Here is a 461,373-nt window from a genome sequence, read left to right as displayed (position 1 = left end):
AGTCGGTCCCGCGCCGTGGACGCACGTCCCGCCCGGTGCTGGTCTGTGGCACCACACACGACGCCACGCCTTCACCGATGAGCACGACAGGTGAACACGGGACGACAAGGCGGAAGGAGGAGGACGCATGGCAACGCTAGAGATCCGCGCGCTGTCCGTCGGCTACGGTCCGGTCCGGGCGCTGCGCGACATCTCCGTCGATGTGCCGGACGGCGGGATCACCGCCGTACTCGGCGGCAACGGCGCGGGCAAGACCACGCTGCTGCGGGCCGTGTCGCGGACCCTCGGCTTCCACCGCGGGACGGGCACCGGGACCATCCGGTTCGACGGCCGCCCCCTGGAGGGGCTGCGGCCCGCCCAGGTGGTGGCCGCGGGAGTGGTCCAGGTACCGGAGGGCCGGCAGGTCTTCGCCCGGATGACGGTGGCCGACAACCTGCGGGCCGGGGCCCTCGGGGCACGCGGCGGGCGCAGGGCGACGGGCGCCGCGCTGGCCCGGGTCCACGAGCTGTTCCCGGTGCTCGCCGACCGCGCGCACCAGCGGGCCGGGCTGCTGTCCGGCGGCGAGCAGCAGATGCTGGCGATGGGCCGCGCCCTGATGGCTGGCCCCCGGCTGCTCCTGCTGGACGAGCCCTCGCTCGGCCTCGCCCCGCTGATGGCGGCCAGGATCGCCGAGACCGTGCAGGAGATCAACGCGGCCGGCACCTCCGTCATGCTCGTCGAGCAGAACGCGGCGATCGCCCTGCGCCTCGCCTCCACGGCGTACGTCCTCGACGTCGGCGAGGTCGCCCTGTCCGGGCCCGCGGACGAACTCGCCGCGTCCGACGAGGTTCGCCGCCGCTACCTCGGCGTCGTCGACGAGGACGCGGCGGCGGACGCCGACCCGGCCGCCCGGAACCGCCGCACCTTGAGCAGGTGGTCCGCGTGACCGCCACGGCCTCCGCGCACAGCACGACGGCCGCACTCGCCGTCGAGAACGTCACCGTCCGCTTCTCCGGGCTCACCGCCCTGGACGGCGTCTCCTTCACCGTCGAACCCGGCAGCGTGCACGCCGTCATCGGGCCCAACGGCGCGGGCAAGTCCACCTGCTTCAACGTCCTGTCCGGCGTCTACCGCGCCACCTCCGGGCACGTCCGCCTCGGCGACACCGAACTCACCGGACTCGCGCCGCACACCATCGCGGGCCTCGGGGTCGCGCGCACCTTCCAGAACCTGGCGCTGCCCCCGCACGCGACCGTCGCCGACAGCCTCCTGCTCGGCCGCCACCGGCTGACCCGCTCCGGGTTCGTCGCCACCGGCCTGCGGCTCCCCTCCGCCGCCCGGGAGGAACGCCGCCACCGCGACCGGGTCCGGGAGATCGCCGCGTTCATCGGCCTCGACAAGGAGCTGGAGCGCCCGGCCGGATCACTGCCGTACGGGCAGCAGAAGCTCGTCGAGCTGGGCCGGGCCCTGTGCATGGAGCCGAAGGTCCTGCTGCTGGACGAACCGATCGCCGGGATGACCGCTGACGAACGCCGCCGCACCGCGGCCGTCGTGGCCGACGTACGCGACAGCCTCGGCATCTCCATCGTGCTGGTCGAGCACGACATGGGGGTGGTGATGCGGCTCGCGGACGCGGTGACCGTACTCGACTTCGGGCGACGGATAGCCGGGGGCACCCCCGCCGAGGTCCAGAACGACCCGGCCGTCGTCCAGGCCTACTTGGGAGCACCTCAATGACCACGTTCGTCGAACTCCTCCTCGGCGGCCTGTCGATCGGCTCGGTCTACGCACTCATCGCGCTCGGGTTCGTCGTCATCTTCAAGGCCACCGAGGTCGTCAACTTCGCCCACGCGTCCCTGCTGTTGGCGGGCGGCTACGTCACCGCCGTGCTCCACGACGACATCGGGTTCTGGCCCGCGCTGCTCGTCGGGATCGCGGGAGCGGCGACCGTCGGGGCGGGCATCGAGTTCTTCGTGATGCGCCGCTACCGGGGCAGCGACCAGAGCGTCCTGGCCATCGTCACCATCGGCGTCGACATCCTCCTGATCACCGAACTCACCCGCCGGATGGGCACGGACGTGCTCGCCCTCGGGGACCCCTGGGGCAACGAGGTCGTCTCCGTCGGCGGCGTCACCCTCGCCCAGACCCGGATCGCCGCGTTCCTCGCCGCCGGGCTGCTGATCACGGTGTTCCTGCTCGCCTTCCGCTACACCTCCTGGGGCGTGTCGATGCGGGCCGCCGCCGAGAACCCGCAGACGGCGGCGCTCATGGGCATCAAGCTGGGGCGGGTCTCGCTCGCCGCGTGGGCGGTCGCCGGAGCGCTCGCCGCCGTCGCGGCCCTCTTCCTCACCGTGTTCCCGACCCCGGGCCTGGAGCGTGCCACCTCGCTCGCCGCGCTCAAGGCGTTCCCCGCCGCGATCCTCGGCGGCCTCGACTCCACCACCGGGGCGCTCGCCGGGGGACTCATCGTCGGCGTCACCGAGTCGCTCGCCACCGGCTACCAGAGCGACCTCGCCTTCCTCGGCCGGGGCATCGGCGATCTGGCGCCCTACCTGGTGATGGTGGCGGTGCTGCTCATCCGGCCCGCGGGACTCTTCGGCACGAAGGAGCTGGCCCGTGTCTGACACCCCCGCCGAAGCCGCCCCCGCTCCCGGAGTCCTCGCTCCCGGAGTCCCTGCTCCCGAAGCCTCTGCCGCGCCGGCCACCACACCCGGCGGCCGCACGGAGCGCCTCACCGACCGGCTGCGCACGCCCCGTACGTACGCCGTCCTCATCGGCTCCCTGCTGCTCCTCGTCCTCCCCTTCTACCTGGACCGCTTCTGGCTCCAGGCCGGATTGTTCGCGATGGCGGCGGCGATCGGCGCCATCGGGCTCAACATGCTCACCGGCGCCACCGGGCAGCTCTCCATGGGCCACGCGTTCTTCCTCGCCGTCGGCGCGTACGGCTACTGCGTCCTGGCGGGCGAGAGCAGCACCGAGAACGGGCACACGCTGACCGGACTCGGGCTGCCCACCTGGCTGGCCGCGATCCTCGCCGTGCTGCTCGCCGGAGCGGCGGGCGGGCTCTTCAGCCCCATCGCCGGCCGGCTGCGCGGCGCCTACCTCGGCATCGCGACCCTCGCGCTGATCTTCATCGGACAGCACGTCCTGTTCAATGCGGGTTCGCTGACCGGCGGTTACAACGGCCGGGCCGTACCGCCGCTGTCGCTGTTCGGCTTCACCTTCGACGACACCGAAGTCGTCTTCGCCGCCGTGCCGTTCGGCTCCTCGGAGAAGCTCTGGTACGTGGGCCTGGCCGCGCTCCTGCTCAGCGCGCTGTTCGCCCGGGGGGTGCTGCGCGGCAGGCCCGGCCGGGCGATGAACGCCATCCGCGACCACCGGATCGCGGCGGGGGTGATGGGCGTGCCGGTGGCCCGCTACCGGGCCGGCGTCTTCGTCCTGTCCTCGATGTACGCGGGCCTCGCGGGCGTCCTGCTCGCCCTGGTCTTCCAGCGGACCGTGCCCGAGTACTTCGGCATGATCCTCTCCCTCGAATACCTCGCCATGATCGTCATCGGCGGGCTCGGCAGCGTCGCCGGAGCCGCGATCGGCGCCGCCTTCGTCACCCTGCTCCCGCAGGTGTTCACGCACTACAGCGACTCCCTGCCGCTGGTCTCCGCCCCCGGCACGGGCGGGCTGGCGCCCGGTGAGGCGTCCCGCTATCTGTACGGCGCCGCGGTGGTCGCGGTGGTCCTGTTCCTGCCCGGCGGCCTCGCCCGCCTGGGCCTCGCACGCGCGAAGAAACCCGCGGCTCCGAAGGGGCCGAAGGGGCCGAAGGGGCCGAAGGCCACGAAACAGTCAGCGGTTCCGGCGCGGTCAGCGGTTCCGAAGCAGTCAGAGGCTCCGAAGAATCAAGGGGAGAAGTCATGAAACTCAGAGTGCTCACAGCCGTGGTCGCGACCCTCGCCGTCACCCTCGTCGGGTGCAGCGGCAAGGCGACCGACGGAAAGGCGGCCGAGGAGGGCGAGGGCGGGATCAAGACGGGCCCCGGGGTCTCCTCCTCGACGATCTCCCTCGGCGTGCTGACCGACATGACCGGCGTCTACGCCTCGCTGGGCAAGAGCGTCACCCAGGCGCAGCAGCTGTGGGTCAAGCAGACGAACGACGAGGGTGGCATCTGCGACCGGAAGATCGAACTGACGGTCCGCGACCACGGCTACGATCCGCAGAAGGCGATCGCCGCGTACACCGAGCTGGAGCCGGAGGTGGTGGGCTTCGCCCAGTTCATCGGCTCCCCGTTCGTCGCCGCCGTCGAGCAGCGCATCGACGGCCAGGACAAGGGCCTCGTGCTGCCGCAGGCCTGGTCGGCGAATCTGCTGGGCTCCCCGTACGTCCGGGTCATCGGCGCCACCTACGACGTCGAGACGATCAACCTCATCGACTATCTCCTCGCCGAGAAGCGCATCGCCAAGGGCGACAAGATCGGTCATGTGTACTTCGAGGGCGACTACGGCGAGAACGCGCTCGTGGGCTCGGAGCACGCGGCGAAGGAGGCCGGGCTCACCGTCGTCGAGCAGAAGATCAAGCCGACCGACAACGACATGACGGCCCAGGTCGCCGCCCTCAAGCAGGCCGGGGTCAAGGCCGTCATCGTCAGCGCGGGCCCGCGCCAGGCGGCCTCGCTCGTCGGCGTCGCGGCGGCCACCGGCTTCAACGTCCCGGTCGTCGGCAACAACTCGGCCTTCGCCCCCCAGCTGTTGAAGACCCAGGCGGGCCCCGCACTGCTCAAGGACTACTACGTCGCCGCCTCCACGCTGCCCATCGGGGACCCGGGCGACGGCCCCGCCAAGCTCGCGAAGGAGTACGCCGCCCAGTACCCGAAGGACGTGCTCGACAACGGCGTCGTCGCCGGTTACACGGCGGCCTCCCTGTTCGGCGAGGCGCTGTCGAAGGCGTGCGACGACAAGGACCTCACCCGCGAGGGCATCGACAAGGCGCTGCTCTCGATCAAGGGGTACGGGAGCGAGTTCGGGGTGTCGCACGACTTCTCGGACCCGAAGGCCCCGTCCACCCGCGAGAGCGTCATCATGAAGCCGGACGCGGGCGCCGCCGGCGGGCTGAAGGTGGTCCGGCCGGCCGAGGTCGCCGCGGCGGCGGAGACCTTCACCGCCGGCTCCTGACCGGATCTCCGGCCCCGGGAGGCGTACAGGTGCACCCCACCCGTACGCCTCCCGGTCGCGCTCGGCGCGGCGCGGTCACCCGGTGGTGTACGCCTCCAGTTCGGAGAACTGCGCGGCCGGCCGGCCGGTGCGGCGTTGAGCTGTCTCCTCCGGCCAAGGAACTCGCTCAACTCTGTGCGACCGAGCGCGATGACGCGGGCAGCCCGGCCACGTAGGTGTTGGGATTCGGTGGTACCGGCGATCAGCCGCCGCGCGGAGCCCCCACTCGTCGAGGCCGCCGTACACGTGGGTTTCAAGGCACTGCGGCGCGTCCATGCCGACGGCCTCGCCCCGGTAGTGGGCGATGAGCGAGTCCTAGCCCCGCCACCATGTGTCCGTCACGCCCTGTACTTCGGGCAAACGCCCGGCAACGACGACGGGCCCACGACTGCGGAGACCGGAGACCGGAGGCTGTCAGGCGAGGCCGCGCCTTTTCGCTTCGGCGAGTCGGGATGTCCGCCGGGACCGGGAGGCCGTCTTCGTGGTCCGGGGAGCGGGCTGCCGGGGTCACTGCCGGCTTCGCCGTCGGACGTGCGGATCCGCAACCGTCCGTGACCGCCGGTCGGCCGCTGACTCCCACCGTTCGGCGTTTTCCCAGGTCGCACCACTTGAGTACAACCACATGCCCGTCCTACCCTGAATGCGTACGATCGTACGCACGCGAATACATTCACCTGGACGTGGCATGGGCGAACCTGACTCGTTGTCGCCTTCGCCCGCACTGCCGCTCCTGCATTGCCCCGCGACCATCATGCGATCAAAGGAACGCAACAAGATTATGCCGAGTCCTCACCTTGTGATCGATGCGCTGCCAACCTTGTCCTGGGTCCCTGTTGAGGGGCAAGCAACGGTCGAACGCTCCACCCAGACGCTCACCATGCGGAGCGCGGGAGGGGCCGATTGGTCCAACGACGCGACCGGGGGGGATCAGCAGCACAAGGCGGCGAGCCTGGCGTTTTTGGCCCCGCCCACACCTTTCATGCTCTCGGCCAAGGTGTCCGTCCAGGGAGACCGCACCACCTTCGATGCCGGTGCCCTGTCAATCTGGTCGGACGAGGACCACTGGGCGAAGCTCTGCTTCGAGAATTCCCCCGCCGGCGAGACCATGGTTGTCAGCGTCGTGACCAACACGTATTCGGATGATGTGAACTCGCACCTCGTTGCCGACGCCGGCATCTACCTGCGTCTCGCCTTCCTCGGCAACAACGCCTGGGCTTTCCATTCCTCGCCTGACGGTGAGCATTGGAACTTCGTCCGGCTTTTCAACCTTCCGGTTCCGGCCGAAACGCCAACGTACGTTGGCTTCCTTAGCCAGGCACCATTCGGCGAACGCTGCGATGCCGTTTTCCGTGACATCGAAATCAGCCATGCCCTGCTCAGTGACACCAGAAACGGCAGCTGACGAACGATGACCGCCGCGAAGCACCGACGTCGCTTCGGGTGAGAAGGCGCTGACCGTCGGCTTGGGCGAGCCCTCCGGCGTTCCCGGCGTGACCGGGTCCGGGGCACCGCACCTGGAGGCGGCCTGGAGCCGGGCGGACGTCATATGCGCGGGAGCGGGTAGGAGACGTGGCGGAAGGCGACGAACGACCCTGGCTTCCTTGATGAGCGATGGAGAGGCACCGGTGTGGCCGATTCTGAGATGAGGGCGGTGGGCTGGGCGCGGTCCTTCCCCATGTCCCAAGGGGTGCGGGCGGGGCGTCGCTGGGCACGGGGGCATCTGGACTCGCTGGAATGGGCGCGGAGCGCACCGGATTTTGTGGATTCGGTGCTTCTGGCAGTGACCGAGCTCATGACGAACGCGCACAAACACGCTCATAGCGATGCCCAGCTCGTCCTGACCTGGGACAGTTCCTGCCTGCACGTCAGCGTTCACGACGCCAGCCCGGAACCGCCGGTCCCGGCCGACCGGGGCCTTGACGCGACCGGCGGCCGGGGCCTGGCGATCGTCGAGGCACTGTCCGACAGCTGGGAACACCATCCGCAACGAGACGGCAAGACCGTGACCGCTTGCTTCGTCCCGCCCGGATACCCCGCACCGGACCACGCTCTCAGCCCCGACGGCACCACCTGACCAGCAGCACACCATCCCCGCGCAACGCCAGAGACACGGACGGTGGACCCGCTCGTTTCGGAGCACGGACCTGTGGGCGGAGGCCGCCCCTTGGTGGGCGAGCACACCCGCCTGCCAGTGCTCGCGCTCTCCCCTTGTCCGGATCCGCGGCCCGGCCGGGGGCGGGCCGTTCAGTTCCCGGAGCCGACGATGGCGGTGACGCGGATCTCCACGCGCATGGCGGCCAGGCCGAGGACCGTGACGCCGGTCTCGGTCCAGATCGGCGCACGGCCGTCGAGGCGGCGGCGGAACTGCTCGGCCATGACCCTGTTGTGGTCGTCGCCGATGGCGTCGTCCCCTGGTGCGACCTTGTGGTACGAGTTCACGTGGATGACGTCCTTCCAGGTCGCGCCGACTGTGGCGAGCGTACGTTCGACGTTGTCGAACGCCAGGACGATCTCGTCCTCCAGTGAGTCGGGGATGGCCAGGTCGTCGTCCACCCCGGCCTGGCCGGAGATCTCGACCCGGTCGTCGACGCGGACGGCCCCGCTGTAGCCGTGGGCCTCGTGCAGCTTTTCGCCGAAGCCCGGAGTGACGCCGAAGGTGACGGTGCTCATGATGGTCCCTCTTCCTGCCCCACGGAGGTGCTTCCCGGGGGGTGTGGAGACGTGCTCGGACACGCGTTTCCTCTTCTGTGAGTTCACGCGTAAAGTGATACTAGCGAGCGATGACTTCAAGCGCAAAGTGATGGCGGATGTCGCCAGAGGAGCGGGAAGATCCATGAGCAGCACGGAAGGGCCCATGAGCGGTACGGGAGAACACGAGGACGACGAGGAACTCCGCTGGCTCGACGAGCAGGAGAAGGCGGCCTGGACGGGACTGATCTCCCTGGTCCTGCTGCTGCCCGGCAAGCTGGAGTCGCCGCTGCGCCAGGAGCACGGCCTCACCCTGTTCGAGTACCTCGTGCTCAGCCATCTCTCCGAGGCCCCGGGGCGCAGGCTGCGGATGGGAGAGCTCGCCTTTCTCGCCAGCGGGTCGCTCTCCCGGCTGTCCAACGTCGTCAAACGCTGTGAACAGCGCGGATGGGTCGTACGGACCCCCGACCCGGCCGACGGCCGGTACACCCTCGCCGAACTCACCGACGCCGGCTTCGACATCGTGCGCCGGGCCGCCCCCACACACCTGCGCGCCCTTCGCGCCGTCGTCCTCGACTCGCTCAACGCGACCGACCAGAAGGCGCTCACCCGCATCGCCCAGAAGCTCCGCATCGTCCCCGACGACTTCGGCTGACGGACGGGGACGGGGGCGTCGCGCCACCAGCGGCCGTCCGGAAGGTCAGTCGTTCGACGGGGGCGGCGTCTACACCTCCCGGCCGTCCATCCCGATGTACCGGAAGCGCCCCCGCTCCACGCGGTAGACGAAGACCCCGGTCCCGGTGTACATCCCGTTGGCGGGCTCGAACGCGTAGCCCTTGGACACCCCTTCGTACGAGGTCGTCCGCAGCGCGGGCAGCAGGTCCTGGCGGCTGATCCTCTCCCGGCCCAGCCCCCGCGCGCAGGCGGCGATCAGCCCGACCGCGTCGTACGCCTCCGCCGCGAACAGCGGCGGTGCACTGTCGAAGCGTCTGCGGTAGGCGGCGGCGAACGGGTGCACCGAGGGTACGGAAGCCGGGTCGGCGGCCGTCGAGACGACCAGCCAGCCCGCCGCGTCCTCGCCGGCCTCCGCCAGGAACCGGGGGTCGTGCACGGCCTGGGTGCCGATCTTCGGGCCGAGGAACCCGGCCCTGGTCAGCGACTTGGCGAACCGTCCGGCATCCCGCCACCCGCCCCCGTACACCACCGCCCCCGGCCGCTTCGCGGCGATCCGTTCCGCCTCCGCGTCAAGGTCGCGCATGCCCTCCCGTACGGTCTCCGCGAGCACCGTGCGTCCGTTCCCGCGCAGGCCGGTGCCGAGGAAGCGGGTGGTCTGCCGGCCGTATTCCGTGCCGTCGTCGACGAGAGCGATCCGGTCGATCCCGTACGCCCCCAGGAACTGGGCCACCGGCAGCATCTGCATGTCGTTGCGCGGCCGGGCGCACAGGAAGATCCGGTTCAGGTGCCGGATGTCCCCGTCGACCACGCTGAGCAGGGGCAGCGCCGCCTCGTCGTACGCGACCAGCGCCTCCCGCGCCGCGTCCGTGCCGGTCGCGCCCAGGGCGGCCACCAGCAGCGGGTCCTCGGCGAACCGGCGCACCGCCGCCCTGGCCCGCTCCTCGTCGCCCCCGTCGTCGACCGTGGTCAGCCGCAGCGTGAACGGCGCGTCCCCCTGCGCGTTGTGCTCCGCGACCGCGAGCCGCGCCGCCCGGTCCTGTCCCTTGCCGAGGGCCGCCGACGGGCCGCTGAGGTCGGCCTGGAGGCCGATGCGCAGCTCCGGGCGGGCCGCCTTCCCGTCGTCGCCCTCGCCCCCGCCGCCCGGGCCCTCGCCGTCGCCGGAGGAGGCCAGCCACGCCGCGGTGCCGCCCGTCGCCGCGAGCGCCGCGCCGCCGGCGACGTACGCGAGGAAACGGCGACGGGCGGGGGAGACCGGGACCGTGGCCGTGCCCCCGCCGCCGGTTCCGGTTTCCGCCCCCGTCCCCCTTCCCACGCTTGTGCCCGTGCCTGTGGTCGGGCCGCCCGTCGCGCCGGCGTCCAGGCTGGTCGCGTCGATGCCCGGCAGGGCGAGCATCCGCGCCGAGCGCTCGGCGATCAGGTGGGTGACCGGACCGGGCAGCCAACTGCCGCCCGACACGTCCTCGGCGAAGGCCCGTTGGATGTCCGTCGCCGCGGGACGGCCCCCGGGGTCCTTGGACAGGCACGCCTCGACGACGGGGAGCAGCCCGGGCGGCAGCGCGCTCAGGTCCGCCGTGTCGTGCACGGTGCGGAACAGCATCGCCTCCACCGGGCCGCTGCCGAACGGCCGCCCGCCCGTGGCCGCGTACACCAGGACGCAGCCCAACGAGAAGACGTCGCTCGCCGGTCCGATCCGCCGCCCCTGCGCCTGCTCGGGCGAGAGGAAGCCGGGGGAGCCGACGATCACGTCCGTCGCCGTGAGGACGGTGTCGTCCAGGGCCCGCGCGATCCCGAAGTCGATCAGCCGGGGCCCGTCCAGGCCCAGCAGGACGTTGCCGGGCTTGACGTCCCGGTGCACGAGCCCCGCCGCGTGGACGGCGTCCAGCGCCTCCGCGAGCATCGAGCCCAGCGCCCGTACCCCGCGTTCCGGCAGCGGCCCCCCGCCGCCGACCGCCTCGCTCAGGGCGGGCCCGGGTACGAACTCGGTGGCCAGCCACGGGGCGGGCGCCTCGGTGTCGGCGTCGACCACCGGCACCGCCCACCGGTTGCGCACCTGCCGGGCGATGGCCACCTCCCGCCGGAAACGGGCGCGGAAGGCGGCGTCGTCGGCGTACTCCGCGCGGATCAGCTTGATCGCCACCAGCGCGCCGCCGGGCGACCGGCCCAGCAGCACCACGCCCATGCCCCCGGCGCCGAGCCGGCCGAGGACGCGGTACCCGGCGATCCGTGCCGGGTCGGTGGAACGGAGCGGTTCCATCAGGGGTCAGTGCCTTTCGTCCGGGCCCGCGGTCACTTCAGCTCAAGCTCGACGCGGTAGAGCACCTTGGCGCCGCCCTCGGCGGCGATCCGCAGCAGGTCGCTGTTCCGGTAGCCCTTCGCGCCCTTGACCGACACGGCCGTCGTCACCGGGCCGATCCGGGACTTGGTCCACACATAGTCCTGGATCCCGCCCGACTCCGGACCGGTGTACTTCCCCGCCTCGAACAGCGAGGCGTCCGCGTTGCGCACGTCCTTCTGATCGAACCGGAGCGACATCAGACCGCTGAGGCGCTGCCCGCCGCCCAACTCCTGCCGGGGGCAGCGGAAGCTCTCCTGGACGGTGTCCTTGATCTCCCTGTCCGCGCCCGCCACGCTCCGGTGCACGGTCACGGTCACCGCCCCCTGGACCCGGCCCCTGCCGTCCCGCGCCGGGATGTCGAGCCGCCGCGTGAAGCTGTCCAGGACGCCGGACGGCAGCGCGGAACGGGTCCAGACGCAGGAGTCGGGGAGCACGGGCCGGCTGCCGCCGCTCTCGTACGGGGCGTGCCGGACCATCCCGGCCGTCCAGTCGGCCTCCCCGAGCGCGGCGTTGCGGGTCAGCTTCCGTGCCTGGGCCGCGCTCTTCGGGACCCGCGCCGGGTTCGGCGTGAACGTGTAGGCGCTGGGCAGCGCCCCCGGCAGCGTGGACTCCTGCGCGTCCGGCTTCCCCGTCGCCCCCGGCTTCTGGCCGTCCGCCGCCCGGCTGCCCTGCTTCGCCGATCCGCTCGGCTTCGGGTCCGGCCCGCCCCCGCCCTTCGACGCCGGCCCGCCGCACCCGGCCAGCAGCGCCCCCGCCGCCGCGACCGCCGCCACACGTGTCCCCACCAGCATCAGCTTCATCATCGGACCCCCCTGGTCCTCCGCTCCGCGCCCTGGCCGAATGGTCCGGGCGTCGTCAGCGAGGCGATCCTAGAAGCGGGCCGCGCCACGGTGACGGGAAGCCGCTACTCATCCGGTCGGTGCGACGGCTCAGCCGACAGCGGGGTTTCGTCTCTGGCGCCCCTGCGCGCGGGATGGTAGGCGCCGGAGATGAAGGACGACCGGCATTGGCCGGATCTCAGCCGTCGACGCGCGGAGGAAGCCCGCGCCGGCACGGCGCCGGTGGGGCTCCGGCTTCTGGCGGCCGCTGTTCCGGGCTTCATGATCGGCGGAAAATTGGTCTGGACCACATGGAATGCCGGTGATTAGCTCATTCCGGACTCCGCGCCTTCGGGCCGGGTCCGCCGACTTCCGAACATGCCCTGTCGAGTCCTGCTGAGGGGATCCATCCGTGATCGACATCGTGGCGGTACTCAGGGCCGAGGACGCGGCTCTGGACTTCCTCTCCGTGCTCGGCGGCCAGGAGGACGAGATCCACGTCCTGTGCGGCGACACCGGCGAGCGCCTGATGCTCCCGGCGGGCCGGCCGCTCGCCGAACGGCTCGACGCCCTGGCCCCGCTGGTCGGGCCGGTCGACGAGCACGCCGCGTCGCCTGGACCCGAGGCCCTGGCGGCCCTCGTCGAGGCATCGGCCCAGGGCGGCCCGGCCCGCCTCTGGACCCACTCGCCCGCCGACACCCGGCGCAGCCGCGGCCGTCTCGGCCGGGACGCCGCCGACGCCGCCGGGGAACGGCCCGTCCTGCACGCCGTCGGCCACTCGCCCTACCTCCAGTTCATCAGCGACCTGGACCGCCCCCTGGTCCGGGCCGCGGTCGCCGCCAAGCTCGGCTTCGTCAACCGGCACTGCCGACACCTGCTGCGCACCGTCTCGGAGGAGCACGTCGTCCGGACCGGGCGGGTCCACGCCACCGAACGCTTCTTCGCTGCCGGACCCGACGAACGCGAGCGGCTGTTCGCGCTCCTGGCCAGCCTCGACGAGGACGCAGCCTCGGTGCCCGACCCCTGGGAATTCGCCACGTCCGCCTACGAGGCGGAGCGGCTGGACGCCACCGTCGCGTGGATCGCCGGACACCGCCCGCCCGGCAGCGGCCCCCTCGTCGAGGTCGGAGCCTGCGAAGGGGCCCTCACCACCCGGCTCGTGGACAAGGGCTTCACCGTCCACGCGACCGAACCCAACCCGCTCTTCCGCCACCGGCTGACCGCCCACGCCGGGGAGACCGCGCACATCCACGCCGAGTCCCTGGAGGACCTGGCCGCCCGCCAGGAACTCCCGGGCGCGGCCTACCTCCTGATCGAGATGCTGTATTACGGCCAGGATCTCGCCCTGCTCGACCGCCTCCCCGCCGACCTGGTCTTCGTCGCCCTGGAACCGGAGACGCTCGCCGCCCGGCTGACCCCCTGGCTCGAGCGCACCCCGCACTGGGAGAAGGCCGACGAGACGCCGCTCGTCGCCCCGGCGCTGGAAGCCGTCTGCGGCGGCCGCGCCTATCTGAGCAAGCGCGGCAGCATCGGCGTCCTGCTGCGGCGCACCGGCGTCTGACGGAGTCCGCGATGTACGACGTCTGCGTCGGGCTCGGCTACCACTGCGAGTCGACCTACCAGCTCCGCCGGATCACCGGCGTCGAGCGGGCCCACTTCTTCGACTGGCTCGACCTCGACCTCACCGCCGTGAAGGAGACCATCGAGGCCGACTTCGCCAACGTACTCCGCCCCGGCCTGGGCGAACCGTTCAGCGACGGCGCCTGCGTACGGGACCGGGGCTCGAACATCCGCTTCTTCCACGAGTTCCACGCCCCGGAGGGCACCGGGCTGACCCCGGTCCTCATCGCCGAGCAGCATCCGGAGGTCCGGGCCAAGTTCACCCACCTCGCAGCCCGCTGGCGGGCCCTGACCGCCTCCCGGTCGCGTGTCCTGTACGTCCACCAGGACGCGTTCGACGAGAGCGGCGCCCCCGAACTGGCCGACCTCCACCGGTTGCTGCGCACCCGCTACCCGGACCACGACTTCGACCTGCTGTGGCTGCGCCGTACGCCCCCGACGGACGCCGGCGCACTCCCGCCCGGCGTCCTGTGGGGCACGGCCGCCCTCAGCCCGGGCCGCTGGGAGGGCGACGACGCCGCCTGGGACGCCGCCCTGGCCCCGCTGGACATCCCCCGCCGCGCCCCCGGGCCCTGACCACCCGCCCGCCGAGCCGCCCGCAACCCCCTCCGGAGGAACCGTGCCCATCGCCGTACCCCCGCCCTGGCGCACCGTCGTCATCTCGCCGCACTTCGACGACGCCGCCCTCTCCCTCGCGGGACTGCTGCCCACCCTGCCCGGCCCCCTCGCGGTGGTCACCGTCCACGGCGGCTCCCCGGCCCCCGGCCTCCCGGTCTCGGGGTGGGACGCCCTCTGCGGGTTCAGCTCCGCCGTCGAGGCGTACCGGGCGCGGCGGGCCGAGGACGCCCGCTCCTGCGAGCTGCTGGGGGCCGAGCAGGTCCTCGTCGACCACCCCGACGGCCCGTACGTCGGCGAGGGCGACGAGCCCGCCGGACTCGACGCCCTGCTGCGCTCGCTGGCCCCCGGCACCCGGGTGCTCGTACCGCTCGCCACCAACCAGCCGGACCACGAGGCGGTCCGGCTGCGCACCCAGCGCGTCCTCGCCGCGGCCGGGGCCCCCGAGCCCTGGGTCTACGCCGACCTGCCGTACACCGGACACCTCCCCGAATGGGGCACCCCCGGGGCGGGCGAGGCACTGGCCGCGAGCGAGGACTGGGGGCCCGCCTACCAGGAGCTGAACCGCACCCACCGGCTCACCGTCCGCCATGAGCTGGTGCTCTCCGACGAGCGGTGGGCGGCCAAGCGCGAGGCGGTCCTGTGCCATGCCTCCCAGCTCGCCGGGCTCGCCCCCGTCCACGGAGCGGTGCTCTCCCGGACGGGCCCGCTGCGCGCCGAGCTGATCTGGAGCCTGGAACCCCGCGACCAGGAGTGACGCGGGTGCCCGGGAACGGACGCGCGCCCGGGCATGGCGGCGAACGCACGAGGGCCCCGGATGCCGGGGAGCATCCGGGGCCCTCGCCCTGTCTTCGCGTGTCGCCGCTACGGCAGCTGTGCCGCCCGCGCCTCGCGCCGGTTGTCACGGAACGTGTTCACCCGTCGCGCCGTGGCGAACAGCGGGATCACCGCGCCGAGCACCACCTGGAGCGCGCAGCCGGTCTGGAGCAGCAGCTGACCGCCGGGCGCGTCGAACGCCCACGCGGCGAGCAGCCCCATCGCGGCCACGATCCAGCCGAGCATCGCCACCGCGAGGACGCCCCGCGGCTTGGGGTACTCCACCCGGCTCACCATCAGCCACGCCACCCCGACGATCGCCAGCAGGGTGGGCGGGAAGGGCAGCTCCAGGAGCACGATCGAGACGACCGTCAGCGCTCCGAAGGGGCTCGGCATGCCCTGGAACATGCCGTCCTTCAGCGTCACACAGGAGAATCTCGCAAGCCTGAGGACCACCGCCAGCAACACGACGATCGCCGCCAGCGCCGACACCCGCTGATGGGCGTCGTCGGCGACCATGCCGTACACGAGCACGAAGTAGGCCGGTGCGAGCCCGAAGCTGATGAGGTCCGAGAGGTTGTCCAGCTCGGCGCCCATCGGCGAGGAGCGCAGCTTGCGCGCCACGAGACCGTCGAACAGGTCGAAGATCGCGGCCATCAGCATGAGGATCACGGCGGTGGCGGCCGAGTGCCGGGCCATGCCCGTCTCTTCGCTGCCCGTGAGGTGCGGGATGAGGATGCCCGTGGTGGTGAAGTACACCGCCATGAATCCGCACGTCGCGTTACCGAGTGTGAGCGTGTCCGCTATCGACAGCCGCATGGAGAGCGGCATGTCCTCCGCGCCGTCGACGTCGTTCTCGTCGTCGGCCTCCGGCACCCAGCCGGCCTTGGTATCAGGATCAATCACGGTCAATTCGAGTCACCCCCGCGGTGGTGGCCTGACCGACCTCGACCGCGACATCGATACCCTCCGGGAGGTAGATGTCCACGCGCGAGCCGAAGCGGATCAGGCCGATGCGTTCGCCCTGCTCCACCTTCGTGCCCTCGGGGAGGTACGGCACGATGCGACGGGCGACCGCTCCCGCGATCTGCACCATCTCGATGTCGCCGAGCTCGGTGTCGAAGTGCCAGACAACGCGCTCGTTGTTCTCGCTCTCCTTGTTGAACGCCGGAACGAAGCCGCCCGGGATGTGCTCGACCGACGTCACGGTGCCCGCCAGCGGAGCGCGGTTGACGTGGACGTTGAGCGGGCTCATGAAGATCGCGACGCGGGTGCGCCCGTCCTTCCACGGCATGATGCTCTGCACCACACCGTCGGCCGGGGAGATGACCCGGCCGTCAGTGATCTCGCGCTCGGGGTCACGGAAGAACCACAGCATGCCCGCCGCGAGCGCGGTGGTGGGCACAGCCACTGCTGCCCAGCGCCCCGACTTGCGGGCGCGGGCCAGGCTGAGGGCTGCGGTGGCGACGGTCGGCAGGAGCCACGGCGATGCTCCGCGGGCGATGCGGACCCCGCCGCGGGATGCGGAGGAAGTGCTGTCGGGCATGAATGACCTTCGTAGCGGATGATGCCGCGCTGGCAACGGGGGACGGCGGCTTTCCGGCGATGCTATCGGTTGCCGGGCGCAACTGGGCAAGCCAGCAGCCGAGTCGGACGGCGGAAAGGCACCCGTCGAGGGTGACCCGGTGTGACGTTCTTCGCCACCAAATCACCCTGAAAGGGACAATCAGCCCTGGAATCGGTACTCCTCCAAGAGGCGCCGGCCAATGATCATTTTCTGGATCTCGGCGGTACCTTCACCGATCAGCAGCATCGGTGCCTCGCGGTAGAGGCGCTCGATCTCGTACTCCTTGGAGAAGCCGTAACCGCCGTGGATACGGAAGGCGTCCTCGACGACTTCCTTGCAGTACTCGGAGGCGAGGTACTTCGCCATCCCTGCCTCCAGGTCGTTTCGTTCCCCGGAGTCCTTTTTGCGTGCCGCATTGACCATCATCGCATGAGCGGCTTCGACCTTGGTGGCCATTTCAGCCAGTTTGAACTGGATCGCCTGGTGCTGGGCGATCGGTTTGCCGAAGGTGTGACGCTGCTGGGCGTATGAAACGCCCAGTTCAAATGCACGTTGCGCGACACCGCAACCACGCGCGGCGACATTCACCCGGCCGACCTCGACGCCGTCCATCATTTGGTAAAACCCTCGGCCGGTCGTGCCACCGAGGACGCGATTGGCCGGAATGCGCAGGTCGTCCATGATGAGCTCGGTCGTGTCGACGCCCTTGTAGCCCATCTTGTCGATCTTTCCGGGGATGGTCAGGCCGGGCCGGACCTCTCCGAAGCCGGGCTCCTTCTCGATGAGGAAGGTCGTCATCGACTTGTGGGGCGCGGTGCCCTCCGGGTGGCCTTCGTCACTTCGGCAGAGGACGGCCACCAGATTCGACGTTCCGCCGTTCGTCAGCCACATCTTCTGGCCGTTGAGGACGTATGCGTCGCCGTCCCTGACGCCCTTCGACGAGATCGCCGAGACATCCGAGCCGAGCGCCGGCTCCGACATCGAGAAGGCCCCGCGCACCTCGCCCAGCGCCATGCGCGGCAGGAAGGTGTCCTTCTGTTCCTGGGTGCCGTGCTGCTTGAGCATGTAGGCCACGATGAAATGCGTGTTGATGATGCCCGAGACGCTCATCCAGCCGCGCGCGATCTCCTCCACGCACAGCGCGTAGGTGAGCAGCGACTCACCCAGCCCCCCGTACTCCTCGGGGATCATCAGCCCGAACAGGCCGAGTTCCTTCAGCCCCTCGACGATCTCCGTGGGGTACTCGTCGCGGTGCTCCAGCCGGGTCGCGACCGGAATGATCTCCTTGTCGACGAAATCCCGGACGGTGGCGAGGATTTCCCGCTGGATGTCGTTCAGACCGGCGGTCTGGGCGAGTCGCGTCATGGCTGCTTCTCCTGTGGCTTCACGCGGATGGTCTCAAGGCTTCACACGGTTACTTGGCGGGCGTCGGGCGGCCGGGCTGCTCCCCGCCGCGCTCCTTGATGTACGTCTCGGTGGGGACCATCACCTTGCGGCGGAACACGCAGACGACCGTGCCGTCCTGCTTGTAGCCCCTGGTCTCCACGTACACGATGCCGCGGTCGCTCTTGGACTTCGACGGCGTCTTGTCCAGCACGGTCGTCTCGCCGTAGACCGTGTCGCCGTGGAAGGTCGGCGCGATGTGCTTCAGCGATTCGACCTCCAGGTTGGCGATGGCCTTTCCGGAGACGTCGGGCACCGACATACCGAGCAGCAGCGAGTAGACGTAGTTGCCGACGACCACGTTCTTTCCGAAGTCGGTCGTGTTCTCCGCGTAGTTGCTGTCCAGGTGCAGCGGGTGGTGATTCATGGTCAGCAGACAGAAGAGGTGGTCGTCGTATTCCGTGACCGTTTTTCCGGGCCAGTGCTTGTAAACGGCACCGACCTCGAACTCCTCATACGTGCGTCCGAACTGCATGATCAGGCCTCCGGGGCTTCGAACTTGGAGGTGCGCCGCATTCCGGCGGCCCGGCCCTTGCCCGCGATGACGAGCGCCATCTTGCGGCTGGCCTCGTCGATCATCTCGTCGCCGAGCATCGCGGAGCCCTTCTTGCCGCCCTCCTCGGAGGTGCACCAGTCATAGGCGTCGAGGATCAGCTCGGCGTGGTCGTAGTCCTCCTGCGAGGGCGAGAACACCTCGTTCGCCGCGTCGACCTGACCCGGGTGCAGCACCCACTTGCCGTCGAAGCCGAGGGCGGCAGCGCGGCCGGCCACCTCGCGGTAGGCGTCCACGTCGCGGATCTGGAGGAACGGGCCGTCGATCGCCTGGAGGTCGTGCGTACGGGCCGCCATCAGGATGCGCATCAGGATGTAGTGGTAGGCGTCCGCCGGGTAGCCGGGCGGCTGCTGGCCGACGACCAGGGTCTTCATGTTGATCGAGGCCATGAAGTCGGCCGGGCCGAAGATCAGCGTCTCCAGGCGGGGCGAGGCGGCGGCGATGTCGTCGATGTTCACCAGGCCCTTGGCGTTCTCGATCTGCGCCTCGATGCCGATCCTCCCGGCCTCGAAGCCCATCGTCTTCTCGATCTGGGTCAGCAGCAGGTCCAGCGCCACGACCTGCTGGGCGTCCTGGACCTTCGGCAGCATGATGCAGTCGAGGTTCGGCCCCGCGCCCTCGACGACCGTGATGACATCCCGGTACGTCCAGTGCGTCGTCCAGTCGTTGACCCGCACGACCCGGGTCTTGCCGCTCCAGTCACCGTTGTTCAGCGCGTCGACGATGGTGTGGCGCGCGCCCTCCTTGGCGAGCGGCGCGCAGGCGTCCTCCAGGTCCAGGAAGACCTGGTCGGCCGGGAGGCCCTGGGCCTTCTCCAGGAAGCGCGGGTTCGAGCCCGGAACGGCCAGACACGAGCGGCGGGGGCGCAGCCGGTTGACGGACGGGTTTGGCGTGGTCATGCGGGGACCTCCAGAGGGTCGAGCTGGTTCGCTTTCCGGATCTCGTCGACGATACGGCCGATGATCTCGGTGATGCCGAAATCCTTCGGGGTGAAGACGGCGGCCACACCGGCTTCGACGAGTGCGGCGGCGTCGGCCGGCGGGATGATGCCGCCCGCGATCACCGGGATGTCCGGGGCCCCGGCCGCGCGCAGCCGGTGCAGGACGTCGGGCACCAGCTCGGCGTGCGAGCCGGACAGGATGGAGAGCCCCACACAGTGCACGTCCTCGGCGATCGCCGCGTCGGTGATCTGCTCGGGGGTCAGCCGGATGCCCTGGTAGACGACCTCGAACCCGGCGTCCCTGGCCCGTACGGCGATCTGCTCGGCCCCGTTGGAGTGCCCGTCCAGGCCCGGCTTGCCGACCAGCAGCCGCAGCCGCCCCACGTCCAGGTCGGCGGCGGTGCGGGTGACCTTCTCGCGGACCAGGGCGAGCGTGCTGCCCGGCTCGGCGGTGACCGCCACCGGGGCCGAGGAGACCCCGGTCGGCGCTCGGAACTCGCCGAAGACGTCCCGCAGCGCCCAGGACCACTCGCCGGTGGTGACGCCGGCCCGGGCGCACTCGACGGTGGCCTCCATCATGTTCTCGGTGCCGGCTGCGGCCTTCTTCAGCGCGGCCAGTGCCTCGGAGGCGCGCGTCTCGTCGCGGTTGTCCCGCCACTCGTGCAGGGCGGCCACGACCCGGGCCTCGTTCTCGGGGTCGACCGTCATGATCGCGCCGTCGAGGTCGGCGGTGAGCGGGCTGGGCTCGGTGGACTCGTAGATGTTGACGCCGACGATCTTCTCCTCACCGCCCTCGATCCGGGCCCGCCGTGCCGCGTGCGAGGAGACCAGCTCCGACTTGAGGTAACCCGACTCGACGGCCGCCATCGCGCCGCCCATCTGCTGGATCCGGTCGATCTCCGCCAGCGACTCCTCGACCAGCGAGTCCACCTTGGCCTCGATGACGTGCGAACCGGCGAAGATGTCCTCGTACTCCAGCAGATCGCTCTCGTGCGCCAGCACCTGCTGGATCCGTAGCGACCACTGCTGGTCCCAGGGCCGGGGGAGCCCCAGCGCCTCGTTCCAGGCCGGCAGCTGTACGGCGCGGGCGCGGGCGTCCTTGGAGAGGGTGACGGCCAGCATCTCCAGGACGATGCGCTGGACGTTGTTCTCCGGCTGCGCCTCGGTCAGCCCGAGGGAGTTGACCTGGACGCCGTAGCGGAATCGGCGCTGCTTGGGGTCGGCGATGCCGTACCGCTCGCGGGTGACGCGGTCCCAGATGCGGCCGAAGGCACGCATCTTGCACATCTCCTCGATGAAGCGGACGCCCGCGTTCACGAAGAACGAGATCCGGGCGACCACGTCCCCGAACTTCTCCTCGGGCACCTGGCCCGAGTCGCGGACCGCGTCGAGCACCGCGATGGCGGTCGACATGGCGTACGCGATCTCCTGGACCGGGGTGGCCCCCGCCTCCTGGAGGTGGTAGCTGCAGATGTTGATGGGGTTCCACTTGGGGATGCGGTCGACCGTGTACGTGATCATGTCCGTGGTCAGCCGCAGTGAGGGCACCGGCGGGAAGACGTGCGTCCCGCGCGAGAGGTACTCCTTCACGATGTCGTTCTGTGTGGTCCCCTGGAGCCTGTCGGGGTCGGCCCCCTGCTCCTGGGCGACCACCTGGTAGAGCGCCAGCAGCCACATGGCGGTCGCGTTGATCGTCATCGAGGTGTTCATCTGCTCCAGGGGGATGTCCTGGAACAGCCGCCGCATGTCACCGAGGTGCGAGACGGGAACGCCGACACGGCCCACCTCGCCGCGGGCGAGAAGGTGGTCCGGGTCGTATCCGGTCTGCGTGGGCAGATCGAAGGCGACCGAGAGACCCGTCTGGCCCTTGGCGAGGTTGCGGCGGTACAGCTCGTTGGACGCCTCGGCGGTCGAGTGACCGGCGTACGTCCGCATGAGCCAGGGCCGGTCCTTCTGACGTTCGTTCATCGGAGAACCTCAGACGTTGCGGAAGCGGTTGATGGCGTCGATGTGCTGCTCGCGCATGTCCTGGTCGCGCACGCCCAGGCCCTCGCGGGGGGCCAGGGCGAGGACGCCGACCTTGCCCTGGTGCAGGTTGCGGTGGACGTCGTACGCGGCCTGTCCGGTGTCTTCCAGGGAGTAGACCCTGGAGAGCGTCGGGTGGATCTTCCCCTTGGCGATCAGCCGGTTCGCCTCCCACGCCTCGCGGTAGTTGGCGAAGTGCGAGCCGATGATCCGCTTGAGGGACATCCACAGGTAGCGGTTGTCGTACTCGTGCATGTAGCCCGAGGTGGAGGCGCAGGTGGTGATGGTGCCGCCCTTGCGGGTGACGTAGACCGAGGCGCCGAAGGTCTCGCGGCCGGGGTGCTCGAAGACGATGTCGATGTCCTCGCCGCCGGTGTACTCGCGGATGCGCTTGCCGAAGCGCTTCCACTCCTTGGGGTCCTGGGTGTGCTCGTCCTTCCAGAACTTGTAGCCCTCGGCGTTGCGGTCGATGACCGCCTCGGCGCCCATGGCCCGGCAGATGTCGGCCTTCTCGGGGCTGGAGACGACACAGATCGGGTTGGCGCCGCCGGCCAGGGCGAACTGGGTGGCGTAGGAGCCGAGTCCGCCGCTGGCGCCCCAGATCAGCACGTTGTCGCCCTGCTTCATGCCCGCGCCGTTGCGCGAGACGAGCTGCCGGTACGCGGTCGAGTTGACCAGGCCCGGGGAGGCGGCCTCCTCCCAGCTGAGGTGCTGGGGCTTGGGCATCAGCTGGTTGGACTTGACGAGCGCGATCTCGGCGAGCCCGCCGAAGTTGGTCTCGAAGCCCCAGATCCGCTGCTCGGGGTCGAGCATCGTGTCGTTGTGGCCGTCGGAGGACTCCAGCTCCACCGACAGACAGTGCGCGACGACCTCGTCGCCCGGGTTCCAGGCGTTCACGCCGGGCCCGGTGCGCAGGACGACGCCCGCCAGGTCGGAGCCGATGACGTGGTACGGCAGGTCATGGCGCTTGGTCAGTTCGCTGAGTCGCCCGTAGCGCTCCAGGAAGCTGAACGTCGACACCGGCTCGAAGATCGAGGTCCAGACGGAGTTGTAATTCACCGAACTGGCCATCACGGCGACGAGGGCCTCGCCGGGGCCGAGTTCGGGGACCGGGACGTCGTCCAGGTGGATCGACTTGCGCGGGTCCTTGTCGCGGGTTTCGAGCCCCGCGAACATCTCCGCCTCGTCCTTGTGCACGGTGATCGCGCGGTAGGAATCGGGGAGGGACAGGGCCGCGAAGTCCGCGGCGGTGCTGTCCTCGGATTGGATCGCGTCCAGGATTTCCTTCACGGTGTTGCCTCCGGTGATGCGGCGTCGAGGGAACGCTTGAGGGGCCCTGCTGGCAGGGGAGTGCGGTGTGGAGGTGTTGCCGTCGGTTCGGCGGGTGGAGCTCGGCTCTGCCCGGTGGAGCAGAAGAGTGCCTGTGACGCAGGCGTCCGGGCGCGCAGCACGGTGGTTGCGGGGACAGCCGGCGTACGTGTGAGGTCTCAGCACGCCGGCCGCCCGGACACCTTCAACGTATGGCACTCCGTGACACCTGACAAGGCACCCAGTGCCAACAATTTCTCTCACTTGTCATCCCATGGGCACGCATGAGCAACACGATGGGCGTTACGGGACGTTCTGTCCTGCTGGCAGGCGGTTACCCGGCCGGGCGGTACACATACGGCGTCGTCGTGCCGAGCGCCGTGAAGCCGAGCCGGACCAGGATCGGGGCCGACATGTCCGTGGCGTCGACCTGGAGGTGGCGGTAGCCGCGCTCGGCGGCCACGGCGGCCCGATGGGCCACCAGGGCCCGGTACAGGCCTCTGCCGCGCCACTCGGCGACCGTTCCGCCGCCCCAGAGCCCGGCAAAAAGCGTGCCCGGGTACAGCTCCATACGGGCCGAACTGACCGGCTCCCCGCCGGCCATCGCCACCAGGGCCACGAAGTCGTCCGGAGCCCGCTCCAGCCGCGTCAGCACCTGGTGCCGCAGCCGGCCCGCGTCCGTGCCGAACGCCCGCTCGTGGGCCAGCGCCATCAGCTCGGCCCCGGCCGCGTCGGTCACGGGGCGCAGGGTGACGCCCTCGGGCAGCCCCGCCCCGGGCAGGGCGGTCAGCGCCTCGGCGGGGGCCACCAGCAGGGTTTCCGGCGGGTCCGGTACGAATCCGGCCGCCCGCAGCCGGTCGCCCAGGTCGGCCGGCCGGTCATGGGAGTAGAGCTTCCACTCGAACTCCCCGTGGCCGAGCGCGGCGTAGTGCCCGATCTGCGCCCTGATCGCCGCGTCGGCCCCCGCGGCGTCCAGCTCCGGGTCCGACCAGACGATCCCGTTCCAGTCGTCCGGGCCGCCGACCTGGCGCACCAGGGGCCCGGCGCGCTCCACGCGTACGCCGGGCCCGTCCGGGCGGGCGTGCTCGCGCATCTGGCGGTCGAACAGGTCACGTGTCTCCATGGGGCGCATCCGCGCACCTCAGCACAGCGGCGATCGGCGAACCAGTGGATTTCGGCCCCGCTCGCACGGACCGGTGTCCCCGGACGCGTCGAAAGCCCAGCTCGGGGCAGGTGTACGAGACCAAGTGATCTTGAAGTGGACAGAGAGCAGGGGTGGGGCGCCGATGGGGATACCGGTACGCAGACGGAACGACCGGCAGGGGGGTGCTCCCTTCGACCTCCGGCGCACCGCGTTCGGCTTCGCCCTGCTCGCCCTGGTCCTCGCGGGCGGGGGGCTGGCCCTGCGGGCGGCCTGGCGGAGCGCCGGCCGCCACCCGGCCGTCGCCGTGCTCCTGGCCGTCCTGGTCCTCGTCGTGGCCTTCGTGGTGCTGCGCCGCCGTCGTCGGGCGCGGCGGGTCGCGGAGACCGTCACGGATGCCGCGTACGGGATCGTCGACGCGGGTCTGGCGGAGCTGGACGCCGCGGAGGAGGCCCGCGCGGAAGCCCGCGAAGAGGCCCGGGCCCGGGATCGCGCGGCGCCCCCGGAGGCCGCCGAGCCGGTCGACCACGCGGAGCTGGACCCGTACGCCTTCGAGGAGGCCGTGGCCGCGCTCTGCCGACGCGACGGCTGCGCGGACGCCGAAGTGGTGGGCGGCGCGGGCGACCTCGGCGCCGATGTCCTGGCCACCACCCCGGACGGCCGCCGCCTGGTCGTCCAGTGCAAGCGCTACGGGCCGGGGAACCGGGCCGGCTCCCAGGAGCTCCAGCGCTTCGGCGGCACCTGCTACGCGGTGCACGAGGCGGACGTCGCCCTCGTCGTGTCCACCGGAGGCTTCACCGAACCCGCGCTCGACTACGCGGAGCAGTGCGCCATCCTCTGTTACGGCCCCGAGGAACTGGCCGCCTGGAACGAGGGCGCCGCGCCGCCGCCCTGGGAGGCGGCGGTGGCGGTCGCCGCCGAGCAGGACGCCCGGCTCAGCGGTCCTTGAGCGCCTGCTGGATCGTCCGCATGACCTCGTCGAGGGGGGCGTCGGTACGCGCCACCGCGACGAGCACCTCGCCGTCCGCGGCCACCGTCGCGGCCGGGGCGCGCTCGGGCTCGGCCCCGGCGGTCCGGCCCGCTCCGATGCCCGTGCCGAAGGTGTCGCGCACGATGGCGAAGGCACGGTCGAGCTGGGCCTCCACGTCACCCTGGCCCCCCGCCCGCAGCCAGCGGCGCAGCACATGGTTGTGCGCGGTGACCACGGCGGACGCGGCGACCTCCGCGAGCAGCGGGTCGTCGTTGCCCACATGGTGGTCGCGCTCGTCGAAGTGGCCCAGGAGATAGCGGGTGAACAGCCGCTCGTAGCGGGCCACCGACGCGATCTCGGCCTCCCTGAGGGTCGGCACCTCACGGGTCAGTTTGTAGCGGGCCACGGAGACGGCGGGCTTGGCCGCGTACATCTTCATGACCTCTTTGATGCCCCGGCAGACGGTGTCGAGCGGGTGCTCGTGCGCGGGGGCGGCGTTGAGGACGGCCTCGGCCCTGACGAGGGTGTCGTCGTGGTCCGGGAAGATGGCCTCTTCCTTGGAGCGGAAGTGGCGGAAAAAGGTCCGTCGGGCGACACCCGCGGCACCCGCGATCTCGTCGACGGTCGTCGCCTCGTAGCCCTTCGTGGCGAAGAGCTCCATCGCGGCGGCGGCCAGTTCGCGGCGCATCTTGAGCCGTTGGGCGGCGGCGCGCGTCCCCGCGGTGGTGGTCTCCGGGACGTCGGTCGCGGCGGTGGCACGGGGTGACTTGGCGGGCTGGGACATGGCATGAACGTAACGCATCGGTGCGGGAGAGCGCGCCTGAGGGGGCGGGCCGCCGGAGGGTCCCAGCAGCCCGCCCCACCCGGCTCCCGGGTCAGCGACGGGCATATTCGCGGAAGCCGCGCCCCGTCTTGCGGCCGAGGCACCCCGCGGCGACCAGGTGCTCCAGCAGCGGCGCGGGGGCCAGGCCCGGGTCGCGGAACTCCTTGTGCAGCACCTTCTCGATGGCCAGCGAGACGTCCAGGCCGACCACGTCGAGCAGTTCGAACGGGCCCATCGGGTAGCCGCCGCCGAGTCTCATCGCCGCGTCGATGTCGTCCAGCGAGGCGTAGTGCTGCTCGACCATCTTGATCGCGTTGTTGAGGTACGGGAACAGCAGCGCGTTCACGATGAATCCGGCCCGGTCCCCGCAGTCCACCGGGTGCTTGCGGATCTTCGCGCACACCGCGCGGACCGTGGCGTGCACGTCGTCGGCGGTCAGGACGGTGCGGACCACCTCGACCAGCTTCATCGCGGGCGCCGGGTTGAAGAAGTGCATCCCGATCACGTCCTCGGGGCGCGCGGTCGCCCGGGCGATGGCGACGACCGGCAGCGAGGAGGTGGTGGTGGCGAGTACCGTGCCCGGCCGGCAGACCTTGTCCAGCGCGGCGAACAGCTGCCGCTTGATCTCCAGGTCCTCGGCGACCGCCTCGACGGCGAGGTCGACCTCGGCGAACGCGTCCAGCGAACCGGCGGCCGTGATCCGCGCCAGCGTCTCGTCCCGGGCCTCGGCGGTGAGCCGCCCCTTGGTCACCGAACGCTCCAGCGACTTCGCGATCCGGCCCCTGGCGACGTCGGCCTTCTCCTGTGACCTGGCGGCCAGCACCACGTCGTATCCGGCCTTCGCGAAGACCTCCGCGATTCCGGAGGCCATCGTCCCGGAGCCCGCGACGCCGACGGACGCCACCTCGCGCCCGGCTCCGGAGACGGCGTCCGCCGCCGGGGTCAGCGCGTCGGGCACCACGGCCTGGCCGCCCGGGGCGTCGTACGTGTAGAAGCCGCGCCCGGCCTTGCGGCCGGTCAGGCCCGCGCTGCCGAGCTGGCCGAGGACGGGGGCCGGGGCGTGCAGCCGGTCGTGGGACTCGGCGTACATGGCTTCCAGGACGGTGCGGGCGGTGTCGATGCCGATCAGGTCCAGCAGGGCGAGGGGCCCCATCGGCAGCCCGCACCCCAGCTTCATCGCGGCGTCGATGTCCTCGCGGGAGGCGTAGTTCGCCTCGTACATCGCGGCGGCCTGGTTGAGGTAGCCGAAGAGCAGCCCGTCCGCGACGAACCCGGGCCGGTCGCCGACCGCGACGGGTTCCTTGCCCAGCTCCCGGGCCAGCGCGGTGACGGCCTCGACGGCCGGCGGCGCGGTCAGCACCGAGGAGACCACCTCGACCAGTTTCATCGCGGGCGCCGGGTTGAAGAAGTGCAGGCCGAGGACGCGCTCGGGGTGCTGGGACTCGGCGGCCAGCCGGGTCACCGACAGGGCGTTGGTGCCGGTGGCGAGGATCGCGGTGGGGGAGACGATCGCGTCGAGCTCCCGGAACACCTGCTGCTTGATCTCGTACGTCTCGGGCACCACCTCGATGACCAGCTCGGCGCCGGCGGCGGTGCCGAGTTCGTCGGACGTACGGAACCGGGCCAGCGCGTCGGTCCGCTCCCGCTCGGTGATCCGGCCACGGCCCACGGCCCGCGCGGTGGACGCTTCGAGGGCGGCGACGGCCCCCAGGGCGGCCGCCTCACTGATGTCGATGCCGATGACCTCGCGGCCCGCCAGGGCCAGGACCTCGGCGATGCCGGTGCCCATGGTGCCGAGGCCGACGACGGCGATGGTGGAGAGAGAGGTGTCCATCAGGGGACTCCAGGGTGAGTGACGACTGGGGGAGCACGGAACGCGCGGCGATGAGGGAGCGGCGCGTGGCGTACGGAAGCTGCGTGTCGTGGAGCACGGGGCCGTCGCGCGGGGAGCGCGCCCGGCCGTGGGGTGACGGACCCTGTCCCGGGGTCGCGTCGCACGGAGAAGCCGAACCGACAAGCTCTCCGGATGGCTGCGTCACCAGGCCACCGGAGCCTGCGGGGAGTGTGTCCCGCTCAGATGAGAGTAACTGGCGAGTAACGAGCGCGCCACCCCTGGATCCTTGTGCCCTGGGCCACACCAACTCCTCGATGCCGCCCCGTACGGAGCGTGCCCGTCGATACGCTGAGCGTCATGGATGAGGAGTTCCGTTCACTCATGGACCGGCTGGTACCCGAGGCGGCCGGGTCGCCGCAGTACGCCCGGCTCGTCGCCGCCGAGGACCCCGAGGAGCTGGCCCGGGTCCTCGTGGAGCCGCACCGCCCTCTCTGGGCCCGCGAGATAGCCGCCTTCCGGCTCGGCTGCGCGGGCGACCGGCGGGCCTTCGAGACGCTCGTGCTCCTGCTCAACCACCGCGACCCCGAACGCTGCGTCTCCGCCGCCCACGCGCTGGCCCGGCTGGACGACCCCCGCACCCCGAGGGCGGCCGCCGCCCTCGCCACCAACGCCCTGCGCACCGCCTACGCCCTGCACCCCGTGCGCCTGCTGGCCGACCTGCGGGCCCCCGAGTCGGTCCCCGCCCTGGTCGCCACCCTCCAGCGCCTGCTGGCCCCCGGCGATCCGCACTGGCGCGTCGCCCTCGCCTGCGTCGAGGGCCTCGGTCACCTCGCCGACGAACAGGCCCGCCCGGTCCTCACGGCGGCCCTGCCGCACCCGCGCCTCGGCACGGCCGCCGCCCAGGCGCTCAGGCGGCTGCCGGGGGAGTGAGCGGGCGGACGGCCCGTTGCCGGCCGGACCGCCCGCGCACCCGGTTCTCGGCAGGTGCGCGGGCGCTCCGTGCCGATCAGCGGCGGAAGCCGAGCAGGCCGTGCAGGCGGCTGCCCCTGCTGTTGTCCACCGACTGGGCCGCCGCCTTCTCGGCGGGCAGCGGCTTCGGGTCCGGGAGGGCGGGGCAGACCGCGTCCGCCTCGCCCCGGCCGCGCGGGATCGTCCCGTCGGTCAGATAGGCCGCCAGGTGTTCGTCCAGGCAGTCGTTGCCGCTCAGCGTGATGCCGTGGTTGCCGCCGCCCTCCTCCACGACGAGGCTGGAGCCCTCGAGCTTGCGGTGCATGCTGACCGCGCCGCCGTACGGGGTCGCCGCGTCGTCCGTGGCCTGGAGGATGAGCGCCGGGGGCAGCTGACGGTTGTTCACCCGGACCGGCTCCAGCGGCGCCACCGGCCAGCTCGCGCACGGCGCGTTGTACCAGGTGTTGTTCCAGGTCATGAACGGCGCCTTCTTGTGGATCCGGCGGCTGTCGTTGCGCCAGGTGCTCCAGTGCTCGGGCCAGCCGGCGTCGCGGCACTGGACGGCAGCGTAGACCGAGTAGCCGTTGTCGCCGCTCGCGTCGACCGCGCCGAAGTTCTCGTACACCTCGACCAGCGCCTCGGCGTCCTGCCGCTTCACGTACGCGGCGAACGCCTCGGCGAGGTAGGGCCAGTAGCCGTTGTAGTACCCGCCGGGGAGGAAGGTGTCCTCCAGCTCGCTCGCGCCCACCATGCCGCCCGCCGGCTCCCGCGCCACGTCCGCCCGCATCCGGTACCAGGCGGCCTCGACGCCCGCCGGGTCGCTGCCCAGGCCGTACGCGGAGTCGTGTCTCGCGACCCAGGCGGCGAAGGCCTTGTGGCGGTCGTCGAAGGCGTGGTTCTGGCCGAGGTTGCCCTCGTACCAGACGTCGTCCGGGTCGACGACCGAGTCCAGGACCAGGCGGCGCACGCGCTCCGGGAACAGCTTGGCGTAGACCGCGCCCAGGTAGGTGCCGTAGGAGTAGCCGAAGTAGTTGATCTGCCGGGAGCCCAGCGCCCGGCGGATCACGTCGAGGTCCTTGGCGGCGCTGACCGTGTCCATGTACGGCAGCACGTCGCCGTGCTTCTCGCCGCAGGCCCGGGCGAAGGACTCCGCCCGGTCGCGGTTGATCCGCTCCGAGCGGGCGGAGTCCGGCACCGTGCCGGGCCGCACCGGATCGAAGTGCCCGGGCAGGCAGTTCAGGGCCGGGGTGCTCCTGCCGACGCCGCGCGGGTCGAAGCCGATCACGTCGTACTGCGCGGCGACCTTCTCCGGCAGCGAGGACGCCACGAACCCGGCCATCGACAGACCGCTGCCGCCGGGGCCGCCCGGGTTGACCAGCAGCGGGCCCTGGAAGGTCTTCGCGGTGTGCGGGACGCGGGACAGGGCGAGCGTGATCTGACGGCCCGACGGGCGACGGTGGTCCAGCGGGGCCTTGACCTTCGCGCACTGGAGCGTCGGATAGCTGTCGGTGGGACAGTCCGTCCACTTCGGCTTCGGAGCGGGCGGCGTGCTCGCCACGGTGGCGGCGGCCGGCGCGGGCGCGGCGGTCAGCAGACCGGCGACGGTCGCGCCGACGGCGACCAGAATTCCTGCACGTTTCGTCATGGGGCCTCCCGGGGTGACGGGACGCGGCGCCGGATCACCGGTCCCCGCCGCATGCTCCCCGAAGACCTCCGCGGAAGGACCTGTTCCGCGCGGAGCCGACCCGTACGGTCACGCCATCGGCCCTGCCGGCGGTCGCCCGGGACCCACCACGGGCCTCACAGCAGGGTCAGCTGGGTGGGACCCGGCTCCGGTGCGGCGGGCGGCGCCGGAGCCGGGCCGATCCGCCGGGCCTCGCCCCGGTGCGCCGGGCCGATTCCGAACTCGTCCGCCAGCTCGTGCACCTGACGCGTGATCCGGCGCTGGTACCAGGTGGGGGCGTACGCCCCGTCCGCGTACATCCGCTCGTAGCGCTCCACCAGCTGCGGATGGTGCTGTCCCAGCCAGTGCAGGTACCACTCGCGCGCGCCGGGGCGCAGATGCAGCACCAGCGGGGTCACCGAGGCCGCCCCCGCGTCCGCGATGGCGGCGACGGTGGCACGCAGCTGCTCCGGGCGGTCGCCCAGGAACGGGATGACCGGGGCCATCAGGACCGAGCAGCCGATCCCCGCGTCGGTGAGCGCGCGCACCACGTCCAGCCGGCGTTCGGGGGAGGGGGTGCCCGGCTCGACCGTCCGCCACAGCTCCCGGTCGATGAAGCCGACGGAGACCGAGACACCTACCTCGGCGACCTCCGCGGCCTGCCGCAGCAGCTCCAGGTCCCGCAGGACCAGCGTGCCCTTGGTGAGGATGGAGAAGGGGTTCGCCCGGTCGCGCAGGGCGGCGATGATGCCCGGCATGAGTTGGTATTTACCCTCCGCCCGCTGGTAGCAGTCGACGTTCGTGCCCATGGCGACGTGCTCGCCCCGCCAGTGCCGGGAGGCCAGCTCCCGCTGGAGCAGTTCGGCGGCGTTGACCTTGACGACGATCTGGGAGTCGAAGCCGATGCCGGTGTCCAGGTCCAGATAGCTGTGGGTCTTGCGGGCGAAGCAGTACACACAGGCGTGCGTACAGCCCCGGTAAGGGTTCACCGTCCATTCGAACGGCATCCGCGAGGCGCCGGGCACCCGGTTCAGGATCGAACGGGCCCGGATCTCGTGGAAGGTGATGCCCCGGAAATCCGGGGTGTCGAACGTGCGCGTGGTCACCGCGTCCGCGGCGAAGAGCGCGCTGTTCCCGGCCGTCGAGTTCTTCTCGACCAGATTGTCCCAGCGCATGGACGCCTCCTCGGTAGCACTCACCGCAGAATAGAACATTTGTTCCCTTGATCGTGCGAGGCGCCCCGTGGCGGCCCTTAGCATGAGGCCGCTGACAGAACCGCCGTACCCGACCGGGAGGTCCCGACGATGGCCAGCAAGTTCACCGAGCTCGCGATCGACTGCGCGGATCCCGTCGGCCTCGCCCGGTTCTGGTGCTCGGTCCTCGACTACCAGGTGCGGGACGAGGACGCGGAGGAAGGCGTCGTCACCATCGGCCCGCCCGCTGCGCGTGGGGGAGCGGACCGCCCCGGTTCCGTACCGCCGGTGCTGACCTTCGCACGGGTGCCCGAGGGCAAGAGCGCCAAGAACCGGCTCCACATCGACGTCAGTCCCAGCGACCGGGAACAGGACGACGAGGTCCGCCGACTGCTCGGCCTGGGCGCCCGCCGCGCCGACGTCGGCCAGGGCGGCGCGAGCTGGGTCGTGCTCGCCGACCCGGAGGGCAATGAGTTCTGCGTCCTCGGGGACCGCCGTCCCTGAACCCGGGCGGCCCCGATTTTGAGCGGCTGCGCCCGAGGTGGTTGGCTCAGCTCACCCACCGAACAACCGACTGCTGGAGGAACAGCCATGGCGCAGGTCGAGGCCACGACGGAGCGGATCATCGCGGCGGACGCAGAGGCGGTGTTCGACGCGCTGGCCGACTACAAGGACGTCCGCGGCAAGGTGCTGACCGCGCACTTCAGCGAGTACGAGGTCCGGGAGGGCGGCGACGGCGAGGGCAGCCTCGTGCACTGGAAGCTCCAGGCGACCAGCAAGCGCGTCCGCGACTGCCTGCTGGAGGTCAGCGAGCCGACCGACGGGCAGCTCGTCGAGAAGGACCGCAACTCCTCCATGGTCACTACCTGGACCGTCACCCCGGCCGGCGAGGGGAAGTCCAAGGCCGTCGTGACCACGGTCTGGGACGGCGCGGGCGGCATCGGCGGGTTCTTCGAGCGGACCTTCGCGCCCAAGGGCCTCGGCCGGATCTACGACGAGCTGCTCCAGAACCTCGCCACCGAGGTCGAGAAGTAGGACCGACCGGCCAGGGGGTGTTCCGACTCCCCCTCCCCGCACCCGGGGGCCGGATGGATCCGGCCTCCGCGGGACGACCGGCCTCACCGGAACGGGTGGTTTTCCGGGGCGGCCGGTCGTGCGCCGTAGCACCTCCCACCGGCGCATAAGCCCTCCATGCGCGCCGCGTACGCCCCTCCTCACGTTTGCCCTGCCTTGCCGCGCGATGCGAGAAATGGGCGGCGCAGGTGCGACGAGGGGAGCGTTACGTGGTGGGTGGTATCACGCTGGTGAAGGACGAGCCGGACGGCCCGGAACCGGACGGCCCGACGCCGGAGGACCGCACGGCGGCCACGGCCGCACTCCCCGCCGTACCGCCCCCGCCACCCCCTCCGGCGGGACCCCGACCCGGTCCGGACATGGCGGAGATCAGCCCCCGCAAGGTCCGCATGGTCTTCCTCGGGCTGATGCTCACCCTGCTGCTCGCGGCGCTCGACCAGATGATCGTCGCCACCGCCCTGCCCAGAATCGTCGGCGAGCTGCACGGCCTGGAGAAGATGTCCTGGGCGGTCACCGCCTACCTCCTCGCCTCCACCATCGTCCTGCCGCTCTACGGCAAGCTCGGCGACCTCTTCGGCCGCAAGGGCGTCTTCCAGTTCGCGATCGTGGTCTTCATCATCGGCTCCGCGCTGGCGGGCTGGTCGCGCACCATGGACGAGCTGATCGCCTTCCGCGCCCTCCAGGGCATCGGCGGCGGCGGCCTCATGATCGGCGTCCAGGCGATCATCGCGGACATCGTCCCGGCCCGGGAGCGCGGCCGCTACATGGGCCTCATCGGCGCGGTCTTCGGCCTCGCCTCGGTCGCCGGTCCCCTGCTCGGCGGATTCTTCACCGACCACGCCTCCTGGCGCTGGTGCTTCTACATCAACGTCCCCTTCGGCCTGGTCACCCTGGCCGTCATCGCCGTCGTCCTCAAGCTGCCCAAACCCGCCGTCCGGCCCCGCCTCGACGTCCTGGGCGCGGTGCTCCTGGCCGTCGCCTCCACCTGTCTGGTGCTGGTCACCAGCTGGGGCGGCACCGAGTACGCCTGGGGCTCGCGCACCATCCTGGGACTCGCGGCGGGCGCCGTCGTCACGACGGTGCTCTTCGTCGCAGCCGAACACCGGGCCGCAGAACCGATCATTCCGCTGCGCCTGTTCCGCGACTCCGTCTTCAACGTCACCGGCCTGGTCGGCGCGGTCGTCGGCATCGCGCTCTTCGGGGCGGCCAGCTATCTCCCGACCTACCTCCAGATGGTCGACGGGGCCAGCGCCACCGAGTCCGGGCTGCTGATGCTCCCGATGATGATGGGCATCGTCGGCGGCTCCATCGTCTCCGGCCAGCTCATCACCCGCACCGGCCGCTACCGGATCTACCCGATCATCGGCAGCGCCGTCTCGGTGGTCGGCATGTGGCTGCTGTCCCTGCTGGAGGCGGACACCTCCCCCCTGGCGTACAGCTTCTACCAGGCCGTCCTCGGCACCGGCATCGGACTGGTCATGTCCGTCCTCGTGCTCGCCGTGCAGAACTCCGTACGCCCCTCGGACCTCGGCACCGCGACCAGCGCCAACAACTACTTCCGGCAGATCGGCGGCAGCGTCGGCGCGGCGATCTTCGGCACGCTGTTCGCCGGGCGGCTCTCCGACGCGCTCGGGGTGCGCCTGCCCTCCGGTGCGGAGCTCCCCGATCCCGAGTCGATCACCCCGCAGATCGTCCACGCGATGGAGCCCGCGCTGCGCGACGCCTACATCCAGGCGTACGTCGACGCGATGCCGCGCATCTTCCTGTACCTCGTGCCGGTGCTCGTGCTCGGCCTGATCCTCGCCTTCTTCCTCAAGGAGAAACCGCTGGTGTCCCACCACAGCCCCGAAGCCGCCGCCGAAGCCATGACCTCCCCGATTCCCGCCGCCCGCGCCGGATTGGGCCGGCCCGCCGCCGGCTACCTCTCCGGCGTCCCGGTCCACGGGAGCGTCCAGCACCCCGACGGCACCACCGTCCCCCGCGCCGCCCTCACCCTCATCGACGTCCAGGGCCGGCAGATCGGGCGCGGGGCCAGCGGCGAGGACGGGCGGTACGCGCTGAGCGTCCCCGGCGCCGGCTCCTACGTCCTGATCGCCGCCGCCGGCGGGCACCAGCCGCAGGCCGTCAGCGTCACCGTGGGCGAGCGTCCCGTCGAGCTGGACGTGGTGCTCGGCGGCGCCGGACGCCTCGCCGGATCCGTCCTCACCCCCGACGGGGCCCCCGTACGCGACGCCGCCGTCACCCTGACCGACGTACGCGGCGAGGTCGTCGCCTCCACCCGTACCGGTCACGAGGGCGGCTATGTCATCGGCGAACTGGTCGCCGGCGAGTACACCCTCGCCGCCAGCGCCCCGGCCTTCCGCCCCGCCGCCCTCCCGGTCAGCGTGCAGGCCGCCCGGGAGACCCGGCAGGACATCGAACTGGCGGGCGGAGCCGTCCTGCGCGGCACCGTCCGGGCCACCGGCGGACGCCCCGTCGAGGACGCCCGGGTCACCCTGCTCGACGCGGCGGGGAACGTGGTGGACACCCTCACCACCGGACCGGACGGATCGTTCCGGTTCGTCGACCTGTCGTCCGGTGAGTACACCGTGATCGCCGCCGGATACCCGCCGGTCGCCACCGTCCTCCAGGTCGCCGGCGGCGGCCGCACCGAACGCGACCTCCAGCTCGGCCACGAGGACTGAGACAACTGAGCCGTACGGGAGCGGGCCGGGCACCCGGGGCCGGTGGGGCTCCGGGTGCTCAGCCCGTCGCCCGCTCCCGCAGCGGGTCCTCCCGCACCAGCCGCATCAGCGCCCGCGCCCCCGGGCTCAGGCTCCGCGCGGCCGGAAGCACCACCACGCTCTCGTACACCGGCCGCCGGGCGCCCGTCAGCTCCACGGCGACCAGCCGGGCCGCCTCCGGCTTCCGGGAGAAGTGGTGCGGCACCACCGCGATCCCCAGCCCCTCCTGCACCAGCTCCAGCAGGCTGTGCACATCGTTGACCTCCAGCCCCACCGTCCGGCGCACCCCCGCCGCCGCGAACGCCCCGTCGGCGGCCCGCCGGGGACCCCAGTCCGGATGGAAGTCGATGAACGACGCCCCCGGCAGCTCCTCCCACCCCACCTCCGGCCGCCCGGCGAACGCGTGCCCCGCCGCGCACAGCAGCACCATCGGCTCCCGGGCCAGCGGCACCAGCTCCCCGCGCCACTCCGCCGGGCTCACCGTCGCGGCGAACGCCAGGTCGAGGCGCCCGCCCGCCACGCCGTCCAGCAGGCTGCTGGTGCCCTCCTGTCGCAGCCTCAGCTCCAGCTGCGGATGCTCCCGGTGGAACGCCGCCAGCAGCCGCGCCGGGCTCACCCCCGCCACGCACTGCTCGACCCCGACCGTCAGCGTCCCGCGCAGCAGCCCCCGTACGGCATCGACCGCGTCCCGCGCCGCCCGCGCGCCCGCCAGCGTGCGCTCCGCCTCCACCAGCAGCGCCCGCCCGGCCTCGGTGAGCCGGACCGTGCGCGTGGTGCGGCTGAACAAGGGGGTCCGCAGCTCCTGCTCCAGCGCTCGTACGGAGGCGGAGAGCCCGGACTGCGACACGGCGAGGCGCTCGGCGGCGCGGGTGAAGTGCTGTTCCTCGGCGACGGCGACGAAGTGTTCCAGCTGACGCAGTTCCATGATTGAGCAATCTAGGCGATGAATCCGAGCGGAATCTCCTGTTGGACTGCTGGATCCATCTGCGGAAGCCTGGGCCGGGTGCGCTCCGGTCCCGGCGCGCCACCCCCGTACCCCTCCCGCGGAGCCCGTATGTACCTCCCGTCCGCCGACCGCTACTCCGCCATGCCCTACCGGCGCACCGGACGCAGCGGTCTGAAGCTGCCCGCGCTCTCCCTCGGCCTCTGGCACAACTTCGGAGGCGACCGGACGCCCGAGACGCAGGGCGCCATCCTGCGCCGCGCCTTCGACCTCGGCATCACCCACTTCGACCTGGCCAACAACTACGGCCCGCCGCCCGGCTCCGCCGAACTCACCCTGGGCCGCGCCCTGGCGACCGACTTCGCCCGTCTGCGCGACGAGATCGTCATCTCCACCAAGGCCGGCTACCACATGTGGGACGGGCCGTACGGGGAGTGGGGCTCGCGGAAGTACCTGCGCTCCTCGCTCGACCAGAGCCTCAAGCGCCTCGGTGTCGGTTACGTCGACATCTTCTACTCCCACCGGCCGGACCCCGAGACCCCGCTCGAAGAGACCATGGGCGCGCTCGACACCGCCGTACGGCAGGGCAAGGCGCTGTACGTCGGTCTGTCCAACTACTCCGCCGCGCAGACCCGCGAGGCCGCCGGGATCCTGAAGGACCTCGGCACCCCGCTCCTCATCCACCAGCCCCGCTACTCGATGCTCGACCGCCGGATCGAGGACGACGGGCTGCCGGACGTCCTCGACGAGCTGGGCGCCGGGTCCATCGCATACTCGCCGCTGGAGCAGGGGATTCTGACCGACCGCTATCTGAACGGCATTCCGGCCGGGTCCCGGGCGGCGGGCGCCAGCCCCTTCCTGAGCGCCGACGCCGTCACCCCGCAGCTGGTGGAGCGGTTGCGCGCGCTGGACGCCCTGGCGAAGGAGCGCGGCCAGTCGCTCGCGCAGCTGGCCCTGGCCTGGGTGCTGCGCGGCGGCCGGCTCACCTCCGCCGTCGTCGGCGCGAGCAGCGTCGCCCAGCTGGAGAACAGCGTCGAGGCCGTCCGGAACCTGGACTTCACCGAGGACGAGCTGTCCCGGATCGAGGAACTGCTGTGGGACACGGAGACGGGCTGACGACGCCAGGCGCGCGAGGGCGGTACGGCCGGAGAGGGCCGTACCGCCGGCGAGGCCGGCCGGACGTGCGCGGTGCGGACGGCGCCGCTCAGCCGAAGACCGGGCTCTCGGTCGCGTAGAGGAAGCGGGTCCGGGAGCGGTCGAGGAAGTTCTCCTCGTCCGCCGCGACGGTGGTGGTGTAGGTGTCGGAGGTGAACCAGCGAGCGGCGTCTTCGATGGTGTCGACCCACACCTCGGCGACACCGTCGTAGACAGCGGTGCTGATGCCGGGGATCTCGTCGTCGGTGGGCAGCAGTTGGACGTAGCGCCGGACCGGGACCTCTCCGCCGGGCAGAGCCGAGAGCAGAGGGGTGTGCTTCCGCGTCCAGTAGTCCACGAACTCGTCGTGGGAGAGGTCCGAGCGCCGGGTCAGGAAGATGCTGAGCTTGATCACGGGGGACCCTTCGAGGCCGAGATTGACTTGCCTGAGCAAGTCATAAGGTAGTCGCTGCGACTTGCCTGGTCAACAAAAATTCGTTGCCCAGGCAAGTGGAATGAGCATGTGGCCAGCAGCGGTGGGCAGAGACCCGGGGCTGCTCAGGCTGTGGCCATGGTGGGCCCGGCATGCGGGGGCGCCGTTCTGACCGCGATCAGGGCGACGTCGTCCGAGCCGCCTCCGGCCATCCCTTCCAGGATCTCGTCGCAGAACGTCGTGAGCGGCTCGCGGGCCAGGGCCGCCGCGTGCTGCCGCAGGCGCGCCAGACCCCGGCCCAGGTCCTCCTCGCGCCGCTCGACGAGGCCGTCCGTGTAGAGCAGCACGGTCGAGTCGGGCGGCAGCGTGTCGGTCTCGGCGGGGCGATGGACCTCGGGCTCCACCCCGAGCATGACGCTGCGGCCACCGGTGAGGAAGCGGGTCTCCCCGTCGTGCGTCACGAGCAGGGGGGCGGGGTGGCCCGCGACCGCGTAGTGCAGCAGCCACGGCTCGTCCGCGCTCATCCGTTCGATCAGTGCGTAGACGCAGGTCAGCGTCTGATGGGGATAGAGGATGTGATGGGCCGCGTCCAGCCTGGCGAGGATCTTGCCGGGCGGTTCCTTGCGGTCGCAGGCGATGCCGCGCAGCATGTTGCGGGTCTGGCTCATCATGACCGCGGCCCGCAGGTCATGCCCCGCGATGTCGCCGATGATCAGCGTCATCGCTCCGTCCGGCAGCACGAAGGCGTCGTACCAGTCGCCACCGACGCGCGCGGTGGTGCTCGCGGGCTGGTACCGGGCGGCCACTTCGAGCGGCCCGTCCGTGGGCAGCTCCGGCAGCAGGGAGCGCTGCAACCGCTCGGCCGTGTGCTGGGCCTCGGCGTGCAGGCGCGCGTTGTCGACGGCCAGCGCCACGCGGTGGGCGAGGTCCTCGACGAGGGAGAGGGTGTCCTCGGTCAGCCGGACCTCCCTGCGCGTACGGGCCAGGGTCAGCACGCCGAACACCTGCCGCCGGGCTCTCAGCGGGGCGACGACCGCCGTGTCGGCCTCGAGCCGCTCGAAAAGTTGCTTCTCCCGGAGGTACAGGGGGTCATCCTCGTCCTTCGGCGGGGGAAAGTCCGTGAGGAGTACGGGACCCACACCGAGCAGCGCCCGGGCGACCGAGGCCGCCGACCCCTCGGCCGGAGGCAGCAGCCCCTCGTCCAGGCCCGGGGACGTCACATCGGCGTCCCGGTGCTCGACGACGATCCTGCGCAGCCGTCCATGGTCGTCCAGCAGGTCGACCGCGCACCAGTCGGCGAGGCCGGGGACGAGCGTGCGGCAGAGCCGACGGAGCCCCTGGTCCACCTCGAGCGTGCTGGAAAGGGCCTCTGCCGCGTTGATGAGCAGCGTGAGCCGGTCCAGGGCGTGCTGGACCTCCTCGTCCACCTCGAAGGGATCCGAGCCGTCCGCGTCCCCTTCCGTGCCGGACCCGTGGCGAGGCGGGGCATCCGCGTCATCCTGCTTCGCGCACATACTGGTTCCTCGCCCTTCTCGCACGTGACGCCGGGGATGTGGGTCGGCGGGCCCCTTTCAGTCTTCAGCACGCGGGGGCTACGGGCATGCGGGGCATCAAGGGGACCTTCGGCGGACTGGACCTCTGACGGGCCGCCCCTCCCTGGCCCGCGCCGCCCACGGCGCGTACGGTGTGGCGGCATGAAGATCCTCATCAGCGCGGACATGGAAGGCGCCACCGGAGTGACCTGGCCGGCCGACGTGCTGCCGGGGACGCCGCAGTGGGAGCGCTGCCGGTCGATGTTCACCTCCGACGTGAACGCGGCCGCGCTCGGCTTCTACGACGGCGGCGCCGACGAGGTCCTCGTCAACGAGGCCCACTGGTCGATGCGGAACCTGCTGCTGGAGCAGATGGACGAACGCGTCCAGATGCTCACCGGCAAGCACAAGTCGCTGTCCATGGTCGAGGGCATCCAGCACGGCGACGTGGACGCGGTGGCCTTCGTCGGCTACCACACCGGAGCCGGCACGGAGGGCGTCCTCGCCCACACCTACCTCGCCAACTCCATCACCGGCGTCTGGCTGGGCGGCGTCCGCGCGAGCGAGGGGCTGCTCAACGCGCAGGTCGCCGCCGAGTACGGCGTGCCCGTCGTCCTCGTCACCGGCGACGACCTGACCTGCGTGGACGCCCAGGGATACGCCCCCGACGCCCGGAAGGTAGCCGTCAAGGACTACGTCTCCCGCTACGCCGCGGTGTGCCGCACCCCCGCCCGTACCGCCGCCGACATCAGGGCGGCGGCGAAGACGGCCACCGCGCTCGCGGGGCGTCGGGACCCCGTCACCGGGAACGCGTTCACCATCGAGCTGGAGTTCGACGCCGAACATCTGGCAGCCGCGGCGACCGTGGTCCCCGGCGTGGCGCCGAGCGGGGAGAGGCGGGTCGCGTACACCAGCGCGACGATGTACGAAGGAATTCGCACGTTCAAGGCGGTGACGACGATCGTGTCGGCCGCTGTGGAGGAACAGTATGGCTGACGCCCCCGACCTGCTCGGACCCGTTGACCGGCAGGCGCTCGACGAGGTGGTGACGTTCACCTCCGAACTCATCCGCATCGACACCACCAACCGGGGCGGCGGCGACTGCCGGGAGCGGCCGGCCGCCGAGTACGTCGCCCAACGGCTCTCCGACGCCGGAATCGAGCCGACGCTGCTGGAACGGACCCCCGGCCGGACCAACGTGGTCGCCCGGATCCCCGGCACCGACCCGTCGGCCGACGCGCTGCTCGTCCACGGCCACCTCGACGTGGTGCCCGCCGAGCCCGCCGACTGGAGCGTGCACCCCTTCTCCGGCGAGGTGAGCGACGGGGTCGTGTGGGGGAGGGGCGCCGTCGACATGAAGAACATGGACGCGATGGTCCTCTCCGTCGTACGCGGCTGGGCCCGCGAGGGCTTCCGCCCCCGGCGCGACATCGTCCTCGCGTACACCGCCGACGAGGAGGACAGCGCCGCCGACGGCTCCGGCTTCCTCGCCGATCAGCACCCGGAGCTGTTCGAGGGCTGCACGGAGGGCATCAGCGAGTCGGGGGCCTTCACCTTCCACGCGGGCCCCGGTCTCTCGCTGTACCCGATCGCCGCGGGCGAGCGCGGCACCGGCTGGCTGAAGCTGACCGCCGAGGGCCGGGCCGGGCACGGCTCCAAGGTCAACCGGGAGAACGCGGTGAGCACCCTGGCCGCCGCCGTCGCCCGGATCGGCGAGCACGAGTGGCCCATCCGCCTCACCCCGACCGTCCGCGCCGCGATCACCGAGATCGCCGCCCTGCACGGCATCACCGCCGACCTGGACGACCCCGGCTTCGACGTCGCCCAACTCCTCGGCAAGCTCGGCCCGGCCGCGTCCCTGGTCGAGAACACCGTCCGCAACAGCAGCAACCCGACGATGCTGGACGCCGGCTACAAGGTCAACGTCATCCCCGGCCACGCCGCCGCCTTCATCGACGGGCGCATGGTCCCCGGCGGCGACGACGAGTTCCACGCGACCCTGGACCGGCTCACCGGCCCCTCGGTCTCCTGGGAGTTCTACCACCGCGAGACGGCCCTGGAGGCCCCCGTGGACTCCCCGACGTACGCCAAACTGCGCGCCGCCGTCGAGCGGTTCGACCCGGACGCGCACACCGTCCCGTACTGCATGTCGGGCGGCACCGACGCCAAGCAGTTCTCCCGCCTCGGCATCACCGGCTACGGCTTCACCCCGCTGAAGCTGCCCGTCGGCTTCGACTACCAGCGGCTCTTCCACGGCGTCGACGAGCGCGTCCCCGTCGACGCCCTCCACTTCGGCGTCCGCGTGCTCGACCACTACCTGCGCACCGCCTGACCGCCTGCCGACCCGATCCGCGCCCCGGGGGGACCGACCTACGTGAACACCGTGCCAGCAGCCCCGTACGGAACCTGGCCGTCGCCGGTCGACGCGGCACTCGCCGCCTCGCACGACGGCCGCCCCGACCACCTCGGCACCATCGGGGACGAGGTGTGGTGGACCGAGCCGCGCCCCGCCGAGGACGGGCGGCGCGCCCTGATGCGCCGCCGCGCCGACGGCACCACCGCCCCCGTGCTGCCGGCCCCCTGGAACACCCGCAGCCGGGTGATCGAGTACGGCGGACAGCCCTGGGCGGGCACCGTGCGCGAGGACGGCGAACTCCTCGTGGTGTTCGTCCACTTCACCGACCAACGGCTGTACGCCTACGCCCCTGACGGGCCCGACGAGCCGTGGCCGCTCACCCCCGTCTCCGACGTCGGCGGCGGGCTGCGCTGGGTGGACCCGCAGGTGCGCCCGGAGCACGGGGCGGCGGGCGAGGTCTGGTGCGTGCTGGAGGAGTTCACCGGGCCCGCGCCCACCGACGTGCGGCGCGTCGTCGCCGCCGTGCCGCTCGACGGCTCGGCGGCCGACGACCGGGCGGCGGTCCGTGAACTCTCCGACGACCGGCACCGGTTCGTCACCGGCCCCAAGGTCTCCCACGACGGGCGGCGGGCGGCCTGGATCGCCTGGGACCACCCCCGGATGCCGTGGGACGGCACGGTGGTCATGCTGGCGGACATCGACGGAACGGGCGGGTTCACCGGCGTACGGCCTCTCGTCGGCGACCTCGACGAATCGGTCTGCCAGGTGGAGTGGGACCGCGACGGCAGCCTCCTGTTCGTCTCCGATCTCGCCGACTGGTGGGAGCTCCAGCGCATCCGCCCCGACGCGCCTCCCGGCGGTGCGGTCCCCAGCAGCCGCCTTCTGCCGCCCCGGGGCGAGGAGTTCGGCGGAGCCCTCTGGAAGATCGGGCTGCGCTGGTTCCACCCGCTGGACAACGGGCTGATCGCCGTCCTGCACGGCAGGGGCGGCATGCGGCTCGGCATCCTCGACCCGGAGACCGGCGAACTCGCCGACGTGCCGGGCCCCTGGACCGCCTGGGCCGACACGCTCGCCGTCCACGGCAGCCGGGTCGTCGGCGTCGCGGCGAGCCCCCGCAGCGGCCCCGAGATCGTCGAGCTGGACACCGCGACCGGGCACACCCGCGTCATCGGCGCACCCCACCGGGACGCGGTCGACCCCGCGTACTACCCGGTGCCCGAGGACCGCACCTTCACCGGCCCCGACGGCCGCGAGATCCACGCCCACATCTACCCGCCGCACAGCCCCGACCGCACCGGCCCCGAGGGCGAGAAGCCCCCGTACGTCGTCCGGGCCCACGGCGGGCCCACCGGCCACGCACCGCTCGTCCTCGATCTGGAGATCGCCTACTTCACCTCGCGCGGCATCGGGGTGGCCGACGTCAACTACGGCGGCTCCACCGGCTACGGCCGCGGCTACCGCGAACTCCTGCGCGGCCAGTGGGGCGTGGTCGACGTGGCCGACTGCGCGGCCGTCGCCTCGGCCCTCGTCGAGGAGGGTGCCGCCCACCCGGACAAGCTCGCCGTCCGGGGCGGCAGCGCGGGCGGCTGGACCGCCGCCGCATCGCTGACCAGCACCGGCATCTACGCCTGCGGGACGATCCTCTACCCGGTCCTGGATCTCGAAGGGTGGGCCACGGACGGAACCCACGACTTCGAGTCGCAGTACCTGGAGTCCCTCGTCGGCCCGTTCGCCGAGGTGCCCGAGCGCTACCGGGAACGCTCACCGCTCCACCGCGCCGACCGGCTGGACACCCCCTTCCTGCTGCTCCAGGGCCTGGACGACGTGATCTGCCCGCCCGCCCAGTGCGAGCGGTTCCTCGCAGCCATCGGGGGCCGGGGCGTCGCCCACGCCTACCTCGCCTTCGAGGGGGAGGGCCACGGCTTCCGGCGCGTGGAGACCCTGGTCCGCGCACTGGAGGCCGAACTCTCCCTCTACGCGCAGACGTTCGGTATCGACCGCCCCGACGTGCCGCCGCTGGAGCTGACCACGTGACCCGTGCGGCCCACGGCCCGGCGATGCCCCTCGCCCGGCCTCCCCGGCTGCGGCGCGGCTCCCGGGTCGCCGTCGTCGCGCCCAGCGGCCCCGTCCCCGCCGACCGGCTGGAGGAGGGCCTCGCCGTCCTGCGCGACTGGGGACTCGACCCTGTCGTCGGTGCCCATGTCCGTACTCTGCACCCGAAGTTGGATTATCTCGCCGGGTCGGACGCGGGCCGCGCGGAGGACCTCGAGCGGGCCTGGTGCGATCCCACGGTGGAGGCCGTGCTCTGCGCCCGGGGCGGATACGGCGCCCACCGGATGGCCGACCTGGTCGACTGGGCGGCGGTGCGGGCCGCCGGGCCCAAGGTGTTCGTCGGCTACAGCGACATCACGGTGCTGCACGAGGCGTTCGCCCTGCGGGCCGGGTTCGCGACCCTGCACGGGCCGATGATCGCCACCGATACGTTCCTCGGGGACGCGGTGACCCGCGAGCACCTCCGCGCCACGCTCCTCGCCCCGGAGACCGTCACCACCCTCGGCCTGGAGTCGGCCGGGGCCCTGGTCCCCGGCCGGGCGCGGGGCGTCCTGTACGGCGGTTGCGTCAGCCTGCTCGCCGCCGGAACCGGCGCCCCGGGCGGCCGGGCCCACGCCCGGGGCGGACTGCTGGTGATCGAGGACACCGGGGAGGAGCCCTACCGGCTGGACGGCATCCTCACCCGGCTCCTGCGGACCGGAGCCCTGGACGGAGTCGCCGGGGTGGCCTGCGGCTCCTGGCAGGAGTGCGGCCCGTACGAGAAGATCCGCGCCGTGCTCGCCGACCGGCTCGGCCCGCTGGGCATACCCGTGGTCGAGGAGCTGGGCTTTGGCCACGGCCCGACCGCGCTGACGATTCCGCTGGGCGTGCCCGCGGTGCTCGACGCACCGGCGGGCGGCGGGCGTTGCACGCTGACCGTCGAGACCCCCGCCCTGCGCTGAACCTCCTCGGCCCTTCCGCCCCTGTTCGCGCCCGCGCCGCTGTCCGCGCGGGCGCGAGGATGTGCGCGTTCTCCCGCGAGACGTGAACATCCGTCAAGAACCGCTGACCGATACGTTGACACGGCCATGAGCTGTGTCACAGCATGAGCGCGGCCCAATACTTACCGGCCGGTAAGTTGTCCTCGGTGTGGAGGTCTTCGTGTCAGGTGCTGTTTCCAGAGTGCGCGGCCCGCTCGTGGCGGTCGCCGGGGCGGCCCTCGTCGCCCCCCTCGTCCTCGCCGGCCCGGCCCACGCCGAGGCCGGCCCGTACACCGTCACCCCGCTGGAGTTCACCGTCGAGGCGGGCGACCGCACCTGCACCGTGGACGCCGACCTCTACCGGCCCGCCGGGGCCGACGCGGACAGCCCCGCCCCCGCGGTCCTCGCCACCAACGGATTCGGCGGCAGCAAGTCCGACGGTTCCACCGACACCATCGGCAAGGCCTTCGCGGAGCGCGGCTATGTCGGGCTCGTCTACTCGGGCCTCGGCTTCGGCGGGTCCGGCTGCCTGATCACCCTCGACGACCCCGCCATCGACGGAAAGGCCGCGAGCGAACTCCTGGACTTCCTCGGGGGAGTTCGCGCGGCCGACGACGGTACCCGGGCCGACTTCGTCACCAGGGACGCCGACGGCGACCCGCGGGTCGGCATGATCGGCGGCTCCTACGGCGGCGCGATCCAGCTGGCGACCGCCGCCGTCGACCCCCGGGTCGACGCCCTCGTCCCGCTGATCACCTGGAACGACCTCGGCTACGCACTGGCCCCCAACAACACCGGGGCGCGCACCGGCGTCACCTCCGACACCCCCGGCGTCTTCAAGTGGCAGTGGACCAACGGCTTCTACCTGATCGGCGAGGGCCAGCCGCTCCTCAACCCGAGCCTTGACCCCTCCCGCATCAACCGGCTGGACTGCCTGCACTTCGCCACCAGGGCCTGCGAGACCATCCGGCTGCTCAACTCCGGCCGCTACCCCGCCGACCGCACCCAGGAGATGCTCGCGTACGCGCGCAGCGTCTCGCCCGTCTCCTACCTCGACCGGGTCAAGGCCCCCACGCTCATCGTCCAGGGCCAGGCCGACAGCCTCTTCAACCTCAACGAGGCCACCGCCACCTACCGGGCGCTCAAGGCACAGGGCACCGAGACCAAGATGATCTGGCAGTCCTGGGGGCACAGCGGCGGCCAGGTCCCCGGCGAACTCGACCTGAGCCAGGGCAATCTGGAGACCAGCCACGTCGGACAACGGGTACTGGCCTGGTTCGACCGCTACCTCCACCGCAAGACGGACACCGACACCGGGCCCGCCTTCTCCTACTACCGCGACTGGCGCAGCGGCTACGGCTCCGCCGCCGACGTCCCCGCCCTCTCCCGGACCCTGTACCTCTCCGGCGACGGCAAACTCGTCGACAACCGCTCCAAGGTGGCGCGCGGCAGCCGTCAGTACACCAACTGGCTGGTGCCGACGAGCCACTCCGAGAGCTCCATCGCCCCGCTGATCGGACTGCCCGACCCCGAACCGTACGACACCGGAGGCACCTACCTCGGCTGGCGCGGCGAACCCCTCACCGAGCCCCTCGACGTCGTCGGCGCGCCGCGGGCCACCCTGAAAGTCCTCTCGCCGAAGACGGAACGGGTCCAGAACAGCGGCGACGCCTCCGACAAGCTCGTCCTGTTCGCCAAGGTCTACGACGTCGCGCCCGACGGCAGCCGTACGCTGGTGAACCGGCTCGTCTCCCCGGTCCGGGTCCCCGACGTCACCCGGCCCTTCACGGTGGAGCTGCCCGGCATCGTCCACCGGTACGAGAAGGGGCACCGCCTGGAGTTCGTGATCGCCGCCAGCGACACCGCCTACTTCGGCAACCGGGGCGTCAAGCCCGTCACCGTCGTCCACGCCCCCGAGGACACCGGCGTACTGGAACTCCCCGTCGTCCCGGCCGGCTGACGCCCGCCACGGCGTTCACCCGAACGGCCGTACATCACCGCCCTCCGAACCCGGCAGCCGGACATGCTGGGACTCCGGGGGGCGGTCGCGTGCCCGACGGGCGGGCCGGACGGCGAGGAGCGAGCGGAAGGGCGGAACATGAGCCCCAAGGACGTATCGAGCGGCAGCGGGCGCGGCACGGGGTGGCTCACCCCGGGGCGCATCCTGGTCGCCGTGGTGGTCGTGCTCGTCGCCGTGTTCATCTGCGTGAACACGGACAAGGTCACCATCCGGGTGCTGATCCCCGAGGTGACCATGCCCCTCTGGTTCGCGCTGTTGGCCATGTTCCTGATCGGCCTCGGCTGCGGCGGCTATCTCTTCCGCCGAAAGGGCAAGTGACGGCGGCCCCGCATCGGTCTCCTCCCGCACGCTGAAACCGGCACGGTGGAACCGCTTGAGGGCCCGGGCCGCCGCGGCGAGGATGGGGCGTATGCGCACGATCGTGGTCCTCGACGCCCCTTCCAACCTCGGGCTGCGCCCGCCGGCCCCCGGCACCGTCCCGGGCTGCTACAAACTGGCCGGCGCCCTGCGCGAACAACGGATCGTGCGCCGCCTCGGGGCTCTGGAGGGCGGTGTCGTCGTCCCGCCGCGCTACGACCTGGGCGACTGGCAGGAGGGCGACGGGGTGTTCAACGCCGCCGCCATCGCCCGGTACACCCGCACCCTCGCCGACCGCATCGAAGGCCACGTACGGGCCGGGGAGTTCGCCCTGGTCCTCGGCGGGGACTGCTCCATCCAACTCGGCGCCGCCCTCGCCCTGCGCCGCCTCGGCCGGTACGGACTCGCCGCCGTCGACGGATCCGCGGACTTCCGCCACTCCGGCAACAGCGACCGGATCGGCGCGGCCGGCGGCGAGGAACTGGCCATCGCCACCGGCCGGGGCCAGGCGGACCTCAGCGACCTCGAAGGGCTCGGCCCCTACCTCAGGGACGAGGACGTCCGCCTCTTCGGGATGCGGGACGAGGACGAGGACCAGGCCGAACTGGCCGCGCTGAAGATCCCCCACGCGACCGTCGGGCAGATCCGCGAGTGGGGCGCGGACGTCCTCGCGCGGGCCACCGTGGAGAGCCTGGAGACCCCCGCACTCGACGGCTACTGGGTCCACCTGGACGCCGACGTCCTCGACCCGGCCGTCATGCCCGCCGTCGACAGCCCCGACGACGGCGGCCTCCTCCCGCACGAACTCGCCCCGCTGCTGCGCACGCTCGTCTCCTCCCCGCGCTGCGTCGGGCTGAACGTCACCATCTACGACCCCGATCTCGACCCGGACGGCACGGCGGGCGCGCTGCTCGCCGACCTCGTCGTCGACGCGTTCACGGACACCGCCACGGACGGCTGACGCGCCGTGCGGGGCCCGGGCGGACCCCGAGCGCGCGGAAATCCGGCCGACGGGCCTCTGGCCCACGCGGCCACCTGCGTGTTCCATGGTCACCGGGGGGCGCCCGGACCTGCGGCGGCCCGCAGCGAGGGAACGAGGGTGCCTTGGCCACGACCGTACGACGTGCCGTACTGAACCTGCCCGCAGCGCCGCTCGGGCCGGAGAACCCGCTCCCGCCGCTGCGGACGCCCGCCCCGCCGCCCGTGCTCGACCCCCGGGAACGGGCCGGCCTGCCCCGCGACATGGCCCGGCAACTGGGCCACCGGCCGCTGCGCACCGTCCTGCCCACCCGGCTGCTCGACGGTTACGGACGTGAGCGCACCCCCACCGGCATCGACGCCGTCGTCATCGAGAACGCCCGGCTGCGCGTCACCGTGCTGCCCGGACTCGGCGGCCGGATCCACTCCCTGCACCACAAGCCCACCGGTCGCGAACTGCTCCACCGCAACCCGGTCCTCCAGCCCGCCGCCTTCGCCCTCAACGGGGCCTGGTTCTCCGGCGGGATCGAGTGGAACATCGGCGCCACCGGCCACACCACCCTGTCCTGCGCACCGCTCCACGCCGCGCTGGTGCCCGCCCCCGACGGCTCCACGATGGTCCGGCTCTGGGAATGGGAGCGACTGCGCGACCTGCCCTTCCAGGTGGACCTCTGGCTCCCCGACGACTCCGACTTCCTCCACGTCGGCGTGCGGATACGCAACCCGCACGAACAGCCCGCACCGGTCTACTGGTGGTCCAACACCGCCGTCCCGGAGACCGCGGGTACCCGCGTCCTGGCCCCGGCCGACGAGGCCTGGCACTTCGGCTACGACCACGCGCTCACCCGGGTCGGCGTCCCGGAGTCGGGCGGCCTCGACCACACCTATCCACTGCGCTCCGAGTACCCCGCCGACCACTTCTACGAGCTGCCCGACGGCGCCCGGCGCTGGATCGCCGCGCTCGACGAGGACGGTCACGGACTCGCCCAGACCTCCACCGACCTGCTGCGCGGCCGCAAACTGTTCCGCTGGGGCCACGGGAGGGGCGGCCGCCGCTGGCAGGAGTGGCTGAACGGGCCCGGGAACGGCGGCTACGTGGAGATCCAGGCCGGGCTGTCCCGCACCCAGCTGGAGCACGTCCCGCTGGAGGCGGGCGCCGCGTTCAGCTGGCTGGAGTCCTACGGTCCGCTCTCCGCGGACCCGGCCGCCGTGCACGGCCGGGACTGGGCCGCGGCCACCGAGGAGGCCGCCGCGCGGCTGGAGGAGGCTCTCCCGCGCGGCGCGGTGGACGAGGCGTACGCCGCCTGGCTGCCGCACGCCGACGCCGAACCGGGCGAAGTGATCGCCACCGGCTCCGGCTGGGGCGCGCTGGAGGTGCTGCGGGGCGGCCACCGGCTGCCCGGCACCCCGTTCCCCGCCGCCGCCATCGGCGCCCAGCAGGCCCCCTGGCGGGAGTTGCTGGAGCACGGGACCCTGCCGAAGCCGGACCCGGACGGTATACCCGGCCCGACACCGGTCTCACCGCCCTGGCGGGACATGCTGGAGACCGCCGACGCCGACCCGCACACCGAATACCACCTCGGCATCGCGCAGTGGCACGCGGATGACCGGGCCCAGGCCGTCCGCAGCTGGGAACGCGGCCTGGAGAGCGGCCCCGCGCCGCGCTGGCCCCTGCTGCGCTGCCTCGCGGTCGCCGCCGAGGAGAGCGGCAGGCCGGCCCACGCCGCCGAACTGTACGCCGAGGCCTTCGCGGACCTCGGGACCCCCGGAGCGGAGGACCTCACGGCGTCGGCGGAGGGCACGGCCCTCCTCGTCGCCCTGGCCCGCGAGACCGTCGAGGCCCACCTGTCGGCCGGCCGGGCCGGGGCGGCCCGGGCGCTGCTGGCCGGGCTTCCGGGCGGGATCCGTGAGCGCGGACGCTTCCGGCTGCTTCTCGCCCGGACCCTGGTCGCCGAGGGAGACACCGGGGCGGCCCGGGAGATCTTCGACGCCGGATTCGAGGTCGCCGACCTGCGCGAAGGGGCCGGCATCCTCGGCGAGCTGTGGGCGTCCCTCAGCGACGAACCGCTGCCGGACGCCTACGACTTCCGCATGCGCCCGCCCCAGGAGTGACCGACTCGCACCCGGGCGGCCGGTCAGACGGTGACGTTGCGGTCCACGTACTCGAAGACCGAGCCGTCCGGGTGCAGCGCGATGAGGTTACGGCCCGCCGGGGTCGGCACCGGTCCCGCGATGACCCGCGCGCCCGCCCGGGTCAGCGCGGCGTTCGCCTCGTCGACGTCCTTGACGGCGATGGTCGCGCCCACCTTGCGGAGCACCTCCAGCTCCGACTCGGGCCCGCTCATCAACAGGAAGCAGCCGATCGCGGCCACCGACACCCCACCGCGCTCATAGCGCAGGGCCGACGTGCTCGTCAGCCCCTCGTAGAAGGCCACCGAGGCCTCCAGGTCGTCGACGCAGATACGCAGCGTGGTTCCGAGGATCTCCATGCCTACGAGGGTAGTTGGCGGCCGCCACCGGTGTGATCGGTTCCGGGCGGGCCGGATCCCCCTCTTCGCCCCGTACCGCACCGCCTCACCCCACGCCGGCCACTCCTCACCTCACGCCGGCCACTCCTCACCTCACGCCCGGCGCATGCTCACCTCACGCCCGGCAGAGCACCTCGCCGTGCGGGACCATGAACCAGCCGTCGCCCTCCTCGCCCCAGGAGCGCCACGCCCCGGCGATGGCCGTGAGCTGCTCGGCGCTCGCGTGCCCGCCCCGTACCGCCAGCTCGGCGTAGACCGAGTCCGTCGTACGGTCCGCCCACAGGCCGCTCCACCAGGCGCGGCTCTCCGGGGTGGCGAAGCACCAGGCGGCCGCGGTGGGGGTGATGTCGGTGAATCCGGCTTGCCGCGCCCAGGAGAGGAGCCTGCGGCCGGCGTCGGGCTCGCCGCCGTTGCCGCGGGCCACCCGGCCGTAAACCTCCAGCCACTCGCCGAGGCCGGGGGTCTCCGGATACCAGGTCATCGCCGCGTAGTCGCTGTCCCGCGCCGCGACCACCCCGCCGGGACGGCAGACGCGCCGCATCTCACGCAGGGCCTGGACGGGGTCGCCCACGTGCTGGAGCACCTGATGGGCGTGGACCACGTCGAACGAGTCGTCGGGGAAGTCCAGGGCGTGGACGTCGGCCACCGCGAACGCGACGTTGTGCAGGCCCCGTTCGGCGGCCACCGCGGCGGCCTGGCCGAGGATGTCCTCGGTGGTGTCCACCGCGGTGACCCGCCCCGGGGCGACCAGCGCGGCCAGATCGGCGGTGATGGTCCCGGGGCCGCAGCCGACGTCCAGCACGGCCAGACCGGGGCGGAGTTCGCCGAGGAGGTACGCCGCCGAGTTGGCGGCGGTACGCCAGCGGTGCGAGCGCAGGACCGACTCGTGGTGGCCGTGCGTGTACACGGCGGTCTCCTTCGGCATGGCGTTGCTTCCCTTCCCGAAACCTCGCGCCGACGGGCGCGGCGACAGGAACCACCGTACGCCGCCATGTCGAATGATGAGATAGGCGTCTTGCTATGCGGACGACATGGTGGTGGGGCCGGTGGGCGCTGCCCGAGGGGCCGACCTGGTCCCGTCCGGAGGGGGGCCTGGGTGGTCAGATCGGCATCGGGCAGTAGACGGTCAGTGCCTCCGGCAGCTTGTCGATCGTCAGTTCCGTTCCGGAGTGGGCCACTTCACCGTCGTACGCGTACGGAGTCCCCGGCGCGAGGCCGCCGATCCGCATCCGCCGCCGCCGCACGGCGGCATGGGCGGGGGAGCGGGTCAGCGGTCCCGCCACCGCCGCCGCCAGCAGACGCAACCCGGGTGTCCGGCCGCCGTGCACCACCCGGACGTCCAGCAGCCCGTCCGCCAGGTTGTGGCGGCGCCCCGGAGCGGGGCCCACCCGCTGGAAGAGTCCGTTGCCGACGAAGAGCAGCCACAACGGCCGCCTGCGTCCCTGGAGTTCGGCCTCCAGCGGCTGTCGGCCACGCAGCACGTGGAAGGCCGCGAGCACGCCGGCCGGCCAGCCGCCGATCCGCGGCGACCAGTGTTCCCGGGTCCGTACCAGTTCCGGATAGGCGCCCAGCGAGAAGGCGTTGAGGAAATACCCGTCCGCCCCGTCCGCACCCTTGGGCCCCGGCCGGAAGCGGCCGAGGTCCACCCGGATGGCATCGCCCGCGGCGAGGGCGGCGGCGGTGTCGTGGACGGTCTCGATGCCCAGGTCGTAGGCGAAGTGGTTCAGCGTCCCGCCGGGGAAGACCGCCAGCGGCATCCCGTGCGTCGCCGCCACGGAGGCCGCCAGATTCACCGTGCCGTCGCCTCCGCAGACGCCCAGCGCCCGTCCCCGCCCCGCCGCCTTCTCCATCGCGGCCGACAGCTCCTCCGGCGGCACCGCCACCACCTCCGCCGCGGGCAGCGCCTCGCGCACCAGCGACGCGGTCGCGGTGGCCGTGCCCGACTCCTGGTTCACCACCACGACGAGGCCCTTCCCGGCGGGCAGCGCCGGGGCCTCGCCCGGCGGGCGGCCGGGAGCGGGCAGCTGGCCCCGGGTGGGCACGACCCCGCGCAGCGCGAACGCGGCCCCTACGCCGAGCGCCGCACCCGCCAGCACATCACTCGGATAGTGCACCCCGGTGTAGACACGGGAGGCGGCCACGGCCAGCGCGACCGGGGCCACGACCGCGCCCCAGCCCTTGGACTCCAGGGCCACCCCGGTGGCGAAGGCCGCCGCCGACGCCGCGTGGCCCGAGGGGAAGGAGGTGGTGATCGGCTGCCGCTTGAGCTGCCGCACCACCGGCACCAGGTCCGCTATCGGCCGCTCGCGGCGCACCGCGCCCTTGCCGACCGTGTTGATCGCCACCGAGGCCACGGCGAGGGACGCAACCCCGCGCAGCGCGGCCCGGCGTGAGCGCGCACTGCTGCCGAGGGCCGCGATCCCGGCCGCCGCCCCGAACCAGAGCAGCCCGTGGTTGGCGCTCCGGCTCAGCTTCGGCAGCAGCGGATCGGCGCCCGGCCAGTGCCGGTCCGCGACGCTCCGGAAGACGGCCAGGTCACGCTCCTGCAGCCAGCCGCGCAACCGGGCGACGGCGGGAGCGGTGGTGTTGACGGTGGCGGGTGAGGTTCTCGGTGAGGACATGGACATGGATCAGCGAATACCCGGCAGGGCCACGCTGAACCAACAGGCGCGCTGAGACCCCGGCCACGTGCCGCCACCGGCCGGCGGAACAGCCAACCCGGCGACGGCCCCCGGGAGCGGGCGCGCGACTGGGCGGGCGGGCCGTCCGGAACCTCCGTATAAAGAAGCCAGGGGCCGTCGACATAAAGAAGCCAGGGGCCGTCGACCCGGAGAACGAACAGCGACCGGAGCACCCGGACCCGGACCAGATGTTCCGGACGGCGCGGCGAAGACGCCGGAGACTCCGCGGACGCGGAGCGAGGAAGCGAAGAGCGGCGGAGGAGGGCCGGATGCACGGGACCGAGGACCACGCACCCGCGCACGAGGACCACGGCCCCGTCCGCTACGGGCCGCCCGCCCCCGATCCCGGCCTCCCGGTCCTCCCGGAACTGGCCGCCGTCCTCGCAGCCGCCTCCGCCCGGACCCGCCCGGAACCCCCCGGCGGAGGCGCCCGGCTGCGCGAGGCGGCCCGCGGCTACTGGGACCGGCGGGGACTGCACGGGGCGGCGGGCGGCATCGCCGCCGCCCCCGGCGCCCAGCCGCTCCTCCTGGCCCTGATCGGCGCCCACGGCGGCGACGTCCTCATGCCGCGCCCCTGCCCCGCCTTCTGGATGCCGCAGTCCCGCCTGCTGGGGCGTCCCGCCTACCATGTGCCGACCCCGGCCGAATGCGGCGGCGTGCCCGACCCGTACGCCCTGCTGGAGACCGTCCGCCGGGTCCGTGCCGAGGGCGGCCGGCCGAAACTGCTGCTGCTGTCCGTCGTGGACGACCCCACGGCCACCGTCGCCCCGCCCGAGCTGGTCCACGAGGCGTGCGAGGCCGCGGTCGGGGAAGGGCTGCACATCATCAGCGACGAGACCTGGCGCGACACCGTGCACCGGCCCCGCGACACCGTTCTGCTCAGCCCCGCCGAGATGTGCCCGGACGACGTCACGGTGATCGCCGACCTGTCCGGAGCCCTCGTACCGGCCGCCTGGCCGGTCGCCGTCGCCCGATTCCCGGACACCGCCCGGGCCGCCGTCCGGCACGCCCGCACCCTGGACATCCTCACCGCGCTCGGCGCCCTCGTCGCGGCTCCGGTCGCCCACGCGGCCGCCCACGCCCTGGGCGAGCCGGAGTCCGTGCGCGAGCGGGCCCGGCGCGCCGCGGCGCTCCAGGCCCAGGTCGCCGCCGCCGCCCACCGCGCGGTCCTCGGCTCCGGCGCGCTGGCCCGCCCGCCACAGGCGGGCCGCCACCTCTACGCCGACCTGGGGCCGCTGCGCTCGCGGCTGGCGGACGTGGGTGTGACGGACTCCATGGAGCTTGAGGAGTACCTCACCGGCCGGCTCGGCGCACCCGCCCCGGGCGGACACCGCTTCGGGGACGAGCTGGGCGCCCTGCGCGTACGCCTGGGCACCGGGCCGCTGCTGGGCGCCACACCGCAGCAGCAGACGGAGTCCCTCACCGCGGCCGATCCCCTGGAGATCGGGCACGTGGCGCGGGCGCTGGACAGCTTCGCCGCCGTGTTCGGCGCGCTGCGCTGAGCACGGCCAGGCCCTGTCGTCGCGGTCCCGGCGTCGCCCGGAGGGCGGCCCTGCGGGGCAGACGGGAGGGTGACGACAGGGCCTACGACGGCTCGGGGCCGAACCGGGACCGCAGCCTGCGCCACACCGCCGGAGCCCCGCTGATCAGCAGCGTCAGGGCGACCGCCGCGACCACTCCCTGCCACGGCTCCGGGAACAGCGAACCGCCCAGGATGCCGATCAACTGGTACGTCGCCGCCCAGGCGAGGCAGGCCGGAACATCGCCCCGGGCGAACCGCCGCAACGGCATCCTGCCCAGCAGGCACGCCAGCATCACGGGGATCCGCCCGGCGGGAACGAGACGGGACAGCACCAGCACCATCCCACCGTGCCGCGCCAGCTTCTCCTGCGCCTGGGCCAGCCGCTCCGGCGCGGCCCGGCGGGTGATCGCCTCCAGCCACTTCGAGCCGTTCCTCGACCGGACCCCGCGCTGCCCCAGCCAGTACAGGCAGACGTCCCCGAGGAACGCGGCGGTCGACGCCGTCAGGAACACGAAGAGCAGGGTGAGCGGCGACGTCTGGTGGAAGGCCACCACCGCCGCCGAACTCACCAGCGCCCCCGTCGGCACCACGGGCACCAGGGACCCCAGCGCCACCAGCGCGAACAGCGTCGGATAGCCGACCGCCTGCTGGGTCGACTCGGGGGGCAGTTCCCGCACCACCTGCTGGATCTCCTGGATCACGGGCCGGCCACCGGTCTGACGCGTTCGCCGTGCCCCAGCAGATGCACGGTCACCTCGGGCGCACGCTTCGCCGCGTGCCGTACGAACTCGTCGCCCGGCGCGTGGAACTCGTGCGGGCGCACCCCGTCCAGACCGATCGGCCAGTACGTGCCGTAGTGCACCGGCACTGCCGACCTCGGCGCCAGACGGGTCAGCGCCTCGGCGGCGCGGGCCGGGTCCAGATGGCTGTGCCCGAGGTAGGGACCCCAGCCGCCCACCGGCAGCAGCGCCACGTCCACCGGCCCCACCGCCTCGGCCATCCCGTCGAAGAGCCCGGTGTCCCCGGCGAAGTACGTCCGCGCCTCGCCCTCGACCACATAGCCGAGCGCCGGCGCGCGGTGCGGCCCGACCGGCAGCCGCCGCCCGTCGTGCAGGGCGGGGACCGCCCGCACCCGCACCTCGCCGACGCGCACCGTCTCGCCCGGTCTCACCTCGGTGACGTGCAGCTGCCGCATCCGCCGCAGCGCCCGCAGACCCGGCACGGCCGCGACCGCGCCGCTCGGTACGACCAGCCGGCTGCCGGGAGCCAGCCGGGCCAGCGACGGCAGATGCAGATGGTCGGAGTGCAGATGGGAGACCAGCACCACCTCGGCGACCGCGGCCTGCGGTGGCGGTACCTCGCCCCGGCGGCGGCGCAGATGCGCGAAGCGCCGTACGAACAGGGGGTCGGTCAGCACCCGCACCCCCGAGTCCTCGATCGTGCAGGTGGCATGACCCCACCAGGTGATCTCCACCGGCACCTCGGCCTCCTCGCTCGATCCTCGTGATCCGTGATCCGTGATCCGTGCATTCCTGATCCCGGCGCGGCGCGCGCGGCCGTGCCCGCCCGCGCTGCCGGTACGAGCCTATGCGCCCCCCGTACCGTCCCGCCGAGCCTCGGAGGCTTCCACCGAAGCCGCTGACCGGCGCCGGCGCTATGAAAAGCTGAAGGTCGGGCTTCGGACGACCGGAGCCGGCGCGGAAGGGCACGAGGTGGACCGGCGTGGGTGACGGGAAGTGGCGTACGGCGGGCAGAGCCCTGATGCGGGTGATCGCGGTCTGGGCGGTGTCCACCCTCACCATGCTCGTGCTGGCCGGAGCCCTGCCCGACTTCCAGCTGCAGGCCGACAACGGCGACACCACCACCAAGACGGCCTTCACCGCCGCCTGGGGCGCGGGCGCCTTCGGCCTCCTGTCCGCCCTGGTCTGGCCCGTCCTCGTACGGGCCCTGCTCATCGTGCCCGCGCTCGTCCTGGGCGCCCTGGTCTTCTTCCTCAACGGCTCGCTGCTGCTGGTAGCGCTGCGCCTCATCCCGGACGGGCGCGGCGACGCCAACCCGGAGACTGCGGTCGTCGTCGCCGCCGTGATGTCCGCCGTCGCCTCCGCCACCTCCACCGCCCTCGCCGTCCGCGACGACGAGGCCTACCGCCGGCGGCTGTCCCGGCTCGCCGACCGGCGCCGCCGGCGCGGCCGCTCCCCGGGCCCGCCGGAACCGGGTCGCGACGGACCGCCCGGCACCGTCTTCCTCCAGCTCGACGGGGTCGGCCACGACGTCCTGGTGAAGGCCGCGGCCGACGGGCTCATGCCCACCGTCGCCGGCTGGCTCGACGACTCGTCCGGACACCGGCTCACCCCCTGGCGCACCGACTGGTCCAGCCAGACCGGCGCCAGCCAGCTCGCCATTCTGCACGGCAGCAACCACGACGTGCCCGCGTTCCGCTGGTACGAGAAGGAGACCCGCACCGTCATGGTCTCCAGCCGTCCCGCGAGCGCCCTCGAAATGCAACGCCGGGCCATTCAGCGCACCCGCGACGGCGGTCTGCTCACCGTCGACGGCGCGAGCCGGGGCAACCTCTTCAGCGGCGGAGCCGGACAGCTCGCCCTGGTGCTCTCGATGGCCGCCCGGCGCGGCAAGGGCCGCCGCTCCCGCGCCGGATACTTCGCCTACTTCTCCGACCCGGCCAACGCCACCCGTACGGCCCTGTCCTTCGTCGCCGAGGTCCTGCGCGAGATCGGCCAGTCGACCCGCGCCCGCGCCCGGAAGGTCACACCGCGGATCAAGCGCGGCGGGCTCTACCCGTTCATCCGCGCGTTCGCGACCGTCGTGGAGCGCGACGTGGTCGCCGCCGCAGTCCTCGGCGACATGTTCGCCGGACGCACCGCCGTCTACGCCGACCTCGTCGCCTACGACGAGGTCGCCCATCACTCGGGCCCCCACAGCCGCGACGCGGAGAAGGTACTCGTACGCCTCGACCGGTCCCTCGCGCTGATCGCCAAGATCGCCGACCACACCCCGCGCACCTATCGGATCGTGCTGCTCTCCGACCACGGCCAGAGCCCCGGGGAGACGTTCGCGGGGAAGTACGGGCTCACGCTCAAGGACCTCGTCCGGGCGGGCTGCGGGCTGCCCGTGCCCCGCCGGGCCCAGCGCACCCGCAGCGCCTCCGAGGCCCGCGACGCGGTGCGGATCGCCCTGCACCGCCCCGTCGAGGGGCAGGAGGCCGAGCACCCGGCCAAGCTCTCCGACCCGATCGTGCTGGCCTCCGGCAACCTCGGGCTGATCTCCTTCCCCGACATCGAGGGCCGCGCCTCCCGCGAAGAGATCGAGCGCCGCCACCCGGCGCTGCTCTCCACGCTCGCCAACCATCCGGGGATCGGGTTCCTCCTCGTACGCGCCGGGGAACAAGGCTCCGTGGTGCTCGGGCCCGGCGGGGCCGAAGTGCCCGTCGCCGAACTGACCGACGGCGAGGGGCCGCTCGCCGTCTTCGGCGTCGGGGCGGCCGCCGCCGTACGGCGCACCGACACCTTCCCGCACGTCGCCGACGTGATGGTCAACTCCATGTACGACCCCGCCACCGGGACCGTGCACGCCTTCGAGGAGCAGATCGGCTCGCACGGCGGTCTCGGCGGCGAACAGGCCCGGCCGTTCCTGCTCTGGCCGCGCGTGCTGACGGACCCGCTCGACATCGTGGCCGCCGAGACCGCGGAGGGCGCACCCGCACCGCCGGGCGGCGGGCTGGTGGGCGCCGAGGCGGTGCACCGGGTGCTGACCCGCTGGCTCCAGGAGACCTCCGGGCCGCAGATACCGGTGCGGGCCGAGGGGTTCGGCGGGACGGGCCCGGCGGACGAGCCGTTCCCGGGCGACGCCCCGGCCCCGGTACCGGAAGCGCCGGGCACGACGGCCTGACCGGGGGGCCGTCCTCCGACGGGCTGCTTCTCCGGCAGAGGCGTCGCTCCTCGATGATGCGCTCTCCGGCGAGCCGTCCGAGCCGGCAAGCCGTCCGCCGCCCGATCAGGCCGCCTGTCGCCGGATCAGGCCGCCTGTCGCCGGATCAGGCCGCCTGTCGCCGGATCAGGCCGACTGTCGTCGTACCAGCGTCGGCGGGAAGAGCACGGAGGGCGAGGGGCCGCGCGGCTCGCCGATCTGCTTCAGCAGCAGCCGGGCCATCTCCGCGGCCATCTCCTCCACCGGCTGCCGCACCGTGGTCAGGGGCGGGTCGCAGGCGGCCGCCGCGCTGCTGTCGTCGAAGCCGACCACCGCCACGTCGGACGGCACGTCGCGCCCGGCCCGGAGCAGGACCGGGAGCGCGCCCAGGGCCATCAGGTCGGAGGCGATGAACACCCCGTCGAGGTCGGGGCGGTCCGCCAGCAGCCGCCGCATCGCCGCGGCCCCGCCCAGATGCGTGAAGTCCCCCTCGGCGCAGGCCACGTCGTCGATGCCGTGGGCGGCGACGGCCTCCAGGAAACCGGTCAGCCGCACCTGACCCGCCGGCTGGTCCTGGGGGCCCGAGACGGTGCCGATGCGGCGTCGCCCCAGCGCGGCCAGGTGGTCGGCCGCCAGCCGCGCCCCGGCGTGCTGGTCCACCTCCACATAGGCCAGCGGGGACGGACGGTGGGGACGGCCCGCGAGGACGGCGGGCATCCTGGTGTCCTGGAGCAGCCCGGGAAGCGGGTCGTCGGCGTGCGTGGTGATCAGCACGACCCCGTCGACATGGCCGTGGCGCAGATAGGAGAGCAACTGGCCCCGGGACGCCTCGTCGTCGGCCAGCATCACGACCATCTGGATGCCCGCGGGGCGCAGTACCTCCAGCAGCCCGCTGACGACCCGCCCGAAGTACGGGTCCGAGAACATCCGGCCGACGAACGGCTCGGACATCGGCCGTCGTTCACGCTCCGAGACCACCAGGGCCACCGAGTCGGTGCGCCGCGTCACCAGCGAGCGGGCGGCCCGGTTGGGCACGTAACCGGTGGTCGCCACCGCCTTCTCGACCACGGTGCGCAGGGCGGGGTCCACCGTGGTCGCCCCGTTGATCACCCGGGACACCGTCGCCCGTGACACACCGGCCACGGCCGCCACGTCCTCCAAGGTCGCGGGGCGTACGGGCTGCGGCACTTCGGCTGTCATGCAGCCCTTTATACCCGCAGGCCGGCCGCCCCGTTCAGCCGAGGCCCGCACCGCGCCCGGCAGCCGTTCCGGCTCGGCGAGGAAGGTCTCGCGCGCCCTCACGAGGGGGTCGGCCCCGGCACCGGGGGCGTTGTCAGTGGTGGGCGGAAGAATGGTGGCCATGACGAACTCAGCTGCTGTGCTCGCCGATGCCGCCGCCTATGCCGCCGCGGTGGAAGAGGCCTCCCTCGCCGCCGCCGCGTACTACGCCACGGGCGAGAGCGCGCTGGACGACGACGCCTATGACCGGCTGGCGCGCGGAATAGCCGCGTACGAGGCGGACCACCCGGAGGAGGTGCTCGCCGACTCGCCGACGGGCAAGGTCGCGGGCGGGGCCGCCGTCGGCGACGTGCCGCACACGGTGCCCATGCTCTCGCTGGACAACGTGTTCTCGGCGGAGCAGTTCGTGACCTGGACCGCGTCGCTGGAGCGGCGGATCGGCAGGCCGGTGACCGCGTGGAGCGTGGAGCCGAAGCTCGACGGCCTGGCGGTCGCCGCGCGCTACCGGGACGGCCGGTTCGAGCGCCTCATCACCCGGGGCGACGGCACGGCCGGCGAGGACGTCTCGCACGCGGCCGGCGCCGTCGTCGGCCTGCCGGAGCGGCTGGCCGCCCCGGTCACCATCGAGGTGCGCGGCGAGATCCTCATGACGAACGAGCAGTTCGAACAGGGCAACGCGATCCGTACGGAACACGGCGGCGCCCCCTTCGCCAACCCGCGCAACGGGGCCGCGGGCACCCTGCGCGCCAAGGACCGCGCCTACCGGGTGGAGACGACCTTCTTCGCGTACGGCGCGCTGCCGCTGCCCGATTCCGGGGAGCTCGCCGGGACCCTCGCCGAACTGCCCCACAGCGAGGTCCTGGCGTACGTCGCCGATCTCGGCGTGCACACGGCCGCGGGCACCGACGTCGCGCCGCTCCGGGCCACCACGGTCGAGGAGGTCCAGGCTCGGGTGGACGGGATAGGTGCCCTGCGCGCCTCGCTGCCGTTCGGCATCGACGGGATCGTGATCAAGGCCGATGTGGCGGCCGACCAGCGCGAGGCCGGCTCCGGCACCCGCGCGCCCCGCTGGGCCATTGCCTACAAGCTGCCCGCCGTGGAGAGGATCACCCGCCTGCTGGCCGTCGAGTGGAACGTGGGGCGCACGGGCATCATCGCGCCGCGCGCCGTCCTGGAACCCGTGGAGATCGACGGCTCCACCGTCGGTTACGCCACCCTGCACAACCCGGCCGACATCACCCGCCGCGACCTGCGGCTGGGGGACCAGGTCATGGTCTACAAGGCCGGCGACATCATCCCGCGCATCGAGGCCCCCGTGGTTCACCTGCGCACCGGCGACGAGACGCCCATCGCCTTCCCCGAGAGCTGCCCGCAGTGCGGCTCCGGCATCGACACGAGCGAGCAGCGCTGGCGCTGCACCCGGGGCCGTGACTGCCGTCTGGTCGCCTCCGTCTCGTACGCGGCGGGGCGCGATCAGCTCGACATCGAGGGCCTCGGCTCCACACGGGTCGTCCAGCTCGTCGACGCGGGCCTGGTCGCGGACTTCGCTGACCTGTTCACCCTGGAGCGGGAGCAGTTGCTCGCCCTCGACCGGATGGGCGAGACCTCCACGGACAACCTCCTGGCGGCCATCGAAACCGCCCGGACCAGGCCGCTGTCCCGGGTCTTCTGCGCCCTGGGGGTGCGGGGCACGGGGCGTTCCATGTCGCGTCGCATCGCGCGCTATTTCGCCACGATGGACCGGATCGTCGCCGCCGACGCGGAGACGCTCCAGCGGGTCGACGGCATCGGCAAGGAGAAGGCGGCCGCGGTGGTCGCCGAGCTGGTGGAGCTGGCGCCGCTGATCGACAAGCTCGTCGCCGCCGGGGTGTCCATGACGGAGCCGGGGGCCACCCCGCCTCCGGAGCCGGGGACGGAGGAGCCGGCGGCCGCGGCGGCAGGCGCGGAGGCGGAGGCCGGTGGCGACGCCGAAACCGGCCCCGCGCTGCCCCTGGCGGGGATGACCGTGGTGGTCACGGGCGCGATGTCCGGAGCGCTGGAGAAGCTGTCGCGCAACCAGATGAACGAGCTGATCGAGCGGGCCGGCGGCAAGTCGTCCTCCAGCGTCTCCAAGCGCACGAGTCTGCTGGTGGCCGGGGAGAAGGCGGGATCCAAGCGGACCAAGGCGGAGGATCTGGGGGTCCGGATCGCGGTGCCGGAGGAGTTCGCGATGCTGGTCGGCGCCTTCCTGGCGGCGGGCGAGGAGGTCTGAGCCGGTCGGCTGCCGTGCGCGCCGCGCCGGTGCGCCTGTGAATCAGTGAGGAAGTGGCGTTCCACCACCCCGTATTGCATAGTGAGGGCTCGGCCGTGCCTCGCTATCAGTGGGGGCGACGGGTGCGTGGGCGGCTGCGATGGGCGGCCGGGGGTGAGGGACGATGCGTTCTGTGCACGACGGACAGCGACCGGGTCGCGCCGTCCCGCCGGCGTCCGAGGACGCCGGTACGGGCCGAAGGTCTCCCTCCCTCGGCGGACCGGGAGCACCCGACGGGCTGCACGGACTTCGCGGGCCTCACGGACTGCGCCATTTTCACGGGCTCCACGCACCTGACCGAGTGGAACCTGCCCGGACCGTCCCCGTCCCGACCGCTGCTCTCCCGACCTCTGCGGTCCCGGCCGTTCGCGGCCCGCTCACTTCCGCGCCCGGCGAGTGGCGAGGGCCGCTCCGCCCGGGTGTGGGCCCATGGGGGAAGGGCCCCGGACCGCTTCGTGACGGGAGCGGTGCCGGGGCATTCGGGGCGGGGCGTTTCCCCGGGGGGCTCCGGACACGCCACCAGCAGCTGTGCGCCCCGGGCGCCCAGGGCGCACGGAGCCTTCCCCCGGCCACCCGGGGACTGGCCCTGGACCTGGGCAGCTCCCGCACCCGGGCGTGGGTGCCCGGCCGGGGACTGGTTCTCGACGCGTTCCCCGGCTCCGGTTACCACGGGGGCGACGAGCGGTCGGTCCGGCGCGGGCGCATCGTCGACCCCGAGTCCTGCGGCCGGCTGCTCGGCCGCATCGCCGACGCGGCCCTGGGGCCGGACCGCAGCGACAGCGTGATCGTTCTCAGCCACCCCGTGCTCGCCGGGGCCGAACACCGTACCGCCGCGCGCGCCCTGCTCGCCGGGCTCGGGACGTCGCGCGTCCTGGTCCTCAGCAGCGCCCGGGCCGCCGCCGCGTACGCCGGACCGAGAGAGACGGGCCCTCTTCTCGTCGTCGACATGGGAGCCGAGCTGACCGAGGTCACGCTCCTGGTCAACGGCTTGGTGGCCGACGCCCGGCAGGCCGAGAGCGGACTGGACGACCTCGACCGCCTCGATCCGGCGAAGCTGCCGGCCGTCCTCGTCCGCACGGTGCTCGACATGATCACGTCCATGTGGCGACACGACCGGCACGGCGCGATCCGCGGGGCCCTGCGGAAGGGCCCCGTGCTCGCGGGCGGCGGCGCGCTGCGAGCCGACGTCACCGATCGCATCGCCCACTGCCTCGGCACCCGGGTGCGCCTGGCCGACGACCCGTCGACCACGGTCGTCCGCGGCGCCGGACAGATCCTCAGCTCCGTGCTCCGCCACCCGACGGTGTCGCACGAGCGATTCGGCCGACCGAGGTGATGCCGCACCCGGGACCCTCCCGGCCGAACGCGTCCCGGGTGCGGTCTCTGCTGGCCGCGCTGTTCCTCACCGTCCTCACTCTGGTCGGCGGCGCCGCCTCGGCCACCGGTGCCGCGCTCGCGCCGCCGGCCTCCCGGAGCCTCGCGTCCGTCGTCACCGCCGCCGCCTCGGCCCCCACCGCACCGCAGCCCCACCACGCCGGGCACGACTCCCGGCACCGCGCTGGACACGACTTCCGGCACCGAGCCGGGCACGAGACCGGGCATCGCTCCCGGCACCTCAGCGGATCCGACCGCGAGGGACCGGACCGTGCGAGCGGGGCCGTGGCGTACACGGGTGCGGGTGCGGGTGCGGTGGCGCAGGCCGGGCACGAGCAGCCCAGGGCGGCGGCCGATCCGGCGCAAGCCCCCCGGGCGGGCACCGGCCGGGCGTACCTGCTTCTTCACGCGGCACCGCCGCCGCACGACGCGCTGACGCCCGCTCCACCGGGGGCGGCCGAGCCGCGCGCCGGCGTGCGGCACGTCGTCGCGGATTCCTCCGACGTACCCGGCGGCCGCAGGGGCGCGCTCCCCGACGTCCGGGGACCTCCGGGCAGGACCACCGGTCCCTCGACCGGTCGTCCGTCCTGTTCTGCCGATCCGGCGCCGCGTCCTCACTGAGATGAGGGCGCCCGGCGCCCCACCGGAGGATTTCCATGACTCGCGCCACCACGGTGCGAGCGGTTCTGGCCGTCGCCGTCCTGCTCGTCTCCGTCTACATCAGCCTGACCATGTCGCCCAGACTCGGCCTCGATCTCCAGGGCGGCACCCGTATCGTGCTCCAGGCCCGGGACACCGCCACCGTCGAGGCGGACCGGGAGACCACCGACCGCACCCTGGAGGTGCTGCGGCAGCGCATCGACTCGCTGGGCGTCTCCGAGCCGACCCTGACCCGGTCCGGCGAGGACCGGATCATCGTCGAACTGCCCGACGTCCAGGATCCGCGCCAGGCCGCCGAAGTGATCGGCCGGACGGCTCAGCTCACCTTCCACGCGGTCGAGGGCCCGGCGGCCGAGGAGCCGGACGAGAAACCTTCGGGCTCCGATCCCACCGCCGACCCGGGCTCCACCGCCGACCCCGGGCCCACCACCGACCCCGACCGGCTTACCCTCCCCGACGAGCAGGGCCGCGCCCTCGCCCTCGGCCCCTCCCGGCTCTCCGGCGCGGGCGTCGAGGACGCCACCGCGGGCTTCGACGCGCAGGGCGGTGCCGGCTGGAGCGTCTCGCTCGAATTCCGCGAGGACGCCGGTCAGGACTGGAAGAGGCTGACCGGCGAGGCCGCCTGCCATCCCGCCGGGGACGACCGCCGGAGGGTCGCCATCGTCCTCGACGAGAAGGTCATCTCCTCGCCGCAGGTCGACCCCTCGGTCGGCTGCCGGGCCGGACTGCCGTCCGGGGCCACCCAGATCACCGGCTCGTTCAGCGCGGACGAGGCGCGTGACCTGGCGCTGCTCATCAAGGGCGGGGCCCTGCCCGTGCCCGTCGAGATCGTCGAGCAGCGGACCGTCGGCCCGACGCTCGGCGCGGCTGCCATCGACGCGAGCGCCCGGGCGGCGCTCATCGGCGCAGCCGCCACCGCACTCTTCATCACGCTCGTCTACCGACTCTTCGGTGCGCTGGCCGCCGTGGCGCTGGCCGCGTACGGGGTGATCTCCTACGCCGCGCTCGTCGCCCTCGGTGTCACGCTGACGCTCCCCGGGCTCGCCGGTTTCGTCCTGGCGATCGGGATGGCGGTCGACGCGAACGTCCTGGTCTTCGAACGGGCCAGGGAGGAGTGCGCCGCAGGGCCGAAACGCTCCCTGCGCTCCGCGCTGGCCACCGGATTCACGAAGGCGTGGAGCGCGGTCGCCGACTCCAACGCGACCACGTTGATCGCGGCCGGGCTGCTCTTCTTCCTGGGCTCGGGTCCGGTCAAGGGCTTCGGGGTCACGCTCGCCATCGGGGTCATCGCCTCGATGTTCTCCGCGCTGGTCATCGCCCGCGCGCTCACCGAGATCGCCGCGAGCACCCGCTTCGTCAGCGACTACAGGGGCGTCAACGGCATCGCGCGCCCCGGCGCCGTGCGGACCTGGCTGGTCCGCAAGGACCCGGAGCTCTTCCGGAAGCCGGTCCGCTGGCTCGTCGTATCGGCGGCCCTGGTCGCCGTCGCGGTGGCCGGGATCGTGGTGCGCGGCGTCGATCTGGGCGTGGAGTTCACCGGGGGCCGGCTGGTGGAGTACTCCACGAGCCGCCCGGTCGACGTCGAGACGGCCCGGGACACGCTCGCCGCCGCCGGGTTCGGGGACGCCGAGGTCACCACGGCCGGGGAAGGCGACCTGTCCGTACGCACAGGGAAGCTCGACAACGACGGTGAACACGCCCTGCGGACCGCCCTCGCCGAGGAAGGGGGCGAGACGACGAAGGTGCGGGACGAGCTGATCGGCCCGAGCCTCGGCGACGAACTGCGGCGCAACGCCCTGATCGCCCTCGGGGTCGCCGTCGCCGTTCAGCTGGCCTACTTGGCGGTCCGGTTCCGCTGGACGTTCGCCGTAGCCTCCGTCGGGGCCATGATGCACGACGTGATCCTCGTGGTGGGGGCCTTCGCCTGGCTGGGACGGCCGGTGGACGGCATCTTCCTGGCCGCCCTGCTCACCGTCATCGGCTACTCGGTCAACGACTCGGTGGTGGTCTTCGACCGGGTACGGGAGACGTGGGGGGCGAACCGGCGGACACCGCTGGACACCATCGCCCGCCGGGCCGTCCTCCAGACCGTTCCGCGCACGGTGAACACCGGGGTGGGCGCGCTGTTCATCCTGGCCGCCCTCGCGGTGCTGGGCGGCGACTCGCTCGCCGACTTCGCGCTCGCCCTGCTCATCGGCATCGTCGTGGGCACGTGGTCCTCGGTGTTCACCGCCGTACCCGGGGCCATCCTCCTGGAGCGGAACGCCAAGGCCCCGCCGCCCGCCCCCGGGAAGCGGAAGGGGAAGGGCTCGGCAGGCGGGAGCGCGGGCGCGTCCCGGCGCGATCCGCTCGACAACGGAGCGCGCGTCTGAGGTGATCCCGCGCTCCGGCGCCACGACCGGCCGCCCCGGCCAGGCGCCAGGCGCCAGGAGGAGGCAGGGGCAGGGTCAGGACGGGACGTGCGCGTGCAGATAGGCGGCCGTCTCCCGGTCGGCGGGGAGGAACGTCTCGATGGCCAGCTCGGCCACCGTCACGTCCATCGGCGTGTTGAACGTCGCGATCGACGACACGAACGACAGGACCCGGCCCCCGTGTTCGAGCAGCATCGGCAGCGCGAACGCGGCGGAGCGCTCCCGCCCCGCACCGCCCGCACCGTCGGTGCGACGGTCCGCGCCGGCTGCCCGTGCGGGGACCGGATAGGCGGCCACCTCGTCGTACAGCGCACGCAGCTCCGGCGAGCGTACGAGGGCGATCTGGCGGCCCATCTGCGCCAGCAGGTCCGCCCGCCACTCCGGGAGGTTCACGATGCGCGGGGCGAGCCCCTCCGGGTGGAGGGTGAGCCGCATGGCGTTCACCGGCGGGACCAGCAGCTTCTCCGGCACCCCCTCCAGCAGCAGGGCGATCCCCCGATTGGCCGCCACCACCCCGTAGGTGCCGTCCACCACGAGCGCCGGATACGGCTCGTACGCCGCGAGCAGCCGGTCGAGGCTCTCGCGGAGGGAGGCCATCGCGGGGTCGTCGAGCGGCGTCTGCGCGTAGCGGGGCGCGTAGCCGGCGACCACCAGAAGGGCGTTGCGTTCACGGACCGGGACGCCCAGCTCCTCGGCCAGCCGCAGGACCATGTCCTCGCTGGGCCGGGAGCGGCCCGTCTCGATGAACGAGATGTGGCGGGCCGAGGAGTCGGCGCGAAGGGCCAGCTCTAGCTGGCTGATGCGCCGCTGTTCCCGCCAGTCCCGCAGCAGCGGCCCTACTCCCGTGTCGGGCAAGACAGTCGTCATGCCAAGACCGTAACGTCACCGGCGGGCCGGGGCCGGTACGGGCCGCCCCGGCCCGCTGTGACGCATGCGCCGATCCACCGAAACCCACGGGAGCCGTTCCATGAGCGCAGAGCCGCTTTCGCCGACCGAGATCGACCGCCGGCTGGAGAGCCTGCCCGGCTGGGCGCTGGAAGGTGACCGGCTCACCCGGACCTTCCGGCTGCCCTCGCACGTCGCCGCCGCCGCGCTGACGGTCCACATCGCGCGGATCCAGGACGAGCTGAACCATCACTCGGACCTGACGCTCGGATACAACACGGTGGCCCTCTCCGTCCACACGCACGACGCGGGAGGCGCGGTCACCGAGAAGGACCTCGCGCTCGCCGCCCGGGTGGCGTCCGCCGCCGTGGCCCACGGAGCCGAGTAGCCCGGCGGGCCCGGGACTCAGGCCACCGTGCCGAACCTCGGGTGCGCGCCGAGCCACTGCGCGTAGCTCGGGCTGCGCGACACCGCCTCGGCGTAGGCCGCGCGGGTCGCTCCGGCCACCGTCCCCGCCGCGGCGTCCGCGGCGGGGGAGTGCGGGTGCCAGCCCACCAGATGACGCCAGCTGAGCGGCGCGCCGGCCAGCGGTCTGGTCACCAGGCCGGGCGCCGGCGGGAACGTCGCCCGGCACAGCCCTATCGCCCGCCCCACCTGCACCAGATGGACGACGGACGAGGTGTCCGTCTCGTACACCGACACCGGGGTGAAGCCCGACCGCGCGCAGGCCGAGGTGAAGCAGTCGGAGAAGCAGCCGTCGCCGGGCACATCCGCCCAGCACTCGTCCGCGAGGGCCGCCAGCTCCAGCTCCGTCTCACCGGCCAGGGCGTGATCCTCCGGCAGCATCACGAAGACCGGGTCCACCCCGACGACCTCCCAGACCAGCCGGTCCGCCAGCGGCGGCGGGCTCTCGCCGCACGTTCCGATCAGCGCGAAGTCCAGCCGGCCGTCGATCACCAGCGAGGCGATCTCGGCGACCGACCACGAGGTGTACGTCGACACCGGCACCGACGGGTGCGCGGCGGCCATCCGGTCCACCAGGCCGCCGAGCAGCGGACCGTGCGTGCCGCCCAGCCGGAACCGGTCCAGCGACCCCGTGGCATTGGCGAACCGCACCGCCTCCGCCTGGAGTTCACTGACCGCGGGCAGCACCACCCGGGCCCGTCCCAACACCAGTTCGCCGAGCGGGGTGGCCCGCGCCCCGGTGTGGTCGCGGTCGAACAGGGAGCCGCCCAGGGCCTTCTCGATCCGCCGCAGCTGAGCGCTGAGGGCAGGCTGGGCAAGCCCCAGCGTGGCGGCGGCCTTGGTGAGGCTGCCCGTGTCGGCAATGGCACGGACCGTTCGCAGATGGCGCAACTCAAGCTCCATAAGGGCAAGTTATGGGCCCAGGCGCACCCCGGCAATATGTGCGCTCCGCCTACCGTTCGGTCGGTGTATACGGGGTGTACTCCGTCGGCCCGGGCGGCGGGACGCGGCGTTCCGGTTCAGCCGTACCAGGCGCCGTCCCGGGCGGTGTACGAACCCGAGCGCTGGTCCCCGGTCAGCGCGGCCGGCTCGATTTGCCGGACCGGCAAAGAAGATTGCCGGGCGACCGTCCTTCGGAGAGGCTGATCCCATGAGCAGCCACGCCGGTCACGGCCACCACGACGCGCACGCACCCGCCACGCCCGTAGACGCCCACGCCCCTGCCCACGCCCATTCCCCTGCCCATGTGCACGGATCGGGCGGCGATCCGGCGACGGACATCGACTGGGACGTCCTCGGACCCCTGCTGGAGCAGGAGGCCGAACTCAACGGCGCGCAGTACGAGGAGGCGGCCCGCTGGATTGCCGCCCTGCCCACCGCGCCGAACGTCCGCCGGGTCCTGGACATCGGCAGCGGCCCCGGCGTCGTCTCCTGCCTGCTGGCCGAGGTCTTCCCGGAGGCCGAAGTGGTGGCGGTGGACGCCACACCCGCCCTCCTGGAACGCGCGAAGAACCGCGCGCGACGCCTCGGCGTGATCGACCGCTTCCTGACCCTGGAGGCCGAACTCCCCGCGGACTTCGACCGGCTGGGCGAGGCCGATCTGATCTGGGCGGGCAACTCCCTGCACCACCTGGGCGACCAGCGCGCTGCTCTGGCCGGTTTCGCCGGGCTCCTGCGGCCCGGTGGCACGGTCGCGCTCGTCGAGGGTGGGCTGCCCACCCGACGGCTGCCCCGCGACATCGGCATCGGACAGCCCGGCCTGGAGGCTCGTATGGGCGCGGCCGCCGCCACCCGCTTCCAGCACATGCGGTCCGAACTCCCGGGCGCGAAGCGGGAGACCGAGGACTGGAGTGCGCTCTTCACCGCGGTCGGCCTCGTCCCGCAGGGCGCCCGGAGCTTCCTCCTCGACCTGCCCGCCCCGCTCTCGGGACCCGCCCGCGACCATGTCGTCGCGAGCATCACCCGCGAGCGGGAGGTGCTGGGCGAGCTGCTGTCGGCCGAGGACAGCGCGGTGCTGGACCGGCTCCTGGACCCCGAGGACCCCGAAGGCCTTCACCACCGCCCCGATGTCCACCTGCTCACCGCCCGCACGGTCCACCTGGGCCGCCGCGACTGAACCGGCGACGCCGTCCCGGGCTACCCCGCTGCCCTGGACACCGGCTCCAACCGCCACCACCCGGGCTACCCCCGCTGCCCTACGACACCGGCTCCAACCGCCACCACTGGAAGGGGGAGTCGGTGTCCTCCCACTGATGAATCGCGCCGCCGTCCACGGTGGAACGGTCCGCGACCTCCATGACGAGCCCGCTGATGAAACTCACCAGCGTCACCGTCCCGGGCGCCTCCGCGTGCTGCTCGATCAGCCACTCCTGGGCACCGAAGTTGTTGGCCTTCCACTGCTGGATGCGGGTGCCGTTCGACGTATCGGCATTGGCCACGTCCAGCCGCTTCCCACTGTGCTCGTTGACCAGGTGGAAGAGGGCCGCGCCCTCGTGCACCGGGGCCAGCCGCCACACCTGCGCGGCCGTCCCGTCGTCCTCGCCCTGCTGGACCCGGGCCCCACTGCCCTTGGCCGCGCCGTACACCTCCAGCACCAGCTTGCTGCCGACGTTGCGCAGGCGGTACGGACCCGCCTCGACGACGGGCGCGAGTTCGCCGCTCATGTTTCCCTGTCTCCCCGGTTCGACCTGTGTACTGCCGTGCTGCCGCCGGCGCACCGGCTGACGACGGCGCCCCCACCGTGATCCCGGTGGGGGCGCCGTCGGCCGGACGCTCAGGCGCCGACGTTGAACTCCGCCGGGTCCGAGCCGAGCCGCTTGCCCTCGTCCAGGGCGGCGAAGGCGGCGAGGTCGTCGGCGTCCAGCTCGAAGCCGAACACGTCGAGGTTCTCCTTGATCCGCGAGGGGGTCACGGACTTCGGGATCGCGATGTTGCCGGTCTGCAGATGCCAGCGCAGCACCGCCTGGGCGGGCGTACGGCCGTGCTTCTGGGCGATGGCGACGACCGTCGGCACCTCCAGCAGGCCCTTGCCCTGGCCCAGCGGCGACCACGCCTCGGTGGCGATGCCGTGCTCGGCGTGGAAGGCGCGGAGCTCGCCCTGCTGGAGCTGCGGGTGCAGCTCGACCTGGTTGACGGCCGGCACCACGGAGGTCTCGGCGAGCAGCCGCTCCAGGTGCTCGGGATGCAAGTTCGACACGCCGATGGCCTTCGCGCGGCCGTCGGCAAGGATCTTCTCCAGCACGTTGTACGTCTCGGTGTACGCGTCCTTCGCCGGGACCGGCCAGTGGATCAGGTACAGGTCGACGTAGTCCAGGCCGAGCTTGTCCAGCGAGGCGTCGAAGGCGCGCAGGGCGCGGTCGTGGCCCTGCTCGCTGTTCCACAGCTTCGTGGTGACGAAGAGCTCGTCACGGGCGACGCCGGAGGCGGCGATGGCCTTGCCGGTGCCGGTCTCGTTCTCGTAGATCGCGGCGGTGTCGATGCTCCGGTACCCGGTCTCGATGGCCGTGGCGACCGCCTTCTCCGCCTCGCCGTCCGGCACCTGCCAGACACCGAAACCGAGCTGCGGCATGTCGAGGCCGTTGTTGAGGGTGATGGAGGGGACCTGGCTCACGAGCGATCGATCCTAACGTCGTCGGTTGATAACTCCCCACGACAACGACCGGGCAGGTCCCAGCATTCCCGCCCCCTTCCGGCAGCCTCGAACGCGCCGCCCCGCCGCCGCGCCGCCGCCGGGTCAGTGGTACAGCGCGTCGACCTCGACCGCGTACGCCGTCTCGATCGCCTTGCGCTTCAGCTTCAGCGAGGGCGTCAGCAGCCCCGTCTCCTCGGTGAACGGATGGGCCAGGATCCGGAACGTACGGATCGACTCGGCCTGGGACACCGCCGTATTGGCGGCCACCACCGCCCGGCGGACCTCCATCTCCAGATCCGGGTCCCGCACCAGGTCGGCCGGGCCGAGCGGGGTGCGACCCCGCATCGACAGCCAGTGGTCCACGGACTCCTGGTCGACGGTGACGAGCGCCGCGATGTACGGGCGGTCGTTGCCGACGACGATGCACTGCGCCACCAGCGGATGCGCCCGTACGCGTTCCTCCAGACCGGCCGGGGAGACGCTCTTGCCGCCGGACGTCACCAGGATCTCCTTCTTCCGCCCGGTGATCGTCAGATAGCCGTCCTCGTCCAGCGCACCGAGATCCCCGGTGGCGAGCCAGCCGTCCCGCAGCACTGTCCGGGTGGCCCCGGGGTTGCCCAGATAGCCGGAGAACACGTTCGGCCCGTGCAACCACACCTCGCCGTCGTCCGCGATGTGCACCGATGTTCCGGGGATGGGCTGACCGACCGTGCCGTACCGGGTGCGCTCGGGAGGGTTCGCCGTCGCCGCGGCGGTCGACTCGGTCAGCCCGTACCCCTCGAAGACGCTCACCCCGGCGCCCGCGAAGAACAGCCCGAGCCGGCGGTCCATGCCCGAGCCGCCCGACATCGCGTGCCGCACCCGGCCGCCCATCGCGTCGCGGACCTTCTTGTAGACGACCTTGTCGAAGAACTGGTGCTGCATCCGCAGCCCGGCCGAGGGGCCGGGACCGTCCCCGAACGCCTTCCGCTCCATGGCCTCGGCGTACTTCACCGCGATGTCGACGGCCTTGTCGAACGGCCCGGCCCGGCCCTCCGCCTCGGCCTTGCGCCGGGCCCCGTTGTACACCTTCTCGAAGATGTACGGCACCGCCAGGATGAACGTCGGCCGGAACGTCACCAGGTCCGGCATCAGCGCGTTCGCGGACAGCTCCGGCTGGTGGCCGAGCTTGACCCGGCCGCGGACCGCGGCGATCTCGACCATCCGCCCGAAGACATGGGCCAGCGGCAGGAAGAGGAGGGTGGCCGCCTCGTCGCCGGGCTGGGAGTGGAACACCGGCTCCCAGCGCGTAACCATCGTGTCGCTCTCGAACATGAAGCTCGCGTGGGTGATCACGCACCCCTTGGGGCGGCCCGTCGTCCCCGAGGTGTAGATGACGGTCGCCACGGAGTCGGGCGTCACCGCGCGCCGGTGCCGCTGCACCACCTCGTCGTCGATGTCCGCGCCCGCCCCGAACAGCTCGTCCACCGCTCCGGCGTCCAGCTGCCACAGCCGCTTCAGATGCGGCAGCCGGTCGATCACCGAGCCGACGGTCATCGCGTGGTCCTCGTGCTCGACCATCACCGCCACCACCTCGGCGTCGTGCAGCATCCACAGGACCTGCTCGGCGGAGGAGGTCGGGTAGACCGGCACCGACTGGGCCCCGACGGTCCAGAGCGCGAAATCGAAGAGCGTCCACTCGTAGCGCGTACGGGACATCAGCGCGACCCGGTCACCGAACCGCACCCCGTGCGCGATCAGCCCTCTGGCCAGGGCCAGCACCTGATCGCGGAAGTCCGCAGAGGTGACATCACGCCACTGGCCCCCGGCGTCCTTGCGGCCGAGCGCGACGCGGTGCGGATCGTCCTCCGCGTAGTCGAAGACCACATCGGCCAGACCGCCGACCTGAGGTGCCGCCGGCATGGGTGGAACAGTGAAATCGCGCAATGACATGCTCCTCGTGGCGCTCCGCACAGCGCCGCGACGCTACCCCAAGCGGGGGCCCGGCGGGAGGGGCCCGGGCCCCTCGGACACCGTGCCGTCCGCCCAGGTCAACCGTCGAAATCCGGCCAGATGGGCAAGGCTCGGGCGTCCGTCCGGTCCACTTCTGACGGAGGGGTAAGCGGCTCGCGCCGGAATCTCCACCGAATCCGACCGCTGCGACCACTGTGTCCACCGGGATCACCCTGATCGCCGCGATCACCGTGTAGCCCGTAGCCCGTAGCCCGTAGCCCGTAGCCCGTAGCCCGTAGCCCGTAGCCCGTAGCCCGTAGCCCGTAGCACCGTCAGCGAGGAAGCGCCATGAGTGACGAGCCCGGTACGCCCGCCGACGACTTTCCGCATGGGGCGGGCAATCCGGCCCGGGGCGCCCTGCGGGCGGCGGGCTATACCCGCCTCGCCCAGCTCACGACCGTGACCGTGGCGGAGGTGCTTGCGCTGCACGGGGTCGGCCCGAAGGCGGTCAGAGCCCTCCGCGAGGCGCTGGCCGCCGAGGGCCTGGCCTTCGCGGGGGAGTGAGGCCCCATGCCCCGGGCCTCCCCGCACCGGGCTCCTTCCCCCTTCGCACCGCCTCAGCTCGCCGCCCCCAACGCGATCCGGTGCTCACCGGCGTACACGTTCATCGACGGGCCGCGCAGGAAGCCGACCAGCGTCAGTCCGCTCTCCGCCGCCAGGTCCACGGCCAGTGACGACGGCGCCGAAACCGCCGCGAGCACCGGGATGCCCGCCATCACCGCCTTCTGCGCCAGCTCGAACGAGGCCCGCCCCGACACCAGCAGAACGGCCCGGGACAGGGGCAGCCGGTGGTCCGTCAGCGCCCGGCCCACCAGCTTGTCGACCGCGTTGTGCCGGCCGACGTCCTCGCGGGCGTCCAGTAGCTCGCCCTCCTCCGAGAACAGCGCGGCGCCATGCAGGCCACCCGTCCGGTCGAACACCCGCTGCGCGTCCCGCAACCGGTCCGGGAGGGCGGACAGCAGCTCCGGGGTGACCCGCACCGGGGGAGCGTCGGCCACGGGGTGCCGGGTCGTGGTGCGTACCGCGTCGAGGCTGGCCTTGCCGCACAGGCCGCACGAGGAGGTGGTGTAGACGTTCCGCTCCAGCGTGATGTCGGGGACCCGGACCCCGGGCGCGAGCTTCACGTCCACCACGTTGTAGCTGTTCCCCCCGTCCGCCGTCGCCCCGGCGCAGTAGACGATCGACTGCACCTCGTCCCCCTCGGCGATCACCCCCTCGCTGACGAGGAAGCCCGCCGCCAGCGCGAAATCGTCGCCCGGCGTACGCATGGTGATGGCCAGCGGACGTCCGTTGAGGCGGATCTCCAGAGGTTCCTCCGCCACGAGGGTGTCCGCGCGGGAGGAGACGGCACCGTCCCGGATGCGGAGGGTGCGGCGGCGTTCGGTGGCCCGTCCCATGGGTGTGAACCCCGATTCTGTCCGTGTGCGATGGCTTCTGTCCGTACGAGCGGAAGCCGGAACCCGACCCCGTCATTGTCCGGCACCCGCACCGGCGTGTCGCAGTCACGGCCAAAGCACGCTGACCAGGCTGTTGTCAACGCTCCAACGTGTGGGCCGGATTCCTGTGGGATCACGTGCCTCCGTACCCGGCGGTAGCGACCAAGACTGGATGTTTCCTGCCCTACCCGACGATCGGAACCCGTATGACCGGCTCACGTGTCGTGGCGCTCGGCCACTACCAGCCCGCCAAGGTGCTCACCAACGACGATCTGGCGGCCATGGTCGACACGAGCGACGAGTGGATCACCAGCCGGGTCGGTATCAAGACCCGCCATGTGGGTGGCCCGGACGAGCCGGTGGACGAGATGGCCGCGCACGCGGGGGCCAAGGCGCTGGCCACGGCCGGGCTGGTGCCCTCGGACATCGATCTGGTCCTCGTCGCCACCTCCACCGCGATCGACCGGTCCCCGAGCATGGCGGCCCGGGTCGCGGCACGGCTGGGCATGGGCTCGCCCGCAGTGATGGACATCAACGTGGTGTGCTCCGGCTTCACGCACGCGCTGGCCACCGCCGACCACGCGATCCGGGCCGGTGCGGCGACCCGGGCGCTGGTCATCGGCGCCGACAAGATGGCCGACATCGCGGACTGGACCGACCGCTCCACCTGCGTCCTGCTGGGCGACGGCGCGGGCGCGGCGGTCGTCACCGCCGACCCGACGGCCCCCGACACCCCGGACGGGCCCGGCATCGGACCGGTGCTGTGGGGCTCCGTGCCGGAGATGGGCAACGCGGTCCGGATCGAGGGGACGCCGCCGCGCTTCGCGCAGGAGGGCCAGTCCGTCTACCGCTGGGCCACCACGCAGCTCCCCCCGATCGCCCGCCGGGTCTGCGAGAAGGCCGGCGTCGCACCGGAGGATCTGGGCGCCGTCGTCCTGCACCAGGCCAATCTGCGGATCATCGAGCCGGTCGCCCGCAAGATCGGCGCGGTCAACGCCGTCATCGCCCGGGATGTGGTGGACTCCGGCAACACCTCGGCCGCCTCCATCCCGATGGCCCTGTCCAAGCTGGTCGAGCGCGGCGAGGTCGCCTCCGGCGCGCGCGTCCTGCTCTTCGGCTTCGGCGGAAACCTCTCCTACGCGGGCCAGGTCATCCGCTGTCCCTGACCATCCGCTGTCCCTGGCCATCCGCTGCCCCTGACTCCTTCCCCAGCGCCTGCGTGAGCTCCGGCCGCGGACCTTTGTCCTGAGTGTGGAGAAAGTTGGAGCGGATTCCTGCGCAACTTCTTCCCACTCCGGGAAAGCACTGCTACGTTCCCCTCGAAAGCCCGACGGACTGGCCGATGTGGCGGGGAGGGACGCGTGAGACGCATGACGGCACGACCCGCGAACGCGCATCAGGCGCGGCTGCTCCGACTGCTGCGCGACGGGGGCCCCAACTCCCGTGCGCAACTGGGTGATCAGGTCGACCTGTCGCGCTCGAAGCTCGCCGTCGAGGTGGACCGGCTGCTGGAGACCGGCCTGGTGGTGGCCGACGGACTCGCCGCATCGCGCGGCGGGCGCCGCTCGCACAACATCCGGCTCGCTCCCGAACTGCGGTTCCTCGGGGTCGACATCGGCGCCACCTCGATCGATGTCGCCGTCACCAACGCGGAGCTGGAGGTCCTGGGACACCTCAACCACCCGATGGACGTGCGTGAGGGCCCCGTCGCCGTCTTCGAGCAGGTGCTGTCACTGGCCGCCAAGCTGCGGGCCTCCGGGCTCGCCGAGGGCTTCGACGGCGCGGGCATCGGAGTCCCCGGCCCCGTCCGCTTCCCCGAGGGCGTGCCGGTCGCGCCGCCGATCATGCCGGGCTGGGACGGTTTCCCGGTCCGCGAGGCGCTCAGCCAGGAGCTGGGCTGCCCCGTCATGGTCGACAACGACGTGAACCTCATGGCGATGGGGGAGCAGCACGCGGGCGTGGCCCGCTCCGTGGGCGACTTCCTCTGCGTCAAGATCGGCACGGGCATCGGCTGCGGCATCGTCGTCGGCGGTGAGGTCTACCGCGGTACGACCGGCAGCGCCGGGGACATCGGGCACATCCAGGTGGACCCGGGCGGCCGGGCCTGCGCCTGCGGCAACAAGGGCTGCCTGGAAGCCCACTTCAGCGGCGCCGCCCTCGCCCGGGACGCCGAGGGCGCGGCCCGGGAGGGCCGCTCGCCCGAGCTCGCCGCCCGGCTGGAGGCGGCGGGCCGCCTCACCGCCGCCGACGTGGCGGCGGCGGCCGCCGCCGGGGACACCGCCGCGCTCGACCTGATCCGCGAGGGCGGCAATCGACTCGGCCAGGTGATCGCGAGCCTGGTCAGCTTCTTCAATCCCGGTCTGGTGGTGATCGGCGGCGGGGTCACCGGCCTCGGTCACAACCTCCTCGCCAGTGTCCGCACCCAGGTCTACAAGCAGTCCCTGCCCCTGGCCACCGGCAACCTCCCCATCGTGCTGGGTGAGTTGGGGCCCACCGCCGGAGTGATCGGCGCGGCCCGGCTCATCAGCGACCACCTCTTCTCTCCGGCCTGACCACAGGGCCGTACGCACCACCGCATCGGTCAGGTACCGGCATCAGTCAGGTACTAGTCAGGTACTAGTCAAGTACTCGCTCCTCAGGTACTCGCTCCTCACGTACTACTCAGCAGCCGCTCGCGGTGCCGCCGGCTCCACGGCACCTCCAGCCCTGCGCCCTGTCCGCTCACCGGCCCTCCCCGGCCCCTCGGCACCGCCCGAGCAGGGGAGACCCCATTCGCCGAGGGGATTCGTCATGGCACCAGAACCACCCCTGCTCACCATGTCCGGCATCACCAAGCTCTTCCCGGGCGTTCGCGCCCTGGACGGCGTCGACCTGGAGGTCCAGGCCGGCGAGGTCCACTGCCTCCTCGGCCAGAACGGTGCGGGCAAGTCCACCCTCATCAAGGTGCTCGCCGGAGCCCATCAGCCCAATGACGGCGAGATCACCTGGCGCGGCGAAACCGTGCAGCTCAAGTCGCCGATCGCGGCCATGCGCCTGGGTATCGCGACCATCTACCAGGAACTCGACCTGGTCGAGGGCCTGTCGGTCGCCGAGAACGTCTTCCTCGGCCACGAGCCGACCAGCGCCGGCTTCATCGTCCGTACGGGGGAGGGGCGTTCCGCCGCGAAAGCGCTCCTGGCGCGTCTCGGACACCCGGAGATCGACCCCGCCCGACACGTCGGGGACCTCTCCGCCGCCCAGCAGCAGATCGTCTCCATGGCCAGGGCGCTCTCCCACGACGTCCGGCTCATCGTGATGGACGAGCCCTCCGCGGCCCTCGACCCCGACGAGGTCGACAACCTCTTCCGGATCGTCGACGGCCTCACCGCCGACGGAGTGGCCGTCGTCTACATCTCGCACCGGCTGGAGGAGATCCGCCGCATCGGCGACCGGGTCACCGTCATCAAGGACGGCAGGACCGTCGCCGTCGGGCTGCCCGCCGCCGACACACCCACCCGCGACATCGTTGCCATGATGACCGGCCGGGACGTCGCCTATGTCTTCCCGCCGCGCCCGGAGGAACCTGCCGCCGCCACCGCCGAACCCGTACTCCGGGTTCAAGGCCTCTCCCGCAAGGGCGAGTTCGCCCCCGTCGACCTGGAGCTGCGGCCCGGCGAGATCGTCGGCCTCGCCGGCCTCGTCGGCTCGGGACGCTCGGAGATCCTGGAGACCATCTACGGAGCCCGGAAGGCGTCCACCGGGACCGTCACCGTCGCCGGAAAGCAGCTCCGCCCCGGCAGCGTCCGCGCCGCCGTCGCCGCCGGCATCGGCCTCGCGCCCGAGGAACGCAAGGCGCAGGCCCTGCTGATGACCGAGTCGGTCACCCGTAACGTCTCGGTCTCCTCCCTCTCCCGCTTCGCCCGGATCGGCTGGATCGACCGGGGCGGGGAGCGGAAGGCCGCGCAGGGCGCCACCCGCGAACTGCAGATGCGGCCCGACAATCCGGACGCCGCCGTCCGCACCCTCTCCGGCGGCAACCAGCAGAAAGCCGTCCTCGCCCGCTGGCTGCTGCGCGGCTGCCGGGTCCTGCTGCTGGACGAACCCACCCGTGGCGTCGACGTCGGCGCGCGCGCCGAGCTCTACGCCGTGATCCGCCGGCTGGCCGACGAAGGCCTCGCCGTACTGCTCGTCTCCAGCGAAGTGCCCGAAGTCCTGGGCCTCGCCGACCGGGTGCTGGTGCTCCGTGAGGGCCAAGTGGTCCACACGGCCCCCGCCCAGGAGCTCGACGAGCACCGCGTACTCGACCTCGTGATGGAAGGGAGCCCGACGCCATGACACAGCCCGCCCCGTCGGCGCAGCACAACGGGCCGGACAAGGGGGCCCCCACCGGCCCCACCGGCCCCGCCGACGCGTCGCCCCGGAAGCCGGGCGGTGGCAGGCCGGCCCTCGGTCTGCGGCTCGACGTCCGGATCCTGTCCCTGCTCGGCGTCCTGGCCGCCCTGATTCTGGTCGGCGGCATCACCGAACCGGACGCGTTCCTGGACACCGGGAACCTCCAGCTGATCCTGACCCAGGCATCCGTCATCGGCGTCGTCACCGTCGGCATGACCTTCGTCATCATCAGCGGGGGCATCGACCTCTCCGTCGGCGCCATGCTCGCGCTCGCCTCGGTGTGGGCGACGACCCTGGCCACCCAGGAGTACGGCTTCGCCGGCATCGCGTTCACCGCAATCGTCGTCGGCCTCGCCGCCGGACTCGTGAACGGCGTCCTCATCGCGTACGGGGGGATGGTCCCGTTCATCGCGACGCTGGCCATGCTCGCCTCGGCGCGAGGGCTCGCCCTCCAGATCACCGACGGCAAGACCCAGATCGTCACCGTCGACTCGGTCCTGGACCTCGGCCTGCCCGACTCCTACATCCTGGGGATTCCGCCGCTGGTCATCATGTTCGCCGTGGTCACCGTCGTCGGCTGGCTGATCCTGAACCGGACCACCTTCGGCCGCCGCACCGTCGCCGTCGGCGGCAACGCGGAGGCCGCCCGGCTCGCCGGGATCGACGTCCGCCGCCAACGCCTCTACCTCTACCTGCTGTCCGGGCTGTGCTGCGGCATCGCCGCCTTCATGCTGATCGTGCTCGCCGGCTCCGGCCAGAACACCAACGGCAACCTGTACGAGCTCGACGCCATCGCCGCCGCGATCATCGGCGGGACTCTGCTCAGCGGCGGCCGGGGCACCATCGTCGGCTCCGTCCTCGGCGTCCTGATCTTCACCACGATCACCAACATCTTCGCTCTCAACAACCTCCAGAGCGACGTCCAGCAGATCGCCAAGGGCGCCATCATCGTCGCCGCCGTCCTGGTCCAGCACCGCACCACGCGCGGCAGGGAGACCTGAGGCTCCCGGCCACCCCGAACGAGCCGGCGCCGATACGCCCCCTCAGAACGAGCCGGCACCGATACGAACCCCCCGAACGACCCCCGGCACCGATACGACCCCCCGCACCCGCACCTCGTAGCACCCACCGGATGAAGGGCCAGACCGTCATGCCAGAAACCAGCCGCAGAGGGCTGCTGTTCGGAACCGCCGCCGTCTCCGCGACCGCGCTCCTCACCGCCTGTACCAGCAACGAGCCCAAGAAGACCGAGCCCGCCGGCAACAGCGCCCCCGCCGACGACAAGCCGGGCAAGGCCGTCACCATCGGCTTCGCCGGACCGCAGGCCGACCACGGCTGGCTCAACGCGATCAACGTGAACGCCAAGTCCCGCGCGGAGACGTACTCCGACGTCACCCTGGAGACCACCGAGGGCTCCAACGACACCGCCGCCCAGATCGGCCAGGTCAAGACCCTCATCAACAAGAAGGTCGACGTCCTCGTCGTCCTCCCCGCCGACGGCAAGGCCCTCACCCAGGTCGGCCTGGAGGCCATGCGGGCGGGCATCCCCGTCGTCAACCTGGACCGCATCTTCGCCTCCCCGCAGGCCTACCGCTGCTGGGTCGGCGGCGACAACTACGGCATGGGCCTCAACGCCGGCCACTACATCGGCGAGCAGCTCAAGGACAAGCCGAACGCCAAGGTCGTCGAGCTCGCCGGGATCGACAACCTGGAGCTGACCAAGCAGCGCAGCCAGGGCTTCGCCGACGCGCTGAAAAACTACTCCAACATCAAGCTGGTGGCCCGTCAGGCCGCCGACTTCACCGTCGAGTCCGGTCAGGCCAAGATGGCGCAACTCCTCCAGGCGCAGAAGCAGTTCGACGCCCTCTGGAACCACGACGACGACCAGGGCGTCGGCGCGCTCCGCGCCATCAAGCAGGCGGGCCGCGACGAGTTCATCATGGTCGGCGGCGCAGGCGCCAAGTCCGCGATGGACGCCATCAAGGCCGACGACTCGGTGATCAAGGCCACCGTCCTCTACCCGCCGACCATGGCCGCGTCCGCGATCGACCTGGCACGGGCACTGGGCCAGAGCAAGGGCGTCAGCGGTCTCTCCGAGATGGAGATCCCGACCTCCCTGACCCTGTACTCCGCGGTCGTGACGAAGGACAACATCGACCAGTACCTGCCGACGGGCTTCAACTGACCCGGACTCCGGGGGGTGCTCGGAGAGCATCCCCCGGCCCGTTACCGCACACCGATGAGGAGGAAGTCCGCATGGCCCGTAGTCAAGAGACGGAAACGCGAGCCCCAGCACCTTCGCCGCATGAGGCGCCGGGAACGCTCGGGGTCGGCATGGTCGGATACGCGTTCATGGGCGCCGCCCACTCCCAGGGCTGGCGCACCGCCGGACACGTCTTCGACCTGCCTCTGCGACCCGCTCTCGCCGCGATCTGCGGACGCGACCGTGCGGCGGTCGACGCCGCCGCGGCCCGGCACGGCTGGGCGGCCGCGGAGACCGACTGGCGGGCACTGATCGCCCGGGACGATGTCCAGCTGATCGACATCTGCACCCCCGGCGACAGCCATGCGGAGATCGCCATCGCCGCCCTGGAGGCGGGCAAGCACGTCCTGTGCGAGAAGCCGCTCGCCAACACCGTCGCCGAGGCGGAGGCGATGGTCCTTGCCGCCGAGGCGGCCTCCGCCCGCGGGCAGGTGGCGATGGTGGGCTTCAACTACCGCAAGGTGCCGGCGATCTCCTTCGCCCGGCAGCTCATCGCCGAGGGCCGGCTCGGCCCCCTGCGCCATGTGCGCGCCACCTACCTCCAGGACTGGCTGGTGGATCCGGCCTCACCGCTCACCTGGCGGCTCAAGCGCGAGCACGCCGGGTCCGGCGCGCTCGGGGACCTCGGCGCCCACATCGTCGACCTCGCCCAGTATCTTTCGGGCGAACTGCTCACCGGGGTGTCCGCCGTGGCCGAGACCTTCGTACGGGAGAGGCCCCTGCTCGCCGGGGCGTCCGCCGGGCTCTCCGGCAGCGCCGACACGGTGGAGCGGGGCGAGGTGACCGTCGACGACGCGGCGATCTTCACCGGCCGCCTCGCCTCCGGCGCACTGGCCTCCTTCGAGGCGACCCGCATGGCGGCGGGACGCAAGAACGCCCTGCGTCTGGAGATCAACGGGGAGCTGGGCTCCCTTGCCTTCGACCTGGAACGGCTCAACGAGCTGTCCTTCCACGACCACACCGAACCCGCCGCCACCGCGGGCTTCCGCCGCATCCTCGTCACCGAACCCGAGCACCCCTACCTGGAAGCCTGGTGGCCCCCGGGCCACGGACTCGGCTACGAGCACACCTTCGTCCACCAGGCCCGCGACGTGGTGAAAACGATCGCCGAGGGCGTCCCTCCCGTACCGTCGTTCGCGGACGGGCTCCAGGTGCAGCGGGTGCTCGCCGCCGTGGAGGAGAGCGCCGCCAAGAACTCCGTACACACCCCAATCCCGTCCTCGGACCTCAGGAGGTAGCCCATGCCCCGCCCCTTCACCCTGTTCACCGGCCAGTGGGCCGACCTCCCGCTGGAGGAGGTCTGCAAGCACGCCCGGGACTTCGGCTACGACGGGCTCGAACTCGCCTGTTGGGGAGACCACTTCGAGGTCGACAAGGCGCTGTCCGACCCCGGATACCTGGACACCAGGCACCAACTGCTCGACAAGTACGGGCTGAAGTGCTTCGCGATCTCCAACCACCTGGTCGGCCAGGCCGTCTGCGACAACCCGATCGACGAACGCCACCAGGGCATCCTGCCCGCCCGCATCTGGGGCGACGGCGAACCCGAAGGCGTACGGCAGCGCGCCGCGGCCGAGATCGCGAACACCGCCCGGGCGGCCGCCGCCTTCGGGGTGGACACGGTCATCGGCTTCACCGGCTCCTCGATCTGGCACCTCGTCGCGATGTTCCCGCCCGTCCCGCCGCGCATGATCGAGCGGGGGTACGAGGACTTCGCCGAGCGCTGGAACCCGATCCTGGACGTCTTCGACGCCGAGGGGGTGCGCTTCGCCCACGAGGTGCACCCGAGCGAGATCGCGTACGACTACTGGACCACCAAGCGCGCCCTGGAAGCGGTGGACCACCGGCCCGCGTTCGGGCTGAACTTCGACCCGAGCCACTTCGTCTGGCAGGACCTCGACCCGGTCGGCTTCCTCTACGACTTCCGCGACCGGATCTACCACGTGGACTGCAAGGAGGCCCGCAAGCGCCTCGACGGCCGCAACGGCCGCCTCGGCTCGCACCTGCCGTGGGGCGATCCCCGGCGCGGCTGGGACTTCGTCTCCGCCGGCCACGGTGACGTGCCCTGGGAGGACGTCTTCCGGATGCTCCGGTCCATCGGCTACGAGGGCCCGGTCTCCGTCGAGTGGGAGGACGCCGGCATGGACCGGCTGACCGGAGCCCCGGAAGCGCTTGCCAGCCTCAAGCGGTTCGACTTCGACCCGCCGTCGGCCTCCTTCGACGCGGCCTTCGGCGGCGGCGAGTAGCCCGGGCGGCCAAGCCTCGGAGGGCTGGCCCCGATCACGGCTCCCAGCCCCCGGGGCTGCCTCGCGCTGCCCGAAAACTCCTTTGTCCTGGCGGAAGCAGAAGTTCGACTTACCTCTTGCACAAGGGCTTTCCGTCGAGGACGAACAGGTCTACCGTCCATTTCGTGTACACGACATGACTCGCGTCACCGGGGTCGCTCCCGTCCCCGGTGACGCATGCGCGGCAGTCCCCGCGCGGCACGGCACGGCTACACCCGCCCGTACAACCGGCACTCTCCGGAGGACCTACGTGCACAGAACCAGAAAGCGGCTCCTGGCCCGGACCCGCGTCCGTAAATCGCTCGCGCTGTTCACCGGCGGCCTGCTCGCCGCCGCCACCCTGACCCTCGGCTCCGCCCCCGGCGCCACCGCCCACCCGGGACACCCCGGGCACGACGAGGCCGTGGCGGAGGACTTCCAGCAAGTCACCCTGGCCAAGGGGGCCGAGGAGACCGGCGAGCCCATGTCGCTCGCCGTCCTCCCGGACCGCAGCGTGCTGCACACCTCGCGCAGCGGCGAGCTGCGGATCACCGACAGCGCCGGCAACACCAAGATCTCCGGCACCCTCCCCGTGTACACGCACGACGAGGAAGGCCTCCAAGGCGTCGGCGTGGACCCCGACTTCGCCGAGAACCGCGCGATCTACCTCTTCTACGCACCGCCGATGGACACCCCCGCGGGCGACGCCCCGGAGACCGGCACCGCAGCCGACTTCGCGAAGTTCGAGGGCGTCAACCGGCTCTCCCGCTTCGTCCTCAACGAGGACGGCACCCTCGACACCGCCAGCGAGAAGAAGGTCCTGGACGTCGCCACCTCGCGCGGCACCTGCTGCCACGTCGGCGGCGACATCGACTTCGACGCCGAGGGCAACCTCTACCTCTCCACCGGCGACGACACCAACCCCTTCGCCTCCGACGGCTTCACCCCGATCGACGAACGCCCCGACCGCAACCCGGCGTTCGACGCCCGCCGCACCTCGGGCAACACCAACGACCTGCGCGGCAAGATCCTGCGCATCAAGGTCGCCGAGGACGGCTCGTACACCGTCCCGGAGGGCAACCTCTTCGAGCCCGGTACGGACAAGACGCGCCCCGAGATCTACGCGATGGGCTTCCGCAACCCCTTCCGCTTCTCCGTCGACCAGGCCACCGGCACCGTGTACGTCGGCGACTACGGCCCCGACGCGGGCGCGGCCGACCCCCAGCGCGGACCCGCCGGGAAGGTCGAGTTCGCCCGGGTGACGAAGGCCGCCAACTTCGGCTGGCCCTTCTGCGTCGGCGACAACGAGCCGTACATCGACTACGACTTCGGCACCAAGGCATCGGGCGCCGCCTTCGACTGCGCCGCCCCGAAGAACGAGTCGCCGCACAACACCGGGCTCGTCGACCTGCCGCCCGCCGAGGCCGCGTGGATCCCGTACGACGGTGGCTCCGTGCCCGAGTTCGGCACCGGCTCCGAATCCCCGATGGGCGGACCCGTCTACCGCTACGACGCGGACCTGGACTCCCCGGTGAAGTTCCCCGAGGCCTACGACGGCGACTTCTTCGCCGGTGAGTTCGGCCGCCAGTGGATCAAGCGCATCGAGCAGGACGCCGACGGCGGCGTCCAGTCCATCAACGACGTCCCGTGGTCCGGCACGCAGATCATGGACATGGCCTTCGGCCCCGACGGGGCGCTGTACGTCCTCGACTACGGCCTCGCCTGGTTCGGCGGCGACGAGAACTCCGCGCTCTACCGCATCGAGAACGCCACCGGAGGCCGCTCGCCCATCGCCGAGGCCGCGGCCAACAAGACCTCGGGCACCGCACCCCTGAAGGTGAGGTTCTCCTCGGCCGGCACCGCCGACGGCGACGACGACCCGCTCACCTACGCCTGGGACTTCGGTGACGGCGGAACGTCCACCGCCGCCAACCCGACGTACACGTACAAGAAGAACGGCACCTACACCGCCACGCTCACCGCCAAGGACCCGACCGGCCGCACCGGCTCGGCCAGCGTCCATGTCACCGTCGGCAACACCGCCCCGACCGTGGAGCTGGAACTCCCCGAGGACGGACAGCTCTTCGAGTTCGGTGACGCCGTGCCGTTCAAGGTGAACGTCAGCGACCCGGAGGACGGGACCATCGACTGCACCAAGGTCGAGGTCAAGTTCACCCTGGGCCACGACAGCCACGGCCACGACATCACCACCGAGCACGGCTGCGAGGGCACCATCAAGACCGCCATGGAAGGCGGCCACGACCCCAACGCCAACATCTACGGCGGCATCTCGGCCTCCTACACCGACAACGGCGGTGGCGGCCAGGCCAAGCTGACCGGCAAGGACACTTCCCGGCTCCAGCCCAAGCACCGCCAGGCCGAGCACTTCGACGCCTCCTCGGGCGTCACCACACCGGCCAAGTCGAGCGCGCACGGCGGCAAGACCGTCGGCGACATCCACAACGACGACTGGATCTCCTTCAAGACGTACGTCCTGGGCGGCACCACCAAGCTCACCGCCCGCGTCTCGTCGGCCGGTTCGGGCGGCTTCCTGGAAGTGCGCACCGGATCGCCCACCGGCAAGATCCTCGGCTCGGGACCCGTCCCGGTGACCGGCAGCTGGGACACCTTCCAGGACATCGACATCCCGCTGCGCGGTGCCCCCAAGAAGCAGACCGAACTCTTCCTGGTCTTCAAGGGCGGCGACGGAGCGCTCTACGACGTCGACGACTTCGAACTGTCCAACACCCCCGTCGACAAGACCGCCAAGCGCGTCCTGGTCTTCTCCAAGACCGCCGGCTTCCGCCACGACTCGATCCCCACGGGCATCGAGACCCTGAAGGAGATCGGCAAGGACACCAACATCACGGTCGACTCCACCGAGTCCGCCGCCCAGTTCACCACCAGCAACCTGGCCCGCTACGACGCCGTCGCGTTCCTCTCCACCACCGGTGACGTCCTCAACGCCGAGCAGCAGAAGGCGTTCGAGAACTACGTCGCCACCGGCGGCGGCTACGTCGGCATCCACGCGGCGGCCGACACCGAGTACGACTGGGAGTTCTACGGGGGCCTCGTCGGCGCCCACTTCGACTCCCACCCGCAGATCCAGCCCGCCACCGTCCGCGTCGAGGACCACGACCACCCCGCCACCGCCCACCTGGACGAGGAGTGGGAGCGCACCGACGAGTGGTACAACTACGGCACCAACCCCCGGGACAAGGCCAAGGTCCTCGCCACACTCGACGAGACCACCTACACCGGCGGGAACATGAAGGGCGATCACCCGATCTCCTGGTGCCAGACCTACGAGGGCGGCCGCTCCTTCTACACCGGTCTCGGCCACACCAAGGAGTCCTACGCCGAGCCGGCGTTCCGCAGCCACGTGCTGGGCGGCCTGCGATACGCCACCGGCCAGGTCAAGGCCGACTGCAAGCCGGACAAGGACTACCGGCCCATCTTCAACGGCAAGACGCTGGAAGGCTGGAAGCAGGCGGGCCCGGGGAAGTTCTCCGTCAGCGACGGCGCCCTGCACTCCGAGGGCGGCATGGGCCTGCTCACCTACCAGGCCAAGGAGCTGAAGTCGTACTCGCTGAAGCTTGACTGGAAGATGACCGGCGACGACAACTCCGGCATCTTCGTGGGCTTCCCGGAGTCCGACGACCCGTGGTCGGCGGTCAACAACGGGTATGAGATCCAGATCGACGCCACCGACGCCGCCGACCGCACCACCGGCGCCGTCTACACCTTCAAATCCGCCAACATCAAGGCCCGCGACCGCGTCCTGCGGCCGCCGGGACAGTGGAACAGCTACGAGATCAAGGTCCAGGGCGAACGTCTGCAGATCTTCCTCAACGGAGCGAAGATCAACGACTTCACCAACACCGACCCGGCCCGCAGTCTGAAGGACGGCTACATCGGCCTCCAGAACCACGGAGCCGACGACCAGGTGTCCTTCCGCAACATCCAACTGAAGGAGCTGCCCTCGAAGTAGGGCGGCCGCCTCTGCCGACGACGGGCGGGGGAAGCACACACCTTCCCCCGCCCGTCGTCCTCCACCCCCGACATCCCCCCAGGGAGGCAGCCCGTGACCGCACGCGCCGATCGTCAAGGCCGAACCGACGCCCCAGGCCGCATCGACGCCCCGAGCCCCTCGGAGGCCACCGGCCCCGACGGAGCCGCGGGCCGCACCGGCGTCTGGTTCATCGGAGCACGCGGCTCCGTGGCGACCACCGCCACCGCGGGCTGCGCCGCCATCGCCGCGGGCCTGCACCCGCCGACCGGCATGGTCACCGAGACGCCCCCCTTCGCCGACAGCGGCCTGCCCGCCCTGACCAGCCTGGTCTTCGGCGGCCACGACACCCTCGACTGCCCGCTCGCCAAGCGGGCCGAGGCCCTCGCGGAGGGCGGCGTACTGCCGCACGGACTGCCCTCCGCCGTACGCGCCGAACTCGACGCCGCCGACGCGGAGATCCGCCCCGGCGGACCGCACCCCGGTGACACCCGCACCGACCAGGAGCTCATCGCCGCGTTCGCCGCCGACCTCACCGACTTCGCCCACCGCCACGGCCTGGCCCGCACCGTCGTCGTCAACGTCGCCTCCACCGAACCCGCGCCAGGACCCGACGACACCCGGCTGCCCGCCAGCTCGCTCTACGCGGCCGCCGCCCTGCGGGCCGGCTGCTCCTACGCCAACTTCACCCCGTCCACCGGCCTGCGCACCCCCGCGCTCACCGACACCGTCGCCTCCAGCGGACTTCCCCACGCCGGACGCGACGGCAAGACCGGCCAGACGCTGCTCCGTTCCGTACTCGCCCCGATGTTCCTCCAGCGCGCCCTCGCCGTACGGGCGTGGTCCGGATCGAACCTCCTGGGCGGCGGCGACGGAGCGGCGCTGGCCGATCCGGCGGCCGCCGCGGCCAAGAACGCCGGAAAGGAACGCGTCCTCGCCGACACCTTCGGCGCCGCCCCCGAGGGCGAGGTGCACATCGACGACGTACCGGCGATGGGGGACTGGAAGACCGCCTGGGACCACATCGCCTTCGACGGCTTCCTCGGCTCCCGCATGATCCTCCAGACCATCTGGCAGGGCTGCGACTCGGCACTCGCGGCCCCGCTGGTCCTGGACCTGGCACGGCTGCTCGCCCGCGCCCACGAGAAGGGGATCAGCGGCCCCCTGCCGGAGCTCGGCTTCTACTTCAAGGACCCGGACGGCGGCACGTCGGCGGCGCTCGCCGAGCAGTACGCCACGTTGCTCACCTTCGCCGAGCGGCTGCGGGACCAGGCGTGAGGTGGCGACGGAACGCCCTCACGGCCGCTCTCGCCCCGGCCCTGTCGGTACTCCCGGCCGGGCGGGCGAACGGTGTCGCACACGGTGTGGGAACGACCGCCGTGACCGATGATCGTCTGTCCGGTGCCGGCGGGACTGCGCCCGCACCGGACAGGCCCGAACCTCCCACCGCGGGCCGGAACGGGGAACGGGGCGCGGACGCCGGCCCGGCCCGGTCCGACCGGACAGCCGACCGGGGCGCGCCCCGGGAGCGCCTGCGGGCCTGGGCGGAACTGCTGCGGGTCTCCGCCCTGTTCTCCGTGCCCGGGGACGCACTGGCGGGCGCGGCGGCGGTGGGCCGCCGGCCCGGCCGGGGCACCGTCCTGGCGATGGGTGCGTCCCTGTGCCTGTACGAGGCCGGGATGGCCCTCAACGACTGGGCCGACCGCGACGAGGACGCCGTGGATCGCCCGCACCGCCCGGTCCCCTCGGGGCGGATCAGCCCCGCGGCGGCCCTGGGCGCGGCCGGCGCGCTGACCGCGGCGGGCCTCGCCCTGGCGGCCCGGGCCGGCCGCCCCGCGCTGACCGTCGCCACGGGCCTGGCCGCCACGGTCTGGGCCTACGACCTGCACCTGAAGCACACGAAGGCGGGTCCGGCGGCCATGGCGGCGGCCCGCTCACTGGACCTGCTGCTGGGTGCGACGGCCACGGCGACGGCGACGCCCAAGGCGACGGCGCCCGTGACCGGGCCCGGCACGCCGGGCGGGGGAGGCCGGCCCGACAACGTTGCCGGAGCGGCTGCCCCGGCCCGGCCGCACGGCGGTCCGGCCGCATGCCTGCCCGCCCTGCCCGCCGCCCTGGCGCTCGGGGCCCACACCTACGGCGTCACCGCCGTATCGCGCCACGAGGCGCAGGGCGGTTCCACGGGCACCCCGCTCGCGGTGCTGGCCACGACGACGGCCATCGCGGCGGCGGTGCTGCGGGAGTCCCGGGGACAGGTCCCCGACCGGCCCGGTGCGACGAGTGCCGGCACCACCGCGAACGCCAAGGCGAACGCCGACACCCAGGCGAACGCCGACGTCAAGGCCTACGCCGTCGCCTTCGCGCGGCGTCTCGACACAGGACCGCTCGGAAAGGTCACCGACCCCGTCCGGCTCCTGGTCGTCGCGCTCACCGGCGCCTACCTCCGTACCGCCGGGCCACCCCTCCTGCACGCCGCGCTCAACCCGTCCCCGCCCCTGACCCAGCGGGCGGTCGGCGGAGGCATCCGGGCCATGATCCCGCTCCAGGCCGCGCTCGCCGCCCGCGCCGGGGCGCCCGTCACCGCTCTCGCCGTCATGGGCCTCGTCCCCCTCGCCCGCAGCCTCTCCCGGAAGGTGAGCCCCACATGACCCTCCACCTCGGATACGGCACCAACGGGCTGACCGACCTCCGCCTCGACGACGCCCTCGGCCTCCTCGCCGACCTCGGCTACGAAGGCGTCGGCCTGACCCTCGACCACATGCACCTGGACCCCATGGCCCCGGACCTCACCGAGCGCACCCGCCAGGTCCAGCGCAGGCTCACCTCCCTCGGGCTCCGGGTCACCGTGGAGACCGGCGCCCGCTACGTCCTCGACCCGCGCCGCAAGCACAGCCCCTCCCTCCTCGACCCGGACCCCGACGCCCGGGCCGCCCGCACGGCGCTGCTGGTCCGAGCCGTCGACGTGGCCACCGAACTCGGAGCGCACGCCGTCCACTGCTTCAGCGGTATCACCCCGCCCGGTACCCCGGTGGACACCGCGTGGAAACGGCTCACCGAAGCGCTCGCCCCCGTCCTCGAAGCCGCCGACCGGTCCGGCATCCCCCTCGCCATCGAGCCCGAACCCGGTCACCTCCTCGCCACCCTCGCCGACTTCCACCACCTGCGCGGGCTGCTCGGAGACCCGGGACCGCTCGGCCTCACCCTCGACATCGGCCACTGCCAGTGTCTGGAGGAAGCGACGCCCCTGGAGTGCGTCGTGGAGTCCGCCCCCTGGCTCCGGCACGTCCAGATCGAGGACATGCGGCGCGGAGTCCACGAACACCTGCCGTTCGGCGAGGGGGAGATCGACTTCCCGCCCGTGCTCGCCGCCCTGGCCGCATCGGACTACCGGGGCCTCACCGTCGTCGAACTGCCCCGCCACTCCCACGCGGGCCCCGAGCTGGCCCGCACCTCGATCGACTTCCTGCGCGACGCCCTGACACGCGGCACCGCACCCCGGGGAGGCGCCCCGTGCTGAACTCCCGCGAGGAACTCGACGCCCGACTCGGCGGAGCCGCCCGGGCCTGGCTCGACGAGGCCCTGGCCGAGGCCGCCCACGACGCGGCCACGCCCGACGCCCCCGGCCGGGAGGCGGCCGGCCCGTACACCTCCCCGCCCTGGGAGCTGCGCTACGCCGCCGCCGGCCGGCACTGCGGCCTCGAGCACGCCGACTCCGTACGCTCCCTCCTGCTCATCGAGGCACGCGCCACGCTGCCCTCCGTCACCCGGCTCTACGAACAGGGCACCGCCGCCGAACGCCGCGCCGTCCTGCTCACCCTGCACCGCCTCGACCTCGGCTCCACAGCGCTCCCGCTCGTCGAGGACGCCCTGCGCGCCAACGACACCCGGCTGGTCGCCGCGGCCGTCGGTCCCTACGCCGCCGACCACCTGGACACCCACGCCTGGCGGCACGCCGTACTGAAGTGCCTGTTCACCGAGGTGCCGGTCGCGGCCGTCGCCCGGCTCGGCGACCGGGCCCGGGGAGACGCCGAACTCGGCCGCATGCTCGGCGACTTCGCCGCCGAACGCACCGCCGCGGGCCGCACCGTCCCCGAAGACCTGCGCACGGTCCTCGACCTCACCGCCCCGGCCGACGAGGGCGCCCACCTGGCCCCGCCGACCGCGGCTCCCGCAGCCCCCGCCCCCACGGAGGAGTCCTGATGCGCATCTTCGACCCCCACATCCACATGACCTCCCGCACCACCGACGACTATCAGGCGATGTACGACGCGGGGGTCCGCGCGCTCGTCGAACCCTCCTTCTGGCTCGGCCAGCCCCGCACCTCGCCCGCCAGCTTCTTCGACTACTTCGACGCGCTCCTCGGCTGGGAGCCCTTCCGCGCCTCCCAGTACGGCATCGCGCACCACTGCACGCTCGCCCTCAACCCCAAGGAGGCGAACGACCCCCGCTGTACCCCCGTCCTGGACGCGCTGCCCCGCTACCTCGTGAAGGACGGGGTAGTCGCCGTCGGCGAGATCGGCTACGACTCCATGACCCCGGCCGAGGACCACGCCCTGGCCGCCCAGCTCCAGCTCGCCGCCGACCACGGGCTGCCCGCCCTCGTCCACACCCCGCACCGCGACAAGCTCGCCGGTCTGCACCGCACCATCGACGTCATCCGCGAATCGAACCTCCCCCCGGAGCACGTCCTGCTCGATCACCTCAATGAGACAACGGTAAAGGCCGCCACCGACAGCGGCTGCTGGGCCGGATTCTCCATCTACCCGGACACCAAGATGGACGAGGACCGGATGGTCGCCATCCTCCGGAACCACGGCACCGAGAAGATGATCGTCAACTCGGCCGCCGACTGGGGAAAGAGCGACCCCCTCAAGACCCGCAAGGTCGCCGACGCCATGCTGAAGGCCGGCTTCACCGAGGACGACGTCGACCAGGTGCTGTGGCGCAACCCGGTCGCCTTCTACGGCCAGAGCGGCCGCCTCCAGCTGGACGTCCCGGCCCCCGACCCACTGCACGAGGGCAACTCCATCCTGCGCGGCGGGGAGTGAGGCGGCCATGCGCTTCCGCCACCCGGACGGCTCGACGGTCCACCTCGCCTACTGCACCAACGTCCACCCCGCCGAAACCCTGGACGGCGTCCGCGCCCAGCTCCGCGACCACTGCGAACCCGTCCGCCGCCGACTCGGCCGGGACCGGCTCGGCATCGGACTCTGGCTCGCCCGCGACGCGGCCCGCGCCCTGATCAACGACCCCGCCGAACTCCGCGCCCTGCGCGCCGAACTCGACAGCCGCGGCCTGGAAGTGGTCACCCTCAACGGCTTCCCCTACGAAGGGTTCGGCGCCGACGAGGTCAAGTACCGGGTCTACCGGCCGGACTGGACGGAACCCGACCGCCTGGCCCACACCACCGACCTGGCCCGCCTCCTGGCCGCCCTCCTCCCGGACGACGCCACCGAAGGCACCATCTCCACCCTGCCGCTCGCCTGGCGCACCCCCTACGACGGCGACCCCGAGGCGGCCCGCACCGCACGCGCAGCCCTCACCACACTCGCCCAGCGCCTCGACGTCCTGGCCGAGATGACCGGCAAGTCCATCCGCGTCGGCCTCGAACCGGAACCGGGCTGCACGGTCGAGACGACCGCCGACGCCATCGCCCCGCTCACCGACGTGGCCCACGACCGGATCGGCATCTGCGTCGACACCTGCCACCTCGCCACCTCCTTCGAGGACCCCGGCACCGCACTCGACGCCCTGGCCGCCGCCGGCATCCGCGTCGTCAAGTCCCAGCTCTCCGCCGCCCTGCACGCCGACCACCCCCACCTGCCCGAGGTCCGCACCGCGCTCGCCGCGTTCGCCGAACCCCGCTTCCTTCACCAGACCCGTACCCGCACGGCCGCCGGACTGCGCGGCACCGACGACCTGGACGAAGCCGTCACCGGCCGGGCGCTCCCGGACAGCACCCCCTGGCGCGCCCACTTCCACGTACCGCTCCACGCACCCCCGGCGCCCCCGCTGACCTCGACGCTGCCCGTGCTCCGCGACACGCTCGCCCGGCTCGTCGGCGGACCCGTGCCCCTGACCCGGCACCTGGAGGTGGAGACGTACACCTGGCAGGCGCTGCCCGCCGAACTGCGCCCCCGCACCCGCACCCAGCTCGCCGACGGCATCGCCGCCGAACTCACCCTCGCCCGCGACCTCCTGGTCGACCTCGGCCTCAAGGAACTGCCATGAGCGCTCCCGAACCCGGCACGGAAACCGCACAGGAGACCGGCGGCCCCACCCCCCTCCTGGTCCTCGACGTCGTCGGCCTCACCCCGCAGCTCCTGGCCCACATGCCGAACCTCCGGGCCATGGGGGAGCAGGGCGCGAAGGCATCCCTCTCCACCGTTCTGCCGGCCGTCACCTGCGCCGCCCAGTCGACCTTCCTCACCGGCACGATGCCCGCCGAACACGGCATCGTCGCCAACGGCTGGTACTTCCGCGAGCTCGGCGACGTCCTGCTGTGGCGCCAGCACAACGGGCTCGTCGAGGGCGACAAGCTGTGGGACGCGGCCCGCCGCGCCCACCCCGGCTACACCGTCGCCAACATCTGCTGGTGGTACGCGATGGGCGCCGACACCGACTGGACGGTCACCCCGCGCCCCGTCTACTACGCCGACGGCCGCAAGGAACCCGACTGCTACACCCGGCCCCCCGCCCTGCACGACGAACTCACCGACAGACTCGGCACCTTCCCCCTCTTCCACTTCTGGGGCCCCGGCGCCGACCTCGTCTCCTCCCAGTGGATCATCGACGCCACCCGGCACATCATCGCCACCCGCGCCCCCGACCTCGCCCTCTGCTACCTGCCCCACCTCGACTACGACCTCCAGCGCTACGGCCCCGACGACCCCCGCTCCCACCGGGCCGCCACCGATCTCGACCGGGCCATCGCCCCGCTCCTGGCCGACGCCCGCGCCGAGGGGCGTACCGTCGTCGCGCTCTCCGAATACGGCATCACCCGCGTCGACCGCCCGGTCGACATCAACCGCGCCCTGCGCCGGGCGGGACTCCTGGAGGTCCACACCCAGGACGGCATGGAATACCTGGACCCGATGACCTCCCGGGCCTTCGCCGTCGCCGACCACCAGCTCGCCCACATCTACGTACGCCGCCCCGAGGACCTGGAAGCGACCCGGGCGGCCCTGGCGGACCTGCCGGGCATCGAGCAGCTCCTCGACGACGAGGGCAAGAAGGCGCACCACCTGGACCACCCCCGCTCCGGCGAACTGGTCGCCGTCGCGGAGAAGGACGCCTGGTTCACGTACTACTACTGGCTCGACGACGCCCGCGCCCCCGACTTCGCCCAGCTCGTCGAGATCCACCGCAAACCCGGCTACGACCCCGTCGAGCTCTTCATGGACCCCCAGGACCCCTACGTCCGGGTCAAGGCCGTCTCGGCGGTCGCCCGCAAGAAGCTCGGCATGCGCTACCGCATGGCGGTCGTCCCCCTGGACCCCTCACCTATTCGCGGCAGCCACGGCCGCCTCCCCGAGAGCGACGACGAAGGTCCGCTCATCCTCTGCTCCACCCCCCACGCGTTCACCGACCGGGTCAGGGCCACCGAAGTGAAGTCCCTGCTCCTCCAGCTTGCCGGACTGCACTGACATTCCCCGTCACGCGCCCGGCACCGCACCACTCACCCCGTCAGGTCAGCAAGGGAGACACCCGAACATGAGCCGCACCTCCAAGGACACCGAACTCGCCCGCAGACTGAGCCGCCGCAACATCCTCGGTGTCGCCGCCGGAGCCACTGCCGCCACCATCATCGGCACGGCGAGCGCCCAGGCCGACAGCCGCGACCGAGGCCAGGGACACGGCAACGGCCACGGTCACGGACATGACCACGGGCACGGCCGCGGCAAGGGCAAGCCCGTCCTGCCGCCCGGCCGCCTCGGCATCCAGCTCTACAGCCTCCGCGACCAGATCTCCACACTCGGCTTCGCGCCGGTCTTCGCCGAACTGGAGAAGTACGGCTACGACGAGATCGAACTGGCGGGGTACACCCAGGGCTCGGCCGGTCCCATCACCCTGGCCCAGCTCAAGCGGCTGGCCCGGGACCACGGACTCAACCCGATCGGCAGCCACGTCGGCTACTACGACGACAACAACCCCGGCGCGTACACCTTCGCCCAGAACCTGGACAAGGTCCTCGACGACGCCCAGGCGCTCGGCCTCAAGCACATCGGCACGGCCTCGGGCCCGTTCCGCTACGGCTCCACGGTCGACGGCTGGAAGCGGGCCGCGGAGGAGTTCAACACGTACGGGGCGGCCGCCCGCAAGCGCGGCATGAAGTTCTACCAGCACAACCACGCCGAGGAATTCTCCTTCGCGACCGACAAGCCGAACGTGCGCCTCTACGACGTCCTGCTCGCCGAGACCGACCCGGACCTCGTCTACCTGGAGCTGGACATCTACTGGGCCTACTGCGCCCAGTTCCGCTTCAGCAAGCGCGCGGACGGCAGCCCGGCCCCCCTCGACCCGCTGAAGTACGTCCTGAAGCACCCGGACCGCTACCCGCTCTTCCACGTCAAGGACGGGGTCCGCGACGAGACGACCCGCGACGGCTACCGCATGTCGGACGTGGGCGACGGGGACATCGACTACAAGACCTTCCTGTCCAAGGTCACCAAGCGCACCCACCGCGGCCGGACCTACCACCACTGGCAGGCGGAGCACGACAACCCGGTCGAGTCGCTCGCGTTCGCCCGCAAGTCGAGCGAGCACCTGCACTCCCTGCGCGAGGGCCGCTGCGCCGACTGATGCGTGAAGCCCTGACCGCCGGAGTCCCCCGGCGGTCAGGGCGGACCGCTCACCACGGTCCGGCCCTACCCGATGCCCTGCCGGTCCGGAAGCAGGGCGAACTCCCGGTCGGCGGCCACCGCCACCGTGCGCTCCACGGTCTGGACGAGCAGCGCACGATGCCTGACCAGCGACTTCTTCCGGTCCTCCGGGACGAGCAGCAGCAGGTCGTCCAGCCCAGCCATGAGCCGGCGCGTCACCTGGGGACTGCCGGAGACACACCACCGGATCTCCTCGAAGGCGAGGTCGACCAGGTCGTCCCACTCCGGACCGTCCTGCACCAGGCGTACCCGCCCGTCCCGGTCCCGGTGGTGGACGGCCCCGAGCGGCAGGTGCGCCACGGCCGCGAGGAACTGCACGATCCGGTCCAGGCACTGCACGGCGGTGGTCGGATCGTTCACCGACGTCGACAGGGCCCGCAGCGCGATGTCGGCGAGCTGACGCAGCCCGAACGCCAGATCCTGGTGCAGGGTCCGCTCCACCGAGACGGAGACCGCGTACCGCAGCCGGCGCGGCGGCACGGACCCGCCGTGGACGGCGAGCACCGGCGTCCCCGGCACCACGAAGTCCCCGATGCGCGGAATGAGCCGCAGCACGACGTCCTGCCGCCGCGCGGCCCGGACCAGCCGCGCCGTGTTCACGTCCCGCAGCACCCCGGCCCGCCCCTCGTGCAGCACCCGCGCGGTCTCGGGCCCCGGCTCGTCCTCGCCCCGCGGCCCGCTCGGCATCCGGCCCAGCACCCGGAACGAGTCGCGCGCGATCCTGTCCACGACCGGCCCCACCTGCATCAGCCGCAGCGTCGCGCTCACGTAGACGACGAAGAGCAGCAGACTCAGCCCGAGCATCACCAGGATGAGCAGGCTCTGCACCAGCGGGACCGAGACCACCCGGCGGGGATCGCTCTCGCTCTCGTACGAGGAGAGCACCAGCAGTGAGAAGAGGAACGTCGCCAGGAACACCGTCAGCGTGAGCTTGCTGATCCGGCTCCTGACGAAGATCCGCACCACCCGGGGCGTCAGCTGGCCGCTCGCCATCTGCACCGCGACCAGCGAGATGCTGAACACGACGCCGATGAAGGTCATCATCGCCGAACTGATCGTGGCGACGATCGTCTTCGCGTCCTGGGAGAACGCCATCAGCTCGCCCAGCTCGTCGTACGCCTCCTCCCGCTGGAGCAGCGCGACGATCGCGTCGTCCAGTTCGGTGGCGACCAACCACAGCACGAACACGCAGACGAACCCCATGATCGGGGCGGACCAGAACGTGTCGCGCAGATGCTCACGCAGAGGGGACAGCGGACGGGGCCGGCGGTAGCCGCGATCAGTCATGGACGCGAAGGTAGCCCCGCGACCCCCGAGGACCGGGGAGGCCGAGCTCCCACCGGCACGCCGCACCGCACTGACCACCGGATATGCGGGTGAAGCCCTGGCCGAACCCCTGGTATTGTTTTCCATGTCGCCGCGGGGAACACACCGCGAACGACAGACACCTTGTCCGGGTGGCGGAATGGCAGACGCGCTAGCTTGAGGTGCTAGTGCCCTTTATCGGGCGTGGGGGTTCAAGTCCCCCCTCGGACACGCGATGACCCACCAGGTGGGTGCGGGCTGTGACTTCAGGGTCACAGCCCGCTTTTTTTGTGCGCCTTCGTGGGTGACGACGAGCATGGCGACCCCTTCGACCGGAGCGTGCGGCAGGTCGAGGGTTCCGCTCAGGAGCCGACGGCCGTCTGTTCCGCCAGCGGGGCGATGCCCGCGGCCAGTGTCCGGCCCCAGGCGCGGTAGCCCTGCGGTGAGAGGTTGAAGCGGTCCGCCGCCAGCCATTCCGCGGATATCCGGGGCGGCCATCCCGCCGGCAGGTGGAAGGTTGCGGCGTTCCGGGCCGCCACAGCTCTCAACTGCCGGTCGAGGAGCCAGAGATAGCCCTTGACCAGCCGGTCGGCCCTGGGCTCCACCGACTCGACGCGGTCGAGGGTGGGCAGTCCGGCGAACACGACGGGCACCTCGTGGCCCAGGCGCAGGCGGATGTCGCGTACGAGGCGCCCGACGTCGCGCCGGAAGGCGACGGGGCCGCGCAGTTGCCGTGCGTCGGCGATGCCCACCGCCACCAGCACGAGGTCCGGCGTCCAGCACGTCAGCGGGTCGGTCAGCTGCGGCACCAGACCGCGGCGGACCGACTCCACCGTGGCCCCGGATCTCGCGGTCACCCGCCAGGACACGCCCTGACCGGTCAGGGCCGTCAGCGCGGGAGCGAGTTGCCCGGCGAGCGCCTCCCGGTGACTGAGGGCGCCGACTCCCGCGGCCGCGGAGTCACCGAGGACGGCCAGGCGCAGGGGAGGCCCGTGCCCTTCGGTGACCCCGTGGATGTCACCGTCGGCCTCGGACAGGCGCAGCGGTCCCTTTCGCGGTGGCAGCTCGAACATTCCCCACACACTCCTCTGGCTCATAACGCCGTTATACGTCCGGTTCATAACAGCGTTACGATGGGCTGGTGTCAACCCTCAAGAGAGATCCGTCCGAGGTGCGCCGCCGTCTCCTGAGCGAGGCGGCCCGGATTCTGTCCGAGGGAGGTCCCGCCGCCCTGAGCGCCCGCCGCCTGGCCAAGGAGGCCGAGACCTCGACCATGGCGGTCTACACGCACTTCGGCTCGATGCCCGAGTTGGTGCGCGCCCTGACGCGTGAAGGCTTCGCCCGCTTCCTGGTGCGGGTGGAGGCCGTGCCCCGGAGCGAGGACCCGGTGGCGGAGCTCGCCGAACTCTGCGGCGTCTACCAGGCGTTCGCCCGTGTCGAACTCGACGTCTACGCCGTCCTGTTCGGCGGGGCCACCCTGGTCGGCTTCACGCTCACGGACGAGGACCGTGCGATGGGCGTGGACGTCCTGCGCCACCCGCGGGACGCCATCCGGCGCTGTATCGCCGCCGGGCGCTTCCATCCGGACGCGGACCCCGACCTCCTCGTGCGTCAGCTCTTCTGCCAGATGCACGGACTGGCCCAACTCGCTCACGCCGGATACCTCATCGGCGCTCACGGACCGGACGAGGTCCTGGCGGCCATGACCCGGGACTTCGCGATCGCGGCCGGCGACTCGCCCGACGCGGCGGTCCGGTCGGTCACGGAGGGGCTCGACCGAAGGATCTCCTGAGGCGGAGCCGCCGCTGAAGCGGAGCCACCTCCCACTTGTCGGATCTTCGGCAGATGCGGCTTTGATCGCGTTAGTGTTCGGATGTGAGTTCCTATGTGGTGGTCGGGTACGGGCCTGCCGGTGCGGAAACAGCTCGACTGCTGGCCGCGGAGGGCCATTCGGTACGCGTGGTGACGCGCTCGGGGCGCCGCGCCGAGCCGGGTGTCGAGCATGTCGCGCTGGACGCGGCGGACGCCGGGCGGCTCACCGAGGTGGTGCAGGGCGCCGAGGCGATCTTCCAATGTGCGGCTCCCCCCTATCACCGCTGGGTGAAGGAATGGCCACCCCTGGTCACGTCGGCGTGTACGGCCGCAGAGGCGTCCGGAGCGGTCTTGGTGCTGCTGGGCAACCTCTACGGCTACGGGCCGGTGCGGGCTCCGATGGACGAGTCGCTGCCGCTCGCGGCGACCGGGCCCAAGGGCCGGGCGCGCGCCGCGGGCTGGGAAGAGGTGGCGGAGCGGCACCGCCAGGGGCGTATCAGAGCGGTCGAGGTGCGGGCATCGGACTTCTTCGGGCCGGGCGTGACGAGCGGCGGACACCTGGCCGGGCGCGTCGTGCCGCGTCTGCTGCGCGGGAAACCGGTCTCCACGCTCGGGGACCCGGACGCTCCGCACAGCTGGAGCTATGTGCCCGATGTGGCGCGGGCTCTCGTGGAGGTGGCGGGTGAAGAGAGGGCCTGGGGACGGGCCTGGCACGTCCCGACGGCGCCCGCGCTGTCGGTGCGTGGCATGGTCGCGCTCCTCGCCGCCGCGTCGGGAACCGGACCGGTCGCCGTGCGCGGGCTGCCGCCCGTGCTGCTGGACGCGCTGGCGCTGGTCTCCCCGCTGATGCGTGAACTCAAGGAAATCCGCTACCAGTTCGACCGGCCGTTCGTCGTCGACTCCAGCGCCTACGAGGCCGGGTTCCACGTGCGGGCCACCCCGGTGGCCGAGCAGGTCGACGTGGTGGCGGCGTGGTGGGCCGAGCGTCTGGCCGGCAAGGGGTGAAGACCGCGACAGCGAAAGGGCTGCATAGTGGGTTCGGCGGGGGCAGAGCGGGACGACATCGCGATCGTGGGGATGGCGTGCCGGTTTCCAGGGGCGCAGAACGTCAATCAGTACTGGCGGCTCCTCATGGAACCGCGGGCACAGTTCAGCGCGGTCCCGGACGCGCGATGGCGCAGGGCCGGCCTTCTCAGCGACGACGTCCGTGACGCGTCCTCGGTCTACACGGACACGATGGCGCTGCTGCGGGACGTGGGCCACTTCGACGCGGAGCACTACGGCGTTCCGCCGCGGCGGGCCAGGTCGCTGGATCCTCAGCACCGACTGCTGATCGACCTGGCGCGCGAGGCGATCCAGGACGCGGGGTGGGAGGCCGAGGGCTTCGACCGTGAGGAGACCTCGGTAATCACCGCGCTCACCGAGTCCGGATACCGCGAGCTCAGCACGATGCGCATCCGGATGCGCCAGCTGGCCGGCGGCGAGTTCGGGGCCCGGCCGGCCGGCCCGGGGTGGCCGGACACGGTCAGGGCCGTGGACGAGCTGCACGGCTCGTCCGTGGTCGGGCTCCTGCTCAACATGGGTCCGAACAGCATCAGTTCGGTCTTCGGCCTGCACGGCGAGAGCTATGCGCTCGACTCGGCGTGCTCCGGTGGCCTCATGGCCGTGGCCAACGCCGTGTACGGGCTGCGCGCGGGCCGCAGCCGCATCGCGCTGGCCGGTGGCGCGCAGCTGATTCTCGCCCCCGATCTGCTGGTGGGCCTGAGCCGCATCGGCGCGGTCTCGCGCAGCGGCAGGTGCCTGCCGTTCGGCGCGGAGGCCGACGGGTTCGTGCTGGGCGAGGGGGCCGGCGTCCTGGTCCTGCGTCCGCTGTCCGACGCGCAGGCGGCCGGGGACCGGGTGTACGCGGTGATCCGCGGCGTGGGAACGGCCAACGACGGGGCCGTCCGGGGAGGCATGCATCCGCAGGCGGCCGGTCAACTGCGCGCGCTGCGCCGGGCCTACCGCGACGCGGACCTGGCCCCCGACTCCGTCGGATATCTGGAGGCGCACGGGACCGGGACGGGGGTCGGTGACCCCGTCGAGACGGGTGCCCTGCGGGAACTGCGCGGTGAGGGAAGTGCCCCGGCCTTCCTCGGAGCGGTGAAAGCGGTGCTGGGGCACTCGCTCGCCGCCGCGGGGATGGCCGGACTCATCAAGACCGTCCTGGCGGTCCACCGGGGAGTGATACCTCCGCAGCCGCGGTTCGAGCTGGCGGAACCTTCCGCGCTCGGGGACGCCGGCCTGACCGTTCCGACGGCGGCGACCGCGTGGCCCGGCACGGAGCGGCCGCGCCGGGCGGGGGTGAGCGCCTTCGGCTTCGGCGGGACGGGCGTCCACCTGGTGGTGGAGGAGAGCCCCGCACCGGTGGTGGAGAGCCAGGCGCCGGAGAAGGAGAGCCATCTGCTGGTGCTCAGCGCCCGCGACCGGGCCGGACTGGCCCGCTACGCCCGCGAAGTGGCGCACACCATCGTCGCTGACGGGCTGCCGCCGGCCCGGGTGGCGGACACCCTGGCCCGGCGGGCCCCCCTCGCGGAGCGCCTGGCCCTGGTGGTGGAGGACACCGCGACCGCCGTGGACCGGCTGGTCTCGGCGGCCGCGGCCCTGGACGCGGGCCGTACCGGAGAGCTCGGCACCGGCCAGGCGGCCGGTACGGTGCCTCCCGGCGAGCCGCTTCCCGGGGTCGCCGTCCCGGCCCCGGGTTCGCTGCCGGAACGGGAGCGCGCGAGCGTGCTGGCCGACCTCGCGGTGCGGGCGGTCACCGGTCGGGGGCTCCGTCCGATGACGGAGGCGGTACGCCCGTGCACGTTGCCGCCGAGTCCTCTCGCGCCCCGCCACCACTGGGTGGTGGACCTGTCGGCCCGTGACATCGGGGACGCGCCGGAGCCGGCCGGCCGGCCCGGGACGGCAGCCGCGCACGCACCGGCCCCCGCGGCCACGTCCGCGGACGTGCCGGCCGACGGCCGGGCCGCGGCGTCCGTCGTGTTCGAGGAGGTGTCGCGCACGAGCGTCGTCCCCCTCCTCGACCTCGGGGGACCGATGGTGCTGACGAACGATCTCGGTTTCGACTCGCTGATGCTCCAGGAGCTGGAGGCCGGCATCGCCAAGAGGGTCCCGGGCTTCTCCACCGACGAGATCTACGCGTCCGGCCTGACGATCGAGCGGCTGACCACGCTGGTCGGTGCGTACCGCATACCGCTCACCGGTCCCGGGGAGCCGCCGTCCTGGCGGCCGGGAGCGGAGGGGGGAGCCGTGGCGGCGGAGCCGCTCCCGCCCGAGGAGGCGGAGGGCTGGAGCGCCGCGACCGCGTGCGTCGACGACTTCCCGGAGGTGGCCCGGTTCGAGGAGCAGGCGGAAGCGATCCTCAGCAGCGGCGCGGACTTCCCGTACTTCCGGGTCCACGAGGGAAACATCCTGGACCGGACCGTGGTCGGGGGCCGTGAGTTCCTGTCCTTCGGGAGTTACAACTACCTGGGCCTGTCGGGTCATCCGGCGGTCAGCGAGGCCGCGCAGCAGGCGGTCGACCGGTACGGGACCTCGGTCTCCGCGAGCCGAGTGCTCTCCGGGGAACGGGATCTGACGGTACGACTGGAGCGGGCGCTGGCCGGATTCCTCGGTGTGGAGGACTGCCTCGCCCTGGTGAGCGGCTATGCCACCAACGTGACGGCGCTGGGCCACCTCCTGGGCGCGGGGGACCTGGTGATCCACGACGCGCTCGCCCACAACAGCATCCTCCAGGGCTGCGCGCTGTCGGGGGCGGCACGGCGTCCGTTCGCGCACAACGACATGGGCGAGCTGGAGCACCTGCTCCAGGTCAACCGGTCCCGGTTCAGGCGGGTGCTCATCGTGGTCGAGGGCGCCTACAGCATGGACGGTGACCTGGTCGACCTGCCCGCCGTCATGGAACTCAAGAAGCGTTTCGGCGCCCTGCTGATGGTCGACGAGGCGCACAGCATCGGCACGGTGGGGGAGTACGGCCGTGGCGTGGGTGAGTTCTTCGGTGTCGACCGCTCCGGTGTCGACCTGTGGATGGGCACCCTTTCCAAGGCCTTCGCCAGCTGCGGCGGATACCTCGGGGGGTCGGCCCGGACGGTGCGCTGGCTGCGGCACACGCTGCCCGGCTTCGTCTACAGCGTCGGGCTGAGTCCGGCCAATGCGGCGGCGGCGCTGGCGGCGACCGAGCTGATCGTCGCGGAGCCCGGGCGGGTGCGTGCCCTGAGGCGCAACGCCGAGCTCTTCCGCGGCCTGGCCGTGTCGGCCGGTCTGGCGACGGGGACCAGCGGGCACACGCCGATCGTGCCCTGTGTCCTGGGGGATTCGGCCAGGACGCTGCGGGTCGCCGACCGGCTGTTCGCGAGGGGAGTCATCGCCGATGCGATCTTCCACCCCGCGGTGGAGGAGGGGCAGGCGAGACTGAGGTTCTTCGTCACCGGCGAACACCGTGCGGACGACATCCGGCGAGCCGTGGGGATCCTGGCCGAGGAGGTGGCGTCCACCCGGGGCTGAAGGCACCGGGGACGCGCTGAACGGGGGCCGCGAGGAAGTGGTCGCCGGGAGGGCGGCGCGAGCCGCTCCCGGCCCGGCGCGCCTCAGAACAGGGTGCGTTCGACGCGCAGGAGGGCGGCGGACTCCCCGGGGGACCCGCTGTCGGCGGCGGCCGGGCCCTGGTCCTCCCCGGCACTGCCCATCCGCTCGGAGAGGAGGTAGGCGATGACTTCCGCTTCCTGTTCCTGGATGTCGTCGTAGGTGGTGCGCTGGAGCATGTCCCGTACGAGAGCGGGGTCGACGTTGGGGAAGAGCGAGCGGGCGCTCGCCTCGTCCAGCCAGCCCGCCCCTCGATGGCAGCAGATGATGTGCCCCAGCTCATGCAAGATGATGTGCTCCTGATGCGCGCTGTTGGTATTGGCGTCGTAGAAGATCAGGTCCTCGTCGCACGCGGCCACCCACATGCCGCACGGATGGGAGGTGGGCATCTGCAGGGGGACCAGGGTGATGGGACGGTTGCGGAGTCCGCCGAGGTAGCGGCAGAGGTCGGCCACACCCACACCCTCCGGCAGGTCGAGCTCGGCTATGCGCCGTGCGCCGTCCTTGCGGAGTCTCTTGAGCTGGCTGCGCCGGTTCTTCCCGGCGGCACGCCCCTTCCCCGAGGCCCTCACTCGGCCTCCGAGAGGTCGGTGACCGGCGGCAGGCCCTGCATCCTGCGGTACTGGTCCATGACGGCCATGACGGCCTGGAGGCTCTCCTTCTCCATCCCGGCGGCTCGCATGGCCACGGAGCGGACTCCGGCCTGCCGCAGTGCTTCGATGGCGGCGACCTCGGTGAGCACGGATTCGGCGACCGTGTCGTCGAAGAAGTACGCGACGGAGACGCCGAAGAACCGGGACAGGGCGGCAAGGAGGTCGGGTGAGGGGTTGGAACGCGCGCCCGTCCGCAGCTGTGACAAGTACACGCCGCCGACCTTGAGTTCGGGGCTGGCCCGCTTCAGTTCCTCGGCGACTTCGGCGTTCGTCCAGTTCTTGTTCTGGGGACGGACCGTCTTGAAGAGGTCGTCCAGACGCACTGCCAGAACGGGACGGTTGTCTGTTTTGGACACTGCGAATCTCCTTTCTTCCCCCTCTGTGTAGCTCACAGTTACTCGCCAGTTTTGCAGATTAGCTCTCAGTTGACAATCCGACGGGATTCCGCCAATGTGGGCCACGCGAGTAGCTGTCAGCTAACTTCGCAGGTGGGAAGCGGAGCTGACAGCCAACCAGGTCGGCCAGGGGGGCCGTCGTGGGATGAGCCGAGCGGGAGAGCACTCGTCGGCAGCGCAACAGGGGGCACGCACAGTGGTAGTGGCAATCGACCGACCGGACCTGCACGCGACGGAGGGCCGGGCGGCCGGCGAACAGGCCGTCCAGCTGGAGCAGGCACTGCTCCAGGCCAGGTCCCTGATCGAATCGACGGTCCTGATGCACCGTCGGCGCCTGGTGAGCGACTCGGTGGTCGCACGCAACAGCGTCGCCCAGATGGACGAGTCCATGCAGCAGTTGATCGTCCGGGGGCACCACGCCGTAGCGGTCACGCTCACCGGCCCCGGCGCGTTCACCGAGTCGGTCCTGCGGGTCCTGAGCGAGAACCCCGGCCGGGCGACCGTACGGGTGCTGTGCACGGCCGAGGTCGCCGCGGCAGCGGCCGGGCGACTGGGCGAACTCCCGAAGACGCAGACCGAGGTGCGGGTGTCCGACAGCGAACTGCGCGCGATCCTCGTCGTCGACAGCGTGGCGGCGCTGGTACCGGCGAACCGCCCGGGAACCGGCGAGCAGTTTGCCGTCGTGAACGACATGGCCACGGTCCGTGCCCTGGAACTGCTCTTCGCCGGCGCCTGGGGCGTGGCGCGCAAGCTCGCGGACCACATGCGGCTCAACCCGCGCCTGCGCGTGGAACTCGTCCGCAAGATCCTGGAGCGCCTGCGCGCGGGGCACACGGACGAGGCGGCCGCACACGAGATCAACGTGTCGCTGCGCACCTACCGGCGGTACGTCGCGGAGATACTGCGCGACCTCGACGCCATCTCCCGGTTCCAGGCAGGGGCTCGCGCGGTGCAGCTCGGCCTGCTGCCCGCGTGATCGGGCCGTACCCCCTACCGGACCGTGTACGGGGGAACCGCACCCCACCGGGTGCGGGGCCCCCGGCGTGATGCGAACAGGAGAGGACGAGCAGACGTGCTGGACCGACGCGAGGACAAACTGGAACTGGCACTGCTCGAGGTGCAGGCGCTCATCGAGTCGTCCGTCGCCATCCACCGGGACCACACCGTCCAGGAGCAGCTGATCGCCTCGGTGGACGGCGAGTACGGCACGGTGCTGGACACCGCGCAGAACCTGATCAACGGGGCCACCCGCACCATCGACATCGTTCATGCGCGGCCTCCGAGCGCATCGGACCAGGCGGCGCGGCACTCGGACCGGGTGGAACGGGACCTGCTCCGCTCCGCGGCCGTCGGCGTCGCCATCCGCCTGCTCACCACCCCGGCCCTGCTCGACAACGAATTCGCACGCGAACAGTTCGGCAGCGAACGGCCGGTGGAGGTCCGCGTCGCGCGCATGCCCCCGCTGCAGGCGATCATCATCGACGGCGGCGCCGCCTTCGTGGTCACCGAGTCCGCGGTCGGCCGCAGGGCCTCCGTGATCCGGGTGCCGGAGGTGCTGCGCACCCTCCAGGCGTTCTTCCAGAGCGTGTGGAGCGATGCGGCCCCCGCCGGCGAGAACACCGTCTTCGACGGCCGGGACCGGGCGGCCCTCGTCCAGCGCATACTCACCGCTCTGGGAAGCGGGGTCACCGACGAGATCGCCGCGCGCGAGAACGCCGTCTCCGTGCGGACCTACCGGCGTTACGTGGCCGAGGTCATGTCCCTCCTCGGGGCGAGCTCCCGTTTCCAGGCCGGAGTGCGGGCCGCCGAACTCGGCCTGCTCCCGCCCCCTCACTCCTCCGCGAGCCGACCCCCGCCGGGGCGTCCGAACCGCTGAACCCCTAGGGCCTCTCGTGCGGATCATGTCGGGCTGATCCAAACGAAAGACCCCGGGTGTCCCGGGGCGTAGCTCCGCGGGGCGGGAGAACACCGAGATCGACTCAACCACGTGCCGCTCGGCACCGGTCGGGAGCCAGGCTGTGAACACCATCAGGACCCTCTGCTTCGTCGTCGCGGCGTTCTCTTCCTACGCGGCCCTCGCCTACCGGCTGTGCCAGTTGCGGCGCAGCCGGCGGGACAGCTCCTACCGCGCGCTCCTCGCCACCCTGCTGTTCCAGAGCCTCACCTTCACGATGGGCACCGCCGCGATGGTGAGCGACAGCTTCCTGGGCGTGGGGAACCTGTCCGTGCTGCTGATGCACGTGTCGGCCGTCGCGTTCTGCGTCAGTGCTCAGATCATCCTGCTGCGCTGGGCCGCGGAGCCGAAGGACGCCGCGCGCAGGGCCCGTTACTGGCTGGCCGCCGGCGTCACGCTGGGCGTGCTGCTGACCACACTGTTCCTCCTCGCCGACGGGACGGACCGGCCGGCTTCCGACTTCAACACCGGCAGCGGGCAGCCGCTGGTCCTCCTCTACCTCACGGTCTTCATCGTCTCCCAGGCGGTTCCGTGCGTCACGATCTTCCGCCAGTGCGGGGCCTACGCCCGCATGACGTCGAAGGCCTCGCTGCGCCAGGCCCTGCGGCTGCTGTCGGTGGCCGCGGCGATCCTCTTCTTGTACTGCGTGGCCAGGACGGTCAATGTGCTCACCGCGGCCTGGGGGATCGACATCGGGGGGTGGCAGGGCGCGGCCTCCGTGTTCAGTGCGGCGGGCATCGTCGTTCTCTCGCTGGGCCTGACCATCCCCTCCTGGGAGGGGAGGCTGGACAAGTCATCTCAATGGGTGTCCAGTTACCACTCCTACCGGACCCTGTATCCGCTCTGGCGGGACCTGTACGAGTCCTCGCCGGACATCGCGCTGGAACCGCCGAGGCCGGCCTCGGTCTTCGACCTCCGCTACCGTCTCCACCGCCGGGCCGTCGAGATACGGGACGGCTGGCGGGAACTGCGGCCCTACATCGACCGCACCGCCCACGGCGCCGAGGGCGCGGCAGCCGCGGGGGCGGGCGAGGAGGAACGGCAGGCCTTCGTCGAAGCGGCACAGATCAGACGGGCCCTGCACGCCAAGCGCACCGGCGCCGCCCCCCACGACAGCAAGGACGTGGGGGACTTCGACGACCGCGACACGGTCAACTTCACCTCCGAGGTGGCATGGCTCACCAAGGTCGCGTCGGTCTACCGGGAGCTCGGCAGGCCGGGCTGAGCGTTCCGGGCCGCCGCACGCACCTGGGCCTGTGCCTCCTTCAGTGACAGCGCGGCCATCTCCTGGAACCGCGCGAGCCGCGGCACATGCGCCACGCTTCCAGGCGGGTCCGGGTACTGGACTCGAGGCGGAGCAGAGTCGGCACGGCGGTGTTCTCCTCGGTGGTGGGTACGTGGCGGTCTGCGGCACCGGAGCGGTTCGAACCGCGGCCGGATCGGCGTGTTGCCCGCTTCTCAGGTGTCGATCAGGCGCGCGAACCGTACCGTGTCGAAGATGTCCTCCATGCGTACGGCCCGGCCCCCGCGCAGCGTCCAGGAGTGGACGAAGTCGAGGGTCTCGGTGTGGCCGCTCAACGAGGTGACCTGCCGTACGCCGAACACCACCACCCGGTCGCCCGAGCGGAGGAATTCCAGCGGCTCCAGCCGCATACCGCTCAGCACGGCGGGGACCTTGGACAGGAACTCCCGCACGCCGGCGTGCCCGACCCTGGTCCCGCCGAGGCCGTACCGCGCCATCCCGGCGGGATGCACCCACTCGACCGCGGGGTCGAGCGTGGCCAGCAGCGCCTCCACATCGCGCGTCTGGAAGGCGCGGTAGGCGGCGTGGATCACTTCTAGATGGTCCGTCCGGTGTGGCACAGGTCGGTGAACCTCTCTCCCGGTCCGTCAGTGTTCGAGGTGTTCGGGGTGGAGCGCTTCGAAGGTGCGTCGGATGCCGTCGCGCCAGCTCGTCGTGCAGGGGCCGGTCAGCCTCCGCCGCAGCGTCGGGTCGAAACGGTAGGTCTCCCGGGTCACTTCGCTCTCCACGAGCTTCGCCGGAACTCCGGTGAGACTCTCCATGTACCGAATGCAGTCGGTCATGCCGACCGGTTCGTCACCGCCCCAGTTCACCAGCGTGGCCGGGACCGAAGCGGCCTCCCACAACCGGGGGACCTGGGCCACGAGGTCGTCGGCGTACAGCGGGGAGAACCAGTTCTGCCGCCCGTCCAGAGGTACGGGAATGGGCTCCCCGGCCAGCATCCGTTTGAAGTACAGCAGGGGAACCCCGCCATAACCGTTCGGCCCGTACGCGATGTTGAGCCGTGCGATGGTGGTGGGGAGGCCGAGGACGCGGGCGAACGCCCGCACCGCACCCTCGGTCGCGATCTTGCCGACCGGATAGGCGGGGAGCCAGTCGGCCACCCCGTCGACGGGGTCGGTCTCGGTGTACGCGTGATCGAGGGTCTGCCGGGAGTAGACGGCGCCGGTGGAGACGTACAGGAATCCTTCGGCGGTCCGGCAGTGCGTCATCAGCCGCCCCGCGGCGACCGAGTTGACCTCGATGGCGGCGTTGAAGTCACCGTCCTCACCGCGCCGGACGGCGGAGTGCACCACATGGGTGAAGTCCCTGGGCAGGCCTATGAGGCCGTCCTGGGAGAGGTCGTCCATGTCCCAGCGCCAGGTGTTGATGCCCTGGACGTTCAACTGCCGCTCGATGTCCGGCGCGCCGAACCTGCCCAGGCACCAGACCTCGTTCTCGGGGGCCAGTGCTTCGGCCAGCGGTCGGGCGACCTGCCCCGTACCGCCGGTGATCAGGATCTTCTTGGCGCTCACCGCTGTTCCTCCGCATCGCCCATGGACAGATCGAGTTCCCGGCGCAGAATCGCCTGGAAGGCGGCCACGTGCCGGGGGCCCATGAGCGTGTAGTGCTCACCCGGCACATCGACGTACCGGTTGGCCCCGGTGGTGTGCTCGTCCCAGCGGCGCAGTTCGTCGCGCAGCCAGTCCTCCTTGGAGCCGCGCAGCGGAACGGCGTAGAAGACGCTCATGGACCGGACACGGCCGCTCGGCTCGTAGCCGCGACCGAGGTCGGTGAGACCGTCGGCCAGCTGCGCCCAGGCGCTGAACTTCTGGGGATCCAGGTCGAGTTCCGCGATCCTGTCCGAGGGGGCGATGTCGATGAGGCGGGCCGACTGTTCCTCCCGCGGCAACGCGCGCAACCGCTCGGGCAGGTCGAGGGAGTGCTTCCTGTCGATGAGGCCGAGGAAGAAGGCGAGATTCACCGCGGTCTCGACGAAGTCGAGTTCGTCCATGCGGTACTTGATGTGCGGCGGGAGGTTGAAGCTGCCGACGAAGTCGACCCGCTCGCCGGCCGCCTCCAGGACCTTGGCGATCTCGAAGGCCACCGCGCCGCCGAAGGAGTAGCCGGCGACCGCGTACGGGCCGTGCGGCTGACGCTCGCGGATGGCGGCCACATACGTGTCCACCATCTCCTCGAAGCTGGTGAAGGGCTTCTCGCCCTCGTTGAAGCCACGGGCGCGCAGTGCGTAGAACGGGCGGTCGCCCACGAAGTACTGGGCGAGGTTGACGAAGACCAGTACTTCGCCGACACCCGGGTGGACGCAGAACAGCGGGGTCTTCTCGCCAGTGAGCTGCATCGGCACGACCGGGTCGTACGTCCACGCGTCCGGCTGCGCGTCCCCGGCCAGCTTCGCGGCGAGCATGCGCACGGTGGGAGCCGTCAGCACGTGGATGATCTGGAGACCGTGGGCGTCCAGTCGCCCGGCGACCTTGCTGCGCAGCCGCAGGATGTCCAGTGACGTCCCGCCCAGGTCGAAGAAGTTCGCGTGGACACTGATCGAGCCGGGATCGGTGTCGAACAGCTCGGCGTAGATCTCGGTCAGCACCCGTTCGGTCTCGCCCTCGGGGGGCGTGTGACCGCCGAGCCTGCGCAGGCTGACCTCGGCCACCTCGCGCACGGCCTCGTCATAGGCGCCGGCCTCCAGCCGCCTGCGCATCAGCGCACGCTGGATCTTGCCGAGGCTGGTCTTGGGGAAGGCGTCCTTCGGCAGCGGAAGGATCAGGGCCGGTCTGAATCCCCAGTGCATCACCGTGGTGCTGCGCACCGCCGCCAGCACCCGGCAGAGGTGCGTCTCGTCGCCCGGGGCGGTGGCCTCCGGCGCCGGGTGGAAGGCGATCACCAGGTGCTCCGTGTCGCTCCCGGCGGGCCGGGTGGGGAAGGCGGCGACATAGGACCCCGCCACCCCTTCGAGCTGTTCGAGCACGGCTTCGATGTCATGGCTGAAGTAGTTGACCCCGTTGACGATGACGCTGTCCTTGCTGCGTCCCACCAGGGTCAGCCGGCCCTCGTCGACGCGTCCCAGGTCACCGCTGCGGAACCAGCCGTCGGCGGTGCGGGAGTCCGCGGTGGCCCGCGCGTCGTTGTGGTAGCCGGGACTGATCATGGGGCCGCAGAGCTGGAGCTCGCCGACGGTGCCCTCGGGCAGCGCCCGGTCGCGCTCGTCGGCGATGCGGATGCTCAGCCGCTCGACGGGGGCCCCGAGGTTGGCGAACTCCGCGTGGGCGTCCGTCTGCGGGAAGCCGCGGGAGTAGACGCTCCCCGCGCAGGTCTCGGTCATCCCGAAGGCGGGCCACAGGGCGTCGGGGGCGAGGCCGTGCGGCGCGAAGCGGTCGAGGAAGGCGCGGCCGGTGGCGACGACCACGGCCTCACCGCCGCTGATGATGTGGCGCACCCGGCCCAGGTCGAAGGTCTCGGCGCCGATGTCGGACGAATTCAGCAGCCCCAGCAGGAAGTTGGGGGTGAAGGTCATCGTGACACCGTGCCGGGACATGAGCCTCGGAAACTCCAGGGGATCGCCGAGTATCACCGCCGCTTCGACGTGCAGTTGGCGGCAGCCCACGTACATCGGCAGCAGATGGCATTCGAGGAGGGCGGCCACATGGTCGAAGGAGATCCAGTTGAGCGTGGTGTCCGCCGGGGTGAGCCGGTGGCAGCCGTTCTTGCCCGCCATGGACGCCAGCAGATTGGCGTGGGTGAGCTCGACCGCCTTGGAGTTGCCGGTGGAACCCGACGTCAGGACCAGTACGGCCGTGTCCTCGGGGTCCGCCTCGTGCGACTCGGTCGCCGGTTCGTGTCCGTACAGCGACTCCAGCGTGGAGACGCGGACCCCGTCGACCCGGGGCAGTCCGGCGGCGAGCGAGGCACTGGTGACGATCAGGGGCGCATCCAGCAGCCGGTCGACATGGCGGAGCTGGGCGGTCCAGCGCTCCGGATCGCCGTGCACCGGCGCGAGCGGGCAGGGCACGAAACCGCCCAGTACGCAGGCCCAGAAGGCGGTGAGGAATTCCCCCGGGTGCTCCAGACACAGCACGACCCTGTCCTGGGTCACGAGGCCGCGCGACCGCAGTGCGGCGAGAATTTCGCCGGCCTGTCTCAGCAATTCCGGATATCTCTGGGAAATGTACGGGGCGGATGCGCCGCCCCGGCAGTAGTCGAGTCCCGCATCTGGATGGTTCCGCGCCGCCCGGGTCAGTAGGCCGGCGATGGTGCGCGGCGGTGAAGCGGTCACTTTCCCTCCGGTCCCCTTCATTCTCGTTCTCCCGTCCGGCCGGTCGTGCGAGTCACGGGAGAACAGTAGGGTCCGGTTGCCACAGGTGGCGCGCGATGGCATTTAGTGGACACAGGGTGACATCTAGTGGACAGGGCGATCGGCGGACGCGCCTCGGGGCCGTTCGTGGCAGCTTCCTGAAAGGGCTCTTGTAAAGGGCCGGATCAAGGAACTTCCATGGGGCGCCAAGAAGCGACTGCCAGCCCGTCGGGGCAGGCCGGCCAGAAGGCGGATCCATGAGTCAGTTGCCCATCGGGCTGGTATTTCCGGGCCAGGGAACGCAGCGGCAGGGGATGGGTGAGCAGTGGCGGGAAACTCCGTCGTGGGAGCTCACCGAGGAGATTTCCGAGGCCACCGGGGAGGACCTCGCCGAGCTGTTGCTGCACACCCCCACCGACCAGCTGCGGCGTACCGATCTGGCACAGCTCACCGTCTTCTCGGTTGCCGTGGTCGCCCATGCCGAAGCGGTACGGCGCGGAGCGCTCGGCACCACGGTCGTCGCCTGCGCGGGCCACAGCCTGGGTGAGTACGCGGCCCTCACCGCGGCGGGCGCGCTGACCGTGAGCGCGGCCGCCGCCCTGGTGGCCGCGCGCGGCCGTGCCATGAGGGACGCCGCCGAGCAGCGAGCGGGCACCATGGGGGTCCTGGTCGCCGCGCCGCTGCCCGAAGTGGACGATCTGGTGGCCGCGGTGCGGGCGTCGGGCCCGGAGGTGTGGGTCGCCAATGTGAACGCCCCCGGCCAGACCGTGGTGTCGGGCTCTCCCGAAGGGGTCGCGCTGGTCGAGGAGTACGCGCCCTCGATCGGCGGGAAGATGATCCGGCTCCAGGTGGGCGGCGCCTTCCACAGCCCCTACATGGCCCCGGCGGTCGCGCCCCTGCGCAGGGCGCTGAAGGACACCGCGTTCGCCCCCGCGCACCTGCCCGTCGTGGCCAATGTCGATGCCGAGCCGTACGGCGGCGACGGCGACTGGACCGAGCTGGGTGTCCGGCAGCTGACCTCGCCGGTGCTGTGGGAGCGGAGCGTACGGACCCTGACCGGTGTGCTCGGCTGCCGGAAACTGGTCGAACTCGGTCCGGGACGTACGCTGGCCGGCCTGATCAAGCGGATCGACCCCGAGGTCGAGGTCGTGTCACTGAACGGGCCGGACGCTCTGGAGCCCGTCCGGGACGTGGCCGTCGCTACCTGAAGGGCCGGAGTGGCGGGGCTGCCGGGGACGAGGTTCCCGGCAGCCCCGCCACCCCGCGAGGCGTTCGCGCCGCGCTTCAGTGCGAAGCGAGCGAGAGCGGCGGGCGGATCTCACCGGTGAGCAGGACCGGGGCGGCGCTCACCACGGCGGCCAGCGCACCGCGTCGCCTGTCCGCCAGATCGAGGACGTGGAACTTCTCGAAGCGGCTGCGCAGCACCGAGGTGCCGGATCCGCCCGGCATGAGCGGCAGCCCCGAGAGGTCGACCTCGCGCATCGTGTCCCTCGACGTCCGGCCGGCCTTCACCAGGGCCTCCTTGCGCACCCACTGCCGCATGAAGACACCCTGCGGGTCGGCGGACCGCCCGGACAGACACAACTCGCCCCGCGACAGGACCTGTTCGAGCACCGCGGAGTCCACCTTCCGACGGCCCAGCAACTCGACGTCGATCCCTAGGGCCGAGGGGCCGGCCGCGGCGGCGACGACACCTCGGGTGTGCGAGAGGCTGACCCGCACATCGGGGTGGTTCGGCACATACGGTCGGCCGTGACCGTGCTGTGCGCACTCGTCGCAGTACTGCGCCAGCTCGATGTCGGCCGCCTCGACGCCCAGCACCCGGCCCGCACACAGGCGGACGAGCAGATGCGCTGCGACGAAGTCCAGCCGCGAGGCCTCGTGCCGGAACCGCGCGGCCCGCCCGCGCTCGACCGGAGTCAGCAGGCCTTCCCGCGCCGCCGGATGGTTGAGCACCTCGGCGGTGGTCGACACCGTGGCGTACGCGGCGGTGGCCGGATGTACGCGAGGCCGTACCGCCTGAGCGCCGCCGACCCCGGTGAACAGGCGGCGGGCCGGCGCGCGCTGGAGCGGCTTTCCGGCGAGCGAGCGATTCGCCGAGACGAGGATCGCGTTGACCAGGTCGGCGGAGCTGTCGAGCGGCAGCTCATGGTCGACGCTGGTGCGGGGTCCGGGGTCCTCGGAGCTGCCCCGTACGCCCGATCGGGCGTTGGGCCGGGCGCTGGGTCGGGGCATGGGGTGCCTTCCGTGTCGGTGGTTACTGGCCGGGCGTTCCGCTGTACGGGCACGAGGTGGCGGTGTCGCCGGGGCTCGGGTGCTCCTGCGTCGCGGACCGGACGGCGGGGCCCGCGGGCGCTGCCCGTCGTTCGACCCGCATGCGCAGACTGCCCTTCGGACGCAGCGTGACCATGGGTTCCTTGACCGGCGAGGCCCCCGGCACGCTGCTCAGGCGGACCTGCTGCGCGAGCGTGACGAGGGAGACGTGGCCGTTGAGCAGTGCGTGGTGGTTCCCGATGCAGACCCGGTGCCCGGCGCCGAACGGCAGGTAGGAGTGCCGGGGGAGCTGGGCCTCGCGCTCGGGCGAGAACCGGTCGGGGTCGAACCGCTCCGGGTCGGTGAAGTAGTCGGCCCTGCGGTGCAGCACGTACGGGCTGAACGCCACGGCGGCGCCGGCCGGGATGAGGTGACCGAGGATCTCGATGTCGACAGTGGCCTGCCGGGTGAACATGTAGACCGGCGGATAGAGGCGCATGGCCTCCTTGAAGACCTGGAGGGCGTAGGGAAGACGCGGCAGGTCGGCCGGCGTCGGCGTCCGGCCGCCGAGGACCTCGTCCACCTCGGTGAGGAGCTTCCGGTAGATCTCCGGGTGCTCGGCGAGCAGGTGGAAGCTCCAGCTCAGCGCCGTGGCAGTGGTCTCGTGACCAGGCATGAACATGTTGAGTGCCTCGTCCCGGATCTGCTTGTCGCTGATCGGGGTGCCGTCCTCGTAGGTCGACTCCATGAGGAGGTCGAGCCAGTCGTCCGGCTTCTCGGCCGCCGCCCGTCGCTCCGCGAGCAAGGCGTAGAAGGTCCGCTCCAGACGCTCGATCGCACGCCGGTAGCGGAGGTTCGCAGGGGTGGGCCACTCGATGGTGAGCGGGATCAGCGCGCTGGCCTGGGAGTCGAACCCGTGGATGGCGTCGGTGAGCGCGTTGCCCAACTCGTCGGCTTCGCCGAGGACGTCGCGGCTGAACAGGTTCTGGCCCACGGTCCCGAGCATCACCGAGACCATCTCGCGCCGCACGTCGATCACACTGCCGTCGGTCCAGCGGGCCGAGACGATCTGTGAGACCCGCGCGGCGATGTCCGCGGAGGTCTTCACGGCCGCGGCGTGAAAACGCGGTTGGATCATCCGCCGGTTCGGTCTGTGCTGCTCGTTCGTCGCGGTCAGCAGGCCGTCGCCGAGCAGCGGCCGGGCGAAGGAGCGGAACCGGTCGGTCTTCTCGAACAGGCCGCCGTTCTTGATGAGGATCTCGTGGACCAGTTCGACCGAGTTCGCGAGGTAGACGTCCTGGCCGGCGATCGTGTAGATGCCGAAGTCCCCGCACTCCCCGAACGTGCGGGAGAACAGGGCGAGTCGGTCCTGCTTGAACTCCCACGTGTTCCCGATGAAGGCACGGCCGGAGAGCCGTGGCACGGGTGCGAGGGATGAGGTGGCGGACTGGGTCATGGGCACGCCCTTCCGTGGAGACGTCGTGATGCGTCGTGCTCCGGAGTGCGTGGTATCGAAACACCGGGGATCCCGGGGCGGCAACGACCGCACAGTTTGCTGCCAGGCTCGGCAACTTGCTGACAGGCCACGCGGTCCGGTTGCACGAGGACGCTGTCAGTTAAATGCCAGAACACCGGGGAATCCGGTCGAACCCGATGGGGCTGGCAGGTAGTTGTCGGATTGCTTGTCGAGCCGAAACCTGCGGAATAGCTTGTTGGCAACGCGGAGGACCTCGTCAACGCCTTCTCGTATCCAGCTTGTTGAGCCTCAGGGAAGAGGGATCCACTGTGACTGCCGTGACTGCGGAACGTCAGGAAACCATCAAGGAAATTGTCTGCGACATCCTTGAGATCGAGCCGGATGACGTCACCCGGGTGAGCCTTTTCAAGGAGGACCACGACGCCGACTCGTTGCGTGCGATCGAGATCCTGGCCTCCCTGGAGAAGGCGTTCAACATCGTCATCAACCAGTCCGAGCTCGGCCGGATGGTCAACCTCGAGGGTGTCTACGAGGTCGTCTCGGAATCGGCCGACTGGAAGTAGCGGAAAGTGGCGCTGCGCCCATGGATGAATGAGCCTGATGGTGGCCGCGGTGCGGCCCACCATAAATGGGGGTGAATATGCCTGACGTATCGTCGAACAGAGTTGTCATAACCGGGCTTGGTGCGGTTTCCAGCATCGGCCTGGGGGCCTCCGAGTTCCTGGCCGGACTTCGTTCCGGCCGCAGCGCCGCCAAGCCGATCACAGCGTTCGACACCAAGGGGTTCGAGCACGCGAACGGCTGCGAGATCGTCGACTTCGATCCCGGCGAGTGGATCCGCAACTTCGACATCGAGGAGCTGGGCCGGGCGAGCCAGTTCTCGGTGGCGGCATCCCGGATGGCCCTCGCCGACGCCGATCTCGACGAGGCCGACCTGGCCGCCCGGAGGTGCCTGATCTCCATCGGCACCACGGACGGCGAGTCCAGGGACCTCGACCAGCTGGTCGAGACCGAGGTCAGGGAGGGACCCGAGCGGATGGACCGGAAGGTCGCCGCCCGGGTGCCGGCCGGGCGCTTGTCCGCCACGGTGGCACGGGAGTTCAAGCTCACCCAGGTCGAGGCGGTGACGCTGCCCACCGCCTGTGCGGCGGGCAACTACGCGATCGGCTACGGATACGACGCCATCCGCACCGGAGAAGTCGAGTTCGCCCTGTGCGGCGGTGCCGACGCCATGTGCCGGAAGACGTTCACGGGCTTCTACCGGCTGGGCACCATCGCCCCGGAGGTCTGCCGGCCCTTCGACATCAACCGCCAGGGCATCCTCACCGGTGAGGGCGCCGGAGTCCTCCTGATGGAAAGCCTCGAATCGGCGCTCGCCCGCAACGCGCACATCTACGCGGAGGTGCTCGGATACGGGCTCAACTGCGACGCGTACCACCCCGTGGCTCCGAACCAGGACAGCGTGGCGCAGTGCATGCAACTGGCGCTCGACGGCGCGGGCGTGAAGCCCGAGGACGTGGACTTCATCTCCGCGCACGGCACCGGCACCAAGGCCAACGACGTCACCGAAGCACGGGCGATCCGCCAGGTGTTCGGCGACGACACCCCCCGGACCATCTCGATCAAGTCGATGCTCGGTCACAGCATGGGGGCCGCGAGCGCGCTGTCCTCCATCGCGTGCGCCCTGGCGATCACCGAGGGGTTCATCCCGCCGACGATCAACCACGTCGAGACCGACCCCGAGTGCAACGTCGACTGCGTCCCCAACGAGGCCATCGAGGCCGACCTGCGCGTGGTGCAGAACAACGGGCTCGCGTTCGGCGGCAACAACTCGGTCGTGATCTTCGGCAAGTACGAGGCGGTGCGGTCGTGACGGCCCCCCTGCTGGAGAACCCCGCGGCACAGCCCCAGGCGGTCGTCGGACTCGGCGCCGTCAACAGCGTCGGTGGCTCGGTCGACGAGGTCTTCGACTCCCTGTGCGCGGGCCGCACCGGCCGCGCGGAACTGCGCGGCTTCGACCGGAGCCGGTTCCGGGCCCAGCACGCGTACGAGATCGACGACCGGCCGGACGGCGGCGGCGACGTGACGGGCCGGGCCACCCGCTGGCTCATCAGGGCCATCGAGGAGGCGGCCCGGGACGCGGGTCTCGGGGACGACCTCGGCGAGGTGCCGATCCTGATCGGCACCGGACTGCGGGAACTGCGCTCCGCCGAGCTGGGCTGGCGGGACGGCGCCGCGTTCGACGTGTCGGAGCTGCACTTCGGGACGGCACTGCGGGAACGGTTCGGCGCCGTGCGCACCTACACCTTCTCCAACGCGTGCTCGGCCTCGCTCTACGCCCTGGCGATGGGCAGCGATCTTCTGACCGCCCAGGGCGCCGAGACCGTCATCGTCGCCGGGGTCGACACGCTCACCGAGAGCATGTACGGCCTGCTGGACCGGGTGCACATGCAGCCACCGGACCAGGTCAGGCCGTTCGACAAGGACCGCAAGGGCGTCCTGATGGGCGACGGAGCCGCCGCGATCGTGCTCCGGCGCGCCGACGGCCGGCTCGGCGACACGGTCCGCGGGCTGCTGCGCTCGGTGTACGTCAACTGCGACGGGTTCCACGTGACCGCGCCGGACGCCGAAGGAGTCGCCCAGGCGCTCCTGGGCGCCCACCGGCTCGCCGGGGTGAAGTCCGAGGACATCGACCTGGTGATGCTGCACGGTACCGGGACGCTCCTCAACGACGAGGCAGAGGCCCTCGCGATCGGCCAGGTCTTCGGCGCCCACGCCGGCAACCCGCTGATGACCGCGGTGAAGTCGATGACCGGCCACACCTCGGGCGGTTCGGGCCTCCTCGGTCTGATCGTCGCCCTGAAGTCCCTGGAGTCGGGCCGGGTGCCGCCGACCGTCGGACTGCGCGAGCCGGTCGACGAGGCCGCCGGCTTCCGCTTCGTACGAGGTGCTCATGCCGAGGCCGAGCTGCGGCTCGCCCAGGTGGACGCGTTCGGCTTCGGCGGCGTCAACGCCGTCGCCGTCGTGGAGAGGGCGGGACAGTGAGTGCGTCGGAGATTCTGGTGACCGGTGTCGGCATCGCGCTGCCCGGCGTGGACGGGCCCGCGGACCTGCTGCGGACCGGGTCGACCGCGGGTGAGCCCGAGGTGGACCCGGCGGCCCTGCTCGGCAAGCGCGGCCTGCGGTACAAGGACCGGGCCTCCCGGCTCGCCCTCTGCGCCGCGGCCGACGGATTGCGCGCGGCCGGACTGCTGACGGACGCCCTCACGGTGCCCGGCAGCACGGTCGGCGTGGCGGTGAGCTCCAACCTGGGCAATCTGGACACCGTCTGCGAGGTCGCCGACGGGATCAAGGAACTCGGCGTCGACGGCATCAGCCCGATGGGCCTGCCGAACGCCTCCAGCAACGTCGTCGCCTCGACGGTGGCGATCCGCTACGGGCTGCGCGGACCGAACCTGATGGTCTGCAACGGTGCGACCTCCGGCCTCGACGCGGTCTACTGGGCCGCCTCCTCGCTGGCCGCGGGACGCGCCGAGCGGTTCCTGGTGATCGGTGTCGAGACCGACAACCGCTACGTCCGGGGACTGCTGGGTCTGCCGACCGGGCAGCTCCTCGACGGGGCGGTCGCCCTGGTGGTGGAGCGGGCCGACGCGGCCGCCGCACGAGGGGCCGCCGGCAGCGCCGTGCTCGGCCGGTACGCCAGGGAGGGCGGGATCGACCAGTGCCTGGACCGGCTGGTCCCCGAGGGCGGCGCGGTGCCCGCAACCTGGTTCGTCCCGGAGGGGCACCGCACCGGCGACCGGCTCCCCGCGGAGGTGCCGCGCACCGACCTCAGCGAGGTCTTCGGCCGCGCCTCGGGAGCGCTGGGCGTCCTCCAGGTCGCGGCGGCCGTCAGCTGGTTCGCCGCGAGCGGGCCGGACGCCGGCGAGCGGGCCCTGGTGATGTCGGGCACCGGGCAGGACGACGCGGTGGCCGGACTCCTCCTCGCCCCGGCCGGACCCGCGGCATGAGCGCGTCGGACCTGCCGGTGACGGTGTCCCTGCGCCGGCCCGGCCGTGGCGCCTCGCCGCTGCGGGTGCTGCTGCTGCACGGTCTGGCCAGCGGAGGCAACGTCTGGGACAGCTATCTGGGCCTTTCCCGGGACCAGCCCCACGAGCTGTGGACCGCGGAACTGCCCTGGCGGGCGGAGCAGGTGCCCGGCTGGACCGGACACTCTCCGGCCCACTGGGTGGCCCAGGCGATGGCCCAGGTGCCCGGCGGCCCCGACGTGGTGGTGGCGCACTCCTTCGGATCCTGCGCGCTCCTCGCGATGCTGGACGGACAGGGTCTGGCGCCGGACGTCCGTGACGAGGACGGGACGGACGCGTTCACCCGGCACCGGCTGCGGGGCGTCGTCCTGGTGTCCCCGTTCTACCGGGCCGCTCCCGAGGAGTTCACCTGGGAGTCCGTCTCCTACTACCTCAACGGATTCGATCGCATCCTGGCCGAAGGCCTGCGGGTGCAGTCCGGCGGCCGGGTCACCGGCGAACTGCGCCAGGACATGGCACTGAAGGTGCGCGAACGGGTGGGCCCGTACGGCTGGACCGCCTTCTTCGACACCTATCTGCGCACCCCTTACCTGCGGACCGAGCGCTTCCTGGGCCCCTGCCTGGTGATCGGTGGGGAGGCGGACTTCTCGTCCTTCCCCTCCGACAGCGAGGCGCTGGGAGCGGCGCTCCCGGAGGCCACCGTCAAGATCCTGGGCGACTGCGGCCATCTGGCCATGATCGAGCAGGCAGCCGAGTTCGCCGAACTGACCAACGACTTCCTGGAGTCCGCCGCGTCCCGGCCACGGCCGGCGCCCGGACGACACCCCATCAGCCCACGAGGGAGCGGTACAGATGACTGAAGTGACCACCGAGGCCGTCAAGGCCCTTCTGGAGACCGAGAACAGCCTGCGGCTGCGGCCGCGCTACGAGGGCTCCAACATCAACACCTGGATCGGCTTCAAGCACGTCAACTACATGGTCGAGGAAGCGGTCCTGGAGCACTTCCGGGGCTCCGGCCTGGGGTCCAGGTTCCTGTTCGAGGAGCACGGCCTCGGCGTCGACGTCGTCGACCTCGACACCCGGATCCTGCACGCCTTCCACCAGGACGACGAGGCCCGGGCGCTCGTGGTCCCGCGGACCAAGGACGACCAGACCCTGCTGGGCTTCGACGTCACGCTGTACGTCGAGCGCGACGGCAAGGAGCTGAAGGCGGTCACCTCCAAGGTGAAGGTCTCGCTGCGGATCGACGGCTACCTCGAAGGGGTCGACGTGCCGGCCCCGCTGGCCCGCTTCGCCGTCGCGGCCCTCGGCGGCTTCGCCGAGGCGGGTCCCCACCACGGGACCGAGGTGACCGAGGCGGCCAACACGGCGCTGTCCGCCGGCCGCGGCACGGTGGGCGAGGACCCGGTCCTGGCGCAGCTCATCGGAGGCGACAACGCCTTCGGCTGGAAATGGCGCATCCCCTACCCGTACTGCCACTTCAACGAGCGGCTGGCGCTGTCGGGCTACCTCCGGCAGGTCGAGGAGGTCGTGGACCTCTTCCTCGCCGACCGGGGCATCTCGATCAAGACGCTGCTCGACGACCGCAAGTGGATCCCGGTCGTGCCGCGCTCGCACATCCAGTTCCTCGACGAGGCGCTCATGGAGGAGGACCTCTACACCGTCTTCACGGTGGAGGAGGTCTTCAAGGACTTCACCTACACGGCCAGGACGGACTTCTACGTGGTCCGTGACGGGCGCCTGGTGCAGACCGCCACGGGCCGGATCACCCACGGCTACGCGGTGTTCCAGAACCGCAGCGACTGGAGCCTGGTGAGCTTCGACGACCACGTGATCCGCGCCTTCAAGGGTGAGTCCGCCGCAGGCTGACCGACGGCCGCCGTGAGTCGCCCCACCTGAAACCGCATCCCGGAGAGGGACCCGATGGACGATGTGCTGATCACCGGTATGGGTGTGATCTCCCACCTGGGCAATGGAGTTGACGCATTCTGGCAGGGGCTTTCCGCGGCGAGGAGCTCGCCGTCCACGGCCGCCGACCCGTTCGCGCGGATGGACCTGCCGCTGATGTACGAGGTCCCCGATGCGGATGTGCCCGCGGGGCCCGAGCGCTACGGCGACCTGGTCCTGGGGCGCGGATCCCGGCTGGCCGTCGAGGCGGCCCGACAGGCGGTGGCCGACGCCTCACTGGCCTACGTCGCACCGGAACGGGTCGCCGTGGTCATCGGCACCGGGATGGGCGACTCGGGTCTGCACGAGGAGTGGCGGTCCGGGGACGGGCCCGCGGGCGACCACTGGTCACCGACCTTCTCCATCGCCTCGGCCGTCGGGTCCTGGTTCGGTGCCGAGGGGGCGAACTCCAGCGTCAGCAACGCCTGCGCGGCCAGCGGGTTCGGGCTCTCCATGGCCGCCGACCTGATCCGTACCGGCGAGGCCGACGTGGTCATCGCCGGCGGGGCCGAGGCCTACTCCAGGGTGGCGCTCGGCTGCTTCAACCGGCTCGGCGCGATCGACCCCGAGCGGTGCAGGCCCTTCGACCTGCACCGCAAGGGGACCCTCTTCGGCGAGGGCGCCGGAATGATGATTCTGGAGTCCGCGTCCCACGCACGGGCCCGCAAGGCTCCGCGGGTCTACGCCAAGCTGTCCGGCATCGGATGGAGCTGCGACGCCTTCCACACGACGGCGCCGGAGCCGACCGGGGGCCAGATCTCCCGTGCGATGCGTGAGGCCCTGGCGGAGGCCGGGGCCGGCAGCGACCGGATCGGCTGCGTCATTCCGCACGGCACCGGCACACAGCTGAACGACACCGTCGAGAGCCAGGTGCTGGGCGAGGTGCTGGACGGGCGCCGGGACCAGGCTCCCGTCTACAGCCTGAAGGCCCTGCTGGGACACACCGGCGGAGCCGCCGCAGCGCTGGCGGCGGTGGCGGCGGCACAGATCCTGCACCGCGGGACCGTCCCGCCGAACATCGCGCCGGACGAGCAGGACCCCGCCTGCAAGATCTATCTGCCCACCGAAGCGGCACCGCTGGAAGGCGAGTTCGTGCTCGTCAACGCCTATGCCTTCGGTGGCAACAACGTGTCACTCGTCCTCGAGGAGGCGGCCGTATGAGCACGTCGAGTCCCCCGCCGTCCACGGGCGAAGACCTGGTGATCTCGGGCATCGGAGTCGTCACCCCCTGGGCGGACACCCCGGTCGCCGCGGCGGCCGCGACCGGCCGCCCGTCCGAACCGGGCGACTGGTTCGACCACCGGGAGAGGCTCGGCCGGCGCGGCTACAAGTACCTCCCCACCGCGACCCAGTACTTCCTGGCAGCGGCCAAGCACGCACTCGCGGACGCCGGGGAGACGCGCCCCGAGTCCGATCCGGAGGACGAGCAGCGGCGCGGTGCGATGGTCGGCACCAACAGCGCGGCCGTGGCCCTGCACGAGTCGATGGACCACACCGTGATGGCCGAGGGCGCGAACGCGCTCAGCCCGGCCACCGCACCGTACTTCTCGATCAACCTGTTCGGCAGCCGGCTGGCCACCGAGCACGTCTTCCGCGCCTTCAACCTCACGCTGACCTCACCGCGGGTGGCAGGTCTGGAGGCGCTGGAGACCGGGGCCAGGTCCATCGCGGCGGGGCGGGCGTCCTGGCTGCTGGCCGGCGCCACCGAGGAGGCGCTGCCCGCCGGGCACCCGGGGGCCGACGTCTCCGAGCGGGGTGCGGTCGCCCTGGTGATGGAGCCCGTCGCGAAGGTACGGGAACGGGGCACGGCCGGCTACGGCCGCTGCCGGGTCCGCAGCTTCTTCCTGCCGCCCGAGGTCGCCGCCTCGCCCGAGGGCCCCGACCGGGTACGGGAACGGATCGCCGCCGTGCTCGCCGGTCAGGGCATGGGCCCGGGCCAGGAGCACCGGGTGATCGCCGTACTCGACGACTCGCCGGTCTCGGCCGCGGTGGCGGTCGCCGTCGGACCACGAGCGGACCTGGTCACCGCCGGGGCGGGGGCGCTGGAGCCGCTGTTGCAGGTCGCCGGGGCACTGGCCGAGCTGTCCGGTCCGGTCGTGGTCGTCACGGCGGCCCGCGAGGGCAATCTGGCCGTCGCCCTGCTCACCCCGCCGGACGACGTGGTCTGACCCGCCCGCCACGACCGGGCCGTCGCTCGACGGCCTGCCCCACCACGTGAAGGAAGAGAAGAGAGTCATGACGAAGTCACTTGAGGGCACAGCGTCGCTCGAGGGCACCTGGAACCTGGTCCTCGGAGCCTCCAGCGGGATCGGGCTGGCCACCGCCAGGGCGCTGGCCCTGGAAGGAGGCAATGTCCTGGGCGTGCACTTCGACACGGCGGAGGGCCGGGAGAAGGCCGAGGCGTCCGCCGAGGAGCTGCGTTCGGCCGGAGTGGCGGTGCACTTCTTCAACCTGAATGCCGCAAGCGCCACCACGCGATCCGAACTGGTCCCGCAATTCGCTGAGTTGACCGGCGGGCGCCCCCTGAAGGTCCTGTTGCACTCCCTGGCCTTCGGTAGTCTGCTGCCGTATCTGGCGGACGAGCCCGGCCAGGCGCTGACGAGCCGTCAGATCGACATGACACTCAACGTGATGGCGCACTCCCTGGTGTACTGGTCGCAGGATCTGCACCGGGCCGGCCTGCTCGGCGAGGGCTCCAAGATCTACGCGATGACGAGTGCCGGCGACCAGAAGGTGACCGCCAACTACGGTGCCGTGTCCGCCGCCAAGTGCGCCCTGGAGTCGCACGTCCGCCAGCTGGCCCTCGAACTGGCGCCCAGCAGGGTGGCGGTCAACTCGCTGCGGGCCGGGGTGACCATGACGCCCTCGCTGGAGCGGATCCCCGGGCACGAGAAGCTGGTCGCGCTCGCGGCCGGCAACAACCCGCACCAGCGGCTCACCCGGCCCGAGGACGTCGCCGAAGCGGTCGTCCTGCTGTCGCGGGGCAACTCCTCCTGGATCACCGGAAACATCATCGGCGTCGACGGCGGAGAGGCGCTGACCACCTGATGCCGCTCCCCGACCCCACGCACCCACCGCGGGAAGAACCGGCCCGCGGACGGCGCTCCCTGCCCCTGTCCGGCGTGCTGCCCGCTGTCGTGCTGGCGGCCAGGCACGCGTACGAGCTCTACCACCCGCCGCGGTCGAAGCCCGGCCGCAGCCCGCGGAACAAGAACCTGCCGATGCGCGAGTTCACCCTCGTCACCAGCCGGGACCGGATAACGCTGCGCGGCTGGGTGGTGCCCGGGGAAGGGGCGCACACCGTGGTGCTCTGCCACGGAATGGGCCGGACCAAGTCCAGCACCCTCGGGCACATCGAGATGCTGCACCGGGCCGGCTGGAACGTCCTCGCGTTCGACATGCGCAATCACGGCGAGAGCGGCCGGGACAAGCGGTACGGGAGCATGGCCGAGCGCTACACCGGAGACCTCGCGGACGTCCTGCGGTGGGTGCGCGCGGACCCCGGACTCGGCGGCGGCGAGATCGCGGTGTACGGGTTCTCGTTCTCCACCTGGGTGTCCCTCAGCGTGCTGAAGCGGCTCGACGACCGCCTGGCCGCGGTGATCTGCGACAGCGGCCCCGCGTTCGACATCAAGTCGGCGCTGCGGGAATTCGCGGCCCTGCGCAGGTCGGCGCTGCCCCGGTCGGTGCGCGGGGGAGCGGGCTTCGCGGTCTACCGCGCCTGCTTCGGCGCGTTCTGCGAGCACATGCTGGCCGTGCGCGAGTGGCCGCCCGACCTCAGCCGGTTCAGGACCCGGCTGATGTTCATCGCCGGCGGACAGGACTTCGTCGTACCCGAGTCCCAGATCGCGCCGGCCGCCCACCACTACCCGGACTCCGAGCGCTGGACGGCGCCCAACGCCCTGCACATGAACGCGCTGCGGTTCGACCGGGAGGAGTACCGGGAACGCGTGCTCGCCTTCCTGACCCGCAGCTTCGACGGCGCGGGGCCGGCGGACCCGGAAGGACCACAGGACAAGAAGGTCGACATCCATGGATGAATATCTGCTGATCGAGTCCCAGGGGCCGTGGGGAGGCCCGGGCGCCGACCGGTTCGTGGCCGACGCGACGAGGCTCCGCAGAGCCGGCCACCAGGTCTCGGTGTTCCTCATCGAGAACGGCACGTCGGCGGCGTTCACCGGTGCGGACGAAGCCCTGCGCGAACTGCTGGAACTCGGCGGGCAGGTGTGGGTGGACGCCTTCTCCACGACCCACAGGTCGTTCGGACCGGACCGGCTGCTGCCGGGAGCGAGGCTGGTGGAGATGGACGAGGTGGCCGGAAAGCTGCTCGAACCCGGTGTACGAGGGGTGTGGCACTGACATGGCTCAGCAACTTCCGCGCGGAGACGTGCTCCTGGCGGTCATGGGGCCTCCGCACATCAGCGACATGGTCACCAGCGCCGTCCGGCTCGCCCAGGCGCTGCTGGAGCGGGGCGCCACCGTCCACATCTGGACCTGCGGCCACGCGACGGGGCTGACCAGCGCGGCCCTGGGCGAGACCAAGCCGCGCAACGTGGTGAACTGGTCGTACGAATACCCCTCCAGCGCGGCCCTGGCCACGGAACTGCTGGACACCTTCCCCGACCGGCTGACCTGGTACTCCTGCCGCTTCTGCACGGAGGAACGCGGCTCCGCGCCGCACATCCCGAGGATCAGGCAGCGCCCGCCCTTCAAATTCACCGAACACCTCGACGCGGTGGACACCGCGCTGTTCCTGGGGGTGTGCTGATGAGCGAGGACGGCCGAAGGCGGCTCCTGATCATCGAGCGGGCCTACCGCGGCGCACTGGAGACCCAGTTCGCGGACGTGCTCTACCTCGCCCGCGAGCTGAACCGGCAGCAGGGCGGCACCGACATCCTGCTGCGCGGGCTCGCCGTCACCTACGCGGCGGCCGGCTCCCGGCCGGCTCCGGTCATGCTGGCCGGCAGCCGGAAGATCGACACCCTGCCCGACCCGCGGGAGTCCGTGCGCACCCTGATCGAGGAGGGTGCGGTGATCTGGGCCGAGGAAGACGACCTCGCCCTGTTCGAGACGGGAGCGGACTGGCTGCTGCCCGCAGTGCGAAGGGGCGGCCCGGCGGACCCGTTGCCGGACTGGTCCGCCTACCGAGGCGTCTATTTCCTGTGACCGGTTCCCCCGAGGCCGGTCCTCCTGAAGCCGGTTCGCCCGAAGTCAGTGTTCTCGAAGTCAGTGAAGGAGCACGTCCCATGGAAGTTTCCCCTGCCGTACGCGGCCCACTCATCTCCGCCTGGTCGGTTGTCTCCCCCTTCGGCATGGACGTTTCCGCGTTCGGGAACGGACTGCGTTCGGGCACCGCGGCCGCCACCGCGCTCGACCCCGAGGAATGGAAGGTGCCGTTCGAGAACGCCTGCCTGGTGAAGGGGTTCAGCAACCGCGAGGTACTGGGCCGCAAGGGGACCCGGTCCATGGACCGGGTGACCGGTCTGGCCGTGGCCGCCGTCGGGCGGCTGCTCCAGGACGCCGACGGTGAGCGCATCTCCGGCGTGGGCCAGGACGCGGCTCTGGTGCTGGGAACCAGCACCGGCAGCGCGCAGAGCATCATGGACTTCACCCGGGACTCGCTGACCCAGGAGAAGCCCTTCTTCGTGGACCCGATGCGCTTTCCCAACACGGTGATGAACTGTGCCGCCGGCCAGTCGGCGATCTGGCACCAGCTCAAGGGCCCCAACACGACCATCGCGGGCGGCCGTGCCTCCGGACTCCTGGCCCTCAACTACGCACTGCGCCTGAAGAAGTCCGGCCACGCCCGTACCGTCCTGTTCGGCGCGGTCGAGGAGTTCTCGTCGGCCAGGGCCTGGCTGGAGTGGCACACCCGGGGCCAGGACGAGAGCGATGCCGTTCTCGGCGAGGGCGCCGCCGTTCTGCTGCTGGAGTCGGGCGAGGTCGCCGAGGAGCACGGCCGGGACGGCCTGGCCGAGGTGCTCGGCCTGGAGTGCGGTGTCTACCACGAAGCCGGCACCGAAGCCACCGTGCTCGCCGACTGCGTCCGGCGCGTCCTGGAGAGGACCGGCGTCCGGCCCGACGACGTGCGCTACCTCTCCCACTCGCAGGCCGCCGGCGCACGGGGGGCCGCCGAGCAGGACGCCCTGGCCGACGTGCTCGGAAACCATCAGCCCGAACCGGTGCGCTGCGCCGACCTGATCGGCGACACCCACGCGGCTGCCGCGGCCTTCCAGATCGCCGCGGTGCTGGTGGCGGCCGAAGGGCGCGAGGACGCCAAGGGGCAGATCGCGCTGATCACCTCCGTGGACCGCGACGGTGTCGTCGGCTGCGCCGTCCTCCGCCTGTGCTGACCGGGCACCCCCCGATCGGCCGAGGACCCGAGAACCAAGACCCGAAACCCACGATTCACGTAGAGAGAAGAGAATGAACATGTCGAACAACACGACAGCCGTCCTGGACAAGGAAGACCTGCGGAGCACCGTCGCCGACGTCCTCGACGTGAACGAGTCCGAGCTGACCGACGAGGCCTCCTTCGTCGGAGACCTCGGCGTCGACTCGCTGATGGCCCTCGAAGTGATGGTGGTCCTCGAGAAGAAGTACAGCGTCAAGCTCGGTGAGTCCGAGCTGAAGGAGGTCACCTGCCTCCAGAAGGCGTACGACCTGCTCACCGCGAAGCTTCAGGAGTCCTGAATGCCGCCCCGTCAGGCCACCCCGGTCCAGGGCACGGCCGAGATCGTGGAGCGCGGCCCGGACCGGGGCGCCACCCGGGTGACCGTCGACGCGGGGGAGCAGGTCTTCCCCGGCCACTACCCGGGGTTCCCGATCTTCCCCGGAGTCTGCGTCGTGGAGCACATCCACCTCAGCGCCCTGGCCACCGCGCCGGAACCGGGCCTCCGGATGGAGGCGATCGAGTCGACGCGCTTCCTGAGCCCGGTGTTTCCCGGTGACCGGCTGGCGATCAACCTCACCTGGGAGCGCAAGGGCGAGAAGTGGCGCTGCAAGGCCGTGGCCGCGACCGCGCGGGGGGATTCCGCGAAGGTGCGGATCCGATTCTCGGAAGGGCACGATCAGTGATCGACATCAGCGGGATCAAGCGGGTGCTGCCCCATCGCTACCCGATGCTGCTCGTGGACCGGGTGGACGAGCTGGTGCCGGGGGAGAGCCTGACCGCCCGCAAGGCGGTCACCGCCAACGAACCCTGGTACCAGGACCTCCCGGCCGACGCCACCGAGGAGCAGCACAGCTACCCGTCGGTCCTGCTCATCGAGTCCTGGTGCCAGGCCGCGGGCGTGCTGGCCGCCTGGAAGAACCCCAACCCCGATGTGCTCGCCGGGCAGGTGATGCTCTTCGGAAGCATCTCGGACGTGGTGTTCCATCGCCCGGTCCTGCCCGGCGACGTGCTGGAGCACCGTGTCCGGCTCTTCCGGGAGCTCAGCGACACCGTGATCTTCGAGGGCGAAGCACTGGTGGACGGCGAGACGGTGCTGGAGGTCGGCCGCGTGGTGATGGCCATGCGCCCGGCTTCCGAACTCCTCGAGGCGGCGCACCACCCCGAGGGCCCCGCCGGCACCGCATGAGGGCCGGGAACCGAGTGAGAGCCGCAACCGAGTGATGGAGAGTCGAATGAGCGCGAACATCGGCAAGGTGGCCCTGGTCACCGGCGGGTCCCGGGGAATCGGCCGGGCCACGGTCCTGCGCCTCGCGCGGGACGGCCACGACGTGGCGTTCTGCTACCGGTCCCGGCCGGACGCGGCGCAGGAGCTGGAGAAGGAGGTCTCCGAGCTCGGCGTGCGGGTGTACAGCCGGCAGGCCGACGTCTCCGTGGCCGATTCCGTACGGGAACTCGTCGCCGCCACGGAGGACCGGCTCGGCCCGGTCGACATCGCGGTGACCTCGGCCGGCATCGTCCGCGACCAGCCGCTGCTGCTGATGAAGGACGAGGACTGGAACGACGTACTCGGCACCAACCTGGACGGCACCTACCACCTGTGCCGCTCGGTGGTCTTCGAGATGATGAAGCGCAAGTCCGGCTGCATCGTGAACATCTCGTCGGTGGCGGGCGTCTACGGCAACCCGACGCAGAGCAACTACTCCGCCTCCAAGGCCGGAATCATCGGGTTCACCAAGGCCCTGGCCAAGGAGGTCGGCCAGTACGGGATCCGCGCCAACGCGGTGGCACCCGGCTTCATCGAGACCGACATGACAGCGGCGCTCTCCGACAAGGTCAGGGAGCAGGCGGTGAGGAACATTCCGCTCCGCCGTCTGGGCCGGCCCGAGGAAGTGGCCGACATGGTGTCGTTCCTGGTCTCAGCCGAGTACGTGACGGGCGCGGTGTTCCAGGTCGACGGAGGCATCGTTGTCTGAGGCCGGGAGCGGGGACAAGGAAGTACGGGCCGCGAGGACGCGCACTCCCGCGCCCCCGCGGTTCTACTTCTCGCTGCGCAGCCCGTACTCCTGGCTCGCCTACCGCGACCTCGGGGAGCGGCACGCCGCGTTCGCGGACCGTCTGGAGTGGCGGCCGTTCTTCGAGCCGGACGAGCGGAGCGCGAAGGCCCTGGCGGAGGCGGGCGGCAGCTTCTCGTACGTCGCCATGTCGCGCGAGAAGCACCTGTACATCCTCCAGGACATACGGCGGTTGACCAGGGAGCGGGGTCTGGAGATCACCTGGCCGATCGACCGCGACCCGTGCTGGGAGGTGCCGCACCTGGCCTATCTGGCGGCTCTCGACGAGGGGCGGGGGGCGGGGTTCATCGACCTCGCCCACCGGGCCCGTTGGGAAGAGGGGCGCGACATCTGCGACCGGGCGGTGATGGGCGAGCTGGCCGAGGAGCTGGGTCTTGGGCCCGACCGGCTGGCCCTGGCCGCGGACGACCCGCTGCTGCGTGCCCGGGGCGTGGAAGCGCTCCTCGCGATGGACCGGGACGGGGTCTTCGGCGTTCCGTTCTTCGTGAACCGCCGCGACAAGTACTGGGGCATCGACCGGCTGGACGCCTTCGTCGCGGCGGTGAACGACGCGCCGGACCGGAAGCCGGCGCCAACTGCGCCACCCCAGGCGTCGGTTGTGCCCGACGGGGTGATGGGGGGTGATGGTGGACATGCGGGTGGCTGCGGCTGAACCGGGTGCTAGGGCGTGAATCTGTACTATCGAGGACGGCGGCACCCGTCGTCCGGATCTTGGGGGACATCTGATGGGGCGCAAGAATGCGGGCGATGACGTGGCGGCCTCCGGGCCTCGCCGGCCGTCAGCGCTGACCCGGGCACTCGCCGTGCTCGCGCTACCGGTGGCACCGCTGTACGCCACCTTCCTCTCCTACCTCGTCTACCACCCGCCCCGTCGGCCCCACCATCGCAAGCCGGAGGAATTCGGCCTGTCCAGCACGGAGTTGACGATCCCGCTGGACGACGGGAAGGCAGGCAAGGGGCGGAGCCTGCACATCTGGCTCTGCCCCGGGAGCAAGGACCGGGTGGTGGTGATCGGGCACGGGATCGGGCTGAGCAAGTCGGCGAGCCTGGCCCAGGCCCGGTTCCTGCACGAGGCCGGGTACACCGTGGCGATGTTCGACCACCGCAACCACGGCTTGAGCAGTACCGACCGGGCCTTCTGGGGGCTGAGCGGCCGGCACACCGATGACGTGGAACGCGTGGTGAACCACCTTCGCGAGAAGGGCGGTTACGGCGCGGCACGGTTCGCGGTCTTCGGCTTCTCCTTCTCGACCTTCCCGTCCTTCTACCTGCTGCGGCGACCGGACTGCGGGATCGAAGCCATCGTCTGCGACAGCGGCCCCGCACTCGAACTGCCTCCGCTGTTCCGCAACTTCATCATGGCGAAGGGGGTGCCGGTCCCGGCCCCGCTGCGGACGGCTCCCTCCCTGGGGCTGTTGAGCCGGGTGTTCGGCTCCGTCGGCACCGCGATGCTCCAAGCCCAGTGGCCGCCGCCGGCGGACGGCGCGTACATGAGGACGCCGGTGCTCATGATGGTGGGCGACAGCGACCGGATCATCCCGGTCGACAGCGTGCGCGCGCTCGCCGCCCGCTACCCGAAGGCCGAGGTGCACGTGCTGCCGGAAACGGACCACCTCCAGGGGATGAAGTCCTGTCCCGAGGAGTACCAGGAGACCGTACTGGACTTCCTCAAGCGGGCGTTCGGATGAGCGCCGTGCTGCCTGACCCGCGAGCCTGGGGCACCCGCCCCGAGGAGCTGACGGCCGCCTACCCCTGCGACGGGCTGCTCTCCGGTCCGGTCGAGGAGTGGTTCCGGGCGGTGACCGTACGGGCCGACCGGGCGACGGTCTTCCGTTGGCTGTGCCAGCTGAAGATCGCCCCCTACAGCTACGACCTGCTCGACAATTTCGGCCGCCGAAGCCCCCGGGCACTGACTCCGGGAGCGGACGCGCTGGAGATCGGGCAGCGGGTCATGACCATTTTCGAGCTCACCGGTTTCGAGCGGGACCGCCATCTCACGATGGTGCTGGACACCCCCTGGGCGCGCCGGGCGTTCGGCGGCTTCGCACTGAGCTACACCGTGGAGGACGAGGGCCAGGACGCCACCCGGCTGGTGGTCAAGCTGTTGGTGCGAACCGGCAGCGGCCCGATCAAAGCGCTCCGTGGCCGCGGGATGGCCTGGGGCGACCTCATGATGATGCGGTGCCAGTTGAAGACGCTCCGCGAGCTGGCGGAGACGGTCGGCCGATAGCGGGGTCCCGCTTCCTCGGCCGCCCCTCGTCCGAACGTATCTGGCAGCTAACTGCCAAGCATTTTGACTTCGTTGACTCTCCGACGACGACGCCCGGACGATCGGTCGTATGCGGTGACGGCTCCGGTCCGGAGCGCCGCCCCGGGTGACCAGCGATCTCGCGGGACGGGACCGCACCCCGGATGCGAAAGAGGTCTCGACTCACATGGTTCAGCAACTCGACGGGCTCGCGTCGGACGAGAACCCGCCGCACACTGCCGGGGGTTCGGGAGTTCGCCGGTGGCTGGCGCTGGTCGTCCTGATGCTCGCCCAGTTCACCGTCTGGCTCGACAACACCATCCTGAACGTCGCGCTCAACACCCTCGCGTCCCCGACCGAGGGACTCGCGGCCACGACCAACGAACTCCAGTGGAGCATCAGCTCCTACACCTTGATCTTCGCGGTCCTGCTGTTCACCGGCGGTGCCCTGGGCGACCGCTACGGGCACCGCCGGCTGCTGGTGATCGGCATGGCGCTGTTCGGCGCCGCCTCGCTCTGGGCCGGCATGTCGACCGGCGTCACCGAGCTGATCGTCGCGCGCGGCGCGATGGGGGTGGGCAGTGCGCTGATCATGCCCGCCACGTTGTCACTGATCTCCGTGGTCTTCAGTGAGCGCGAGCGCCCGATGGCCATCGCGATCTGGTCCGGCGCCAGCGGGCTCGCCATCGCGGCCGGCCCTCTGGTCGGCGGCGCACTGCTGGAGCGGTTCTGGTGGGGTTCCGTCTTCGTGGTGAATCTGCCCATCGTCGGAGCCGCGCTGCTCGGCGTGATGTTCCTCCTGCCCGCGGCCAGGAGCGCGAACCGCGTCAAGCTCGACCCGCTCGGCGTGCTCATGTCGACCCTGGGTCTGCTGGCTCTGGTCTACGGACTGATCGAAGGCGGCCACCGCAACGAGTGGACCAGCCCGGCCGTGCTGGGCTCCCTGGTCGGCGGTCTGCTGGTGCTGGTGGTGTTCGTACGGGTCGAACTGCGGGTGCAGAATCCGAGTTTTGATGTGCGGCTCTTTCACAGCAGCAAGTTCACGGGTGCCAGCGTCGCGGTGATGCTCACCTTCTTCAGCCTCAGCGGCTCCATGTTCTACACGTCCTTCTACCTGCAGGGGGTGCTGGAGCAGACGCCGTTCGAGGCAGGGCTGAACCTGATCCCCGTGGCCGTCGGAGTGCTGCTGGGCGCACCCGTCTCGGCGGCCCTGGTCCGCAAGCTGGGGGTCGGCCCCGTGGTGGCCACGGCGATGCTGATCGCGGCAGCCACCTTCCTCGCCTACACGCGGCTCGACCTGACGACCGGGATGCCGTGGTTCTGGCTGCTCCTGGCGGTGCAGGGGGTGGCGATGGGCTCGGCCGTCGCCCCCACCACGGAAGCCATCATGTCGGTACTGCCGCCCGACCGCACCGGGGCCGGATCGGCGGTCAACAACTCCATGCGCCAGCTCGGCGGGGTGCTCGGCGTCGCGATCCTGGGATCCCTGCTCAGCAGCGCGTACGCGGCCGATGTGGCGCCCGACCTGGCCGGTCTCCCCGCACCGGTGAAAGAGGTGGCGGAGCAGTCCGCCGAGGCCACACGCCAGGTCGCCGCGGATGCCTCGCTGCCTCACCTGGTGGACGCGGCGAACGAGAGCTTCCTGCATGCCATGCACCTGACCTCGATCGTGGGGGCGGGCGTCGCGGTCGTCGGAGCCGTCGTCATCTGGCTCTCCTTCCGCCGGAAGCACGCCTGATCCCCTGCGGGCCGGTCGTCGGCCGGAGTCAGGAACTCCGGCCCGGTCACCGGCTGTTGGCAGGAAGCGGCCACACCCCGGGACTCCGGGCGCGCTCCGTGCTACTGCTGGGTAATCAGAAAGCTACCTGTCGGTAGGGCGTTGCGCGGGCAGCGCTCCGAGGCGTCGGAGGAATCATGGGGCACTACAAGTCCAACCTGCGCGATCTGGAGTTCAACCTCTTCGAGGTGTTCGGCGCGGACCAGCGGTACGGGGTCGGACGCTTCGCCGGCATGGACCAGGAAACCGCGCGGAGCGTACTGTCCGAGGTGGAGCGGATGGCGGTCGGTGAGCTGGCCGACTCGCTGATCGACGCGGACCGTACTCCGCCGGCCTTCGACCCGGAGACCGGCTCCGTCACCCTTCCCGAGAGCTTCAAGAAGGCCTTCAGGACCTTCCTCGACGCCGAGTGGTGGCGGCTGGGCCTGGCGGAGGAGCTGGGAGGGGCGCCCTGTCCGCCGTCGCTGTTCTGGTCGATGGGGGAGCTGGTCCTCGGCGCCAATCCGGCGCTCTGGATGTACACCGGCTTCCCGTCCTTCGCCTCGGTGATCCACCGGACGGGCACCGAGGAGCAGCGGAAGATCGCCCGGCGGATGGTGGAGGGACGCTGGGGCGCCACCATGGTCCTCACCGAGCCGGACGCCGGATCGGACGTCGGCGCCGCCCGTACGACGGCACGCCGGCAGAGCGACGGATCGTGGCACCTGGAGGGCGTCAAGCGCTTCATCACCGGTGGTGAGCACGATCTCGCGGAGAACATCATGCACTTCGTCCTGGCCCGCCCCGAGGGGGCCGGTACGGGGACCAAGGGGCTCTCGCTCTTCCTGGTGCCGAAGTTCGACTTCGACTGGGACACCGGCGAGCTCGGTGAGCGCAACGGCGTGTACGCCACCAACGTCGAGCACAAGATGGGGCTGAAGGCCTCCACCACCTGTGAACTGACCTTCGGCGCCAACCGTCCGGCCAGGGGCTGGCAGCTCGGTGAGCGGCATGACGGCATCCGCCAGATGTTCACGATCATCGAGTTCGCCCGGATGCTGGTCGGGACGAAGGCCATCGCCACGCTGTCGACCGGGTATCTCAACGCTCTCGACTACGCCAAGTCCAGGGTGCAGGGCCCGGATCTGGCCGCGTTCGCCGACAAGGACTCGCCCCGCGTCCCGATCACGCACCACCCGGACGTCCGGCGCTCGCTGCTGGGTCAGAAGGCGTACGCCGAGGGCATGCGTGCCCTGGTGCTCCACACCGCCACCGTTCAGGACCGGATCGCCGAGGCCGAGCACCGGGGCGAGCCCACCGAGGACCTGCTGCGCCTGAACGACCTGCTGCTGCCGATCGTCAAGGGCTACGGCTCGGAGAAGTCGTACGACCAGTTGACGGAGTGCCTCCAGACCCTCGGGGGCTCGGGCTATCTCCAGGACTACCCCATCGAGCAGTACATCCGGGATGCCAAGATCGACAGCCTCTACGAGGGAACCACCGCCATCCAGGGCATGGACTTCTTCTTCCGCAAGATCGTGAAGAACTCGGGTCAGGCCTTCTCCGTACTCACCGAGGAAATACGGGAGTTCCTCCGGAGGACGCCCGGCGGTGCGGAGTTCGATGCCGAACGCGAGCTGCTGGCCGCCGCGCTGGAGAGCCTCGAAGGGATGCTCGGCGTGATGCTGGGGCAGCTCGCCGAGGCCGAGGCGGACCCTCGCAGCATGCACAAGGTGGGGCAGAACACCACCACGCTGCTCTTCGTCGCCGGGGACGTCGTCGTGGCGTATCTGCTCCAGCGGCAGGCGGAAGTGGCGCTGCGGAAGCTCCCCGCCGCCTCGGCCAAGGATCGGCCCTTCTATCAGGGCAAGGTCGCCGCGGCGAAGTTCTTCGCCCGTAACGTCCTGCCGCTGGTCCCGCCGCGGCGGGTGATCGTGGAGAAGGCCGACCTCTTCCTGATGGAACTCCCGGAAACGGCGTTCTGAGAGGCCGCACGCTGCCTCGACGCGCCGCTCCCCCTCCCGTCACGATCCGGTCTCGGACGCGGGAGGGGGGCTTGTTTTTGGCCATGTAATCGATTCCAATCATCCGTGTAATCGATTCCATGGCGTCGAGCCGCCAGTCCACGACTGGTCGGCGCAGTGGTTTCGAGGTGTACGGAAACCACAAGGAGGTGGTCCGGACATGGCGGGCATCAAGGATGTCGCGGCCGAGGCGGGTGTGTCCGTCGCCACGGTGTCGCGCGTGCTGAACAGCCATCCGTCCGTCAGCGAAGAGGCGCGTACCCGTGTCCTCGCCGCCGTCGAGGCGCTCGGCTACCGGCCCAACGCGGTCGCCCGCTCGCTGCGCACCGCGCAGACCCGCACGCTCGGCCTGGTCATCAGCGATGTGCTCAACCCGTACTTCACCGAGCTGGCCCGCTTCGTCGAGGAGGAGGCCCGCGCACTCGGCTACAGCGTCATCATCGGCAACGCCGACGAGCGGCCCGAGCTCCAGGACCACCACATCCGCACGCTCATCGACCGCAGGATCGACGGGCTCCTCGTCTCGCCCGCCGACGGAGGCTCCCCGCTGCTGCGGGACGTCGCCCTCGGCGGCACCCCGATGGTCTTCGCCGACCGCTGGATCCCCGGCATCGACGTCCCCGTCGTCCGGGCCGACGGTACGGGCGCGGTCAAGGATCTCGTCGCGCATCTGCACGGCCTCGGTCACCGCCGGCTCGCCATCATCGCCGGGCCCGCCGCCACCACCACCGGCAACGAGCGCGTCGAGGCCTTCCGGGACGCGATGCGCGAGCTCGGGCTCGCCCTGCCCGACGCCTACATCGGGCAGGGCGACTTCCAGGCGGCCAGCGGTCGCCGGGCCACCGAGCGCTTCCTCGCGCTGGCCGAGCCGCCCGAGGTCGTGTTCGCCGCGGACAACCTGATGGCGCTCGGCGCGCTGGACGCGATCCGGGCCCGAGGGCTGCGGGTCCCCGACGACATCGCGCTCGCCGCCTTCGACGACATCCCGTGGTTCGTCCACACGGACCCGCCGATCACCGCCATCGCCCAGCCGACCGCCGACCTCGCGCGGGCCGCCGTGCGCGCGCTGGCCGACCGGATCGAAGGACGGACCCCGCAGTCCGTCACCCTGCCCGCCCGCCTCGTCGTACGCCGCTCGTGCGGCGGGGCCGCATCGAACCAGAGGAGCGACCGGTGACCGCACCGGAAAAGCCACGGGTGACCGCACCGGACGAGCTGCTGCGCATCGAGGGTCTGCGCAAGACCTTCCCCGGCGTGGTGGCGCTCGACAACGTCGACTTCGACCTCCGCAGAGGCGAAGTGCATGTCCTGCTCGGCGAGAACGGCGCGGGAAAGAGCACCCTCATCAAGATGCTCTCCGGCGCCTACCGCCCCGACCACGGCCGCATCCTGGCCGAAGGACGCGAGGTCCGCATCGACGGCGCGCAGGACGCCGAGCGGCTCGGGATCGCCACCATCTACCAGGAATTCAACCTCGTACCCGACCTCACCGTCGCCGAGAACATCTTCCTGGGCCGCCAGCCGCGCCGCTACGGGCTCGTCGACCACCGCCGGATGCGCGAGGACGCGGCAGAGCTGCTGCGCCGGGTCGGCGTCAACGTGCGACCCGACGCCAAGGTCCGTGAACTGGGCATCGCCCGGCTCCAGATGGTGGAGATCGCCAAGGCACTCAGCCTGGAGGCCCGCGTCCTGATCATGGACGAGCCGACCGCCGTGCTCACCTCCGAGGAGGTCGACAAACTCTTCGCGATCGTCCGCCAACTGCGCGAGGACGGCGTCGGGATCGTCTTCATCACCCACCACCTGGAGGAGATCGCCGCACTCGGCGACCGCGTCACCGTCCTCCGCGACGGCCGCAGCATCGTCCAGGTCCCCGCGTCGACCCCCGAGGACGAACTCGTCCAGCTCATGGTGGGCCGCAGCATCGAGCAGCAGTACCCGCGCGAACGGCCCGACTCCTCCGACACCGGGGACGCGTTGCTGTCGGTGCGCGGGCTCACCCGTAACGGCGTCTTCCACGACATCAGCTTCGACGTGCACGCCGGCGAGGTCGTCGGCCTCGCCGGACTCGTCGGCGCCGGGCGCACGGAGGTGGCGCGCGCCGTCTTCGGGGCCGACCCGTACGACGCGGGCACCGTCGACGTACGCGGCGAGCGCCTGGTCCGGCACGACGTGCCCGCCGCCATGGGCGCCGGGATCGGACTCGTACCGGAGGACCGCAAGGGCCAGGGACTGGTCCTCGACGCCTCCGTGCAGGAGAACCTGGGCCTGGTCACCCTGCGCTCCGCGACCCGCTCCGGGCTCGTGGACCTCAAGGGGCAGCGCACGGCCGCCGCCCGCATCGCCCAGCAGCTCGGCGTCCGCATGTCCGGCCTCGGCCAGCATGTGCGCACCCTCTCCGGCGGCAACCAGCAGAAGGTCGTCATCGGCAAGTGGCTGCTGGCCGACACCCGGGTCCTCATCCTCGACGAGCCCACCCGGGGCATCGACGTCGGCGCCAAGGTCGAGATCTACCAGCTCATCAACGAGCTGACCGCCTCCGGGCACGCGGTCCTGATGATCTCCAGCGATCTGCCGGAGGTCCTCGGCATGAGCGACCGGGTGCTCGTCATGGCCCAGGGCCGGGTCGCCGGGGAACTCCCCGCGGACGAGGCCACCCAGGACGCCGTCATGGCCCTCGCCGTCGGCACCCCGGCCGCGGCTCGGGGCCCCGCCCCCACCGCCGTACCGACGTCCACCGAACACCCCGCACCGAAGAAGGAAGAGGAGGGCCCCCGTGGCCACTGAGACAGCCAAGAGTGACGCGGGAACGGGCGGCGGAGTCTCCGTGATACGCCGCGTCCTGCTCGACAACGGCGCGCTCAGCGCCCTGGTCGTCCTGGTGGTGGCGATGTCGCTGCTCTCCGGCGACTTCCTGACCACCCAGAACCTGCTGAACGTCGGCGTCCAGGCGGCCGTCACCGCCATCCTCGCGTTCGGCGTCACCTTCGTCATCGTCTCGGCGGGCATCGACCTGTCCGTCGGTTCGGTGGCGGCCCTGTCCGCGACGGTCCTCGCCTGGTCGGCGACATCCGCCGGCGTGCCGGTCGTCCTGGCCGTCGTCCTCGCGATTCTCACGGGCATCGCCTGCGGCTTCGTGAACGGCGCCCTCATCTCGTACGGCAAACTCCCGCCGTTCATCGCGACGTTGGCGATGCTCTCGATCGCCCGCGGTCTCTCCCTCGTCATCTCGCAGGGCAGCCCGATCGCCTTCCCCGACTCCGTCTCGGTGCTCGGCGACACCCTCGGCGGGTGGCTCCCCGTACCGGTCCTCGTGATGATCGCGATGGGCCTGATCACCGCACTGGTCCTCGGCCGCACCTTCATCGGCCGCTCGATGTACGCGATCGGCGGCAACGAGGAAGCGGCCCGGCTCTCCGGGCTCCGCGTCAAGCGCCAGAAGATCGTCATCTACGCGCTGTCCGGCCTCTTCGCCGCCGTCGCGGGCATCGTCCTGGCCTCGCGCCTCGTCTCCGCCCAGCCGCAGGCCGCCCAGGGGTACGAACTCGACGCCATCGCCGCGGTCGTCATCGGCGGGGCGAGCCTGGCCGGCGGTGTCGGCAAGGCGTCCGGCACCCTGATCGGCGCGCTCATCCTCGCCGTCCTCCGCAACGGTCTCAACCTCCTCTCCGTGTCGGCGTTCTGGCAGCAGGTCGTCATCGGCGTCGTCATCGCGCTCGCCGTCCTGCTGGACACCCTGCGCCGCAAGGCCGGTTCGGGAGCGGCCTCCTCGGCGGGCACCGCCCCCGGCACACCGGGGGCCGGCCGCAGGAACGCGCTGAAGCTGGGCGGTGCGGCCCTCTGCGTGGCCGTCGTCGTCGGCGGGGTCTCCTTCTTCAACTCCGGCCGGTCCGGCGGCACGACGAAGGTCGGCATGTCCCTCTCCACGCTCAACAACCCCTTCTTCGTGCAGATGAAGGAAGGAGCACAGGAGGAGGCGGAGAAGGCGGGCATCGACCTCACCGTCACCGACGCCCAGAACGACGCCTCCCAGCAGGCCAACCAGCTCCAGAACTTCACCAGCTCCGGCGTCTCCTCGATCATCGTCAACCCGGTGGACTCGGATGCCGTCGGCCCGGGCGTCCGCAGCGCCAACAAGGCGGACATCCCCGTGATCGCCGCGGACCGGGGCGTCAACAAGGCGGAGACCGCGACGCTCGTCGCCTCGGACAACGTGGCGGGCGGCAGGCTCGCCGCCGACGCGCTGGCCGACAAGCTCGGCGGCAAGGGCAGCATCGTCATCCTCCAGGGCACGGCGGGCACCTCCGCCAGCCGTGAGCGCGGGGCCGGTTTCGCCGAGGGACTCAAGGCGTACCCGGGCATCAAGGTGGTCGCCAAGCAGCCCGCGGACTTCGACCGCACCAAGGGCCTCGACGTCATGACCAACCTCATCCAGTCGCACCCCGGCGTCACCGGCGTCTTCGCCGAGAACGACGAGATGGCGCTCGGCGCGGCCAAGGCACTCGGCAGCAAGGCCGGGAAGTCCGTCTCCGTCATCGGCTTCGACGGAACCCCGGACGGCCTGAAGGCGGTCGAGGCCGGCACGCTCTACGCGTCGGTGGCCCAACAGCCCGCCGAACTGGGCAAGATCGCGGTGCGGAACGCCGTGAAGGCCGCGAAGGACGAGAAGGTCGAGAGCACGGTGAAGGTGCCGGTCAAGGTGGTCACCCGGGAGAACGTCGCCGACTTCTCCTGACCTCCACCAGCTCGTGAACCGGCCGACCTCCACCAGCTCGTGAACCGGCCGACCTCCACCAGGCTCGTGAACCGGCCTGGTGGAACCCGGCTCGTGAACCGGCCTCTCGACCCCGGACCGACGAAAGCAGGAAGCACGCACATGCACGACAACGCCCCCGACGACCGGTACCGGTACGACCTGCTGGTCATCGGGTCGGCCAACGCCGACCTGGTGATCGGCGTCGAGCGCCGCCCCGCGCCCGGCGAGACGGTCCTCGGCTCCGACCTCGCCGTCCACCCCGGCGGCAAGGGCGCCAACCAGTCGCTGGCCGCCGCCCGCCTCGGCGCCAGGACCGCGCTCCTCGCCCGGGTCGGCGACGACGACCACGGACGCCTCCTGCTGGAGACCCAGCGCGCGGCGGGCGTGGACACGGGCGGCGTCCTGGTGGGCGGGGCCCCCACGGGGGTCGCCCTGATCACCGTCGACCCCTCGGGCGACAACAGCATCGTGGTCTCCCCGGGAGCCAACGGCCGTCTCACGCCCGAGGACGTCCGGGCGGCGGCCCCGCTGCTGGCCGCCGCCCGGGTCATCTCCGTACAGCTGGAGATCCCGCTCGACACGGTGGCCGAGACGGTACGCGGCCGGGGGCCGGAGACCCGGCTCGTCCTCAACCCGTCCCCGCCCGCCCCGCTCCCCGAGGAGGTGCTCGCCGCCTGCGATCCGCTGGTGGTCAACGAGCACGAGGCGCGGTACATCCTCGGCGACGGGGCGGGGGAGTCCCCGCACGACTGGGCGCCGGCCCTGCTCGCGCTCGGCCCGCGGTCGGTCGTCATCACCCTGGGCGCGGCCGGGGCCCTGGTGGCGGACAGCCGGACGGAATCCCTGGACCACCTGGTCAGCCCGAAGGTCGAGGCCCTCGACACGACCGGCGCCGGGGACGCGTTCACGGCGGCCCTGGCCTTGCGTCTGGGCCGTGGCGACGAACTGCGGGAGGCGGCGGCCTTCGCGGTCAGGGTGGGCGCGGCGGCGGTCACGGCGCGGGGGGCGCAGGAGTCGTTCCCGACGCTGGAGGAGGTCGACGCCCTGTGAAGAAGTCGGGCATCCTCAACCGCCACCTGGCGGGCGCGATCGCCGAACTCGGCCATGGCGACGGCGTCCTGGTCTGCGACGCCGGCATGCCGATCCCACCCGGCCCCCGCGTGGTCGACCTGGCCTTCCGCGCCGGGACCCCGTCGTTCGCCGAAGTCCTGGACGGCCTGCTCGACGAGCTGGTCGTGGAGGGCGCGACGGCCGCCCAGGAGATCCGTGACGCCAACCCGGAGGCCGCGGCGCTCCTGGACGGTCATTTCCCCTGGCTGGAAGTGGTCCCGCACGACGAGCTCAAGGCGCTCACGGCGGCGGCCCGTCTGGTCGTCCGGACGGGGGAGGCCCGGCCGTACGCGAACGTCCTGCTGAGGTGCGGGGTCTTCTTCTGAGCGAGGGCGCGTCCCGGACCCGCAGCAGGACGCGGTGCGGGTCCGGGACGTCGCCGTACGCGGGGCGATGCGCGGCGGCTCCCGGCCCGGGAAACCGTTCTCAGCCGGCTCTGCCGGGGGCGAGTCCGCAGGTGCCGGACCTCTTCGCCCCGTCCTGTCCCGTCAGCGTCACGACCCCCCGGCCGTCGGTGGCCTCGTTGTAGGCGATCGTGCAGGTCAACTGATGCAGGGCCGTGGCGTTCAGCCCCTGAAGGGCCAGGGGCAGGCGAACCGCGGTCGCGGTCCCGCCGTCCGACGAGACCTCGACCGCCACGGTCGCACCCTCGCGGACAGCGGGAAGCGCCGTGGTCAGACCGGCGGCCCGGTCCGTCTTTCCAGGGCCCGAGAGCAGCGCCAGGACGACCTCCTCCGTGGGCGCGGGGCCCGCCGGTCCCGTGGGGTCGCGGTCGCCGGAGCCCGGCTCCACGTACTCGTCGCCGAACCCGGCCGAGGGCCTGACCGCCCGGATCACGGGACTCAACCCGCCGTCGGGGGTACGGAAGAAGAGCAGCACGTCGTCGTCACGGTTGAGGAAGGCATCGACGGTCGCGGGTCCGCCCGCCTCGATGACATCGGACGCCTGGATCCCGCAGCCGCCGACCAGGGACGCGCCGACCGTGACGAGGGGGCCCACCACGAGTCCGCGCCACCACGCACGCCTCATCTGCCGGCCTCCTCGACCCGGAGCGGTATCTCGACGGTGAAGACGGCACCGCCGCCGGGCAGGTTCCCCGCGCGGACCGTCCCGCCGTGCAGACGCACGTTCTCCAGGGTGATCGCCAGCCCCAGGCCGCTGCCCGGCGATCGGGTACGGGCCGCGTCGGCCTTGTAGAAGCGGTCGAAGATGTGCGGGAGCGAGGCCGAGGGGATGCCGGGGCCGCTGTCCGCGACCTCGGTGATGAGCACCTGCGTGCCGGAGGAGCTCGCCTCGGTGCGCAGGCGCACCGTGACGGGCGCGCCACCGTGCCGCAGGGCGTTGCCGACGAGGTTGGCGACCACGATGTCGTAGCGGCGCGGGTCGAGCCGGGCCCGGATACCGGTGGGGAGCTCGACGTGGATCCGGTCGTCGTTCGACCAGCGCCGGGTCTGGAGGGACTTGCGGATGGCCTCGGAGACGTCGATCTCGTCGGAGTTCAACTCGGCGGCGCGGGCGTCGAAGCGGGATATCTCCATCAGGTCCTCGACGAGTACGGCGAGCTTTCCGGTCTCCGCGCTGACCAGCCGGACCGCCTGGGCGGTGTCTGCGTCCAGACGGTCCGCGTCCTCATCGAGGACCTCGGTGACGGCGAGCATCCCGGCCAGGGGGGTGCGCAGTTCGTGCGAGACGTCGGAGGCGAAGCGGCGCGCCCGTGCCTCGGCGTCGCGCAGTTCGCCGACGGACCGCTCCAGTTGTCCCGCCGATGCGTTGAAGGTGTCCGCCAGGTCGGCCAGTTCGTCATTGCCGCGTACCGGGATCCGGGTGTCGAGCCTGCCGTTGCCCATGCTCCTGGCCGCGCGGCGCAGCTCCCGCACCGGACGCAGCACACTGCGCGCGGCGATCAGGCCGGGTACGAGCGCGATGGCGAGGCCGGGCAGGGCGCCGTTCCGGGCGGCGACGAGCAGGGCGTCGACGTTGACCTGCTCGTCGGTCATCCGCATGACGGCGTACAGGACGAGTCCGGTGGGCAGCACGCTGTCCGGGCCGGTCCTGAAGACCGTGGGCATGCCGATGGTCAGGTACGGGACGCCGTCCCTGACGACCCGCTCGAAGCTCCCGTACCGGTCGGCCGTCGCGGCCCGCCGCAGCTCGGGGGTGATGACGGTGGAGACCGGGTTCTCGCCCGAGGACGCGAGGAGCGAACCGTACTCGGCGAACACCACCCAGGGGCGCGGTTTGCCCGTGCGGGCGAGGTCGCGCAGGACTTCCTCCAGCCCCTCCTCCTGAATGGGCAGCCCCCAGCCCGTCCGCTGGACCTGGTCGCGGAACGTCGAGACCGCCGTGTCCTGTGCGGTCTTCAGCAGCGCGTTGCGGGCCTCGCGGTAGGTCAGCGCGGACGTCGTGCCGGCGCTGACCACGGCGACCAGCAGGAAGGCGGCCAGCAGTCGGGTACGCAGGCCGAACGCCCTGGCCCGCGAGCGCCCGCGGGTGCTCGCGGACGAACCCGCGCCGTCCTGTCCCTCGTTCCCGCCACTGCGCGGGCGGCCGGGCCGGGGGACGGTGATCACAGCGGTCCGAAGCGGTAGCCGAAGCCCCGCAGCGTCTGGACGTAACGCGGGCTGCCGACCTCGTTCTCGATCTTGCCGCGCAGCCGGGCGACACAGGCGTCGACCAGCCGGCCGTCGGCGTGGAAGGTGTGCTCCCAGACGTTCTCCAGGAGCTGCTGCCTGCTGAACACCTGCTCGGGGGCGGCGGACAGGTGCAGGAGCAGCCTGAGCTCCGAGGGAGCGAGCGTCAGAAGCCGGCCCGCTCTGGAGACGGTCAGACCGACCCGGTCGATGGTGAGGTCGCCGTAGACCTCGATGGCCGGGCGGCCCGAGGAGCCGTCGTCCATGCGGCGCAGCACGGCCCGGATCCGGGCGTCGATCACCTCGGGCCGGGCGGGTTTGACGATGTAGTCGTCGGCGCCGGCCTCCAGGCCGATGACCACGTCGAAGTCGTCGCCGCGCGCGGTGAGCATGATGATCGGCAGCTGGCTGTGCTCGCGGACCTGCCGGCAGACCTGGACGCCGGTCATTCCGGGCAGCATCAGGTCCAGCAGCAGGAGGTCGGGGCGGAATTCGGCCAGTGCGGCGAGGCCGTCCTCGCCGGTCTCGGCTGCTCGTACGTCGTGGCCGCGGCGGCGCAGACCGAGCTGGACCCCCTCGCGTACGAAGGGGTCGTCCTCGACGAGGAGCACGCGGGGCATCGGTTGTTCTCCCTCGATGATGGCGATGGCGATGGCGATGGCGATGGCGATGGCGATGGTGGTGGTGGTGGTGGTCAGGTCCGGCTCCGGACCCGGGTCCGGGTCCGGGTCCGCCGACTGCGTACACGCAGGAGCAGCGCGTTCAGTTCGGCGAGCCGCAGCGGACGGGCGAGCAGGGCGAAGGTGAGGACGACGGCGGCCGCGCCGGCGACGGCGGCGGCCAGGGCTCCCGCCCGTGCCGCGCCGAGGGCCGCGAGGTGGCCGAGGGCGGTGGCGGGGACGGCGGCGAGCAGCAGGCGTGCGTGGGCGGCCGCGGAGGACGACCGCCGCAGGGGGCGTACGACGTCGAGCCGACGGCTCAGCACCCTGCCGGTCAGTGCCCAGCCCGCGCACAGAGCCAGTGAGTAGGCCGCTGCCATGCCCGTGACGGCCCAGCGTGCCGGCAGCACGTACGCGGCGGCCAGGGACAGGCCCGCGTTGAGGACGACGATCACCAGGTTGAGCAGGAACGGCGTGCGGGTGTCGGAGAGCGCGTAGAAGGCGCGGGACAGGACGTACTGGCCCGACAGGGCGATCAGTCCCGGTGCGAAGGCCATCAGGATTCCGGCCAGGGCGGCCGTGTCGGCGGCGCTGGTCCTGCCGTATCCGAAGACGAGGGACGTCACCGGCCCGGCGAGGGCGAGCAGCGCGCAGGCGGCGGGTACGACGGCGGCCGCGCAGACCCGCAGGGCGTGGGAGACGTCGTGCCGCAGACCGGTGGTGTCCCCGTCGGCCGCCGCCGCACTCATCCGTGGCAGGAGCGCGGTCATCACGGACACGGTGATGACGCCGTGCGGTACGACCCACAGGGCGTAGGCGTTGTTGTAGGCGCCGAATCCGGGCCCACCGTCGAGGCCGGCGTTCGTGGCGAGCCGCGTGGTGACCCAGTAGGCGGCCTGGTTCGCGAGGACCAGCAGCACCAGCCAGCCGGCCGCCCGCAGGGGGCGTATCAGTCCGCTGTCACGTCGGGCGAAGCGGGGCCGCCAGCGGAAGCGGGCAGCCCGCAGGGCCGGGAGGAGCGCGAGCGCCTGGACGGCGATACCGGCGGTCGTTCCCCAGCCGAGCAGGGCGGTCCCGGTCGGTGTGAGGGTGTCCCCGCCGCCCAGGGACAGGGCCAGGTACAGGCCGAAGACGGCCATGACGACGATGTTGTTCAGAGCCGGCGCCCACATCATCGCGCCGAACCGGCCCTGTGCGTTGAGTATCTGGCCGAGCAGCGTGAACAGCCCCAGGAAGAAGATCTGGGGCAGGCAGTAGCGGGCCAGCGCGACGGTCATGGCCGCCTGCCGGCCGGTGTAGTCGGTGTACACGTCGACGATCGCGGGAGCGGCCCACACCGCGGCCGCGGTGATGACCAGGAGGGCGACGACGCAGACGGTGACGAGCCGGTCGGTGTACGCGGCCCCCGCGTCGGGGTGTTCCTTCGCGGCCCGGACCAGCTCGGGAACGAAGACGGCGTTCAGCGCGCCGCCCAGCAGCAGCATGTAGACGATGGTGGGCAGGGCGTTGCCGACCGCGTAGCCGTCGGCGCTCGGCCCGATGGTGCCCAGAGCCGCCGCGACCACGGCGGACCGGGCGAAACCGGTGGCGCGGGAGACGACGGATCCCGCGGCCATGACAGCACTGCCGCGCGGAGCGGAGACCGCACCCTCGCCTTCCGGACGGTCCGCGGTGGTGTGCGTCGTCGGGGATGTCTGCTTCATCTTCATCTTCATCTTCATCGGCGGTTCAGGTACGCCTGGAAGGCACGGTGAAGCGCGAGGTTGGCGCTGCCCCCCAATGGCCTCTCCCATTCCCCCAACGTCTCGACGACCTGCCCACCGGTGCCGAGCTTCCACCGCAGCAATCCGTAACCGCGTTCTTCCGGATCGAGAGTGGAGGCTACCCCGCGCATGTCGTAGACGTCCGCCCCCAGCGCGTGGGCATCCAGCAGCATCCGCCATTGCAGGGCGTTGGACGGCCGGACCTCTCGGCGGTGGTCGGCGGAGGCGCCGGTCTGGTACCAGGCGCGACGGCCCACGGTGATCAGCGTGTGGGCGGCCAGGATCTCGCCCCGGTGACGGGCCAGGTACAGCTTCATCCGACCCGGTTCCTCGGCGTTGAGCGCGGCGTACTGGCGCTCGTAGTAGGCGAGCGAGCGGCCGAGGCGGAATCCGTCGCGTCGCTCGGTGATGGCGAGGAGTCGGCAGAACTCGGGAAGGTCCGCCGCACTGCCGACCACCACCTCCACGCCCTCCTTCCGGGCCCGGCGCACGTTGCGTCGCCACTCCTGGTTGAGCCCGGCCCACACGTCGTCCGTGGTGCGTCCGGCGAGCGGCACCCGGAAGACGTGGCGGGGCTGGGCGTCCCCGCCCTGCCCGGACCCGTCGCCACCGCAGCGGCGCCAGCCCCTGACCCGCAGCCGGTCGGCGACGGCGGAGCCGAGGGGGTCGACCTCGCTGGCCAGGACGTCGCCGAGGCGTCGGCCCGGGCCGGTGAGCGGCTTGAGCCGGGCGGCGTCCCAGCGCCGGTAGGCGGGCGACGGGCCGATGCGCACGGCGAAGGCGCCCGCACGGCGCAGGTGCCCCAGGAGCGGATCGAGCCAGTCGTCGACGTCGGGGTCGCTCCAGTCGGCGACGGGCCCTTCGGGGAGGTACGCGAAGTACTTGCGCGTACCGGGGAACGGCCGCAGCAGCACCAGGGCCACACCCGTCAGCCCGCCCGCCTCCGGATCCGGCCCCCAGCCGATCAGTTGGGAGTCCCATCCCTCCTTGACGCCGGCCCAGGACGGGCACTGGAGGAAGCCGGCGCCGAGGGCCCGGCCTTCGGGGGACGCGAGAAAGCCGCGGTAGGTCTCCGGGGTGATGGTTCCCAGGGCCACGGCTCCGTTCCGTGCTCGGGGCACGGGGCTGGACGACGACGGCACGAGCAGCGCTGACACGGTCTGGCCTCTCCTTCTCCCCGGAGCTTTCGCGGGGACGGCTCCCCGGACTCGGTCGCGGGGACGGCTCCCCGGACGTTTCGCGGGGATGCAGAGGATGCTCACAGCGCTTCATGACCGCTCCGACCGGCGAATGTGACCGGACCATGACCGTTCCTCACCAGTCGCCGTCACATCGCTCCACAGCGTCTGACCTCGGCTTTTCCGGCTCTACAGTCGCAGCATCGCCGACTCGTCCGGCTCTCTCGCGGCACCCCCGGAGGTCCTCTTGTCCCGCTCGTCACGTACACCCGTACGTACCCGTGCCCGTACCCGTACCCGCGTCCGGGCAGCCGTCGCGGCCGCCCTGCTGACACCGCTCGCCGCCTGCTCGTCGAGCGCCCCTCCCGGCGCCCCGGTCGCCGAGGTGACGCCGAGCCCCGACGACCGCCCCGTCACGGTCTCCGTCACGCCCGCGGGCAAGCGGGTCCCGGCCGGTGAGCCCGTACGGGTCACGGTCTCGGGCGGCAGCCTCACCTCGGTGACCGTCACCGACGCCGAGGGCCGCCGGCTCGCCGGAAAGGTCGCCGCCGACGGCCGGTCCTGGGTCTCCCACCGCAAGTCCGCACCCGGTACGGCGTACGAGGTGACGGCCGCGACCCGGAGCACCGGCGGAACCGCCCGGAGCGCCCGGGCCGGATTCACCACGGCGAAGGCGGACAAGGTCAACAAGGTCGACTGGAGACCCGGCACCGGCACCACCGTCGGCGTCGCCCAGCCGATCTCCCTGGTATTCGACAACCCGGTCAGGAACCGGGCCGAGGTCGAGAAGCACCTCAGGGTCACCACCTCGAACGACACCGAGGGCTCCTGGGGCTGGATGCGCGACTGGTCGGGCCGGGACCGGGTGGACTGGCGGCCCCGGACGTACTGGAAGCCGGGGACCGAGGTCAGGCTGAAGGCCGAGTTGAACGGCACCGACTCGGGCGCGGACGGCGGCTGGTTCGTACGCGACTACACGACGTCCTTCACCATCGGCGACCGGCAGATCGTCGAGGTCGACCTCGACCGCCACCGGCTCTCCCTCGTACGGGACGGAAGGACGGTCCGCCGGATCCCGGTCTCCGGCGGCACGCCCGGCGGCGACAAACGATCCTGGCGAGGTACCGCCGTGCTCATGGCCAAGGAGGGCACGATCAACATGAACTCCGAGACGGTGGGCCTCGCCGACGCCTACGACAAGATGGTCGACCACTCGATGCGGTTGACCTGGTCGGGCATGTACGCGCACGCCGCCCCGTGGAACGCCCGCCATCTCGGCAGGGCCAACCGCAGTTCCGGGTGCATAGGAATGAGCGACGCGGACGCGGCCTGGTTCTACGGTCAGGTGCGGCCCGGCGACCCGTTCGAGATCACCGGCAAGGACACCAAGGGCGTGGTCGCCCCCGGGAACGGCTTCGGCGCGTGGAACGTCTCGTGGACCGAGTGGCAGAGGATGAGCGCGCTGCGCTGAGACGGGTGCCGGTCGGATGCGTGAGCCGCAACCCCTGCACCCCGGCACCCCGGAACCCCTGAACTGCGGTGCAGGGCCGGCAGCGGGCTGGGTGCGGAAAACAGGTGGTGTGGGCGCCCTTTCGGGGGCGGTTGGCGCCCCGCCGGATAAATAAGCTCTGGCAGAACGCGGTGACCGGAGCTAGGCTCCCCGCGATGACTCTCTCCATGAACAGATTGGGGGCCCCGTCCGCGCAAGGTGAGTGCTGATGCTCACTGCGACCGCGAACCGGGATTCCTCCCCATCTCCCTTGTCCTCCCCGTCCTTCTGGCCGCGCGTGCGCGAGTTCGCCGTGCCGGCCCCGATGATCGAGACTGCGACCGCCCGCCGTGAGGCCGGGGACTGGGCAGGAGCGTGCGCCGCGGCAGGCGTCGATATCGATTTCCGCCTCCGGTCCGTGGTGCGCGGCCACGGCCGGGAACTCGCCGCCCGCATCCGGGCGGACCTTCGCCATCTGGCTCCTGACCTGCTGCGCTGGCACATGCCGAGGGTCGCCCCGAACGGGCTGCTGCGCCCGGGGCTGACGATCGAACTGGCCCGCTACGACCCGCCGGAGCGTGACGGCCCGGGCCCCCTGCACCTGGTCGTCCGGACCCCGCCCGCCTGGGCGGACGCCGGACAGCGGATCAGCCTCGCACTGTGGGACGGGTCGCACACCGAACCGGGCGCCCGCCGTCACCCTCACCCGCGTCCGAACCAGCGCTTCCGCCTCGATCTGCACCGTCACCTGTGGGACGCGCGCAGGGCCGATGAGCTACGGATGCGCTGCGGGCTCGACGACCTGCCGTCCGCCCGTGCCGCCGAAGCCGCCGACCCGGAACCGTGGGGCGCCGTCCCGCCTGACCGACGCTGCGCCGTCGACCGTTGGGCGGCGGAGGCGGCGATCCTGCTCCGCGCCGAGGGGCAAGGGCCGGACAGAGCGGTCAGCGTTCGGCTGGGCGGCCGACGCCGGCTTCTCCTGCAACTGGCAGCCGGCGCGGACGGTCGGGGGACGCGGGTGGCGCGGGTCGCGGAGGCGGCCCCGGACCCCGGTGCGTCCGCACCACCGGTGCTGCCGGACGCGGCGACCTGGGTGCTGCCCGACCTCGACCTGCTCCGCAGCGGGGCGATCGAGGCCGGTCAGCTGCACCCGCTGGTCGCGCGGGCCCTCGTGCCGGGCCTGTCGCCGCCTGCTCCGGCATCGGCTCGTCCAGGTGGCGGTGACCGGGCAGGAGCGTCGCGCCTCGTGGCATGCCGGGGAGAGCAGCACCGGATCGGCCTCGTCGAAGGGGCCCTCGCGCCGCTGGACCACGATCCGGCCGAGGTCCGCCGCGAAGAACTGCTGGTCGCCCTGACCGGTACTCCGCTGCCCTGCCTCCAGGCCATCGACGAGGCGCACCGGCGGCCGGACTGCCTCACCGGTGTGCGGGAACGCCTCGACCACGGCGACACCGCAGGGGCGCTGGCCGTCGTCGAGGGGCTGCTCGGCCCTGGGGCGTTGCTGCGCGACGGTCCTCTGCGGGACGAACTGGAGGCCGCCGCGCAACGGCGGATCACCTACGGACTGTTCCGGGCCGACCTGCTCGGGCCAGGCCCCATCCGTCGCCGCTCCGACCCCCGCCGCCCCGTCGACCCCCGCCCCCGCCGGGCCCGGCGCCCGCGCCACACAACCGTCCGCTGACCCCGGTGTGCCGGGCCTGACGGCCCCGCACCGTGACCATCCTCGGCCACCTCCGTACGCACCCGTGCCCATTCGCCCTCTCGCACACCTCAGGTGATCACTCATGCTGTCGAACACCCCGTCCGTCACGCCCGCAGCCGTGTCCACGGACACCGCTCCCGCCTCCCAACTCGCCGTCGCCGACACGCTGATGAGCCTGCTCCGCGACACCACCACCGAGCCGCGCCCCGACACCCAGCTGGAGGCGCTGACCCTGGCGGTCTCCGCCGACCTGCCCGTGCTGCTCTGGGGCGAACCGGGAATCGGCAAGACCGCGGCGCTCACCCAGCTCGCCGCCTCCCTGGACCTGCCGCTCACCACGGTCATCGCCAGCGTCCACGAGCCGTCCGACTTCTCCGGACTGCCCATCGTCGGCGACGACCCCGCCGAACAGGGCGTGCCGATGGCCCCGCCGGACTGGGCCGTTCGCCTCGTACGGGCCGGGCGCGGGCTGCTGTTCCTCGACGAGCTCTCCACCGCACCGCCCGCCGTTCAGGCCGCGCTCCTCCGCCTCGTACTGGAACGGCGGATCGGGGCACTGCAACTCCCGCCCGGGGTACGGATCGTGGCCGCCGCCAACCCGCGCTCCTCGGCGGCCGACGGCTGGGAGCTGAGCCCGCCGCTCGCCAACCGCTTCGTCCACCTCCAGTGGACCCATGACCACGAGGTCGTCGTACGCGGCCTCGCCGGCACCTGGCCCCGCGCGACCCTGCCCCGCCTCGACCCCGACAAGCTGCCCGAGGCGGTGGACTTCGCCCGGCGCGCGGTGTGCGGGCTCCTCTCCGCCCGCCCCACGCTCGTCCACCGGCTGCCCACGACGGAGACGCGCCGGGGCGGCCCGTGGCCCTCGCCGCGCAGCTGGGACATGACGCTGAGCCTGATCGCCTTCGCGACCGCCGCCGGATCCACCCGGGACGTGCTGTCCTTGCTGGTCAGGGGGACGGTGGGGGACGGCCCGGGTCTCGAACTGCTGGCGAGCCTGGACCGGATGGACCTTCCGGACCCCGAGGACCTCCTCGCCGACCCGGCGGGCGCCGTATTGCCCGAGCGCGGCGATCTCCGGCAGGCCGCGCTGGACGGGGCCGTCGCGGCGGTCCGTACCCGCCCGGACCGGGCCCGTTGGGACGCGGCGTGGGCGCTGCTCGTCCGCGCGCTGGAGTCCGGAGCCCCGGACCTGGTGGTCGTCCCGGCGACGACCCTCGCCGCGCTGCGCCAGGAGGACTGGGACGTACCGGCCTCCATCGAACAGCTCGCGGGCGTCGTGTCGCTGTCCGGGCGCGCGGACCGGGCCGCCGCCCGGGTCACGGCGAAGACGAAGGCGACGGTGGGCCGATGACGACGACGGACGCGCCGAGCGCGCTCGACCTGGACAAACTCTTCGCCGCCCGCCTCCAGGCAGCCCGGGTCCGCCCCTACCTGGCGACCGCGCTGTTCGCCCTGCACACCGTGGAGTCACGGCAGGTCCCGACCATGGCCGTAGACCGGTACTGGCGGTGCTACGTATCGCCGTCCTTCGTGGCCCGTACCCCCGTCGAGGAGCTGGCCGGGGTCTGGGTCCACGAGGTGTCGCACCTGTTGCGCGACCACCACGGCCGCAGCGACCGGGTCGCCCGGCAGCGCGGGCTGACCGGCCCGGGGGAGCGGCTGCGGATGAACATCGCCGCCGACTGCGAGATCAACGACGACGTGTACGGCGACGGCCTGGCCCGGCCGAAGGGCATCGTCTACCCGTCGACTCTGCACCTGCAACCCGGCGAGCTCATGGAGGACTACCTGTACCAGTTCCGCCTCGGATCGCGCACCCAGGACCTCGCCTGGCTGGACTGCGGAAGCGGCGCCGACGGACTGGAGAGGGAATGGGACGTGGGGCCCGACGGCGCGCACGGGCTCAGCGCCCATGAACAGGACGCGGTCCGCTTCCGGGTGGCGCAGGGCATCACGGGCCGTCCGGGAAACGCCTCGAAGGGGTGGAAGCGGTGGGCGGAGGAGGCGTTCCACCCTCCGCAGCCCTGGCGGGATCTGCTGGGCGCCGCCGTCCGTTCGGCCGCCTCGGGGCCCGGAGCGGGGGAGGACTACACCTACGGCCGCCCGTCCCGCCGCTCCACCGGACTGCCCGGCGTCGTCCTGCCGAGCCTCCGCCGCAGACCGCCCCGGGTCTCCGTCGTCATCGACACGTCCGGCTCGGTCAGCGACGCCGAACTGGGCAGCGCCCTCCTGGAGGTCGCCGCCATCTCCCGCGCGGTGGGCGGCCGCCGCGACCTGGTCACCGTCCTCGCCTGCGACGCGGCGACCCGGGTCGTCCACCCGCTGTGCCAGGCCGAGGGCATCCCGCTGGTGGGAGGCGGCGGCACGGATCTGCGTACGGGCTTCGCCAAGGCGCTCCGGTCCCACCCCCGCCCGGACGCCATCGTGATCCTGACCGACGGACAGACACCGTGGCCCGCCGCGCAACCGGCCTGCCGTACGGTCGTCGGCCTGTTCCCCAGGGACCACAGACGCCGCTCCTGGGACGAGGACAACCCCGACTACGTCCCCCGCCGGCCTCCGGCGTGGGCGCGGGTGGTGGAGATCGGGTAGCGCCGGCACCGGGTCAGAGGGGCCGTACGTCGAGCGAGGCCCAGACAGTCTTTCCGGAGCCGTCGGTGCGGGGGAACCAGCCCCAGTTGTCGGTCAGGGCGGCTACGAGGAGCAGTCCTCTGCCGCCTTCCTGGTCGTCGGCCGACGGGTCGCCGAGTGCGGGGACGCGCTCGCCCCGGGTGTCGGTGACCTCCACGCGTACGGGTCGTCCTCGGCGGAGAGCCGGAGGCGGAAGTCGCGGCCCGGTACGAAGCCATGACTGACGGCGTTGGCGCTGAGTTCCGCCACGATCAGCGTCAACGCGTCGTGGGCGTCACTCCCGTACGGGATGCCCCAGGCGTCGAGCCGTTCGCCGCAAGGATGGTGAGCAAGTCGCCTACCTGGAGGTGCAAGGACGCAGCATCCTCATGACGGGCCGTGAGGAGGTGCACCGTTAACTGCACCATCTGTGCCTCGTTGGTCACGATGTAATAGGTCGCGATCAAGGAGCAAGTGATGAATGTACGCGCCGGAATGGCGGAGGGCCGAACGGAGCGGTGGCGCCCCAGCCGCCTCTCAAACAGTCGACCAGAGCATCAAGGTTCCAGCCGAAGTATCCGCCCGGCCCGTTGATGGCCTCACCGATCGCGCAGTAGAAGCTGTCCCTGTCAACTATGTGCCGACCGTCCAAGGTGAACACCTGGCCTGCAGGAGTGTCGGGTCGTCCCTGACGTTGGTACTCCCGAGACCACAGCGCCACCGACAGCCACGCATGGCGGCCTTCGGGCACCAGGTCGGGCCACATGCCGGTGCGAGTCAGGTGCCCCGCGCGGATCAAGTCCCATATCCGCTCCGCTCCAGCCAAGGCTTCCTCCCATCACAGCGCCACCGTGAGGTCGACGAGGCCGGCTCCCCTGGCGGATGGCCTAACGCTGACGACCGTTACCTCGTTGACGAAGTAGGACCCCATGGTGGCGCCGTCGCCGTCGAGGGGGTTGAGCCAGGCGTTCCCCGCCACACCACGACGACCACCGACGTAATCAACGCTCTAGGTTCTGTCGTCTAATGTCACGCCCACATCAGGAGTGATGCGAGAGTGACCGCTGCTTCGTAGGACTCGGTGGTCTTGTCATAGCGGATGGCTTTGCCACGCCACTGTTTCAAACGGTTGAAGCACCGCTCCACGACGTTGCGCTGCTTGTAGACAGTGCGGTCGAAGACTGGCGGCTGGCCACCCCGGCTGCCGCGCCGGGCCCGGTTCCGGGTCTGATCGGCCCGCTCGGGAATGGTGTGCAGGATGTTCTTGCTGCGGAGCCAGGTGCGGGTCGCCTTCGAGCTGTAGCCCTTGTCGCCCAGGACGTGAGCGGGCCTAACCCGTGGCCGCCCGGCCCCGATGCGGGGCACCCGGATCGCTTCCATCACCGTGGTGAACTGGGTGCAGTCGTTGGTGTTCCCGCTCGTCACGACGAAGCTGAGCGGGCGGCCGGATCCGTCGCAGGCTAGGTGGATCTTGCTGATCAGACCACCCTGGGACCGCCCGAGCGCTTGGTCGCCTGAGTGGCCCGCCGCATCCGGTCGAACGTGCCGTCCGTCGCCCACCTGCGGAACCGGGTGGGGAGCGTGGCCCACGGCCCATAACGCTCAGGCACGTCCCGCCACGCTGTACCGGTCCGGAACTTCCACACGATCCCGTTCAGGATCCTTCGGTCGTCCATCCGCTTCCGCCCCCGCAACGAAACGGGCAGCAGTAGCCGGACGAACTCCCATTCGCCATTGGACAGTTCCTGACGACGCATCACGAGGCCGTGATCCACTAACCCGTTCACGTTGGCATCAAACGCTGGTGCAAGGTGGCCGACCAGCGGACAAGGCAGTCCACCTCGATCAGGCCAGGGCCCGGAAGTTCGACGGTGCCGCGGAAAGGCCCGTCACATCCTTCCAGGGGCGTCGCTTCCCCACCACTGAGTGGCCGGTGTGAGAAGCCTGCGTACCCCTTGCCCACCTCCAGCTTCAACGTAGTGCGCTCACCGGTATATAGGAGAACATCCGGATGACGGCCCTCGACGCTCTTCACCAACTCGGGCAGCGAGCCTGCGGCGCGAAAGCCGATTTTCCAGCGAGGAAACGGCGAACCATTGGACATCTTCTTCACCTTGAGGTGCGTGTACTCCCTGGGCACGATCGCCCGTACACGGTGACCGCCGAGGTTGTGCTTCACGAGCATGCGGCCCTGTTCGAGCCGATCGGAAGTGTTGATCAGTCCGTAGACGTAGAACCCGGCGAGAGTCCCGCCCTTGATCTCTACCACTGTGGTCTCACTCTTCGGAGCGTGACTGACGGGAACCGTGCCGTTCCCCCGGCCCCGGTGGAACAGTTCTATGTCCTCCATGCCCGCAGTCTGCCAGGGCCGGTCCTCCCAACAGAACCTTGGCGCGTTGCCGCCACTCGGACCGACGGCAGCCGTCACCCTCGGGGCTGTCAAACGAGCGGTGTAACTCGGGTTGTTGAGGGTTACTGACGGGCTGCGGAGAACCGGCCGTCGAAGGTGATGTCGAAGGCATTCAAGGCTGTCTTCCAGTGCGTGGTCCAGCGAGCCTGGCCCGTGCCCGTCGGGTCCAGCGACATGATTGCCATGTAGACGCACTTCAGGGCGGCCTGCTCGTTCGAGAAGTGGCCGCGGGCTTTCACCGCCCGTCGGATCCTGGCGTTGACGGACTCGATCGCGTTGGTGGTGCAGACGATGCGGCGAATGTCGGTGTCGAAGCGGAGGAAGGGAGTGAACTCCTCCCAGACGTTCTCCCAGAGCCGGACGATCGCCGGGTACTTTTTGCCCCACGTGTCGGCGAACTCGGCGAACCGCTCGAGGGCCGCATCCTCGGTTGCCGCGGTGTAGACAGGCTTGAGCAGCTTGGCGATCTTGTCCCCGATCGTCTGGCAGGACACGTCGGCGCCATAGACCTCGGCGAGGTGGGCCTGGACCTCACCAGTCGTCAGGCCCTTCGCGGCGAGTGAGATGACCATCTCATCGGCGCCGGAAAGGCGCTTCTGGCGCTTCTTGACGATCTTCGGTTCGAAGGAGCCTTCGCGGTCGCGGGGCACGGTTTTCTCCACCGGGCCCACATCGGTCAGTACGGTCTTGGCGCGGGTGCCGTTGCGTGAGTTGCCGCCGTTCTTCCCCGCCGGATCGTGCTTGTCATAGCCGAGGTGGTCGGTGATCTCGCCCTCGAGGGCCGACTCCAGGAGTCGCTTCGTCAGCTGCTGGAGCAGCCCGCCCTCGCCGGTCAGCTGAAGGCCCTCGGCCTGAGCCCGGCCCACCAGCTCGTCGATCAGCCGGTCGTCCACAGTTTTCGACAGCGCCGTCTCAGACGGCTCGACGGGCTCGGTCACGGTCACGTTGTTGCTGGTCATCGATGCATCTTCCATGATCGGGAGTTAGACCGAACGTTTCACAGTCCCCCGCCCGCTCGGTCCCGCCTGGCCGTTTCGCTGTGGCACCACGGCGGCGGCCATGATGTCGTGCGCCCATGCGAAGCATGCGCGATGCCGGCTACTCGGCCATCGCTTCGTGGCGAACGCCCGGCGTGCGTGCTTGGTCAGGTGGGAGGGACGGGCCGTGGCACTGCTGGACAGCGGCATCACCTTGGTCGATGAGGTCCTCATACACCCCGACCTTGAAACTGATCAGGTCCAACGACTCGGTGAGCCTGCCGATCTCGGCGGTGACCCGCTCCTCGTGCTCGCGCATCAGCGAGAGCCGCTCCTCCGCGGTGGCCGCGCCTGCTCTGACGAGGCCGGCGTACCGGCGCAGCACGGCCAGGGGCATACCGGAGGCACGGAGAATGATGCAGACGTGCAGCCAGTCCACGTCGTCCTGGCGGTAGACGCGGCGCCCGCCGGGTCCGCGCCTCACGGCGTTGACGAACAGGCCCTCCTGTTCGTAGAAGCGCAGCGCGTGCACGCTCAGACCGGTGCGCTCGGCGACCTGTCCGATGCTCAGACTTTCGGAGACCTCGACCATGCGGCTCAGGGTAACCGGGGGTTGATGTAGAGGGGACTCTAGTTCCTAGGGTGCCTCGTGCGGCCGACGCTCCTGTCGCCCTGCGTGATCGGCAAGCAAGGGAACCTCACCATGCGCTATCGCACCCTCGGCAGAACCGGCATCGAGGTCAGCGTCCACTGCCTCGGCACCATGATGTTCCAGGATGGATGCAACTCCGACCATGACGACTGTGCCCGGATCATCCACACCGCCCTCGACCAGGGCATCAACTTCGTCGACACCGCCGACATGTACGGACAGGGCGAGTCCGAGGAGATCGTGGGCAAGGCGCTGCGAGGGCGCCGCGACGACGTCGTGCTCGCCACCAAGGTCCACTTCCCGATGGGCGAGGGACCCAACCGCGGCGGCAACTCCCGGCGTTGGATACTCAAAGCGGTCGAGGACAGCCTCCGGCGCCTGAACACCGACTGGATCGACCTCTACCAGATCCACTTCCCCGATCACACCACCGACATCGAGGAGACGCTCTCCGTCCTCGACGACCTTGTGCGCCAGGGGAAGATCCGCTCCTTCGGCTGCTCGAACTACCAGGCCGAGGAGATCGTCGAGGCCCACCACGTCTCCGAGCGCCGCGGCCTGGGACGCTTCCGCACCGACCAGCCGCCCTACTCGATCCTGGCCCGCGGCATCGAGTCCTCGCTCCTGCCGGTCTGCGAGCGCTACGGCATGGGTGTGCTGGTCTGGAGCCCCCTGGCCTTCGGCTTCCTCACCGGCAAGCACCGCAAGGACCAGCCCACCGACCTGGCAACCGGCCGGGCCGCGCTCCGGCCGGCGAACTTCGATCCCGCGATCGCCGCGAACACCGCCAAGTTCGAGGCCGTGGAACAGCTCGTCGAACTCGCGGAAAGCATCGGCTGCACCCTCCCGCAACTCGCCGTCGCCTTCACCGTGGCCCACCCCGCCGTCACCTCGGCCATCATCGGACCACGGACCATGCAGCAGCTAGAAGGCCTGCTCAAGGGCGCCGCACTCACCCTGGACGACGCAACCCTCGACCGGATCGACGACATCGTGCCGCCCGGAACGAATCTCTACAACCCCGCCGCCTCGCTCCCCCCGCGCTCCCTGACCCAGACCGCCCTGCGGCGCCGCCCGCTCACCGAACGCGCCGCAGCCTGAACCCGACGACTGTCTCTCCAGACGGGCAACGATCACATGGCAGACGGGAAGCGATCTTCGAACGCCTCTGATGTCGCAGGTCAGACGTACTCTTGAACACCCCAGACACGCAACGATCCTCACCGCGTCCCCCAGCGTGTAGCCACCAAGTGAGATGACTTCGAAGACGAGCAATCCGAACGCCCGGCGTTATCGTCAGTGGTCATAGGCGGTCAGCGAGCGAAGGACGGGCTGTCCGGTGTGGTCGTTGTGCCGGATCGCGGCGGTCAGCGCGAGTATCCGCTGCCTGACGCGGGCGACGACACCGCAGGGTGTGCGTCCTCGGTGCTGTTCGAGATCGAGTTCCTTGAAGGTCTCGTTGACCGACTCGGTGACCTGCCGCAGCGGCTTGAACAGGGACCCGCCAGGCCGCCGCTGTTCGCCCTTGCGGGTCGGCCGTAGCAACTGGATTCATGGCCTGCATCATCGCGAGGGTGACCAGCTCGGCGTCGGTGAGTCGCGGCGCCATTCTCACGGCCGGCCGCCACCGTGCCAGGTCCAGACGCTGCTTCAGCAGGTCGTCCGCCGTCACATAGAGTGCTGACGCGAGGGTGTCCAGGTTGTTCGTCACAAAACGATCTTGGACGCCCTCGTTCCCGTCGGCGCAGGCACCCCCTGGAATTAATTGATCACCTAGTCCGGATACGCCGCAGCCCGGCCGTACGCGGCCGGGCTGCGCGCTACGCGATCCGAATACCGAGGACGAAAAGGAGGGCGACGGCTTGGCCGGATGAACGTGCGCGTGGCCAGCGCCCTGGCGCCGCAGGGACGGTCAGCGCCTTGTGTATCGACGCCCCGGCGATGCATTGACGGCTCACCTCGGGTCGTTGGCCAGCGTGTGCGCGACCAGTGCATTAGCGTGACCGTGGCCCAGGCCGTGATCAGTCTTGAGCCAGGTGACGAGTTCCATGTGCTTGGTCAGCGGTGAGGTGCGGATGAGGTCATTCCACTCCGTTTTCGGGCGGCCGTACTTCTTTTCGATCGCGGGGAAGTAGCTGGCGGGCCCATTGGCTGGTGCGGTCATGCGGACGTCTCCTGTCGGTCGGTGGCGGTCTCGCTGTGTTGCTGGCGGGCGGCGGAGCAGGGCTGCTAGCGCCGCGTGGGGAAGGCCAGGCGGGCGGTGACGGCGCTGAGGCCGAGCAGGCCGAGTCCTGCTCCGGCGGTGAAGGCCGCCACGGTGGTGGCGGAGGCGGCGAACCCGGCGATGACTCCGACCGGGACGAGGCGCGCGGCGAGCGCCCAGCCGCGCTGTCGGCGGGCGGTGAAGTGCCGGGCGAGCACGAGGAACGCGGCGCACAAAGCGAGATAGCCGACGGCGCCACTGAGCATGTGGATCGCGCCGTGCGTGCTGAGCGAGGTGACCCGGTCCTCGGGGGCACCGGCGGGGAACCCGGCTCCCGGGTCGGCGCGGAAGACCCCGGCGAGCAGGAAGGAGGCGCCGAACGCGCCGAGCAGACGGGGCGCCCAGGTGCCGCCTGGCGCATCGCGTAGTGCCTGGCGTATCGCGATGGCGCCTCCGATGACCAGAAGGCCGGTGAGCAGGAAGAAGGTGACCTGGATCCAGCCGAGGGCGCCGAGGCTGAGCTGGCTGAGGGCATTGCGGGCGAAGTCGAACCCGTCCCGGGTCAGGCCCTGGGCCAGGCCCGCTGCGAGGAAGAGCGGGCCTGCCGCGATGCCGGCGGCCGACAGGAGCCGCGGCACCGGGAGGGCCGGGGGCACGTCGAGGGTGGCCGGGGGGTTGAGCGTCTGGGACATATGGAGGTCTCTCCTGGTCGTGGGCGGAGGGGGCGGAGTGGGCGGAGTGGGCGGGCAGGCGGGGTCAGCGCGACTCGGGGGTGTAGTGGGTTTCGATGACGCCGTTGGCGAAGGCGCGCGTGCTGACGAGGTGCATGGGGATCTGTTCGTCGTCGGCGAGGGTGCGGCCGGTGCCGGCGATGACGGGGGCGATCTGCAGGTAGAGGTCGTCCAGGAGGCCGTTGCTCATGAGCCACTGGACGAGGGTGATGCTGCCGCCGACGTTGATGTTGCCGCCGGGCTGCTGCTTGAGGGCCTGGATCTGTCCGGCGATGTCGGCGCCGGTGATCAGGTGGCTGCCCTGCCACTGGCCGACCTCGGTGAGGGTGGAGGAGACGACGTACTTCGGAGCGGCGTTCAGCCAGTCGGCGGTGGGCACCTGCTCGCTGGTGACTGCGGGAAGCACGAGCTCCACATCTGATAGGTGCTGCGGCCCAGCAGGGCGGTGTCAGCGTCGTCGAACAGCCGCGTCACCGCCTCGGCCGTCTCGCCAGTGTTGTAGGGCATGCCCCACTTCTCCGGAGCTTCCACCACGCCGTCCATCGAGACGAACAGCCCTGCCACGATCCTGCGTTCCGCGGTCATGCGATCACTCCTCGGAAGAGTTTCCTGCGGAACCTAGCCGCAGCCGAATGAGAAGTGAGCTTGTCTTTTGCAAGCACGCTTTGTCAATCGAATCTTGGGTTAGGATTTGCATCATGGCGACTCGCGAATACGGACAGTTCTGCGGCCTGGCCCGCGCGATGGAGATGATCGGCGAACGATGGGCCGTGCTGATCGTCCGTAACCTGCTCAACGGGCCTCAGCGCTACACGGACCTGCGCAAGGGCCTGCCCGCCATCCCCACCAACATCCTCTCGACTCGCCTGAAGCAACTCGAAGAGGCAGGACTGGCCACCCGCCGTGCATTGCCGCACCCCGAGCGCGCGGTCGTCTACGAGCTCACCGAATACGGTCGGGATCTTGAACCGGCGCTCATCGCGCTGGGCCGCTGGGGCGCGAGGACGATGACCGAGCCCCGCCCCGGCGAAGCCATCACTGCCGAAGCGGTGGCCATGTCCTTCCGCACCACCTTCCGGCCCGAACAGGCCCACGGCGCCACCGTCGGCTTCGAGGCCCGCATGGGCGAGTTCACCCTCCACCTGCAGATCACCGACGGTTCGCTCGCTGTCGGCCCCGGCATGCATCCCGCACCCGACCTGGTCATTGAACGGCTGTCCGGCCACCCGATCCGCGAGTTGATGAGTGGCAGCAAGACCCCCACCGACGTACTTGCCGACGGCAGCGTGCGTGTGGAAGGCGATCCCACTCTCCTCGGCCGGTTCGCGGAGATGTTCCGCTTCTGATTGACGCCTCCTCCGACGACGCCGGAAGAAGACCTGTGACCTGGCTCGAACGCACAGTGGAACGCGATGGCGTCCGACTGTCCTGCCGCGACTGGGGCGGCTCGGGGCCGCCCGTCGTCCTCCTGCACGGACTGGTCGGCCACGCAGGCGAATGGGACACCCTCGCCCAGCCCCTGAGCCCTCGCTACCAGGTGATCGCCGTCGACCAGCGTGGCCACGGCGCCAGCGAGCGCTTCCCGCCTGAAGTGAGCCGCGCCGCGTACGTCGCCGACGTCCTCGCCGTCATCGACCAGCTCGACCTGCACCGGCCCGTCCTGGCGGCTGGGGAGTGAGTGCGGACGACGTCACACTCGAACGGGTGAAGTGCAGAGAAGCGTGCAGTGGCAGCTCGCTGTGGAATCATCCGGTCGCAGGCTCTCACACCACGAGAGTCCCTGCCGTTCGTCGAGAAGCGGCGGGGAGAGCTATGAAGACCATGGATGCTGGTGCGGCACAGGAGCTGTCTTGGTTCAAGAGCAGCTACAGCGGTGCTGAAGGCGGCGAATGCCTGGAGGTTGCCTCGATGCCCACGCACGTACTCGTGCGCGACTCGAAGCAGGTCCAAGGCCCCATAGTGGCGCTTAGCCCTGAGGCATGGGCGGCGTTCGTTCGACGGCCAGCTGTCTGCGGCGCAGAGACAGCCCGAGGGCCCCACCGCACCGCCCGTACGGCGCGCCGTGGGGCCCTCCCGCGTAAGGGCGACTACTCGTCAACGCCCTCGTCGCGGCGGATCATCTGCCAGGCCGCCCGACGGGTGTCAGCGGTCCAGGCTGGACCGGAAGCTCTTGTCGAGTCCGCAGTTGGTCTCGTCGCCAAAGACGGCCGCCGCCGCACCCTGGGGTCTCAGGGTGCCTCCGGCTCGAATCAGGCAGCCTTGACCGCGCGGATGGCTTGTTCTGTCACGCATTGTTGAGATCGACTGCTGCGGGCCTCAGGATAGTTGGGGCAACAACAAATGGGGGGCACACAGTGCTGCGGAGCGATGACGGACCAACCATCGGTGCGTCATGAGGCAGCGCCTGCAACTCGCGCTTCAGGTGATGCTGGTACTGGTCGCGAGCCTGCTCGGTATCGTCACGAATTACGCCACTGGCGTCGACGAAGCTCCGTGGCTGTTGCAGACCATCCAGCAGGCTTCCGTCCCCGCCATCGGTTTGCTGGTCGTCGCGATGGTAGTGGGCCAGGTGGTTGTGTACCGGCTGGAGAATCCGGCGCTGCCGCGGGTCGACTGGCCGCGTGACCGAGTTCCCTACCCCGGCCTGGATGCCTTCGCGGAGGACGAGGCTGCCGCGTACTTCGGCCGGGATGTCCTGGCGACCGAGTTGACACGCAGGCTGCACACTTCGCCGGATAGTCCGACCGACCGGTTCCTGGTGCTTGTCGGCGCATCCGGAAGCGGAAAGTCCTCATTGGTCAGAGCGGGAGTGATGCCCCGGTTACGGGATCGCCGATGGACGCTGGTGCCCGCGTTCTCCCCGGGGACGAATCCGCTGGGTGCGATGGCCGCGGCCATCGCGTCCGCAGGTGGAGAGCAAGAATCCGCGAGTGCGGTCCTACGCCGGCTTCGGCAGGGCCCGGCCGCGCTGCGGGCCGAACTGAACCGCCTGCGCGGCGGTCGGTTCCGGCGTGTGCTGCTGGTGGTGGACCAGTTCGAGGAGGTCATCACCCTGGCCGGTGATCGGGAGCGAGCCCAGTTCCTCGACGCACTTCGCCTCTGCGTGGAGCAGGACTCAAGTGTCCGCGTACTGGCCACACTCCGGGTGGACTTCCTCGGCCGGATCCTGGCCACGGGACACGCTGAGATCTGCCAGCACCCCGTTACCGTCGGCGCACTCGGAAGGACCCAGTTCGCGCAGGTCGTTGAACGCCCCGCCGCACTGGTGGACCTCTCCTTCGCACCGGGGGTCGTCGACACCATCGTCGACGACGTCGGCACGGATGACGCCCTGCCGCTGCTTGCCTACCTCCTTCAGGAGATCTACTTCGCCTCCGGCCCCGGCGGGATGGTCACCGAAGAGCTGTACCGTGACCTCGGAGGCGTGGCGGGCGCCCTCGCACGGCAGGCGGACCACACAATGTCCGAACTGGACCAGGTCGGCGGGACCGCATTCGTCCTGCGGGTCCTCCTCATGTTCGTCACGGTCCAGGGACAGGAAGTGGCCCGAAAGCGTGTCCCTCTGTCCGCGCTCACCGAGCGAGAACGGCGCGTCGTCGACGCCTTCGTCGATGCGCGGCTGCTGGTGTCAGACGTGGCCGGCGGCGGAACCACCGGCCAGGAGGCGCCATACGCGCAGGTGACGCACGAGGCGCTGTTTCGTCAGTGGGCTCCGCTGCGCCAGGAGGTCGAGTCCCGCGCGGAACAACTGCGTGAGCGCGCCGAGCTGGAGCGGTGGGCCGAGGACTGGGAATGTTCCGGCCGAAGCGTCGACTACCTTCTCACCGGGGAGCGGCTCACCCTGGCCCAGCGCAGGCTCACCGCGCTGGAGGAATCCGGCATCGCCCCGGAGCCGGTCCGCGTGCTCGTCCAGTCCTCGCAGCTACGCGATCTAGCCTTCCTCCGCCGTGTGTCGGACAGCATCGGCCAGTACGCGATGGGCAGCGCCGAATCGCATCCTGAGCGAGCCGTACTCCTGTCCCTGGCAGCCCTGGGTGAATGCACGCCCACACCTTCGGCCCGCCGCGGCCTCATGGCGGCGCTCGCGGCGAGCCATATGCGTACACGAGTGGACGTGCACACGGATACCGTACGCCACATCGCCTGGGCCCCGGACGGCCGACGACTGGCCACCGCGTCGCGCGACGGCAGCGCCCGCGTGCTGGACGCCCTGTCCGGACAGCCGCTGCTCGTCCTGCCGTCCGACGGAGCGATGGTCGAGTCGGTCGCATGGTCGCCGGATTCTGCATACGTCGCGACCGCTGGGCGAGAACGTGTCGTACGCATCTGGGACGCCGTTTCGGGCGAGCCAGTTCGGTTGCTGACAGGTCCTACAGACATCGTGAGACAGGTGGCCTGGTCGCCCGATGGGCGGTATGTGGCAGCCAGTTCGAAGGACTGTGTTGTACGCGTATGGGAGGCCGGGACAGGGATCCTCGTGCAGGACCTGGAGGGGCACAGGAATGACGTCTGGGGCGTCACCTGGTCGCCCGACAGCACCCGACTCGCCTCGGCATCGCACGACCAGACGGCCCGCGTGTGGGACCTTGCCGCAGGCACGGCCGCCGTGGTTCTGGAAGGACACACGGACTTCGTTGAAGGTGTCGCCTGGTCACCGGACGGACTTTCGATCGCCACAGGGTCGGGTGACCACACGGCCCGCATCTGGGACGCCGGGACCGGTGCACTGCGGCTTCTGCTGCGCGGCCACACCGACTACGTGTGGAACCTGGCCTGGTCCCCGGACAGCAGTGCCCTCGCCTCCGCGTCCTCGGACCACACCGTGCGCCTTGTCAGCGCCCATGACGCGAAGGTGCTGGTCGTGCTGCGGGGCCACAGTGACACGGTCTGGGGTGTGACCTGGTCGCCCTCCGGCACCCAGCTCGCCACGAGTTCGACCGACGGTTCGGCGATCGTGTGGGACCTACGGCCACGAGGAGCGGAGGTCGTCGCGGCCGACGGCCACTGCGGCCCGGTGAACCAGGCATCCTGGTCCGCCGACGAACTACGGATTGCCACCGCCTGCGACGACGCGACCGTGCGCCACTGGTCCTCCCGCGACGGGGCCCCCGCAGGGGAACCGCTGAGGTTTGACGACCGGGTCTGGAGCGTGGCGTGGTCCCCGATTCCCCGAGACGGCAGGCTCGCGCTCAGTACGAACGACGGCCTCTTTCGCATCCTGGACGAGGCCGGCACGGTGCTGGTCGAACAGCGGGGGGAGGTCGTCGAATCGTGCGCTTGGTCACCGGACGGCCGCCGTATCGCCACTGGCGGACACGACAGCACCGTACGTGTACGAGAGGCGGACACCGGAACCGAACTCGCCACGCTCACCGGCCACCAGGACTGGGTGGGAAGCATCGCGTGGTCGCCCGGCGGGCGATTCCTCGCCAGCGCATCGGACGACCGTACCTGCCGCCTCTGGGACGTCGCGGAGAGCCGGCAGCTCACCGTCCTGCGAGGCCACGACAATTACGTCGACGACGTGACTTGGTCCCCGGACGAACAACGGATCGCCACCGCCTCCGGCGACTGGACGGTGGCGGTGTGGGAGGTCAACACGGGCCGCCGTCTCGATGTGCTCAAGGGCCACGAGGGGCGGGTCCGTTGCGTGGCCTGGTCTTCCGACGGTCGCTTCATCGCCAGCGGCTCGGACGACCGGACTGTACGTGTCTGGCGCGCCGACACCTTCGAGGAGGTCGCAGTCGTAGGCGTCCACCAGGACAAGGTGTCCTCGGTCGCCTGGTCTCGTGACAGCACCTTGCTGCTCACCGCATCCTTCGACGGAACCGCTCGCATCTGGCACGCCGACCCCGACTACGACCAGCTCGAAGCCCACGCCCGAGGGCGCGTCTTCCGTACCCTCGACGAGGACGAACGACGACGACACCTGCTGCCCATGGCGTAGCCGGACCGCCGACTCAGTACCGCTCTTCCACCGTCCGGTCGTCGGTGCTGACGAGGTAGTCATCCGGATCGAGGCCCATCGCCTTGCGGGCGGGCGAGGCCCAGTACATCGCGTTGCGCTCCGCGAACGTCTCCGGGCCGTCGTAGGAGACCAGCCATACAAACTGGTTGCGCTCGCGGTCGACCCAGGCCCCACCGATCGTGAACCCCAACTCCACCCGCAGTGGCACGATGTCGGTCTTCCACCTTGCCACCCACTCGTCCAGCAGACCGTCGCGGACGGTATAGGTGCGGAGCTGGGTGGTCTTGGCCATGAGTGGGTGTCCTCCCTGGATCGGCTAGATGTGGGGTGTCTCCCTGGGCGGGGTGTCACGTGGAAGCCATGCCCTTCGCCACCTGGCGCCGGGCACAGTTGCTTCCCAGCATAGGTCCTTGAGCTGATTTCAACCTGTCGGCGATGTCCGTCAGTTGGGCGGCGCTGCAACGCGATGAAGCTGCTGGTATGAGGTGTCACGACCAAGATCCACCGTGCCTCACCAGGAGCTCGCGTGCTTGTCTACCCGTCGTCGGTTGATGTCCAGCCGCACCTTGCAGTACCTGAGCGCTCGGCTGCATGCCCGGCGGCGGGAGATCGGGGCGCGCTGGCGGCGTCTGCCCGCAGGCCGACAGGCCCTGCTCGCCCTGGCTCACCTACGGTGCGGCGGTACCTGTGCCCAACTCGCCGCCGGCTTCCGCATCGGCATCGCGACGGTCTATCGCTGCATACGCGAGGTAGTCGACGTCCTGGCCGCCATCGCCCCGGCCCTGACCGAGGCGATGAAGACCATCCGGACCAAGGCGTTCGCGATCCTGGCGGGCACTCTCCTGCCGATCGACCGGATCGCCGCCGACACCCCGTACTACTCCGGGAAACACAAGCGTCACGGCATGAACGTGAAGGTCCTCACCGATCCGTTCGGTCGGCAGTCGGACTGCTCGTAGTCGCCGCACAGGAGGTCGGCGATGGACCAGGCGTGGTTCGCCAGCTCCGGGTGCTTGCTGCTGTTCAAGGGGTTCCCGGATTCCTTTCGGGCCCCCGCTCTATTGGGGCGGGTACGTACAAGTGTGGTCGGTACGTGACTTCGTGGTGCCGATTCAGGCCGAAGCGTCGGACGCGTGCGTAGGCGTGCCGGCGTTCGACGGGCCGCCCGCAGAACGCCTCTCAGTGGGTCAGTGCGGTCCCGGGCAGAGGCCTCGGATGCCGGTCCCACTCCGAGGATCACCGTGACCAAGACCGTGACCAAGGAGGTGGAGGTGCCCGGCCCGGAGGTCACCGTCACGAAGACGGCCACCGTCACCGCCAAGCCGCCGAAGCAGCCGAGGCCCAAGGGGCCGCCCACCACCGTGGGCGGGGACGGCGAATACCTGGTGGGGCAGGAGATGCGCACCGGGACCTACAGGACGGGCGGCCCCGGTGAGTCCTTCGCGTGCTACTGGGAGCGGGGCGAGGAACTCCAGCGGGGAGTTCGACGCCATCATCGCCAACGGCAATCCGGCCGGCAGCGGGCGGGTTACCGTCAACAAGGGAGGGATCTTCAAGTCCACCGGTTGCCAGGACTGGAAGAAGGCCGGCTGAGCGACTCCACCAGCTCCGCCACCGCCCCGGCCAGCATGTCGAGCCCCGGCCCCGCCGGGCCGCCCGGCTCGCTCATGTACGTGTCGCGGCGGATCTCGATCATCAGCGCGGTGACCCGGCGGTCCGTTCCGTAGTGCCGCAGAGGGACGTACGTACCCGCGAACGGGGTGTCGCGTCCGAGACCACCGTGACCGAATCGGCCCCCGAACGCCCCCTGGGCCGCCGCGAGAAGCTCCGGCGGAGTGTGGAACGGGTCGGTGCCCAGACAGACGGGAGGGCGGGGGCCGGTGCCGTGGAGTTCGTAGGGGAGGGGCACGGTCGGGTACGAGTGGATGTCGATGATCACCGCCCGGCCGGCGGCGGCGATGCGCGCCTCGACCGCTCTCGTCATCGCGTCGGCGTACGGGTGGAAGTACGCGTCCAGCAAGGGGCCCGCGTCCGTCTCCGGTGGGCGGAGCCGTTCGCGGTGGGTGGTGCGGGTGTAGACGGCGCCCATGCCCACGGCGAGCATCTCCTCCCGCTCGTCCGGGAAGCGCTCCGGGTCGACGACCAGCCGGGACAGGTTGTTGACGAAGCGCCACGGGGAGGCCGGGGCGATCACCGTTGCCGCGGCCGCCAGTTCGGCGGTGTGGGCGTCGGTGATGTGGTCGAGCTCGCGCTCCAGGGCGGCATCGTCCAACGTGATCCCTTCGCGCACCTTCCGCGGGATGCGACGGGACCCGTGCGGGACGTGCAGGAGGACCGGAGAGTCGGCAGCTCCCGGGATGAGCGTGAACGGCTGCGGATCCCTCACAGGTACTCCTTCGGTGTGTTTCGTCCGTACCCGCACCAGCATCCCGGACCGTGGCCGGAACGCACCGGGCGGTCTCCCCGTTCTCCTGGCAGCCCGTCAGCGCGCCCTCCGGGCGGCTACCGTTGATCCTCGCGATCGGTCGTGACGGTGCCCGGGAGGGGCATACCGGGCGAGCCGGCGGGAAGCAGGGGGCGCACCGCATGCTGGATCCCATATCGATGGCCGCCATCACGGCAGTCCTCGGCGCCGTCGGTTCGGGCGTGGCGAGCGAGGCCGGCAAGTGGGCCTGGGAGACCGCGGGCGGGCTGGTGCGGCGGATGGCCGGACGCGAGGTCGCCGCGCCGACCCGGCCCGAGGAACGGGACGCCGTGGCGCGGATCGTCCACGACAGCGTGCGGAGCGACCCCGAACTGGCCCGCACCTGGAGCGCGTTCGCCCGCACGGTGGAGACCACGGGCGCAACGGTCGGGCGGCCCCGGCTGCCCTCCTCCGTACGCTTCTTCACGGACCGGAAGGGGGCGATGCGGCTGCTCGACCGCGAGGCGGGCCGCAAGGCGGACGGACGCCCCCGGGTCGCCCTTCTGTACGGGGACGACGCCATGGGCACCAGCGCCCTCGCCGTGCACTGGGGCTGGCGGGCGGAGAGCCTGTTCCCGGACGGGCAGCTCTACGTGGACCTCGGCCGCCGGGGCACCGGCGGTGCCCACACCGCCGGGAGCGCCCTGCGGGAACTGCTGCTCCGGCTCGGGCTGCGCGACGAGCGGATCCCGCCCTCGGAGGCGGAGCGCATCGACACCTTTCACCGCGTCGTCGCGGACCGCAAACTGCTCCTCGTCCTCGACCACGCCCGGACCGCCGCGCAGATCGCGCCGCTGCTCACCTCCGCGCCGTGCGTCCTCACCCTGGTCGTGGCCCGGCGACCCCTCTCCGGGCTCGACGCGTCTCCGGTGCCCGTGGGGCCCCTCAGCGACCGGGACGCGGCGCGCCTGCTCACCAAGATCGTGGGCAAGCAGGCCATGCGCTCCGCCCGTGCGGCGCTCCCCGCCGTTCTGGCACGCTGCGGCGGATCGCCGTACGCCCTACGCGCCGCAGCGCCCCGGCTCCTTGATCCCGGGCCGCTCACCGCGGCCCCGCCGCCCCATGACGAACCGACGGACGAACCGACGGGAGGCCTCACCATGAGCGACAGCGACCCGGTGCGTACGGCCGCGGAGGACGCCTACCGGCTGTTGCGGCCGGACGCCGCCCGGCTGTACCGCCTGATGGGGCTGCGGCAGTGGCCTGCCTTCGACACGGAGGCCGCGGCACGGGTCGCGGGCATCGACGTCGACGTCGCCGAGGAACTGCTCGGCGGGCTGGCCGACGTACTGCTGCTGGAGCACACGGGCAACGGGCGCTACCGCTATCGGCCGTCCGTACGGGCCCACGCCGAGGAAGCGGCATTGCGCCACGAGGGCATCGCAGGCTGCTCGGCGGCCACGACCCGCGCGGTCGAGCACTACCTGCGCCTGTCGGTGACGGCGGCGCGGGCCGCACTCCCGGAGAGCTGGCGGGTGCCGGAGGCCCTGACGGACGAACCGGACAGCGCCTACGCCGGGCGCGGTGACGCCGTGGCGCGTCTCGCCGCCGAACTGCCCAACCTCGTCGAAGCCGTCGCGACCGCCGAGGAGTTCGGACAGCCGGACACGGTGTTGACGCTCTGCCGCGCCCTGTGGCCGCTCCAGCTCAAAGCGGGCCACCACGAGGCGGTGCTCCCGGCTCTGCGGATCGGGGCGGCCGTCGCCGACGCGCAGGTCCCCGGCAGCCGGATCGCAGGTGCTCTGCACGTACAACTCGCGCACACATTGGGCGAGTTGCAGCTCGGGGACGAGGCCGGTGCGGAAGCGGCGGCGGCCGCACGCGACGAGCGGGCGGCGGGGCACACCCGCGGTCTGGCCTCCGCCATCGAAATCCTGGGGCTGCTGCGACTGCGGCAGTGGCGCTTCGCCGACGCGTACGACTGCTTCGACGAGGCGTACGCCGTCCTTGACGGCATCGGACCCGACGACGAGGGTGCGGCGGACGTGCCCCGGGCCCGGGCTCTGCTGGAACGCCACAGGGGCCGGGCCCTGCGGGGCCTCGGGCGGCTGGACGAGGCCCAGGAGCACGTGCGGCGTGCCCTGGCCGTCTTCCGGGCGAACGGCGAGGCGTACAACACCGCGCGGGCTCTCACGGACCTCGCCGAGATCCTGCTGGCCGGTGGGGAGCCCACCGCGGCGCTGCCGTTGACCGACGAGGCGATCAGGATCCTGTCCGAGGAGAACGCCGACCAGCACGTGGAGTATCTGCGTCGCCTGCGTGAGCGCTGCTCCGGCTCCGGTCCGCGGGAGTAGGCGAGGGGCGCTGCCTCGTTCCGCCCGCCGCCGACCCGTCCGCCTCGGCCGTGACCAGCACGGGGTGGGCGGTGGTGCCCGTACGGACGGTCAGACCGTCCGCGACCAGAGCGGCAAGGGTCCTGCCCGCCGCGAGCCAGGCGTGCACCGCCGACGCGTACACCGCCGGGTCCGCGTCGGCTTCCGGCCCCCCGGTCAGCCGGAGCAGGGCCCCGCCACGGGTCCGGACGATGCAGGACGAGGGTCCGGTGACGTAGGCCGCGAGTGCGCTGTGCGCGTGCCGCTCCAGTACCTCGGCGGCCCATCGGCCGGGCGGTCCGAACCGCGGGTCGTCCGAAGCTCCGTCCCGGAAGACGACGTCGGCCAGGTCGAGTTGGCCCGGATCGCGGGTGTCCTCATGGACGGCCAGATGGGCGTCCCCCGCCCCGGCGGGCTCCCGGGCGGGATCGGCGTACCGGGTCACGACGACCTCCGGCCCCGCGAGGCAGCGTGTCAGCACGTACAGGGGAGCCGTACGGAAGGCGGGCTCCGGGTCCGGCAGCGGCAGCGGCAGGAGCAGGGCGGGGCCCGGCGGCTCGGGGGCGTCCATCAGCTCGTAGAAGGCCCGCCTCAGCCGTACCGCCGCCTCGCCGGGCACGGACGAGGTGAAGCGCATCGGACCCGGCTGTGGGACGTGGCTTTCGATCAGCGCGTCCAGTTGGCCGCGCAGGGGCGCCCGCGCGTCGAGTCCGGGCGTGGTCCGGATGAAGTCGGCGATGGGGGCGTCGGGGTCGAGGCTGTCCAGGGGGGCGGCTCCGAGGAGTACGGGGGTGCCGAGCGCCGCTGCGTAATAGGTGACGGAACCGTGGTCCCCGATGACCACGTCGGCCGCGAGCAGCGCCTGACGCCAGTCCTCCAGCGGGTCGATCAACGCCAGGCCGGCGCGCCTGGCCCGGTCCAGCCAGGCCCTGATCTGGCCGGGGCCGTGACCGTGCCAGATGTTGGGATGGAGGACGGCGGCGATGCGGTACTCGTCGGCGGGAAGCTCCGACGCGAGCCGCGGAAGCAGCGCGGGCAGCGTGTCGTCACCGCCCCCGCCCTCGCCACCGGCTTCTTCTCCGGTGCCGTCGCCCAGCAGCGACTGGGGGCTCCAGGTGGAGTTGAGCAGCACGAGCCGCTGCCCACGCCCCACGCCGAGCGCCCTGCGGAACCGGTCGCGGTAGGGACGTGCCGCCAGCATCCGGTCGAAGCAGGGGTCGCCCCCGAGCACGGCGGTGGGCAGCGCTTCGGGGCAGGCGGCGGCCAGTCGGTCGAACTGCTCGGGGTGGGAGAGGACGAGCGCGTCGGCGAGAGGGACACCGTCCGCGAGGAGCCAGTCCGGCGCGAGTCCGAAGACCGGGGGGAGGCGCTCCCTGCGTGGGGCCTCCGCCGCCTCCGCCTCCGCATCGGTGCTCGGTGCTCGGTGCTCGGTGCTCGGTGCTCGGTGCTCGGTGCTCGGTGCCGCCAGCCTTTTAGTGTAGCCGATACCGTGCGAAAGTATGAGCAACGGGCCCTTGATCGCGCCGAGTTCGCCGCCGAAGCTGGCCGAGATCGCAAGATCCACCGGCGTCGCGAGGGCCTGTTCCCACGGCAGTACGGGCACCCCCGTGTCCGCGAGCAGTTCCGCGACGCCCGACCGGAAGGCCGAGGACCCCGTGCAGGTGGCGAGGAGCTGCACCCCCAGGTCGTCGTGGAACAGCGGCAGGACGTCGAGCAGCCGGGTCGCCGAGGTGACGTTGTGCACGACGAGCAGTACGCGACGGCATCGCACCCGCGTGGCCCAGCGGGCCGCGTCGTCCCCGACCGGCACCCGTATCCACTGGTCCTGCTCCCCGTCCATACCGGCCCTCTCGCGCTCCCGGACACAAGCGCTGGCCACGATATATCGGCAGGATCCGGGCGACGCGCGTCCCCCTCCGGCGACGAGCGCAGGGGGACGGCGGCGTCATGGCGGCTACCGGCCGGAGCCGATCACCGGGTAGTGGTCGGAGAGGTTCGTGTAGGTGTACTCCTTGCCCCAGCTGGACACCGTCCAGGGGGCGCTCTCCTCCTTGATCACGTCGTTCTGCCAGCCCTCCGGCTTGGCGTGGCCCGTGCGGTGCAGGACGTGGTCCAGGTCCTCGCGCGGGTCGTCGGGGTATCGCTCGGAGGCTATGGAGTTGTCGCGGGTGTCGAAGGAGTACGGGTGGCCCGTGCGGGTCTCCGGGGCGCTCAGGCCCGCGTCGGAGAGGAAGGAGGCGTACTCGGCCGAGTGCCCGTCGACGTTGAAGTCGCCCGCCACGACGACCTGTTCCGATGCCGGGATGTTCTTCGCGTCCAGGAACGCGTCCATCTGCCGGAACTGCCGGCTGCGCGTCTGTGCCGCCTGGCCCGCCGAGCAGCCGGGGTCGGTCGACTGGGCGTGGGTGCCGACGACGTGGACCCGGGCGCCGTTGACGTTCAGCACCGCGTAGGCGAAGCCCTTGTTCGAGAACCAGTCGCCACCACAGGCGTCCTTGAAGACGAACTGCTCCTTGCGCACGATCGGCCACTTGCTCAGGACCGTGACGCCGCCGTCCTCCGGCGTCGCCGCCGCGTACGAGCCGCCCGTCGCGTCCCAACCGCTCTTGCTCCGGCCGACCACCGGGGTCTGGTACGGGTACTGGGACGCGGAGTTCCGCAGCAGCACGTCGGAGGCCCCGTTGTCGAAGGCCTCCTGGATCACCACGACGTCATTGCCCCGGAAGAACGATGTCTTCGGGATCTCGGCCGCCCGGTGGTCCTGGCCCCAGTTGGGGTACAGGGTCTTGCTGAAGATGAACGCGTTGTACGAGAGCACCCGCAGCGACGGGGTCTCGGCAGCCGCCGCCTGCGGTGCGTTCACGGCGAGGGTGACGGCGGCGAGGGTGGCGGACAAGGCCACGCCGGTCAGGCGGCGGGACGCGGTGTTCGGCACGGGGTCTCCTGCGGTCGAGTGGGGGGCGTACCGGTCGACCCCATCCAAGCAGCGGGAGTTACCCACGGGTAGACATCGGGTGGCCCGAGTCTGTCCGGTCGGCTGCCATCCGTCGCCGACCGGTCGCTCCGCCGACCACGGCGGCGCCGAGCCGTAGTGTCGACCGTGACATCAGTACGCGCCGTGTCCGACGGAACAAGGGAATCCCATGCCCGCTTACGTCATCGTCAACATCGATGTGCTGGACGAGGAGGCGGGCCTGGCCTACGCGCCGGTGGCCCGGAAGTCCATCCTCGACCACGGCGGCCGTTACCTGGTCGCGGGCTCCACGCCCGAGCCCGTCGAAGGCGTCTGGAACTCCTCCCGTGTCGTGGTCATCGAGTTTCCCGACATGGACCGGATCCGGGAGTGGTACGGCTCCGTCGCGTACCGAAGGGCCCGGGAGATACGTGAAGGCAAGGTCAGGGTGGGGATGCTGTTCGTCGACGGCGTGCCGCCCGAGGGCTTCTCCGTCCCCGACCGGGTCTCCTGACCCGCAGGGCCGCCACCGTACGTGCGGGCCGTTGCTCGCGGGATTCCCGTGGCGGCAGACCGTTTCAGGCGAGGGCGCCGTACACGATGAGGTTGTCGACCGTGTGACCGTCCGCGTCGAACTCGCCGTCGCAGGTGATGAGCCGCAGCGTGCTGTCCTTCGTCGGGCCGTAGACCTTGTCGGTGGGGAACGCCTTCTTGCTGACCGCTTCCTTTCCGGTGACCGTGTAGCGCAGGGTCCTCCCCGCCCCGTCGCGGACCAGGACCTCGGCGCCGTCGCGGATGTTCTTGAGGTCGTGGAAGACGGCACGGCCGAAGCGGGTGTCGTTGTGGCCGATCAGCACCGCGGGACCCGGTGTGCCGGGCACGGAACCGCCGCTGTACCAGCCCGCCGTCATGCCCTTCTCCGCGGGCGGGACCTCGACCGTGCCGTCCGGGTTGAGCCCCAGCTCCATGAGCGTGCTCTGTATGCCGATCGAGGGGATGGAGACGTGGGCGGGAGCCGGCTGATCCGGCCCGCCCGTCCTGGACGGCTCGGTCGATCCGGTCGATCCGGTCGATCCGGATGCCGCCTCGCCCTGAGCGGAAGAGGGCGAGGCGGAGGGCGCGCCTGCAGCGGCGGAGGAGGACGAGGCGGAGGGCTCGGCGGAGGAGCAACCCGCCAGGGCGACGCAGGCCGCGAGGGCGGTCAGCAGAGCGGCGGTCCGCCGGAAGCGGTGGGGCGACGTACAGGACGGCACAGAGGACTCCGGAATCGGGGCGGGACAGGGCGGCGGGACGGGACGGGATGGGCCGGTGCGCGGGCGTGGCGCCGCCCCGGTGCGGGGGCGGCGCCACGGTCAGCGGTGGTGAGCGGTGCGGGTCAGCCGTCGAGGCCGGCCGCCGAGCGGCGGCGCAGCACGATCGTGCCCACGCCGGCGAGCAGCGCCGTCCCGGCCACCGAGCCGGCCAGCACCGCGGTGCTGTTGTCACCGCTGCCCGCGGGACGCTCACCCGCGGCGACACCGCCGCGCGGGGTGACCACCGGGGCGGCCTCCTTCGGTGTGGGCGCGGGCGCGGGGCCCTCACCCGCCGCCACGCCGCCGCGCGGCGTCACCGCCGGCCGGGCGGCGTCCTTCGCGGCGTCATCGGCGGCCTTGCGCTCGGACGGGTCGACCACGGGGGGCTTGCTCTCGGACAGGTCGACCACGGCGGGCTCCGACGGCTTCGGGGAGGCGTCGGCGAAGGCGGCGGAGGACGGGACCAACACCGCGCCGGCCGCGACAGCGGCCAGGACGGCGGCGCGCAGGGTGCGACGAGAGGGGAAAGCGGTCATACGGATGGCTCCATTCCATAGTCGGCCCCGTGACGGTCCCGGATGCCGGTTCGCACCGGGGACGGGGCATGCCGCCAGGCTGGCGTGGAGATATGAAGAAGCTGTCAGAGCGCTGTGGTCATCCCATCAGGGGCCGGACGGCCCGGTTCCGGGCAGGCGAAGGACGAACGTCGACCCCTTGCCCTCGACGCTCGCCGCGTCCACCGTGCCGCCGTGGGCCTCGACCAGTTTGCGGACGATGGCGAGGCCCAGGCCGCTGCCGCCCGTACGGCGGCTGCGGGACTTCTCCGCGCGCCAGAACCGGTCGAAGACGTGGGGAAGGTCCTCGGACGGGATGCCGGAGCCGGTGTCCGCCACCTCGACCAGCACCGCCCCGTCACCTTCTTCGGAGGCGTACGCGCGCAGCGTCACCCGTCCGCCCTCCGGCGTGTGCCGTACGGCGTTGGACACCAGGTTGCCGACCACCTGCCGGAGCCTGACCGGATCGGCGCGCAGGGCCGGCCCCGGGGCGGTGCCCATGACGGCGAGCGTGACGCCCGCGTTCTCCGCCCGCGCCTGGTGGGCGGCGGCGGCCTGCCTCAGCAGCTCCCGGACCTCGACGGGTTCGGGATGCAGCCGCAGCACCCCGGCGTCGGCGGCGGCCAGGTCCTGGAGGTCGTCGATGATGTGCTGGAGCAGCACGGCCTCCTCCAGCAGCGAGGAGACGAACGCCGGGTCGGGGTCGGCGAGTCCGTCCTGGGCGGCCTCCAGCCAGCCCCGGATGTTGCTCAGCGGGGTGCGCAGCTCATGGGCGACGTCGCTCACCATGGCCTTGCGCTGTTCCTCCAGCCGCGCCCGGTGCGCGGACATGTCGTTGAACGCCGCGGCCAGCCGGCCGACCTCGTCGTCCCCCGAGACGGGCACCGACTCCGGCTGCTCCCCGTCGCGCATGCGCTGCGCGGCGCCGGTCAGTGCGTACAGCGGGCGTACCAGCCGGGCGCCCGCGAACACCGAAGCGCCCACGGTGAGGGCCAGCACGAGCGCCGCCGCCCCGGCGATCCTGGCCGTGTTCGCGGGGGAGAGGTCGAATCCGGGCAGCGTCGCGCCGCCCTCGTCGCCGATGAAGAGGAGGGCGGGGGAGGCCACGTACGAGCTGAGCTGTTCGCTCCGGGCCGTGCCCACACAGGACGCGATCGCCCGGTCGTTCTCCCCGGTACGTTCCGGCGTCACGACGGACGGCTCGGTCGCCTCCGCAGGGGCGTCGTCGCTCGGAGTCGGCACAGGCACAGGCGTCGGCGCCGGCACCAGCGGCCCGGGTTCGTCCGGCCGCGGGCCGGACTCGGGCGCCAGGGACACCCGCGCCGGATCGCCCCAGGACAGGTCGCTGTTCAGCCGTACGCCCTCGCGGTCCTGGCGCTTCAGACAGGCGTCGGCCAGCTCGGTGAGCGCGTCGAGGGCCTTGCGTTCCGAAGGGGTGGGTGTGTCCAGAGCGGCGAGATCACACCGCGTGCCCAGCGCGCGTTCGGGGTCGTTGCCCACGATCTGCACCCGGGGGCGGCCGCTCGGGCCGACCACCACGTCCGAGGCGATGCCCGCCCGGTTCAGGCACTCCACCTTGTCGTCGGCGGTCCGCCGCAACGTCTTGCTGTCCCCCGCCGACAGCCGGAACGGCCCCACCGCCCGGGGGTCGATGCGGTCGGCCGCCGTGCCCTGCCCGGCGGTCCCGCGCGCCGCCAGAACGGTGTCCACGGACAACGGGTCGACCACGGCGGACGCCTGCGGCCCGAGCGCCGGGGCGGTCGCCGTGGTGGCCGAGTCGGCGAGCGGCTGCCTGCCCTGCGTGGTCAGGGCGACCCGGCGGCCCGACTCCCGGGCCAGTTCGCGCACCGTCGCCCCGACCCCGTCCCAGGTCGGATTGCGGGCGGCGTACTCCAGCAGGGTGTCGTAGATCCGGGCGTCCGCGGTGAGGTTCTGCCCCTGCTCCTGCTTGATCGCACCCGAGGTGGTCTGCACGGCGATCCAGGCGGTGGCCGCCACCGAACACGCGGCCACCAGCGCCGAAACGGCGAGCAGTCGCCCCAGCAGGCTCCGGCGCAGCGGCAGCCGCGCCCGGCCCGCCATCTCCCGCCGGCCGTCGCGCCGCCCGCTTCGGCCGGCGCTCCCACCGTCCCCGTCCGTCCGGCCGTCCCCGTCCGTCCGGCCGTCCCCGTCCGTCCGGCCGTCCCCGTCCGTCCGGCCGTCCCGGCCCGCCCCGCGCCCGCCCGCCCTGTCGTCCCCGCGGCGCGCCCTACGCACGCCGGACCGCCTTCGCCGGGTCGGTGAGCTTGTAGCCGACGCCGAACACGGTGAGCAGGCGTTCCGGCCGCCGCGGGGCCCGCTCGATCTTCTTGCGCAGGTTCATGACGTGCACGTCGACGGTCCGGGCGCTGATGTAGCGGTCGAACCCGTGGAGCTCCTCCAGCAGCCGCTGACGGCTGAACACCCGGTCCGGCCCCGCCGCCAGGGCCGCCAGGATCCGGAACTCGCCCGGGGTGCACTCCACCGCCCCGCCGCCCACGGACACTTCGTGCCGCGCCGGGTCGACCACGAGGGCGCCGACCCGCAGGACCGGTTCCTCGGCCACCGGCTCCGGGGCGGCGGTCCGCCGGGTGCGCCGCAGCAGGGTACGGACGCGGGCCATCAGCTCGCGCGGACTGTAGGGCTTGGTCATGTAGTCGTCGGCGCCGAGGTCGAGACCGAGCAGGAGGTCGTCCTCGGTCGAGCGGGCGGTCAGCATCAGCACCGGCAGCTCGCGGTTCTCGGAGCGCAGTACGCGCACGACGTCCAGGCCGTCGGCCCGGGGCATCATCACATCGAGAACGAGCAGGTCGGGTTCCTGGTGCCGGACGGCGTCGAGCGCGGCGAGGCCGTCGCCCACGATCCGTACGGCGTGTCCTTCCCGTTCCAGATAGCGGCGTACGAGCTCGGCCTGCTTCTCGTCGTCCTCGGCAACTATGACGTCAGCGCACACGCCCCGATCGTAGAGCGGCGGGATCGCGGTGCGAGCCCGGGGCGGCCCTTACGCCGTCCACCTCCCGGACGCCACCCCGACCGGGGCCCCGGCCGGGAGTTCGGGCGGAAATGAGCGCGAACAGCTCCGGTGGTTCACGCAATCTCCTTATAGTGGTGCCGCGTTGATCGTATGGTCGCAACGCGCGAAGCCGCCGCCCCTGGAGTCCGTACGATGACGAATCCCTCGTCCGCCACGCCCGCGTCCACGGCCGGCACCGGAGGAGGCTGCCCCGTGGGTGCCGGTACGGGCGCCGTCGCGCTCGGCGGGCCTGGCTTCCCCACCGAGCCGCAGGAGCTCTACCGGTCCATGCGGCGCGACCACGGGCCTGTCGTCCCCGTGGAACTGCCCGGCGGCTTTCCCGCCTGGCTGGTGATCGGCTACCGGGAACTCCACCAGGTCACCAGCGACGGGGAGCTGTTCCCCCGGGACGTCTCCCTGTGGAACCAGTGGGGACACGTCCCCGCCGACTGGCCCCTGCTGCCCATGGTGGGCACCCCGATGCCGTCCATCTACTTCACCGCCGGAGCCGAGCACCGCCGGCACGTCGACATGGTCGTACCGGCTCTCGAAGGGGCTGACGCCTTCGAGATCCGGCAGCACTGCGAGCAGTTGGCCGACCGCCTCATCGACGCCGTCTGCACCCGGGGCACCGCCGACCTCGTCGCCGAGTTCGCCGAGCCGCTGCCCGTCCTCGTGCTCGCCCGGCTCGTCGGCTTCCCCGACGACGAGGGCGCCGACATCGCGCGGGTGCTCAAGGACCTCGCCGACGGCGGCCCCGGCGCGCAGAAGGCGCACCTGAGCTTCGGGGAGCACATGCAGCGCCTCGTGGCGGCGAAGCGGGCGCGGCCCGGCGACGACGTGACCTCCCGGATGCTCGCCCACCCCGAACCGTTCACGGACGAGGAGTACGCGCTCGACCTGATGGCCATCACGGCCGCCGGCCACCTGACCACCGCCGACTGGATCAGCAACTCCACCCGGCTGATGCTCACCGAGGACCAGTTCGCCGACGCCCTGTCCGGCGGCCGGCACAGTGTCGCCGAGGCCATGAACGAGGTGCTCTGGGAGGACGGCCCCACCCAGATCCTGGCCGGCCGCTGGGCCGCGCGCGACGCCCGGCTCGGCGGACGGAACATCGCCCGCGGCGACATGCTGCTCCTCGGCCTCGGCGCGGCCAACGCCGACCCGCACATCCGGCAGCAGGTCACCGCCTCCGCCGTCCGCTCCGGGCAGGGCGGCAACAGCGCGCACCTGGCCTTCAGCCACGGCGAGTACCGCTGCCCCTTCCCCGCCCAGGAGATCGCCGAGATCATCGCCCGTACCGGCATCGAGGTGCTGCTGGACCGGCTGCCCGACCTCGAACTGGCCGTCCCCGCCGCCGAACTGGTCCGCCGGCCGTCCGCCTTCCTGCGCGGGACGACCGCCCTGCCCGTCCGCTTCACCCCCGTACGCACGACAGGAGACGCGTTGTGAACTGCCCGCACACTGCCGCCGCGCCGGCCGACCGGGGCGCCGGGACCGTCGTCATCGACCCCATGGTCCAGGACCTGGACGGCGAGACCGCACGGCTGCGCGACGCCGGTGTCCTCGCCCGGATCGACCTGCTCGGCGTCCCGGCCTGGACGGTCACCCGGCACGCCGAGGCACGCCAACTCCTCCTCGACCCGCGGCTGGTGAAGGACATCCACGCCTGGGGCCTCTGGCAGAGCGGCGCGGTGACCCACGCGTGGCCACTGATCGGCATGATCGACGCCGGGCGCTCCATGTTCACCGTCGACGGAGCCGAACACCGGCGGCTGCGCACCAAGACCTCGCAGGCGCTCACCCCCCGCCGCCTGGAGGCGATCCGCCCGGAGATCGAGAAGTTCACCCAGGAGCTGCTGGACGCCCTCGACGCCGCGCAGGGGGACGACGGGGTCGTCGACCTGAAGGCGGTCTTCGCCCAGCCGCTGCCGATGCGGGTGGTGGGCCTGCTCATGGGCGTGGACGAGTCCCAGCACGCCATGCTGACCAGGCAGTACAAGGCCTTCTTCTCCATGCTCACCCCGCAGGACGAACGCCTCGCGCTCCTGGCCGAGCTGGACGTCTTCTACATCGGCCTCGTACGGGAGAAGACCGCCCGGCCCACGGACGACCTCACCAGCGCGCTGATCCTGGCCGAGGAGGGCGGCGAGCCGCTCACCGAGGAGGAGGTGGTGGGCAACCTCAAGGCCATGGTCGCAGCCGGTCACGAGACGACCATCGGTCTCGTCCTCAACGCCGTACGCGCCCTCCTCTCCCACCCCGACCAGCTGCGCATGGTGCTCGCCGGGGAGGTCGGCTGGGACGCGGTGATCGAGGAGACGCTGCGCTGGGACACCCCCACCACCCACCTGCTGATGCGGTTCGCCACCGAGGACATCGCCGTCGGCGGCGACGTGATCCGCAAGGGCGAGGGAGTCGTCGTCTCCTACCGGGCCATCGGACGCGACATCGAGCAACACGGCCCCGACGCCGACGTCTTCGACATCACCCGGCCCACCCGCAACCGCCACATGACGTTCGGTCACGGCCCGCACATCTGCCCCGGGGCGGCCCTGTCGCGCGTCGAGGCGGGCGTCGCCCTGCCCGCTCTGTTCACGCGTTTTCCCGGACTCCGCCTCGCCGTCCCGGACGAGGAGATCACCAAGCTTCCGGTGATGACGCAGAACGACATGACCGCCTTCCCGGTCCTCCTGGGCTGACGGCGAAGCCGGGAGGCCAGGAGGACCGGGAAGGCGGAGGGCAGGCGGGAGGGGGCGGTCGTCGAGGCCGCCCCACCGAGCCCGCGTCCAGGGGCTGGGGCAGCGCTCCGCACGAGGCCACAGGGGCACGTGAAGATCCTGGTTACCGAAGATTCAGTCGTGGTAACTTCGCGTTCAGCCATGTGAGTTGGACCGACTCGGCGGGGGGATGGTCAGCGATGAACGCTGTCCCGCACGGGCACCCGGGACCGGACCTGGTGCAGACCCTGGTCGACGCGCTGACCCTGCTCGAATGTGTCAAGGACCGGACTCAGCGCGTCGAGTTCGTGGAGACGGTGGCGTACCGACTCGGCGTCGAACTGACCTACCCGGACAGCACGCCCCGGGTCGCCATGACGCATCTGGTCCGCAAGGTGATCCACCGGCCCGGCGGCCCCGAGGCCCTCGTCTACGCGGTCCGCACCGTCTCCGGCCAGGACGAGGCCGAGTGGATCGCCGCCGAGGCGGGCATCCGGACCGACACCGGCCGACCGGGGCCCTCGCCCGCGCCCGTCTTCGCCGAGGACATCGCCCGGCAGGCGCGCCGGCTGCTCGTCGAGGCGAAGGACGTCGACGCCGGGCGCCTCGCCGCCCTCCTCGCCGACGAACTGCCCGGGGACCTGCCGGACCACGGAACACCGGCCGAACTCTACGACCACACCCTGGACATGACCGCACGCGCCGACGGACTCCCCGCAGCCGTCGTCCTCGTCGAAGCGGCCGCCGCCCTGTCGGCCGAGCGGGGCGCGGCGCTGCGCCGGTGGGCGGACCGCTGGGCGGAGGCGGAGGACCCCGCCGCCCCGGCCGCCGACGCCCGGGCGGCCGTCGGGGTGCAGGAGGCGCTCGCCGACTGCCGCCGGCGCCTGGAGCGGCCCGCCGCCCCCGACCCGACGGTGCCCCGGTGTCTGGTCGTCATGGTCGAACCGGCCCGGGACGGCTCACCGGACGTCTTCGTCCGGCACTGGCTCAACAAGGTCCCCGGCTACTGGCGGCCGGAGCAGGGCGCCATGGAGACCGTCACTCTCGACACCCTGGCCGGAGCGGTCGAGCGCGCCGTCGAGCGCGGCGAGGCGCTGTGGGCCGGTACTCCGACGGGGCACGCGGGGCAGCCGGAGCCAGACGGTCGGGCAGGGAAGGCGGAGGGCGGTGGGGGGCCGGTCCACGTCGAGTTCCTGCTCCCCTTCGACCTGCTGAACCACGACATGGCCCGCCTGGAACTGGGTACCGGAGCCCCGAGGCCCCGGCCGATCGGCATGCACTACCGGGTCCATCTGCGCAGCCTGGACCGGATGCGTGGCGACGCCGGGCAGCTGCGCCGCTGGCAGGCCCGCTGGGATCAGCTCCGGACCGCGACCGCCCCGGCCCCCCACCGCTGGAAGGCCGCGGACCGGGACGGATTCGAACGCTGGCGTGCCCACATCGCCGGGGACGAGTCGCTCACCGCGGTCATCCTCGACGCGCCCGCCGTCCAGGGGCACGGTCTGGAGGCGTTGCAGGCCGCCGTCGTCGAGGGCGTGGGTGTCGCCGCCTGGGACCGCAGGGCCGAAAGCTCCTCCCGGTCCAGCGAACTGCTCACGCTGCTTCTGGGGCACACGTACGCACAACTGCCGGAAAAAGTGCACAGGTTGAGAGCGGGGGCGGAGATCGATGAGGACGGCCCCCTGTGGGTGGGCAGACACATCGCGTTCTTCTGGGACGACCCGTACCGACTGGTCGATCGTGAGGAGTTGTTGTCGGCATGACCGGAGAGGCCGCTGCCGTACCACCGTCGTCGCCGCCCCCGTGGTGGGTCTTCCACGCGACCGGAAAGGCCCCCGGAGGCGAGCCGCCGGAGCTGCCGGCGCCGCCGCCCTGGCGTACGTTTCCCGGGGGCCCGCTCCAGCCGCCGCCGCCCGAGGACGACCGTGCCGCCGAGCGCCGCCTCGGCCGGATCCAGGACGGGCCGCAGCTGCGCCGCGAGGAGATCGACGCGGTCAACGCCGCCCTGTTGCTGCGCCGCCCGCTGCTCATCACCGGCCCGCCGGGCGTCGGCAAGTCCACCCTCGCCTATCTGATCGCCCGCGAGCTGGGGCTCGGCCGGGTCCTGCCCTGGAGCGTCGTCAGCCGCAGCACGCTCAAGGGGGGCCTGTACGCGTACGACGCGATCGGCCGTGCCCAGGCGATCGCGGCCTGGCGGGCAGCCGACGCCACGAGCGCGCAGGGCCCCGCCCCCGACGTCGTCGGTGCAGGTCCGGAGGGCCGCGGTCCGGCCGGTGAAGGGCCCCCGGCGCTGGGGGACTTCGTCACCCTCGGCCCGCTCGGCACCGCCCTGCTCGCCTACGCGCGCCCCCGGGTGCTGCTCGTCGACGAGCTGGACAAGAGCGACATCGACCTGCCCAACGACCTCCTGCACGTGCTGGAGAACGGCAGCTACGAGATCCCCGAACTCGTTCGCAGCAACGAGGAGTCGGCGACCGTGTTCACGGACGACCCGCGTGGCTCGGCGAGGGTCGAGGGCGGCCGGGTGGAGTGCGCGCAGTTCCCCGTCGTGGTCATCACGAGCAACGGCGAACGGGAGTTCCCCGCCGCGTTCCGCCGGCGCTGCCTGCCGCTGGAGATGCTGCCGCCCGGCCGCGAGCAGCTGATCGGCATCGTCGTCAGCCATCTGCGGCAGCGCCCGGAAGGCGTCGAGGCGTTGGTGGACGAGTTCGAGAAGCGTCTGCGCGGCGGCGGCACCCAGTCGATCGACCAGTTGCTCAACGCCGTCCAGCTGACGACCGCGGGCGGTTTTCAAGCGGATGCCGACGGGCGTAAACTCGTCGAGATGCTCCTCCGAGACCTCTCGAAGGGCCGCTGATGAACGGCTTGCCCAGGGAGCGTGCTCCGGACCCCGCGTCCGTGCCGGCCGACTCCCCCGATCCCACCACCGGCGACCGGCGCGAGGACGACGGCCCGCCGGACCCGGGCGGAGCCGACTGGACGGAGCTCGCCGACGCCGCCTGGCTCGCCGCCGCCCGCCTCGACGCCCAGCGCACCCCCGGGCCCGCCCCGGACCTCCTGCCCCCCACCGAACGGCACCCCGACACGCCCGGCCCCGACACGCCCGGCTCCGGGCCGCCGGCGGTCGTCGCCCCGCCGCCCGCCGGAGGGCCCGAACCGCTGCTCGGCCCGGTCCCCGGCCCAGCGTCCGACCCCGCGCCCCACGCCGTGCCCGGGGTCTCCGGGCTGCCCGGGCCACCGGCGTACGAACGGGAGATCAGGACCGTACAGGAGCGCACCCGCACCGGCCCCGAACGGCTGCCCGGCCCCCGCCCCAGGGCCGTGCGGACGGCCACGCCGCGGCTGGCCAGGTCGCTGCGCGGGCTGGGCCGCAGGGTGCCCACCGGTGGTCGGAGCGCACTGGACGAGGAGAGCACGGCCGAGCACGGGCTCACCGACGGACTGTGGGTTCCCTACTTCCTCCCCGACCGCGAGCGGGCCTTCGACCTGATGCTCCTCGTCGACCGGGCCCCCACCATGCCGCCGTGGGGCGCCACCGTCCGGCAGATCGCCGAAGAGGCCGCCCGCAGCGGGGCCTTCCGTGACGTCCGCACGGTCGGGGTGGCCCTGCCCGCCGGAGCCGGCGAACCCGCGCTGCGCTGGCCCGGCGGACGCGACGGCGACCCCGCCGAACTGCTCGACGGCCGCGGCGCGCGGCTCTTCCTCGTCGTGACGGACGGGCTCGCGCACGGCTGGGCGGGCCCCGGAGCCGACCGGCTACTGGAACGGCTCGCCTCCGGCGGGCCCACCGCGCTGGTCCACCTCCTGCCGCCCTATCTGCGCCACCGTTCCTCGCTGTTCCCGTTCCGCGCCCAGCTGGACGCCGGAGGCTTCGGCGCGCCGAACCGGCGCTTCCGCTTCCGTCCGCCGCTCGGCGCGCACGACCCCGTCCGGCCGCTGCCCGAACCGGACGACGACACCGTGCCCGTACCGGTGCTCAGCGTGCGCGCCGGGTCCTTCCGCGCCTGGGCCGACCTGGTGACCGGCGAACGCGGCGTGCGGCGAACACTGCCGGTGGTCCTGGCGGGCGCGATGGCCAAGGGCGCCTCCGCCCCCGGGCTGCGCACCCCGGTCGTCGACGGCCCCCGGGCGGCGGCCGCCGCCGTACGCAGGTTCCGCTCCCTCGCCAGCCCGTTGGCCCGGCAGCTCGCCGTCCTGCTGGCCCTCGCCCCCTTGGACTTCGCCGTCGTCGACGAGCTGCGCGACCTGGCCCTGCCGGACGCCGGGCCCGAGCACCTCGCCGAGGTCATGATGGGCGGGCTGATCGACTGGGACGCCGACGCCGGGAACGGTCCGGACTTCGCCGACGATGTGCGCGAAGCGCTGCTCGCCACCAGCACCAGAACCCAACTCGCCCGCACCGTGGGGCTGCTGGCGGAGCTGCGGACGGGGCAGGGCCACGGTGCGCGACTGCGCGCGGCCCTCCACGACCCGGTGCGTACCGCCCTCCCCGGCGCGGAGCCCGGTGTCCGTCCCTGGCTCCGCATCGAGCTGGCGGTGCTGCGGGCGCTGTCGGGCCCCTACGCCGGCCGGGCCGCCAGGGTGGCCGCCCGCCTGGTGCGTTCGCCGGACGACCCCCCTGCCCGGCCGGGTGAGATCGATGCGGATGTGCTGAAAGCCGCCCCGAAATGGGCAAGGCTGCCACCGGACAGCGTCGTTTCACCAGGAGGACCCGTGCCGCCCACGACACCCCCAGCAGCTGCCCCCTCGGCACCGGCTGACAACACCGCCCGGAGGGCTCACGAGGAGATGGAAGTCAAAGCGCCGCAAGCACGCGTCGTCCGTTCGGGCCAGCCGAGGATCATGGGCAACGTACCGCCCAAGAACCCCAACTTCACCGGCCGCGAGTCCCTTCTCGCCGCCGTGGAGCGGCAGCTGACCGAGGACGAGACGACGGCGGTCCTCCCGCACGCACTGCACGGCCTCGGCGGCGTGGGCAAATCGCAGATCGCGGTGGAGTACGTCTACCGTCACAGCGGCGAGTACAACGTCATCTGGTGGATCCCCGCCGAGCAGGAGAGCCTGATCCTGGCCGCGCTCGCCGAGCTGGCGGCCGGCCTCGGCCTGGAGGTCGGGCCGCAGGCGAACACCGCCGTCCCCGCCGTCCGCGAGGCCCTGCGCACCGGCAAGCCCTTCGACAACTGGCTGCTGGTCTTCGACAACGCCGAGGACATCGAGTCGGTGCGCTCGTACTTCCCCAACGGCGGACCGGGAAAGATCATCGTCACCTCGCGCAACAGGGAGTGGGAACGGGTCGCCACCCCCCTCAGCGTCGACGTCTTCGACCGCGAGGAGAGCATCGCCCTGCTCCAGCGCCGGGCCCGGGGACTGAGCACCCATGACGCGGGCCGGCTCGCCGAGGCGCTCGGCGATCTGCCCCTGGCCGTCGAGCAGGCCGGCGCCTGGCACGCCGCCACCGGCATGCCGGTCGACGAGTACCTCCAACTGCTCGACGAACGCCGCCCCGAGATCCTCGAACTGGCCCCGTCCCCGGACTACCCGCTGCCCGTCGCCGCGGTCTGGGACATCTCGCTCGGCCGGCTGTCCGTCGAGAACCCGGCCGCCCGCCAACTGCTCCAGATCTGCGCCTGTATGGCACCCGAGCCCATCCCGCTGAACATGCTCCGCGGCGGCCGCAACGTCCAGATCACCCCCGAACTGGACCCTGTGCTGCGCGACCCCCTGCTGCTCGCCCGCGCCACCCGCGACCTGAGCAAGCTCTCGCTGGTGCGCCTCGACCACAAGGCCGGCACGCTCCAGATGCACCGGCTGATGCAGAACGTGATCGTCGCCCGGCTGGGCCCGGAGGAGCGGGAGGCGATGCGCAACGCCGCCCACGCGCTCCTGACCACCGCGAAACCCGGACTGCCCGCCTCGCCGGAGCAGTGGCCCACCTACCTCGGGCTGCTGCCCCACGTGATCGCCTCCGACGCGGTCGGCAGTTCCGACGGCTGGGTGCGCGACCTGGTGTTCGACATGGTCACCTTCCTCTACTACTGGGGTGCGCACGAGGCGGGCGCGGACCTGACCCGGCGGGCGTGGGAGGCCTGGAGCGAGCAGTCGGCCGAGGACGACCTGCATGTCATCCGGATCACGAAGATGCTCGCCTTCTACCTCCAGCACCTCGGCCGGATCCCCGAGGCCGCGGCGCTGAGCGAGCAGGCCATGGAGGTCTCGCGCAACGCTCCGATCCCGGAGGAGGAGCTCATCGACTCCATGCTCCAGATGGCCGGTTCGCTGCGCTACCGGGGCGACTTCGCCGCCGCCCGGGAGCTGAGCGCCGAGGCCTTCGAGCGGTCGAGCGACCTCTACGGTCCGGAGGACCCGACCACGCTGAACGCGGCCCACAGCTACGGCGTCTCGCTGCGGGTGAACGGCGACTTCCGACGGGCGATGGAGATCGACGAAGAGGCAGCCAGGCAACGCCAGTTGCTCTACGGTCCGACCAGCGGCCTCACCCTCAACACCCTGAGCGCCCTGGCGGCGGACACCCGCGAGGCGGGCGACTTCCCCCGGGCCCGGGTCCTCCAGGAGTCGACCTACCAGACCTATCGGACCCATTTCGGCCGCACCAACGCGGCGACGATCCGGGCCGCGCTGAATCTCGCGATCTGCCGACGCCGGGCCGGGCTGCAGGAGGAGGCGTCGGAGCTGGTCGAGGAGATCCTGGAGCGCTTCACCACCCGGTACGGCGCGGAGTACCCGGAGACCCTGGGGGCCGCCCTGGCGGCGGTCGTCGACCGCAGGATCGCGGGCAGGCTGGAGGACTCCCGGCGCCTCGGCCGGCAGATCCTCGACCGCTACCGGGACATTTTCGGCGAGCACCACCCGTACACCCTGTGCGCCATGGTCAACGTGGCCGCCACCCTGCGGGCCATGGGCGAGGTCGAGGAGGCCGAGCGGCTGGACACGGTCGCGGGGGCTCGGCTCCGGGCGGACCTGGGGGAGCGGCACGTCTACTCCCTGGCCGCCGCGCTGGGCCGGGCCAACGACCACTACGCCCGGCTGGACTTCGCGGGCGCCCTGGAGGTGGACAGCGCCACGTTGCCGCTGCTCACCGAGGTGGCGGGCGAGGACCATCCCTTCACCCTCGTCTGCGTCGCGAACCTCTCCCTGGACCAGCGCGGACTCGGCCGCCCCGCGGAGGCGGACGGGCTCAACGCCCGGGCGGTGGAGGGCCTGACGCGCGTCCTCGGGGAACAGCACCCGTGGCGGACCTCGGCCCGGCTGCACCAGCGCATCGAGTACGACGTGACGGTGATTCCGTTGTGAGGCGACGGACCGGGCCGGGGCTCCGACACCTGGTCCGTTCGGACCACGGGGCCCGGCCCGGACCGACCACGGGATCCGGCCCGGACCGGCGGGCCGGGAGACCACTGACGGGGGCGACGCATGACCACGGTCATATTCATCCACGGCACGGGCGTGCGGCCACCGCACGCCGAGGCCCTGTACACCCGGGTCACGGCCTCGCTCGCCGAGGCCGCCCCGGGCGTGCGGGTCGTACCGCTCGACTGGGGAGAGCGGTACGGGGCCCGGCTCGCGGCGGGCGGGGCCAGCATCCCGTACGACGGGACCGGAGCCACCGAACGGGACGCGGAGAGCGAGCAGGACGACGAGACCGCCGCCTGGGAGCGCCTCTACCGCGACCCGGAGGCGGAGCTGGCCCTCGCCGCCGCTCGCGGCCCCTCGGGCGAGATCCCGCCGGGCGCCGCCTTCCCCGACGAGGAGTTCCGGGAGCGGCTGGCGGCGCTGGCCGCCCGGGGCGACGCGGCCGCCCCGGAGCTGGGCCCGGGTCTCGGTGCGCGGGCCGCAGCCCTGGCCCGTGGCCCCCTGCTCACCCCGGCCGCCGAAGCCCTGGACCCCGAAGCCCTGGCGGCGCTCCTGGCCCGCGCGCTGGCCGCGGCCGTGATCGGCGCGGCCCTGGCCGAGGACGCGCCCGTGATCCCCGACGGGGCCGCCCGCGACGCCGCGGTGGACCGGATCGCCCGGGAGCTCGGCGCCGCCGCGCCCGGTACCAGCAGGGGGCCGGTGGGCCGGCTGGCCGCACGGCCCCTGGCGCGGCTCGGCTCCCGTTACGCGGTGCGCCGCCGCCGCGCCCTCACCGGGGCCGCCCACCCGGCGGCGGGCGACGTCCTCACGTTCCTCGTCCGCGGCGGCCCTTTGCGCTCCGCGCTGCGCGAGCTGGTCGCCGCCGTGGAGCCCCCGGTCGTCCTGCTCGGCCACAGCCTCGGCGGGATCATCGCCCTCGACACCCTGATCGAGGCCCCGCTGCCCGACGTGCGACTGCTGGTCACGGTGGGCTCGCAGGGGCCGTTCCTGTACGAGACGGGGGCGCTGCCCCACCTCGAACACCCGGAACCGCTGCCCGTCCACGTCCCCGCCTGGCTGAACATCCACGACCGCCGCGATCTGCTCGGCTTCGCCGCCGCACCGCTGTTCCCCGGCCGGGCCGAGGACATCGCGACCGACAACCGGCAGCCGTTCCCCGCCGCCCACAGCGCCTACTGGACCGATCCGGCCGTCTACCGGGCCATAGCGGAGCGGCTGCCGTGACCCCGGGCGGTGTCGACCCGAGGCGTGTGATGGCGCTCGTCGTCGGCGTCGAGGCCTATGCGGCGGGCCCGCACTGGACGCTGCCGGGGCCGGTCCGCGACGCGCTGCGCTTCCGGGAGTGGCTGCGGTCCAGGGGCGTGCCGGACGCCAACATCCTGCTGCACCTCGCCCCGGCGGACGGGACGGACCCGGTCGCCGGCCACCGCGGCGCCGACCACGAGACCCTGCGTCGGGTCCTGGTCCACGAACTGCCCGCCCGCCAAGGGGATGTGCTCTGGGTCTGGTGGGGCGGGCACGGCGTCCTGGACCGGGACGAACACCTGCGGCTCTACTGCGCCGACGCCACGGACGCCGACCGCCGCAACATCGACATGGAGTCCGCCCGACGTCGCCTGAGCAGCGATGTCCTGCCCGGCTTCGCGGAGCAGTACTGGGTCGTGGACGCCTGCCGGACCTTCGAGGAGCGCCACCGCCCGGCGGTCACGATCCCGGACGGAAGCCTCCCCGCCGGGCAGCGACTGCGCGTGCACCGGCAGAACGTGCTGCTGGCCGCCGACCGGGGGCAGCGCGCGGCCAACGACCCCGTGCGCGGCCTGGGCGTCTTTTCGGACGTCCTCCTGCGCGAGCTGGCCGCTCTGCCGCGCGGTCCGGCTCCCGACCCGGAGGCGCTCTTCGCGGCCGTCCGGGGCCGGTTCGACCGGCTGCGCGCCGAGGAGAGCCGCACCCAGCTCCCCACGCTCCAACTGCACCGCCCCGGCCACGCGGAGCACCTGCCCGGCCGTCCGGCGACACCGCCGCCGACGGACGGAGTCCGCCCCGGACCCGACCGGACGGGCGGCGGTCTCGTCCGGGTGGTCGAAGCGCTCCTCGCCTATCCGCTGATGAGCGACCGGGACGAACGTCAGACGATGGTGGGGGAGCTGGACCCGGTACTGGTGGCGCGGATGCCGCGGCACGCGGTGCCCCGTACGGACGTCCTGGGCATTCTGCGGACGCTGCGGCGGCGTCCGGAGGGCCCCTGGGACCTCTACCGGGCCGTCACCCTGCTCGACGACGATCCCGGCAGGGCCGCCGAACTGGAGGAAGCCCTGCGGGAGTTCCTGGTCGAGGACCGGCCCGGCCCGCCCGGACCGTGATCGTACGACGTGATCGCACGGGTTTCCGGAAGGCAACCCATTCGTCATGATGGGAAGGGACGGGTGGCATCGTGTGCCGCCGGACCGAAGAGGGGGAAAAGGCCTTGCAGCAGACGGCATTGGCCGGTGATCCGGCCGACTACGTGGAGTCCGATGTGGCGGACCTCGCGGAAGTGGGCGTCGCCACCGTGCGCGCCCTCGCTCCCGCGCCCGGACAGCGTCTGCTGGAGGAGATCCGAAGAGCGCGCACCAGCACGCTGTCCAATGACGGCCCCCCCAACGCTCGCGCCGACTGAGCGCTGCGCGGCCCTCCCCGGAGACGGGCCCCGCGGTCGCGCCGGAACCACGACAGAGGAGCGCGGGTGCAGCAACCGATGCGGATGCCCGGCCACTGGTTCGACGAACTCGCCGCGGGCGGTGGTTCGGTGGAGACCGTCCGCTTCCTCGTGGCGGGCGAACGGGCCCGACGCCTCGTCCTGCTGCGGGAGTTGTTGAGCCGGCTGGAGGAGCGGCCCGCGCTGCTCGGCCCCGCCGACCTGGGCGCCATCTGGCGGGCCGTCGAACGGGCCGAGGCCCGGAGGCCGGACTGCGTGGAGGAGTTGCTGCTCAGCCCACAGGTGGGGAGCTGGCTCGCCCACACGCTGCGCCGCCTGCACGGCACCGCGGCCGGCTCTCCGCTGTGGGTGGACGCCGGACACCTGGCCGCCGTCGCCCTGGTGGCCGCGGTGAGGGCCGGTACGGCCGCCGAGCTCGTCGTGCCCGCGAGGGAGGGCGCGGTGGCCCTGCCGACGCTCGGTCTCGCCCGGCTGCCGGGCACCCCGCTGCTGGGCTTCCAGCCGGTCCACGCGCGCGTACGGGAAGGCGAGTTGCTGCTCGTCCCGGCCGGACGGGGCACCGGGGCGACGGCGCTGACCGTGCGACCGCTCACCGCGCCGCCGAGCGCCCTGTGGTGGCCGACGCACCGGCTGCCGGTCCGGCCGGGCGGGCCCGAGGTCGCCCTCGACGACACCGACCCGTACCGCGACCTCGGCCACCCGATCCCGCCCCAGCGGCTCACCCCGTGCGAACTCGGCTCCTGGCAGCAACTGTTCGCCGCGGCGGTCGCGCTGCTCGACCCCGCCCCGCGTTCCGGCGGTACGGGCCCGGGCACGCTGCGCCCCGAGGAGATCGGGCGGATCGTGCCCTGGCCCGGACGGCTGCGACACGGCCCCGTCGCGGGGCTCAGCGCCTCCACCGCCGACGCGTTCGGCTCCATGGTGGTGGCCCGGCCCCCGGACGGCGCGGCGCTCGCGGAGACGATGGTCCACGAGTTCCAGCACAGCAAACTCGGCGCGCTGCTGCACCTCTTCGCGATGCTCGACGACGATCGCGAGGAGGAGCACTACGCCCCGTGGCGCCCGGACCCGCGTCATCTGCCGGGGCTTCTCCACGGGGCGTACGCCTTCGTCGGCGTCGCCGGATTCTGGCGGGACCGGATCGGGGACCGGGCAGCCGATCCGCTGGATCTGGCACCCTTCCGGTTCGCGCTCCGGCGCCTCCAGACCCGTGCGGTCCTGCGGACCCTGGCGACCCGCGCCGCGCTCACCGGACCCGGCCGCCGGCTCGTCGCCGGACTGACCCGCACCGTCGACGGCTGGCTCCGCGAACCCGTGGACGGGCGGGCCGTGGCGCGGGCCCGCGCGGCGGCGGCCGGCCACCGGGTCGAGTGGCGGCTGCGCAATCTGCGGTGCGCGGACGAGGAGCGCGCCGGCCTGGGTGCTGCGCTGCGCACGGGGGCTCCGCCGCCGCCCGTAGGGCAGCCCCTGCTCGTCCCGGCCTCGGAACGTACCCACTGGCAGGACGTGCGGGGCGCGCTGTACCTCCGCCCGGACAGCGCGCTGGACGTCATCGTCGCGGACACCGGGCCGGGCGTCGCGTCGGTCGCCGCTCCGGACGCCGTGCCGGTCACCGTCGCCCGCCGCGTGCGCGCGGCCACGGCACCGGTCCGCGCGGATGTGCTGCTGGTCCGGGGGGAGGCCGCCGCGGCACGGGAGGCGTACCGGGAGCGCTGGTCCGAGGCGCCGGGGGACCCCCATCCGCTGGCCGGCTGGCTGCTGGCGCACACCGCGCTCCACCCCGGCCACCGGCGGCTCCTCGCCCGCCCCGAGCGGTTCGCCGCCACCGTCGCGGGGGAGGGGCCGGAGGTGTGGGAGCACGCGGCCCACCGGCTGGCTGCCCCACGACCACCCGCCTGACCAGCACCGGACCCCCCGCACGGAAGGTCCGGGAGCCTTTCGGAGCGGCCTGCACGCGTGAGGCGCATCACTCTGCGTGAAATTCTCGGCATACATTCCGCCGGACCGGGGAGGGGTCCAGGCCGCTGGTGCGGCCGTACCCCGGTTCACCGCGCAGCACGCCCCGGCCGAACCGGAGGGGGCATTTCAGGCACGGAAGGCGAAATCGACATGTCGGCGCTCAACACCATCCACATCGACGGCACCTGGCGGGCCGCCGGATCCGGCGCGACGCGCGAGATCGTCGACCCCGCCGACGCCACGGTCCTGGCCGTCGTCGCGGAGGGCGGGGCGGAGGACGCCGACGCGGCGATCGCGGCGGCACGGCGCGCCTTCGACGACGGCCCCTGGCCGCACAAGCCCGTCGCCGAGCGGGCCGGGCTGCTGCGCCGGGTCGCCGAGCTGCTCCAGCGGGACCGCGAGGAGATCGCGATCACCGAGAGCCGCGACACCGGCAAGACCCTCGAAGAGGGCCGGGTCGACGTCGACGACGTGACGAATGCCTTCCGCTACTTCGCCGACCTCGTCATGAACGAGAGCGGCGGCCGGGTCGTCGACGCGGGCGACCCCGACGTCCACAGCATCGTCGTCCACGAGCCCGTCGGCGTCTGCGCCCTGATCGCCCCCTGGAACTACCCCCTCCTCCAGGCCAGCTGGAAGATCGCCCCGGCCCTCGCCGCCGGCAACACCTTCGTGCTCAAGCCCAGCGAGGTCACCCCGCTCTCCACCGTCCACCTGATCAAGCTGCTCTCCGAAGCCGGCCTTCCCGACGGCGCGGCCAACCTCGTCACCGGCGCGGGCGACCCGGTGGGCGCGCGCCTCTCCGAGCACCCCGACGTCGACCTGGTCTCCTTCACCGGCGGTCTCGCCAGCGGTACGAAGGTGGCCCAGGCCGCCGCGCCGACCGTGAAGAAGGTCGCCCTGGAGCTGGGCGGCAAGAACCCCAACGTGGTCTTCGCCGACGCCTGCGCCACCGACGAGGGCTTCGACACCGCCGTCGACCAGGCTCTGAACGCCGCGTTCTTCCACAGCGGCCAGGTCTGCTCCGCCGGGGCCCGGCTGATCGTCCAGGACTCGGTCAGCGAGCGGTTCGTCACCGAGCTGGCCCGCCGCGCCGACGCCATCCGCCTCGGCCGGGGCACCCTGGAGGGCGTCGAGTGCGGCCCCCTCGTCTCCGCGCAGCAGCTCGCCAAGGTCGAGGCGTACGTCGCCTCCGCCCGCGAGGAGGGCGCGATCGTCCGGGCCGGCGGCGAACGCCCGGCCCCCAGCGACGTGCGGCCCGAGGGCGGATACTTCTACCGGCCGACCGTCCTCGACGGCTGCCACCGCGAGATGCGGGTGGTCCGCGAGGAGACCTTCGGCCCGATTCTCACCGTCGAGACCTTCCGTACCGAGGAAGAGGCCATCACGCTGGCCAACGACACCGACTACGGCCTCGCGGGCGCCGTCTGGACGACCGACGCGGGCCGGGCCCGCCGGGTCGCCGGACGGCTGCGCCACGGCACCGTCTGGATCAACGACTACCACCCCTACCTGCCGCAGGCCGAGTGGGGCGGCTTCGGGAAGTCCGGCACGGGGCGCGAGCTCGGCCCGACGGGGCTCGCCGAGTACCGCGAGTCCAAGCACATCTACCAGAACCTGAACCCGCGCCCCCAGCGCTGGTTCGCCGGCTGACGCCTGCGGGGGCCCCGGACACACGCAACCCCGTTGCCCCGCCCGGCTGTTCGAAGCGCCACGCACACGCACGGACCTTGCAGAAGGAGCAGTGACCGATGCCTTCCACCCCCCGCAGCACCGCGGTCCCCGACGGCCCCGTGGCCGACTACGTGATCGTCGGCGGCGGCACCGCCGGCTCGGTCATCGCCTCCCGGCTCACCGAGGACCCCGACGTCACCGTCACGGTCGTCGAGGGCGGCCCCACCGACATCGACCGCGACGACGTGCTCACCCTGCGCCGCTGGCTCGGCCTCCTCGGCGGCGACCTCGACTACGACTACCCGACCACCGAGCAGCCGCGCGGCAACTCCCACATCCGGCACAGCCGGGCCCGGGTCCTCGGCGGCTGCTCCTCGCACAACACCCTCATCAGCTTCAAGCCGCTGCCCGGCGACTGGGACGAGTGGGCCGAGGCGGGCGCCGAGGGCTGGGGCGCCGCCGCGATGGACCCGTACTTCGCCAAGCTGCGCAACAACATCGTCCCGGTCGACGAGAAGGACCGCAACGCCATCGCCCGCGACTTCGTCGACGCCGCCCAGGCGGCGGCCGGGGTCCCACGCGTGGACAGTTTCAACAGCAAGCCGTTCCACGAGGGCGTCGGCTTCTTCGACCTCGCCTACCACCCCGAGAACAACAAGCGCTCCTCCGCCTCGGTCGCCTACCTCCATCCGCACATCGAGGCCGGCGACCGCCCGGGCCTCCGCATTCTGCTGGAGACCTGGGCGTACCGGCTGGAGTTCGACGGCTCCCGCGCCACCGGCGTACACGTGCGGACGAAGGACGGCGAGGAGACCCTGCTGCGCGCCGCCCGCGAAGTGATCGTCTGCGCGGGCGCGGTGGACACGCCCCGGCTGCTGCTGCACTCCGGGATCGGTCCGCGCGAGGACCTGGCCGCACTGGGCATCGACGTGCGCCACGATCTGCCCGGCGTCGGCGAGAACCTGCTCGACCACCCCGAGTCCGTCATCGTCTGGGAGACCGACGGGCCCATCCCGGAGAACTCCGCGATGGACTCCGACGCGGGGCTCTTCGTCCGCCGCGACCCCGAATCCCGGGGCCCGGACCTGATGTTCCACTTCTACCAGATCCCGTTCACGGACAACCCGGAGCGGCTCGGCTACGAGAAGCCCGAGCACGGGGTGTCGATGACCCCGAACATCCCCAAGCCACGCAGCCGGGGCCGCCTCTACCTCACGAGCGCCGACCCCGAGGTCAAGCCGGCCCTGGACTTCCGCTACTTCACCGACGAGGACGACCACGACGGCCGCACCCTGGTCGACGGCATCAAGCTCGCCCGTCGGATCGCGGCCACCGAACCGCTGGCCCACTGGCTGAAGCGCGAGGTCTGCCCCGGACCCGAGGTCACCTCGGACGAGGACATCAGCGAGTACGCCCGCAAGGCCGCCCACACGGTCTACCACCCGGCCGGCACGTGCCGGATGGGCGCGGCCGACGACCAGCAGGCCGTCGTGGACCCGCAGTTGCGCATCCGGGGCCTGGAAGGCATCCGGATCGCCGATGCCTCCGTCTTCCCGACCATGCCCGCCGTCAACCCGATGATCGGCGTCCTGATGGTCGGCGAGAAGTGCGCCGAACTCCTCGCGGACCAGGCGCGTGACCCCGCGCCGGTCACCAGCACCAGCAGCAGCACCGGAGGCGATGCCCGATGAGCAGAACCGAGACCCTCAAGGCCACCGGGCCCGCCGGGAACGCCGCGTCCGCCGGGAACACGGCGAACCCCGTGTTCTCCGTACGCGACCTCTGGAAGGTCTTCGGCCCCAAGGCCGACCGGATCCCCGGCGGCGAGCACGCCGCGCTCCCGCCCGCCGAACTGCGTGCCGCCACCGGCTGCACCGCCGCCGTGCGCGACGTCTCCTTCGACGTCCGCAAGGGCGAGGTCTTCGTCGTCATGGGGCTGTCGGGCTCCGGCAAGTCGACCCTCGTACGCTGTCTGACCCGGCTGATCGAGCCCACCAGCGGCACCATCGCCATCGACGGCGAGGACGTCCTCGCGATGGACCGCTCCCGGCTGCGCGAACTGCGCCGCCACCGCGCGGCGATGGTCTTCCAGCACTTCGGACTGCTGCCGCACCGCACGGTGTTGGACAACGTCGCCTACGGCCTGGAGATCCAGGGTCTGAGCAAGTCCGAACGCCGCGCCAAGGCGGCGGAGTTGGTGGCGAAGGTCGGTCTCGCGGGTCTGGAGGACCGCCGCCCTTCGCAGCTCTCCGGCGGCCAGCAGCAGCGCGTCGGGCTCGCCCGCGCGCTCGCCGTCGACCCGTCCGTCCTCCTCTTCGACGAGCCGTTCAGCGCGCTGGACCCGCTGATCCGCCGCGAGATGCAGGACGAGGTGGTCCGGCTGCACCGCGAGGAGGGCCGCACCATGGTCTTCATCACCCACGACCTCAGCGAGGCACTGCGCCTGGGCACCCGGATCGCGCTGATGCGCGACGGCGGCATCGTCCAGCTCGGCACCCCCGAGGAGATCGTGGGCTCGCCCGCGGACGACTACGTGCGCGAGTTCGTCCGCGACGTGCCGCGCGAGCAGGTCCTCACCGTCGCCACGGCCATGCGGCCCGCGCTCGCCGGGGAGAGCGAGCGCGGCCCGGCCGTACGCCCCGGGGCCACCGTGTACGAGGCCATCGAAGCGGTCTCCCGCTCCGGCGATCCCGCCGCCCGGGTGATGGACGGCGGCCGGCTCGTCGGCGTCGTCGACCACGCGTGCCTGCTCGACGTCGTCGCGGGAACGACCGGACCCGGCCACGCGACCGTGACCGCCTCCGCCTCCGCGTCCGGCGCCCCGGACACCCCCGCCGGCCCCGACGCGCCGGACGGCTCCCGCGAGGTGACCCGCTGATGGCCACCGCCCGGGCCACCCCGGCCCGCCCCGCGCAGGCGGGCGCCCGCCGGGGACCACTGGCCGTACTTCGCGACCGCCCGGCAGCGGCCAAGCTCCTGCTGCTCGCGCTCGTCGCCGTCGTCGTCGTCCCTCTCGTGCACGGCCGCTGGGGCGGCGGCGTCTGGCCCGACGCGCTGACCGCCGACCTCTCCGCGCCGCTGGGCGACGTGACGGACTGGATCGTCTCCAACCGCGACAGCCACCCCCTGTTCCTCTACTTCTTCGGCCACATCAGCAACGCCGTCGTGCTCTCCGTACGCGGCGTCTACCTGGTCCTTCTGGCCCTCGGCTGGGCCGGCGTCACCGTGCTCGCCGCCGCCGTGGCCTGGCGCGTCGCGGGGATCCGGCTCGCTCTCACCGCGGCCGTCTCGTTCCTGGTCTGCGGGCTGCTCGGCATGTGGGTGCCGACCATGCAGACGCTCGCGCTGATGGCCGTCGCCGTCCTCGCCTCCGTCGTGCTCGGACTGCTCCTCGGCCTGGCGGCCGGACTGTCCGACCGCACGTTCCGCGTCCTGCGCCCGGTGCTCGACACCATGCAGGTGCTGCCCGCCTTCGCGTATCTGCTCCCCGTGGTGCTGGTCTTCGGCATCGGCGTGCCCGGAGCCGTCCTCGCCACCGTCGTCTACGCGGCTCCGCCGATGGCCCGGCTCACCGCGCTCGGCCTGCGCGGGGCGGACGCCGGCGTGATGGAGGCCGTCGCCTCGCTCGGCGCGACCGGACGGCAGCGGCTGCTGAGCGCCCGGCTCCCGCTGGCCCGCAAGGAACTCCTCCTCGGCCTCAATCAGACCATCATGATGGCGCTCTCCATGGCCGTCATCGCCTCCGTGATCGGCGCGGGCGGCCTCGGCGACCGCGTCTACCAGGCGCTGTCGTCCGTGGACGTCGGCGCCGCGCTCGCCGCGGGCATCCCGATCGTGCTGCTGGCCGTCGTCCTGGACCGTACGACGGAGGCGGCCGGCCGCCGCATCGGCGCCGAGCCCACCGGCCTCGCCCTGCTGCGCGGTTGGCGCGGCTGGTCCCTGGCCGCCGCGGTCACCGCGGCCGTCGCCGTCGCCGGACGGGCCACCGACGGCCGGGTCTGGCCCGAGGACGTGACCGTGGCCATCGCCGGACCGGTCAACACCGCCAAGGACTGGATGGTCGACCACCTCTACACCGGGGTGCCCGTCGTCGGCGGCACCGCCGACCTCGCCGCCCACTTCACCAGCGGCGTCCTCAACCCGCTGCGCAGCGGGCTCACCGGCCTGCCCTGGTGGTCGGTGCTGTTGATCGTCGCCGCCCTCGCCTGGACCATCGGCACCTGGCGCACCGCCGCCACCGCCGTCCTCGCCATGGCCGCGATCGGCGTACTCGGCGTGTGGGAACCCTCGATGGACACCCTCAGCCAGGTGCTCGCCGCCGTCGCCGTCACCCTGGTCATCGGCTTCGGCGTCGCCGTCGGAGCCGCCCGCAGCGAACGCCTGGAAAAGCTGCTGCGACCGGTCCTGGACGTCTTCCAGACGATGCCGCAGTTCGTCTACCTGATCCCCGTCGTCGCCCTCTTCGGCGTGGGCCGTGCCCCCGCCGCCGCTGCCGCGGTGATCTACGCGCTGCCCGCCGTCATCCGCATCACCACCCAGGGCCTGCGGGGCGTCGACCCGGCGGCCATGGAGTGCGCCCGCTCGCTCGGCGCGACCCCCGGCCAGCAACTGCGCCAGGTCCAGATCCCGCTGGCCAGGCCCTCCCTGCTGCTCGCCGTCAACCAGGCGGTCGTCCTGGTCCTCGCCGTCGTCATCATCGGCGGACTCGTCGGATCGGGCGCGCTCGGTTACGAGGTGGTCCTCGGCCTCGCCCAGGGCGACCTGGCCACCGGCCTCGTCGCCGGAGCGGCGATCGTCTGCCTCGGCCTGATGCTCGACCGGGTCACCCAGCCCACCACCCGCCGCCAGCGACAGGAGAGCTGAGATGAACCGCTCCCGCACCCGCCTGCTCGTGGCGCTCGCCTCGGCGGGGGCCCTGCTGGCCACGGCCGGCTGCGGCGCCGCCGACATGACCAAGCAGGCATCCCCCTTCGCGGCCCCCGCCGGCGTCAAGACCGTCACCCTCTCGGTTCAGTCCTGGGTCGGCGCCCAGGCGAACGTCGCCGTGGCGGAGCAGCTCCTCAAGGAGAAGCTCGGCTACCGCGTCGACCTCGTCCAGACCGACGAGGTCCCCGCCTGGGACGCCCTCAGCCAGGGCCGGGTCGACGCGATCCTGGAGGACTGGGGCCACCCGGACCAGGAGAAGCTGTACGTCGACGAGAAGAAGACCATCGTCCGGGGCGGTGACCTCGGGGTCACCGGCCACATCGGCTGGTACGTGCCGAAGTACTGGGCGGACAAGCACCCCGACGTCACCGACTGGAAGAACCTGAACACGTACGCGGACGAACTGAAGACCGCCGAGAGCGGCGGCAAGGGCCAGCTGATGGACGGCTCGCCCTCCTACGTCACCAACGACGTGGCCCTGGTGAAGAACCTGGACCTGGACTACAAGGTGGTCTTCGCCGGCTCCGAGGCGGCCCAGATCACCCAGATCCAGCAGTTCGCCAAGGAGAAGAAGCCCTTCCTCAGCTACTGGTACCAGCCGCAGTGGCTGTTCAACGAGGTGCCGATGGTCGAGGTGAAGCTCCCCGAGTACACCGACGCGTGCGCCGCCAAGGACCCGGCGGACATCGACTGCGCGTACCCGACGACACCGCTGCAGAAGTTCCTCAACGCCGACTTCGCCGAGCGCGGCGGCGAGGCGTCCGCGTTCCTGAAGAAGTTCCACTGGTCGGAGAAGGACCAGAACGAGGTCTCCGAGATGATCGCCTCGCAGAAGCTCGACCCCCAGGAGGCGGCGAAGCGCTGGATCGAGCGCCACCCCGACGTCTGGAAGAAGTGGCTTCCGCAGGACTGAGGTGGCGCCGCCCGGCTCCTGGAGGGGAGCCGGGCACGATCCGCATCCGGAGCGAGAGGCCTACCGCGCCCGGACCGTCGCCAGCACGTCCCGGTCCGGCTGGAGCGTCAGCCCCGTCAGCGGCGTGATCTCCCCCGGGTCCACGTCCAGGGTGAAACGGCGGGCCAGCACGGCGAGGAGGAGCACGGACTCCACCATCGCGAAGCGCGTGCCGATGCAGACCCGGGGCCCGCCGCCGAACGGGAACCACGCGTACTCCGGGATCTCGTCGCCGTCCTCGGCGTCCCAGCGCTCGGGCCGGAACTCCTCCGGCTCGGGGAACCACCGCGCGTCGCGATGCGTGGCCCACTGGCTGCTCCACACCCGGGTGCCCTCCTCCACGGGCAGGCCGCCGATCGTCGCCCCCTCCTTCGCGATCCCGGTGATCAGCCAGACCGCCGGGAACAGCCGCAGGGTCTCCTTCACCACGGCCTGGGCGTAGCGCAGTTGTGCGTAGTCCTCGAAGCCGGGCTCCCGGTCGCCGAGCATCCGGTCCAGCTCCTCGGCGAGCGCGTCGCGGACGCGGGGGTTGCGGGCGAGCAGGTACCACGCCCACACCAGCGTCGTACTCGTCGTCTCATGGCCGCCGATGTACAGCGTGACCGCCTCGTCCCGGATCTCCTCGTCGCTGAGGCGCGTCCCGCTGTCGTCGACGGCGGTGAGCAACCGGCTGAGCAGATCGGGGCGTTCCTTCTCGCCGTCCCGGTGCCGGGCGACGACCCGGCGCACCTCGGCGTCGATGACGGCGGCGGCCTTCCTGATCCGCGCCCGGCCCGGCGTCGGCACCCAGTCCGGCAGCAGTGCGCCGAGCCCGGCGAACTCCTTGCCGATCTCCATCTGGGCGACGTCCATCGCCCGGCCCATCGCCTCGGAGTCCGCGGGGGTGTCCACCCCGAAGATCGTGCGTACCGCGATCTTCTGGGTCAGCGCGGACATCTCCCGCTTGACGTCGACCCGTTGGCCGTCGGCCCACCGGTCCGCGAGCTCCACCGCACAGTCCGCCATCGTGGCCGCGTACGACGTGACCTGCTTGGGCCGTACGGAGGGCTGCACCAGCGAGCGCTTGCGCCGCCAGTCCCGGCCCCGCGCCACGAGCATCCCGTTGCCCAGCACCGTACGGAACGCGATACCGAGCTTCGGCTGGTCGAAGGTGCGCTCGGTTTCGGTGAGCAACTCGCCCACCAGGGACGGGTCGGCGAGGAAGACGCAGCGGTTGCGTCCGAACCGCCAGCGCACCAGGTCCCCGTGCTCGCGGAGGAGTTCGAAGAAGGCGAGAGGGTTCTTGCCGAACTGCGGCAGATTCCCCACGAGCGGCAGCCCCTTGGGCCCCGGCACGAACGCATGGCCGCGAGGCTGGGTGTCGCGTGCCGGGCCGGTCTGCGTGGACATCGAGGAACTCCGCTCCCTGGGGCACGCCACTGCCGGCGCGCGACTGATCGAGCCCCATCGAACAGGATGGGGGCAGCGCTCCACCAGGGCGACGGCAGGCGTGGCCGGAAACCGTCAGGTGCCGTACGGTGCGCGCGAGTTGGGGGCAGTCGTCGGGTGCGCGCTGCCGGAGCGGGGCACCACGACGACCTGGTGCTCGTCCTCGTACACGACCCTGCCGGGATCCGCGGAATTCAGCCGCTCGCACGGCACCCCGTGCGCGGCCAGCAGCGCGAGATAGCCGGGGACCCGCTCCAGCAGGTGGGTCGCCGACCCCTTGAACCAGGCCACCGCCCCCGGGTTCACCCCGGGGTCGTAGACCGTCGGGTCGATCCGCGAGGGGTCGGTGTAGGCGGCGTCGTACCAGTCGTTCGCCGCCCGCCAGAAACGGTGCTGCTCCTCGGTCAGACGACCCTCCCGAGCCAGGCCGTTGGCCAGCGCGAAGATGCCGGGGAAGTGGCCCCGGGGGCTCCGTTCGGTGCTCTGGAACCGTACGTACGTCGTCGTCCCGCCCATTCCGCCTCCCTCCGCCAGGACCGTGAAGGGCTCAGCGTAGGTCCGGCTCGGGCGGCGCGGTTCAGAGACCCACGATCAGCTGGATGCAGACGATCTTGACCAGGATGGCGAGCGCGAACAGCGTCGAGTAGCCGTTGTTGATCCGGCTGTCGCTCGCCCGGCTGTTGGCGTACGCCACGATCGCCGGGTTGCCGACGTAGCCCGACAGCAGCCCCATCGTCCGCTCCCGGCTCTGCCCCAGCGCCTTCGCGACCAGCACCATCAGGGCGTAGCTGACGACCGCGCCGATCGCCAGCACGGCCGCCAGCTTCAGCCCGAAGAGGGAGAAGGCGTTCTCCCGGAACGAGTAGCCCGAGGTGAGCCCGACGACGGCGAGGAAGAGCAGCAGCCCGATCTGGCGCAGGGTGAGGTTGGCGCGGGTCGGCAGGGTCCACACCAGCGGGCCGGTGCGCCGGAGCCGGCCGAGGACCATCCCCATCACCAGCGGTCCCGCCCCGGTGCCCAGGGCGAGCGTGGTGGAGCCCAGCGTGAGGGAGGGGATGCCGACGAGGAAGCCCAGGGTGAGACCGAGGCCCAGGCTGACCGCGCTGACCTCGCTGACCTTCGCCTCGGTGTCCCCGAGGTACGCGGTGACCTCGCCCGTCCGCTCGCGCGGCATGACCACCCGTACCCGGTCGTCGAGCTGGAGCAGCAGGCCGTCGTGGGCGAGCATGTCGAAGTCGCCGCGCCGCACCCGGCTGACGAGGGCCCCGTACTTCTCGCCGAGCCCGATCTCCCCGACGGTGTGCCCGGCCAGGTCCGGGTTGGTGAGCAGGACCCGCCGGTAGTCCACCGCACTGCGGTCGTCCAGCAGATGGCGCGGAGCGAGGGACCCGAGCGCGTCCGTCGCCGCCCGTACGTCGTCCTCGCCGCCGACCAGCACGACCTGGTCGCCGGGGGAGAGGCGGCCCAGCTCCCGGGCGACCCGGGTCGCGCCGTCGGCGGGACGGTACTCGCTGGCCAACACCCGGTGCGCGGCGACGCCGGGCACGTCCGCCCAGCGCGTGCTCCGGGCCACCTGGACCGTACGGGTGACGAGGGTGGCCGGCAGGCCCGGGTCGGGGTCCCGGCGGGCGGTCCAGTGGCGGCGGGCCGCGATCGCCGAGACGCACATGATCGTGATGACGACGGCGAGCGGGTAGCCGATGGCGTACCCCACGGCGGGCTGCGTCGGATCCTCCGAGGCGTCCTGGGCGGCTGCGAGACCCGGGGTGGTGGTTCCGATGCCCGCGTATCCGCCCGCGAGGAACGGTCCGTCGATGCCGAACCAGCGGTGTCCGACGAAGCCGACCACCGCCGCGGTGAGGGCCAGGGCCGCCACCGCTCCGGCCATCACCGGGAGCTGGCCGCGCAGTTCACGGAAGAACGCGGGACCCGACTCCAGGCCGACCGTGTACACGTACAGTGCCAGGCCCAGTGCCGAGACCCCGGCCGGCACGGCGGCGGCGATGTCCTTGTCGAGCGCCCCGACGAGGAGGCCGACGAACAGGACGCCGGCCGCGCCGAGCCGGACCGGGCCGAAGCGCACCATGCCGAGCAGCGCGCCGAGCGTGATCACGGCGAACACCGCCACCCACGGGTTGTCCGCGAAGAACTGCCACACCGGCCCTGCCTCCCCGACCTCGAAGATCCCGTCCCTGTCGGGGGCCAGGATCTTCGAGGCCCGGTGCGGCCGCCACTCGGTGAGCGGGCGGTGGGCCCCTCAGACGCCGGGCGGCACGTGGGCCGGCCGGCCCCGGCCCCGCGTCAGCGAGTAGCCGAACACGGCCGCCAGCGCGGCGAGCGCGCCGCCGCCCACGGTCCACAGCCAGCGGTCGGTCCACCAGCCCGACGCCCAGCCGTCCTCCGGCTCACCGGCGGACGGCACCCGAGGCGCGGCCGAGGCTCCCGCGTCGTCCGCCGAGGCGACCGATACGCCCGGCACCAGCGGCTCCGAGAGCGTGCCGTCCACGTCGTGGGCCCCGCCCTGCTCCTTCGGGACCGCCTTCACCTCGACGCCCACCGGCAGCCCGAGGTCGGCGGCGGGCAGGTCCACCGCCGTGAGGCGGATGTAGTAGCTGCCGGGCAGCGGATCGCTCGCCCAGGGCTCGGACCAGGACCGCACGGTCCGCAGCACGCAGGACAGCTCGACGGAGGCCGCGTCGGCCGCCGCCTTCCTGGTCTGGTGCCCGTACATGCAGGCCTGGCGGCGGCGCAGCCCGTCGTACACGTCGATCTGCCAGGTGGACGTGGAGCTCCGAGCGCTCGAGGGCAGCTTCACGGTGGCCTCGACGGTGGGCCGCTGACCGGCGTCGGCCGGGAACACCCAGTACAGGTAGTCGCCCGCCGAGGCACGGGCGGTGCCCGTCTGCCCCTGGTCCAGTGCGGTGGCCGTACGGAACGTGGTCCCGGCTTCGGTGGGGCCCGACCCGTCGTCGATGGGGCTCGCGCTCGCCGAAGGGTCGTCGGCCGCGGCCGCGCCCGCCGAGGTGAGCAGGGTCAGACCGGCGAGGAGCGCTCCGGTCAGCGCGCGTCGGGCGCCGTGGGTACGGCGAAGGTTCGTGCGCATCAGTTGGTCCTCCATACGGCGACGCGCCAGCGCGAGATCCAGCCGGTCAGCAGGCCCGCGACCAGTCCGGTCAGGACGAGCACGCCGAGCAGCCACCAGCCGCGGCCGAGCCCGAAAGCCGCCACGTCGGAGGCGTTGTCCGGGCCGTCCACCAGGTCCACGGTCAGCTCCACCGGCAGGCCGGGGGACCGCTTCACCGAGGCGGGCGCGGAGAAGGAGTGGGCGAGCTGGAGGCAGACGGTCTCGGCGGCGGGCTTGCTGTCGCCGTCGTCGCCGTCCTCCACCTCGGGCTTCGGATAGCGCAGCCCGGACGAGATCACGTCGGTGCGGCCGGTCCCGGCCTCGGAGCCCCGGACGATCTCCCGGCCGTGCACGGTCACCGCGCGCAGCAGTACGCCGTAGTCGTCGTCCACGGCGCGGTCGGCCGCCACGCTCGCCGAGGCGCGCAGCTCCTGACCGGGCAGCACGTCGACGCGGTACCAGCGGTGCTGGGCGATCTCCGCGCGGTCGGTGTAGAGACCCGGCTTCAGCTCGGGCGCGGCGGAACAGCTCCCGGCTCCCTCGGTCGCCACCGGCGTGATGACCGGCTCGGCGGCCCGGTCCACCAACTGCTTGACGCGGCCGGAGAGTTCGTCCTTGTGCTGGACGGCGGTGTACGTGCCGCCGGTGGCCTCCGCGATGCAGGTCAGCTGCTGGCGGATCTTCGCGTTGGGGACCAGGCCCAGCGTGTCCACGACCAGGTGGGTGCCGCGGGCGGCGATCTCCCGGGCCACCTCGCACGGGTCGAGCGGCCCGCAGGTGTCCTCGCCGTCCGTGATGAGCACGATCCGGCGCGAACCGTCCCCGCCCTCCAGGTCGTCGGCCGCGCCGAGCAGGGCCGGGCCGATCGGGGTGAAGCCGGTCGGAGCGAGGGTGGCGACCGCGGCCTTGGCCTCGGTGCGGTCCAGCGGGCCGACCGGGTACAGCTGCTTGGTGTCCTTGCAGCCGACCTTGCGGTCCTCGCCCGGATAGTCGGCGCCGAGCGTCCGGATGCCGAGGTGCACCTCCTCGGGCGCCGCGTCCAGCACGTCGTTGAACGCCTGCTTGGCGGCGGCCATCCGGGACTGGCCGTCGATGTCGCGGGTCCGCATCGAGCCGCTGACGTCGAGCACCAGCTCGACCTGGGGGGAGGGGGCGGCGGGAGCTTCGTCGGCGGCGGCGGGGATCGCGGTGCCGAGCCCGGCGGCCAGGGTGGCGAGCGCTATGCCCACCCCGGTCGTCAGCCGTTTTCTCATGATCATCGATGGATCTTATGGAAAATCAGTTCGTATTCCCAACCGGGTCGCTTGAGGCCACCCCCTCCAGCGCGGGACGGTCGAACGCGCCGCCGGCGGCGGCGGCCCGGGCCGTCGTGGTCGCGGCTTGGGCGGGCAGCTGCGGATCAGGGGCGGTCCGCAGGAGAACCACCTGGTGGGTACAGCGGTCCGCGCGGTTGCGTGCCGCCGCCCGGAGCGAGGGCGGCACCCCGCGCGCCGTCGGCCTCATCGAGGACATGGTGGCCCCAGGGGGCGTCAGGGGCCGGTGAGCAGGGGCCCGGAGGCCCGCTCCAGGACCGAGGTGACGCGCTCCCAGGTCTCCATGTCCCTTTCCACCGGCGGGAGTCGGCGGTCCGTCCCCGACTTCTGCCAGGCCGTCGCCAGCGCCACCGGGTCGCCGCCGCCCGCCGCCGAGGCGGCGAGCGCCGCCGCGCCGAGGGCGACCAGCTCCCCGCTGCCCGGGATGACGAGCGGCCGGCCGGAGAGCCGGCGGACCGTCTCCACCCACCTCCGCCCCTGTGCCCCACCGCCGATCAGGCGCAGCGGGCGGGCGGCGACCTCGGGCGCGTGCGGGTCGAGACCGCAGGCCGACAGCAGCTCGTCCATGGCCCGCAGCACGGTGACGGCCGCGCCCTCGTAGGCGGCGCCCAGCAGTTGCTGCCGGGTGGTGTCGTGGCGCAGCCCGGTCAGCAGTCCGGAGGCGGTCGGCAGGTCGGGGGTCCGTTCGCCGTCGAGGTAGGGGAGCAGGACGGCCTTGCCGCCGGGCGTCGCGTCCTCGCGGTCCAGGCCGAGCAGGGCGGCCACCTTGTCCACGGCGAGCGTGCAGTTGAGGGTGCAGGCCAGCGGGAGGTACGTGCCGTCGGCGGCGGCGAACCCGTTCAGCGCGGTGGACGCGGGCCGGGTGCGGGAGGCGGCGAACACCGTGCCGGAGGTGCCGAGGCTGAGGGCCGGGTGGTCCAGCAGCCCGTCGCCGCCCAGCCCGAGGCCCACGGCGGCGCTCATGTTGTCGCCGGTGCCGGCCGCCACCGCGATGCCGGCGGGCAGCCCGAGTGCTCGCGCCGCCGACTCGGTGAGCGAGCCGATCCTGGCCGCCCCGGTGGGCGCGACCTCCGGGAGCAGCGCCGCGTCCAGACCGAGCAGCTCCAGCAGATGGGGGTCGTAGGCGCCGGTGGCGGTGGAGTACCAGCCACTGCCCGAGGCGTCCCCGGGGTCGGTGGCGGCGACGCCCGAGAGGCGTTCGGTCAGGAAGTCGTGGGGGAGCCGGACCGCCGCCGCGTTCGCGGCGCTCGCGGGGTCCGTCTCGCGCAGCCACTGCCACTTGGACGCGGTGATCGAGGCGACCGGCACGGACCCGGTCCGTTCCGCCCAGGCCCCGGGCCCGCCGAGCGCGTCGGTGAGCGCGGCGGCCTGCGGCGCGGAGCGGGTGTCGTTCCACAGCAGCGCGGGGCGCAGCGGCCGACCCGCGCCGTCCAGTACGACGAGCCCGTGCTGCTGCCCGGCGACCGCGATGCCGGTGACCGCGCGGGCGGGAAGGCCGGACTCCTTCAGCCCGGCGGCCACCGCCTCGCACAGGGCCCGCCACCAGATCTCCGGATCGCTCTCCCGGGCCCCGGCCTCGCCGGTGACCACGTGCGGAGCGCGCCCCACGGCGAGCTGCTCGCCGGTCGCGGCGTCGATGAAAGCGGCCTTGGTGGACTGGGTCGAGCTGTCCACGCCGATGACGACGGCGGGTGACGGCATGGGGAGCCTCTTTCGCACGGGACGGCCTGATCATTTGGCTGGGGCACGAACAAATTACGGGATGGCCGCCGCCCTGCACAGGGGGCGGGACCGGCTTCGCCCGGCAGGGGGGTTCCCTGGCCGTGGTGGAGTGTGCTTGATTAGTCATGACACTGAACAAATAGGGGTGCCGGGCTGGCGGCCGGGCGTCCCGATGGCAGGCGAAGGCGGTCGGACGACGATGACGGAACGCTTCACCCCCACCCCCGAGGACAAGTTCAGCTTCGGCCTGTGGACCGTGGGCTGGCAGGGCCGGGACCCCTTCGGCGACGCGACCCGCGCGGCCATCGACCCCGTGGACTCGGTGCGGCGGCTCGCGGAGCTGGGCGCTTGGGGGGTGACCTTCCACGACGACGATCTGATCCCCTTCGGCGCGCCGGAGACCGAGCGCGAAAGGATCGTCAAGCGCTTCCGTACGGCGGTCGACGACAGCGGGCTCGTCGTGCCCATGGTGACGACGAACCTCTTCACCCACCCCGTCTTCAAGGACGGCGGATTCACCGCCAACGACCGTGGTGTACGTCGCTACGCACTCCGCAAGACCCTGCGCAACATCGACCTCGCCGTCGAACTGGGCGCGAGCACCTTCGTGGCGTGGGGCGGCCGCGAGGGGGCCGAGTCCGGCGGGGCGAAGGACGTCCGCCTCGCCCTCCACCGGATGAAGGAGGCCTTCGACCTGTTGGGCGAGTACGTCGTCGAGCAGGGTTACGACCTCCGCTTCGCCATCGAGCCCAAGCCGAACGAGCCGCGCGGCGACATCCTGCTGCCCACCATCGGCCACGCCCTGGCCTTCATCGAGCGCCTGGAGCGCCCCGAGCTGGTCGGCGTCAACCCGGAGACCGGGCACGAGCAGATGGCCGGGCTCAACTTCCCGCACGGCATCGCCCAGGCCATGTGGGCGGACAAGCTCTTCCACATCGACCTCAACGGCCAGTCCGGCATCAAGTACGACCAGGACCTGCGCTTCGGCGCGGGCGATCTGCGCCAGGCGTTCTGGCTCGTCGACCTGTTGGAGAGCGGCTACGAAGGCCCCCGCCACTTCGACTTCAAGCCCCCGCGCACCGAGGACTACGACGGTGTCTGGGCCTCCGCCGCGGGCTGCATGCGCAACTACCTCATCCTCAAGGAGCGGGCCGCCGCCTTCCGCGCCGACCCCGAGGTGCGGGCGGCCCTGCGCGCGTCCCGCCTGGACGAACTGGCGCGCCCCACCGCCGGCGAGGGACTGGCGGGCCTGCTCGCCGACCGCAGCGCGTACGAGGACTTCGACGTGGACGCCGCCGCGGAACGCGGCATGGCCTTCGAGGCACTGGACCAGCTCGCCATGGACCACCTGCTCGCCGTGCGCTGACCCGCACCGGTTCGGCCCGCCGGGCCTGACCCATCGGTTCGGCCCGCCCCGGTTCGTCCCGCCGGGCTGAGCCACCGGCCTGGGACCCGGCCCGACCCACTGGTTTGGCTCGCCGGGTCCGGCCCACCGCGCGCGTCCCGCCGGGTCGGACCCGTCGGGCTGGACCCGCCGGGGCCGTCCCACCGGCCGGGCCCGAAGCCGTCCGGCCCCGGCCCCAGCCGGTGGGACGGCCCCGGCTCAGCCGCCGGACGGCTCCGCGTACGCCACCGGATCGTCCAGCACATCCTGCACCACGAGCGCCGCCGCGCCCCGCGCCGCGTCGCCCGCCACCGACGACGCCCGGAGCCGGCCACTGCCCGGCGACCAGAGCCCCGACACCACCCGGCCGGTCAGCTCCTCGTCGGCGGGCGGCGCCAGCCACGGCATCAGCCCCCGGTAGATCCCGCCGAGCACCACCGCGTCCGGGTCGATCAGGTTCACCGCGCCCGACAGGACCCGGCCCAGCATCCGGCCCGCCTCACCGACCGCGGCCACCGCGCGCGGGTCCCCGGCGCCCGCGCGCCGCTCCAGCTCCAGCACCCCGGAGGCGCCCCCGAGGCCCTCGACCCCGGCCGCCCGCAGCAGCGCCGCCTGGCCGGCGTACTGCTCCAGGCACCCCCGTGAACCGCACCGGCACTCCGGCCCCGCCGGATCCACCACCACATGCCCGATCTCCCCGGCGAAACCGTGCGCACCGCGCAGCAGTTCGCCGCCCAGGACGAGTGCGCCGCCCACCCCGATCTCCCCGGTCAGATAGAGGAAGCTCCGCACATCCCCCAGACCGCCGAACCACAGCTCGGCCAGTGCCGCGAGATTGGCCTCGTTCTCCGAGGCGACCGGCAGCACCGGGTGGCCGGGGCGCAGGGCGGCCAGCGCCTCGGCGAACAGCTCCTGCGCCGGGACCTCGTTCCAGCCGAGGTTCGGAGCCTGCCGCACCGACCCGCCGGAGACCAGACCCGGCAGCGCCAGCGCCGCGCCCACCGGCCGCAACTCCTGCTCGTACGCCGACTCCAGGGTCCGCGCGGCGATCCGGGCCGCCCGGGCCAGGGCCTCCTCGGCGGGCGCGCCCCGGTTGTCGAGGTGCTCGGTCTGCCGGACCCGGCCGGTGCCCGCCAGGTCGACCACGCACACCGAGACGTAATCGATGTTGATCTCCACGCCGAGCCCGGCCGGTCCGGTCCTGGCCACCTTGAGCGCGGTGCCGGGGCGGCCCGCCTGTCCGCTGAACGTCTTGCCCGACTCGGTGAGGAACCCGCTGTCCATCAGCTGCTCGACGAGCGAGGACACCGCGGCCCGGGTCAGCCCGACCCGGGCGGCCACTCCGGCCCGGGTCGCCTCGCCCCGCTCGCCCTCGTCCCGTACGGCGCGGAGTACCAGGCTCAGATTGTGCCGTCGCACGGTGTCCTTGTCGGCCTTGGGCCCCAGCGGAGTGAGGATGCTCTTCATATCGTCGCCGAGCCTATGTGATGCGGGGCTCCCGGCGGGGGCCGGGAACGGGCGGTAGCGCGGAAGCGGAAGGGGAGGCGTCACGCAAGGGGGCGGTTCCGGCCGTCCGGCCCGAACCGCCCCCTCCGATCGGCCTCGCTCAGGGCCCCGCGCCCCGGTCCTTCAGCATGTTCGCCATCAGGCCGATCTCCGACTGCTGGCCGCTGACCATGCCCGCCGCCAGATTCCGGATGGCGTCCGTCTTCGCCGCACCGGCGGCCGCCTGCGCCATGTCCGCACCGGCGCGGTGGTGCACGGTCATCAGCCGCAGGAACAGCACCTCGGCCTTCTCGCCCTTCGCGGCCGTGAGGGCCGCCAGCTCCGCGTCGGTGGCCATGCCCGGCATCAGCGAACCGTCGTCGGTCGGCGTGAGGGTGTGCCCCATCCACTCCATCGGCGGCCCGGCCGCGCTCTTCGGCAGCCCCCACAGCTCCAGCCAGCCCAGCATCATGCCGCGCTGGTTGGCCTGGGTGTTGATGATGTCGTACGCGAGACGCCGCACGTCCACGTCGTCGGTGCGGTCCCGCACGATGAACGACATCTCCACCGCCTGCTGGTGGTGGATGGCCATGTCCCGCGCGAAGCCCGCGTCCACGGAGTCCTCCGCCGGAGCGGACCGCGCCGCGGAGGACGCCCCGGACGGGGAGGCCGCGGAGGGGCGTACGACCATCAGCGCCACCAGCCCCAGCGCCAGGAGCAGCACGGCGGCCCCCGCGAGGACCATCCGACGCATGGAGCCGGAAGGGGTCAGGGCGGTCACTTGTCCAGCCCGCCGGTGCAGGCGGCCCCCGGCTCGGGGGTCTGCGGGCCCTGCACGTACTTGGTGAAGAACTGCGCGACCCGGTCGTCGGTGGCGTTCTTGACCGTCACCTGCTTGCCCCACGCGCTGAGCATCAGCGGGTCCTTCTGGTCCTTGACGGGGCTCATCAGGGAGTACGGGGTCGACTTGACCTTCTTGGTCAGCGCCTCGACGTCGGCGTCCGAGGCCTTGTCGTTGTACGTGACCCAGACCGCGCCGTGCTCCAGCGAGTGCACGGCGTTCTCCTTCGGTATCTCGTCGGAGTAGACGTCGGCGTTGCAGTTCATCCAGACCTGGTTGTGGTCGCCGCCGACGGGCGGGTTCATCGGGTAGTCGACCTTGGTCGTCACGTGCTCCCGCCCCAGCTCGTCCCAGCTGCGCTCGCCGGTGACCGGCGAGGTCTTGGCCTGCTCCTCCTTCTTGTCCTTCTCGTTCGCCTGCGATATCAGATAGCCGCCTCCGGCGACCAGGGCGGCGACCACGGCCACCGACGCGCTGATGGTGATGGCGCGGACCCGCCGCTCGCGGGCGCGCTCCTTGCGGCGCGCCTCCTCGAGCTTGGCGCGACGCGCTGAGGCCGGGTTGTTCTGGTTCTTGGCGGAAGCCATGGGGAGTCCTCGTCGTTCAACCGATGCATACAGGCGATGCATGAAGGGGGAAGGGGGGCGGGGCAGGCGAAGAACCGCTCCCGGTGAACCGGCGCCGGGGCGCGGCGGGAGAGCGGACCCGGCCTCTAGATCCGCTGGACCTGAAGGCGTAGTTGATCGACGGAACGCACACCGTCGTGCGCGGGACCCCGGATGGCCGCCGCGCCGGTGAGCGGGGTGGCGGGGACGAAGGTCACGGGCGAGGGAACGGTGACGGGGGCGCAGGACGCCGGAAGCACGACGGCCGCCGTGTGCGTCGAGCCCCCGTGGCACGACGACCCGAGGCCGCGGTCCGCGGGAGAGGCCAGGACGACCGGTTCGAAGGCGGCGTCGGGCGTCGGGGTGAAAGCGCGGACGGCACTCGACCCGGCAGGGCCCGCGGCCACCGGGGCGCCGGCGGACGAGGTGGTGACCGAGCAGCAGAAGAGCATGGCCAGGAGGAAGAACACCCAGCCCAGAGCGAGGGGCGTGCGGGAGCGGTACCGCTGCCGGTCCGTCCGCGTGCTCACCCTGGTCATCGCCCGTCATCGTAGTGGGTGCATGAAGATTCAAAGAATATGGGTCGCGCTGTCCGCGGGACAGTGTGCCCGAGTCGCCGTCGCTCGAACAGAGCCCCATGGATCTACAGGTGATTGTCAGGTGATTTACAGGTGTAATACCTGCTAACGTATATGAGTGACCGATACACCTACCCGTTCGGGGCGGCCCTCCGCCCGGGCCCTCCCGCTGGCCTCGGCCCTCCGGCTCTCGCGGCCGTCGGACACCTGGTTCAAGCCCGCCCTCAGCGTGGTCGTCGCCTCCGCCGCACCCCAGCTGACGCTCCTGGCCATCGGCCGGCTGGACCTCGTGATGTACACGATGGCCGGTTCGCTCTGTGCGCTCTACGGTCACGGCCTGCCGTACGCCCGGCGGGCCGGGGCCGTCGCGGGCGTGGTGCTCGGCATGACGGCCTCGCTCGCCGTCTCCCTGGTCACCGCGTCGCTCACCGGATCGACCGCCGTGCTCATCGCGGTCGGGGCGCTGCTCGCCGCCGCTCAGAAGGTGCTGTGCGACGCCACCCGGATCGGACCGCCCGGCCATGTGATCTTCACCTTCGTCAGCTCCGCCGCCCTCTTCGCCCCGCAGCGCCCGGAGCAGATCCCCGGCCACCTCGCCCTGACCCTCGGCGCGGGCGCGTTCGCCTGGCTGGTCGCCGTCGCCCCCGCCCTGGTCCGTCGCGAGGGACCCGAACGCCGGGCCGTCGCCCGCGCCCTGGAGGCCGCGGCCGCGTGCGCCGCCGACCCCGGCCCCCGTACCCGCAACGCGGCGGCCGCCGCCGTGCACGCCGCCTGGCAGTGCCTGCTCGCCTCCGGCCGCCCCACCGCCGTACGCCGGTCGCTGGAACGCCTGGTGGTGCACGCCCAAGCGGCCTTCGTGGCCCCGGGCCCCGGGGGCGGGACCGTGGATCCGGACCGGCTGCGCGCCTGGGCCGCCCTGATCCGGGCCCGGGGTCCCGTGCCCATGCCGCCGCCGCCCCCCGGCACCGCCGACGAGCTCTACGGGATCGACGCGGAGCGCGCCGCCCTGCGGGCCCCCCAGGGGCGCCGCGCGGCCCGTCGCGCCCTGCTCCGCCGCCTCGGCCCCGGATCGCCGCTGCTGCCGGTCGCCGTCCGCACCCTGGCGGGCTGCGCGCTCGCCGGATACCTCTGCGCCGCGCTCGGCGTCGGGCGCCCCTACTGGGCGATCGTCACCGCAGCCTCCCTCTACCAGGCCAACATCACCCTCTCGTGGAACCGGACCCTCCAGCGCACCCTCGGCAACCTCCTGGGCGTGCTCGTCTTCGCCGCGGTCCTGCCCGTCTCCCGGATCAGCCCGCTCGCCCTCGTCTGCTGCTGCCTCTTCTTCAGCTTCGCCGCCGAGGCCCTCATCACCCGCAACTACTGGCTCGGCTCCGTCGCGGTGACCCCGATGGCCCTGCTGGTCCTGGAGTTCGGCGGCGCCCATCCCGCCGGGGAGCTCATCGGCGACCGGGTCCTGGACACCGTCCTCGGGGCGGTCGTCGGCTTCCTGGCCGCGACGCTGGTCACCAACCGGCGGGCGGCGGGGCGCGTCGAACGGGCGCTCGACGCCCTGGACCGGGCCCGCGCCGACGCCGAACGGACCGGAGCCGACCCCGGGGCGGCGCCCGCGACCCGGGACCGGGCGCGCCGGACGCTCACCGCCAGCCTCGTCGAACTGCGCGAGGCCGGCGACACCGCCGCGGGCGAATGGTGGCAGCGCGCCCTGCCCGAGCAGCGCCTTCTCGCGGCCGAGCGGGCCGGACACCGTACGCTCGCCGCGACAGACATACGGCGGGGGCCCGGGGGCGATACGCCTCCCGCGGTCCACGCCCCTTCGATCGGAGCGGAGTGACCGACGACATCGTTGCCTCGGTGGTCCGGCAGTGGCAGGCCGTCAACCCCGGGCTCGACACCGGACCGATGGAGATCATCGGCCGGATCAACCGCTGCGCCGCCCTGCTCCAGCAGGCGGAGGACGCCCCCTTGCGCTCCGCCGGACTGACCCGTGCCGAATTCGACCTCCTCGGCGCCGTACGCAGGACGGACCGGGAGCTCACCCCCGGCGAGCTGGCCCGCGAGACCTTCTCCTCGGGAGCCGCCGTCACCAAGCGGCTGCGCGCGCTCCAGGACCGCGCCCTGGTCGAGCGCCGGGGCGACGCCCGCGACCGGAGGGTCGCCCATGTCCGGCTCACCGACGAGGGCCGGGCCCTGGTCGACCGGATCCTGCCCGAACAGCTCGCCTACGAACGCGCGGTGCTCGCCGGTCTGGACGGCGGCGCCCGCGACGAACTCGGCTCCAGGCTGGGCGAATTGCTCGTCCAGCTGGAGGGGCGGCTCGGCGGAGCCCGGCGCTGACCCGACGGCCCGGCCCGGGGTCTTCGCAGCCGCGTCAGCGCGGCGATTTCGCGCGTCACTCGTTCGTCGGTCAGGAATCTGCACCTTTCGATCCGGTTCGATCACTTGTGCCGTTGTCCTGTTCTGCCCGGCGAAAGTTGCCCACGCGCGGGCGATTTGCCCTGGAAAATACCCTTAACTGATGGTGCATGTTCGGGTTCTCCGGGCCCGGAGGGCCTTCTCGGGGAGCGATTTCAGCCGCGATCACTCACCGCGCACGCCCCGCAGCGCAGCGTGCAAAAACTGGCGAGTGTATTCCTCCCGGAGAGCTTCCGCAGGGGGTTGGGTGAATATGCCGAAGCACTGTTCTGATCTGGCTAAGCTCACGCGCAGTGAAGACGAGTTGAGATGAATTCGAGCACTTGTTCCTGAGTCTCCGCTCACGTGCGCATACATCCCGGAATCAACCGCCAGAGGGTTTTAGATGGTCCGTGTTGAATCACCGCCGACCGACAGAGAAATTCCCGTCGTCCGCGTAGTCCTGCTGCCCGTGGCCCTGCTCCTCGGCGCCACCGCCGCCGGCTCGGCGCTGGTCGCACCGGCCGCGCGGATACCAGTCGCCGTGTGCGGCGCGATCGCCACGCTCGTGGTCGCCGTACTCACCGTGGCGCTGCACCGCCGCCGACGCGCCATGCGCGTCCAGCGCGCGGAGTACGAACAGCGCATCGCCTATCTGGAACACCGCATCCTCTCGCACGACGCCGAGACGGTACGGCTCACCAAGGAAGTCATGCCCGCCGCCATCCGGCGGCTGCGCGTGGGCAACTCGCCCGAAGAGGTGATGCGCGACATCGTCGACGCGGACGCGGCCAACCGGCATCTGCCCAAGGCGCTGCGCGAGCAGGTCTACCAGGTCCTCGAAGTCATCGACAACGAGGAGGCGCGGCGTGACTCCGCTCAGCGCGCCTTCGTCAGCGTCGCCCGCCGTGTCCAGGCGATCGTGAACCGCCAGGCCAGCGAATTGCGCGAGATGGAGAACCACTACGGGCGCAACCCCGAGGTCTTCGACGACCTGCTGCGCATCGACCACGGCACCGCGCTGATCGGCCGCCTCGCCGACTCCATCGCCGTGCTCGGCGGCGCCCGCCCGAGCCGCCAGTGGCCCAAGCCCGTACCGCTGTTCAGCGTGTTGCGCGGGGCGATGTCCCGCATCCTGGAGTACCAGCGCGTCGAGCTGCACTCGATCGCCAAGGTCGCCATCGTCGGCACCTCGGTCGAACCGCTCATCCACGCCTGCGCCGAACTCCTCGACAACGCGACCCGCTACTCACCGCCCCAGACCCGGGTGCACGTCACCGCGGTCGAGGTGCAGACCGGCATCGCCATCGAGATCGAGGACGGCGGCGTCAGCCTCAGCGAGGAGGCCCGCGCCCGCGCCGAGAACATGCTCGCCCAGGCGCAGGCCGGCATCAACATGAACGACCTCGGGGAGTCTCCGCGCCTCGGCATGGCCGTCGTCGGCCGGCTCTCCCGGATGTACCAGCTCCAGGTGTCGCTGCGTCAGTCGGCGTACGGCGGCGTCCGCGCCGTCCTCATCGTGCCGCGCGACATGATCACCACCGGGCCCGCCCCGGGCATCGCCCACGGCATCGGCGCCACCTCGCGGCCCACCAGTTCCCTGGACATGTCGCAGCTCCAGCACGTGGTGCCGCCGCCCGGCAAGCGCAAGTCCAAGCCCGCCGCCACCGGCCCCGTGCCGTCCGTGGCCGCACCGGTCTCCACCGGAGCCCCAGCGGCCACGTCGCACCCGGCCCCGCACGCGGCAGCCATGGAGGACGACCTGCCCGTGGTCACCGAGTGGACCGAGAACGGGCTGCCGCAGCGCCGCAGCCGGGGCCGCGCCCCGCTCGGCTCGCACAACCTCCCGCAGCAGCCACCACCGCCCCCCGCCAACGGGTTCTCGCCCGGCGCGGACGAGGGAACGGACGGCGGACGCGGCGAGGAGAAGCCTCCCGGCCTCTGGCTGGAGGCCTTCACCAAGGCCGTCAACGGCGTACCGCAGGAACGAAAGCACGGCGAAGACTCCGATGACGCGTGGGACAAGGGAGACCTGAAGTGATCCAGCAGCGGGGAAACATGGACTGGATGCTCAAGGAACTGGCCGACGACGTTCCGAGCATCCACCAGATCGTGGTGCTCTCGTCGGACGGCCTGCGCATCGCGATGCACGGCGGCGATCCCGACGTCGCCGACCGGCTCGCGGCGGCCTGCGCCGGACTCCAGAGCCTGGCCGCCGCGGTGGCCACGGAGATCCCGTACAGCGACGGCCTCATGAAGCTCGTGGTCATCGAGGTGACGGGCGGGTTCTTCTACCTGATGGCGGCCGGGGCCGGCGCCTATCTCGCGGTCCTGGCCGGCGAGACCGTCGACGCCGGACTCGTCGGGGCCCGGATGCGGGACATGGTCGTGCGGATCGGAGCCCACCTGACCAGCCCGCCCCGCCACGGCGGGCAGTCCGGATGAGTGGTCCTCGACGAGAACGCCGCAAGGCCGATCCGGACCTGCACGATCCGGAACGGCTGTACGTGATCACCGGCGATCTCGACGACAGTGAACGGTCCGCGCTCGACCTGGTCACGATGGTCGTCGCGAAGGCGGAGCCCTCGCCGACCTTCCAGCCCGAGCAGGCGGCCATCCTGCGGCTCTGCCAGGCGCCGTTGTCCGTCGCCGAGATCTCGGCCTACCTCAGCCTGCCGTTCAGCGTGGTCACCTCGCTCCTGAGCGATCTCCTCGCGACCGATCTCATCCAGTCGCGTGCGCCGATCGTCCGTGCCACGCTCCCCGACAGGTCCCTTCTCGAAGCGGTGATGCATGGACTTCAGAAACTCTGACACGATCACCGGACCCCGTAGCGAGGACGTCCTTCCCACCACGGCCACCGCCGCGGTGAAGGTCGTGATCGTCGGCGGGTTCGGCGTCGGCAAGACGACCATGGTCGGTTCGGTGAGCGAGATCCGGCCGCTGACGACCGAAGAGACCATGACCCAGGCCGGCGTCGGCGTGGACGACAACGCCGGGGTGGAGACGAAGACCGCCACCACGGTCGCCATGGACTTCGGCCGGATCAGCCTCAGCGAGGAACTGATCCTCTATCTGTTCGGCACCCCCGGCCAGGAGCGCTTCTGGTTCCTCTGGAACGGCCTCTTCGAGGGCGCCCTCGGCGCGGTCGTCCTCATCGACACGAGACGGCTCGAAGTCAGCTTCGACGTCATCGGCCGGCTGGAGGAGCGCGGAGTGCCCTTCGTAGTGGCCGTGAACACCTTCCCCGACGCGCCGCACCACCCGGTCGAGGCCCTGCGCAGAGCCCTCGACCTGCCGGACGAGGTTCCGATGGTCGACTGCGACGCGCGGCTGCGGGCCTCCAGCCGCGATGTGCTGATGACCCTGATGCGCTATCTGCACAGCCTGGCCATCCCCCTCGCCTGACACCGAACCTCCTTCGGGACAACCCCGGTCCAGCAGATCCACGACCGGATCCGCGACCGGATCCGCGACCGGATCCGCGACCGGATCCGCGACCGGGGGCGCGCGCCATCCCGCGGCGCCTGCCCCCGGCCCGGTCCGGCCCGGGCCGCGAACCGACGACCCGTCCCGCCCGCCTGTGCACCAGCCCTGGAATCCTGATCCCTGGAGCCTCTGTGACAACCCCCTTCCACCACGAACCCGGCGCCGTGCCCCCGCCCCAGTGCCCGGCCCACAACCTCGACATCGGCCCCGGCGGACTGCGCCGGCTCTACGGCCCCGAGGCGGAGAACGACCCGGCGGGCCTCTACGACAAGCTCCGCGCCGAACACGGCACGGTCGCCCCGATCCTGCTCCACGGCGACGTTCCCGCCTGGCTCGTCCTCGGCCACAGCGAGAACCTCCACGTCACCCGTACGCCCTCCCAGTTCTCCCGGGACTCGCGGCGCTGGCGGGCCCTCCAGGACGGCAGCGTCGCCCCCGACCACCCGCTAGCCCCGATCTTCACCTGGCAGCCCGTCTGCGTGTTCGCCGACGGCGCCAAGCACGAACGGCAGCGCGGCGCGGTCACCGACAGCATGGAGCGCATCGACACCCGCGGGGTGCGCCGCCACATCAACCGCTTCAGTAACCGCCTCGTCAACGACTTCTGCGAGAAGGGCACCGCCGACCTGGTCAGCCAGTTCGCGGAGCATCTGCCGATGATGGTGGTGTGCGCGATCTTCGGCATGCCGGACGAGTACGACGAGCGTCTCGTCCAGGCGGCGCGGGACATGACGCGCGGCACCGAGACCGCCGTGGCCAGCAACGCCCACATCGTGTCCGTGCTGACGCGCCTGGTCGAGCGCCGCCGTGCCGAATCCGCGCCGGACCTGGCCTCCTGGCTCGTCGAGCACCCCGCGTCGATGACCGACACCGAGGTCATCGAGCATCTGCGCCTGATCATGATCGCCGCCTACGAGTCCACCGCCAACCTCATCGCCAACGTGCTGCGCATGGTCCTGATCGACCCGCGTTTCCGCGCCCGGCTCAGCGGCGGGCACATGACCGTCCCCGAGGCGGTGGAGCAGACCCTGTGGGACGAGCCGCCGTTCACCGCGGTGTTCGGCCGCTGGGCGGTGGGTGACACGGAGCTGGGCGGCCAGCAGATCAAGGCGGGCGACGCCCTGCTCGTCGGGATCGCCCCGGCCAACACCGACCCCACCGTCCGCCCGGACCTGGCCGCCGACATGAGCGGCAACCGCGCCCACCTCGCTTTCAGCGGCGGCCCCCACGAGTGCCCGGGACAGGACATCGGCCGGGCCATCGCCGACGTCGGGATCGACGCGCTGCTGATGCGCCTGCCCGACCTGGAGCTCGGTGTCGGGGAGGGCGAGCTGCGCTGGGTCGGCAACATCATGTCCCGCCACCTGGTCGAGCTGCCGGTGAAGTTCGCCCCCAGCCCCCAGCAGAAGCTGGACGCCGACCCGCTCTCGGTGATGGCCCGCGCCGCCCGTCCGGCCGACGCCTGGGAGATCTCCTCCCCGGCCAGGCAGGTCCCCGAGCCCCGGCACGAGGCGGCCGTGGCGCAGCCCGCCCACGCCCCGGGCGCCACACCCGCCCCGGCGCCGGGCCCCACGCCCACTCCCGCCCGGGGTGCCACACCCGCTCCCGCCCCGGCCGCGCCCTTCGAGCCCGAACCGGCTCCTTCCCCGGAATCCGCTCCGGTGGCGACGATCCCGCAGCAGCGCCGGCCGGCCGCCCCCGCCCGGCTCTGGCAGGCCGTCGTCCGCTGGTGGAGCGGCTACTGACCCGCCGTCGACCCCGATCGGCCGCGGCGGCCCCGGATCACGCCCACGGGCCCGGGGCCGCCGCGTCGCGCTCGGGGGCCATGGGTGCGGGCATCGCCGGGGAGGCCGGAGCTGCCCGTACCATCGAGCAGCGTGAAGCTGACAATTCTTGGCGGTGGCGGATTCCGGGTGCCTCTCGTGTACGGGGCCCTCCTCGGCGATCACGCCGAGGGCCGCGTCTCCCTGATCACGCTGTACGACACCGACGCCGACCGGCTCACCGCCGTCGCCCGCGTCCTGGAGGAGCAGGGGCGGGGCATCGCGGACGCGCCCGCCGTCGTCGCCACCACGGAGCTCGACGAGGCACTGCGCGGCGCCGACTTCGTCTTCTCCGCCATCCGGGTCGGCGGGCTGGCCGGACGCGCCGCCGACGAACGGGTGGCCCTCGACGAAGGCGTCCTCGGCCAGGAGACCGTCGGCGCCGGCGGCATCGCGTACGGGCTGCGCACCGTCCCCGTCGCCCTCGACCTCGCCCGCCGCATCGCCCGGCTCGCCCCGCACGCCTGGGTCATCAACTTCACCAACCCGGCGGGCCTCGTCACCGAGGCCATGTCCCGGCACCTGGGAGACCGGGTCATCGGGATCTGCGACTCGCCGGTCGGTCTCGGGCGGCGGGTCGCCCGCGTCCTGGGAGTCGACCCGGACCGGGCCTGGATCGACTACGCCGGGCTCAACCACCTCGGGTGGGTGCGGGGGCTGTACGTGGACGGGCGGGACGAACTGCCCCGGCTGCTCGCCGACCCGAAGCTGCTCGCATCCTTCGAGGAGGGCCGTCTCTTCGGCGCGGAGCTGCTCCGGTCGCTGGGCGCGATCCCCAACGAATACCTGCACTACTACTACTTCAACCGGGAAGCCGTACGCGCCTACCAGGAGGCCGATCAGACCCGGGGCGCCTTCCTCCGGGACCAGCAGGAGGGCTTCTACGCCCGCATGCGGGAGCCCGGCACCCCTGCCCTGGCCACCTGGGACCGCACCCGCGCCGAACGCGAGGCGACGTACATGGCGGCGAACCGCGAGGTCGCCGGGGCGGGGGAGCGGGAGGAGAGCGACCTGGAGTCCGGTGGCTACGAACAGGTCGCGCTCGCCCTGATGCGGGCCGTCGCCCGCAACGAACGCACCTCGTTGATCCTCAACGTCCGCAACCGCACCGCCCTTTCGGCCCTGGACGCGGACGCCGTCGTCGAGGTGCCCTGCCTCGTCGACGCCAACGGGGCCCACCCGGTGGCCGTCTCCCCCCTCCCGAACCACGCGGTCGGTCTCGTCACCGCCGTGAAGGCAGTGGAGCGGGCGGTGCTGGAGGCGGCGGAGAGCGGGTCCCGCGCGGCGGCCGTCCAGGCGTTCGCGCTGCACCCGCTGGTCGACTCCGTGGCAGTGGCCGGGCGGCTGCTCGACCGGTACGTCGAGGTCCATCCGCAGCTCGCCCACCTCGACCGGCCCTGACCCCGCGGGTCCCGCGTCGGAACGGTACGGGCCCGACCTGACCGGGCCCGGCTCGCTCCGACGCGGGACCCGCCGCCCGGTCGCCCGGGAGACTACGGCGCCGACACGGGGCTCGGCCTGCCGGCCGTGGCCCAGCTCGGCGCCACCCCGGTCACCTGGCAGACCATCAGGAAGAGCGGAATGGGCGGGGTGTACGGGGTGAGGCCGTCCGGAGAGTGGATCAGCCGGGGCCGCCCGCCGGGCACGTCCGCGTCACGCGCGTACGTCACCTGCCCGGGCCAGTCGAGATCCAGGTCGGAGCCGGCCGGGACGATCCACCACCAGCGGTCCGTGTCGGCGAAGACGCATCCGGTGCGCGGCAGATGGGACATGAGGCGGAAGCCGTGACGGGCGGGCACCCCGACCGCGTCACAGCCCAGGGTGGTCGACATCGAGGCCGGCAGGACCAGCCGCACCCGGCCGCCGCCACGGGCCTGCTCGGGCGTCCGGGCCCGGTGTGCCGAGCGGAACCTGGCCATCGCGTTCTTCAGCATGGCCGCTCCGAGCCGGACGGCTGCTCCGCGTCGGCCGCCAGCTCCGCCCAGACGATGCGTCCGGAGGCGTTCTGGGCGTCGTGCGAACCCCAGGCGCTGCTCATCGCGTCGACCAGGAGCAGACCGCGGCCGTGCTCGTCGTCCGACGAGCGGCGCAGCCGCGGACCGTCGGGCTGGTGCCCCTGGTCCTGCACGGCTATCCGCAGTCGTCTGCCGAGCCGGCTCAGCTCGCACACCACCCGGGTGCTCGCGGTGTGCACGACGGCGTTGGTCACCAGCTCGGAGACGATGAGGACAGCCGCGTCACCGGTGTCACGGCCCAGGTCCCAGGCGTCCGTCCGGGCTCGCGTCAGCTCGCGCGCACCGGCCACCGACTCGGGGTGCGCCGGTAGCGCGAAGCAGTAACGGAGCGCCTCCGTCCCGGGGCTGAGGTCCATGAGCCGGGGGATGAGCGCACTGCCAGGTGCCACGACCGATTCCTCACAGTGGGGGCTGCGTCACGCTTCGTTCCCCGGGTGATCGGGGGCGGGCGTGACTGAGCGAACTGGTTCGGGAGCCAACTCTCCCCCTGACGATGACACTTGGCAAGAGGCACTCTGAAATTTCCAGAGTGACTGTGTCGTTGGGGGCGCACGCATGGCACACTGCTCGCAAAACAGCGCATGGGGAGGTCTGAAGTGAGCGAACCGCGGTCCGCCCCGACCGTGGGCCAGGTCGTTCTCGGCAAGCGCCTGCAGGATCTGCGCGAGCGTGTCGGTCTGACCCGTGACCAGGCGGCGAAGGTGCTCAGGGTCGCCCCGGCGACGATACGCAGAATGGAAACGGCCGAGGTCGGGCTGAAGATCCCCTACGTCCAGCTGCTGCTGAAGGCGTACGGCATCGCCGACCAGGAGGCCGACGCCTTCGTCGACCTGGCCGAGGAGGCGAACAAGCCGGGCTGGTGGCAGCGTTTCCACGACGTCCTGCCCGACTGGTTCAGCATGTACGTCAGCCTGGAGGGCGCGGCGAGCCTGCTGCGCATGTACGAGCCGCACTTCGTGCCCGGACTCCTCCAGACCGAGGACTACGCACGTTCCGTGATGCGGACCGGAGCCGTCGGCCAGACCCGGCCCGAGGACATCGAGCGCCATGTGGCGCTGCGGATGGAGCGCCAGTCCCTGCTGGCCAAGGAGGACGCTCCCCGACTGTGGGTGATCATGGACGAGACCGTCCTGCGGCGACCCGTCGGCAGCGCGCAGGCGATGCGCGGGCAGATCGACAAGCTGCTCGAAGCCACGGAGCTTCCCCACGTCACGCTGCAGATCGCGGAGTTCGCCACCGGCCACCACCCGGGAACCTACGGGCCGTTCGTCCTCTTCCGGTTCGCCATCCCCGAACTCCCCGACATGGTCTACAGCGAGTACCTGACCGGAGCCGTCTACTTCGACGCCCGACCCGAGGTGGCCTCCTATCTCGAAGTCATGGACCGCATGGCGGCTCAGGCCGCGACTGCACAACGCACGAAGGAAATCCTCCGGGACTTCCGCAAGGAGCTGTGATGAACCACATATACAACGGCATGCCCGCCGGTGACCTCGGCTCCGAAGGCTGGTACAAGCCGTGGAGCGGCGGGAACGGCGGCAACTGCGTCGAGGCCATGAAGCTCGCCGACGGGCGGGTCGCCGTACGCCAGTCCGCCGACCCGGACGGCCCCGCTCTCATCTACTCCAACGGCGAGATCGCCGCGTTCATCCAGGGAGCCAAGGCAGGTCAGGCCGACTTCCTTCTCACCTGACAGCTGACCCCTCCTCTGTACGGACTCTGTACGGACACCCGACCACGGAGCACGCCATGACCGGGCAAGAACCCCACTCCATCGAGATCGACACCAGCAAGCCGCATCCGGCCCGGATGTACGACTGGTTCCTCGGCGGCAAGGACAACTACCCGGTCGACGAACAGATGGCGCGACAGCTGCTCGCCCTGGACGCGCGGGGCCGCGACATGGCGCGGGTCAACCGGGCGTTCATGCACCGGGCCACCCGCCGGCTCGCCGAGAGCGGGGTGCGCCAGTTCCTGGACATCGGCACCGGCATACCCACCGAGCCGAACCTCCACCAGATCGCCCAGAGGACCGCCCCCGACGCACGCGTCGTCTACTGCGACAACGACCCGATCGTGCTCGCCCACGCGGCGGCGCTGCTCCGCTCCACGCCCGAGGGCGCCACCGAGTACATCCAGGCCGACGCCCGCAGGCCGGAGACCATCCTGGCGGAGGCCGGCAAGGTCCTCGACTTCGACGAGCCGATCGCCCTGTCGATGCTGGCCCTGCTGCACTTCATCGACGACGAGGACGGCGCGGGCGAACTGGTCGACAAGCTGGTCGAGCAGCTACCCTCCGGCAGCTATCTCGTGCTCTCGCACACCACCGGCGACTTCAACCCGGAGGGCGCCGCGCAGGCACGGGCCATGTACAAGGCGCGCGGGATGACGTTGCGTCCCCGCAGCCGCGCCGAACTCACGGCGTTCTTCGACGGTCTCGAACTCGTCGAGCCGGGCGTCTCGCTCTCCGCCGACTGGCATCCGGAGCTCGGGGAGGTCATCGACGTCCCGGGCGACGAGCCGATCCCCGGCTACGCCGGCGTGGCCCGCAAACCCTGAGCCCGCCGCCACGCGTCACAATGGACCCATGTCACGACGCACCTCCCGGCCGGGCCCCGCCGCCGCGCGGATCACCTCCGCCTCCCCGTGCCCCTGCGGCCTGCCCGCCGCCTATGGGGAGTGCTGCGGCCGCTTCCACTCCGCCGGCGCCGCCGCGCCGACCTGCGAGGCCCTGATGCGCTCCCGGTACGCGGCCTTCGTCGTCCGGGACGCGGCGTACCTGCTGCGCACCTGGCACCCCGGGACCCGGCCGCCCGGCGTCGACTTCGACCCCGCGATGCGTTGGACGGGGCTGGACATCCTGGACACCACCGAGGGCAGCGCCTTCCACTCCACCGGGACGGTCACCTTCCGCGCCCACTACACCGACGACGGTCGCCCCGACTCCCTCCACGAGAAGAGCCGCTTCGTCCGGCACGAGGGCGCCTGGGTCTACACGACGGCCGTCTTCGTCGACTGAGCCCGCCCGTACGGCAGGGGCCGCGACCGGGAGCGGGCCGGGCCCCGGGCCTCAGACCGGTGCCCCCACCCGCCTCGAACCGCCGGGACCGGCCGCCGGGGACAGCTCCTGGGCCAGGTCCTCCGCCAGCAGCCGTTTGGCGATCACGTCCACGGTGGCCCGGAGCTGACGGTCGTCGGGTCGGGCGCCGTCCTCGGCCAGGCGCTCGTTGAGCCAGTGGCCCCAGGCGTCGGAGATCACCGCGGCCTCGCGCCGGCCCGCCGCGGTGTGCGAGAAGATCCGGCCGTCGCCCGTCAGATAGCCCTCCTCGATCATCCGGTCGAAGACGGGCACCAGCACCTCCGGCGGGACGCGGTGCCGGGCCGCGATCAGCCCGAGGCCCGCGTGGCCCACCATCCGGGTGAAGAGGTCCACCTGCATCACCGCCCAGGCCCCCGCCAGGTCGAGGCGGGTGTCGGACCCGGCGGTGATCTGCCGGGCGGTGTCCGGGCCGGCGCCGTGCAGGATCGTGGCCACGGAGTACTCCAGGACCTTCGCCGAGTCCCCACTGCCCGGCTGGGCGAAGCCCTCGCCCATGTCCGTCGACCCGAGCCGGGCCGAGTCCCGCAGCTTCACCTCCTTCAGGAACAGCGCGACGACGAAGCCGATCAGGGCGACGGGCACCGTCCACAGGAACACGGTGTGCAGGGTGTCCGCGTAGGCCAGGGCCAGCGGTTCCGACTGGGCAGCGGGCAGCGCGTGCAGCGCCTGCGGGTTCTGCGAGGCGCGGGCCAGGGCCGCCGGGTCGCCGCCCGCCGCCACCGCCCGCGCGACGCCGTCGGTGAGGTTCGGCTTCAGCGCGTTGGCGTAGATGGTGCCGAACACCGCCGTGCCGAAGGCGCTGCCCAGGGTGCGGAAGAACGTCACGCCCGACGTGGCCGTGCCCAGGTCCTCGTAGTCGACGGTGTTCTGCACGGCGATCGTCAGCACCTGCATGGCCAGACCGATGCCGAGCCCCAGCACCACCATGTAGAGCGACTCGAGCCAGACGCCGGTCCCCGGCCCCATCCGGGACAGCAGGAACAGCCCGGCCGCCATGACCAGCGTCCCCACGATCGGGAACACCCGGTAGCGGCCCGTCTTGCTCACCACGTTGCCGCTGAAGATCGAGGCGGCCAGCAGACCGACGACCAGCGGCAGCGTCCGCACCCCCGAGAGCGTCGCCGAGTCCCCGTCCACGTACTGGAGATAGGTCGGCAGGAAGATCATCGAGCCGAGCATCGCGAACCCCACGATGAAGCTGAGGATCGAGCAGACCGTGAACACCGGGTTGCGGAACAGCCGCATCGGCAGCATCGGTTCCTCCGCCCGCGTCTCCACCACGCAGAACAGCGCCAGCGCGAGCAGCCCGCCGGCGAACAGCCCGATGATCATGGGCGAGCCCCAGGCGTACTCGTTCCCGCCCCAGCTCGTCGCCAGGATCAGCGCGCTCGCCCCGACGGTGACCAGCGCGATCCCGGCGTAGTCGATGACCGGCCGGCCGGCGGCCTTCACCGATGGAATGTTCCGGGCGGCGGCGATCACCACCACGATGGCGATCGGCACGTTGACGTAGAACGCCCAGCGCCAGGTCAGATGGTCGGTGAAGAGCCCGCCGAGCAGCGGCCCGATCACCGTCGAGATGCCGAACACCGCCCCGATCGCGCCCTGGTACTTGCCCCGTTCGCGCAGCGGGATCACGTCCGCGATCAACGCCATCGACGTGACCATGAGGCCGCCCGCGCCGATGCCCTGCATACCGCGCCAGATGATCAGCAGCAGCATGTCCGACGCGAGGCCGCACAGGAACGAACCCGTGATGAAGATGATCGCCGAGACCTGGAAGACCAGCTTCCGCCCGAACAGGTCACCGAACTTGCCCACCAGGACGGTGGCCACCGTCTCCGCCAGCAGATAGGCGGTGACCACCCACGACATGTGCGCGGCCCCGCCCAGCTCCGAGACGATCGTCGGCAGGGCCGTGCCCACGATCGTCTGGTCCAGGGCCGCGAGCAGCATGCCCAGCACGATCGTCGCGAAGACGATGTTCCGCCGCCGCCGGTCGAGGACGGGCGGCGGCGCGGCGGCACTCTGCGCGGCGGGAGCTTGCTCGCTGGCAGTGGTCACCTCTGCACCCTCACACCGGCCCCACGCCCCCGCATGCGGGGGCGGTCCGGACGGGGGTCGGCCCTCAGGGCGTGTTTCGAAAGTCCCGCCTGCTCGGCGACGCCTGGCACTTCCCCAAGCTCTCGGCTTCGCTCGAGCAGGGGAGACCCCATCCCTCGCCGCGTTGTCGGGATCACCCCGATACATCCAGTATCGGGGCGACCCTCCGCCTTGCGATCGCACGCACCAGACGCCGCCGAGCCCGCCCTCCGGGCGGACGGCGCTACTTTCGAAACACGCCCTGGCGGGGCAGTAGCGAGGCGATCGACGTCTTCAGCCGCGCCACGAACGCCTCACGGACGTCCTCGCCGACCCGGTCGAGCGACAGATACGGGTTGAGGTCCTCCAGCTCGACGAGCAGCAGCGCGCCGTCCGCCGTCCGGCAGGCGTCGACCCGCTGGATCCCGTGGTCGAGGGAGTTCCAGGCGATGAAGCGCCGGGCGAACGCCAGATCCTCCGCGCTCGCCGCGTACGGCTCCAGCACCCAGCGCCGTTCCGGGTCCGGCGCGTACAGCGCGTACTGGAAGTCGTGGTCGACGAAGTAGAAGGACACCTCGTGGCGGAAGTCGATGCGCGGCTGGACGAGGAGCGAACCCTCGTCCGCACGCTCCAGCTCGGTGGCCGCCTCCGCCGCCGTGACGAAACGCAGCCCGACCGAGTCCGCCCCCTGCTTCGGCTTGACCACGTAGGCGGGCGCGTCGGGCAGCCTCGGCAGCTCCGCCGCCCGGTCCACCGTGGGGATGACCGGCAGGCCGGCCCGGTCCATCTCGACCAGATACTGCTTGCCCGCCATGTCACCACGCCCGCCCAGCGGGTTGTAGACCGGCGTCCCCAGCTCCCTGGCCCGGGAGCGGTACGCGTCGTACGCCTCCCGGTGGTGCAGCACCGGCCCGCTGTTGCGGACGAGCACGGTGTCGAAGCCCTCCAGCAACGCGGCCGCGTCCCGGGGGTGGCAGAGAGCGACGTCGAACGACTCGCGCAGCCGGGAGCCGAGGTAGATGTCCTCGTCGCAGTAGCGGCGGCCGCGGGCCTCGTACGCGAGATCGGTGACGAGCAGGAGGGACGGGCGGCGTGCGCCGGCGGGTGACGCGGCGGTCATGAGGTTCTCCCGGGGTCAGGACGCGGACGGACGATCACTATCGCCGACGCCCGGCCGGCCCTGCGGAGCGGGTGGTTCCCCTACGCCCGGAAGCCCTCGCGCCCGGATCCTCGTACGCCCGGATGCCCTCGCGCCCGGGCCCTCACCGCTTCCGGTGGCAGCCCGCGGCCCCGCGGGTCAGACAGCGTCCGTGGACCCGCCCCGTACGGCCGCCACCCACTCGACGAGCAGCCGCTCGTACTCCCGGCGGCCCTCGGGCGACACCACACCGCCGTCGGCGACCAGAGCGCGGATCTCCGCGTTCAGCTCAACCATCGGGCGGGCAGGCGTCGGCTCGGTCGAAGTGGAGGTCATGTGAAGAGGCTAGTGGCAGGGGAGCCGGAGAGGCACCGGTCAAACGTGTGGGGCCCACCACGGGCACCGTTCGTCGTCGGCCCCGAGGCCGTGCCGACCCGCTGTCGTACCGGGTCGCGGCGCTCTCCACGCCGTCCTCACCGGTCGCCGCGGATCGTCACGACCGGACGATCCGAACCCTGTTGCCGCACGTCGGCGACGTGCGGCGCGGCCTCGGCGCTGTTGCGTACCCGCCCCGACGCGCTCGGTGACGATCTCCGTCCGGCCTGGCCCGACGGAGATTTCCACGGCGCCGTTCCACATCGGTCTACGCGTTCGGGGCGACGAGGATCACACGGATTCTGGGCGGATGAGGACCGGTGAGGACCGGATGAAGACCGGATCAGGAGCGGATCAGGCCGCCACCCCCGGCCTCCGCCTCCGCCGCCTCCGCTTCCGCCTCAGCGGATGTGCCGACCCGAGATCGCCCGCGCGATGACGAGGCGCTGGATCTCGCTGGTGCCCTCGAAGATGGTGTAGATCTTCGCGTCGCGGTACATCCGCTCCACCGGATGCTCCCGGCTGTAGCCCGCGCCGCCGAGGACCTGGACCGCCTTCTCCGTTGCCGCGACCGCGAGTTCTCCGGCCCGCAGCTTCGCCATGGAGCCCTGGCCCGCGTCGAAGGTCCGGTCGTTGCGGGCCATCCAGGCGGCCTGCCAGATCAGCAGACGTACGGCCTCGATCTCGGTGCGGATATCGGCCAGGGCGAAGGCGATCGACTGGTTCTCGATGATCGGCCTGCCGAACGCCTCGCGCTCACCGGCGTATTCCAGGGCGTACTCGTAGGCAGCCCGGGCGATGCCGAGTGCCTGCGCCGCCACGGTCGGGCGGCTGACCTCGAAAGTCGCCATCGCCGCCTGGCCCTTGGCGGTGCCGCCCTCGCGTGCCCTGGCGAGGCGGGCGTCCAGCTTCTCCTTCCCGCCCAGCAGACAGTGCCCCGGTACGGTCACCTCGTCGAGGAAGAGATCCGCGGTGTGCGAGGCGCGCAGCCCCAGCTTCTTGACCGTACGGCCCGCCGTCAGGCCCTTCGTGCCGGGCGGCACGATGAACGCGGCCTGTCCGCGGGCCCCGAGCGCTGGATCGACCGAGGCGACGACGACGTGGACCTCGGCTATGCCGCCGTTGGTGATCCACGCCTTCTGACCGGAGATCACCCAGGAGTCGCTCGCCTCGATGTAGCGGGCCTTCGTCGTCATCGCGGAGACGTCGGAGCCGGCCCCCGGTTCGGATACGCAGAAGGCGGCGACCTTCGGGTCGTCCTCGTCCCCGTAGCACTGCGGCACCCACTCGGCGAGCTGGTCCGGGGTGCCGGAGGCGAAGATTCCGGCGACCGCGAGCGAGGTGCCGAACAGGGCCATGCCGATGCCGGCGTCGCCCCAGAACAGCTCCTCGTTGGCGATCTGGAGGGAGAGCCCCGTGGGGTCCCCGTACAGGTCGGCGAGCGACTCGAATCCGTACAGCCCGATCCGGGCGGCCTCCTGGATCACCGGCCAGGGGGTTTCCTCCCGGGCATCCCACTCGGCGGCGGCCGGGCGTACCACCTGGGCGGCGAAGCCGTGCACCCAGTCGCGCAGGTCCTGCTGCTCCTCGGTCAGGGCGAGGGAGAAGAAGCTCATGGGCTCACGCCTTCGGGATGTCGAAGTAGCGGGTCAGGCCGGAGGCGAGGCCGACGTCACCGGCGACCTTGAGCTTGCGCGTCATGAACATGGTGACGGGATTGCCGTTGCCGGAGACGAGCTTGAGGAACTCCGCGTCCCCCATCGTCAGCGTGGTGCGCGGTTCGGCGTCCGAGCGGCCGGGGGTGACCCGGCAGGCTCCGTCGGCTATGGCGGTCTCGTAGAAGGCGTCGCTCTCCCCGGTGATCCTCCAGCGGATCAGCGCGGTGAGGCCGCCGGCCGCCTCGGGCCGGAACCGCTGCTTCATCCGGCCGAAGACCTCGCCGAGTATCCGGGTGCGCAGCTCGCCCCGCATGACCTCGGCGAGCTGCTTCGCGGACAGGCTCTTGACGATGCGGGCGAACTCCTCGGGTGCGACCGCCGAGAAGTCGAGCCCGGACAGGTCGTCGGTGAGGTTGCCGCTGCTGGTTCCGTCCACGCCAGTTCCTTACTCCAAAGTAAACTTACTTTTGAGTAAGGTAAGGGGAGTGGCGGCGCCCCGCAAGGCCGGTCCGCGGCCGGTCGTGGTGAGGGGGAAGGCGGGCGGTGAGGGGTGGGAGGCGGTCAGAAGGGTGAGCCCGGGAGCACGGCGAGTCCGGGGTGGTGCGCGGCCAGCATCTTGTTGGCGCGGGCCAGGTCGGAGAGGGCCTGTTCGCGGTCGGCCTGGTCCTCGACGCCGAGCCGGGGGCCGCGGAACCTGCGTACCTCGCGGGCCGCGCAGTCGGCGTCGAACTCCGCCTGGAGGATGTGCGGCGGAATGCACGAACCGATCAGCGCGGCGACCCGGTCCGGGATCGGCACGGGGACGAGGAGGTGCGAGGCGGTCATGGGACGTTCCCTCTCGGATGGTTGGCCAGGAGGCGGTGCACGGGGCCTGCCGCCTGATGGGCGGCAGGTTCCTTCCTGTGTACGGGACGTGGTTCCGGGTTTCTCGTCGGATACGTCTCCGTGTCGCAACCGTTTGGGACTGACCGTCTATTTCGCCTTACGCGCCGGTAAGTTGACCCGCCGCGCCGAACGTGATCCGGATCAGGGGGTTGTGCCCGTGGCCCGGGAGCGCAGCCGCAACGCGCGCAGCACCGCCTCGGTGGCGAAACGGCTCTCGGGATCGACGAGTTGGTCACCGAAGATGGTCTCCAGGCTCCGCATGCGGTAGCGCACGGTCTGCGGGTGGACATCCAGCAGTGCGCCCATCTGGGCCGCGGTGCCCCGGGTGTCGAGCCAGATCCGCAGCGTCTCGACCAGCCGGTCGCGGCGGGTGGCGCTGATCCCCGCGACGGCGGCCAGCTCCCGCTGGGCGAGCTGGTCCAGCAGGGCGGGGTCGGACAGCAGCCACAGGGTGGTGAGGTGGTCCTCGCAGCGGATCAGCGGTGCGTCGTCGATCACGCCGGAGTCGACGAGCTCCAGGACCCGGCGGGCCCAGCGGATCGACTCGCAGGCCAGCGCCGTGGGCACGGTCAGCCCGATCGCCGTGCGGCCGGCCGGCAGGGCCTGTTCCAGCATGGTTCTTCGTGTGTCGTCCAGTGCTCCGGGGATGAGCAGATGGGGCTGCGGGGCGCTGAGATCGACGAGGAGGTCGCGGTCCGCGCTGAGCCGGTCCAGCTCCGCCGGGGCGCGGACGGCGATCAGTGTGACCTCTTCCGGCAGCGCCCACCCGACCTGCTCGCACAGATCCGCGATGGCGCTGCCGGGGGCCGGGCGCCCGGCGAGGATGAGGTGGAGCAGGCGGCGGCGCAGCGCCTCGCTGTGCTCGCCCGACTGGGACTGCACTTCCTGGAATCCCTCCCGGGAAAGCGATTCCAGTTCGTCGACGTAGGCGAAGAGCGCGTCGGCGAAGCTCAGCATCAGGGTGGGGGACAGGTGGTAGCTCTGCCCGACCTTCTTCGCCCGCCGCAGGGCCACCCGTGCGCCCAGCCGGTAGGCCCCCTGGAGGGTGTCCATGCTCCGGCCCTCGTACGCCTCGAACCGTCCGAAGCGCCGGCACATGTCGTCGCGGAGCGTGGTGGAGGAGGAGGGCTCGGCCACCAGATCGACGAAGGAGGCGAGGCTCTGCTCCACGCCCACCCGGATGGCCTGCCCGTTCGGGCCGTCGAGCAGCCGGGCGTATTCCGGATAGGCCCGGGTGACCTCGACGCCGATTTCCTTGATGAGGCTGGGCAGTTCGGGCCGCATGATCGCCGCGAATTCCTGGGGGAGCGGCCCCAACGGGTCTTCGGTATCCAGCGGCTGTATGAGATGTGGCATGACAGGTCCCCTTGCTCTCGGCGCCCGGTGGTGGGGTGAGGCGGTGGGGGGAAAGCGCTCCCACGAACCGACAGGTGCGTACCAAGTTCGCGACGAAGATAGACCAACGAACAGGCACTGCACACCACTTGGACAAGATCGAAGTGCAGGGGGCACACAACCCGGCCGCACTGTGCGACTTCCGTGCAGGTCGGGCGGCACTACGCGCTTTCGGACAATGAATTTCGGCCGCGTGCTCCGACGATGACAACAAAGCCGTTCCGCTGCCCGGAGATGTCCCCTCAGTGGTGCGCGCGGTGTCGGTCGATCCTCGTGACGAACGGGCGTGCAGACGGCTCACCACGGCGAATGCGGGTGGGTGGCCGCTTTTTGCTGAGCGTTTTCGGCCGAGTGGCTGATTTGCACGCCATCCGTGCGTGGGCGGAGGCGGGACTTCCGCCGCCCCCGCCCCCGGGGGGCCGGGTACGCACGGCACGCGGGGTTCCGGTCGCCGCTGCGCAATTGCCGGCCCCCGGGTGCGCATTCCTTGACAAGGGAACGGTGTCCCGATGCTCATTTCCGGATCAAAAAGAGTGCGATGCAAAGAATCTTAGACGGACGGATTGTGTCGCCCGGTTTCCCGCGAGTAACATCACGCCTCGATCAATTCGGTCACGAAATCTGCCCGAAATTTGATGCTCCGATCCTCCGCCCCCGGACCCACCGGGACTCCGACACCGTCGAGAAGTCGCCGCGGTGCGGTCGCGCATTGCGAAACCGCTCAACTTCGTGCACGAGGCCGCGCCACGGCGGCCGACAGAGGGGACGACATGAGATCCGTTTCCAATCGAACCCGCGTAGGTCTGCTCGCGGCGTTCACGGCATTCAGTGCTCTGCTCTCCACCGGCTCGGCCACCGCCGCCACCCAGCTCAACGGTGACTGGGCGCCCTTCGACCGCTGCCCGGTCGACGCGGCCCCCATGCTGGCCGCGGACGGCCTCAACACCATCGCGACCTGCATAGCGTCGAGCTCGGCCACCGGAACCATCACGCTGGGCAAGACGAAGGTCCCCACCGGCAACACCGACCTGCAGCTCGGAGTCATCCAGCGCCCCGACGGCACCGCCTCCCTGGTGGCCCCTCCCGAGGGGGCGCTGACCGCGGACCCGGCGGAGGTTCCCGGCGGGCTGATCGGACTGATGTGTCCCAGCGGAATTCCGCTCGTATCGGGAATCTGCCGCCAGTTGACGGACAACAATCTCAACCGGATCACAGCCACCATCGAACCGGCCGGAGCGCCACGCGACTTCCATATGAGCGCGGCATTCTCCACCGGTGAGCCCATTCTCACCATCCCGGTCCGCATCCACCTCAAGAATCCGTTCCTCGGTGACAAGTGCTACATCGGGACCACTTCCAACCCGGTGCTCCTGAAGCCCCAGAACATGACGGCGCCGAGCCTCTCACTGCAGCGGTTCTCGGCCGACGGCACCCCGAACGACGACGAGGGCGAGATGGGGCGCTACACCTTCGACGGCGCCGACCAGGGTGACGCCACGTTCGCCGTTCCCGGGGCCAGCGGCTGCGGTGCCGGGCTCCTGGACTGGGCGGTGAATCTCAAGACCGGTCTCCCGTCCGCCGCCGGAAAGAACAGCGTGACGCTCGACGCCACCACGACGTACTTCGGCAGCCCCTACGACCCCGCCGGCCTCGCGCCGAACGAGGGCAGGAAGCTGTCCGAGTTCTGGCACTCCGCGAAGCGGTAGCCCCGGTCCCGGCCCGCCGGACCCGCCCTGACGCCGAAGTCCCAGGAGGTGATGCGCGACCCGCCCCCCATTCCTTGTCCGCGCACCTCGACACGAGCCGGTGCCGTGGACCCGCCGAGTGCCGCACCGTCCGGCACGGCGAGCAACTGAGCAAGCGCCTCTCCAGTCACGTTCAGTCGAATCCCCAACGGAACGAGAAAAGGGAGTACCCCCATGTTCAAGCGAACCGGTGTCCTGACCGCGATCGGTGCCGCCGCGGCATCCGTCGTCCTGGCCGCCCCGTCGGCCGTCGCCGCGCCGACCAGCTGGACGATCAGCCCCACCGGCGCCTTCAACGGCAGCGCCGGAGTGACCGTCCTGACCGACAACAACGGCAACAAGATCCAGTGTGCGACGTCCGCCGCCTCGGGCTCGGCGCCGACCTCCCCGGTCGCCGGGAGCCCGGCCAAGCTCGCGTCGATCTCGGGCATCTCGTTCAACTCGCCGTGCACCGGGCCGTTCAGCTCGACGTGGACGGTGACCACCACGCCGCCGTGGGAGATCTGGGGCCTGGACTACGCGGCGGGCGCCGGCACCAACTCCACGGGCCAGGTGACCGGTGAGATCAGAACGATCAAGGCGAAGGTGTCCGGGAGCAGCATCCTGGGCCCCTGCACCTTCAACGTGACCGGGAAGGTCGCGGCCAAGTACAACAACCCGAGCGCGGGCGGCAGCAACGGCACGCTGAACACCGCGGGCGGCGGGCTCACTCTCTCCATCGCGAACAAGGTCGGCGGCGGCTGCGGCATCGTCGGCACCACCGCCAGCTTCCAGGGGCTGTACACCATCGTGAACGCGGCGACGGGCAAGTCTCCGGTCATCAGCGGGTGACCCACCGCCGATGACGTCCCGCACCTGAGTGTTGTGCCCGGCCGTGCGCACCCGGCGGCCGGGCACGCCCCGTTGTCGCGCACCCGCCGACAAGGGCGCGGCCGTGGATTGTCACCGGCTGCCAAAGTCCGAGCATCCGTGATCCGAACGGAAACCCGGCTCTTCCCAGGCGTCGTCGGCGTGCGTACCGTACCCGTCGGTAGGGGCCGTCTCGCCCGTCCGGCCGACGTACGGCCGAGGCCGGCCGACGTACCACCGAAGCCCGCCCGACGTCCGGACGAACTCCGCTCGACGTCCGTTCGAACTCCGCTCGACGTCCGCCCGCAGGGGTCGTTGCCGAGAAGTGGACCCGCTGTCCGCAGCCATCCCTGGGCCCACGCGCGCCGGAAGGACACATCCGTATGACCGTCGATGCACGCGCCGCAGCGAGACGACCGATCCACTGGGCCGTGGGCGGGGCGCTCGTCGTCGCCACCGCGCTCGTCCCCAGCGCCGAGTCGGCCGCCGCGGAACAGACCTCGGAGGTCGCCCTCCGCTACGCCTGCCCGTTCCCCTCCGGGCCCGAGGAGGTGGGCGTCGTCGTCTCGGCGGTGCTGCCCACCTCGGTCCGCACCGGCGAGGAGATCCGCCCGTCCCAGGTCTCCGTCGAGGTGAACCTGGAGCCCACGGCGCTCGCCCGGTTCGGGGAGCTGGACGCCGCCACCCTGTCGGCCGTCGCGCGGCTCACCGTCCGCAACACCGTCGGCGACCGGTCCGCCGACGCCTCCTGGCAGGATCTGACCGCCCCGCCCGTCGCCCTGCCCGGGCCCGACGGGGGCGGCCTGGCCCTGACCGCGACCGGTGACGTGCCGACGGTCTCCTTCGGCAGCCCCGGGCGCGCGACGCTGGCCCCCGCCGAACTCGCCCTCTCGCTGTCCTCGCTCACCGGATCCGGCGAGCCGACCACGCCCCCCGGGCTCGACGTCACCTGCGAACCGGCCCCGGGCCAGGAACCCGAACTCGCCGCGATCACCGTCCGCGGCGACAGCGACCCCACGGCCCCCGCTCCCCAGCCGTCGGCGAGCGACCCCGCACCGGACCCGGCCCCCACCCGGCCGGCCGAGGGCCTGTCGCCCGGCGCCCGGGAGAAGATCGACGCCCTCACCGACGAACGGCTCGAAGCCCTGGACGGCGAGGACCCGGGCAGCTGCCCGATCGAGATCCCGCCCGAGTGGGTGATGACCACCGCCGAGACCTACGCGGCCGGCTACGCCAACGCCGCCAAGCTGGACGGCGCGGCGGCGCTGGGGCCCGCGTTCATGAAGGTGGTGCTCAACAAGCGCTACATCAACGACTCGTGCGCCTCGACCGTCGACGTCAGCTCGGAGGTGAACTTCGACTACCAGGGGCGTCGCCAACTCCCCCCGACGAAGGCCACGTTCCTCAGCTACGGATTCATGCCGACGACCGCGACGATGACGCTGGAGCAGGTGGGCCCCCCGGCCGCGATCCACACGCACACGGTCACCAACACGCCCACCTATCCGGAGGAGACGACCGTCACGGCCCAGCTCGTGATGCGGCTCTCCGACGTCGAGGTGAACGGCGTCCCCCTGGACGTGGGCCCCGACTGCCGCACGGTACGCCCCTTCGAGCAGGTGCTGAGAGGGTACGGCCAGAGCTATCCGCCGGCCGGTTACCTCGTGGCGACCGGCGGCAGCCTGACCGGGTACGCCCACATCCCGCCCTTCGAGGGCTGCGGTGTGGGGGAGGACCTCGACCCGATCTTCACCTCGGCCATCTCCAGCCCGGGCAAGAAGGCCGACAACTACACCAAGATGACCCAGGCGCCCCTGTGCGTGGCCACGAACCCGGAAGGGCCGGACTGCCCGCCGAGGGTGCCGAAGCCCGAGCGCTGACCCGAACGCCTCCCGAACGCCTCCCGAGCGCTGACCCGAACACCCCCGGGCGCCGGCCCACCCCCGAGCCCTTCCGGTTTCCCGACCGGAAGGGCCCTTTTCTGCCCACCGGCCGTCGTGTGATTCCTCATCATCCGACAGGTTTGCCGCGCGGATTGCTCACCCGCGAACAAATCTCCGCCCCGCATGAATTCTCGCCGAGGAAAGTCTGTACCCAGTATTGCGAAGTCAGGTTACCGGCCCGTAGCGTCCCAGACGTGCCGATCAAAACCGACTGCGTGCCTGTTCGGCGGGCACACCCGGGCCCGGTTCGCTCCGCTCCGGTCCTGGGGCCCACCGGATCAAGCGCTCCCTGCTTGCGCAGATTTCGACAAGGACGGGAACCGGCCTTGTCACCGAATGACAAGTGATCCATTCTCAGCCCCGCGTCCGCCGATCTCCGCTGTTCAACGGCTTGCCCTGGCGGTTTCGACGGACATAACGTGCGCCCCCTGGTGCATGTGTGACGAGCCGCCATCGCTTTTCTCAGAGCCGGAGCGCCAATCGATGAACACGTTCACCGCCACTTCGAGGGAGGGCCGATGGGAATCGAAGTAGTCGTCGAGGGCCTGACGAAGTCCTTCGGCAAGCAGAACATCTGGCAGGACGTCAGCCTCACCCTGCCCGCCGGTGAAGTGAGCGTCATGCTCGGTCCTTCCGGAACCGGAAAGACCGTCTTCCTGAAATCCATCATCGGGCTGCTCAAGCCCGAACAGGGACGCGTCCTCATCAACGGCGTCGACATGGTGAACAGCTCCGAGCGCGACATCATGGAGACCCGGAAGCTCTTCGGCCTCATGTTCCAGGACGGGGCCCTCTTCGGCTCGATGTCGCTCTTCGACAACATCGCCTTCCCGTTGCGCGAGCACACCCGCAAGAAGGAATCCGAGATCCGCCGCATCGTCATGGAGCGCATCGACATCGTCGGGCTCCTCGGCGCCGAGGGAAAGCTGCCCGGCGAGATATCCGGCGGCATGCGCAAGCGCGCCGGCCTCGCCCGCGCCCTGGTCCTGGACCCGCAGATCATCCTCTGCGACGAGCCGGACTCCGGCCTCGACCCGGTCCGCACCGCCTACCTGTCGCAGCTCCTCATCGACCTCAACGCGCAGATCGACGCGACGATGCTCATCGTCACCCACAACCTCGACATCGCGGCGACCGTCCCCGACAACATGGGGATGCTGTTCTGCCGCAACCTCGTCACCTTCGGCCCGCGCGAGGTGCTCCTCACCAGCGACACCCCGGTCGTCTCCCAGTTCCTCGCCGGACGCCGCGAAGGCCCCATCGGCATGTCCGAGGAGAAGGACGCCGCCACCCTCGCCGCCGAGCAGCAGGCCGACACCGCGCCGCCGCGCACCGGACCCCGCACCGTCGTCCCCCAGCTGGAGCCCTCGCCCGGGATGCCCGTACGCCAGGGCGCGCTGCGCCGCCGGGAGCGGGTCATGTCGATGATGGGCCGGCTGCCGGAGGCCGCCCGTACGGCGATCCTCGACAGCTACGCCCCGGCCGCGGGAGGTGCGCGCAGGTGACCGCCCCGATGCCGGTGCGGCCGGCCGAGCCGCCCGAGAAGCCCCCGCCGCCCACCGACCCCGGGGCGACCGCACCGTCCGCGCCCGAACAGCGGCGGCCCTCCCGGCTGCTCGCCCCGCTCCGCGAGACCGGGAAGCTCTTCGCGCTCGCCGTCGCGGTGGCCCGGGCGATCTTCCGCCGCCCCTTCCAGGTGCGCGAGTTCATCGAGCAGTTCTGGTTCGTCGCGAGCGTCACGATCCTGCCCGCCGCCCTCGTCTCCATCCCCTTCGGCGCGGTCATCGCCCTCCAGGTCGGCTCCCTCACCCAGCAGCTCGGCGCCCAGTCCTTCACCGGCGGCGCCAGCGTGCTGGCGGTGATCCAGCAGGCGAGCCCGATCATCGTGGCGCTGCTGATCTCCGGGGCCGCCGGATCCGCGATCTGCGCCGACCTCGGCTCCCGCAAGATCCGCGAGGAACTCGACGCGATGGAGGTCATGGGCGTCTCGCCCATCCAGCGCCTCGTCGTCCCCCGGGTGCTCGCCACCATGCTCGTCGCCGTCCTGCTCAACGGCCTGGTCTCCGTGGTCGGCACCCTCGGCGGCTACTTCTTCAACGTGATCATGCAGGACGGCACCCCGGGCGCGTACCTCGCGAGCTTCTCCGCCCTCGCCCAGCTGCCCGACCTCTACATCAGCGAGTTCAAGGCCCTGATCTTCGGCTTCATCGCGGGCATCGTCGCCGCCCACCGGGGCCTCAACCCACGCGGCGGCCCCAAGGGCGTCGGCGACGCGGTCAACCAGTCCGTCGTCATCACCTTCATGCTGCTGTTCTTCGTGAACATGGTCCTCACGGCGATCTACCTCCAGATCGTCCCCGCGAAGGGGAGCTGACCCATGGCGATGCTCAGCTGGCTCGACCGATCGGGCGACCAACTCACCTTCTACGTCAAGGCACTCGTCTGGATCCCGCGCACCCTGCGCCGCTATCTGCGCGAGGTGCAGCGGCTGCTGGCCGAGGTCGCCTTCGGCAGCGGTGGACTCGGCGTCATCGGCGGCACCATCGGCGTGATGGTCGCCATGACCCTGTTCACCGGCACCGTCGTCGGACTCCAGGGCTACGCGGCCCTCAACCAGATCGGCACCTCGGCGTTCACCGGGTTCATCTCCGCCTACTTCAACACCCGGGAGATCGCCCCCCTGGTCGCCGGCCTCGCCCTCTCCGCCACCGTCGGCGCGGGCTTCACCGCCCAGCTCGGCGCGATGCGGATCAACGAGGAGGTCGACGCCCTGGAGGCGATGGGCGTCCGCTCCATGCCCTACCTCGTCACCACCCGGATCATCGCCGGAGTCGTCGCGATCATCCCGCTGTACGCGATCGGGCTGCTCTCCTCGTACGTCGCCTCCCGCTACATCACCATCTTCTTCAACGGGCAGTCCGCGGGCACCTACGACCACTACTTCAACCTCTTCCTCTCCCCGCAGGACGTGCTGCTGTCGGTCCTCAAAGTGCTGATCTTCAGCGTGCTGGTGATCCTGGCCCACTGCTACTACGGCTTCCACGCCACCGGCGGCCCGGCCGGAGTGGGCGTGGCGGTCGGCCGGTCGGTGCGCAACGCCATCGTCCTCATCAGCGTCACCGACTTCTTCCTCTCGCTCGCCATCTGGGGCGCCACGACGACGGTGAAGGTGGCCGGCTGATGCGCACCTCCAGCACCTCCAGCACCACCCGCACGGTCCGCCGACGGCTGGCCGGAGTCACCTTCCTGGTAGTGCCCGCCGTCCTGGTGTGGGTATCGGTCTCCGTGTACGAGAAGGACTTCACCGACGACGCCACCGTCACCGTCCGCACCGGAGCGGTCGGCAACGAGATGCACGACAACGCCGACGTGAAGCTGCGCGGCGTCGTCATCGGTCAGGTCCGCTCCATCGCCACCGACGGCGACGGCGCCCGCCTCACCCTGGCCATCGACCGGGACAAGCTCGATCAGGTCCCCGCCGACGTCACCGCCCAGATGCTGCCCACCACCCTCTTCGGCGCGCGGTTCGTCGCACTCGTCCCGCCCCGCATCCCCACCGGCACCACCCTGCGGGCCGGGTCGGTCATCCCGCAGGACCGCTCCAGCAACGCCATCGAGCTGGAACAGGTCCTGGACAACGTCCTGCCGCTGCTGACCGCCGTGAAGCCCGAGAAGCTCTCCGCCACCCTCAACGCCGTCTCCCAGGCGCTGGAGGGACGCGGTGAACGGCTCGGCGAGACGCTGACCACGCTGGACGGCCATCTGAAGAAGTTCAACCCCCAACTCCCCACGCTCAACGCCGACATCAAGAAACTCGTCAAGGTGAGCACGCTGTACGCGGACGCCGCGCCGGACGTCCTCGACGCGCTGACCGACGCCACGGTCACCAGCTCCACCCTCGCCGACCAGGAGGCGCGGCTCGCCGGGCTCTACGGCACCACCACGGCCGCCGCGCAGGACACGACCTCCTTCCTGCGGGAGAACAAGGACAACCTCATCCGGCTCTCCGCCGCCGGCCGACCCTCCCTCGAACTCCTCGCCGAATACGCCGAGTCGTTCCCCTGCACCCTGCGCACCATGGCCGGCTTCGTGCCCGCCATGGACAAGGCGCTGGGCAAGGGAACCGACCGACCGGGACTGCATGTGTCGCTCAAGTCCGTGCCCTCCAAGGGCAAATACCTCCCCGGCAAGGACACCCCGGTCTACAGCGCGAGCGGCGGGCCCGCCTGCTACTCGGTGCCGTACGTCGGCAAGCACACCCCGACCGCCGACACCCGCCGGGCCACCGACGTCACCGCACCCCCGGCGGACCCGGGCGACGGCGCCGGCACCGGGCTCGGACTGCCCAACTCGCCGCAGGAGTCCCGGCTCGTCAACGAACTGGTCGCGCCCTCGCTGAAGGCCCGGCCCGGAGACCTGGCCGACTGGAGCAGCGTGCTCATCGGCCCGGCCTTCCGCGGTGCGGAGGTGAAGCTCAAGTGAAACGCCGCTCGCTCGCCGGACCGGTCGCCAAGTCCCTCGTCTTCATCGTCGTCACCGTGCTGGCCACCACCGTCCTCGGGCTCTCCATCGCCAACACGGGCGTCGGCGACACCACCACGTACAAGGCGCGGTTCACCGACGCCACCGGCCTCATCCCCGGCGACAGCGTCCGGATCGCCGGAGTGAAGGTCGGCCAGGTCGAGTCCGTGAAGGTCGCCGACCGCCGCGTCGCCGAGGTCGCCTTCGCCGTACGCAAGGGGCGCAGCCTCCCCGCCTCGGTGACGGCGTCCATCAAATACCTCAACATGGTCGGCCAGCGGTACGTCGACCTCGACCGGGGCCCCGGGCCCGTCGGCCGGGCCTTCGCGCCCGGCGACACCATCCCGCTCTCCCGCACCACCCCGGCGCTCGACCTCACCGAGCTCTTCAACGGCTTCCAGCCCCTCTTCGAAGGGCTGTCGCCGCCCGACGTCAACCAGCTCGCCGGCTCCATCGTCCAGGTGCTCCAGGGCGAGGGCGGCACCGTCGACAGCATCCTGCGGCACGTCGGCTCGCTCACCACCACCGTCGCCGCGAAGGACAAGGTGATCGGCGAGGTGATCAAGAACCTCAACACGGTCCTCAAGACGGTCAACGACCGGGAGGCCGGCTTCGACGACCTCGTCGTCACCCTGGAGAAGCTCGTCACCGGATTCTCCGGCGACCGCGAACCCCTGGGGGAGGCCATCACCGCGATGGGCGCGCTCACCACCGTCACCGCCGACCTCTTCCAGGACGGCAGGAAGCCGCTCAAGGACGACATCCGCCAACTCGGTCGTCTCAGTGGCCAGTTGGAGAAGGGCACTCCGCAGATCGAGAACTTCCTGGAGAAGACCCCGGCCAAGATGGCGGCCATCAGCCGACTGACGTCCTACGGATCGTGGCTCAACCTCTACCTCTGTGAAGCGAAGGTCAGCGGCGTCACCCACGACGACGGCAGCAAGCCGCCGGGCGGCATCGCGATCACCCAACCGAGGTGCCTGGCATGAGAATCACCCCCATCCGGGAACGCAACCCGGTCGCCGTCGCCCTCGTCGGGCTCCTCGTCCTGACCCTGCTCGGCCTCGCCGCCTGGCGCGCCGACTCCCTGCCCTTCGTCCAGGGCGGCACCTCCTACAGCGCCGACTTCACCGAATCCGCCGGGCTCACCGACGGCGACGAGGTGCGGATCGCCGGAGTGAAGGTCGGTGAGGTCACCGGCGTCTCCCTCGACGGCGCGAAGGTCCGCGTCGACTTCCGGGTGAGCGGCGCCTGGATCGGCGACTCCTCCACCGTGGGCATCGCCGTCAAGACCCTGCTCGGCGAGAAGTACCTCGCCGTCGACCCCCTCGGCGACGCCCCGCAGGACCCGGGCTCCCGCATCACGGCGAGCCGCACCACCTCCCCGTACGACGTCACCCAGGCGTTCAACGGCCTCGGCGAGACCATCGGGGAGATCGACACCGAACAGCTCGCCAAGAGCTTCGAGACGATCTCCGCCACCTTCAAGGACTCCCCGCCGCACGTCCGCAGCGCCGCGGACGGGCTCTCCGCCCTCTCCCGTACGGTCTCCGAACGCGACGCCCAGCTCGCCACCCTGCTCCGCAACAGCAAGCAGCTCACCAAGACCCTCGCCGGGAAGAAGAGCAGCTTCGAAACGCTCCTGGAGGACGGGAACCTGCTGCTCGGCGAGATCCAGGCCCGCCGCGACTCCATCCACCTGCTGCTCACCGGCACCCGCGACCTCGGCACCCAGCTCACCGGACTCGTCCGGGACAACGACAAGCAGCTCGGGCCGACCCTGGAGTCCCTCGGCCGGGTCACCGCCGTCCTGGTCAAGAACCGCAAGAGCCTCGACAAGGTCCTCGCGATGACCGGCTCCTACAGCCGGCTCGTCGGCAACACCCTCGGCAGCGGGCGCTGGTTCGACAACTACGTCTGCGGAGTCGTGCCCAAGAACTACCTCCCCGCCGGCACACCCCCGGCGACCGGCTGCATGCCACCCCGGCAGCAAGGGGGCCGCTGACATGAGACGCACCCGCATCACCGGCATCACCGCCGGACTCGCCCTCGTCGCCGTCGCGGCCGCCACTGGCGTGAGCGCCCTGGAGGAGGACGGCAAGACCACCGTCACCGCCTACTTCGAACGCGCCACCGGCGTCTACGCCGGATCCGACCTGCGGATCCTCGGTGTCAAGGTCGGCACCGTCGCCTCCGTCGAGCCCCGCGGCGAGGAGGTGAAGGTCGTGCTGCGCCTCGACCGGGGCATCGACGTCCCCAAGGACGCCCACGCCGTCGTCGTCGCCCCCAGCCTCGTCGCCGACCGCTACGTCCAGCTCGCCCCGGCCTACGAGGGCGGCCCCCGGCTCGCCGACGACGCGGTCCTGCCCGCAGCCCGCAACGCCACCCCCGTCGAGGTCGACGAGCTGTACGCCTCCATCACCGAACTCTCCACCGCCCTCGGCCCGAACGGCGCCAACGCCGACGGGGCGCTCGCCCGGCTCCTGGACACCGGGGCGAAGAACCTCGACGGCAACGGCAAGGCCATCGGGGACTCCATCGAGCAGTTCGGCAAGGCCACCAAGACGCTCGACAAGTCCAGCGGCGACCTGTTCGACACCCTGGCCCACCTCCAGTCCTTCACCACCATGCTCAAGAAGAACGACGGCAACGTCCGCAGCGCCGAGCAGCAGCTGAACACGGTCACCTCCTTCCTCGCCGACGACAAGAAGAACCTCAGCGCGGCCCTCAAGGAACTCGGCACCGCACTCGGCCAGGTCAAGACGTTCATCGCCAAGAACCGCGGCGCGCTCAAGAAGAACGTCGAGGCGCTGGTGCCCGTCACCCAGGCGCTCGTCGACCAGCGCGCCTCGCTCGCCGAGGCGATGGACACCCTCCCGCTCGCCGCGGGCAACGTCCTGAACGCCTACGACCCCGCCAACCGCACCCTCAACGGGCGCACCAACCTCAACGAACTGTCCATGGGGGGACCGCTCGTCGACCCCGGGGCCGCCTCGGCCGCCGGCCGGCTCACCGGCCTGGCCCCCGTCGACGCGACCCGCCGCGAGGCCCTGCCCGTCCTGCCGCTCCCGGAGGTCGGCACGGTCTACGGCACCCCCGAGAAGCAGCCCGGCAAGCAGTCCGGCGAACAGCCCGGCAAGCAGAAGGGGGCGCGACGATGAACGACGACGACCGGCGCAGACCTGCCGTACGGGCCGCCGTCGCGGCCGTGGCCCTCCTCGCCACCGGTGCGCTGGTCGCCCTGGTCGTGGTCCGCCCCGACGGCCCCTCCTTCACCGGCATCGAGCAGATCCCGCTGCCCGGCGGCGCGGACCTCGGCGACCGGCCGTACGAGGTCACCGCCGAGTTCGGCGACGTCCTCAGCCTGGCGCCGCAGTCCTCGGTCAAGGTCAACGACGTGGCCGTGGGACGCGTCACGAAGATCGCGCTGGCCCCGGACGGCTGGCGGGCCCGGGTCACCATGCGGGTCAACGGGAAGATCAAGCTCCCCGCGAACTCCTACGCCCGCCTCGAACAGTCCAGCCTGCTCGGCGAGAAGTTCATCCAGCTCGCCCCGCCGCCCGAGGGCACCGCACGTGGGTCGCTCGCCGCCGGCGGCCGTATCCCGCACTCCCGCACCAACCGGAACCCGGAGGTCGAAGAGGTCTTCGGGGCCCTGTCCCTGCTCCTCAACGGGGGCGGCGTCAACCAGCTCAAGACCATCACCACCGAACTCAACAAGGCGCTCGCCGGGCAGGAACCGCAGATCCGCTCCCTGCTCAACCGGGTCGACACCCTGGTGACCAACCTGGACGAGAACAAGGGCGACATCACCAAGGCCCTGGACGGCGTCAACCGCCTCGCCGCCACCCTCGCCACCCGCAAGCAGGACGTCGGCACGGTCCTCACCGGGCTCAGCCCCGGACTCAAGGTCCTGGAGAAACAGCGCGGTTCGCTGCTGACCATGCTGCGCTCCCTCGACACCCTCTCCACCGTGGCCGTCGACACGATCAACCGGAGCAAAGCCGACATGATCGCCGACCTCAAGGCGCTCGCCCCGACCCTCAAGGCGCTCGCCGACTCCGGCCAGGACCTCCCCGACTCCCTCCAGGTCCTGCTGACCTACCCCTTCACGGACGAGGTGCTGCGCGGCGTCAAGGGCGACTACCTCAACGTCTACCTGGACGTGACGGCCCTGCCCGATACGCAGATCATCCCCGCGCTCACCCCCGATCCCCCCGGGATCCCGCCGCTCCCCCCGGCCGAGGGCGAAGGCGCGGCGGCCCGGGGTGCGCTGCCCCTGCCCCTGCCGCTGCCCGCCGTGTCGGGAACGCCGAAGACCGGGGCGCCGAGAACCGGGGCGCCGACGACCGGAACGCCGAAGACCGACGCTCCCGACGCGCCGAAGCCCTCGGGAGCCTCGAACCCCGCGAAGGGGGCGACACCGTGATCACCCTCGCCATCCGGCTGAAGAACCTCGCCTTCCTCGTCATCGCCACGCTGGCCCTCGGCTACCTGGGGGTGCGGTACGCCGATCTCGGCCACTACGTCGGACTGCGCAGCTACTACACCGTCACGGTCCAACTCCCGCAGACGGGCGGCCTGTACACCCACTCCAACGTCACCTACCGGGGCGTCTCCGTGGGCCGCGTCGGCCCCATCGAGCTGACCGAGGACGGCGTCGAGGCCGAACTGCGGATCGAGAAGGACGCGCCGCCGATCCCGGACAGCCTCACCGCCGTCGTCGCGAACCTGTCGGCGGTCGGCGAGCAGTACGTCGATCTGCGGCCCACCCGCAAGGAGGGGCCGTTCCTGGGCAACGGCTCGGTCATCGACGAGGCCGACACCACCATCCCCGCACCCCCCACCTCCGTCCTCACCAGCGTCGACGACCTGGCGAGCAGCGTGGACCTGGAAAGCCTGCGGACCGTCGTCGAGGAGTTCGGGGCCGCCTTCGAAGGGCGCGGCGACGACCTCCAGGTCCTGCTGGACACCAGCGGCGACTTCGTCAAGGCCGCCGACAAGACCCTGCCGGTCACCACCCGGCTGATGGCCGACGGCGAGCGCGTCCTGCGCACCCAGGCCGAACAGGGGCAGGCCCTCAAGGGCTTCGCCTCGGGGGCCAAGGAACTGGCCGCCGAACTCAAGGGATCCGACGCCGACCTGCGCCGCCTCATCGCGACCACCCCGGACGCCGCCGTCCAGATCAGCGGACTGCTCCGCGACCTGGATCCCGCCTTCGGCGTCGTCGTCGCCAACCTCCTCACCACCTCGGAGGTCGCCGTCACCCGCCAACGGGGCCTGGAGGAACTCCTCGTGAAGCTGCCCGCCGTCGCCGCCGCCGGAGCGAGCGCGGTCGACGACGACGGCGCCCGGTTCGGGATGTCCGTCACCTTCTTCGAACCGCTGCCGTGCACCGCGGGCTACGGCGGCACGGTCTACCGCAACGGCCTCAACACCTCGGACGGGCCCGCCGTGAACACCGCCGCCCGCTGCACCTCCTCGCCCGGCACCGGCATCAACGTCCGGGGCAGCGCCAACGCCCCCCGGGGCGGCCCGGTGCCGAAACCGGCCGTTCCGGGCTCGATGAAGCTGCCCGGAACGGCGGACGGCGGGTCCGCGACCGCACAGCCGCCGGCCGAGGGAATGGCCGGGCTGCTGGGTCTGGGAGGCGGCTCATGACCCCCCGCACCCGACGCCGGGCCGGCTGGGCCGTCCTGCTCGTCGCCGCCCTGCTCTGCGGCCTGGGGGCCTGGTCGTACGGGCAGGCGCGCGGCGACCGCTCCCTGTCCTACGCGAAGGCCCGCGACACGGCCCTGGCCGAGGGCAGAGCGCACCTGGCGACGCTGAACAGCCTGGACGGCGAGGACGCGAAGCGGGTCGAGCACGGGTTGCGGGCCTGGCTGGACTCCTCCACGGGGCCGTTGCACGACCAGCTGGAGCGGACCCGGAAAGCCGACGCGAAGTCCCTGACGGCCGCGGGCGACACGGCCCGGGGCAAGGTCACCTCGGCAGCGCTGACCGCACTGGACGAGCGCACGGGCACGGCGGAGCTGATCGCCACCGTGGACGTCGAGGTCACCCCGCGCTCCGGTGCGGCCGGCACCCAGCGCAAGCGGTTCGGGGCGACCCTCGCCCGTACGGCCGACGGCTGGAAGGTCAAGGCGCTCACAGCGATCGGAACGGGTGGCGGCCGATGAGACCGCGGGGAGGAACGGCGACGATGAAGAGCGACATGGTCCTCGATCCCGACGTGGGCCGGGAAGCCGGATCGGAGACGGCGGACCCGGACGCCGCGGCCGACATACCTCTCCGGCGTTGGCCACGCGTCGTCGGCGCACTGCTGACGGTCGTGCTGCTCGCCACCGGAGGAGCCCTGTACGCCGAGGGACGCCACCTGCGGGACACCCCGGCCACGGCGAACCTCGCGCTCACCGACGCGGAGGCGACCGCCCGCGTCACCGGTGACGTCAGCAGCGCGCTCGGGAAGATCTTCTCGTACGGTCCCGGGGCCACCACCGTCACCAGGGCGGCGGCGGAAGAGGTCCTGGCGGGCAAGGCGCTCCAGCAGTACGCGACGCTGTTCGGCCAGGTCGAGCGGCAGTCCGCCGATCAGAAACTGACGCTCACCACCGAGGTCGTCCGGGCCGGGGTGACCCGGCTGACCGGCAGCAGCGCCCACCTCCTGGTCTTCCTCGACCAGGTCTACGAGCGCCGGGGCCGCGCCCCCACCACCGCCTCCGCACAGCTCACGGTGACCGCGCGACTGCGCGACGGACGCTGGTGGATCGTCGAGATCGGCTCCACATGACGGCGGGCCGGAGGCGATGGCGCACCGGTCCGGTTCGGCAGGCAGGGGAGAGGCAGCACATGGCACGGCAGCGGACGGCACAGCAGGAACCAGCAGGGCAGGACTCGGCACAGGAGAGCCCGGCGCCAGCAGGGACGGTACGGGCGGGGACGGTACGGGCGGGGGCGCGGAACCCGCTGGTGATCGCCGCACTGGCACTGGCGGTCTGCGCGGCCGGAGCGGCGGGCTGGGGCGGCTGGCTGCGCTACGAGGCCACGCACGACGACGCGGCGTCCTTCGCGCAGGCGCGGGACGACGCACTGGCGGCGGGCGAGCAGGCGGTGCAGAACATGAACACCCTGGACCACCGCTCCCTGGAGAAGGGGCTCGACAGCTGGGAGCAGTCCACCACGGGCGATCTGCGCAGCCAACTCGTGGAGGGACGCGACGCGTTCGCCGAGCAGATCGCCGCCGCCAAGACGGTGAGCACCGCGAAGGTCCTCTCCGGCGCGGTGACCGAGCTGGACCAACGGGCGGGCCGGGCAGGGGTGATGGTGGCACTGCGGGTCACCGTGACCGCGCCGAAGGGTGAACCAGCGGTGAAGGAGAGCCGGTTGCTCGGGAGTCTCACGCGCACCTCCGACGGGTGGAAGCTCAGCGCGCTCGGCCAGGCGCCCGTCGGCGGCGCGGGCGGCTGACCCCGGTCCCCGTATCCGCACGCAGCCGCATGCCCCGCACGCCCCCGGAGAGGACCCCGCCCATGTCGACGACCCGTCACCTCGTGAACCGCCGCCGCCGGCTGGCCACGGCACCACCGCGCACACCGGGGGCCGAGACCGATCCGGCACCCGAACAGACCGCCGCCACCACCACCGCCACCGCTGCCGACCCCGAACCGCCGCGGGCAGCGGAAACCACCGCAACCGATCGCAACACCGATCGCAAAACCGACAGCGACAGCGACAGCGACACCGACGCCTCTGCCGGGTCCGACGCCGCTCCCGACGCCCCTGCGGACGCCCCCCGTGCCGGGGCGTCCCGCCTGCGCGTCGGACTCCCCGCCGTGCTCTGCGCCCTCACCGTCCTCCTCGGAGCCTTCGCCGCCTGGGCGTTCACCTCGGCCGACAGCCTCCGCGACGAGCCGGCCCGGCAGAACACCGCGCTCACCGACATCGGCCGGACCAGTGAGGTGAAGGGCCGGATCAGCGAGGCGGCCGGCGCGGTGTTCTCGTACGACTACGCCTCACCCGCCCGGTCCGAGCGCGCCGCGAGCACCTATCTGACCGGCCGGGCCGTGCAGCAGCACAAGGACATGCTCGCCGACGTACGGGAGCAGGCCCCGAAGCAGAAGCTCGTCCTGACCACCACCGTGACCGGGAGCGGGGTCGAGTTCCTCGACGGCGACCGCGCCCGGGTGCTGATCTTCGCCGACCAGAGCAACACCCGTACCGGCAAGGACGAGGAGACGACGTACGCGGCGGCCATGTTCGCCGTGGACGCCGTCCGCCGCGGGGACACCTGGCTGATCGCCGCCATCGACACGTTCACCCGCTGAGCCCCGGAGAGGGGAGTGGAGTCCAGATGAGCTTCAACCGCACGGTGCGCCGACGGCTCGGCACCACGGCCACCGCGGTCGCCGCGATGACCGCGCTCACCGCCTCCCAGGCTCCGGGGGTCGTTCTGCCCGAGCCCCGGCAGGGGAAGGCGGCGGCTTCGGACGACGTCGTGTGGAGCGAGGTGCCGGGTGACGACGTCTACCACACCGAGTTGCCTCCGCTGCGGTCCCCGAAGCCGCCCGCTCCCCCGAAGCCCGGGGCGAAGCCCGATCCGCTCGTGGCCCGGGCCTGGTCCGAGGCGGGCATTCCGGCGACCGTGCTGGCCGCCTACCGCAAGGCCGAGAGCGCGGTGGGCCGCGGCGACCCCGGCTGCGGGCTCCCGTGGCAGCTGCTCGCGGCGATCGGCAAGGTCGAGTCGGGCCAGGCGTCCGGCGGGCGGGTCGACGCCCGCGGGACGACGCTCACCCCGATCCTCGGCCCCGCGCTCGACGGCAACGGCTTCGCCCTGATCCGGGACACGGACGACGGGGCGTACGACGGCGACCGGGCCTACGACCGGGCCGTCGGGCCGATGCAGTTCATCCCCTCGACCTGGGCGGCCTGGGGCGCCGACGGCAACGGCGACGGCCGCCGGGACCCGGACAACATCTACGACGCGGCGCTCGCCGCCGGGCGCTACCTCTGTGCCGGGTCCCGCGATCTGACCCGCCGCGCCGACCTGGACCGGGCGATCCTCAGCTACAACCGCTCCGACACCTATCTGCGGACCGTGCTGTCCTGGCTGGAGTTCTACCGCGGCGGAAGCCATCCGGTCGCCGACGGCCGGGGCGTCCTCCCGGCCAGTCCGGGCCCGGGCGGGAAGACCCCGCCCAAGGCACCGGTCGGCGGGCCCGGCGCTCCGGGCCGTCCCGGCAAGGGCGACGGAGGCGTCGTCGTCGGCCCGCAGCCCACCCGGCCGCCGAGCCCGAAGCCCACTCCCCGCCCCACGGGCCCCGGCTCCCCGAGCCCGAGCCCCGACCCGACGGACCCCGGCCCCACCGACCCAGGACCGAGCCCCAGCCCGACCGGCCCGACCGATCCGGGTCCCACCGATCCGGGCCCGAGCCCCAGCCCCGACCCGACGGACCCCGGCCCCACCCCGTCGCCCGACCCCACCACCTCGCCCGACCCCGGCGAGACCGGCCCGGGCTGCCCCGATGACACCCCGCCACCGTCCCCGTCCGAACCTTCGCCGACCGAGCCGGCCTCGACGGGTGCGAACGGTTCCGCCGACCCCTGCGCACCGGAGGGGCAGCCGGGCTCCTGACCCGAACCAGCAGGGCCTTCGTACGGGGCGACTCCCCGCCCCCGCCCCGTCCCCGTCCCCGCCTTCGCCGCAGCGGGGACGGGGAATCACTCCCGCCCGGGATGGTCGCCCGGCCCGTGGACCCCGCCGGTCAGGGGGGTCGGCGAGAGATCCGCCTGTTCCTCACCCGGCTCCAGCAAGGTGTCCGCGGGACCCACGATGAGCGGATCCGGGGCTCCTACGCCCTTCTCATCCTTGCTGTCGTAGTCGAAACGCCACAGAAGGCTGCGCATCGCCTCCAGCCGGCCGCGCTTCTTGTCGTTGTTCTTCACCACGGTCCACGGCGCGCACTCGGTGTCCGTGGACCGGAACATCTCGACCTTCGCGGCGGTGTACTCGTCCCAGAGATCCAAGGAGGCCACGTCGGTCGGCGACAGCTTCCACTGGCGTACCGGGTCGACCTGCCGGATCGCGAAGCGGGTCCGCTGCTCGGCGCGGGAGACCGAGAACCAGAACTTCACCAGCAGGACACCGTCGTCGACGAGCATCCGCTCGAACTGCGGGGCCTGCTTCAGGAAGTGCGTGTACTGCTCCGGTGTGCAGAAGTCCATCACCCGCTCCACCCCGGCCCGGTTGTACCAGGAGCGGTCGAAGAAGACGATCTCGCCGGCGGTCGGAAGATGCGCCACGTACCGCTGGAAGTACCACTGTCCGCTCTCCCGCTCGGTGGGCTTCTCCAGCGCGATCACGCGCGCCCCACGCGGGTTGAGCCGCTCGGTGAACCGCTGGATCGTCCCGCCCTTGCCCGCCGCGTCGCGGCCCTCGCACAGGACCACCAGCCGCTGCCCGCTCTCGCGGACCCACCGCTGGAGCTTCAGGAGCTCGATCTGGAGGAATCGTTTCTCCCGTTCGTACTCCCTGCGGCGCACCCGCCGGTCGTAGGGATGGTTCTCCCGCCACGTCTCGAGAGGACGGCCCTGCTCGTCGAGGAGCACGGGCTGCTCGGGGCGCCGGCCGTCGACGGTCAGTCCCTTCAGCAGCTCCGCGGGGTCGTCGGCGTTCCGGTCGTCGTCGGTCATGATCGTCTCCCCGTTCGCTTCGCATGGTCCGGTGCGGCGGGAGAGGACCCACCCGCCGCGGATGAGCCCTCTCCCGCACGGGAATGTTCCCCGCCAACCGCCGGGCATGTCCGGGCGGGCGCCGTGAGCAGGGGTCAGCCGCCCGACAGCACCTCGGACAGGTCGTAGGAGACGACCTCCTCCAACTGCGCGTACGTACAGCCGGCGGGGGACCGGTCCGGCCGCCACCGACGGAACTGGGTGGTGTGCCGGAACCGGTCGCCCTCCATGTGGTCGTAGGCCACCTCGCACACCCGCTCCGGGCGCAGTGGCACCCAGGACTGGTCCTTCTTGCCCGACCAGCGGTTCTGCGTCCCCGGCAGCCGGGACCGCTCGTGCGCCGCCGCGTCCGCCCAGGCGCCCCACGGATGCTCGGCGAACTCGACGCGCAGCGGCACGAGTTCTTCGGCCAGCTCGGCGCGCCGCTTCATCGGGAAGGCCGCGCAGACCCCGACGTGCTGGAGCACGCCGTCGGCGCCGTACAGGCCGAGCAGGAGCGAGCCGACGACCGGGCCGCTCTTGTGCTCGCGATAGCCCGCCACCACGACGTCGGCGGTCCGCTCGTGCTTGATCTTGTACATCGCCCGGGCGTCCGGCCGGTAGGGGAGATCGAGCGGTTTCGCCACGATCCCGTCGAGCCCGGCCCCCTCGTACCGTTCGAACCACTCCCGGGCGACCTCGATGTCCGTGGTGGCCGGGGCGAGGAAGACGGGCGCGGACGCATCCGAGAGCGCGGCCCTCAGCACCTCCCGCCGGTCCGCCTGCCGGGTGGGGAGGAGGGAGGTGTCGTCGACGGCGAGGACGTCGAAGGCGATCAGGCTCGCCGGTGTCTGCTCGGCGAGCAGCCGGACCCGGGAGTCCGCCGGATGGATGCGCTCGCTGAGCCGCTCGAAGTCGAGCCGCCCCTCGTGGGCGATGACGATCTCCCCGTCGATCACACAGCGCGGCGGGAGATTCCCCCGTACGACGTCGACCAGGTCGGGGAAGTAGCGGGTCAGGGACTTGCCCGTGCGGCTGCCGATCTCCACCTCGTCCCCGTCCCGGTACACGATCGCCCGGAAGCCGTCCCACTTCGCCTCGTAGCTCATGCCCGGCGGGATCTTGGAGACCGACTTGGCGAGCATCGGCTTCACGGGCGGCATCACCGGCAGGTCCATGGGCCGATTCTGGACCGCGACCCCGCCCGTGTCTCCCGATGTGCGGCATATGTGCGACCGGCCTACGGTGGCCGTCATGGGAGCAGCGGTGGAGCTGGACGCGGGCGGACGGGCCGTGAGGCTGTCCAACCCGGACAAGGTGTACTTCCCGGAGAAGGGCTACACCAAGAGGGACGTGGCCGAGTACTTCCTGGCGGTGGGGCCCGGGATCACCCGCGCCCTGAACCACCGGCCGACCACGCTCCAGCGCTTCGTCGACGGAGTGGAGGGCGACTTCTTCTACCAGAAGCGCGCCCCGAAGAACCTCCCCGAGTGGATCCCCACCGCCCGCGTCGCCTTCCCCAGCGGCAGGCCCGCCGACGAGATCTGCCCCACCGAGCTCGCCGCCGTGATCTGGGCCGCCAACCTCGGCACCCTCACGTTCCACCCCTGGCCGGTCCGCGCCGGGGACACCGACCACCCGGACGAACTCCGCATCGACCTGGACCCGCAGCCCGGCACCGATTACGCGGACGCCGTCACCGCCGCCCATGAGCTGCGCTCCGTCCTGGAGGACCACGGCGTACGCGGCTGGCCCAAGACCTCCGGCGGCCGGGGCATCCACGTCTTCGTGCCCATCGAGCCCGCCTGGACCTTCACCGAGGTGCGGCGCGCCACCATCGCCGCCGGGCGCGAGCTGGAGCGGCGGATGCCCGAGCGGGTGACGACCGCTTGGTGGAAGGAGGAGCGCGGCGAGCGGATCTTCGTCGACTTCAACCAGACCGCCCGCGACCGCACCATCGCCTCCGCCTACTCCGTACGCCCCTTTCCGCACGCCCCGGTCTCCGCGCCGCTGCGCTGGGAGGAGATCGACGACGCCGAACCGCGCGACTTCGACATCGTCACGCTCCCGGCGCGCTACGCCGAACTCGGCGACGTACACGCCGACATGGACCAGGAGGCGTTCCGGCTCGACGCCCTGCTGGAGCTGGCCGACCGGGACGAGAAGGAGCGCGGGCTCGGCGACATGCCCTATCCGCCGGAGTACCCGAAGATGCCCGGCGAACCCAAGCGCGTCCAGCCCAGCCGCGCCCGCCACGACGACGATGACGGCCACGGCGACGGCGGGAAGGCGTGAGCGGGAGCACGGAGAGGCACGGCGCGCACGGGCGGACTCCGACCCTCCGCGAGCGCTGGGAGGCTTTCAAGCACAGCCCGTTCCTCCCGGCGACCGTCCTCGTCCTGATCGTCGCCGCCGCGGCCGGTCTCTTCGCCGGGTCCTACACGTACGCGATGGCCGACCCGACCCCGCACCGCATCCCCGCCGCCCTGGTCACCCGGCCGGAGGCGGCGCGCGGCGAGGCGTTCGTCGCCGGCATGGAGAAGGCCCTTGACGCCTCCCTCGAACTGCGCGACTACCCGGACGTCGCCGACGCCCGCCGCGCCCTCGACGAGCAGAAGGTCTTCGCCATCGTGCGCGCGTCCGACGGGGGAGTGGCGCTCGACGTGGCCGGAGCCTCCGGCGCGTCCGTGGCCGAGCTGCTCGGCAAGGCGGGCCTGGAGGTGGGCGAGGCCACCGGGGTCGAGGTCACGGTCCGGGACATCAAGCCGCTCCAGCGGGGCGACCCGCGCGGACTCGCCCTGTTCTACATCTCGCTGGCCGCCGTGATCATGGGCTTCCTCGGCGCGATCCAGCTCAGCGTGCACGCCCACGGCCTGAATCCGGCCGAGCGGATCGCCTTCACCGTCGCCTACGCCCTGCTCGGCGGCTTCGCCATCGCGGCGGCCGTGGACTGGTGGCTCGGGGCGGTGGACCTGCCGTTCGTCCAGTCCTGGCTGATCCTGGCGTTCACGATGTTCACCTCCGGCATGGTCTTCACCATGTTCAACACGTTGATGGGCCGCTGGGCGATGATCCCCACCTGGGGCGTCATGGTGCTGCTCGGCAACCCGTCCTCCGGCGGCGCGGTGTCCTGGCCGCTGCTGCCCTCGGCGCTCGGGCACATCGGCCGCTGGCTGCCGCCGGGCGCCTCCGTCAACGCCCAGCACACCGCCGTCTACTACCAGGGCCACCAGTTCGTCTTCCCGTACCTGGTCCTCGCCGGCTGGGCGCTGGTCTCCTGCACGGTGTTCTGGGTGTGGCGCCACCGGCACCCCGGTGGCCGCGCCCGCACGCCGGAGCATGCGGACGCGGCCACCTGAGCGGGCCCCGCGGTCTACAGCTCCTTGATCCGGATGTCGCGGTACGAGATGACGTCGGTGACGCCGTGCACCTGGAGCCCGATGTAACCGGAGGCGAACCGCCGGCCGTCGGTGCCCGGGTCGTCGCCCCGCGGCGGCTCGAAGAGCTGACCACCGGTGTTGTCGAACTCGTTGATCAGGACACCGTTGCGGTAGATCTCGTAGTGCTGGTCCACCACCTTGATCTCGTAGTCGTTCCAGGTCCCCTTCGGCGTGACGCCGGCGCCGCCGAGCCCCACCCGGTCGAAGCCGTACACCGAACCGGTCTTGTACATGTCGCCGTCCGGCCGGTCGTTGATCTGGATCTCATGGCCGTACTTGATGGCGACCCACTCCGGACGCGACTCCTCCGGGTGGTCGTGGACCTTCGGGAAGCGGACGAAGACCCCGCCGTTGGCGTTGCCCGAGCCCGGGGCGTCGTCCCGCCACTGGAGCTTGAGCGAGTAGTCGCCGTAGGCCCGGTTCGGCAGCCACAGCATGCCCATTCCACCGACCGTGGTGGAGCTGGTGATGGAGCCCTCCTCCTCGTTCAGCTCGAACTTGCCGCCGCCCACGTGGCTCCACTTGGCGAGCGAGTCCGCCGTGCCGTCGAAGAGCTTGGTGTAGCCCTCGACCTGGCCCGGCTTCCCGATGCCCGACTGCTTGGCGGCCTGGTTGATCGCCCGGCGCTCGCGCAGGTCGATGACGCCGTCGGCCTTCAGCCTGTCGAGCACCGTCGTCACGTGCTTGAGGAACAGCGCGTGGGAGGACCAGTCCTTCTCGTCCTCGATCAGCTCGTTGATCGTGCAGCGGTTACGGGTGATCCGGTTCGGGACGCCCGTGTCGATCGTGCCGACGAAGACGGTGTGCCGCTCGTCGAACTCCGCGCAGTTCGGGGCGGGAACCCCGCCGCCCTGGGCGATGGTGAACGACACCTTCTTCGCCTCGGAGGTGTTGCCCGCCTTGTCCGTCGCCCGGTGGGCGATGGAGTGGTAGCCGACCCGGTCGACGATCACCGGGGTGGTGTAGGCGAGGTAGGGACCGCCGTCGAGGCTGTACTCGACCTTGTCCACGCCCGAGTCGTCGTCGGTCGCCGAGACGGTGGCCTTGGCGCTGGTGATGAACGCGCCGTCGCTGTTCTTGTCGCCCTCGACCTTCACCGAGGTCTCCGGAGCCGTCTGGTCCTGGGACGGCGGCTCGACCACGGTGAAGTCGACGGCCTTCTCGTCCGCCACGTTGCCCGACCGGTCGGTGGCCCGGTAGCGGACCTGGTGCTCACCCAGCTCGTGGACCATCACCGGTGCGGTGTACGGCTGCCACGCGCCGTCCGCGCCGAGCGCGTACTCGATGGTGTTGACGCCGGACCCGGTGTCGGACGCGGTCACGGTGACCGTGGCCATGCCCAGGTACGCGCCCGCGTCGTCCTTCTCGCCCGAGACGGTCGCCGAGGTCTCCGGCGGCGTCTTGTCGTCGGTCGGCGGCGCGGCGACCGCGAAGTCGACGGATTTCTCCGCCGCCACGTTGCCCGCCTTGTCGGTGGCCCGGTAGCGGACCGTGTGGTCGCCGACCTCGTTCACCACGACGGGCGCGGTGTAGGGCTGCCACTCGCCGTCCGCCCCGAGGGCGAACTCGACGGTGTCGACGCCGGAGCCGGCGTCGGTGGCCTCGACGGCGACGGTGGCCTGGCCGATGTACGCGCCGTCACCGTTCTGGTCGCCGTCGACCTTCGCCGAGGTCGCGGGGGCCTCGGTGTCCTCGCCGCTGCCCTCGGTGACGGTCAGGATGCCCTGCATCATGCCGTGGCCGGGGATCGTGCAGTGGTAGAAGTACCGGCCGGGCGACAGCGTGACCTCCACGCTGTGCTTGCCGCCCTCGGCGTCGCCCGGGTTGGCCAGGATGTTCAGCTGGACGTCGTTGTTGAACTCCGGGTCCGACACGCCGAACGTCAGCGTGTGCGGCATGCTCGTCGTGTTCCCGGTGGCCGTGCTGTTCTCGAAGACGATGGTCGCCTTGCCGGCCACCGCCGTCTTCGGCGCGGACAGATAGCGGTCGATCGGATCGCCCGCGGTCCAGGTCAGCACCTGGTCGGCGGCGGCCGCCGGGGGAGCGTCGTCCCCCTTGCCGTACGCGGCCGTCGAGGTCAGTCCGAGGACCATGAGGAGGGAGGCCAGCAGGGCCACCCAGAAGCTCGGCGGACGGTGCCGCCCGCGTGTCAGGAGCGAGTGGTGTCTCACTTCGCCGCCGCCTTTCCGACGAGATCCTTGGCGGCCGGGGTCGCGGCGCCGCCCTTGTACGTCACGCGCCACAGCGCGGACTTGGGGTCGGAGGTGAAGAAGCCGCGCCCGTAGTCCAGGACGTACAGCGAGCCGTCCGGCGCGAACTTCCAGTCCATCAGGTTGCGGATGCCGTCCGCCCCGACCGGGATGATCTTCTTCAACGACTCGGCGTGCGTGGGCAGTCCGCCCTTGCCGACCGTCTTCGGGTCGGTGAGCACGGCGTGCCGGGGCTGGGTGTCGTCGTAGAAGTCGCCGACGAACCACTTGCCGTCCCAGTAGGCGGGCCACTTGGCGGTGGACTCGCTCTGCGCGTCGTGGCGGTAGACCGGGCCGTTCATCGTGGCCTGCCCGCCGCCCTTGAGCCAGGGGAGCAGCTGCTTGCCCTCCTCCGTCTTGTAGCTCGGTACGCCGTTCTCGTCGCGCGGGTAGTCGACCCCGCCGCCCTGCGGGGAGTACCAGATGGTGTTCGGGGTCACCGGCGGGATCTTGACCAGGCCGTCGTTGTGCGGCGACTCGTTCTTCGGCGCGTCGCAGTCGTACCAGCCCAGCGGCTTGCTCGGGTCGGGCAGATTACGGTCCCGGTAGGGCTGGTTGTTGCCCATGCAGTACGGCCAGCCGTGGTTGCCCGCCTTGGTGATCGCGGCGAACGTGTCGTACTTCGCCGGGCCCCAGGTGGTGGACGGGGCGCCCGCGTCGGGGCCGACCCACCCCGCGTACAGCGTGTCCGTCGCGGTGTCGATCGAGATCCGGGCCGGGTTGCGCACGCCCATCACGTAGATCTCGCCGCGGGTCTTGCCGCCGCCCTCGTCCGGCTCCTCGCCGGTGAAGAGGTTGCCGGACGGCAGGGTGTACGTGCCGTCGTCCTCCGGGTGGATCCGCAGGATCTTCCCGTTGAGGTTGTTGGTGTTGCCCGCGGTGCGCCGCGCGTCGGCGAAGCCGACGCCCTTGTAGTTCGGCTCCGGGTTGTTGCCGGAGTAACCACCGCTGAAGCCGGAGGAGTTGTTGTCGCCGGTCGCGATGTACAGGTTGTCCCCGGAGTCCCAGGCCATGCCGCCGCCCGCGTGGCAGCAGCTGTTGATCTGCACCGGCCAGCCGAGCAGCACCTTCTCCGAGGCCAGGTCCAGCTTGTTGGTCGCGGAGTCGAAGGTGAAGCGGGAGACCTGACGGGTCGCCATGCGTTTGTCGCGGTCGATCTTCGCGTGCGGGGTGTAGTGCAGATACACCCACCCGTTGGACGCGAAGTCCGGGTCCAGCTCGATGCCGAGCAACCCCTCCTCGACCTTGACCAGTTCGTCCCCGCCGCCCTTGTTGCCGAAGACGTCCAGCGCACCCGCCAGGGTGACCTTCCTGGTCTCCGGGTCGTAGACGTGGATCTCGCCCTTGCCCTTGCCGATGTCCGGGTCGTTCCAGTCGGTGACGACCGGCACGGAGCTGTCGGCCCCGCCGCGCCCGATGTAGAAGACCCGTCCGTCCGGTGCGGTCACCAGACCGTGCGGCTCGCCGATCTGGTCGTTCTGGCCCGGCTGGTTGGGCTGGGTCAGGCGCTCGGCGGTGTAGTTGGAGGTGATCGTCGCCTTGCAGTCGGCCTGCGAGGTCCGGTTCGTCCAGGCGAGGGCACCGCGCAGATGGTCGCGGAAGTCGGTCTCCGCGAAGCTGTTCGCCGTACCGCCCATGGCCGTGTAGAAGGACCGGCCGCCGTCGTAGTCGCGGCACCAGGAGACCGGGTGGTCCCAGCCGTTGGCGCTCGCGCCCGGCTTGTACGTCATCTCCCGCACGCGCGCCACGGTGTGGACGTCACCGGACGGGTTCTTCGTCCAGTTGAGCCACTTGTCGGGGCGCTTCCACTCCAACGGCAGGTTCTTGGTGGCCGGGTGGACCCGGTCGCCGATCTCCACGGTCGCCCGCTGCGTGGAAGCCGGGCTGTTCGCCGCGGGGCGCGCTCCGACCAGTCCGGTGAACCAGTCCGAGTACGGTTCGGTCCGCGCCGCGTCATGGATGCCGAGGAAACCGCCGCCCGCCTCCATGTAGGCCTCCAGGCCGGCTTCCTGCTCCGGGTCGAGGACGTCGCCCCCGCCGGTCAGGAAGACGACGGCGTGGAACGAGCCGAGCCGCTTGCCGTTGGTGAAGACCCGGGGGTCCGCTGTGGCCACGGTGGCGAACCGCCCGGACTCCGGGCCGCTCAGCCCGATCTTCTCGATCGCCGCGATACCGGCGTCCGTGTACGGTGCCTCGTCGCCGGCCGAGGCGTGGAAGACCAACACCTTGACCTGCTTGGCGGAACCGGGCGGAGTCGGCAAGGACAACGTTGTCGCCATCTTCTCGACCAGGGCCCGGTCCGGCGACTGATCCGCGCTGGCCGGGCCGCCGCCGCCCAGCATGGACACGGTCAGTGCGCCGGCCGCCACGGCCGCCGCGAGGCCGCGTCGTGATCTGGACCGGTGATGTGATGCGCGCTGCATGTGGTCACCCACCCCTCTGTGGTCACTGCACCTCTCGGTGACTGTGGCTTGCTCACTCTTCGTCGGTACCTCTTGATTCACTGTGACAGCGCACGAAGCTAGACCTCTTTTCGCGGTACGCCAATAGGTATGGCAGCAATCGTGTGAACTTTGTCCTGGGTGTGGATAAACGAGGATGCCCCGGCTACGGTGTGGCCCGTTCCGGGATCCCGTGAGCGCCGTTCCGTTTCCTGCGGCATCGCCAGTTCTCTTATCGCAGTGGGGAGTTCGACATGGACCGAAGGACCTTCAGCCGGCGGATGCTGGTCGGTGGCGCAGCCGCGGCCGCGACCGGGGTGACATCGTTGTCGCTCGGAGCGGTGGAGGCGAGCTCGGCCGAGAATCCGCCCCGTACGGCCCCGGCCGGTGGGGTGGTGCGACGGCTGAAGATGTACGCCGAGAAGTTGCCGAACGGCGAGCTGGGCTACGGCTTCGAGAAGGGCAAGGCCTCGATCCCCGGCCCCCTCATCGAGCTGAACGAGGGCGACACGGTCCACATCGAGTTCGAGAACCTCACCGACGTCGACGCCAGCCTCCACGTCCACGGCGTCGACTACGACATCGCCAACGACGGCACCCGGATGAACAGGAGTCACGTCGAGCCCGGCGGCTCCCGGACGTACACCTGGCGCACCCACGCCCCGCGCGTCCGCAAGGACGGCACCTACGAGCCGGGCAGCGCGGGCTACTGGCACTACCACGACCACGTCGTCGGCACGGACCACGGCACTGGCGGCATCCGCAAGGGGCTGTACGGACCGGTCGTCGTGCGCCGCAAGGGCGACATCCTGCCCGACCAGACCTGCACGGTCGTCTTCAACGACATGATGATCAACAACAAGACGGCCCACAACAGCGTCAACTTCGAGGCCACGGTGGGTGATCGGCTCGAGTTCGTGATGATCACGCACGGTGAGTACTACCACACCTTCCATATCCACGGTCACCGCTGGGCGGACAACCGGACCGGTATCCTCACCGGCCCCGACGACCCGAGCCGGGTCATCGACAACAAGATCTGCGGCCCCGCGGACTCCTTCGGCCTCCAGATCATCGCGGGCGAACGGGTGGGCGCGGGCGCGTGGATGTACCACTGCCATGTCCAGAGCCACTCCGACATGGGGATGGCGGGGCTCCTGCTGATCAAGAAGCCCGACGGCACCATTCCGGGGTACGAACCCCACCACGCGGCGGGCGGCACGGAGAAGAAGGCCGCGGAGAAGAGCGGCACGCAGAGCGCCGAGGAGAAGTCCGGGAAGGGCGCCGGGGAGCACCAGCACTGACCCCGTCCGTGCCCCGTCCGCCACGGGGCCCGCGGAGGGGCGGGCCCGGTCATGGACGGCGGGCGGCCCCGGTCACGGGCGGCCGGGCGGCCCCGGTCGCGGCGGCGGGCGGCCCCGGTCACGGACGGCGGGCGTCGTCCGCGAGCCGCCGCTGCTCCTCCTCGACGATGCGCCGGGCCAGATCGGCGTCGGAGACGTCCACCGCGTCCGGGGTGGTCTCCGCGAGATCGCTGCGCCGGGCGTACGCGTCGAAGAGCCGGTCCTTGCGGGCCAGCAGCTCCACCAGGCGCTGGTCGACGCTGTCCGTGGCCAGCAGCCGGTGCACCTGGACCGTGCGCACCTGGCCCATCCGGTGCGCACGGGCTACGGCCTGATGCTCCAGCGTGGGTTTGATCTGCGGCTCGCACAGGATGACCACGGAGGCGGCCTGCATGTTCAGCCCGGTACCCCCGGCCTGGATCTGGCTCAGCAGCACCGCGTGCCCGTCCACGGCGGAGAAGGCATCGACGAGCTCCTGCCGCCGGGCCGGCGGGACGCTCCCGGAGAGCGGCCCGAAGGCCTCCGCGCCCAGGGCTTCGCCGACGGCCGCGAGGACCTCGCGGAAGTAGGAGAAGACGACCACCTTCAGGCCGGTCTCCCGCGCCTCGTCGACCAGCTCGCGCAGCCGCTCCAGCTTGGCGGACGCCTCGGGCACGGCGTAGGCGGCCCGGCGCATCCGCATGAACCGCCCCGAGGCGACCGCCTCCCGGTAGGCGTCCCGGTCCTGGGCGCCGAACTCCTCCCACTCGTCCACGTGGACCAGCGCCGGGAGTTCGGCCAGCACGTCGGCCTGGTTGCGGCGCAGGTAGGCGGGGGCGACGGCCCGGCGGAAGGCCTGCGAACCGGCCGCGCCGTGCGTACCGCTGACCGACGGCGCGAGTTCGGGGCGGAGCTGGCGCACGAGGCTGCGGAACTCCTCGACCCGGTTCTCCATCGGGGTGCCCGTGAGGAACAGCACCCGCTCCACGTGCTCCGCCCAGCCGGCGACCGCCCGCGACCGGCGCGCCGCAGGGTTCTTCACGAAGTGGGCCTCGTCCACGACCAGCATCCCGGGCCGCACCGAGGCCGCCGCCCCGGGCAGCAGGTGCAGTGCGTCGAACGTGGTCACCGCCACCCCGCCGTTCTCCCGCCAGTCCGCGAACGCCCCGGTCCGCTCCGCACCGTGCACCGGCACGGCGCGCAGGGTGGAGCGGGCCCGGATCTCCCGGGTCCAGTTGATCAGCACGCTCGCCGGGCAGACCACGAGGAAGTGGCTCTCGCCGTGGGCGGCGAGATGGGCGAGCGCCGCGATGGCCTGCACGGTCTTGCCGAGCCCCATCTCGTCCCCGATGACGACCCGCTTCTGCGCCAGCGCGAAGCGCGCCCCGAACGCCTGGTAGCCGCGCAGGGACACCCGCAGATGCGTGTCGTCCAGGCGCAGCGCGCGTACCCGGTCCGCGATCCCGGCGGGCAGGAACCCCTCGGCGGCGTCGCGGTCCGGACCGCTGCCGGACAGCTCGGCGAGCAGGCTGTAGTACTCGGCGGACCGCAGCTCGAAGTCGACCCAGGCCTCGGCGGGCGACGCCGGTGACCGCAGCAGGTCGGCCGACGCCTGGGCGAAGAGAACCGGCAGCTCCCGCTCCACGGCGTCCGCCACGGCCGCGCGCACCGCGCCGACGGCCTCGCGCACCCGCGCCCGCGCCTCACGCCCCGTGAACAGCATGCGCAGCCGGCTCCCGGCCGGTGCGGCCGCCGCCACCGGGGGGCCGAGCCGCTCGGCGAGCCGGCGGGCCGCGTCCACCGCCCGCCGCGCGTCCGTACCGGCCTCGGCCAGCCGGTGCAGGGCGACGACCAGTGCGGTGGTGGTGTCGTCCGGGGCGTCCACGTCGATCCGCACCGAGACGGTGTCCCGCACGGCGTGGGCGAGCTGCGCGGCGGCGGCCAGCGCCTGATCGGCGGTGTGCGCACCGACGCCGGGGAGCTGCCGTAGTTCGTAGCGGTCCGTGCCGTGGACCTGCCCGACCGTGCCGAACCCGGCCTGCTCCAGCGCCCCGAGACGCAGCCGTCCCTCGGTGACGTCCTTGAGCCGGGATACGGGGATGGCGGCCAGCTCCCGGCCCACCAGGGAGTCGAGCAGCGGATCGAGCACGGAACGTACGGCGTCCACCGCGTCTTTCCGGTCCGCCGGCACGGCACGGGCGCTCTCCAGGAGCCGCTCCGCCCGCGCGAGCAGCTCCCGGACCGCGCTGCCTGTCGGCACCGGGCTCGCGGGGACCCCGTGCGCGAGTCTCCCGAGGGCCGTGCCGCCCGCCGCCCCGCTCTGCTTCATGTACGTCCCTCTGTTCCCGGAGTGGGCGCCTCACCGCTCCGGGACCGGTGTCTCACCGCCCCGGGACCCGCTCCGTCGGCTTTCCCGCCATCGTGCCACGTACCGCCGACAGGCCCCGGGCGTGCACCGCTGACCCCCACCCCCACCCCCGACAGTCGCGCGACGCGTCGGGCGGCAGGGCGCTGACGTGCGGCGCCGAACGACCACCGCCCGACGGCCGGGGCGACGCGCCGGTCCAACGCTTCGCCCCCGCACCCCGGCCCTGTCTACGCTGAGCCGCGTGACAGAAGCGATCACCGTCGGCCCCGGCTCCCACCGGACCGCCCGGCTCCGGGCGCCGCGGCTCCGGGCGGTGTATCGCGCCACGGTCGGTCCCGCGCGGACTGCGGTCGTCGGTGCCCGGTGCAAGACTCGGAACGAGAGGAACCACGCGGCAGCACCGGACGAGCCAGATACCCCGGACCGACTGAGGAGCAGGCCATGATCAGCCCCACCTTCCTCGACGGAGCGCCCAACTGGGTCGATCTCGGCACCCCCGATCTCGACGGGGCCACCGCCTTCTACCGGGAGCTGTTCGGGTGGGGCCTGGTCCCCGGCGGCCCCGAGGTCGGCGGCTACGGAATGCTCACCCTGGACGGCCGGTACGTCGGCGGGGTGATGACGGTGTCGGAGGAGGAGTCGCCCAGCGCCTGGTCGGTCTCCTTCCAGTCGCCCGACATCGTCGCCACCGCCGCGGCGGTGGAGCGGGCGGGCGGCCGGGCCGCGTTCGAGCCGATGGACGTCCTGGACCTCGGCAGCATGGGCGGCTTCACGGACCCGGCCGGGGCGTATTTCGGCGCCTGGCAGCCGAAGGCGCACCCCGGCTTCGGCGTCGTCCAGGAGCCCGGCTCGTTCCTCTGGGCCGAGCTGTACACCTCCGACGTCCCGGCGGCGGCCGCCTTCTTCGGAACCGTCTTCGGCTGGGGGACCGACCAGTTGCAGGTGGAGGGCACCGACTACACCTACACCACCGTCCACCCGGCCGGCGCCGGCCCGGACGCGTCGTTCGGCGGCCTGGTCCGGATGGGCGACGTCCCGTCCGAGGCCGCCCGGGGCCCGCACTGGCTGCCGTACTTCGCCGTGGCCGACGTCGACGCCACGGTGGCCGGGGCGAAGCGGCTCGGCGGCACGGAGACCCTGGCCGCCATGGACGTACCCGGCGTCGGCAAGATGGCCAACGTCGCCGATCCCTACGGGGCGGTCTTCGCGGTCATGAGGCCCGAGCCGAGGCAGTAGCCACCACGGGCGGGGACCGCGGCCCCGGAGGCTCCGACGAGCGCTCCGTGGCCGCCACCCCCGGTGCGCATTGATGAATCGTTGATCAGTCGTTTATCGCCACCGGGCACCGTGTGCACCATGCTGATCAACACCGTGACCGACGACGCGCTCGCCTGGCAGGAGTCCGCGTTGTGCGCGCAGGCCGGGCCCGAGTTCTTCTTCCCGGCCCCGGGCAGTTCGACCCGCGAGGCCAAGCAGCTGTGCAACGCCTGCGAAGGCCGACTGGCCTGCCTGGAGTACGCCCTCGCCAACGACGAGCGGTTCGGCGTCTGGGGCGGGCTGTCGGAGAAGGAGCGCGAGCAGCTGCGCAGAGAGGGCCGCGACCGGGGCTGACCGCGCCCCTCGCACGCACCGTAAACCCCTGGGGTGTCCGGGGCGGGCCCAGCGCGATCGGGCCATGACCGACGCACCCCCCGTCCTCGTCGCCGCCCTGCTCGACGCGCTCGAACCACTGCCCCACGTGGGGCGCATGAGCGAGTCCCGCCGGCTCACTCCCCGGGCTGCTCGCCCACGCGGGCGACGCCCGGATCGCGTCACCGGCCAGGGGTGGGATCAGGCGCGGCCGCGCGCCACCATCCGGGCCTTGCGGGCGGCGAGCTTCTCGTCGAACTTCGACGCCTCGCTGTCCAGCCCGCCCATGTACAGACCGAGCTCCTCCTGGGCCTTCGCACCCTCCGGGCCGAGCCCGTCGATGTCCATCACCTTCAGGAAGCGCAGCACGGGCTGGATCACGTCGTCGTGGTGGATGCGCATGTTGTAGATCTCGCCGATCGCCATCTGCGCGGCGGCCCGCTCGAAGCCGGGCATGCCGTGTCCGGGCATCCGGAAGTCGACGACGACGTCGCGCACGGCCTGCATGGTCAGGTCCGGGGCCAGCTCGAAGGCGGCGCCCAGGAGATTGCGGTAGAAGACCATGTGGAGGTTCTCGTCGGTCGCGATCCGGGCCAGCATCCGGTCGCAGACCGGGTCGCCGGACTGGTGGCCGGTGTTGCGGTGCGAGACGCGGGTGGCCAGCTCCTGGAAGGCGACGTACGCGACGGAGTGCAGCATCGAGTGCCGGTTGTCCGACTCGAAGCCCTCCGCCATGTGCGCCATGCGGAACTGCTCCAGCTTGTCCGGGTCCACGGCGCGCGAGGTGAGCAGGTAGTCGCGCATCACGATGCCGTGGCGGCCCTCCTCGGCGGTCCAGCGGTGCACCCAGGTGCCCCACGCGCCGTCGCGGCCGAAGAGGGAGGCGATCTCGTGGTGGTAGCTGGGGAGGTTGTCCTCGGTGAGGAGGTTCACCACGAGGGCGATCTTGCCGATGTCGGTGACCTTGGACTGGTCGGCCGACCACGCCTCGCCGTCCTCGAAGACGCCGGGGAAGTTCCGGCCGTCGGAGAAGGGGACGTACTCGTGGGGCATCCAGTCCTTGGCGACCTTGAGATGGCGGTTGAGTTCCTTCTCCACCACCTCTTCCAGCGCGTACAGCAGTTGGGCGTCGGTCCACGCCTTCGAACTGCCGAGGTGGGGAGAGGCGATCGTCACGGGGAGCTCCTGGGGACGGGAGAATTACCTACGGCTTCGTAGGTTACGTGACCGTAGGTTAAGGCGACGGTAAGGCCAAAGCCAAGCCCATCCCCGGGAGTGGCCGGACACACGGAGTCATCCGGCCTGGTGAGGGGGTGCGCGATGGGCCTCCCCGGGCCCTTCCGGGCCTCGTCTCACCGTTCCGGAACGGGTTGCTCCACCCCTGGGCTCCGAGGTCGTTCCACCCCTGGGTCCCGAGGTCGTTCCACCCCGGCGCCCGGGCGTGGTCCCACCCCCGGGTCCCGGCGCAGATAGCGGCCGGTGACCGATGCCGGATGAGCGAGCAGACCGGCGGGCGTTCCCTCGAAGACCAGCTCCCCGCCGCCCTTGCCGCCGTCCGGACCGAGGTCGATCACCCAGTCCGCCCGCTTGACCACATCCAGGTTGTGCTCCACGCAGATGACCGTGTTCCCCGCGTCGACCAGCCGGTCCAGCAGACCCACCAGCGTGCCCGTGTCCGCCAGGTGCAGCCCGGTCGTCGGCTCGTCCAGAACGTACACGCTGGAGGTGCGGTGCAGCTGGGTGGCGAGCTTGATCCGCTGACGCTCACCGCCCGACAGGGAGGAGAGCGGCTGCCCCAGGGCGAGGTAGGTGAGGCCGACCGCGTCGAGGGCGCGCAGCTTCCGCAGCAGCACCGGATCCTCGAACAGCCCGGCCGCCCGCGCCGCCGTCATGTTCAGGACGTCCACGATCGACCGGCCGGCGACCCGGTGCTTCAGCACATCGTCGTGGAAGCGGCGGCCCTCGCACGCCGGACAGGTCGTGGTGACCGGGTCCATGAACGCCAGATCGGTCGAGATCTCTCCACGCCCCGAGCACCCCGCGCAGGCCCCGGCGGAGTTGAAGCTGAACAGCCCCGCGTCCACGCCGTTCTCCCGGGCGAACACCTTGCGGATGGCGTCCAGCGCGCCGATGTACGAGGCGGGGGTGGAGCGCGACGAGGCCGTGATCGCGCTCTGGTCGATCACCACCGCCTCCGGGTACGCCGCCGTGAACACCCGCGACACCAGGGTCGACTTCCCGGATCCCGCCACCCCCGTCACCGCGGTCAGCACCCCGGTGGGGAACGACACGTCCAGGCCCTTGAGGTTGTGCAGGTCGGCGCCGTACACCGGGAGCCGGCCGGTGGGGGAGCGGACGGTCTCCTTGAGGGGGGTGCGGCCGCGCAACGCGCGGCCGGTGAGCGTGTCGGCATCGCGCAGCCGCTCGAAGGTCCCCTCGAAGACGACGTGACCGCCGTCCGCCCCGGCCCGCGGCCCCATGTCGACGACATGGTCGGCGACGGCCATCACATCCGGGTCGTGCTCGACCACCAGTACCGTGTTGCCCTTGTCGCGCAACCGCACCAGCAGATCGCCCAGCCGCCCGACATCGCGCGGATGCAGGCCGACGCTGGGCTCGTCGAAGACGAATGTCAGCCCGGTGAGCGAACTGCCCAGGTGCCGCACCATCTTGAGCCGCTGGCCCTCGCCCCCCGACAGGGTCGTGGTCTCCCGGTCCAGGCTCAGATACCCGAGCCCGATGCCGGCCAGCCGCTCCAGCCGTTCCCGGGCCGCGGCGGCGATGGGCCCGCCCACCGGATCGACGATCCGTTCCAGGACGCCGACGAGTTCGGAGACCTCCATCCGGCCGTAGTCGGCGGGTGAGAGACCGTCGATCCGGGTGGCGAGCGCCGCCGCGTTCAGCCGTGCCCCGGCGCAGGCCCCGCACACCCGCTCCACGGTGAACCGGGCGGCCGCCTCGCGCCGCTTCTCCGACAGCGAGGCGGTGTCGCGCTTGAGGTAGAGGCGCTCGAAGCGCGTCACGACCCCCTCGAACCGCATGTCGGCCGCGCCGGTCCGCATGTCGAGGCGGACGGTGAAGCCCGAACCGTGCAGCAGGGTCCGCCGTTCCTCCTCGCCGAACTCGGCCAGGGGCAGATCGTTGTCGAACCGCCCCGAACCCCCGTACAGATTCCACTCCCAGCTGCCCACCGTCAGACCGGGCAGCAGCAGCGCCCCCTCGTTCAGCGACTTCGACCAGTCGATCGCCCGGTCGAGATCCAGCTGGACCGTGCGCCCCACCCCGTCGCACTCCGGGCACATCCCGCTGGGATCGTTGAACGAGTACGCGGTCGCCCCGCCCGCACTCGGGGTCCCGCAGCGGGAGAACAGCACCCGGATCACCGACCAGATGTCGGTCGCCGTGCCCACCGTGGAGCGGACGTTGCCGCCCAGCGGCTTCTGGTCGATCACGATGGCCACCGACAGGTCCTCCACGGACGCGACGTGCGGCCGCTCGTACTTCGGCAGCCGGTTGCGGAGGAACGAGGTGAAGGTCTCGTTCAGCTGCCGCTGCGACTCCACGGCGATGGTGTCGAAGACGACCGACGACTTGCCCGAACCGGACACACCGGTGAAGACGGTGATACGGCCCTTGGGGATCCGGAGGGAGACGTCGCGCAGATTGTTCTCGCGCGCGCCGGTGATGACGATGTCGCGGTGCGCGGAGCCAGGGGCGTACGGCTCCGCGTCGCGCTCGGGGAAGCGATCCATGAGCGCGACGCTAGGCGGGATACCCGACAGCTTCTGTCCTCTTTTCCTGGACGATCCGAGGGCGGATCCGGGGAGGGCGATCCGAGGACGCGCTCTGATCCTGGCCGGCCGGGGACGGGCGGGCGTCGACAGCCTGGCGAACGAGGTCGGCTGGAGCCGCAGGCGTCCCGCTTCCGCTCCCGGACCGGCCTCGCCAGGGGCTCTCCGCCGTGGCCGCGCCCTCATCACCCACGCACCGCCTCAGCGGCCCTCGCGCACCGCCCGGGCCGTCGTGTCCGACAGCCCGCCGTCGAGCCGGAGCCAGCGGGTGATCCCGATCGACTCCAGGAAGGGCACGTCGTGGCTCGCCACGATCAACGCCCCCTCGTACGCCTCCAGCGCCTCGGTCAGCCGCCGTACGCTCGCCAGATCGAGGCTGTTCGTCGGCTCGTCGAGCAGCAGCAGCCGGGGCGGCGGGTCGGCCAGGAGCAGCATCGCCAGCGTCGCCCGGAACCTCTCCCCGCCCGAAAGGGTCCCCGCCGGGCGGTCCGCCGCCGCCCCCTTGAACAAGAAGCGGGCCAGCCGCGCCCGTACGGCGTTGTCCGTGCGGTCGGGGGCCGACCGTGCCACGTTCCGCACCACCGACGACGCGTCCTCCAGCACGTCCAGCCGCTGCGGCAGGAACCCGGTCGCGACCAAGGGGGTCGCCTCGCCCGAGACGGGCGTCAGCTGCCCCGCGATCAACCGGAGCAGTGCGGTCTTGCCCGCCCCGTTGCGGCCGGTCAGCGCGATCCGCTCGGGACCCCGCACCATCAACTCGCCCCGCAGCGCCGGGCCGTAGGGCGGCACCGGATCGCGCAGCAGCAGCACCTCGCTGCCCGGATGGACCCGGGTCCCCGGCAGCTCGACCCGGATCTCCTCGTCCTCGCGCACCGCCAGCTCCGCCTCGCCGAGACGCTCCCTGGCCGCGACCAGCCGCTCCGTGTGCAGGATGCGGTGCTTGCCGGCCGACTCCTGCGCGGAGCGCTTGCGCTGCCCCATGACGACCTTGGGCTCGCGCTTGGTGTCCCACATCTTCTGCCCGTAGCGCTTGCGTCGAGCCAACTTCACTTGGGCGTCGGCCAGTTCCCGCTTCTGACGCTGTACGTCCGACTCGGCGACGCGCACCATGCGCTGCGCCGCCTCCTGCTGGAGGGCGAGCGCCTCCTCGTACGCCGACAGGTTCCCGCCGTACCAGGTGACCGCACCCTCGCGCAGGTCCGCGATCCGGTCCACCCGTTCCAGCAGCTCTCGGTCGTGGCTGACGACGAGCAGCGCGCCGGTCCAGGCGTCGACCGCGTCGTAGAGCCGCCGCCGGGCGTACGCGTCCAGGTTGTTCGTCGGCTCGTCCAGCAACAGCACCCCGGGCCGCTCCAGCAGCAGCGCGGCCAGCCGCAGCAGGACGCACTCGCCGCCGGACATCTCCCCGATGGCGCGGTCGAGCCCGATGTGATCGAGGCCGAGTCCGTCCAGGGTGGCGAGGGAGCGTTCCTCGATGTCCCAGTCGTCGCCGATCACCGCGAAGTGCTCGGGCCGGACGTCGCCCGACTCGACCGCGTCGAGCGCCCTGCGCCGGTCGGCGACGCCGAGCACCTCGTCGACCCGCAGCGCGGTGTCCAGGATCAGGTTCTGCGGAAGGTAGCCGAGTGCGCCACGGGTCCTGACCACACCGGACTGAGGGGCGAGGTCACCGGCGATCAGGCGCAACAGGGTCGATTTGCCGCAGCCGTTGAGGCCGATGAGACCGGTGCGGCCCGGCCCCACGGTCAGATCGAGGCCGGTGAAGACCTCGCTGCCGTCGGGCCAGGAGAAGGCGAGGGAGGCACAGCTGATGTGGGTATCGGTGGTAGGCATACGGATCTCCCGTTGTACGTCGGAACGACAGGGACGGCCGGCGGAAGCTGAGATCGCACACGGGCGCTCCGGCCGCGGCAAGGCGCGGCGGGCGCTGCACGGTGTGCGCAGGACCTCAGATCAGCAACGTCCCACTCCGATCGACGACAACAGGAACCGTCACGAAGGTAGGGCCGGGGGCGTGGGCCCGGCAACCGGATTTACGGTGTCAGCGAGGACCGCCGAGCAGATCGGTCAGACTCCGGTCCAGGTCCAGATACCGGTGCTCGTCGCCCATCGGAACGAGCTCCTGCGCCCGCTGGAGGAAACGCCGCAGCTCCTCGGTGCGCACATGGACCATGGCGATGCCCTCGGGGGCGTGGAACTCCAGCACAGTCCGCTCGTACCCGAACGGCCGTACGCGTACGTCGCCCTCCCCGGCGGGGGAGTCCACCCCGGTGGTCAGCAGCTCGCGGGAGAACTCCCAGGACACCTCGGTGCCTTCCAGGGTCGCCGGGGCCGGGAACGCCATGCGTACGGCGAAGGGGTACTGGCGGTCGTACTGAAGAGTGGCGGGCAGGGTCTCCATCCGCGGTGCGGACGCGACCATGCGGGCCTGCACGGACTGCTCGATAACGCTGGACAAGACCTGCTCCCTCTCGCGCGGCCGGATGAACGGTTCCCGGCACTGGAGTAGACGACGGAACTCCTCGTTTCGTGCACCGGCGCGCGGCGTGAGCTGCGTCACCGGCTCCCGGCGGTCGTCCCGCCCGCACCTCGCGCACCCCTGCTCTCCTGCCCGTTCGGCGGCGACGCACCCCGGATGGGCCGAATGGGCCGGGCGCGGCCACGATCACACGCGCGGCCGCGCCCGGACCCCGGGGCCGGACGGCGTGAGGTCAGACGGTCGCGTCGGTGCGTTCCGCCGGTGCCTGGACCTGCTGTTCCACGAACGACCACCGCCCGCCCGGCGCGGAGTTCGGGGTTCCCGGAGGGATCGTCCTCCACAGGGAACCGTCGTCGGCGATGAGGATCAGGCCGTGGGCGTGCAGGGAATGCACCGATTTACGGGCATCGTCGGCGGTGACGCCCTCCGCGGGGGAGAGCCGCGTCAGCAGATCCGTCTCGTCCAGCAGGAGTTCCAGCTGCCCGATCGCGCCCAGCGGGATGTTCGGACCGTAGATCCGCCGGAAGTGCAACAGGATCCGCATGGTGGCGGCCTCGACGGAGTCGGCCCCGAAGTCGTCGATGACCCGGCCCATGACCCCGGTGTCCGTGCCGACGGGGAAGTCCCAGTCGGTGTAGAAGGCCCCGGGCGGCTTGAGGTCGAACAGGAACTTCGGCTGCCGCGGGCGCGGTGTTCTGAGCGGCTGGGGCCCGATGCGCTGCGCGGCTGCCGCCCGGCGGGCCGCCTCCCGTGCCCGCCGGGCGGTCGGGTCTGCTTGTTTGCGTGCCATACCCCGCGCAACGAGGAGGCTCCGGCCAGGTTTCGGGTCTGGCCGCTTTCGTGGTGCCGGAGCCGGGCGGCAGGTCGTCGCGCACCCCGGCCGTCGCACGCCGGGATGCCGGTGGCAGGGGCGGAGCCGGCCCGGCCGGGGCCCGGCCGGGGGCCGGGCGCGGCCCTACGAGGCGCCGTCGAGCACCTCCCGCAGCCGCTGCCCGAACTCGTCCGGCTTGCCCGGATAGCCGAACTCCCCGTCGAGGAAGCCGCCGTGATGGCTGGGGAAGACGGTCACCCGCTGCCCGAGCAGTTCGGCGGTCGCGGCGGACGTCCGCCCGGTCTGCACGTTCCGGGACTCCTCGCCCACGGCGATCACCACGCGGGTGGCGGCCGCGGCGATGGCGTCGACGTCCGGCCGGTAGTCGCTGATCGCCCACGACCGGTCGGACAGCAGCGGGTCGTCGCGCGTCCCGTCGTCCTCGGTGGGCATGCCGAACGTGGCGGGATCGGGCGCGGGCTGTGCGAAGTACGCGTCGGTGAACTCGCCCTCCCACGAGGTCATCGCCACGAACGCGGCCATCCCGGCCCCCCACCCCTGCCTCTCGTACGCGTCCCGGACCCCGGCCCGCGCCCGGACGGCCGCCGGGCCGTCCGGGGTGAGGGTGATGAGCGGGGGCTCGTGTGCGACGAGGGTGGTCACATCGCCGGGGTGGCGCGCCACGAGGGCGAGAGCGGTGACGGCTCCGCCGCTGCTGGCGAACATCTCGACCGGCCCGGTCCCGAGAGCCTCGATGACGGCGTGCACGTCGTCGGCATGGGTCTCGGGCGTGTGGTCGGTCCGCCCGTCCTTGCGGATGCTGCGGCCGAGCCCCCGGGGGTCGTAGGTCACCACGGTCCGCCCGGGGAACCGTGCCGCGAGCGCGACGAATCCGGTGGCGTCCATCGGCTGCCCGATCATGAACAACGGCGGGCGGCCGTCAGCGGTCGGCAGGGGTCCGCGAACGTCGTGGACGAGGTCGGCGCCGGCTGTCTTGAGTGTGTGCGTTTCCATACCCGTGCAGACCGGCCCCGCCGCGAGAACTCATCGGTCGCGTCCGGACCCGTACCGGGCGGACCCGTACCGGGCGGACCCGTACCGGGCGGACCCGTACCGGGCGGGCCCGACCGCCCGCTACGGCAACCGCTGCTGGTACGGAGCGAGTCCGGGCGCCGTCCTGGTGGCGATGAACTCGGTGATCCGGTAGGCGCACACACCGTGCTCGGCGAACGGGTCGGCCGCCGCGATCTCCTCGATCGCCGCCCGGTCCTCCCCGACGGCCAGGATCACTCCGCCGTCCCGCGGGTTCTTGCGGCCCGAGGCGATGAAGACGCCCGCCGCGTAACTCTCGTCGAGCCAGGCGATGTGCTCCCGCATCAGGGCGTCGACGCGTTCGACCGGAGCCGTGTAGGTCAATTCGAGTACGAACATGATCATCAGGCTACGGGATTCAGGCCGCCCGTTCCGGGGCCCCACCGCACACCGCGTAACGGGCGCCGCCCCCTCACCGCATAAGCTTCCGGACATGACGACCTCCCCCACCCCCGCCCACGAGACCCCCGCCGACGAAGCCGAGGGCCGGGAGATCCAGGACCGGCTGCGCGGCCGGGTGATCCTGGACGAGGCGGGACCGGAGCCCGGAACCGGGCTGGTCACCGGGGTGGACGTGGCCTACGACGACGTGAAGGATGTCGTCGTCGCGGCGGCCGTGGTGCTGGACGCCGTGACCTTGGAGACGGTCGACGAGGCCACCGCCGTCGGCCGGATCACCTTCCCGTACGTCCCCGGGCTGCTGGCCTTCCGGGAGATCCCGACGGCGCTGGAGGCGCTGGAGGGGCTGAGCGTCGACCCGGGCCTCGTGATCTGCGACGGCTACGGTCTGGCGCATCCGCGCCGCTTCGGGCTCGCCAGCCACCTGGGCGTGCTGACCGGGCTGCCGGTGATCGGCGTCGGCAAGAACCCGTTCACGTTCACGTACGAGGCCCCCGGCCCCCGGCGCGGCGACTTCTCGCCGCTGCTGGACGGCGAAGAGGTGGTCGGCCGGGCGCTGCGCACCCAGGAGAACACCAACCCGGTGTTCGTCTCGGTGGGCCACCGCATCAGCCTCGACAACGCCTGCGCCCACACCCTCCGCCTCGCCGGCCGGTACCGCCAGCCGGAGAGCACCCGCCGGGCGGACGCCCTGTGCCGGCAGACCCTGCGGGAAGCGACCGCCTGAGGCGGGGCTCCAGGGCCCCCGGGCGGGCGACCCGCCTCCATGGGCGGGGGGCGCGCGGGGATAGCGTGCGTCCTCATGACGCGTGTGTGGATGCTGCCGGTCCTGTTGCTGCTCAGCGGTGCCGCCGTCGCGGCGGGGCTCGCCCGGGGCGGCGACCCCGTCCTGGCGGTCGTACTCCTGGTGCTGTTCGTGCTCCTCGCCGGGATGACCTCGCCCCTGGTCTTCCCGAGGCCGGTCCCCGCCGCCGAGGCCCGGCGGCGCAGCGCGGCCGACGGCCGCCCGGTCGTCTACTGGCGCCCGGGCTGCACGTACTGTCTGCGGCTCCGCCTCCGGCTGGGCCGCGACGCCTCCCGGCTGCACTGGGTCGACATCTGGCGTGATCCCGCGGGGGCGGCCGAGGTGCGGGCGGCCAACGGCGGCGACGAGACCGTGCCGACCGTCTTCGTGGCGGAGAGGCCGCACACCAATCCGGACCCGTCGTGGGTACGCGAACAGCTGCCGCCTGCCGCGTGACGGTCCCGGGCGTGGAACAGTCCTGCAACTGAGTACCCGTACGGATGGCGTAGATCAGCACAGCTGGGCAGGCTAGAACGCATGAACGCCTCTCGCGCAGCAGTCCGCACCGCGCCCTTCGACCCCGCTCAGCGCCGTATGGCCCTCGGCATGCTCCTCGGGAGCGCCGCAGGCCTCGTCTGGCTGGGCGCGATGCTCTACACGCTGGCCGACTGGATTTTTTAGACGCCTCCGGTCGCCCCCGGGCGTCGGCTACCGCACCGCCGCTACCCGGAACCGCAGTCCCGCCGCCGTCAGCCGGTCCAGGAGCGCGTCGCCCATGGCCACCGCCGTGGTCACCTGCCCGGAGGTCTCCGGCAGCTCGTCCAGGGCCAGGCACACCGCCGACTCGGCGAGGATCTTCGCCGTTTCGCCGTAACCCGGATCGCCGCCCGACACCTCGGTGAAGACGCGCCGTCCACCGCCCTCGCCGACGAAGCGGATGGTGAACCAGCTCCGCTCGCGGCGCTCCTCGTCCGGCCCCTGCCCCGGCTCGTAACGCCCCATCAGCCACTCCCGGGCGCCCTCCACCTGCGCGGCGGCCACCAGCGCGCCGATCGCCACCGGGGCCCCGAGGGCCATCGGCAGGGTCTTGACCGAGGCGAAGTGCCGGTAGCGGAAGTCGGGACCGTACCGCTCCAGGGACCGGGCCGAGCGGCCCACGATCGTCGGGTCCACCGTCGGCAGCGGCAGCGCCCACGTGCCGACGGAGCCGCTGAAGTGCGGGGGGCCCGCCGGGGTGCGGACCCGTCGGCCCACCAGGCGCGGCTCGTGCAGCCGGCGTTCCCGGGCGGCGGCCAGCAGCTGCGGGCCCCGCCCCATCGCGGTCAGTGCCGAGGCGAACGTCCCGCCGGAGAACACCGCGTCGGTGCGGACGAAGCCGTCGACGGTGAGGGGGACGTCCTCCGGCAGTTGCCTGACGGTGAAGTAGGCCCCCAGGTCGTGGGGGACGGAGTCGAAGCCGCAGGCGTGCACGATGCGCGCCCCCGTCTCGCGGGCCCGTGCGTCGTGTTCCAGATACGTCCGGTCGATGAACTCCGCCTCGCCGGTGAGGTCCGCGTAGTCCGTCCCGGCCTCCGCGCAGGCGGCGACGAGCTTCTCGCCGTGACGGATGTACGGCCCCACCGTCGTGGCCACCACCCGGGTGGAGGCGGCCAGTTCGGCCAGGGCCTCCGCGTCGTCCGCGTCGGTCTCCAGCAGCGGCAGCTCCGCGCAGCCGGGTGCGATCGCGGTGAGCCGTTCCCGCAGCCCCTCCAGCTTGGCCCGGCTGCGGCCGGCCAGCGCCCAGCGCAGGCCGGCGGGGGCGTGGGCCGCCAGATACTCGGCCGTGAGCGTCCCCACGAAGCCGGTGGCACCGAAGAGGACGACGTCCAAGGGGCGTGTCGCGTCGTTCTGCCTGTTCACGAGTACCTCCACTGCGAGCCGGTGCCGACGTGGCAGGGCAGAGGGTAGCGGAGAGCGACGTGGCGGCGCCCGGCCGGGCGGCCGGATGCGAGAGGATCGAGAGAAAGAACTAAGCGCTTGCTCGGCCCGAGGGGTTGTGCGGAGCGGGGCGCGTTCTTAGCATCACTGATGTTACATCGGTTGTGTCATACCTCTGGGGGCTCACAGATGGCCAAAGGTCCAAGGCCCGGGCACGGTCCGCTGACCGGTGTCCGCGTCGTCGAGCTGGCGGGCATCGGACCCGGGCCGTTCGCCGCGATGCTGCTGGCGGACCTCGGGGCCGACGTCGTACGCGTGGACCGGCCCGGCGGCGCGGGGCTCGGCATCGACCCCGCCTCCGACCTCACCAACCGCAACAAGCGCTCCGTCCTCCTGGACCTCAAGAGCGACGAGGGGCCGGCCCGCGTGCTGGACCTCGTCGAACGCGCCGACATTCTGGTCGAGGGCTACCGCCCCGGCGTCGCCGAACGCCTCGGCGTCGGACCCGACGCCTGCCTCGCCCGGAACCCGAAGCTCGTCTACGGCCGGATGACCGGCTGGGGCCAGGACGGGCCGCTCGCCGAGCGCGCCGGACACGACATCGCCTACCTCGCGCTCACCGGCACCCTGTCCATGATCGGCAAGCCGGACGAGCCGCCCGTGGCCCCCGCCAACCTGCTCGGCGACTACGCGGGCGGCTCGCTCTACCTCGTCGTCGGCGTCCTCGCCGCCCTCCAGCACGCCCGCGCCCACGGTGAGGGGCAGGTCGTCGACGCCGCCATCGTGGACGGCGCCGCCCACCTCGCCACGATGATCCACGGCATGCTGGCCGCCGGGAGCTGGCAGGACCGGCGCGGCACGAACCTCCTCGACGGCGGCTGCCCGTTCTACGGCACCTACGCCACGTCCGACGGCGGCCACATGGCGGTCGGCCCGCTGGAGGAGAAGTTCTACGCGGAGTTCGCCGGCCTCCTGGGCATCGCGGACGCCTTCCCCGACCGGTGGGACCTCGCCCGGTGGGACGAGCTGCGCGCCGCCGTCACCGGGCGCTTCCTGACCCGCACGCGCGCCGAGTGGACGGAGGTCTTCGACGGCACCGACGCCTGCGTGGCCCCCGTGCTCTCGCTCACCGAAGCACCGCACCACCCGCACCTTGCCGCCCGCTCCACCTTCGTCGAGCACAGCGGCCTCACCCAGCCCGCCCCCGCCCCGCGCTTCTCGGTCACCCCCGTCTCCGTTCGCGGCGGGCCCGCCCTGCCCGGCGCCGACACGGCCGCCGTCGCCGCCGACTGGGACGTCCCCGCGCTGCGGCCCGCGGACTCACCCGACACCTACTAGGAGCCCCCGTGCAACGGCAGATCTTCACCGAGGAGCACGACGCCTTCCGCGAGACCGTCCGGGCCTTCCTGGCCAAGGAGGTCCTCCCGTACTACGAGCAGTGGGAGCAGGACGGCATCGTCTCCCGCGACGCCTGGCTCGCCGCCGGACGCGCGGGACTGCTGGGCCTCGCCGTCCCCGAGGAGTACGGGGGCGGCGGCAGCGACGACTTCCGCTACAGCGCCGTCCTCGCCGAGGAGTTCACCCGGGCCGGGGCCCCCGGACTCGCGATCGGGCTGCACAACGACATCATCGGCCCTTACCTCACCGGCCTGGCCACCGAGGAGCAGAAGCGGCGCTGGCTCCCCGGCTTCTGCTCCGGCGCGACCATCACCGCGATCGCGATGACCGAGCCCGGCGCGGGCTCCGACCTCCAGGGCATCCGCACCACCGCCGAGGACAAGGGCGACCACTGGCTGCTCAACGGCTCCAAGACCTTCATCTCCAACGGCATCCTCGCCGACCTGGTCGTCGTCGTCGCGAAGACCACCCCCGACGGCGGGGCCAAGGGCCTCTCGCTGATCGTCGTCGAACGCGGGGCGGAGGGCTTCGAGCGGGGCCGCAACCTCGACAAGATCGGCCAGAAGTCCCAGGACACCGCCGAACTGTTCTTCGACGACGTCCGCGTCCCCAAGGAGAACCTCCTCGGGACACGCGACGGCGCGTTCATCCACCTGATGACCAACCTGGCCCAGGAACGCATGGGCATAGCGGTGGCCGGGATCGCCGCCGCCGAACACCTGTTGGAGATCACCACCCGGTACGTCAAGGAGCGCGAGGCCTTCGGGCGCCCGCTCTCCAAGCTCCAGCACATCCGTTTCGAGATCGCCGAGATGGCCACCGAGTGCGCCGTCACCCGGGCCTTCCTCGACCGGTGCATCGTCGACCACTCCGACGGTGTGCTGGACGCCGTCCACGCCTCCATGGCCAAGTGGTGGGCCACCGAACTGCAGAAGCGCGTCGCCGACCGCTGCCTGCAACTCCACGGTGGTTACGGCTACATGAGCGAGTACAAGGTCGCCAAGGCGTTCACCGACGGCCGTATCCAGACCATCTACGGCGGCACGACCGAGATCATGAAGGAGATCATCGGCCGCTCGCTGCTTGCCTGACCCCCCGCGGCCCCTCGTTCAACCACCCCTCGAAAGGCAGCTGTCTTGAGTACCGAAGCATTCGTCTACGACGCGATCCGCACCCCGCGCGGCCGCGGCAAGGCCAACGGCGCCCTGCACGGGACCAAGCCGATCGACCTGGTCGTCGGCCTCATCCACGAGATCCGGGGCCGCTTCCCGGACCTCGACCCGGCCGCCATCGACGACATCGTCCTCGGCGTGGTCAGCCCGCTCGGCGACCAGGGCTCCGACATCGCCCGTATCGCCGCCATCGCGGCCGGTCTGCCCGACTCCGTCGCCGGGGTGCAGGAGAACCGCTTCTGTGCCTCGGGCCTGGAAGCGGTCAACCTGGCCGCCGCCAAGGTCCGCTCCGGCTGGGAGGACCTCGTCCTCGCCGGTGGCGTCGAGTCGATGTCCCGGGTGCCGATGGGCTCCGACGGCGGGGCCTGGGCCATGGACCCGATGACCAGCTTCGAGACCGGCTTCGCCCCGCAGGGCATCGGCGCCGACCTCATCGCCACCATCGAGGGCTTCAGTCGCCGCGACGTCGACGAGTACGCCGCGCTCTCCCAGGAACGCGCCGCCGCCGCCTGGAAGGACGGCCGCTTCGCCCGCTCCGTCGTCCCCGTCAAGGACCGCAACGGCCTCCTCGTCCTCGACCACGACGAACACCTGCGCCCCGGCACCACCGCCGACTCCCTCGCCGCGCTCAAGCCCTCCTTCGCCGGTATCGGCGAGATGGGCGGCTTCGACGCGGTGGCCCTCCAGAAGTACCACTGGGTCGAGAAGATCGACCACGTCCACCACGCGGGCAACTCCTCCGGCATCGTGGACGGCGCGTCGCTCGTCGCCATCGGCTCCAAGGAGGTCGGCGAGCGCTACGGCATGACCCCGCGCGCCCGTATCGTCTCCGCCGCAGTCTCCGGCTCCGAGCCCACCATCATGCTCACCGGCCCCGCCCCCGCCACCCGCAAGGCGCTCGCCAAGGCCGGGCTGACCATCGACGACATCGACCTCGTCGAGATCAACGAAGCCTTCGCCGGAGTCGTCCTGCGCTTCGTCAAGGACATGGGCCTCTCCCTGGACAAGGTCAACGTCAACGGCGGCGCGATCGCGCTGGGCCACCCGCTCGGCGCGACCGGCGCGATGATCCTCGGCACCGTCATCGACGAACTGGAGCGCCGCGACCAGCGGTTCGGCCTGGTCACCCTCTGCGTCGGCGGCGGCATGGGCGTCGCCACCGTCGTCGAACGCATCTGACTGCCCCCGGCCCTACCCGCCTACGGAGAAGACACCGACATGACCGAGAGCACGACCATCCGCTGGGAGCAGGACGAGACCGGCGTCGTCACCCTCGTCCTCGACGACCCGAACCAGTCGGCCAACACGATGAACCAGGCCTTCAAGGACTCCATCGCGGCCGTCGCCGACCGCGCCGAGGCCGAGAAGGACTCCATCCGCGGCATCATCTACACCTCCGCCAAGAAGACCTTCTTCGCCGGGGGCGACCTCAAGGACATGATCAAGGTCGGTCCGGAGAACGCCCAGGACGCCTTCGACGCCGGCAACGCCATCAAGGCCTCGCTCCGCCGCATCGAGACCCTCGGCAAGCCCGTCGTCGCCGCCATCAACGGGGCGGCCCTCGGGGGCGGTTACGAGATCGCGCTCGCCTGCCACCACCGCGTCGCCCTCGACGCCCCCGGCTCCCGCATCGGCCTGCCCGAGGTCACCCTCGGCCTGCTCCCGGCGGGCGGCGGCGTCACCCGGACCGTACGCCTCATGGGCATCGCCGACGCCCTGCTCAAGGTGCTCCTCCAGGGCACGCAGTACACGCCGCGGCGCGCCCTGGAGAACGGCCTCGTCCACGAAGTCGCGGCCACCCGCGAGGAGATGACCGAGAAGGCCCGCGCCTTCATCGACGCCCACCCCGAGTCCCAGCAGCCCTGGGACGTCAAGGGCTACAAGATCCCCGGCGGCACCCCGTCCAACCCGCGCTTCGCCGCCAACCTGCCCGCCTTCCCTGCCAACCTGAAGAAGCAGCTCGCGGGCGCGCCGATGCCCGCCCCGCGCAACATCCTCGCGGCGGCCGTCGAGGGCTCCCAGGTCGACTTCGACACCGCCCTGACCATCGAGGCCCGGTACTTCACCGAGCTGGTCACCGGCCAGGTCTCCAAGAACATGATCCAGGCGTTCTTCTTCGACCTCCAGGCCGTCAACTCCGGCGCCAACCGACCGGGCGGCATCCCCGAGCGACCCGTCCGCAAGGTCGCCGTCCTCGGCGCCGGGATGATGGGCGCGGGCATCGCCTACTCCTGCGCCAAGGCCGGGATCGAGGTCGTCCTCAAGGACGTCTCCACCGAGGCGGCCGCCAAGGGCAAGGCGTACAGCGAGAAGCTGCTCGCCAAGGCGCTCTCCCGGGGCCGTACGACCGAGGCGAAGCGCGACGAACTGCTGGCCCGGATCACCCCCACCGGCGACGCGGCCGACCTCGCGGGCTGCGACGCGGTGATCGAGGCCGTCTTCGAGGACACCGCGCTCAAGCACAAGGTGTTCCAGGAGATCCAGGGCGTCATCGAGCCGGACGCGCTGCTCTGCTCCAACACCTCCACCCTCCCGATCACGGTCCTCGCCGAAGGCGTCTCGCGCCCCGTCGACTTCATCGGACTGCACTTCTTCTCGCCCGTCGACAAGATGCCCCTGGTCGAGATCATCAAAGGCGAGCGCACCGGCGACGAGGCGCTCGCCCGCGCCTTCGACCTGGTCCGCCGGATCAAGAAGACGCCGATCGTCGTCAACGACTCCCGCGGCTTCTTCACCTCGCGCGTCATCGGCCAGTTCATCAACGAGGGCGTCGCCATGGTCGGCGAGGGCGTCGAGCCCGCCTCCATCGAGCAGGCCGCCGCCCAGTCCGGCTACCCGGCCAAGGTGCTCTCCCTGATGGACGAGCTGACCCTGACCCTGCCCCGTAAGATCCGCAACGAGACCAAGCGCGCGGTGGAGGAGGCCGGGGGCACCTGGCCCGGCCACCCCTCCGACGAAGTCATCGACCGCATGGTCGACGAGTTCGGCCGCCCCGGACGCAGCGGCGGAGCGGGGTTCTACGACTACGACGAGGCCGGCAGGCGGGCAGGCCTCTGGCCCGGACTGCGCGAGCACTTCGCCAAGCCCGACGCCGATGTGCCCTTCGAGGACATGAAGGAGCGGATGCTCTTCTCCGAGGCCCTGGACAGTGTCCGCTGCCTGGAGGAGAACGTCCTCATCTCCGTCGCCGACGCCAACATCGGCTCCATCATGGGCATCGGCTTCCCGCCGTGGACCGGCGGCGTCCTCCAGTACATCAACGGGTACGAGGGCGGCCTGACCGGCTTCATCGCCCGCGCCCGGGAACTCGCCGAGCGTTACGGCGACCGCTTCCTGCCGCCCGCGCTGCTGGTGGAGAAGGCGCAGAAGGGCGAGACCTTCCACGACTGAGGCGCCCGTGCACCGCGTTCACCGTCACTCGGCGGTGAACGCGGCCCGCAGCTCCTCCTTCAACGATCGCTGAAACGCCGTCACCAGCGCCTGCACCACGATCGGTTGCATATCGGCGGACAGTGACTTCATCGCCGCCACGTGCTCCGGGTCGCCCTCACGCTCCCGGTAGGGGCTCCACACCTCGTCCCGGAACAGCCGGGTCATCTCCTGGGCGGCCGAGCGGGTGTGCTCCAGCAGAACGGTCCGCGCCGCCAGGATCGTCTGGTGCGCGATCGGCACGTCCAGCAGCTCCACCCCGAGCCGCAGCAGCCCCGGATCCACCCGGTACGCCCCGCCGTCCTCCTGCGGCCGGACCAGCACCCCCATCGCCGCCAGCCGCTCCACATCCGCCTCCGACAGCGCCCGCCCGGCCCGCCGCTCCAGCTCGGCCCGGGAGAAGTCCTCGGCCCGGTCCGGCGCCCAGGACGCGACCAGCGCCCGGTGGATCGCCAGATCGTGGGCGCTCAGGTCGGGCGGCAGCTGTTCCAGATAGCGCTCGATCGCCGCCAGCGTCATGCCCTGCTGCTGGAGCTCCTCGATCAGCGCGAGCCGCGAGAGATGGTCCAGCCCGTAGTGTCCGACCCGGCGGGCCCCGATGACCGGGGGCGGCAGCAGGCCCCGGGTGCTGTAGAACCGCACGGTGCGCACGGTGACCCCGGCGCGCGCCGCCAGCTCGTCCACGGTGAGCGTCGGCTCGTCGGTCCCCGTCGCCATCTCTGCTCCCCGCCGTCGAACCCTCATGTCGGACAGTGCCGCTGTCTCACCATTACTGTGAAAGTCTCCTGCACCATCGCCCCGCCGTCCACCCCGGGCCCGTTGTCAGTGGTGGCCCGTACGGTGAGGGTATGTCGGAGATCACTTACGTACGGGGGGACGCCACCGCGCCGCAGGGCAAGGGCGTCAAGCTGATCGTCCACGTCTGCAACGACCTCGGCGGCTGGGGCAAGGGCTTCGTCCTGGCCCTCTCCCGCCGCTGGCCGGAGCCCGAGGCCGCCTACCGGCGCTGGCACCGGGAGCGCGCGGGCAACGACTTCGCCCTGGGCGCGGCGCAGTTCGTGCGGGTGGGGTCCTACCTCTGGGTGGCCAACATGGTCGGCCAGCGGGGCATGCGCACCGGCAGCAAGGGGGTGCCCGTGCGGTACGAGGCGATCGACGCGGCGCTCGGCGCGGTGGCCGCCAAGGCGGGCGAGCTGGGGGCCTCGGCCCATATGCCCCGGATCGGCTGCGGGCTCGCGGGCGGCACGTGGGCCAGGATCGAGCCGCTGATCGAGCGACGCCTGATATCCGCAGGCATACCGGTGACGGTGTACGACCACGACTGACCGGCCCGTCGGCGGCTCCCGACCCCGCCCCAGGGGTTCGGGGTTCCCCGGGGGCGAGGGATCATGGAGGAGAGGAACAGGGCACGGGCAGCGCACGGCAGGCCCGCCGGGACCGCGGGAGCACGGATGAGCAGCGCCACCGACGCGCGGAACCCCGAGCCGCCCCCGCCCGGAGGGGTGCTCTGGAGCCTGTCCGGGGACATCCGCGCCCTGCTGATGCTGCCCGCCGCCCTCACCCTCCAGGTCGCCCATCCGGCCGTCGGCGCCGGCGTCGACGAGCACTCCGTCTTCCGTACGGACCCCTGGGGACGCGGTGAACGCTCGCTGCGCTCGCTCCAGCTCTGGGTCTACGGCGGCGCGGAGGCTGCGGAGGAGGGCCGCAGGCTGCGGGTGCTGCACCGCACCATCCAGGGGACCGACACCCGCGGCCGTCCCTACCACGCCCTGACGCCCGCCAACTACGCCTGGGTGCACGCCACCGGCTTCCCCGTGTACCAGCACGCGGCACGGTATCTGATCCGCCCGATGAGTCCCGCCCAGGAGCGCGCCCTGTACGCGGAGTGGCTCCAGGTCGGCCGGATCCTGGGCATCCACGACCGGGACATGCCCCAGACCATCGAGGACTTCTGGCCGTACTGGGAGAAGATGCTCGCGGGGGAGATCGAGGCGACCCCCGTCGTCCGGGAACTCGTCGCCGCCGACCAGTCCGTCCCCCCGCCGGACCGGGGGCCCTGGCCGCTCCGGCTGCTACTGCGGGCGCTGTGGCCGGTGCTGCTTCCGCCGCTGGCCCGCTTCCGCCGCTTCGTCACCATCGGGCTCATGCCGCCCGACGCCCGCACGGCCATCGGCCTGCCGTGGACCCGGGACCAGGAGAAGCGGCTGCGCCGGATGTGCGCGGTGCTGCGGGTCGTCGTCCCCGTCCTGCCGGAGCGGCTGCGCTATCTGCCCCGGGCGCGAGCGGCCCGCGCCGCGTCGCGTACGGCGGGACGGGACGCCCGCGCCGCCGGGGCGCGTCGGAACGGCTGAACGCCCGCCGCTCTGACGCCCCGGGGCACGGGTCAGCGGTGGTCGTGACCCGCGTGCTCCCGGCCGGCCCCATCTTCCGACCGGTCGTCATGAGGCTCTGCACGGGGCGGAGCAGGAGGCGCCCTGCCGGGCGCCTCTCTCACACGATCGCCGTTCCGTCGTCACGGACGACACTTACGACACGTGCGACACGTACGACAGCAGTGATCAACCCCTGTCGCCCAGGAGTTGACCGGGGTAACGTCCGCACATTGCCGACAGCCGGACGGGCGTCACGGCGCCCGCCCCCATGTTCCGGAGGCCGCTGATGTCCCCTCGCATCGCTCGTGCGCTCCGCATGCTCAGCCCGCACCCGTGGCTCGCGCCGGTCGCCGGTCCCGCCCGGCCGCAGTCGGCGCCCGCGCGCCGCAGGGCGAGAGCGATGCGCCGGACGGCCGTCGCGGCGACACTCGCCGGGCTGGCCCTCCCGTTCGCCATCGCGCCCGCCGAGGCCGCGCACCGCCCGCCGCGCACCGGGTTCGAGACGAGCGAGGGCGCCCGCTGGACCGGCGAGGCGGAGGAGCGGGCCTTCCTCGCCGCGGTGGACCGGGGGAGCGACCGGGTCTCCGTGGACCGCGTCGGAACGACCGGTCAGGGCCGCCCCCTGCGGCTCGTGCGCGTCGGCCAGGAACGCCCCGGGGCCGCCACCAAGGTGCTCCTGATCTGCAGCCAGCACGGGGACGAGCCCGCCGGGCGCGAGGCCTGTCTGACCACCATCCGTGACCTGGCGTTCGCCGAGGACCGGGCGACCCGCGCCTTCCTGGCCCGTACGACCCTGCTGGTGCTGCCCACGGCCAACCCCGACGGACGCGCCGCCGACACCCGCGGCAACGCCGACGGGGTCGACGTCAACCGCGACCACATCGCCCTGGAGACCGCCGAGGCGCGGGCCGTCGCCACCGTCGTACGCGACGAACGGCCCCAGGTGATCTACGACTTGCACGAGTACGGTGCGACCCCGCCGTACTACGACAAGGACCTGTTCGCGCTGTGGCCGCGGAATCTCAACGTCGACGACCGGATCCACGACGTCTCGCGCACCCTCTCCGAGCGGTACGTCCGCCCCGCCGCGACGGCGGGCGGCTACAGCAGCGGCCACTACGGCATCTGGACCGACCCGGCCACCGGGGAGCCCGTCAAACAGGTCGCCGGCGACGGCCAGGAACGCATCCTGCGCAACGCCTCCGGTCTCAAGCACGCCGTCGGCCTGCTCATCGAGTCCCGCCTCGACGCGCTGAGCGACGCGGAGAAGGCCGATCAGGCGCTCAACCACCGGCGCCGGGTCCACTCCCAGCAGACGGCGCTCGGCGGTCTCTTCGCCTTCACCGACGAGCAGCGCGCCCGGCTGCGCACGGCCACCGCCCTCGCCCGCCTGACCGGCCTCGCCGACCGGGGACCCGTGTACCTCGGCGGCGCCGACAACGACCCGGCCGAGCCGGCGGAGGTCCTCGCCGACCCGCCGTGCGGCTACCGGCTGGACGCGGCCCAGTACGCGGCGGTGAAGGACGAGCTGGCCCTGCACGGCATCACGGCCCGACCGGAGGAGGGTGGCGCGTTCGTGCCCTTGCGCCAGTCGGCTCGACACCTGATTCCGCTGCTTCTCGATCAGCGGGCGACATATCACCTCACAGACGGTCAAGCCAGAACCGCTTGTTGATCCCTTGAGATTCTGGGCAGGTGTGGTACTGCCTACGGAGAGCGTTTTTCAGACTCGGTGAAAGGTGCCATCAGTGTCCCAGGACGACCAGACAACGGACGGGCGGGAAGGGCTGTCGGTCACGGCGGACCTTCCCCCCGAACCGCTCAGTACCAGGGCCCCGACCACCGACCGGGTGGTGTTCGGAGTCACGGCGGTTCTCACCCTCGCCTTTGTCGTCTGGGGCGCGATCGCCACCGACTCCCTGGAGACCGTTTCCGGCAAGCTGCTCACCGGGCTGATCCACAACGGTGGCTGGGCCTTCATACTGGCCGCGTCCGCCTTCGTCATCTTCGCCCTGTGGCTGGCCGTCAGCCGGTACGGGAAGATCTGCCTCGGCCAGGAGGGTGAGAAGCCGGAGTTCCGGACCATCTCCTGGATCGCGATGATGTTCAGCGCCGGTATGGGCATCGGGCTGATGTTCTGGGGCGTCGCCGAGCCCCTCGCACACTTCCGGACCCCGCCCCCGGGCACCGACCCCGCCGACTCGGCCGAGGCCATGCAGACGGCGATGGCCACCACGCTCTTCCACTGGACGTTGCACCCCTGGGCCATCTACGCCGTGGTCGGGCTCGCCATCGCCTACAGCGCCTACCGGATGCGCAGGCGGCAGACGATCAGCGCGGTCTTCGAACCGCTGATCGGCAAGCGTCATGCCTACGGTGGCGTCGGCCGCGTCATCGACATCCTGGCCATCTTCGCCACCCTGTTCGGCTCCGCGGCCTCCCTGGGCCTCGGCGCGCTCCAGATCGGCAGCGGCATCCAGGAACTGGACTGGCTGGAGAAGGCGGGCACCGGACTTCTCGTCACCGTCATCGCCGTGCTGACCGTCGCCTTCGTCGCCTCCGCGGTCTCCGGGGTCGAGAAGGGCATCCAGTGGCTGTCCAACATCAACATGGTGCTGGCCCTCCTGCTCATCGTGTTCGTCTTCATCGCCGGTCCCACGATCTTCGTGCTCGATCTGGTGCCCACCTCCCTCGGCGCGTACGTCACCGACCTGGGGCAGCTCGCCGGACGCACCGAGGCGACCGGCGGCGGTGACGTGGCCGACTGGCTCGGCAGCTGGACCGTCTTCTACTGGGCCTGGTGGATCTCCTGGACGCCCTTCGTCGGCATGTTCATCGCCAGGATCAGCCGCGGCCGCACGATCCGTCAGTTCGTCGGCGGCGTCATCCTGGTGCCCAGCACCGTCAGCCTGATCTGGTTCGCCGTCTTCGGCGGCTCGGCCATGAAGCTGGACGAGGCCGGGAAGCTCGGTGGCGCCGACACCCCGGAGGCGCAGCTGTTCGGCGTCCTCCAGGAGTTCCCGATCGCCACGCTCACGAGCATTCTGGTGATGGTCCTGGTCGGCATCTTCTTCGTCTCCGGAGCCGACGCCGCCTCCATCGTCATGGGCACCCTCTCCCAGAAGGGCGTCCTCGAACCGAGCAAGCTGGTCGTGATCTTCTGGGGTGTCGTGACCGGGGCCGTGGCCGCGATCATGCTGCTCATCGGCGACGGCAAGGAGAACGCGCTCCAAGGGCTGCAGAACCTCACCATCCTGGTGGCCGCCCCCTTCGCCCTCGTCATGATCGGCATGTGCGTGGCCCTGATGCGGGACCTGCGCAAGGACCCGCAGATCGTCCGCCAGGAGTTCGGCGTGGAGGCGGTCGAGTCCGCGGTGATCGAGGGGCACGCCAAGTACGACGGCGACTTCGAGATCCGCATCGGCCCCGGGACCACGACCATCGTGGACGAGCGCCACAGGCCCGACACCACCGGATCGGGCTCCACGGCCACGGAGAAGCGGCCCTCCGACTGAGCGGGCACCGCCCGTCCGTATCCGTATCCGTATCCGTACCGGAGCCCGCGACTGCCTACAGGCCGCGGGCTCCGGTACGTCGTGTCCCCCGCGCCACCGTGCGGGCTCCGGGCTCCGGTACGTCGTGGTCCACGCACCACCGGGCGGGCCCGCACCCGGCAGGTCATGCTCGTGCCCCCGCACGGCCCCACTCCCGGCCGGCCCGCGCGCACCACCCTGCGGACCCGTGTCCGGCGGGCCCCGGTCAGCCCACCAGCGCCGCCGCCGCCCGCGCGCACCCCCAGGCCACGGTCACGCCCGCGCCGCCGTGCCCGTAGTTGTGCACCAGCAGACCGCCGCCCGGCAGCGCCTCCGCCTCGATCCGTACCCCGGCCTCCCGCGCCGGGCGCAGCCCCACCCGGTGCCCGAGCACCCGGGCGCCGGCGATCTCCGGCCGGATCCGCGCACACCGCGCCACGATCTCCCGCGCCGTCCCCGGGTCGGGCTCCGTGCGCGGATCGTCCACCTCGGCCGTACCGCCCAGCACCAGCCGGCCCGGCTGCGGGAAGAAGTACGTCGTCGCGGCCGACGCCGGATCCGCCTCGGTGTACCACTCCTCGATCCCCGGGTTCTCCACCGCGACCAACTGCCCGCGCACCGGCCGCACCCCGGCGTCGGGCACCAGCGCGCGCGCCCCGAGCCCCGTGCAGTTCACCACCACCGGGCTCCGCTCCGCCGCCTCGCCGAACCCCGTCACCGCCCGCCGCTCCACCGTGCCGCCCGCGGCCGCGAGCCGCCGCTCCAGCCACGCCAGATGGACGGGCATGTCCAGCAGCGGCAAGGTCACCCGCAGCCCTTCGGGCAGCTCCACGGCGTCCTTCAGCCCGGCCGACCAGTCGCCCAGCGCGCCGAGCCGCTCCCCGCCGTGCAGCCCCGCCACCCGCCGTACGCCGGTCTCCTCCGGGGCGCCCGACAGCTCCTCGTAGACCGCCAGCGTCGCCAGCGACCAGTCGCCCACCCGCTCCGCCGGCTCGATCCGGTACGGCCACCACAGGGCCCCCGCCACCGCCGACGTCGTCGCCCCGGCCGGATCGCGCGACCAGACCCGCACCCGCAGCCCGCGCTCCGCCAGCGTCACGGCGGTGGTCAGACCGACGACCCCGCCGCCCACCACGATCACATCCGCCATCACGGTCACTCCTGTCACAGTGCCACCGGTGCACCCGGTCGCTGCGTGGACGCTAACGGAAGCCCGAATCCGGAGGCCAGGGGCACAGGGCGACGGGCATGGAGTGCCGGAGACTAGGATCGGCACCCTGATGACTGCCACTCTCGTCGCCAAGGACCTCGCCGCCGGACACGGCGACCGCACGCTCTTCGCCGGGCTCGACCTCGTCGTCGCCCCGGGGGACGTGATCGGTCTCGTCGGAGTCAACGGAGCCGGTAAATCCTCCCTGCTCCGGCTGCTCGCCGGGCTCGACCGCCCGGAGGAGGGCGAGCTGCGGCTCTCCCCGCCCACCGCCACCGTCGGCCACCTCCCGCAGGAGCCCGAGCGCCGCGACGGCGAGACGGTGTCCGCGTTCCTGGCCCGCCGCACCGGCGTCGCCGACGCCCAGCGCACGATGGACGAGGCGACCGAGGCCCTGGTCGCGGGCGCCCCGGGCGCGGACGACGCGTACTCCGAGTCCCTGGAGCGCTGGCTCGCCCTCGGCGGCGCGGACCTGGAGGAGCGGGCCGAGCAGGTCGCCGCCGAGCTGGGCCTGACCGTCGGCCTCGACCGGCCCATGACCGCGCTCTCCGGCGGACAGGCCGCCCGCGCCGGACTCGCCTCGCTGCTCCTCTCCCGCTACGACGTCTTCCTGCTAGACGAGCCCACCAACGACCTCGACCTCGACGGCCTGGAGCGCCTGGAGCGCTTCGTGTCCGGCCTGCGCGCGGGCACCGTCGTCATCAGCCACGACCGCGAGTTCCTGATGCGCACGGTCACCAAGGTGCTGGAGCTGGACCTCGCCCAGCAGCAGATCAACCTGTACGGCGGTGGCTACGCGGCCTACCTGGAGGAGCGGGAGACCGCACGCCGGCATGCCCGCGAGGGCTTCGAGGAGTACGCCGACAAGAAGGCGTCCCTCGAAGCGCGCGGCCATATGCAGCGCTCCTGGATGGACAAGGGTGTCAAGAACGCCCGCCGCAAGGCGACCGACGGCGACAAGCTCGGCCGCAACGCCCGCAGCGAGGCCAGCGAGAAGCAGGCCGCGAAGGCCCGGCAGACCCAGCGCATGATCGAACGCCTCGACACCGTCGAGGAGCCGCGCAAGGAGTGGGAGCTGCGGATGGAGATCGCCTCCGCCCCGCGCTCCGGATCCGTCGTCGCGACCCTGCGCGACGCCCGCGTGGTGCGCGGCGACTTCTCCTTCGGCCCCGCATCGCTCCAGATCGACTGGGCGGACCGGGTCGCCATCACCGGGGCCAACGGCGCCGGCAAGTCCACCCTGCTGGCCGCCCTGTTGGAGCGACTGCCGCTGGACTCCGGGAACGCCACGCTCGGTTCGGGCGTCGTCGTCGGAGAGGTGGACCAGGCCCGGAAGCTGTTCCTCGGCGCGCAGTCGCTGCTGGACGCGTTCTGCGCCGCCGTGCCCGACACGGAACCGGCCGAAGTCCGCACCCTGCTCGCCAAGTTCGGCCTCCGCGCCGACCACGTGATGCGCCCCGCGACCAGTCTGTCCCCCGGCGAGCGCACCCGCGCCGCCCTCGCCCTGCTCCAGGGCCGGGGCGTCAACCTCCTGGTGCTCGACGAGCCGACGAACCACCTGGACCTGCCCGCCATCGAGCAGCTGGAGGCGGCCCTGGAGACGTACACGGGCACCCTGCTGCTGGTCACCCACGACCGGCGGATGCTGGAGGCGGTCCGCACGACCCGCCGCATCGAGGTGGCCGACGGCCAGGTCAAGGAAGTCTGAGCGGAGTCACGGGGGCGGGGGGCGGGCCGCACACGGCGGCCCGCCCCCGCCTCTGTCCGTCTCAGCGCCCCCGGCCGCCGCCCTGCTTCGGGTCGGTCAGCCCGGCCCGCCGCAGCGCGTCCGCCATGGCGCTGTTCGCCGGAGCCGGGGCCCCCTGGCCCTGCCGGGACGCACCGCCACCACCGCGTCGGTCCCGGCCGCCGCTGCCCTGCCGGCCCTGGCCGCCCCCGGACGGCTGCCCCTGGCCCTGCCCCTGGCGCTGCTTCGGGGGACGGCCGCCGCGCTCGCCCCGGCCCTGCTGCCCGCCGCCGGAACCGCCGCCCGCACCGGGCTCGTCGTCCAGCCGCAGCGTCAGCGAGATCCGCTTTCGGGGCACGTCGACGTCCATGACCTTGACCTTCACGATGTCCCCGGGCTTCACGACGTCGCGCGGGTCCTTCACGAACGTCTTCGACAGCGCCGAGACGTGCACCAGACCGTCCTGGTGGACGCCGACGTCGACGAACGCGCCGAACGCGGCCACGTTGGTCACGACGCCCTCCAGCAGCATGCCGGGCTCCAGGTCGCCGAGCTTCTCGACGCCCTCCTTGAAGGTCGCCGTCCGGAACGCCGGACGCGGGTCGCGCCCCGGCTTCTCCAGCTCCTTGAGGATGTCCGTCACCGTCGGCAGCCCGAACATGTCGTCCACGAAGTCCGCCGCGCGCAGCGACCGCAGGGCCTCCGCGTTACCGATCAGCGAGGCCACCTCGCCGCCCGCCGTCCTCCCCATCCGGCGCACCACCGGGTAGGCCTCGGGGTGCACGCTGGAGCCGTCGAGCCGGTCGTCGCCGTCCCGGATCCGCAGGAAGCCCGCGCACTGCTCGTACGCCTTCGGGCCGAGCCGCGCGACGTCCTTGAGGGCCTTGCGCGACCGGAAGGGCCCGTTGGAGTCCCGGTGGGCGACGATGTTCTCGGCGAGCCCCGAGCTGATCCCCGACACCCGTGAAAGCAGGGGCGCGGACGCGGTGTTGACGTCCACACCGACCCCGTTGACACAGTCCTCGACGACCGCGTCCAGCGAACGCGACAGCTTCACCTCGGACAGGTCGTGCTGGTACTGGCCGACGCCGATCGACTTCGGGTCGATCTTCACCAGCTCGGCCAGCGGGTCCTGGAGCCGCCGTGCGATGGAGACGGCGCCGCGCAACGACACGTCCATGTCGGGCAGTTCCTGCGAGGCGAACGCGGAGGCGGAGTACACCGAGGCGCCCGCCTCCGAGACCATCACCTTCGTGAGCTTCAACTCCGGGTGCTTGTCGATCAGTTCACCGGCGAGCTTGTCCGTCTCACGGGACGCCGTGCCGTTGCCGATGGCGACCAGGTCGACCGCGTGCTCCTTCGCGAGGTGCGCGAGCTTCGCCAGCGCCTGGTCCCACTTGTTCGCGGGCACGTGCGGGTGGATCACATCGGTGGCCACCACCTTGCCGGTGGCGTCGACGACCGCGACCTTCACCCCCGTACGGAATCCGGGGTCCAGGCCCAGCGTGGCCCGGGTGCCGGCCGGGGCGGCGAGCAGCAGATCGCGCAGGTTCGAGGCGAAGACCCGCACCGCCTCGTCCTCCGCCGCCGTGCGCAGCCGGGCCCGCAGGTCGATGCCCAGGTGCACCTGGATCCGGGTCCGCCACGCCCAACGCACGGTGTCGCCGAGCCACTTGTCGCCCGGGCGGCCCCGGTCGCCGATCTCGAAGCGGCGGGCGATCATGTTCTCGTACGCGGACGGGCCCGGCCGCTCGGCGGCCTCCGGCTCCTCCGGTTCCAGGACCAGGTCGAGGACGTTCTCCTTCTCGCCGCGCAGCATGGCGAGCACCCGGTGCGAGGGCAGCGCGGTGAACGGCTCCGTGAAGGCGAAGTAGTCGGCGAACTTGGCGCCCGCCTCCTCCTGGCCCTCGCGCACCTTCGCCGCCAGCCGGCCACGCGTCCACATGCGCTCGCGCAGCTCGCCGGTCAGGTCGGCGTCCTCGGAGAACCGCTCGGTGAGGATCGACCGGGCGCCGTCCAGGGCGGCCGCCACGTCCGCGACGCCCTTTCCGTCGTCCACGAACGCGGCGGCCGCCGCGAGCGGATCGACCGACGGGTCACCGAGCAGGCCGTCCGCCAGCGGTTCGAGCCCCGCTTCCCGGGCGATCTGCGCCTTCGTCCGCCGCTTCGGCTTGAACGGCAGGTAGATGTCCTCCAGGCGCGCCTTGGTCTCGGCGGCCCGGATGCTCGCCTCCAGCGCGGCGTCGAGCTTGCCCTGCTCGCGCACGGATTCGAGGATCGACGTACGCCGCTCCTCCAGCTCCCGCAGATAGCGCAGCCGCTCCTCCAGCGTGCGCAACTGCGCATCGTCGAGGGATTCGGTCGCCTCCTTGCGGTAGCGCGCGATGAACGGCACGGTCGATCCGCCGTCGAGCAGCTCGACGGCCGCCCTGACCTGTCGCTCACGTACGCCGAGCTCCTCGGCGATCCTGCCTTCGATGGACGTCGTCACGGTTTTCCCGACTCGCCTTCTCGTACTGGCTGTGCTGGCCGTGCTCGTGTCGCGATGAGCACGTTCTTGCTTGCCGGGGGTGTCCCCCCTGGCCTGCATTGTGCCGGGTGGCCGGGGGCCGTGTCGCGTGACCTCGACGAACACGCCCGGAGCCCCCGCGGCGCGTGCGGGGGCTCCGGGCGGTGCGGGGTCAGCCCTGACCGGTCGCCGAGGCCGGGAACGCCCCTGCGGCGGCGGCCGTGAAGAGGAAGCCGCGTCCCAGTTCGGTGAGCCGCTCCACGCCTTCCGCGCCCAGGTGCTCGTACGGGGCGGTGTCCATGCGGTCCGTCGCCTCCTCGACCTCCTTGCGCAGCGCCGTGCCCGCCTCGGTCAGCGCCAACTCCTCGCCGTCGGCCAGCAGCCCGCGCTCCCGCAGCCGGCCGCACGCCGCCTCCCAGTCGGTGCGCCGCCAGCCCCGGGAGGACAGGATCCAGCGGATCGCCATGCCCTTGCCGGTGGCCGTGTGGCTGACGAGCGACTCCAGCGGGTCCAGGCCGGCCGCGAGGAGGACGGCGAGGTGCGCGTCGCCCCGGTGCTCGCGCAGCAGGGTCGCGGCGTGCCAGAACGCCAGGTGCGGCTCTTCGGGCACCGGCAGATCCGCGTGCGCGGCGTACAGCGGGCGGGCGTGCGGGGTGCAGGCCTCGGTGGCGCGCAGCGCGAGCCGGGCCGCCTCCGCCATCGCGTCGGAGGCTATGAGCTCCTCGCCGAGCAGCCGGCGCAGCGTCGTGTCCGCCGCCCGCAGCCGGGCGCCGAGGACCACGTCGGGGGAGGCGGTCTCCCAGACGGCGGGCACATGGCGGGCCACCAGCTCGGGGTTGAAGTTGTAGAAGGTGGCGCTGACGGTCCCCGCCCCGACCGCGCCGAGTGCGGCGGCCCGGGTCGCGAAGTAGGCGGCGCTCTGGTCCTCGATGCCGATCTTCGCCATCTCCGCGCCCAGGTCGGGGGAGAAGAAGAGGCTGGAGTGCAGGGGGTTGACGGCGTTGTGGCAGCGGCGCTCCGCGCGGGCCGGAAGAATACTCATACCGGAACGTTACCGACTGGTCGGTACGGAGCGGAACCCCGGGGGAGCGGAACGCTCCACCGGACAGAGGACCGCAACAGCCCACGACGGCCCACAACAGCCCACGACGGCCCCACGACAGGCCCGGGGCAGCCCACGACAGGTCCAAGGCAGGTCAGGCGCGGGTCGAGCCGGGGCGATGGCAGGAAAGGTGGGGTATTCGTCATTGTGGCCATCGACGTCCACCGCCCAGGATGGCGGGTGTGAAGCAGCGAACCGTGCTCGTCGTCCTCTTCGACGGCATCCAGAGTCTCGACGCCACCGGCCCGATGGAGGTCTTCGCCGGAGCCTCCCGGGCTCCGGGCGTCTCCTACGACCTGCGGACCGCCTCGCTCGACGGCGGCCCCGTACGCTCCACCAGCGGCCTGACCCTGATGCCCGACAGCAGCCTGGCCGACGCACCCGCACCGCACACCCTGCTGGTGCCCGGCGGGCACGGCACCCGGGGCTCCCACCCGGAGCTGACCGGCTGGCTCCGCGAGCACGCGCCGCGGGCGGAGCGGCTCGTCTCCGTGTGCACGGGCGCGCTGCTGCTGGCCGAGGCGGGCCTGCTGGACGGACACCGGGTCACCACCCACTGGAACCACTGCGAGCAGCTGGCCCGCGACTACCCGGCCGTCCACGTCGATCCCAAACCGATCTTCGTACGGGACGGGCGGCTGGCCACCTCGGCGGGCGTCACCGCTGGCATCGACCTCGCCCTCGCGCTCGTCGAGGAGGACCACGGGCGGGACCTCGCCCTGGACATCGCCCGGCACCTCGTGGTGTTCCTGCGCCGCCCGGGGAACCAGGCGCAGTTCAGTGCCCAGCTCAGCGCCCAGACCGCCCGGCGCGAACCGCTGCGCGAGGTCCAGCACTGGATCACCCAGCACCCCGGCGCCGACCTCGGGGTCGACGCCCTCGCGGCCCGCGCCCGGCTCTCGCCCCGGCACTTCGCCCGTGCCTTCCGGGCGGAGACCGGAACGACCCCGGGGCGGTACGTCGAGCGCGTCCGCCTGGAGCACGCCCGCCGGCTCCTGGAGGACACCGCCGACGGCGTCGAGCGGGTCGCCCGCGCCAGTGGCTACGGCACCCCGGAAGCCATGCGCCGTGCCTTCGTGAAGACCCTCGCGACGGCGCCGGCCGAATACCGCCGCCGCTTCCGCACCCCCGCGTCCAGCAGCTGAACCGCACCGTCCGACCGAGTGACCGTCCGAACCGAGAGGCAGCTCCCGTGCAGATCGCCATCCTGCTCTTCGACCGTTTCACCGCCCTGGACGCGGTGGGCCCGTACGAGATCCTCAGCCGTGCGCCCGGCGCCGAGCCCGTCTTCGTCGCGACACGGACCGGCCCCGTCCGCAATGACAGCGGGAGCCTCGCGCTCGTCGCGGAGAAGACCCTCGCCGAGGTGCCCTCCCCGGACCTGGTGATCGTTCCGGGCGGCCCCGGCCAGAGCGACCAGATGGAGAACGAGGCCCTGCTCGGCTGGCTGCGCTCGGCCGACGCCACCAGCACCTGGACGACCTCCGTCTGCACCGGTTCGCTGCTGCTGGCCGCCGCCGGGCTCCTGAAGGGCAGGCGGGCCACCTCGCACTGGCTGGCGCTGGAGGCGCTGGAGCGGTTCGGCGTCGAGCCCACCGGGGAGCGCGTCGTCCTCGACGGCAAGTACGTCACCGCCGCCGGGGTCTCCTCCGGCATCGACATGGGGCTGACCCTGCTCGGCCGGATCGCGGGCGACGACGTGGCGCGCTCGGTGCAGCTGCTCACGGAGTACGACCCGCAGCCGCCCTACGACTGCGGGTCGCCGGAGAAGGCCCCTGCGGCCCTCGTCGAGGAGTGGCGGGCCAAGAGCCGCCACATCACCCGGTAGGGCCCGCGGTCCAGGTGAACCGGGGCGCGCGCCGCTCCAGGAAGGCGGCGACGCCCTCCGCCGTGTCACCGCTGCCCCGCGCCTCAGCGGCCCAGTGGGCGTCCCGGTCCGTCCGGCCCCCGGCGAACTCCTTGGCGGCGGCCTGGGTGAGCAGGGACCGGGACGCCAGGACCCGTACGTACTCCTCGACCCGCCCGGCCAGGCCGCCCGCGGGCAGCACCTCGTCGACCAGGCCGGTGCGCAGCGCCCGTTCCGTGCCGATCAGCTCGCCGGAGAACAGCAGGTGCTTGGCCGTGGCCGGACCGACGAGGGCGACCAGCCGCCGGGTCGAGGAGGCGGGGTAGACGATGCCGAGCTTGGCCGGGGTGACCCCGAAGGAGGCCCCCTCCTCCGCGAACCGCAGATCGCAGGCGGCGGCGAGCTGGCCGCCGCCCCCCACGCAGTAGCCGCGCACCACGGCCAGCGTCGGCAGGGGGAACGCGGCGAGCGCGTCCTCGGCCGCCACCGCCAGGTCCTGGGCGGTGTCCGCGCCCTCCCGCAGCGTGGAGATGTCGGCGCCGGCGCAGAAGGTGTCCCCGGCTCCGGTCAGCACCAGCGCCCGGACCGCCGGATCGGCCGCGAGCCGCTCCAGCAGCTCCGGCAGACTCCGCCACATCGCGGTGGTCATCGCGTTGCGCTTGGCGGGGTTCGCGATCACGACCGTGGCGACGCCGCGCTCGACGGACGAGATCAGGCGGGGTTCCGTGGGGTCCATGCGCCGGATGCTATCCGGAGGGTTCGAACCTATGATCAAGAAGGGGTCGCCGGGCGGGCACGCCCGTGAGGAGTCGTCGATGAACGAATCCACCGCCGAGGGCCGGAAGCTCAGCCGCAGTTTCGGCCGGCTCGCGCTGCTCGGCACGCTGCTGGTGATCGCGGGCGTCATCGGTCTCGTCCACACCGGCGTCGCCACGCTCACCTCGATGCTGCTCTTCGGCTGGCTGCTGCTCGTCGGCGGCCTGGTCGGGCTGCTGCACGCGATCGAGTCACGCGGTACGAACTACTTCTGGCTGGGCGTGGTGGTCGCGGCCCTCAACATCGCCGCGGGCGTCGTCGTCATCAAGCACCCCGAGGGCACGGCCGAGGCGCTGACCATGTTCGCCGCCCTGCTCTTCCTGACCGGCGGCGTCTTCCGGCTGGTCGGCAGCGTCGTCGTACGCGGCCCGCAGATGGGCTGGACGCTGCTGCAGGGCGCCTTCGGCCTGCTGCTGGGCCTGCTGGTGCTGTTCGACTGGCCGCACAGCAGCCTCTACGTCCTCGGCTGCTTCTTCTCGCTGGCCCTGCTGTTCGACGGGCTCGGCCTGATCGCCATCGGTGTCGGCGGCCGGCGCATCGTCAGCATGGTCTCGGAACGGCTCGATGAAACTGCTCCGACCCCGGACGAGCCGATCACGTCACCAGAAGACGAGCGGAAGTAGTCCCTGGCCCGCCAAGGTCACGCATGTTTGGTCAAATAGCGCCGATACCTGGCTACTTCCGGTCAGTGGCACGGTCCGGACCAGGCCATTCCCAACACTCTTTACTCGACGGTCAGTGCAGTGCGAGTGAGAGCTGGTGCCGGACGATGGAGAGCCTCGGGAGTGCCCCTGCCGACCCCGTGTCGTACGAGGGGGTGTGGCGCTTCACCGCCTTGGCCGTGGACGCGTCCGTGCCGAGCGCCCGGCACGCCGTACGTGACCTCCTGGACCGGCAGGGCGTGCCGATCGAGGACGACATTCTCCAGGGGCTCCTGCTGATCGTCTCGGAGCTGGTCACCAACGCCGTCAAGCACGCGGCGCTCCTCTCGCCCGAGCTGGCCGTCGAGGTGGCCATCGCCGCCGACTGGGTCAGGGTCTCGGTCGAGGACAACCACCCCTACCGCCCCACCGCGCTGGAGACGGACTACGCGCAGACCGGCGGCCGGGGCCTGCTGCTGGTCAAGGTGATCACCGCGGAGGCGGGCGGCACCTGCGACGTCGAGCACACCGCGAGCGGCGGCAAGATCATCTGGGCGGCGCTGCCGTTGAAGACGCAGCTCTGACCGCCCCGTACGGACACGGGCCAGGGTTCACCAGCCCGCGGACGGGCCCGTCAGCTCACGGATCGCCGGCCGTGCCGCGTCCAGCACCGTCATGAACCACGCCGAGAACGGCGCCCGCGCGTGGCGCTCCGCCAGCTCCGCCGCCGTCACGAAGGCCGTCTCCCCGACCTCCTCGGGGTCCGGCTCCGCCGTCGTCTGCGCCATCCCCACGAACAGGTGGTTGAACTCCTGCTCCACCAGCCCCGACACGGGGTCCGGGTGGTTGTAGCGGACCGTTCCGGCCTCCGCCAGCAGCGAGGGGGAGAGCCCCAGCTCCTCGTGCGTACGCCGGGCGGCGGCCGCGAACGGGGCCTCACCCGGATAGGGGTGCCCGCAGCAGGTGTTCGACCAGACACCGGGGGAGTGGTACTTGCCGAGTGCCCGGCGCTGGAGCAGGAGCCGCCCCTGCTCGTCGAAGAGGAACACGGAGAACGCGCGGTGCAGCTGCCCGGGGGCCTGGTGGGCCGCCAGCTTCTCCGCGGTGCCGATCGTGGTGCCGTTCTCGTCGACCAGTTCGAGCATGATCGCTTCTGCGGTGCCGTTCGACGAGCTGTGCGTCGCGGTGGCTGGTGTGGTCGGCATACCCATCCTTCGCTTTGGTCCCCGGCCTCGTGCGCCGGGCCCCTGGAGTCCGGTCAAGTCTGCCGTACAAAAGCCGCTTGTCCGCACTGCGGGTCCGGGCATGTCCGCCCCGCCGCGCCCCGGGAGCGCGGCGGGGCGGACGGAGCGTCAGACCCCGAAGGCCGCCGGATAACGGATCACGCCCGCCGGAACAGGGACGGAATCGTCCAGCACCAGGGCCATCATCGCCCCGTCAGGCACCTCGAAACCCGGCCGGATCCCATAGCGCGAGGCCGGCACGAAACCGAAGCGCGGGTAGTACTCGGGATGACCGAGCACCAGCACCAGCGCCTCACCGCGCACCCGGGCTCCATCCAGCACCGCCCGCACCACGGCCTGCCCCGCACCCTGCCGCTGGTACACGGGAGAGGTGGCCACCGGAGCCAGGGCGAGCGCCGGGGCGTCGCCGACCCGGCAGCGGGTGAGCAGCGCGTACGCCGCCGGGGAACCGTCCGGGGCCTCGGCGATACGGCCGAGCTCCGGCAGCCAGGCCCCGGTGTCGGCCCGTAGGGCGTCCACGAGGTCCGCCTCGCCCCGGGTGGGGAACGCGGCCGTGTTGACCGCGTGCACGGCCGCACGGTCCTCCGGCGTCTCCGGGCGGGTCCTCCACCGCGGATCGGCGGGGCGCAGCACATACGCGGCATAGCCGTACTCCGTGCCGTGGTCCCGCCGCACAGCCAGTTCCTCACGGGTGGCCGCGAGCGCCCACTCCATACCGGGAGCGCCGGGGGCGGTGCTCCCGACCCGTTCGGCGAGCGGTACGTAGTACTCGTCCCAGTCGCTCTCGGGCTGGAGCAGCACGGCGTCGACCGTGCAGCCGGCGGCGACGGCCGCCGCGGTGGTCTCCGGCAGGGTGCGCAGGGAGCCGTTGCGCGCCCAGAAGTCGCGCGCCCCGGCGGACGGCGCGTCCGTGGTCCAGACGCACTCGGAGATCATCATCGCGCCGCCCGGGGCCAGCAGTCGCTGCCAGTCGCGGACGGCGGTGTCGAATCCGATGCAGTACGCGGAGCCCTCGGCCCAGATCAGGTCGAAGGACCCCGCGGGGAACCCAGGCCCGGCGAGGTCGCCCATGTCCGCCCGGACGGTACGGACGCGATCGCCGAGGCCACGGGCCACGGCCGCCTCGCGCAGCTCGTCCAGGAACGGCTGGTGCAGGTCGACCGCGGTCACCTCGGCGCCCGCCTCGGCGGCGAGCAGCAGAGCGGCCCGGCCGGGGCCGCAGCCCAGGTCGAGAACGCGCGGGCGGTCGGGCAGCGGGCCGGCGAGAGCGAGCAGCCGACGCGTGGTCGCGTCGGAGCCGGGGCTCTGCCGGGGAAGACGGTGGTGCAGGGTGAAGAACGCCTCGGTGCGCGAGGCGTCGTCAGTGTGGTCGGTCAACGTGGGAACCCTTGGGTGTGTGGGCTCCGACCCGATCCGGGAAGAAAGTGGACCTAGCCGGAAACCCGGGAGATGAGGAAGGACCGATTGCCGCGCCGGGAAGGCGTCGTCGCGACCGTCATCAACCTCAGCTCCTCTCAAAAAGGGTCCCGGTGTCACCGGGTTCCGCTCCACCGCGAGACTCGAACGTCTCAGCGAAGCCAGCCTAGCACCAGCTCGGCCCGCACCCGGGGCGCCTCAGTGGCAGAGCCGCGCCTCGTGCTCCGCGTGACCGCTCGGCTCCAGCTGGAAGGTGCAGTGCTCCACGTCGAAGTGGTCCCCGAGGCAGCCCTGCAGCTCGTGCAGGACCTTCTCGTGCCCTATCGAGTCGAGCATCTCCTGGCGCACCACCACATGGGCGGAGAGCACCGGCATCCCCGAGGTGATCGTCCAGGCGTGCAGGTCGTGGACGTCCAGGACCCCGGGCAGCTCCGTGATGTGGGCCCGCACCTCCGCCATGTCCACACCCTTGGGCGCCGCCTCCAGGAGCACGTTCAGGGTCTCCCGCAGCAGCTTCACGGTCCGGGGAACGATCATCAGGCCGATCACCAGGGAGGCGATCGGGTCGGCGGGCTGCCAGCCGGTCGCCATGATGACGCCCGCCGAGATGATCACGGCGACCGAGCCCAGGGTGTCGGCCATCACCTCCAGATAGGCGCCCCGCACGTTCAGGCTCTCCTGCTGCCCGCGCATCAGCAGGGAGAGGGAGACGAGGTTGGCCACCAGGCCGACGGCGGCGAACGCGATGGCCAGGCCGCCCTTCGTCTCGGCCGGGGTGATGAACCGCTCGACCGCCTCGAAGACCAGATAGCCGCCGACCCCCAGCAGCAGCAGACAGTTCGCGAGCGCCGCCAGGATCTCCGCGCGGGCGAAGCCGAAGGTGCGGTTCGGCCCGGCCGGACGGTTGGCGAAGTGGATGGCGAGCAGCGCCATCCCGAGCCCCAGGGCGTCGGTGGCCATGTGGGCGGCGTCCGCGATCAGGGCCAGCGAGTCGGAGAGCACCCCGCCGACGATCTCCATGACCATCACGCTCAGCGTGATCCCCAGGGCCACCCGGAGCCTGCCCCGGTACGCGGCGGCCGCCGTGCCCGTCGGGGGCGGTCCGCCGTGTGTATGCCCGTGATCGTGTCCAGCCCCCATGCGAAACGCCTCCAGGTCCCTGCGACGCGCCGGGGCGAAACCGCCCCGACGGGGCCAGTGAACTACGGGTGGGGGGTATCGGGCAACACGGCACTGAACACCGTTGTCATCTGCTCTGACCTGCGGAAACGTTCCGCAGGTCAGAGTGTTGACACGATCGCCGGCGCCACCCGTGACCGACTACGAACGCGCCTCGGGGTGGCGCAGGCACCAGCCCTCCCAGGCCGACTCCACCATCTCGCGGACGCTCCGCCGCGCCGTCCAGCCCAGCTCCTCGGTGATCCGCGCGGACGACGCCACCGCCGTCGGCGCGTCACCGGCCCGGCGCGGCTCGACCACCGGCTTCAGGCCGTGGCCCGTCACCTCGCCGATCACCCCGGCCAGCTCCCGGACCGAGACGCCCTCGCCCCGGCCGACGTTGAGCGTCAGCTCACCGGCGCCCGCCCCGTCCAGCCGCCGGGCGACGGCGAGATGCGCCTCCGCCAGATCGGCCACATGGATGTAGTCACGGACACAGGTGCCGTCCGGCGTCGGGTAGTCGTCACCGAAGATCCGCGGGGCCTCGCCGCGCGTCAGCCGCTCGAACATCATCGGCACGATGTTGAAGACCCCGGTGTCCGCGAGTTCCGGTGCGGCGGCGCCCGCCACGTTGAAGTACCGCAGACAGGCGGTCGAGAGCCCGTGGGCCTTCCCGGTGGCCCGCACCAGCCACTCACCGGTGAGCTTGGTCTCGCCGTACGGGTTGATCGGGAGACAGGGCGTCTCCTCCGTGATGAGGTCCACGTCCGGTACGCCGTAGACGGCCGCCGAGGACGAGAAGAGGAAGCGCGGCACCCCCGCCGCGACCACGGCCTCCAGCAGCACGGCCAGTCCGGCCACGTTCTCCCGGTAGTACAGCAGCGGCTTCTCCACGGACTCGCCGACCTGCTTCTTCGCCGCGAGATGCACCACACCGCTCACCGCGTGGCCGGCCAGCACCCGGTCCAGCAGGGCCCGGTCGGAGGCCGAGCCCTCCACCAGCGTGACGGCGTCCGGCAGCCGGTCCACGATGCCGCTGGAGCGGTCGTCGAGCACCACGACCCGCTCTCCCGCCGCGACCATGGCCCGCGCCACGTGTGCCCCGATGTATCCCGCCCCGCCTGTGATCAGCCATGTCATGAGCGCCAGCCTAAGCCGCCCGCCCGCGCGGGCCGACCGGCGGTTTGTGGGCCGGGCCCCCGATCGATGATGATGATCGCCAACGCCGCCCCGGCCCGCGGGTCCACCCGTACAGCGCGCAAACGGGCGGTGAACTCGGTCTTCCGTTCATCCGATAGCCTCAGCCGACACGCCGCCGGCCCGCCTCGTGGCCGTGCCGCCGTGTGTCGTCCACGTCAGTGCCAAGGAGTGAGTTCGTCTGTCGACCGCCATTCTCACCGGTACGCCGGTACCCGGGTCGTCGCTCGCGGACGATCTGCGGTCCCTGGGCTTCGACGTGCAGACCGCCGCCGACGCCGCTGACGCCGCGGCCCTCCTCGCCGCCGTCCCGGCAGGCCGCCGGGTCGCCCTCGTCGACCCGCGCTTCGTGGGGCACGTCCACGCGCTGCGGCTCGGGCTGACCGACCCGCGCTTCCCCGCCGCCACCGTCCCCGGCGCGCTCACCGCCCAGCCCCAGGCGCGTGGAGCCCTGCTGCGCGCCCTGGACCGCACCGCCGCCGCGGTCGGCGCGGGCGCCCCGGTCGTCGAGCCGACGGCCGACCCCGCGCCCGAGGACCGCACCGTCCCCGGCCGGATCGCCGTCGCGCTGGAGGCCGAGGGCACCCCCGTACAGCGCCCCGCCCTGGGCTCGCTCGTCGCGGCCGTCCCCACGGACCCGGAGCAGCGGGCCGCCGCCGAGGCGGGCCTCGCCGCGGTCGACGACGAGGCGGTACGGCTGCGCAACGCGGTGAAGGCCCACGACGGGTTCTTCACCACGTACTGCATCAGCCCCTACTCCCGCTACATCGCCCGCTGGTGCGCCCGCCGCAACCTCACCCCGAACCAGGTCACCACCGCCTCGCTGATCACCGCGCTCATCGCGGCGGGCGCGGCGGCCACCGGCACCCGGGGCGGCTACGTCGCCGCCGGGATCCTGCTCCTGGTCTCCTTCGTCCTGGACTGCACGGACGGGCAGCTCGCCCGCTACTCGCTGCGGTACTCGACGATGGGCGCCTGGCTGGACGCCACCTTCGACCGGGCCAAGGAGTACGCCTACTACGCCGGGCTCGCCATCGGCGCCGTACGCGGCGGCGACGACGTGTGGGTCCTGGCGCTCGGCGCGATGGTCCTCCAGGCCTGCCGCCATGTCGTGGACTTCTCGTTCAACGAGGCCAACCACGACGCGGTCGCCAACACCAGCCCCACCGCAGCCCTCTCCGACAAGCTCGACAGCGTCGGCTGGACGGTCTGGGTGCGGCGGATGATCGTGCTGCCGATCGGCGAGCGCTGGGCCATGATCGCCGTGCTCACCGCGCTCACGACCCCGCGCATCGTCTTCTATGCTCTGCTCGTCGGCTGCTCCCTGGCCGCCTGCTACACCACGGCCGGCCGGCTGCTGCGCTCGCTGACCCGCAGGGCCGGCCGCACCGACCGCGCCGCGCGGGCACTCGCGGACCTCGCCGACTCGGGGCCCCTCGCCCAGGGCGTCGCGAGGGTCGCGCCGGGCCTCCGGGGAGCGTTCACGGCCCCGGCCGTCGCCCTGCTCGGCACACTCGTCATGATCGGCGGCGCCCTCCTCCTCCCGTACGGCAGCTGGCTCACCGTCGCCGCGGCGGCGGTGTACGTGGTCCTCTCCGGCCTCGCCGTCGCCCGCCCGCTCAAGGGCGCGCTGGACTGGCTCGCGCCGCCGTTCTTCCGGGCCGCGGAGTACGTCACGATCCTGGTGCTGGCGGCCCGCAGCGACGCCCCCCACGCCGTTCCTGCGGCCTTCGGGCTCGTCTCGGCCGTCGCCTACCATCACTACGACACGGTGTACCGCATTCGCGGAGGCACCGGCGCGCCGCCCCAGTGGCTGGTGCGGACGGTCGGTGGACACGAGGGCCGCACCGCGCTGGTGGCCGTCCTCGCCGCCCTACTCACCCACACCTCAGGTTTCACCACGGCCCTGACCGCGCTCGCGGTCGCCGTGGCTCTGGTGGTGCTCGTGGAGTCCATCCGCTTCTGGGTGTCCTCCTCGGCCCCCGCCGTACACGACGAAGGAGAACTCGCATGATCGGCCTCGTACTGGCAGCCGGTGCAGGACGACGTCTGCGCCCCTACACGGACACGCTTCCCAAGGCGCTCGTCCCTGTCGACGGCGACAAGACGGTCCTCGACCTCACGCTCGCCAACTTCGCGGCGGTCGGGCTCACCGAGGTCGCGATCGTCGTCGGCTACCGCAAGGAGGCCGTCTACGCCCGCAAGGCCGAGCTGGAGGCGACGTACGGCGTCACCCTCACGCTCATCGACAACGACAAGGCCGAGGAGTGGAACAACGCCTACTCCCTCTGGTGCGCCCGTGACGTCCTCAAGCGCGGCGTGATCCTCGCCAACGGCGACACCGTGCACCCGGTCTCCGTCGAGAAGACCCTCCTGGACGCCCGCGGCAAGGGCCGGAAGATCATCCTCGCCCTGGACACCGAGAAGGTCCTCGCCGACGAGGAGATGAAGGTCATCACGGAGGAGGGCAAGGGCGTCCAGCGCATCACGAAGCTGATGGACCCGGCCACCGCGACCGGCGAGTACATCGGCGTCACCCTCATCGAGGCCGAGGCCGCCGAGGAGCTGGCGGACGCGCTGAAGACCACCTTCGAGCGCGACCCCGACCTCTACTACGAGGACGGCTACCAGGAGCTGGTCAACCGCGGCTTCACCGTCGACGTGGCCCCCATCGGCACCGTGACCTGGGTCGAGATCGACAACCACGACGACCTCGAGAAGGGCCGTGAGATCGCGTGCCAGTACTGACCCGGCTCATTCCGTCCCCGGTCGTCGTCGACATCCGGCGCGGCGCCATGGACGATCTGGCGGGTCTCCTGGCCGATCAGCGCATCTCCTCCTCGGGCAAGCTCGCCATCGCGATCAGCGACGGCTCCGGGCGCGCCCTGCGGGAGAGGCTCGCCCCGGTCCTGCCGGGAGCCGACTGGTATCCGGTGTCCGACGGAACGATCGACTCGGCGGTGAAGCTCGCCGACGGCATCAAGGGCAACCGGTACGACGCCGTCGTCGGCCTCGGCGGCGGCAAGATCATCGACGTGGCGAAGTACGCCGCGGCGCGGGTCGGGCTGCCCATGGTCGCCGTCGCGACGAACCTCTCGCACGACGGACTCTGCTCGCCGGTCGCGACGCTCGACAACGACAACGGGCGCGGCTCCTACGGGGTCCCCACCCCGATCGCCGTGGTCATCGACCTCGACGTGATCCGTGAGGCGCCCGCCCGCTACGTCCGTTCCGGCATCGGCGACGCGATCTCGAACATCTCCTGCGTCGCCGACTGGGAGCTGGCCCACGAGGTCAACGACGAGGAGATCGACGGCCTGGCGGCCGCGATGGCCCGCCAGGCGGGCGAGGCCGTACTGCGCCACCCCGGCGGGGTCGGCGACGACGCCTTCCTCAAGGTGCTGGCCGAGGGGCTCGTGCTCACCGGCATCTCGATGTCGGTCGCGGGCGACTCGCGTCCGGCGTCCGGCGCCTGCCACGAGATCAACCACGCCTTCGACCTGCTCTACCCCCAGCGCGCGGCCAGCCACGGCGAGCAGGTCGGCCTCGGCGCCTGCTTCGCCATGCATCTGCGCGGTGCCCGCCAGGAGTCGCTCCTGATGGCATCGATACTGCGCCGCCACGGTCTGCCGGTCCTGCCGGAGGAGATCGGGTTCAGCGTCGACGAGTTCGTGAAGGCCGTCGACTACGCGCCGCAGACGCGTCCGGGACGCTTCACCATCCTGGAGCACCTCAACCTGTCCACCGACCAGATCAGGGACGCGTACGCCGACTATGCGACGACCATCAGTAGCTGAACTCCGTCCGGTCGTTCACCCCCCGGGGGTGAAGGACCGGCGCAGCGGCGAGCACTGGGCCGGGCGCATGTACATGCGCGAGGTCTCGCTGCGCGTGGACCGCTACCTGGTCAACACCCGCGTCTCGCCGAACCAGGTCACGTACGTGATGACGCTGGCCGGCGCCCTGGCCGCCCCGGCGCTGCTGGTGCCCGGCATCTGGGGCGCGGTGCTCGGCGTGGTGATGGTCCAGCTCTACCTGCTGTTCGACTGCGTGGACGGCGAGCTGGCCCGCTGGAAGAAGCAGTACTCGCTCAGCGGGGTCTACCTGGACAGGGTCGCCGCCTATCTCTGCGACGCGGCGGTACTCGTCGGCCTCGGCCTGCGGGCCGCCGACATCTGGGGCGAGGGCCGGATCGACTGGCTCTGGGCCTTCCTCGGAACCCTCGCCGCACTCGGCGCGATCCTCATCAAGGCCGAGACGGACCTGGTCGGCGTGGCCCGCCACCAGGGCGGGCTGCCACCGGTCAAGGAGGCGGCGTCCGAGCCGCGCTCCTCCGGCATGGCGCTGGCGCGCCGGGCGGCCGGGGCGCTCAAGTTCCACCGGCTGATCCTCGGGATCGAGGCCTCGCTGGTGATCCTCGTGGTGGCCGTGGTCGACGCGATCGGGGGCGACCTCTTCTACACCCGTCTGACCGTCGCGGTGATGGCCGGCATCGCACTGCTGCAGACCCTGCTGCACCTGGTGTCCGTCCTGGCGTCCAGCAGGCTGAAGTGACCTTTCCCATGAAACTGGGCGCGGTGGTCATCACCATGGGCAACCGCCCGGACGAGCTCCGCGCCCTCCTCGATTCGGTCACCGCCCAGCACGGTGACCGGATCGAGGTCGTGGTGGTCGGCAACGGAGCCCCGGTCCCCGACGTACCCGCCGGGGTACGCACGGTGGAACTGCCCGAGAACCTGGGCATCCCCGGCGGCCGCAACGTCGGCATCGAGGCGTTCGGCCCCCGCGGGGCGGACGTGGACGCGCTGCTCTTCCTGGACGACGACGGGCTGCTTCCGAACCGCGACACCGCCGAGCTGTGCCGACAGGCATTCGCGGCGGACCCGAAGCTCGGGATCGTCACCTTCCGGATCACCGACCCGGACACGGGCGCCACCCAGCGGCGGCACGTGCCCCGGCTGCGGGCCGCCGACCCGATGCGCTCCTCGCGCGTGACCACGTTCCTGGGCGGCGCCAACGCCGTACGCACCCGGGTCATCGCCGAGGTCGGTCCACTGCCGGAGGACTTCTTCTACGCCCACGAGGAGACGGACCTCGCCTGGCGGGCGCTGGACGCGGGGTGGATGATCGACTACCGCGCGGACATGGTGCTGCACCACCCCACCACCGCCCCGTCCCGGCACGCGGTCTACCACCGCATGGTCGCCCGCAACCGGGTCTGGCTCGCCCGCCGGAACCTGCCCGCCCCCCTGGTCCCCCTCTACCTGGGGGTCTGGCTGCTGCTGACCCTGGTCAGACGTCCCTCGGCGCCCGCGCTGAAGGCGTGGTTCGGCGGATTCGGGGAGGGCTGGAGGACCCCCTGCGGGCCCCGGCGGCCGATGAAGTGGCGTACGGTGTGGCGGCTGACGAGGCTGGGCCGACCTCCGGTCATCTGAGAGGCTTTCCTCTGAGAGCATGAGGCGTATTTTCTTTCCGGAACCTGTCCGCCTGAGCCGCGCCCGCGACTGGCTGCGCGTGAAGACGAGAGTTTCAAACTTGTGAGTGACACGACCCACGACGGTGGGGTAGCCCTCGGGACCCCGCCGTCCGCCGACGAGGGCCTCGACGCGGCCCAGCTGGCCGCCAAGTACGGCCTGACCGTGAGCGGCGCCAGGCCGGGGCTGATCGCGTACATGCGACAGCTCTGGGGACGACGCCACTTCATCCTGGCCTTCTCCCGGGCGAAACTGACCGCGCAGTACAGCCAGGCCAAACTGGGCCAGCTGTGGCAAGTGGTCACACCCCTGCTGAACGCCGCGGTCTATTACCTGATCTTCGGGCTGATCCTGGGGACCAGGGAGGGAATCTCCCACGACGTCTTCGTACCGTTCCTGGTCACCGGCGTCTTCGTCTTCACCTTCACCCAGAGCTCGGTGATGGCGGGCGTCCGCTCGATCTCCGGCAACCTCGGACTGGTCCGGGCCCTCCACTTCCCCAGAGCCTCACTGCCCATCTCCTTCTCGCTCCAGCAGCTCCAGCAGCTGCTGTTCTCGATGATCGTGCTGATCGCGGTCGCCGTCATCTTCGGCAGCTACCCCTCGCTGTCGTGGCTGCTGGTGATCCCCGCCCTGATTCTCCAGTTCTTCTTCAACACGGGCCTGGCCCTCGTCATGGCGCGGCTCGGCTCCAAGACCCCCGACCTCGCGCAGTTGATGCCGTTCGTCATGCGGACCTGGATGTACGCCTCGGGCGTCATGTTCTCCATCCCGGTGATGCTCAAGGACAAGCCGGCCTGGATCGCGGACGTGCTGCAGTACAACCCGGCGGCGATCTACATGGACCTGGTCCGCTTCGCGCTGATCGACGGATACGGCTCCGAGAACCTGCCGGACCACGTCTGGGCCGTCGGCGTCGGCTGGGCCGTGCTGCTGGGCGTCGTGGGATTCGTGTACTTCTGGAAGGCAGAGGAACGGTACGGCCGTGGCTGAGGACAACGCACAGGGGCGCATCCCCACGGTGATCGCCGACGACGTGCACATCGTGTACCGGGTCAACGGCACGGGCGGCGGACGGGGCAGCGCCACCGCCGCGCTGAGCCGCATGATGCGGCGGGGCAAGAGCGAGCCGCGCGGCGTCCGGAAGGTGCACGCCGTGCGCGGTGTCTCCTTCACCGCCTACCGCGGCGAGGCCATCGGCCTCATCGGCACCAACGGCTCCGGCAAGTCGACGCTGCTGCGCGCCATCGCCGGCCTGCTGCCGACCGAATCCGGCCAGGTGTACACGGACGGTCAGCCCTCGCTGCTCGGGGTGAACGCCGCGCTGATGAGCGATCTGACCGGTGAGCGCAACGTCGTGCTCGGCGGCCTGGCGATGGGCATGAGCCAGGAGGAGATCCGTCAGCGCTACGAGGACATCGTGGAGTTCTCCGGCATCAACGAGAAGGGTGACTTCATCACCCTGCCGATGCGGACGTACTCCTCCGGCATGGCGGCGCGGCTGCGCTTCTCGATCGCCGCCGCCAAGAACCACGACGTCCTCATGATCGACGAGGCGCTGGCCACCGGTGACCGCAAGTTCCGCGTCCGCTCCGAGGAGCGGATCCGCGAGCTGCGCAAGGAAGCGGGCACCGTCTTCCTGGTCAGCCACAACAACAAGTCGATCAGGGACACCTGCGACCGCGCGCTGTGGCTGGAGAAGGGCGAACTCCTGATGGACGGCCCCACCGAGGAAGTCCTCAAGGCGTACGAGCGCGAAACGGGCAAGTAGCCCGAACGTTCGCCGCGGCCCCCGCCGGACCGGTCCGGCGGGGGCCGCGTGGTGCCCGGCGCCGTGCGGACCCTCCGCGGTAGGGCCCAGGGGCGTGCGGACCCTCCGCAGTAGGGCCCGGGGGCGATCTCCTCCCGGCGGATGACGTCAATTCCGCCACGCGCGGGGAAGGTTGACAGGAACGGCCGGGAAGCGGCGGTGGGCCCTCCACCCCGCCGACCCCCTGTGAGCTGTACAACGTAAGCTGTAGCGGTGCTGATTCATGGCAAGTAGGGCGATACGCCCCGGCACCGGCCACTCTGCCGCAGTGCACTCGGAAGGCCGAGCGGCGTGTCCGAAAAGGGTTGTTTTGGGTCAGCAGTGTAGAACGGGAGATGTGACGGCAATGACGGAAGATCTCCAGCTCCGGCGTGGTCTCGCCGTCCCCGCGCCGGGCGGTCCGCAGTGACCTCGACCCCCGCGCCGCGCATCGGTGACGCCACCCTCAGAAAGGCCGCGGACGAGAACTTCCCCGTGGCGCCGTTCTTCCTGCCCCGCGCCTGGCGCGACGACCTGATGGCGGTCTACGGCTTCGCCCGGCTCGTCGACGACATCGGCGACGGCGACCTGGCCCCCGGCGGCGCCGACGCCCGCCGGCTCGGCCTGGAGCCGGAGCAGAGCGATGACCGCCTCGCCATGCTGGACGCCTTCGAGACCGACCTCCACCGGGTCTTCGCCACCACCGGCGAGGAGCCGCACCACCCGCTGCTGCGCAACCTGCGCCCCACCGTGCGGCGCCGGGCGCTCACCCCCGAGCCCTTCCTCGGCCTCATCGAGGCCAACCGCCAGGACCAGAAGATCCGCCGCTACGGCACCTACGCCGATCTCGCCGCCTACTGCGAGCTCTCGGCCAACCCGGTCGGCCGCCTGGTCCTCGCCCTCACCGGCACCGCGAGCCCGGAACGCGTCCGCCGCTCCGACGCGGTCTGCACCGCGCTCCAGATCGTCGAGCATCTGCAGGACGTGGCCGAGGACCTGGAACGCGACCGGATCTATCTGCCCGCCGAGGACATGGAACGCTTCCGGGTCACCGAATCCGACCTGGCCGCACCCTCCGCCGGAGCCTCGGTGCGCGCCCTGATCGCGTACGAGGCCGAGCGCGCGCGCGAGCTGCTGGACGAAGGCCCCCCGCTGGTGGGCAGCGTCAACGGCAGACTCAAGCTGCTCCTCGCCGGATTCGTCGGGGGCGGACGCAGCGCGCTCACGGCGATCTCGGCCGCCGGGTTCGACGTACTGCCCGGACCGCCCAAGCCCACCAAGCCCAGCCTGCTGCGCGAAGTGGGAATCGTCTTGCGAAGAGCGCGTGGAGAGAGGTGAGCCGGACCGTGGAGGGACAGACGACGTACATGTCGCCGCCGGTGCAGGCCGCATACAGTTACTGCGAGGCCGTCACCGGACAGCAGGCCCGGAACTTCGCCTACGGCATCAGGCTGCTGCCGTACGAGAAGCGGCAGGCCATGTCGGCGCTGTACGCCTTCTCCCGTCGTGTCGACGACATCGGCGACGGGGAGCTGGACCCGGAGACCAAGCGGACCCGGCTGGAGAGCACCCGCGAACTGCTGGAGCGGATCCGCAAGGACGCGGTCGACGAGGACGACACCGACCCGGTGGCCGTCGCGCTCGCCGACGCCGCCCAGCGGTTCCCGCTGCCGCTCGGCGGGCTCGACGAGCTCATCGACGGCGTCCTGATGGACGTCCGGGGCGCGACCTACGAGACCTGGGACGACCTGAAGGCCTACTGCCGGTGCGTCGCCGGAGCCATCGGACGCCTCAGCCTCGGCGTCTTCGGCACCGCACCCGGCGCCCGCGGGGCCGAGCGCGCCGCGGAGTACGCCGACACCCTCGGCCTCGCCCTCCAGCTCACCAACATCCTCCGCGACGTCCGCGAGGACGCCGGCAACGGGCGCACCTACCTGCCCGCCGACGACCTGGCCAAATTCGGCTGCTCCGCCGGCTTCCACCGGACCACCCCGCCCCCCGGATCCGACTTCGCGGGCCTCATCCACTTCGAGGTCCGCCGCGCCCGCGCCCTGTTCGCCGAGGGCTACCGGCTGCTGCCGATGCTCGACCGCCGCAGCGGCGCCTGCGTCGCGGCGATGGCCGGAATCTACCGCCGCCTCCTCGACCGGATCGAGCGCGACCCCGAGGCCGTGCTGCGCGGACGGGTCTCGCTGCCCGGCCACGAGAAGGCCTACGTCGCGGTGCGCGGCCTGTCGGGACTCGACGCCCGCCACATCTCGAAGCTCACCGCCAGGGGGCGAGCCTGATGCGTCTTCGCGGCTCCGGCTCCCGGGCAACCCTCCAGTGGCCCGACGCGTCACTGACTGCGACGATCTCCAGGGTGAGGACCCGGCGATGCGCACCGGCCCGGCGGGAGGGGCACGCATGAACGACGACAGCCCACGCCCCGTCGCCGTCGTCGTCGGCGGCGGACTCGCCGGCGTCACGGCGGCACTCCGCCTCGCCGACGCCGGACTCGAGGTGACCCTCCTGGAAGGGCGGCCCCGCCTCGGCGGCCTCGCCTTCTCCTTCCAGCGCGGCGACCTCACCGTCGACAACGGCCAGCACGTCTACCTGCGCTGCTGCACCGGCTACCGCTGGTTCCTCGACCGGATCGACGCCGCCCACCTGGCACCGGTCCAGGACCGCCTCGACGTGCCCGTGCTGGATGTCGGCCGGGCCGCGGGACCGCGCCTGGGACGGCTGCGGCGCACCGGTCTGCCCGTACCGCTGCACCTCGCCGGCGGACTCGCCGCCTATCCCCACCTCTCGCTCGCCGAGAAGGCGGGCGTGGGCCGCGCCGCCCTCGCGCTCGGCCGCCTGGACCCCGCCGACCCCGAGCTGGACCGCGTCGACTTCGCGACCTGGCTGCGACGGCACGGCCAGTCGGAGCGCGCCATCGAGGCCCTCTGGGACCTTGTCGGCGTCGCCACGCTCAACGCCACCGCCCCCAACGCCTCCATGGCGCTCGCGGCGAAGGTCTTCAAGACCGGCCTGCTCTCCGAGCCCGGCGCCGCCGACATCGGCTGGGCCACCGTGCCGCTCGGCGAGCTGCACGACACCCTCGCCCGCAAGGCCCTGGACACCGCGGGCGTCCGCACCGAACTGCGCGCCAAGGCCGGCTCCCTCACCCGCACCGAGGACGGCCGCTGGAACGTCGAGACGGCGGGGGAGCGGATCACCGCCGACACCGTCGTCCTGGCCGTGCCGCAGACCGAGACCCACGACCTGCTGCCCGCGGGCGCGCTGGACGAACCGGACCTGCTGCTCGACATCGCATGCGCGCCCATCCTGAACGTGCACGTGATCTACGACCGCAAGGTGCTGCGCAGGCCGTTCTTCGCCGCGATCGGCTCCCCGGTCCAGTGGGTCTTCGACCGCACCCACTCCTCCGGGCTGACGGGCCCCGGGCAGTATCTGGCGGTCTCGCAGTCGGCCGCCCAGGACGAGATCGACCTGCCCGTCGCCGAACTGCGCTCCCGCTACCTGCCCGAGCTGGAACGGCTGCTCCCCGCCGCCCGCGGCGCGGGCATCCGCGACTTCTTCGTCACCCGGGAGCGCACCGCCACCTTCGCGCCCGCCCCGGGCGTCGGGCGGCTGCGCCCCGGCCCCCGCACCCGGCTGTCCGGTCTTCAGCTGGCGGGGGCCTGGACCGACACCGGCTGGCCCGCGACGATGGAGGGCGCCGTGCGCAGCGGCGCCGGCGCCGCCGACGCGGCGCTCCACGACCTCGGCCGTCCCCCAGGACATCCGCTGCAGGAGGCGGCATGAGCAGTACCACCGGAACAAGAGGAGAGTCTGTGACCCCGGCGAATCCGGCTTTCGACACCGTGGCGGACACCGCGGACGTCACCGCGCTTCTGGAGCGCGGACGAGCCCTGTCAGCGCCGGTCCTGCGGGCTGCCGTCGGCCGGCTCGCGCCGCCCATGGACACCGTCGCCGCCTACCACTTCGGCTGGATCGACGCCGAGGGGCAGCCCTCGGACGGCGACGGCGGCAAGGCCGTGCGCCCCGCGCTCGCCCTGCTGTCCGCCGAGGCGGCGGGGGCCCCCGCCGAGGCCGGCATCCCCGGCGCCGTGGCCGTCGAACTCGTGCACAACTTCTCGCTGCTGCACGACGACCTGATGGACGGCGACGAGCAGCGCCGCCACCGCGACACCGTCTGGAAGGTCCACGGCCCCGCCCAGGCGATCCTGGTCGGCGACGCGCTCTTCGCGCTCGCCTACGACCTGCTGCTGGAGCTCGGCACCGTCGAGGCGGGCCGCGCGGCCCGCCGGCTGACCACCGCCACCCGCAAGCTCATCGACGGGCAGGCCCAGGACATCTCCTACGAGCACCGCGAGCGGGTCACCGTCGAGGAGTGCCTGGAGATGGAGGGCAACAAGACCGGCGCCCTGCTGGCCTGCGCCGTCTCCATCGGCGCGGTGCTCGGCGGCGCCGACGACCGCACCGCCGACACCCTGGAGGCGTACGGCTACCACCTCGGCCTCGCCTTCCAGGCCGTCGACGACCTCCTCGGCATCTGGGGCGACCCGGAGGCCACCGGCAAGCAGACCTGGAGCGACCTGCGCCAGCGCAAGAAGTCCCTGCCCGTCGTCGCGGCGCTCGCCGCGGGCGGCGAGGCCTCCGACCGGCTGGGCGAACTGCTCGCCGCCGACGCCAAGAGCAACGACTTCGACAGCTTCTCCGAAGAGGAGTTCGCCGCCCGCGCGGCCCTCATCGAGGAGGCGGGCGGCCGCGAGTGGACCGCTCAGGAAGCTCGTCGTCAGCACGGAATCGCCATCGAGGCGCTGCACGCCGTCGACATGCCCCACCGGGTGAGGGAACAGCTCACCGAGCTTGCCGACTTCGTGGTGGTACGAAAGAGATGACAACGCTTCGCATATGACTCGCAGTCGCCGGCCGGCGCCCCTCACCGGGCGCCGGCCGACGGTGACCCCAGCACAGCAGAGAACCGACTGCACGTAAGGGGAAGCTCATGACAGCGACGACCGACGGATCGACCGGGACCGCGAACCCCGAGGCCCCGGCCCACGATCCGACCGACACGACAGCCGCCGCGGACGACGTGACCGTCGCCGCGCGTCGGGCCGCGGAACGCTCGGTGGAGCACCTCCTCGGCAGACAGGACGAGCAGGGCTGGTGGAAGGGCGACCTCGCCACCAACGTCACGATGGACGCCGAGGACCTGCTCCTGCGTCAGTTCCTCTCCATCCAGGACCCGGAGACCACCCGGGCGGCCGCCCTCTTCATCCGTGGCGAACAGCTCGGCGACGGCACCTGGAACACCTTCTACGGCGGACCGGGCGACCTCTCCGCCACGATCGAGGCGTACGTCGCGCTGCGGCTGGCCGGGGACCGCCCCGACGAGCCGCACATGGCCCGCGCCTCCGGCTGGATCAGGGAACAGGGCGGCATCGCGGCCGCCCGCGTCTTCACCCGCATCTGGCTGGCGCTGTTCGGCTGGTGGAAGTGGGACGACCTCCCCGAGCTGCCGCCCGAGCTGATGTTCTTCCCCAAGTGGGTCCCGCTCAACATCTACGACTTCGGCTGCTGGGCCCGGCAGACCATCGTGCCGCTCACCATCGTCTCCGCCAAACGCCCGGTGCGCCCGGCTCCCTTCGCCCTGGACGAACTGCACACCGATCGGGGCCACCCCAACCCGCCCAGGAAGCTTGCCCCGCCCGCCAGTTGGGACGGAATCTTCCAGCGCCTCGACAGAGGGCTGCACCTCTACCACAAGGTCGCCCCGCGCCCACTGCGCCGCATCGCGATGAACCTGGCCGCCCGCTGGATCATCGAGCGCCAGGAGAACGACGGTTGCTGGGGCGGGATCCAGCCGCCCGCCGTCTACTCCGTCATCGCCCTGCACCTGCTGGGTTACGACCTCGACCACCCGGTGATGAAGGCGGGCCTGGCCTCGCTCGACCGGTTCGCCGTCCGGCGCGAGGACGGCGCCCGCATGGTCGAGGCCTGCCAGTCGCCCGTCTGGGACACCTGCCTCGCCACCATCGCCCTGGCCGACGCCGGGCTGAGACCCGACCACCCCGCCCTGGTGAAGGCCGCCGACTGGATGCTGGCCGAGGAGATCACCAGACCCGGCGACTGGTCGGTGCGGAAGCCCGGACTCGCCCCAGGAGGCTGGGCGTTCGAGTTCCACAACGACAACTACCCGGACATCGACGACACCGCGGAAGTCGTCCTGGCGCTGCGCCGGGTGCGCCACCCCGACCCCGCCCGTATGCAGGCGGCCATCGACCGCGGGGTCCGCTGGAGCCTCGGGATGCAGTCCCGCAACGGTGCCTGGGGCGCGTTCGACGCCGACAACACCAGCCCCTTCCCCAACCGTCTGCCCTTCTGCGACTTCGGCGAGGTCATCGACCCGCCGTCGGCCGACGTCACCGGCCATGTCGTGGAGATGCTCGCCGTCGAAGGGCTCGCGAGCCACCCCCGTACCCGCGAGGGCATCGAGTGGCTGCTCGCCGAACAGGAGCCGTGCGGGGCCTGGTTCGGCCGCTGGGGCGTCAACTACGTATACGGCACCGGGTCCGTGGTGCCCGCCCTGATCACGGCCGGACTGCCCGCCGGGCATCCCGCGATCCGCCGGGCCGTCGCCTGGCTGGAGTCCGTCCAGAACGACGACGGCGGCTGGGGCGAGGACCTGCGCTCCTACCAGGAGGAGAAGTGGATCGGACACGGTGAGTCCACGGCCTCCCAGACCGCCTGGGCGCTGTTGGCGCTCCTCGCCGCCGGCCGGCGCAACACCCGCCCGGTCGCCCGCGGCGTCATCTGGCTGACCGAGACGCAGCAGGCCGACGGCTCCTGGGACGAGCCGTATTTCACCGGGACCGGCTTCCCCTGGGACTTCTCCATCAACTACCACCTCTACCGGCAGGTCTTCCCTCTCACCGCACTCGGGCGCTATGTGTACGGCGACCCGTTCGCCGACCGCGCGACCGCCGCCGAGGGGGCCTGATGGGCGATCCGAGACGGCAGGGGAGTCCCGCGACGCCCCTGCTGGTCGCCTGCGCCCTCGGCATCGAGCAGGTGGCTCTGCGCAGCGGCAGGGGCACCCCGGGCCCGGTCCGGGTCCTGCGCACCGGCATGGGGCCCCGGGCGGCGGAGGCGGCCGTGGCGCGGCTCCTGGGCCCCGGGGGGATTTCCGACGCCGCAGTGATCGCCTCCGGCTTCTGCGCCGGCCTCGCCCCGGGGATGCACCCGGGGGACCTCGTCGTCGCCGAGGAGACCCGGGACGCGGACGGCATCACCCCCTGCACGGGCACCGGCGTCCTGGTCGCCGCGCTCGCCAGGGCCGTTCCGGGCCGCAGGATCCACACCGGCCCGCTCACCGGCTCCGACCACGTCGTACGGGGCTCCGAGCGGGCCGCGCTGCGGGCGGGCGGTGCCATCGCGGTGGACATGGAGTCCGCCGCGACACTGCGTACCGCCCTGTGCCACGGGCCCCGCCCGGTTGCGGCCGTCCGGGTGGTCGTGGACGCTCCCGAGCATGAGCTCGTCCGTATCGGCACGGTACGCGGTGGAATATCGGCGTTCCGCGTTCTCCGTGCCGTCCTTCCGGCTTTCTACGAATGGCACCGATCCTTAACGCTCCCCAGGAGGTGAGCCAGATGGCCATGCCGCTCCGTCAGTCCATCAAGGTCGCGACGTATCTCTTCGAACAGAAGCTCCGCAAGCGTGAGAAGTTCCCGCTGATCGTCGAGCTGGAGCCGTTGTTCGCCTGCAACCTCGCCTGCGAGGGGTGCGGGAAGATCCAGCACCCGGCCGGTGTCCTGAAGCAGCGCATGCCGGTCGCCCAGGCGGTGGGCGCGGTGCTCGAATCCGGCGCTCCCATGGTGTCCATCGCCGGTGGTGAACCGTTGATGCACCCCCAGATCGACGAGATCGTGCGCCAGCTCGTCGCCAGGAAGAAGTACGTCTTCCTCTGCACCAACGCGATGCTGATGCGGAAGAAGCTCGACAAGTTCACCCCGTCCCCGTACTTCGCCTTCGCCGTGCACATCGACGGACTGCGAGAACGGCACGACGAGTCGGTCGCCAAGGAAGGCGTCTTCGACGAGGCCGTCGCCGCGATGAAGGAGGCGAAGCGGCGCGGTTTCCGTGTCACCACCAACTCCACCTTCTTCAACACCGACACCCCGCAGACCATCATCGAGGTCCTCAACTACCTCAACGACGACCTGCACGTCGACGAGATGATGATCTCGCCCGCCTACGCCTACGAGAAGGCCCCCGACCAGGAGCACTTCCTCGGCGTCGAGCAGACCCGCGAGCTGTTCAAGAAGGCCTTCGCCGGCGGCAACCGGGCCCGCTGGCGGCTCAACCACTCACCGCTCTTCCTGGACTTCCTGGAGGGCAAGGCGGACTTCCCGTGCACCGCGTGGGCGATCCCCAACTACTCGCTCTTCGGCTGGCAGCGCCCCTGCTACCTGATGAACGACGGCTACGTACCGACGTACCGTCAGCTCATCGAGGAGACCGACTGGGAGAAGTACGGCCGGGGCAAGGACCCTCGCTGCGCCAACTGCATGGCGCACTGCGGTTACGAGCCCACGGCGGTGCTCGCCACGATGGGGTCCCTGAAGGAATCCCTGCGCGCGGCGCGGGAGACCATCAGCAGCAACCGCTGAGGCGGTGCCCGACGAGGTACGGCCGGCCGCCACGGGTCTCCCGGGGTGGCCGGCCCATGGCGCAGCACACCCGAAGGGAAGAGCGGGCGATGACGGACGGCGGATCCCAGGGCTTCGACCTGGCTCGGCTCCTCGCCGAGCGCGGGGCGGAACGATACGACCTGCATGCGCGCCACCTCAACCACCAGCTGCCGCGCATGCTGCACACCATCGGCTTCGACAAGGTCTACGAGCGGGCCGAGGGCGCGTACTTCTGGGACGCGGAGGGCAACGACTACCTCGACATGCTCGCCGGATTCGGCGTCATGGGCCTGGGCCGCCACCACCCCGTCGTCCGTCAGGCGTTGCACGACGTCCTGGACGCCCAGCTCGCCGACCTCACCCGATTCGACTGCCAGCCGCTGCCCGGACTGCTCGCCGAGAAGCTCCTCGCCCACAGCCCGCACCTGGACCGCGTCTTCTTCGGGAACAGCGGCACGGAGGCGGTCGAGACGGCGCTGAAATTCGCCCGCTACGCCACCGGGAAGCCCAGGGTCCTCTACTGCGACCACGCCTTCCACGGGCTCACCACCGGCTCCCTCTCGGTCAACGGGGAGAGCGGCTTCCGCGACGGCTTCGCCCCCCTGCTGCCGGACACGGCCGTCCCGCTGGGCGACCTGGAGGCGCTGCGGCGTGAGCTGAAGCGGGGCGACGTCGCGGCCCTCGTCGTGGAGCCCGTCCAGGGGAAGGGCGTGCACGCCGCGCCGCCCGGCTATCTGCGCGGGGCCCAGGAGCTGCTGCACCGGCACAAGGCGCTCCTGATCGTCGACGAGGTGCAGACGGGGCTCGGCCGGACCGGGGACTTCTACGCCTACCAGCACGAGGAGGGAGTGGAGCCCGATCTGGTGTGCGTCGCCAAGGCGCTCTCCGGCGGCTATGTGCCCGTCGGCGCGACCCTCGGCAAGGACTGGATCTTCCGCAAGGTCTACTCCTCCATGGACCGGGTCCTCGTCCACTCCGCGAGCTTCGGCTCCAACGCCCAGGCGATGGCGGCCGGGCTCGCCGTCCTGACGGTGATGGAGGACGAGGAGACCGTCGCCAACGCCCGGCGCACCGGCGACCTGCTGCGCGAGCGGCTGGCGGCCCTGGTGGACCGCTACGAGCTGCTGCACGAGGTCCGCGGGCGCGGGCTGATGATCGGCATCGAGTTCGGCCGGCCCGGCTCGCTCAAGCTCCGCAGCCGCTGGACCATGCTCCAGGCGGCCCGCAAGGGCCTTTTCGCGCAGATGGTCGTGGTGCCGCTGCTCCAGAAGCACCGGATCCTCACCCAGGTCTCCGGCGACCACCTGGAAGTGATCAAGCTGATCCCGCCGCTGGTCATCGGGGACGCGGAGGTGGACCGCTTCGTGGCGGCCTTCACGGCCGTCATGGACGACGCGCACAGCGGCGGCGGACTGATGTGGGACTTCGGCCGGACGCTGGTCAAGCAGGCCGTGGCCAACCGCTGACCGGCCCGCACACAGGAGTGGCCAACCGCTGACGGCCTGGCACACGGGAATTGCCTCTGAGGCAAGTTATTTGCCTCAGAGGAAAGATCCTGGCCCAATGGGAGGCATGAACACTTCGGACGCCGGGGTGCCGGACGAGCTCCCCGGCGTCGCACCCCGACTGCGCGACCTGCGCCGCGATCGCGGCCTCACCCTGGAGACCGCCGCCGGCCGGGCCGGACTCTCCCCGGCCCATCTCTCCCGGCTGGAGACCGGCCGCAGGCAGCCCTCGCTGCCGATGCTGCTCGGACTCGCCCGTATCTACGGTACGACGGTCTCCGAGCTGCTCGGCGAGCAGCCGCCCGAACGGGACGCGATCGTCCGCGGCGGCGGGTTCGAGGGGGCGGAGGCCGACGGCTGGATGTACCGGCAGGCCGGCGGGTCCGGCCGCGCGATGCAGGCGCTGCGGGTGCGCGTTCCGTACGGGGCCCAGGGCGACCTGGTCCGGGTCCATCCCGGCGAGGAGTGGCTGTACGTCCTGGAGGGGCGGCTGCGGATCGGGCTCGGCGACACCGTGCACGACCTCGAACCCGGCGACAGCGCCCACTTCGACTCGCTCACCCCGCACCGGATCGCGGCCGTCGACCGCTGCGGCGCGGAGCTGCTCTTCGTCCACTCCCTGCTCCAGAGCCCCGCCGCCGAGCTGTGCCTCGGCAGCGCCCTCCACGCGCGCTGAACCGGCTGTCCCGGCCGGCTCCAGCCTTCGCTCCACCGGCCGCGAGGCCGACAGAGAGGACCGTCATGTCCGATTCCGAGCACTACGACCCGCTGGGCCCCGGCCGCCGCCCGAACGAGGACCCGCAGGAGAAGCGGATGCCGCGCGGTGTCGTCATCCGGCTCTTCGCCTACTTGGTGGCGGGCCACGTCGTCGCGGGCTTCCTCTACCTGCTCTTCGAGGTGGCCGGGAGCAAGTGACGGCGTTCGGACGACCGCCCGCCCCGGACGGATCGCCCCCCCCGTCCGGGTCAGCCCAGGTCGAGCAGGCGCTCGCGCAGCCGCTCCCGGGTCTCCGGGGAGACGCTCAGCCCCTCCGACAGGTAGCGGTCCGTCGTTCCCCAGTTCTCCTCGATGGCCGTGAAGGCCGCCGCGAGGTAGGCGGGCCGCGCCCCGAAGAGCGGGTCCAGCAGCTCCAGCACCTCGGGAGACATGCCGGTGCCGGACGCGTCGGAGCGCTTCACGGCGTAGCGGCGGTGGAGGTCGTTCGACTTGAGGTAGTCCTCCTCGATCGCCTCCGGCTCGACGCCGACCGCCAGCAGGGCGACCGCGATCGAGAGACCGGCCCGGTCCTTGCCCGCCGCGCAGTGCATCAGGGCGGGGACGCTGTCCTCGGCCAGGGAGTGCAGCACCCGGCTGTGCTCGGCGGTGCGGTCCAGAATCGTCGCGCGGTACATCCGGATCATGCGGTCGACGCCCTTGCCGTCCGCGAGGACGGAGCGCAGCTGCTCGATGTTCCCGTCGCTCACCAGCCGCCAGAACTCCGCGCCGTCGGCCGGGTCCGAGAGCGGAATGCTGACATTGCGGACACCGGCCAGCTCGATGTCGTATCCGTCGAGCCGGTGGTCGGCGGAGTGGCGGAAGTCGAAGATCGTGTGCAGCCCGAGCCCGCCGAGGAAGACCGCGTCCTCGGCCGTGGCGTGCGCCAGGTGGCCGCTCCGGTAGAGCCGCCCGAAGGCGGTGCGCCGACCGTCCGCGGTGGGGAGCCCGCCCACGTCGCGGAAGTTGCGGACTCCGGTCAGCACGGTCTCTGTCGGCGGGACCTGCGGCACCTGTTGCGTCACGGTGGCTCCTGGGATCTCTGGCGTCGGCGCGGCTCGCCGACGAGGGCGCTCCCGTGACGATACGACATCGATTCGACGGAAAATCATCACGGTCGCGCCCCGGTGCGGAGTGCCGAGGCCGCCAATCTGACCCGGCGTCAGCAGCGAGGCCGACCGCATGTCCGTATTGGTGCATTTCGCAGAACATGCCCCGCTAATGGGGGAGATGGGATTTCGGAGGTGAGCGGGATCATATCCGTGACGGTCCGTGGTGAGCTCGCCCCGGAGTATTCCCGTTGCCCGCACGGAAATCCAAGATCCGTAATCCACGGAGGGTGACGGGAAATCCGGGGAGAAATCGAATCGATGATTCCGGTGCGCAACCGATGGCTTGTTCTGCTCGTCCTCGCTCGTTTACGGTCGCCGCAATCCGGACGGACCGCCTAATCCTGCCGCCGCCCGGAATTCGCACCCACCCACTCACGCGTGGCAGGAGCGGGGGAACCAGGTAAGCCGCCGATCCGGAGCGATCCGGACCGGCTCGGGGTGAAGTCGCCGCAACGCGACCGGGCATCTCCAGCCCGAACCCGACAGCTCACCTCGCAGGCGCCGGAGAGGAACTTCCCATGCCCGCAACGGGTAAGCACCGCCGTCCGAAGTCCGGCCCGATCTCCCGCGGCGTCCTCGTCGCAGGGACCGGCGGCGCCGCACTCGCCCTCCCGCTCATCGGCGCCACCGTCGCGAACGCGGCGGACCAGGCCGCTCCGGCCGCGAAGCCCGCCGCCGCCTCGGTCGCCGCCGCGCACACCGCCCCGGCCGCAGCCCCCGCCGCGTCGAAGGCCGCCCCGAAGACGTACGCCGTCGTCTCCGGCGACTACCTGGCGAAGATCGCGGCCGAGCACCAGCTCAAGGGCGGTTGGGAGAAGCTGTACCAGGACAACCGCTCCACCGTCGGCGAGAACCCCGGCCTGATCCACCCGGGCATGAAGCTGACCCTCGGCGCCAAGGGCTCCGCCCCGGCCGAGAAGTCCGCGGCTCCCGAGGCCGCCCCGAAGAAGGCCGCTCCGGCGCCGAAGGCCGCGCCGAAGGAGGCGCCGAAGGCGGACACCGTCTCCGCCGACGACTCCGAGGGCTCCGACAGCCCGTCGCGGACCGGCTCCTCCGAGGCCACCGGCTCCGGCTGGTCCGCCCCGCTGGCCAGCGCCAACGTCACCACCCAGTACCGCGCTTCCGGCGCCAGCTGGTCCAGCGGCTACCACACCGGCTCGGACTTCCAGGCCGCCTCCGGCACCCCCGTCCTCGCCATCGGCCCGGGCACCGTGGTCTCGGCCGGCAACAGCGGCTCCTACGGCAACGAGGTCGTCATCCAGCACGAGGACGGCATGTACTCCCAGTACGCCCACCAGTCCTCGCTCAACGTCTCCGTCGGCCAGACCGTGACCGGCGGCCAGCAGATCGGCCTCTCCGGCTCCACCGGCAACTCCACCGGTCCGCACCTGCACTTCGAGGTCCGCACCGGCCCGAGCTACGGCTCGGACATCGACCCGATCGCGTACCTGCGTCAGCACGGCGTCTCCGTCTGACGTCTCCGTCTGACGTCTCCGTCTGACGTCTCCGTCCGACCGGACGCGGCGAGAGGTGATCGAGGGGCGGTGCGCGACGGCGCACCGCCCCTCCACTTATTCCGGCTTTACCAAAAACTGACCGGGTGGTCTATCTCACCACCCGTCAACCCCGTATTACGGTCGCGTAGGTCACATCGCACGATGCAGGATATGTGCTTGTGGCAGACGATTCGAGAAACAACCAGCAGCACACCATCGGGTCGTACGCGGCGATTGGCGACAGTTTCACCGAGGGCGTCGGGGACCCCGGCCCCGGCGGGACATATCTCGGCTGGGCGGACCGCTTCGCGGTGCTCCTCGCCGACCGGCTCCCGGCCCCCGGTGGGGCGGCCGGCCCCGAGGACTTCCCGCACGGGGACTTCCGCTACGCCAATCTCGCCGTACGAGGACGTCTCCTCGACCAGATCGTCGAGGAGCAGGTCCCGCGCGCCAAGGAACTGGCCCCCGACCTGGTCAGCTTCTGCGCGGGCGGCAACGACATCATCCGCCCCGGCACCGACCCCGACGACCTCGCCGAGCGCTTCGAGCGGGCGGTCGCGGACCTGAGCAACGCCGTCGGCACGGTCATGGTCACCACCGGCTTCGACACCCGGGGCGTTCCGGTGCTGCGCCACATGCGCGGCAAGATCGCCACGTACAACGTCCACCTGCGGGCCATCGCCGACCGCTACCACTGCCCCGTGCTGGACCTGTGGTCGCTGCGTTCGGTGCAGGACCGGCGCGCGTGGGACAACGACCGGCTGCACCTGTCGCCCGAGGGCCACACCCGCGTGGCGCTGCGCGCGGCCCAGGTCCTCGGCCACGACGTGCCCGCCGACCCCGACCAGCCCTGGCCGCCGCAGGCTCAGCGCCGCCCCTTCGACGCACGGCGCGACAACATCCAGTGGGCCCGCGAATACCTCGTGCCCTGGATCGGCCGACGGCTGCGCGGCGAGTCCTCCGGCGACCATGTCGAGGCGAAGCGCCCGGACCTCCTGCCGCTGTAGCCGTCGAGCCGGTCAGGGCTCCAGCAGGGGAAGCGCACGCCGGGTCGGGCCCGGCACCACGAGCCCGACCGGCGGCGTGCCCCCGGCCGGGGGGTTTCCTGCCGGTATCCGCTCCAGGACACCGCCCGCGAACACGTCGTACAGCGGCAGCGACTCCAGATGCACATAACCGATGTGGCAGTCGCACACGGCGAGCGGACAGGACCGCGGGCCGAGCGCCCGGCGGTAGCTGCCGTCGTAGAGATTCCCCAGCTCCGCCTTGACGAAGTGACAGCGCCGCACCGTGCCGTCGCCGTCCACCGAGATCACCGACTCGCCCGTCCGGCAGGGCAGCCCCGCCGAACGGTGCGGATCACGGCTGTAGGGGAACAGCGGATCCAGCTCCGTCCACCGCGCCGCCTCCGCGTCGGTGTAGGTGTGGCCCTCGGCGGCGTTCACCCAGAGATAGACCTCCTGCGGCAGCGCCGCCCGCAACCGCCGCGCCTCCTCCAGATGGGCGTCGAAGCCCACCACGCCGACGCTGTAGCGGATTCCCCTCGCGGACAGCTCCCGGCACTTGCCCAGGAACCGCTCGTACGGTGTCTGCCCCGGGTGGTACGTGCACCAGAGCGCGACCCGCTCCGGATCGGCGTCGGCCAGCCAGTCGGTGCGGCCGCTCAGGTTCGTCTGGATCGCCACCCGCCCGATGTGCGGCAGCCGTGAGAGATCGGTCAGCGCCCGCCGGTACCAGGAGCGCACCAGGCCCTCGCCCCACGGGGTGAACAGCACGGACAGCCGGTCACCGGTCCGCTCCGCGGCCCAGCCGGTGAACCGCTCCAGCGCCTCCCGGTCCGCCGTGAGCTGCGCGCGGCTGTCCCGCCGCTTGGCGAACGGGCAGTACGGACAGTCGTAGTCGCAGGAGGCGAGCGGGCCCCGGTAGAGAATCGTCAGGTCCATGGCCCCGTCACCTCCGCTCGTACGCGGCCATCGCGGCCCGCACCCCGGGGGAGAACAGCGCGGGACCCAGCGCGTCGGAGTGGGCGAGGCCCGACGGGGACAGCCTCAGCAGACCGTCCGGCGCCGACGCGTCCAGCCAGCCACGGGCCGCGAACCCCGCCAGCTCGGCCGGGAAATCCGCGCCCGGATCCGTACCGAACCGGGCCCGGTAGTCCGCCACCGGCAGCCCCGCCGCCTGGAGCAGCGACTGCAGCAGATGCCTCCGTCGCGCCTCGTCCGCGTCGACGTACCGGCCGACCTCGGCCCGGGAGAAGTCCTCGACGGCGGTGAACCCGTCGATGATCGACCGGATCTCCCGCATGTCCACCGCGTAGTCGAAGGAGTAGTGCAGGGCCGCCGTGTACGAACGGGCACCGCAGCCGAGGCCGATCATGCCGTCGGTCTGGCAGGCGTAGTCCTCGGGACCCTTCTGTTCCCGCGGTCCGTCGGACCGCCGGAACATCCGCATCGACACCTGTTCGTAGCCGTGCGCCAGCAGATGGTCCCGCCCCACCGCGTACAGCCGCAGCCGCTGCTCGTCCCAGGCGGCCTGCTCCAGGGCCTCCGCCTCGGCGCCGGCCGCCGCGCCCCGGCGGTGCAGACCGGTGAGCGGGCGGACGTACAGCGGATAGAGATACAGCTCCTCCGGCCGCCAGGCCAGCGCCGCGTCCAGCGAGGAGAGCCAGCTGCGCTCGGTCTGCCCGTCGATGCCGTAGATCAGGTCGATGTTCAGCACCGGGATCCGGGCCTCGCGGATCCGGCCGAGCGCCGCCTCCACATCGGCGCGACGCTGCGGACGGACGGCGGCCCGCGCCTCCTCGTCCACGAAACTCTGCACACCGATGCTGATCCGCGTCGTGCCCCGGTCGGCCAGCACCGCCAGTCGGTCCGCCGTCGCCGTGGACGGGGAGGTCTCCACCGACAGCGGCACCGAGCGCAGGTCGGCGCCCATCCGCTTCTCCGCTATGTCGCAGAGCCGCTCCAGCTCACTCGCGGTCAGGAACGTCGGCGTGCCGCCCCCGAACGCCGCCGCGGCGAACCGCACCGGCTCCTCGTCGCCCAGCGCGTCCCGCACGGCGACGGCCTGCCGCTCCAACGCGTCCAGATAGCGCGTTGTCAGCTCCTCGGGCGCGCCGATCCGGGTGAAGAGGTTGCAGAAACCGCAGCGGACCTCGCAGAACGGTATGTGGAGGTAGAGGGAGAGCGCGTCCTTGGGCTCCGCCGCCCACAGCGACCGCAGCGCCGGACGGTCCCGAAGCGGCCGGTAGGCCGTCTTGTGCGGATAGGCGTAGACGTAACTCTCGTACGGCCGGACGGCGGTGGCCGCTCCCGCGGCGACGGTGGTGGTCATCGGGCGGCCCCCGGGGCGAGCGACGCGGATGGTTCGAGGAAGAAGTGGGCGTACGGGACGGTCCAGACGGCCGGGTGGCCGAGCCGGTGACCGGTGTAGCCGTCGTCGCCGTAGGCGGTGCCGTGGTCCGAGCAGACGATGGCGAAGCACCGGCGACGGCTGCTCGCCGCGGCGAAGAGCCGGCCGATGTGCCGGTCCACGTACTCCAGGGCCGCCGCGTGCGTGGCCCGGGAGTCGCCCGCCTCATGGGTCGCCCCGGGCAGATGGAACCAGTTCGGCTGGTGCAGGGCGGACACGTTGACGAAGAGGAACAGCCGCTGCTCCCGGGGGAGCGCCGCGACGACCTGCTCCGCCCTGGCCACCTGCTCCTCGAACGAGGTGGGGGAGGCGACGCCGAAGCCGGGTTCCCAGTGGCTCTCCTGGAACATCCCGGGCAGCACCGATCCGAGCGGCCCCTGACGGTTGAAGAAGCCGACCCCGCCGACGCACACCGTGCGGTAACCCTCGGCGGCCAGCCCCGACACCAGATCCGGCGTGTCGAACACGAACGTGCCGTCCGCCGTCGTCTCACTGCCCGCGAACCGCGCCGCGAACAACCGGGGATGCGGGCCGGGGGAGGCGGGCGTCGGCAGGAACCCGGCGAACATCGCCTGGTGCGAGGCGTAGGTGAAGCTGCCCGGAGCATGCCGCTCCTCCCAGCCGCCCCCGGGCAGATGCCGGGCGAGGTTGGGGAGCCGCCCGGCATCTGCCAGCTCGACGGCGACATCGTGCCGCAGGGTGTCCAGGGTGACCAGCAGCAGATCGTGGCTTCCCACGACCTCGCCCATGTCGGGCCGGCCGCAGCCGCCGGGCAGCGGGGACGTGTCGGGGTCAGGAAGGGGTGACGGCACGGTGGTTCCTTGCTCGGTCCAGTACGGCGGCGACCTGCGCCGCATAGGTGTTCAGACCCTCGGCGCCGCTGCCCGGCAGACCGGTCAGTCCGGGCAGCAGGTCGCCGAAAGCGTTGACCTCGCCGACGGCGAAGCGCCGCCAGCCGGCCGTGGGCAGGAGGTCGACGCCCACACAGGGCGTCCCGGGGAAGCAGGCCGCCGCCCGCTCGCACATCGCCAGCGCCTCACGCCAGCAGCCGCCGGCGGCCGCCACGGCGGCCCGGACCTCGTCGAGGTCGCCGCGCGCTCCGCCCAGATGCAGATTGGTCATGGGGCTCGTGCTCGTCCGCACCACGGCGTGCGTCGCCCGGCCGCCGACCACCACGATCCGCAGATCCGCGGCCCGTCCCCGCTGGGACGCCTTCGGCAGCCAGCGCTCGATGTGCAGCCCGTCCGGGGCCAGCGCGTCCACGACCGCGCCGACCTCCGCCTCCGAGCTGTAGCGCCGCACCCGCAGCGAGTTGAACAGCCGGCCCGACGCGTCCCGCTCCACGGAGGTGCTCGCCCGGACCCGGCCGGGTCCCGCCGTCTCCACCGCCAGCACCCCGGAGGCGGAGGAGCCGTGCGCGAGCTTCACGAACGCCCGGGGCATCCGATGCTCGCGCAGCAACTCCCGTACGTCGGACCAGCCGCGCACCGGGGCCGCCCCGGGGCCGGACGTCGGGGAGGCGGGCACGGGGACCCCCGCACGGTCGAGGAGCCCGTGGCACAGCCGCTTGTCGAAGAGCACGGCGATGTCACCGGGGGAGCCCAGCACCTCGGCGCCGGCGGCCGAGGCGGCGCCCGCCACCGCGCCCACCGCCGCGGTGAAGCGCTCGTACCACCGGGCCGAACCCTCCACCCGGGTCGGGTCGTCGACCCCGCGGAGCAGCCGCTCCACTTCGTCGTCCTCACCGGGCGAATCGATCCGTACGCTCTCGCCCGCCGCGAACGCCGCCTCGCCGCGCAGCACCCGGAGCCAGGGCACCACCCGGGCCGGCGGCAGCCCGGCCGAGCGCACGGCCTCCTCGAAGAAGGCGACCCGGCGGTTGTCCGGATTGCCGACGACCGCGAAGCGCGGCACCGGGCCGTCCCCGCCGCTACTCGCTGACCGCGACATAGCGTTCCGGTTCGTAGTCCTCGTCGTCCGGGTCCCCGTAGTCCTTCTCGGCCTCGCCCGCCTCGACGACGGCCGGGGCACACGCGGTCCTGACGCGGTCCAGCACCGGCTCGGTGAGGTAGTGGTGGCGCAGGTCGAGCGTGGCCAGGTGGTTCAGGGGCTGCCCGTTGAGCAGGGCCTCGCCGCCCGTGTCGCTCAGGGTGCCCATCGACAGCGCCAGGGTCTCCAACTGGGCGACGACGGGCGCGGAACCGACCGCGGCGGCGATCTCGTCCTGTATCTCGCTGTTCTGCAGCCCCAGGTGGCGCAGCCGGGGGAACACGCCCCCCGACAGGACCGGCCGGATGTCGTCGACGGTGGCGTCGCCGCCGTACCACGATCTGCCGAACCACAGGTCCAGCCGCTCCAACGCGGGCAGTTGGCTCGCGGAGACCGCCCGCACCACCTCGCCGGGCAGGCCGCCGGACTCGAAGCGCAGCGACTTCAGCGACGCATGGCGCAGCGGGCGCAGCCCCAGCCCCTCCCGGCCACAGCCACGCACGGCGAACTCCTCCAGCAGCGGCAGCGCTTCGAGCACCGGGGTGATGTCGCACATCTGCAACCAGGACACATGGCACTCCTCATCCACGACATCGGCGAGGAAGAGCCCGCGCAGCCCGGGGAAGCGGTCCGCGTGGGCGACGATCAGCTCCATCACCGGGGCGAACGGCGTGTGGCCGTCATGCCACCAGGGGCCGACGACGAGCGCCTGGACCCGGGCCGTGTCCACCGTGTCCAGGAACTCCTGCCACCAGCCGGCGAAGTCCCTGTCCTCGCCGTAGTCGCCCTCCAGCCGCCAGGCCACGGTCTCGGCGGCGGGCAGGAATCCGGACGACGGCGCCGGGGTGTGGACCGGCAGCCCGTGGAAGCGGTCAAGGTGCTCGAGGCCGATGTATGTCATGGCGCCCTACTCCGAGACGGCGGTGTAGCGGCCCTCGGCACCCCGGTCGCCCCAGGGCTCGCACTTCTCGGAGAGGTCGACCCGCACGCCGTGCGGCTCCAGGGCGGAACGGACCCGCTCGGCCATCGCGTCGGTGAGGAAGTGGTGGTGGAGATCGAGGAGTTCCAGATGGGTCAGCGGCTGCCCTTCGAGGAGGGCGGCCGCCCCTTCGTCGCCCAGCGTCCCGTTCGACAGGTCGAGGACCCGCAGCTGGGCGACTACCGGAGCCGAGGCGACGGCCGACGTGATCTCGTTCTGGATCTCGCTGTTGCGCACGCCCAGGTGGTTCAGCCGGGGAAAACGGGTGCCGGCCAGCAGCGGAGCGAGGTCGGCGAGGTCGGTATCGCCCTCGTAGGCGGACACACCGAGCCAGAGGTCCAGCCGCTCCAGCGCGGGCAGTTCGCTGTCCAGCACACCCCGGACCACCTCGGCGGGGAGACCGCCCGCCTGGACGGTCAGCGACCGCAGCGCAGCGTGTTTCGCCGGCGGGAACACCAGCCCGGAGCCGCCGCGCACGCCGAACTCCGTCAGCCCGGGGAAGGCGGCCAGCAGCACGGTCACGTCCGACTGCTGGATCCAGGTGATCTCGGCCTCCTCCGCCTCCAGATCCCCGACGAACACCGCCTCCAGCGAGGTCAGCCGGTCGGCGGCGGCGATCACCCGGCCGATCGCCGCGGAGGAGGTCTCCTCGTACGCCTCGCCCCACTGGCCGATGAGCAGGGCTCGGACGCCGGCCGGGTCGACCTTGTCCAGGAAGTCGGCGAACTCCTCCTCCCAGGGCCGGTCGTCGTCGTCGTACGGGTCGACGGAGACACGCCAGGCCACGGCGTCCGCGGCGGGCCGGGAGCCCTCGTCGGACGTGTGCTGGAAGTCGACGACCGGAAGGCCGCCGAACTCGTGCAGATGCTGCGCACCGTACATGGCCCTGAACTCCTGCTCCTGGGGACTGCGGATGTCCGCAAGGTTTATCAAGCCGCACTGACAACGCCGCGACCGGGACCCGTCCACGGCCGCCGCGGCGGTCCGTTGTCAGACCCTGCCCGTAGCGTTTTTCCCATGGTCGGCACAGCGGGTGCCGCGACCGAGGGGAGACGTCTGTGTACCGGCAGGGCGATGTACTGATCATGGAGTTGGAGGAGTCGGCGGTGCCCGCCCCCTTCCTGGAGGCCCCGGGCGAACTGCGCGACGGGCGGGGGCGGCTGGTGCTCGCGCTGGGAGAGGTCACCGGACACGCGCACGCCGTGCAGGGCCCCGGCCGGCTGATCCGGGAAGCGGGTCAGTTCGGCCCGATGCTGCTCCATCTCCCCGAGGGCGGGCGGGTGGTGCACGAGGAGCACGCGGTGATCCCGCTCCCCAGGGGCTGGTTCCGCGTCGTGCGGCAGCGGGAGTACGCACCCGGCGCGATCCGGATCGTGGCGGACTGACCGTTCCGCCACGCCGGAGCAAGCACAGCTTTCCAGAACGAGCACAGCAGGGGACGGGGACAACCGATGCAGAACGTGAATTCCTGGCGGAGCGTGGCGGCGGCGACCGGCCGGGCGGACCGGGCGGCGGCCGAGGCCGGTGTGCGGCGCGCCTATCGCACCGCGGGCCTGGCCGAGCCGGACCGGATCATCTGGGCCGCATCGCCGCGGGCCGCCGTCGAGACGGTGGAGAAGCTGGCCGACGCCGGACGGTCGGTGCGCGAGGAGGTCCGCACCCGCCCATGGGCCGAGGAGCGCCGCCGGATGTACGACGAGCTGGGCCCGGCGGGCTGGTCGGCGCTCTGGTCCGCCACCGGAGCCCAGCTGTGGGAGACCACGGGCGCACTCGCCGAGCGGATACGGACCGGTGTCGTCGCGGACCTGGCGCCGCGACCCGCGGACGAGGGCGCCGTGCGGCTGGTGCTCCTGGACGCCGTGCTCGGCCAGCACGACGCCGCCTGGCTCGCCGCCTTCGACGGGCGGGGCGACCGGCTGACGGGCCTCGCGGAGGTGGCCCGCAACGCCGGCTGGTGGTGGCCCTACGAGCACGCCGCGGTCATCAGCGAGCGGCCCGACGTCCTCCACCGCGACGAGGCGGGCCGGCTCGACCACGGCGAGGGACCGGCCCTCGCCTACGGGGACGGCTTCGCCCTCCACGCCTGGCGCGGCATGCCCGTTCCCGCCGCGTTCCTGGCCGAGCTGTCCTCCCTCACCCCCGAGCGGATCCGCGCCGAGGAGAACGCGGAGCTGCGCCGCGTGATGCTGGAGTACTACGGCTACGACCGGTATCTCACCGAGTCGGGCGCCGAACCGGTCCACCGCGACGAGACGGGCATCCTCTGGCGCATCTCCCTCGCGGGCGACGAGGACGTGGTGATGGTCGAGGTGGTCAACTCCACCCCCGAGCCGGACGGTACGTACCGCACCTACTGGCTGCGCGTGCCGCCCGCCACCCGGACCGCGAAGGAGGGGGTGGCCTGGACGTTCGGACTGGACGGAGCGGCCTACGCACCGGTGCGCCAGACCTGACCAGACCTGACCTGACCGAGGAGCCGGGGCGCCGGGCGTTCGGGCGCGGCTGTCAGCCGGTCGCGGAACGATCCGCTCCGTAGGGTTCGGCGGCCGGCGGACCGGTCAGCTCCGCCAGGCCGATGCCCAGTTCACGGGCGAGCGCCTCGTCGGTCCACCGCAGCATCGTGGCCCGGGAGAGCGGACCCGCGTACGAGGTCGTCTGCACCGCCATCCCGTCCAGCAGGGCGGTCAGCCGCCAGGCCGCCGACCGGGGATCCTCGAGATCGGCCTCGGCCGCGTACGCGAAAGCCGCCACGACCAGCTTCTCCTTGGTCGAGAAGTGGTAGAGGACGAGCGCGTTGCTCACGCCCAGCACCGAGGCCACATCCGCGATCCGCACGGACGAGACCCCACGGGCCTCGACCTGCCCGACCGTCGCGCGCAACAGCTCCTCACGCCGCTCCGCCACGTTCAACCGGACTCCAGCCACCGGGCCACCCTGACCAATACGCCAGGTCAGTGACGGTGGGACGGCGTCCGACGGAGGCATCGGCGGAGGCGGCGCACCGGAATCCTCCGGAGCGCCCGGACGTTGCATCCTGCATGACGCGAATCGAACCGGCACAGGACGCACTGCTCCGTCTCTTCGGTGAGCACGACGGCGGAGTCCTGGTCACTCTGAAGCAGGACGGACGCCCCCAGCTGTCCAACGTCAATCACGCCTTCTCTCCCGAGGAGCGGGTGGTCCGTGTCTCGATCACCGAGGACCGCGCCAAGACCCGTAACCTGCGGCGCGACCCCCGGGCGAGCTACCACGTCACCAGTGACGACCGCTGGGCCTGGACCGTCGCCGACGGGACCGCCGAGCTGACCCCGCCCGCCGCGGCGCCCGACGACGCCACGGTGGAGGCGCTGATCACGCTCTACCGGGACGTCAGGGGCGAACACCCCGACTGGGACGACTACCGGCGGGCCATGGTCGAGGACCGCAGGGTGCTGCTCACCCTGCGCGTCGACCATGTCTACGGGCAGCCGCGTGGCTGATGTCGCCGCCGGCCGGGCCGGTTGCCCCGTTCAGCATCTTCTGGGCTCGCCCTGTCGTACAGGCCGACCATAATGAGACGACACCGACTCCCTCAGGAGATGTTGTGACCGGCGCTGACTACTTGCTTCCGTTCCGCACGAGACTGCGCGCGATGCGCACCGAGTCCTTCGGAGCCGATCCGGCCGGAGCGCGGATGGAGCGCATCCGCCGCTCGCCCCATTTCGTCGACGGAGTGTTCCAGAACCCGGTGGGGGCGCGGACCAGGCCCTCCGGGTCCACCGTCGAGTTCGCCAAGATCTACTTCCACAAGGAGCAGCGGGCCCGCAGGACGCCGATGGGCAACGTGCCCGTCCACGCCACGACCCTCGCCGATCTGGCCGTACCCCCCGCCACCGGGCTCCGGCTGACCTGGATGGGCCATTCCAGCGTGCTGGCGGAGATCGACGGGCGGCGGGTCCTGTTCGACCCGGTCTGGGGCGAGCGCTGTTCCCCGTTCCCCTTCGCCGGGCCCAAGCGCCTGCACCCCACTCCGCTGTCGCTGGCCGCGCTCGGACCCGTCGACGTGGTCGTCATCTCCCACGACCACTACGACCACCTCGACCTGCCGACGATCCACGCACTGGCCGGCACCGGCACGGTCTTCGCCGTGCCTCTCGGTGTCGGAGCCCATCTGGAGCGCTGGGGCGTCCCCACGAGCCGGATGCGCGAGCTCGACTGGAACGAGACCGCGACCGTCGCCGGAATCAGCCTCACCGCCACCCCGGCACGCCACTTCTGCGGCCGCGGGCTGCGCAACCAGCAGCACGCCCTCTGGGCGTCGTGGGCCGTCGCGGGTCCGGAGCACCGGATCTACCACAGTGGGGACACCGGCTATTTCCCCGGCTTCCGGGACATCGGGGCCGGACACGGGCCCTTCGACGCCACCATGATCCAGATCGGCGCGTACTCGGAGTACTGGCCGGACATCCACATGACCCCCGCCGAAGGCATGCGCGCCCACCTGGACCTCCAGGGCGGTCGCCCGCACGGCGTACTGCTGCCGATCCACTGGGGCACCTTCAATCTGGCCCCGCACGCCTGGGCGGAACCGGGCGAGTGGACGAAGGACGCCGGTGAGGAGGCCGGGCAGGCGGTGGCATTCCCCCGGCCGGGCGAGCCGTTCGAGCCGGCGGGGAAGCTGCCGACCGAGCCATGGTGGCGTCCGGTGTCCCAGCCGATCGTGACCCCGTGGCGGCGTCCGAAGGTGACGGATACGCCACCGGTGCAGCGAGAGGAAGTCGACCTTGCGGGTGAGCGGTGACAGAGAGCGAGGGGGATCTCGAGCAGCTCGCTCAGTTGCTTGGCCACGTGCCGCGCGAGGAGCGGGACGGTACGGGGGCGGCTATCGAGGTCCCTCCCGAGAGGGACCGTCGGTTGTGCCGCGACAGTCCACATCGTTGCCCTCTACGCAGGGCCCATCGCCCATTGTGGTCAAGACTCGCATCGTCTGAGTCGCGGCGTTTCGTTGGCTGGCGAAGTTCGTTGCGCCGGGCTGGCGGGGACAAACTGATCTACACGAGGAAGGGAAAACCTCGTTGTCCCCATGGCCCGGCGGTGCCGGTTCTCAGGAATCGTCCCGTCTGCCGCGGAAAGAGCGCCGTCTATATGTAAAGTGTGAGTCCTGGCGAGGCCCGAGGCGGGCGAGCAGGCCCAGCACTTTGGCTCATGTACCCGTGAGATCGCAGGGGAGAGCTCCGGGGGAAACCACTGCCCAGGGGTCTCACCCGGATTAAGGTGTTCTGCGTCACCCGTGCCAGCGGGCCGCGCTCCAGCCCCCGCTCCAACCTAGCCGTCTGCGCGTCAGATAGTCGGGGGCGACCAGGTGACCCCTTGGAGGCCACTTCGGGCAGGGCCGCCCTCGCCTCACTGCGTTGCCAACGTTCCACCGACCGCTCCGAGATCCGCAGCGTGGGAACTCCCGGTCCCCGCCAGCCTCGAAGCCAGTCGCGGCCTGACGCCGGACCTGCTCCCGCGTGGCTCTTTCGTCGTCGGTCAAGCTCCCCGCGAATATCTCACCGCACGAGGACTACCGAGGCCGCCTTGACACTGTTTGGTAAACAGTCCGACACCACCCGATCAAGTTCAGGAGGCGAGCTGGAACTCAGGTCTCTGATACTTTCGGCCCGGCGTCCGACGGGACTGTCCTTGTCAAGGCGTTCCCTGACAGTGAATCCGATCGATCGGCTGGGAGCGAGGCGTTCTCGCTTACGAGGCCGCGGCGATTGAGCATGAGGTCCATGCCCGCGAATTCCGTGAGCACCACGGCGGTCCGCTCGGGCGCCCATGGCAGCCCAGCAGGGTGTTGCTGCTCCGCACTGTTGCGGCGTGCCCACACGCTTGCGGGACGGGTCAAGCCGAGGTCCTCGGTGGTCACGACACGACCGAGACGCTCGGTGAACAGTGCGGCGAGCAGTTGCGGTACGGGATCGCGTGGCTTCTCCCCCAGGTCGAGCCAACGGCGCACCCTCAAGGTGTCTGTCGCGACCTGCCGGTACCCCAGGGTGGCAGCCTGCCGGTTCACTTTTCTGGCGAGTTCGCCCCTGGACCAGCCGGTCAGGTCGAATGCGTCCCGCAGTCGGCTGTCAGGAGAACTCTGCTGCCGCGACGAGAGTCCCCCGAACAGTTCCAGGTGAACGGTGCGGCCCAGCTTTCGCTCCATCAGGATGGTTACCGCCTCCAGACTCTTCAGCACGAAATCGGCGGAGAGGTCACTCGGGGCCACGAAGATGATCGCGTCGCGGGTGACTTCGCGAGCGGTGAAGGGCAGCCCGAGTTGGTTGGTCGAACTCCGCCAGGCCTGGCCTGTCCGCCGGAGGCCCAAGCAGGTGCCGAATGGTGTCTCGGCCCTGCCGTGGGCCCCGAATCGCCGCCACAGCCAGAAGACAACGCCGCACGTGGCCATCAGCGCCGGCGGGACGAACACCGGCCAGTGCGTGTACAGGGCGGACAGCAGGGCTGGTTTCCCGGGCCACCACTGTGGGGACAGCGGGCCTGAACCTCTACTCGGCCCCCTCGCAGGAGGAGTGTCCTGCAGCGGATCGTCGATGAAATGGCCCACCCCGCAAACGATGCCGGCGACCACGGCGGCAACGAGGCTCGCACGCAGAAGTGCCATGCCACGCGAGACATGAGTGGCGACAGTGCCGGGCGCCTTCTCCATCATGACTGCGGTCTCGGCCTGGGTGCAGTCCAGTCCCTTCGTTGCCCATACCGCGGTGCGTTGCGAGGGAGTCAGGGCGTCCATGGCCTGCTCGACGGCACAGCGGTTGGCCACCAGCGCGGCCATGTCCGCGGACTGCAAGGGGTCGAAGCGCAGCGGATCGGCCGCACGCCGTGCTTCCAGCCCACTGTGTCGGGCCTGCTGACGCGCGCGGTTGGCCGCTTCCGTGCGGATTACCACGCGCAGATAGCTGACCGGGTACTCGACAGACGCCGGATGACGCAGCACCTTGGCGAAGGCGTTCTGCACGAGATCCTCGGCCGAGACGACGGACTCCGGGATGCCGTGGGCGAGGAGCGCCTGCTGAGCGGTGTTTGTGAGGCTGACCCGGTAGTTAGCGTACAGAGTACCCAGAGCCTCAGCGGGCTCCACTTCACGCTCAGCCATTGCTTTCCTCCGATTTCCGTTCCGCGGCCGTACCTCGAGAGGCGCCCTGATGGGCCGACCGAGCACGGATTATCTCGGCCCGGGCCGAGGACCGGTTGCGAAGCGCCATGCTGTCCAGCCAACGCTTGACCGCAGGGACCAGAGGAACAACCGCGGACAAGAGTGCGGCAGCGAGCTCCACCGTCCAACCTCCCGTGCACTATGGGCCGGTGGCGCTCAGGACGCGCAGTGGCCGTTCACAAGAGAGAGGCGGCGGTACGTCATTCTCATGACGTCGCGTTCATGATTCTTTGGCATGGGCTTGCTCAGGAAGACCGCTCCTTGCTCCCGGCTGCCCGCCAACTCCCCGATGTGTGCGCTGTGCTGTACCTTGAGCCAGCACATTCGCCGCGCCCGTCAACGCCATTCAGGGCGGCTCCCCGGTGGCCCGCTGGGTGAAGAAGCAACGAGCATCCGCCTGCAAGTCGGCGGAACTCGAACGTTGCCCTAATCACAGGCATGCCCGAGCCCGAAGGCGGCACGACGCGCGCCGGACGAACGCCGCCACGCGTGCCGGGCCACCGACAGATGGTAGAACTCCTGGGCGGCCAGCCCGGCGGACATGTTCAGCGCTCCGTTCAGCTCTGCTCGCGTGGACATGGCAACCGATAGTCATGGGAATTGTGTCGGTAGGTTGGTGGGGGGAACCGCTGTCGGCAGGCAGTCGAGGAGGAGTCGGGCGTGTTGCATCGGAACGTCATCGGTGACTGGCAGGAGTACGACGAAGCCTTCACAGGGCTCCGCGTCCGGGGACACAGTCTCAAGAGGGGCAACACCCAAGAGGGGCAACACCCCCTCTGCCAGGTGCCGCGACGACAAGGCGAAGGGCCTGACGTACTTCAGCGTGCAAGCCACGGTCGAAAACCGCGCCGAGGAGTACTTTGACCTCGGGCTCTCTGATCATGAGGCGCAGGTACGCGCAGGTAAGGACGGCCACAGCGCGCCTTCCTCGACGAGTACGGCTCTGCCTGGATTGAAAACTTCCGCCTATATCCCTTCCGTCGGGCCACAGCGACCATCTACGCTGCGGCTCCCGCCAGTCACCTCAAGACTCTCGATAAACAGATCGCAATGCGGGTCGACGATGAACGCACCGCTCCGTACGTGTGGGTCGGCAGTGACGGTGTCCCCTAACTGATCGTTTCAGAATGAGGTACGGAGTCGTCTCAAGCAGATGATGCTGCAGGCGAGTTGGAGTAGTGCGAGGTGGAGGTCGGCTCGTATCTCGTAGCGGATGCGCAGTCGTTTGAACTGGTGGAGCCAGGCGAAGGTCCGCTCGACGACCCAGCGTGTCTTGCCCAGTCCCGAGCCGTGCGGGGTGCCGCGTCGGGCGATCTTGGGTGTGATCCCACGGGCGCGGACGAGACGCCGGTACTTGTCGTAGTCGTACCCGCGGTCGGCGAACAGTCGCCGGGGCCGCTGGCGTGGCCGGCCCCGCAGGCCGCGGATGCGGGGTATGGCGTCCAGCAGAGGCATGAGCTGGGTAACATCGTGACGGTTTCCGCTGGTCAGAGAAACGGCGAGCGGGGTTCCGTGCCGGTCGACGATCAGGTGGTGCTTGCTGCCGGGCCGGGCCCGGTCGACCGGCGAAGGTCCGGTGTGAGCCCCCCTTTGAGAGCCCTGACGTGCGAGCCGTCGATCGCGGCGTCGTCCATCTCCAGCAGGCCCTCTTTACGCAGTTCCGCCAGAAGAACCTCATGCAGGCGGGGCCACACTCCGGCCTCGGTCCAGTCCCGCAGGCGCCGCCAGGCTGTCACGCCGCTGCAGCCCACCAGCTCTGCGGGAACGTCGCGCCAGCTCACACTCTTGCGCAGCACGTAGACGATGCCCCGCAGAGCAGCACGGTCATCGGCCGGCAGCCGCCCGGGATACCGGTGTCGTCGAGGCGGTCGAACCGGCAGCAGCGGGGCTATGCGTTCCCACAGGTCATCAGGCACAAGATCAGCAGACACCCAACAGATCCTGCCGACCCAACTCCCAACTGCCAAGCCACCACACCGATCTCATTCTGAAACGATCAGTAAGGGCTGTCCCGTAAATGATCTCTGAGTGGTCTCGGGCATGGTGGGCGGCTGTTCGGCTGTGGCCTATCCGGCGAGAGCGAGGTTGTGCATCCGTGCGACGCCGAGCATGGCGTGGTGCACTCCGTCGCCTTTGAGGCGGCAATCGCGGAGGACCTTCCAGGTCTTCATGCGGGCAAAGACATGCTCGACGCGGGCGCGGACCTGCTTGTGAGACCTGTTATGTGCATGTTTCCAGCCCGGCAGCTCCTCGGCCTTGCGGCGCCGGTGGGGCATCACCAGCCCTGTGCCCGGGTAGCCACCGTCAGCGATGGTCATGGTCGAGCCGACGGCATCCTTGGCGCCGGACTCTTTCCACGCCTTGCAGTCGTTGCGGTTGCCGGGCAGGGGCCGGCCGACGACTACGACGAGGCGGGTGTCGGCGTCGATGACGACCTGGTGGTTGGTGGAGTAGCGGTAGTTCTTCGACTGCTCGGCAATGGTGTGATCGCGGGTGGGCACCAGGGTGCCGTCCACGATGAGCACGGTGTCCTTAGCGAACCGTTTGCGGGGCTGCAGGGCGAGCATCGGCCCCGAGGTCGTCAATGATCCGGTCCGCCGCTGACTTGGGAACGCCGAATAGCGGGGCCAGTTGGCGCATGGTCAGGTTCGTGCGCCAGTAGGCCGCGACCAGCAGGGCCCGGTCTTCCAGCGGAAGGCTCCACGGCCGGCCTTTGCGGACCGCGTCCGCACCCTCGCGCCGAAGCATCGTCACCAGCTTGCCGAACTGCCGCGGACTCAGTCCGCTGAACGGGGCTATCCAGGAGGGCTCCGACGCCGTGATCACACCAGCCACAGTAAGATCATCCCACTGTGGCCGGTCTGCTCAGGCACCTCCGAGTCGCCCTTCGCCGGTTCACCTCACGATCAAGCCGTACCATCCCCGCCATGACAATCGATGTCCTCGCAGAGGACCTCCAGCCCGGCGACCTCTTGGAGCTGTCGACCGAGGCGGGCACCCAAGTCCTCCGGTTGACTCATGTGGAGCGGCGCACGCAAGGCATCAAGTTCATGGGGCGTAATGACCAGGGGTTTCTCTACTCCAGCGGTATGAAGTACGGCGAGCTGGCGCGGTGCGTCCGTCCGTAGACCGCACGCGGACTGCCGATGACAGTTGCGGGACAACCCTTAGATACCGCCAGATCCTCGCCATTTTCGAGGACAGGGAGCACGGCCTACGGGCCCAGGACTTCTTCGAAGCCCTGGGCACCGGCACCGAGCACCGGCACTTCGAAGGCGGCGTGCGTGTCAAGCTCAAGCGCGTCGTCGACCCCGGCATCCCGTATCGCCTCTGAGTGAGGCCTGTTTACCCGACTTCGGGCACACTCATGCGTGGTGGGTCTGTGTAGGTTGGCCAGGCGGTGGCCCCAGCCGGTGGTGGAGGCATTGGCATCTACTGCACAAGGAGTCCAGGTCGTCGCTAATCTGTCCCAGATAGTGTCGAGTTCTCCGGCCTTGTCGTCGAGGTAGGCGCGCATGTGGCGCGGTTCCAGACGCCGCGCATTCCGCTCACATCTCGTCGTCGACGCCAAGGTCCTGGCGCATGGCATGACGCATCTGCGACAGCAAGATCCAGACTGTTTCCACCTCTGCCGCGAATTCGTCCAGGGCCGCCTCATCCAGCGGTCGAGATGCAGCGATCTGCTTGAGCGTCCCGTAGCCGCGGTTGAGCTGCCGGCTGGCCGCGCTCGCTGCGGCCAGCACCGCAGAAGGCACGATCATCTGTGCTTCGGCGTAGCTGTCGCGATGAGCCGTACGGCGCGCTTCCATCTGTTCCAGGCAGGTCTGTGTATCGATGCCGGTACGCAGGGCGTACATGTAATTGATCTCGGCGGTTTGGTACTGGCGAGATGCGGTATTGAGGGTGATGTAGCAGGCGCGACGCTGGGTGGTCAGCTCACGGCGCTGCGCTTCCTCGGCTTCGACCTGCCGCACTCGTTCAGCGTGGTCTCGGTCCTCCCGCTGCTGCTGGGTCAGTGTCTGCAGTTCCAGGCGCTTAGTACGGTCGGCCCGGCTCTGCGTCAGCTGCGCTGCCCCCAGGGTGCCGGCCACGCCGACGACCGCGACGGCCAAGGCTATCCACGTCTCTGCCATACTCTCGCCTCTGTTCTCGTTACCAGTGCGCCTCAGTATGCACGCACCCGGACAGAGTCGGCCGGGCAAGCCAGAGCCTGCTTGCCCGGCCGGGGCGGGAATTCGCTGTGCAGCCTGAAGGCGTGTTCTGGGCGCTACTCTGAGTCGCCAGAGTATGAAAGTAGGGGCGTTGGGCGAGAAGCAGTACCTGTGTCTGGGCGAGATTCAAGACGCCTCTCTGCGACAGGAGTTGGCTAGCTACCGCGATCCTGGCCGATGCGATTTCTGCGGCAGTACGCCTGGCGAGGGAGTTGTCGACTTTGGTGATTTTCTTGAGGAGGTCATGTCGGCTGTGCGTTGGGCATATGAGCGCGCGTCCGATGCGGCGGTTTTGTTTGAAGACGGCGACTGGCTAGCGCCGACCATGACGCTCCCCGACATCATCAGGGAGATCCTCGGGGAGTCAGATGCGGTCACCGCGAGGGTGGCTATCGTCGCCGAGGAGTACGACGACGGTAACGCCTGGGTGCGGCGCGACTATCCCTGGCCTACGGCTGAACATGCCCTGTATCAGGGCTGGGACGATTTTTGCGCGGCCGTCGATGCCAGCGGCCTGTCGGTGCTTGAGACAGGCTCTACCGGGCAGAGTCTGGAGTTTCGGAAGTACGGCCCGCGCGAGATGCTCGACGTGATCTATCACGTAGCACGCAGGACGGGCCGTATCGTCCCGCTGGGAGCGGACACCACTCTGTGGCGCAGCCGTGTCAGTGCCGAGCCGATTGAGTGCACTGCTGCGGCATTAGGGCCCGCGCCGTCCGACCGCGCGGCAGCCAACCGCATGAGCGGGGCTGGTGTCTCAATGTTCTACGGCGCGGAGGACGCCTTGACCGCCCAGTGTGAAGTGAGCGCCCACCATGCCGGCAGCAGCCAGGTTTCCGTGGCCACGTGCCGCTTCTCCCTGCTCCGTGACGTTTGGATTCTCGACCTGGTCGATCTCGAACCCGTCCCGAGCATCTTTGACCGGCGCGAGCGGGAGCTGCGGCCCTTTTACGACTTCATGCACCATTTCGCCGAACAGGTTGGCCGCCCCCTGGACCCGGACGACGCCGAGGCCAGCGGTTATGCATACACCCAGATCTTCACCCACTACCTGCGGCACGACACCTCACTGGTCAGAGGTATCCGCTTCCAGTCCGTACAGGCGCAAGGTGTGAACTGTGTGCTCTTCGTCGGCCCGGAAGACTGTACCGATCCGCCTGCACATCCGCAGGACCATCTGCTCGTCCTCGAGCCCGGGACGTTCATGTCCGGACCTGCTGCCATGCCAGCGTGAGCAGCCTGTTCGAACGGGGCGCGGTTGAACCGTGCACCGGAGGAGTAGATGAACGGCAAGCCAGGGGCGGGCGTCAGTTACGGCTCGGCAAAAGGGTGCTTCTAGTCACTGGCTGAGGCTGCTGTTCGCACCGGCTGCAGCGGCAGAGGCTGGTTGGCGTGCAGTGTTCCGGGGACCACGCGCAGTGCGGGCCGTTCGCCCGAGACTGGGTCGTCAGGGTCTAGGCAGTGGTCCTGAGGTGTGTCGAGAACCGTGCAGACTGATCCTTGGCCGGCAGCGGAGGAAATGAACACTAGTCCGGCGACAGGATGCTGGGGGTTGAAGACTCTCAGGAGGTATTCAGTGACGATCTGTGTGGGCACGTAGTCGAGGTGCTCGCGCCCCTCGGCGTCGGCACTGATCTGCTTCACGAATTCGTGGAGGAACTTTATTGCTCTTCGCAGGTGAGCGCGGTCAGTGTCGAACAAGGATGGGGCCGGCTCGAGGCGGGTGAAGTCGACCACCGTGAACGGCAAGGTGGTTTCGAACGCGGCAGAGGTGACGTAGGTGGCGCGGTCGGAGGCATGCCGGGTGACCTCCTGCACGGCAGTCTCGCGGCTGTCGGCTCCGTAGAACAGCGGGATGCCAGCCGGGCTCATCCGGTTGGGGTGACGGGCTTGTTCCGGCAGCGCGGTACCTAGCTTGCTGGCACTCCAGTGCTCCTCGACGGTCTCATGTGCGCGTGCGCGCCACAGCCGGTATCCCGATGGGAGGTCGCGCACGAGGCCGGCTTGCGGAATGAGCTGGCCGAGGGTCTCCAGAACGGCGGCAGCCCGGATCTCGCCGCCACCGAGAAGGTCTTCGCCCCGGTCGGGCGGTGCCAGCCAGAACACGTGTCGGGTACGGTACTTCACCTGGTGGCTGAAGCGTTGCCAACCGTCGAGCAGGGCCTCGTCCTCGCGCGGAGCGATGAAGTCTCGCTCCACCCAGACGTCGTCGCGCCGGGCGGCCTCGCGGACGGTCGCTTGCAGCTCGTCGCTGACCAAGACCCCCGCGTGGCAGTCTACGAGATCGGGGCCGTCCCAGTCGTGGGCCGACACGAGTTCGCCTTCGAAGTAAGCGGACTCATCGCCAGCCAGGGCGTATTCGGTACGCAGTCCGTCGAAGAAGGCCTCCGGAAGAGTGTCGATGGGAGCTGCGGGGACACGCTCGCAGTAGTCGCAGGCATCTTCATTGTGGGCATCCGCCTGGATCTTCGCGGCGAGGAAGTCATCGTCGACGCACTCGGCGCAGACGTAACCGTATTGGTAGTCCCACCCCTGGTCTGTCTGCGCTTGCCACACGTCCTTGCTCCCACGCGGACACGATAGCTCGGCTTCCCGCACCAGATGGGCCAGCGGGCGTGCGCCGGGGCAGAAGGGGCGTGGCCGATCATTGGATCAGCCCATGTTGAGAATTGGTAGCACCCAGGTGCACGGTGAGCGAAGACGGTCGCGCGCTCGCAGGGGCGGTGCCGGAGCTGTCTGCGAAACCGGGGGCGGCGCCAGGTGCGTTATGGCCCGACCGGCTTCGCAGGCGGCTCGGGGAGGGCGTACCCGAGGGTGCGGTGCAGAAGCGCCGAACCACCACGGCTGGCTTTCAGTCCGTACATCCCCGCCGGCATCGCTCCTGTTTTCGAAACTCCATCGACCTCATGCGTTTCTTTACGCAACTCAAGCCTCGTAAGACTTCACCAGCTACAAGGCGCCATTGCGTTCCCTTCGCCATGCCTCGTAGCTTCGGAGGTTCATTCATCCGGGGGAGAGTCTCTTGACGCCTGATCCGCACGAGGAGTATAGAGAAAAGTTCGCTGCGTTCAGCCTGAAGGAAGCTGACCTGAGGGCGGCTAAGGCGCTTCAAAGGATTGGCTGGCTAATCCTGTTAGGTTCGTTAACCCTGACGGGAATACTTGGATACACCGTAGTCGTCGGCCTCTGGAAAACGAACGATGGGGTCACTCGGTGGATCTCCCTGGCCATCGTCAACATCTTATGGATTGCATGCTCGTACTGGCTCTACAACAATCACAAAAACCTGGCTACAAAAGCGAGTTCCTTTCGTGATGCTCTGCAAAAGCGCCAGACAGCGGCCGCTCAACTTCCCCTCGACACGACCTCGGGCCTGCGTGTCTACCGGGAGGCCTCGCTCGATGTCATCGCCTCTTACCGCGCCCAGGCTAGCCGCAACAGGCGGGTATACAACCTATTCCAGCTGATCATTATCACTGGGTCAATTGTGGTGTCCACTCTCACGGCGATGAACGAAGGGTCCAACGCAGTCCTATCAGTATTCACCTCATCCTTGAGTGCACTGGTCGGAATCTCTGCCGGAGTCACCGGATACTTCAAATTTCGAGAGCGTGGCACCACCTCGCAGTCGACAGCAGACGACATCGAGAAGAATTACAACGCCAGCGGGTTCCAGCTCGGTGACTACCAAGGACTGGAGGAGGATCCTCGGCTCGTCCTCTATGCCGGAACGGTCGAAAGGATCAAAGAGGAGCAGCGTAAACGCGAAGTGCAGCTGGAGCAGAGCACTTCACACGACGAGCGATCAGCGCAATGAGCAGCGGCAGAGAGAGAACCGAACGGGAGCGGGCCGTATCGCTGACGACGGTCCGTTGGTTGCTGGCACCGCGCTGGCAGTGGCGCACCCGCCGGCTGCGGGCCGCCCATGGCCACACACTGTCCTACGAAGTTGCTTGGTGTCTTATCGCGCTTGCCAGCGACGTGGCCAACCTGCCCTACGTGCGGCGGCGCACCCGACCCGTCCCCAGCGTGCCGCCCGGGGTGATGGTCGATGTGTGGGCGCAGCTCGACTCGGCTGAACAGCAACGGCGCAGGGCCTGGCTGACCAGCCACGGCCGGACTCCACTGCACCTGCTGGGAATCCCGGAGGAACTGATCGAGCTGGCGGGCCTGCACCTCACCGAATGGTCCCTCCCGCCGGATGTGCCATCAATCTCGTTAGTGGTCCAGCAACGGTCCCGGCCGAGGAGGACGGACTGACTGGGAGAGGTGAGAGCGTGGGCACGCCAACCTTGCGGCCATGCGGTGCCCGGTCGAGGGGAGCTCGCCAGTCGAGCTCGCCTCGACCCCTGCTGATGTCGACGAGGGCGCTGATAGAGCGGGCCGTAAAGCGGATGGGCTCGATGGCCGGCCGAGGACACCAGCGGCACCGGGCCCAGTGGCGCGAGGCCCCGAGAACCCATCGACGCGAAGGTGCAGGGCAAGCAGCCACCGGAGCCTGCCGAGGAGAGTGGCCAGCATCCGGGAAGGGTTGTCGACCTGATGGCAGCGCTGAGCGTGAGCGCGCAGAAGGCCAAGGAGACCGCAGCGAGGACGACGGCGATCACCCCACGATCCACGAGATGAGGACCCTCAAGAACGCGGCAACGAGGAGGAAGTCGCCCGAAAATAAGCCGCTGTGGACTGAGAGAGTCAAGAATGACTTCTGGCCGGACATCCACATGACCCCCGCCGAAGGCATGCGCGCCCACCTGGACCTCCAGGGCGGCCGCCCGCACGGCGTACTGCTGCCGATCCACTGGGGCACCTTCAATCTGGCCCCGCACGCCTGGGCGGAACCGGGCGAGTGGACGAAGGACGCCGGCGAAGAGGCCGGGCAGTCGGTGGCGTTCCCCCGTCCGGGCAAACCGTTCGAGCCGGCGGGGAAGCTGCCGACCGCGGCCTGGTGGCGCGCGGTGTCCCAGCCGATCGCGCACCCGTGGCGGCGTCCGCGGGGCGCGGAGAGCGTAACCGAGACGAGCAGGGGTGACATGGACCTCGCGGGTGAGCGGTGGCGCCGGTCGCGGACGAGCGGGGAGAGACGCCCCATCCGGAGATCGTGGCAGATTCCCCCGCACCACTCTCCCGATGTGCTTCTTCGTGCTCCGACAGAGAGGCGGACGTTGCCTGACGCGGCACCACGTACCTCCCAAGGACCTCATAGGGCCTGCTCCTTGATCACGACTGCTACCTGGTCCGTGATGGACGATCGGATGCAGGGCGGACCTCTGTGAGCTGACAGCATGGCCACATGAGTGCAGTGGATCCGGGCGAGTTCGGTGTGCGCCGCGCGAGTGAGTCGGAGGCGGACACGCTGATCGGGATCGACACGATCGCGGTCGAAGGTAACGGCGAACGGCAGGCGAGTATCCGAAGGTGGTGCCGGCAGGGCCTGGCGGTCGTAGCGGAGGATGCGTATGGACCGCTCGGCTATTGCGTGGTTGAGTACACGTTTTTCGAACAGGGCTTCGTGACGATGCTGATGGTGACGCCCTCCGCCCGTGGCAGAGGCGTTGGCCATCGGTTGCTGAACGCCGCGGCAGCCTCATGCACCACACCGAAGCTGTTCACCTCGACCAACGTATCCAACCAGCCGATGCAGCGGCTGCTCCAACGAAACGGATGGAGCCCCGTCGGCCTTCTCCACGGACTCGATGAGGGGGACCCCGAGCTGTTCTACCTCTGTCGGCAGCACACCAGGACGATGCACCCGTGACCTGTTGCGCTCCCCAGCAGTGCCGTCGAGGTCGGGGAGCCGGTCGGCCCGGCCTCGAGCCCGCAACGGCGGCGCGGAGCGGTCTCGGTTTGGCCGGGGAGCGCTGACCACGCGCGGTGCGGACGCCTCCGTCCGCGCCGCTGATGGGTGAGGGCCGCCGCCGGCTCGTCCTGCGGCGGCCCCCTCGTGGTCAGGCGAGCCGGGAAGCGGCGTACGCCTCGATGGCGGCCCGCTGATATGCGGCCAGGCCCGGGGCGATGGCCTCGTACGCGGCGCGCCACTGCTCGTTGTCCACGCAGGAGCGCCCGATCGCGCGGAACTCGTCGGCGGACACCGGGTGCAGTGCCGTGAGTGCCCGGTACTGACCTTCGATCTCGGTCTGTACGGGCTCGGCGTCGGCCGGGGCGCCGGCGGCCATGTGCTCGGCCAGCCGGATCATCAGCGCCGTGCGCTCGCGCTGCCCGGCCTCGGTCTCCGCCGGGGTCATGGTGGCGGCCCGTCGGCCGGCCTCCTCGGCGAGGCCGGGAAAGTCGCGCAGGTTCTCCTCGTACCGGGAGGGCTGAACGCCCTCGAACAGGTTCTCCGGCCGGTTGATGGCGGTCATGGCGGTACCGTCCTTTCTGGACTGTTCCAGCTCGGCGATCGTGCGGGAGACGGTCGCGGCCAGGCTGTCCAGCCGGTCCCGTTCGGTGAGCAGCCGTCGACGGTGTCCGCGCAGGGCCTCCACCGTGTCCACCTGGTCGGCGAGGACCCTGCCGATCTCCGGCAGTCCGACGTCCAACGCCCGCAGCACGAGGATCTGCTGCAGCAGCAGGAGCTGGTGCTCCTCGTAGTAGCGGTGGCCGTTGGAGCCGATCCTGGCCGGTGGCAGCAGACCGATCTCGTCGTAGTGCCGCAGGGTCCGGGCGGTCACCCCCGACATCCGGGCGACCTCGGAGATCGGCCAGTCCATCGCCACGTCCTCACTCCCTAACGAGCGCCTCACGGGGCCGGTTCCTCCGGCCCTGGTCATGACCGTAGAAGCTGCCGCTGCGGCAACTGCAAGCTTGCGTCCGCGCCGGTCGGAAGACCGGCCCACCGGGGCGTGGCGGCCGGTTTCAGCACCGGCCCTCCTCGACGGTGATGGAGAGGCTCACCGTGATGTTCTCCAGCGCGGACTCGGGCTCCGGCGGCGACACGCCCAGACAGAACGTGGCGTCCACGTCCTTCGCCGTGACCTCGAACAGGTCGACGGACGGGTCCGCGTCCTCGTCGTAGGGATCGTTCGCTTCGTCGACGTACACGCTGCCGCCGGTCGAGGGGGCCTCGCCGCTCTCCTCCAGCGCGTCGCGGATCAGACGGTCGTAACCGCCGGTCCAGGTGCTGAAGGTGTGCCGCTCCGACTCCAGGTCCCGGACGGCCGTGTGCACGGCGTCGCGCAACTCGCCCTCGCTCCACGAAGAACTCGAGAAGAGGTAGTACATGCCCCCGGCCGCGAACAGCAGGGACCCGATGATGAGGGCCACGCCGATCGGATGGTGCGGGTTGTAGACATAGCGACTTGTTCCCCAGTTCGAGCGGACGAATATCGGCTCGTCGTCATGGTCCTTGCTCATGCGCGGGAGCCTAACCTCGAAGTTTCATGACGGTCCGCCGACGGAGTCGGTGGACCGTTCTCACGCTGTGGGCAGGTGGAGAACCCGCGTGCCGTCTCGGGGAGGCGCAGGGTTCCACTGCTCCGGTGTCGGTCAGGGCGAGCATCGGCATCCAGGCCAGCAGGTCGAGGGCGATCTGGACGATCTCCGGCCGGTTCCGGTTCCGGGCGGTGCGGTGCAGGGGCAGGTTGCGCAGGCCGGTGGCGCGGGCGTTTCGGATCCGGTCCTCGGCCCGGGCCCGCAGCCGGTGACGGAGTTCGAGTTCGGCGATCGGCCGCCCCGAGGTGTTGGTGGCACAACACGTCAGCCGCATGCCGTCCGCGTCGGTAAGCCGCAACTGGGCCCCGGGGTGCGGTCGTTCGTTTCTGACAACCAGCCGCATGCCCTTGGGCCGGCCGTCCAGGACGTCGTCGGCGCGGACGGCCCGCGGTTTGCGTCACGGAGCGAGAGCCTGGGATATGGCCTGGTCAAGGCCGATCTTGCGGACCGTTTCGACGAGCAGGACCGCCCCGGCCTGGGAGGCGACCTGTCGGCTGTCGTCCTGGACACGGACGCGAGGACAGGACCCGATACGCTTCTTCTTGGAAGCGTGCTTCCTTCTTCCCCATCCCGCCGACAAGGCCCTCAACATGCTCTACCGGTGCGGGCCAGAGCTGCTTCCCGCCCACTGCGAGCGGTCATCCACGCCTCGGGAGGCTTCGACATGGTGCACGCTTTAGCATTCGCGGCCATCGTGGCACTTTTTGGGCTTTCCTTCTTCGCGTACGTAGCCCTCCGGGCGCTGTTGGGTATTTTCATCGAGAAGGTACGACTCAGTGGACAAGGGGTGCGCACCCGAGGGACGTGTGTCGGATATACGAGCGGCCGTTATGGCAATGGTGTCGTTGTTACGTTTGCGGACGTCTCTGGCATGACGAATCGCATGGTTGCCAGTGGGTGGGAGGGCGTTCTGCCGGGAAAGGGCAGCAAGGTAGAGGTCGTCTACCTGCCGCAGAACCCGAAGGTAGCGGGGGTCTGGCCGGTTCGCGCACTCATTCCCAACGCCATCTATATGACGGTGGCGGTCCCGGTGCTTCTGGCGGCGGGCATGGCGTGCTTGTTGGCTATAGCCTGGATCGCCAGAACTGTGTGGTTCTCCGGCTGACCTCGACTCCGTAGTGGAGTTCCTCCCCCTGCGGCTGCGGTTGGGCAACGCTGCGGGTGGGCGCCGGGCGACCCCCGCTGAGACGATCTTCCTCGATCAATCGGAAGGCTGTTGGGGTTACGGGTATTCCGATGCTGACTGGCGACTGCCCGCTGCCATCAACGTTCAGCCCCTTACTGGGTAGCCTCTCCACAACCGCCGTCCCATGCGGACATGCACGTGCGATCCGACGCAGCGATGCACCTGAGAAGTGCTCCCCGACTCTGCGGTCGCAGCGTCCAAGGGCTGTCCCGTTCGGGTCATGCCGGGCCGGTCGCCGCCGGGCTACGGTCCTCGGGGCGGGCAGCGGCGATCTCGGCATGAACCCGACACCGCCCTCGGTGCAACGATCGGCGGCCGATGAGCGTCTCATCGGGTGTGATGGATCTTCCCGAGACCACGAGCCCCGTCGACCCCCAGGACGAGCACGAGGACGAGCGCGTGCGGTCCGGCCCGCTGTGGCGTCATGCGCTGTGGGCGGCGCTCGTCACCGCCGCCGGAGTGACGCTGGGGTGGCTGGGCGCCCTGTTCCGCATCGGCCCGGAGGAGTACGGCCTGCCGCCCGCCGCTCCGGGAGCGCTCTGGCGCTATCTGCTCGCCTGGGCCGTGATCGGCCTGGTGCTGGGCGCCATCCTGCGGTTCGTGGCGGCCAAGGTGCCGGTCTACTCCCCGTCGGAGGTCCTCCTCGGCACCGTCATGATCGGCACCCGGCTGTCCCTGGGCTGGCGGCCGGAGCCCCTCGAAGTCGCGGGCCTGGCCGCGGTCGCGCTGCTCCTGGTGGCCGTCTGGTGCGCCGTCGCCCTGCGTGGAGCGGCTGTCGTACGACGGTCCCAGGACGCTCCCGGCGTCTCCTAGGGTCCGCCACGAGGTGTCTCGCGGCGGGCCGCGGGGCGCCCCGTACGACACGCCGCGCGCTCCGGCGCCGGTGACGGGAGACACGCCCGGCGCGCGGGGCACACTGGGGCAGCCCCCCATCCCCGTACGAAGGAGCGTGCAGTGGCACTCACCCGTGAAGAGCGCGAACAGTTCCTCGCCGAACCCCATGTCGCCGCCCTGGCCGTCGCGTCGCGGGACAGCGACCGGGCCCCGCTCAGCGTTCCCATCTGGTACCAGTACGAGCCGGGTGGCGACGTGCGCATCCTCACCGGCCGCACCTCCCGCAAGGCCGAACTGATCGACGCGGCGGGCCGGTTCACGCTCCTGGTCGACCGGCTGGAGCCGACCATCCGCTACGTCTCGGTCGAGGGGCCCGTCGTCGACACCCGCCCCGCCACGCGCGCGGACCTGGAGGAGGTGTCGGCGCGCTACCTCGCGGCCGAGAAGGTCGCCGGTTACGTGGACTTCGCCTGGGAGAACCACGGCGAGCAGGTGGTGATCACCTTGCGCCCCGAGCGCTGGGTCAGTTCGGACCTCGGCCAGGTCTGAGCCTCGGCCGTGCGGCCCGCGCGGCGGGTTCTCCCGCCGGCCTCGCCCGGACGCACCTTCGGTACCTACTCGCGTTCGCCGGCGCCGATTTCACAGGGCGTGCCCGCCGGCTACTTGCAGCACCTGCCCGGTGATCCACCGCGCTTGGTGGGAGGCGAGGAACACGACGGCGTCGGCGATGTCCTCCGGCTCGCCCGCCCGCCCCAGGGGGATGGCCTGCCGGGCCCGGTCGATCAGCGCCGCGTCCATCCAGCCGGTCTGCACGGGCCCGGGCGCCACGGCGTTGACCCTGATCCCTGACCGTCCGAGGTCGAGTGCGGCAGCCCTGGTGAACGCCTCCAGTGCCGCCTTGGACGTGCCATAGCCGATCTGCCCGGGGAAGGCGCGCGCAGCATCGGTGGAGATGTTCACCACGCAGGGTGACCGGTCGGCGCGGGCACGGTGGGCGAGCGCGGCCGTGAGCAGCGCCGGAGCGGCGACATTGACCCGGTAGTGGCGCTCCAGACCGGCCGCGGTCAGCGCGTCGACGGTGTCCGGACTTTCGCAGTGGGCGGCGTTGTTGACCAGCACGTCAACGGGCCCGAGCCGGCCTTCGACCTCGTCGAACAGGCGATCCGCGGCGTCCGGGGCGGAAAGGTCGGCCGCGACGGTGATGGCGTCGCCCAGCTCCCGTACGAGATCCACCGCCTCCTCGGCCGGTGGAAGCGCGTGCTCCCAGCGCCTTCCCGGAGGAGGTGCCTGCTCCGGGACGTAGTGGTGCACGGCCACGCGGGCGCCCTCGGCGGCGAAGGCGCGACTGATCGCTCTGCCGATTCCTCCACTTCCCCCGGTCACGAGCACGATGTGTTCGGCGAGACGTGTATCGATCATTCCTCGAGCGTCGGGGACGCGTCGGCCCCTACGCAAGCCGTTTCGAACCCGATGTGTCCGGAGCGCGCTACGCCTGGCCGCTGACGGGGCCGCGTGACGCTTTCCGGGGCCGCCGAAAACAAGTCGTGTTTCCTCGGGGGGCGTTGGTAGGAAGGGGTTATGGAAGCCGATGCGCTGAATCCTCCGGAGCCCCTGGATCCCCTGGACCGTCTGATCGCCGAGCGAGCCTGTGAGCGGCTGGTCGTCGAGTTCGCCCGCACGCTCGATCTGGGTGAACCCGGCGACGTGGCAGAGCTGTTCACCCCCGACGGGGTCTGGGAATGGGCCGAGGGGGACCGGCGGATCGAGGGCCGGGACGCTCTGCGCGCCTACTTCGGCGGCCGTCCCGCCGACCGGCTCTCCCGCCGCCTGTGCACCAACATCCTGGTGAACCTGACGTCCGCGACATCGGCGAGCGCGAGCACGTACTTCACGACGTACCGCGTGGACGGTCATGCCGGCGGGATGCTCCCGCCGCGCCTTCCCGTCCAGGTCGGACACTACGAGGACACCTTCCGGAAGGTCGACGGACGGTGGCTCCTCGCCGAGCGGGCCACGTTCCTCGACTTCGGGGGCCCGACCGAACGGCTGGAGCCGGCCGCCCCGCGCTGAGGCGACCGTCCGCCCGCACCGCTCACCTGCCCGGTGCCCGGCAGGAGGCCTGCCGGGCACCGGGGCCGTACGCGCGCAAGAGCGGGCCGGGGGTCAGACCGCCGGCGCCGGGTACGTCGGGTACTCCACTCCGGAGACGTGCTGGACGACCCGGATGACCTGGCACGAGTAGCCGAACTCGTTGTCGTACCAGAGGTAGAGGATCGCGTTGTCGCCGTCGACCTTGGTGGCGCCCGCGTCGACGATCGAGGCGTGGCGCGAGCCGATGAAGTCGCTGGAGACCGCGTCGGGCGCGCTGATGAAGTCGATCTGGCGCTTGAGCGGTGAGGCCAGCGACACGTTGCGGAGGTAGTCGAGGACCTCTTCACGGGTGGTCTCGCGCTCCAGCCGCAGGCTGAGGATCGCGATCGAGACGTCCGGCACCGGGACGCGGATGGAGCTGCCGGTGATCGGGGCGTCGAGGTCGGGCAGCGCCTTCGCCACGGCCGAGGCGGCACCGGTCTCGGTGATGACCATGTTGAGCGCCGCCGAACGGCCACGGCGGTCCGAGCTGTGGTAATTGTCCAGCAGGTTCTGGTCGTTGGTGTACGAGTGGACGGTCTCCACGTGCCCGCGCAGCACGCCGTACTCGTCCGCCATCGCCTTCAGCGGCGGCACGATCGCGTTGGTCGTGCAGGACGCGCAGGACAGGATCCGCTCGTCCGGCTTGATCGTGTCGTGGTTGACGCCGTGCACGATGTTCGGGACGTCGCCCTTGCCCGGTGCGGTCAGAACGACCTTGGCGATGCCCGCCCGGAGGTGCTTGGAGAGGCCCTCGCGGTCGCGCCACCGGCCGGTGTTGTCGATCAGGATGGCGTCCTTGATGCCGTACGCCGTGTAGTCGACCGTCGTCGGGTCGTCGGAGTAGATCACCTGGATCTCGTTGCCGTTGGCGATGATCTTGCTGTTCGCCTCGTCGACGGTGATCGTGCCCTGGAACTGGCCGTGGATCGAGTCGCGTCGCAGCAGCGAGGCGCGCTTGACGATGTCCTGGCCGGAGCCCTTGCGGACGACGATGGCCCGCAGCCGCAGGCCGTTGCCCGAGCCGGCCTTCTCGATGAGCAGGCGGGCCAGGAGCCGGCCGATGCGGCCGAAGCCGTAGAGCACGACGTCACGCGAAGCACGGCGCTCGATCTTGTTGTCGCCCGTCGCCCCGGCGACGGCCTCGGCGGTGAACTCCTCGACGGAGAGTCCGCGCCCGTCGGCCCGGTAGGTCGCGGCCAGCATGCCTATGTCGATCTGGGAGGGGCCGAGGTCGAGCGTCGTCAGGGCCCGCAGGAACGGCATCGTCTCGGTGACCGAGAGCTCCTCGCCCGCGATCTGCCGGGCGAAGCGGTGCGTCTTGAGGATGCTGACCACCGACTTGTTCACCAGGGAGCGGCTGTGCAGCAGGACGTTGACGTCCTGCTCGCGGTGCAGCTTCCCGATGATCGGGATCATCGACTCCGCGATCTCCTCGCGGTGCATCCAGTTGGTGAACGAGTCGTCATTGACAGTCACAAGTTTATCTTTCGAGCTAGGCGGCGCTCATATGGTAACCGGCCGCGTTCTCGCCCCGTCGAGTGGTCCCCTACCTGCGGGTGAACCCCGCGCGGGCATCCGTCGGACGGCCCTGGCAGGCCTGAAGTGTCCAGCATGTGGGCAGCCTGTCGGTGCTCCGGTGCGAATCGGGGTCAAGGTGGCGCAATCGGGCGTGCGTGCGAGAGGTCATACCAGAGTGGGACGGATGGCGGGCAAGTTCGACAACTGCCCGTCGCGCATACGTCATTGACGACTACCGTGTGTGCCCGGTGATCAACGGTGGGCTCATAACGTTCGGGCCCGCCCGACCGATGACCCGCGCCTGACCGACCACCGTAGGGGCCACCGCATGGACGCCGGCACGACCGCCGACCCCCGGTGCCCCCTGTACCGAGGAAGCTGATGTCTCAACTTCGCGCACCCGACGCGCGACCGGACCGCCGTGAAGGCGGGCGGCACGGCCGCGCCGGCACGCGCGCCCACTCGGCCACGGCCCGGCCGCGCGCCGCAGGGCCTCCCCCCGACGCCCGCATACGGTCCCAGCTGCTGCGGACCGCACTGCTCCCCGCCATCGCCGCCGTGCTCAGCGGCGCCGCGGCCGTCATCTTCACCGTCCGGGCCGGAGCCGTCGACGCCTCGCCCAGCCTCTGGGCGGCGCTCGGCGGATCCGGCGCGCTCGCCGTCGCCGCCGTCGCGGCCGCCTACCTCGGCGCCAACCGCGTCGCGGGCCAGGTGCTCGACCGGGCCCTCGCGCTCCGGCGCGCCAGCGCCCAGGGCCAGGCCGAGCTGCGACGGGTGATGGAGCAGCTCCGCAACGGGGAAGCCGTCGCCGCCCGGCCACCCGCGCAGCCCCCCGCTCCCGGAGCCGACGCCTTCGACCTGCTCGGACAGGAGATGGCGCGGGCCCAGGAAGCCGCCCTCGCCGCCGTCGTCCAGGCGTCCCAGCTCTTCAGCAGCACCGGCAACGACCAGAAAGTCGAGGTCTTCGTCAACCTCGCGCGACGGCTGCAATCCCTCGTCCACCGCGAGATCCAGATCCTCGACGAGCTGGAGCACGAGGTCGAGGACCCCGACCTCCTCAAGGGCCTCTTCCACGTCGACCATCTCGCCACCCGGATCCGCCGCCACGCGGAGAACCTCGCCGTGCTCGGCGGGGCCGTCTCCCGGCGGCAGTGGAGCAACCCGGTCACCATGACCGAGGTGCTCCGCTCGGCCATCGCCGAGGTCGAGCATTACCCCCGGGTCAAGCTGGTCCCGCCGATGGAGGGCACCCTGCGCGGCCACGCCGTCGCCGACGTGATCCACCTACTGGCCGAGCTGGTCGAGAACGCCACGGTGTTCTCCGCCCCGCACACCCAGGTCCTGCTGCGCGTCCAGCACGTCACGGCCGGCCTCGCCCTGGAGGTGGAGGACCGCGGCCTGGGAATGCCGGACCACGAGCAGAAGCGGATGAACGCCCTGCTCTCCGACCCCGACCAGGTCAACGTCGCCCACCTGCTCCAGGACGGCCGGATCGGCCTGTTCGTCGTCTCGGCCCTGGCCCGCCGCCACGGCATCGCCGTCCGCCTCCAGAGCAACATCTACGGCGGTACGCAGGCGGTGCTGGTACTCCCGCAGTCGCTGCTCGGGACCGACCCCGACGCCCCCCGGTCGCCCGACGCCGTGCCCGTACCGCCCCCCGGCGCCGTGCACCGGCCGCCGGTCGAGGCCCAGGCTCCCGCAGCCGCCCCACCGCAGAGCGGTACGGCCCGGCCTTCGCATCCGGCCCGGACGTCCACGGGCGGGTCGCACCAGAGGCCCGGCCAAGGCCACAACGGCAGCCCGCGGTCGTCGGCGGGCGATCCCCCGCAGAACGGCCGCCCGCAACGGCCCGAGGGCGACGCCCCACCCCTCCCGCTGCGCGCCGAACGCGTCGACCGCCCCACTCCGCACGCCTCCCCGCCCGAGCACGCCTCCCCGCCCGAGCACGACGGCCGGCCCGCCCCGGCGGCCGCCCAGGAGCGCGACGACCGTCCGGCTCCGTCCCGCTCCCGGCCCGAACTGCCCAAGCGGACGAACCAGGAGTCCCTCGTCCCGCAGTTGCGCGAACCACCCGCCCCGCGCGTCGAGGACGAGCACGCCACGCACGACCCGGGTCTCATGGCGGCCTTCCGGCGCGGCGTCGATCTCGCCGAGGCCCGGACCGCCCAGGAAGAGAGCTCCGACGGCGGATACGGGGGCCCCGGCGGCACGGGGACCGGGGGGCAGACCGCCCTCGACGCCCCGCTGGAGTCCCTCTCGCCCCTTCCCGTACGCGGAGCCCCCGCCCCGACCGACCTCTCCGCCCCGACCGACCTCCCGGGCCCGGCCGGGGCGTCGCGGCCGGACCACGTACTGCCCGCGGCCGGCCTGCCCGTGCCGGACAGCTACCCGCCCGACGCGTACCCGCACGACGGCCCCGCGTACCGGCGCGGCACCCACGCCGGGAGCGCCCACGACCGCGGGCCGGGCGAGCCCGGAGCGTTCGCGGCCGACCCCTTCCTGCCGGGCCGGGTTGTCCCGGAACCCCGGAAAGACGCCACCTTCAAGGAGCAGACACCATGACGACCGAAATGCCGTCCGGTCAGGTCTCGGACCTGGACTGGCTGCTGAGCGGACTGGTCCAACGCGTGCCCTACACACGCAGCGCGGTCCTGCTCTCCGCCGACGGGCTGGTGAAATCCGTGCACGGCATGGACCCCGACAGCGCCGACCACATGGCGGCCCTGGCCGCCGGCCTCTACTCGCTGGGCCGCAGTGCCGGGGCCCGCTTCGGCGACAACGGGGACGTACGGCAGGTGGTCGTCGAGCTGGACTCCACGCTCCTGTTCGTCTCCACCGCCGGATCCGGCACCTGTCTCGCCGTCCTCTCGGGACGCGAGGCGGACGCCGCGGTGCTCGGCTACGAGATGGCGATGCTGGTCAAGAGCGTCCGCCCCTATCTGACGACCCCGCCCCGGCAGCCGACCGGGTCGCCGTTCACCCCGGGGCACTGAGGATGCCGGCCCCGCAGGACGGGCCCCTGCTCGACGACGCGGCCGGCCGGCTGATCCGCCCGTACACGATCAGCAACGGCCGCACCCGGCCGTCCACCGCGTTCGACCTGCTGTCCCTGATCATGGCCACGGGCATCGAGCCGGACATTCCGCTCGGCCCGGAGCACACCGTGGCCCTCGGCATGTGCGAAGGGCCGATGTCCGTCGCCGAGATCGCCGCACACCTCCGGCTGCCCGCGGTCGTCGCCAAGGTCATCCTCTCCGACCTGGTCGCCTGCGGCGCGGTCACCGCGCACGCTCCCGCCTTCCATGACATGCCCACCGACCGATCCCTGCTGGAGGCAGTGCTCGATGGTTTACGACGACAGCTCTGACCGCACCCGAACCTCCGATTTCTTCCCCGTGGCACTGAAAGTCCTGGTCGCCGGTGGATTCGGGGTCGGCAAAACGACGTTCGTGGGCGCGGTCAGCGAGATCGCCCCGCTGTCCACCGAGGAACTGCTGACCCAGGTCAGCGTGGGGACGGACGATCTGGAGGGCGTCGAGTCCAAGACGGCCACCACCGTCGCCATGGACTTCGGCCGCATCACCCTCTCCGAGCAGCACGTGCTCTACCTGTTCGGCACACCGGGCCAGGAACGTTTCTGGTTCATGTGGGACGAACTCTCCCAGGGCGCGCTCGGGGCCGTGGTGCTGGCCGACACCCGGCGCCTGGCCGAATGCTTCGCCGCCGTGGACTTCTTCGAACGGCGCGGCATCGGTTTCATCGTCGCCGTCAACGAGTTCGACGGCGCCTACCGCTACGAGCCGGACGAGGTCCGCGCCGCGCTCGACCTCGGGCCCGAGGTGCCCGTCGTCCTGTGCGACGCCCGGATCGGCAGCTCCGGCACGGGCGCCCTCGTCACCCTCGTACAACACCTCATCAACGCCACCACGGCGCCCGCCCCACTGCAGACCTTCGGAGCCCACCCGTGACATCCTTCGCCACCGGCCGGATGCTCCTGACACCCACCGACCGGCACGGCCCGGCCCGTGCGCAGCGGCTGCGCAAGCTGGATCTCGGCGAACGCCCCGACGCCTCCTACGACAACTTCGACGCCTTCGCCGACAAGGTGGCCGAAGTCACCGCCACCCCCTTCTCGATGGTCAACTTCATCGACGAGAACCGGCAGTTCTTCGCGGGGCTGCACACCCCGGCGGGCAACCGGGGCGGCCAGGACCTCGGTTCGGCGGCGGCGGGCAGCAACCGCAGCAGCCGGTACCTGGCCCGCGACCACGGCTACTGCCCGCACGTCCTCGTCCGGCGCAAGGCCCTCGTCCTGGACGACGTCTGCGACTACCCGCGCTTCGCGGGCAATCCGGTGGTGGACGACATAGGCATCCGCTCCTACCTCGGGGCGCCGCTGATCGACCGCACCGGCATCGCGCTGGGCACCGTCTGTGCCGTCGACACCGTGCCGCGCCCCTGGGGCCGGGCCGGGCTCGACACCATCAAGTCGCTCGCCCATGAACTCGTCCGCCAGATCGACGACCGGGAGGGCCACCACCCCCTCTGACCCGCCCCGCAGGTGGTGCCGTGCTCAACTCCCGGGCGGAGCGCCGGTGCTGCCCCGCAGGACCACGTTCCCCTCGATCCGCAGCACCCGGGAACGCCCCGTCGCCGACGGTGTCCGCAACGCGAGGGCGATCACCTGCTCGCCCATCTCCGTGAGCGGCAGCGCCACCGTGGTCAGCGGCGGCGACACCTCGCGTACGACGGGGATGTCGTCGAACCCCGCGAGCGACATGTCCTCCGGGACGCGTACGCCGGCCTCCCGCAGCGCGGCGAGCGCGCCGACGGCCATCACGTCGGTCACCGCGAACACGCAGGTCGGCCGCGAGCCCCCGGAGGCCAGCAGCTGTCGTGCCGCCGCGTGTCCGCCCTCCCGGGTGAACGCGCCCCGCACCACCCGCTCCAGGGTGATGCCCGCCCTCGCGAGCCCCTCGCGAAACCCTGCCAACCGGTCGGCCACCGTGGTCAGTTCGCCAGGCCCGCTCAGCACCGCGAACTCCCGGTGCCCCAGCGCCACCAGCGAGGCCGCGAGCGCCGCCGCCCCGGCCCGGTTCTCCGGCTGCACGGTGTCCACCCGCAAGCTCCGGTGCCGGCTGACCACCGCGACCCGCCCGCCCGCCCGGACGTACGGCTCCAGCTCCGCGTCCATCGCCCGCTCCCAGGCCCGGTCCTGGAAGCCGGAGCCGATCAGCAGGATGGCCCGGGCCCGCTGGGCGCGCAGCATCGAGACGTACGCGATCTCCCGGGCGGGTTCGCGGAAGGTGGAGGCCAGCATCACCAGCAGGTCCTGATCGGCGGCCGCGCGCATCACTCCACTGGCGATGCCCGCGAAGTAGGGGTCGCCGACGTCGTGGCAGATCAGCCCAACCGTACGGTTGCCCTCGGGGCTGGCGAGGGCCTGGGCGTGGGCGTTGGGGATGTAGCCGAGGAGATCGGCCGCCGCGCGGACCCGCTCCCGCAGGTCGTCGCGGACCCGGGTGGTGCCGTTCAGCGCCCGGGACGCGGTGGCGAGCGAGACGCCCGCCTCGCGCGCCACCGCGTCGAGCGTCACATGGGCGGCGGGGGCCCGGCGTCGCGTATCGGGGTGGACCGGTGTTTCCCGTTCACTCAACTCGACCCCCAGGGGTGCGGTGGTGGCAGGGCCCCGAAACTTCGGGACGACCTCTTGACCGTGCGAGGGAGCAGTCATTAGCGTGGCGGCACCCTACCAGAAAGCGCTTTCTGAAAGCGCCTTCACGGGATGGGCCCGCAGCATCGCACCCTTGCACAGGTCTCCACAACTGCCCCCGAAGTCCAGGGAGTTCATCGTGAGCCAGAGCGCATTGGCCAAGCGCCCCGCCGATGTGGCGGGGGTCGCCCGCAGGGACGGCCCCACGACCGGGGAACGGCTCGCCCGAGCGGCGGAGCAGAGCTGGCGGCCTCTCACCCTGCTGCTGGCCGCCCTGGTGGTCTGGTGGGCGATCGCGGCGGCCGAGCTGATCGAGCCCTATCTCGTGCCGTCGCCCGGCGCCACGCTCGACGTCCTGACCTCGAAGACCGGGTACCTCTGGCAGCACACCTGGGTGACGACGTACGAGACGCTCCTCGGCTTCGTCATCGCGGTCGCCGTCGGTGTGCTCGCCGCGGTGGTGATGGTCTACTCCTCGACGGTGGAGCGCACGCTCTACCCGATCCTGCTCTTCGCCCAGGTTGTGCCGAAGATCGCCATCGCGCCGCTGTTCGTGGTGTGGCTCGGGTTCGGCATCGCCCCCAAGATCCTCATCGCCGTCCTCATCGCCTTCTTCCCCGTGGTGATCTCGATGGTCACCGGACTCAAGGCGGTCGACCCCGAGATGCTCCAACTGTCCGCCACCATGGGGGCGAAGCCCTGGCAGACCTTCGTGAAGATCCGGTTCCCGGCCTCCCTGCCCCACCTGTTCTCCGGACTCAAGGTGGCCGTCACCCTCGCGGTGACCGGTGCGGTCGTCGGCGAGTTCGTCGGGGCGAACGAAGGGCTCGGTTACGTCATCCTCCAGGCCAACGGCAACCTCGACACCCCGATGCTCTTCGCGGGGCTGCTGGTGATGTCGCTGATCGGCGTCGTGCTGTTCGTCATCGTCGAGATCGCCGAGAAGCTGCTCCTGCCGTGGCACGCCAGCCGGCGTGAGTCCTCGGCCACCACCTCGTTCTGAATCCCCGTCGCGAGAAGGGCCAGCCCATGCATGCGCGCAGACTCCTGATCGGTGTCGTACCCCTCGCCCTGGTGGCCGCCACCGCCTGCGGCGGCGATGACGCGTCGACCAGTACCAGTGACTCCGGCAAGAAGCTGGACAAGGTCACGCTGACCCTGAACTGGTATCCGTACGGCGAACACGCGCCGTTCTACTACGGCAAGCAGCAGAAGATCTTCGAGAAGCACGGCATCGACCTGGACATCCGGGCGGGCCAGGGCTCCCAGAAGACGGTCCAGGCGACGGCCGCCGGGCAGAGTGACTTCGGCTGGGCCGACACCCCGGCCCTGCTCGCGGGCGTCGACCAGGGCGTCCAGGTGAAGAGCCTCGGCGTCTTCCTCCAGACCACCCCCGCCTCCGTGCAGTCCTTCGACGCCAAGGGCATCGGCGGGCCGGCCGACCTGAAGGGGCGGACGATCGCCGGGACGGCCGGGGACGCGCTGTCCAAGACCTTCCCGATCTTCCTGAAGAAGAACGGCCTGGGGGAATCGGACGTCACCGTCCAGAACACCGACCCGGCGGGCAAGATCGCCGCGGTGATCTCGGGGAAGACCGACGGGCTGCTCGGCTACGCGAGCGACCAGGGCCCGATCATGCAGGACAAGGCCAAGAAGCCGGTCTCCTACATCCGGTTCTCCGAGCACGGGCTCAACTTCTACTCCAACGGGCTGCTCGCCGGGCAGAAGCTCCTCACCTCGAAGCCGGAGGTGGCGGAGCGCATGGTGGAGGCGGTCAGCGAGGCGTGGGCGGCTGCCGAGAAGGCGCCCGAGCCGGCCGTGGCGGCGATGGAAGGAGCCTCCGAGCAACTGCCGCCGAAGGCCGTGCTGTCCGAGCAGTTCGCGACGACGTTGACCCTGCTCCACACGGCGGCCACCGAGGGCAAGGCGCCGGGCGTCAACACCGAGGCGGACTGGCAGCAGACCATCGACGTGTTCGCCGAGGCCGGCATGGTCACGAAGCCGAAGACCGTGGCGGAGTACTGGGACACCGATAAGGCGCTGAAGGGATGACGATGCAGAAGCAGCAGACGACGCCTCGCGCCGGGTCGGCCGGCGGGGCGGGCCCGGCGGCGGCGGTCCGGCTCGCGGACGTGTCGGTCCGCTTCCGCGGCAAGAAGCGCGACGTCACCGCGATCGGCGATGTGTCGCTGGACGTGGCGCCGGGGGAGTTCGTCGCCATCGTGGGGCCGTCCGGGTGCGGCAAGTCCACCCTCCTCAAGCTGGTGGCCGGCCTGCTCACCGCCTCCTCGGGGGAGGTCCTCCTCGGCGGCGAGCGCGTCACCGGGCCCCGGCACGACATCGGTTACGTCTTCCAGCGGGCGGCCCTGCTGGAATGGCGCTCGGCGCTGCGCAACATCCTGCTCCAGGCGGAGATCCGCCACATGGAGCCGGCGGTGGCGCGCGGCAGGGCGGACGACCTGATCCGGATGACCGGACTGACCGGATTCGAGGACGCCTATCCGCACGAACTCTCCGGCGGTATGCAGCAACGCGTCGCTCTCTGCCGGGCGTTGCTCCACGAACCGCCGGTCCTCCTGATGGACGAGCCGTTCGGCGCGCTCGACGCCCTCACCCGCGAGCAGATGAACACCGAGCTGAACCGGATCTGGCGGACCACCGGCACCACGGTCCTGCTGGTCACCCACTCCATCTCGGAGGCCGTCTACCTGGCCGACCGGGTCGTGGTGATGAGCCCGCGCCCCGGCACCGTCACGGAGATCATCGAGGTGGGCCTGCCCGCCGAGCGCGACTACAGCGAGACGTTGGGCCGCCCGGAGTTCCGCGCCGCGGCGGCGCACATCCGGGATCTGCTGGGCGCGGTGTCCGCACAGGACTGAGGGCAGCCCGAGGGGCGGCAGAAGGCGGGAGAACGGTACGTGCCGGGCAGGCCTCCTGCCCGGCACGGCCGCGTCACGGGTGCCGGGGTGCGTCGCTCCCTCCGGACACGCCCTACGGCTGCCGCACCGCTTCGGCCGCGATGCCCGCCGCGCGGAGTCTCTGCGCCAGCAGTTCCATCTCGGGCCCGGTGCCGTGGTGGCCGCCGTCGAGTATCAGCTCCAGCAGCGCCCGCGCCTGGGGGAGCGTCCGCCCGCCGTCGGCCCGCAGTGCGCGGAGGACCGGCAGGCGGCGGACAGGGGCTTCCGCAAGGACCAATCGGGCTGCGCCGTGCTCGGCGAGCATGCGGGCACGCAGGTGGTCGGGAAGTTCGCCGTCGCACACCAGCACCGTCGAGTCGCAGCGGGAGCACTGGTGCTCCTCGTCCCACCACAGGCGGTCGTCCATCACGGCCTGCGTACCCGAACAGCGCAGATCCGCCCCGCAGGTGTCACAGGCGGCCGACCACACGACCGTGGCGATGTCCATATCGGCACCCCTCCCGGTAAAGGGACTCCGTTCCGTCGAGGAGGCTCAGTATGGTCGCTCGTGGTGCCGGACCCACAACGCGGCCCCGGGTGCGCCGAACCGCGCCCCCGGGGCCGGACCTCCCGTACCGTCGCTCAGTAGCGCAGCCGGGACAGATACCGGTAACTGGCCCGCGCCGAGGCGAACGGGTCGGCCGGGGCGTCGTGCTCCACCAGCCACTGCTTGACCCCGCCCTGCCGCGCGGTGTCGAACATGGCCGGGAAGTCCAGGACCCCCGACCCGACGTCAGCGAAGTCCCCGTTCGGAGCCATGTCCTTCACATGGAGGGCGGGGAAGCGGCCCCGGTGCCGGACGAACAGTTCCTCCGGGTCGGATGAGCCGCCCTTGGCCGCCCAGTACACGTCCAGCTCGAAGCCGACCAGCTCCGGATCGGTCTCGTCCAGCAGGATGTCGTACAGGCTGACGCCGTCCACCACCTCATGATCGCCGCCGTGATTGTGGTACAGCAGCTTCAGCCCGGACTCCCGGGCGGTACGACCCGCCCGGTTGAACTGCCGTGCCACCTCCCGGTATCCGTCCGGCGAGTGCAGCGCACCCGGCAGGCTCGGCACCACGATCCACTTGCCGCCCAGCGTATGGACGTCCTCCAGCGCCTGCGGCAGCCCGGAGCCGGTCACGATGTCGTAGCCGACGTGCTCCAGCACGGCCTTGAGCCGGGTGCGGTCCAGCATCTGCCGTATCGCGGCGGGGGAGTTGCCGTGTCGGCCGCTGACGCCGACCGTCGCGTACCCGATCTCCGCGAGCTGCTCCAGCGTCCCCGCGAAGTCGGCCGCGAGTGGCGTCCGCATGGTGTACAGATGCATCCCGATCCCCGACGGGGGGATGCGCCGGCAGCCCCGTCGGCCGGTCGCGGCGGCCGGGGCCGCGCCGAGCCCGACGGCGGCCGCCGCCCCCAACGCCGTACCGAGAAAGGCTCTTCGGGCTCCGTTCGCGTGCTGCGTTCCCATGGGACTCCTCACTTCACGTCGATGCGGACGGCGCCGGTGCTCGTGTCGCCCTTGTCGTCGGTGACCGTCAGACGCGCGGTGTAGGCGCCCTTGCGGTCGTAGGTGTGCTTCGCCGTCGCGCCCTCGGGTCCGGACGGCTTCGCGTTGTCGCCGAAGTCCCAGTGGTACGAGGCGATCGTGCGGCCCTGAGCGGGCTTGACCGTGCTGCTCAGCGACACGGCGAGGGGAGCGGTGCCGGACGCGGGCCCGGCCTTCACCGTCACTTTGGTCCCGGCCTTCTTCTCCACGCCCGGACCGTTGAAGTGCAGCCAGTCGACCGAGAGCAGATCGGCCGTGCCGGGACCCCAGTCAGGGTTGGTGAACACGGCGTACAGCGTGGTCGTGCCGCCCGGGTTCTTGAGCTTCGCCGTCGGAGAGATCAGCTTCTCGTAGCCGCCGGTGTTCGGGATCTTCACCGAGCCCAGCAACGCGCCGGTGGGGGAGCCGGCCCGGAACTCCACCGTGCCACCGAGCCCGCCGGAGGACGCGCCGACCGTCACGGAGCCGACGCCCGTGAGGTTCACCGGTTCAAAGGCGATCCAGTCGCCGTTCTCGATCTCGGTCAGCCGCTTCCCGCCGGACGCGTCGGCCCGACTGCCGATGTCCGCACCGCCGTTCGCGCCACCCGTCGCCGTACGGTGCTCGGCCTCGCGGAAGGAGGTCCGCAGGGTCAGCGAGGCGGATCCGGTCAGCGCCGGGGCGTCGGGAGCGCCCTCGTCCTCGTACTGGGCGGTGATCCCGTAGTAGAGGTTCTGTCCCGGACCGTGGCTGTCCCCGGCGTCCGTGATGATCTCGCCCGTGCAGCCGGTGTAGTTGTCCAGCGGATGCAGATGGGTGTCATGGCCGAGCTGCGACTGCACCACGACCCGCGAGCAGTCGATCCCGCCGCTCCGGCCGTCCTCCTCGTCGGTCACCTTCACCGTGAACGGGATCGTGTCCCCGAAGCCGAACATCCCTCCGTCCGGAGGCTGTTGGATCGTCACCTCCGGCCGGGTGTTGCCCACCGTGATGTCCCGCACCGCGAGTGCTGTCAGCTCGTCGGGGCCGGTCACCGTCAGCCGCGCGGTGTGCAGCCCCTTGGCGGTGTACGTGTGCGTGGGGTCGGCCTCGGTCGAGTCCGTGGTGCCGTCACCGTCGAAGTCCCAGGCATAACGGACCGGTTGATCGCCGGGCAGGCCCGAGCCCGCGCTGGAGAACGTCACGGTCAGCGGGTCCGTTCCGCTGTCCCGGTCGACGGAGATCTTGGCGTCGGGCAGCCGGCCGTCGCCGACGTAGTCGATCCGGTAGATGCCCGCGCCCTCGTTGCTGCCGCCCCGGCCGGTGCCGCTGCCGAGGCCGAAGTCGATGACGTACATCGCTCCGTCAGGACCGAAGTCCGCGTCGAAGGGCTGGTTCCACTCCATGTCCTCGAAGATGCCGTTGATCGACTGGAGGTCCCCCGCCTTCACGGGGGCGAACCGGGGATCGGCGAAGGTCTGGTCCTCGCTCTGGAACGAGAACGTCTTGAACCAGCGCCGGGTCAGCTCGTAGGTGAATGCCTTCCCTTCGAAGTACTCCGGGAATTTGGTGCGGTAGGCGTTGTCCGGGTCGTAGTCGTAGACCGGGCCGCCCATCGGGCCACCCCCGCCGGTGCCCACCTCCGGGAACTCGGCCGAGGCCGAGTAGGCGTACCAGACCGTGGCGGGCTGGGCCGGCGGCAGTTCTCGCAGCCCGGTGTTGTTCGGCGAGTCGTTCACCAGCGCCCCGCAGTCGAACTTCGGACCGGACGTTTTCGTCGCGAAGTCGTAGTCGTTGAACGGGGTGTTGTTCCCGACGCAGTACGGCCAGCCGAAGTTCCCCGCCTTGGTGATACGGGTGTACTCGACCGTGCCCTCCGGGCCCCGGTCCGCCTTCGCCTCGCGGGCGTCGGGTCCGTAGTCCGCGACCATCAGGGCCCCGCTCAGCGGATCGGTGGTGATCCGGAACGGGTTGCGCATGCCCATGGCGTAGATCTCGGACCGTGTCTTCTCCCTTCCCGGGGCGAAGAGGTTCCCCTCGGGGACGGAGTACGTCCCGTCGTCCTCGGGAGTGATCCGCAGGATCTTGCCGCGCAGGTCGTTGGTGTTGCCCGCGGTCATCTGCGCGTCCCAGGCGCGGCGGCCCTCGCCCTCGTCGATCGGGGTGAAACCGTCCGAGGCGAACGGGTCGGTGTTGTCGCCGGTCGCCGCGTAAAGGTTGCCGTCCTTGTCGAAGGCGAGGGAACCGGCCATGTGCGAGTTGGCCCGGCCCTCGCCGCGCAGCGTCGGCACGGTCAGCAGCCGCTTCTCGGACGCCGGGTCGACGGTGTTGCCGTCCGCGGTGAAACGGGACAGGTTCAGCCGCTTCTCGACCTTGTCGGAGTACAGCAGATAGAGCCAGTTGTTCTCCGCGAAGCCGGGGTCGAGCGTCAGCCCCAGCAGGCCGTCCGACTGGCTGGTCATCTCCGGCGTGTACGCGAAGTCCAGTGCGGTGGAGACCTTCATCGTCTCCTGGTCGATCACCTTCAGCTTCCCCGTCCGCTGCGCGAAGAAGACGCGGCGGTCGGGGGCTACGGCCAGCTCGAACGGGTCGGCCAGATCACTCGTGGCGAGTGGGGTCCGCTGGAACGAACCCGTGCGCGTCGCGGTGCAGTCGCCCTCCGCCGCGCCGGCCGCCCACTGGATGCCGCCGAGGAGGTGCTGGACGAACCCCTCCTCCTCGAAGGACGCCTTGTCGTGTCCGCCCGCCGTGAACCACGAGCGGCCCCCGTCGTAGTTCTGGCACCAGGAGAACGGGTGGTCCACGCCCTCGTCCAGCCCGTCGATCCCGTCGCGGACCTTGATCTGGGCGAGGGTGTGCACCTTGGACGTGGGGTTGGCGCGCCAGTTGTACCACTCCTCCTGGCGCTCCCAGAGGTCGGGAAGGTGTTGCGTCGAGGGGTGCGTGTGGTCGAGGACCTTGATCCGGCCGGTCTGGGGGACGGGGTGCTTGTCGAAGATCGCGCCGACCAGCCCTTCGTACCACTCCCAGTCGCGTTCGCTGGCGGACGCGGAGTGCAGGCCGACCCAGCCGCCGCCCGCCCGGATGTACCGCTGGAGAGCGGCCCGCTCCTCGGCGTCGAGCAAGTCACCCGTCTCCGGGGTGGAGTTGGTGTTGTTGAAGACGACCGCCTGGAACCGGCCGAGGTCGGCGTCGTTGAAGACCGAGGAGTCGGCCGTGGCCTCCACCTCGAAGCCGTGCTCGGCTCCGAGCTTCCGCACCGCCTCGATCCCGGCGGGGATCGAGGGGTGGTCGGAGTTGGTGACCTCGGAGTAGACGAGCACCCGGTACGAAGCGGCAGCCTGTGCGCTGGGCGGCGACGCCACCAGCAGGGCGAGGACCAGCGCCAGGAGCGAGGTGACGGCGATGAGGGGGGAGGGGCCGCCGGGGGATCGGCCGACGCGTCCGGCCCGGCGTAACGAACGGTGTCTCATGAGGCGCTCCCTGTGCGGTAGATGCCGACTGTGGGGTGGGTTAGAAAGCGCTTTCTGAAGTACGCCGTTCAGAGTAGGTTCCGCTCTCCGACGGGGTCAATGGGTCTGCGTGGCCCACCGTGCCGGGCGGGGCGTGGGGCCCGGTCGCGCGTGGATGTCGGTGCCGGGCGATACGGTCGAATCCCGGCGACAAGCCGCCGGGCCCCTCGAAACGGAGGTCCGGGATGACCGCCGACGCCGCGATCACCGCCGCCGATGTCCGCTCGGCCGCGCTCACCCTGCCCGGCACCACGGAGAAGCTCGCCTGGGGGCAGCCCACCTTCCGGGTGGGGGGCAAAATCTTCGCCTCGCTCGGCGACGACGAGACCGCGATGGGCGTGAAGTGCCCCCGGGAGGACCGTGCCGAGCTGATCGCCGCCGAGCCGGAGAAGTTCTTCATCCGTGAGGGGCACGACGACCACTACGCCTGGATGCGCGTCCGGCTGTCCGCCCTGGAGGGCACGGAAGAGCTGGCCGCCATCCTCGCCGACTCCTGGCGGCAGGTCGCCCCGCGCCGACTGGTGACGGCGCACCCGGAGCTGGACGTGTCGGGGGATGGGAAGGCGGGGGAGCGCGAGGGTGCGGGGGAGGGGTGAGCGCGGCGGGCGGCCGGTAGCGGGTGCGGCCGGGGGTGTGCGGGCCGCGTCGGTGGCGTGGGCCGGGCCGGCGGGGCGGGGGCGCGGGGCGGGCCGATGGGGTGGGCTTGCCTGCCGGCCGGGGTGACGGGGTGCGCGGATCGCGTGGGCGTGTCTGCCTTGGCCGGGCCGACGGGGCGGGCGGGGCCAGCGGGTCGGGTGGGTGGGCCCTGCGGGTCCAGGCCGTGCGGATCAGGGGTGCAGGAATCCGGTGATCCGCTTCCGCAGGCCCTGCGGGTCCAGGCCGTGCGCCGCGAGGTGCTCCTCCAGCTGCCCGTACCGACGCAGCTCGGCGCGGCCCACCCCCAGCCCGAGCACCCGGTGGGGCAGGTCGATCAGCGCTTCGCCCGCCGCGGTGGCGGAGGTGCCCGCCAGATACGGCTCCACGATCACCACGTCCGCGGTCGTGGCCGCACCGGCGGCCCGGCGCACCCCCGCCGCGTCGAACGGCCGCACGGTCGTCGCGTACAGCACGGTGACGTCCAGCCCCTCGGTGGCGGCGAGGACGTTGTCGAGCATGGGGCCGACCGCGATCACGGTCCCGCGCCGCCCTTCGCGGACCACGGTGAACCCGGCCGTGCCGCTCACGGGCAGTGCCTCCCGGTTCGCCTGGAGCGAGAGGCGTACGTACACCCGGTCGTCGCCGGCGACGGACCCCCGCAGCAGAGCCTCGGCCTCGTCCGGGTGGCCCGGCACATGCACGGTCCAGCCGTCGAGCGTGTCCAGGAGGGCCACGTCACCGGGGGACATGTGCGTGAAGCCCCCGGCGGGCCAGTCGTACGAGCCGCCGGCGCTCACCAGGATCCCGCCCACCCCCTGGTGCCCGAAGTCCAGCTTGACCTGCTCGAACGGTCGCTCGACCAGGAAGCTGGCGAAGGTGTGCACGATCGGCCGCATTCCCGTCAGCGCCATCCCCGCACCGGCCCCGACCAGCAGTTGCTCCCGGATTCCGACGTTGATCACCCGGTCCGGGTGGGCGCGCCGGGCCGGGGCGAAGCCGTCGGCGCTGATGTCGGCGAGCACGACGGCCAGCCGGGGCTCCTCGTCCAGGAGTCGCGAAGCGGTGCTGATGAATCGGTCACGCATGGTGTCCATGAAGGGGTCCTCCCGGGGGCTCCGCTGTGCGAAGCGGCGGTGGTGGTGCGGTGGTGGTCGTACGGGGTCGGTCGGTGCGGTCAGCTCTTGGGTTCGACGCGGGCGACGACGGCCAGCGGTCTGCCCGGGTGGGGTGTGGTGAACGCCGTGTACAGGTCTTCGTGGTCGCGACCGTCAACGGTCACCGCCGCCCACCCGGCGGACGCGAAGCGGGAAGCGATCCCGCCGGGCCAGCCGTGGGTGGCGGACGCGTTGTCGATCACCAGTGTGTGGAGTTGTTCGAGCCCGGCCGGGCCCGCGTGGGCGATGGCCTCGTGGTTGCTGCCCTCGTCCAGCTCGGCGTCGCCGATCAGGACCCATACCCGGGGGTCGGTGAGGCCCTGGGCGCGCAGCCCGAGCACCGTTCCGACGGCGAGCGGCAGCCCGTGCCCCAGGGACCCGCTGCCGATCTCCGCCCCCGGCACCAGCAGCCGGTCCGGATGGTGGCCGAGCGGCGAGTCGTACGCTCCGAAGCCGGGCAGCAGCTCCTCGTCGAAGAAGCCGTGCGCGGCGAGGACGGCGTAGTACGCCATCGGCCCGTGCCCCTTGGACAGCAGGAAGCGGTCCCGCCCGGGGGCGTCGGCCGTGTCCGGTGTGACGCGGAGCACCCTGTCGTAGAGCACCCACAGGGCGTCGAGCGTGGAATGGGCGGCGGGGGCGTGCTTCTCGGCGCCGGTCATCAGGGCGATCAGGCGGTCGAGGTCATGGAATGCGCGGGGGCCGCGTACCGTCGCGGCGGTCGTGTTCGTCATGACACCGAGCGTTCAACATCAACCGCGGTTGAGGTCAAGCGCGGAATGGTGTTGGTGAGCACCTGCCGGAGTGCGGTATTGTTCTCATGCGCGTTCAGCCAGGGGAAACCCCAGGTCAGACGGGCAGCGGGACGTGGCGCAGCTTGGTAGCGCACTTGACTGGGGGTCAAGGGGTCGCAGGTTCAAATCCTGTCGTCCCGACTGGAGACAGTCGTAGATCAGGGCCGGTTTCGGGGCAATCCGAAACCGGCCCTTGATCATTTCTGGGGCCAGTCTGGGGCCAGTCGGGGTCCGGCGTCCTTGGCCGGGGCAGCGGGTCATGACGATGGGGCTCGGCAGCGAGCGTGGTGCGCGCAGCTCGTTGAAGTGGACGGCCGAGAGCGCCGCCCCGGTGGCCGTGATCGTGGACGTCCGGGTGCAGGTAGCGCTGGTGGTGGTCAGTGAACCGTGGCCGGCGATCCTGCGGAGGACGTGTACGTGGACCCCGGCGTCGGCGAACCAGGTCAGTCCGGTGTGCCGGAGGTCGTGGCGGCGCAGAGGTTCGTAGCCGAGCTTGGTGACCACGTCGTCCCAGTGTGTGGCGTCGCGCAGGGCTGCGGTGGAGATACGTCCGCCTCGCGGGCCGGTGAACGGGCGGCGTCCGGATCGGGGCCGGCGGACAGGAAAAGCGTAGAAGGCGATGCCCCAGCTGGTGATCTGCGTGGCACACAGGGCTGGGAGTACGGCGCGGGGCCGCGACCGGTCCCCTGTTCCGGTCGCGGCCCCGCGGGCGTCGGTCTCGGTCACGCGCAGCAGCCACCGGCCGGTGTGGGCTTCTCGGCGGCCGCGGTTCCGGCGGGCGCGGCAGCACCGATCTGGACCACGGAGGGCTCAGGGGCGCAGCAGCCTCCGCCGTCCGTCTCTGGGGTGGCAGGGGCGTCGAAGAGTCCGGCGCCGCCGCAGACTCCGGTCTCGGGGAGGGTGAGTTCGACGCGGTCGGCGGACTCGGTGTCACCCGCGAGAGCGGCGGTCACGGAGCGGACCTGCTCGTAGCCGGTCATGGCGAGGAAGGTGGGAGCGCGGCCGTAGGACTTCATGCCGACGAGGTACACGCCCTGCTCGGGGTGGGACAGCTCGCGATGGCCGTGCGGGTAGACGGAGCCGCAGGAGTGCTGGTTCGGGTCGATGAGCGGGGCCAGCTCGGTGGGTGCCTGGAGGCGCTCGTCCAGGCCGAGGCGGAGCTCGGACAGGAAGGACAGGTCGGGGCGCAGGCCGGTCAGGACGATCACTTCGTCCACCGGGTCGAGGCGGCGTCCGTCCTCGGCCACCAGGGTCAGGCGGTCGTCGGTACCGGGTTCGATGACTTCCGTGCGGAAGCCGGTGACGGCATCGGCGTGCCCGGCATCGACGGCGGCCTTCGCCGCCAGGCCCAGGGCGCCGCGGGCGGGGAGCTGGTCGGCGGCGCCCCCGCCGAAGGTGGAACCGCTGATTCCACGGCGCAGGATCCAGACGGAGTGGGTGCCGGGCTCGTCCTTGGCCACGTCGGCGAGCGAGGCGAGCGCGGTGAACGCGGAGGCGCCGGAGCCGATGACGGCGGTGCGCTTGCCGGCGTACCGGGTGCGCACGGCGGGGTCCTTGAGATCGGGGATGCGGTAGGAGATGCGGGCCGAGGCGGCGTGCTCACCGAGGGCGGGAAGCCCGTCGGCGCCGATGGGGCTGGGCGTGGACCAGGTGCCGGAGGCGTCGATCACGGCCCGGGCGAGGACGCGCGCCTCTGTGCCGTCCGCGCTCCTGGTGCGGACGGTGAAGGGCTGCTGCTCACGGTCCGCGTCGACGATGCGGTCGCGGCCGAGGCGGGAGACCCCGGTGACGGTGGTGCCGTAGCGGACCTTGTCACCGAGGACGTCGGCGAGCGGCTGGAGGTACTTCTCCGCCCAGTCCGCGCCGGAGGGGTAGGTGCCGCCGTCGGGCGCGGTCCAGCCGGTCGGGGACAGGAGTTTCTCGGCGGCCGGGTCCACGAGCTCGGACCATGTTGAGAACAGTCGTACGTGCCCCCACTCGCGTACCGCGCTGCCCGCTGCGGGGCCGGTTTCCAGGACCAGGGTTTCCATGCCGCGTCCGGTGAGGTGGGCGGCGGCAGCCAGGCCGGCGGGGCCGGCTCCGATCACCACGGTGGGCAGGGCGGTGGTGGGCGTGTTCACGGTGACTCCCCAGATTGGTTCGACGGCTGTCGATGGCTTGCGCAGCCAGGATGACACCTGTATTGATAGTCGTCAACTTAGACATACGTCGAATCTGAAGTGGGTGTGAGTGAGCGATGGAGCAACTCGATGTTGTGGTGATCGGTGGTGGTCAGGCCGGCCTTGCCGCCGCTGAAGCTCTTGTGCGGGAGAGTCTTCGGCCCGTGGTCCTGGAAGCCTCCGATCATGCGGGGGGCTCGTGGCCGCGGTATTACGACAGCCTCACGCTGTTTTCCCCTGCCCGGTTCAGTGCCCTGCCCGGTCTACCGTTCGGCGGGGACGGAGACCGCTACCCTCATCGGGACGAGGTGGTCGAGCACCTTCGCCGTTACGCGGACTGCCTGGGGGTCGAGCCGCCGACGGCATGCCGCTGCACAGCGGCGGACTGTCCTTGACCCATCCCGGTCTGGTCTACCTGGGCTTGGAATTCCAGCGGTCCTTCGCCTCCAACACCCTGCGTGGCGTGGGTCGCGACGCCGCATACGTCGTTCCGCCCCTGGCTGCCCATGTCCGCGAGGCGCCGATCGTCGCCGGGCTCTGAGTGATCGGTGCGCCGGGATGCGGGCGGGACGGGGCGAGGCGGCCCTGCTCCGCCCGCCTTCGGGCCATCCGTAGGCGCGCGGGTTGTTAGCCTTTCACCCGTTGATTCGATGTGTGTCAACATAGGTGTATGTCGAAAATCAGGTCGTTGCCCGTGCTGGAGCCGGACGTCGTGCCGTGCTGCCCGCCGCTGACCCAACGGCCGTTGAGTGCGGAGGAAGCCGAGCGGGCCGCGAAGATGTTCAAGGCGCTCGGTGACCCTGTCCGCCTGCGTCTTTTCTCGGCTGTCGCCTCGCACGAGGGCGGAGAGGCGTGCGTCTGCGACATCTCCGACGTGGGCGTGTCTCAGCCGACGGTCTCCCATCATCTGAAGAAACTGCGGGAGGCGGGCCTCCTCAGCTCCGAGCGGCGCGGGACGTGGGTCTACTACCGCGTGGAGCCCTCCGTACTCGCGGCCATGGGCAAGCTGTTGTCTGCCGCCGCCTGACCCTCTCAGCGGTCGTCGCCCTTGCTGGGAAAGCACCTGTGCGGTGTCAGTGGCCGCATGGATGATGCTCTGATGAGCATTGATGTCCCATGACCGCTGGTGCCGGCACCGCGAAGCCGCCCAGCGCGCCGACGCCGTCCTGCTGCGGGACGCGGAGGTTCGTGAGCGGCTCGGGGACGACGCGCCCCAGCTCAGCGCGGCGGCCATGCACCGGTGGGTGTGGGACGGGGCCCGGTCCCTGTGGCGCAGCGGGCACTTCCGCGAGGCGGTCACCGCCGCAGCCCGGAAGGTCGACGTCGAGACCCAGAACAAGGTCGGCCGCCGCGACGTGAGCGAAACCGCCCTGTTCCAGAGCGTGTTCTCCAAGGACGCGGCCAAGCCCGGCCAGCCTCGTCTTCGCCTGATGGCGGACGACAACAGCGACACCTTCCGCAGTGTGCACCGGGGCGCGATGTCCTTCCCCGAGGGCTGTTTCGCGGGCATCCGGAACCCCAACAGCGATGAGGGCGGGCGGCCGGAGCTGCCGGAGCACGAGGCCCTGGAACACCTTGAGGCCTTCAGCGTCTTGGCGCGCTGGGTGGACAGCGCAGCCCTCGATGCACCCTGAGCCCGGCCGGGGAGGCGTCAGCGCAGCAGGGTGGCGATCTCGCGGACGGCGTCCCGGGCGGGGCGGCCCACGCCGATCAGGGTGGCCGAGGCGGGTCCCAGTCGCCGTAGCCGAGGAGGTGCAGGCGGGGTTTCTCGACGGCCCGGGTGCCGTGGGTGGGGATGTGGCCGCGTTCGCCGCGCAGGCCCAGCGGGGCGAGGTGGGAGAGGGCGGGGCGGAAGCCGGTGCACCAGATGATTGCTGCGGCTTCCGCTCTGGTTCCGTCCGCCCACTCCGCACCGTTCTTGGTGAGACGGGCGAACATCGGCTGGGCTTTGAGGAGGCCGGCATCCCGTGCGGCGCGGACCGGCGCGACGGCGACGATGTCGCCGAGTGAGGCGACGCCTCCCGTGTCGGTGTTCCCTGTGTCCAGGGCGCGACGGCGGGCGGTGGCGGCGTCGAAGAGTGCGCGGCCGTCGACGTCGTCGGCCAGGAAGCGTGCGGGGCGTTGGGTGACCCAGGTCAGGTCGGTGTGCGGGGCGAGGTCGGCGGCGATCTGGGCTCCGGAGTTGCCCCCTCCGACCACGATGACCCGTCGGCCCGCGAACTCGTCAGGGTTGCTGTACTGCACGGTGTGGAGCTGACGGCCGGTGAAGGTCTCGCGGCCGGGTGCGGCGGGAAGGAAGGGCCGCCACCATGTTCCGGTCGCCGAGACGACCGCACGGGCGGACCAGACACCCGCGTCCGTCTCCACCCGCAACCGGTCACCGTCACGGTGTACGGCCTTCACCCGGACCGGCCGCTGGACCGGCAGGGCGTAGCGTTCCTCGTACGCGGTCAGGTACTGGACGACGTGGCGCGCGTCCGGGTACTCCGCTCCGTCTTGGGCGGGCATCAGCCGGCCCGGCAGGGAGGAGTACGCCGCCGGGGAGAACAGGCGGAGCGAGTCCCATGTGTGCTGCCACGCGCCGCCCGGTGAGGGCTGGGCGTCGAGGATGACGAAGTCGAGGTTCTGGCGGCGCAGGTAGTAGCCGATGGCGAGTCCCGCTTGGCCGCCGCCGAGCACCACCACATCCACCGCGCGTGTCATCAGGTCACCTCCCTGGCGGCGCAAGGCGCCCCGGCTTCCGCTTCCCCTCTGCGCGGTGCCGCTTCCGCCAGCGGGCGGACGGTGAGGCGAGCCGGGGCGCGGAGGGCCGCATGCGGGCGGGAGCCGAGGCGGTACATCAGCGCTGCGTGGTGCTGGTGGTGATCGCGGACGGGTCGAACTTCTTGCGCCAGGCCAGGGCCACGTACACCAGGGCGATCAGGACCGGGACCTCGATGAGCGGGCCGACGACGCCGGAGAGCGCCTGGCCCGAGGTGACTCCGAACGTGGCGATGGCCACGGCGATGGCCAGTTCGAAGTTGTTGCCGGCTGCCGTGAAGGCCAGCGTCGTGGTGCGGTCGTAGGCCAGGCCGATGGCCTTGCCGATCAGGAAGCTGCCGAAGAACATGATCGCGAAGTACACCAGGAGCGGAAGCGCGATGCGGACGACGTCCAGCGGCTGCGAGGTGATCGTCTTCCCCTGGAGGGCGAAGAGGATGATGATCGTGAAGAGCAGGCCGTAGAGGGCCCAGGGGCCGATCTTCGGCAGGAACTTCGCCTCGTAGGACTCGCGGCCCATCTTCTTCTCGCCCAGGCGGCGGGTGAGGAAGCCGGCGAGCAGGGGCACGCCGAGGAAGATGACGACGTTGAGAGCGATCTTCCACATGGAGATGTCGAGCGTCTCGCCTTCGCCCAGGCCGAGCCAGCCCGGCAGGAGGTCGAGGTAGAGCCAGCCGAGCAGGCCGAACGCGACGACCTGGAACACGGAGTTCAGGGCCACGAGCACGGCGGCGGCCTCGCGGTCGCCGCACGCCAGGTCGTTCCAGATGATCACCATGGCGATACAGCGCGCCAGGCCGACGATGATCAGACCGGTGCGGTACTCGGGCAGGTCCGGCAAAAAGATCCAGGCCAGGGCAAACATGACGGCCGGTCCGATGATCCAGTTGATGACCAGCGAGGAGACCAGCAGCTTGCGGTCCCCGGTGACCGCGTCGAGCTTGTCGTAGCGGACCTTCGCCAGGACCGGGTACATCATGATCAACAGGCCGACGGCGATGGGCAGGGAGATGCCGCCGATCTCCACCTTCGCCAGTGCGTCGTTCAGGCCGGGGATCATGCGGCCGAGGCCGAGGCCGAGGGCCATGGCCAGGAGGATCCAGACGGCGAGGAAGCGGTCCAGGGTGGACAGCTTCTGGACGACGGAGGAGTCCTCGGTCGTCGTCTCGGGTGCTTGCGTGGGGGTCACGGACAGGCCCTCTTGTTCTCGGCGGCGGTACGGGCGGAGTCGGCCAGGTCGGCGAACTGGCCGGCGAGCCGGGCGATGACGTCCGGGCGGAGCTTGTAGTAGGTGAAGCGCCCGCACGGTTCGGTCTCCACGACCCCGGCCTCGCGCAGGACCCTCAGGTGGTTGGAGAGGTTGGTCTGCTTCGCGCCGGTCTCCTCCACCAGGTGGCTGGTGCACAGCGTCTCGCGGGCGAGCAGCGTCACGATCCGGAGCCGGAGCGGATCGCCCAGCACGCGGATCAGTTCAGTGTCGACTGACGTCATCATGGGCTGATACTCTCACATCAGTGGCTACTGACGCCACCGGGTGCTGATGTCATGGGTGCCTGATTCGACCGTGTGACGAGAGAGACCTCCTGATGTCCCAGAAGCCCTCTGTTCTGTTCGTCTGTGTCCACAACGCCGGCCGCTCCCAGATGGCCGCCGCCTGGCTGACCCACCTCGCCGGGGACCGCGTCGAGGTCCGCTCCGCCGGGTCCAACCCGGGCGACACCGTGAACCCGGCCGCTGTCGAGGCGATGGCCGAGGTCGGCATCGACATCTCCGCCGAGACCCCGAAGATCCTCACGGTCGACGCGGTCAAGGAGTCGGACGTCTGCATCACCATGGGCTGCGGCGACACCTGCCCCGTCTTCCCCGGCAAGCGTTACCTCGACTGGAAGCTCGAAGACCCGGCCGGCCAGGGCGTGGCGGCGGTTCGCCCGATCCGCGACGAGATCAAGGTCATGGTCGAGGGCCTGATCGAGGAGATCGCGCCGGAGGCGTCCAAGTGAGTGCCGACACGGACGTCCGGAACGTCATCGTCATCGGCTCCGGCCCCGCCGGATACACCGCCGCGCTCTACACGGCGCGTGCCGACCTCGAGCCGCTGGTTTTCGAAGGCTCGGTGACCGCGGGCGGCGCGCTCATGAACACCACGGAGGTCGAGAACTTCCCCGGCTTCCCCGAGGGCGTCGTCGGTCCTGACCTCATGGACAACATGCGGGCCCAGGCGACGCGGTTCGGCGCCGAGCTGGTCCCGGACGACATCGTCGCCGTCGACCTCACGGGTGACATCAAGACGGTCACGGACAGCAGCGGAGCAGTCCACCGGGCCCGCGCCGTGATCGTGACCACCGGATCGCAGCACCGCAAGCTGAACCTGGAGCGCGAGGACGAACTCTCGGGACGCGGGGTCTCCTACTGCGCGACCTGTGACGGCTTCTTCTTCCGCGACCGCGACATCGTGGTCGTCGGCGGCGGCGACACCGCGATGGAGGAGGCCACCTTCCTCACCCGGTTCGCCCGCTCCGTCACGGTCGTCCACCGCCGGAGCGCGCTGCGGGCCTCCCAGGTCATGCAGAGCCGCGCGTTCGCCGACGACAAGATCTCCTTCGCCTTCGACAGTGAGATCGCGGAGATCAAGGAGGAGGGTGGCGCCGTGTCCGGCCTCGTCCTGCGCGATACGTTCAGCGGCCGGACGCGCGACCTAGCCGCCACCGGCCTGTTCGTCGCGATCGGCCACGACCCGCGCACGGAGCTCTTCGCCGGCCAGCTGGACCTGGACGACGAGGGATACCTGAAGGTCGAGGCACCCTCGACCCGCACGAACATCCCCGGCGTGTTCGGCGCGGGAGACGTGGTCGACCACACCTACCGCCAGGCGATCACCGCCGCGGGCTCCGGCTGCGCGGCAGCCCTGGACGCCGAGCGCTACCTCGCGGCCCTCACCGACGCCGAAGCGGTCACGGAGCCCGAAAAGACGCCGGCGGCAGTCTGAGCGTCCCGGCGGAACGAGTCCGACCACGATCCTCGGGAGAGCCTCCCGCGCGGTGATGCAGTGCGCGAGGCTGACCTCAGGCCGCGTCCCGCCAAGTCGAGGCGTGCACGGGGCCCTCGCGGAACAGCCCTCTTGTTGCCCTCGATGACCGAGAGAAGCGGGCGGGAGCCGGCCGGTGCGGGGGCCCTGTTGCCCCCCAAGTCCACCTCCTTCGGTACCAAGCCGGTCATCGGTCATCGGCCTCGTGCTGCGTGTCTTCGACAACCCCCGAGCCCAGGCAATGCGCCCCCTCGGCTACGTCGGATACTGCGTCGGCGCGGGACTCGTCAGCGGCGCCGTCGCGCACCACCCACTGGTCCCGGCCGGCTACACCCGGATCGCCGGCCATGGCGTCCGGGTCTTTCTGGCTGCCACCGTCCTGCACGGAATCCAGCGGCTCACCGATTCCCGCCTGGCCCCGGCAAGAGCCCACCGTTCCTCGCGCCTTTCCGGCTGTCGAGGTCAGCTTCTGCCAGGAGATGGCGTGGTGGGTTCTGCGGTCAGCACGAGGTTGGAACGGTAGGTGTGGCGTTCGTCGTCCCACCCGGCGCAGGTGATCAACGTCAGTACGGGGGTCATGGCCGGGCCGTAGACGCTACTGGAGGGGAAGTCGTCCTTGGTCCAAACGTTCATCGCGGTGACGCTGAAGTGGGCGGTGCTCCCGTCGCGGCGGGTGATCATGATCGGGGATCCCTTGCGCAGGGCGCCCAGGCCGTAGAAGGCGGCGGGGCCGGAGCGTGAGTCGAGGTGGCCGACCACGATGGCGTTGCCGTTCTCGCCCGGGGTGGCCGAGCCGGTGTACCAGCCGGCGTGGTCCGGGTCCGGGGGCATGTCCACGGAGCCGTCCGTCGCCCTGGTGACCTTGTCGATCTGTGCTCGCATGCCGATGGTGGGGATGCGGATGCCGCGGGGTTCCGAGCGGGGCAGGGGCGCGCTGCGCGGTACCGGGGCGTTGGGCTCGCCGACGGGTGCGGCGCGGGCGGTGTCGGGTGGGGTCGGCGGCGGTTGGGGGCCGGTGACGGTGGTGGCCAGGAGGACGAGTGCGCTGGCGGTGAAGGCGGTGGCCGCCGCGGTGCATACACCGCGGCGGCCACGGGGCCGGAAGCCGGTCATGCGTGCCGGTCAGCTCTGGCGGCTGCCGCGGCGGCGCAGGTAGAGCGTGCCCGCGGCGGCGGTGAGCAGGCCGCCGGCTGCGGTCAGCGCCACCGTGTCACTGTCCTGTGTTCCGCCCATCCCGCCGGCGACCGCTCCTGCGGGGGCCATCTTGAGCGGGCCGCACAGGGCGGGGTTGGTGGCCTCGGAGGGCAGGCTGGGGTCGAGGTCGCTGGCGCCGAGGACGTTGTCGTACGTGCCGTTGCCGTTGAAGTCGATGCCGTGGACGACGACCACGGCGTTCTCCGCGCGGAGGCTCTTGGCGGTTTCGTCGTCGACGGTGATGGTGCGGTGGTAGGTGTACGCGGCGCCCTTGGGGAAGCGGTCGACCGCGAGGGCCGAGTGGTCGGCTCCGGTGTCGCCGGTGGTGGTGAGCGAGGCGCCGATCTTGCCGTAGAAGGGCAGGCCGTCCGTGGTGTTGAGGCTGAGCTGTCCGTTGTGCTGCTTGGCCGCGGAGGCAGGCGGGCACTGGCCCTTGGCCCCGATGTGGAAGTGCTGGGCGTGCGGCGCGTCGGCGAGCAGGCCCTGCGTCTTGATCGTCACGGTGGCCTGGTTCCCCTTGAGGTGCACCATGGCCGTACCCGAGCCGGTCACCTTGCTCGTGGGGATCGGTGAGAGTGCCGCGTGCAGTTCCCCGTTGTGCGAAGCGTCACCCGCGAACGCCACAGGAGCCAGGACCATCCCGGAAGCTATCGCTGCCAGGGCGGTCACAGAGGTGGCCGTCTTCTTCTTCATGCGTACTCCAGCTGAGAGTCGAGACCGGCTGCCCGGAAGCGGGGCGCTCGCGAATGAGCGCATACCGGTGCTTTAGTCGACATGCTGGGTCTCTCGTGAGGCCGCGACCATCCCAGAGAGGCATTCGGGGGACCGGTAGGAACCACCCGCCGGTCATCTGTCGCCGGGCTTGGGCTCCTTATCCGGTCGTCGGTGCGGGGTCTCTGTCCGGCTCGGCTGCGGTCCCGGTCCCGGTGCCAGGCGGAGTCGAGGCGGTCGCTCCCTGCGGCCGGGCACCACAGGGCCGTGTCAGTGGGGCATGGCACGGTGACGTCCATGACTGCGACCGCACGTGAAACCATTCGCGATGCCGGGCGGGCCCTTGGCGTACCCGAGCCGGTGACCGAGGTCTTCGTCCGCCCCCTGCGCCCCTGCGTCTACCTCTGCCGCTACGAGCAACTGCCGGAAGAGGTGCGGAAGAACGCCGCTCCGGCCGCTCGGGCAGGCGGGCCCGCGCATCTGCCGGAGGGCGTGGTCGTGCCCGGTCTTCGGCGGGGACTGCATCACCCTCGTCTCGGGGTCTCGGGAGCAGATCGCGGAGCGCCGCTACGACAAACTCGCATTCGAGGTCGAGTCCTGACCGGAGACTCGAGCCGCCGCGGGAGCTGCTCGCCCGACACCTCGCAGCCGCGTGACCCTCGGTGGCCGTCGGCTCCGTCGGGAGCCGGAACAAGCCCTCGCTCGTCGGTGGTTACGTTGCCGTACGCCGCGTTCGTCCGTTGCGCTGTCAGCTACCGGATCTCGAGACAGCGACCGGCGTAGTACGTCGCGAGTTCGTGGTTGTCGAGGTAGTCGTCGAATCCGACGCGGTAGGCGAGCGTCAGTTCGACCGGCGAGGGTTCCTCGTCGAACGGTCGGCTCGCGCGGATGGCGTCGAGAACGTGCGGCATCGGGTAGTTGAACCGCAGGCCGCTGCGGACGTAGTGCGGCAGGCCGTCGATGCTGCGCAGCTCGGCGTCCTCGGCACCAGCGCCGGAGTAGATCGGGCGGGTCGCGTTGTCGTAGCGGAAGATCTCGTTGAGCAGCGGCCTGTGCCGCTCGGGCACCTTCGGCAGGATCGCCTCGTCCCACCACCGCTGGAAGCCCGGCGCGAACCGCGGGTCGGCGTAGAGTTTGTGCAGCGACTCGACGACCAGGCCGGAGTCGGTGAACTCGCGGCCGTGGCCGAGCAACTCGGCGACGGCGGGATCGGTCGAGTCCTGGAACCACTCCGAGAGGATCAGCAGTACGGCGCTCTGGGTGAGCCCGGCGAGCTCCCGCAGCGGCGCCCAGATGTGCCGGAAGTACATGTTCTCGCTCATCATCCGGGCCCAGAACATGAACCGCTGCATCGTCGTGTTCTCCGCGACGGTGACGGTGCGGTTGGCGAGTACGTACTCGAAGTCGTCGTTGTCGCCGCGCACGGTGACGAAGCCGTGCTCCTCGCGGTTCTCCGTGTAGGTGGTGTTGGGCAGCAGCAACAGGGGGTAGACGGCGATGCGGGACACGTGTTGGGACAACCGGTCGTAACCCGTCAGGAAGGAGTCGACCGTCTCACCCGGCGCGCCCCAGATCAGTTCCGCGTAGGCGTCGAGACCCTCCGCCGCGAGCCATGCCGCCAGCTCCTTCCACTCGTTGAGCCGCATGTTGCTTCTGCCCATGTCACGCAACGCCGTGTCGTCCAGTGTCTGCAGCGCCACGGTGAACGAGCTCTGGAACCCCTCGGCCTTCATCCGGCGGATGATGTCGCGGAACGTCTTGGACTTGTTCTTCGCCCACGACGTCTCCAACGACTTCGGGAACCCGTACTTCTCGCGCGTCCTGACGAGGTCCTCGACGAACTCCGCGTCCGGCCGGCGCATGCCGAAGTTGGAGTCGCACAGCACCACCGTCGGAATCCGGTGGTAGCCGAAGACGTCGAGCTCCGCGCGCAGCCGCTCGCGGGAGAAGTCGCGCATCCGTTGGCCGACCGCGCCGCCCCAGTAACAGAACGAGCACTTGTACGGACAGCCGCGGTTGGTCTCCATCAGCGCGACGTCGTAGGGGAACCGGCCCTGGTGGTCGAGCAGCGGTATGGCCCCGGTCAGAAAGGGCGACGGAATGATGTCCAGGTCGTCGATGCGCGGCGCCTCGGCAGTGGTGTGGATCGTCCCTTCCTCGTCGCGGTAGGAGATCCCCGGCACCTGCGCGAGATCGTGCGGCGACTTCTCCTCGAGGACGGCGAGCAGCAGGTCCCGGAAGGTGAACTCGCCCTCGCCGTTGGCGACGACGTCGACCTCGGGGAAGCGTCGGAAGACGCGTTCCGCCTGGTGGGCGACGTGCGTTCCGCCGAAGACGACCCAGCCGTCCGGGCGCACCGACTTGTAGGTCTCGGCGAGCGCGCCGAACTGGTCGAGGTTCCAGCCGAGGACCGAGAACGCCAGCACGTCCGGCACCACCCCGGAGAAGATCGTGCGCGCCATCGAGCCCAGCGATTGTCCACCGCGGAAGTTCTGTATCCCCACGTCGAACTCGGGTCCCACCACGGGATCGGCCCGTGCTGCGGCTGTCAGATAGCCGGCGGCGAGCGGCATCGACTCCTTGGGCATGTCCCAGGCGCCCTGTTGCACGATCAGCGCGCGTCCGCGCTTCTCCCGTGAACGTGGTCGTGGCCGTGGCCGTGGCCGTGGCCGTGGAAACGGAAGTGTGGACTGACTCACTGTTTCGCCCCCATGCCGCCATGCCGCCAGGTTCCCCCGGGCGATGCGGGTGACGAAGCGGTCCACCGCCGCCGCCACCGTGAAGACCGCGTATGCATCCGGTAGTTCACCCGGTCGCGTCGTCCATGGCGCGACGCAGGGAGGCCGGACGCAGGTCGGTCCAGTGCTCCTCGACGTAGGCCAGGCACGCCGCCCGGCCGTCCGGGCCGTGTACCACGTGCCACCCGGCGGGCACCGGAGCGAACTCCGGCCACAGCGAGTGCTGGTCCTCGTCGTTGCGCAGCACCCAGAACGGTGCGTTGTCGTCGTCGAACGGGTTGGTCGTCTCAGCCATGCCGCCTCCAGGTCGCCGCACGCTACAACGCGCCGTCGGGTGGTCAACACTCCCGCCCTCCAGCACGGTGACCCCCGACACGCGGGGACACCCCGGCCCGCCCGTGCGGGAGGACCGGGGCGGTGTTCGGTCAGATGCGGTAGCCGAGGCTGCGCAGCTGCTGACGGATCGCCTCGTCGTCGGCCGTGGCGGTGCCGCTGGTCGCGGCGCCCGAGTCGGTCGCAACGAGGGCGACTCGTTCCTCACGAAGGTTCTCGTTCACTGGTTCTCCTTTCCTTACTTCGGTGTTCATCCCTGCCCGGTCGGACAAGCTCGGTGCCGCCCTAGGGTGGCGGTATGGATGGCGACATGGATGACCTGGCCTACGACGCGACCGGTACGCCGACGGTCCGGCTGCGCCAGTGGGAACGGTGCTGGCCACCGGAGGACCCGCACGCCAACTTCAAGGCCGAGGTGGTCGATTACGGGCTCCTCGATCCGCTGGAGACCGTGCGCGGCATGTCCCGGAACCTGGACATCCCGGTCGGCGCGATCGTCCGGTACGTGCTGGCGAAGTGGGCCACCGGCGGCAGCGGCGGCCTGCTCGAAGTCGGGCCGGTGATGGTGCCGCGCCTGTGGGAGCCGATCGCGGCAGCGGAGGAGGCCGACTCCGACGAGCAGCGGCTGGCGGCGTACCACCAGCTCCGGCAGATGATCTCCTGGCTGAAGGTGCCGCTGGACGACCCCACGGTGTACCCGGCCCAGTGAATGTCCCAGTGATCGGCCCAGTGACCGCTCTCAGTGCTCACGGCGCACCACCCCGGTCACGCAGCCGATCCCGCCGGCCGCCCGCAGATACTCCCCGACGTCGATCTCGTCGACGGCCACGCCCGCCCGCTCCAGCGTCCGCCGGATCCCCGGGCAGCCCGCGGGCATCAGCACCCGCCCCGGCGCGAGCACCAGCAGGTTCATCCCGCGCCGCACCAGCAGCTCCTCGTCCGGCTCCAGCGCGATCACCCGATAGCCGTACTCGCGGAGCAGTATCGTCAACTCCGGTGGGCTCGCCGCCCGATGGATGACGGCCGTGGACGGGCCGAGGAACACCACCGTCCCCAGCAGATGCTGCACGCCCGGCGCCAAGCGCACCGTCACCACCCGCGCCCCCAGTCCCGCGACCGCCGAGGCGACCTCGGCCGCGCCGGCGTCGTTCGTGCGGAACCCGGTGCCGACGATCACCGTCGACGGGTCGATCCACAGCGCGTCGGCGCCCTCGAACACGGCGGTGCCGGACACCGTGCGCAGAATCGGGAACCCTGCCTCGGCCAGCGCGAGCGCGGCATGCCGTTCCTCGCCGGCCCGCTGCGCCGACGCCATCCGCGCCACCACCGCCCCGGCCGGGGTCATCCAGAACAGGTCCCGCGCGAACACCACGTTCGGCGTCGCCGCGGGGGAGGCCAGGTGTACCTCGACCCCGTGGCCGCGCAGGCGGTCCGCCAGCGCGTCGCACTGCGCCCGCATCGCCGCCGGATCCACCGGCCCGAGCATGAGCGAGGCCCCGGGCCGGCGCACCGCGGCGATGCTGTCCGGCGGGCGGACCAGCAGCACCGACCGCAGCGCGGCCGTCTCCGACCGGTACCCGCACGGCGCCCACACGCTCCCGGCCGCGACTTCGTCCACGTGCGACGCCACGCGGGGAACCCACCCCGGGCCGCCGTGGGTGCTCGGCTCAGATCCAGTGGTCGTCACGGGCATAACCGAGCCTCTCCGCCATCGCGAGCACGTCGGCGCTCAGCGCCGATCGGACTTCCTCTTCCCGCGCCAGCCACCTGCCGGGGCGTGGTGCGGCGGTGGACACGGTGGCGGCGATGCCGTCGGTGGCGGCCCGCTTCAGCGGCCCGTCGAACGGCACCCCCAGCCAGTCGGCGATCCGCTCGACGGCGTCCGCGCGGCCGTGCGGACCGCTGATCAGGTCCTCGAAGCGCACCGTGTGGTCCGCCCCGTGGGCGAGTACCGCACGGTGACTCGACCACCACTGGTGGGCGCAGACCCGGGGCAGGGCGGCGGCGGTGTACGCGGACCAGCCGGGGGGCAGGTCGAACTTCCACCAGTGCCGGTCTGCCGGCCGCACGTCGGCGTACCCGGCGATCCGCAGTGGTTCGTCCAGCCGGTACGCGTGGAACCCGTGGTGCAGCCAACCGTCGACCAGGCCGTTGACCGACGCGGCCGGGTTCCTGGTCAGGTGCAGCACCCGCAGGCGCGCGTTGGGGAAGACGGCCCGCAGGAACCCGAGCCGGTAGGCGTTGCCCGGCGTCTTGATCACCAGTGGCTTCGTGGCGAGATCGTCTTCGCCCGCCGGCCGCCACGGACGGGGGAGGACGAAGGGCGGCTCTTCGAGCAGCACGTCACCGGGCGGCCCGGCCGGTCGTGGTCCCGGTGACCGGCCGGGAAGGTCGTAGTACCACGGGTTCACACCGGCCCTGCCGATCAACGCCCGTGCGAACCGGGGGAGATCACGGTCCAGTACCGCCTCGGCGGTCCGCACCAGGTCGACGGGATCGAGGCCCCGCCCCGGCCACTGCACGACCAGCCGCCACGCCCCGTCCACCGCCAGGTTCTCCACGCCGGTGCCGGGAGAGCCCGCGTCCAGTGCCAGTTCCGCCTCGAACAACGCCCGGGATTGCCGCGGAAGCCCGTGCCAGTGCGCCGCCTCCAGCACGTCGGATCCGGTGCCGCTGCGCGGGTGGTCGAGGCCGGCCAGCCGCAGCAGCGGATTCAGCTCACCGCGCAGGTGCAGAAGGTGCCGCGAGGTCCGCAGCAGCTCGGCGAGCATGCTCGACCCGCCCCGCGAGCTCGACGCGACGACGACGAGATCGCGCACCTTCGCGCAGAAGTGCTCCACCGGCGTGCCGCGCAGCGGCCGTAGCACCTCCAGCCCGCGCACGACCTCGGCGGCCGGGTGATCCACGGCGCGGCTAGGCATGGTCGGGTTTCCGCACCGAGTACACGCACCACCGCCACCGGTCGAGCACCGAGCCGTCCGGCAGTACCTCGAAGGGGTGTACGTCGCGCACCTCGCGCGGCGCGTCGTCATAGAGGCGGTAGATCTCCTGCCGGCTCGCCGGTGTCGTCTCGTGCGTGTCGATCCACCGGTCGATCGACTCCCACAGGAAGTGCTCCTCCATCCGTACGTCGGTGAACCCGCCGCCGGTGAGCAACGCCCGGAAGTCCTCCTCGCGGAACATCTGGCACAGCAGTGGCTGCTTCTTCTTGAAGACGCGGAACATCCAGAATGCGTCCACGTCCGCGTACGGCACGATCTGCCCGACGATGAACTGCCCGCCCGGCCGCAGCACACGGAAGATCTCCGACACCGGCCGCTCCGGACGAGGCAGCAGATGCAGCACCTCCCGGGTGACCACGAGGTCGAAACTGGCGTCGGGGAACGGCAGGTCGTAGACGGTGCCCTGGTGCACCACGTCCAGCCGGGTGGCGGCGAGCGCGGCCATCTCCGGGGTGAGGTCCAGCCCGACCATCTCGCCGACCCGGCCGCGGAACGCGCCGCCGACGACACCGCTGCCGCAGCACACGTCCAGCATCCGCGCGTCCGGCGGCACCGCGCACAGCTCCGCGTGCTTGCCGAGCAGGTCCTCGTCGGTGAGCCAGGCGCACGAGTCGTGCCAGTCCTTCGAGCGGATCCCGAACTGCCGCTGGTAGACCGCGTAGTCGACCTCGGCGGCCCGGGTCCGGGAGCGGGCCGTCCGCCCGGCCAGCCGCGCGGCGAGCCGGGCCCGGCTCGCGTCGACGGCCCGTTCGGCGATGCGGCGGGCCAGCTCCGGGTCGGCCGCCAGCGCCCGCCGCGCCTGCTCGGTGACGACGTCGAACACGCGGGCGCCCGCCTCGTCGTTGCGCAGGGTGCGTTTGGTCTGGCCGTCGAACCGCGCGTCCGGGATCCGGATCGCGATCACCGCGGTCAGCCCCTCCAGGATGTCGACCGCGGTCATCCTGTCCGCGGCCGGGCCGAGATGTTCGGCCACCACCCCTGCCAGCGCGCCGCGCAGGGCGTCCACATGCGACCCGCCCAGGTCGGTGCGGATGGTGTTGACGTAAGCGAAGATCTGCTCCGCGTACCCCTCGGTCCACTGGACGGCGGCGTCGATCACGCACCCGTCCCCCGCCCAGGAGATGGTGGTCGGCTCGGCATGCACCTTCTCGGCGTCGCGGGCGCGGTACGCGAGCAGGCCCCGCACCCCGGTCATCTCGTACAGCGACTCGTCCCGCCCGGTGCGGTGGTCGATGAGACCGACCCGCAGGCCCGGGTGCAGATACGCGATGTCGAGCAGCCGGGCGTGCAGCAGCTCCGCGTCGAGTGCGCAGGAGGAGAAGATCTCCGGGTCCGGGCGGAACCACACGCGGGTGCCGCGGCGGCCGCTGTCGCCGACCCGTTTGAGCGGGGTCTCGACCGCGCCCCGGGCGAACGACTCGCTGTGGTGCGCGCCGTCGCGCCACACGTCCAGCCGCAACCACTGGGACAGCGCGTTCACGCAGGCCAGGCCGACACCGTGCAGCCCGGCCGAGGTCGCGTAGGAGGAGTGGTCGAACTTGCCCCCCGAGTGCAGCGTGGTGAGCACGAGCTCGCACGCCGGGATCCCGGCCTCCGGGTGCGGGGCGGTGGGGATGCCCCGGCCGTCGTCGGTGACCGAGCAGGAGCCGTCGCCGTGCAGCTCCACCGAGATCGCGCCGCAGTGCCCGGCGGCGGCCTCGTCCACGGCGTTGTCGACCAGTTCGAGCACCAGGTGATGGGCGCCGTCCGAGCCGGTCGACCCGACGTACATCGACGGGTTGCGGCGCACCGCCTCAAGACCGGAGTGGACGGTGATCGCCTCGGCGTCGTAATCGGTGGTCATGGCGCTCCGTTCCCGGCGGACCGCGGCTCGTCCAGCCCGGTGAGGGCCTGCTCCAGCCGGTCCACGTGCGTCTTCTTCAACGTGCACAGCGTCTCCAGCCAGCTCGCCAGATCGGCCACGCCGTCCATGTGGGCCCGCGCCGCCAGGCCGGGGTAGCGTTCGGTGGCCTCCCCGAGGTCGCCGCTGATCGCCGCGGCGAGGTTGCGGCGGGTGTCGCCGAGCGCGCTGCCGGGGCCCGGATCGTCGCCGCCCAGCAGGCCGCGCAGCAGATCCAGGTGGCCGTGGGCGGCGCAGGTCACGCTCTCGGCGAGCTCGCCGAACACCCTGGCCGCCTCGGGGTGACCCTCGATCTCGGCGACCTGTGCGCAGTAGGTGTACCGCGCCGCGGTGGCCGCCTCGGCGAGGAACGCTGCGCGCACACCGTCGGCGGGGGACTGGTCCGGTTCCATGTCAGACCCTCGTTCCCGAGGCGACGACGAACAGCATCCGGTCGGTGATCCGCCCGTCCGCCTCCGCCACCGCGTGCCGTGCGCGGAACGCGGGTGACGCCCTCCTGTAGCGGTCCCGGATGGCCTCCCGCGCGTCTTCGCCGATCGCACCGTTGTCCGACCACACGTCCACGTCCTCCACCGACACGTACCGCTGCGACCGCACCGGGTCGCACCCCGCGCCGGCGAGCAGCGCCTCGACATCGCCGGGCCGGAAGAAGTGCCGCCGGGCCGGGTTGCGCAGCCGCAGGATCTCGGCGTACTCGTCGCGGTCGTCGTCCCCGTAGGCGCAGAGGTGGGCCAGGACGACCCGCCCGCCCGGCCGGGTCACCCGCACCATCTCCCGCACCGCGTCCGGCAGCGTCATGAACTGGATCCCCTGACGGCACACCACGACGTCGAACGTGGCGTCATCGAACGGCAGCTCCTCCGCCGGGGCGATCACCAGCTCGTCGAGCACGTCGCGCGCCTGCTCGGCCATCTCCGGCGTGATGTCCACGCCGGCCAGCCGCCGCACCCGCCCGGCGAACAGCCTCGACACCAGTCCGGTGCCGCACGCCACGTCCAGGACCGCGTCGCCCGGCCGGGGCGCGGCCGTGGACAGCATCAGCTCGCCGAGCGCGTCGTCGGTGCACCACGAACTGGACCGGTCGTAGGTGCTCGCCCGGTCGGCGAAGTGCGTGCGGACGCTTCCCGTTCCGTTCATCTGCTCTCTCCTGCCGGAACAAGGGCGCGGCCCGGCTTCGCGCGGTGGCGCAGCCGGCGGACGGTGGCGTCGCGCCGCCAGCGCCGGAAGTGGTTGCGGTCGGTGCGCAGCGATCGCGCCTCCACGGCCATCCGGACCGCGAACCCGCGCAGCGCGACGCCGAGCGGACCGGGAGCCGGTTCGTCCAGCGAGGCCCGGTCGAACGGGTAGCGCAGCGTCTCCATCACCCGCGCGGTCACGCTCTCCACCTGCCGCCGCTCCCGGTCGGACAGCCCCCGCCGGTGGGCGCCGATCCGGGCCGTGGTGATCGGGTCGCCCGCCGTGCGCCAGGACGCCGACAGGGACGCGGTCACCCGGGCGTTGCCACCGAGGTGGTGCGCCAGCATCGCGGGCTCGAACGCCTCACCGATGAAGTCGCAGATCGCCCGGATCTCCCGGTCGGGCGCGGACACCAGGTCCTCGTACCGCACCAGGTGCACCACCCCCGGCCCCCATCGCTCCAGGGCCGCGCGGGCGAGCTCCTGTTCGGCCGTCCACCGCAGGGCCATCCGGTACGGGTGGCAGTGGCCGAACACCGCCCGCTTCGCCGACGCGGCCACATCGCGGGGATCACGCACCAGCCAGAGGAACCGCGCGTCCGGGAGCCCGGCGAGCACCTCGTCGACGTGCTCGACCATGAACGTGCTCTTGCACCCCCACCGGGCCGCGCCCTCCGCGACGCGGTACTGGTCGTAGATGGCCGACACCACCCCGAACAGCGACGGGCCGGCCGCCTCGGTCACCGCGGCCCGGTCGATCACGTGCGGCCACGGGTGGATGTGGTCGCGCAGCAACCGCATCGCGTCGCCCACCATCGCGTCGACATCACCGTCGTACGGGATGCCGGACAGGTACCGCATGAAGTGCGGCGGGTGCGGGACCGCGATCCGCGCGTGCGCGTCGAGCACCAGCCGCAGCAGGTTCGACCCGGAGCGTTCGGTCCCGATGATCAGGATCGGGCCGTCCTGGGTGGACACCGGTCAGCCCCCCACCGCGAGCTGCTTCGCGCCGCAGTCCATCAGCGTGCTCCCGACCGCGGCCACCTCCGGGTCGGCCACCTTGTCCAAGGTGTACCGCTCGGAACCGGGGACCAGGGGCGCGGCGGCGGAACTCCACTCCGCGCGCCAGCCGGACCCGGCGTACGACGTCGACCGCTCGGTGCCGTCGGCCGGCTGCGGGTGGAAGTACTGGAAGTGCTCGGGCCAGTGCTGGAAGTCCATCACCGGGCCGGGCTGATAGGCGTCGTACACACGCTTGTACGCGTCCCGGCAGACCTGCTCGGGCAGCCCGCTCACGTTCAGGAACTCGTCCTCGTGCAGCGCCTGTTCGACCGACAGCCAGTTCAGGTGGTCGATCTCGGTGCGGATCACCTTGTTCCGCACCGCGTCCTGGTACACCGTCGTGCCGGGCATGGCCGACAGATACTTCACCCGGGTCACGTGGTTGTACTGCTCGGCGAACTGCACCATGTCCGACAGGGACTCCTCGGTCTCGTTCGGCAGACCGACGATGAGCAGCGAGCCGAACCGCACGCCGCCCTCGAACGTGGTGCGCATCGCGCGGACGGTCAGGTTCTCGCTGCTGCCCTTGCGGGCCTCGCGCAACACCTCGCGGCCCAGCGACTCGACGCCGTACAGGATGATGTCCGCTCCCGCCTCCCGCATCGCGTCGATGCGCGGTACGTCCATGTCGGCGCACCGGGTCAGACAGGTCCACCGCAGATCGTGCTGGGAGATCACGTCGCACATCTCGATGGTCTGACCGCGGTGCGAGCTGAACGTGAGGTCGACGAAGAAGCAGAACTCCACGCCGTACCGGGTCTTCAGCCAGTCGAGGTCGCGGTCCATCTTCTCCGGCGACTTCGCCCGCACCTGCGGGGTGGTGCGGTAGCAGAAGGAGCAGTCCATCTTGCAGCCGCGGCTGTAGGACGAGATCACCTGCGGCTGCATGCCGAGCGGCGACCGCGACTGGGGCCACAGGTCGAGCCGCATCCTGGGCAGCGCGTCGAGATCCATCATCTGGCCACGCGGCGGCGTGCGGCGGGCGTTTCCCTTCTCGTCCCGGTAGCAGATGCCCTTGACGGTCGGGAGGTCCTGCTTCCACGAGCCGCGGGCGTAACTCTCCATCAGCTCCAGGATGGTGATCTCACCCTCGCTGATCACCGCGATGTCGCAGGCGGTGTCCGACATGAAGACCGCCGGCGCGGAAGTGACCAGCGAGCCGCCGCAGATGATCGGTATGTCCGGGTGCGATGCGCGGACCATCGCCATCAGCGCCCGGCAGAAAGGGAAGTTGTCCTCGAACGTGCACATGCCGAGCACGTCGGTGCCTTCGTTGATCTGCTCGTACGCCGCCTGAAGGGGGTTCGGGGTGTAGCGGACGTCGACGATGCGCACCGGATATCCGGCGTTGTGCAGCACGGTCGAGATGTACGTCGCACCCTCGTAGGGGGAGGTGAGGAAGAACTCCCAGCCGCGCGGCATGGTGAACGGCGAGGGCCCGACGACGAGGGTGAACCTCGGCAACGTGTGATCGACCGGCACCGGTTCGGCGTCCTGGTCGCGCATCTGATCGATGTAGCGCTGGTCGACGGTGCCGTTCGCGTCGGCATACAGCTCCAGGGCCAGGGACAACTTGCGCGCCATGTGAATGCTCCCTCGCTTCACGGTCGTGGAGTCTCCGCCGCGTAACTGTAGGAGCGGGTCGCGCTGTTCAGCACGGGTGTTCAGGTCGCACGACTCGTCGTTGTCGTACGCCGGGAGCCCGTTGTTACCTTTCGGGGCCGCTGGAGTCGACAGAGGAATACCGAGGTATCCCGGTGACCACACAGCCGAACATCCTGTTCATCTCCCTGGACACCGTGCGCGCCGACGTGGCCTATTCGGGGAAGTACCCCGGCATCGAGCGGCTGCGCGCGAGCGGGGTCAGCTTCACGCAGGCGATCTCGTCGTGCCCCCTGACACCGGTCAGCCACGCCACGGTGTTCACCGGGCTCCAGCCGCCCCGCCACGGGGTCAGGCACCTGTTCCGCGAAGCGCTGGACAATCGGGTACCGACGCTGGCGGAGTGCCTGTCGGCGGCCGGGTACACCACCGGCGCGGTGGTGTCCTGCCCCGGCCTGAACCACTGGTACGGGATGGATCGCGGGTTCGACTTCTACGACGACGAGATCCCGTTGCTGCCGGACGGCCGGGACCCGCTGTCGGTCGGCGACGTGAAGCTGCGCGGGCTGGCGCTCAAGCGCGCGCCGCTGGTGGTCGAACGCGCCACCCGCTGGCTTCGGTCACTGGACGGCGCCGGCCCGTTCTTCCTGTTCGCTCACTTCTTCGACGCGCACTGGCCGTACGATCCGCCGGAGGACGTCGGCGTCGAGGTGGCGAACCCGTACGAGGCTGAGATCGCCTACACCGACCACTACGTCCAGCTCCTGCTGCGCCGCATCGCCGAGATGGGCCACGACATCGAGTCGACGCTGGTGGTGTGCTTCTCCGATCACGGCGAGGACCTGGCCGGGTGGTATCCCAACGACCACGCCGGCGACCTCGGCCACCCGTACGAGGAGGGCCACGGCTGTCTGCTGTTCGACGCGACCCAGCACGTGCCGCTCGTCATCAGCGGCCCCGGGGTGCCGGCGGGGATGAGCGTGGACAGCCAGGTGCGGCTCGTCGACATCATGCCGACGGTGCTCGACCAGCTCGGGCTGGACCCGGTGTCGTCGGACGGCGCCTCGCTGACCGAGTTCTTCCCGGGCGGCACCGGGGCGTCCCGCGAGGCGTACTCGGAGACGTACTTCCCGCAGGAGCGGGCTGCCGCCTCGGACGCCTACCCGGACCTGAAGGCACTGCACGCGGTGCGGGCGGACGGACGGAAGGTGATCTGGGAGGCGGACGGGCGGCAGGTGTGGGCCTACGACCTCGCCGCCGATCCCGACGAGCTCCGGGGCCGGGTTCTCGTGGCCGACGAGGACGCATGACACCAGCGGTGACCCCGGCGCCCCGCTCGGTCCGCCGGGTGCTGATCGCGAGCACGATCGGCACCGCCATCGAGTGGTACGACTTCTATCTCTACGCGACGGCGTCCGCGCTGGTGTTCGGCCCGCTGTTCTTCCCCGGATCGTCGGCTGCCGGCGGTGTGCTCGCGTCGTTCGCCACCTACGCGGCCGGGTTCGTCGCACGCCCGCTGGGCGGCTTGCTGTTCGGCCACTTCGGCGACCGGGTGGGCCGCAAGTCGATGATGGTGTGGACGTTGCTCATCATGGGCATCGCCACGTTCGGCGTCGGCCTGCTGCCCACCTATGAGACGGCGGGCGTCCTCGCGCCGGTCCTGTTGGTGACGTTGCGCGTCGCGCAGGGCATCGGCATCGGCGGCGAATGGGGAAGCGCGGTGCTGCTCAGCACCGAACACGGGCCGCCCAAGCGCCGCGGCTTCTTCAGCAGCTGGCCCGCGATGGGCTTCGCGCTGGCGTTGTTCGGCAGCAACCTGACCTTCGTGCTGATCTCCAAACTGCCCGAGGACGACTTCCTGACCTGGGGATGGCGGCTGCCGTTCCTGGGGTCGATCGTCCTCGTCGGCATCGGCATCTGGGTCCGGCTGGGGATCGAGGAGACACCGGAGTTCGTGCGTGGCCGGGCGGAGAACCGCCCGGCCCGGGTGCCGGTGATCATGGTGCTGCGGCGGTGGCCGCGCCGCGTGGTGATCGGCATTCTCGCCTCGCTCGGCACCGGTTCGGTGATCGCGATGTTCACCGTCTTCCTGGTGGCGCACGCGGCGAAGGCCGGGCCGGGGGTGCGGTCGACCGTGCTGACCGGGCTGATGATCGCGGCCCTGGGCGAGTGCGTGACACTGCCGGTGTTCGGCGCGCTGTCCGATCGGTTCGGCCGCCGGCCGGTCATGATCTTCGGCTACGCGGTCTCGGTGGCGGCGATGATCCCGGCGGGCGCCTGGCTGTCCTCGGGCGATCCGACACGGGCCGTCCTGGTGCTCGTCCCCGCGCTGACCATCGCGCACGGCGCGATCTACGGGGGACTGGCGGCGTTCCTGGTCGACCTGTTCCCGACCATGGTGCGGTTCTCCGCGATCGCCGTGACCTACCAGGTGGGCGTCACGGTCTCCAGCTTCTGGCCGCTGGTCGCGGTCGCGATCACCGGCGACTCGTCGTCGCTGCTTCCGGTGGTCGCGCTGTTCGCGGTGGTCCAGCTGGCGGCGGCGATCGCCGTGGCGTGCGCGCCGGACTCACGCGCTGACGCGGAGCCGGTCGCGGACCCGGCAGGCGAGTGCCCACCAGTCGGCCGCGCAGTCCGTGGCGAGGTCGGCGACCACCGGTGACCAGCGCTGGGGGACGGCGGCGGCGAGGCGGTCCCACTGCGCGGCGTCGAGGGTGTTGGCGTCGAGCAGCCGCAGGAGCGCGCGGCCGATCTCGGAGAACCGCAACGACGGATCGGTGCGCAGCGAGACCAGGAACCGGTCCCGTTCGGCGCGAGGCGTGCTGGGGGAACCGGGGGTGCCGTTGGCACCACCGGTGCGGTTGCCCGGCGCGTTGTTTTCCGCCGCTTCGCTTTCCGTGCGGTGTCCGGCGGAAAGGCGGTACCGCGGCGGAATAGGATCCTCGCCGCGGCGCATTCTTTCCCGGACATCCCGGGCGGTGCCGACCGATATTCCGGCGATGCGGGCGATCGCCCGCAACGAAAGATCGGGATCGTTCAAAATCGCCTGACTCGCCATTGTGCGCCCGTGGGAGGCGTCGAGTGGCCGCACTTTCCCGTCGCGGCCGAGACGGGTGTGCAACTGAGTCATTTCCCCGGTTGTACGCTGCCGGATCGCGGCCACCGTCTTGGTGGACAATCCGGCCGTCGACGCGATCAGACGGTCCGACAGGTGCGGATGCGACGACAGGATCCGGGAGGCGGCGGCGGTGCGGTCGGCCAGCGTCAGCGGCAACCCCTGGGTCACGTTGGCGCTCACGGCCAGCACGAACGCGTCCTCCTCCGAGCCGTCGACGAACCGCACACCGATGGTGGCGTCCCCGCGCAGCTTGGCCGCACGCAGGCGGTGCACACCGTCGATCACCTGCATGGTCGGCCGGTGCACGAGGATCGGCGGGAGGCCGTCCGGGCACTGCGCGAGCGCGCTGACGTGGTCGGGACGGGAGCCGGCGACCCGCACGAGAGATGTTTCGGTCACCTGGTCGACCGGCACGAACGTCGGTGGCGTGTCCCTCGGTCGCGTATCCAGCGATGTCCCGCTCATCCGAACTCCTCCAGATGGGCCAACCCATTTCCGAGCACGACGCGGTCACGCTCGACGGAGCGCGACCGATCGGATCCCGGGAAGCGGCTACAAGATACTGGCCAGGTTATGACACCGAACAGACCGGCGAGACAAAGTTTCCCTTAGCAAGTTCTCATAATTGCCCTTGTCGTCGGTGCGTCGGGTGAGCGTCGAGTAAGCGCATCGTCGACCTCGTTGACACCGATCTGCTTTATGAGACAGAGTTCCCCCGTTCCCTCTCATAGATTTCCGTGGCTCACGGAGTGTGAAACGGCAGTGGACGCGCGAATAGATACGGTGAATTCCTCACCGGCCGGGACGATGATGGCAATTTTCCGTCGCCAGGTCGTCCGGGCCCCGGGGGCGATCGCGGTTACCGCCGCCGACGGCACGCTCTCCTACGCCGAGCTCGACGCCCGCGCCTCCGCGGCGGCCGGCGGGCTGCGGGACCGCGGGATCGGGCCGGACGACATCGTCGCCGTCGTGATCCCGCGCGGTACGGACATGGTGGTGGCCGTCGTCGCCGTGCTCGCCGCGGGAGCCGCGTACCTGCCGGTCGACTCCGCCCAACCGCCGGACCGGGTGGCCGCCGTGCTCGCCGACGCCCGCCCCGCCCTGGTGCTGACACCTGGGGAGCTGCGGGCGCTGGAGTCCGCGGCGGCGTCCGCCGCCCCGGTGGCGGAACCCGATCCGGCGTGCGCCGCCTACGTCATCTACACCTCCGGCTCGACCGGAAGACCCAAGGGCGTGGTCGTTCCGCACGCGGGGATCGGGCATCTCGTCGCGGCGCAACGGGAACGCTTCGGTGCCGGACCGGGTGCCCGGGTGTTGCAGTACGCGTCGGTCGGCTTCGACGTCGCCGTCGCCGACCTGTGCATGGCGCTGCTCACCGGGGCCACGCTCGTGCTCGCGCCGCCGGAGGGCCTTGCGCCCGGTGAACCGTTCGCCCGGTTCATCGCCGAGCACGGTGTCACCCACGTGTGCATGCCGCCGAGCGCGCTCGCCACCCAGCCGGACCTGGCGCTGCCCTCGGTCGCCTGCCTGATCCTCGCGGGGGAGGCACTGGGCCCCGACCTCGTCGCCCGATGGTCCCCCGGCCGCCGGATGATCAATGCCTACGGCCCGACCGAGACGACGGCGTGCGCCACCATGAGCGCGCCGCTCACCGACGGCCTGGTGGTGCCGATCGGGGCGGCGATCCCCGGCACGGAACTACGGGTGCTGGACGAGAAGTGCGCCCCGGCAGCCGAGGGCGAGCTGTACATCGGCGGCGCCGGGGTCGCGCGCGGCTACCTGGGCTGCCCCGGGCCGACCGCACAGCGGTTCGTCGCCGACCCGTGGGGGCCGCCCGGGTCGCGCATGTTCCGCACCGGCGACCTGGTCCGCGTGGGGCCCGACGGTGACCTGCTGTTCCTCGGCCGGGCCGACGACCAGGTGAAGATCCGCGGCCACCGGGTCGAACCGGCCGAGGTGGAGGCCGCGCTCGGCGCTCACCCGGCGGTGGCGCGGGCGGCGGTCGTCGCCCGCCCCGGACCGCTCGGCGCCTACCTGGTGGGCTACGTGGTGCCGCGCGGAGCGAGCGTGCCGGACCTGCGCGCGCACCTCGCCGAGCGGCTGCCGGCCCACCTCGTCCCGGACCTGATCGAGGTGGTCGGGCACTTCCCCTCCACCCCCAACGGGAAACTGGACCGGGCCGCGTTCGCGGAGCCCGCGCCGCGGGCGTCGGGCGCGCTCGCCGACGACCTCGCCCGGCTGTTCGCCGAAGTGCTGTCGGTGGATTCGGCCGCGCCGGACGACGACTTCTTCGCCCTCGGCGGCACCTCGCTCATGGCCACCGCGCTGGTCAGCCGGATCCGGGTCGAACTGGCCGTGGAAGCGTCCGTCGCCACCGTGTTCGACGCCTCCACACCCGCCGGACTCGCCAAAGCCCTGTCCGCGACGGACCCTGTGGCCCCGGAGACCCCGGCAGACTCGGCGGCCCCGGCGGCCCCGGCGGCCCCGACGGCCCCGGCGGACTCGGTCGACCCGGCCAGGGGCCGGACATGAACGTCGTCATCGTCGGGGCGGGTATGGCCGGAACCATGCTGGCGATCCGGCTGGCCCGCCGCGGCCACCGGGTGGACGTGGTGGAGCGGCGCGGCGACCCACGCGGCACCAACGGCCCGGACGCCGGATCGATCAGCGTCGGGCTGTCCGAACGCGGCCGGGCGGCCTTGCGCGACCTCGGCCTCCTCGACAAGGCCCTGGCCGAAGCGGTTCCCATGCGGGGGCGGATCGTCCACCACAGCGGCCGGGTCAGCTACCAGCCCTACGGCGCGGACGACACCGAGGTGCTGCACTCGGTCCGCCGCCACGACCTCAACATCACCCTGCTCGACGCCGCCGCATCGGTTCCCCGGGTGCGGCTGTGGTTCGGGCACCGCGTCACCGGCCTGACCGGTACGGAGGTGCGGACCCCCGCCCGGACGTTCCCGGCGGATCTCGTCGTGGGCGCGGACGGCGCGTACTCGACCGTGCGCACGCACCTGCACCGCCGGGTGCGCGCCGAGTTCCACCAGACGCACCTGGACTGGGGCTACCGGGAGTTCACCATCCCGGCCGTCGACCGGCCGGAGGCGTTGCACGTGTGGCCCGGCCGGCGGGGACTGGTGGTGGCGCACCCCAACCCGGACGGATCGCTGACCGGCACCGTGTTCCTGCCGTTCGACGGCGACACCGGGTTCTCGGGGCTGCGCGACCCGGTCCGGGCCGGGGCTTTCCTGGCCGAGGAGTTCGGTGACCTGACCGATCTCGTGCCGGACCTGGTCACGCAGTTCCTCGCACACGAACCGGGAACCCTGGTGTCGGTGCGTACCGCGCCGTGGCAGCACGACCGTGTCGTCCTCGTCGGCGATGCCGCGCACGCCGTGTTCCCGTTCTACGGCCAGGGGATGAACGCCGCGTTCGAGGACTGCGCGGTGCTCGACGCGTGTCTCGCCGAGCACGCCCCGGGCGACGCGCTCGCCGCGTTCGAGGCCCGCCGCCGCCCGCACACCGACGTGCTCGCCGAACTGTCCGCGCGCAACTTCGTGGAGCTGCGCGACCGGGTGCGGTCACCGGTGTTCCGGGCCCGCAAGCGGATGGACTTCGAGCTCGGCCGCCTGGTACCGGGGTGGCGGACGCTGTACGCGATGATCAGCCACAGCAGCCTCCCGTACGGCGACGCGCTCGCCCGGGCCCGCCGTCAGGACCGCCTCCTCGGTGGACTCGCCGGGCTCGGCGGCGTCACGTTGCTCGCTGCGGCGCGGCGGAAGCGGAGCGGGAGATGCTGAGCCACCCGGCGGGTGACGTCGCGCTGTTCGAGCCGGACCACCCGGACCTGCCTGCCGCCGCCGAGGTGGTGCTGGCGTGGGCGCGGTCCTACCTGTGCCGACCGCACCCCGATCTGGGACGGGGCGGCGACGTCTGCCCGTACACGGCCGTCTCACTGGAACGGGGCGGGCTCTTCCTCGCCGTACACCCCGGACGGCCGGACCTGCGGGCGGTGATGACCGCTTACCGCGACTGGTTCCCCGATTTGCCGCCGCGTGAGTGGCCGGGGGCCAGATACCGGACGGTCCTGGTGGTGCTGCCGGACGTCCCGCCCGGGGAGATCGACCGCACGCAGCGGGAGCTGAAGCCCGGGTTCGTGGAACGCGGCCTGATGATCGGTGAGTTCCATCCGGGGCCGCCGTCCGCACCCGGTCTGTGGAACGCGGACTTCCGGCCGATGCGCAGCCCGCTGCCGTTGCTGGCGGTGCGGCACATGGTGGCCGCGGACGCGCCGTTCCTGCGGGCCGACCCGGAGCAACTGGCGGCGTACCGGCGCCGGTTCGGAGACCGGGGAGCGTACCGATGACGGTCCCTCTCCCGCCCGGGGCCCGACGGCTGTGGTTCCTCGAGGCGTTCGCCGACGGCGCACCCCTGCACAACAACCCGGCGGTGTTCCGGTTGGCCGGCCCCGTGTCCGTGGACGCGCTCCGGCGCGCGGCGGATCTGGTGGTGGCCCGGCACCCGGTGCTGCGCACCACGTTCGACGAGATCGAAGGCGAGCCGGTCGGCCGGACGGGTCCGGTGGGCCCCGCGGATGTCGAGGTGCGGACGGTGCCGGCCGCGGACGCCGCGGCGTTCGCGGCGCGGGCCGCACGGGAACCGTTCGACCTGCGCACCGGGCCGTTGTTCCGGATCCGGCTGGGCCGGATCACGCCGACCGACCACATCCTGGTGATCAACACGCATCACGCGGTCGTCGACGGCAGGTCCCTGTCGGTGCTGTGCGGGGAGATCAGCGCCCTGTACGCCGACCCGGCCCGGCCGCTGCCGGATCCCGGAGCGCCGCCTGACCTCATCGACCACGATCCGTCCCGCCGGGCTGCCGAGCTGGACGGTGTGCCGGACCTGCTCACCCTGCCCACCGACCGGCCCCGCCCGAGGATGCGCGCCTTCCGGGGGGAGTTGCGCCGCCATGCCGTCCCCGAGGGCCTCACCGCGCGGGTCGACGCGCTCGCCCGCGCCACGCGCGCCACCCGGTTCGTCGTGCTGCAGGCCGCGTACGCCGCCACGTTGGGCACGACGGCGGGTCAGGACGACGTAGTGGTCGCCACCCTGGTGTCCGGACGGCCGGGACCGGAGTTCGCCGACGTCGTCGGAATGTTCGTGAACCCGGTGCCGTTGCGGGTGGGGATCGGCGGCGATCCGACGTTCCGCGAGCTGGTGGCCAGGGCCCGCCGCGCGGTCGCGGCGGGACTGGGCGGCGCGGCGGTCCCGTTCGACCGGATCGTCGAGGCGGCCGGCGCCTCCCGTGACCCGAGCCACGCGCCGCTGTGCCAGGCGCACCTCGTGATGCAGGACCCGCCCGAGGTGGTGCTCCCGGGGGTGCGGGCCGAGCGGATGCCGCCGGACACGGGCACGGCCGACGTCGATCTCACCGTGATGGTGGAGTCCGGCGGCGCGGACATGGCCGTGGTCACCGAGCACGACACGGATCTGTTCGACGGTGCGACGGTCGACGGTGTCGCCGGGCGGCTGCTGGCCCTGCTGGACCGTGCGTGCGCCGACCCCGATCGCCGGTTGTCGGCGTTGACCGCAGGGCCTTCGGGGGTCGCGCGGGTGGCCGGGCCGGGCGGTGCTCCGGCGCCGTCGACCGTGCTGGAGCTGATCCGGTTCGGCGCGGACGGCCTCGCGGTGGGGGAGTTGTCCTACGCGGAGCTGGAGCGCCGTTCGGCGGCGCTGGCCTCGGTGCTGCGGGCGGAGGGCGCCGGGCCCGAGGTGTGGGTCGCGGTGGACCTGCCGCGCGGCACGGACCTGGTGGTGGCCATCCTCGGGATCTGGCGGGCGGGCGCGGTGTACGTGCCGGTCGAACCGCTGTGGCCCGAGCCCAGGCGTCGAGCCGTCACCGGGGCCGCCCGCGTCGTGCTGACCGGGATCCCGGAGCTGCCGGAGGAGTTCGAGCGCGTCGAACCCCACATCGCACCCGAGTCACTGGCGTACGTGCTCCACACGTCGGGGTCGACCGGCCGACCGAAGGCGGTGGGGGTGCCGCACCGCGCGGTGGCCGGGATGCTGGCCCGGTCGACGGCGTTGGTGGGGCTGGCCGCCGGGGACGTGGTGGCGGCCATGACCTCCCCGGCGTTCGACATCTCGCTGTGGGAACTGGTGGCGCCGCTGACGGTGGGCGCCCGGGTGGTGCCCGTACCGCCGGAGACCGTCGGCGACGGCCCCGCGCTGGCGCGGCGACTGAGGGCCGAGGCGGTCACGGTCGTCCAGGTCACCCCGTCGGTGTGGGCGGTGCTGGCGGCGGCCGGAGGCGTGCCGGAGTGCGTGCGGGTCCGGGTGTCGATCGGGGAGGTGCTGACGCCGGAGCTGGCCGGGTCGCTGGGCGGGGCCGAGCTGTGGAACGCGTACGGCCCGACCGAGACGACGATCTGGTCGACCGCCGAACGGGTGCGCCGAGGCAGCCGGTTCGGCATCGGCGATCCGCTCGACGGCGTGGCCGTGCATCTGCTGAACGCGGGCCTGCGACCGGTCGACGACGACGTGGTCGGCGAGGTGTACCTGGGTGGTTTTCCGTTGGCGCGCGGCTATCTCGGTGCGCCCGGCCGGTCGGCGACGAGCTTCGTCGCCGACCCGTTCTCACCGGTTCCCGGCGCGCGCATGTACGCCACGGGCGACCTGGCGCGGCGCAGGCCGGGCGGTGTCGTGGAGTTCGTCGGGCGGGTGGACGCACAGCTCAAGGTGCGTGGTCACCGTGTGGAACCGGCCGAGGTGGAGGCGGCGCTGCGGGCGGACCCGGAGGTCGCCGACGCCCGCGTGGCCGGTGACGGCGACCGCCTGGTGGCCTACGTGATCCCGGCCGCGGGGCGGCCCCGCTGGCCGAGGGTGCGGGAGCGGTTGAGCCGTGTCCTCCCGGCCTACTTGGTGCCGTCGGCGATGGTGACCGTGGACGCGTTCCCGTTGACCAGCTCCGGAAAGCTGAACGTACGCGCTCTGCCCCCACCGACGGAGGATGCCGCCGCCCCTGCCCCCCACCCGGGCCTGGAGACCACGCTCGCGGAGATCTTCGCGCGCCTGCTGGCTCGCCCGGTCAACCGTGACGACGATTTCTTCCTGTCCGGCGGCCATTCTCTGGCGGCAGCGAAGGCCGTTGCCAGGATCCGGGCGTCGGTGGGTGTGGAGGTGACGGTCAGAACCCTGTTCGCCAACCCCACTGTCGCCGCCCTGGCTGCCGCGATCGATGCGGGCCGGGGCGGTCCCGACACTCCGGACGACTCCGGGTCGGCGCCCGCTTCACCAGGACGGCTGTCCGGCCCGCAGCACGGACTGTGGATCACCCACCAGACGGGTCAGGACGACGGCGCCTACGTCGTGCACGCCGCGTTCCGGCTGGAGGGTGCGCTCGACGAGGCGGACCTGCGCGCCGGGTTCGCCCACACCCTGGCCGCCCATCCCGCCCTGCGATCGGCGATCGTCGTCCATGACGACACCCCGCGGCTGAGCGCGGCGCCCTACACGGACGAGCTGTCGGCGCGGGCCTGGCGCACCACCGACCTGAGCGCTCACGCGGACCCGTGGCCGGAGGCCGAACGCCTGGCCGCCTGGGACGCCGACCACCCCTTCGACCTGACCCGACGCCCGTTGGTGCGGGCCCACCTGATCAGAACCGCCCCCACGACGCATCTCCTGACGGTCACGGCTCACCACATCATCTGCGACGACACGTCGATGTCGATCCTGCTGACGACCCTGACCACCGCGGGCCCGATCTCCTCGTTCCTGCCCGGTGCCACGGATGTCCAGGGGCCGCAGGCCGCGCTCAGCAGGAGAACCAGCGCGCCGGGACTACCCGTCCCCGCGCCGGCGGCCGTGGGGCCACGGCAACGAACCACCGCGTTCTGGGCCGGAACACTCCGTGACGCCCCACCTGCCTCCGGACCCTCGCCGGACCACCCGTACGGCACGCCCCGGGCCCCCGCGCCGGGCGGATCGCCGCACCCGGAATCCGGCCAGGGCCCGGCTCACCCCCGCGCGGTCACCGCCCCCGGTGCCACCCACAGGTTCACCGTCCCGGCCGGGCTCGCCCGCCGCTTCGCCACCTGGTGCCGGGACGAGCGGGCCACCACCTTCGCCGGTCTCCTCGCCGTCTACGCCATCGTCTCCTCCACCCGGGACGGGGGCGGGGACCTCGTCGTCGGTGCCCCGGTCTCCACCCGTCCGGCCGGGTGGGACGACGTGGTCGGCATGTTCGTCACGACCCTCCCGCTCCGGCTCCGTGCGAACAGCCGAGCCACCCCCCGCGATCTGCTCGCCGACGCCACCGGGGTGGTGGCCGACGCGATGGACCACGCCGACATCTCCCTGGCCGATATCCTCGCCACGGTCCCCTCCGCACGGGAGGGCCACCCCCTGTTCCGGACGATGCTGGTCCTCAACCGCGAGACGGCCCCCGTCACCTTCACGGGCCTGACCGCCACTCCGCTGCCGATCGACCGCGCCACCAGCCGTTTCGACCTCACCCTCCACATCAGGGAACGCGAGGGCGACTGGCCCGCTCTCATCGACTACCGCACCGACCGGTACGAGGCGGACACGATCAGCGGGATCGCCGACCAGGTGCTGGCCGTCATGGAGGCCGTGGCCCGCCACCCCGGTCTTCCCCTGTCCCACCTGGACCTGTTGTCCCCGGCCGACGGCGCCGTCCACACCGCCCTCGGCACCCGGTCCGATCCGGGCCTGCCCGGCGGAGGGGACACGCCGTCCACCGGCCCGGCCGTCCCCGCGCGACCGGCGGCCACGACCGTTGTGGACCTGATCGCGGCCCAGACCGCCCGGACCCCCGACGCCACCGCCGTCCTCGACCTCGCCGCCACCCCCCTCACCTACCGCGACCTGGACCGCAGATCCTCCGCCGTCGCGCACCGCCTGCGCGAGGCCGGCATCCGGAGCGAGGACCCGGTCGCGATCACCATCCCGTCCAGCGCCGACGCGATCGTCGCGATCCTCGGCGTGCTCAAGGCGGGCGGATGCTTCGTCCCCATCGACCCCGCCCAGCCGCCCTCCCGCCAGCGCGCCCTGATCACCGCCGGCGGTGCGCGGACCGTCCTGACCCGCGACGCCCTCCCCGCCACCGGCCACCACGAACCGACGCCTGTCCACCACGAACCGACGCCCGTCCACCCGTCCCAGCTCGCCTACGTCGTCCACACCTCCGGCTCCACCGGCGAACCCAAGGGCGTCGAGGTACAGCACGACACGCTCCTCGACCTCACCACCGCGTTCATCGCCGAACACGGCCTCACCGCCGCGCACCGCCTCCTCATGGTCCCGCCCCCGCACTTCGACGCCGCGTTCGGCGACATCTTCCCGGTCCTCGCGGCCGGGGCCACCCTGGTCATCCACCCCGACCCGGGCGGTCTCACCGGACCGGACCTCCTCGGGCTCTGCGTCGAGCACCGAGTCTCCGCGGTCGACACGGCGGCCCCCCTCTGGCAGCGCTGGGTGGCCGATCTCGCCGGCGAGCGCCTCCCGTTGGAGTTCATGATGGTCGGCGGCGGCATCGTCCCGGCGGCGACCGTCCGCGCGTGGGCGAAGCACGGCATTCCCCTCCACAACCACTACGGACCGACGGAAGCCACCGTCTGCGCGACCAGCCACCGCACCGTCGACGGCCGCGAGCACCCCACCCGACTGCCGATCGGCCGCCCGCTGCGACACGTCCGCGTCCACCTCCTCGACCGGGCTCTGCGCCGGGTGCCCGTCGGCGTGGTCGGTGAGGTCTACATCGGAGGGACGGCGCCCGCCCGGGGGTACCGGGACAACCCGGCCGCGACCGCCGCGGCGTTCTTGGCCGACCCGTACGGCGACCGCCCCGGCGCCCGCATGTACCGGACCGGCGACCTCGCGAGGCTGAACCGGCACGGCACGCTCGAGTTCGTCGGCCGGGCCGACGACCAGGTCAAGATCCGCGGCAACCGGGTGGAGCCGGGGGAGGTGGCGGCCGTGCTCGCCGCCCACCCGGCTGTCGCGGAGGCCGTGGTGGTGGCCAGGGGGGACCGCCTCATCGGCTACGTCGGCGTTCCGGCCCCGACCGTACCCACCAGGAAGGCATCCGATCCGGCCTCGACCGTACCCACCGGGTACGCATCCGTTCCGGCCTCGACCGTACCCACCGGGTACGCATCCGATCCGGCCTCGACCGTACCCACCGGGATCGCATCCGATCCGGCCTCGACCGCACCAACCCGGAACGCCCCCGTCCCGGCCACCCCCGACTCGCGGGTCGCCGTCCCGGACGTTCCCGGCCTGCGCGCCTTCTGCGCCGACCGCCTGCCCGCGCATCTCGTGCCGGACACCGTGGTCGTCCTCGACGCCCTTCCCACCCAGAGCACCGGCAAGATCGACACCGCCGCCCTCCCCGAGCCACCCACCACCCCCTCCGTCCCGGCGGACCCGCCCCGGACCGCCACCGAGCGAGCCGTCGCCGCCATCTGGGCCACCGTTCTCGACCGGTCCGACGTGGACCGCACCGCGGACTTCTTCGCCATCGGCGGGCACTCGCTCATCGCCGCCCACGTCCTCGCCGCCGTCCGCGACCGCCTCGGCGTCACGGTTCCGATGCGCACACTGTTCACCGCCCCCACGGTGGCGGCGTTCGCGGCGGCCATCGACGACGGTGCCCCGGCGGACCTGCCCACGGTCGACCGGTTGCGCGCCGACGCCGTCCCCCCGCCCGAAATCCGTCTCCGCACCGTCCACGCGCCCGGCGTCCCCCCGGCCGGCACGCCGCGCCGGATCCTGCTCACCGGCGCCACCGGCTTTCTCGGCCGCCACCTCCTCGACCAGCTCCTGGCCCGGACGGCCGCCACGATCCACTGCCTCGTCCGGCACGGCTCGATCGACCGGCTGCCGGTCACCGACCGCGTGATCCCGGTCCCCGGAGACCTGTCCGCACCCGGCCTCGGCCTGTCCACGGAGGATCGCGACACCCTCACGGCCGTGGACGCGATCTACCACAACGCCGCTGTTCCGCACTTCGCCGCGTCCTACGATGCCCTCAAACCCGCCCACGTCGACGCCACTGCGGCGATCCTGCGCCTGGCCGGCGACAGCGGTGCCCCGCTGCACCTGATCTCCACCCTCGGCGTCTTCCTCGGTGACGCCCACGACGGCCGCGTCGTCACCGAGGCCGACGCCCCCACCGACCCGAGCGGCCTCACCAGCGGCTACGACCTCAGCAAATGGGTGGCCGACGCCATGGCCGTTGCCGCCCGCGGCCACGGCCTGCCCGTCTCGATCCACCGCATCGCTGCCATCGTCGGTGACACCGTCACCGGTGCGGCCGACCCGCGCTCCGCGTTCAGCCGCTGGCTCACCGGATGCGTCGCCGCCGGCGCCGTCCCGGACACCGCCGAGGTGCTGGACATGGTGCCCGTGGACACGGTGGCCGCGGCGGTCGTCGCGCTCTCACAGGCTCCCGGCCCCCTGGGCCGGACCCACCACTACCACGGCGACGGCGGCCTCACCCGTGCCGCTCTCGCCGCCGCGCTCACCTCGGCCGGCCACCCGGCCGAGGTGGTGCCGTACCAGCGGTGGCGGGAGCGCATGCTCGCCGACCCGGCGGGGCCGTTCGCCCCGCTCGCCTTCTCCCTGCCCGAACGCCCCCGCCCGCACCCGCGGTTCGACTGCTCCCGCACCTGGGCCGCCGCGGCCGGGGCGGGGGTGGGGTTCCCCCCGGCCGACGAGCGAATGCTGCGCAGGCACCTGGACTTCCTCACCGGTGCCGGCGCGCTTTCCGGAAGTGGATGATCATGCCCTTGCCCGAAGAATCCTCTGGTGTCCCGGCTCCGGTACTGGACCGGCTCGGCGCGGCTGGGTACCGGGCCATGATCGCCGGCGTCCGGCTCGGGGTGTTCACCGCCCTGGAAGCCGGCCCGCTGTCCGTGGCGGAGCTGGCCACCACGATCGGCGGTGACCCGGCCGGGGTGCGCAGCCTGGTGAACGTCCTGGTGACCTTCGGCTACCTGCGGCACGACGAGGACGGGGTCACGACCGTCGCGAAGCCCGGCCCGGTGGACGCCGAACTGTTCTGGCACGAGGTCCTGTTCGAGCACTGGGCAGACATCGAGGAGACCATCCGTACCGGCACGCCCCGCCGCGGCTTCTACACCTGGCTGAGCGAGCGCCCCGCCTCCGGGGCCCGCCTGCGCCGGATGCTCGCAGGCGCCGCCGTGGACCTGGCCGATGACATCGCCGCCGCGCTGCCTCCCGCGGCGACCGTCCTGGACATCGGGGGTGGCCACGGCGACCACACCGTCGAACTGTGCCGCCGTCGCCCGGACGTGCGGGTCACCGTCTTCGACCTGCCCGAGACGATCACGGCACTCCGCGAGGACGCCCCGCCGGACCGGGTGACGGCGCGGGCGGGCGACTACCTCACCGACGACCTGGGCTCCGGGCACGACCTGGTGCTGCTGTTCAACGTCCTGCACGGCCACCGCCCCGAGGAGTGCCGCGAGCTGTTCCGGCGCGCGGCGAACTCGTTGACCCCCACCGGAAGCATCGCCATCCTCGACCACGACCGGGAACCACCGGCCGAACTGGGCCCGGCCGCGGGCGGGTACCTCGCCATGTTCGACCTGACCCTGTGGCAGGGCCACGCAGGCGGCGTGCACCGCTACACCGACCTCGCGGCATGGCTGGGCGAGGCCGGGCTCACCGAGACGCGGGTCGTGCCGCTCACCGCGTCCCCGCTGGAGAAGCTGCTGATCGCCGGCCGGCCGTCGTGACCGCCGACCCCTACCCGGGCTACGCCTGGTTGCGCGAGCACGAACCGGTCTGCCCCGTCGGCGGCCCGCACGTATCGGGCCGGATGTGGCTGGTGACCCGGTACGACGACGTCCGCGCCTGCCTGGCGGACCGCCGTCTGGGCAGCCGCGCCCCGGTCAACCCCGACCCGCATCCGCCCGGTCTGTCCCACCTGGACGATCCCGGACACGCCAGGCTGCGCCGGCTCGTCGCCGCGGCGTTCACCCCGGCCGCCGTGTCCCGTCTGCGCGATCGCACCGCCCGGACCTGCGCGCACGCCGTCGAGTCGTTCGCCGGGCGGGGCCGCGCGGACCTCGTCGCCGAGTACACCCGGGAGGTCCCGGTCGCCGTCATGCACGACCTGCTCGGCATCCCGGAAGCCGAGCGCGCGCCTGCCGCCGACGTGCTGGACCTGTGGTACCGCGCGAAGTTCCAGCAGCCGCGTGACGAGGTGAGGCTGGCCGAGCTGCTGGGCTACGTCAGGAAGCTGGTGGCCTACAAACGGTCGCACCCGGGGGACGACCTGCCGACGCGGTTGATCGAGTCGGGCGCGCTGACCGGGGACGAGCTGGAGGTGATGGTCATGACGTTGATCGGCGCCGGTCACATCACCACGATCCAGTTCCTCGGCACCACCGTCCTGCGCCTGCTCGGCCACCCCGGCCGGCGAGCCGCCCTGCTCGGCGGCGACCTCGACTGGTCCCGCGCGGTCAACGAGCTGCTGCGCCTGGACTCGCCGTCGCACGTGGCGGAGTACCGGTACGCGGGCGAGGACATGACGATCGCGGACACCCGCGTGAAAAAGGGCGACGTGGTGCTGCTGTCGCTGGCGGCGGCGAACCGCGACCCGGACCGGTTCCCCGACCCCGGCACCCTGGACCTCACCCGTGATGCCCGCCCGCACCTGGCGTTCGGCCACGGCGCGCACACCTGCCTGGGCACCCACCTGGTGAAGCTGGAGACGGAGATCGCGATCACCACCTTGTTCGGCCGTCTGCCCGACCTGGCCCTGGACATCCCGAGCGGCGAGGTCGCCTGGGGCTACGCCCCGACGTTCCGCGGCCCCCAGGCCCTCCCGGTCACCTTCACCCCCTCCATGAGCCGACCCTCCCGTCCCCGCTGAGACGCCCTTCCTCGGCGAGGAGGAGCGTGCCGCACGGACCTGCGTACACCCGTGCGGGCGCGGCCCTGGTGCTCAGCCTCCTTCGAGTTCCCGGCGTACGGTGGCGGCGACGCGGGTCAGCGCGGTTTCGAGGTGGCGGCGCTGGGCGGCGCTGAGCGGATCGAACACGAGCCGCTTCACCTGTGCGACGTGTTCCGGTGCGCTTTCGACGAGCTTCTGCCGGCCGGCGTCCGTCAGGGCGGCGAGGGTGTATCGGCCGTCGCCGGGGTCGGTTCGGCGGGCGACCCAGTCGCGGGCCTCGAACCGGTCCATCACCTTCGACAGCCGGGGCTGGGTGCTGTCGCAGAGCCGTGCCAGTTCGCTGAGCCGCATCGTGGCCTCGTCGGCCATGGAGAGCTGGGCCAGGACGCCGTACTCGAAGTTGGAGATACCGGCGTCTCGCTGCAGTTGACGGTCGAGGGCCGCCGGAAGGGCGATGACGACCGTGAGGAGCGCCTGCCAGAGGTCCTGCTGGTCGGCGTCGAGCCAGGGTGACTGAGTGTCCATGCGTCTCATCATACTTGCCCAGGCAAGTTCCATCACTTGCCTGAGCAACCCATCGTGGGCTACTTTCTGACTTGCCTCAGCAAGTGAAATTGCTTTCCTGAGCAAGTGAAGGGGCCGATTTTCGATGGCGGCCGTGCGAGCAGCCCGGCCGACGTCCCGGCCGTGCGACCGCCGGACCCCGAGTGCCCCGAAACGCTTCACCGTCCCGCCCGACCGCCCCATCCGGGGGCGGCGGCGTCAACACACCTTGAAGGAATTGCCATGAAGGCCATACGTTTCCACGAGTTCGGCAACAGCGAGGTCCTGCGCCACGAGGACGTCGAGCGGCCGGTCCCCGGCGCCGGTCAGGTGCTGGTGCGGGTGGCGGCCACGTCGTTCAACCCGGTGGACGACCACATCCGCGCCGGTTTCCTGGCCGAGATGATCCCGATCACTTTCCCGTACGTTCCGGGGCTCGACCTGGCGGGCACCGTGGCCGAACTCGGTGCGGACGTGACCGGCCCGGAGGTCGGCGACCGCGTCGTGGCGATGCTGCCCCTCGACTCCGCCGGTGGCGCCGCCGAGTACGTGCTCGTCCGGGCCGAGTCACTCGCCCCGGCGCCCCGGACGACCGAACTGGTCGACGCCGCGGCGCTGCCGCTGACCGGGCTGGCGGCCTGGCAGACGCTGTTCGAGCTCGCCGAGCTGAAGCCCGGTCAGACCGTGCTGGTCAACGGAGCCGGGGGCGCGGTCGGCAGCCTCGTGGTGCAGCTCGCCGTCGACGCGGGGGCGCACGTGACGGCGGTTGACGCACCGCGGCACGCCGACCGCCTTCGGGGCTACGGTGCGGACCGGGTCACCGGCCCCCTCGACCTCGCCGCGGGCCCGGGCGCCGTGGGCGGCCCGTTCCAGGTCGTGGTGAACCACGTTCGTGTCTCGCCGGAGGAGCTGGCGCAGTTGACGAGTTACGTCGCCGACGGCGGGGTATCCGCCAGCACGGCCGGTCCGGTCCCGGAAGACCCCGCCCGGGGCGTGCGCAGCGCGAGCCTGTGGGTCCGCAGCGACGGAGCCCAGCTGACCGAACTGGTCGCCAAGGTGGATGCCGGCAAGCTCCTGGTCCACGTCGCCGCCCACCGCCCGGTGGCCGAGCTGGCCGCCGTCCATGAGGACGCCGGCGCCGGGCGACTGCCCGGCAAGACGGTGGTGCTCGCTCCCTGATGCACCGAGCGGGCCGCACGCTGTCCGCTGTTCGCTCATGCCGCTCACGCCGGACGTTCCGCCCCTTGCTCCGGCGGTCCCTCGACGTGGAGGACCGGACGGCGGGCGCTCCTCCTGGGGCGCCCGCCGCCCGACGCTGCGGAGGGGGCCCGGACCCGTTGTCACTGGGGCCGCTTAGAGTCTCTCCCACTCGTCACGGTGCGTTGCCGTCGACGGGTCTCATCAGCGTGCCACCGGTTCGGCGGCCGTTCGGAAACAGGGGAGAACAGCGCATGGGGTGGGTGTCGGCGGGCGACTACGAAGTCGCTCTGGAGGCGGGCAAGGTGGTCTGCCGCAACGGGAAGGGGCGGCGGCTGAAGTCCGTTCCGGCCAAGTTGAAGGACGATCCGGCGGTCGTGGGTCTCCGGCAGTTGACCGAGTGGATGGAGCGGCACGAACGCCGGTGCCTGACCGACGTCGAGCAGTGGATGGTGCGCTCGCTGCCCGTTCCCACGGCCGTGCTCGCCAGGGTCTGGCCGGACCCGGCATGGCAGGCGGCCCTGCGGGACGTGGTGGTCACCGGCGCGGACGGCGGGGTCGCCGGGTTCCTGCGCGACGTCGACACCGAGCGCGGTCTGGGCCTCGTCGACCTGGACGGCGACACGGTCCGCATCACCCCGGACGTGGTCAGCGTGGACCACCCCGTGCTCCTCGACGACCTCGACGAACTGCGGGAGTTCGCGGTCGAGCTGGGAGTGCGCCAGAACGTGGAGCAGCTGTTCCGCGAGGTGTGGCGCCGCCCGCCGGGCCTCGCCCCGGAGACCACCTCCGTGGACACGTACGCCGGCGGCGTGTTCAAGGAACTGCGCTTCCTGCACGGCCGCGTCACTCAGCTCGGGTACCGGTCACGCGGGGGATACGCGGTCTGCCCGGTGGTCGAGGACGGCGCCACCGCCGAGGCACGCATCTGGATCGGCGAACACGACGGCTACGACGCGTACGACACCGAGACGGGCCCCCTGGGCTGGACCGACCCCGCGGGGCGCGCGCTGACGGCAGCCGAGGTCGGCCCCGTGGCGTGGTCGGAGGGCATGCGGATGGCGGCGGCGCTCTACGCCGGCCGCGACGTCGAGGACGAGGAGCGGGCGGCATGAGCATCACGACGACGAACACGGACGCGAACACGACGGCCGGGGACGCGAACACGACGACGAGCGCGGACGCGAACACGACGGCAGCGCACGCGACGGCGGCGGGCGCGGCTTCCCTTCCCGGCCAGGCCCGGGGCGAGAGCGCCTCCGGCCCCGCCGCCCAGGCCCGCGCGACAGCCCTGCTGGACGCCGGCGCGATCCTCCCGGCCGGCACCACCGACCGGGACGACGCCGACGCGCTGACCGCCCGCACCTACACGCACACCGCCCTCGGCGACCGCCCCGTGGTCCGCCTCGTGCCCGGCACACTCGGCGAAGCGGAGGACCTGGCCCTGGAGTTCCTCGGGCTGGCCCGGACAGTCGAGGCCCCCGTCGTGGGTCAGGTGCGCCGCGAGACGCTGGGCTTCCCCGCCTGGGCGCTGGTGAACGACCCGGCCAACGGGCACCACGCCCTGGCTCTGGTCAAGGACATCGAGCGGCTGGGCCGGCAGGCCAGGAGCCGTGCCGGAGCGGCCAAGGAGGGCTTCGACGCACTCGGCATCCGGCTCGGCCGGGCCGTGCCCCACTTCCTTCCCACCTACTACGAGCAGGTGGCGCGCCTCTTCCTCCAGGCCGAGAACACCAGCTACGCCGCCTCCTTCTTCGGCAAGGCCCGTGAGGCCGAGCGGGTGCACGGGCTCGTCGTGGACGAGGAGCGGCAGCGCGCTGTCTTCCTGGAGTTCGCCCTCGTCGGCGCGCTGACCGTCAAGGCGCTCCGGCAGTACGTACGGGACTTGGTGGCCCGGCTCGCACCGGCGGACGCCTGGGTGCAGTTCCGCCGTCTGCTGGTCGAGCGCTGCGCGGCCGGCATGCCGCCGTACGCGGCGCTGCCGCAGGACGTGCGCGCGCTGGTCAAGGCCGCCGGGCTGGACCGCGAGGCCGCCGAACGCGAACTGGTGGCCGATCTGATCGGCTCGCCGGGAGTCGTCCGCGCACCCGCCTCGTTCTGGGAGACCTACCGCTCCTCGCTCATCGACCTTGCCCGACGGGACGCGGCCGTGCAGGCCCGCCTCCTGGGATTCTTCCCGGAGACCTTCAGCGAGAGCGGCCGGGACGCGGACGGCGGACCGGGCTGGCTCGGCCTGCTGGCCGAGTCCGGCGCCGATGAGCTGCTGACCGCCCTCCCGGGCCCCTCCGGCGACCCGGCGTCCGACTCCGCCGCCCTCTCCACCCCGTCCGTCTCCCCGGCGGACTGGCTCGCCCGCTGGGAGGCACACCGCGGGCGTGGCCGGGTCACCTCGGGCCGCTGCCCGGGGACCCTCGCTCTGGCCGTCCGGATGGCGGACCGGCTGCGCGCCGACGGGCACCCCGTCGAACTGTTCCAGGGCCGCTGGCAGCGCACCGCCGACCTGGACCTTCTCGACCTCTGCCTGGCCTCCGGCATCCCCGTCGCCGAGCCGGACGACCAGGACGCGGGGACCGCGCGGTCCCTCGGATTCCCGATCGGCCCGTGGCTCACCGACACCACGCCCGGCGCGCGGGATCTCACCGCCGTCGCCGAACACCCCTTCTTCCGCGCCCTGCTGAGCCGGAACGTCGGGAACCTGGGCGACGGACACCGTCAGCGGCTGAGCGACGCCGGCCTGGCGAAGGCCGTGGCGCACCCGGTGCTCTCCGTCATCCTGCGGGAGTGGCTGACCGCCCGCGCCGAGGAGTACGCGGCCGCGCGAGGACTTCCCGGGCTGCGCACCGCCCTCAACAGGCTCTCGTCGTTCCGTTCCGTGGTCGCGGACGTCGCGCCGGAAGCCGTACGACTCATCGAGAGCCACGACATCGTGCCGCTGCTCGCCTCCACGCTGCGTACCGGCATCCTCGATGAACTGGGCTGGCCCGCGCTCGACGAGACCTACGCCGAACTGGCCGCCGAGGCCGCGGCCGCCGGGCGCAGGCAACACAACCGGCGGGAGACCGCCGGCGTCACCGGCGCCTGGCCCGCACTGATCCTGAACACCGTCGAACGGGCCGTCGTCGTCGGCCCGGAAGGCGTCCTGCTGCGGCACACCCTGCGGCTGCCCGCCACCCTCGACCACTGGCGGACGATCGCCCTGCGGTACGTCGACGGGGAGCTGCTGGTCATCTGGTGGGAGGACGGCAAGCAGCGCGGCTACTGGTCGCACCGCCCCGCCGAGATCTTCACCGTCGGCGGCGAGCAACTCCCTCGCTGGGGCGGCTCCGGCCCCTCGGACGAGGTCTGCCTGCCGCTGCCCGGAGGCGGCCGCGCCACGGGCGGCAAGGCCCTGCACGCGGGCGACACCTCCCTCCCGCCCCAGCGCGCCGTCATCTCCGACGGCACCGGCCACTGGCGCGAGGGCCACCAGGGCACGCAGCGGGTGTGGCTGGAGTACGACCCGGCCGGCGGGACGCACGGTCGCGCTTCCCTCCCCGCCTTCCTCCGCTCCGGGGTGCGCGACGGCGCTCGGCTGCTCGCCGAGCACTGCCAGGTGCTGCCCCTCCAGCCCGGCCTGGAGACCACCCCGTTCGGCACGGACGGCACGGTCCTCGGCCGCTGGGTCCGCCGCACGGTCACCGAGACCGGCACGGCCGCCCCCGCCGACGGTCACCGGATCATCGCCGGCACCCCCGACGGTCACACGGTCACCCTGCCGCACCCGCTGCCCGGCGGCGGCTCCCCGGTGCCGCTCGGCGCCCTCGCCCTGCCCGGTGGTTCCCGGCTGGTCGCGGCGCTGAACCACCGCTCCGTGGAAGCGCACCCGGCGGACACGGACGGCACCGGCGGCCGCCTGTGGTCCGTCACCACCGACTCCTCCGGCGGGAACGACGCGGCGGGCACCCCCTATGTGCCTCCCGTCTCCTACTGGCACGCCCTGCGCCCGAGGGACGAGCGGGGCTCCCTGGCCCTGCGGAACCTGACGGACGCCCGGGCGGAGGAGCTGTTCAACGAGGTCGCCGCCGCGGTCGCCCGGCACCTGGAGGCCTTCCGGGCCGTCGAGGAGTACACCGGGCCCTCCTCGCGGGAGCTGACCGAGGAGGCCGCCGCCCGGGTGCTGCCCGAGGTGTCCGACGCCCGGCTCCTCGCCGGCGTCACCGCGCTCGTCCGGAACGCGGTGGACCAGGCTGTCTCCGCCGCCCGGTATGTGGAACCGCCCGAGCCCGTGGAGCCGGCCACCCCCCGGGAGACCGCGCGCACCAAGGGCATGTTCTTCGACCACGAGCCCGAGCACGGCGACGACGCGACACTGCGGGACGCCTCCGCCTGGGGCTCCGAGCGGATGCACGGCAGCTGGTGGGGAGGCGGGAACCGGTGGACCGTGATCCGCCAGATCCTCGCCGTCAACCATGTTCTCGGCGGCGGGCCGGCGTTCGGCCCGCCCACCCCGTCGAAGGTCCCGTTCACCCCTGTGGACGGCTGGCAGCGGGACGAGTACACCGTGCCAGGAGACTCCCTCACCTGGCTCTCCCTCCTCGACAAGCTGCCCGAACTGGCCTACCGGGCCGCCTCGGCGACCACCTCCGCCGCGCACCGCACCGGGCTCCTCGTGCTGCTGGAAGCCCTCGCCGCAGGCCCGCTGGCCGACCCGGCGGGCACGGTCCGGCAGGTGTCGCTCATCGAACCGCTCGGCGGAGCGACGCCCGGGCAAGGACGCCCCGAGGCCGTGCACCGCCTCGGCCAGGTGCTGCGCAAGGGGGCCCGCACGGTCGTCGTCCTCGCCGACCGCGGCCGCAACACCCGGGACGACGCGGCCTGCTGGCTCGCCCTGGACCACGACCCGACCGGCGCCTTCGGACCCGTCCCCGGCTTCACCCTGGACCGCGAGCGCGTTCACCGGCAGGGCATCGCCCGCGACCGGCTCACCCGGCTCACCGCCCTGGTACGGGAGCGGGGCCCGGCGCCCTGGCGCCCGGAGGCCGCCGAGGCGTTCCACACGGCCACCGGAATCGGACCCCTCCAGGCCGCCGCCCTGCTGTCGGCGGCCGTCCAGGAGCCCGGCACCGAGGCGCTCGCGCTGCTCGGCGCGAAGACACGTGCCTTCGAGGAAGCCGCGGCACGGCTGGACGCCCTGCCGCGCGACGACCGGCACGCCCTGCTCCGGGCGCTGCTGCCCGGGGACCCGGCCGAGCTGTGGTCCACCGGCCCCGACGTCCGGGCCGCCGCCGAGGTCTGGCAGGAGCGCCTGTCCTCCCTCGTCCGCGTCCCCGAGGAGCTGGACCTCGACCTCTCGGGCACCACCCCGGGCGCCGTCGACCTGGTCCTCAACGCGGCCTCCCGGACCTGGCTCGCCCCTGGCACCGCCGTCCAGGACGGCACCGGTCGTCCGGGCCCCCGCGTGACGGGCGCACGCGGCACGGTCTCCTCCGCCCTGACCGCCCTGCACACCCTCGCCTACACGCTGCCGTACGGGCACCCCCTGCGGGCGCACCTGCCCGTCGGGCTCGCGGCCCTGCGCGACCGCCTCGCCGACCCGGACCTGGTGCTGGACCTCGGTCTGCACTGGACCGAGTCGGGAAGCCCGATCGGCGCCGTGGTCCGCGCCGCCCACGGGCTCCCCGAGTCCGGCGGCGCCGACGCCGACGGACTGGTCCGGGCCGGCACGGCGCTGCTCCTCGCCCCCGGTTACGGCGACAACGAGAAGTTGCTGATTCGCCCGGCCGGCCTGGCCGGCCCCGACGACCCGGCGTTCGGCCTCGTCGAGGGCACCGTCGTTAGGCACAGCACCGGCGATCTACTCGCCCTGCGCGCACTGCTGAGCGAGGAGACCGACCTGCTGGCCTCGGCGGGCGCCCCCGACGGCTCCCCCCACCACCCGGCCCAGGACCCGACGCGTGCGGTGTCGGAGCTGGTGGCCGAGGCGGCGGACGCCCTCGGCCTGAGCGCGGACACCGCCGCCCTCTACCTGATGCTGCTCGCCCTGCCCGACCCCACGGACCGCAACTGCGCCCGCTGGACCGAGTGGAAGCCCGCACGGATCAAGAAGGCCCGGGCGGAACTCGCCGCCACCGACCTCGTCGTGGAGGCGAAGCGCTCCCGCGCCGGCCGCACCCTGTTCCTCCCCTGCGGCTGGCTGGAACGCGGAGCCCCCGGACTGCCGCTGGAGACCTGGAAGGAACGCCTCTACCCGGTGGCCGGGTCCACCCGGACCCTGCCCCACCTCCCCGTGCCCGCGCTGTACGCGGCCGCCTGGACACGGGTCCGCGACGGCGACGCCCCCGCCTTCGAAGAACTGGACACCCGCGCAACCCGGAAGGGCCGCCGTCGATGACGAACGACACCACGACCACCACGACCGCCACGACCACCTCGGAAGGCAACACCACCGACAGCACCACCACGGGCGGCATCCCGGGCCGGGCGGCGGCGACCGGCCGGGAGCACCGCCAGATCACGCTCCCCGAGGACCGGTACGCCACCGAGCTGGCCTTCCTCGCCGCCCACGACCCCGGCCCCCGGCCGCCCGGCTGGCTGCTCACCCCGCGCGCCGTCGTCACCTTCGTGACGGGCAGCGCGGGCGAGGCACTGGGCCTGCCGAAGGGCGCCGCCCCAGGTGCCGGGGTGCCGCGCCGCCTGGTGATCGAGCAGAAGTTCGTCGGCGAACGCGCCCTGGTCGAACGGTGCGTGGTCACCCTCGCCGGGGAGCGCGGGCTCCTCCTCGTGGGCGAACCCGGCACCGCCAAGTCCATGCTCTCCGAACTGCTGTCGGCGGCCGTCTGCGGGACCAGCGCACTCACCGTGCAGGGGACCGCGGGCACCACCGAGGACCAGCTCAAGTACGGCTGGAACTACGCGCTGCTGCTCGCCCAGGGACCCACCGAGCAGGCCTTGGTGCCCTCCCCGGTACTCACCGCCATGACCCGGGGGGCCGTCGCCCGCGTCGAGGAGGTCACCCGCTGCCTGCCGGAGGTGCAGGACGCTCTCGTCTCGCTGCTCTCCGAGCGGCGGATCGCCGTCCCCGAACTCGCGGGAAGCGAAGGCGCCCAGGTGTACGCGGCCCCCGGGTTCACGCTCATCGCCACCGCCAACCTGCGGGACAAGGGCGTCTCGGAGATGTCCGCCGCGCTGAAGCGGCGCTTCAACTTCGAGACCGTGGGCCCCATCGGGGACGTGGACGCCGAGACCGCGCTCGTGCGGCGCCAGTCGCGGGCAGCCGTCGAACGCGTGGGCGCCGCCTACCAGGTGGACGACGCGGTCCTCGAAGCCCTGGTCACCGCCTTCCGGGACCTGCGCGAAGGCCGCTCCGTAGAAGGCTGGGAGGTCGAGCGCCCCTCCACGGTGATGAGCACGGCGGAGGCGGTCTCCGTCGCGGGCTCCCTGGGCCTGGCCGCCGCCTACTTCCCCGGCGACCGGGACGTGCTCTCCCTCCTGCCGGGCCACATCCTCGGCGTCGTCCGAAAGGACGACCCCGCCGACGCGGCACGGCTGCTGGGGTACTGGGACGGGCCGGTGCGCAGGCGCGCCGAGCAGGGGTCGGCCACCTGGCGTGCCCTGTGGGACCTGCGCGCGGTGCTGGAGAGCTGACGGATGAGCGAGTCGACCATCCCCGGGGCGCGGTCCACCTCGGAAGCCGCTGTGGCGGCCCTCGCGGCGACCGGCCCGGGGCTGCCGTTCCTGATCGGGGTGCGCCACCACGCGCCCTCGCTGGCGGCCGCCCTCCCGGCGCTGCTGGACGCGGCGGCCCCCGACGTCCTCCTCGTCGAACTTCCCGCCGAGTTCCAGCCGTGGCTGGGCTGGCTCGCCCACGAGGAGACCGAGGCGCCGGTCGCGCTGGCCGCCGTGCCCGCGGACGGGCCCGGCGCGGCAGGCGAACGGCGGCCGGCCTTCTACCCGTTCGCCGACTTCTCGCCGGAACTGGTCGCCCTGCGCTGGGCGGCGAGAAACGGCGTCCCGGCCGTGGCCTGCGATCTGCCGCTGGCCGACCGGGCGTGGGCGGGGGACGGCCCCGACACCCCCGCCCCGGTCCCCGGCACCGACTCCGTACCGGTGCCGGGGGAGGGGCACGGGCTGTCCGCCGCGCTCCGGTCCCGGCTCACCGGCCGCGAGGGCGACGACCTGTGGGACCGGTTGGTGGAGGCCCGCGCGCCCGGTTCGACACCCGAGGCGCTCCGCCGCGCCGCCCTGCTCACCGGCTGGGCACTGCGCCACGAGGCCGAGGCGCGGGGCGGTGTGCGCGGCACGGACCTGGTTCGCGAGGCGTGCATGCGCCGACATGTCACCGAGGCCCTGGCGAGTGGGCGGCGGCCCGCCGTGGTGGTGGGAGCCTTCCACACCCCGGCGCTGCTGCCGCCCGCCGCCGGGAGCCACGCGCCGTACGCGTCGGAAGCGCCGGAAGCACCAGCAACGCCCGGAGCGGCGGCAACGCCGACCGCACCAGCAACACCGACCGCACCAGCAGCGCCGCAAGCGGCGGCAGGCACGGAAGCGTCGGACCGGGCCGCCGCGCCCGAGCCGGGTGCGGGCGGCCACCTGCACGGCACCGCCGGGACGACCGGCTGCACGGTCTCCCTGGTCCCGTACACGTACCCACTGCTCGACTCACGCTCCGGCTACCCGGCCGGCATCCGGGACCCGGAGTGGCAGCACATCGTCCTGGACGCGGCCGGGGACCCCGCGGCGCTGCACGAGGCGCTGATCCGCACCGCGGTCCGCGTCTGCGTCGCCCTCCGAGAACAGGGCCACCCCTACGGCCCGGCGGACGGCCGCGAGGTCGTCCGGGTCGCCGGTGACCTGGCCCGCCTGCGCGGCCTGCCCGCCCCCGGCCGCGGTGAACTCCTGGAAGCCGTACAGACGGTGCTCGGGCGCGGAGAGACCTACGGCACGGGCCGCGCCGTCGCCGGAGCCCTCGAACGCGTACTGGTCGGCACCCGCACCGGACGGCCCGCACCCGCCACGCCGCGCAGCGGACTGGGCCCCGCCGTCGAGGCCGAGACCGCGGCGCTCGCGCTTCCCGGGCCGAAGGACGCGCACGAGAAGACACCGCGCGACCTCCGGCTGGACCCGGCGCGCTCCACCCTGGACCGACGCCGCGAACTGCTGCTGCGCAGGCTGACTGTGTGCGGAATCCCCTACGCGCAGGAGCAGGGGGTGGCCGGTGCGGCGGGCGGTGAAGGGCTGACGACGCGCTGGCAGGTGCGGTGGACCCCGGCGACGGCCGCGATGCTCACGGCGGCCGGGGCCCGCGGTGTCACCCCGGCCCAGGCGGCCGAGGGCGTACTGCGGCAGCGGCACGCGGCCGAGCGCGCGGAAGGTGGTCCGACGGCCGCCCAGGTCGTCGGCGGCCTCGCGGAGGCCGCCGCGTGCGGACTCCCCGCCCTGGCCGACGAACGGCTGAGCGAACTCGCCGCCGTACTCCCCGCGAGCGGGACCCTTCCCGAACTCCTCGCCGGCCTCGACCTGCTGGATCGCGTGGACGCCGGCCACCTGCCGGGGCTGGCCGCACCCGACGGTTCCACGGCCCCGGACACCACCGCCCGTGCCGCCCGTACCGCCCACGCGGCCGAACTGCTGACCTCGGCGGCGGTACGCCAGGTCGACGGTCTGACCGGTTCCGAGGATCCCGAGGACGCGCGGGCGCTGCTCGAACTGGCCCAGCGGGCCGACCGGGTGGGCGGCATCCGGCTCACCGCCGCCCTCGCCCGGCTGGCCGCCGACGGCACCCCGTTGATCGCCGCGGCCGCCGGAGCGGTCAGGGTGCTCACGGGCCACGAGGAGGCCGAGTCCTTCGGGGGGCGCGTCGCCTCCTGGGTGGACGGAGCCGCGGACAGCGCCTCCAGGGCCGCGCTCACCGCCCGCCTCACCGGCGTCCTGACGGTGGCGGGCCCGCTCCTGACCGTCGGCGTCGGCGCCCTGGACCCGCTGCTGCACCGGGTCGTGGAGCTGGGAGACACCGCGTTCCTGGCCCGGCTGCCGGCCCTGCGCGGAGGTTTCGACACCCTGAGCCCGGCCGCCCGGGACCGGCTGCTGGACACGGTCGAGGAGCGGCTCGGTGAACGGGTGGACACCCTTGACGCCGAGGACCCGGCCGAGCTGGCCCGCCGGACGACAGCCGACCTAGCGGCCCGCGAGCTCCTGACCGGCCTCGGCCTGCCTGTCCCGCCACCCGCGCGGGACGACCGGATCCCACCGCCGTCCGCCCGCCCCACCGCAACGAGCCCCACCCCCACACCCGCCACCGCCACTGCGCCCGCCCTCGCCACCGCGCCCGACACCGAGGCCGCAACCGCCACCGCGCCCGCCCTCGCACCCGACACCGAGGCCGCAACCGCCACCGCACCCGACACCGAGGCCGCCGCCGCCACGGCCACCGCGCCCGCTCTCGACCCCGCACCCGACACCGAGGCAGCCCCCGTACCCTCCGCCGAACACCTCCCCGCCCCCGGCACCCCGCCCGCCCCCGTACCTTCCACGGGTTCCACCCAGGCCGCCCCCGTGCGGACCCTCGCGCCCGCCGACCGCTGGCGGCTCGTGCTCGGCCGGCGCCCCGATCAACTGCCGTCCGGAGCCGCCCGCCTGGCGACCGCTCTGGACGAGCTGTACGGCGCGGGGCACGGCGAGGGATCCCGTGGCGGCCTGCCCGGTCACGGCGGCTCCGGACCGCGCGGCGGCCGGGAACCGTCGTTCCCCGGCGTCCGCGAGTGGTCCGAGGAACTGGCCGCGCTGTTCGGCCCCGGCGTCCGCGAGGAGGTCCTCGCCGCAGCGGCCGTGACAGGGCGACAGGACGTCCTCGCCGAACTCGACCCGGCGGCCGCCACCCCCTCCGTGGAACTGCTCCGGACGATCCTGCGGTACGCCGGCGGGCTCCCCGAAGCCCGCCTCGCGGCGCTCCGGCCCCTGGTCCGCCACCTGGTCGACGAACTGACCCGGCAGCTCGCCACCCGGCTGCGCCCCGCCCTCACCGGCACGATGACGGCCCGGCCCACCCGCCGCCCGGGCGGCAGGCTGGACCTGCCGCGCACGCTGCGGGCCAACCTGGCCACCGCCCGCCGCACGGCCGACGGAACGATCCAGGTGATCCCGGAGAAGCCCGTGTTCCGCAGCCGTGCCCGGCGGTCGGCCGACTGGCGCCTGATCCTGGTCACCGACGTCTCCGGATCCATGGAGTCGTCCACGATCTGGTCCGCGCTGACCGCCTCGGTGCTCGCCGGGGTGCCGACTCTGAGCACCCATTTCCTGGCCTTCTCCACGGAGGTCGTCGACCTCACCGGCCATGTGCACGACCCCCTCTCCCTCCTGCTGGAGGTGAGCGTGGGCGGGGGCACGCACATCGCCGCCGGGCTGCGGCACGCCCGCGGTCTGATCGAGGTGCCCAGCCGCACCCTCGTCGTCGTCATCAGTGACTTCGAGGAGGGCGCGCCCCTCGCCGGACTGCTGGCCGAGGTGCGGGCCCTGGTGACCACCGGCTGCCACGTCCTCGGGTGCGCGAGCCTCGACGACGCCGGCCGGCCCCGCTACTCGACGGGCGTCGCCGGGCAGCTCGTGGCCGCCGGCATGCCCGTGGCGGCCCTCAGCCCACTCGAACTGGCCCGTTGGATAGGGGAGAAGACCGCATGAACGACGACCGGTTGCCACCCGTCGCGCCGGAGGTCACGGCCACGCTGGTGGAGGACCTCTCGCCCCGGCTGCGTAAACGGCTGGACGCGGCGGTCACGAAGATCGGCGCCCGCCCGAAGCGCCGCGACGGGGACACCGTGACGATCGAGGTCGACGACGAGACCGAGTTGCGCCTGCACGCCCCGGCCGGCGTGGTGGCGACGACGGACGCCATCACCTGCGGCTGCCTCCTCGCCCCGGCATGCGTCCACCGTGCGGCCGCCGCCTGCGCGGCCCCCGCGGCGGACCCGCCGCCGGAGCCCGTCGACCGGCCCACCGAGGAGGCTCCCGAACCCGGCTCGGCAGCGGACCCGGCCCGTGCACCCGGCTCCGTGACGGACCCGGCCCCCGCTTCCGACTCCCCGCCCGAGGGGGCGACCCCGGCCCAGCGCACCGCCGCGGACGCCCTGTGGTCGGCGGGCGCCGCCGTGCTGGAGGCCGGCGTCGACGGGGCCGGCGCCGTCACCCAGTCGGCCCTCCTCCGGGCCGCGCACACCGCCCGGCTCCGGCAGCTGCCCCGTGCCGCGGCCGCCGCGCTGTCCGTCGTCACCCTGCTGCGCGCAGCCCGCGCGGGTGACCCGTCCTACCGCACAGCCGACCTCGTCACGGCCCTGGCCGAACTCCTCGGCACCGCGCACCGGGTGGGGACGACGTCCGGGGCGGAGCTGGCCGCCGTCCGAGGCCGGGCCCGCCGCCCGTACAGCCCGGACGGCTCGCTGCGCCTGTACGGCCTGTTCACCGAACCCGTGGTCACCGACTCGGGGCACGGTGGTGTCCGCACCTGGGTCGCCGCATCCGACGGCCGCCTCTTCACGGTCGGCGACGTGGCGCCCGGCGGCGTCGGACGCGCCCTGGGCGTGGCCGACCGGGCCGTGCGCCTGGGGGACAGCGCGCTCACCCACCGGGAGCTGGGCCGGGCCGGCCTGGCGGTCTCCGGGGCGACGGCGTCGCCGGACGGCAGACTGGGGGCCGGAAAGGGCGTCAAGGCCGTAACCGCCCGGGGTGCGGCATGGACGGAACCGCCGCTCGCCGCCCTGTGGGAGACGCCGCCGTCCGAACAGGCCGCCCGCGCCCTGCGGTCCACCGCCCGCTACGCGGACCCGGAGGGCGGTGGCAGCGACCTGCTCTTCCTGGACGTCGAACTGCTCGGCGCGGTAAGGGAGTCGGGCGGCTCCTGCCTGATCGCGCGGTGCGAGGGTGACGTTCTCGTCCGGCTCGCCGTCGCCGACGACGACCCCGCGCTGGCCCATCGCGACAACGTGACGCTGCTGGCCGCGGCACCGGGGACGCGGCTGCGGATCATCGGCCGTCTGGTGCCCGCCCCCCACCCCCGGCTCACCCTTCTGGCCTGCTCGCACCCCTCCGGCGAGGGCACGATCGACCTCGGCTTCGACCGCCTGCGCCGCGCCGACCTCCCGGACCCGAACGCCCCCGTGCACCCCGCCCCGCCCGGGCCCGGAGACTCCGGCGCGCACTCGCCGCTCTACCTCCTGGAGCGTCGGGTGGAACAGACGGTCCCGGCGGGCCGTGCGGCCCTGGGTCTGCTCGGCGACGTCACCGCCGAGACCCGCCGGATCCGCCGCGCGGGTCTCCCCACGGCCGCCGGACTCCTCACCGCCCTGTGCGCATCGGCGGCCCAGCGCGACCGCGATCTGTTCGGCCGCCTGCTCCCCGCCGACACCGACGGCTTCGCCTCCTACTGGCTGGCCGCCGCCCGCTACACGGCCGCCGTGGCCGAGTCCCTGTGCTCGGCGGCCTGGGAACCGGCGCAGGAGGGCGTTGCCCAGGCATTGCCCACTCCGGCGTCCCTGCTCACGAGCTCCGAAGCGGCACACGGCATCATGCAGGCATGATCACCATTCACCTGAAGTACGAGATCGACGCGGACAAGCTCGAGGACTTCGAGGAGTACGGTCGCCGCTGGGTCCGCCTCGTCAACCGTTTCGGCGGAACGCACCACGGCTACTTCCTGCCGAGTGAGGGCGACAGCGACATCGCCTACGCCCTCTTCTCCTTTCCCGGCCTTGCCGCGTACGAGCGGTACCGCACGGACAGCATGTCCGACCCGGAGTGCCAGGAGGCGTTTCGGCTGGCCCGTGACACCCGCTGTATCAAGCGGTACGAGCGCCGCTTCCTCCGGCCGCTCGACGACCTCGCCTAACCGCCGTAGTCGTCGTGGTGGCGGACCCAGTCCATGATCCCGGCCTCCTCCTGGCGCCCGAGGGGGGTCAGGTCCAGATAGTTGAAGGTGCCGTTGAGGAGGTCGGTGCCGCGCGAGTACGTCGAGTAGGTGTGGAACACCCGGTCGCCCTCGCGGAGGAAGACGCTCAGGCCGTGCTGCTCGCCGCTCAGGGCCCAGGACCCGACTCCGGCCTCCCGCAGCTCTTCCTTCGTGCGGAAGTTGAAGAGAACGGGCGTCACGGATTCATCCATGGTGACGTGGAAATCGTAGTTGAACGACGTGCCGTGGGAGGAAAACCAGGGAAAGGTCCACTCCATGCGCTCACGGAACTTCGTGATCCGCGCGAGAGGCGCGCGCGAGACCGCGGCGAATGATGTCCGGGCCGCGTGCAGATGCGCCAAGTGGCCGATGTTGTCTGCGAGGAGCGAGCACCCGGTGCAGCCGGCCTCCCAGTCGGGTGCCAGCATGAAGTGGTAGACGATGAGCTGGCTGCGACCGTCGAACAGGTCGACGAGGCCTGCCGTGCCGTCCGGACCGTCGAAGACGTACGGTTCGGTGACCTCGACCATGGGCAGGGCCCGGCGCTGTGCGCTGAGCGCGTCCCGTTCCCGGTCGAACTGCTTCTCCCGTGCCAGTAGTTCCTTCCGGGCAGCTAACCATTCTTCTCTCGGAACAATCGCCGGACTGTTCATTCTCGGTCCTCGCTGTCGTCGTGCATTTCCACCTGTTCCACCTGTTCCACCTGTCGGAACGTTACGTGAGGAGGCGGACGCTCTGTCTGTCGTACTGCTGGTTCATGGCCTGTACCACCGTCCCGAGCACTTCGGCAGAGTGGCGGAACGCTTGCGGACCGCGGGAATCGAGGTCGTCGTGCCCGAGCTCCACCGGGGCTCGCTGGCCGCCGACACCGCGGCGGTCCAGGGCGCCGTCGACTCCCTGACGGAGCCTCCGCTCGTGCTCGGCCACTCCTACGGCGGGTCGGTGATCACCGGAGTGCGCGGAGCGGGACAGCTGGTCTATCTGGCGGCCTTCGTGCCGGACACCGGCGAGAGCGCGGCCACCCTGGGCGGGGCGTCGCCGCGACTCCAGGAGGCGATCAACCCCGAGCCCGACGGATCGACCACTCTGCGTCCCGAGTTGGCCGCCGAGGTCCTCTACAACGGCTGCTCCGAACCCCTCGCCGCCTGGGCGGCCGGCCTGCTCCGCCCGCAGGCCCCCGGCTGCGGACGAGGAGTCCCGCTCCATCACAGCTGGAAGGACACGCCCTCCACCTACGTCGTCTGCGCCCAGGACCGGGTCATCGACCCCGCTCTGCAACGGAACATGGCCGCGCGGTGCACCGTGGTACGTGAGTGGCGGACGGGCCACTCCCCGTTCGTGGGGCACCCTGGTCTCCTCGCCGAACTCCTGGAGGAACTCATGCGGCGTTAACCGATCCGTCACGGCCTCTTCCGTTCTGTTCGCTTCTCTTGGAGCATCCTGTTCGCTTCTGTCCCCCACAATCCAAGAGGCCCCTCACTCATGGCTGATATGAATCGGCGCCGCTTCTTCCGGATAGCCGGTGCTACGGCGGGATTCGCCGCACTGTCGGGCAGCATCGACCGCGCCGCCGCCATCCCCGCCCACCGGGCCTCCGGGACGCTCCAGGATGTCGGACACATCGTCGTCCTGATGCAGGAGAACCGTTCCTTCGACCACTACTTCGGGGCGTTGAAAGGCGTGCGGGGGTTCGGGGACCCGCGGCCCGTGACGCTGCCGAGCGGGAAGTCCGTCTGGCATCAGGCCGACGCGACGGGCAAGGAGACCCTGCCGTTCCACCCGACCGCCGACGACTTGGGGATGCAGTTCCTCCAGGGCCTCAACCACGACTGGGCGGGCGGCCACCAGGCGTACAACGACGGTCGGTACGACCGCTGGATCCCGGCCAAGACGCCGACGACGATGGCCCATCTGACCCGGGACGACATCCCCTTCCACTACGCGCTCGCCGACCGGTTCACCGTGTGCGACGCCTACCACTGCTCGTTCATCGGGGCCACCGACCCCAACCGCTACTACCTCTGGTCGGGGCACACCGGCAACGACGGTACCGGCGGTGGACCCGTCCTCGGCAACGAGGAGCGCGGCTACGGCTGGACGACGTACCCCGAACGGCTGGAAGAGGCCGGGGTCTCCTGGAAGATCTACCAGGACATCGGCGACGGCCTGGACGGCCCGGGCGGCTGGGGCTGGATCGACGACGCCTACCGGGGCAACTACGGCGACAACTCGCTGCTCTACTTCGACAAGTACCGCGACGCCCAGCCCGGGGACCCGCTGTACGACAAGGCGCGCACCGGCACGGACGTGGCCGGCGGCGACGGCTACTTCGACGGCATCGCCGCCGACGTCCGGGCCGGAACCCTGCCGCAGATCTCCTGGGTCGCCGCCCCGGAGGCCTTCACCGAGCACTCCAACTTCCCCTCCAACTACGGCGCCTGGTACATCGCGCGGCTGCTGGACGCGCTGACGTCCGACCCCGAGGTGTGGAGCCGGACCGCCCTGTTCATCACCTACGACGAGAACGACGGCTTCTTCGACCACGTCGTGCCGCCCTATCCGCCGACCTCCGCCGACCGGGGCCTGTCCACGGCCGACACCTCGACCGAGGTGTACGCGGGCGGCGCCTCGTACGGCCCCGGGGTCTACGGACTCGGGCCGCGCGTCCCGATGCTGGTCGTCTCGCCCTGGAGCACCGGCGGCTATGTCTGCTCCGAGACCTTCGACCACACCTCGGTGCTGCGGTTCATGGAGCAGCGTTTCGGCGTGCGCGAGCCGAACATCTCACCGTGGCGGCGTGCCGTCTGCGGCGACCTGACCTCCGCCTTCGACTTCGCCCGCACCGGGCCCGCCCCCGGCGACCTGCCGGACACCTCCGCCTACGAGCCCCCGGACCGCGAACGCCACCCCGACTACCGGCCCACCCCGCCCGCGGTCGGATCGCTGCCGAAGCAGGAGCCGGGCAGCCGACCGGCCCGGCCGCTTCCGTACGCCCCCTACGTCGACGGCGCCGTCGACGCGCGCACCGGGAAGATCGCGCTCACCTTCAGCCCGGGCACGGCGGCCGGCGCGCAGTTCTACGTCACGTCCGGGAACCGGACCGACGCCCCGTGGACGTACACCGCCGAGGCCGGCCGGACGGTGTCGGACGCCTGGAACTCCGCCTACTCCGGCGGCACCCACGACCTCACGGTCCATGGCCCCAACGGCTTCCTCCGTACGTTCAGGAGCCCGGGTTCCACCGTCGGTCCCGAGGTCACCGCCCGCCACAACGACGGGAGCGGCAACCTCGACCTGACCCTCACCAACCCCGGCGACACCGAGGTACGCCTCACGCTCTCCAACGCCGACACCTACGGGGGAGCGGAGCAGTCGGTCACCGTCCGGCCCGGCGCCACCGTGTCGCGCACCATGGACCTGAGGGCGGGAAGGCGCTGGTACGACGTGTCCGTCACGGCCGAGGGCGACCCGGTCTTCCGGCGCCGCTTCGCCGGTCATGTCGAGACGGGCGACGCCGGGGTCAGCGACCCGGCAACGGCCACGGGCTGACGCGACGGAGTACCCGACGGCGAAGCGGCGGGGCCCGGACCGTCTCCGCGTTCGAACGGCCCGGCCCCGCCTGGTCACGCAGGGCCGGGCGGGTTTGTTCAGACGGCTCCGCCGCCGCCGCTTCCTCCGGCACCGGACGCGGCCTTGATCCCGCGGGTGATGTCGTCGAGGACGGACAGCTTCGGCGCGTCCTTGTTGACGTCGAACCCGGACCGGACCACGACGAGCATGTCCTTGGATGTGGGGGAGGGGAACACCAGCGATTCCACGTAGCCGTCGTCGCCCTTCTCCGTCACCACCTTCCAGCGCACGACATAGCCCTTACCGCCCGCCACCGTGACGGCCTCGGACTTCAGCTCCTCGTGCGAGGAGATCTTCCCGTAGCTCTTACCGCCGTAGGACTCCTGCGCGTTGAGGACGATGTCCTTCTTGGCCGCCTCCTCGGGCGTCCCCGCGGTGAGCTTCATGGCAGCCGCCGGGGCGGAGAACACCCCGCCGCGCACGCAGGTCTCGGCGGTGTCGCCGGGGCAGGGGTGCTCACCCGTCGTCAGTCCTGCGCCGACCGCCCCGGAGGTTCCCTTCCAGCCCTTGGGCACCGGAAGGCTGATCCCTGCGGCCAGATCCGTCGCGAAGCCCGGTTCGGTCGGCGGAAGCCGGTCACCGGGTCCCTGACCGTCTCCGTTCTCCCCGCCGTTCCCCCCGTCGCCCTCCTGGCCGTCCTTCTCGCCGCCGTCCGGTGCGCCCGGCGGATCGGGGACGGCGGACGGCGAGGAGGCAGCCGTGTCCGGCCGGCCGCCGCCGTCCTCGCCGAGCAGATACACGCCGCCCCCGATGGCGGCGAGCACCACCGCGCCCACCGTCACACCGACACCGATGCGGATTCCGCGACGACGCCCCGCGCCGGGCGACGCGCGGACGTGGCCGGTCCACTGGGCTCCGTCCCACCAGCGTTCCTGAGCGGGGCCATTGCCTGAGTGCCCGGGGTCTGGATGCCAGCCGGGCGGGGTCATCTGGGTCACGGGGGCACCCTATGCGGACCGGGTGAGAATCACATGAACTGCGCGCGCCGCCCTCGATCCCGTGGTTCAGGGTTCGATCAGCCCGGAGCGGATCGCGTAGCGGGTGAGCTCCAGGCGGTCGCGCAGACCGAGCTTCTGGAGCAGGTTGGCGCGGTGCCGCTCCACCGTCTTGACACTGATGACGAGCAGCTCCGCGATCTCCTTGGAGGAGTGGCCCTCGGCGACCAGCTTGAGGATCTCCTCCTCGCGCTCCGTGATGGCCCGCGCCGGCAGGTCCTCGCCGTCCCTGACCCGGTCGAGGAAGTTGCGGATGAGCGCGGTCACCGCGCCCGGGTAGAGGAACGGCTCGTCGCGCATCGCCGCCCGGCAGGCCTCCACCAGGTCGCGGTCCGCGACCGACTTGAGGACGTACCCGGCCGCCCCCGCCTTCAACGCCTCGAAGAAGTACTGCTCGTTGTCGTACATCGTGAGCATCAGGATCCGCAGGCCGGGCATGACCCGGGACAGCTCGCGCGCCGCCTGGAGGCCGGTCAGGCGGGGCATCGCGATATCCAGAATGACCAGGTCGGGCTGTTCGACACGGGCCATCTCGATGGCCTCGGCGCCGTCGCCCGCCTCGGCGACGACCGTCAGGTCCGGTTCTCCGTCGAGGATCAGCCGGACGCCGCGGCGCACGAGGGCGTGGTCGTCCGCCAGGAGAATGCGGGTCGGAGCGGTCGTACCCCTGGAAGGCGTGGCGATGGACGGTGAGGTGGGCATGGTCACTTGCTTCCGTTCGGGACGGGCACATCGAGACGTACTTCGGTGCCGCCCTGCGGGCCGGAACCGAGGAAGACCTCGGCGCCGATCAGCAGAGCGCGTTCGCGCATACCGCGCAGGCCCGCCCCCTCCGGGGCGTCCCCGAGGCCGCGGCCGTCGTCGCGGATGCGCAGCTCCACTCCGCCGGGGCTGCGCCGCAGCGACAGTTCGAGCCGGGTGGCGCGGGCATGCCGGACGGTGTTGGTGAGGGCTTCCTGCGCGATCCGGTAGACGACCAGTTCGGCCTCGGCGCCCAACGCGGGCAGGTCCTTGCCCGTCCGGCGGCGGATCGTCAGCCCGTCCGGCGTCGGGGTCTCGGTGATCAGCGCCGTCAGCGCGCTCACCAGGCCCAGCTCCTCCAGCACCCCGGGCCGTAGCCGGCGGGCGATCCGGCGGATCTCGTCGAGCGACCCCCGGGTGATCTCCTGGACCTGCCGCAACTCCCCGCGCAGCGGCTCCGGGGCGTGGTCGGCGACCCGCTTCAGCTCCAGCAGGACAGCGGTCAGCGTCTGCCCGACCTCGTCGTGCAGCTCCTGCGCCACACGGCGGCGCTCGGCCTCCTGCGCGGAGAGCGCGCGCGCACTGCTGGTGGCCCGCTCGGCCTCCAGCCGGTCCAGCATCGTGTTGAACGTCTCGATCAGCGCGGCGATCTCCCCGTGACCCGCGACCTCGGGGCGCGGGCTCGGACGCAGCAGATCGGTGGTCGTCATCGCGCGGGTGACGCGCTGGAGCGGGAAGAGGCCGAGCCGGAGCAGGGCCGCGTTGGCCGCGAGCATGAAAGCGATGCCGCCGGTCAGGATCATGGCCTCGGTCAGCAGGACCGGGGTGGAGACAGTGATCGGCCCGAGCAGCAGCAGGGCGCCGGCCGCCACCAGCACGGCGGCGTTGAGTAGGAAGATCCGCCAGAACAGGGACAAGGTCGAACGGCTCCTTCGGAGGTCGGGTCTGTGGCGCGCTGACAGCCGTGCTGACAGGCTCCACTATCGCCGCTGCGCGGGCGGACGGCCGTCGCCGCCCGGGCCTGCCACTCCGACACCCCCGCGCGCCCGGTCTGCATGGTGCGCACCCCCGGATATGGGTGCTGTCCCCGATGGTCCCCGGCGGCCTCCGCCGACGACCATGAGGCCAGGGCCCAGGGGGCCCTGCCCCGTGCCGCACCGCGGGGGCCGGAGCAACAGGAGCCGAGAGGGTTTCCGTACCGGGAGGGAGACACCATGCCCACGTACGACGAGCGGCTGCGTGACCTGGAGGAGCAGCTGCGTGACGACGATCCCGGGTTCGCCGAGGCGATGTCCGGCGGGACCCCGCGTACCCCGCGCGAGTACCGCCGCCGCAACGCCTGGGTGGGGCTCGCCGTCGGGCTCGCCGCACTGGGCACCGGTATCGCCGTGGGCCACGGTCTCCTGATCGCCGCCGGCCTGGTCGTCTCCGGAGCGGCGGCCCAGCTCTTCGACCCGCAGCGCGGACGTCTGCACGGGCGGGACATCCCCAGCGCCCGCTGACCCGCACCCCTCTTCCCGGCGGTGCCCGCACGCACCGTCCCACCGGCCGCCCCCTTTCCGGTCGGGCGTCGAGGCCTCGTCCCGACCTCCGGGCGGGGCCTTCGCCCGTACGGGAGAGAGGAGCGCCGTACGTGAGGTCGGACCATAGGCTCGGTGTGTCATAGGCTGCATGTCCGGATCCGGCCGAGGCAGGGAGTGACGGATGCCCGTCGAAGGGCAGCCTGTGCGGCAGTCCCGCACCCATGAACTCGTGCTCCGCAGCATCGAGGAGCGGGTCTTCGCCGGGGAGCTCCGCGCCGGTGACCGGCTGCCGCCCGAACGGGAACTGGCTCGACCGCTACGACGGTGAGGTGCGGCAGGACGACGCCGACGTCCCGCCCTCACGACTCGACACCCGGGACGCGGTGGTGACGGCGTCGGCCGTCGGCTGCGCCGAGACCGGCACGATCTTCCTGGACGGTTCGCCCGGCCAGGGCCGCCGGGCGCTGTCCCTCGTCCCCGATCTGCACCTCTGCGTCGTGGACCTCTCCACCGTCGAGCCAGGCGTGCCCGAGGCGGTGGCGCGCCTGGCGCCCGAACGGCCGACGCCCCTGATCAGCGGCCCGTCCGCCACCTCCGACGTCGAGCTGGAGCGGGTGGAGGGGGTGCACGGCCCCCGGACGCTGGTGGTGGTGATCCGCACGGACGCGTAGCCCTAAGGGCTGTCCGGCGGTCCGTGATCCACCGTCACCGCCGCCTCGCCGAACGTGATCCGCGTCCGCGCCCCGTCCTGCGCCCAGCGCACCTCGACCGTGTCACCGGCCACCCTCACCCGGCCCACCACCTCGGCAGGCTCCGGGTCGGCTTCCGGGTCGGCGGTGAGGGAGGCCAGAGCGGCCAGGACCACCGTGCCGGTCACCTCGGCGGCGAGCCGGGGCACGGTCGCCCGACGCGCGAACGCCGTCCCCTGCGGGGCCCGTACGTCCTCGGGAGCCTCCCAGCCGTGCAGCCCCCACAACCGTGAGCGCACCGCGCCGCCGGGGTCGGTGGCCCAGCCCGTCAGCTCGGCCCGCGCCCCGTCCGGCGCGCCCAGCACCCGGTGCACCCGCAGCTCGTGGCGGCCCCGCGCCACGATCGCGCTCTCCACCCGCAGCCCGGGGACGGTGGACGGGCCCGCCGGGAACACCGGCAGGTGCCAGGAGGCCGCCCAGCCCCAGCCGTCGCCGTGCCCGGACCCGAGCGGATGGATGCGCCGCCGTGCGCTGCGCGCCCCGCCGACGGTCACCGACAGGTGGTTGTCCGCGGTGTTCGCCCCCGAGGTGGGCCCGGTCACCGTGGAGTACGCGAGCCGCGCGTAGTGCGGGTCCTCGTCGGCCGCGGACTCGCCCTCGTCCGGGCGGACGTGGTCGCTGCCGTGGTTGTGCAGCCGCACCACGCCGTCCGCCCGCGTCGACTGCACCAGAAAGCCCGCCGCAGGCACGGACAGCACCTGGTCGGGTCCCTCGCTCGGAGCGGCCTCCTCCGGCGACGACCAGAATGGATGCTCGGCGGGAGCCAACAGGGACACGAACGCCTTCGACGCCCAATAAGGCGATGCGGGGCCTGAATAGGTCTGCAGCGTCGCCGCGTGCGGGCCGTGCCAGCCGAAGCTCAACAGCCCGCTCCCGTCGACCGCGCCGCGCTCCAGGAAGTACCGCAGCGCCCCGCTGACCACCCGCCGGGACGCCCCCGGGGCGAGCGGCGTGTGCCCGGTCACCGCGCCCAGACCCACAGCTGTGCTCGCGGCGAAACGATAGGTCAGCGAGCGCCCGAAATGCAGCGGGGCCCCGTCGCCGCCGAACATCAGCGAGAAGCTCCCCAGATGCTCGCGCAACCGCGCCCCGTGCCGTGCCGACTCCCGCGCGTCGCCCGACAGATGGGCGTCGAGCAGCGGATACAGGTGCAGCGCCCAGCCGTTGTAGTGGTCAAAGGCTCGCCCGTCCCCGTCGGCGTACCAGCCGTCGCCCCGGTACCAGCTCTCCAGCAGCTCCAGAGCCCGCTCCCGGGCCCGTGCCGTCTCCGCGTCGCCCCGGCCCACCGACTCCAGGAAGCCGGCCACGGTGTACGGGAAGAGATACCAGTTGTTGCCCGCCGGAACGTGCCGCAGCGCGCCCCGCAGCCAGTGCTCCGCCCGGTCCCGCACGTCGGGCGTCAGCCGCTCCCAGAGCCAGGGCCGGGTGAGCCGCAGCCCGAGGGCCACCGAGGCCGACTCCACCATCGGCTGCCCCTGCACATCGTGGTCCAGGATCAGCGGCCAGGACTCCGCGTCGTCCCGGCCCGGTGTGCGCGTACCGGCGTCGAGCCCGTCCGCGTACCGTTCCAGCAGTCCGTTCGGGTCCTTGCCGCCCGCCCCCGCGACCCGGAAGCCGGCCGCCAGGAACGTGCGCGCGTATCCCTCCAACCCGTCGGAGCGGACGCCCGAGTGCGACGGGGGACCGGGCAGGTCGAGCCGGGCGCCACCCGGCGTGGCCCACTTCCAGGCGGCGTCCAGCATCCCGTCGGCGGCCGCCTCCCAGTGGGCGCGGGTGTATCCGGTGTACGGGCTCGACACGCGGTCTGCCGGAAGCAGTTCGAAGAGGGCACCAGGGGAGACGGTCATGCGGGAATCCTGAGCGACTGATCAAAGAGGGTCAATGGATCGATCACAAGCAGGCTAAACCGATCAAACGCTCATGGAGGGGCGAGCCTGTAGGCTCGTCGGCGGGGAAGCCGGTGCGCTTACCATCTTTCCCGACATGGACACCATCAGCCTCTGGCAACTGGCCGCACTCGCGGCGGCATCCACTCTCGTCGGCTTCTCCAAGACGGCTGTCAGCGGTGCCAATACGATCAGTCTCGCGGTCTTCGCGGCCGTTCTCCCGGCCCGCGAATCGACCGGGGTGCTGCTCCCGATCCTCATCGTCGGCGATCTCCTCGCCGTACGCGTCTACCGCCGTCACGCCCACTGGCCCACCCTGCTCCGGCTGTTCCCCGCCGTCGCCGTGGGCGTCGTGGCGGGGACCCTGTTCCTGCTGTGGGCCGACGACGCGGCGGTCCGTACGTCCATCGGCGCGATCCTGCTGTTCATGACGGGCGTGACCCTGTGGCGCCGCCGGATCGCGGAGAAGGAGACCGGGCCCGGGGCGGACGCCGGGCCCGGGGCGGACGCCGGGCCCGCCGGGGGCGACGAACCCGCCGCCGGCACCGGTCGGACCGCCGCGCGCGGCTACGGGGTTCTCGGCGGGTTCACCACGATGGTCGCCAACGCCGGCGGGCCGGTGATGTCGCTCTATCTGCTCTCGGCCGGCTTCCGTAAGCTCGGCTTCCTCGGCACCTCGGCCTGGTTCTTCCTGATCCTGAACGTGTCCAAGGTGCCGTTCAGCGTGGGCCTCGGCCTGATCGACGCTCGCTCCCTGCTGCTCGACGCCTGCCTGCTGCTCTTCGTCCTGCCCGGGGCCTACCTGGGCCGGATATGCGTCGACCGGATCAACCAGAAGGTCTTCGACCGGATCGTCATCGGTGCGACGGTGATCGGCGGACTTCAACTGCTGCTGATCTGAGGCAGCCGGACCGCCGGACCGCCTCCTCAGGGAAGCAGCAGCCAGTCCGCTCCCACGGCGGCCAGCAGCCCGGTCCCCAGCAGCCAGCTGGCCAGCCGGGTGCGTCCGTTCCTGCTGAGCTCGATCACCACGCCGCACAGAATGAGCGCGAGCCCGTAGACGCCGACGACGAGTACCGACGAGCGGCTCGCGATGCGCAGCCCGAGCACGAGGGCCATCGCCGCCATGCCCACCGAGGAGAGCACGATCCGCAGCCGCCGGGCCTGGCGCGGGGTGAGTCTCTTCCCGCCCTCACCACCAGAGACATCTCCTCCGACCGTAGGCGTCTCCGCAGCCGTCTCCGTGGCCGCTCCCGCCTCCGTGGCCGCTCCCGTCTCCGTGGCGGCGTCGGCTATCGGGGATCCGGTGCCCCCGTCTTTCTCGCGCTGGTCGCGGTGCTGGTCCTGGTCCTGGTCCTGGTCAGAAGAAGTGCTCATGGGGCCGGATCGTAGTAGCTGCACGGAGCCGGGACCCGCAGACCCGGTTCTTCCGCTCCTGGCTCCGCCCGCCCCGCCCCGGCCTTCGGGCTACCTCCGCAGGCGGGGCGCCTCGGCCGCCGCGTCGACCGTCGGGCCTGCCTCCACCCGGTCCGCCAACTGCCGCGCCCAGTCGGACAGTTCCGCGACCGCGATCCCGTGGGGCCGGGACGCGGCGAACGGGACGAGCGCCCCCGCACCCCGGCGCAGCAGCCGCGCGCCGCCCGCCGTGTTGCCCCGCGCCGAATGGGTCAGCCCCACCGCGAGCTGGGCCAGCCCCCGCCAGAGCTCGCGCTCGTCCTCCGGACCCGACTTCCAGGCGTCCTCGAAGACCTCGTGCGCGTGGAACGGCATTCCCGCGTCCAGTAGTCGCTGCGCCTCCCGGAGCGTCTCCGAGGGCGTGCGGACGACCCCCTCCGGCTGTCGTTCGACGCCGGGCGTGCCGTACGGCAGGGGGCGTCCCAGCCCGTCACGGGGGCGCGCGTTGCGCGCCCGGCCCTCGGCATCACGGTCTCTGCGCGTCTCGTTCACCCCTCGATTGTGCCTCGCACCTGCGGAGAATCGTGGGAACCCTGTCGACGAGCACCCGCGCACGACTAGGCTCGACCGTCGAGAAGACTGCCTCTGTGGGAAGGGTGGGCATGAAGCCGTCCCAACCGTTGTACGAGCGTGAACCGGAACTCGCCGCCGCCGCGGAGGCGGTGGACGCCCTCTGCGGTGCGCAGGCCGTCGGCGGACTCCTGGTATTCAGCGGAGAGGCGGGGATCGGCAAGACCGCGCTGCTCGCGGAGATCCGGAGGATGGCCGCCGACCGCTGCACCGTCTGGTCCGCCCGGGGAGGCGAGACCGTCACCTCCGTACCGTTCCACGTCGTACGGCAGTTGCTGCAGCCCGCACTCGACCAGTTCCCGCCCGACGAGACCCGCGCCCTGTTCGGCGACTGGTACGAGACGACCGCCCCGGCCCTGGGGCTCGCCGAGCCGAGCGGGCCGCAGCCCGATCCGCAGGGTGTGCGCGACGGCCTGGACTTCGTCGTCGGCCGACTCGCGTCCCGCCTCAGCCACCGCCCGTTACTGCTCATCGTGGACGACGCACACTGGGCGGACGGCGAATCCCTCGCCTGGCTGGCCTCGTTCACGGCCCGCCTCGGTGAACTGCCGCTCCTGGTGGTGCAGGCGCACCGCCCGCAGGAGCTGGCCGAGCGCGACGCCAACTACATCGCCGACCGCGAGGCCGAGCGTGGCTTCGGCAGTGAGGGGACGGTGACCCGGGTCGCCCTGCGGGCTCTGACTCCGGACGCCACCGCCGTACTGGTCCGCGCGGGCCTCGGTGATCACGCCGACGACCCGTTCTGCCGTGAGGTGTGGGCCGTCACCGGAGGCAATCCGTACGAGGCGGTCGAACTGGTCGCCAAGGTCCAGGACCGCGAACTGCCGCCGGTGGAGGAATCCGCGGGCGAACTGCGCGAGCTCGGCGCGTCCGCCAGGGGCAGCGGCCTCGTCGCCCGCCTGGAACGGCTCGGCACGAACGCCAACCGGTTCGCCTGGGCCGCAGCGGTGCTGGGTACCGACATCTCGCAGGAACTGGCCGCCACACTCGCCGGAATGAGCTCGGCGGAGGCCGCCGACTGCACCGCCCGGCTGCGTGACGCCCGTATCGTCAGCGGCTTCGACCCGTTGGAGTTCGTCCACCCGCTGATCGCGACGGCGGTCTACCGCTCGATCCCGCCGGCCACCCGCACCGCCATGCACGGGCGCGCCGCCTGGGCGATCACCCGGGCCGGCCTCGGTGCCGCCGCGGCCTCCCGGCACCTGCTGGAGGTCCACCCGGACGACGACCAGGAACTGGTCGGGCAACTGCGGGAAGCCGCCGGCCAGCACCTCGCCGTCGGTGCGCCCGAAGCGGCCCGGCGCTGCCTGGAACGGGCCCTGGAAGAGCCTCCGCGCCCCAAGGACCGGGCCGTCCTGCTGTACGAGCTGGGCTGCGCGACGCTGCTGAGCTCCCCGCCCACCACGGTCCAGCACCTGCGCGCCGCCCTGGACATGCCGGGGCTCGACGACGGGCTGCGGGTCGACGCCACCTTCCGGCTCGCCGCCGCGCTCGCCCACAACAACCAGCTCAAGGACGCGGCGCTCTCGCTGGCCGCCGAGGCGGCGCGCACCGCACCCGGCCCCGGGCTGATGCGGCTGCAGGCGGCGCACTTCATGTGGGAGGGCATGCAGGCCAACGAGGACGACGGACCGGCCCGCTCCCGGCGGCTCACCCGTAACGCCGACCACCTCAAGGGCCGCGACAACGCGGAGCGGGCGCTGCTCACGCTGCGGGCCTTCGACGCCATGGTGCGCGGTGAGAACGCCCAGCTCATCGTGGACCTGTGCGAACGTGCCCTGATCGACGGCAGTCCCGCCCGGGGGCTCGGCTGGACCGACTCCGAGTGGGGTTTCGAACTCCCCACCATGGTCGGTATCGCCTACACCTTCGTCGACCAGCTGGACCGCGCCGAGAGCCTTTTCGGCGAAGCGGTACGGGCCTTCGAGATCTCCGGCTGGAGCGGGGCCCACCTGGCGTTCGCGCACACCCTGCTCGGCATGGTCCACCGCCGTCGCGGCCGCCTCGCCGAGGCCGAGGGCTTCCTGCGCGAGGGGCTCCGTCTCGCCGACCGCGTCGGTTCCGGACTCCCCGTGCACTGGGACGCGGCCTGCCTGCTCATCGATACCCTGCTGGCCCGCGGGCGCACCGAGGAGGCCCGCCGCATCGCCGACCGCTACGACTTCGGCCCGCCCTACCCCAGCGCCATGGTGCTGCCCGACGGACCGAGCATGCGGGGCCGCCTGCTGCTGGCGGAGGGCCGCAAGGAGGACGCGATCGCGGAGCTCGAAGCGGCGGGCGCCGCTCTGGAGTCGCGCGAACGCTTCAACGGCGTCTGGGCCCCCTGGGCCGGCGACCTGGCGCGGGCCCTGGCCGATGACGACCCGGCCCGGGCGGCCCACCTCGCCGCCCGGAACCGCGTGCACGCCGAAAGGTTCGGCACGCCCACCGCCATGGGGGAGGCGCTGCGCTGTGTCGCCCTCTTCGCACCCCCGGAACGGTCCGCGCAACTGCTGGCCGAGGCGGTGGGACACCTCGAGAAGTCCCCCTCCGCCTACGAGCACGCGCTCGCCCGGGTCGACTACGGCATCGCCATCGGTTCGCACCGGGAGCTCGCCCGCGCCCAGAAGCAGGCGATGGCCTGCGGCGCCGAGGGTCTCGCCGCCCGCGCCCAACAGGCACGGGCGTCGATACGGTCCTCGGAGTGAGGTAATGTTTGTCCTGCGCGGTCACCCGGGGAAAGCCGGGGGAAACGCGACGGGACGTGGCGCAGCTTGGTAGCGCACTTGACTGGGGGTCAAGGGGTCGCAGGTTCAAATCCTGTCGTCCCGACTGGAGACAGTCGCAGATCAGGGGACGGTTTCGGGGAAATCCGAAACCGTCCCCTGATCCTTTTTGGGGACCAGTTGGGGACCAACTGGAGGTCCGACGTCCTTGACCGTGTCAACGGGTCATGACGATGGGGCTCGGCAGCGAGCGTGGTGCGCGCAGCACGTTGAAGTGGGCCGAGAGCGTCGCCCCGGCGGCCGTGATCCTGTGTGGACGTGCGGGTGCGGGCAGCGCTGCGTGGTGGTCGGTGAAGGTGGCCGGCGATTCTGCGGAGGACATTCGACGCCTTCTTCCGCCAGGGGGCCGGGAGTCGATGGGTGTCTTGACGGCCGCTCGGAGGGAGGCGCCAAGCTCCCTTGACTCCGAGGGAGTTGGCGCTCGCACTTGCGCTCGTTCTCCTGTGCTGTGCCCGGTGCACGGGTCCGAAACTGGAGATGTCTGTGCCCGGCCCAGCGAGCATTTCTCCCTGACCTGTGTCGGACGGAGTGTGCCGGGTACGCGGCGTTGCGTCGCTATCCGATTCCGATCGCTACAGGGAGTGAACATGTCGAAGATCGAGGAGTCCGTAGAGGTCGCTGTCCCGGTGCGCACGGCGTACGACCAGTGGACGCAGTTCGAGGAGTTCCCGCAGTTCATGGACGCGGTGCAGCGCATCGAGCAGCGCACGCCCACACTGACCCACTGGGAGACCAGGGTGGATGGCGTGGGCCGGGATTTCGACGCGGAGATCACCGAGCAGATCCCGGACGAGCGGGTCGCATGGGCCACGGTGGCGGGCGAGGTCCGTCAGGCCGGCGTCGTCACCTTCCACCGTCTGGACGACACACACACGAAGGTCATGCTGCAGCTCGACCATGATCCCCAAGGGATCGCGGACACCGTCGGGGACAAGCTCGGCTTCGTTCGTCGTCAGGCCAAGGGGGATCTGAAGAACTTCAAGGAGTTCATCGAGTCCCGCGGCACCGCGACCGGCGCCTGGCGGGGCACCGCCTGAGACCGCGCGAGCCGAGGCGGTGCGGCACCCTTGTGGTGCCGCACCGCGGTGGTGGTAAGGCAGCCGCCTGCGAGGATCCGGTTCGGAACGATGGTGCTGAGCAGCCGGGCCGGGAGGAAGGCCCTGGCCGGTGGCCGATCAACCCCAGCGGCCCTGGGCTTGTCCGGCGCAGGCGCCCGGAACCGGCCCTGTCGCTCTACCTCGTACGGCACAGGAGTCACCGCGACCGCCGCACGCCTCACCACAGCTCCGAAGCCGATCGGCCGGCGAAGGCCACCGACCGGCGAAGGCCACCGACCGGCGAAGGCCACCGACCGGAGAAGGAACACCGACCGGCGAGGATCTGGGCGGTGGACTTCGCTCGCGGAGGAGCCCAGACGGCTTCGGGCCCAAGGCCGATGCCGGGTTCGGCCGAGCGAAACCGCTGGTTGGGCCCGTCGTGGTCTGCCCCTTGCCGGTGTCCACCGTCGCAGGTTCGGCGGGCGCCGGATTCAGCGCGGGGCTGATACCCGTTCCCGACGGTCGCCGCCACCACGGCGGCGACCCCCGGGCCCGTGGCTTCGCGGAGTGGGCAGGAGAATCCGTGCCGACGGCCCGCACGGTGTCGCCCGCTCGTCGATGGCAGCTCGCATCAGGTGCGGGACCAGCGTTGGTTGCTGCCGTTCGAGCAGGAGTGGAGCTGGATCAGGGTTCCGTTGCCAGTGCCGTGGCCGACGGCGTCGAGGCAGAGGCCGGACTGCACGCCGACGATGGAGCCGTTGGAGGCGAGGCGCCATTTCTGGTTGTCGCCGCCCCAGCAGCTGTAGATCTGGATTCTGGTTCCGTTGCCGGTCCCGGCGGCGTCCAGACACTTGTTGCCGTAGACCCGGAGCTCGCCTGCGGCGGTGGAAGTCCACTGCTGGCCGGTGCTGCCGTTGCAGTCCCACAGCTGCAGCTGCGTGCCATCGGTGGTGCTGGCGTTCGGCACGTCCAGGCAACGGCCTGAACCGACGCCCTTGACCTCTCCGGAAGCGGTCGGTGGTGTGGACGAGCCGCCGTTGAGCGCGTCGAGGACGGAGGCGTAGGCGGCCTTCTTGCTGCCGTCGTTGTTGAACAGCAGCGGCGTGTGATCCGGCCGCCAGGAGTCGCTGTCGCGCACGCCCCAGACGGTGATGCCGAGACAGCGCGGGACGGCCAGGCAGTCGTTGGCCACGCTGGCGTAGGTCGAGGCCGGGGCGCCTTGGATGTCGAGTTCGGTGATGGCCACGTCCACACCGAGGGCGGCGAAGTTCTGGAGGGTGGTGCGGAAGTTGCTGTTGTAGGGACTGCCGCTGTTGAAGTGCGACTGGAAGCCGACGCAGTCGATCGGCACGCCGCGCTGCTTGAAGTCCCGGACCATGGCGTACATGGCCTGGGTCTTGGCCCAGGTCCAGTCCTCGACGTTGTAGTCGTTGTAGCAGAGCTTGGCCGCCGGGTCGGCGGCGCGCGCGGTGCGGAAGGCGACCTCGATCCAGTCGTTGCCGGTGCGCTGCAGGTTGGAGTCCCGCCGGGCGCCCGAACTGCCGTCGGCGAAGGCCTCGTTCACGACGTCCCACTGGGCTATCTTGCCCCTGTAGTGGGCCATCACGCCGTTGATGTGGTCATTCATCGCCTGGCGCAGGGTGCTGCCGCTGAGGCTCTGCATCCAGCCGGGCTGCTGGGAGTGCCAGGCCAGCGTGTGGCCGCGCACCTGCTTGCCGTTCTGCACCGCCCAGTTGTAGACGCGGTCGGCGGCGGTGAAGTCGAACTGGCCCCGCTGCGGTTCGGTGGCGTCGATCTTCATCTCGTTCTCGGCCGTCACCGAGTTGAACTCACGGCCGGCGATCGTCGTGTACGCCGGGTCGCTCAACTTGCCCGAGGCGATGGCGGTACCGAAGTACCGGCCGTTCTGCGCCGCCGCCGCGCCGAGCGTGTTCTCGGCGGCGTGCGAGGTCGGCGGGGCCACCAGTGTGGTGACCACCCCTAAGACGCCGACGAACAGCGCCAACAGAAGGCTGCGGATCTTCGGTCGGACAGCGGTTCTGGGAAGGGCATACGAGCCCATGACTGTGCCTCCAAGGTAGAAATCACGGAAGGGCTGACAGCGCAGGGGGTGCGTCGGCCGCGCCCATTCGACGGACGGACGGACGGACCGTCGGGCGGACCGACGGGGCGGGCCGGAGCCCCAGCAGCACGGAACCACCGAACACCGCGGTCACGGCAGGGCTGTTCTTTCGAGACAGGTCACGGCGGGTGGTGCAGGTGCCTTGGTGCGCGGATCTGCTGTGCGGCACGGACTCCCCAAGGCCGGTGCGGTCGGAGTGTCGAACGAACGGTGGCCGGTTCCCCAGACAGGATGATTGAGGTGGTGGTGACGCATCGTCAATGCTTTCGACAGGGAAAGTTTCCCTACCTGTTTCGAAAGTTTCGATAGTGCGGGCTGAACGGTGAACGTCGGCGTCCACCTTTGCACGCTCAGGTCGTGCCGTGGTCGCCGCCGTGCCCGCGCCAGACGAGGCGTGGCTCGGCGATGGGATGGCTGCTGTGGCGTGGGACGCGTTGTGCTGGATTCCGTAAATATTTCGGCGTGTACAGCGACACAGGCGAAAGTCGTTGTCGCTGTCCGTCGGCTTCCTGACCACTGAGTGGGCGCTCGTCACTGTGCTACCTCTCCGGTGCGGCGAACGCGTCGAGTCGCTCCGTTCGCGTACCAGAACAACCAGGTTCACATCAATCGAACACAGTGCCCCGAGAGGGCGCACCGCACGACAGAGCCGGTTCCCCCAGGGTGCGGGAACCGGCGCCGCGCGCGTCAGTCGCTACGGGGTGACGCAGCCGATCGAGCCGACCGGGAAGTCGTTGCCGGTCGATGTGGCGGTGAACCCGAAGGTGACACTGCCCTCAGGTGCGATCGTGCGGTTGTGATCGAGATTTCTGACCGTGAGCGTGCCATCGGGTGCTGTGGTCAGCGCACCGTTCCACACGCTGTTGACGTTGGCACCCACGCCGGGCTTCCACCGCACGGCCCAGCCCTCACGCGCTGTCGTGCCGTGGTTCATGACTTCGACGGAGCCCTGGAAGCCGCCGCCCCAGGAGTTGGTCACGCTGTAGACGGCCATGCACCCGGTGTGCGGGTCGGTGGGTGTCGGGGTCGGAGTGGGTGTCGGGGTCGGAGTGCCGCCCGAGCCGCGGATGCCGGTCACCTCGCCGTTGCCGCCGTCGAAGACGATGTCGGAGCAGGAGAAGAAGTTCTCCTGGCTGTCCGAGCGCACCCACTGGATGAACATGACCGCGTCACCCGAGCGACCCGAGGGCAAGTCCAGGTCCCAGTAGTAGTGGCCGCCGTCCGTGCCGGGCCCGCCGGCCTGCGGCGGGTCGGAGACGGTCTCGATCAGTTCCAGGTCGTCCCAGCCGAGCTCGGTGCTGGGCGAGTAGCCGGGCTTGGACAGGTACACCCGGAAGGAGCCCGGGTGCGCCGCCCAGTTGCTGTGTTTGACCTGGATCGTGTTCCCGGACGTCAGGTGCGTCCGGGGCCAGTCGGAACGCGGGGCGTTGTAGCCGGTGAAGTTGTACGGCGACCGGTCACCGGCGCTGCACAGCTTCCCGTCCGGGACGTAACCCGCCCCGCGTCCGCCAGCGTTGGAGTCGAGGACAGCGAACCAGTTGTACAGCGCGTTCGCACCGCTCTCGTCGAGCGCGGCCTTGCACGCCGGGTTCGTCGGGTCCAGAGCGCCGGTGCCGGTCCTGGCGTCCAGCATGCAGAGGTAGGTGCGCGATCCCGGTGTCATCGTGACGCCGTGCGCCTGAGCGTTGTCCTGGCCCATTAAGGTCAGGCCGATTCCGCCGAGCAGTGTCGCGAGCACCGCCACCAGAGAGGTGAACAGCTTCTTGCGTCGGGCCATGAGGTCTCCTGTGCTGCGTGGGGATGGAAGAACGCGCGGCGCTGCGAGCGGCGCTACGCGTATCGCCGGGGCCTCCGCCCTGCACCGGCAGGTGATGGAGGCCGGGGCGGCTCTTGTGCGGATGTGCGGATGTGCGGATCGGTTCGGATACGGCCGTGCCGGTGAGGCCCGTCCCGCACGGGCGGGATCCGGCGGCAACCGGCCCGCGTAGGGCCGAGGTGGGCAGGAGTGATGGGCAGGTTGTGCGGGGTACTGGGGGAGTGCGGTGACGCTCGCATGCGGGGCCTCTCCGGGAGGAACGACCGGACGGGGCGATCACGGAATCGGCAGGGCCCCGTGGTTCAGCTCTGGGAGCGCTCCCACCCGCTGACCCTTCGGACTGTAAGAGCGTTGCCGTGCTCCTGACAACCCATCGTGATGGAAGATGTGTCGCTCGGATCGACGAGAGCGCGAGTCAGGGGGTCGGTGTGGCTGCCGCGTGCCGGCGGGCCACCCCGGCCGCTGCGTTCCAGCGGGCCGAGGCCGTGGGTGCGTCACCGGCCGGGTGCGTCACCGGGTGGGAACGACAGCCCGCCGCGGAGTGCGCGGCGCTTCGCGCCGACTCGCCCACCCCTCCGCCGTGTTCCCCCGATCGCTTGGCGCCAGGTCGCCTCCGACCGGCCCGGCTCCTCCAGCAGCGGACGCACCGTGATCCGGCCGCTCCCCTCCATCGGCCGCCGGACGGACGTCGGCGGCGATTCGGTCTTCTGCTTCACCGTCTCGAAGCCGTCGCCCGCCACGCCCTGCCTGCGGTCACCGCCACGCCCTGCCACCCCGGCCGCGTCCTGCGGCACTCACCACCCCGCCGCCCGCGAGCCACCCGCCGCCCGCCGCCTCGATCAGCGCGTCCCCGACGGCTCGCGCGATCTGCGAGAAGAGCGGAAGAGCCGTGACCGGCCTTACGTCCTGACGAGGCGGCGGCAATCGTGCGACGCCGGGACCTGACGGGCCGGAGTCGTGTGGTGTCGTCAGCCCGGACGGCTGCCTCCCGTGAGTCCGCTGAAGCGAGTCCGCCGGAGCCGGCGGCGAATCCTGTGCAATCGCTTGACGGCTCGGCTCCCTGCCCCGAAGTTGTTGGGAGCGCTCCCACCCCTGGCCTTACCCCGCCGGACGCAAGCGGGTGCCCCATCGCCGCGTGCTCTGCCCCCTCCCGGAAGGACTTCGGTGTGCCGCAACACCAACCACTCGCTCCCCGCCCGTCCCGTAGGCTCCGCCGACCGAACCGCACCAGAGGCGTCAGCCTGTTAGCCGGCCTCGCAGCCACCGCCGGGCTGTTGGCCGGCACCCTTGCGGCACCCGCCGGTGCGGCCCAACCCGTCAACGTAGCATCCGAGGCCCCCGAGCTCATCGTCAACGGGGACTTCTCCGCGGGCACCGCCCCCTGGTGGTCGACGGCCAACAGCCCCGTCGCCGTCTCGGACGGACGCCTCTGTGCCGACGTCCCCGGGGGCACGGTCAACGCGTGGGACGCCATCGTCGGGCAGAACGGGCTCGCCCTCACCGCCGGCGAGGCATACACCCTGAGCTACACGGCGACGTCCACCGTGCCGGTCGTCATCCGCACCAACGTGCAGATGGCGACCGAGCCGTGGACCACGGAGCTCTCCACCGCGCAGCTGGTCGGGACGACCGCCGAACGCGTCACGGAGACCTTCACGGCCGGAGCCGACCACGACGCGGCGCAGCTCGCCTTCCAGATCGGGGGCAGTGCCGAGGCCCTCACCTTCTGCGTCGACGACGTGTCGCTGCGCGGCGGGACCGCGCCGCCGCCGTACGAACCGGACACCGGATCCCCGGTCCGGGTCAACCAGGTCGGATACCTCACGCACGGCCCCAAGGCCGGCACCTTCGTCACCGACGGGACCGACCCGCTGCCCTGGACACTCGACTCGGCCGCCGGGACACGCGTGGCCGAGGGCACCACCACTCCGGCGGGCCTGGACACCGCATCGCGCCGGAACGTCCACACCTTCGACTTCAGTGCGGTGACGACCCCGGGGGAGGGGTACACCGTCACGGTCGCGGGGGAGGAGAGCGAGCCGTTCGCCATCGGCGACGACCTCTACGCGTCACTGCGCACCGACGCGCTCGCGTACTTCTACCACAACCGCAGCGGCATCGAGATCGACGCGGACATCGTGGGCGAGCAGTACGCACGGCCCGCCGGCCATGTCGGGGTGAGCCCCAATCAGGGCGACAACGACGTACCCTGCCAGCCGGGCGTGTGCTCCTACCGCCTCGACGCGGCGGGGGGCTGGTACGACGCCGGTGACCACGGCAAGTACGTGGTCAACGGCGGTATAGCGGTCGCCCAGTTGATGTCCGCGTTCGAGCGGACCCTGTACGAGGAGACCGCCGAAGCCGGGCCGCTCGGTGACGGCGCACTCCGGCTGCCCGAGCACGGGAACGCCACTCCGGACATCCTCGACGAGGCGCGCTGGGAGCTGGAGTTCCTCCTGCGGATGCAGGTGCCCGCAGGGGAGCCGCTCGCCGGTATGGCCCACCACAAACTGCACGACAAGGCGTGGACCGGACTGCCGCTCCGGCCGGACCGTGACCCCCAGCCCCGGGAGCTGCACCCGCCGACCACGGCGGCCACCCTCAACCTGGCGGCCACCGCGGCCCAGTGCGCCCGCCTCTTCCAGGTCTACGACGCGGACTTCGCCGCGCGGTGCCGGTCGGCCGCGCGGTCCGCGTGGACAGCGGCCAAGGACCATCCGGACATCCTCGCCGATCCGCAGGACGCCACGGGCGGCGGCGCCTACAACGACGACGACGTACGGGACGAGTTCTACTGGGCGGCGGCGGAGCTCTTTCTCACCACCGGTGAGGACGGCTACCGCCAGGAACTCCTCCGCTCCCCGTTGCACGGTGACACCGACGCGGTCTTCCCGCGCGGCGGCATGTCGTGGGGCTCGGTCGCCGGGCTCGGAGCCCTGAACCTCGCGAGTGTGCCGGGCAAGCTGTCCGCCGAGCAACTGGCCGCGGTGCGCGGCATGGTGACCGAAGCAGCCGACGGCTACGCGGCAGACTCGGCCGGGGCCGCCTACGGCCTTCCGTACGCCCCCGACGACGGGCACTACGTATGGGGCTCGAACAGCCAGGTCGCCAACAACATGGTCGTGCTGGGCTCCGCGCACGACCTGACCGGCAGGACCGCCTACCGTGACGCCGTACTGCGCGGACTCGACTACCTGCTGGGCCGCAACGCGCTGAACCAGTCCTATGTCACCGGGTACGGCGAGCGGGACTCGCGCAACCAGCACCACCGGTTCTGGGCGGACCAGCTCGACCCGTCCCTGCCGAATCCCGCACCGGGATCCCTGGCCGGCGGTCCGAACGCGTCCATCGAGGACCCGGTCGCGCAGGCCAAGCTGAAGGGCTGCGCACCGGCGATGTGCTACATCGACGACATCGAGTCCTGGGCCACGAACGAGATCACCATCAACTGGAACGCCCCGCTCGCGTGGGTCGCGTCCTACGTGGACGATCTGGGCGGCGGTGAGCCCGTGCGGACGCAGTGCGAGGTGACCTACACCTCGCAGCGCTGGAGCAACGGGTTCACCACCCACGTCGCGCTGAAGAACACCGGCGACCGCCCCGTCCAGCCCTGGCGGCTCGACTGGACGTTCGCCGACGAGCAGCGGGTGACCGACGCCTGGGGCGCCGACATCGGGCAGGCCGGGCCCCGGGTCACCGCCGAGGCTCTGAGCTGGAACGCCGCTCTTGCACCCGGCGGCACCGTGCGGTTCGGCTTCAACGGACTGCCCACCGGCCTCGTGCACGACCCCCAGGTCTTCAGGCTGAACGGCCAGGCCTGCGGAACGGCACCACGACGATGAGCGGCCGGCCCGCTCCTACCGTGCAAGAGGAGAATCGCTGTGAAACGCCTACTCGCTCTACTGGCCGCCTGTGCCATGGCCCTGGGCCTCACCGCCCTGTCCGGTCCCCAGGCGGCGGCTGCCGCCGGATGCAAGGTCGACTACACGGTCACCAGCCAGTGGCAGGGTGGTTTCCAGGCCGGAGTGAAGGTCACCAATCTGGGTGAGCCCGTCACCGGATGGACCCTGAAGTTCACGATGCCCGACGCGGGGCAGAAGCTCGTCCAGGGCTGGAACGCCACCTGGTCGCAGTCCGGTTCCGCGGTCTCCGCCGCCCCCGTCGACTGGAACCGCACCCTGGCCACCGGTGCGTCGGCCGATCTGGGGATGGTGGGGTCCTTCACGGGCGCCAACCCGAAACCCACGGCCTTCACACTGAACGGCGTCGCCTGTACGGGTTCCGTGGACGGCCCCCCGCCCGTCGACCCGCCCGTCCCGGGCACCGGCACCCCCGTAGATGTCAACGGCAAGCTTCACGTCTGCGGCGTGCACCTGTGCAACCAGTACGACCGTCCCGTACAGCTGCGGGGCATGAGCACCCACGGCATCCAGTGGTTCAGCAAGTGCTACAACGCCGCGTCCGTGGACGCACTGGCGCAGGACTGGAAGTCCGACCTGCTGCGCGTGGCCATGTACGTCCAGGAAGGCGGCTACGAGACCGACCCGGCGGGCTTCACCAGCCGGGTGAACGGCCTCGTCGACATGGCCGAGGCGCGTGGCATGTACGCCATGATCGACTTCCACACCCTGACGCCGGGTGATCCGAACCACAACCTCGACCGGGCCAAGACGTTCTTCGCGTCCGTCGCGGCCCGCAACGCCGACAAGAAGAACGTGATCTACGAGATCGCCAACGAACCCAACGGGGTGAGCTGGACGGCCATCAAGTCCTACGCCGAGCAGGTCATCCCGGTGATCCGGGCCGCGGACCCGGACGCCGTCATCATCGTCGGCACCCGCGGCTGGTCCTCACTGGGCGTCTCTGACGGGTCCAACGAGAGCGAGGTCGTCAACAACCCCGTCCGGGCGGACAACATCATGTACGCCTTCCACTTCTACGCCGCCAGTCACAAGGACTCCTACCGCGCCGCGTTGAGCCGCGCGGCCTCCCAGCTGCCGCTGTTCGTCACCGAGTTCGGCACGGTGAGCGCCACCGGTGGGGGAGCGATGGACCGGGCGAGCACGACGGCCTGGCTGGACCTGCTCGACCAGCTGAAGATCGGCTACGCGAACTGGACCTACTCCGACGCGAACGAGAGCAGCGCGGCCTTCAGGCCGGGCACCTGCGACGGAGGTGACTACAGCAGCAGCGGTGTGCTGACCGAATCGGGGGCGCTCCTCAAGAGTCGCATCAGCACCCCCGACTCCTTCCCCACCGGCTGACCCGTCCGGCCGGCCGATCGAACAGGGGGCGGGGCTCCGGCCGACCGGAGCCCCGCCCGCGACCTCATGGGCGGGGCGGCGCCGTGCTCTTGCGGACGACCAGGCTCGTGGCCAGCTCCAGCCGCGTGGACACCGGTTCCTGGGCCCGTAGCCGCATCAGCATCTGCGCGGCCTCCTCCGCCATCTGGAGCAGCGGCTGGTGGACCGTGGTCAGGGCCGGGCTGGCCCAGCGGGCGATCGACACGTCGTCGTAGCCGACCACCGAGAGGTCGTGGGGGACGCGGAGGCCGTGCACCCGTGCCGCTTCGAGTACGCCGAGCGCCTGGAGGTCGCTGCCCGCGAAGATCGCGGTGGGCCGCCCGGGGCCGGACAGCATCTCGGTGGCGCGGTCGTATCCGCCCTCCACGTGGAAGTCGCCGAACAGGATGAGTCCGGGGTCCACCTCCAGCCCTGCCATGGTCATCGCCGACCGGTAGCCGTCCAGCCGGGCGCGGGAGCAGAGCATGTCCTCGGGTCCGGTGATGACGCCGATGCGCCGGTGGCCGTACTCGATGAGATGGCGGGTGGCGGCCAGTCCGCCATTCCAGTTGGCCGAGCCGACCGAGGGAACGTCGGGGTCGGGGTCGCCCGCGGGGTCGATGATGACGAACGGGATGGAACGCGCCCTGAGCTGCTGCTTCACTTCGCTGGGCAGCGTGGAGAAGACGAGGACGACACCGAGCGGCCGACGCTGGAGCATGGCCTCCATCCAGTCGGGGCCGGGCGAGTGACGGGTTCCGCTTTCGGTGAGGACGACCCCGGCGCCGTGGGCCTTGGCGACGTTCTCCACTCCCCGGATCAGCTCCATCGCCCAGATGCTCTCCAGCTCGTGGAACACGATCTCGATGAGGGGCGCCTCGCCGGCCGACCGAGGCGTGCGTCGGTACGCATGGGTCTCCAGCAGGCGTTCCACCTTGACCCTCGTGGAGGTCGCCACGTCCTGCCGTCCGTTGAGGACCTTCGAAACTGTCGAAATGGAGACGCCGGCCCGTTCGGCCACTTGAGCCAGGGTGATGCGGCCCATCTTCTCGTCATCGCGCATGGCGAGGAGCATAAAGCACGGGACAACTGCCGCCCAGGCGTAACGCTTTGATAACGCCGCGACCGAGGGTTGACCCCCCACATGAGGAGTTCTAGCGTCCCGACTCAGGAAGTTTCGGAAACTCTCCGAAAAAGTTTCGAAAGGTGTGCCGATGAAGCGACGCGCACGGTCCTCGCGGACCCCAGTCGTCGGTGGTGCCGTGCTGGCCCTGGTGCTGTCCCTGTCCGGATGCGGCGAGGACTCCGACGCGGCCGGCGACGACACCATCCACGTCCTGGTCTACGGGGACGCGGCGAACAAGGTGGAGAAGGAGATCGTTGCCACCTTCAACAAGACGTCGGAGGTGAAGGCCGTCCTGGACACGATCCCTGGCGCCGACTACCAGGCGAAGCTGCAGACGATCATCAACAGCAAGCAGGCGCCGGACGTCTTCTTCAACTGGGGCGGCGGCAGTATCAAGCCGTTCGTCGACGCAGACCTGCTGCTCCCGCTGGACTCCTTCATCGCCAAGGACCCGGACCTCAAGGCGAAGTTCCTGCCGTCCGTGTTCAACAGCGCGGTCGTCGACGGCACGTCCTACGGGATCCCCATGCGCGGGACGCAGCCCGTGCTGTTGTTCAACAACGGCAAGGTCCTCGAGAAGGCGGGCGTCGCACCACCGAAGACGTGGGGCGACCTGTTGGCGGCGGTCAAGGCGCTGAAGGCCGATGGCGTCACTCCGATCGCGCTGGGCGGCGGCGACCGGTGGCCGACGCTGATGTGGTTCGAGTACCTGTACGACCGCATCGCCGGCCCGGAGCTCTTCCAGAAGGCCCTGGACGGCGACCGGGAAGCCTGGGCGAGTCCGGACAGCCGGAAGGCGCTGAGCATGATCAAGGAACTGGTGGACGCCGGAGCCTTCGGCACCAACTACGACTCGGTGAAGTTCACCGACCAGGGTTCCCCCACGCTCCTGGCGACCGGCAGAGCGGGCTTCGAGCTGATGGGCTCGTGGGCGTACTCGACGCACCAGGACTCCCACCCCGAGTTCGCGAAGAGCGACCTCGGATACAGCGCCTTCCCCTCCGTCGCGGGCGGCAAGGGCGAGCAGGCGAACGTCGTCGGCAACACCAACAACTTCTACTCCGTGGTGAAGAAGACGAAGCACCCGCAGGCCGTCGCCGAGTTCCTGAAGCTCATGTACTCGGACCGGTTCGTCAAGGCGCAGCTCGCCATCGGCAACCTGCCGACCACGACGAACACCGAAGGCTTCCTGGACACCGCCGCCAGCCCCGGGTTCGCGAGATTCCAGTACGACATGGTCAAGGCGGCCCCGGCGTTCCAGCTCTCCTGGGACCAGGCGTACCCCCAGTCGGCCGCCGTCACGATGTACCAGTCCCTCCAGCAGTTCTTCAACGGCTCGATGGACGAGGACGCCTTCATCAAGGCCATGCAAGCGCTGCCGACCTCGTGAGCCCACGGAAATCCGGCCCCGGGAACACATGACATGACCACAACCCCATCCCCCTCCGCGGACGGCGACACGGTCAGGAGAGCCGGCTCGTCCGGCATCGGAGCGGGCCGCCCGGGATTCCTCTGGGCGGCCCCCGCCGCCGTCTTCTTCGGCCTCTTCGCCATCGTCCCGCTCATCATGGTCGCCGTACTCTCCTTCGCCAGCTGGGACGGACTGAGCGACCCGGAATTCGCCGGTCTCGACAACTGGAAGACGCTCCTCGACGACCCCGTCATGATCAAGAGCCTCTGGCTGAGCGTCCTGCTCACCGTGCTCGGCGTCGCCGTCCAGACCCCGCTGAGCATCCTGCTCGGCGTCTGGGCGGCGGGGCACCAGCGCAACCGGGCCGTCCTGTCCGCCATCTACTTCGTCCCCATGCTGCTGTCCGTGGCGGCCGTGTCCGTGCTGTGGCGCGCCGTCCTCGACCCCAACCTCGGTGTCCCCGCGCAAGCCACCTGGCTGTTCGGCGACGGCAACCTGTTCGGGACGCAGGCCACCGCGATCGGCGTCCTGGTCTTCGTCAGCACCTGGCAGTTCACCCCCCTGCACACGCTGATCTACCAGGGCGCGGCGCGCGCGGTGCCGCAGGTCCTCTACCAGGCGGCGCAGATCGACGGCGCGGGCACGGTGCGGCAGTTCTTCCACATCACGCTGCCGCAGCTGCGCAACGCGATCATCACCTCGATGATCCTCATGGTGGTCGGCGGACTCACGACCTTCGACACCGTGCTCATCCTGACCCAGGGCGGACCGGGGAGCGACACCACCATCAGCGCGTACTACATGTACCAGAAGGCGTTCAAGAGCTTCGACTACGGAGCGGCGTCCACCATCGCCCTTCTCCTGGTCCTCGTCTCCACGGTCATCTCGCTGATCGTGGTGCGGCTCTCGGGCTACGACAGGATGCGCAGCACCATGGAGGGACTGTGAGGAAGAGCCGTCCTAACTACTTCGCCGGTTTCGGCTCGCTGGTCTGGCTCCTCGTGGTCGGGCTGCCGCTGTACGTGATGCTCGTCGCCACCTTCCAGTCGCGCTCCGACTACGCGGCGAACGGCCCGCTGTCCCTCCCCGAGCACTTCACGCTCGACAACTACGTCGACGACCTCAACAGCGGCTTCGCGCAGTACTTCCTCAACACCGTCATCGTCACCGTGTGCGTGGTGGGCATCGTCGTCCTGCTCGTCCCGCCGCTGGCGTACACCATTGTCAGGAGCCGGGGCCGCGCCACCACCACGATCTTCCGGCTGTTCCTCCTGGGCCTGGCGATCCCCTCGCAGGCGGTCATCGTCCCGATGTTCTTCGTCATCAGCGAGGCCGGTCTCTACGACAACCTCATCGGCGTCATCCTGCCGACGGCGGCCTTCGCCATGCCGGTGTGCGCCCTGATCCTGACGGGGGTGATGCGGGACATCACCCCCGATCTGTACGAGGCCATGACGATGGACGGCGCCTCGTCCCGGAGGGTCTTCTTCCAGCTGGTGCTGCCGCTGTCCCGGAGCGGGGTATCGACGATCGTCGTCTTCTCCGCGCTCCAGGCGTGGAACGGCTTCCTCTTCCCCCTCGTACTGACGCAGTCGGCGGAGACCAAGGTGATCACCCTGGGGCTCTACGACTTCCAGACGGAACACGGAGTCAACACCCCGGGCCTGCTCGCCGCGGTCGTCCTGTCCATGCTCCCCATCCTGATCGTCTATCTGTTCGCACGTCGTGCCCTGGTGCAAGGGCTGATGGGAGTGGGAGGAAAGTGACCGCCAACACCGAGAACGCCGGCATGCGGACACCCGCCGGGGTCACCGACCCCGGGGGGCCGGTGTCCGGCCCCCCGGTCCGCCTCGCCGGGCCCTGGCAGGATCCCGCCCTCGCCCCCGAGGCCAGGGCCGACGCCCTCATCGCCGCCATGACCCTCCAGGAGAAGGTCTCCCAGCTCTTCGGCGTCTGGGTGGGCGCGTCCGACGAGGGCGGCGAAGTCGCGCCGTTCCAGCACGACATGGAGGAGGCCGTCGCCCTCGACGATCTTCTTCCGCACGGGCTCGGCCAGCTGACCCGCCCGTTCGGAACGGCCCCGGTCGACCCGGCCCTGGGCGCCCTCTCGCTGGCGCGCACCCAGGAGCGCATCGCCGGGGCGAACCGATTCGGCATACCGGCGCTCGCCCATGAGGAATGCCTTGCGGGCTTCGCCACCTGGGGCGCGACCGCCTACCCGGTGCCGCTGTCCTGGGGCGCCACCTTCCATCCGGAGCTGATCCGTGAGATGGCCGCCGCGATCGGCCGCGACATGCGCTCCGTCGGCGTGCACCAGGGGCTCGCCCCCGTCCTCGACGTCGTACGCGACGCACGCTGGGGCCGGGTCGAGGAGACGATCGGGGAAGACCCGTACCTGGTGGGGACCGTCGCCACCGCCTACGTACGGGGACTGGAGTCGGCCGGGATCGTCGCCACGCTCAAGCACTTCGCCGGGTACTCCGCCTCACGGGCGGGCCGCAACCTCGCTCCCGTCGGCATGGGCGCGCGGGAACGCGCCGACACCATCCTGCCCCCGTTCGAGATGGCCGTACGCGAAAGCGGCGTACGGTCCGTCATGCACGCCTACACCGACACCGACGGCATCCCCTCCGCGGCCGACGGACCGCTGCTGACCGGTCTGCTCCGTGACACCTGGGGCTTCGACGGGACCGTCGTCGCCGACTACTTCGGCATCGCGTTCCTCAAGACGCTGCACGGGGTGGCGGGGACCTTCGGGGAAGCGGCGGCCGCCGCACTCGGCGCGGGGGTGGACGTGGAGCTGCCGACCGTCAAGGCGTTCGGCAGCCCGCTCACCGACGCGATCGCCGAGGGCCTCGTACCTGAGGCGCTGGTGGACCGTGCGGTACGCCGAGTCCTGGTCCAGAAAGCACGGTTGGGGCTGCTCGACGCGGGCTGGAAGCCGGTGCCGCCGGTGCTCGCCGCGGCCACGGGTGCGGACGGCTCCGCGGACGGGAACCCGGAGGCGCTGCGCGGGACCGTCCGTCTCGACACCGACGAGAACCGCGCGATCGCCCGCCGCGTCGCCGAACAGGCCGTCGTACTCCTGCGCAACGACGGCACCCTGCCTCTGGCGGCTGACACGCCGGGCGGAGCCCCTGCCCGCATCGCGCTCATCGGACCCAACGCCGAAACCCCGACGGCCGTCCTCGGCTGCTACGCCTTTCCCGTCCACGTCGGAGGACTGCACCCCGGGACCCCGCTCGGCATCGAACTGCCCACCCTGCGCGAGGCGTGCGCGGCGGAGTTCCCCCACAGCGAGATCGTCACCGCGCGCGGCGCGGACATCGACGGCCCGGACACCGGCGGGTTCGGCGAGGCGGCCGAACTGGCCAGGAGCGCCGACCTCGTGATCGTCGCACTCGGCGACCGGGCCGGTCTCTTCGGGCGCGGCACGAGCGGGGAGGGCTGCGACGCGGAGAACCTGGCGCTTCCCGGTGTCCAGCAGCACCTGCTCGACACTCTCCTCGACACGGGCACTCCCGTCGTCGTCATCCTGCTCGCCGGGCGCCCCTATGCCCTCGGGCGGGCGGCGGACGAGGCAGCCGCGGTCGTGCAGTCGTTCTTCCCCGGCGAGGAGGGAACGAGGGCCGTCGCCTCGGTGCTCAGCGGTCGCACCGCGCCGTCCGGCCGGCTGCCCGTCAGCGTGCCGAGCCACCCGGGTTCCCAGCCCTCCACATATCTGGCGGCGCGGCTGGGCCACGTGAGCGAGGTGTCCAGTGTCGACCCGACTCCCGCGTTCGGGTTCGGGCACGGTCTGACGTATACCGCCTTCGAGTGGAGCGACCTCGTCGTGGAGCACGGACGGGCCTCTACGGACGGGGAGTTCACGCTCTCGTGCACCGTCCGTAACACCGGTGCGCGGGAGGGGACCGAAGTGATCCAGGTGTATCTGCACGACCCGGTCGCCTCCGTGGTCCAGCCCGTGCGGCGCCTCATCGGGTACGTACGCCTCGATCTGGGTCCGGGGCGGGCGGCCAGGGTGCGGATGACGGTCCCGGCGGACCTCGCGTCCTTCACGGGCCGCGACGGCGACCGGATCGTCGAGCCCGGCGATCTCGAACTGCGGCTGAGCGCGTCGAGCACGGACACGCGCCTCACGGCCCGGGTCACGGTGACCGGGCCGGTACGAGCGGTCGACCACACCCGCCGCCTGCACATGAGCACCGCGACGGAGATCCTCACGGAAGGCCCGTAGTCCTGCGCACACGAGGGGAAGGACCTTCGCGGGTGGCCGTCCCACCCGCGAGGGTCCCTCCCACGGGGGATGACCCGCACGGCGGCGCACGCCGAGCGGCAGTGAAGGGGGGAAGCGCCCATGCCGCCCGAGCCGGGACGGCCGGTGATCCGTCAGGGGCCGACCTGCTTCTGGTCACCGGATCGGGCAGCGGCCGTTCATCTCCTCACGCCGTCGAACCCCCGGTCGGCAACCCGCACCGCCGCGGCCCCTTTGAGGCAACCGTCAGACCTGCAGCCTCAACTAGACCAAAAACGAGGCCACTTAGCGTGTAATGGGTGACGATGCAGAGCAGCCGGGGCGCGACCCGGCCACCGCGGAGAAATCGAGAGGGGCGGCCGGGGTATGCGCTGGTCGGGGGCGGAGACGGTACGTCCGGGGGAGCGCATCGGGCAGTTCACGGTGCTCGCGGAGTTGGCGAGCGGTGGGATGGGACGGGTGTATCTGGCCCGGTCGCCGGCGGGTCGTACGGTCGCGCTGAAGACGCTGCTCACGGACAGCGCGAGTGACCGCAGGCGGTTCGTCCGGGAGGTCGAGTGCGCTCGGCGGGTGCGCGGGGTCTACACGGCGAGCGTGGTGGACGCCGATCCCGAGGCCCAAGTGCCCTGGATGGCTCAGGAGTACGTACCCGCGCCTTCACTGAAGGACCTGGTCGAGGAGTGCGGCACACTGGGACCGGACGCCCTGCACTGGGTGGCCGCCGGCATGGCCGAGGCGGTCGCCTCCCTGCACGCGGCGGGTCTTGTGCACCGG

391 protein-coding genes, 3 tRNA genes, 14 pseudogenes and 1 riboswitch (1 of these 409 cut by a window edge) are annotated in these 461,373 nt (G+C 71.7%); of the genes and pseudogenes, 247 read left to right on the top strand and 161 right to left on the bottom strand.

Features of this window, described 5'->3' with window-relative positions:
- Positions 1-127 precede the first annotated feature (127 nt).
- The 7 genes from N7925_RS04955 (at position 128) to N7925_RS04925 (ending at position 7,251) form a co-directional block, all read left to right on the top strand.
- Positions 128-925 carry an ABC transporter ATP-binding protein gene (locus N7925_RS04955; protein WP_215111361.1) on the top strand — a complete coding sequence of 266 codons (798 nt, stop codon included), beginning with the start codon at positions 128-130 and terminating at the stop codon, positions 923-925.
- Positions 913-1,716 (top strand): ABC transporter ATP-binding protein, encoded by an 804-nt coding sequence (locus N7925_RS04950; protein ID WP_274343156.1) that lies wholly within the window; start codon positions 913-915, stop codon positions 1,714-1,716. The genes N7925_RS04955 and N7925_RS04950 overlap by 13 nt, the downstream gene beginning before the upstream one ends.
- Positions 1,713-2,603 (top strand): branched-chain amino acid ABC transporter permease, encoded by an 891-nt coding sequence (locus N7925_RS04945; RefSeq protein ID WP_265598274.1) that lies wholly within the window; start codon positions 1,713-1,715, stop codon positions 2,601-2,603. Before N7925_RS04950 ends, N7925_RS04945 begins: the two co-directional genes overlap by 4 nt.
- Positions 2,596-3,888 carry a branched-chain amino acid ABC transporter permease gene (locus N7925_RS04940; RefSeq protein ID WP_443032117.1) on the top strand — a complete coding sequence of 431 codons (1,293 nt, stop codon included), beginning with the start codon at positions 2,596-2,598 and terminating at the stop codon, positions 3,886-3,888. Before N7925_RS04945 ends, N7925_RS04940 begins: the two co-directional genes overlap by 8 nt.
- On the top strand, positions 3,885-5,138 hold the full coding sequence (locus N7925_RS04935; RefSeq protein WP_265598273.1) for an ABC transporter substrate-binding protein: 1,254 nt from the start codon (positions 3,885-3,887) through the stop codon (positions 5,136-5,138). Before N7925_RS04940 ends, N7925_RS04935 begins: the two co-directional genes overlap by 4 nt.
- A 724-nt stretch (positions 5,139-5,862) precedes the next feature.
- On the top strand, positions 5,863-6,579 hold the full coding sequence (locus N7925_RS04930; protein WP_274343155.1) for a DUF1349 domain-containing protein: 717 nt from the start codon (positions 5,863-5,865) through the stop codon (positions 6,577-6,579).
- 273 nt (positions 6,580-6,852) lie between these two features.
- Complete coding sequence (locus N7925_RS04925) at positions 6,853-7,251, top strand: ATP-binding protein (RefSeq protein ID WP_274343154.1); 399 nt, start codon at positions 6,853-6,855, stop codon at positions 7,249-7,251.
- Between the two features lie 170 nt (positions 7,252-7,421).
- Here the strand turns inward: N7925_RS04925 and N7925_RS04920 are convergent, their stop codons facing one another.
- The gene (locus N7925_RS04920) at positions 7,422-7,847 is read right to left on the bottom strand and encodes a Rid family hydrolase (protein ID WP_265598271.1); all 426 of its coding nucleotides are present in this window, start codon (positions 7,845-7,847) and stop codon (positions 7,422-7,424) included.
- A gap of 163 nt (positions 7,848-8,010) precedes the next feature.
- Here N7925_RS04920 and N7925_RS04915 point away from each other — a divergent pair, with 163 nt between their 5' ends.
- Positions 8,011-8,520, top strand: coding sequence for a MarR family winged helix-turn-helix transcriptional regulator (locus tag N7925_RS04915; RefSeq protein WP_265598270.1), 510 nt, complete (start codon positions 8,011-8,013; stop codon positions 8,518-8,520).
- 69 nt (positions 8,521-8,589) lie between these two features.
- On the opposite strand, the gene N7925_RS04910 is transcribed toward N7925_RS04915, so the two are convergent.
- Both N7925_RS04910 and N7925_RS04905 read right to left on the bottom strand, forming a co-directional pair.
- Complete coding sequence (locus tag N7925_RS04910; protein ID WP_274343153.1) at positions 8,590-10,794, bottom strand: bifunctional serine/threonine-protein kinase/ABC transporter substrate-binding protein; 2,205 nt, start codon at positions 10,792-10,794, stop codon at positions 8,590-8,592.
- Positions 10,795-10,826: 32 nt separating this feature from the next.
- Positions 10,827-11,675, bottom strand: coding sequence for a hypothetical protein (locus N7925_RS04905; RefSeq protein ID WP_274346395.1), 849 nt, complete (start codon positions 11,673-11,675; stop codon positions 10,827-10,829).
- Positions 11,676-11,864: 189 nt separating this feature from the next.
- Here N7925_RS04905 and N7925_RS04900 point away from each other — a divergent pair, with 189 nt between their 5' ends.
- The 4 genes from N7925_RS04900 (at position 11,865) to N7925_RS04885 (ending at position 14,685) form a co-directional block, all read left to right on the top strand.
- Positions 11,865-12,023 carry a hypothetical protein gene (locus N7925_RS04900; protein WP_274343152.1) on the top strand — a complete coding sequence of 53 codons (159 nt, stop codon included), beginning with the start codon at positions 11,865-11,867 and terminating at the stop codon, positions 12,021-12,023.
- Positions 12,024-12,105: 82 nt separating this feature from the next.
- Complete coding sequence (locus N7925_RS04895; protein ID WP_274343151.1) at positions 12,106-13,254, top strand: SAM-dependent methyltransferase; 1,149 nt, start codon at positions 12,106-12,108, stop codon at positions 13,252-13,254.
- An 11-nt stretch (positions 13,255-13,265) separates the two neighbouring features.
- Positions 13,266-13,889, top strand: a complete 624-nt coding sequence (locus tag N7925_RS04890; RefSeq protein ID WP_274343150.1) for a DUF1796 family putative cysteine peptidase — start codon at positions 13,266-13,268, stop codon at positions 13,887-13,889.
- 43 nt (positions 13,890-13,932) lie between these two features.
- The gene (locus tag N7925_RS04885; RefSeq protein ID WP_274343149.1) at positions 13,933-14,685 is read left to right on the top strand and encodes a PIG-L deacetylase family protein; all 753 of its coding nucleotides are present in this window, start codon (positions 13,933-13,935) and stop codon (positions 14,683-14,685) included.
- Positions 14,686-14,792: 107 nt separating this feature from the next.
- Here the strand turns inward: N7925_RS04885 and pssA are convergent, their stop codons facing one another.
- The 8 genes from pssA to N7925_RS04845 form a co-directional block, all read right to left on the bottom strand.
- Positions 14,793-15,620, bottom strand: a complete 828-nt coding sequence (pssA, locus tag N7925_RS04880) for a CDP-diacylglycerol--serine O-phosphatidyltransferase (RefSeq protein ID WP_018955191.1) — start codon at positions 15,618-15,620, stop codon at positions 14,793-14,795.
- A 22-nt stretch (positions 15,621-15,642) separates the two neighbouring features.
- Positions 15,643-16,290, bottom strand: a complete 648-nt coding sequence (locus N7925_RS04875; protein WP_003965076.1) for a phosphatidylserine decarboxylase — start codon at positions 16,288-16,290, stop codon at positions 15,643-15,645.
- A 180-nt stretch (positions 16,291-16,470) separates the two neighbouring features.
- On the bottom strand, positions 16,471-17,676 hold the full coding sequence (locus tag N7925_RS04870; RefSeq protein ID WP_265598265.1) for an acyl-CoA dehydrogenase family protein: 1,206 nt from the start codon (positions 17,674-17,676) through the stop codon (positions 16,471-16,473).
- Between the two features lie 49 nt (positions 17,677-17,725).
- Positions 17,726-18,229 (bottom strand): MaoC family dehydratase, encoded by a 504-nt coding sequence (locus N7925_RS04865; protein WP_265598264.1) that lies wholly within the window; start codon positions 18,227-18,229, stop codon positions 17,726-17,728.
- Between the two features lie 2 nt (positions 18,230-18,231).
- Positions 18,232-19,206, bottom strand: coding sequence for an HpcH/HpaI aldolase/citrate lyase family protein (locus tag N7925_RS04860; RefSeq protein WP_265598263.1), 975 nt, complete (start codon positions 19,204-19,206; stop codon positions 18,232-18,234).
- Positions 19,203-21,215, bottom strand: coding sequence for a protein meaA (locus tag N7925_RS04855; protein ID WP_274343148.1), 2,013 nt, complete (start codon positions 21,213-21,215; stop codon positions 19,203-19,205). The genes N7925_RS04860 and N7925_RS04855 overlap by 4 nt, the downstream gene beginning before the upstream one ends.
- A gap of 9 nt (positions 21,216-21,224) precedes the next feature.
- A complete protein-coding gene (gene ccrA / locus N7925_RS04850) occupies positions 21,225-22,562 on the bottom strand; it encodes a crotonyl-CoA carboxylase/reductase (protein WP_265598261.1) in 1,338 nt (445 codons plus the stop codon).
- A gap of 352 nt (positions 22,563-22,914) precedes the next feature.
- Positions 22,915-23,712 carry a GNAT family N-acetyltransferase gene (locus N7925_RS04845; protein ID WP_265598260.1) on the bottom strand — a complete coding sequence of 266 codons (798 nt, stop codon included), beginning with the start codon at positions 23,710-23,712 and terminating at the stop codon, positions 22,915-22,917.
- Positions 23,713-23,866: 154 nt separating this feature from the next.
- On the opposite strand from N7925_RS04845, the gene N7925_RS04840 reads away from it, so the two are divergent.
- Positions 23,867-24,670 carry a restriction endonuclease gene (locus tag N7925_RS04840; protein WP_274343147.1) on the top strand — a complete coding sequence of 268 codons (804 nt, stop codon included), beginning with the start codon at positions 23,867-23,869 and terminating at the stop codon, positions 24,668-24,670.
- Here the strand turns inward: N7925_RS04840 and N7925_RS04835 are convergent.
- Together N7925_RS04835 and N7925_RS04830 are read right to left on the bottom strand one after the other, a co-directional pair.
- A complete protein-coding gene (locus tag N7925_RS04835) occupies positions 24,657-25,475 on the bottom strand; it encodes a TetR family transcriptional regulator (protein WP_265598258.1) in 819 nt (272 codons plus the stop codon). The two genes, N7925_RS04840 and N7925_RS04835, sit on opposite strands and share 14 nt — an antisense overlap.
- A 91-nt stretch (positions 25,476-25,566) precedes the next feature.
- On the bottom strand, positions 25,567-27,348 hold the full coding sequence (locus N7925_RS04830; protein ID WP_274343146.1) for a 3-hydroxyacyl-CoA dehydrogenase family protein: 1,782 nt from the start codon (positions 27,346-27,348) through the stop codon (positions 25,567-25,569).
- A 357-nt stretch (positions 27,349-27,705) separates the two neighbouring features.
- Here N7925_RS04830 and N7925_RS04825 point away from each other — a divergent pair, with 357 nt between their 5' ends.
- Positions 27,706-28,278, top strand: a complete 573-nt coding sequence (locus N7925_RS04825) for an adenylosuccinate lyase (protein ID WP_443032116.1) — start codon at positions 27,706-27,708, stop codon at positions 28,276-28,278.
- A gap of 76 nt (positions 28,279-28,354) precedes the next feature.
- Here the strand turns inward: N7925_RS04825 and N7925_RS04820 are convergent, their stop codons facing one another.
- Positions 28,355-29,941: an alpha/beta hydrolase gene (locus tag N7925_RS04820; protein WP_274343144.1), complete on the bottom strand. Its 1,587-nt coding sequence runs from the start codon at positions 29,939-29,941 to the stop codon at positions 28,355-28,357.
- 155 nt (positions 29,942-30,096) lie between these two features.
- On the bottom strand, positions 30,097-31,134 hold the full coding sequence (locus N7925_RS04815; protein WP_274343143.1) for an Rv2578c family radical SAM protein: 1,038 nt from the start codon (positions 31,132-31,134) through the stop codon (positions 30,097-30,099).
- 129 nt (positions 31,135-31,263) lie between these two features.
- Between N7925_RS04815 and N7925_RS04810 the strand changes: the two genes are divergently transcribed.
- From N7925_RS04810 to N7925_RS04800, 3 genes are all read left to right on the top strand, one after another.
- Positions 31,264-31,656, top strand: coding sequence for a VOC family protein (locus N7925_RS04810; RefSeq protein WP_274343142.1), 393 nt, complete (start codon positions 31,264-31,266; stop codon positions 31,654-31,656).
- A gap of 87 nt (positions 31,657-31,743) precedes the next feature.
- Positions 31,744-32,187, top strand: a complete 444-nt coding sequence (locus N7925_RS04805) for an SRPBCC family protein (RefSeq protein ID WP_265598252.1) — start codon at positions 31,744-31,746, stop codon at positions 32,185-32,187.
- A 248-nt stretch (positions 32,188-32,435) separates the two neighbouring features.
- Complete coding sequence (locus N7925_RS04800; RefSeq protein ID WP_274343141.1) at positions 32,436-34,910, top strand: MFS transporter; 2,475 nt, start codon at positions 32,436-32,438, stop codon at positions 34,908-34,910.
- A gap of 58 nt (positions 34,911-34,968) precedes the next feature.
- Here N7925_RS04800 and N7925_RS04795 read toward each other — a convergent pair whose 3' ends face one another.
- Positions 34,969-35,874, bottom strand: a complete 906-nt coding sequence (locus N7925_RS04795) for a LysR family transcriptional regulator (protein ID WP_274343140.1) — start codon at positions 35,872-35,874, stop codon at positions 34,969-34,971.
- 129 nt (positions 35,875-36,003) lie between these two features.
- Between N7925_RS04795 and N7925_RS04790 the strand changes: the two genes are divergently transcribed.
- Positions 36,004-37,008, top strand: a complete 1,005-nt coding sequence (locus N7925_RS04790) for an aldo/keto reductase (RefSeq protein WP_274343139.1) — start codon at positions 36,004-36,006, stop codon at positions 37,006-37,008.
- Positions 37,009-37,096: 88 nt separating this feature from the next.
- Here N7925_RS04790 and N7925_RS04785 read toward each other — a convergent pair whose 3' ends face one another.
- Positions 37,097-37,441 (bottom strand): EthD domain-containing protein, encoded by a 345-nt coding sequence (locus tag N7925_RS04785; protein ID WP_265598248.1) that lies wholly within the window; start codon positions 37,439-37,441, stop codon positions 37,097-37,099.
- 143 nt (positions 37,442-37,584) lie between these two features.
- Positions 37,585-38,973: a PP2C family protein-serine/threonine phosphatase gene (locus N7925_RS04780; RefSeq protein WP_274343138.1), complete on the bottom strand. Its 1,389-nt coding sequence runs from the start codon at positions 38,971-38,973 to the stop codon at positions 37,585-37,587.
- Between the two features lie 180 nt (positions 38,974-39,153).
- On the opposite strand from N7925_RS04780, the gene N7925_RS04775 reads away from it, so the two are divergent.
- The 8 genes from N7925_RS04775 (at position 39,154) to N7925_RS04740 (ending at position 49,825) form a co-directional block, all read left to right on the top strand.
- A complete protein-coding gene (locus N7925_RS04775; protein WP_265598246.1) occupies positions 39,154-39,987 on the top strand; it encodes a M55 family metallopeptidase in 834 nt (277 codons plus the stop codon).
- A complete protein-coding gene (locus N7925_RS04770) occupies positions 39,980-41,323 on the top strand; it encodes a M20/M25/M40 family metallo-hydrolase (protein WP_265598245.1) in 1,344 nt (447 codons plus the stop codon). Before N7925_RS04775 ends, N7925_RS04770 begins: the two co-directional genes overlap by 8 nt.
- A gap of 42 nt (positions 41,324-41,365) precedes the next feature.
- On the top strand, positions 41,366-43,381 hold the full coding sequence (locus tag N7925_RS04765) for a prolyl oligopeptidase family serine peptidase (RefSeq protein WP_274343137.1): 2,016 nt from the start codon (positions 41,366-41,368) through the stop codon (positions 43,379-43,381).
- Positions 43,378-44,340, top strand: a complete 963-nt coding sequence (locus tag N7925_RS04760; RefSeq protein ID WP_443032115.1) for a S66 peptidase family protein — start codon at positions 43,378-43,380, stop codon at positions 44,338-44,340. Before N7925_RS04765 ends, N7925_RS04760 begins: the two co-directional genes overlap by 4 nt.
- A gap of 220 nt (positions 44,341-44,560) precedes the next feature.
- Complete coding sequence (locus N7925_RS04755) at positions 44,561-46,318, top strand: CocE/NonD family hydrolase (protein WP_274343136.1); 1,758 nt, start codon at positions 44,561-44,563, stop codon at positions 46,316-46,318.
- Positions 46,319-46,456: 138 nt separating this feature from the next.
- Positions 46,457-46,696: a LapA family protein gene (locus N7925_RS04750; protein ID WP_265598241.1), complete on the top strand. Its 240-nt coding sequence runs from the start codon at positions 46,457-46,459 to the stop codon at positions 46,694-46,696.
- A 91-nt stretch (positions 46,697-46,787) separates the two neighbouring features.
- Entirely contained in the window at positions 46,788-47,696 is a 909-nt protein-coding gene (locus N7925_RS04745) for an arginase family protein (RefSeq protein ID WP_265598240.1), read from the top strand.
- A gap of 143 nt (positions 47,697-47,839) precedes the next feature.
- Complete coding sequence (locus tag N7925_RS04740; protein WP_274343135.1) at positions 47,840-49,825, top strand: DUF5107 domain-containing protein; 1,986 nt, start codon at positions 47,840-47,842, stop codon at positions 49,823-49,825.
- A gap of 23 nt (positions 49,826-49,848) precedes the next feature.
- Here the strand turns inward: N7925_RS04740 and N7925_RS04735 are convergent, their stop codons facing one another.
- The 3 genes from N7925_RS04735 to N7925_RS04725 form a co-directional block, all read right to left on the bottom strand.
- Complete coding sequence (locus tag N7925_RS04735) at positions 49,849-50,202, bottom strand: VOC family protein (RefSeq protein WP_265598238.1); 354 nt, start codon at positions 50,200-50,202, stop codon at positions 49,849-49,851.
- Positions 50,203-50,356: 154 nt separating this feature from the next.
- A complete protein-coding gene (locus tag N7925_RS04730; protein ID WP_265598237.1) occupies positions 50,357-51,166 on the bottom strand; it encodes a class I SAM-dependent methyltransferase in 810 nt (269 codons plus the stop codon).
- A gap of 175 nt (positions 51,167-51,341) precedes the next feature.
- The gene (locus N7925_RS04725; RefSeq protein ID WP_265598236.1) at positions 51,342-52,862 is read right to left on the bottom strand and encodes a bifunctional phosphatase PAP2/diacylglycerol kinase family protein; all 1,521 of its coding nucleotides are present in this window, start codon (positions 52,860-52,862) and stop codon (positions 51,342-51,344) included.
- 329 nt (positions 52,863-53,191) lie between these two features.
- On the opposite strand from N7925_RS04725, the gene N7925_RS04720 reads away from it, so the two are divergent.
- A complete protein-coding gene (locus N7925_RS04720) occupies positions 53,192-54,424 on the top strand; it encodes an aminotransferase class I/II-fold pyridoxal phosphate-dependent enzyme (protein ID WP_274343134.1) in 1,233 nt (410 codons plus the stop codon).
- 82 nt (positions 54,425-54,506) lie between these two features.
- Here the strand turns inward: N7925_RS04720 and N7925_RS04715 are convergent, their stop codons facing one another.
- Both N7925_RS04715 and N7925_RS04710 read right to left on the bottom strand, forming a co-directional pair.
- Positions 54,507-55,145 carry a DedA family protein gene (locus tag N7925_RS04715; protein WP_265598234.1) on the bottom strand — a complete coding sequence of 213 codons (639 nt, stop codon included), beginning with the start codon at positions 55,143-55,145 and terminating at the stop codon, positions 54,507-54,509.
- Positions 55,142-55,924 carry an MBL fold metallo-hydrolase gene (locus tag N7925_RS04710; RefSeq protein ID WP_265598233.1) on the bottom strand — a complete coding sequence of 261 codons (783 nt, stop codon included), beginning with the start codon at positions 55,922-55,924 and terminating at the stop codon, positions 55,142-55,144. Before N7925_RS04710 ends, N7925_RS04715 begins: the two co-directional genes overlap by 4 nt.
- 242 nt (positions 55,925-56,166) lie before the next feature.
- Here N7925_RS04710 and N7925_RS04705 point away from each other — a divergent pair, with 242 nt between their 5' ends.
- Positions 56,167-58,350: a phage holin family protein gene (locus N7925_RS04705; RefSeq protein WP_274343133.1), complete on the top strand. Its 2,184-nt coding sequence runs from the start codon at positions 56,167-56,169 to the stop codon at positions 58,348-58,350.
- A gap of 165 nt (positions 58,351-58,515) precedes the next feature.
- Here the strand turns inward: N7925_RS04705 and N7925_RS04700 are convergent, their stop codons facing one another.
- Positions 58,516-59,568, bottom strand: coding sequence for a LacI family DNA-binding transcriptional regulator (locus tag N7925_RS04700; RefSeq protein ID WP_265603745.1), 1,053 nt, complete (start codon positions 59,566-59,568; stop codon positions 58,516-58,518).
- Between the two features lie 151 nt (positions 59,569-59,719).
- On the opposite strand from N7925_RS04700, the gene ligA reads away from it, so the two are divergent.
- From ligA to secD, 4 genes are all read left to right on the top strand, one after another.
- Positions 59,720-61,858 (top strand): NAD-dependent DNA ligase LigA, encoded by a 2,139-nt coding sequence (gene ligA / locus N7925_RS04695; RefSeq protein WP_274343132.1) that lies wholly within the window; start codon positions 59,720-59,722, stop codon positions 61,856-61,858.
- A 658-nt stretch (positions 61,859-62,516) separates the two neighbouring features.
- Positions 62,517-63,233 (top strand): rod shape-determining protein, encoded by a 717-nt coding sequence (locus N7925_RS04690; protein ID WP_274343131.1) that lies wholly within the window; start codon positions 62,517-62,519, stop codon positions 63,231-63,233.
- Between the two features lie 38 nt (positions 63,234-63,271).
- Entirely contained in the window at positions 63,272-63,892 is a 621-nt protein-coding gene (locus tag N7925_RS04685) for a hypothetical protein (RefSeq protein ID WP_274343130.1), read from the top strand.
- A 35-nt stretch (positions 63,893-63,927) separates the two neighbouring features.
- Positions 63,928-66,303 (top strand): protein translocase subunit SecD, encoded by a 2,376-nt coding sequence (gene secD, locus N7925_RS04680; RefSeq protein WP_274343129.1) that lies wholly within the window; start codon positions 63,928-63,930, stop codon positions 66,301-66,303.
- A gap of 75 nt (positions 66,304-66,378) precedes the next feature.
- On the opposite strand, the gene N7925_RS04675 is transcribed toward secD, so the two are convergent.
- Positions 66,379-67,209 carry a helix-turn-helix domain-containing protein gene (locus N7925_RS04675; RefSeq protein WP_265598227.1) on the bottom strand — a complete coding sequence of 277 codons (831 nt, stop codon included), beginning with the start codon at positions 67,207-67,209 and terminating at the stop codon, positions 66,379-66,381.
- A 100-nt stretch (positions 67,210-67,309) separates the two neighbouring features.
- On the opposite strand from N7925_RS04675, the gene N7925_RS04670 reads away from it, so the two are divergent.
- Complete coding sequence (locus N7925_RS04670) at positions 67,310-67,615, top strand: 4a-hydroxytetrahydrobiopterin dehydratase (protein WP_274343128.1); 306 nt, start codon at positions 67,310-67,312, stop codon at positions 67,613-67,615.
- Between the two features lie 17 nt (positions 67,616-67,632).
- Here the strand turns inward: N7925_RS04670 and N7925_RS04665 are convergent, their stop codons facing one another.
- Positions 67,633-68,595 (bottom strand): LysR family transcriptional regulator, encoded by a 963-nt coding sequence (locus N7925_RS04665; RefSeq protein WP_274343127.1) that lies wholly within the window; start codon positions 68,593-68,595, stop codon positions 67,633-67,635.
- A gap of 247 nt (positions 68,596-68,842) precedes the next feature.
- Between N7925_RS04665 and N7925_RS04660 the strand changes: the two genes are divergently transcribed.
- Positions 68,843-69,808 carry a class I SAM-dependent methyltransferase gene (locus tag N7925_RS04660; protein WP_274343126.1) on the top strand — a complete coding sequence of 322 codons (966 nt, stop codon included), beginning with the start codon at positions 68,843-68,845 and terminating at the stop codon, positions 69,806-69,808.
- A gap of 79 nt (positions 69,809-69,887) precedes the next feature.
- Here the strand turns inward: N7925_RS04660 and N7925_RS04655 are convergent, their stop codons facing one another.
- From N7925_RS04655 to N7925_RS04645, 3 genes are all read right to left on the bottom strand, one after another.
- Positions 69,888-70,355 carry an RICIN domain-containing protein gene (locus N7925_RS04655; protein WP_265598223.1) on the bottom strand — a complete coding sequence of 156 codons (468 nt, stop codon included), beginning with the start codon at positions 70,353-70,355 and terminating at the stop codon, positions 69,888-69,890.
- A gap of 110 nt (positions 70,356-70,465) precedes the next feature.
- Positions 70,466-71,302, bottom strand: coding sequence for an aldo/keto reductase (locus tag N7925_RS04650; RefSeq protein WP_274343125.1), 837 nt, complete (start codon positions 71,300-71,302; stop codon positions 70,466-70,468).
- A gap of 123 nt (positions 71,303-71,425) precedes the next feature.
- A complete protein-coding gene (locus N7925_RS04645) occupies positions 71,426-73,225 on the bottom strand; it encodes an AMP-dependent synthetase/ligase (RefSeq protein WP_265598221.1) in 1,800 nt (599 codons plus the stop codon).
- Between the two features lie 378 nt (positions 73,226-73,603).
- On the opposite strand from N7925_RS04645, the gene N7925_RS04640 reads away from it, so the two are divergent.
- The gene (locus tag N7925_RS04640) at positions 73,604-73,819 is read left to right on the top strand and encodes a DNA-binding protein (protein ID WP_274343124.1); all 216 of its coding nucleotides are present in this window, start codon (positions 73,604-73,606) and stop codon (positions 73,817-73,819) included.
- A gap of 53 nt (positions 73,820-73,872) precedes the next feature.
- Here N7925_RS04640 and fdhD read toward each other — a convergent pair whose 3' ends face one another.
- The gene (fdhD, locus tag N7925_RS04635) at positions 73,873-74,712 is read right to left on the bottom strand and encodes a formate dehydrogenase accessory sulfurtransferase FdhD (RefSeq protein WP_265598218.1); all 840 of its coding nucleotides are present in this window, start codon (positions 74,710-74,712) and stop codon (positions 73,873-73,875) included.
- Between the two features lie 245 nt (positions 74,713-74,957).
- Here fdhD and N7925_RS04630 point away from each other — a divergent pair, with 245 nt between their 5' ends.
- From N7925_RS04630 to N7925_RS04555, 16 genes are all read left to right on the top strand, one after another.
- Complete coding sequence (locus N7925_RS04630; protein WP_274343123.1) at positions 74,958-75,917, top strand: beta-ketoacyl-ACP synthase III; 960 nt, start codon at positions 74,958-74,960, stop codon at positions 75,915-75,917.
- A gap of 204 nt (positions 75,918-76,121) precedes the next feature.
- Positions 76,122-77,303: an ROK family transcriptional regulator gene (locus N7925_RS04625; protein ID WP_265598216.1), complete on the top strand. Its 1,182-nt coding sequence runs from the start codon at positions 76,122-76,124 to the stop codon at positions 77,301-77,303.
- A 238-nt stretch (positions 77,304-77,541) separates the two neighbouring features.
- Positions 77,542-79,065 carry a sugar ABC transporter ATP-binding protein gene (locus tag N7925_RS04620; RefSeq protein WP_265598215.1) on the top strand — a complete coding sequence of 508 codons (1,524 nt, stop codon included), beginning with the start codon at positions 77,542-77,544 and terminating at the stop codon, positions 79,063-79,065.
- The gene (locus N7925_RS04615; RefSeq protein WP_265598214.1) at positions 79,062-80,123 is read left to right on the top strand and encodes an ABC transporter permease; all 1,062 of its coding nucleotides are present in this window, start codon (positions 79,062-79,064) and stop codon (positions 80,121-80,123) included. The genes N7925_RS04620 and N7925_RS04615 overlap by 4 nt, the downstream gene beginning before the upstream one ends.
- 149 nt (positions 80,124-80,272) lie before the next feature.
- Positions 80,273-81,307: a substrate-binding domain-containing protein gene (locus N7925_RS04610; protein WP_265598213.1), complete on the top strand. Its 1,035-nt coding sequence runs from the start codon at positions 80,273-80,275 to the stop codon at positions 81,305-81,307.
- A gap of 71 nt (positions 81,308-81,378) precedes the next feature.
- On the top strand, positions 81,379-82,623 hold the full coding sequence (locus tag N7925_RS04605; protein WP_265598212.1) for a Gfo/Idh/MocA family protein: 1,245 nt from the start codon (positions 81,379-81,381) through the stop codon (positions 82,621-82,623).
- Positions 82,624-82,626: 3 nt separating this feature from the next.
- Positions 82,627-83,631, top strand: coding sequence for a sugar phosphate isomerase/epimerase family protein (locus tag N7925_RS04600; RefSeq protein WP_274343122.1), 1,005 nt, complete (start codon positions 82,627-82,629; stop codon positions 83,629-83,631).
- A 289-nt stretch (positions 83,632-83,920) separates the two neighbouring features.
- Positions 83,921-87,640 carry a ThuA domain-containing protein gene (locus N7925_RS04595; protein WP_274343121.1) on the top strand — a complete coding sequence of 1,240 codons (3,720 nt, stop codon included), beginning with the start codon at positions 83,921-83,923 and terminating at the stop codon, positions 87,638-87,640.
- A gap of 93 nt (positions 87,641-87,733) precedes the next feature.
- Entirely contained in the window at positions 87,734-88,936 is a 1,203-nt protein-coding gene (locus N7925_RS04590; RefSeq protein WP_265598209.1) for an inositol-3-phosphate synthase, read from the top strand.
- On the top strand, positions 88,933-90,306 hold the full coding sequence (locus N7925_RS04585) for an SCO3242 family prenyltransferase (RefSeq protein ID WP_274343120.1): 1,374 nt from the start codon (positions 88,933-88,935) through the stop codon (positions 90,304-90,306). Before N7925_RS04590 ends, N7925_RS04585 begins: the two co-directional genes overlap by 4 nt.
- A complete protein-coding gene (locus N7925_RS04580; protein ID WP_274343119.1) occupies positions 90,303-91,175 on the top strand; it encodes a sugar phosphate isomerase/epimerase family protein in 873 nt (290 codons plus the stop codon). The genes N7925_RS04585 and N7925_RS04580 overlap by 4 nt, the downstream gene beginning before the upstream one ends.
- Positions 91,169-91,858, top strand: coding sequence for an EboA domain-containing protein (locus N7925_RS04575; RefSeq protein WP_274343118.1), 690 nt, complete (start codon positions 91,169-91,171; stop codon positions 91,856-91,858). The genes N7925_RS04580 and N7925_RS04575 overlap by 7 nt, the downstream gene beginning before the upstream one ends.
- Positions 91,858-92,706: a TatD family hydrolase gene (locus N7925_RS04570; protein ID WP_274343117.1), complete on the top strand. Its 849-nt coding sequence runs from the start codon at positions 91,858-91,860 to the stop codon at positions 92,704-92,706. The genes N7925_RS04575 and N7925_RS04570 overlap by 1 nt, the downstream gene beginning before the upstream one ends.
- A gap of 7 nt (positions 92,707-92,713) precedes the next feature.
- Positions 92,714-93,889 (top strand): metabolite traffic protein EboE, encoded by a 1,176-nt coding sequence (eboE, locus tag N7925_RS04565; protein WP_265598205.1) that lies wholly within the window; start codon positions 92,714-92,716, stop codon positions 93,887-93,889.
- Positions 93,886-95,304 (top strand): alkaline phosphatase family protein, encoded by a 1,419-nt coding sequence (locus tag N7925_RS04560; protein ID WP_274343116.1) that lies wholly within the window; start codon positions 93,886-93,888, stop codon positions 95,302-95,304. The genes eboE and N7925_RS04560 overlap by 4 nt, the downstream gene beginning before the upstream one ends.
- 67 nt (positions 95,305-95,371) lie before the next feature.
- Positions 95,372-96,460 carry a sugar phosphate isomerase/epimerase family protein gene (locus tag N7925_RS04555; RefSeq protein WP_274343115.1) on the top strand — a complete coding sequence of 363 codons (1,089 nt, stop codon included), beginning with the start codon at positions 95,372-95,374 and terminating at the stop codon, positions 96,458-96,460.
- Between the two features lie 65 nt (positions 96,461-96,525).
- Here N7925_RS04555 and N7925_RS04550 read toward each other — a convergent pair whose 3' ends face one another.
- Positions 96,526-97,827, bottom strand: coding sequence for a DUF2254 domain-containing protein (locus N7925_RS04550; RefSeq protein ID WP_265598202.1), 1,302 nt, complete (start codon positions 97,825-97,827; stop codon positions 96,526-96,528).
- 164 nt (positions 97,828-97,991) lie between these two features.
- On the opposite strand from N7925_RS04550, the gene N7925_RS04545 reads away from it, so the two are divergent.
- A tRNA-Leu gene (locus N7925_RS04545) sits at positions 97,992-98,076 on the top strand.
- A gap of 131 nt (positions 98,077-98,207) precedes the next feature.
- On the opposite strand, the gene N7925_RS04540 is transcribed toward N7925_RS04545, so the two are convergent.
- On the bottom strand, positions 98,208-98,918 hold the full coding sequence (locus tag N7925_RS04540; protein WP_274343114.1) for an SGNH/GDSL hydrolase family protein: 711 nt from the start codon (positions 98,916-98,918) through the stop codon (positions 98,208-98,210).
- 68 nt (positions 98,919-98,986) lie between these two features.
- Here N7925_RS04540 and N7925_RS04535 point away from each other — a divergent pair, with 68 nt between their 5' ends.
- The 3 genes from N7925_RS04535 to N7925_RS04525 all read left to right on the top strand — a co-directional run bounded on the left by N7925_RS04535 (position 98,987) and on the right by N7925_RS04525 (position 104,202).
- Positions 98,987-99,637, top strand: coding sequence for a TetR/AcrR family transcriptional regulator (locus N7925_RS04535; protein WP_274343113.1), 651 nt, complete (start codon positions 98,987-98,989; stop codon positions 99,635-99,637).
- 83 nt (positions 99,638-99,720) lie between these two features.
- Entirely contained in the window at positions 99,721-100,662 is a 942-nt protein-coding gene (locus N7925_RS04530; protein ID WP_274343112.1) for an NAD-dependent epimerase/dehydratase family protein, read from the top strand.
- Positions 100,663-100,734: 72 nt separating this feature from the next.
- The gene (locus tag N7925_RS04525; RefSeq protein ID WP_443032337.1) at positions 100,735-104,202 is read left to right on the top strand and encodes an aminotransferase class I/II-fold pyridoxal phosphate-dependent enzyme; all 3,468 of its coding nucleotides are present in this window, start codon (positions 100,735-100,737) and stop codon (positions 104,200-104,202) included.
- A gap of 83 nt (positions 104,203-104,285) precedes the next feature.
- Here N7925_RS04525 and N7925_RS04520 read toward each other — a convergent pair whose 3' ends face one another.
- Both N7925_RS04520 and N7925_RS04515 read right to left on the bottom strand, forming a co-directional pair.
- Positions 104,286-104,852: a toxin gene (locus N7925_RS04520; protein WP_265598197.1), complete on the bottom strand. Its 567-nt coding sequence runs from the start codon at positions 104,850-104,852 to the stop codon at positions 104,286-104,288.
- Positions 104,849-105,289, bottom strand: coding sequence for a helix-turn-helix domain-containing protein (locus N7925_RS04515; RefSeq protein ID WP_265598196.1), 441 nt, complete (start codon positions 105,287-105,289; stop codon positions 104,849-104,851). The genes N7925_RS04520 and N7925_RS04515 overlap by 4 nt, the downstream gene beginning before the upstream one ends.
- A 241-nt stretch (positions 105,290-105,530) precedes the next feature.
- Here N7925_RS04515 and N7925_RS04510 point away from each other — a divergent pair, with 241 nt between their 5' ends.
- From N7925_RS04510 to N7925_RS04500, 3 genes are all read left to right on the top strand, one after another.
- Positions 105,531-106,304: a DNA-binding response regulator gene (locus N7925_RS04510; protein ID WP_265598195.1), complete on the top strand. Its 774-nt coding sequence runs from the start codon at positions 105,531-105,533 to the stop codon at positions 106,302-106,304.
- 96 nt (positions 106,305-106,400) lie between these two features.
- Positions 106,401-107,204, top strand: a complete 804-nt coding sequence (locus tag N7925_RS04505) for a LuxR family transcriptional regulator (RefSeq protein WP_274343110.1) — start codon at positions 106,401-106,403, stop codon at positions 107,202-107,204.
- Between the two features lie 142 nt (positions 107,205-107,346).
- Entirely contained in the window at positions 107,347-108,507 is a 1,161-nt protein-coding gene (locus N7925_RS04500; protein WP_274343109.1) for an MAB_1171c family putative transporter, read from the top strand.
- Positions 108,508-108,740: 233 nt separating this feature from the next.
- On the opposite strand, the gene N7925_RS04495 is transcribed toward N7925_RS04500, so the two are convergent.
- The 3 genes from N7925_RS04495 to N7925_RS04485 are packed head-to-tail and all read right to left on the bottom strand — an operon-like array spanning position 108,741 to position 112,876.
- Positions 108,741-109,118, bottom strand: a complete 378-nt coding sequence (locus tag N7925_RS04495) for a nuclear transport factor 2 family protein (protein WP_274343108.1) — start codon at positions 109,116-109,118, stop codon at positions 108,741-108,743.
- 54 nt (positions 109,119-109,172) lie between these two features.
- Positions 109,173-110,099, bottom strand: coding sequence for an NAD-dependent epimerase/dehydratase family protein (locus tag N7925_RS04490; protein ID WP_265598191.1), 927 nt, complete (start codon positions 110,097-110,099; stop codon positions 109,173-109,175).
- Entirely contained in the window at positions 110,096-112,876 is a 2,781-nt protein-coding gene (locus tag N7925_RS04485; protein ID WP_274343107.1) for a non-ribosomal peptide synthetase, read from the bottom strand. The genes N7925_RS04490 and N7925_RS04485 overlap by 4 nt, the downstream gene beginning before the upstream one ends.
- Before the next feature lie 254 nt (positions 112,877-113,130).
- On the opposite strand from N7925_RS04485, the gene N7925_RS04480 reads away from it, so the two are divergent.
- Positions 113,131-114,081, top strand: a complete 951-nt coding sequence (locus N7925_RS04480; RefSeq protein ID WP_274343106.1) for an ACP S-malonyltransferase — start codon at positions 113,131-113,133, stop codon at positions 114,079-114,081.
- Positions 114,082-114,157: 76 nt separating this feature from the next.
- On the opposite strand, the gene N7925_RS04475 is transcribed toward N7925_RS04480, so the two are convergent.
- Positions 114,158-115,108 carry a 4'-phosphopantetheinyl transferase family protein gene (locus N7925_RS04475; RefSeq protein WP_265598188.1) on the bottom strand — a complete coding sequence of 317 codons (951 nt, stop codon included), beginning with the start codon at positions 115,106-115,108 and terminating at the stop codon, positions 114,158-114,160.
- A gap of 22 nt (positions 115,109-115,130) precedes the next feature.
- Positions 115,131-116,582, bottom strand: a complete 1,452-nt coding sequence (locus tag N7925_RS04470) for a cytochrome P450 (RefSeq protein WP_274343105.1) — start codon at positions 116,580-116,582, stop codon at positions 115,131-115,133.
- 329 nt (positions 116,583-116,911) lie between these two features.
- On the opposite strand from N7925_RS04470, the gene N7925_RS04465 reads away from it, so the two are divergent.
- The 28 genes from N7925_RS04465 to rbsD all read left to right on the top strand — a co-directional run bounded on the left by N7925_RS04465 (position 116,912) and on the right by rbsD (position 143,264).
- Positions 116,912-117,166 (top strand): acyl carrier protein, encoded by a 255-nt coding sequence (locus N7925_RS04465; RefSeq protein ID WP_265598186.1) that lies wholly within the window; start codon positions 116,912-116,914, stop codon positions 117,164-117,166.
- Positions 117,167-117,243: 77 nt separating this feature from the next.
- Positions 117,244-118,476 carry a beta-ketoacyl-[acyl-carrier-protein] synthase family protein gene (locus N7925_RS04460; RefSeq protein WP_030590830.1) on the top strand — a complete coding sequence of 411 codons (1,233 nt, stop codon included), beginning with the start codon at positions 117,244-117,246 and terminating at the stop codon, positions 118,474-118,476.
- Positions 118,473-119,648 carry a beta-ketoacyl synthase N-terminal-like domain-containing protein gene (locus N7925_RS04455; RefSeq protein WP_274343104.1) on the top strand — a complete coding sequence of 392 codons (1,176 nt, stop codon included), beginning with the start codon at positions 118,473-118,475 and terminating at the stop codon, positions 119,646-119,648. Before N7925_RS04460 ends, N7925_RS04455 begins: the two co-directional genes overlap by 4 nt.
- Positions 119,645-120,613 carry a beta-ketoacyl synthase N-terminal-like domain-containing protein gene (locus N7925_RS04450; RefSeq protein ID WP_274343103.1) on the top strand — a complete coding sequence of 323 codons (969 nt, stop codon included), beginning with the start codon at positions 119,645-119,647 and terminating at the stop codon, positions 120,611-120,613. The genes N7925_RS04455 and N7925_RS04450 overlap by 4 nt, the downstream gene beginning before the upstream one ends.
- Positions 120,610-121,491 carry an alpha/beta fold hydrolase gene (locus N7925_RS04445; RefSeq protein WP_274343102.1) on the top strand — a complete coding sequence of 294 codons (882 nt, stop codon included), beginning with the start codon at positions 120,610-120,612 and terminating at the stop codon, positions 121,489-121,491. The genes N7925_RS04450 and N7925_RS04445 overlap by 4 nt, the downstream gene beginning before the upstream one ends.
- Complete coding sequence (locus N7925_RS04440; RefSeq protein WP_274343101.1) at positions 121,484-122,500, top strand: thioesterase family protein; 1,017 nt, start codon at positions 121,484-121,486, stop codon at positions 122,498-122,500. The genes N7925_RS04445 and N7925_RS04440 overlap by 8 nt, the downstream gene beginning before the upstream one ends.
- Positions 122,501-122,554: 54 nt before the next feature.
- The gene (locus N7925_RS04435; protein WP_265598181.1) at positions 122,555-123,739 is read left to right on the top strand and encodes a beta-ketoacyl-[acyl-carrier-protein] synthase family protein; all 1,185 of its coding nucleotides are present in this window, start codon (positions 122,555-122,557) and stop codon (positions 123,737-123,739) included.
- A complete protein-coding gene (locus tag N7925_RS04430; protein WP_274343100.1) occupies positions 123,736-124,746 on the top strand; it encodes a beta-ketoacyl synthase N-terminal-like domain-containing protein in 1,011 nt (336 codons plus the stop codon). Before N7925_RS04435 ends, N7925_RS04430 begins: the two co-directional genes overlap by 4 nt.
- A 67-nt stretch (positions 124,747-124,813) precedes the next feature.
- Positions 124,814-125,626 carry an SDR family oxidoreductase gene (locus tag N7925_RS04425; protein ID WP_265598179.1) on the top strand — a complete coding sequence of 271 codons (813 nt, stop codon included), beginning with the start codon at positions 124,814-124,816 and terminating at the stop codon, positions 125,624-125,626.
- On the top strand, positions 125,626-126,618 hold the full coding sequence (locus tag N7925_RS04420) for an alpha/beta hydrolase (RefSeq protein WP_265598178.1): 993 nt from the start codon (positions 125,626-125,628) through the stop codon (positions 126,616-126,618). The genes N7925_RS04425 and N7925_RS04420 overlap by 1 nt, the downstream gene beginning before the upstream one ends.
- The gene (locus N7925_RS04415; RefSeq protein ID WP_265598177.1) at positions 126,611-126,937 is read left to right on the top strand and encodes a DsrE family protein; all 327 of its coding nucleotides are present in this window, start codon (positions 126,611-126,613) and stop codon (positions 126,935-126,937) included. Before N7925_RS04420 ends, N7925_RS04415 begins: the two co-directional genes overlap by 8 nt.
- Before the next feature lies 1 nt (position 126,938).
- On the top strand, positions 126,939-127,346 hold the full coding sequence (locus N7925_RS04410) for a hypothetical protein (RefSeq protein ID WP_265598176.1): 408 nt from the start codon (positions 126,939-126,941) through the stop codon (positions 127,344-127,346).
- A complete protein-coding gene (locus tag N7925_RS04405; protein ID WP_265598175.1) occupies positions 127,346-127,744 on the top strand; it encodes a hypothetical protein in 399 nt (132 codons plus the stop codon). Before N7925_RS04410 ends, N7925_RS04405 begins: the two co-directional genes overlap by 1 nt.
- A gap of 80 nt (positions 127,745-127,824) precedes the next feature.
- Positions 127,825-128,931, top strand: coding sequence for a beta-ketoacyl synthase N-terminal-like domain-containing protein (locus tag N7925_RS04400; protein ID WP_274343099.1), 1,107 nt, complete (start codon positions 127,825-127,827; stop codon positions 128,929-128,931).
- Positions 128,932-129,010: 79 nt separating this feature from the next.
- On the top strand, positions 129,011-129,271 hold the full coding sequence (locus N7925_RS04395) for an acyl carrier protein (RefSeq protein WP_274343098.1): 261 nt from the start codon (positions 129,011-129,013) through the stop codon (positions 129,269-129,271).
- Positions 129,272-129,655, top strand: a complete 384-nt coding sequence (locus N7925_RS04390) for a 3-hydroxyacyl-ACP dehydratase FabZ family protein (RefSeq protein WP_265598172.1) — start codon at positions 129,272-129,274, stop codon at positions 129,653-129,655.
- Positions 129,652-130,158 (top strand): 3-hydroxyacyl-ACP dehydratase FabZ family protein, encoded by a 507-nt coding sequence (locus N7925_RS04385; protein ID WP_265598171.1) that lies wholly within the window; start codon positions 129,652-129,654, stop codon positions 130,156-130,158. The genes N7925_RS04390 and N7925_RS04385 overlap by 4 nt, the downstream gene beginning before the upstream one ends.
- Positions 130,159-130,204: 46 nt before the next feature.
- Positions 130,205-130,945, top strand: a complete 741-nt coding sequence (gene fabG / locus N7925_RS04380; protein ID WP_274343097.1) for a 3-oxoacyl-[acyl-carrier-protein] reductase — start codon at positions 130,205-130,207, stop codon at positions 130,943-130,945.
- Positions 130,938-131,696, top strand: coding sequence for a 2-hydroxychromene-2-carboxylate isomerase (locus N7925_RS04375; RefSeq protein WP_274343096.1), 759 nt, complete (start codon positions 130,938-130,940; stop codon positions 131,694-131,696). Before fabG ends, N7925_RS04375 begins: the two co-directional genes overlap by 8 nt.
- A gap of 73 nt (positions 131,697-131,769) precedes the next feature.
- Positions 131,770-132,732, top strand: coding sequence for an alpha/beta hydrolase (locus N7925_RS04370; protein WP_274343095.1), 963 nt, complete (start codon positions 131,770-131,772; stop codon positions 132,730-132,732).
- Positions 132,729-133,274 (top strand): hypothetical protein, encoded by a 546-nt coding sequence (locus N7925_RS04365; RefSeq protein ID WP_274343094.1) that lies wholly within the window; start codon positions 132,729-132,731, stop codon positions 133,272-133,274. Before N7925_RS04370 ends, N7925_RS04365 begins: the two co-directional genes overlap by 4 nt.
- 205 nt (positions 133,275-133,479) lie before the next feature.
- Positions 133,480-135,030 carry an MFS transporter gene (locus N7925_RS04360; protein WP_274343093.1) on the top strand — a complete coding sequence of 517 codons (1,551 nt, stop codon included), beginning with the start codon at positions 133,480-133,482 and terminating at the stop codon, positions 135,028-135,030.
- Positions 135,031-135,206: 176 nt separating this feature from the next.
- Positions 135,207-137,033, top strand: a complete 1,827-nt coding sequence (locus tag N7925_RS04355; protein WP_274343092.1) for an acyl-CoA dehydrogenase — start codon at positions 135,207-135,209, stop codon at positions 137,031-137,033.
- 199 nt (positions 137,034-137,232) lie between these two features.
- Entirely contained in the window at positions 137,233-138,249 is a 1,017-nt protein-coding gene (locus N7925_RS04350) for a LacI family DNA-binding transcriptional regulator (protein WP_265598164.1), read from the top strand.
- Complete coding sequence (locus N7925_RS04345) at positions 138,246-139,859, top strand: sugar ABC transporter ATP-binding protein (RefSeq protein ID WP_274343091.1); 1,614 nt, start codon at positions 138,246-138,248, stop codon at positions 139,857-139,859. The genes N7925_RS04350 and N7925_RS04345 overlap by 4 nt, the downstream gene beginning before the upstream one ends.
- Positions 139,849-141,807, top strand: a complete 1,959-nt coding sequence (locus N7925_RS04340; protein ID WP_274343090.1) for an ABC transporter permease/substrate-binding protein — start codon at positions 139,849-139,851, stop codon at positions 141,805-141,807. Before N7925_RS04345 ends, N7925_RS04340 begins: the two co-directional genes overlap by 11 nt.
- Before the next feature lie 141 nt (positions 141,808-141,948).
- Complete coding sequence (locus N7925_RS04335; protein WP_274343089.1) at positions 141,949-142,878, top strand: ribokinase; 930 nt, start codon at positions 141,949-141,951, stop codon at positions 142,876-142,878.
- On the top strand, positions 142,875-143,264 hold the full coding sequence (gene rbsD, locus N7925_RS04330) for a D-ribose pyranase (RefSeq protein ID WP_265598161.1): 390 nt from the start codon (positions 142,875-142,877) through the stop codon (positions 143,262-143,264). Before N7925_RS04335 ends, rbsD begins: the two co-directional genes overlap by 4 nt.
- Before the next feature lie 100 nt (positions 143,265-143,364).
- Here the strand turns inward: rbsD and N7925_RS04325 are convergent, their stop codons facing one another.
- The 5 genes from N7925_RS04325 to N7925_RS04305 all read right to left on the bottom strand — a co-directional run bounded on the left by N7925_RS04325 (position 143,365) and on the right by N7925_RS04305 (position 149,147).
- Positions 143,365-143,967 (bottom strand): hypothetical protein, encoded by a 603-nt coding sequence (locus N7925_RS04325; RefSeq protein WP_265598160.1) that lies wholly within the window; start codon positions 143,965-143,967, stop codon positions 143,365-143,367.
- Positions 143,964-145,508 carry a sensor histidine kinase gene (locus N7925_RS04320; RefSeq protein ID WP_274343088.1) on the bottom strand — a complete coding sequence of 515 codons (1,545 nt, stop codon included), beginning with the start codon at positions 145,506-145,508 and terminating at the stop codon, positions 143,964-143,966. Before N7925_RS04320 ends, N7925_RS04325 begins: the two co-directional genes overlap by 4 nt.
- Positions 145,505-146,188 carry a response regulator transcription factor gene (locus N7925_RS04315; protein WP_274343087.1) on the bottom strand — a complete coding sequence of 228 codons (684 nt, stop codon included), beginning with the start codon at positions 146,186-146,188 and terminating at the stop codon, positions 145,505-145,507. Before N7925_RS04315 ends, N7925_RS04320 begins: the two co-directional genes overlap by 4 nt.
- A gap of 74 nt (positions 146,189-146,262) precedes the next feature.
- Entirely contained in the window at positions 146,263-147,930 is a 1,668-nt protein-coding gene (gene murJ, locus N7925_RS04310) for a murein biosynthesis integral membrane protein MurJ (RefSeq protein WP_443032113.1), read from the bottom strand.
- A gap of 14 nt (positions 147,931-147,944) precedes the next feature.
- Positions 147,945-149,147: a lipid II:glycine glycyltransferase FemX gene (locus N7925_RS04305; RefSeq protein ID WP_443032112.1), complete on the bottom strand. Its 1,203-nt coding sequence runs from the start codon at positions 149,145-149,147 to the stop codon at positions 147,945-147,947.
- Positions 149,148-149,415: 268 nt separating this feature from the next.
- On the opposite strand from N7925_RS04305, the gene N7925_RS04300 reads away from it, so the two are divergent.
- The 4 genes from N7925_RS04300 (at position 149,416) to N7925_RS04285 (ending at position 154,954) form a co-directional block, all read left to right on the top strand.
- Positions 149,416-150,639 (top strand): L,D-transpeptidase, encoded by a 1,224-nt coding sequence (locus tag N7925_RS04300; RefSeq protein WP_274343085.1) that lies wholly within the window; start codon positions 149,416-149,418, stop codon positions 150,637-150,639.
- 247 nt (positions 150,640-150,886) lie between these two features.
- Positions 150,887-152,338 (top strand): hypothetical protein, encoded by a 1,452-nt coding sequence (locus N7925_RS04295; RefSeq protein ID WP_274343084.1) that lies wholly within the window; start codon positions 150,887-150,889, stop codon positions 152,336-152,338.
- 103 nt (positions 152,339-152,441) lie between these two features.
- Complete coding sequence (locus N7925_RS04290; protein WP_274343083.1) at positions 152,442-153,713, top strand: AAA family ATPase; 1,272 nt, start codon at positions 152,442-152,444, stop codon at positions 153,711-153,713.
- Positions 153,710-154,954, top strand: coding sequence for a vWA domain-containing protein (locus N7925_RS04285; protein ID WP_274343082.1), 1,245 nt, complete (start codon positions 153,710-153,712; stop codon positions 154,952-154,954). Before N7925_RS04290 ends, N7925_RS04285 begins: the two co-directional genes overlap by 4 nt.
- A 13-nt stretch (positions 154,955-154,967) precedes the next feature.
- Here the strand turns inward: N7925_RS04285 and N7925_RS04280 are convergent.
- From N7925_RS04280 to N7925_RS04250, 7 genes and pseudogenes are all read right to left on the bottom strand, one after another.
- A pseudogene (locus N7925_RS04280) lies at positions 154,968-155,341 on the bottom strand (ATP-binding protein); the annotation flags it as partial.
- Between the two features lie 94 nt (positions 155,342-155,435).
- Positions 155,436-155,738: a barstar family protein gene (locus tag N7925_RS04275; protein WP_274346392.1), complete on the bottom strand. Its 303-nt coding sequence runs from the start codon at positions 155,736-155,738 to the stop codon at positions 155,436-155,438.
- A 72-nt stretch (positions 155,739-155,810) separates the two neighbouring features.
- On the bottom strand, positions 155,811-155,951 hold the full coding sequence (locus N7925_RS04270; protein WP_274343081.1) for a hypothetical protein: 141 nt from the start codon (positions 155,949-155,951) through the stop codon (positions 155,811-155,813).
- 50 nt (positions 155,952-156,001) lie between these two features.
- Positions 156,002-156,729 (bottom strand): annotated as a pseudogene (locus N7925_RS04265) (IS5 family transposase).
- A 26-nt stretch (positions 156,730-156,755) separates the two neighbouring features.
- Entirely contained in the window at positions 156,756-157,322 is a 567-nt protein-coding gene (locus N7925_RS04260; protein WP_274343080.1) for a hypothetical protein, read from the bottom strand.
- Positions 157,323-157,444: 122 nt separating this feature from the next.
- Entirely contained in the window at positions 157,445-158,341 is an 897-nt protein-coding gene (locus tag N7925_RS04255) for a transposase (RefSeq protein ID WP_274343079.1), read from the bottom strand.
- Positions 158,342-158,480: 139 nt separating this feature from the next.
- Positions 158,481-158,951: a MerR family transcriptional regulator gene (locus N7925_RS04250; protein WP_274343078.1), complete on the bottom strand. Its 471-nt coding sequence runs from the start codon at positions 158,949-158,951 to the stop codon at positions 158,481-158,483.
- Positions 158,952-159,062: 111 nt separating this feature from the next.
- Between N7925_RS04250 and N7925_RS04245 the strand changes: the two genes are divergently transcribed.
- A complete protein-coding gene (locus N7925_RS04245; RefSeq protein ID WP_274343077.1) occupies positions 159,063-160,112 on the top strand; it encodes an aldo/keto reductase in 1,050 nt (349 codons plus the stop codon).
- Positions 160,113-160,307: 195 nt separating this feature from the next.
- Here the strand turns inward: N7925_RS04245 and N7925_RS04240 are convergent.
- The 5 genes and pseudogenes from N7925_RS04240 to N7925_RS04220 all read right to left on the bottom strand — a co-directional run.
- Positions 160,308-160,562 (bottom strand): annotated as a pseudogene (locus N7925_RS04240) (IS982 family transposase); the annotation flags it as partial.
- A 403-nt stretch (positions 160,563-160,965) separates the two neighbouring features.
- Positions 160,966-161,175 (bottom strand): DUF4287 domain-containing protein, encoded by a 210-nt coding sequence (locus tag N7925_RS04235; protein WP_274343075.1) that lies wholly within the window; start codon positions 161,173-161,175, stop codon positions 160,966-160,968.
- A gap of 65 nt (positions 161,176-161,240) precedes the next feature.
- Entirely contained in the window at positions 161,241-161,906 is a 666-nt protein-coding gene (locus tag N7925_RS04230) for a DUF998 domain-containing protein (RefSeq protein WP_274343074.1), read from the bottom strand.
- A gap of 64 nt (positions 161,907-161,970) precedes the next feature.
- The gene (locus N7925_RS04225) at positions 161,971-162,351 is read right to left on the bottom strand and encodes a dihydrofolate reductase family protein (protein ID WP_274343073.1); all 381 of its coding nucleotides are present in this window, start codon (positions 162,349-162,351) and stop codon (positions 161,971-161,973) included.
- The gene (locus N7925_RS04220) at positions 162,303-162,530 is read right to left on the bottom strand and encodes a hypothetical protein (protein ID WP_274343072.1); all 228 of its coding nucleotides are present in this window, start codon (positions 162,528-162,530) and stop codon (positions 162,303-162,305) included. Before N7925_RS04220 ends, N7925_RS04225 begins: the two co-directional genes overlap by 49 nt.
- A 113-nt stretch (positions 162,531-162,643) precedes the next feature.
- On the opposite strand from N7925_RS04220, the gene N7925_RS04215 reads away from it, so the two are divergent.
- From N7925_RS04215 to N7925_RS04195, 5 genes and pseudogenes are all read left to right on the top strand, one after another.
- Positions 162,644-163,291, top strand: coding sequence for a winged helix-turn-helix transcriptional regulator (locus N7925_RS04215; RefSeq protein ID WP_274343071.1), 648 nt, complete (start codon positions 162,644-162,646; stop codon positions 163,289-163,291).
- Between the two features lie 35 nt (positions 163,292-163,326).
- A pseudogene (locus tag N7925_RS04210) lies at positions 163,327-163,608 on the top strand (alpha/beta fold hydrolase); the annotation flags it as partial.
- A 57-nt stretch (positions 163,609-163,665) separates the two neighbouring features.
- A pseudogene (locus N7925_RS04205) lies at positions 163,666-163,761 on the top strand (transcriptional regulator); the annotation flags it as partial.
- Positions 163,758-163,940 (top strand): annotated as a pseudogene (locus N7925_RS04200) (DUF397 domain-containing protein); the annotation flags it as partial. The pseudogenes N7925_RS04205 and N7925_RS04200, both read left to right, overlap by 4 nt.
- Before the next feature lie 397 nt (positions 163,941-164,337).
- The gene (locus tag N7925_RS04195; protein WP_274343070.1) at positions 164,338-167,892 is read left to right on the top strand and encodes an nSTAND1 domain-containing NTPase; all 3,555 of its coding nucleotides are present in this window, start codon (positions 164,338-164,340) and stop codon (positions 167,890-167,892) included.
- A 13-nt stretch (positions 167,893-167,905) separates the two neighbouring features.
- Here the strand turns inward: N7925_RS04195 and N7925_RS04190 are convergent, their stop codons facing one another.
- Entirely contained in the window at positions 167,906-168,205 is a 300-nt protein-coding gene (locus N7925_RS04190) for an NIPSNAP family protein (protein WP_274343069.1), read from the bottom strand.
- Between the two features lie 234 nt (positions 168,206-168,439).
- Between N7925_RS04190 and N7925_RS04185 the strand changes: the two are divergent.
- Positions 168,440-168,854, top strand: a pseudogene (locus N7925_RS04185) (transposase family protein); the annotation flags it as partial.
- A 611-nt stretch (positions 168,855-169,465) separates the two neighbouring features.
- Here N7925_RS04185 and N7925_RS04180 read toward each other — a convergent pair.
- The gene (locus N7925_RS04180) at positions 169,466-170,341 is read right to left on the bottom strand and encodes an N-formylglutamate amidohydrolase (RefSeq protein ID WP_443032111.1); all 876 of its coding nucleotides are present in this window, start codon (positions 170,339-170,341) and stop codon (positions 169,466-169,468) included.
- A gap of 158 nt (positions 170,342-170,499) precedes the next feature.
- Here N7925_RS04180 and N7925_RS04175 point away from each other — a divergent pair, with 158 nt between their 5' ends.
- Positions 170,500-172,671 (top strand): tetratricopeptide repeat protein, encoded by a 2,172-nt coding sequence (locus N7925_RS04175; protein ID WP_274343067.1) that lies wholly within the window; start codon positions 170,500-170,502, stop codon positions 172,669-172,671.
- Here N7925_RS04175 and N7925_RS04170 read toward each other — a convergent pair.
- Both N7925_RS04170 and sph read right to left on the bottom strand, forming a co-directional pair.
- Positions 172,580-174,529, bottom strand: a complete 1,950-nt coding sequence (locus N7925_RS04170; RefSeq protein ID WP_274343066.1) for a hypothetical protein — start codon at positions 174,527-174,529, stop codon at positions 172,580-172,582. The two genes, N7925_RS04175 and N7925_RS04170, sit on opposite strands and share 92 nt — an antisense overlap.
- 114 nt (positions 174,530-174,643) lie before the next feature.
- Positions 174,644-175,624, bottom strand: coding sequence for a sphingomyelin phosphodiesterase (gene sph, locus N7925_RS04165; protein ID WP_274343065.1), 981 nt, complete (start codon positions 175,622-175,624; stop codon positions 174,644-174,646).
- A 208-nt stretch (positions 175,625-175,832) separates the two neighbouring features.
- Here sph and N7925_RS04160 point away from each other — a divergent pair, with 208 nt between their 5' ends.
- Positions 175,833-176,156, top strand: a complete 324-nt coding sequence (locus N7925_RS04160) for a DUF1330 domain-containing protein (protein WP_265598150.1) — start codon at positions 175,833-175,835, stop codon at positions 176,154-176,156.
- A gap of 64 nt (positions 176,157-176,220) precedes the next feature.
- Here N7925_RS04160 and N7925_RS04155 read toward each other — a convergent pair whose 3' ends face one another.
- From N7925_RS04155 to N7925_RS04140, 4 genes are all read right to left on the bottom strand, one after another.
- Entirely contained in the window at positions 176,221-176,895 is a 675-nt protein-coding gene (locus tag N7925_RS04155) for a class F sortase (RefSeq protein ID WP_274343064.1), read from the bottom strand.
- Between the two features lie 122 nt (positions 176,896-177,017).
- On the bottom strand, positions 177,018-177,470 hold the full coding sequence (locus tag N7925_RS04150) for a hypothetical protein (protein ID WP_274343063.1): 453 nt from the start codon (positions 177,468-177,470) through the stop codon (positions 177,018-177,020).
- Positions 177,471-177,596: 126 nt separating this feature from the next.
- Positions 177,597-179,570 carry a sensor histidine kinase gene (locus N7925_RS04145; protein WP_274346391.1) on the bottom strand — a complete coding sequence of 658 codons (1,974 nt, stop codon included), beginning with the start codon at positions 179,568-179,570 and terminating at the stop codon, positions 177,597-177,599.
- Positions 179,571-179,736: 166 nt separating this feature from the next.
- Complete coding sequence (locus N7925_RS04140) at positions 179,737-180,459, bottom strand: response regulator transcription factor (protein ID WP_265598147.1); 723 nt, start codon at positions 180,457-180,459, stop codon at positions 179,737-179,739.
- A 213-nt stretch (positions 180,460-180,672) separates the two neighbouring features.
- Between N7925_RS04140 and N7925_RS04135 the strand changes: the two genes are divergently transcribed.
- From N7925_RS04135 to N7925_RS04070, 14 genes are all read left to right on the top strand, one after another.
- Entirely contained in the window at positions 180,673-181,974 is a 1,302-nt protein-coding gene (locus tag N7925_RS04135; protein WP_274343062.1) for a cytochrome P450, read from the top strand.
- Entirely contained in the window at positions 181,971-183,224 is a 1,254-nt protein-coding gene (locus N7925_RS04130; RefSeq protein ID WP_274343061.1) for a cytochrome P450 family protein, read from the top strand. The genes N7925_RS04135 and N7925_RS04130 overlap by 4 nt, the downstream gene beginning before the upstream one ends.
- Positions 183,225-183,442: 218 nt before the next feature.
- On the top strand, positions 183,443-185,005 hold the full coding sequence (locus N7925_RS04125; RefSeq protein ID WP_274343060.1) for a VMAP-C domain-containing protein: 1,563 nt from the start codon (positions 183,443-183,445) through the stop codon (positions 185,003-185,005).
- Positions 185,002-186,099: an AAA family ATPase gene (locus N7925_RS04120; protein WP_265598143.1), complete on the top strand. Its 1,098-nt coding sequence runs from the start codon at positions 185,002-185,004 to the stop codon at positions 186,097-186,099. The genes N7925_RS04125 and N7925_RS04120 overlap by 4 nt, the downstream gene beginning before the upstream one ends.
- The gene (gene fxsT / locus N7925_RS04115) at positions 186,099-190,553 is read left to right on the top strand and encodes an FxSxx-COOH system tetratricopeptide repeat protein (protein WP_274343059.1); all 4,455 of its coding nucleotides are present in this window, start codon (positions 186,099-186,101) and stop codon (positions 190,551-190,553) included. Before N7925_RS04120 ends, fxsT begins: the two co-directional genes overlap by 1 nt.
- A gap of 120 nt (positions 190,554-190,673) precedes the next feature.
- Positions 190,674-191,837 (top strand): alpha/beta fold hydrolase, encoded by a 1,164-nt coding sequence (locus N7925_RS04110; protein ID WP_274343058.1) that lies wholly within the window; start codon positions 190,674-190,676, stop codon positions 191,835-191,837.
- The gene (locus N7925_RS04105) at positions 191,834-192,973 is read left to right on the top strand and encodes an effector-associated domain 2-containing protein (RefSeq protein WP_274343057.1); all 1,140 of its coding nucleotides are present in this window, start codon (positions 191,834-191,836) and stop codon (positions 192,971-192,973) included. The genes N7925_RS04110 and N7925_RS04105 overlap by 4 nt, the downstream gene beginning before the upstream one ends.
- Positions 192,974-193,077: 104 nt before the next feature.
- Positions 193,078-193,269, top strand: a complete 192-nt coding sequence (locus tag N7925_RS04100) for a hypothetical protein (protein WP_265598139.1) — start codon at positions 193,078-193,080, stop codon at positions 193,267-193,269.
- 66 nt (positions 193,270-193,335) lie between these two features.
- A complete protein-coding gene (locus tag N7925_RS04095) occupies positions 193,336-195,207 on the top strand; it encodes an aKG-HExxH-type peptide beta-hydroxylase (protein ID WP_274343056.1) in 1,872 nt (623 codons plus the stop codon).
- 210 nt (positions 195,208-195,417) lie between these two features.
- On the top strand, positions 195,418-196,920 hold the full coding sequence (locus tag N7925_RS04090) for an aldehyde dehydrogenase family protein (RefSeq protein ID WP_274343055.1): 1,503 nt from the start codon (positions 195,418-195,420) through the stop codon (positions 196,918-196,920).
- A 98-nt stretch (positions 196,921-197,018) separates the two neighbouring features.
- Positions 197,019-198,632 carry a GMC family oxidoreductase gene (locus N7925_RS04085; protein WP_274343054.1) on the top strand — a complete coding sequence of 538 codons (1,614 nt, stop codon included), beginning with the start codon at positions 197,019-197,021 and terminating at the stop codon, positions 198,630-198,632.
- Positions 198,629-199,819 (top strand): quaternary amine ABC transporter ATP-binding protein, encoded by a 1,191-nt coding sequence (locus N7925_RS04080; protein ID WP_274343053.1) that lies wholly within the window; start codon positions 198,629-198,631, stop codon positions 199,817-199,819. Before N7925_RS04085 ends, N7925_RS04080 begins: the two co-directional genes overlap by 4 nt.
- The gene (locus tag N7925_RS04075) at positions 199,819-201,804 is read left to right on the top strand and encodes an ABC transporter permease (protein ID WP_274343052.1); all 1,986 of its coding nucleotides are present in this window, start codon (positions 199,819-199,821) and stop codon (positions 201,802-201,804) included. The genes N7925_RS04080 and N7925_RS04075 overlap by 1 nt, the downstream gene beginning before the upstream one ends.
- A 1-nt stretch (position 201,805) precedes the next feature.
- A complete protein-coding gene (locus N7925_RS04070) occupies positions 201,806-202,780 on the top strand; it encodes an ABC transporter substrate-binding protein (RefSeq protein WP_274343051.1) in 975 nt (324 codons plus the stop codon).
- 60 nt (positions 202,781-202,840) lie between these two features.
- On the opposite strand, the gene N7925_RS04065 is transcribed toward N7925_RS04070, so the two are convergent.
- The 7 genes from N7925_RS04065 to xylB all read right to left on the bottom strand — a co-directional run bounded on the left by N7925_RS04065 (position 202,841) and on the right by xylB (position 210,385).
- Positions 202,841-204,208 carry a cytochrome P450 gene (locus N7925_RS04065; protein ID WP_274343050.1) on the bottom strand — a complete coding sequence of 456 codons (1,368 nt, stop codon included), beginning with the start codon at positions 204,206-204,208 and terminating at the stop codon, positions 202,841-202,843.
- A 114-nt stretch (positions 204,209-204,322) separates the two neighbouring features.
- Positions 204,323-204,763, bottom strand: coding sequence for a hypothetical protein (locus N7925_RS04060; protein WP_274343049.1), 441 nt, complete (start codon positions 204,761-204,763; stop codon positions 204,323-204,325).
- A 61-nt stretch (positions 204,764-204,824) separates the two neighbouring features.
- Positions 204,825-206,405: an aspartate:alanine exchanger family transporter gene (locus N7925_RS04055; RefSeq protein WP_274343048.1), complete on the bottom strand. Its 1,581-nt coding sequence runs from the start codon at positions 206,403-206,405 to the stop codon at positions 204,825-204,827.
- Between the two features lie 99 nt (positions 206,406-206,504).
- Complete coding sequence (locus N7925_RS04050; protein ID WP_274343047.1) at positions 206,505-207,350, bottom strand: hypothetical protein; 846 nt, start codon at positions 207,348-207,350, stop codon at positions 206,505-206,507.
- Positions 207,350-208,630, bottom strand: a complete 1,281-nt coding sequence (locus tag N7925_RS04045) for a VWA domain-containing protein (RefSeq protein ID WP_274343046.1) — start codon at positions 208,628-208,630, stop codon at positions 207,350-207,352. Before N7925_RS04045 ends, N7925_RS04050 begins: the two co-directional genes overlap by 1 nt.
- A gap of 19 nt (positions 208,631-208,649) precedes the next feature.
- Entirely contained in the window at positions 208,650-208,874 is a 225-nt protein-coding gene (locus tag N7925_RS04040; RefSeq protein WP_274343045.1) for a hypothetical protein, read from the bottom strand.
- Between the two features lie 26 nt (positions 208,875-208,900).
- The gene (xylB, locus tag N7925_RS04035) at positions 208,901-210,385 is read right to left on the bottom strand and encodes a xylulokinase (protein ID WP_274343044.1); all 1,485 of its coding nucleotides are present in this window, start codon (positions 210,383-210,385) and stop codon (positions 208,901-208,903) included.
- A gap of 220 nt (positions 210,386-210,605) precedes the next feature.
- On the opposite strand from xylB, the gene xylA reads away from it, so the two are divergent.
- A complete protein-coding gene (gene xylA, locus N7925_RS04030) occupies positions 210,606-211,772 on the top strand; it encodes a xylose isomerase (RefSeq protein WP_274343043.1) in 1,167 nt (388 codons plus the stop codon).
- 237 nt (positions 211,773-212,009) lie between these two features.
- Here xylA and N7925_RS04025 read toward each other — a convergent pair whose 3' ends face one another.
- From N7925_RS04025 to N7925_RS04010, 4 genes are all read right to left on the bottom strand, one after another.
- Positions 212,010-213,257 carry an ROK family protein gene (locus N7925_RS04025; RefSeq protein ID WP_265598125.1) on the bottom strand — a complete coding sequence of 416 codons (1,248 nt, stop codon included), beginning with the start codon at positions 213,255-213,257 and terminating at the stop codon, positions 212,010-212,012.
- A gap of 139 nt (positions 213,258-213,396) precedes the next feature.
- Entirely contained in the window at positions 213,397-214,056 is a 660-nt protein-coding gene (locus tag N7925_RS04020; protein ID WP_274343042.1) for a DUF305 domain-containing protein, read from the bottom strand.
- Positions 214,053-214,703 (bottom strand): DUF3105 domain-containing protein, encoded by a 651-nt coding sequence (locus N7925_RS04015; protein ID WP_274343041.1) that lies wholly within the window; start codon positions 214,701-214,703, stop codon positions 214,053-214,055. The genes N7925_RS04020 and N7925_RS04015 overlap by 4 nt, the downstream gene beginning before the upstream one ends.
- Positions 214,704-214,828: 125 nt before the next feature.
- Entirely contained in the window at positions 214,829-215,260 is a 432-nt protein-coding gene (locus N7925_RS04010; protein ID WP_265598122.1) for a hypothetical protein, read from the bottom strand.
- A 157-nt stretch (positions 215,261-215,417) separates the two neighbouring features.
- On the opposite strand from N7925_RS04010, the gene N7925_RS04005 reads away from it, so the two are divergent.
- The 8 genes from N7925_RS04005 (at position 215,418) to N7925_RS03970 (ending at position 224,406) form a co-directional block, all read left to right on the top strand.
- Positions 215,418-217,133 carry an FUSC family protein gene (locus N7925_RS04005; protein WP_274343040.1) on the top strand — a complete coding sequence of 572 codons (1,716 nt, stop codon included), beginning with the start codon at positions 215,418-215,420 and terminating at the stop codon, positions 217,131-217,133.
- The gene (locus N7925_RS04000; protein WP_265598120.1) at positions 217,130-217,636 is read left to right on the top strand and encodes a MarR family winged helix-turn-helix transcriptional regulator; all 507 of its coding nucleotides are present in this window, start codon (positions 217,130-217,132) and stop codon (positions 217,634-217,636) included. The genes N7925_RS04005 and N7925_RS04000 overlap by 4 nt, the downstream gene beginning before the upstream one ends.
- A gap of 463 nt (positions 217,637-218,099) precedes the next feature.
- Complete coding sequence (locus N7925_RS03995) at positions 218,100-219,734, top strand: sensor histidine kinase (RefSeq protein ID WP_265598119.1); 1,635 nt, start codon at positions 218,100-218,102, stop codon at positions 219,732-219,734.
- Complete coding sequence (locus N7925_RS03990) at positions 219,731-220,138, top strand: roadblock/LC7 domain-containing protein (RefSeq protein WP_007454741.1); 408 nt, start codon at positions 219,731-219,733, stop codon at positions 220,136-220,138. The genes N7925_RS03995 and N7925_RS03990 overlap by 4 nt, the downstream gene beginning before the upstream one ends.
- Positions 220,135-220,506 (top strand): DUF742 domain-containing protein, encoded by a 372-nt coding sequence (locus N7925_RS03985; RefSeq protein ID WP_026290056.1) that lies wholly within the window; start codon positions 220,135-220,137, stop codon positions 220,504-220,506. The genes N7925_RS03990 and N7925_RS03985 overlap by 4 nt, the downstream gene beginning before the upstream one ends.
- A complete protein-coding gene (locus N7925_RS03980; protein WP_265598118.1) occupies positions 220,487-221,101 on the top strand; it encodes a GTP-binding protein in 615 nt (204 codons plus the stop codon). The genes N7925_RS03985 and N7925_RS03980 overlap by 20 nt, the downstream gene beginning before the upstream one ends.
- A 212-nt stretch (positions 221,102-221,313) precedes the next feature.
- Positions 221,314-222,927 carry a cytochrome P450 gene (locus N7925_RS03975; protein ID WP_274343039.1) on the top strand — a complete coding sequence of 538 codons (1,614 nt, stop codon included), beginning with the start codon at positions 221,314-221,316 and terminating at the stop codon, positions 222,925-222,927.
- 132 nt (positions 222,928-223,059) lie between these two features.
- Positions 223,060-224,406 carry a 6-phospho-beta-glucosidase gene (locus N7925_RS03970; protein WP_274343038.1) on the top strand — a complete coding sequence of 449 codons (1,347 nt, stop codon included), beginning with the start codon at positions 223,060-223,062 and terminating at the stop codon, positions 224,404-224,406.
- Positions 224,407-224,498: 92 nt separating this feature from the next.
- Here N7925_RS03970 and N7925_RS03965 read toward each other — a convergent pair whose 3' ends face one another.
- Positions 224,499-224,939: a hypothetical protein gene (locus tag N7925_RS03965; protein WP_274343037.1), complete on the bottom strand. Its 441-nt coding sequence runs from the start codon at positions 224,937-224,939 to the stop codon at positions 224,499-224,501.
- Complete coding sequence (locus tag N7925_RS03960; protein ID WP_274343036.1) at positions 224,933-225,409, bottom strand: ATP-binding protein; 477 nt, start codon at positions 225,407-225,409, stop codon at positions 224,933-224,935. The genes N7925_RS03965 and N7925_RS03960 overlap by 7 nt, the downstream gene beginning before the upstream one ends.
- 207 nt (positions 225,410-225,616) lie before the next feature.
- On the opposite strand from N7925_RS03960, the gene N7925_RS03955 reads away from it, so the two are divergent.
- Genes N7925_RS03955 through N7925_RS03940 form a run of 4 tightly spaced genes read left to right on the top strand, consistent with a single transcriptional unit; the run spans position 225,617 to position 228,039 of the window.
- The gene (locus N7925_RS03955) at positions 225,617-226,477 is read left to right on the top strand and encodes a helix-turn-helix domain-containing protein (RefSeq protein WP_265598113.1); all 861 of its coding nucleotides are present in this window, start codon (positions 225,617-225,619) and stop codon (positions 226,475-226,477) included.
- On the top strand, positions 226,477-226,713 hold the full coding sequence (locus N7925_RS03950; protein WP_018955330.1) for a DUF397 domain-containing protein: 237 nt from the start codon (positions 226,477-226,479) through the stop codon (positions 226,711-226,713). The genes N7925_RS03955 and N7925_RS03950 overlap by 1 nt, the downstream gene beginning before the upstream one ends.
- Positions 226,714-226,769: 56 nt before the next feature.
- Positions 226,770-227,579 carry an SAM-dependent methyltransferase gene (locus tag N7925_RS03945; RefSeq protein WP_274343035.1) on the top strand — a complete coding sequence of 270 codons (810 nt, stop codon included), beginning with the start codon at positions 226,770-226,772 and terminating at the stop codon, positions 227,577-227,579.
- Between the two features lie 28 nt (positions 227,580-227,607).
- A complete protein-coding gene (locus N7925_RS03940) occupies positions 227,608-228,039 on the top strand; it encodes a YchJ family protein (protein ID WP_274343034.1) in 432 nt (143 codons plus the stop codon).
- Between the two features lie 51 nt (positions 228,040-228,090).
- On the opposite strand, the gene N7925_RS03935 is transcribed toward N7925_RS03940, so the two are convergent.
- The 7 genes from N7925_RS03935 to N7925_RS03905 all read right to left on the bottom strand — a co-directional run bounded on the left by N7925_RS03935 (position 228,091) and on the right by N7925_RS03905 (position 235,614).
- Positions 228,091-230,184: an MDR family MFS transporter gene (locus tag N7925_RS03935; protein WP_274343033.1), complete on the bottom strand. Its 2,094-nt coding sequence runs from the start codon at positions 230,182-230,184 to the stop codon at positions 228,091-228,093.
- Positions 230,185-230,446: 262 nt separating this feature from the next.
- Positions 230,447-231,322, bottom strand: a complete 876-nt coding sequence (locus tag N7925_RS03930; protein ID WP_274343032.1) for a hypothetical protein — start codon at positions 231,320-231,322, stop codon at positions 230,447-230,449.
- 177 nt (positions 231,323-231,499) lie between these two features.
- Positions 231,500-231,676, bottom strand: a complete 177-nt coding sequence (locus N7925_RS03925) for a hypothetical protein (protein ID WP_158688564.1) — start codon at positions 231,674-231,676, stop codon at positions 231,500-231,502.
- Between the two features lie 440 nt (positions 231,677-232,116).
- Entirely contained in the window at positions 232,117-233,331 is a 1,215-nt protein-coding gene (locus N7925_RS03920; protein ID WP_265598108.1) for an acyl-CoA dehydrogenase family protein, read from the bottom strand.
- Between the two features lie 4 nt (positions 233,332-233,335).
- On the bottom strand, positions 233,336-233,809 hold the full coding sequence (locus tag N7925_RS03915) for an SCP2 sterol-binding domain-containing protein (protein ID WP_265598107.1): 474 nt from the start codon (positions 233,807-233,809) through the stop codon (positions 233,336-233,338).
- Positions 233,810-233,934: 125 nt separating this feature from the next.
- Positions 233,935-234,198, bottom strand: a complete 264-nt coding sequence (locus N7925_RS03910; protein ID WP_215110637.1) for a hypothetical protein — start codon at positions 234,196-234,198, stop codon at positions 233,935-233,937.
- 201 nt (positions 234,199-234,399) lie between these two features.
- The gene (locus N7925_RS03905; protein WP_265598106.1) at positions 234,400-235,614 is read right to left on the bottom strand and encodes a helix-turn-helix domain-containing protein; all 1,215 of its coding nucleotides are present in this window, start codon (positions 235,612-235,614) and stop codon (positions 234,400-234,402) included.
- 809 nt (positions 235,615-236,423) lie between these two features.
- Between N7925_RS03905 and N7925_RS03900 the strand changes: the two genes are divergently transcribed.
- The 17 genes from N7925_RS03900 to N7925_RS03820 all read left to right on the top strand — a co-directional run bounded on the left by N7925_RS03900 (position 236,424) and on the right by N7925_RS03820 (position 254,342).
- A complete protein-coding gene (locus tag N7925_RS03900) occupies positions 236,424-237,359 on the top strand; it encodes a hypothetical protein (RefSeq protein ID WP_274343031.1) in 936 nt (311 codons plus the stop codon).
- A gap of 213 nt (positions 237,360-237,572) precedes the next feature.
- The gene (locus N7925_RS03895; protein ID WP_265598104.1) at positions 237,573-238,229 is read left to right on the top strand and encodes a hypothetical protein; all 657 of its coding nucleotides are present in this window, start codon (positions 237,573-237,575) and stop codon (positions 238,227-238,229) included.
- A 401-nt stretch (positions 238,230-238,630) separates the two neighbouring features.
- On the top strand, positions 238,631-240,127 hold the full coding sequence (locus N7925_RS03890; protein WP_274343030.1) for a DUF6801 domain-containing protein: 1,497 nt from the start codon (positions 238,631-238,633) through the stop codon (positions 240,125-240,127).
- A gap of 581 nt (positions 240,128-240,708) precedes the next feature.
- On the top strand, positions 240,709-241,695 hold the full coding sequence (locus tag N7925_RS03885) for an ABC transporter ATP-binding protein (protein ID WP_265598102.1): 987 nt from the start codon (positions 240,709-240,711) through the stop codon (positions 241,693-241,695).
- Positions 241,692-242,564, top strand: a complete 873-nt coding sequence (locus N7925_RS03880) for an MlaE family ABC transporter permease (protein WP_265598101.1) — start codon at positions 241,692-241,694, stop codon at positions 242,562-242,564. Before N7925_RS03885 ends, N7925_RS03880 begins: the two co-directional genes overlap by 4 nt.
- Positions 242,565-242,567: 3 nt before the next feature.
- Positions 242,568-243,371, top strand: coding sequence for an MlaE family ABC transporter permease (locus N7925_RS03875; protein WP_097867568.1), 804 nt, complete (start codon positions 242,568-242,570; stop codon positions 243,369-243,371).
- Complete coding sequence (locus tag N7925_RS03870) at positions 243,371-244,672, top strand: MCE family protein (protein ID WP_274343029.1); 1,302 nt, start codon at positions 243,371-243,373, stop codon at positions 244,670-244,672. Before N7925_RS03875 ends, N7925_RS03870 begins: the two co-directional genes overlap by 1 nt.
- Positions 244,669-245,700: an MCE family protein gene (locus tag N7925_RS03865; protein ID WP_265598099.1), complete on the top strand. Its 1,032-nt coding sequence runs from the start codon at positions 244,669-244,671 to the stop codon at positions 245,698-245,700. The genes N7925_RS03870 and N7925_RS03865 overlap by 4 nt, the downstream gene beginning before the upstream one ends.
- The gene (locus N7925_RS03860; RefSeq protein WP_265598098.1) at positions 245,697-246,716 is read left to right on the top strand and encodes an MCE family protein; all 1,020 of its coding nucleotides are present in this window, start codon (positions 245,697-245,699) and stop codon (positions 246,714-246,716) included. The genes N7925_RS03865 and N7925_RS03860 overlap by 4 nt, the downstream gene beginning before the upstream one ends.
- A gap of 1 nt (position 246,717) precedes the next feature.
- A complete protein-coding gene (locus N7925_RS03855; RefSeq protein WP_265598097.1) occupies positions 246,718-247,872 on the top strand; it encodes an MCE family protein in 1,155 nt (384 codons plus the stop codon).
- The gene (locus tag N7925_RS03850; protein ID WP_274343028.1) at positions 247,869-249,140 is read left to right on the top strand and encodes an MCE family protein; all 1,272 of its coding nucleotides are present in this window, start codon (positions 247,869-247,871) and stop codon (positions 249,138-249,140) included. Before N7925_RS03855 ends, N7925_RS03850 begins: the two co-directional genes overlap by 4 nt.
- Complete coding sequence (locus tag N7925_RS03845; protein WP_274343027.1) at positions 249,137-250,372, top strand: MCE family protein; 1,236 nt, start codon at positions 249,137-249,139, stop codon at positions 250,370-250,372. The genes N7925_RS03850 and N7925_RS03845 overlap by 4 nt, the downstream gene beginning before the upstream one ends.
- Positions 250,369-250,890, top strand: coding sequence for a hypothetical protein (locus N7925_RS03840; protein ID WP_274343026.1), 522 nt, complete (start codon positions 250,369-250,371; stop codon positions 250,888-250,890). Before N7925_RS03845 ends, N7925_RS03840 begins: the two co-directional genes overlap by 4 nt.
- A gap of 23 nt (positions 250,891-250,913) precedes the next feature.
- The gene (locus tag N7925_RS03835) at positions 250,914-251,501 is read left to right on the top strand and encodes a hypothetical protein (RefSeq protein WP_274343025.1); all 588 of its coding nucleotides are present in this window, start codon (positions 250,914-250,916) and stop codon (positions 251,499-251,501) included.
- A gap of 59 nt (positions 251,502-251,560) precedes the next feature.
- Positions 251,561-252,178 (top strand): nuclear transport factor 2 family protein, encoded by a 618-nt coding sequence (locus N7925_RS03830; RefSeq protein ID WP_416222865.1) that lies wholly within the window; start codon positions 251,561-251,563, stop codon positions 252,176-252,178.
- 62 nt (positions 252,179-252,240) lie between these two features.
- Positions 252,241-253,035 carry a hypothetical protein gene (locus N7925_RS03825; protein WP_274343024.1) on the top strand — a complete coding sequence of 265 codons (795 nt, stop codon included), beginning with the start codon at positions 252,241-252,243 and terminating at the stop codon, positions 253,033-253,035.
- 26 nt (positions 253,036-253,061) lie between these two features.
- The gene (locus N7925_RS03820; RefSeq protein ID WP_274343023.1) at positions 253,062-254,342 is read left to right on the top strand and encodes a lytic transglycosylase domain-containing protein; all 1,281 of its coding nucleotides are present in this window, start codon (positions 253,062-253,064) and stop codon (positions 254,340-254,342) included.
- An 86-nt stretch (positions 254,343-254,428) separates the two neighbouring features.
- On the opposite strand, the gene ppk2 is transcribed toward N7925_RS03820, so the two are convergent.
- Entirely contained in the window at positions 254,429-255,400 is a 972-nt protein-coding gene (gene ppk2 / locus N7925_RS03815) for a polyphosphate kinase 2 (protein ID WP_265598090.1), read from the bottom strand.
- A 134-nt stretch (positions 255,401-255,534) separates the two neighbouring features.
- A complete protein-coding gene (locus N7925_RS03810) occupies positions 255,535-256,596 on the bottom strand; it encodes an ATP-dependent DNA ligase (RefSeq protein WP_274343022.1) in 1,062 nt (353 codons plus the stop codon).
- 76 nt (positions 256,597-256,672) lie between these two features.
- On the opposite strand from N7925_RS03810, the gene ligD reads away from it, so the two are divergent.
- The gene (gene ligD / locus N7925_RS03805) at positions 256,673-257,713 is read left to right on the top strand and encodes a non-homologous end-joining DNA ligase (protein WP_265598089.1); all 1,041 of its coding nucleotides are present in this window, start codon (positions 256,673-256,675) and stop codon (positions 257,711-257,713) included.
- The gene (locus N7925_RS03800; protein ID WP_274343021.1) at positions 257,710-258,777 is read left to right on the top strand and encodes an ABC transporter permease; all 1,068 of its coding nucleotides are present in this window, start codon (positions 257,710-257,712) and stop codon (positions 258,775-258,777) included. Before ligD ends, N7925_RS03800 begins: the two co-directional genes overlap by 4 nt.
- Positions 258,778-258,791: 14 nt before the next feature.
- Here the strand turns inward: N7925_RS03800 and N7925_RS03795 are convergent, their stop codons facing one another.
- Positions 258,792-261,029, bottom strand: a complete 2,238-nt coding sequence (locus N7925_RS03795; protein WP_274343020.1) for an OmpL47-type beta-barrel domain-containing protein — start codon at positions 261,027-261,029, stop codon at positions 258,792-258,794.
- Positions 261,026-263,530 (bottom strand): ThuA domain-containing protein, encoded by a 2,505-nt coding sequence (locus tag N7925_RS03790; RefSeq protein ID WP_274343019.1) that lies wholly within the window; start codon positions 263,528-263,530, stop codon positions 261,026-261,028. The genes N7925_RS03795 and N7925_RS03790 overlap by 4 nt, the downstream gene beginning before the upstream one ends.
- A gap of 272 nt (positions 263,531-263,802) precedes the next feature.
- Between N7925_RS03790 and N7925_RS03785 the strand changes: the two genes are divergently transcribed.
- On the top strand, positions 263,803-264,852 hold the full coding sequence (locus tag N7925_RS03785; protein ID WP_265598085.1) for a multicopper oxidase domain-containing protein: 1,050 nt from the start codon (positions 263,803-263,805) through the stop codon (positions 264,850-264,852).
- A gap of 118 nt (positions 264,853-264,970) precedes the next feature.
- Here the strand turns inward: N7925_RS03785 and N7925_RS03780 are convergent, their stop codons facing one another.
- Positions 264,971-267,199, bottom strand: coding sequence for a DEAD/DEAH box helicase (locus N7925_RS03780; RefSeq protein ID WP_274343018.1), 2,229 nt, complete (start codon positions 267,197-267,199; stop codon positions 264,971-264,973).
- Between the two features lie 480 nt (positions 267,200-267,679).
- Between N7925_RS03780 and N7925_RS03775 the strand changes: the two genes are divergently transcribed.
- On the top strand, positions 267,680-268,474 hold the full coding sequence (locus N7925_RS03775) for a VOC family protein (RefSeq protein ID WP_274343017.1): 795 nt from the start codon (positions 267,680-267,682) through the stop codon (positions 268,472-268,474).
- 120 nt (positions 268,475-268,594) lie between these two features.
- On the top strand, positions 268,595-268,849 hold the full coding sequence (locus tag N7925_RS03770; protein WP_265598082.1) for a WhiB family transcriptional regulator: 255 nt from the start codon (positions 268,595-268,597) through the stop codon (positions 268,847-268,849).
- Positions 268,850-269,068: 219 nt separating this feature from the next.
- Here N7925_RS03770 and N7925_RS03765 read toward each other — a convergent pair whose 3' ends face one another.
- From N7925_RS03765 to N7925_RS03735, 7 genes are all read right to left on the bottom strand, one after another.
- On the bottom strand, positions 269,069-270,043 hold the full coding sequence (locus tag N7925_RS03765; protein WP_265598081.1) for an acyl-ACP desaturase: 975 nt from the start codon (positions 270,041-270,043) through the stop codon (positions 269,069-269,071).
- 176 nt (positions 270,044-270,219) lie between these two features.
- A complete protein-coding gene (locus N7925_RS03760; RefSeq protein WP_274343016.1) occupies positions 270,220-272,619 on the bottom strand; it encodes an excinuclease ABC subunit UvrA in 2,400 nt (799 codons plus the stop codon).
- Between the two features lie 240 nt (positions 272,620-272,859).
- Positions 272,860-274,491, bottom strand: coding sequence for an ABC-F family ATP-binding cassette domain-containing protein (locus N7925_RS03755; RefSeq protein ID WP_274343015.1), 1,632 nt, complete (start codon positions 274,489-274,491; stop codon positions 272,860-272,862).
- A 208-nt stretch (positions 274,492-274,699) separates the two neighbouring features.
- On the bottom strand, positions 274,700-275,116 hold the full coding sequence (locus tag N7925_RS03750) for an SsgA family sporulation/cell division regulator (RefSeq protein ID WP_265598079.1): 417 nt from the start codon (positions 275,114-275,116) through the stop codon (positions 274,700-274,702).
- A gap of 253 nt (positions 275,117-275,369) precedes the next feature.
- Positions 275,370-275,927: a hypothetical protein gene (locus N7925_RS03745; RefSeq protein WP_265598078.1), complete on the bottom strand. Its 558-nt coding sequence runs from the start codon at positions 275,925-275,927 to the stop codon at positions 275,370-275,372.
- Positions 275,928-276,092: 165 nt separating this feature from the next.
- Positions 276,093-276,962 (bottom strand): alpha/beta fold hydrolase, encoded by an 870-nt coding sequence (locus tag N7925_RS03740; protein ID WP_265598077.1) that lies wholly within the window; start codon positions 276,960-276,962, stop codon positions 276,093-276,095.
- Positions 276,963-277,082: 120 nt separating this feature from the next.
- Positions 277,083-277,379 carry a YciI family protein gene (locus N7925_RS03735; protein WP_265598076.1) on the bottom strand — a complete coding sequence of 99 codons (297 nt, stop codon included), beginning with the start codon at positions 277,377-277,379 and terminating at the stop codon, positions 277,083-277,085.
- A gap of 94 nt (positions 277,380-277,473) precedes the next feature.
- Between N7925_RS03735 and N7925_RS03730 the strand changes: the two genes are divergently transcribed.
- From N7925_RS03730 to mmpA, 3 genes are all read left to right on the top strand, one after another.
- Positions 277,474-278,166: an endonuclease V gene (locus N7925_RS03730; RefSeq protein WP_265598075.1), complete on the top strand. Its 693-nt coding sequence runs from the start codon at positions 277,474-277,476 to the stop codon at positions 278,164-278,166.
- A gap of 75 nt (positions 278,167-278,241) precedes the next feature.
- Complete coding sequence (locus N7925_RS03725; RefSeq protein WP_265598074.1) at positions 278,242-278,679, top strand: glutaredoxin domain-containing protein; 438 nt, start codon at positions 278,242-278,244, stop codon at positions 278,677-278,679.
- Positions 278,680-278,760: 81 nt separating this feature from the next.
- Entirely contained in the window at positions 278,761-278,904 is a 144-nt protein-coding gene (mmpA, locus tag N7925_RS03720) for a morphogenic membrane protein MmpA (RefSeq protein WP_265598073.1), read from the top strand.
- Positions 278,905-278,931: 27 nt separating this feature from the next.
- On the opposite strand, the gene N7925_RS03715 is transcribed toward mmpA, so the two are convergent.
- Positions 278,932-280,122, bottom strand: a complete 1,191-nt coding sequence (locus N7925_RS03715) for a saccharopine dehydrogenase family protein (protein WP_274343014.1) — start codon at positions 280,120-280,122, stop codon at positions 278,932-278,934.
- Positions 280,123-280,329: 207 nt separating this feature from the next.
- Here N7925_RS03715 and N7925_RS03710 point away from each other — a divergent pair, with 207 nt between their 5' ends.
- The 4 genes from N7925_RS03710 to N7925_RS03695 are packed head-to-tail and all read left to right on the top strand — an operon-like array spanning position 280,330 to position 286,100.
- Positions 280,330-281,478, top strand: coding sequence for a CaiB/BaiF CoA transferase family protein (locus N7925_RS03710; protein WP_265598071.1), 1,149 nt, complete (start codon positions 280,330-280,332; stop codon positions 281,476-281,478).
- An 8-nt stretch (positions 281,479-281,486) separates the two neighbouring features.
- Entirely contained in the window at positions 281,487-282,629 is a 1,143-nt protein-coding gene (locus N7925_RS03705) for an acyl-CoA dehydrogenase family protein (protein WP_265598070.1), read from the top strand.
- 45 nt (positions 282,630-282,674) lie between these two features.
- A complete protein-coding gene (locus N7925_RS03700) occupies positions 282,675-283,889 on the top strand; it encodes an acetyl-CoA C-acetyltransferase (protein WP_228925849.1) in 1,215 nt (404 codons plus the stop codon).
- 39 nt (positions 283,890-283,928) lie between these two features.
- Positions 283,929-286,100: a 3-hydroxyacyl-CoA dehydrogenase NAD-binding domain-containing protein gene (locus N7925_RS03695; RefSeq protein WP_274343013.1), complete on the top strand. Its 2,172-nt coding sequence runs from the start codon at positions 283,929-283,931 to the stop codon at positions 286,098-286,100.
- A 24-nt stretch (positions 286,101-286,124) separates the two neighbouring features.
- Here N7925_RS03695 and N7925_RS03690 read toward each other — a convergent pair whose 3' ends face one another.
- Positions 286,125-286,856 (bottom strand): MerR family transcriptional regulator, encoded by a 732-nt coding sequence (locus tag N7925_RS03690; protein WP_274343012.1) that lies wholly within the window; start codon positions 286,854-286,856, stop codon positions 286,125-286,127.
- Between the two features lie 131 nt (positions 286,857-286,987).
- Between N7925_RS03690 and N7925_RS03685 the strand changes: the two genes are divergently transcribed.
- The 4 genes from N7925_RS03685 to N7925_RS03670 all read left to right on the top strand — a co-directional run bounded on the left by N7925_RS03685 (position 286,988) and on the right by N7925_RS03670 (position 292,026).
- Positions 286,988-287,464 (top strand): Appr-1-p processing protein, encoded by a 477-nt coding sequence (locus N7925_RS03685; protein WP_274343011.1) that lies wholly within the window; start codon positions 286,988-286,990, stop codon positions 287,462-287,464.
- Between the two features lie 126 nt (positions 287,465-287,590).
- Entirely contained in the window at positions 287,591-288,490 is a 900-nt protein-coding gene (locus N7925_RS03680; protein ID WP_274343010.1) for an oxygenase MpaB family protein, read from the top strand.
- A 307-nt stretch (positions 288,491-288,797) separates the two neighbouring features.
- A complete protein-coding gene (locus N7925_RS03675) occupies positions 288,798-290,186 on the top strand; it encodes a M14 family metallopeptidase (RefSeq protein WP_274343009.1) in 1,389 nt (462 codons plus the stop codon).
- A gap of 73 nt (positions 290,187-290,259) precedes the next feature.
- Positions 290,260-292,026: a BCCT family transporter gene (locus N7925_RS03670; RefSeq protein ID WP_274343008.1), complete on the top strand. Its 1,767-nt coding sequence runs from the start codon at positions 290,260-290,262 to the stop codon at positions 292,024-292,026.
- Between the two features lie 244 nt (positions 292,027-292,270).
- Here N7925_RS03670 and N7925_RS03665 read toward each other — a convergent pair whose 3' ends face one another.
- Positions 292,271-293,194, bottom strand: a complete 924-nt coding sequence (locus N7925_RS03665) for an FAD-dependent oxidoreductase (RefSeq protein ID WP_265598063.1) — start codon at positions 293,192-293,194, stop codon at positions 292,271-292,273.
- A 130-nt stretch (positions 293,195-293,324) separates the two neighbouring features.
- Here N7925_RS03665 and N7925_RS03660 point away from each other — a divergent pair, with 130 nt between their 5' ends.
- The gene (locus N7925_RS03660) at positions 293,325-294,962 is read left to right on the top strand and encodes an ABC-F family ATP-binding cassette domain-containing protein (protein WP_265598062.1); all 1,638 of its coding nucleotides are present in this window, start codon (positions 293,325-293,327) and stop codon (positions 294,960-294,962) included.
- A 61-nt stretch (positions 294,963-295,023) separates the two neighbouring features.
- On the opposite strand, the gene N7925_RS03655 is transcribed toward N7925_RS03660, so the two are convergent.
- Together N7925_RS03655 and N7925_RS03650 are read right to left on the bottom strand one after the other, a co-directional pair.
- Positions 295,024-297,471 carry a Tex family protein gene (locus N7925_RS03655; protein ID WP_265598061.1) on the bottom strand — a complete coding sequence of 816 codons (2,448 nt, stop codon included), beginning with the start codon at positions 297,469-297,471 and terminating at the stop codon, positions 295,024-295,026.
- 190 nt (positions 297,472-297,661) lie between these two features.
- Complete coding sequence (locus tag N7925_RS03650; protein ID WP_265598060.1) at positions 297,662-298,531, bottom strand: SCO6745 family protein; 870 nt, start codon at positions 298,529-298,531, stop codon at positions 297,662-297,664.
- A 242-nt stretch (positions 298,532-298,773) separates the two neighbouring features.
- Between N7925_RS03650 and N7925_RS03645 the strand changes: the two genes are divergently transcribed.
- Both N7925_RS03645 and N7925_RS03640 read left to right on the top strand, forming a co-directional pair.
- Positions 298,774-299,736, top strand: coding sequence for a GlxA family transcriptional regulator (locus tag N7925_RS03645; protein WP_443032109.1), 963 nt, complete (start codon positions 298,774-298,776; stop codon positions 299,734-299,736).
- 47 nt (positions 299,737-299,783) lie between these two features.
- Positions 299,784-300,419 (top strand): DJ-1/PfpI family protein, encoded by a 636-nt coding sequence (locus tag N7925_RS03640; protein ID WP_274343006.1) that lies wholly within the window; start codon positions 299,784-299,786, stop codon positions 300,417-300,419.
- Here N7925_RS03640 and N7925_RS03635 read toward each other — a convergent pair.
- A complete protein-coding gene (locus N7925_RS03635; protein WP_274343005.1) occupies positions 300,409-301,173 on the bottom strand; it encodes an enoyl-CoA hydratase/isomerase family protein in 765 nt (254 codons plus the stop codon). The two genes, N7925_RS03640 and N7925_RS03635, sit on opposite strands and share 11 nt — an antisense overlap.
- Positions 301,174-301,252: 79 nt before the next feature.
- Between N7925_RS03635 and N7925_RS03630 the strand changes: the two genes are divergently transcribed.
- Complete coding sequence (locus N7925_RS03630; protein WP_274343004.1) at positions 301,253-301,876, top strand: HdeD family acid-resistance protein; 624 nt, start codon at positions 301,253-301,255, stop codon at positions 301,874-301,876.
- 146 nt (positions 301,877-302,022) lie between these two features.
- Positions 302,023-302,478, top strand: a complete 456-nt coding sequence (locus N7925_RS03625; protein WP_265598055.1) for an ATP-binding protein — start codon at positions 302,023-302,025, stop codon at positions 302,476-302,478.
- A 27-nt stretch (positions 302,479-302,505) separates the two neighbouring features.
- Here N7925_RS03625 and idi read toward each other — a convergent pair whose 3' ends face one another.
- The 4 genes from idi to galE all read right to left on the bottom strand — a co-directional run bounded on the left by idi (position 302,506) and on the right by galE (position 306,852).
- The gene (gene idi / locus N7925_RS03620; RefSeq protein ID WP_274343003.1) at positions 302,506-303,099 is read right to left on the bottom strand and encodes an isopentenyl-diphosphate Delta-isomerase; all 594 of its coding nucleotides are present in this window, start codon (positions 303,097-303,099) and stop codon (positions 302,506-302,508) included.
- A 147-nt stretch (positions 303,100-303,246) separates the two neighbouring features.
- Positions 303,247-304,515, bottom strand: coding sequence for a bifunctional class I SAM-dependent methyltransferase/N-acetyltransferase (locus N7925_RS03615; protein WP_274343002.1), 1,269 nt, complete (start codon positions 304,513-304,515; stop codon positions 303,247-303,249).
- Positions 304,516-304,752: 237 nt separating this feature from the next.
- On the bottom strand, positions 304,753-305,694 hold the full coding sequence (locus N7925_RS03610; protein ID WP_265598052.1) for a cation diffusion facilitator family transporter: 942 nt from the start codon (positions 305,692-305,694) through the stop codon (positions 304,753-304,755).
- 180 nt (positions 305,695-305,874) lie between these two features.
- Complete coding sequence (gene galE / locus N7925_RS03605) at positions 305,875-306,852, bottom strand: UDP-glucose 4-epimerase GalE (protein ID WP_274343001.1); 978 nt, start codon at positions 306,850-306,852, stop codon at positions 305,875-305,877.
- Positions 306,853-307,168: 316 nt separating this feature from the next.
- Here galE and N7925_RS03600 point away from each other — a divergent pair, with 316 nt between their 5' ends.
- The 17 genes from N7925_RS03600 to N7925_RS03520 all read left to right on the top strand — a co-directional run bounded on the left by N7925_RS03600 (position 307,169) and on the right by N7925_RS03520 (position 325,282).
- On the top strand, positions 307,169-308,923 hold the full coding sequence (locus N7925_RS03600; RefSeq protein WP_265598050.1) for a DUF5941 domain-containing protein: 1,755 nt from the start codon (positions 307,169-307,171) through the stop codon (positions 308,921-308,923).
- The gene (locus N7925_RS03595; protein ID WP_265598049.1) at positions 308,920-309,657 is read left to right on the top strand and encodes a phosphocholine cytidylyltransferase family protein; all 738 of its coding nucleotides are present in this window, start codon (positions 308,920-308,922) and stop codon (positions 309,655-309,657) included. The genes N7925_RS03600 and N7925_RS03595 overlap by 4 nt, the downstream gene beginning before the upstream one ends.
- On the top strand, positions 309,645-310,706 hold the full coding sequence (locus N7925_RS03590; protein ID WP_265598048.1) for an iron-containing alcohol dehydrogenase family protein: 1,062 nt from the start codon (positions 309,645-309,647) through the stop codon (positions 310,704-310,706). The genes N7925_RS03595 and N7925_RS03590 overlap by 13 nt, the downstream gene beginning before the upstream one ends.
- Positions 310,684-311,463, top strand: a complete 780-nt coding sequence (locus N7925_RS03585; protein ID WP_265598047.1) for a CDP-alcohol phosphatidyltransferase family protein — start codon at positions 310,684-310,686, stop codon at positions 311,461-311,463. Before N7925_RS03590 ends, N7925_RS03585 begins: the two co-directional genes overlap by 23 nt.
- An 8-nt stretch (positions 311,464-311,471) precedes the next feature.
- Positions 311,472-312,344: a glycosyltransferase family 2 protein gene (locus N7925_RS03580; protein WP_265603740.1), complete on the top strand. Its 873-nt coding sequence runs from the start codon at positions 311,472-311,474 to the stop codon at positions 312,342-312,344.
- 102 nt (positions 312,345-312,446) lie between these two features.
- Entirely contained in the window at positions 312,447-313,376 is a 930-nt protein-coding gene (locus N7925_RS03575; RefSeq protein ID WP_265598046.1) for an ABC transporter permease, read from the top strand.
- On the top strand, positions 313,369-314,154 hold the full coding sequence (locus tag N7925_RS03570) for an ABC transporter ATP-binding protein (protein ID WP_265598045.1): 786 nt from the start codon (positions 313,369-313,371) through the stop codon (positions 314,152-314,154). The genes N7925_RS03575 and N7925_RS03570 overlap by 8 nt, the downstream gene beginning before the upstream one ends.
- Before the next feature lie 444 nt (positions 314,155-314,598).
- Positions 314,599-315,510, top strand: a complete 912-nt coding sequence (gene hpnC, locus N7925_RS03565; RefSeq protein WP_274343000.1) for a squalene synthase HpnC — start codon at positions 314,599-314,601, stop codon at positions 315,508-315,510.
- Positions 315,511-315,539: 29 nt separating this feature from the next.
- Positions 315,540-316,460: a presqualene diphosphate synthase HpnD gene (gene hpnD / locus N7925_RS03560; protein ID WP_416222971.1), complete on the top strand. Its 921-nt coding sequence runs from the start codon at positions 315,540-315,542 to the stop codon at positions 316,458-316,460.
- A gap of 118 nt (positions 316,461-316,578) precedes the next feature.
- A complete protein-coding gene (hpnE, locus tag N7925_RS03555; protein ID WP_274342999.1) occupies positions 316,579-317,964 on the top strand; it encodes a hydroxysqualene dehydroxylase HpnE in 1,386 nt (461 codons plus the stop codon).
- Entirely contained in the window at positions 317,961-319,064 is a 1,104-nt protein-coding gene (locus tag N7925_RS03550) for a polyprenyl synthetase family protein (RefSeq protein ID WP_265598041.1), read from the top strand. Before hpnE ends, N7925_RS03550 begins: the two co-directional genes overlap by 4 nt.
- A 107-nt stretch (positions 319,065-319,171) precedes the next feature.
- Positions 319,172-321,169: a squalene--hopene cyclase gene (shc, locus tag N7925_RS03545; protein WP_274342998.1), complete on the top strand. Its 1,998-nt coding sequence runs from the start codon at positions 319,172-319,174 to the stop codon at positions 321,167-321,169.
- Positions 321,169-321,816: a phosphorylase family protein gene (locus tag N7925_RS03540; RefSeq protein ID WP_265598039.1), complete on the top strand. Its 648-nt coding sequence runs from the start codon at positions 321,169-321,171 to the stop codon at positions 321,814-321,816. Before shc ends, N7925_RS03540 begins: the two co-directional genes overlap by 1 nt.
- 5 nt (positions 321,817-321,821) lie before the next feature.
- A complete protein-coding gene (hpnH, locus tag N7925_RS03535) occupies positions 321,822-322,841 on the top strand; it encodes an adenosyl-hopene transferase HpnH (RefSeq protein ID WP_265598038.1) in 1,020 nt (339 codons plus the stop codon).
- Between the two features lie 89 nt (positions 322,842-322,930).
- On the top strand, positions 322,931-324,328 hold the full coding sequence (locus tag N7925_RS03530; RefSeq protein ID WP_265603739.1) for an aspartate aminotransferase family protein: 1,398 nt from the start codon (positions 322,931-322,933) through the stop codon (positions 324,326-324,328).
- A gap of 106 nt (positions 324,329-324,434) precedes the next feature.
- Positions 324,435-325,043, top strand: a complete 609-nt coding sequence (locus N7925_RS03525) for a helix-turn-helix domain-containing protein (RefSeq protein WP_265598037.1) — start codon at positions 324,435-324,437, stop codon at positions 325,041-325,043.
- A 65-nt stretch (positions 325,044-325,108) separates the two neighbouring features.
- Positions 325,109-325,282, top strand: a complete 174-nt coding sequence (locus N7925_RS03520) for a DUF6126 family protein (protein ID WP_265598036.1) — start codon at positions 325,109-325,111, stop codon at positions 325,280-325,282.
- Between the two features lie 50 nt (positions 325,283-325,332).
- Here the strand turns inward: N7925_RS03520 and N7925_RS03515 are convergent, their stop codons facing one another.
- The gene (locus tag N7925_RS03515) at positions 325,333-326,145 is read right to left on the bottom strand and encodes a tyrosine-protein phosphatase (RefSeq protein WP_274342997.1); all 813 of its coding nucleotides are present in this window, start codon (positions 326,143-326,145) and stop codon (positions 325,333-325,335) included.
- A 442-nt stretch (positions 326,146-326,587) separates the two neighbouring features.
- Positions 326,588-326,748, top strand: a riboswitch (cyclic di-AMP (ydaO/yuaA leader).
- Between the two features lie 2 nt (positions 326,749-326,750).
- Here N7925_RS03515 and N7925_RS03510 point away from each other — a divergent pair.
- Together N7925_RS03510 and N7925_RS03505 are read left to right on the top strand one after the other, a co-directional pair.
- Positions 326,751-327,707, top strand: a complete 957-nt coding sequence (locus N7925_RS03510; RefSeq protein ID WP_274342996.1) for a M23 family metallopeptidase — start codon at positions 326,751-326,753, stop codon at positions 327,705-327,707.
- Between the two features lie 200 nt (positions 327,708-327,907).
- Entirely contained in the window at positions 327,908-328,735 is an 828-nt protein-coding gene (locus N7925_RS03505) for an SGNH/GDSL hydrolase family protein (protein ID WP_274342995.1), read from the top strand.
- Positions 328,736-328,747: 12 nt separating this feature from the next.
- Here the strand turns inward: N7925_RS03505 and N7925_RS03500 are convergent, their stop codons facing one another.
- From N7925_RS03500 to N7925_RS03475, 6 genes are read right to left on the bottom strand one after another with little or no spacing between them, the layout of a single operon-like run.
- Positions 328,748-329,671 carry an STM4011 family radical SAM protein gene (locus N7925_RS03500; RefSeq protein ID WP_274342994.1) on the bottom strand — a complete coding sequence of 308 codons (924 nt, stop codon included), beginning with the start codon at positions 329,669-329,671 and terminating at the stop codon, positions 328,748-328,750.
- 7 nt (positions 329,672-329,678) lie between these two features.
- Positions 329,679-331,061, bottom strand: coding sequence for an STM4012 family radical SAM protein (locus N7925_RS03495; RefSeq protein WP_274342993.1), 1,383 nt, complete (start codon positions 331,059-331,061; stop codon positions 329,679-329,681).
- Positions 331,058-331,888: an STM4013/SEN3800 family hydrolase gene (locus N7925_RS03490; protein WP_265603738.1), complete on the bottom strand. Its 831-nt coding sequence runs from the start codon at positions 331,886-331,888 to the stop codon at positions 331,058-331,060. Before N7925_RS03490 ends, N7925_RS03495 begins: the two co-directional genes overlap by 4 nt.
- A gap of 43 nt (positions 331,889-331,931) precedes the next feature.
- Positions 331,932-333,089, bottom strand: coding sequence for an STM4014 family protein (locus tag N7925_RS03485; RefSeq protein ID WP_274342992.1), 1,158 nt, complete (start codon positions 333,087-333,089; stop codon positions 331,932-331,934).
- Positions 333,070-334,029, bottom strand: coding sequence for an STM4015 family protein (locus N7925_RS03480; protein WP_274342991.1), 960 nt, complete (start codon positions 334,027-334,029; stop codon positions 333,070-333,072). Before N7925_RS03480 ends, N7925_RS03485 begins: the two co-directional genes overlap by 20 nt.
- 6 nt (positions 334,030-334,035) lie before the next feature.
- Entirely contained in the window at positions 334,036-334,989 is a 954-nt protein-coding gene (locus N7925_RS03475; RefSeq protein WP_265598028.1) for an STM4015 family protein, read from the bottom strand.
- 176 nt (positions 334,990-335,165) lie between these two features.
- Between N7925_RS03475 and N7925_RS03470 the strand changes: the two genes are divergently transcribed.
- Together N7925_RS03470 and N7925_RS03465 are read left to right on the top strand one after the other, a co-directional pair.
- Complete coding sequence (locus tag N7925_RS03470) at positions 335,166-335,492, top strand: hypothetical protein (RefSeq protein WP_265598027.1); 327 nt, start codon at positions 335,166-335,168, stop codon at positions 335,490-335,492.
- A gap of 66 nt (positions 335,493-335,558) precedes the next feature.
- A complete protein-coding gene (locus N7925_RS03465; protein WP_274342990.1) occupies positions 335,559-336,560 on the top strand; it encodes a DUF6745 domain-containing protein in 1,002 nt (333 codons plus the stop codon).
- Between the two features lie 52 nt (positions 336,561-336,612).
- Here N7925_RS03465 and N7925_RS03460 read toward each other — a convergent pair whose 3' ends face one another.
- Positions 336,613-337,032, bottom strand: a complete 420-nt coding sequence (locus N7925_RS03460; protein WP_274342989.1) for a TetR/AcrR family transcriptional regulator — start codon at positions 337,030-337,032, stop codon at positions 336,613-336,615.
- A 113-nt stretch (positions 337,033-337,145) separates the two neighbouring features.
- Between N7925_RS03460 and N7925_RS03455 the strand changes: the two genes are divergently transcribed.
- Positions 337,146-337,586, top strand: coding sequence for a PPOX class F420-dependent oxidoreductase (locus tag N7925_RS03455; RefSeq protein WP_265598024.1), 441 nt, complete (start codon positions 337,146-337,148; stop codon positions 337,584-337,586).
- Between the two features lie 104 nt (positions 337,587-337,690).
- Positions 337,691-338,887, top strand: coding sequence for an MBL fold metallo-hydrolase (locus N7925_RS03450; protein WP_274342988.1), 1,197 nt, complete (start codon positions 337,691-337,693; stop codon positions 338,885-338,887).
- A 921-nt stretch (positions 338,888-339,808) separates the two neighbouring features.
- On the opposite strand, the pseudogene N7925_RS03445 reads toward N7925_RS03450, so the two are convergent.
- From N7925_RS03445 to N7925_RS03425, 5 genes and pseudogenes are all read right to left on the bottom strand, one after another.
- Positions 339,809-340,249, bottom strand: a pseudogene (locus N7925_RS03445) (hypothetical protein); the annotation flags it as partial.
- Positions 340,250-340,735: 486 nt separating this feature from the next.
- Positions 340,736-341,233, bottom strand: a pseudogene (locus tag N7925_RS03440) (RNA polymerase sigma factor); the annotation flags it as partial.
- 486 nt (positions 341,234-341,719) lie between these two features.
- Positions 341,720-341,872 carry a hypothetical protein gene (locus N7925_RS03435; protein WP_274342987.1) on the bottom strand — a complete coding sequence of 51 codons (153 nt, stop codon included), beginning with the start codon at positions 341,870-341,872 and terminating at the stop codon, positions 341,720-341,722.
- Positions 341,873-342,415: 543 nt separating this feature from the next.
- A protein-coding gene (locus tag N7925_RS03430) for an IS5 family transposase (protein ID WP_274342618.1) occupies positions 342,416-343,224 on the bottom strand; the annotation gives its coding sequence in 2 pieces (ribosomal slippage) (positions 342,416-342,885 and positions 342,885-343,224; 810 coding nt in all).
- Between the two features lie 135 nt (positions 343,225-343,359).
- Positions 343,360-344,128 (bottom strand): annotated as a pseudogene (locus tag N7925_RS03425) (transposase).
- A 92-nt stretch (positions 344,129-344,220) separates the two neighbouring features.
- Between N7925_RS03425 and N7925_RS03420 the strand changes: the two are divergent.
- Both N7925_RS03420 and N7925_RS03415 read left to right on the top strand, forming a co-directional pair.
- The gene (locus N7925_RS03420) at positions 344,221-344,421 is read left to right on the top strand and encodes a hypothetical protein (protein WP_274342986.1); all 201 of its coding nucleotides are present in this window, start codon (positions 344,221-344,223) and stop codon (positions 344,419-344,421) included.
- Complete coding sequence (locus tag N7925_RS03415; RefSeq protein ID WP_274342985.1) at positions 344,406-344,627, top strand: hypothetical protein; 222 nt, start codon at positions 344,406-344,408, stop codon at positions 344,625-344,627. The genes N7925_RS03420 and N7925_RS03415 overlap by 16 nt, the downstream gene beginning before the upstream one ends.
- 214 nt (positions 344,628-344,841) lie before the next feature.
- On the opposite strand, the gene N7925_RS03410 is transcribed toward N7925_RS03415, so the two are convergent.
- Positions 344,842-345,426 carry a hypothetical protein gene (locus tag N7925_RS03410; protein WP_274342984.1) on the bottom strand — a complete coding sequence of 195 codons (585 nt, stop codon included), beginning with the start codon at positions 345,424-345,426 and terminating at the stop codon, positions 344,842-344,844.
- A gap of 169 nt (positions 345,427-345,595) precedes the next feature.
- On the opposite strand from N7925_RS03410, the gene N7925_RS03405 reads away from it, so the two are divergent.
- Entirely contained in the window at positions 345,596-346,738 is a 1,143-nt protein-coding gene (locus N7925_RS03405; protein WP_274342983.1) for an RES domain-containing protein, read from the top strand.
- Positions 346,739-346,839: 101 nt separating this feature from the next.
- Here the strand turns inward: N7925_RS03405 and N7925_RS03400 are convergent, their stop codons facing one another.
- Positions 346,840-348,060, bottom strand: coding sequence for a HEPN-associated N-terminal domain-containing protein (locus N7925_RS03400; protein WP_274342982.1), 1,221 nt, complete (start codon positions 348,058-348,060; stop codon positions 346,840-346,842).
- A gap of 466 nt (positions 348,061-348,526) precedes the next feature.
- On the opposite strand from N7925_RS03400, the gene N7925_RS03395 reads away from it, so the two are divergent.
- The 4 genes and pseudogenes from N7925_RS03395 to N7925_RS03380 all read left to right on the top strand — a co-directional run bounded on the left by N7925_RS03395 (position 348,527) and on the right by N7925_RS03380 (position 351,259).
- The gene (locus N7925_RS03395; protein ID WP_274342981.1) at positions 348,527-349,321 is read left to right on the top strand and encodes a DUF4231 domain-containing protein; all 795 of its coding nucleotides are present in this window, start codon (positions 348,527-348,529) and stop codon (positions 349,319-349,321) included.
- Positions 349,318-349,764 (top strand): hypothetical protein, encoded by a 447-nt coding sequence (locus tag N7925_RS03390; RefSeq protein ID WP_274342980.1) that lies wholly within the window; start codon positions 349,318-349,320, stop codon positions 349,762-349,764. Before N7925_RS03395 ends, N7925_RS03390 begins: the two co-directional genes overlap by 4 nt.
- Before the next feature lie 437 nt (positions 349,765-350,201).
- A pseudogene (locus N7925_RS03385) lies at positions 350,202-350,555 on the top strand (MBL fold metallo-hydrolase); the annotation flags it as partial.
- A 239-nt stretch (positions 350,556-350,794) separates the two neighbouring features.
- Positions 350,795-351,259, top strand: a complete 465-nt coding sequence (locus tag N7925_RS03380) for a GNAT family N-acetyltransferase (RefSeq protein ID WP_274342979.1) — start codon at positions 350,795-350,797, stop codon at positions 351,257-351,259.
- A 190-nt stretch (positions 351,260-351,449) separates the two neighbouring features.
- Here N7925_RS03380 and N7925_RS03375 read toward each other — a convergent pair whose 3' ends face one another.
- The 3 genes and pseudogenes from N7925_RS03375 to N7925_RS03365 all read right to left on the bottom strand — a co-directional run.
- Positions 351,450-352,211 (bottom strand): MerR family transcriptional regulator, encoded by a 762-nt coding sequence (locus N7925_RS03375; protein ID WP_274342978.1) that lies wholly within the window; start codon positions 352,209-352,211, stop codon positions 351,450-351,452.
- Positions 352,212-352,356: 145 nt separating this feature from the next.
- The gene (locus N7925_RS03370; protein WP_274342977.1) at positions 352,357-352,854 is read right to left on the bottom strand and encodes a hypothetical protein; all 498 of its coding nucleotides are present in this window, start codon (positions 352,852-352,854) and stop codon (positions 352,357-352,359) included.
- Positions 352,855-352,984: 130 nt separating this feature from the next.
- A pseudogene (locus N7925_RS03365) lies at positions 352,985-353,299 on the bottom strand (transposase); the annotation flags it as partial.
- Between the two features lie 297 nt (positions 353,300-353,596).
- Here N7925_RS03365 and N7925_RS03360 point away from each other — a divergent pair.
- The 3 genes from N7925_RS03360 (at position 353,597) to N7925_RS03350 (ending at position 355,501) form a co-directional block, all read left to right on the top strand.
- A complete protein-coding gene (locus tag N7925_RS03360) occupies positions 353,597-354,037 on the top strand; it encodes a DUF3592 domain-containing protein (protein ID WP_274342976.1) in 441 nt (146 codons plus the stop codon).
- 420 nt (positions 354,038-354,457) lie between these two features.
- On the top strand, positions 354,458-354,931 hold the full coding sequence (locus N7925_RS03355) for a hypothetical protein (protein WP_274346390.1): 474 nt from the start codon (positions 354,458-354,460) through the stop codon (positions 354,929-354,931).
- Positions 354,932-355,072: 141 nt separating this feature from the next.
- Positions 355,073-355,501: a pyridoxamine 5'-phosphate oxidase family protein gene (locus N7925_RS03350; RefSeq protein WP_274342975.1), complete on the top strand. Its 429-nt coding sequence runs from the start codon at positions 355,073-355,075 to the stop codon at positions 355,499-355,501.
- A 90-nt stretch (positions 355,502-355,591) separates the two neighbouring features.
- Here the strand turns inward: N7925_RS03350 and N7925_RS03345 are convergent, their stop codons facing one another.
- On the bottom strand, positions 355,592-356,371 hold the full coding sequence (locus tag N7925_RS03345) for an SDR family NAD(P)-dependent oxidoreductase (RefSeq protein WP_265598016.1): 780 nt from the start codon (positions 356,369-356,371) through the stop codon (positions 355,592-355,594).
- A 159-nt stretch (positions 356,372-356,530) separates the two neighbouring features.
- Here N7925_RS03345 and N7925_RS03340 point away from each other — a divergent pair, with 159 nt between their 5' ends.
- Complete coding sequence (locus tag N7925_RS03340) at positions 356,531-357,022, top strand: nuclear transport factor 2 family protein (RefSeq protein ID WP_274342974.1); 492 nt, start codon at positions 356,531-356,533, stop codon at positions 357,020-357,022.
- Between the two features lie 93 nt (positions 357,023-357,115).
- Here the strand turns inward: N7925_RS03340 and N7925_RS03335 are convergent, their stop codons facing one another.
- Entirely contained in the window at positions 357,116-358,561 is a 1,446-nt protein-coding gene (locus N7925_RS03335) for a glyceraldehyde-3-phosphate dehydrogenase (protein ID WP_265598014.1), read from the bottom strand.
- 423 nt (positions 358,562-358,984) lie between these two features.
- Between N7925_RS03335 and N7925_RS03330 the strand changes: the two genes are divergently transcribed.
- From N7925_RS03330 to N7925_RS03310, 5 genes are read left to right on the top strand one after another with little or no spacing between them, the layout of a single operon-like run.
- Positions 358,985-361,165 carry a sensor histidine kinase gene (locus N7925_RS03330; RefSeq protein ID WP_274342973.1) on the top strand — a complete coding sequence of 727 codons (2,181 nt, stop codon included), beginning with the start codon at positions 358,985-358,987 and terminating at the stop codon, positions 361,163-361,165.
- Positions 361,162-361,596: a roadblock/LC7 domain-containing protein gene (locus tag N7925_RS03325; RefSeq protein ID WP_274342972.1), complete on the top strand. Its 435-nt coding sequence runs from the start codon at positions 361,162-361,164 to the stop codon at positions 361,594-361,596. Before N7925_RS03330 ends, N7925_RS03325 begins: the two co-directional genes overlap by 4 nt.
- Positions 361,597-361,598: 2 nt before the next feature.
- Positions 361,599-361,970, top strand: a complete 372-nt coding sequence (locus N7925_RS03320; protein WP_006128964.1) for a DUF742 domain-containing protein — start codon at positions 361,599-361,601, stop codon at positions 361,968-361,970.
- Positions 361,948-362,571, top strand: coding sequence for a GTP-binding protein (locus tag N7925_RS03315; protein WP_265598011.1), 624 nt, complete (start codon positions 361,948-361,950; stop codon positions 362,569-362,571). The genes N7925_RS03320 and N7925_RS03315 overlap by 23 nt, the downstream gene beginning before the upstream one ends.
- Entirely contained in the window at positions 362,568-363,152 is a 585-nt protein-coding gene (locus tag N7925_RS03310; protein WP_274342971.1) for a GAF domain-containing protein, read from the top strand. The genes N7925_RS03315 and N7925_RS03310 overlap by 4 nt, the downstream gene beginning before the upstream one ends.
- A gap of 24 nt (positions 363,153-363,176) precedes the next feature.
- Here N7925_RS03310 and N7925_RS03305 read toward each other — a convergent pair whose 3' ends face one another.
- The gene (locus N7925_RS03305; RefSeq protein WP_331618192.1) at positions 363,177-364,199 is read right to left on the bottom strand and encodes a LacI family DNA-binding transcriptional regulator; all 1,023 of its coding nucleotides are present in this window, start codon (positions 364,197-364,199) and stop codon (positions 363,177-363,179) included.
- 256 nt (positions 364,200-364,455) lie between these two features.
- Here N7925_RS03305 and N7925_RS03300 point away from each other — a divergent pair, with 256 nt between their 5' ends.
- The 3 genes from N7925_RS03300 to N7925_RS03290 are packed head-to-tail and all read left to right on the top strand — an operon-like array spanning position 364,456 to position 367,195.
- Positions 364,456-365,319 (top strand): ABC transporter permease, encoded by an 864-nt coding sequence (locus N7925_RS03300; protein ID WP_265598008.1) that lies wholly within the window; start codon positions 364,456-364,458, stop codon positions 365,317-365,319.
- A 26-nt stretch (positions 365,320-365,345) separates the two neighbouring features.
- Complete coding sequence (locus N7925_RS03295; protein WP_274342969.1) at positions 365,346-366,368, top strand: ABC transporter substrate-binding protein; 1,023 nt, start codon at positions 365,346-365,348, stop codon at positions 366,366-366,368.
- A complete protein-coding gene (locus N7925_RS03290) occupies positions 366,365-367,195 on the top strand; it encodes an ABC transporter ATP-binding protein (protein ID WP_265598006.1) in 831 nt (276 codons plus the stop codon). The genes N7925_RS03295 and N7925_RS03290 overlap by 4 nt, the downstream gene beginning before the upstream one ends.
- A 112-nt stretch (positions 367,196-367,307) precedes the next feature.
- Here the strand turns inward: N7925_RS03290 and N7925_RS03285 are convergent, their stop codons facing one another.
- The 3 genes from N7925_RS03285 to N7925_RS03275 form a co-directional block, all read right to left on the bottom strand.
- Positions 367,308-367,721 (bottom strand): hypothetical protein, encoded by a 414-nt coding sequence (locus N7925_RS03285; RefSeq protein WP_265598005.1) that lies wholly within the window; start codon positions 367,719-367,721, stop codon positions 367,308-367,310.
- A 134-nt stretch (positions 367,722-367,855) separates the two neighbouring features.
- Entirely contained in the window at positions 367,856-368,728 is an 873-nt protein-coding gene (locus N7925_RS03280) for a sugar phosphate isomerase/epimerase family protein (RefSeq protein ID WP_274342968.1), read from the bottom strand.
- 8 nt (positions 368,729-368,736) lie between these two features.
- Positions 368,737-372,237 (bottom strand): ThuA domain-containing protein, encoded by a 3,501-nt coding sequence (locus N7925_RS03275; RefSeq protein ID WP_274342967.1) that lies wholly within the window; start codon positions 372,235-372,237, stop codon positions 368,737-368,739.
- 224 nt (positions 372,238-372,461) lie between these two features.
- Here N7925_RS03275 and N7925_RS03270 point away from each other — a divergent pair, with 224 nt between their 5' ends.
- On the top strand, positions 372,462-372,872 hold the full coding sequence (locus N7925_RS03270) for an MmcQ/YjbR family DNA-binding protein (protein WP_274342966.1): 411 nt from the start codon (positions 372,462-372,464) through the stop codon (positions 372,870-372,872).
- A gap of 231 nt (positions 372,873-373,103) precedes the next feature.
- Here N7925_RS03270 and N7925_RS03265 read toward each other — a convergent pair whose 3' ends face one another.
- Together N7925_RS03265 and N7925_RS03260 are read right to left on the bottom strand one after the other, a co-directional pair.
- On the bottom strand, positions 373,104-374,006 hold the full coding sequence (locus N7925_RS03265) for a transketolase family protein (RefSeq protein WP_274342965.1): 903 nt from the start codon (positions 374,004-374,006) through the stop codon (positions 373,104-373,106).
- An 80-nt stretch (positions 374,007-374,086) separates the two neighbouring features.
- Entirely contained in the window at positions 374,087-374,797 is a 711-nt protein-coding gene (locus tag N7925_RS03260; protein ID WP_265598000.1) for a transketolase, read from the bottom strand.
- A 127-nt stretch (positions 374,798-374,924) separates the two neighbouring features.
- Between N7925_RS03260 and N7925_RS03255 the strand changes: the two genes are divergently transcribed.
- Positions 374,925-374,998: transfer RNA gene (locus tag N7925_RS03255), tRNA-Pro, on the top strand.
- Positions 374,999-375,579: 581 nt separating this feature from the next.
- Here the strand turns inward: N7925_RS03255 and N7925_RS03250 are convergent.
- Positions 375,580-376,977 carry an NAD(P)-binding domain-containing protein gene (locus N7925_RS03250; RefSeq protein ID WP_274342964.1) on the bottom strand — a complete coding sequence of 466 codons (1,398 nt, stop codon included), beginning with the start codon at positions 376,975-376,977 and terminating at the stop codon, positions 375,580-375,582.
- A gap of 116 nt (positions 376,978-377,093) precedes the next feature.
- Between N7925_RS03250 and N7925_RS03245 the strand changes: the two genes are divergently transcribed.
- The 4 genes from N7925_RS03245 to N7925_RS03230 all read left to right on the top strand — a co-directional run bounded on the left by N7925_RS03245 (position 377,094) and on the right by N7925_RS03230 (position 378,650).
- Complete coding sequence (locus tag N7925_RS03245; protein WP_331615522.1) at positions 377,094-377,411, top strand: NAD(P)-binding protein; 318 nt, start codon at positions 377,094-377,096, stop codon at positions 377,409-377,411.
- Positions 377,408-377,557 carry a hypothetical protein gene (locus tag N7925_RS03240; protein WP_274342963.1) on the top strand — a complete coding sequence of 50 codons (150 nt, stop codon included), beginning with the start codon at positions 377,408-377,410 and terminating at the stop codon, positions 377,555-377,557. The genes N7925_RS03245 and N7925_RS03240 overlap by 4 nt, the downstream gene beginning before the upstream one ends.
- 129 nt (positions 377,558-377,686) lie before the next feature.
- Positions 377,687-378,043 carry an ArsR/SmtB family transcription factor gene (locus tag N7925_RS03235; protein ID WP_265597975.1) on the top strand — a complete coding sequence of 119 codons (357 nt, stop codon included), beginning with the start codon at positions 377,687-377,689 and terminating at the stop codon, positions 378,041-378,043.
- Positions 378,044-378,125: 82 nt separating this feature from the next.
- Positions 378,126-378,650, top strand: a complete 525-nt coding sequence (locus tag N7925_RS03230) for a TIGR02391 family protein (RefSeq protein WP_274342962.1) — start codon at positions 378,126-378,128, stop codon at positions 378,648-378,650.
- A 17-nt stretch (positions 378,651-378,667) separates the two neighbouring features.
- Here the strand turns inward: N7925_RS03230 and N7925_RS03225 are convergent.
- The 3 genes and pseudogenes from N7925_RS03225 to N7925_RS03215 form a co-directional block, all read right to left on the bottom strand.
- A pseudogene (locus N7925_RS03225) lies at positions 378,668-379,719 on the bottom strand (ArsO family NAD(P)H-dependent flavin-containing monooxygenase).
- 136 nt (positions 379,720-379,855) lie between these two features.
- A complete protein-coding gene (gene arsB / locus N7925_RS03220) occupies positions 379,856-380,965 on the bottom strand; it encodes an ACR3 family arsenite efflux transporter (RefSeq protein WP_274342961.1) in 1,110 nt (369 codons plus the stop codon).
- A complete protein-coding gene (locus N7925_RS03215) occupies positions 380,962-381,270 on the bottom strand; it encodes an ArsR/SmtB family transcription factor (protein WP_274342960.1) in 309 nt (102 codons plus the stop codon). The genes arsB and N7925_RS03215 overlap by 4 nt, the downstream gene beginning before the upstream one ends.
- Positions 381,271-381,362: 92 nt before the next feature.
- On the opposite strand from N7925_RS03215, the gene N7925_RS03210 reads away from it, so the two are divergent.
- Both N7925_RS03210 and trxB read left to right on the top strand, forming a co-directional pair.
- Positions 381,363-381,776 (top strand): arsenate reductase ArsC, encoded by a 414-nt coding sequence (locus N7925_RS03210; RefSeq protein WP_274342959.1) that lies wholly within the window; start codon positions 381,363-381,365, stop codon positions 381,774-381,776.
- Positions 381,773-382,762, top strand: coding sequence for a thioredoxin-disulfide reductase (gene trxB / locus N7925_RS03205; RefSeq protein WP_274342958.1), 990 nt, complete (start codon positions 381,773-381,775; stop codon positions 382,760-382,762). Before N7925_RS03210 ends, trxB begins: the two co-directional genes overlap by 4 nt.
- Positions 382,763-383,263: 501 nt before the next feature.
- Here the strand turns inward: trxB and N7925_RS03200 are convergent.
- The 5 genes from N7925_RS03200 to N7925_RS03180 form a co-directional block, all read right to left on the bottom strand.
- A complete protein-coding gene (locus N7925_RS03200) occupies positions 383,264-383,914 on the bottom strand; it encodes a sortase domain-containing protein (RefSeq protein WP_265597968.1) in 651 nt (216 codons plus the stop codon).
- A 9-nt stretch (positions 383,915-383,923) separates the two neighbouring features.
- Positions 383,924-384,688: a hypothetical protein gene (locus N7925_RS03195; protein WP_274342957.1), complete on the bottom strand. Its 765-nt coding sequence runs from the start codon at positions 384,686-384,688 to the stop codon at positions 383,924-383,926.
- A 770-nt stretch (positions 384,689-385,458) separates the two neighbouring features.
- Complete coding sequence (locus N7925_RS03190; protein ID WP_265597966.1) at positions 385,459-387,315, bottom strand: KedN5 family methylcobalamin-dependent radical SAM C-methyltransferase; 1,857 nt, start codon at positions 387,313-387,315, stop codon at positions 385,459-385,461.
- Between the two features lie 196 nt (positions 387,316-387,511).
- The gene (locus N7925_RS03185; protein WP_265597965.1) at positions 387,512-387,739 is read right to left on the bottom strand and encodes an MbtH family protein; all 228 of its coding nucleotides are present in this window, start codon (positions 387,737-387,739) and stop codon (positions 387,512-387,514) included.
- 130 nt (positions 387,740-387,869) lie between these two features.
- Entirely contained in the window at positions 387,870-388,001 is a 132-nt protein-coding gene (locus N7925_RS03180) for a hypothetical protein (protein WP_265597964.1), read from the bottom strand.
- A gap of 74 nt (positions 388,002-388,075) precedes the next feature.
- Here N7925_RS03180 and N7925_RS03175 point away from each other — a divergent pair, with 74 nt between their 5' ends.
- Entirely contained in the window at positions 388,076-388,486 is a 411-nt protein-coding gene (locus N7925_RS03175; protein ID WP_274342956.1) for a DUF6027 family protein, read from the top strand.
- A gap of 30 nt (positions 388,487-388,516) precedes the next feature.
- Here the strand turns inward: N7925_RS03175 and N7925_RS03170 are convergent, their stop codons facing one another.
- Genes N7925_RS03170 through N7925_RS03140 form a run of 7 tightly spaced genes read right to left on the bottom strand, consistent with a single transcriptional unit; the run spans position 388,517 to position 396,500 of the window.
- A complete protein-coding gene (locus N7925_RS03170) occupies positions 388,517-389,407 on the bottom strand; it encodes a dimethylarginine dimethylaminohydrolase family protein (RefSeq protein WP_274342955.1) in 891 nt (296 codons plus the stop codon).
- 37 nt (positions 389,408-389,444) lie between these two features.
- Positions 389,445-390,698, bottom strand: coding sequence for a sulfotransferase family protein (locus tag N7925_RS03165; protein WP_274342954.1), 1,254 nt, complete (start codon positions 390,696-390,698; stop codon positions 389,445-389,447).
- On the bottom strand, positions 390,691-392,622 hold the full coding sequence (locus N7925_RS03160; protein WP_274342953.1) for a methyltransferase domain-containing protein: 1,932 nt from the start codon (positions 392,620-392,622) through the stop codon (positions 390,691-390,693). The genes N7925_RS03165 and N7925_RS03160 overlap by 8 nt, the downstream gene beginning before the upstream one ends.
- Positions 392,619-393,071, bottom strand: coding sequence for a rubrerythrin family protein (locus N7925_RS03155; protein WP_265597959.1), 453 nt, complete (start codon positions 393,069-393,071; stop codon positions 392,619-392,621). The genes N7925_RS03160 and N7925_RS03155 overlap by 4 nt, the downstream gene beginning before the upstream one ends.
- Before the next feature lies 1 nt (position 393,072).
- Complete coding sequence (locus N7925_RS03150) at positions 393,073-393,816, bottom strand: class I SAM-dependent methyltransferase (RefSeq protein ID WP_274342952.1); 744 nt, start codon at positions 393,814-393,816, stop codon at positions 393,073-393,075.
- A complete protein-coding gene (locus N7925_RS03145; RefSeq protein ID WP_274342951.1) occupies positions 393,813-394,832 on the bottom strand; it encodes a sulfotransferase family protein in 1,020 nt (339 codons plus the stop codon). Before N7925_RS03145 ends, N7925_RS03150 begins: the two co-directional genes overlap by 4 nt.
- Before the next feature lie 3 nt (positions 394,833-394,835).
- Positions 394,836-396,500: a B12-binding domain-containing radical SAM protein gene (locus N7925_RS03140; protein WP_274342950.1), complete on the bottom strand. Its 1,665-nt coding sequence runs from the start codon at positions 396,498-396,500 to the stop codon at positions 394,836-394,838.
- Between the two features lie 173 nt (positions 396,501-396,673).
- Here N7925_RS03140 and N7925_RS03135 point away from each other — a divergent pair, with 173 nt between their 5' ends.
- On the top strand, positions 396,674-397,828 hold the full coding sequence (locus N7925_RS03135) for a sulfatase (protein WP_274342949.1): 1,155 nt from the start codon (positions 396,674-396,676) through the stop codon (positions 397,826-397,828).
- Positions 397,825-399,180: an MFS transporter gene (locus tag N7925_RS03130; protein WP_274342948.1), complete on the top strand. Its 1,356-nt coding sequence runs from the start codon at positions 397,825-397,827 to the stop codon at positions 399,178-399,180. Before N7925_RS03135 ends, N7925_RS03130 begins: the two co-directional genes overlap by 4 nt.
- Here the strand turns inward: N7925_RS03130 and N7925_RS03125 are convergent.
- On the bottom strand, positions 399,088-400,050 hold the full coding sequence (locus N7925_RS03125) for a ParB/RepB/Spo0J family partition protein (RefSeq protein ID WP_274342947.1): 963 nt from the start codon (positions 400,048-400,050) through the stop codon (positions 399,088-399,090). The two genes, N7925_RS03130 and N7925_RS03125, sit on opposite strands and share 93 nt — an antisense overlap.
- A gap of 393 nt (positions 400,051-400,443) precedes the next feature.
- On the opposite strand from N7925_RS03125, the gene N7925_RS03120 reads away from it, so the two are divergent.
- The 6 genes from N7925_RS03120 to N7925_RS03095 are packed head-to-tail and all read left to right on the top strand — an operon-like array spanning position 400,444 to position 413,563.
- A complete protein-coding gene (locus N7925_RS03120; RefSeq protein WP_274346389.1) occupies positions 400,444-402,168 on the top strand; it encodes a non-ribosomal peptide synthetase in 1,725 nt (574 codons plus the stop codon).
- Positions 402,165-403,433: an FAD-dependent oxidoreductase gene (locus N7925_RS03115; protein ID WP_274342946.1), complete on the top strand. Its 1,269-nt coding sequence runs from the start codon at positions 402,165-402,167 to the stop codon at positions 403,431-403,433. Before N7925_RS03120 ends, N7925_RS03115 begins: the two co-directional genes overlap by 4 nt.
- Positions 403,427-403,999, top strand: coding sequence for a DUF6875 domain-containing protein (locus tag N7925_RS03110; RefSeq protein WP_274342945.1), 573 nt, complete (start codon positions 403,427-403,429; stop codon positions 403,997-403,999). Before N7925_RS03115 ends, N7925_RS03110 begins: the two co-directional genes overlap by 7 nt.
- Positions 403,996-411,441: a non-ribosomal peptide synthetase gene (locus tag N7925_RS03105; protein ID WP_274342944.1), complete on the top strand. Its 7,446-nt coding sequence runs from the start codon at positions 403,996-403,998 to the stop codon at positions 411,439-411,441. Before N7925_RS03110 ends, N7925_RS03105 begins: the two co-directional genes overlap by 4 nt.
- Positions 411,442-411,443: 2 nt before the next feature.
- The gene (locus N7925_RS03100; RefSeq protein ID WP_274342943.1) at positions 411,444-412,421 is read left to right on the top strand and encodes a class I SAM-dependent methyltransferase; all 978 of its coding nucleotides are present in this window, start codon (positions 411,444-411,446) and stop codon (positions 412,419-412,421) included.
- A complete protein-coding gene (locus tag N7925_RS03095; protein WP_274342942.1) occupies positions 412,418-413,563 on the top strand; it encodes a cytochrome P450 family protein in 1,146 nt (381 codons plus the stop codon). The genes N7925_RS03100 and N7925_RS03095 overlap by 4 nt, the downstream gene beginning before the upstream one ends.
- A gap of 72 nt (positions 413,564-413,635) precedes the next feature.
- Here the strand turns inward: N7925_RS03095 and N7925_RS03090 are convergent, their stop codons facing one another.
- Positions 413,636-414,109: a MarR family winged helix-turn-helix transcriptional regulator gene (locus tag N7925_RS03090; protein ID WP_265597947.1), complete on the bottom strand. Its 474-nt coding sequence runs from the start codon at positions 414,107-414,109 to the stop codon at positions 413,636-413,638.
- A gap of 261 nt (positions 414,110-414,370) precedes the next feature.
- Here N7925_RS03090 and N7925_RS03085 point away from each other — a divergent pair, with 261 nt between their 5' ends.
- From N7925_RS03085 to N7925_RS03055, 7 genes are all read left to right on the top strand, one after another.
- Positions 414,371-415,306, top strand: coding sequence for an NADP-dependent oxidoreductase (locus N7925_RS03085; RefSeq protein ID WP_274342941.1), 936 nt, complete (start codon positions 414,371-414,373; stop codon positions 415,304-415,306).
- 272 nt (positions 415,307-415,578) lie between these two features.
- Positions 415,579-416,439, top strand: a complete 861-nt coding sequence (locus N7925_RS03080) for a DUF4132 domain-containing protein (RefSeq protein WP_274342940.1) — start codon at positions 415,579-415,581, stop codon at positions 416,437-416,439.
- The gene (locus N7925_RS03075; RefSeq protein ID WP_274342939.1) at positions 416,436-421,694 is read left to right on the top strand and encodes a hypothetical protein; all 5,259 of its coding nucleotides are present in this window, start codon (positions 416,436-416,438) and stop codon (positions 421,692-421,694) included. The genes N7925_RS03080 and N7925_RS03075 overlap by 4 nt, the downstream gene beginning before the upstream one ends.
- Positions 421,691-422,947 (top strand): ATP-binding protein, encoded by a 1,257-nt coding sequence (locus N7925_RS03070; protein WP_274342938.1) that lies wholly within the window; start codon positions 421,691-421,693, stop codon positions 422,945-422,947. The genes N7925_RS03075 and N7925_RS03070 overlap by 4 nt, the downstream gene beginning before the upstream one ends.
- Positions 422,948-422,950: 3 nt before the next feature.
- Positions 422,951-426,976: a vWA domain-containing protein gene (locus N7925_RS03065; protein WP_274342937.1), complete on the top strand. Its 4,026-nt coding sequence runs from the start codon at positions 422,951-422,953 to the stop codon at positions 426,974-426,976.
- Positions 426,973-428,868: a hypothetical protein gene (locus N7925_RS03060; RefSeq protein ID WP_274342936.1), complete on the top strand. Its 1,896-nt coding sequence runs from the start codon at positions 426,973-426,975 to the stop codon at positions 428,866-428,868. Before N7925_RS03065 ends, N7925_RS03060 begins: the two co-directional genes overlap by 4 nt.
- Complete coding sequence (locus N7925_RS03055) at positions 428,865-429,176, top strand: NIPSNAP family protein (RefSeq protein WP_265597940.1); 312 nt, start codon at positions 428,865-428,867, stop codon at positions 429,174-429,176. The genes N7925_RS03060 and N7925_RS03055 overlap by 4 nt, the downstream gene beginning before the upstream one ends.
- On the opposite strand, the gene N7925_RS03050 is transcribed toward N7925_RS03055, so the two are convergent.
- Positions 429,173-429,889 (bottom strand): DUF899 domain-containing protein, encoded by a 717-nt coding sequence (locus N7925_RS03050; protein WP_265597939.1) that lies wholly within the window; start codon positions 429,887-429,889, stop codon positions 429,173-429,175. The genes N7925_RS03055 and N7925_RS03050 overlap by 4 nt on opposite strands.
- Positions 429,890-429,971: 82 nt before the next feature.
- Here N7925_RS03050 and N7925_RS03045 point away from each other — a divergent pair, with 82 nt between their 5' ends.
- Both N7925_RS03045 and N7925_RS03040 read left to right on the top strand, forming a co-directional pair.
- Positions 429,972-430,628 carry an alpha/beta hydrolase gene (locus N7925_RS03045; protein WP_274346388.1) on the top strand — a complete coding sequence of 219 codons (657 nt, stop codon included), beginning with the start codon at positions 429,972-429,974 and terminating at the stop codon, positions 430,626-430,628.
- Positions 430,629-430,718: 90 nt separating this feature from the next.
- Positions 430,719-432,785 (top strand): phosphocholine-specific phospholipase C, encoded by a 2,067-nt coding sequence (locus tag N7925_RS03040; protein ID WP_265597938.1) that lies wholly within the window; start codon positions 430,719-430,721, stop codon positions 432,783-432,785.
- A gap of 98 nt (positions 432,786-432,883) precedes the next feature.
- Here the strand turns inward: N7925_RS03040 and N7925_RS03035 are convergent, their stop codons facing one another.
- The 3 genes from N7925_RS03035 to N7925_RS03025 form a co-directional block, all read right to left on the bottom strand.
- The gene (locus N7925_RS03035; protein WP_265603732.1) at positions 432,884-433,795 is read right to left on the bottom strand and encodes a DUF2510 domain-containing protein; all 912 of its coding nucleotides are present in this window, start codon (positions 433,793-433,795) and stop codon (positions 432,884-432,886) included.
- Between the two features lie 75 nt (positions 433,796-433,870).
- Entirely contained in the window at positions 433,871-434,563 is a 693-nt protein-coding gene (locus N7925_RS03030) for a response regulator (protein ID WP_274342935.1), read from the bottom strand.
- 2 nt (positions 434,564-434,565) lie between these two features.
- On the bottom strand, positions 434,566-435,519 hold the full coding sequence (locus N7925_RS03025) for a HAMP domain-containing sensor histidine kinase (protein ID WP_274342934.1): 954 nt from the start codon (positions 435,517-435,519) through the stop codon (positions 434,566-434,568).
- 297 nt (positions 435,520-435,816) lie between these two features.
- On the opposite strand from N7925_RS03025, the gene N7925_RS03020 reads away from it, so the two are divergent.
- The 3 genes and pseudogenes from N7925_RS03020 to N7925_RS03010 all read left to right on the top strand — a co-directional run.
- Entirely contained in the window at positions 435,817-436,104 is a 288-nt protein-coding gene (locus N7925_RS03020) for a DUF3040 domain-containing protein (protein ID WP_265597935.1), read from the top strand.
- A 202-nt stretch (positions 436,105-436,306) separates the two neighbouring features.
- Complete coding sequence (locus tag N7925_RS03015) at positions 436,307-436,453, top strand: GntR family transcriptional regulator (RefSeq protein WP_265597934.1); 147 nt, start codon at positions 436,307-436,309, stop codon at positions 436,451-436,453.
- A pseudogene (locus N7925_RS03010) lies at positions 436,431-436,796 on the top strand (LutC/YkgG family protein); the annotation flags it as partial. The gene N7925_RS03015 and the pseudogene N7925_RS03010, both read left to right, overlap by 23 nt.
- A 2-nt stretch (positions 436,797-436,798) precedes the next feature.
- On the opposite strand, the gene N7925_RS03005 reads toward N7925_RS03010, so the two are convergent.
- A complete protein-coding gene (locus N7925_RS03005) occupies positions 436,799-438,721 on the bottom strand; it encodes a DUF2264 domain-containing protein (protein WP_274342933.1) in 1,923 nt (640 codons plus the stop codon).
- A 136-nt stretch (positions 438,722-438,857) separates the two neighbouring features.
- Here N7925_RS03005 and N7925_RS03000 point away from each other — a divergent pair, with 136 nt between their 5' ends.
- The gene (locus tag N7925_RS03000) at positions 438,858-439,661 is read left to right on the top strand and encodes a sulfite exporter TauE/SafE family protein (RefSeq protein ID WP_274342932.1); all 804 of its coding nucleotides are present in this window, start codon (positions 438,858-438,860) and stop codon (positions 439,659-439,661) included.
- Positions 439,662-439,687: 26 nt separating this feature from the next.
- Here the strand turns inward: N7925_RS03000 and N7925_RS02995 are convergent, their stop codons facing one another.
- The gene (locus tag N7925_RS02995) at positions 439,688-440,137 is read right to left on the bottom strand and encodes a hypothetical protein (RefSeq protein WP_265597931.1); all 450 of its coding nucleotides are present in this window, start codon (positions 440,135-440,137) and stop codon (positions 439,688-439,690) included.
- A 90-nt stretch (positions 440,138-440,227) separates the two neighbouring features.
- On the bottom strand, positions 440,228-440,707 hold the full coding sequence (locus tag N7925_RS02990) for a DUF309 domain-containing protein (protein ID WP_274342931.1): 480 nt from the start codon (positions 440,705-440,707) through the stop codon (positions 440,228-440,230).
- 110 nt (positions 440,708-440,817) lie between these two features.
- Here N7925_RS02990 and N7925_RS02985 point away from each other — a divergent pair, with 110 nt between their 5' ends.
- Entirely contained in the window at positions 440,818-443,472 is a 2,655-nt protein-coding gene (locus N7925_RS02985; RefSeq protein ID WP_265597929.1) for an ATP-binding protein, read from the top strand.
- A 50-nt stretch (positions 443,473-443,522) separates the two neighbouring features.
- A tRNA-Pro gene (locus N7925_RS02980) sits at positions 443,523-443,596 on the top strand.
- Between the two features lie 111 nt (positions 443,597-443,707).
- On the opposite strand, the gene N7925_RS02975 is transcribed toward N7925_RS02980, so the two are convergent.
- Positions 443,708-443,872, bottom strand: a complete 165-nt coding sequence (locus N7925_RS02975) for a hypothetical protein (RefSeq protein ID WP_265597928.1) — start codon at positions 443,870-443,872, stop codon at positions 443,708-443,710.
- Between the two features lie 265 nt (positions 443,873-444,137).
- On the opposite strand from N7925_RS02975, the gene N7925_RS02970 reads away from it, so the two are divergent.
- Positions 444,138-444,587, top strand: a complete 450-nt coding sequence (locus tag N7925_RS02970) for an SRPBCC family protein (protein ID WP_265597927.1) — start codon at positions 444,138-444,140, stop codon at positions 444,585-444,587.
- 631 nt (positions 444,588-445,218) lie between these two features.
- Here the strand turns inward: N7925_RS02970 and N7925_RS02965 are convergent.
- Both N7925_RS02965 and N7925_RS02960 read right to left on the bottom strand, forming a co-directional pair.
- On the bottom strand, positions 445,219-446,649 hold the full coding sequence (locus tag N7925_RS02965; protein WP_274342930.1) for an endo-1,4-beta-xylanase: 1,431 nt from the start codon (positions 446,647-446,649) through the stop codon (positions 445,219-445,221).
- Positions 446,650-447,403: 754 nt separating this feature from the next.
- Positions 447,404-448,486, bottom strand: coding sequence for a lytic polysaccharide monooxygenase auxiliary activity family 9 protein (locus N7925_RS02960; protein WP_274342929.1), 1,083 nt, complete (start codon positions 448,484-448,486; stop codon positions 447,404-447,406).
- 1,313 nt (positions 448,487-449,799) lie between these two features.
- Here N7925_RS02960 and N7925_RS02955 point away from each other — a divergent pair.
- Positions 449,800-452,367, top strand: a complete 2,568-nt coding sequence (locus tag N7925_RS02955; RefSeq protein ID WP_274342928.1) for a glycoside hydrolase family 9 protein — start codon at positions 449,800-449,802, stop codon at positions 452,365-452,367.
- Between the two features lie 39 nt (positions 452,368-452,406).
- Positions 452,407-453,789, top strand: coding sequence for a cellulase family glycosylhydrolase (locus N7925_RS02950; RefSeq protein ID WP_274342927.1), 1,383 nt, complete (start codon positions 452,407-452,409; stop codon positions 453,787-453,789).
- A 64-nt stretch (positions 453,790-453,853) separates the two neighbouring features.
- On the opposite strand, the gene N7925_RS02945 is transcribed toward N7925_RS02950, so the two are convergent.
- Complete coding sequence (locus tag N7925_RS02945; protein WP_265597921.1) at positions 453,854-454,882, bottom strand: LacI family DNA-binding transcriptional regulator; 1,029 nt, start codon at positions 454,880-454,882, stop codon at positions 453,854-453,856.
- A gap of 139 nt (positions 454,883-455,021) precedes the next feature.
- Here N7925_RS02945 and N7925_RS02940 point away from each other — a divergent pair, with 139 nt between their 5' ends.
- The 5 genes from N7925_RS02940 to N7925_RS02920 form a co-directional block, all read left to right on the top strand.
- On the top strand, positions 455,022-456,323 hold the full coding sequence (locus N7925_RS02940; protein WP_274342926.1) for an ABC transporter substrate-binding protein: 1,302 nt from the start codon (positions 455,022-455,024) through the stop codon (positions 456,321-456,323).
- A 33-nt stretch (positions 456,324-456,356) separates the two neighbouring features.
- Positions 456,357-457,292 carry a carbohydrate ABC transporter permease gene (locus tag N7925_RS02935; protein ID WP_274342925.1) on the top strand — a complete coding sequence of 312 codons (936 nt, stop codon included), beginning with the start codon at positions 456,357-456,359 and terminating at the stop codon, positions 457,290-457,292.
- Positions 457,289-458,110 carry a carbohydrate ABC transporter permease gene (locus N7925_RS02930; protein WP_274342924.1) on the top strand — a complete coding sequence of 274 codons (822 nt, stop codon included), beginning with the start codon at positions 457,289-457,291 and terminating at the stop codon, positions 458,108-458,110. The genes N7925_RS02935 and N7925_RS02930 overlap by 4 nt, the downstream gene beginning before the upstream one ends.
- Positions 458,107-460,581 carry a beta-glucosidase gene (locus tag N7925_RS02925; protein WP_443032108.1) on the top strand — a complete coding sequence of 825 codons (2,475 nt, stop codon included), beginning with the start codon at positions 458,107-458,109 and terminating at the stop codon, positions 460,579-460,581. Before N7925_RS02930 ends, N7925_RS02925 begins: the two co-directional genes overlap by 4 nt.
- Before the next feature lie 384 nt (positions 460,582-460,965).
- Positions 460,966-461,373, top strand: the beginning of a protein-coding gene (locus N7925_RS02920; RefSeq protein ID WP_274342923.1) for a protein kinase domain-containing protein. 1,221 nt of this gene lie beyond the right edge of the window; 408 of the gene's 1,629 nt are visible here — the first part of the coding sequence; its start codon is at positions 460,966-460,968; the stop codon falls past the right edge of the window.

Origin of the sequence: Streptomyces sp. CA-278952, from assembly GCF_028747205.1 — a bacterium.
In the GTDB taxonomy this organism is placed as follows: domain Bacteria; phylum Actinomycetota; class Actinomycetes; order Streptomycetales; family Streptomycetaceae; genus Streptomyces.
The sequence above is the reverse complement of the archived record's forward strand: the minus strand, read 5'-3'. Positions and strand labels throughout refer to the sequence as shown.

Excerpts from the sequence above, each read along its gene's own strand:
- N7925_RS04955 (WP_215111361.1), top strand. The coding sequence starts at position 128 with ATGGCAACGCTAGAGATCCGCGCGCTGTCCGTCGGCTACGGTCCGGTC.
- N7925_RS04945 (WP_265598274.1), top strand. The coding sequence starts at position 1,713 with ATGACCACGTTCGTCGAACTCCTCCTCGGCGGCCTGTCGATCGGCTCG.
- N7925_RS04935 (WP_265598273.1), top strand. The coding sequence starts at position 3,885 with ATGAAACTCAGAGTGCTCACAGCCGTGGTCGCGACCCTCGCCGTCACC.
- N7925_RS04930 (WP_274343155.1), top strand. The coding sequence starts at position 5,863 with ATGGGCGAACCTGACTCGTTGTCGCCTTCGCCCGCACTGCCGCTCCTG.
- N7925_RS04925 (WP_274343154.1), top strand. The coding sequence starts at position 6,853 with ATGTCCCAAGGGGTGCGGGCGGGGCGTCGCTGGGCACGGGGGCATCTG.
- N7925_RS04920 (WP_265598271.1), bottom strand. The coding sequence starts at position 7,847 with ATGAGCACCGTCACCTTCGGCGTCACTCCGGGCTTCGGCGAAAAGCTG.
- N7925_RS04915 (WP_265598270.1), top strand. The coding sequence starts at position 8,011 with ATGAGCAGCACGGAAGGGCCCATGAGCGGTACGGGAGAACACGAGGAC.
- N7925_RS04910 (WP_274343153.1), bottom strand. The coding sequence starts at position 10,794 with ATGGAACCGCTCCGTTCCACCGACCCGGCACGGATCGCCGGGTACCGC.
- N7925_RS04905 (WP_274346395.1), bottom strand. The coding sequence starts at position 11,675 with ATGAAGCTGATGCTGGTGGGGACACGTGTGGCGGCGGTCGCGGCGGCG.
- N7925_RS04900 (WP_274343152.1), top strand. The coding sequence starts at position 11,865 with ATGAAGGACGACCGGCATTGGCCGGATCTCAGCCGTCGACGCGCGGAG.
- N7925_RS04890 (WP_274343150.1), top strand. The coding sequence starts at position 13,266 with ATGTACGACGTCTGCGTCGGGCTCGGCTACCACTGCGAGTCGACCTAC.
- N7925_RS04875 (WP_003965076.1), bottom strand. The coding sequence starts at position 16,290 with ATGCCCGACAGCACTTCCTCCGCATCCCGCGGCGGGGTCCGCATCGCC.
- N7925_RS04870 (WP_265598265.1), bottom strand. The coding sequence starts at position 17,676 with ATGACGCGACTCGCCCAGACCGCCGGTCTGAACGACATCCAGCGGGAA.
- N7925_RS04865 (WP_265598264.1), bottom strand. The coding sequence starts at position 18,229 with ATGCAGTTCGGACGCACGTATGAGGAGTTCGAGGTCGGTGCCGTTTAC.
- N7925_RS04860 (WP_265598263.1), bottom strand. The coding sequence starts at position 19,206 with ATGACCACGCCAAACCCGTCCGTCAACCGGCTGCGCCCCCGCCGCTCG.
- N7925_RS04855 (WP_274343148.1), bottom strand. The coding sequence starts at position 21,215 with ATGAACGAACGTCAGAAGGACCGGCCCTGGCTCATGCGGACGTACGCC.
- N7925_RS04845 (WP_265598260.1), bottom strand. The coding sequence starts at position 23,712 with ATGCGCCCCATGGAGACACGTGACCTGTTCGACCGCCAGATGCGCGAG.
- N7925_RS04840 (WP_274343147.1), top strand. The coding sequence starts at position 23,867 with ATGGGGATACCGGTACGCAGACGGAACGACCGGCAGGGGGGTGCTCCC.
- N7925_RS04835 (WP_265598258.1), bottom strand. The coding sequence starts at position 25,475 with ATGTCCCAGCCCGCCAAGTCACCCCGTGCCACCGCCGCGACCGACGTC.
- N7925_RS04830 (WP_274343146.1), bottom strand. The coding sequence starts at position 27,348 with ATGGACACCTCTCTCTCCACCATCGCCGTCGTCGGCCTCGGCACCATG.
- N7925_RS04825 (WP_443032116.1), top strand. The coding sequence starts at position 27,706 with ATGGATGAGGAGTTCCGTTCACTCATGGACCGGCTGGTACCCGAGGCG.
- N7925_RS04820 (WP_274343144.1), bottom strand. The coding sequence starts at position 29,941 with ATGACGAAACGTGCAGGAATTCTGGTCGCCGTCGGCGCGACCGTCGCC.
- N7925_RS04815 (WP_274343143.1), bottom strand. The coding sequence starts at position 31,134 with ATGCGCTGGGACAATCTGGTCGAGAAGAACTCGACGGCCGGGAACAGC.
- N7925_RS04810 (WP_274343142.1), top strand. The coding sequence starts at position 31,264 with ATGGCCAGCAAGTTCACCGAGCTCGCGATCGACTGCGCGGATCCCGTC.
- N7925_RS04805 (WP_265598252.1), top strand. The coding sequence starts at position 31,744 with ATGGCGCAGGTCGAGGCCACGACGGAGCGGATCATCGCGGCGGACGCA.
- N7925_RS04795 (WP_274343140.1), bottom strand. The coding sequence starts at position 35,874 with ATGGAACTGCGTCAGCTGGAACACTTCGTCGCCGTCGCCGAGGAACAG.
- N7925_RS04790 (WP_274343139.1), top strand. The coding sequence starts at position 36,004 with ATGTACCTCCCGTCCGCCGACCGCTACTCCGCCATGCCCTACCGGCGC.
- N7925_RS04780 (WP_274343138.1), bottom strand. The coding sequence starts at position 38,973 with ATGTGCGCGAAGCAGGATGACGCGGATGCCCCGCCTCGCCACGGGTCC.
- N7925_RS04775 (WP_265598246.1), top strand. The coding sequence starts at position 39,154 with ATGAAGATCCTCATCAGCGCGGACATGGAAGGCGCCACCGGAGTGACC.
- N7925_RS04770 (WP_265598245.1), top strand. The coding sequence starts at position 39,980 with ATGGCTGACGCCCCCGACCTGCTCGGACCCGTTGACCGGCAGGCGCTC.
- N7925_RS04750 (WP_265598241.1), top strand. The coding sequence starts at position 46,457 with ATGAGCCCCAAGGACGTATCGAGCGGCAGCGGGCGCGGCACGGGGTGG.
- N7925_RS04745 (WP_265598240.1), top strand. The coding sequence starts at position 46,788 with ATGCGCACGATCGTGGTCCTCGACGCCCCTTCCAACCTCGGGCTGCGC.
- N7925_RS04735 (WP_265598238.1), bottom strand. The coding sequence starts at position 50,202 with ATGGAGATCCTCGGAACCACGCTGCGTATCTGCGTCGACGACCTGGAG.
- N7925_RS04730 (WP_265598237.1), bottom strand. The coding sequence starts at position 51,166 with ATGCCGAAGGAGACCGCCGTGTACACGCACGGCCACCACGAGTCGGTC.
- N7925_RS04725 (WP_265598236.1), bottom strand. The coding sequence starts at position 52,862 with ATGTCCTCACCGAGAACCTCACCCGCCACCGTCAACACCACCGCTCCC.
- N7925_RS04720 (WP_274343134.1), top strand. The coding sequence starts at position 53,192 with ATGCACGGGACCGAGGACCACGCACCCGCGCACGAGGACCACGGCCCC.
- N7925_RS04700 (WP_265603745.1), bottom strand. The coding sequence starts at position 59,568 with ATGACAGCCGAAGTGCCGCAGCCCGTACGCCCCGCGACCTTGGAGGAC.
- ligA (WP_274343132.1), top strand. The coding sequence starts at position 59,720 with ATGGTGGCCATGACGAACTCAGCTGCTGTGCTCGCCGATGCCGCCGCC.
- secD (WP_274343129.1), top strand. The coding sequence starts at position 63,928 with ATGACTCGCGCCACCACGGTGCGAGCGGTTCTGGCCGTCGCCGTCCTG.
- N7925_RS04675 (WP_265598227.1), bottom strand. The coding sequence starts at position 67,209 with ATGACGACTGTCTTGCCCGACACGGGAGTAGGGCCGCTGCTGCGGGAC.
- N7925_RS04670 (WP_274343128.1), top strand. The coding sequence starts at position 67,310 with ATGAGCGCAGAGCCGCTTTCGCCGACCGAGATCGACCGCCGGCTGGAG.
- N7925_RS04665 (WP_274343127.1), bottom strand. The coding sequence starts at position 68,595 with ATGGAGCTTGAGTTGCGCCATCTGCGAACGGTCCGTGCCATTGCCGAC.
- N7925_RS04660 (WP_274343126.1), top strand. The coding sequence starts at position 68,843 with ATGAGCAGCCACGCCGGTCACGGCCACCACGACGCGCACGCACCCGCC.
- N7925_RS04655 (WP_265598223.1), bottom strand. The coding sequence starts at position 70,355 with ATGAGCGGCGAACTCGCGCCCGTCGTCGAGGCGGGTCCGTACCGCCTG.
- N7925_RS04645 (WP_265598221.1), bottom strand. The coding sequence starts at position 73,225 with ATGCCGGCGGCACCTCAGGTCGGCGGTCTGGCCGATGTGGTCTTCGAC.
- N7925_RS04640 (WP_274343124.1), top strand. The coding sequence starts at position 73,604 with ATGAGTGACGAGCCCGGTACGCCCGCCGACGACTTTCCGCATGGGGCG.
- fdhD (WP_265598218.1), bottom strand. The coding sequence starts at position 74,712 with ATGGGACGGGCCACCGAACGCCGCCGCACCCTCCGCATCCGGGACGGT.
- N7925_RS04630 (WP_274343123.1), top strand. The coding sequence starts at position 74,958 with ATGACCGGCTCACGTGTCGTGGCGCTCGGCCACTACCAGCCCGCCAAG.
- N7925_RS04625 (WP_265598216.1), top strand. The coding sequence starts at position 76,122 with ATGACGGCACGACCCGCGAACGCGCATCAGGCGCGGCTGCTCCGACTG.
- N7925_RS04620 (WP_265598215.1), top strand. The coding sequence starts at position 77,542 with ATGGCACCAGAACCACCCCTGCTCACCATGTCCGGCATCACCAAGCTC.
- N7925_RS04615 (WP_265598214.1), top strand. The coding sequence starts at position 79,062 with ATGACACAGCCCGCCCCGTCGGCGCAGCACAACGGGCCGGACAAGGGG.
- N7925_RS04610 (WP_265598213.1), top strand. The coding sequence starts at position 80,273 with ATGCCAGAAACCAGCCGCAGAGGGCTGCTGTTCGGAACCGCCGCCGTC.
- N7925_RS04605 (WP_265598212.1), top strand. The coding sequence starts at position 81,379 with ATGGCCCGTAGTCAAGAGACGGAAACGCGAGCCCCAGCACCTTCGCCG.
- N7925_RS04600 (WP_274343122.1), top strand. The coding sequence starts at position 82,627 with ATGCCCCGCCCCTTCACCCTGTTCACCGGCCAGTGGGCCGACCTCCCG.
- N7925_RS04580 (WP_274343119.1), top strand. The coding sequence starts at position 90,303 with ATGACCCTCCACCTCGGATACGGCACCAACGGGCTGACCGACCTCCGC.
- N7925_RS04570 (WP_274343117.1), top strand. The coding sequence starts at position 91,858 with ATGCGCATCTTCGACCCCCACATCCACATGACCTCCCGCACCACCGAC.
- eboE (WP_265598205.1), top strand. The coding sequence starts at position 92,714 with ATGCGCTTCCGCCACCCGGACGGCTCGACGGTCCACCTCGCCTACTGC.
- N7925_RS04560 (WP_274343116.1), top strand. The coding sequence starts at position 93,886 with ATGAGCGCTCCCGAACCCGGCACGGAAACCGCACAGGAGACCGGCGGC.
- N7925_RS04555 (WP_274343115.1), top strand. The coding sequence starts at position 95,372 with ATGAGCCGCACCTCCAAGGACACCGAACTCGCCCGCAGACTGAGCCGC.
- N7925_RS04550 (WP_265598202.1), bottom strand. The coding sequence starts at position 97,827 with ATGACTGATCGCGGCTACCGCCGGCCCCGTCCGCTGTCCCCTCTGCGT.
- N7925_RS04540 (WP_274343114.1), bottom strand. The coding sequence starts at position 98,918 with ATGTTCGAGCTGCCACCGCGAAAGGGACCGCTGCGCCTGTCCGAGGCC.
- N7925_RS04525 (WP_443032337.1), top strand. The coding sequence starts at position 100,735 with ATGGCGTGCCGGTTTCCAGGGGCGCAGAACGTCAATCAGTACTGGCGG.
- N7925_RS04485 (WP_274343107.1), bottom strand. The coding sequence starts at position 112,876 with ATGAAGGGGACCGGAGGGAAAGTGACCGCTTCACCGCCGCGCACCATC.
- N7925_RS04480 (WP_274343106.1), top strand. The coding sequence starts at position 113,131 with ATGAGTCAGTTGCCCATCGGGCTGGTATTTCCGGGCCAGGGAACGCAG.
- N7925_RS04475 (WP_265598188.1), bottom strand. The coding sequence starts at position 115,108 with ATGCCCCGACCCAGCGCCCGGCCCAACGCCCGATCGGGCGTACGGGGC.
- N7925_RS04470 (WP_274343105.1), bottom strand. The coding sequence starts at position 116,582 with ATGACCCAGTCCGCCACCTCATCCCTCGCACCCGTGCCACGGCTCTCC.
- N7925_RS04460 (WP_030590830.1), top strand. The coding sequence starts at position 117,244 with ATGCCTGACGTATCGTCGAACAGAGTTGTCATAACCGGGCTTGGTGCG.
- N7925_RS04445 (WP_274343102.1), top strand. The coding sequence starts at position 120,610 with ATGAGCGCGTCGGACCTGCCGGTGACGGTGTCCCTGCGCCGGCCCGGC.
- N7925_RS04440 (WP_274343101.1), top strand. The coding sequence starts at position 121,484 with ATGACTGAAGTGACCACCGAGGCCGTCAAGGCCCTTCTGGAGACCGAG.
- N7925_RS04435 (WP_265598181.1), top strand. The coding sequence starts at position 122,555 with ATGGACGATGTGCTGATCACCGGTATGGGTGTGATCTCCCACCTGGGC.
- N7925_RS04430 (WP_274343100.1), top strand. The coding sequence starts at position 123,736 with ATGAGCACGTCGAGTCCCCCGCCGTCCACGGGCGAAGACCTGGTGATC.
- N7925_RS04425 (WP_265598179.1), top strand. The coding sequence starts at position 124,814 with ATGACGAAGTCACTTGAGGGCACAGCGTCGCTCGAGGGCACCTGGAAC.
- N7925_RS04420 (WP_265598178.1), top strand. The coding sequence starts at position 125,626 with ATGCCGCTCCCCGACCCCACGCACCCACCGCGGGAAGAACCGGCCCGC.
- N7925_RS04415 (WP_265598177.1), top strand. The coding sequence starts at position 126,611 with ATGGATGAATATCTGCTGATCGAGTCCCAGGGGCCGTGGGGAGGCCCG.
- N7925_RS04410 (WP_265598176.1), top strand. The coding sequence starts at position 126,939 with ATGGCTCAGCAACTTCCGCGCGGAGACGTGCTCCTGGCGGTCATGGGG.
- N7925_RS04405 (WP_265598175.1), top strand. The coding sequence starts at position 127,346 with ATGAGCGAGGACGGCCGAAGGCGGCTCCTGATCATCGAGCGGGCCTAC.
- N7925_RS04400 (WP_274343099.1), top strand. The coding sequence starts at position 127,825 with ATGGAAGTTTCCCCTGCCGTACGCGGCCCACTCATCTCCGCCTGGTCG.
- N7925_RS04395 (WP_274343098.1), top strand. The coding sequence starts at position 129,011 with ATGTCGAACAACACGACAGCCGTCCTGGACAAGGAAGACCTGCGGAGC.
- N7925_RS04390 (WP_265598172.1), top strand. The coding sequence starts at position 129,272 with ATGCCGCCCCGTCAGGCCACCCCGGTCCAGGGCACGGCCGAGATCGTG.
- fabG (WP_274343097.1), top strand. The coding sequence starts at position 130,205 with ATGAGCGCGAACATCGGCAAGGTGGCCCTGGTCACCGGCGGGTCCCGG.
- N7925_RS04370 (WP_274343095.1), top strand. The coding sequence starts at position 131,770 with ATGGGGCGCAAGAATGCGGGCGATGACGTGGCGGCCTCCGGGCCTCGC.
- N7925_RS04365 (WP_274343094.1), top strand. The coding sequence starts at position 132,729 with ATGAGCGCCGTGCTGCCTGACCCGCGAGCCTGGGGCACCCGCCCCGAG.
- N7925_RS04360 (WP_274343093.1), top strand. The coding sequence starts at position 133,480 with ATGGTTCAGCAACTCGACGGGCTCGCGTCGGACGAGAACCCGCCGCAC.
- N7925_RS04355 (WP_274343092.1), top strand. The coding sequence starts at position 135,207 with ATGGGGCACTACAAGTCCAACCTGCGCGATCTGGAGTTCAACCTCTTC.
- N7925_RS04350 (WP_265598164.1), top strand. The coding sequence starts at position 137,233 with ATGGCGGGCATCAAGGATGTCGCGGCCGAGGCGGGTGTGTCCGTCGCC.
- N7925_RS04335 (WP_274343089.1), top strand. The coding sequence starts at position 141,949 with ATGCACGACAACGCCCCCGACGACCGGTACCGGTACGACCTGCTGGTC.
- N7925_RS04325 (WP_265598160.1), bottom strand. The coding sequence starts at position 143,967 with ATGAGGCGTGCGTGGTGGCGCGGACTCGTGGTGGGCCCCCTCGTCACG.
- N7925_RS04315 (WP_274343087.1), bottom strand. The coding sequence starts at position 146,188 with ATGCCCCGCGTGCTCCTCGTCGAGGACGACCCCTTCGTACGCGAGGGG.
- murJ (WP_443032113.1), bottom strand. The coding sequence starts at position 147,930 with ATGAAGCAGACATCCCCGACGACGCACACCACCGCGGACCGTCCGGAA.
- N7925_RS04295 (WP_274343084.1), top strand. The coding sequence starts at position 150,887 with ATGCTCACTGCGACCGCGAACCGGGATTCCTCCCCATCTCCCTTGTCC.
- N7925_RS04290 (WP_274343083.1), top strand. The coding sequence starts at position 152,442 with ATGCTGTCGAACACCCCGTCCGTCACGCCCGCAGCCGTGTCCACGGAC.
- N7925_RS04285 (WP_274343082.1), top strand. The coding sequence starts at position 153,710 with ATGACGACGACGGACGCGCCGAGCGCGCTCGACCTGGACAAACTCTTC.
- N7925_RS04275 (WP_274346392.1), bottom strand. The coding sequence starts at position 155,738 with ATGTGGCCCGACCTGGTGCCCGAAGGCCGCCATGCGTGGCTGTCGGTG.
- N7925_RS04260 (WP_274343080.1), bottom strand. The coding sequence starts at position 157,322 with ATGGAGGACATAGAACTGTTCCACCGGGGCCGGGGGAACGGCACGGTT.
- N7925_RS04255 (WP_274343079.1), bottom strand. The coding sequence starts at position 158,341 with ATGACCAGCAACAACGTGACCGTGACCGAGCCCGTCGAGCCGTCTGAG.
- N7925_RS04250 (WP_274343078.1), bottom strand. The coding sequence starts at position 158,951 with ATGGTCGAGGTCTCCGAAAGTCTGAGCATCGGACAGGTCGCCGAGCGC.
- N7925_RS04245 (WP_274343077.1), top strand. The coding sequence starts at position 159,063 with ATGCGCTATCGCACCCTCGGCAGAACCGGCATCGAGGTCAGCGTCCAC.
- N7925_RS04235 (WP_274343075.1), bottom strand. The coding sequence starts at position 161,175 with ATGACCGCACCAGCCAATGGGCCCGCCAGCTACTTCCCCGCGATCGAA.
- N7925_RS04230 (WP_274343074.1), bottom strand. The coding sequence starts at position 161,906 with ATGTCCCAGACGCTCAACCCCCCGGCCACCCTCGACGTGCCCCCGGCC.
- N7925_RS04220 (WP_274343072.1), bottom strand. The coding sequence starts at position 162,530 with ATGACCGCGGAACGCAGGATCGTGGCAGGGCTGTTCGTCTCGATGGAC.
- N7925_RS04215 (WP_274343071.1), top strand. The coding sequence starts at position 162,644 with ATGGCGACTCGCGAATACGGACAGTTCTGCGGCCTGGCCCGCGCGATG.
- N7925_RS04195 (WP_274343070.1), top strand. The coding sequence starts at position 164,338 with ATGAGGCAGCGCCTGCAACTCGCGCTTCAGGTGATGCTGGTACTGGTC.
- N7925_RS04190 (WP_274343069.1), bottom strand. The coding sequence starts at position 168,205 with ATGGCCAAGACCACCCAGCTCCGCACCTATACCGTCCGCGACGGTCTG.
- N7925_RS04180 (WP_443032111.1), bottom strand. The coding sequence starts at position 170,341 with ATGCTGGTGCGGGTACGGACGAAACACACCGAAGGAGTACCTGTGAGG.
- N7925_RS04175 (WP_274343067.1), top strand. The coding sequence starts at position 170,500 with ATGCTGGATCCCATATCGATGGCCGCCATCACGGCAGTCCTCGGCGCC.
- N7925_RS04170 (WP_274343066.1), bottom strand. The coding sequence starts at position 174,529 with ATGGACGGGGAGCAGGACCAGTGGATACGGGTGCCGGTCGGGGACGAC.
- N7925_RS04160 (WP_265598150.1), top strand. The coding sequence starts at position 175,833 with ATGCCCGCTTACGTCATCGTCAACATCGATGTGCTGGACGAGGAGGCG.
- N7925_RS04150 (WP_274343063.1), bottom strand. The coding sequence starts at position 177,470 with ATGACCGCTTTCCCCTCTCGTCGCACCCTGCGCGCCGCCGTCCTGGCC.
- N7925_RS04145 (WP_274346391.1), bottom strand. The coding sequence starts at position 179,570 with ATGGCGGGCCGGGCGCGGCTGCCGCTGCGCCGGAGCCTGCTGGGGCGA.
- N7925_RS04135 (WP_274343062.1), top strand. The coding sequence starts at position 180,673 with ATGACGAATCCCTCGTCCGCCACGCCCGCGTCCACGGCCGGCACCGGA.
- N7925_RS04125 (WP_274343060.1), top strand. The coding sequence starts at position 183,443 with ATGAACGCTGTCCCGCACGGGCACCCGGGACCGGACCTGGTGCAGACC.
- N7925_RS04120 (WP_265598143.1), top strand. The coding sequence starts at position 185,002 with ATGACCGGAGAGGCCGCTGCCGTACCACCGTCGTCGCCGCCCCCGTGG.
- fxsT (WP_274343059.1), top strand. The coding sequence starts at position 186,099 with ATGAACGGCTTGCCCAGGGAGCGTGCTCCGGACCCCGCGTCCGTGCCG.
- N7925_RS04110 (WP_274343058.1), top strand. The coding sequence starts at position 190,674 with ATGACCACGGTCATATTCATCCACGGCACGGGCGTGCGGCCACCGCAC.
- N7925_RS04090 (WP_274343055.1), top strand. The coding sequence starts at position 195,418 with ATGTCGGCGCTCAACACCATCCACATCGACGGCACCTGGCGGGCCGCC.
- N7925_RS04085 (WP_274343054.1), top strand. The coding sequence starts at position 197,019 with ATGCCTTCCACCCCCCGCAGCACCGCGGTCCCCGACGGCCCCGTGGCC.
- N7925_RS04080 (WP_274343053.1), top strand. The coding sequence starts at position 198,629 with ATGAGCAGAACCGAGACCCTCAAGGCCACCGGGCCCGCCGGGAACGCC.
- N7925_RS04075 (WP_274343052.1), top strand. The coding sequence starts at position 199,819 with ATGGCCACCGCCCGGGCCACCCCGGCCCGCCCCGCGCAGGCGGGCGCC.
- N7925_RS04070 (WP_274343051.1), top strand. The coding sequence starts at position 201,806 with ATGAACCGCTCCCGCACCCGCCTGCTCGTGGCGCTCGCCTCGGCGGGG.
- N7925_RS04065 (WP_274343050.1), bottom strand. The coding sequence starts at position 204,208 with ATGTCCACGCAGACCGGCCCGGCACGCGACACCCAGCCTCGCGGCCAT.
- N7925_RS04060 (WP_274343049.1), bottom strand. The coding sequence starts at position 204,763 with ATGGGCGGGACGACGACGTACGTACGGTTCCAGAGCACCGAACGGAGC.
- N7925_RS04050 (WP_274343047.1), bottom strand. The coding sequence starts at position 207,350 with ATGCGCACGAACCTTCGCCGTACCCACGGCGCCCGACGCGCGCTGACC.
- N7925_RS04045 (WP_274343046.1), bottom strand. The coding sequence starts at position 208,630 with ATGATCATGAGAAAACGGCTGACGACCGGGGTGGGCATAGCGCTCGCC.
- N7925_RS04040 (WP_274343045.1), bottom strand. The coding sequence starts at position 208,874 with ATGAGGCCGACGGCGCGCGGGGTGCCGCCCTCGCTCCGGGCGGCGGCA.
- xylB (WP_274343044.1), bottom strand. The coding sequence starts at position 210,385 with ATGCCGTCACCCGCCGTCGTCATCGGCGTGGACAGCTCGACCCAGTCC.
- xylA (WP_274343043.1), top strand. The coding sequence starts at position 210,606 with ATGACGGAACGCTTCACCCCCACCCCCGAGGACAAGTTCAGCTTCGGC.
- N7925_RS04025 (WP_265598125.1), bottom strand. The coding sequence starts at position 213,257 with ATGAAGAGCATCCTCACTCCGCTGGGGCCCAAGGCCGACAAGGACACC.
- N7925_RS04015 (WP_274343041.1), bottom strand. The coding sequence starts at position 214,703 with ATGGCTTCCGCCAAGAACCAGAACAACCCGGCCTCAGCGCGTCGCGCC.
- N7925_RS04010 (WP_265598122.1), bottom strand. The coding sequence starts at position 215,260 with ATGACCAGGGTGAGCACGCGGACGGACCGGCAGCGGTACCGCTCCCGC.
- N7925_RS03995 (WP_265598119.1), top strand. The coding sequence starts at position 218,100 with ATGGTCCGTGTTGAATCACCGCCGACCGACAGAGAAATTCCCGTCGTC.
- N7925_RS03985 (WP_026290056.1), top strand. The coding sequence starts at position 220,135 with ATGAGTGGTCCTCGACGAGAACGCCGCAAGGCCGATCCGGACCTGCAC.
- N7925_RS03980 (WP_265598118.1), top strand. The coding sequence starts at position 220,487 with ATGGACTTCAGAAACTCTGACACGATCACCGGACCCCGTAGCGAGGAC.
- N7925_RS03965 (WP_274343037.1), bottom strand. The coding sequence starts at position 224,939 with ATGCTGAAGAACGCGATGGCCAGGTTCCGCTCGGCACACCGGGCCCGG.
- N7925_RS03950 (WP_018955330.1), top strand. The coding sequence starts at position 226,477 with ATGAACCACATATACAACGGCATGCCCGCCGGTGACCTCGGCTCCGAA.
- N7925_RS03945 (WP_274343035.1), top strand. The coding sequence starts at position 226,770 with ATGACCGGGCAAGAACCCCACTCCATCGAGATCGACACCAGCAAGCCG.
- N7925_RS03940 (WP_274343034.1), top strand. The coding sequence starts at position 227,608 with ATGTCACGACGCACCTCCCGGCCGGGCCCCGCCGCCGCGCGGATCACC.
- N7925_RS03930 (WP_274343032.1), bottom strand. The coding sequence starts at position 231,322 with ATGACCGCCGCGTCACCCGCCGGCGCACGCCGCCCGTCCCTCCTGCTC.
- N7925_RS03925 (WP_158688564.1), bottom strand. The coding sequence starts at position 231,676 with ATGACCTCCACTTCGACCGAGCCGACGCCTGCCCGCCCGATGGTTGAG.
- N7925_RS03920 (WP_265598108.1), bottom strand. The coding sequence starts at position 233,331 with ATGAGCTTCTTCTCCCTCGCCCTGACCGAGGAGCAGCAGGACCTGCGC.
- N7925_RS03910 (WP_215110637.1), bottom strand. The coding sequence starts at position 234,198 with ATGACCGCCTCGCACCTCCTCGTCCCCGTGCCGATCCCGGACCGGGTC.
- N7925_RS03905 (WP_265598106.1), bottom strand. The coding sequence starts at position 235,614 with ATGCCACATCTCATACAGCCGCTGGATACCGAAGACCCGTTGGGGCCG.
- N7925_RS03900 (WP_274343031.1), top strand. The coding sequence starts at position 236,424 with ATGAGATCCGTTTCCAATCGAACCCGCGTAGGTCTGCTCGCGGCGTTC.
- N7925_RS03895 (WP_265598104.1), top strand. The coding sequence starts at position 237,573 with ATGTTCAAGCGAACCGGTGTCCTGACCGCGATCGGTGCCGCCGCGGCA.
- N7925_RS03890 (WP_274343030.1), top strand. The coding sequence starts at position 238,631 with ATGACCGTCGATGCACGCGCCGCAGCGAGACGACCGATCCACTGGGCC.
- N7925_RS03885 (WP_265598102.1), top strand. The coding sequence starts at position 240,709 with ATGGGAATCGAAGTAGTCGTCGAGGGCCTGACGAAGTCCTTCGGCAAG.
- N7925_RS03875 (WP_097867568.1), top strand. The coding sequence starts at position 242,568 with ATGGCGATGCTCAGCTGGCTCGACCGATCGGGCGACCAACTCACCTTC.
- N7925_RS03870 (WP_274343029.1), top strand. The coding sequence starts at position 243,371 with ATGCGCACCTCCAGCACCTCCAGCACCACCCGCACGGTCCGCCGACGG.
- N7925_RS03860 (WP_265598098.1), top strand. The coding sequence starts at position 245,697 with ATGAGAATCACCCCCATCCGGGAACGCAACCCGGTCGCCGTCGCCCTC.
- N7925_RS03855 (WP_265598097.1), top strand. The coding sequence starts at position 246,718 with ATGAGACGCACCCGCATCACCGGCATCACCGCCGGACTCGCCCTCGTC.
- N7925_RS03850 (WP_274343028.1), top strand. The coding sequence starts at position 247,869 with ATGAACGACGACGACCGGCGCAGACCTGCCGTACGGGCCGCCGTCGCG.
- N7925_RS03840 (WP_274343026.1), top strand. The coding sequence starts at position 250,369 with ATGACCCCCCGCACCCGACGCCGGGCCGGCTGGGCCGTCCTGCTCGTC.
- N7925_RS03835 (WP_274343025.1), top strand. The coding sequence starts at position 250,914 with ATGAAGAGCGACATGGTCCTCGATCCCGACGTGGGCCGGGAAGCCGGA.
- N7925_RS03830 (WP_416222865.1), top strand. The coding sequence starts at position 251,561 with ATGGCACGGCAGCGGACGGCACAGCAGGAACCAGCAGGGCAGGACTCG.
- N7925_RS03825 (WP_274343024.1), top strand. The coding sequence starts at position 252,241 with ATGTCGACGACCCGTCACCTCGTGAACCGCCGCCGCCGGCTGGCCACG.
- N7925_RS03820 (WP_274343023.1), top strand. The coding sequence starts at position 253,062 with ATGAGCTTCAACCGCACGGTGCGCCGACGGCTCGGCACCACGGCCACC.
- ppk2 (WP_265598090.1), bottom strand. The coding sequence starts at position 255,400 with ATGACCGACGACGACCGGAACGCCGACGACCCCGCGGAGCTGCTGAAG.
- N7925_RS03810 (WP_274343022.1), bottom strand. The coding sequence starts at position 256,596 with ATGGACCTGCCGGTGATGCCGCCCGTGAAGCCGATGCTCGCCAAGTCG.
- ligD (WP_265598089.1), top strand. The coding sequence starts at position 256,673 with ATGGGAGCAGCGGTGGAGCTGGACGCGGGCGGACGGGCCGTGAGGCTG.
- N7925_RS03790 (WP_274343019.1), bottom strand. The coding sequence starts at position 263,530 with ATGCAGCGCGCATCACATCACCGGTCCAGATCACGACGCGGCCTCGCG.
- N7925_RS03785 (WP_265598085.1), top strand. The coding sequence starts at position 263,803 with ATGGACCGAAGGACCTTCAGCCGGCGGATGCTGGTCGGTGGCGCAGCC.
- N7925_RS03780 (WP_274343018.1), bottom strand. The coding sequence starts at position 267,199 with ATGAAGCAGAGCGGGGCGGCGGGCGGCACGGCCCTCGGGAGACTCGCG.
- N7925_RS03775 (WP_274343017.1), top strand. The coding sequence starts at position 267,680 with ATGATCAGCCCCACCTTCCTCGACGGAGCGCCCAACTGGGTCGATCTC.
- N7925_RS03770 (WP_265598082.1), top strand. The coding sequence starts at position 268,595 with ATGCTGATCAACACCGTGACCGACGACGCGCTCGCCTGGCAGGAGTCC.
- N7925_RS03760 (WP_274343016.1), bottom strand. The coding sequence starts at position 272,619 with ATGGATCGCTTCCCCGAGCGCGACGCGGAGCCGTACGCCCCTGGCTCC.
- N7925_RS03755 (WP_274343015.1), bottom strand. The coding sequence starts at position 274,491 with ATGCCTACCACCGATACCCACATCAGCTGTGCCTCCCTCGCCTTCTCC.
- N7925_RS03745 (WP_265598078.1), bottom strand. The coding sequence starts at position 275,927 with ATGGCACGCAAACAAGCAGACCCGACCGCCCGGCGGGCACGGGAGGCG.
- N7925_RS03740 (WP_265598077.1), bottom strand. The coding sequence starts at position 276,962 with ATGGAAACGCACACACTCAAGACAGCCGGCGCCGACCTCGTCCACGAC.
- N7925_RS03735 (WP_265598076.1), bottom strand. The coding sequence starts at position 277,379 with ATGTTCGTACTCGAATTGACCTACACGGCTCCGGTCGAACGCGTCGAC.
- N7925_RS03730 (WP_265598075.1), top strand. The coding sequence starts at position 277,474 with ATGACGACCTCCCCCACCCCCGCCCACGAGACCCCCGCCGACGAAGCC.
- N7925_RS03725 (WP_265598074.1), top strand. The coding sequence starts at position 278,242 with ATGACGCGTGTGTGGATGCTGCCGGTCCTGTTGCTGCTCAGCGGTGCC.
- mmpA (WP_265598073.1), top strand. The coding sequence starts at position 278,761 with ATGAACGCCTCTCGCGCAGCAGTCCGCACCGCGCCCTTCGACCCCGCT.
- N7925_RS03710 (WP_265598071.1), top strand. The coding sequence starts at position 280,330 with ATGGCCAAAGGTCCAAGGCCCGGGCACGGTCCGCTGACCGGTGTCCGC.
- N7925_RS03695 (WP_274343013.1), top strand. The coding sequence starts at position 283,929 with ATGACCGAGAGCACGACCATCCGCTGGGAGCAGGACGAGACCGGCGTC.
- N7925_RS03690 (WP_274343012.1), bottom strand. The coding sequence starts at position 286,856 with ATGGCGACGGGGACCGACGAGCCGACGCTCACCGTGGACGAGCTGGCG.
- N7925_RS03685 (WP_274343011.1), top strand. The coding sequence starts at position 286,988 with ATGTCGGAGATCACTTACGTACGGGGGGACGCCACCGCGCCGCAGGGC.
- N7925_RS03680 (WP_274343010.1), top strand. The coding sequence starts at position 287,591 with ATGAGCAGCGCCACCGACGCGCGGAACCCCGAGCCGCCCCCGCCCGGA.
- N7925_RS03675 (WP_274343009.1), top strand. The coding sequence starts at position 288,798 with ATGTCCCCTCGCATCGCTCGTGCGCTCCGCATGCTCAGCCCGCACCCG.
- N7925_RS03665 (WP_265598063.1), bottom strand. The coding sequence starts at position 293,194 with ATGGCGGATGTGATCGTGGTGGGCGGCGGGGTCGTCGGTCTGACCACC.
- N7925_RS03660 (WP_265598062.1), top strand. The coding sequence starts at position 293,325 with ATGACTGCCACTCTCGTCGCCAAGGACCTCGCCGCCGGACACGGCGAC.
- N7925_RS03650 (WP_265598060.1), bottom strand. The coding sequence starts at position 298,531 with ATGAGTATTCTTCCGGCCCGCGCGGAGCGCCGCTGCCACAACGCCGTC.
- N7925_RS03635 (WP_274343005.1), bottom strand. The coding sequence starts at position 301,173 with ATGGACCCCACGGAACCCCGCCTGATCTCGTCCGTCGAGCGCGGCGTC.
- N7925_RS03630 (WP_274343004.1), top strand. The coding sequence starts at position 301,253 with ATGAACGAATCCACCGCCGAGGGCCGGAAGCTCAGCCGCAGTTTCGGC.
- N7925_RS03625 (WP_265598055.1), top strand. The coding sequence starts at position 302,023 with ATGGAGAGCCTCGGGAGTGCCCCTGCCGACCCCGTGTCGTACGAGGGG.
- idi (WP_274343003.1), bottom strand. The coding sequence starts at position 303,099 with ATGCCGACCACACCAGCCACCGCGACGCACAGCTCGTCGAACGGCACC.
- N7925_RS03610 (WP_265598052.1), bottom strand. The coding sequence starts at position 305,694 with ATGGGGGCTGGACACGATCACGGGCATACACACGGCGGACCGCCCCCG.
- galE (WP_274343001.1), bottom strand. The coding sequence starts at position 306,852 with ATGACATGGCTGATCACAGGCGGGGCGGGATACATCGGGGCACACGTG.
- N7925_RS03595 (WP_265598049.1), top strand. The coding sequence starts at position 308,920 with ATGATCGGCCTCGTACTGGCAGCCGGTGCAGGACGACGTCTGCGCCCC.
- N7925_RS03585 (WP_265598047.1), top strand. The coding sequence starts at position 310,684 with ATGCGACGACCATCAGTAGCTGAACTCCGTCCGGTCGTTCACCCCCCG.
- N7925_RS03580 (WP_265603740.1), top strand. The coding sequence starts at position 311,472 with ATGAAACTGGGCGCGGTGGTCATCACCATGGGCAACCGCCCGGACGAG.
- hpnD (WP_416222971.1), top strand. The coding sequence starts at position 315,540 with ATGTCGCCGCCGGTGCAGGCCGCATACAGTTACTGCGAGGCCGTCACC.
- hpnE (WP_274342999.1), top strand. The coding sequence starts at position 316,579 with ATGAACGACGACAGCCCACGCCCCGTCGCCGTCGTCGTCGGCGGCGGA.
- N7925_RS03550 (WP_265598041.1), top strand. The coding sequence starts at position 317,961 with ATGAGCAGTACCACCGGAACAAGAGGAGAGTCTGTGACCCCGGCGAAT.
- shc (WP_274342998.1), top strand. The coding sequence starts at position 319,172 with ATGACAGCGACGACCGACGGATCGACCGGGACCGCGAACCCCGAGGCC.
- N7925_RS03540 (WP_265598039.1), top strand. The coding sequence starts at position 321,169 with ATGGGCGATCCGAGACGGCAGGGGAGTCCCGCGACGCCCCTGCTGGTC.
- hpnH (WP_265598038.1), top strand. The coding sequence starts at position 321,822 with ATGGCCATGCCGCTCCGTCAGTCCATCAAGGTCGCGACGTATCTCTTC.
- N7925_RS03530 (WP_265603739.1), top strand. The coding sequence starts at position 322,931 with ATGACGGACGGCGGATCCCAGGGCTTCGACCTGGCTCGGCTCCTCGCC.
- N7925_RS03525 (WP_265598037.1), top strand. The coding sequence starts at position 324,435 with ATGAACACTTCGGACGCCGGGGTGCCGGACGAGCTCCCCGGCGTCGCA.
- N7925_RS03520 (WP_265598036.1), top strand. The coding sequence starts at position 325,109 with ATGTCCGATTCCGAGCACTACGACCCGCTGGGCCCCGGCCGCCGCCCG.
- N7925_RS03510 (WP_274342996.1), top strand. The coding sequence starts at position 326,751 with ATGCCCGCAACGGGTAAGCACCGCCGTCCGAAGTCCGGCCCGATCTCC.
- N7925_RS03500 (WP_274342994.1), bottom strand. The coding sequence starts at position 329,671 with ATGGACCTGACGATTCTCTACCGGGGCCCGCTCGCCTCCTGCGACTAC.
- N7925_RS03495 (WP_274342993.1), bottom strand. The coding sequence starts at position 331,061 with ATGACCACCACCGTCGCCGCGGGAGCGGCCACCGCCGTCCGGCCGTAC.
- N7925_RS03490 (WP_265603738.1), bottom strand. The coding sequence starts at position 331,888 with ATGGGCGAGGTCGTGGGAAGCCACGATCTGCTGCTGGTCACCCTGGAC.
- N7925_RS03485 (WP_274342992.1), bottom strand. The coding sequence starts at position 333,089 with ATGTCGCGGTCAGCGAGTAGCGGCGGGGACGGCCCGGTGCCGCGCTTC.
- N7925_RS03480 (WP_274342991.1), bottom strand. The coding sequence starts at position 334,029 with ATGACATACATCGGCCTCGAGCACCTTGACCGCTTCCACGGGCTGCCG.
- N7925_RS03475 (WP_265598028.1), bottom strand. The coding sequence starts at position 334,989 with ATGTACGGTGCGCAGCATCTGCACGAGTTCGGCGGCCTTCCGGTCGTC.
- N7925_RS03465 (WP_274342990.1), top strand. The coding sequence starts at position 335,559 with ATGCAGAACGTGAATTCCTGGCGGAGCGTGGCGGCGGCGACCGGCCGG.
- N7925_RS03455 (WP_265598024.1), top strand. The coding sequence starts at position 337,146 with ATGACGCGAATCGAACCGGCACAGGACGCACTGCTCCGTCTCTTCGGT.
- N7925_RS03435 (WP_274342987.1), bottom strand. The coding sequence starts at position 341,872 with ATGTCCACGCGAGCAGAGCTGAACGGAGCGCTGAACATGTCCGCCGGG.
- N7925_RS03420 (WP_274342986.1), top strand. The coding sequence starts at position 344,221 with ATGACAATCGATGTCCTCGCAGAGGACCTCCAGCCCGGCGACCTCTTG.
- N7925_RS03410 (WP_274342984.1), bottom strand. The coding sequence starts at position 345,426 with ATGGCAGAGACGTGGATAGCCTTGGCCGTCGCGGTCGTCGGCGTGGCC.
- N7925_RS03390 (WP_274342980.1), top strand. The coding sequence starts at position 349,318 with ATGAGCAGCGGCAGAGAGAGAACCGAACGGGAGCGGGCCGTATCGCTG.
- N7925_RS03380 (WP_274342979.1), top strand. The coding sequence starts at position 350,795 with ATGAGTGCAGTGGATCCGGGCGAGTTCGGTGTGCGCCGCGCGAGTGAG.
- N7925_RS03375 (WP_274342978.1), bottom strand. The coding sequence starts at position 352,211 with ATGGACTGGCCGATCTCCGAGGTCGCCCGGATGTCGGGGGTGACCGCC.
- N7925_RS03370 (WP_274342977.1), bottom strand. The coding sequence starts at position 352,854 with ATGAGCAAGGACCATGACGACGAGCCGATATTCGTCCGCTCGAACTGG.
- N7925_RS03360 (WP_274342976.1), top strand. The coding sequence starts at position 353,597 with ATGGTGCACGCTTTAGCATTCGCGGCCATCGTGGCACTTTTTGGGCTT.
- N7925_RS03355 (WP_274346390.1), top strand. The coding sequence starts at position 354,458 with ATGGATCTTCCCGAGACCACGAGCCCCGTCGACCCCCAGGACGAGCAC.
- N7925_RS03345 (WP_265598016.1), bottom strand. The coding sequence starts at position 356,371 with ATGATCGATACACGTCTCGCCGAACACATCGTGCTCGTGACCGGGGGA.
- N7925_RS03340 (WP_274342974.1), top strand. The coding sequence starts at position 356,531 with ATGGAAGCCGATGCGCTGAATCCTCCGGAGCCCCTGGATCCCCTGGAC.
- N7925_RS03330 (WP_274342973.1), top strand. The coding sequence starts at position 358,985 with ATGTCTCAACTTCGCGCACCCGACGCGCGACCGGACCGCCGTGAAGGC.
- N7925_RS03325 (WP_274342972.1), top strand. The coding sequence starts at position 361,162 with ATGACGACCGAAATGCCGTCCGGTCAGGTCTCGGACCTGGACTGGCTG.
- N7925_RS03320 (WP_006128964.1), top strand. The coding sequence starts at position 361,599 with ATGCCGGCCCCGCAGGACGGGCCCCTGCTCGACGACGCGGCCGGCCGG.
- N7925_RS03315 (WP_265598011.1), top strand. The coding sequence starts at position 361,948 with ATGGTTTACGACGACAGCTCTGACCGCACCCGAACCTCCGATTTCTTC.
- N7925_RS03295 (WP_274342969.1), top strand. The coding sequence starts at position 365,346 with ATGCATGCGCGCAGACTCCTGATCGGTGTCGTACCCCTCGCCCTGGTG.
- N7925_RS03290 (WP_265598006.1), top strand. The coding sequence starts at position 366,365 with ATGACGATGCAGAAGCAGCAGACGACGCCTCGCGCCGGGTCGGCCGGC.
- N7925_RS03285 (WP_265598005.1), bottom strand. The coding sequence starts at position 367,721 with ATGGACATCGCCACGGTCGTGTGGTCGGCCGCCTGTGACACCTGCGGG.
- N7925_RS03280 (WP_274342968.1), bottom strand. The coding sequence starts at position 368,728 with ATGGGAACGCAGCACGCGAACGGAGCCCGAAGAGCCTTTCTCGGTACG.
- N7925_RS03275 (WP_274342967.1), bottom strand. The coding sequence starts at position 372,237 with ATGAGACACCGTTCGTTACGCCGGGCCGGACGCGTCGGCCGATCCCCC.
- N7925_RS03270 (WP_274342966.1), top strand. The coding sequence starts at position 372,462 with ATGACCGCCGACGCCGCGATCACCGCCGCCGATGTCCGCTCGGCCGCG.
- N7925_RS03265 (WP_274342965.1), bottom strand. The coding sequence starts at position 374,006 with ATGGACACCATGCGTGACCGATTCATCAGCACCGCTTCGCGACTCCTG.
- N7925_RS03260 (WP_265598000.1), bottom strand. The coding sequence starts at position 374,797 with ATGACGAACACGACCGCCGCGACGGTACGCGGCCCCCGCGCATTCCAT.
- N7925_RS03245 (WP_331615522.1), top strand. The coding sequence starts at position 377,094 with ATGGAGCAACTCGATGTTGTGGTGATCGGTGGTGGTCAGGCCGGCCTT.
- N7925_RS03235 (WP_265597975.1), top strand. The coding sequence starts at position 377,687 with ATGTCGAAAATCAGGTCGTTGCCCGTGCTGGAGCCGGACGTCGTGCCG.
- N7925_RS03230 (WP_274342962.1), top strand. The coding sequence starts at position 378,126 with ATGTCCCATGACCGCTGGTGCCGGCACCGCGAAGCCGCCCAGCGCGCC.
- N7925_RS03215 (WP_274342960.1), bottom strand. The coding sequence starts at position 381,270 with ATGATGACGTCAGTCGACACTGAACTGATCCGCGTGCTGGGCGATCCG.
- N7925_RS03210 (WP_274342959.1), top strand. The coding sequence starts at position 381,363 with ATGTCCCAGAAGCCCTCTGTTCTGTTCGTCTGTGTCCACAACGCCGGC.
- N7925_RS03200 (WP_265597968.1), bottom strand. The coding sequence starts at position 383,914 with ATGACCGGCTTCCGGCCCCGTGGCCGCCGCGGTGTATGCACCGCGGCG.
- N7925_RS03195 (WP_274342957.1), bottom strand. The coding sequence starts at position 384,688 with ATGAAGAAGAAGACGGCCACCTCTGTGACCGCCCTGGCAGCGATAGCT.
- N7925_RS03185 (WP_265597965.1), bottom strand. The coding sequence starts at position 387,739 with ATGGCTGAGACGACCAACCCGTTCGACGACGACAACGCACCGTTCTGG.
- N7925_RS03175 (WP_274342956.1), top strand. The coding sequence starts at position 388,076 with ATGGATGGCGACATGGATGACCTGGCCTACGACGCGACCGGTACGCCG.
- N7925_RS03165 (WP_274342954.1), bottom strand. The coding sequence starts at position 390,698 with ATGCCTAGCCGCGCCGTGGATCACCCGGCCGCCGAGGTCGTGCGCGGG.
- N7925_RS03160 (WP_274342953.1), bottom strand. The coding sequence starts at position 392,622 with ATGACCACCGATTACGACGCCGAGGCGATCACCGTCCACTCCGGTCTT.
- N7925_RS03155 (WP_265597959.1), bottom strand. The coding sequence starts at position 393,071 with ATGGAACCGGACCAGTCCCCCGCCGACGGTGTGCGCGCAGCGTTCCTC.
- N7925_RS03150 (WP_274342952.1), bottom strand. The coding sequence starts at position 393,816 with ATGAACGGAACGGGAAGCGTCCGCACGCACTTCGCCGACCGGGCGAGC.
- N7925_RS03140 (WP_274342950.1), bottom strand. The coding sequence starts at position 396,500 with ATGGCGCGCAAGTTGTCCCTGGCCCTGGAGCTGTATGCCGACGCGAAC.
- N7925_RS03130 (WP_274342948.1), top strand. The coding sequence starts at position 397,825 with ATGACACCAGCGGTGACCCCGGCGCCCCGCTCGGTCCGCCGGGTGCTG.
- N7925_RS03120 (WP_274346389.1), top strand. The coding sequence starts at position 400,444 with ATGATGGCAATTTTCCGTCGCCAGGTCGTCCGGGCCCCGGGGGCGATC.
- N7925_RS03115 (WP_274342946.1), top strand. The coding sequence starts at position 402,165 with ATGAACGTCGTCATCGTCGGGGCGGGTATGGCCGGAACCATGCTGGCG.
- N7925_RS03110 (WP_274342945.1), top strand. The coding sequence starts at position 403,427 with ATGCTGAGCCACCCGGCGGGTGACGTCGCGCTGTTCGAGCCGGACCAC.
- N7925_RS03105 (WP_274342944.1), top strand. The coding sequence starts at position 403,996 with ATGACGGTCCCTCTCCCGCCCGGGGCCCGACGGCTGTGGTTCCTCGAG.
- N7925_RS03100 (WP_274342943.1), top strand. The coding sequence starts at position 411,444 with ATGCCCTTGCCCGAAGAATCCTCTGGTGTCCCGGCTCCGGTACTGGAC.
- N7925_RS03090 (WP_265597947.1), bottom strand. The coding sequence starts at position 414,109 with ATGGACACTCAGTCACCCTGGCTCGACGCCGACCAGCAGGACCTCTGG.
- N7925_RS03085 (WP_274342941.1), top strand. The coding sequence starts at position 414,371 with ATGAAGGCCATACGTTTCCACGAGTTCGGCAACAGCGAGGTCCTGCGC.
- N7925_RS03080 (WP_274342940.1), top strand. The coding sequence starts at position 415,579 with ATGGGGTGGGTGTCGGCGGGCGACTACGAAGTCGCTCTGGAGGCGGGC.
- N7925_RS03075 (WP_274342939.1), top strand. The coding sequence starts at position 416,436 with ATGAGCATCACGACGACGAACACGGACGCGAACACGACGGCCGGGGAC.
- N7925_RS03070 (WP_274342938.1), top strand. The coding sequence starts at position 421,691 with ATGACGAACGACACCACGACCACCACGACCGCCACGACCACCTCGGAA.
- N7925_RS03065 (WP_274342937.1), top strand. The coding sequence starts at position 422,951 with ATGAGCGAGTCGACCATCCCCGGGGCGCGGTCCACCTCGGAAGCCGCT.
- N7925_RS03060 (WP_274342936.1), top strand. The coding sequence starts at position 426,973 with ATGAACGACGACCGGTTGCCACCCGTCGCGCCGGAGGTCACGGCCACG.
- N7925_RS03055 (WP_265597940.1), top strand. The coding sequence starts at position 428,865 with ATGATCACCATTCACCTGAAGTACGAGATCGACGCGGACAAGCTCGAG.
- N7925_RS03050 (WP_265597939.1), bottom strand. The coding sequence starts at position 429,889 with ATGAACAGTCCGGCGATTGTTCCGAGAGAAGAATGGTTAGCTGCCCGG.
- N7925_RS03040 (WP_265597938.1), top strand. The coding sequence starts at position 430,719 with ATGGCTGATATGAATCGGCGCCGCTTCTTCCGGATAGCCGGTGCTACG.
- N7925_RS03035 (WP_265603732.1), bottom strand. The coding sequence starts at position 433,795 with ATGACCCCGCCCGGCTGGCATCCAGACCCCGGGCACTCAGGCAATGGC.
- N7925_RS03030 (WP_274342935.1), bottom strand. The coding sequence starts at position 434,563 with ATGCCCACCTCACCGTCCATCGCCACGCCTTCCAGGGGTACGACCGCT.
- N7925_RS03020 (WP_265597935.1), top strand. The coding sequence starts at position 435,817 with ATGCCCACGTACGACGAGCGGCTGCGTGACCTGGAGGAGCAGCTGCGT.
- N7925_RS03015 (WP_265597934.1), top strand. The coding sequence starts at position 436,307 with ATGCCCGTCGAAGGGCAGCCTGTGCGGCAGTCCCGCACCCATGAACTC.
- N7925_RS03005 (WP_274342933.1), bottom strand. The coding sequence starts at position 438,721 with ATGACCGTCTCCCCTGGTGCCCTCTTCGAACTGCTTCCGGCAGACCGC.
- N7925_RS03000 (WP_274342932.1), top strand. The coding sequence starts at position 438,858 with ATGGACACCATCAGCCTCTGGCAACTGGCCGCACTCGCGGCGGCATCC.
- N7925_RS02995 (WP_265597931.1), bottom strand. The coding sequence starts at position 440,137 with ATGAGCACTTCTTCTGACCAGGACCAGGACCAGGACCAGCACCGCGAC.
- N7925_RS02985 (WP_265597929.1), top strand. The coding sequence starts at position 440,818 with ATGAAGCCGTCCCAACCGTTGTACGAGCGTGAACCGGAACTCGCCGCC.
- N7925_RS02975 (WP_265597928.1), bottom strand. The coding sequence starts at position 443,872 with ATGTCCTCCGCAGAATCGCCGGCCACCTTCACCGACCACCACGCAGCG.
- N7925_RS02970 (WP_265597927.1), top strand. The coding sequence starts at position 444,138 with ATGTCGAAGATCGAGGAGTCCGTAGAGGTCGCTGTCCCGGTGCGCACG.
- N7925_RS02965 (WP_274342930.1), bottom strand. The coding sequence starts at position 446,649 with ATGGGCTCGTATGCCCTTCCCAGAACCGCTGTCCGACCGAAGATCCGC.
- N7925_RS02960 (WP_274342929.1), bottom strand. The coding sequence starts at position 448,486 with ATGGCCCGACGCAAGAAGCTGTTCACCTCTCTGGTGGCGGTGCTCGCG.
- N7925_RS02945 (WP_265597921.1), bottom strand. The coding sequence starts at position 454,882 with ATGCTCCTCGCCATGCGCGATGACGAGAAGATGGGCCGCATCACCCTG.
- N7925_RS02940 (WP_274342926.1), top strand. The coding sequence starts at position 455,022 with ATGAAGCGACGCGCACGGTCCTCGCGGACCCCAGTCGTCGGTGGTGCC.
- N7925_RS02935 (WP_274342925.1), top strand. The coding sequence starts at position 456,357 with ATGACCACAACCCCATCCCCCTCCGCGGACGGCGACACGGTCAGGAGA.